General features: G+C 46.6%; 489 protein-coding genes, 18 tRNA genes, 1 rRNA gene, 2 pseudogenes, 2 riboswitches and 2 other annotated features (2 of these 514 running past the window's edge). Of the genes and pseudogenes, 277 read left to right on the forward strand and 233 right to left on the reverse strand.

Annotated features, from left to right (window positions below; translation table 11 throughout):
* Positions 1–13, reverse strand: partial view of a sodium-translocating pyrophosphatase gene (locus X794_RS02965; RefSeq protein WP_011929022.1) — the 5' end (the start) only. The gene continues 2,114 nt to the left of window position 1, outside the view; only the first 13 of its 2,127 coding nucleotides appear in the window; it begins with the start codon at positions 11–13; the stop codon falls past the left edge of the window.
* Between the two features lie 189 nt (positions 14–202).
* Between X794_RS02965 and X794_RS02970 the strand changes: the two genes are divergently transcribed.
* Positions 203–433 (forward strand): hypothetical protein, encoded by a 231-nt coding sequence (locus X794_RS02970; protein ID WP_011309251.1) that lies wholly within the window; start codon positions 203–205, stop codon positions 431–433.
* A 67-nt stretch (positions 434–500) separates the two neighbouring features.
* Here the strand turns inward: X794_RS02970 and X794_RS07430 are convergent, their stop codons facing one another.
* The 4 genes from X794_RS07430 to X794_RS02990 form a co-directional block, all read right to left on the reverse strand.
* The gene (locus X794_RS07430) at positions 501–755 is read right to left on the reverse strand and encodes a DUF4870 domain-containing protein (RefSeq protein ID WP_309109377.1); all 255 of its coding nucleotides are present in this window, start codon (positions 753–755) and stop codon (positions 501–503) included.
* 146 nt (positions 756–901) lie between these two features.
* Complete coding sequence (locus X794_RS02980) at positions 902–2,041, reverse strand: site-2 protease family protein (protein ID WP_034376562.1); 1,140 nt, start codon at positions 2,039–2,041, stop codon at positions 902–904.
* A gap of 26 nt (positions 2,042–2,067) precedes the next feature.
* Positions 2,068–2,868 carry a transcription elongation factor GreA gene (gene greA / locus X794_RS02985; protein WP_012984291.1) on the reverse strand — a complete coding sequence of 267 codons (801 nt, stop codon included), beginning with the start codon at positions 2,866–2,868 and terminating at the stop codon, positions 2,068–2,070.
* Between the two features lie 128 nt (positions 2,869–2,996).
* Positions 2,997–4,079, reverse strand: a complete 1,083-nt coding sequence (locus X794_RS02990) for an NAD(P)/FAD-dependent oxidoreductase (RefSeq protein ID WP_231097531.1) — start codon at positions 4,077–4,079, stop codon at positions 2,997–2,999.
* A gap of 98 nt (positions 4,080–4,177) precedes the next feature.
* Here X794_RS02990 and X794_RS02995 point away from each other — a divergent pair, with 98 nt between their 5' ends.
* Positions 4,178–4,414 carry a hypothetical protein gene (locus X794_RS02995; protein ID WP_015407693.1) on the forward strand — a complete coding sequence of 79 codons (237 nt, stop codon included), beginning with the start codon at positions 4,178–4,180 and terminating at the stop codon, positions 4,412–4,414.
* On the opposite strand, the gene X794_RS03000 is transcribed toward X794_RS02995, so the two are convergent.
* The 3 genes from X794_RS03000 to thiC are packed head-to-tail and all read right to left on the reverse strand — an operon-like array spanning position 4,403 to position 7,579.
* Positions 4,403–5,143, reverse strand: a complete 741-nt coding sequence (locus tag X794_RS03000; RefSeq protein ID WP_015407694.1) for a CPBP family intramembrane glutamic endopeptidase — start codon at positions 5,141–5,143, stop codon at positions 4,403–4,405. The two genes, X794_RS02995 and X794_RS03000, sit on opposite strands and share 12 nt — an antisense overlap.
* Positions 5,136–6,248 (reverse strand): site-2 protease family protein, encoded by a 1,113-nt coding sequence (locus X794_RS03005; RefSeq protein WP_011309258.1) that lies wholly within the window; start codon positions 6,246–6,248, stop codon positions 5,136–5,138. The genes X794_RS03000 and X794_RS03005 overlap by 8 nt, the downstream gene beginning before the upstream one ends.
* Before the next feature lie 35 nt (positions 6,249–6,283).
* Positions 6,284–7,579, reverse strand: a complete 1,296-nt coding sequence (gene thiC / locus X794_RS03010) for a phosphomethylpyrimidine synthase ThiC (RefSeq protein WP_011929031.1) — start codon at positions 7,577–7,579, stop codon at positions 6,284–6,286.
* Positions 7,580–7,630: 51 nt separating this feature from the next.
* Positions 7,631–7,726: riboswitch (TPP riboswitch) on the reverse strand.
* A gap of 80 nt (positions 7,727–7,806) precedes the next feature.
* On the opposite strand from thiC, the gene rsmG reads away from it, so the two are divergent.
* From rsmG to X794_RS03060, 9 genes are all read left to right on the forward strand, one after another.
* Positions 7,807–8,514 (forward strand): 16S rRNA (guanine(527)-N(7))-methyltransferase RsmG, encoded by a 708-nt coding sequence (gene rsmG / locus X794_RS03015; RefSeq protein ID WP_034377006.1) that lies wholly within the window; start codon positions 7,807–7,809, stop codon positions 8,512–8,514.
* Between the two features lie 219 nt (positions 8,515–8,733).
* Positions 8,734–10,263, forward strand: a complete 1,530-nt coding sequence (locus X794_RS03025) for a R3H domain-containing nucleic acid-binding protein (RefSeq protein WP_015407048.1) — start codon at positions 8,734–8,736, stop codon at positions 10,261–10,263.
* A gap of 2 nt (positions 10,264–10,265) precedes the next feature.
* Positions 10,266–10,892, forward strand: a complete 627-nt coding sequence (gene tmk, locus X794_RS03030; protein WP_011309262.1) for a dTMP kinase — start codon at positions 10,266–10,268, stop codon at positions 10,890–10,892.
* Positions 10,885–11,958 (forward strand): tRNA 2-thiouridine(34) synthase MnmA, encoded by a 1,074-nt coding sequence (mnmA, locus tag X794_RS03035; protein WP_011309263.1) that lies wholly within the window; start codon positions 10,885–10,887, stop codon positions 11,956–11,958. The genes tmk and mnmA overlap by 8 nt, the downstream gene beginning before the upstream one ends.
* 1 nt (position 11,959) lies before the next feature.
* A complete protein-coding gene (locus X794_RS03040) occupies positions 11,960–12,598 on the forward strand; it encodes a ribonuclease HII (protein WP_011929036.1) in 639 nt (212 codons plus the stop codon).
* Positions 12,588–12,953, forward strand: a complete 366-nt coding sequence (locus tag X794_RS03045; RefSeq protein ID WP_011309265.1) for a YraN family protein — start codon at positions 12,588–12,590, stop codon at positions 12,951–12,953. The genes X794_RS03040 and X794_RS03045 overlap by 11 nt, the downstream gene beginning before the upstream one ends.
* Positions 12,954–12,988: 35 nt before the next feature.
* Positions 12,989–14,047 (forward strand): thiamine phosphate synthase, encoded by a 1,059-nt coding sequence (locus tag X794_RS03050; protein WP_011309266.1) that lies wholly within the window; start codon positions 12,989–12,991, stop codon positions 14,045–14,047.
* Positions 14,040–14,693, forward strand: a complete 654-nt coding sequence (locus X794_RS03055; RefSeq protein ID WP_012984293.1) for a haloacid dehalogenase — start codon at positions 14,040–14,042, stop codon at positions 14,691–14,693. The genes X794_RS03050 and X794_RS03055 overlap by 8 nt, the downstream gene beginning before the upstream one ends.
* Positions 14,694–14,697: 4 nt before the next feature.
* Positions 14,698–16,737, forward strand: coding sequence for a sodium-translocating pyrophosphatase (locus tag X794_RS03060; RefSeq protein WP_011309268.1), 2,040 nt, complete (start codon positions 14,698–14,700; stop codon positions 16,735–16,737).
* Positions 16,738–16,748: 11 nt separating this feature from the next.
* Here X794_RS03060 and X794_RS03065 read toward each other — a convergent pair whose 3' ends face one another.
* Positions 16,749–17,366, reverse strand: a complete 618-nt coding sequence (locus tag X794_RS03065) for an MBL fold metallo-hydrolase (RefSeq protein WP_011309269.1) — start codon at positions 17,364–17,366, stop codon at positions 16,749–16,751.
* A 106-nt stretch (positions 17,367–17,472) separates the two neighbouring features.
* Between X794_RS03065 and X794_RS03070 the strand changes: the two genes are divergently transcribed.
* Genes X794_RS03070 through X794_RS03085 form a run of 4 tightly spaced genes read left to right on the forward strand, consistent with a single transcriptional unit; the run spans position 17,473 to position 21,390 of the window.
* Positions 17,473–18,018, forward strand: a complete 546-nt coding sequence (locus X794_RS03070; protein ID WP_049760314.1) for a hypothetical protein — start codon at positions 17,473–17,475, stop codon at positions 18,016–18,018.
* A gap of 36 nt (positions 18,019–18,054) precedes the next feature.
* Positions 18,055–19,356 (forward strand): glycine--tRNA ligase, encoded by a 1,302-nt coding sequence (locus X794_RS03075; protein WP_011309271.1) that lies wholly within the window; start codon positions 18,055–18,057, stop codon positions 19,354–19,356.
* 13 nt (positions 19,357–19,369) lie between these two features.
* The gene (locus X794_RS03080; RefSeq protein WP_011309272.1) at positions 19,370–20,617 is read left to right on the forward strand and encodes a metallophosphoesterase family protein; all 1,248 of its coding nucleotides are present in this window, start codon (positions 19,370–19,372) and stop codon (positions 20,615–20,617) included.
* A 23-nt stretch (positions 20,618–20,640) separates the two neighbouring features.
* Positions 20,641–21,390, forward strand: a complete 750-nt coding sequence (locus tag X794_RS03085) for a pseudouridine synthase (protein ID WP_011309273.1) — start codon at positions 20,641–20,643, stop codon at positions 21,388–21,390.
* On the opposite strand, the gene X794_RS03090 is transcribed toward X794_RS03085, so the two are convergent.
* From X794_RS03090 to hpt, 3 genes are read right to left on the reverse strand one after another with little or no spacing between them, the layout of a single operon-like run.
* Positions 21,383–22,117, reverse strand: a complete 735-nt coding sequence (locus X794_RS03090; RefSeq protein ID WP_011309274.1) for a phosphoribosyltransferase — start codon at positions 22,115–22,117, stop codon at positions 21,383–21,385. The two genes, X794_RS03085 and X794_RS03090, sit on opposite strands and share 8 nt — an antisense overlap.
* On the reverse strand, positions 22,117–23,832 hold the full coding sequence (gene ade / locus X794_RS03095; RefSeq protein ID WP_012984295.1) for an adenine deaminase: 1,716 nt from the start codon (positions 23,830–23,832) through the stop codon (positions 22,117–22,119). Before ade ends, X794_RS03090 begins: the two co-directional genes overlap by 1 nt.
* Positions 23,816–24,364: a hypoxanthine phosphoribosyltransferase gene (hpt, locus tag X794_RS03100; protein ID WP_012984296.1), complete on the reverse strand. Its 549-nt coding sequence runs from the start codon at positions 24,362–24,364 to the stop codon at positions 23,816–23,818. Before hpt ends, ade begins: the two co-directional genes overlap by 17 nt.
* Positions 24,365–24,649: 285 nt before the next feature.
* Between hpt and X794_RS03105 the strand changes: the two genes are divergently transcribed.
* The 3 genes from X794_RS03105 to X794_RS03115 all read left to right on the forward strand — a co-directional run bounded on the left by X794_RS03105 (position 24,650) and on the right by X794_RS03115 (position 27,406).
* On the forward strand, positions 24,650–25,315 hold the full coding sequence (locus X794_RS03105; RefSeq protein WP_012984297.1) for a hypothetical protein: 666 nt from the start codon (positions 24,650–24,652) through the stop codon (positions 25,313–25,315).
* A gap of 94 nt (positions 25,316–25,409) precedes the next feature.
* Positions 25,410–26,327 (forward strand): ABC transporter ATP-binding protein, encoded by a 918-nt coding sequence (locus tag X794_RS03110; RefSeq protein WP_011309278.1) that lies wholly within the window; start codon positions 25,410–25,412, stop codon positions 26,325–26,327.
* Positions 26,324–27,406, forward strand: a complete 1,083-nt coding sequence (locus X794_RS03115; protein WP_011929047.1) for an ABC transporter permease — start codon at positions 26,324–26,326, stop codon at positions 27,404–27,406. Before X794_RS03110 ends, X794_RS03115 begins: the two co-directional genes overlap by 4 nt.
* Positions 27,407–27,488: 82 nt before the next feature.
* On the opposite strand, the gene queA is transcribed toward X794_RS03115, so the two are convergent.
* The gene (queA, locus tag X794_RS03120; protein WP_034376553.1) at positions 27,489–28,523 is read right to left on the reverse strand and encodes a tRNA preQ1(34) S-adenosylmethionine ribosyltransferase-isomerase QueA; all 1,035 of its coding nucleotides are present in this window, start codon (positions 28,521–28,523) and stop codon (positions 27,489–27,491) included.
* Positions 28,524–28,685: 162 nt separating this feature from the next.
* On the opposite strand from queA, the gene surE reads away from it, so the two are divergent.
* The 6 genes from surE (at position 28,686) to panC (ending at position 33,257) form a co-directional block, all read left to right on the forward strand.
* Positions 28,686–29,483 (forward strand): 5'/3'-nucleotidase SurE, encoded by a 798-nt coding sequence (gene surE / locus X794_RS03125; protein WP_011309281.1) that lies wholly within the window; start codon positions 28,686–28,688, stop codon positions 29,481–29,483.
* A gap of 133 nt (positions 29,484–29,616) precedes the next feature.
* The gene (locus tag X794_RS03130; RefSeq protein ID WP_012984298.1) at positions 29,617–30,171 is read left to right on the forward strand and encodes an OB-fold protein; all 555 of its coding nucleotides are present in this window, start codon (positions 29,617–29,619) and stop codon (positions 30,169–30,171) included.
* Between the two features lie 168 nt (positions 30,172–30,339).
* Positions 30,340–31,197: a Rossmann-like and DUF2520 domain-containing protein gene (locus tag X794_RS03135; RefSeq protein ID WP_011309284.1), complete on the forward strand. Its 858-nt coding sequence runs from the start codon at positions 30,340–30,342 to the stop codon at positions 31,195–31,197.
* A 22-nt stretch (positions 31,198–31,219) separates the two neighbouring features.
* Positions 31,220–31,594 carry an aspartate 1-decarboxylase gene (gene panD, locus X794_RS03140; RefSeq protein WP_011309285.1) on the forward strand — a complete coding sequence of 125 codons (375 nt, stop codon included), beginning with the start codon at positions 31,220–31,222 and terminating at the stop codon, positions 31,592–31,594.
* 2 nt (positions 31,595–31,596) lie between these two features.
* Entirely contained in the window at positions 31,597–32,436 is an 840-nt protein-coding gene (panB, locus tag X794_RS03145) for a 3-methyl-2-oxobutanoate hydroxymethyltransferase (RefSeq protein ID WP_011309286.1), read from the forward strand.
* Positions 32,424–33,257, forward strand: a complete 834-nt coding sequence (panC, locus tag X794_RS03150; protein ID WP_015407709.1) for a pantoate--beta-alanine ligase — start codon at positions 32,424–32,426, stop codon at positions 33,255–33,257. Before panB ends, panC begins: the two co-directional genes overlap by 13 nt.
* Here panC and X794_RS03155 read toward each other — a convergent pair.
* Complete coding sequence (locus tag X794_RS03155) at positions 33,254–34,516, reverse strand: MFS transporter (protein WP_034376549.1); 1,263 nt, start codon at positions 34,514–34,516, stop codon at positions 33,254–33,256. The genes panC and X794_RS03155 overlap by 4 nt on opposite strands.
* Positions 34,516–34,815 carry a PadR family transcriptional regulator gene (locus X794_RS03160; protein WP_011929056.1) on the reverse strand — a complete coding sequence of 100 codons (300 nt, stop codon included), beginning with the start codon at positions 34,813–34,815 and terminating at the stop codon, positions 34,516–34,518. Before X794_RS03160 ends, X794_RS03155 begins: the two co-directional genes overlap by 1 nt.
* A gap of 132 nt (positions 34,816–34,947) precedes the next feature.
* Here X794_RS03160 and X794_RS03165 point away from each other — a divergent pair.
* The 4 genes from X794_RS03165 to X794_RS03180 all read left to right on the forward strand — a co-directional run bounded on the left by X794_RS03165 (position 34,948) and on the right by X794_RS03180 (position 35,373).
* Positions 34,948–35,023 (forward strand) — tRNA-Phe (locus X794_RS03165).
* 74 nt (positions 35,024–35,097) lie between these two features.
* A tRNA-Leu gene (locus X794_RS03170) sits at positions 35,098–35,184 on the forward strand.
* A 30-nt stretch (positions 35,185–35,214) separates the two neighbouring features.
* Positions 35,215–35,288 (forward strand) — tRNA-Gln (locus tag X794_RS03175).
* 10 nt (positions 35,289–35,298) lie between these two features.
* A tRNA-Asn gene (locus X794_RS03180) sits at positions 35,299–35,373 on the forward strand.
* Positions 35,374–35,870: 497 nt separating this feature from the next.
* On the opposite strand, the pseudogene X794_RS07520 reads toward X794_RS03180, so the two are convergent.
* From X794_RS07520 to X794_RS03190, 3 genes and pseudogenes are all read right to left on the reverse strand, one after another.
* Positions 35,871–36,968, reverse strand: a pseudogene (locus X794_RS07520) (recombinase family protein); the annotation flags it as partial.
* Positions 36,965–37,894 carry a hypothetical protein gene (locus tag X794_RS03185; RefSeq protein WP_041344471.1) on the reverse strand — a complete coding sequence of 310 codons (930 nt, stop codon included), beginning with the start codon at positions 37,892–37,894 and terminating at the stop codon, positions 36,965–36,967. The pseudogene X794_RS07520 and the gene X794_RS03185, both read right to left, overlap by 4 nt.
* Before the next feature lie 3 nt (positions 37,895–37,897).
* Positions 37,898–38,293, reverse strand: coding sequence for a helix-turn-helix domain-containing protein (locus tag X794_RS03190; protein ID WP_012984054.1), 396 nt, complete (start codon positions 38,291–38,293; stop codon positions 37,898–37,900).
* Positions 38,294–38,451: 158 nt separating this feature from the next.
* Between X794_RS03190 and X794_RS03195 the strand changes: the two genes are divergently transcribed.
* The 32 genes from X794_RS03195 to X794_RS03350 all read left to right on the forward strand — a co-directional run bounded on the left by X794_RS03195 (position 38,452) and on the right by X794_RS03350 (position 58,065).
* On the forward strand, positions 38,452–38,694 hold the full coding sequence (locus tag X794_RS03195; protein ID WP_041344473.1) for a helix-turn-helix transcriptional regulator: 243 nt from the start codon (positions 38,452–38,454) through the stop codon (positions 38,692–38,694).
* A gap of 116 nt (positions 38,695–38,810) precedes the next feature.
* The gene (locus X794_RS03200) at positions 38,811–39,791 is read left to right on the forward strand and encodes a hypothetical protein (protein WP_041344475.1); all 981 of its coding nucleotides are present in this window, start codon (positions 38,811–38,813) and stop codon (positions 39,789–39,791) included.
* Between the two features lie 49 nt (positions 39,792–39,840).
* The gene (locus X794_RS03205) at positions 39,841–42,036 is read left to right on the forward strand and encodes a DUF3854 domain-containing protein (protein WP_041344477.1); all 2,196 of its coding nucleotides are present in this window, start codon (positions 39,841–39,843) and stop codon (positions 42,034–42,036) included.
* A gap of 242 nt (positions 42,037–42,278) precedes the next feature.
* Entirely contained in the window at positions 42,279–42,500 is a 222-nt protein-coding gene (locus X794_RS03210) for a hypothetical protein (RefSeq protein ID WP_041344479.1), read from the forward strand.
* A gap of 4 nt (positions 42,501–42,504) precedes the next feature.
* Positions 42,505–42,852, forward strand: coding sequence for a J domain-containing protein (locus X794_RS03215; protein ID WP_238569785.1), 348 nt, complete (start codon positions 42,505–42,507; stop codon positions 42,850–42,852).
* Entirely contained in the window at positions 42,849–43,781 is a 933-nt protein-coding gene (locus X794_RS03220; protein WP_238569786.1) for an ATP-binding protein, read from the forward strand. Before X794_RS03215 ends, X794_RS03220 begins: the two co-directional genes overlap by 4 nt.
* A gap of 167 nt (positions 43,782–43,948) precedes the next feature.
* Positions 43,949–44,770, forward strand: coding sequence for a hypothetical protein (locus X794_RS03225; RefSeq protein WP_041344482.1), 822 nt, complete (start codon positions 43,949–43,951; stop codon positions 44,768–44,770).
* Entirely contained in the window at positions 44,763–45,041 is a 279-nt protein-coding gene (locus tag X794_RS03230; protein ID WP_015407497.1) for a hypothetical protein, read from the forward strand. Before X794_RS03225 ends, X794_RS03230 begins: the two co-directional genes overlap by 8 nt.
* A complete protein-coding gene (locus X794_RS03235) occupies positions 45,034–45,282 on the forward strand; it encodes a hypothetical protein (protein ID WP_041344483.1) in 249 nt (82 codons plus the stop codon). Before X794_RS03230 ends, X794_RS03235 begins: the two co-directional genes overlap by 8 nt.
* On the forward strand, positions 45,282–45,458 hold the full coding sequence (locus X794_RS03240) for an AbrB/MazE/SpoVT family DNA-binding domain-containing protein (RefSeq protein ID WP_041344484.1): 177 nt from the start codon (positions 45,282–45,284) through the stop codon (positions 45,456–45,458). The genes X794_RS03235 and X794_RS03240 overlap by 1 nt, the downstream gene beginning before the upstream one ends.
* Before the next feature lie 241 nt (positions 45,459–45,699).
* Positions 45,700–45,912 (forward strand): hypothetical protein, encoded by a 213-nt coding sequence (locus X794_RS03245; protein ID WP_012984042.1) that lies wholly within the window; start codon positions 45,700–45,702, stop codon positions 45,910–45,912.
* A 129-nt stretch (positions 45,913–46,041) separates the two neighbouring features.
* On the forward strand, positions 46,042–46,254 hold the full coding sequence (locus X794_RS03250) for a hypothetical protein (protein WP_012984041.1): 213 nt from the start codon (positions 46,042–46,044) through the stop codon (positions 46,252–46,254).
* Between the two features lie 44 nt (positions 46,255–46,298).
* Complete coding sequence (locus X794_RS03255) at positions 46,299–46,502, forward strand: hypothetical protein (protein ID WP_012984040.1); 204 nt, start codon at positions 46,299–46,301, stop codon at positions 46,500–46,502.
* Between the two features lie 32 nt (positions 46,503–46,534).
* Positions 46,535–47,113 (forward strand): hypothetical protein, encoded by a 579-nt coding sequence (locus tag X794_RS03260; protein WP_041344486.1) that lies wholly within the window; start codon positions 46,535–46,537, stop codon positions 47,111–47,113.
* Positions 47,114–47,133: 20 nt separating this feature from the next.
* Positions 47,134–47,661, forward strand: a complete 528-nt coding sequence (locus X794_RS03265) for a hypothetical protein (RefSeq protein WP_041344488.1) — start codon at positions 47,134–47,136, stop codon at positions 47,659–47,661.
* Positions 47,658–47,834 carry a hypothetical protein gene (locus X794_RS03270; protein ID WP_041344490.1) on the forward strand — a complete coding sequence of 59 codons (177 nt, stop codon included), beginning with the start codon at positions 47,658–47,660 and terminating at the stop codon, positions 47,832–47,834. Before X794_RS03265 ends, X794_RS03270 begins: the two co-directional genes overlap by 4 nt.
* On the forward strand, positions 47,831–48,394 hold the full coding sequence (locus X794_RS03275; protein ID WP_041344491.1) for a hypothetical protein: 564 nt from the start codon (positions 47,831–47,833) through the stop codon (positions 48,392–48,394). Before X794_RS03270 ends, X794_RS03275 begins: the two co-directional genes overlap by 4 nt.
* Positions 48,394–48,867, forward strand: a complete 474-nt coding sequence (locus tag X794_RS03280) for a hypothetical protein (protein WP_041344492.1) — start codon at positions 48,394–48,396, stop codon at positions 48,865–48,867. The genes X794_RS03275 and X794_RS03280 overlap by 1 nt, the downstream gene beginning before the upstream one ends.
* 17 nt (positions 48,868–48,884) lie before the next feature.
* Positions 48,885–49,427, forward strand: coding sequence for a hypothetical protein (locus tag X794_RS03285; protein WP_052471053.1), 543 nt, complete (start codon positions 48,885–48,887; stop codon positions 49,425–49,427).
* Positions 49,428–49,443: 16 nt separating this feature from the next.
* Positions 49,444–50,154: a hypothetical protein gene (locus tag X794_RS03290; RefSeq protein WP_041344494.1), complete on the forward strand. Its 711-nt coding sequence runs from the start codon at positions 49,444–49,446 to the stop codon at positions 50,152–50,154.
* 11 nt (positions 50,155–50,165) lie between these two features.
* Positions 50,166–51,419, forward strand: a complete 1,254-nt coding sequence (locus tag X794_RS03295; protein WP_041344496.1) for a S8 family serine peptidase — start codon at positions 50,166–50,168, stop codon at positions 51,417–51,419.
* Positions 51,420–51,749 (forward strand): hypothetical protein, encoded by a 330-nt coding sequence (locus tag X794_RS03300; protein WP_238569787.1) that lies wholly within the window; start codon positions 51,420–51,422, stop codon positions 51,747–51,749.
* Positions 51,736–51,936, forward strand: a complete 201-nt coding sequence (locus X794_RS03305; protein WP_012984030.1) for a hypothetical protein — start codon at positions 51,736–51,738, stop codon at positions 51,934–51,936. Before X794_RS03300 ends, X794_RS03305 begins: the two co-directional genes overlap by 14 nt.
* A 9-nt stretch (positions 51,937–51,945) precedes the next feature.
* Positions 51,946–52,797 carry a hypothetical protein gene (locus X794_RS03310; RefSeq protein WP_041344498.1) on the forward strand — a complete coding sequence of 284 codons (852 nt, stop codon included), beginning with the start codon at positions 51,946–51,948 and terminating at the stop codon, positions 52,795–52,797.
* Positions 52,798–52,806: 9 nt separating this feature from the next.
* Positions 52,807–53,520, forward strand: coding sequence for a hypothetical protein (locus X794_RS03315; protein WP_041344500.1), 714 nt, complete (start codon positions 52,807–52,809; stop codon positions 53,518–53,520).
* An 11-nt stretch (positions 53,521–53,531) separates the two neighbouring features.
* Entirely contained in the window at positions 53,532–53,915 is a 384-nt protein-coding gene (locus X794_RS03320) for a hypothetical protein (protein WP_041344502.1), read from the forward strand.
* An 11-nt stretch (positions 53,916–53,926) separates the two neighbouring features.
* A complete protein-coding gene (locus tag X794_RS03325; protein ID WP_012984026.1) occupies positions 53,927–54,505 on the forward strand; it encodes a hypothetical protein in 579 nt (192 codons plus the stop codon).
* Positions 54,506–54,514: 9 nt separating this feature from the next.
* On the forward strand, positions 54,515–54,988 hold the full coding sequence (locus tag X794_RS03330; protein WP_041344504.1) for a hypothetical protein: 474 nt from the start codon (positions 54,515–54,517) through the stop codon (positions 54,986–54,988).
* Positions 54,988–55,683: a tyrosine-type recombinase/integrase gene (locus X794_RS03335; RefSeq protein ID WP_041344505.1), complete on the forward strand. Its 696-nt coding sequence runs from the start codon at positions 54,988–54,990 to the stop codon at positions 55,681–55,683. Before X794_RS03330 ends, X794_RS03335 begins: the two co-directional genes overlap by 1 nt.
* Entirely contained in the window at positions 55,676–55,981 is a 306-nt protein-coding gene (locus X794_RS03340) for a hypothetical protein (RefSeq protein WP_041344507.1), read from the forward strand. Before X794_RS03335 ends, X794_RS03340 begins: the two co-directional genes overlap by 8 nt.
* Complete coding sequence (locus X794_RS03345) at positions 55,981–57,525, forward strand: ArdC-like ssDNA-binding domain-containing protein (protein WP_041344508.1); 1,545 nt, start codon at positions 55,981–55,983, stop codon at positions 57,523–57,525. The genes X794_RS03340 and X794_RS03345 overlap by 1 nt, the downstream gene beginning before the upstream one ends.
* Positions 57,526–57,528: 3 nt before the next feature.
* On the forward strand, positions 57,529–58,065 hold the full coding sequence (locus tag X794_RS03350) for a hypothetical protein (protein WP_041344510.1): 537 nt from the start codon (positions 57,529–57,531) through the stop codon (positions 58,063–58,065).
* 64 nt (positions 58,066–58,129) lie between these two features.
* Here the strand turns inward: X794_RS03350 and X794_RS03355 are convergent, their stop codons facing one another.
* The 4 genes from X794_RS03355 to X794_RS03370 all read right to left on the reverse strand — a co-directional run bounded on the left by X794_RS03355 (position 58,130) and on the right by X794_RS03370 (position 61,706).
* A complete protein-coding gene (locus X794_RS03355; RefSeq protein WP_080768718.1) occupies positions 58,130–60,079 on the reverse strand; it encodes a heavy metal translocating P-type ATPase in 1,950 nt (649 codons plus the stop codon).
* A gap of 110 nt (positions 60,080–60,189) precedes the next feature.
* Positions 60,190–60,552, reverse strand: a complete 363-nt coding sequence (locus tag X794_RS03360; RefSeq protein ID WP_041344512.1) for an ArsR/SmtB family transcription factor — start codon at positions 60,550–60,552, stop codon at positions 60,190–60,192.
* Positions 60,553–60,721: 169 nt separating this feature from the next.
* Entirely contained in the window at positions 60,722–61,414 is a 693-nt protein-coding gene (locus X794_RS03365; protein ID WP_041344514.1) for a hypothetical protein, read from the reverse strand.
* 13 nt (positions 61,415–61,427) lie between these two features.
* On the reverse strand, positions 61,428–61,706 hold the full coding sequence (locus X794_RS03370) for a metal-sensing transcriptional repressor (protein ID WP_041344515.1): 279 nt from the start codon (positions 61,704–61,706) through the stop codon (positions 61,428–61,430).
* Positions 61,707–62,095: 389 nt separating this feature from the next.
* On the opposite strand from X794_RS03370, the gene X794_RS03375 reads away from it, so the two are divergent.
* The 7 genes from X794_RS03375 to X794_RS03405 all read left to right on the forward strand — a co-directional run bounded on the left by X794_RS03375 (position 62,096) and on the right by X794_RS03405 (position 66,309).
* A complete protein-coding gene (locus tag X794_RS03375; protein ID WP_238569788.1) occupies positions 62,096–62,539 on the forward strand; it encodes a hypothetical protein in 444 nt (147 codons plus the stop codon).
* Between the two features lie 144 nt (positions 62,540–62,683).
* Positions 62,684–63,943, forward strand: a complete 1,260-nt coding sequence (locus X794_RS03380; protein WP_041344516.1) for a DNA polymerase III subunit beta — start codon at positions 62,684–62,686, stop codon at positions 63,941–63,943.
* A gap of 326 nt (positions 63,944–64,269) precedes the next feature.
* Positions 64,270–64,458, forward strand: coding sequence for a hypothetical protein (locus X794_RS03385; RefSeq protein ID WP_041344518.1), 189 nt, complete (start codon positions 64,270–64,272; stop codon positions 64,456–64,458).
* A 62-nt stretch (positions 64,459–64,520) separates the two neighbouring features.
* The gene (locus X794_RS03390; protein WP_041344519.1) at positions 64,521–64,856 is read left to right on the forward strand and encodes a hypothetical protein; all 336 of its coding nucleotides are present in this window, start codon (positions 64,521–64,523) and stop codon (positions 64,854–64,856) included.
* Between the two features lie 70 nt (positions 64,857–64,926).
* Complete coding sequence (locus X794_RS03395; RefSeq protein ID WP_041344520.1) at positions 64,927–65,409, forward strand: hypothetical protein; 483 nt, start codon at positions 64,927–64,929, stop codon at positions 65,407–65,409.
* A 55-nt stretch (positions 65,410–65,464) separates the two neighbouring features.
* Entirely contained in the window at positions 65,465–65,782 is a 318-nt protein-coding gene (locus X794_RS03400; RefSeq protein WP_041344522.1) for a hypothetical protein, read from the forward strand.
* Positions 65,783–65,823: 41 nt separating this feature from the next.
* Positions 65,824–66,309, forward strand: a complete 486-nt coding sequence (locus tag X794_RS03405) for a hypothetical protein (RefSeq protein ID WP_041344523.1) — start codon at positions 65,824–65,826, stop codon at positions 66,307–66,309.
* A gap of 127 nt (positions 66,310–66,436) precedes the next feature.
* Here X794_RS03405 and X794_RS03410 read toward each other — a convergent pair whose 3' ends face one another.
* Genes X794_RS03410 through X794_RS07525 form a run of 4 tightly spaced genes read right to left on the reverse strand, consistent with a single transcriptional unit; the run spans position 66,437 to position 71,998 of the window.
* Positions 66,437–69,070, reverse strand: coding sequence for a DEAD/DEAH box helicase family protein (locus X794_RS03410; RefSeq protein WP_041344525.1), 2,634 nt, complete (start codon positions 69,068–69,070; stop codon positions 66,437–66,439).
* Positions 69,071–69,076: 6 nt separating this feature from the next.
* Positions 69,077–69,835 carry a hypothetical protein gene (locus tag X794_RS03415; protein WP_148311187.1) on the reverse strand — a complete coding sequence of 253 codons (759 nt, stop codon included), beginning with the start codon at positions 69,833–69,835 and terminating at the stop codon, positions 69,077–69,079.
* Positions 69,836–69,872: 37 nt separating this feature from the next.
* Entirely contained in the window at positions 69,873–71,762 is a 1,890-nt protein-coding gene (locus X794_RS03420) for a DNA methyltransferase (RefSeq protein ID WP_202965045.1), read from the reverse strand.
* 50 nt (positions 71,763–71,812) lie between these two features.
* A complete protein-coding gene (locus tag X794_RS07525; protein ID WP_041344527.1) occupies positions 71,813–71,998 on the reverse strand; it encodes a toxin-antitoxin system HicB family antitoxin in 186 nt (61 codons plus the stop codon).
* Positions 71,999–72,209: 211 nt separating this feature from the next.
* Here X794_RS07525 and X794_RS03430 point away from each other — a divergent pair, with 211 nt between their 5' ends.
* From X794_RS03430 to X794_RS03445, 4 genes are all read left to right on the forward strand, one after another.
* Complete coding sequence (locus X794_RS03430) at positions 72,210–72,407, forward strand: hypothetical protein (RefSeq protein ID WP_041344529.1); 198 nt, start codon at positions 72,210–72,212, stop codon at positions 72,405–72,407.
* Between the two features lie 218 nt (positions 72,408–72,625).
* Entirely contained in the window at positions 72,626–73,915 is a 1,290-nt protein-coding gene (locus X794_RS03435; RefSeq protein WP_202965046.1) for a hypothetical protein, read from the forward strand.
* Positions 73,893–74,297, forward strand: a complete 405-nt coding sequence (locus X794_RS03440; protein ID WP_041344532.1) for a phage associated protein — start codon at positions 73,893–73,895, stop codon at positions 74,295–74,297. Before X794_RS03435 ends, X794_RS03440 begins: the two co-directional genes overlap by 23 nt.
* A 2-nt stretch (positions 74,298–74,299) precedes the next feature.
* The gene (locus X794_RS03445; RefSeq protein ID WP_041344533.1) at positions 74,300–75,259 is read left to right on the forward strand and encodes a hypothetical protein; all 960 of its coding nucleotides are present in this window, start codon (positions 74,300–74,302) and stop codon (positions 75,257–75,259) included.
* Between the two features lie 33 nt (positions 75,260–75,292).
* On the opposite strand, the gene X794_RS03450 is transcribed toward X794_RS03445, so the two are convergent.
* The 4 genes and pseudogenes from X794_RS03450 to X794_RS03460 all read right to left on the reverse strand — a co-directional run bounded on the left by X794_RS03450 (position 75,293) and on the right by X794_RS03460 (position 77,454).
* Entirely contained in the window at positions 75,293–75,895 is a 603-nt protein-coding gene (locus X794_RS03450) for a hypothetical protein (protein WP_238569789.1), read from the reverse strand.
* Positions 75,896–75,907: 12 nt separating this feature from the next.
* A pseudogene (locus X794_RS07530) lies at positions 75,908–76,126 on the reverse strand (HNH endonuclease); the annotation flags it as partial.
* Positions 76,083–76,880 carry an HNH endonuclease gene (locus X794_RS03455; protein WP_041344537.1) on the reverse strand — a complete coding sequence of 266 codons (798 nt, stop codon included), beginning with the start codon at positions 76,878–76,880 and terminating at the stop codon, positions 76,083–76,085. The gene X794_RS03455 and the pseudogene X794_RS07530, both read right to left, overlap by 44 nt.
* A gap of 214 nt (positions 76,881–77,094) precedes the next feature.
* On the reverse strand, positions 77,095–77,454 hold the full coding sequence (locus X794_RS03460) for a hypothetical protein (RefSeq protein WP_041344539.1): 360 nt from the start codon (positions 77,452–77,454) through the stop codon (positions 77,095–77,097).
* Positions 77,455–78,101: 647 nt separating this feature from the next.
* On the opposite strand from X794_RS03460, the gene X794_RS03470 reads away from it, so the two are divergent.
* Entirely contained in the window at positions 78,102–79,604 is a 1,503-nt protein-coding gene (locus X794_RS03470; protein ID WP_034376546.1) for a phytoene desaturase family protein, read from the forward strand.
* Here the strand turns inward: X794_RS03470 and X794_RS03475 are convergent.
* Entirely contained in the window at positions 79,601–80,191 is a 591-nt protein-coding gene (locus X794_RS03475; RefSeq protein WP_011309291.1) for a phosphatidic acid phosphatase, read from the reverse strand. The genes X794_RS03470 and X794_RS03475 overlap by 4 nt on opposite strands.
* Before the next feature lie 216 nt (positions 80,192–80,407).
* Between X794_RS03475 and X794_RS03480 the strand changes: the two genes are divergently transcribed.
* The 4 genes from X794_RS03480 to X794_RS03495 all read left to right on the forward strand — a co-directional run bounded on the left by X794_RS03480 (position 80,408) and on the right by X794_RS03495 (position 83,944).
* The gene (locus X794_RS03480; RefSeq protein WP_011929058.1) at positions 80,408–81,154 is read left to right on the forward strand and encodes an ABC transporter ATP-binding protein; all 747 of its coding nucleotides are present in this window, start codon (positions 80,408–80,410) and stop codon (positions 81,152–81,154) included.
* Positions 81,147–81,872, forward strand: coding sequence for an ABC transporter permease (locus X794_RS03485; RefSeq protein WP_034376543.1), 726 nt, complete (start codon positions 81,147–81,149; stop codon positions 81,870–81,872). Before X794_RS03480 ends, X794_RS03485 begins: the two co-directional genes overlap by 8 nt.
* A gap of 99 nt (positions 81,873–81,971) precedes the next feature.
* Positions 81,972–82,727 (forward strand): ABC transporter ATP-binding protein, encoded by a 756-nt coding sequence (locus X794_RS03490; RefSeq protein WP_011309294.1) that lies wholly within the window; start codon positions 81,972–81,974, stop codon positions 82,725–82,727.
* Entirely contained in the window at positions 82,709–83,944 is a 1,236-nt protein-coding gene (locus X794_RS03495; protein ID WP_034376540.1) for a SufB/SufD family protein, read from the forward strand. Before X794_RS03490 ends, X794_RS03495 begins: the two co-directional genes overlap by 19 nt.
* A 68-nt stretch (positions 83,945–84,012) precedes the next feature.
* Here the strand turns inward: X794_RS03495 and X794_RS03500 are convergent, their stop codons facing one another.
* The 5 genes from X794_RS03500 to X794_RS03520 form a co-directional block, all read right to left on the reverse strand.
* Positions 84,013–84,804 (reverse strand): ABC transporter ATP-binding protein, encoded by a 792-nt coding sequence (locus tag X794_RS03500; RefSeq protein WP_011309296.1) that lies wholly within the window; start codon positions 84,802–84,804, stop codon positions 84,013–84,015.
* Positions 84,805–84,892: 88 nt separating this feature from the next.
* Positions 84,893–84,965: transfer RNA gene (locus tag X794_RS03505), tRNA-Lys, on the reverse strand.
* 114 nt (positions 84,966–85,079) lie between these two features.
* On the reverse strand, positions 85,080–85,733 hold the full coding sequence (locus X794_RS03510) for a thymidylate synthase (RefSeq protein ID WP_011309297.1): 654 nt from the start codon (positions 85,731–85,733) through the stop codon (positions 85,080–85,082).
* Positions 85,734–85,744: 11 nt separating this feature from the next.
* Positions 85,745–86,452 (reverse strand): hypothetical protein, encoded by a 708-nt coding sequence (locus X794_RS03515; protein ID WP_011309298.1) that lies wholly within the window; start codon positions 86,450–86,452, stop codon positions 85,745–85,747.
* 8 nt (positions 86,453–86,460) lie between these two features.
* The gene (locus X794_RS03520; RefSeq protein ID WP_011309299.1) at positions 86,461–87,051 is read right to left on the reverse strand and encodes a hypothetical protein; all 591 of its coding nucleotides are present in this window, start codon (positions 87,049–87,051) and stop codon (positions 86,461–86,463) included.
* 102 nt (positions 87,052–87,153) lie between these two features.
* Here X794_RS03520 and X794_RS03525 point away from each other — a divergent pair, with 102 nt between their 5' ends.
* Genes X794_RS03525 through X794_RS03535 form a run of 3 tightly spaced genes read left to right on the forward strand, consistent with a single transcriptional unit; the run spans position 87,154 to position 89,655 of the window.
* A complete protein-coding gene (locus tag X794_RS03525) occupies positions 87,154–87,570 on the forward strand; it encodes an archease (protein ID WP_011309300.1) in 417 nt (138 codons plus the stop codon).
* Positions 87,571–87,579: 9 nt separating this feature from the next.
* Entirely contained in the window at positions 87,580–89,040 is a 1,461-nt protein-coding gene (locus X794_RS03530) for an RtcB family protein (RefSeq protein WP_034376537.1), read from the forward strand.
* The gene (locus X794_RS03535) at positions 89,041–89,655 is read left to right on the forward strand and encodes a SagB/ThcOx family dehydrogenase (RefSeq protein ID WP_011309302.1); all 615 of its coding nucleotides are present in this window, start codon (positions 89,041–89,043) and stop codon (positions 89,653–89,655) included. It begins immediately after the preceding gene.
* A gap of 4 nt (positions 89,656–89,659) precedes the next feature.
* On the opposite strand, the gene cimA is transcribed toward X794_RS03535, so the two are convergent.
* The 11 genes from cimA to X794_RS03590 form a co-directional block, all read right to left on the reverse strand.
* On the reverse strand, positions 89,660–91,261 hold the full coding sequence (gene cimA, locus X794_RS03540) for a citramalate synthase (protein ID WP_011309303.1): 1,602 nt from the start codon (positions 91,259–91,261) through the stop codon (positions 89,660–89,662).
* A gap of 6 nt (positions 91,262–91,267) precedes the next feature.
* On the reverse strand, positions 91,268–92,365 hold the full coding sequence (gene leuB / locus X794_RS03545) for a 3-isopropylmalate dehydrogenase (protein ID WP_011309304.1): 1,098 nt from the start codon (positions 92,363–92,365) through the stop codon (positions 91,268–91,270).
* Positions 92,366–92,866: a 3-isopropylmalate dehydratase small subunit gene (gene leuD / locus X794_RS03550; RefSeq protein WP_011309305.1), complete on the reverse strand. Its 501-nt coding sequence runs from the start codon at positions 92,864–92,866 to the stop codon at positions 92,366–92,368.
* Between the two features lie 71 nt (positions 92,867–92,937).
* Positions 92,938–94,191 carry a 3-isopropylmalate dehydratase large subunit gene (gene leuC / locus X794_RS03555; protein WP_041344541.1) on the reverse strand — a complete coding sequence of 418 codons (1,254 nt, stop codon included), beginning with the start codon at positions 94,189–94,191 and terminating at the stop codon, positions 92,938–92,940.
* 17 nt (positions 94,192–94,208) lie between these two features.
* Positions 94,209–94,610, reverse strand: coding sequence for an MgtC/SapB family protein (locus tag X794_RS03560; RefSeq protein ID WP_011929068.1), 402 nt, complete (start codon positions 94,608–94,610; stop codon positions 94,209–94,211).
* A gap of 15 nt (positions 94,611–94,625) precedes the next feature.
* Positions 94,626–96,143, reverse strand: a complete 1,518-nt coding sequence (locus tag X794_RS03565; RefSeq protein WP_011309308.1) for a 2-isopropylmalate synthase — start codon at positions 96,141–96,143, stop codon at positions 94,626–94,628.
* Between the two features lie 175 nt (positions 96,144–96,318).
* Positions 96,319–97,317, reverse strand: coding sequence for a ketol-acid reductoisomerase (gene ilvC, locus X794_RS03570; RefSeq protein ID WP_011309309.1), 999 nt, complete (start codon positions 97,315–97,317; stop codon positions 96,319–96,321).
* A gap of 18 nt (positions 97,318–97,335) precedes the next feature.
* A complete protein-coding gene (gene ilvN, locus X794_RS03575; RefSeq protein WP_011309310.1) occupies positions 97,336–97,872 on the reverse strand; it encodes an acetolactate synthase small subunit in 537 nt (178 codons plus the stop codon).
* Complete coding sequence (gene ilvB / locus X794_RS03580) at positions 97,848–99,557, reverse strand: biosynthetic-type acetolactate synthase large subunit (RefSeq protein WP_011309311.1); 1,710 nt, start codon at positions 99,555–99,557, stop codon at positions 97,848–97,850. The genes ilvN and ilvB overlap by 25 nt, the downstream gene beginning before the upstream one ends.
* Positions 99,558–99,578: 21 nt before the next feature.
* On the reverse strand, positions 99,579–101,246 hold the full coding sequence (gene ilvD, locus X794_RS03585) for a dihydroxy-acid dehydratase (protein WP_015407716.1): 1,668 nt from the start codon (positions 101,244–101,246) through the stop codon (positions 99,579–99,581).
* A gap of 100 nt (positions 101,247–101,346) precedes the next feature.
* Positions 101,347–101,988, reverse strand: a complete 642-nt coding sequence (locus X794_RS03590; protein WP_015407717.1) for an L-threonylcarbamoyladenylate synthase — start codon at positions 101,986–101,988, stop codon at positions 101,347–101,349.
* A gap of 231 nt (positions 101,989–102,219) precedes the next feature.
* Between X794_RS03590 and guaA the strand changes: the two genes are divergently transcribed.
* From guaA to X794_RS03620, 6 genes are read left to right on the forward strand one after another with little or no spacing between them, the layout of a single operon-like run.
* Positions 102,220–103,821 carry a glutamine-hydrolyzing GMP synthase gene (gene guaA, locus X794_RS03595; RefSeq protein ID WP_011309314.1) on the forward strand — a complete coding sequence of 534 codons (1,602 nt, stop codon included), beginning with the start codon at positions 102,220–102,222 and terminating at the stop codon, positions 103,819–103,821.
* A 6-nt stretch (positions 103,822–103,827) separates the two neighbouring features.
* Positions 103,828–104,139: a hypothetical protein gene (locus X794_RS03600; RefSeq protein WP_011309315.1), complete on the forward strand. Its 312-nt coding sequence runs from the start codon at positions 103,828–103,830 to the stop codon at positions 104,137–104,139.
* A 19-nt stretch (positions 104,140–104,158) separates the two neighbouring features.
* A complete protein-coding gene (gene purD, locus X794_RS03605; protein WP_011309316.1) occupies positions 104,159–105,436 on the forward strand; it encodes a phosphoribosylamine--glycine ligase in 1,278 nt (425 codons plus the stop codon).
* Complete coding sequence (purE, locus tag X794_RS03610; protein ID WP_011309317.1) at positions 105,427–105,891, forward strand: 5-(carboxyamino)imidazole ribonucleotide mutase; 465 nt, start codon at positions 105,427–105,429, stop codon at positions 105,889–105,891. The genes purD and purE overlap by 10 nt, the downstream gene beginning before the upstream one ends.
* Positions 105,888–107,243 (forward strand): adenylosuccinate lyase, encoded by a 1,356-nt coding sequence (gene purB, locus X794_RS03615; RefSeq protein WP_011309318.1) that lies wholly within the window; start codon positions 105,888–105,890, stop codon positions 107,241–107,243. Before purE ends, purB begins: the two co-directional genes overlap by 4 nt.
* Positions 107,244–108,158, forward strand: a complete 915-nt coding sequence (locus X794_RS03620) for a phosphoribosylaminoimidazolesuccinocarboxamide synthase (RefSeq protein WP_034376532.1) — start codon at positions 107,244–107,246, stop codon at positions 108,156–108,158.
* Between the two features lie 72 nt (positions 108,159–108,230).
* On the opposite strand, the gene hisB is transcribed toward X794_RS03620, so the two are convergent.
* From hisB to X794_RS03645, 5 genes are read right to left on the reverse strand one after another with little or no spacing between them, the layout of a single operon-like run.
* Complete coding sequence (gene hisB, locus X794_RS03625; RefSeq protein ID WP_011309320.1) at positions 108,231–108,821, reverse strand: imidazoleglycerol-phosphate dehydratase HisB; 591 nt, start codon at positions 108,819–108,821, stop codon at positions 108,231–108,233.
* 1 nt (position 108,822) lies between these two features.
* Complete coding sequence (gene hisC / locus X794_RS03630) at positions 108,823–109,899, reverse strand: histidinol-phosphate transaminase (RefSeq protein WP_011309321.1); 1,077 nt, start codon at positions 109,897–109,899, stop codon at positions 108,823–108,825.
* Positions 109,900–109,911: 12 nt separating this feature from the next.
* Entirely contained in the window at positions 109,912–111,222 is a 1,311-nt protein-coding gene (gene hisD, locus X794_RS03635) for a histidinol dehydrogenase (RefSeq protein WP_011309322.1), read from the reverse strand.
* A gap of 6 nt (positions 111,223–111,228) precedes the next feature.
* Complete coding sequence (hisG, locus tag X794_RS03640; RefSeq protein WP_011309323.1) at positions 111,229–112,635, reverse strand: ATP phosphoribosyltransferase; 1,407 nt, start codon at positions 112,633–112,635, stop codon at positions 111,229–111,231.
* The gene (locus tag X794_RS03645; RefSeq protein ID WP_011309324.1) at positions 112,628–113,866 is read right to left on the reverse strand and encodes an ATP phosphoribosyltransferase regulatory subunit; all 1,239 of its coding nucleotides are present in this window, start codon (positions 113,864–113,866) and stop codon (positions 112,628–112,630) included. Before X794_RS03645 ends, hisG begins: the two co-directional genes overlap by 8 nt.
* A 140-nt stretch (positions 113,867–114,006) precedes the next feature.
* On the opposite strand from X794_RS03645, the gene X794_RS03650 reads away from it, so the two are divergent.
* Both X794_RS03650 and X794_RS03655 read left to right on the forward strand, forming a co-directional pair.
* Positions 114,007–114,297, forward strand: a complete 291-nt coding sequence (locus X794_RS03650; protein ID WP_011929081.1) for an NfeD family protein — start codon at positions 114,007–114,009, stop codon at positions 114,295–114,297.
* Positions 114,298–115,101 (forward strand): slipin family protein, encoded by an 804-nt coding sequence (locus X794_RS03655; RefSeq protein ID WP_011309326.1) that lies wholly within the window; start codon positions 114,298–114,300, stop codon positions 115,099–115,101.
* A gap of 69 nt (positions 115,102–115,170) precedes the next feature.
* Here the strand turns inward: X794_RS03655 and X794_RS03660 are convergent, their stop codons facing one another.
* Positions 115,171–115,959: a biotin--[acetyl-CoA-carboxylase] ligase gene (locus X794_RS03660; RefSeq protein WP_011929082.1), complete on the reverse strand. Its 789-nt coding sequence runs from the start codon at positions 115,957–115,959 to the stop codon at positions 115,171–115,173.
* Positions 115,960–116,049: 90 nt separating this feature from the next.
* Between X794_RS03660 and X794_RS03665 the strand changes: the two genes are divergently transcribed.
* The 19 genes from X794_RS03665 (at position 116,050) to X794_RS03755 (ending at position 133,983) form a co-directional block, all read left to right on the forward strand.
* Positions 116,050–116,604 carry a DNA polymerase ligase N-terminal domain-containing protein gene (locus X794_RS03665; protein WP_011309328.1) on the forward strand — a complete coding sequence of 185 codons (555 nt, stop codon included), beginning with the start codon at positions 116,050–116,052 and terminating at the stop codon, positions 116,602–116,604.
* A 38-nt stretch (positions 116,605–116,642) separates the two neighbouring features.
* Positions 116,643–117,539, forward strand: a complete 897-nt coding sequence (locus X794_RS03670; protein ID WP_011309329.1) for an ABC transporter ATP-binding protein — start codon at positions 116,643–116,645, stop codon at positions 117,537–117,539.
* Positions 117,532–118,749 carry an ABC transporter permease gene (locus X794_RS03675; RefSeq protein WP_012984304.1) on the forward strand — a complete coding sequence of 406 codons (1,218 nt, stop codon included), beginning with the start codon at positions 117,532–117,534 and terminating at the stop codon, positions 118,747–118,749. Before X794_RS03670 ends, X794_RS03675 begins: the two co-directional genes overlap by 8 nt.
* A 146-nt stretch (positions 118,750–118,895) precedes the next feature.
* Positions 118,896–118,970 (forward strand) — tRNA-Gly (locus tag X794_RS03680).
* A gap of 25 nt (positions 118,971–118,995) precedes the next feature.
* Entirely contained in the window at positions 118,996–119,211 is a 216-nt protein-coding gene (locus X794_RS03685; RefSeq protein WP_011929085.1) for a hypothetical protein, read from the forward strand.
* Between the two features lie 46 nt (positions 119,212–119,257).
* Positions 119,258–119,473: a hypothetical protein gene (locus tag X794_RS03690; RefSeq protein WP_011309331.1), complete on the forward strand. Its 216-nt coding sequence runs from the start codon at positions 119,258–119,260 to the stop codon at positions 119,471–119,473.
* 316 nt (positions 119,474–119,789) lie between these two features.
* Positions 119,790–121,013, forward strand: coding sequence for an ABC transporter permease (locus X794_RS03695; RefSeq protein WP_041344543.1), 1,224 nt, complete (start codon positions 119,790–119,792; stop codon positions 121,011–121,013).
* Between the two features lies 1 nt (position 121,014).
* Complete coding sequence (locus X794_RS03700) at positions 121,015–121,725, forward strand: ABC transporter ATP-binding protein (protein WP_041344545.1); 711 nt, start codon at positions 121,015–121,017, stop codon at positions 121,723–121,725.
* 12 nt (positions 121,726–121,737) lie between these two features.
* Positions 121,738–122,874: a radical SAM family heme chaperone HemW gene (hemW, locus tag X794_RS03705; protein WP_011929088.1), complete on the forward strand. Its 1,137-nt coding sequence runs from the start codon at positions 121,738–121,740 to the stop codon at positions 122,872–122,874.
* 63 nt (positions 122,875–122,937) lie between these two features.
* On the forward strand, positions 122,938–124,755 hold the full coding sequence (gene lepA, locus X794_RS03710; RefSeq protein ID WP_011309335.1) for a translation elongation factor 4: 1,818 nt from the start codon (positions 122,938–122,940) through the stop codon (positions 124,753–124,755).
* Between the two features lie 139 nt (positions 124,756–124,894).
* Entirely contained in the window at positions 124,895–126,841 is a 1,947-nt protein-coding gene (locus X794_RS03715; protein ID WP_011309336.1) for an NADH-quinone oxidoreductase subunit L, read from the forward strand.
* The gene (locus X794_RS03720; RefSeq protein ID WP_011309337.1) at positions 126,838–127,686 is read left to right on the forward strand and encodes a respiratory chain complex I subunit 1 family protein; all 849 of its coding nucleotides are present in this window, start codon (positions 126,838–126,840) and stop codon (positions 127,684–127,686) included. Before X794_RS03715 ends, X794_RS03720 begins: the two co-directional genes overlap by 4 nt.
* Complete coding sequence (locus X794_RS03725; RefSeq protein WP_011309338.1) at positions 127,687–128,154, forward strand: NADH-quinone oxidoreductase subunit B family protein; 468 nt, start codon at positions 127,687–127,689, stop codon at positions 128,152–128,154.
* Positions 128,147–128,632: a complex I 24 kDa subunit family protein gene (locus tag X794_RS03730; RefSeq protein WP_011309339.1), complete on the forward strand. Its 486-nt coding sequence runs from the start codon at positions 128,147–128,149 to the stop codon at positions 128,630–128,632. The genes X794_RS03725 and X794_RS03730 overlap by 8 nt, the downstream gene beginning before the upstream one ends.
* 13 nt (positions 128,633–128,645) lie before the next feature.
* Complete coding sequence (locus X794_RS03735) at positions 128,646–130,568, forward strand: NADH-ubiquinone oxidoreductase-F iron-sulfur binding region domain-containing protein (protein WP_012984311.1); 1,923 nt, start codon at positions 128,646–128,648, stop codon at positions 130,566–130,568.
* Positions 130,568–131,161, forward strand: a complete 594-nt coding sequence (locus X794_RS03740; RefSeq protein WP_011309341.1) for a 2Fe-2S iron-sulfur cluster-binding protein — start codon at positions 130,568–130,570, stop codon at positions 131,159–131,161. The genes X794_RS03735 and X794_RS03740 overlap by 1 nt, the downstream gene beginning before the upstream one ends.
* 2 nt (positions 131,162–131,163) lie before the next feature.
* A complete protein-coding gene (locus tag X794_RS03745) occupies positions 131,164–132,549 on the forward strand; it encodes an FAD-dependent oxidoreductase (protein WP_034376521.1) in 1,386 nt (461 codons plus the stop codon).
* Positions 132,550–133,629 (forward strand): nickel-dependent hydrogenase large subunit, encoded by a 1,080-nt coding sequence (locus tag X794_RS03750; RefSeq protein WP_011309343.1) that lies wholly within the window; start codon positions 132,550–132,552, stop codon positions 133,627–133,629.
* A gap of 9 nt (positions 133,630–133,638) precedes the next feature.
* The gene (locus tag X794_RS03755; RefSeq protein WP_011309344.1) at positions 133,639–133,983 is read left to right on the forward strand and encodes a 4Fe-4S binding protein; all 345 of its coding nucleotides are present in this window, start codon (positions 133,639–133,641) and stop codon (positions 133,981–133,983) included.
* A gap of 81 nt (positions 133,984–134,064) precedes the next feature.
* Here X794_RS03755 and epmA read toward each other — a convergent pair whose 3' ends face one another.
* Both epmA and efp read right to left on the reverse strand, forming a co-directional pair.
* A complete protein-coding gene (gene epmA / locus X794_RS03760; protein WP_011309345.1) occupies positions 134,065–134,994 on the reverse strand; it encodes an EF-P lysine aminoacylase EpmA in 930 nt (309 codons plus the stop codon).
* A 5-nt stretch (positions 134,995–134,999) separates the two neighbouring features.
* Positions 135,000–135,566 (reverse strand): elongation factor P, encoded by a 567-nt coding sequence (gene efp, locus X794_RS03765; protein ID WP_011309346.1) that lies wholly within the window; start codon positions 135,564–135,566, stop codon positions 135,000–135,002.
* Between the two features lie 189 nt (positions 135,567–135,755).
* Between efp and X794_RS03770 the strand changes: the two genes are divergently transcribed.
* Together X794_RS03770 and X794_RS03775 are read left to right on the forward strand one after the other, a co-directional pair.
* Positions 135,756–136,241 (forward strand): MarR family winged helix-turn-helix transcriptional regulator, encoded by a 486-nt coding sequence (locus X794_RS03770; protein ID WP_011929097.1) that lies wholly within the window; start codon positions 135,756–135,758, stop codon positions 136,239–136,241.
* Positions 136,242–136,245: 4 nt separating this feature from the next.
* Positions 136,246–139,170 (forward strand): MMPL family transporter, encoded by a 2,925-nt coding sequence (locus tag X794_RS03775; RefSeq protein ID WP_012984314.1) that lies wholly within the window; start codon positions 136,246–136,248, stop codon positions 139,168–139,170.
* A gap of 45 nt (positions 139,171–139,215) precedes the next feature.
* Here X794_RS03775 and X794_RS03780 read toward each other — a convergent pair whose 3' ends face one another.
* The 3 genes from X794_RS03780 to X794_RS03790 all read right to left on the reverse strand — a co-directional run bounded on the left by X794_RS03780 (position 139,216) and on the right by X794_RS03790 (position 140,701).
* Positions 139,216–139,857, reverse strand: a complete 642-nt coding sequence (locus X794_RS03780) for a helix-turn-helix domain-containing protein (protein WP_228384737.1) — start codon at positions 139,855–139,857, stop codon at positions 139,216–139,218.
* Between the two features lie 327 nt (positions 139,858–140,184).
* A tRNA-Lys gene (locus X794_RS03785) sits at positions 140,185–140,260 on the reverse strand.
* Between the two features lie 105 nt (positions 140,261–140,365).
* On the reverse strand, positions 140,366–140,701 hold the full coding sequence (locus tag X794_RS03790; protein ID WP_011309350.1) for a helix-turn-helix transcriptional regulator: 336 nt from the start codon (positions 140,699–140,701) through the stop codon (positions 140,366–140,368).
* Positions 140,702–141,064: 363 nt separating this feature from the next.
* Between X794_RS03790 and X794_RS03795 the strand changes: the two genes are divergently transcribed.
* From X794_RS03795 to X794_RS03820, 6 genes are all read left to right on the forward strand, one after another.
* A complete protein-coding gene (locus X794_RS03795; RefSeq protein WP_034376514.1) occupies positions 141,065–142,339 on the forward strand; it encodes an ArsB/NhaD family transporter in 1,275 nt (424 codons plus the stop codon).
* Position 142,340: 1 nt separating this feature from the next.
* Complete coding sequence (locus tag X794_RS03800; protein WP_034376512.1) at positions 142,341–143,726, forward strand: MFS transporter; 1,386 nt, start codon at positions 142,341–142,343, stop codon at positions 143,724–143,726.
* Between the two features lie 149 nt (positions 143,727–143,875).
* On the forward strand, positions 143,876–144,985 hold the full coding sequence (locus tag X794_RS03805; protein WP_012984317.1) for an aminopeptidase: 1,110 nt from the start codon (positions 143,876–143,878) through the stop codon (positions 144,983–144,985).
* Positions 144,986–145,021: 36 nt separating this feature from the next.
* Positions 145,022–145,693 carry a phosphoribosyltransferase gene (locus X794_RS03810; protein WP_012984318.1) on the forward strand — a complete coding sequence of 224 codons (672 nt, stop codon included), beginning with the start codon at positions 145,022–145,024 and terminating at the stop codon, positions 145,691–145,693.
* 208 nt (positions 145,694–145,901) lie between these two features.
* Positions 145,902–146,357 carry a rubrerythrin gene (locus tag X794_RS03815; RefSeq protein WP_034376509.1) on the forward strand — a complete coding sequence of 152 codons (456 nt, stop codon included), beginning with the start codon at positions 145,902–145,904 and terminating at the stop codon, positions 146,355–146,357.
* A gap of 61 nt (positions 146,358–146,418) precedes the next feature.
* On the forward strand, positions 146,419–147,114 hold the full coding sequence (locus tag X794_RS03820; protein ID WP_034376504.1) for a hypothetical protein: 696 nt from the start codon (positions 146,419–146,421) through the stop codon (positions 147,112–147,114).
* Between the two features lie 18 nt (positions 147,115–147,132).
* Here X794_RS03820 and X794_RS03825 read toward each other — a convergent pair whose 3' ends face one another.
* The 7 genes from X794_RS03825 to X794_RS03855 form a co-directional block, all read right to left on the reverse strand.
* Positions 147,133–147,933: a PAC2 family protein gene (locus X794_RS03825; protein WP_231097533.1), complete on the reverse strand. Its 801-nt coding sequence runs from the start codon at positions 147,931–147,933 to the stop codon at positions 147,133–147,135.
* A complete protein-coding gene (locus tag X794_RS03830) occupies positions 147,923–148,831 on the reverse strand; it encodes a PAC2 family protein (protein WP_011309358.1) in 909 nt (302 codons plus the stop codon). The genes X794_RS03825 and X794_RS03830 overlap by 11 nt, the downstream gene beginning before the upstream one ends.
* A 216-nt stretch (positions 148,832–149,047) precedes the next feature.
* Positions 149,048–149,248, reverse strand: a complete 201-nt coding sequence (locus X794_RS03835; RefSeq protein WP_011309359.1) for a hypothetical protein — start codon at positions 149,246–149,248, stop codon at positions 149,048–149,050.
* 26 nt (positions 149,249–149,274) lie between these two features.
* The gene (locus X794_RS03840; protein WP_011309360.1) at positions 149,275–149,529 is read right to left on the reverse strand and encodes a hypothetical protein; all 255 of its coding nucleotides are present in this window, start codon (positions 149,527–149,529) and stop codon (positions 149,275–149,277) included.
* Between the two features lie 157 nt (positions 149,530–149,686).
* On the reverse strand, positions 149,687–150,439 hold the full coding sequence (locus X794_RS03845; RefSeq protein WP_034376501.1) for a UPF0280 family protein: 753 nt from the start codon (positions 150,437–150,439) through the stop codon (positions 149,687–149,689).
* Between the two features lie 9 nt (positions 150,440–150,448).
* Positions 150,449–150,859, reverse strand: coding sequence for an NIL domain-containing protein (locus X794_RS03850; protein WP_011309362.1), 411 nt, complete (start codon positions 150,857–150,859; stop codon positions 150,449–150,451).
* A gap of 8 nt (positions 150,860–150,867) precedes the next feature.
* The gene (locus tag X794_RS03855) at positions 150,868–152,094 is read right to left on the reverse strand and encodes a homocysteine biosynthesis protein (RefSeq protein WP_011309363.1); all 1,227 of its coding nucleotides are present in this window, start codon (positions 152,092–152,094) and stop codon (positions 150,868–150,870) included.
* A 220-nt stretch (positions 152,095–152,314) separates the two neighbouring features.
* Between X794_RS03855 and X794_RS03860 the strand changes: the two genes are divergently transcribed.
* The 13 genes from X794_RS03860 to X794_RS03920 all read left to right on the forward strand — a co-directional run bounded on the left by X794_RS03860 (position 152,315) and on the right by X794_RS03920 (position 164,336).
* Entirely contained in the window at positions 152,315–153,397 is a 1,083-nt protein-coding gene (locus X794_RS03860; RefSeq protein WP_011309364.1) for a type IV pilus twitching motility protein PilT, read from the forward strand.
* A 282-nt stretch (positions 153,398–153,679) separates the two neighbouring features.
* Complete coding sequence (locus X794_RS03865) at positions 153,680–154,051, forward strand: NADH-quinone oxidoreductase subunit A (protein WP_011309365.1); 372 nt, start codon at positions 153,680–153,682, stop codon at positions 154,049–154,051.
* Between the two features lie 149 nt (positions 154,052–154,200).
* The gene (locus X794_RS03870; RefSeq protein ID WP_372642979.1) at positions 154,201–154,644 is read left to right on the forward strand and encodes an NADH-quinone oxidoreductase subunit B; all 444 of its coding nucleotides are present in this window, start codon (positions 154,201–154,203) and stop codon (positions 154,642–154,644) included.
* A gap of 4 nt (positions 154,645–154,648) precedes the next feature.
* Positions 154,649–155,098 (forward strand): NADH-quinone oxidoreductase subunit C, encoded by a 450-nt coding sequence (locus X794_RS03875; protein WP_034376499.1) that lies wholly within the window; start codon positions 154,649–154,651, stop codon positions 155,096–155,098.
* A complete protein-coding gene (locus X794_RS03880) occupies positions 155,088–156,191 on the forward strand; it encodes an NADH-quinone oxidoreductase subunit D (protein ID WP_011929111.1) in 1,104 nt (367 codons plus the stop codon). The genes X794_RS03875 and X794_RS03880 overlap by 11 nt, the downstream gene beginning before the upstream one ends.
* On the forward strand, positions 156,191–157,252 hold the full coding sequence (gene nuoH / locus X794_RS03885) for an NADH-quinone oxidoreductase subunit NuoH (RefSeq protein ID WP_034376497.1): 1,062 nt from the start codon (positions 156,191–156,193) through the stop codon (positions 157,250–157,252). Before X794_RS03880 ends, nuoH begins: the two co-directional genes overlap by 1 nt.
* Positions 157,236–157,787: a NuoI/complex I 23 kDa subunit family protein gene (locus tag X794_RS03890; protein ID WP_011929113.1), complete on the forward strand. Its 552-nt coding sequence runs from the start codon at positions 157,236–157,238 to the stop codon at positions 157,785–157,787. The genes nuoH and X794_RS03890 overlap by 17 nt, the downstream gene beginning before the upstream one ends.
* A gap of 6 nt (positions 157,788–157,793) precedes the next feature.
* Positions 157,794–158,276 carry an NADH-quinone oxidoreductase subunit J family protein gene (locus X794_RS03895; protein ID WP_011309371.1) on the forward strand — a complete coding sequence of 161 codons (483 nt, stop codon included), beginning with the start codon at positions 157,794–157,796 and terminating at the stop codon, positions 158,274–158,276.
* A gap of 1 nt (position 158,277) precedes the next feature.
* Positions 158,278–158,583 carry an NADH-quinone oxidoreductase subunit NuoK gene (gene nuoK / locus X794_RS03900; protein ID WP_011309372.1) on the forward strand — a complete coding sequence of 102 codons (306 nt, stop codon included), beginning with the start codon at positions 158,278–158,280 and terminating at the stop codon, positions 158,581–158,583.
* A gap of 16 nt (positions 158,584–158,599) precedes the next feature.
* Positions 158,600–160,564 (forward strand): NADH-quinone oxidoreductase subunit L, encoded by a 1,965-nt coding sequence (nuoL, locus tag X794_RS03905; RefSeq protein WP_011309373.1) that lies wholly within the window; start codon positions 158,600–158,602, stop codon positions 160,562–160,564.
* Between the two features lie 9 nt (positions 160,565–160,573).
* Positions 160,574–162,067, forward strand: coding sequence for a complex I subunit 4 family protein (locus X794_RS03910; RefSeq protein WP_034376494.1), 1,494 nt, complete (start codon positions 160,574–160,576; stop codon positions 162,065–162,067).
* 6 nt (positions 162,068–162,073) lie between these two features.
* Positions 162,074–163,531, forward strand: a complete 1,458-nt coding sequence (locus tag X794_RS03915) for an NADH-quinone oxidoreductase subunit N (protein ID WP_034376492.1) — start codon at positions 162,074–162,076, stop codon at positions 163,529–163,531.
* A gap of 10 nt (positions 163,532–163,541) precedes the next feature.
* Entirely contained in the window at positions 163,542–164,336 is a 795-nt protein-coding gene (locus tag X794_RS03920) for a TatD family hydrolase (RefSeq protein ID WP_011929117.1), read from the forward strand.
* On the opposite strand, the gene nth is transcribed toward X794_RS03920, so the two are convergent.
* The gene (nth, locus tag X794_RS03925; RefSeq protein WP_034376489.1) at positions 164,316–164,972 is read right to left on the reverse strand and encodes an endonuclease III; all 657 of its coding nucleotides are present in this window, start codon (positions 164,970–164,972) and stop codon (positions 164,316–164,318) included. The two genes, X794_RS03920 and nth, sit on opposite strands and share 21 nt — an antisense overlap.
* A 124-nt stretch (positions 164,973–165,096) precedes the next feature.
* On the opposite strand from nth, the gene X794_RS03930 reads away from it, so the two are divergent.
* Positions 165,097–166,608: a cobyric acid synthase gene (locus X794_RS03930; protein ID WP_041344548.1), complete on the forward strand. Its 1,512-nt coding sequence runs from the start codon at positions 165,097–165,099 to the stop codon at positions 166,606–166,608.
* The gene (locus X794_RS03935) at positions 166,605–167,015 is read left to right on the forward strand and encodes a PaaI family thioesterase (protein WP_011309379.1); all 411 of its coding nucleotides are present in this window, start codon (positions 166,605–166,607) and stop codon (positions 167,013–167,015) included. The genes X794_RS03930 and X794_RS03935 overlap by 4 nt, the downstream gene beginning before the upstream one ends.
* 7 nt (positions 167,016–167,022) lie before the next feature.
* Here X794_RS03935 and X794_RS03940 read toward each other — a convergent pair whose 3' ends face one another.
* The 9 genes from X794_RS03940 to X794_RS03980 all read right to left on the reverse strand — a co-directional run bounded on the left by X794_RS03940 (position 167,023) and on the right by X794_RS03980 (position 176,759).
* Positions 167,023–167,853, reverse strand: a complete 831-nt coding sequence (locus X794_RS03940; RefSeq protein WP_011309380.1) for an ABC transporter ATP-binding protein — start codon at positions 167,851–167,853, stop codon at positions 167,023–167,025.
* The gene (locus tag X794_RS03945) at positions 167,840–168,106 is read right to left on the reverse strand and encodes a hypothetical protein (protein ID WP_011309381.1); all 267 of its coding nucleotides are present in this window, start codon (positions 168,104–168,106) and stop codon (positions 167,840–167,842) included. The genes X794_RS03940 and X794_RS03945 overlap by 14 nt, the downstream gene beginning before the upstream one ends.
* A 9-nt stretch (positions 168,107–168,115) precedes the next feature.
* A complete protein-coding gene (locus tag X794_RS03950) occupies positions 168,116–169,405 on the reverse strand; it encodes a phenylacetate--CoA ligase family protein (protein ID WP_011309382.1) in 1,290 nt (429 codons plus the stop codon).
* Positions 169,396–170,187, reverse strand: coding sequence for an ABC transporter ATP-binding protein (locus X794_RS03955; protein ID WP_011309383.1), 792 nt, complete (start codon positions 170,185–170,187; stop codon positions 169,396–169,398). The genes X794_RS03950 and X794_RS03955 overlap by 10 nt, the downstream gene beginning before the upstream one ends.
* Before the next feature lie 20 nt (positions 170,188–170,207).
* On the reverse strand, positions 170,208–171,494 hold the full coding sequence (locus X794_RS03960) for an ABC transporter substrate-binding protein (RefSeq protein WP_011309384.1): 1,287 nt from the start codon (positions 171,492–171,494) through the stop codon (positions 170,208–170,210).
* 88 nt (positions 171,495–171,582) lie between these two features.
* Positions 171,583–172,875 (reverse strand): ABC transporter substrate-binding protein, encoded by a 1,293-nt coding sequence (locus X794_RS03965; protein ID WP_011309385.1) that lies wholly within the window; start codon positions 172,873–172,875, stop codon positions 171,583–171,585.
* 42 nt (positions 172,876–172,917) lie between these two features.
* Positions 172,918–173,970, reverse strand: coding sequence for a branched-chain amino acid ABC transporter permease (locus X794_RS03970; RefSeq protein WP_011309386.1), 1,053 nt, complete (start codon positions 173,968–173,970; stop codon positions 172,918–172,920).
* Between the two features lie 2 nt (positions 173,971–173,972).
* Complete coding sequence (locus X794_RS03975; RefSeq protein ID WP_011309387.1) at positions 173,973–174,857, reverse strand: branched-chain amino acid ABC transporter permease; 885 nt, start codon at positions 174,855–174,857, stop codon at positions 173,973–173,975.
* Between the two features lie 9 nt (positions 174,858–174,866).
* Positions 174,867–176,759 carry an AMP-binding protein gene (locus X794_RS03980; RefSeq protein ID WP_011309388.1) on the reverse strand — a complete coding sequence of 631 codons (1,893 nt, stop codon included), beginning with the start codon at positions 176,757–176,759 and terminating at the stop codon, positions 174,867–174,869.
* A gap of 330 nt (positions 176,760–177,089) precedes the next feature.
* Here X794_RS03980 and iorA point away from each other — a divergent pair, with 330 nt between their 5' ends.
* Positions 177,090–178,886, forward strand: coding sequence for an indolepyruvate ferredoxin oxidoreductase subunit alpha (gene iorA, locus X794_RS03985; RefSeq protein ID WP_011309389.1), 1,797 nt, complete (start codon positions 177,090–177,092; stop codon positions 178,884–178,886).
* Positions 178,887–178,890: 4 nt separating this feature from the next.
* Positions 178,891–179,484 carry an indolepyruvate oxidoreductase subunit beta gene (locus X794_RS03990; RefSeq protein WP_011309390.1) on the forward strand — a complete coding sequence of 198 codons (594 nt, stop codon included), beginning with the start codon at positions 178,891–178,893 and terminating at the stop codon, positions 179,482–179,484.
* Here the strand turns inward: X794_RS03990 and X794_RS03995 are convergent.
* Both X794_RS03995 and X794_RS04005 read right to left on the reverse strand, forming a co-directional pair.
* The gene (locus X794_RS03995) at positions 179,481–179,969 is read right to left on the reverse strand and encodes a CBS domain-containing protein (protein ID WP_011309391.1); all 489 of its coding nucleotides are present in this window, start codon (positions 179,967–179,969) and stop codon (positions 179,481–179,483) included. The two genes, X794_RS03990 and X794_RS03995, sit on opposite strands and share 4 nt — an antisense overlap.
* Positions 179,970–180,185: 216 nt before the next feature.
* A complete protein-coding gene (locus X794_RS04005) occupies positions 180,186–180,569 on the reverse strand; it encodes an iron-sulfur cluster assembly scaffold protein (RefSeq protein WP_011309393.1) in 384 nt (127 codons plus the stop codon).
* A 168-nt stretch (positions 180,570–180,737) separates the two neighbouring features.
* On the opposite strand from X794_RS04005, the gene X794_RS04010 reads away from it, so the two are divergent.
* The 5 genes from X794_RS04010 to X794_RS04030 all read left to right on the forward strand — a co-directional run bounded on the left by X794_RS04010 (position 180,738) and on the right by X794_RS04030 (position 185,562).
* Positions 180,738–180,992 carry an SHOCT domain-containing protein gene (locus X794_RS04010; RefSeq protein WP_011309394.1) on the forward strand — a complete coding sequence of 85 codons (255 nt, stop codon included), beginning with the start codon at positions 180,738–180,740 and terminating at the stop codon, positions 180,990–180,992.
* 9 nt (positions 180,993–181,001) lie between these two features.
* Positions 181,002–183,488, forward strand: coding sequence for a heavy metal translocating P-type ATPase (locus X794_RS04015; protein ID WP_011309395.1), 2,487 nt, complete (start codon positions 181,002–181,004; stop codon positions 183,486–183,488).
* Positions 183,489–183,585: 97 nt separating this feature from the next.
* Entirely contained in the window at positions 183,586–184,074 is a 489-nt protein-coding gene (locus tag X794_RS04020) for an Hsp20/alpha crystallin family protein (RefSeq protein WP_011309396.1), read from the forward strand.
* A gap of 52 nt (positions 184,075–184,126) precedes the next feature.
* Positions 184,127–184,954: a ferritin-like domain-containing protein gene (locus X794_RS04025; RefSeq protein ID WP_011309397.1), complete on the forward strand. Its 828-nt coding sequence runs from the start codon at positions 184,127–184,129 to the stop codon at positions 184,952–184,954.
* Between the two features lie 29 nt (positions 184,955–184,983).
* Complete coding sequence (locus X794_RS04030) at positions 184,984–185,562, forward strand: superoxide dismutase (protein WP_011309398.1); 579 nt, start codon at positions 184,984–184,986, stop codon at positions 185,560–185,562.
* A gap of 97 nt (positions 185,563–185,659) precedes the next feature.
* Here the strand turns inward: X794_RS04030 and X794_RS04035 are convergent, their stop codons facing one another.
* The 4 genes from X794_RS04035 to X794_RS04050 form a co-directional block, all read right to left on the reverse strand.
* Entirely contained in the window at positions 185,660–186,430 is a 771-nt protein-coding gene (locus tag X794_RS04035; protein WP_011309399.1) for a zinc-ribbon domain-containing protein, read from the reverse strand.
* A 194-nt stretch (positions 186,431–186,624) separates the two neighbouring features.
* Positions 186,625–186,700 (reverse strand) — tRNA-Arg (locus X794_RS04040).
* A gap of 15 nt (positions 186,701–186,715) precedes the next feature.
* Positions 186,716–186,791, reverse strand: a tRNA-His gene (locus tag X794_RS04045).
* 71 nt (positions 186,792–186,862) lie between these two features.
* Positions 186,863–187,147 carry a Smr/MutS family protein gene (locus X794_RS04050; RefSeq protein WP_226988215.1) on the reverse strand — a complete coding sequence of 95 codons (285 nt, stop codon included), beginning with the start codon at positions 187,145–187,147 and terminating at the stop codon, positions 186,863–186,865.
* A 173-nt stretch (positions 187,148–187,320) separates the two neighbouring features.
* On the opposite strand from X794_RS04050, the gene hisF (X794_RS04055) reads away from it, so the two are divergent.
* The gene (hisF, locus tag X794_RS04055; RefSeq protein WP_011309401.1) at positions 187,321–188,127 is read left to right on the forward strand and encodes an imidazole glycerol phosphate synthase subunit HisF; all 807 of its coding nucleotides are present in this window, start codon (positions 187,321–187,323) and stop codon (positions 188,125–188,127) included.
* A gap of 58 nt (positions 188,128–188,185) precedes the next feature.
* Positions 188,186–189,238 carry a DUF128 domain-containing protein gene (locus X794_RS04060; RefSeq protein WP_011309402.1) on the forward strand — a complete coding sequence of 351 codons (1,053 nt, stop codon included), beginning with the start codon at positions 188,186–188,188 and terminating at the stop codon, positions 189,236–189,238.
* A 53-nt stretch (positions 189,239–189,291) separates the two neighbouring features.
* Here X794_RS04060 and mtaB read toward each other — a convergent pair whose 3' ends face one another.
* Positions 189,292–190,542 carry a tRNA (N(6)-L-threonylcarbamoyladenosine(37)-C(2))-methylthiotransferase MtaB gene (gene mtaB / locus X794_RS04065; protein ID WP_011309403.1) on the reverse strand — a complete coding sequence of 417 codons (1,251 nt, stop codon included), beginning with the start codon at positions 190,540–190,542 and terminating at the stop codon, positions 189,292–189,294.
* A gap of 88 nt (positions 190,543–190,630) precedes the next feature.
* On the opposite strand from mtaB, the gene fabF reads away from it, so the two are divergent.
* Genes fabF through X794_RS04080 form a run of 3 tightly spaced genes read left to right on the forward strand, consistent with a single transcriptional unit; the run spans position 190,631 to position 194,231 of the window.
* Positions 190,631–191,899, forward strand: a complete 1,269-nt coding sequence (gene fabF, locus X794_RS04070; RefSeq protein WP_011309404.1) for a beta-ketoacyl-ACP synthase II — start codon at positions 190,631–190,633, stop codon at positions 191,897–191,899.
* Positions 191,883–193,583, forward strand: coding sequence for a single-stranded-DNA-specific exonuclease RecJ (recJ, locus tag X794_RS04075; protein WP_011309405.1), 1,701 nt, complete (start codon positions 191,883–191,885; stop codon positions 193,581–193,583). Before fabF ends, recJ begins: the two co-directional genes overlap by 17 nt.
* A gap of 15 nt (positions 193,584–193,598) precedes the next feature.
* A complete protein-coding gene (locus X794_RS04080) occupies positions 193,599–194,231 on the forward strand; it encodes a glycerol-3-phosphate acyltransferase (RefSeq protein ID WP_011309406.1) in 633 nt (210 codons plus the stop codon).
* 179 nt (positions 194,232–194,410) lie between these two features.
* Here X794_RS04080 and X794_RS04085 read toward each other — a convergent pair whose 3' ends face one another.
* The 3 genes from X794_RS04085 to X794_RS04095 all read right to left on the reverse strand — a co-directional run bounded on the left by X794_RS04085 (position 194,411) and on the right by X794_RS04095 (position 197,860).
* The gene (locus X794_RS04085; protein ID WP_011309407.1) at positions 194,411–195,193 is read right to left on the reverse strand and encodes a prolipoprotein diacylglyceryl transferase; all 783 of its coding nucleotides are present in this window, start codon (positions 195,191–195,193) and stop codon (positions 194,411–194,413) included.
* Positions 195,194–195,263: 70 nt separating this feature from the next.
* The gene (locus X794_RS04090; protein WP_011309408.1) at positions 195,264–197,558 is read right to left on the reverse strand and encodes a DEAD/DEAH box helicase; all 2,295 of its coding nucleotides are present in this window, start codon (positions 197,556–197,558) and stop codon (positions 195,264–195,266) included.
* Between the two features lie 11 nt (positions 197,559–197,569).
* Entirely contained in the window at positions 197,570–197,860 is a 291-nt protein-coding gene (locus tag X794_RS04095; RefSeq protein ID WP_011309409.1) for a DUF503 domain-containing protein, read from the reverse strand.
* 178 nt (positions 197,861–198,038) lie between these two features.
* Between X794_RS04095 and rpsO the strand changes: the two genes are divergently transcribed.
* Genes rpsO through X794_RS04130 form a run of 7 tightly spaced genes read left to right on the forward strand, consistent with a single transcriptional unit; the run spans position 198,039 to position 204,499 of the window.
* Positions 198,039–198,308 carry a 30S ribosomal protein S15 gene (gene rpsO, locus X794_RS04100; RefSeq protein ID WP_052471054.1) on the forward strand — a complete coding sequence of 90 codons (270 nt, stop codon included), beginning with the start codon at positions 198,039–198,041 and terminating at the stop codon, positions 198,306–198,308.
* A gap of 41 nt (positions 198,309–198,349) precedes the next feature.
* Positions 198,350–200,512: a polyribonucleotide nucleotidyltransferase gene (locus X794_RS04105; RefSeq protein ID WP_011309411.1), complete on the forward strand. Its 2,163-nt coding sequence runs from the start codon at positions 198,350–198,352 to the stop codon at positions 200,510–200,512.
* Positions 200,513–200,528: 16 nt separating this feature from the next.
* Positions 200,529–201,320: a 4-hydroxy-tetrahydrodipicolinate reductase gene (gene dapB, locus X794_RS04110; protein WP_034376479.1), complete on the forward strand. Its 792-nt coding sequence runs from the start codon at positions 200,529–200,531 to the stop codon at positions 201,318–201,320.
* A gap of 10 nt (positions 201,321–201,330) precedes the next feature.
* Positions 201,331–202,347, forward strand: coding sequence for an aspartate-semialdehyde dehydrogenase (locus tag X794_RS04115; RefSeq protein WP_011309413.1), 1,017 nt, complete (start codon positions 201,331–201,333; stop codon positions 202,345–202,347).
* Positions 202,348–202,349: 2 nt separating this feature from the next.
* Positions 202,350–203,243 carry a 4-hydroxy-tetrahydrodipicolinate synthase gene (gene dapA, locus X794_RS04120; protein ID WP_011309414.1) on the forward strand — a complete coding sequence of 298 codons (894 nt, stop codon included), beginning with the start codon at positions 202,350–202,352 and terminating at the stop codon, positions 203,241–203,243.
* Between the two features lies 1 nt (position 203,244).
* Positions 203,245–203,910: a GNAT family N-acetyltransferase gene (locus tag X794_RS04125; protein WP_034376474.1), complete on the forward strand. Its 666-nt coding sequence runs from the start codon at positions 203,245–203,247 to the stop codon at positions 203,908–203,910.
* On the forward strand, positions 203,870–204,499 hold the full coding sequence (locus X794_RS04130; protein ID WP_034376472.1) for a GNAT family N-acetyltransferase: 630 nt from the start codon (positions 203,870–203,872) through the stop codon (positions 204,497–204,499). The genes X794_RS04125 and X794_RS04130 overlap by 41 nt, the downstream gene beginning before the upstream one ends.
* Before the next feature lie 119 nt (positions 204,500–204,618).
* Here the strand turns inward: X794_RS04130 and X794_RS04135 are convergent, their stop codons facing one another.
* From X794_RS04135 to nusA, 10 genes are all read right to left on the reverse strand, one after another.
* A complete protein-coding gene (locus tag X794_RS04135; RefSeq protein ID WP_011309417.1) occupies positions 204,619–205,890 on the reverse strand; it encodes an adenylosuccinate synthase in 1,272 nt (423 codons plus the stop codon).
* Between the two features lie 105 nt (positions 205,891–205,995).
* Positions 205,996–206,577 carry a CDP-alcohol phosphatidyltransferase family protein gene (locus X794_RS04140; protein ID WP_015407819.1) on the reverse strand — a complete coding sequence of 194 codons (582 nt, stop codon included), beginning with the start codon at positions 206,575–206,577 and terminating at the stop codon, positions 205,996–205,998.
* Between the two features lie 45 nt (positions 206,578–206,622).
* Complete coding sequence (locus tag X794_RS04145) at positions 206,623–207,771, reverse strand: glycosyltransferase family 4 protein (protein WP_012984344.1); 1,149 nt, start codon at positions 207,769–207,771, stop codon at positions 206,623–206,625.
* Positions 207,772–207,815: 44 nt separating this feature from the next.
* A complete protein-coding gene (locus X794_RS04150; RefSeq protein ID WP_034376469.1) occupies positions 207,816–208,928 on the reverse strand; it encodes an inositol-3-phosphate synthase in 1,113 nt (370 codons plus the stop codon).
* 143 nt (positions 208,929–209,071) lie between these two features.
* On the reverse strand, positions 209,072–209,245 hold the full coding sequence (locus tag X794_RS07435) for a DUF5679 domain-containing protein (RefSeq protein WP_011309421.1): 174 nt from the start codon (positions 209,243–209,245) through the stop codon (positions 209,072–209,074).
* 46 nt (positions 209,246–209,291) lie between these two features.
* Positions 209,292–210,194, reverse strand: a complete 903-nt coding sequence (truB, locus tag X794_RS04155) for a tRNA pseudouridine(55) synthase TruB (protein WP_034376467.1) — start codon at positions 210,192–210,194, stop codon at positions 209,292–209,294.
* A 2-nt stretch (positions 210,195–210,196) separates the two neighbouring features.
* A complete protein-coding gene (gene rbfA / locus X794_RS04160; protein WP_011309423.1) occupies positions 210,197–210,553 on the reverse strand; it encodes a 30S ribosome-binding factor RbfA in 357 nt (118 codons plus the stop codon).
* Positions 210,553–212,334 carry a translation initiation factor IF-2 gene (gene infB / locus X794_RS04165; protein ID WP_011309424.1) on the reverse strand — a complete coding sequence of 594 codons (1,782 nt, stop codon included), beginning with the start codon at positions 212,332–212,334 and terminating at the stop codon, positions 210,553–210,555. Before infB ends, rbfA begins: the two co-directional genes overlap by 1 nt.
* Positions 212,315–212,614 carry an RNase P modulator RnpM gene (rnpM, locus tag X794_RS04170; RefSeq protein ID WP_228384715.1) on the reverse strand — a complete coding sequence of 100 codons (300 nt, stop codon included), beginning with the start codon at positions 212,612–212,614 and terminating at the stop codon, positions 212,315–212,317. The genes infB and rnpM overlap by 20 nt, the downstream gene beginning before the upstream one ends.
* Entirely contained in the window at positions 212,604–214,079 is a 1,476-nt protein-coding gene (gene nusA, locus X794_RS04175) for a transcription termination factor NusA (protein WP_011309426.1), read from the reverse strand. Before nusA ends, rnpM begins: the two co-directional genes overlap by 11 nt.
* Before the next feature lie 189 nt (positions 214,080–214,268).
* Here nusA and X794_RS04180 point away from each other — a divergent pair, with 189 nt between their 5' ends.
* Both X794_RS04180 and X794_RS04185 read left to right on the forward strand, forming a co-directional pair.
* Positions 214,269–215,789, forward strand: a complete 1,521-nt coding sequence (locus tag X794_RS04180) for a YifB family Mg chelatase-like AAA ATPase (RefSeq protein WP_034376462.1) — start codon at positions 214,269–214,271, stop codon at positions 215,787–215,789.
* Position 215,790: 1 nt separating this feature from the next.
* On the forward strand, positions 215,791–216,666 hold the full coding sequence (locus X794_RS04185; RefSeq protein ID WP_011309428.1) for a GNAT family N-acetyltransferase: 876 nt from the start codon (positions 215,791–215,793) through the stop codon (positions 216,664–216,666).
* A gap of 44 nt (positions 216,667–216,710) precedes the next feature.
* Here X794_RS04185 and X794_RS04190 read toward each other — a convergent pair whose 3' ends face one another.
* Positions 216,711–217,028, reverse strand: a complete 318-nt coding sequence (locus tag X794_RS04190; RefSeq protein WP_011309429.1) for a GNAT family N-acetyltransferase — start codon at positions 217,026–217,028, stop codon at positions 216,711–216,713.
* A 218-nt stretch (positions 217,029–217,246) separates the two neighbouring features.
* On the opposite strand from X794_RS04190, the gene X794_RS04195 reads away from it, so the two are divergent.
* A complete protein-coding gene (locus X794_RS04195) occupies positions 217,247–217,891 on the forward strand; it encodes a DUF502 domain-containing protein (protein WP_041344552.1) in 645 nt (214 codons plus the stop codon).
* Positions 217,892–217,973: 82 nt separating this feature from the next.
* On the opposite strand, the gene rplL is transcribed toward X794_RS04195, so the two are convergent.
* The 14 genes from rplL to X794_RS04260 all read right to left on the reverse strand — a co-directional run bounded on the left by rplL (position 217,974) and on the right by X794_RS04260 (position 225,862).
* Entirely contained in the window at positions 217,974–218,345 is a 372-nt protein-coding gene (gene rplL / locus X794_RS04200) for a 50S ribosomal protein L7/L12 (protein WP_011309431.1), read from the reverse strand.
* Positions 218,346–218,378: 33 nt separating this feature from the next.
* A complete protein-coding gene (gene rplJ, locus X794_RS04205) occupies positions 218,379–218,909 on the reverse strand; it encodes a 50S ribosomal protein L10 (RefSeq protein ID WP_011309432.1) in 531 nt (176 codons plus the stop codon).
* Positions 218,910–218,922: 13 nt separating this feature from the next.
* Positions 218,923–219,051 (reverse strand) — a sequence feature (ribosomal protein L10 leader region).
* Between the two features lie 9 nt (positions 219,052–219,060).
* Positions 219,061–219,774, reverse strand: a complete 714-nt coding sequence (gene rplA, locus X794_RS04210) for a 50S ribosomal protein L1 (protein WP_011309433.1) — start codon at positions 219,772–219,774, stop codon at positions 219,061–219,063.
* Positions 219,775–219,777: 3 nt separating this feature from the next.
* Positions 219,778–220,200 (reverse strand): 50S ribosomal protein L11, encoded by a 423-nt coding sequence (gene rplK, locus X794_RS04215; RefSeq protein ID WP_011309434.1) that lies wholly within the window; start codon positions 220,198–220,200, stop codon positions 219,778–219,780.
* Between the two features lie 18 nt (positions 220,201–220,218).
* Positions 220,219–220,752: a transcription termination/antitermination protein NusG gene (nusG, locus tag X794_RS04220; RefSeq protein WP_034376459.1), complete on the reverse strand. Its 534-nt coding sequence runs from the start codon at positions 220,750–220,752 to the stop codon at positions 220,219–220,221.
* 46 nt (positions 220,753–220,798) lie between these two features.
* A complete protein-coding gene (gene secE, locus X794_RS04225) occupies positions 220,799–221,017 on the reverse strand; it encodes a preprotein translocase subunit SecE (protein WP_011309436.1) in 219 nt (72 codons plus the stop codon).
* A 23-nt stretch (positions 221,018–221,040) separates the two neighbouring features.
* Positions 221,041–221,208: a 50S ribosomal protein L33 gene (gene rpmG, locus X794_RS07300; RefSeq protein WP_011309437.1), complete on the reverse strand. Its 168-nt coding sequence runs from the start codon at positions 221,206–221,208 to the stop codon at positions 221,041–221,043.
* A 1-nt stretch (position 221,209) separates the two neighbouring features.
* Complete coding sequence (gene tuf / locus X794_RS04230; protein WP_011309438.1) at positions 221,210–222,412, reverse strand: elongation factor Tu; 1,203 nt, start codon at positions 222,410–222,412, stop codon at positions 221,210–221,212.
* Between the two features lie 28 nt (positions 222,413–222,440).
* Positions 222,441–222,516: transfer RNA gene (locus tag X794_RS04235), tRNA-Thr, on the reverse strand.
* A gap of 62 nt (positions 222,517–222,578) precedes the next feature.
* Positions 222,579–222,662: transfer RNA gene (locus X794_RS04240), tRNA-Tyr, on the reverse strand.
* 39 nt (positions 222,663–222,701) lie between these two features.
* Positions 222,702–222,774 (reverse strand) — tRNA-Thr (locus X794_RS04245).
* Positions 222,775–222,936: 162 nt separating this feature from the next.
* On the reverse strand, positions 222,937–223,650 hold the full coding sequence (locus X794_RS04250; protein ID WP_011929164.1) for a PIG-L deacetylase family protein: 714 nt from the start codon (positions 223,648–223,650) through the stop codon (positions 222,937–222,939).
* A 12-nt stretch (positions 223,651–223,662) separates the two neighbouring features.
* Complete coding sequence (locus tag X794_RS04255; protein ID WP_034376456.1) at positions 223,663–224,880, reverse strand: glycosyltransferase family 4 protein; 1,218 nt, start codon at positions 224,878–224,880, stop codon at positions 223,663–223,665.
* Positions 224,873–225,862, reverse strand: a complete 990-nt coding sequence (locus tag X794_RS04260; RefSeq protein WP_011309441.1) for a GNAT family N-acetyltransferase — start codon at positions 225,860–225,862, stop codon at positions 224,873–224,875. Before X794_RS04260 ends, X794_RS04255 begins: the two co-directional genes overlap by 8 nt.
* Before the next feature lie 129 nt (positions 225,863–225,991).
* Between X794_RS04260 and X794_RS04265 the strand changes: the two genes are divergently transcribed.
* The 3 genes from X794_RS04265 to X794_RS04275 are packed head-to-tail and all read left to right on the forward strand — an operon-like array spanning position 225,992 to position 227,621.
* Positions 225,992–226,330: an ArsR/SmtB family transcription factor gene (locus tag X794_RS04265; protein WP_011309443.1), complete on the forward strand. Its 339-nt coding sequence runs from the start codon at positions 225,992–225,994 to the stop codon at positions 226,328–226,330.
* Positions 226,330–227,361 carry a permease gene (locus X794_RS04270; RefSeq protein ID WP_011309444.1) on the forward strand — a complete coding sequence of 344 codons (1,032 nt, stop codon included), beginning with the start codon at positions 226,330–226,332 and terminating at the stop codon, positions 227,359–227,361. The genes X794_RS04265 and X794_RS04270 overlap by 1 nt, the downstream gene beginning before the upstream one ends.
* A 17-nt stretch (positions 227,362–227,378) precedes the next feature.
* Positions 227,379–227,621, forward strand: coding sequence for a thioredoxin family protein (locus X794_RS04275; RefSeq protein WP_011309445.1), 243 nt, complete (start codon positions 227,379–227,381; stop codon positions 227,619–227,621).
* Positions 227,622–227,694: 73 nt separating this feature from the next.
* On the opposite strand, the gene X794_RS04280 is transcribed toward X794_RS04275, so the two are convergent.
* Both X794_RS04280 and X794_RS04285 read right to left on the reverse strand, forming a co-directional pair.
* Positions 227,695–228,507 carry a DivIVA domain-containing protein gene (locus tag X794_RS04280; RefSeq protein ID WP_011309446.1) on the reverse strand — a complete coding sequence of 271 codons (813 nt, stop codon included), beginning with the start codon at positions 228,505–228,507 and terminating at the stop codon, positions 227,695–227,697.
* Positions 228,508–228,830: 323 nt separating this feature from the next.
* Positions 228,831–230,102 carry an MDR family MFS transporter gene (locus X794_RS04285; RefSeq protein WP_034376454.1) on the reverse strand — a complete coding sequence of 424 codons (1,272 nt, stop codon included), beginning with the start codon at positions 230,100–230,102 and terminating at the stop codon, positions 228,831–228,833.
* Positions 230,103–230,455: 353 nt separating this feature from the next.
* Between X794_RS04285 and X794_RS04290 the strand changes: the two genes are divergently transcribed.
* Positions 230,456–230,695 (forward strand): hypothetical protein, encoded by a 240-nt coding sequence (locus X794_RS04290; protein WP_011309449.1) that lies wholly within the window; start codon positions 230,456–230,458, stop codon positions 230,693–230,695.
* Here X794_RS04290 and X794_RS04295 read toward each other — a convergent pair.
* Positions 230,679–231,161: a hypothetical protein gene (locus X794_RS04295; RefSeq protein WP_034376452.1), complete on the reverse strand. Its 483-nt coding sequence runs from the start codon at positions 231,159–231,161 to the stop codon at positions 230,679–230,681. The genes X794_RS04290 and X794_RS04295 overlap by 17 nt on opposite strands.
* 104 nt (positions 231,162–231,265) lie before the next feature.
* Here X794_RS04295 and X794_RS07535 point away from each other — a divergent pair, with 104 nt between their 5' ends.
* Positions 231,266–231,334, forward strand: coding sequence for a hypothetical protein (locus X794_RS07535; RefSeq protein WP_367593441.1), 69 nt, complete (start codon positions 231,266–231,268; stop codon positions 231,332–231,334).
* A gap of 493 nt (positions 231,335–231,827) precedes the next feature.
* On the opposite strand, the gene X794_RS04300 is transcribed toward X794_RS07535, so the two are convergent.
* The 9 genes from X794_RS04300 to X794_RS04340 all read right to left on the reverse strand — a co-directional run bounded on the left by X794_RS04300 (position 231,828) and on the right by X794_RS04340 (position 242,207).
* Positions 231,828–232,337, reverse strand: coding sequence for an HPP family protein (locus X794_RS04300; RefSeq protein WP_011309452.1), 510 nt, complete (start codon positions 232,335–232,337; stop codon positions 231,828–231,830).
* Between the two features lie 40 nt (positions 232,338–232,377).
* Positions 232,378–232,614: a hypothetical protein gene (locus X794_RS04305; RefSeq protein WP_011309453.1), complete on the reverse strand. Its 237-nt coding sequence runs from the start codon at positions 232,612–232,614 to the stop codon at positions 232,378–232,380.
* 249 nt (positions 232,615–232,863) lie between these two features.
* Positions 232,864–233,115: a hypothetical protein gene (locus X794_RS04310; protein ID WP_011309454.1), complete on the reverse strand. Its 252-nt coding sequence runs from the start codon at positions 233,113–233,115 to the stop codon at positions 232,864–232,866.
* Positions 233,116–233,316: 201 nt separating this feature from the next.
* Positions 233,317–233,706 (reverse strand): ACT domain-containing protein, encoded by a 390-nt coding sequence (locus X794_RS04315; protein ID WP_034376449.1) that lies wholly within the window; start codon positions 233,704–233,706, stop codon positions 233,317–233,319.
* A 20-nt stretch (positions 233,707–233,726) separates the two neighbouring features.
* Complete coding sequence (locus X794_RS04320) at positions 233,727–235,046, reverse strand: phenylacetate--CoA ligase family protein (RefSeq protein WP_034376446.1); 1,320 nt, start codon at positions 235,044–235,046, stop codon at positions 233,727–233,729.
* Positions 235,047–235,273: 227 nt separating this feature from the next.
* Positions 235,274–239,062 (reverse strand): hybrid sensor histidine kinase/response regulator, encoded by a 3,789-nt coding sequence (locus X794_RS04325; protein ID WP_041344555.1) that lies wholly within the window; start codon positions 239,060–239,062, stop codon positions 235,274–235,276.
* 270 nt (positions 239,063–239,332) lie between these two features.
* Positions 239,333–239,902, reverse strand: coding sequence for a DUF4256 domain-containing protein (locus tag X794_RS04330; protein WP_034376440.1), 570 nt, complete (start codon positions 239,900–239,902; stop codon positions 239,333–239,335).
* A gap of 419 nt (positions 239,903–240,321) precedes the next feature.
* A tRNA-Ile gene (locus tag X794_RS04335) sits at positions 240,322–240,399 on the reverse strand.
* Between the two features lie 311 nt (positions 240,400–240,710).
* Positions 240,711–242,207: ribosomal RNA gene (locus X794_RS04340) — 16S ribosomal RNA — on the reverse strand.
* 748 nt (positions 242,208–242,955) lie between these two features.
* Here X794_RS04340 and X794_RS04345 point away from each other — a divergent pair.
* Positions 242,956–243,378, forward strand: coding sequence for a hypothetical protein (locus tag X794_RS04345; protein WP_015407090.1), 423 nt, complete (start codon positions 242,956–242,958; stop codon positions 243,376–243,378).
* Between the two features lie 208 nt (positions 243,379–243,586).
* On the opposite strand, the gene X794_RS04350 is transcribed toward X794_RS04345, so the two are convergent.
* Both X794_RS04350 and X794_RS04355 read right to left on the reverse strand, forming a co-directional pair.
* Positions 243,587–243,663, reverse strand: a tRNA-Glu gene (locus X794_RS04350).
* Positions 243,664–243,675: 12 nt separating this feature from the next.
* Positions 243,676–243,749: transfer RNA gene (locus tag X794_RS04355), tRNA-Gln, on the reverse strand.
* A gap of 351 nt (positions 243,750–244,100) precedes the next feature.
* Between X794_RS04355 and rnc the strand changes: the two genes are divergently transcribed.
* From rnc to X794_RS04365, 3 genes are read left to right on the forward strand one after another with little or no spacing between them, the layout of a single operon-like run.
* Entirely contained in the window at positions 244,101–244,814 is a 714-nt protein-coding gene (gene rnc, locus X794_RS04360; protein ID WP_011309462.1) for a ribonuclease III, read from the forward strand.
* Between the two features lie 29 nt (positions 244,815–244,843).
* Positions 244,844–244,984, forward strand: a complete 141-nt coding sequence (locus X794_RS07380) for a hypothetical protein (protein WP_011309463.1) — start codon at positions 244,844–244,846, stop codon at positions 244,982–244,984.
* 21 nt (positions 244,985–245,005) lie between these two features.
* On the forward strand, positions 245,006–245,281 hold the full coding sequence (locus tag X794_RS04365; protein ID WP_011309464.1) for an acylphosphatase: 276 nt from the start codon (positions 245,006–245,008) through the stop codon (positions 245,279–245,281).
* Between the two features lie 26 nt (positions 245,282–245,307).
* On the opposite strand, the gene X794_RS04370 is transcribed toward X794_RS04365, so the two are convergent.
* The 5 genes from X794_RS04370 to X794_RS04395 form a co-directional block, all read right to left on the reverse strand.
* Positions 245,308–246,042, reverse strand: coding sequence for a DUF362 domain-containing protein (locus tag X794_RS04370; RefSeq protein ID WP_011309465.1), 735 nt, complete (start codon positions 246,040–246,042; stop codon positions 245,308–245,310).
* A 530-nt stretch (positions 246,043–246,572) separates the two neighbouring features.
* Positions 246,573–248,066, reverse strand: coding sequence for a leucyl aminopeptidase (locus X794_RS04380; protein ID WP_011309467.1), 1,494 nt, complete (start codon positions 248,064–248,066; stop codon positions 246,573–246,575).
* Positions 248,066–248,668: an AAA family ATPase gene (locus tag X794_RS04385; protein ID WP_011309468.1), complete on the reverse strand. Its 603-nt coding sequence runs from the start codon at positions 248,666–248,668 to the stop codon at positions 248,066–248,068. The genes X794_RS04380 and X794_RS04385 overlap by 1 nt, the downstream gene beginning before the upstream one ends.
* A gap of 48 nt (positions 248,669–248,716) precedes the next feature.
* The gene (locus X794_RS04390; RefSeq protein WP_011929183.1) at positions 248,717–249,574 is read right to left on the reverse strand and encodes a DegV family protein; all 858 of its coding nucleotides are present in this window, start codon (positions 249,572–249,574) and stop codon (positions 248,717–248,719) included.
* Between the two features lie 82 nt (positions 249,575–249,656).
* On the reverse strand, positions 249,657–251,174 hold the full coding sequence (locus X794_RS04395) for a class I adenylate-forming enzyme family protein (protein ID WP_011929184.1): 1,518 nt from the start codon (positions 251,172–251,174) through the stop codon (positions 249,657–249,659).
* Positions 251,175–251,334: 160 nt separating this feature from the next.
* Positions 251,335–251,596: a binding site (T-box leader), on the forward strand.
* Between the two features lie 147 nt (positions 251,597–251,743).
* On the opposite strand from X794_RS04395, the gene X794_RS04400 reads away from it, so the two are divergent.
* The 3 genes from X794_RS04400 (at position 251,744) to X794_RS07540 (ending at position 255,188) form a co-directional block, all read left to right on the forward strand.
* Positions 251,744–253,108 (forward strand): TrpB-like pyridoxal phosphate-dependent enzyme, encoded by a 1,365-nt coding sequence (locus X794_RS04400; RefSeq protein ID WP_011309471.1) that lies wholly within the window; start codon positions 251,744–251,746, stop codon positions 253,106–253,108.
* Positions 253,109–253,230: 122 nt separating this feature from the next.
* Complete coding sequence (locus X794_RS04405) at positions 253,231–254,046, forward strand: S1C family serine protease (protein ID WP_011309472.1); 816 nt, start codon at positions 253,231–253,233, stop codon at positions 254,044–254,046.
* Between the two features lie 8 nt (positions 254,047–254,054).
* Positions 254,055–255,188: a S1C family serine protease gene (locus tag X794_RS07540; RefSeq protein ID WP_011309473.1), complete on the forward strand. Its 1,134-nt coding sequence runs from the start codon at positions 254,055–254,057 to the stop codon at positions 255,186–255,188.
* A gap of 12 nt (positions 255,189–255,200) precedes the next feature.
* Here X794_RS07540 and ileS read toward each other — a convergent pair whose 3' ends face one another.
* The 10 genes from ileS to rpsF all read right to left on the reverse strand — a co-directional run bounded on the left by ileS (position 255,201) and on the right by rpsF (position 263,270).
* Positions 255,201–258,245: an isoleucine--tRNA ligase gene (ileS, locus tag X794_RS04415; RefSeq protein ID WP_011309474.1), complete on the reverse strand. Its 3,045-nt coding sequence runs from the start codon at positions 258,243–258,245 to the stop codon at positions 255,201–255,203.
* Between the two features lie 302 nt (positions 258,246–258,547).
* On the reverse strand, positions 258,548–259,228 hold the full coding sequence (jag, locus tag X794_RS04420; protein WP_011929188.1) for an RNA-binding cell elongation regulator Jag/EloR: 681 nt from the start codon (positions 259,226–259,228) through the stop codon (positions 258,548–258,550).
* Positions 259,140–260,087 carry a YidC/Oxa1 family membrane protein insertase gene (locus X794_RS04425; protein ID WP_011309476.1) on the reverse strand — a complete coding sequence of 316 codons (948 nt, stop codon included), beginning with the start codon at positions 260,085–260,087 and terminating at the stop codon, positions 259,140–259,142. The genes jag and X794_RS04425 overlap by 89 nt, the downstream gene beginning before the upstream one ends.
* Positions 260,088–260,098: 11 nt before the next feature.
* Positions 260,099–261,214 carry a PQQ-binding-like beta-propeller repeat protein gene (locus tag X794_RS04430; protein WP_034376432.1) on the reverse strand — a complete coding sequence of 372 codons (1,116 nt, stop codon included), beginning with the start codon at positions 261,212–261,214 and terminating at the stop codon, positions 260,099–260,101.
* Between the two features lie 9 nt (positions 261,215–261,223).
* Positions 261,224–261,436 carry a membrane protein insertion efficiency factor YidD gene (gene yidD, locus X794_RS07305; RefSeq protein WP_012984367.1) on the reverse strand — a complete coding sequence of 71 codons (213 nt, stop codon included), beginning with the start codon at positions 261,434–261,436 and terminating at the stop codon, positions 261,224–261,226.
* Positions 261,408–261,770 carry a ribonuclease P protein component gene (rnpA, locus tag X794_RS04435; RefSeq protein WP_034376429.1) on the reverse strand — a complete coding sequence of 121 codons (363 nt, stop codon included), beginning with the start codon at positions 261,768–261,770 and terminating at the stop codon, positions 261,408–261,410. Before rnpA ends, yidD begins: the two co-directional genes overlap by 29 nt.
* A 58-nt stretch (positions 261,771–261,828) precedes the next feature.
* Positions 261,829–261,969: a 50S ribosomal protein L34 gene (gene rpmH, locus X794_RS07310; RefSeq protein WP_011309479.1), complete on the reverse strand. Its 141-nt coding sequence runs from the start codon at positions 261,967–261,969 to the stop codon at positions 261,829–261,831.
* A 35-nt stretch (positions 261,970–262,004) separates the two neighbouring features.
* Entirely contained in the window at positions 262,005–262,448 is a 444-nt protein-coding gene (gene rpsR / locus X794_RS07510; protein WP_011309480.1) for a 30S ribosomal protein S18, read from the reverse strand.
* A gap of 34 nt (positions 262,449–262,482) precedes the next feature.
* The gene (locus tag X794_RS04445; RefSeq protein ID WP_011309481.1) at positions 262,483–262,890 is read right to left on the reverse strand and encodes a single-stranded DNA-binding protein; all 408 of its coding nucleotides are present in this window, start codon (positions 262,888–262,890) and stop codon (positions 262,483–262,485) included.
* 50 nt (positions 262,891–262,940) lie between these two features.
* Positions 262,941–263,270: a 30S ribosomal protein S6 gene (gene rpsF / locus X794_RS04450; protein WP_011309482.1), complete on the reverse strand. Its 330-nt coding sequence runs from the start codon at positions 263,268–263,270 to the stop codon at positions 262,941–262,943.
* A 162-nt stretch (positions 263,271–263,432) separates the two neighbouring features.
* Here rpsF and X794_RS04455 point away from each other — a divergent pair.
* Both X794_RS04455 and X794_RS04465 read left to right on the forward strand, forming a co-directional pair.
* Positions 263,433–263,509: transfer RNA gene (locus X794_RS04455), tRNA-Asp, on the forward strand.
* A gap of 282 nt (positions 263,510–263,791) precedes the next feature.
* Positions 263,792–264,034 (forward strand): hypothetical protein, encoded by a 243-nt coding sequence (locus X794_RS04465; RefSeq protein ID WP_011309483.1) that lies wholly within the window; start codon positions 263,792–263,794, stop codon positions 264,032–264,034.
* 72 nt (positions 264,035–264,106) lie between these two features.
* On the opposite strand, the gene X794_RS04470 is transcribed toward X794_RS04465, so the two are convergent.
* A complete protein-coding gene (locus tag X794_RS04470) occupies positions 264,107–264,484 on the reverse strand; it encodes a RidA family protein (RefSeq protein ID WP_011309484.1) in 378 nt (125 codons plus the stop codon).
* 130 nt (positions 264,485–264,614) lie between these two features.
* Between X794_RS04470 and X794_RS04475 the strand changes: the two genes are divergently transcribed.
* Positions 264,615–265,940, forward strand: coding sequence for a hypothetical protein (locus X794_RS04475; protein ID WP_011309485.1), 1,326 nt, complete (start codon positions 264,615–264,617; stop codon positions 265,938–265,940).
* An 88-nt stretch (positions 265,941–266,028) separates the two neighbouring features.
* Here X794_RS04475 and X794_RS04480 read toward each other — a convergent pair whose 3' ends face one another.
* Complete coding sequence (locus tag X794_RS04480) at positions 266,029–267,168, reverse strand: tubulin/FtsZ family protein (RefSeq protein ID WP_011309486.1); 1,140 nt, start codon at positions 267,166–267,168, stop codon at positions 266,029–266,031.
* A 183-nt stretch (positions 267,169–267,351) separates the two neighbouring features.
* Between X794_RS04480 and recN the strand changes: the two genes are divergently transcribed.
* From recN to X794_RS04505, 5 genes are all read left to right on the forward strand, one after another.
* Positions 267,352–269,118, forward strand: a complete 1,767-nt coding sequence (gene recN / locus X794_RS04485) for a DNA repair protein RecN (RefSeq protein ID WP_011309487.1) — start codon at positions 267,352–267,354, stop codon at positions 269,116–269,118.
* A gap of 2 nt (positions 269,119–269,120) precedes the next feature.
* Positions 269,121–269,984 (forward strand): DMT family transporter, encoded by an 864-nt coding sequence (locus X794_RS04490; protein WP_011309488.1) that lies wholly within the window; start codon positions 269,121–269,123, stop codon positions 269,982–269,984.
* Positions 269,985–270,090: 106 nt separating this feature from the next.
* On the forward strand, positions 270,091–270,615 hold the full coding sequence (locus X794_RS04495) for a hypothetical protein (RefSeq protein WP_011309489.1): 525 nt from the start codon (positions 270,091–270,093) through the stop codon (positions 270,613–270,615).
* Between the two features lie 102 nt (positions 270,616–270,717).
* Positions 270,718–271,401: a response regulator transcription factor gene (locus tag X794_RS04500; RefSeq protein ID WP_011309490.1), complete on the forward strand. Its 684-nt coding sequence runs from the start codon at positions 270,718–270,720 to the stop codon at positions 271,399–271,401.
* 7 nt (positions 271,402–271,408) lie between these two features.
* A complete protein-coding gene (locus X794_RS04505) occupies positions 271,409–272,830 on the forward strand; it encodes a sensor histidine kinase (protein ID WP_011309491.1) in 1,422 nt (473 codons plus the stop codon).
* Between the two features lie 24 nt (positions 272,831–272,854).
* Here X794_RS04505 and X794_RS04510 read toward each other — a convergent pair whose 3' ends face one another.
* The 5 genes from X794_RS04510 to X794_RS04530 form a co-directional block, all read right to left on the reverse strand.
* Positions 272,855–273,844 carry an ABC transporter ATP-binding protein gene (locus X794_RS04510; protein ID WP_011929197.1) on the reverse strand — a complete coding sequence of 330 codons (990 nt, stop codon included), beginning with the start codon at positions 273,842–273,844 and terminating at the stop codon, positions 272,855–272,857.
* Entirely contained in the window at positions 273,817–274,824 is a 1,008-nt protein-coding gene (locus tag X794_RS04515) for an ABC transporter ATP-binding protein (RefSeq protein ID WP_015407104.1), read from the reverse strand. The genes X794_RS04510 and X794_RS04515 overlap by 28 nt, the downstream gene beginning before the upstream one ends.
* A gap of 1 nt (position 274,825) precedes the next feature.
* A complete protein-coding gene (locus X794_RS04520) occupies positions 274,826–275,731 on the reverse strand; it encodes an ABC transporter permease (protein WP_041344559.1) in 906 nt (301 codons plus the stop codon).
* A gap of 7 nt (positions 275,732–275,738) precedes the next feature.
* A complete protein-coding gene (locus X794_RS04525; RefSeq protein ID WP_011309495.1) occupies positions 275,739–276,656 on the reverse strand; it encodes an ABC transporter permease in 918 nt (305 codons plus the stop codon).
* Between the two features lie 76 nt (positions 276,657–276,732).
* Positions 276,733–278,409: a peptide ABC transporter substrate-binding protein gene (locus X794_RS04530; RefSeq protein WP_012984373.1), complete on the reverse strand. Its 1,677-nt coding sequence runs from the start codon at positions 278,407–278,409 to the stop codon at positions 276,733–276,735.
* A 258-nt stretch (positions 278,410–278,667) separates the two neighbouring features.
* On the opposite strand from X794_RS04530, the gene X794_RS04535 reads away from it, so the two are divergent.
* Complete coding sequence (locus tag X794_RS04535; RefSeq protein ID WP_041344561.1) at positions 278,668–280,074, forward strand: MBL fold metallo-hydrolase RNA specificity domain-containing protein; 1,407 nt, start codon at positions 278,668–278,670, stop codon at positions 280,072–280,074.
* A gap of 368 nt (positions 280,075–280,442) precedes the next feature.
* Here the strand turns inward: X794_RS04535 and X794_RS04540 are convergent, their stop codons facing one another.
* Entirely contained in the window at positions 280,443–281,141 is a 699-nt protein-coding gene (locus X794_RS04540; RefSeq protein ID WP_011309498.1) for a response regulator, read from the reverse strand.
* Positions 281,138–284,827, reverse strand: a complete 3,690-nt coding sequence (locus tag X794_RS04545) for a PAS domain S-box protein (protein ID WP_034376421.1) — start codon at positions 284,825–284,827, stop codon at positions 281,138–281,140. Before X794_RS04545 ends, X794_RS04540 begins: the two co-directional genes overlap by 4 nt.
* Before the next feature lie 133 nt (positions 284,828–284,960).
* Here X794_RS04545 and X794_RS04550 point away from each other — a divergent pair, with 133 nt between their 5' ends.
* Genes X794_RS04550 through X794_RS04560 form a run of 3 tightly spaced genes read left to right on the forward strand, consistent with a single transcriptional unit; the run spans position 284,961 to position 287,417 of the window.
* Positions 284,961–286,142, forward strand: a complete 1,182-nt coding sequence (locus tag X794_RS04550; protein WP_034376418.1) for a class I SAM-dependent RNA methyltransferase — start codon at positions 284,961–284,963, stop codon at positions 286,140–286,142.
* A gap of 35 nt (positions 286,143–286,177) precedes the next feature.
* Entirely contained in the window at positions 286,178–286,714 is a 537-nt protein-coding gene (locus X794_RS04555) for a carbonic anhydrase (protein ID WP_034376416.1), read from the forward strand.
* 28 nt (positions 286,715–286,742) lie between these two features.
* The gene (locus tag X794_RS04560) at positions 286,743–287,417 is read left to right on the forward strand and encodes a Maf family protein (RefSeq protein WP_034376414.1); all 675 of its coding nucleotides are present in this window, start codon (positions 286,743–286,745) and stop codon (positions 287,415–287,417) included.
* Positions 287,418–287,461: 44 nt separating this feature from the next.
* On the opposite strand, the gene X794_RS04565 is transcribed toward X794_RS04560, so the two are convergent.
* The 14 genes from X794_RS04565 to X794_RS04630 form a co-directional block, all read right to left on the reverse strand.
* Entirely contained in the window at positions 287,462–287,887 is a 426-nt protein-coding gene (locus X794_RS04565; protein WP_034376412.1) for a DUF3795 domain-containing protein, read from the reverse strand.
* A gap of 27 nt (positions 287,888–287,914) precedes the next feature.
* A complete protein-coding gene (locus X794_RS04570) occupies positions 287,915–289,615 on the reverse strand; it encodes an NAD+ synthase (RefSeq protein ID WP_034376410.1) in 1,701 nt (566 codons plus the stop codon).
* An 84-nt stretch (positions 289,616–289,699) separates the two neighbouring features.
* The gene (locus X794_RS04575) at positions 289,700–291,031 is read right to left on the reverse strand and encodes a glutamine synthetase family protein (RefSeq protein WP_012984381.1); all 1,332 of its coding nucleotides are present in this window, start codon (positions 291,029–291,031) and stop codon (positions 289,700–289,702) included.
* A 126-nt stretch (positions 291,032–291,157) separates the two neighbouring features.
* The gene (locus tag X794_RS04580) at positions 291,158–291,496 is read right to left on the reverse strand and encodes a P-II family nitrogen regulator (protein ID WP_011309507.1); all 339 of its coding nucleotides are present in this window, start codon (positions 291,494–291,496) and stop codon (positions 291,158–291,160) included.
* Positions 291,493–292,719 carry an ammonium transporter gene (locus X794_RS04585; RefSeq protein ID WP_011309508.1) on the reverse strand — a complete coding sequence of 409 codons (1,227 nt, stop codon included), beginning with the start codon at positions 292,717–292,719 and terminating at the stop codon, positions 291,493–291,495. Before X794_RS04585 ends, X794_RS04580 begins: the two co-directional genes overlap by 4 nt.
* Positions 292,720–292,857: 138 nt before the next feature.
* Complete coding sequence (locus X794_RS04590) at positions 292,858–293,529, reverse strand: response regulator transcription factor (RefSeq protein ID WP_011309509.1); 672 nt, start codon at positions 293,527–293,529, stop codon at positions 292,858–292,860.
* A gap of 21 nt (positions 293,530–293,550) precedes the next feature.
* Positions 293,551–294,321 (reverse strand): hypothetical protein, encoded by a 771-nt coding sequence (locus X794_RS04595; protein WP_011309510.1) that lies wholly within the window; start codon positions 294,319–294,321, stop codon positions 293,551–293,553.
* Positions 294,322–295,824: a glutamate synthase-related protein gene (locus tag X794_RS04600; protein ID WP_011309511.1), complete on the reverse strand. Its 1,503-nt coding sequence runs from the start codon at positions 295,822–295,824 to the stop codon at positions 294,322–294,324.
* A gap of 1 nt (position 295,825) precedes the next feature.
* On the reverse strand, positions 295,826–296,587 hold the full coding sequence (gene hisF, locus X794_RS04605) for an imidazole glycerol phosphate synthase subunit HisF (RefSeq protein WP_011309512.1): 762 nt from the start codon (positions 296,585–296,587) through the stop codon (positions 295,826–295,828).
* The gene (locus X794_RS04610) at positions 296,581–297,711 is read right to left on the reverse strand and encodes a class II glutamine amidotransferase (RefSeq protein WP_011309513.1); all 1,131 of its coding nucleotides are present in this window, start codon (positions 297,709–297,711) and stop codon (positions 296,581–296,583) included. The genes hisF (X794_RS04605) and X794_RS04610 overlap by 7 nt, the downstream gene beginning before the upstream one ends.
* A gap of 12 nt (positions 297,712–297,723) precedes the next feature.
* Positions 297,724–299,031 (reverse strand): NAD(P)/FAD-dependent oxidoreductase, encoded by a 1,308-nt coding sequence (locus X794_RS04615; protein WP_011309514.1) that lies wholly within the window; start codon positions 299,029–299,031, stop codon positions 297,724–297,726.
* The gene (gene hisH / locus X794_RS04620; protein ID WP_011309515.1) at positions 299,028–299,645 is read right to left on the reverse strand and encodes an imidazole glycerol phosphate synthase subunit HisH; all 618 of its coding nucleotides are present in this window, start codon (positions 299,643–299,645) and stop codon (positions 299,028–299,030) included. Before hisH ends, X794_RS04615 begins: the two co-directional genes overlap by 4 nt.
* 15 nt (positions 299,646–299,660) lie before the next feature.
* Positions 299,661–300,092 carry a 4Fe-4S dicluster domain-containing protein gene (locus X794_RS04625; RefSeq protein ID WP_011309516.1) on the reverse strand — a complete coding sequence of 144 codons (432 nt, stop codon included), beginning with the start codon at positions 300,090–300,092 and terminating at the stop codon, positions 299,661–299,663.
* A gap of 131 nt (positions 300,093–300,223) precedes the next feature.
* Complete coding sequence (locus tag X794_RS04630; RefSeq protein ID WP_011309517.1) at positions 300,224–300,805, reverse strand: manganese efflux pump MntP family protein; 582 nt, start codon at positions 300,803–300,805, stop codon at positions 300,224–300,226.
* A 121-nt stretch (positions 300,806–300,926) separates the two neighbouring features.
* Between X794_RS04630 and cysK the strand changes: the two genes are divergently transcribed.
* Positions 300,927–301,889: a cysteine synthase A gene (gene cysK, locus X794_RS04635; protein WP_011309518.1), complete on the forward strand. Its 963-nt coding sequence runs from the start codon at positions 300,927–300,929 to the stop codon at positions 301,887–301,889.
* A gap of 100 nt (positions 301,890–301,989) precedes the next feature.
* Here cysK and X794_RS04640 read toward each other — a convergent pair whose 3' ends face one another.
* The gene (locus tag X794_RS04640) at positions 301,990–302,484 is read right to left on the reverse strand and encodes a hypothetical protein (RefSeq protein WP_231097478.1); all 495 of its coding nucleotides are present in this window, start codon (positions 302,482–302,484) and stop codon (positions 301,990–301,992) included.
* 179 nt (positions 302,485–302,663) lie between these two features.
* Between X794_RS04640 and X794_RS04645 the strand changes: the two genes are divergently transcribed.
* The 6 genes from X794_RS04645 to X794_RS04670 are packed head-to-tail and all read left to right on the forward strand — an operon-like array spanning position 302,664 to position 307,970.
* Positions 302,664–303,485 carry a radical SAM protein gene (locus X794_RS04645; protein WP_011929217.1) on the forward strand — a complete coding sequence of 274 codons (822 nt, stop codon included), beginning with the start codon at positions 302,664–302,666 and terminating at the stop codon, positions 303,483–303,485.
* Between the two features lie 50 nt (positions 303,486–303,535).
* Positions 303,536–304,459: an adenosylcobinamide-phosphate synthase CbiB gene (gene cbiB, locus X794_RS04650; protein ID WP_034376402.1), complete on the forward strand. Its 924-nt coding sequence runs from the start codon at positions 303,536–303,538 to the stop codon at positions 304,457–304,459.
* A gap of 35 nt (positions 304,460–304,494) precedes the next feature.
* On the forward strand, positions 304,495–305,043 hold the full coding sequence (locus X794_RS04655) for a cob(I)yrinic acid a,c-diamide adenosyltransferase (RefSeq protein ID WP_011309522.1): 549 nt from the start codon (positions 304,495–304,497) through the stop codon (positions 305,041–305,043).
* The gene (locus tag X794_RS04660) at positions 305,043–305,825 is read left to right on the forward strand and encodes a carbon-nitrogen hydrolase family protein (RefSeq protein ID WP_011309523.1); all 783 of its coding nucleotides are present in this window, start codon (positions 305,043–305,045) and stop codon (positions 305,823–305,825) included. Before X794_RS04655 ends, X794_RS04660 begins: the two co-directional genes overlap by 1 nt.
* A 33-nt stretch (positions 305,826–305,858) precedes the next feature.
* Positions 305,859–307,298 carry a polysaccharide deacetylase family protein gene (locus tag X794_RS04665; protein WP_011309524.1) on the forward strand — a complete coding sequence of 480 codons (1,440 nt, stop codon included), beginning with the start codon at positions 305,859–305,861 and terminating at the stop codon, positions 307,296–307,298.
* A gap of 9 nt (positions 307,299–307,307) precedes the next feature.
* Complete coding sequence (locus X794_RS04670; protein ID WP_011309525.1) at positions 307,308–307,970, forward strand: hypothetical protein; 663 nt, start codon at positions 307,308–307,310, stop codon at positions 307,968–307,970.
* Here the strand turns inward: X794_RS04670 and X794_RS04675 are convergent.
* The gene (locus X794_RS04675; protein WP_011309526.1) at positions 307,967–308,788 is read right to left on the reverse strand and encodes a PrsW family intramembrane metalloprotease; all 822 of its coding nucleotides are present in this window, start codon (positions 308,786–308,788) and stop codon (positions 307,967–307,969) included. The genes X794_RS04670 and X794_RS04675 overlap by 4 nt on opposite strands.
* 152 nt (positions 308,789–308,940) lie before the next feature.
* Between X794_RS04675 and X794_RS04680 the strand changes: the two genes are divergently transcribed.
* Positions 308,941–309,672: a hypothetical protein gene (locus X794_RS04680; protein ID WP_011309527.1), complete on the forward strand. Its 732-nt coding sequence runs from the start codon at positions 308,941–308,943 to the stop codon at positions 309,670–309,672.
* A 92-nt stretch (positions 309,673–309,764) separates the two neighbouring features.
* Here the strand turns inward: X794_RS04680 and X794_RS04685 are convergent, their stop codons facing one another.
* Positions 309,765–310,508 carry a response regulator transcription factor gene (locus X794_RS04685; protein ID WP_011309528.1) on the reverse strand — a complete coding sequence of 248 codons (744 nt, stop codon included), beginning with the start codon at positions 310,506–310,508 and terminating at the stop codon, positions 309,765–309,767.
* A 208-nt stretch (positions 310,509–310,716) separates the two neighbouring features.
* Positions 310,717–313,392 carry a bifunctional acetate--CoA ligase family protein/GNAT family N-acetyltransferase gene (locus X794_RS04690; RefSeq protein ID WP_011309529.1) on the reverse strand — a complete coding sequence of 892 codons (2,676 nt, stop codon included), beginning with the start codon at positions 313,390–313,392 and terminating at the stop codon, positions 310,717–310,719.
* A 478-nt stretch (positions 313,393–313,870) separates the two neighbouring features.
* Here X794_RS04690 and X794_RS04695 point away from each other — a divergent pair, with 478 nt between their 5' ends.
* Positions 313,871–314,311, forward strand: a complete 441-nt coding sequence (locus X794_RS04695; protein ID WP_034376399.1) for a hypothetical protein — start codon at positions 313,871–313,873, stop codon at positions 314,309–314,311.
* Between the two features lie 175 nt (positions 314,312–314,486).
* On the opposite strand, the gene X794_RS04700 is transcribed toward X794_RS04695, so the two are convergent.
* Complete coding sequence (locus X794_RS04700; RefSeq protein ID WP_011929229.1) at positions 314,487–314,894, reverse strand: Fur family transcriptional regulator; 408 nt, start codon at positions 314,892–314,894, stop codon at positions 314,487–314,489.
* A gap of 142 nt (positions 314,895–315,036) precedes the next feature.
* Positions 315,037–315,831: an alpha/beta fold hydrolase gene (locus X794_RS04705; RefSeq protein ID WP_231097537.1), complete on the reverse strand. Its 795-nt coding sequence runs from the start codon at positions 315,829–315,831 to the stop codon at positions 315,037–315,039.
* Positions 315,832–316,085: 254 nt separating this feature from the next.
* Between X794_RS04705 and X794_RS04710 the strand changes: the two genes are divergently transcribed.
* From X794_RS04710 to X794_RS04730, 5 genes are all read left to right on the forward strand, one after another.
* Complete coding sequence (locus X794_RS04710) at positions 316,086–316,532, forward strand: PadR family transcriptional regulator (protein ID WP_227028517.1); 447 nt, start codon at positions 316,086–316,088, stop codon at positions 316,530–316,532.
* 190 nt (positions 316,533–316,722) lie between these two features.
* On the forward strand, positions 316,723–317,202 hold the full coding sequence (locus X794_RS04715; RefSeq protein ID WP_034376395.1) for a MarR family winged helix-turn-helix transcriptional regulator: 480 nt from the start codon (positions 316,723–316,725) through the stop codon (positions 317,200–317,202).
* 43 nt (positions 317,203–317,245) lie between these two features.
* A complete protein-coding gene (locus tag X794_RS04720; protein ID WP_011929233.1) occupies positions 317,246–319,471 on the forward strand; it encodes an ABC transporter ATP-binding protein in 2,226 nt (741 codons plus the stop codon).
* Between the two features lie 29 nt (positions 319,472–319,500).
* Entirely contained in the window at positions 319,501–321,378 is a 1,878-nt protein-coding gene (locus X794_RS04725) for an ABC transporter ATP-binding protein (RefSeq protein ID WP_052471058.1), read from the forward strand.
* Between the two features lie 96 nt (positions 321,379–321,474).
* Entirely contained in the window at positions 321,475–321,783 is a 309-nt protein-coding gene (locus X794_RS04730; protein ID WP_015407126.1) for a 4Fe-4S dicluster domain-containing protein, read from the forward strand.
* 523 nt (positions 321,784–322,306) lie between these two features.
* On the opposite strand, the gene X794_RS04735 is transcribed toward X794_RS04730, so the two are convergent.
* A complete protein-coding gene (locus X794_RS04735) occupies positions 322,307–322,768 on the reverse strand; it encodes a MarR family winged helix-turn-helix transcriptional regulator (protein WP_041344565.1) in 462 nt (153 codons plus the stop codon).
* 288 nt (positions 322,769–323,056) lie between these two features.
* On the opposite strand from X794_RS04735, the gene X794_RS04740 reads away from it, so the two are divergent.
* From X794_RS04740 to X794_RS04760, 5 genes are all read left to right on the forward strand, one after another.
* Positions 323,057–324,655, forward strand: a complete 1,599-nt coding sequence (locus X794_RS04740; protein WP_015407127.1) for a 4Fe-4S binding protein — start codon at positions 323,057–323,059, stop codon at positions 324,653–324,655.
* A 1-nt stretch (position 324,656) separates the two neighbouring features.
* Entirely contained in the window at positions 324,657–324,953 is a 297-nt protein-coding gene (locus tag X794_RS04745) for a hypothetical protein (RefSeq protein ID WP_011309543.1), read from the forward strand.
* Between the two features lie 56 nt (positions 324,954–325,009).
* Positions 325,010–325,312: a zinc ribbon domain-containing protein gene (locus X794_RS04750; RefSeq protein WP_015407128.1), complete on the forward strand. Its 303-nt coding sequence runs from the start codon at positions 325,010–325,012 to the stop codon at positions 325,310–325,312.
* A 17-nt stretch (positions 325,313–325,329) separates the two neighbouring features.
* Positions 325,330–325,785 (forward strand): hypothetical protein, encoded by a 456-nt coding sequence (locus X794_RS04755; RefSeq protein ID WP_238569777.1) that lies wholly within the window; start codon positions 325,330–325,332, stop codon positions 325,783–325,785.
* Positions 325,786–325,847: 62 nt separating this feature from the next.
* Positions 325,848–325,986, forward strand: a riboswitch (cobalamin riboswitch).
* A 112-nt stretch (positions 325,987–326,098) separates the two neighbouring features.
* The gene (locus tag X794_RS04760) at positions 326,099–326,863 is read left to right on the forward strand and encodes an adenosylcobinamide amidohydrolase (protein ID WP_011308706.1); all 765 of its coding nucleotides are present in this window, start codon (positions 326,099–326,101) and stop codon (positions 326,861–326,863) included.
* 34 nt (positions 326,864–326,897) lie between these two features.
* On the opposite strand, the gene X794_RS04765 is transcribed toward X794_RS04760, so the two are convergent.
* The 3 genes from X794_RS04765 to X794_RS04775 form a co-directional block, all read right to left on the reverse strand.
* A tRNA-Val gene (locus X794_RS04765) sits at positions 326,898–326,974 on the reverse strand.
* Between the two features lie 47 nt (positions 326,975–327,021).
* Positions 327,022–327,669 (reverse strand): biotin transporter BioY, encoded by a 648-nt coding sequence (locus X794_RS04770; RefSeq protein ID WP_015407131.1) that lies wholly within the window; start codon positions 327,667–327,669, stop codon positions 327,022–327,024.
* Between the two features lie 52 nt (positions 327,670–327,721).
* Entirely contained in the window at positions 327,722–327,958 is a 237-nt protein-coding gene (locus X794_RS04775; protein ID WP_011309549.1) for a hypothetical protein, read from the reverse strand.
* A 143-nt stretch (positions 327,959–328,101) separates the two neighbouring features.
* Between X794_RS04775 and X794_RS04780 the strand changes: the two genes are divergently transcribed.
* Positions 328,102–328,353 (forward strand): EF-Tu/IF-2/RF-3 family GTPase, encoded by a 252-nt coding sequence (locus X794_RS04780; RefSeq protein ID WP_011309550.1) that lies wholly within the window; start codon positions 328,102–328,104, stop codon positions 328,351–328,353.
* On the opposite strand, the gene ribH is transcribed toward X794_RS04780, so the two are convergent.
* The 5 genes from ribH to X794_RS04805 all read right to left on the reverse strand — a co-directional run bounded on the left by ribH (position 328,350) and on the right by X794_RS04805 (position 332,717).
* Positions 328,350–328,817 (reverse strand): 6,7-dimethyl-8-ribityllumazine synthase, encoded by a 468-nt coding sequence (ribH, locus tag X794_RS04785; RefSeq protein WP_011309551.1) that lies wholly within the window; start codon positions 328,815–328,817, stop codon positions 328,350–328,352. The two genes, X794_RS04780 and ribH, sit on opposite strands and share 4 nt — an antisense overlap.
* 28 nt (positions 328,818–328,845) lie before the next feature.
* Entirely contained in the window at positions 328,846–330,057 is a 1,212-nt protein-coding gene (locus X794_RS04790) for a bifunctional 3,4-dihydroxy-2-butanone-4-phosphate synthase/GTP cyclohydrolase II (protein ID WP_041344566.1), read from the reverse strand.
* A 32-nt stretch (positions 330,058–330,089) separates the two neighbouring features.
* Entirely contained in the window at positions 330,090–330,707 is a 618-nt protein-coding gene (locus X794_RS04795; RefSeq protein WP_012984394.1) for a riboflavin synthase, read from the reverse strand.
* A gap of 2 nt (positions 330,708–330,709) precedes the next feature.
* Entirely contained in the window at positions 330,710–331,807 is a 1,098-nt protein-coding gene (ribD, locus tag X794_RS04800; RefSeq protein WP_011309554.1) for a bifunctional diaminohydroxyphosphoribosylaminopyrimidine deaminase/5-amino-6-(5-phosphoribosylamino)uracil reductase RibD, read from the reverse strand.
* Between the two features lie 145 nt (positions 331,808–331,952).
* Positions 331,953–332,717, reverse strand: a complete 765-nt coding sequence (locus tag X794_RS04805) for an SIMPL domain-containing protein (RefSeq protein WP_011309555.1) — start codon at positions 332,715–332,717, stop codon at positions 331,953–331,955.
* Between the two features lie 121 nt (positions 332,718–332,838).
* Between X794_RS04805 and lepB the strand changes: the two genes are divergently transcribed.
* From lepB to X794_RS04820, 3 genes are read left to right on the forward strand one after another with little or no spacing between them, the layout of a single operon-like run.
* Positions 332,839–333,399 carry a signal peptidase I gene (gene lepB / locus X794_RS04810; RefSeq protein WP_041344611.1) on the forward strand — a complete coding sequence of 187 codons (561 nt, stop codon included), beginning with the start codon at positions 332,839–332,841 and terminating at the stop codon, positions 333,397–333,399.
* Between the two features lie 2 nt (positions 333,400–333,401).
* Positions 333,402–333,965, forward strand: coding sequence for an orotate phosphoribosyltransferase (gene pyrE / locus X794_RS04815; RefSeq protein ID WP_012984397.1), 564 nt, complete (start codon positions 333,402–333,404; stop codon positions 333,963–333,965).
* Positions 333,966–333,993: 28 nt separating this feature from the next.
* On the forward strand, positions 333,994–334,521 hold the full coding sequence (locus X794_RS04820) for a Holliday junction resolvase-like protein (RefSeq protein WP_011929246.1): 528 nt from the start codon (positions 333,994–333,996) through the stop codon (positions 334,519–334,521).
* Here the strand turns inward: X794_RS04820 and mutL are convergent.
* Positions 334,518–336,218, reverse strand: a complete 1,701-nt coding sequence (gene mutL / locus X794_RS04825; protein ID WP_034376382.1) for a DNA mismatch repair endonuclease MutL — start codon at positions 336,216–336,218, stop codon at positions 334,518–334,520. The two genes, X794_RS04820 and mutL, sit on opposite strands and share 4 nt — an antisense overlap.
* Before the next feature lie 98 nt (positions 336,219–336,316).
* On the reverse strand, positions 336,317–338,533 hold the full coding sequence (locus X794_RS04830; RefSeq protein WP_034376380.1) for an ATP-dependent helicase: 2,217 nt from the start codon (positions 338,531–338,533) through the stop codon (positions 336,317–336,319).
* Between the two features lie 267 nt (positions 338,534–338,800).
* Here X794_RS04830 and pyrR point away from each other — a divergent pair, with 267 nt between their 5' ends.
* From pyrR to X794_RS04860, 6 genes are read left to right on the forward strand one after another with little or no spacing between them, the layout of a single operon-like run.
* Positions 338,801–339,349 (forward strand): bifunctional pyr operon transcriptional regulator/uracil phosphoribosyltransferase PyrR, encoded by a 549-nt coding sequence (pyrR, locus tag X794_RS04835; protein ID WP_011309561.1) that lies wholly within the window; start codon positions 338,801–338,803, stop codon positions 339,347–339,349.
* A 2-nt stretch (positions 339,350–339,351) separates the two neighbouring features.
* Entirely contained in the window at positions 339,352–340,347 is a 996-nt protein-coding gene (locus X794_RS04840; protein WP_011309562.1) for an aspartate carbamoyltransferase catalytic subunit, read from the forward strand.
* Between the two features lie 2 nt (positions 340,348–340,349).
* A complete protein-coding gene (locus X794_RS04845; protein ID WP_011309563.1) occupies positions 340,350–341,636 on the forward strand; it encodes a dihydroorotase in 1,287 nt (428 codons plus the stop codon).
* Between the two features lie 35 nt (positions 341,637–341,671).
* On the forward strand, positions 341,672–342,766 hold the full coding sequence (gene carA, locus X794_RS04850; protein WP_011309564.1) for a glutamine-hydrolyzing carbamoyl-phosphate synthase small subunit: 1,095 nt from the start codon (positions 341,672–341,674) through the stop codon (positions 342,764–342,766).
* Positions 342,767–342,821: 55 nt separating this feature from the next.
* Positions 342,822–346,061: a carbamoyl-phosphate synthase large subunit gene (gene carB / locus X794_RS04855; protein WP_034376378.1), complete on the forward strand. Its 3,240-nt coding sequence runs from the start codon at positions 342,822–342,824 to the stop codon at positions 346,059–346,061.
* 9 nt (positions 346,062–346,070) lie between these two features.
* Complete coding sequence (locus X794_RS04860) at positions 346,071–346,856, forward strand: dihydroorotate dehydrogenase electron transfer subunit (protein WP_034376375.1); 786 nt, start codon at positions 346,071–346,073, stop codon at positions 346,854–346,856.
* A gap of 81 nt (positions 346,857–346,937) precedes the next feature.
* On the opposite strand, the gene folE is transcribed toward X794_RS04860, so the two are convergent.
* From folE to X794_RS04880, 4 genes are read right to left on the reverse strand one after another with little or no spacing between them, the layout of a single operon-like run.
* The gene (gene folE, locus X794_RS04865) at positions 346,938–347,507 is read right to left on the reverse strand and encodes a GTP cyclohydrolase I FolE (protein WP_034376372.1); all 570 of its coding nucleotides are present in this window, start codon (positions 347,505–347,507) and stop codon (positions 346,938–346,940) included.
* A gap of 34 nt (positions 347,508–347,541) precedes the next feature.
* The gene (gene thrC / locus X794_RS04870) at positions 347,542–348,588 is read right to left on the reverse strand and encodes a threonine synthase (protein ID WP_034376370.1); all 1,047 of its coding nucleotides are present in this window, start codon (positions 348,586–348,588) and stop codon (positions 347,542–347,544) included.
* 8 nt (positions 348,589–348,596) lie between these two features.
* Positions 348,597–349,898, reverse strand: a complete 1,302-nt coding sequence (locus X794_RS04875; protein ID WP_011309569.1) for a homoserine dehydrogenase — start codon at positions 349,896–349,898, stop codon at positions 348,597–348,599.
* Between the two features lie 17 nt (positions 349,899–349,915).
* Positions 349,916–351,184 carry a peptidylprolyl isomerase gene (locus tag X794_RS04880; RefSeq protein ID WP_011309570.1) on the reverse strand — a complete coding sequence of 423 codons (1,269 nt, stop codon included), beginning with the start codon at positions 351,182–351,184 and terminating at the stop codon, positions 349,916–349,918.
* Between the two features lie 303 nt (positions 351,185–351,487).
* On the opposite strand from X794_RS04880, the gene X794_RS04885 reads away from it, so the two are divergent.
* From X794_RS04885 to prmC, 4 genes are all read left to right on the forward strand, one after another.
* Entirely contained in the window at positions 351,488–352,573 is a 1,086-nt protein-coding gene (locus X794_RS04885; RefSeq protein ID WP_011309571.1) for a nucleotidyltransferase family protein, read from the forward strand.
* A gap of 24 nt (positions 352,574–352,597) precedes the next feature.
* Complete coding sequence (gene acs / locus X794_RS04890; RefSeq protein ID WP_041344567.1) at positions 352,598–354,556, forward strand: acetate--CoA ligase; 1,959 nt, start codon at positions 352,598–352,600, stop codon at positions 354,554–354,556.
* A 118-nt stretch (positions 354,557–354,674) separates the two neighbouring features.
* On the forward strand, positions 354,675–355,742 hold the full coding sequence (prfA, locus tag X794_RS04895) for a peptide chain release factor 1 (protein WP_011309573.1): 1,068 nt from the start codon (positions 354,675–354,677) through the stop codon (positions 355,740–355,742).
* Positions 355,742–356,575: a peptide chain release factor N(5)-glutamine methyltransferase gene (gene prmC, locus X794_RS04900; protein WP_011309574.1), complete on the forward strand. Its 834-nt coding sequence runs from the start codon at positions 355,742–355,744 to the stop codon at positions 356,573–356,575. The genes prfA and prmC overlap by 1 nt, the downstream gene beginning before the upstream one ends.
* Positions 356,576–356,659: 84 nt before the next feature.
* Here the strand turns inward: prmC and fusA are convergent, their stop codons facing one another.
* The 4 genes from fusA to xerD form a co-directional block, all read right to left on the reverse strand.
* On the reverse strand, positions 356,660–358,711 hold the full coding sequence (fusA, locus tag X794_RS04905) for an elongation factor G (RefSeq protein WP_012984409.1): 2,052 nt from the start codon (positions 358,709–358,711) through the stop codon (positions 356,660–356,662).
* 79 nt (positions 358,712–358,790) lie between these two features.
* On the reverse strand, positions 358,791–359,348 hold the full coding sequence (locus X794_RS04910; protein WP_012984410.1) for a stage II sporulation protein M: 558 nt from the start codon (positions 359,346–359,348) through the stop codon (positions 358,791–358,793).
* Positions 359,349–359,464: 116 nt separating this feature from the next.
* Positions 359,465–359,731 (reverse strand): hypothetical protein, encoded by a 267-nt coding sequence (locus X794_RS04915; RefSeq protein WP_011309577.1) that lies wholly within the window; start codon positions 359,729–359,731, stop codon positions 359,465–359,467.
* Positions 359,732–359,764: 33 nt separating this feature from the next.
* Positions 359,765–360,673, reverse strand: coding sequence for a site-specific tyrosine recombinase XerD (xerD, locus tag X794_RS04920; RefSeq protein ID WP_012984411.1), 909 nt, complete (start codon positions 360,671–360,673; stop codon positions 359,765–359,767).
* A 166-nt stretch (positions 360,674–360,839) separates the two neighbouring features.
* Here xerD and uvrC point away from each other — a divergent pair, with 166 nt between their 5' ends.
* Together uvrC and X794_RS04930 are read left to right on the forward strand one after the other, a co-directional pair.
* Complete coding sequence (gene uvrC, locus X794_RS04925) at positions 360,840–362,663, forward strand: excinuclease ABC subunit UvrC (protein WP_034377002.1); 1,824 nt, start codon at positions 360,840–360,842, stop codon at positions 362,661–362,663.
* A gap of 77 nt (positions 362,664–362,740) precedes the next feature.
* A complete protein-coding gene (locus X794_RS04930; protein WP_034376366.1) occupies positions 362,741–363,232 on the forward strand; it encodes a GNAT family N-acetyltransferase in 492 nt (163 codons plus the stop codon).
* An 11-nt stretch (positions 363,233–363,243) separates the two neighbouring features.
* On the opposite strand, the gene X794_RS04935 is transcribed toward X794_RS04930, so the two are convergent.
* Positions 363,244–364,059, reverse strand: coding sequence for a Cof-type HAD-IIB family hydrolase (locus X794_RS04935; RefSeq protein ID WP_011929264.1), 816 nt, complete (start codon positions 364,057–364,059; stop codon positions 363,244–363,246).
* Positions 364,060–364,220: 161 nt separating this feature from the next.
* Between X794_RS04935 and mutS the strand changes: the two genes are divergently transcribed.
* Positions 364,221–366,797, forward strand: coding sequence for a DNA mismatch repair protein MutS (gene mutS, locus X794_RS04940; protein WP_034376362.1), 2,577 nt, complete (start codon positions 364,221–364,223; stop codon positions 366,795–366,797).
* Here the strand turns inward: mutS and X794_RS04945 are convergent.
* Positions 366,794–367,012 (reverse strand): hypothetical protein, encoded by a 219-nt coding sequence (locus X794_RS04945; protein WP_011309583.1) that lies wholly within the window; start codon positions 367,010–367,012, stop codon positions 366,794–366,796. The genes mutS and X794_RS04945 overlap by 4 nt on opposite strands.
* 240 nt (positions 367,013–367,252) lie before the next feature.
* Here X794_RS04945 and X794_RS04950 point away from each other — a divergent pair, with 240 nt between their 5' ends.
* Positions 367,253–367,621 carry a hypothetical protein gene (locus tag X794_RS04950; protein ID WP_034376360.1) on the forward strand — a complete coding sequence of 123 codons (369 nt, stop codon included), beginning with the start codon at positions 367,253–367,255 and terminating at the stop codon, positions 367,619–367,621.
* 59 nt (positions 367,622–367,680) lie between these two features.
* On the opposite strand, the gene X794_RS04955 is transcribed toward X794_RS04950, so the two are convergent.
* Positions 367,681–368,442, reverse strand: a complete 762-nt coding sequence (locus X794_RS04955; RefSeq protein ID WP_011309585.1) for a fumarylacetoacetate hydrolase family protein — start codon at positions 368,440–368,442, stop codon at positions 367,681–367,683.
* Positions 368,443–368,605: 163 nt separating this feature from the next.
* Between X794_RS04955 and X794_RS04960 the strand changes: the two genes are divergently transcribed.
* The 4 genes from X794_RS04960 (at position 368,606) to dnaN (ending at position 372,182) form a co-directional block, all read left to right on the forward strand.
* Positions 368,606–369,151 carry a cob(I)yrinic acid a,c-diamide adenosyltransferase gene (locus tag X794_RS04960; protein WP_011309586.1) on the forward strand — a complete coding sequence of 182 codons (546 nt, stop codon included), beginning with the start codon at positions 368,606–368,608 and terminating at the stop codon, positions 369,149–369,151.
* A 20-nt stretch (positions 369,152–369,171) separates the two neighbouring features.
* Positions 369,172–370,269: a fructose-1,6-bisphosphate aldolase/phosphatase gene (gene fbp, locus X794_RS04965; RefSeq protein WP_011309587.1), complete on the forward strand. Its 1,098-nt coding sequence runs from the start codon at positions 369,172–369,174 to the stop codon at positions 370,267–370,269.
* Positions 370,270–370,272: 3 nt separating this feature from the next.
* Complete coding sequence (locus X794_RS04970; RefSeq protein WP_011309588.1) at positions 370,273–370,872, forward strand: XTP/dITP diphosphatase; 600 nt, start codon at positions 370,273–370,275, stop codon at positions 370,870–370,872.
* A gap of 173 nt (positions 370,873–371,045) precedes the next feature.
* The gene (gene dnaN, locus X794_RS04975; RefSeq protein WP_011309589.1) at positions 371,046–372,182 is read left to right on the forward strand and encodes a DNA polymerase III subunit beta; all 1,137 of its coding nucleotides are present in this window, start codon (positions 371,046–371,048) and stop codon (positions 372,180–372,182) included.
* Here dnaN and X794_RS04980 read toward each other — a convergent pair.
* Entirely contained in the window at positions 372,157–372,339 is a 183-nt protein-coding gene (locus X794_RS04980; RefSeq protein ID WP_011309590.1) for a hypothetical protein, read from the reverse strand. The two genes, dnaN and X794_RS04980, sit on opposite strands and share 26 nt — an antisense overlap.
* A gap of 179 nt (positions 372,340–372,518) precedes the next feature.
* Here X794_RS04980 and X794_RS04985 point away from each other — a divergent pair, with 179 nt between their 5' ends.
* The 3 genes from X794_RS04985 to X794_RS04995 all read left to right on the forward strand — a co-directional run bounded on the left by X794_RS04985 (position 372,519) and on the right by X794_RS04995 (position 373,947).
* Complete coding sequence (locus tag X794_RS04985) at positions 372,519–372,920, forward strand: hypothetical protein (RefSeq protein WP_034376357.1); 402 nt, start codon at positions 372,519–372,521, stop codon at positions 372,918–372,920.
* 119 nt (positions 372,921–373,039) lie between these two features.
* A complete protein-coding gene (locus tag X794_RS04990) occupies positions 373,040–373,456 on the forward strand; it encodes a hypothetical protein (RefSeq protein WP_011309591.1) in 417 nt (138 codons plus the stop codon).
* Positions 373,453–373,947 carry a hypothetical protein gene (locus X794_RS04995; RefSeq protein ID WP_034376355.1) on the forward strand — a complete coding sequence of 165 codons (495 nt, stop codon included), beginning with the start codon at positions 373,453–373,455 and terminating at the stop codon, positions 373,945–373,947. The genes X794_RS04990 and X794_RS04995 overlap by 4 nt, the downstream gene beginning before the upstream one ends.
* Positions 373,948–374,261: 314 nt before the next feature.
* Here the strand turns inward: X794_RS04995 and X794_RS05000 are convergent, their stop codons facing one another.
* Positions 374,262–375,020 carry a LamG domain-containing protein gene (locus X794_RS05000; protein WP_034376353.1) on the reverse strand — a complete coding sequence of 253 codons (759 nt, stop codon included), beginning with the start codon at positions 375,018–375,020 and terminating at the stop codon, positions 374,262–374,264.
* 208 nt (positions 375,021–375,228) lie between these two features.
* On the opposite strand from X794_RS05000, the gene X794_RS05005 reads away from it, so the two are divergent.
* The 7 genes from X794_RS05005 (at position 375,229) to arsB (ending at position 381,230) form a co-directional block, all read left to right on the forward strand.
* Entirely contained in the window at positions 375,229–376,191 is a 963-nt protein-coding gene (locus X794_RS05005; RefSeq protein ID WP_041344568.1) for a hypothetical protein, read from the forward strand.
* Positions 376,192–376,324: 133 nt separating this feature from the next.
* A complete protein-coding gene (locus X794_RS05010; protein WP_011309595.1) occupies positions 376,325–376,687 on the forward strand; it encodes an iron chaperone in 363 nt (120 codons plus the stop codon).
* Positions 376,662–377,630, forward strand: a complete 969-nt coding sequence (locus X794_RS05015) for an alpha/beta fold hydrolase (RefSeq protein WP_015407155.1) — start codon at positions 376,662–376,664, stop codon at positions 377,628–377,630. The genes X794_RS05010 and X794_RS05015 overlap by 26 nt, the downstream gene beginning before the upstream one ends.
* 133 nt (positions 377,631–377,763) lie before the next feature.
* Positions 377,764–378,018 (forward strand): Smr/MutS family protein, encoded by a 255-nt coding sequence (locus X794_RS05020; RefSeq protein WP_011309598.1) that lies wholly within the window; start codon positions 377,764–377,766, stop codon positions 378,016–378,018.
* Between the two features lie 165 nt (positions 378,019–378,183).
* Positions 378,184–379,038, forward strand: coding sequence for a formyltetrahydrofolate deformylase (gene purU / locus X794_RS05025; protein ID WP_011309599.1), 855 nt, complete (start codon positions 378,184–378,186; stop codon positions 379,036–379,038).
* Between the two features lie 245 nt (positions 379,039–379,283).
* Positions 379,284–379,910, forward strand: coding sequence for a peptidylprolyl isomerase (locus tag X794_RS05030; protein ID WP_011929285.1), 627 nt, complete (start codon positions 379,284–379,286; stop codon positions 379,908–379,910).
* Positions 379,911–380,165: 255 nt separating this feature from the next.
* Positions 380,166–381,230 carry an ACR3 family arsenite efflux transporter gene (arsB, locus tag X794_RS05035; RefSeq protein WP_011309601.1) on the forward strand — a complete coding sequence of 355 codons (1,065 nt, stop codon included), beginning with the start codon at positions 380,166–380,168 and terminating at the stop codon, positions 381,228–381,230.
* A 31-nt stretch (positions 381,231–381,261) separates the two neighbouring features.
* Here arsB and msrA read toward each other — a convergent pair whose 3' ends face one another.
* The 5 genes from msrA to X794_RS05060 form a co-directional block, all read right to left on the reverse strand.
* Positions 381,262–381,786, reverse strand: a complete 525-nt coding sequence (gene msrA / locus X794_RS05040; protein ID WP_011309602.1) for a peptide-methionine (S)-S-oxide reductase MsrA — start codon at positions 381,784–381,786, stop codon at positions 381,262–381,264.
* Positions 381,783–382,157, reverse strand: a complete 375-nt coding sequence (locus X794_RS05045) for a methionine-R-sulfoxide reductase (RefSeq protein ID WP_011309603.1) — start codon at positions 382,155–382,157, stop codon at positions 381,783–381,785. The genes msrA and X794_RS05045 overlap by 4 nt, the downstream gene beginning before the upstream one ends.
* A 134-nt stretch (positions 382,158–382,291) precedes the next feature.
* Positions 382,292–382,864, reverse strand: coding sequence for a flavodoxin family protein (locus X794_RS05050; protein WP_011309604.1), 573 nt, complete (start codon positions 382,862–382,864; stop codon positions 382,292–382,294).
* 218 nt (positions 382,865–383,082) lie between these two features.
* On the reverse strand, positions 383,083–383,418 hold the full coding sequence (locus X794_RS05055) for a TfoX/Sxy family protein (protein ID WP_011309605.1): 336 nt from the start codon (positions 383,416–383,418) through the stop codon (positions 383,083–383,085).
* Positions 383,419–383,439: 21 nt separating this feature from the next.
* Positions 383,440–383,907 carry a hypothetical protein gene (locus X794_RS05060; RefSeq protein WP_011309606.1) on the reverse strand — a complete coding sequence of 156 codons (468 nt, stop codon included), beginning with the start codon at positions 383,905–383,907 and terminating at the stop codon, positions 383,440–383,442.
* A 293-nt stretch (positions 383,908–384,200) separates the two neighbouring features.
* Between X794_RS05060 and X794_RS05065 the strand changes: the two genes are divergently transcribed.
* The 3 genes from X794_RS05065 (at position 384,201) to X794_RS05075 (ending at position 385,493) form a co-directional block, all read left to right on the forward strand.
* Entirely contained in the window at positions 384,201–384,491 is a 291-nt protein-coding gene (locus X794_RS05065; RefSeq protein WP_011929289.1) for an autorepressor SdpR family transcription factor, read from the forward strand.
* The gene (locus X794_RS05070; RefSeq protein WP_011929290.1) at positions 384,491–385,156 is read left to right on the forward strand and encodes an SdpI family protein; all 666 of its coding nucleotides are present in this window, start codon (positions 384,491–384,493) and stop codon (positions 385,154–385,156) included. Before X794_RS05065 ends, X794_RS05070 begins: the two co-directional genes overlap by 1 nt.
* Positions 385,157–385,298: 142 nt before the next feature.
* Positions 385,299–385,493 (forward strand): YgaP family membrane protein, encoded by a 195-nt coding sequence (locus X794_RS05075; RefSeq protein ID WP_011309609.1) that lies wholly within the window; start codon positions 385,299–385,301, stop codon positions 385,491–385,493.
* A gap of 12 nt (positions 385,494–385,505) precedes the next feature.
* Here the strand turns inward: X794_RS05075 and X794_RS05080 are convergent, their stop codons facing one another.
* A complete protein-coding gene (locus tag X794_RS05080) occupies positions 385,506–386,066 on the reverse strand; it encodes a flavodoxin family protein (RefSeq protein WP_034376344.1) in 561 nt (186 codons plus the stop codon).
* 122 nt (positions 386,067–386,188) lie between these two features.
* Between X794_RS05080 and X794_RS05085 the strand changes: the two genes are divergently transcribed.
* The 9 genes from X794_RS05085 (at position 386,189) to argH (ending at position 395,042) form a co-directional block, all read left to right on the forward strand.
* Positions 386,189–386,416, forward strand: coding sequence for a hypothetical protein (locus X794_RS05085; protein ID WP_015407161.1), 228 nt, complete (start codon positions 386,189–386,191; stop codon positions 386,414–386,416).
* Between the two features lie 156 nt (positions 386,417–386,572).
* Entirely contained in the window at positions 386,573–386,773 is a 201-nt protein-coding gene (locus X794_RS05090; RefSeq protein ID WP_011309612.1) for a hypothetical protein, read from the forward strand.
* A 224-nt stretch (positions 386,774–386,997) separates the two neighbouring features.
* On the forward strand, positions 386,998–388,074 hold the full coding sequence (locus X794_RS05095) for a type IV pilus twitching motility protein PilT (protein ID WP_011309613.1): 1,077 nt from the start codon (positions 386,998–387,000) through the stop codon (positions 388,072–388,074).
* Between the two features lie 90 nt (positions 388,075–388,164).
* Positions 388,165–389,382, forward strand: a complete 1,218-nt coding sequence (argJ, locus tag X794_RS05100; RefSeq protein WP_034376339.1) for a bifunctional glutamate N-acetyltransferase/amino-acid acetyltransferase ArgJ — start codon at positions 388,165–388,167, stop codon at positions 389,380–389,382.
* Positions 389,383–389,388: 6 nt separating this feature from the next.
* Positions 389,389–390,207: an acetylglutamate kinase gene (gene argB, locus X794_RS05105; protein WP_011929296.1), complete on the forward strand. Its 819-nt coding sequence runs from the start codon at positions 389,389–389,391 to the stop codon at positions 390,205–390,207.
* Positions 390,208–390,279: 72 nt separating this feature from the next.
* Positions 390,280–391,476 (forward strand): acetylornithine transaminase, encoded by a 1,197-nt coding sequence (locus X794_RS05110; RefSeq protein ID WP_015407881.1) that lies wholly within the window; start codon positions 390,280–390,282, stop codon positions 391,474–391,476.
* A gap of 6 nt (positions 391,477–391,482) precedes the next feature.
* On the forward strand, positions 391,483–392,373 hold the full coding sequence (locus X794_RS05115) for a hypothetical protein (RefSeq protein WP_034376335.1): 891 nt from the start codon (positions 391,483–391,485) through the stop codon (positions 392,371–392,373).
* A 62-nt stretch (positions 392,374–392,435) separates the two neighbouring features.
* Entirely contained in the window at positions 392,436–393,656 is a 1,221-nt protein-coding gene (locus X794_RS05120) for an argininosuccinate synthase (RefSeq protein ID WP_011309618.1), read from the forward strand.
* Positions 393,657–395,042, forward strand: a complete 1,386-nt coding sequence (gene argH, locus X794_RS05125; protein WP_034376332.1) for an argininosuccinate lyase — start codon at positions 393,657–393,659, stop codon at positions 395,040–395,042.
* 9 nt (positions 395,043–395,051) lie between these two features.
* Here the strand turns inward: argH and rpmB are convergent, their stop codons facing one another.
* Positions 395,052–395,240: a 50S ribosomal protein L28 gene (rpmB, locus tag X794_RS05130; protein WP_011309620.1), complete on the reverse strand. Its 189-nt coding sequence runs from the start codon at positions 395,238–395,240 to the stop codon at positions 395,052–395,054.
* A 128-nt stretch (positions 395,241–395,368) separates the two neighbouring features.
* On the opposite strand from rpmB, the gene X794_RS05135 reads away from it, so the two are divergent.
* The 8 genes from X794_RS05135 (at position 395,369) to argS (ending at position 406,163) form a co-directional block, all read left to right on the forward strand.
* Positions 395,369–397,003, forward strand: coding sequence for a DAK2 domain-containing protein (locus X794_RS05135; RefSeq protein ID WP_011309621.1), 1,635 nt, complete (start codon positions 395,369–395,371; stop codon positions 397,001–397,003).
* 9 nt (positions 397,004–397,012) lie between these two features.
* A complete protein-coding gene (locus X794_RS05140) occupies positions 397,013–397,852 on the forward strand; it encodes a DegV family protein (protein WP_012034060.1) in 840 nt (279 codons plus the stop codon).
* Between the two features lie 16 nt (positions 397,853–397,868).
* The gene (locus tag X794_RS05145) at positions 397,869–398,711 is read left to right on the forward strand and encodes a DegV family protein (protein ID WP_011309623.1); all 843 of its coding nucleotides are present in this window, start codon (positions 397,869–397,871) and stop codon (positions 398,709–398,711) included.
* A gap of 24 nt (positions 398,712–398,735) precedes the next feature.
* Positions 398,736–399,581 (forward strand): DegV family protein, encoded by an 846-nt coding sequence (locus X794_RS05150; RefSeq protein ID WP_012034062.1) that lies wholly within the window; start codon positions 398,736–398,738, stop codon positions 399,579–399,581.
* Positions 399,582–399,610: 29 nt separating this feature from the next.
* Positions 399,611–400,543: a DegV family protein gene (locus X794_RS05155; RefSeq protein WP_011309625.1), complete on the forward strand. Its 933-nt coding sequence runs from the start codon at positions 399,611–399,613 to the stop codon at positions 400,541–400,543.
* Between the two features lie 126 nt (positions 400,544–400,669).
* On the forward strand, positions 400,670–403,126 hold the full coding sequence (recG, locus tag X794_RS05160; RefSeq protein WP_034377000.1) for an ATP-dependent DNA helicase RecG: 2,457 nt from the start codon (positions 400,670–400,672) through the stop codon (positions 403,124–403,126).
* Positions 403,127–403,140: 14 nt separating this feature from the next.
* Positions 403,141–404,415, forward strand: coding sequence for a deoxyguanosinetriphosphate triphosphohydrolase family protein (locus X794_RS05165; protein WP_011309627.1), 1,275 nt, complete (start codon positions 403,141–403,143; stop codon positions 404,413–404,415).
* Positions 404,416–404,492: 77 nt separating this feature from the next.
* On the forward strand, positions 404,493–406,163 hold the full coding sequence (gene argS, locus X794_RS05170) for an arginine--tRNA ligase (protein WP_034376327.1): 1,671 nt from the start codon (positions 404,493–404,495) through the stop codon (positions 406,161–406,163).
* Between the two features lie 92 nt (positions 406,164–406,255).
* Here argS and X794_RS05175 read toward each other — a convergent pair whose 3' ends face one another.
* Entirely contained in the window at positions 406,256–406,486 is a 231-nt protein-coding gene (locus tag X794_RS05175) for an Lrp/AsnC ligand binding domain-containing protein (protein WP_011309629.1), read from the reverse strand.
* A gap of 160 nt (positions 406,487–406,646) precedes the next feature.
* Between X794_RS05175 and X794_RS05180 the strand changes: the two genes are divergently transcribed.
* The 8 genes from X794_RS05180 to acpP all read left to right on the forward strand — a co-directional run bounded on the left by X794_RS05180 (position 406,647) and on the right by acpP (position 410,880).
* Entirely contained in the window at positions 406,647–407,486 is an 840-nt protein-coding gene (locus tag X794_RS05180) for an enoyl-ACP reductase FabI (RefSeq protein ID WP_011309630.1), read from the forward strand.
* Positions 407,487–407,516: 30 nt separating this feature from the next.
* Positions 407,517–407,720, forward strand: coding sequence for a hypothetical protein (locus X794_RS05185; protein ID WP_011309631.1), 204 nt, complete (start codon positions 407,517–407,519; stop codon positions 407,718–407,720).
* Between the two features lie 75 nt (positions 407,721–407,795).
* On the forward strand, positions 407,796–408,239 hold the full coding sequence (locus tag X794_RS05190; RefSeq protein ID WP_011309632.1) for a YceD family protein: 444 nt from the start codon (positions 407,796–407,798) through the stop codon (positions 408,237–408,239).
* A gap of 4 nt (positions 408,240–408,243) precedes the next feature.
* Positions 408,244–408,462, forward strand: coding sequence for a 50S ribosomal protein L32 (gene rpmF, locus X794_RS05195; RefSeq protein WP_011309633.1), 219 nt, complete (start codon positions 408,244–408,246; stop codon positions 408,460–408,462).
* Between the two features lie 25 nt (positions 408,463–408,487).
* Entirely contained in the window at positions 408,488–409,420 is a 933-nt protein-coding gene (gene fabD / locus X794_RS05200; protein WP_011309634.1) for an ACP S-malonyltransferase, read from the forward strand.
* Entirely contained in the window at positions 409,420–410,172 is a 753-nt protein-coding gene (fabG, locus tag X794_RS05205) for a 3-oxoacyl-[acyl-carrier-protein] reductase (protein WP_012034070.1), read from the forward strand. The genes fabD and fabG overlap by 1 nt, the downstream gene beginning before the upstream one ends.
* Before the next feature lie 11 nt (positions 410,173–410,183).
* Positions 410,184–410,615 carry a transcription antitermination factor NusB gene (nusB, locus tag X794_RS05210; protein ID WP_011309636.1) on the forward strand — a complete coding sequence of 144 codons (432 nt, stop codon included), beginning with the start codon at positions 410,184–410,186 and terminating at the stop codon, positions 410,613–410,615.
* Between the two features lie 4 nt (positions 410,616–410,619).
* Positions 410,620–410,880, forward strand: a complete 261-nt coding sequence (gene acpP / locus X794_RS05215) for an acyl carrier protein (protein WP_011309637.1) — start codon at positions 410,620–410,622, stop codon at positions 410,878–410,880.
* Between the two features lie 264 nt (positions 410,881–411,144).
* Here the strand turns inward: acpP and X794_RS05220 are convergent, their stop codons facing one another.
* Positions 411,145–412,656, reverse strand: a complete 1,512-nt coding sequence (locus X794_RS05220) for a B12-binding domain-containing radical SAM protein (RefSeq protein WP_012034071.1) — start codon at positions 412,654–412,656, stop codon at positions 411,145–411,147.
* Between the two features lie 71 nt (positions 412,657–412,727).
* On the reverse strand, positions 412,728–416,174 hold the full coding sequence (gene mfd / locus X794_RS05225; RefSeq protein WP_034376998.1) for a transcription-repair coupling factor: 3,447 nt from the start codon (positions 416,172–416,174) through the stop codon (positions 412,728–412,730).
* Between the two features lie 149 nt (positions 416,175–416,323).
* On the opposite strand from mfd, the gene proB reads away from it, so the two are divergent.
* Genes proB through X794_RS05240 form a run of 3 tightly spaced genes read left to right on the forward strand, consistent with a single transcriptional unit; the run spans position 416,324 to position 418,047 of the window.
* Positions 416,324–417,445: a glutamate 5-kinase gene (gene proB, locus X794_RS05230; RefSeq protein ID WP_011309640.1), complete on the forward strand. Its 1,122-nt coding sequence runs from the start codon at positions 416,324–416,326 to the stop codon at positions 417,443–417,445.
* A 12-nt stretch (positions 417,446–417,457) separates the two neighbouring features.
* Positions 417,458–417,724, forward strand: coding sequence for a hypothetical protein (locus tag X794_RS05235; RefSeq protein ID WP_011309641.1), 267 nt, complete (start codon positions 417,458–417,460; stop codon positions 417,722–417,724).
* Positions 417,721–418,047, forward strand: coding sequence for a hypothetical protein (locus tag X794_RS05240; protein WP_011309642.1), 327 nt, complete (start codon positions 417,721–417,723; stop codon positions 418,045–418,047). The genes X794_RS05235 and X794_RS05240 overlap by 4 nt, the downstream gene beginning before the upstream one ends.
* A 39-nt stretch (positions 418,048–418,086) precedes the next feature.
* Here X794_RS05240 and X794_RS05245 read toward each other — a convergent pair whose 3' ends face one another.
* The 3 genes from X794_RS05245 to X794_RS05255 form a co-directional block, all read right to left on the reverse strand.
* Positions 418,087–419,271 carry a trypsin-like peptidase domain-containing protein gene (locus X794_RS05245; RefSeq protein WP_011309643.1) on the reverse strand — a complete coding sequence of 395 codons (1,185 nt, stop codon included), beginning with the start codon at positions 419,269–419,271 and terminating at the stop codon, positions 418,087–418,089.
* A gap of 89 nt (positions 419,272–419,360) precedes the next feature.
* Positions 419,361–420,203 carry a S1C family serine protease gene (locus X794_RS05250; RefSeq protein ID WP_012984444.1) on the reverse strand — a complete coding sequence of 281 codons (843 nt, stop codon included), beginning with the start codon at positions 420,201–420,203 and terminating at the stop codon, positions 419,361–419,363.
* A 190-nt stretch (positions 420,204–420,393) separates the two neighbouring features.
* Positions 420,394–421,164, reverse strand: a complete 771-nt coding sequence (locus tag X794_RS05255) for a MerR family transcriptional regulator (protein WP_034376318.1) — start codon at positions 421,162–421,164, stop codon at positions 420,394–420,396.
* A gap of 103 nt (positions 421,165–421,267) precedes the next feature.
* Between X794_RS05255 and X794_RS05260 the strand changes: the two genes are divergently transcribed.
* On the forward strand, positions 421,268–422,542 hold the full coding sequence (locus tag X794_RS05260) for a glutamate-5-semialdehyde dehydrogenase (RefSeq protein ID WP_034376996.1): 1,275 nt from the start codon (positions 421,268–421,270) through the stop codon (positions 422,540–422,542).
* A gap of 81 nt (positions 422,543–422,623) precedes the next feature.
* Here X794_RS05260 and rph read toward each other — a convergent pair whose 3' ends face one another.
* From rph to X794_RS05275, 3 genes are all read right to left on the reverse strand, one after another.
* Entirely contained in the window at positions 422,624–423,349 is a 726-nt protein-coding gene (gene rph, locus X794_RS05265; RefSeq protein ID WP_011309647.1) for a ribonuclease PH, read from the reverse strand.
* 80 nt (positions 423,350–423,429) lie between these two features.
* A complete protein-coding gene (locus X794_RS05270) occupies positions 423,430–423,840 on the reverse strand; it encodes an NUDIX domain-containing protein (RefSeq protein ID WP_011309648.1) in 411 nt (136 codons plus the stop codon).
* Positions 423,833–424,342 (reverse strand): CinA family protein, encoded by a 510-nt coding sequence (locus X794_RS05275; RefSeq protein WP_011309649.1) that lies wholly within the window; start codon positions 424,340–424,342, stop codon positions 423,833–423,835. The genes X794_RS05270 and X794_RS05275 overlap by 8 nt, the downstream gene beginning before the upstream one ends.
* A gap of 29 nt (positions 424,343–424,371) precedes the next feature.
* On the opposite strand from X794_RS05275, the gene X794_RS05280 reads away from it, so the two are divergent.
* Positions 424,372–424,665 (forward strand): DUF167 domain-containing protein, encoded by a 294-nt coding sequence (locus X794_RS05280; RefSeq protein WP_011309650.1) that lies wholly within the window; start codon positions 424,372–424,374, stop codon positions 424,663–424,665.
* Here X794_RS05280 and X794_RS05285 read toward each other — a convergent pair.
* The 3 genes from X794_RS05285 to X794_RS05295 form a co-directional block, all read right to left on the reverse strand.
* Positions 424,613–425,797 carry a PAS domain-containing sensor histidine kinase gene (locus tag X794_RS05285; RefSeq protein ID WP_011309651.1) on the reverse strand — a complete coding sequence of 395 codons (1,185 nt, stop codon included), beginning with the start codon at positions 425,795–425,797 and terminating at the stop codon, positions 424,613–424,615. The genes X794_RS05280 and X794_RS05285 overlap by 53 nt on opposite strands.
* The gene (locus X794_RS05290; RefSeq protein WP_015407888.1) at positions 425,797–426,516 is read right to left on the reverse strand and encodes a hypothetical protein; all 720 of its coding nucleotides are present in this window, start codon (positions 426,514–426,516) and stop codon (positions 425,797–425,799) included. Before X794_RS05290 ends, X794_RS05285 begins: the two co-directional genes overlap by 1 nt.
* Positions 426,517–426,673: 157 nt before the next feature.
* Positions 426,674–427,216, reverse strand: a complete 543-nt coding sequence (locus X794_RS05295; protein ID WP_011309653.1) for a response regulator — start codon at positions 427,214–427,216, stop codon at positions 426,674–426,676.
* 429 nt (positions 427,217–427,645) lie between these two features.
* On the opposite strand from X794_RS05295, the gene X794_RS05300 reads away from it, so the two are divergent.
* Positions 427,646–428,701 carry an alpha/beta hydrolase family protein gene (locus X794_RS05300; protein WP_219921318.1) on the forward strand — a complete coding sequence of 352 codons (1,056 nt, stop codon included), beginning with the start codon at positions 427,646–427,648 and terminating at the stop codon, positions 428,699–428,701.
* Between the two features lie 95 nt (positions 428,702–428,796).
* Here X794_RS05300 and X794_RS05305 read toward each other — a convergent pair whose 3' ends face one another.
* Positions 428,797–429,117, reverse strand: a complete 321-nt coding sequence (locus X794_RS05305) for a zinc-ribbon domain containing protein (RefSeq protein WP_011309655.1) — start codon at positions 429,115–429,117, stop codon at positions 428,797–428,799.
* Positions 429,118–429,479: 362 nt separating this feature from the next.
* Here X794_RS05305 and typA point away from each other — a divergent pair, with 362 nt between their 5' ends.
* Positions 429,480–431,309 (forward strand): translational GTPase TypA, encoded by a 1,830-nt coding sequence (gene typA, locus X794_RS05310; RefSeq protein ID WP_011309656.1) that lies wholly within the window; start codon positions 429,480–429,482, stop codon positions 431,307–431,309.
* Positions 431,310–431,526: 217 nt separating this feature from the next.
* Here the strand turns inward: typA and X794_RS05315 are convergent, their stop codons facing one another.
* From X794_RS05315 to X794_RS05330, 4 genes are all read right to left on the reverse strand, one after another.
* Positions 431,527–432,933 carry an MFS transporter gene (locus X794_RS05315; protein WP_011309657.1) on the reverse strand — a complete coding sequence of 469 codons (1,407 nt, stop codon included), beginning with the start codon at positions 432,931–432,933 and terminating at the stop codon, positions 431,527–431,529.
* 67 nt (positions 432,934–433,000) lie between these two features.
* Positions 433,001–433,438, reverse strand: coding sequence for a universal stress protein (locus tag X794_RS05320; RefSeq protein WP_012034082.1), 438 nt, complete (start codon positions 433,436–433,438; stop codon positions 433,001–433,003).
* A 510-nt stretch (positions 433,439–433,948) separates the two neighbouring features.
* Positions 433,949–434,596 (reverse strand): DUF502 domain-containing protein, encoded by a 648-nt coding sequence (locus X794_RS05325; RefSeq protein ID WP_011309659.1) that lies wholly within the window; start codon positions 434,594–434,596, stop codon positions 433,949–433,951.
* 160 nt (positions 434,597–434,756) lie between these two features.
* A complete protein-coding gene (locus X794_RS05330) occupies positions 434,757–435,161 on the reverse strand; it encodes a fasciclin domain-containing protein (protein ID WP_034376312.1) in 405 nt (134 codons plus the stop codon).
* A 230-nt stretch (positions 435,162–435,391) separates the two neighbouring features.
* Here X794_RS05330 and X794_RS05335 point away from each other — a divergent pair, with 230 nt between their 5' ends.
* Positions 435,392–435,955 (forward strand): glycosyltransferase, encoded by a 564-nt coding sequence (locus X794_RS05335; protein ID WP_011309661.1) that lies wholly within the window; start codon positions 435,392–435,394, stop codon positions 435,953–435,955.
* A gap of 64 nt (positions 435,956–436,019) precedes the next feature.
* Here the strand turns inward: X794_RS05335 and X794_RS05340 are convergent, their stop codons facing one another.
* Positions 436,020–436,367: a hypothetical protein gene (locus tag X794_RS05340; RefSeq protein WP_011309662.1), complete on the reverse strand. Its 348-nt coding sequence runs from the start codon at positions 436,365–436,367 to the stop codon at positions 436,020–436,022.
* A gap of 195 nt (positions 436,368–436,562) precedes the next feature.
* Here X794_RS05340 and X794_RS05345 point away from each other — a divergent pair, with 195 nt between their 5' ends.
* The gene (locus X794_RS05345; RefSeq protein WP_015407890.1) at positions 436,563–437,018 is read left to right on the forward strand and encodes a hypothetical protein; all 456 of its coding nucleotides are present in this window, start codon (positions 436,563–436,565) and stop codon (positions 437,016–437,018) included.
* Between the two features lie 191 nt (positions 437,019–437,209).
* The gene (locus X794_RS05350) at positions 437,210–437,398 is read left to right on the forward strand and encodes an HVO_2922 family protein (RefSeq protein ID WP_011309664.1); all 189 of its coding nucleotides are present in this window, start codon (positions 437,210–437,212) and stop codon (positions 437,396–437,398) included.
* Positions 437,399–437,491: 93 nt separating this feature from the next.
* Here the strand turns inward: X794_RS05350 and X794_RS05355 are convergent, their stop codons facing one another.
* From X794_RS05355 to X794_RS05385, 7 genes are all read right to left on the reverse strand, one after another.
* Positions 437,492–438,319: an alpha/beta fold hydrolase gene (locus tag X794_RS05355; RefSeq protein ID WP_011309665.1), complete on the reverse strand. Its 828-nt coding sequence runs from the start codon at positions 438,317–438,319 to the stop codon at positions 437,492–437,494.
* A complete protein-coding gene (locus X794_RS05360; protein ID WP_011309666.1) occupies positions 438,309–439,682 on the reverse strand; it encodes a replication-associated recombination protein A in 1,374 nt (457 codons plus the stop codon). The genes X794_RS05355 and X794_RS05360 overlap by 11 nt, the downstream gene beginning before the upstream one ends.
* Positions 439,654–440,202, reverse strand: a complete 549-nt coding sequence (locus X794_RS05365; RefSeq protein WP_011309667.1) for a hypothetical protein — start codon at positions 440,200–440,202, stop codon at positions 439,654–439,656. Before X794_RS05365 ends, X794_RS05360 begins: the two co-directional genes overlap by 29 nt.
* A 13-nt stretch (positions 440,203–440,215) precedes the next feature.
* Positions 440,216–440,491: a hypothetical protein gene (locus X794_RS05370; RefSeq protein WP_011309668.1), complete on the reverse strand. Its 276-nt coding sequence runs from the start codon at positions 440,489–440,491 to the stop codon at positions 440,216–440,218.
* A 120-nt stretch (positions 440,492–440,611) separates the two neighbouring features.
* Positions 440,612–441,928, reverse strand: a complete 1,317-nt coding sequence (amrB, locus tag X794_RS05375; RefSeq protein WP_034376307.1) for an AmmeMemoRadiSam system protein B — start codon at positions 441,926–441,928, stop codon at positions 440,612–440,614.
* Positions 441,928–442,965, reverse strand: a complete 1,038-nt coding sequence (gene amrS, locus X794_RS05380; RefSeq protein ID WP_011309670.1) for an AmmeMemoRadiSam system radical SAM enzyme — start codon at positions 442,963–442,965, stop codon at positions 441,928–441,930. Before amrS ends, amrB begins: the two co-directional genes overlap by 1 nt.
* Positions 442,966–443,038: 73 nt before the next feature.
* Positions 443,039–443,947, reverse strand: coding sequence for an EamA family transporter (locus X794_RS05385; RefSeq protein WP_011309671.1), 909 nt, complete (start codon positions 443,945–443,947; stop codon positions 443,039–443,041).
* 222 nt (positions 443,948–444,169) lie between these two features.
* On the opposite strand from X794_RS05385, the gene X794_RS05390 reads away from it, so the two are divergent.
* Positions 444,170–444,244: transfer RNA gene (locus X794_RS05390), tRNA-Met, on the forward strand.
* Positions 444,245–444,306: 62 nt separating this feature from the next.
* Positions 444,307–444,531, forward strand: coding sequence for a hypothetical protein (locus X794_RS05395; RefSeq protein ID WP_011309672.1), 225 nt, complete (start codon positions 444,307–444,309; stop codon positions 444,529–444,531).
* Positions 444,532–444,622: 91 nt separating this feature from the next.
* Here the strand turns inward: X794_RS05395 and X794_RS05400 are convergent, their stop codons facing one another.
* Positions 444,623–445,114, reverse strand: coding sequence for a YajQ family cyclic di-GMP-binding protein (locus tag X794_RS05400; RefSeq protein ID WP_011309673.1), 492 nt, complete (start codon positions 445,112–445,114; stop codon positions 444,623–444,625).
* Positions 445,115–445,273: 159 nt separating this feature from the next.
* On the opposite strand from X794_RS05400, the gene X794_RS05405 reads away from it, so the two are divergent.
* Positions 445,274–445,729 (forward strand): YcxB family protein, encoded by a 456-nt coding sequence (locus X794_RS05405; protein ID WP_011309674.1) that lies wholly within the window; start codon positions 445,274–445,276, stop codon positions 445,727–445,729.
* 95 nt (positions 445,730–445,824) lie between these two features.
* On the forward strand, positions 445,825–446,328 hold the full coding sequence (locus X794_RS05410; protein WP_012984460.1) for a hypothetical protein: 504 nt from the start codon (positions 445,825–445,827) through the stop codon (positions 446,326–446,328).
* A gap of 452 nt (positions 446,329–446,780) precedes the next feature.
* Here the strand turns inward: X794_RS05410 and X794_RS05415 are convergent, their stop codons facing one another.
* Positions 446,781–447,512 carry an AAA family ATPase gene (locus tag X794_RS05415; RefSeq protein ID WP_011309676.1) on the reverse strand — a complete coding sequence of 244 codons (732 nt, stop codon included), beginning with the start codon at positions 447,510–447,512 and terminating at the stop codon, positions 446,781–446,783.
* Positions 447,513–447,658: 146 nt separating this feature from the next.
* Between X794_RS05415 and X794_RS05420 the strand changes: the two genes are divergently transcribed.
* The gene (locus X794_RS05420) at positions 447,659–448,207 is read left to right on the forward strand and encodes a flavodoxin family protein (protein WP_011309677.1); all 549 of its coding nucleotides are present in this window, start codon (positions 447,659–447,661) and stop codon (positions 448,205–448,207) included.
* Here the strand turns inward: X794_RS05420 and X794_RS05425 are convergent.
* Positions 448,198–449,001, reverse strand: coding sequence for a GNAT family N-acetyltransferase (locus X794_RS05425; RefSeq protein WP_011309678.1), 804 nt, complete (start codon positions 448,999–449,001; stop codon positions 448,198–448,200). The two genes, X794_RS05420 and X794_RS05425, sit on opposite strands and share 10 nt — an antisense overlap.
* A gap of 288 nt (positions 449,002–449,289) precedes the next feature.
* Positions 449,290–449,511 carry a hypothetical protein gene (locus tag X794_RS05430; protein ID WP_011309680.1) on the reverse strand — a complete coding sequence of 74 codons (222 nt, stop codon included), beginning with the start codon at positions 449,509–449,511 and terminating at the stop codon, positions 449,290–449,292.
* Positions 449,512–449,762: 251 nt separating this feature from the next.
* Between X794_RS05430 and coaE the strand changes: the two genes are divergently transcribed.
* Complete coding sequence (gene coaE / locus X794_RS05435; RefSeq protein WP_011309681.1) at positions 449,763–450,359, forward strand: dephospho-CoA kinase; 597 nt, start codon at positions 449,763–449,765, stop codon at positions 450,357–450,359.
* Here the strand turns inward: coaE and X794_RS05440 are convergent.
* Positions 450,334–451,242: an NAD-dependent epimerase/dehydratase family protein gene (locus tag X794_RS05440; RefSeq protein WP_011309682.1), complete on the reverse strand. Its 909-nt coding sequence runs from the start codon at positions 451,240–451,242 to the stop codon at positions 450,334–450,336. The genes coaE and X794_RS05440 overlap by 26 nt on opposite strands.
* Before the next feature lie 230 nt (positions 451,243–451,472).
* Here X794_RS05440 and rplU point away from each other — a divergent pair, with 230 nt between their 5' ends.
* The 4 genes from rplU (at position 451,473) to X794_RS05460 (ending at position 453,331) form a co-directional block, all read left to right on the forward strand.
* Positions 451,473–451,871, forward strand: coding sequence for a 50S ribosomal protein L21 (gene rplU, locus X794_RS05445; protein ID WP_011309683.1), 399 nt, complete (start codon positions 451,473–451,475; stop codon positions 451,869–451,871).
* Positions 451,861–452,115 carry a 50S ribosomal protein L27 gene (gene rpmA / locus X794_RS05450; RefSeq protein ID WP_011309684.1) on the forward strand — a complete coding sequence of 85 codons (255 nt, stop codon included), beginning with the start codon at positions 451,861–451,863 and terminating at the stop codon, positions 452,113–452,115. The genes rplU and rpmA overlap by 11 nt, the downstream gene beginning before the upstream one ends.
* Before the next feature lie 6 nt (positions 452,116–452,121).
* Complete coding sequence (gene rpmE, locus X794_RS05455; protein ID WP_011309685.1) at positions 452,122–452,328, forward strand: 50S ribosomal protein L31; 207 nt, start codon at positions 452,122–452,124, stop codon at positions 452,326–452,328.
* Positions 452,329–452,407: 79 nt separating this feature from the next.
* Positions 452,408–453,331, forward strand: coding sequence for a DUF1385 domain-containing protein (locus X794_RS05460; protein WP_011309686.1), 924 nt, complete (start codon positions 452,408–452,410; stop codon positions 453,329–453,331).
* On the opposite strand, the gene hisI is transcribed toward X794_RS05460, so the two are convergent.
* Positions 453,324–453,638, reverse strand: coding sequence for a phosphoribosyl-AMP cyclohydrolase (hisI, locus tag X794_RS05465; protein WP_011309687.1), 315 nt, complete (start codon positions 453,636–453,638; stop codon positions 453,324–453,326). The two genes, X794_RS05460 and hisI, sit on opposite strands and share 8 nt — an antisense overlap.
* Positions 453,639–453,768: 130 nt before the next feature.
* Between hisI and X794_RS05470 the strand changes: the two genes are divergently transcribed.
* Positions 453,769–454,227: a GNAT family N-acetyltransferase gene (locus tag X794_RS05470; protein WP_011309688.1), complete on the forward strand. Its 459-nt coding sequence runs from the start codon at positions 453,769–453,771 to the stop codon at positions 454,225–454,227.
* A 6-nt stretch (positions 454,228–454,233) separates the two neighbouring features.
* Here X794_RS05470 and hisA read toward each other — a convergent pair whose 3' ends face one another.
* The 3 genes from hisA to X794_RS05485 all read right to left on the reverse strand — a co-directional run bounded on the left by hisA (position 454,234) and on the right by X794_RS05485 (position 455,613).
* Positions 454,234–455,010 (reverse strand): 1-(5-phosphoribosyl)-5-[(5-phosphoribosylamino)methylideneamino]imidazole-4-carboxamide isomerase, encoded by a 777-nt coding sequence (gene hisA, locus X794_RS05475; RefSeq protein WP_012034103.1) that lies wholly within the window; start codon positions 455,008–455,010, stop codon positions 454,234–454,236.
* Positions 454,974–455,216, reverse strand: a complete 243-nt coding sequence (locus X794_RS05480; RefSeq protein WP_034376300.1) for a DUF2769 domain-containing protein — start codon at positions 455,214–455,216, stop codon at positions 454,974–454,976. The genes hisA and X794_RS05480 overlap by 37 nt, the downstream gene beginning before the upstream one ends.
* Before the next feature lie 79 nt (positions 455,217–455,295).
* Positions 455,296–455,613: an NfeD family protein gene (locus X794_RS05485; RefSeq protein WP_227028523.1), complete on the reverse strand. Its 318-nt coding sequence runs from the start codon at positions 455,611–455,613 to the stop codon at positions 455,296–455,298.
* Positions 455,614–455,784: 171 nt separating this feature from the next.
* On the opposite strand from X794_RS05485, the gene gatC reads away from it, so the two are divergent.
* Both gatC and gatA read left to right on the forward strand, forming a co-directional pair.
* Positions 455,785–456,072 (forward strand): Asp-tRNA(Asn)/Glu-tRNA(Gln) amidotransferase subunit GatC, encoded by a 288-nt coding sequence (gatC, locus tag X794_RS05490; RefSeq protein WP_015407191.1) that lies wholly within the window; start codon positions 455,785–455,787, stop codon positions 456,070–456,072.
* Positions 456,072–457,237, forward strand: partial view of an Asp-tRNA(Asn)/Glu-tRNA(Gln) amidotransferase subunit GatA gene (gene gatA, locus X794_RS05495; RefSeq protein WP_034376298.1) — the 5' portion only. Its footprint extends 295 nt past the window's final position; 1,166 of the gene's 1,461 nt are visible here — the first part of the coding sequence; its start codon is at positions 456,072–456,074; its stop codon lies off the right edge, out of view. Before gatC ends, gatA begins: the two co-directional genes overlap by 1 nt.

Raw genomic sequence — 457,237 nt, forward strand, 5'->3', positions numbered from 1 at the left:
AGGAAAGATCCACAGTCTTCTCCTTTTCTTTTTTTGATCTTCTATTTTTAAACGCCGTAAGTATAAGTTATAAGTGCATTTTCGTCAAACATGCAGACACCATGTAAGTAAGTGGCATATACGTATAGGCACATTAAGGCTGGATGTTGTTTTGCAAAGCCGGTTATATTCTGATATAAATACCCTCTAGGAGATAGGGTGTATGGGTATTGCCAGTTTTGTAATAGGGCTTTTTAGTCTGGTCAGTATGGGAGTGGGCTTAATTCCTCTGCTGGGGACGATTAATTTTTTCAATTTATTCTTTGCGCTTATCGGTTTGGGATTAGGGGTAGGCGGTATGCTGCGTTCTCCCCGTCACCGCCTTAGTCTGACAGGGATTGTGCTGTGCGGACTATCTTTGGTGCTGGGTTTTGTAAAATATATTCTGGGTTAATAAAAAATCTGTCTAATATAAAAAAGCCAGACTTCGCGTCTGGCTTAATGTTATCCCCGGGTTTAGGTTATTTGTTTGCCCAGCGTTCGGCAATATCACCCGCAATGGGCAGTTTGTATTTAAGCCCCTGTGAAGCCTTTACTATCAGGACTATCCACAGTATAAATGAGAGTACGCTTATTGCCCAGCTGATAAATACGCCAAGCACAGGTATTATGTTAAAAACCAAGACGATAATCTGAAGTGAACCGAAAACCACCAGTGATTGATACGCATGGAAGCAGACAAATTTATTGTCTTTCTCAAGGATAAGGAATATGATAGCGGAAACCTAGGCGAGTACGTAACACAGTAATCCGGCAACATTTTCTTGCAAACCGGTAGAGGTTTTGGTCATTAATATCTCCTTTGATGATGTAATTTAAGACTATATTATTTTAATTCACCCGTCAATACATTTGTTATATTTTAATGTTTGGAATTCAGCTGTCCTGTTTCTATTTCCTGCCGCATCTGAAGGTATTCTATCAGATTGGTGCGGGAAATCAGTCCTATCAGTTTACCTTCAGACAAGACTGGCAACTGGTTGATATCTTCGGATTGCAGCAAGTTCAGTACATTACCAAGGTGTTCTTCAGGACCTACCGTCCGCAGTTTTTCAAAAGGGGTCATCGCTTGCCGTACAGATGTTTGATTGAGTTGGTTTGTTGGTATTTTTTTAATATCACTCAGGCTTATCAGGCCGGCTAGTTTTCCGTTTTCAAATACCGGTAGTGCTCTCTGGTTAAGGGGCAATATATATTCATGCAGTGCCTGATAAAGTGTGTTGTCAGGTTCAATGGTTTTAAATTCCCGTTTCATCACCCTGCTTATATTTACTTCTCGGAGTATTTCGGAGATAACCGTCTGCTGGAATGACCCTTGGGCAGCGGAAGCCAGAAACCAGCCGATAAGCGCCAGCCAGAGGCCGCTTATGCCTATACCAAGGAAAGCAGCGGCAATCCCCCCAAATATAAGCAGATAGGCGAAGCCCAGTCCCACCCCGGCAGAAATTCTGGTTGCCCGTCTGATGTCATTTGAGGCATTCCAGATAATAGCTCTGAGTACCCGCCCGCCATCCAGAGGGAAACCGGGGATAAGGTTAAAAATAGCCAGCATGGCATTTATCTGAGCCAGATATAAAAATACTCCGGCCAAAGTGGCATTTTGTGAGGAAAAGACTATCTGGAATACCCAGAATACCAGTGCCAGTACAATGCTGACTGCCGGGCCGGAGATAGCCATACGGAATTCGGCTGCAGGATTATCCGGTTCTTTTGTGAGGTTTGAAACCCCGCCGAAAATGAAAAGGTCTATGCTTTTAACGGGTATTCCCTGGCGTATGGCTATAAAAGAGTGCCCCAGTTCGTGGGCTAAAACCGAGCCGAAAAGGAGCAGGCTACTTAGAATACCCAGTGTCCAGCCGGTAAAGGGGCTTATATTTTCGTCTATTGAAGGGTAATAAGCCACAGACAGAGACCAGCTGAGCAGGGCGAAGATAATAAACCATGAGGCATGAATGCCTATTTCTATGCCCAGAATTCGTCCAAGCTTGAAAGAGGATTTCATGGTCTCCCTCCAGTAACTGTAAGGAGTTATTTAAAGCTTATATCTTCTATTACGTATTGTAAAGTACCGGAAGGGACTTCTATTTCTATATTGTCTCCCTTGCTTCGGTTGAAGAGAGCTTTGCCAATGGGTGATGAGGCTGATATTCTGCCCTTCAAGGGTTCTATTTCTTTAGGGCTTACCAAAGTATAAATGCACTGTTCCCCGTTTTTCAGGTCACGGAGTTTTACAGTGTTGCCCATATTCACTTTTGAGGTGTTGTTATCGGTATATTCGCTGACTTCGGCATGTTTCAGCTCATGTTCTATTTCTTTTATGCGTCCTTCTATTTGGCCGCGTTGTTCCTTGGCGGCATGGTAAGGGGCATTTTCACGCATATCCTTATCCAGGGCAGCCAGTCGCATTTCTTCGATAACTGCAATCCGTTTTACCTTCAAGATACCCAGTTCGTCTTCCAGTTTTTTGTAACCACTGGCGGTCATGGGTATCTTTTCAACCGCATTCTGGCTTGTGCGGGTGGCGGATTTACGCGAAGCCAGTTTTTTTATCTTGATGTGTGAAGAAAGGTTGTAATCTACCCAACCCTGTTCATTTAGGTACGTAAGAAAAGCCCGTATTGACTGGAGTTTGACAGATACTTCTTTGTCGGAAGATGATATGCATTCAGGGTAGCGGGATACCTCAATGGCAGTCATGCGGCAGACAAGCTTGTCTTTTCCGCACCAACGGGTAAAATGAACCAGCGAATTCTGATGGATTTTCTTGTTACTGTTATCGTTAAGGTATTGATTTAATGCTTCGTCAAGGTTAATGCCGCTGTTTTGCATAAAAATTCTGATTGACTCCGATTTTCTTTTTTAACTGCGAACAAGGTCAAACGGATTCTTTAGCAAGTGGCCAAATGCTTTGCCATGCCAGTCAAATCTCAGGTGACTCTTTGCAGCCATCTTCTCAATCATACCACTTGTAGCACATTTTTTAAAAATTTGTTCAAGCAGACGGTCATCAATCCCCGTGTATGCCCTGCTGAGAAGTCTGCCAATGTATAGCTCAGACCCGATAAGGGATTTCCAGTTTTTTCATATTCAGCCAGATTGGCTTTGGAAAGTTTATTGGTTTTTATATTTTTGTCCAAACAGGACACAGCCAAATCAGCACACAGCAAACCAAAATATATTCCCCCTCCGGTAGTCGGTTTTAACTGGCCGGCAAAATCACCTACTGCCAGTACTCTGTCCCCAAAGCTGGCAGAAAGATTGCCTATAGGAACCGGGCGGCAGACATAGTTAATATGCTTAGCGGTTATCAACCCTTGCTTGTATAAAGTATTATGTAAAGCACTCCAGCATTCAAATGGATTTTTGCGGGTAAGCAGTCCCATTTTGGCGGTGCAGTCATTTATGGAGCTAAGCCAACCGAAATATCCCTGAGATATGGCTTTGCCGGTAAAAAGTGACAAATTGGACGGAATAGAAGTATCAACTTCGGCCTGAAGTCCGTAAGCGAAGTTATTTATTTCCCCCAGTCCGGTTGCCCGGCTGAGAGCAGTATTGTAACCTGCGGCCAGAACAACCGCTTTGGCGGTGAAAGACTGCCCTTCTTTGGTGGTTATGCGAAGCCCGTTTTCAATATATTCAATACTGTTTGCCTGAAAACCGAAGCTTGTTCGCACCCCGCAGTTAATTGCCTGTTGTAATAATTTGGCCTGAAAGCTTGCTCTGTCCAGCATTATTGCCTGCGGTGTATCCCGTTTGAGCAACAGCTTTTGACCGCCGGGTGAATATACGCTTGCCTCTGAAAAATAATTTTGTATGTATTTGCCATCGAAGCCGTATTTAGAGGCGCACTCGGTGCTGATTATGCCTGTACAGCAAACCTGCTTTGCCGCTTCAGGTTTTTTTTCCAGTAGCCGTACTTCGTAGCCGCACTCGGCCAGACACTTGGCGGTATGCAGCCCTACAGGGCCTGCCCCTATTACCAGTACATCGGTATTCATAGTTACATTATCCGGTTTTTTAGCAAAAAAGACAATTGGCATATAAAACACAAAAGGGTATTGTGCTTAAAAAGTATTAAAGCTATAATGGAAGACAAAAGTATAGTATTATGCTTTCTAACTGGTTTTGAGGTGCGTATATGATAGTCACTGTAACCAGTGTGACCACTGCGACTGCGGCTGGTTTGGCATCTGTTATCGGCGGTGTTTCACTGGCCTCTCTGATAGTGTTTCTGATTGCCCGTGAAATGGCACTGGCCCGGAAGTCAGATGTTTCAATGAGGATTGCGCGTTACCTGCATATCAGCATTTTGCCGTTGTTTTTGGTAATGGGTGTTATTGTTATTACCAGAGTGCTGGAAACTCTAGCCCAGTAAAAGTGGCGCTATGGCAAAGAGTATTATGTTGGTTAGCCCGTGAGCTATTGTTACACCCAGTATGGAGCCGGTTTTTTTGACCAGATAGCCAAATACGAGTGCTACCCCAAAGACAAAAAATATATCCAATATAGAAAAAAACCCTATATGAAGCACGGCAAATATCAGGCTTATATAGATTATGCCTCTTGATCCGAATGAATCCAGCGCTGCTTTCTGTAAAACTCCCCTGAAAATCAGTTCCTCTACAAATCCGGTTGTGAGCAGTAGTATTATGCCGGGCAATATCAGATTACTCCAGCTCAGTGTTTCTGCAATAGCATCAGGTTTCAAGATAGCGTATTCGGCAAAACCCAGTCCTATACCTGTCAGTCCTATCAGTATCTGCACCGGTATTTTGCCCCAGATGAGGCCTATATCTTTTAAAGTGTATTCCAGCATTTTGGCTACCATGATCGTCGCTATCAGTAAAGGCAGGTAGATAATCGGATACCACCATATCTGGGGAATGTCTGAAAGTGGCATAGCCAGGCTTATTATCCGTATCAAGGCTACCAGCGAAAGTGCCAGAATAAGCCGGTCAGGATGAAAACGGTTAGTCTTGGCAACCTGTATGATGATGCTGAATAGAAGGACTGTATAGATGCCCAGACCTAAAAGAGGGTGGAAGGCTACTGTGACAATCTCGGCGGTGGTGATTATCAGCAGGTAGAACAGGGCACTAGGCATCCGTAAAGCCCTTTTCTGAGGCTTTATTCATATATGCTATAAGGCTGTCCAGAGTTATAAAACTTACTCGGGTATCTTCACTAGCTAGCCTGACTATTTCTATTTTGTCTTCATTCATGCGCCGGGCAATATCCAGAGCATTTGTGTCTGATGGTATGACGGGTATTTCATTGATAGGCGTATATAATTCAGCCAGAGTAGACTTAAGGTTATCTTTATTTTTCAGGCTGTGCTGGTTTATTATACCCGCCAGTCCGTTTTCATCTTCAACCAGTATATAATCCCCGTTTGGTGTTTGGGTCAGATAGTCAGCAAAAATCTGGGTGGATTTGGCTCTGGGTATATCTGATGCTACCACTTCTACAGGAGTGACTCTTTTCAAAATCTGCTGTAAAGTATATTGGCGAAAGCTGTTACGGGCAGTATCAGATAAATACCAACCCAATAACCCCAGCCAGATGCCGGAAAGCCAGTCTTGGGTGCGTATCAGTATAAATACACCTGCCAGTATAAACAGATAGCCGAATATCTGGCCGGCTATGGTGGAAATACGGGTGGATTTAGCCAAGTCTTTGGTAGTTTGCCAGAAAACTGCCCTAAGAATACGCCCCCCGTCCAGAGGGAAACCCGGTATCAGGTTGAATACAGCCAGTATCAGGTTAATTTGAGCCAGCCAGTAATTCATTATAGCCAGTTCAGGGCTTTGGCCGTTGAGGTTTATATATAGTACATAAAATATACCTGACAGCCCCAGACTTGCGGCCGGACCGGCCAGTGCCATTTTAAATTCACTGCCGGCAGTTTCTGCTTCTTCACTCATATTAGCAGCACCGCCGAATATAAACAGGGTGATGCTTTTTACCTTCATCCCGTTAGCTTTGCCTACCAGACTGTGGGCAAGTTCATGGACAATTACCGAAGCAAAAAACAGCAGGCTGGTACAAATGCCCATAATCCAGAGTTGTAGATTGGTAGCATTATCCAGAGTATCAGGAAACACTTGGGTAGCTAGAAACACAGATACCAGACCGAATATGATAAACCAGCCGTAATGAAGGCGAAATTGGATACCGAAGAGTTTACCTATATTTATGCCCTGTTCCATATCACCTGACAATCTTTTAAAAAATATATCTTATGCTAGCACCGTGAGACAGAAACGCCAAGATGTTTTTCAGCCAGTTCCATGGCGCAAAAGTCTCCGCACATGCTGCAGGCTTTCCCTCTGGTTTTAAAACGGTCGCGGGTAACTCTGGCGTGTTCAGGGTCAAGTGAAAGCTTAAGTTGGGTTTCCCAGTCCAGTTTTTTGCGGGCAATGGCCATCTGGCGGTCCCGTTCAGCCGCCCCGTTGACCCCTTTTACAATATCGGCGGCATGGGCGGCAATGCGTGAAGCGATTACCCCGTTTCTGACATCTGTTACGTCCGGCAGAGACAGATGCTCAGCAGGGGTAACGTAGCACAGGAAATCCGCTCCGGCGGCCGCGGCAATAGCCCCGCCGATAGCTCCGGTGATATGGTCGTAGCCGGGGGCGATATCCGTAACCAGCGGGCCCAGCACATAAAAAGGAGCATCTTCGCAGATGGATTTCTGCAGTCGTACATTGGCCTCTATCTGGTTCAAAGGTACATGCCCGGGTCCTTCCACCATTACCTGTACTTCAGCTTCTCTGGCTCTTTTTACCAGTTCGCCCAGCACCAGCAGTTCAGCTACCTGTGCCCGATCAGTTGCATCTGCAATACAGCCGGGACGCAGTCCGTCACCCAGACTCAGGGTGACATCATATTCCCGGCAGATATCCAGCAGACGGTCAAAATGTTCGTACAGCGGGTTTTCAGCGCCATGAAACACCATCCAGCCGGCAGTAAAAGTGCCCCCGCGGGATACTATATCTGTAAGTCTGCCCTGTCCTTTAAATGTATCTATTACCTGACGGGTGACCCCGCAGTGTACGGTTACAAAGTCCACCCCTTCTCTGGCTTGGGATTCTATGGCACCGAACAGGTCGTCAGCCGTCATCTTTACCATAGCCCCGTAACGGTCTTTGGCTTCAACAGCGGCTTGATATACAGGTACAGTCCCCAGCGGCAGGCAGGTATTTTCCAGTATGGCCTTACGGATAGTGTTTATCTTGGGGCCGGTGGATAGGTCCATTATGGTATCGGCACCCACCATTTCGGCCATTTTCAGCTTTTCAACTTCACTTGCCACTGAACCAAAGTCTGTGGAAGTGCCTATGTTGGCGTTTACCTTGGTGGAAAGCCCCTTGCCTATACCGCACAGCTTCAGGTTTTTACGGAGTTTATTGACAGGTATTACAATATTGCCGTCAGCTATGCCTTTAAGGATAAACTCCGGCTGGAGTCCTTCAGTTTTGGCTACAGCTTCCATTTCGGGAGTGACGATGCCTTTTCGGGCTTGCTTGAGTTGGGTCATGATTTTCCCCTGAAAATAAATTAACCAAGGCAAAGCGTTAACTTTAGACCCTGGTCTCAAAGTTCGCTTCCCTACGCTCGCATTACCGAGTTCAGGTTTTAGGGTTGGCTATGTGCCTCTCAGCCTTGAGCACCCCTAGCGAGTTTATGTAAATCAATGATAACATGATTAATTTGTTAAATGCAAAAATAGAGCCTGAAATTTGGCTTTGTGATATATTACTATGCATGAATGAACTTGTTTACGGCTTATCTGCTCTGGGTATTTCTTTGAATTCTGTCCAGCTTGGGCAGTTTGAAACCTATTACCAAGAACTGGTGGACTATAACAGCCGGATAAACCTGACTGCCATTACCGAATATAAAGACGTCCAGATAAAACACTTTTTGGATTCTGTTTCATTGGTATTAGCTGGTATCAAGGGTGACGAAAAATTGCTGGATGTGGGCAGCGGAGCCGGTTTTCCCGGTCTGCCTCTTAAGATACTTTTCCCCGCTATACAGCTTGGATTGCTGGAAGCCACTCAGAAAAAGGCCCGATTTTTAAGCGAAATTACTGTCAAACTGGGTTTATCCGGTGTTGAGATAATATCCCAAAGGGCGGAAGATACCGCCCAAAACCCTCTCTACCGCCAGAAATATAGTCTGGTTACCTCACGGGCAGTGGCAGATATGGCTACTCTAGCCGAACTGACTCTGCCGTTTTGTGCTATCGGAGGTCGGGTTATTGCCCCCAAAAAAGGTGATATTGAGGAAGAGATGGACAGAGCAGCTACCGCTGTTAAAAAGATGGGGGGGAGGGTTTTCAAAGTAATAAAAGTGGAACTGCCGGGGCTGGAAGACGGCCGTAAGCTGGTTTTGCTGGAAAAAATTTCAAATACCCCTGCTTTGTATCCCCGCCGGGCAGGAATACCGGCTAAAACCCCCCTGATTTAGCTTGTTTGGGGTATAATATAAATAGTAAAATACAAGCGGATAGTACAGGGGGCAATATCCCTCAGGGGAGATTAGATATAGAAGTCTTTGCTATCAAAGAAAATCTAGTCCAGATATTCCAAGGATTGGGTGCTGTCATGCCCCATACGGGTATAAAGCAGATAGAGCCCGATAAACTGATTTCCCTGAGGGGTTGGTAAAAAGATTACGGAGGCAGATATGCCTGAACTTTTAACTGATGACCTTAATGCTTTACTGGAGGTACTGCCTCCCCATATACGCCAGCCACTGACAGACCCTGCCAACCGCGAAAATCTCATAGAGATTGTTATGGATTTGGGGCGTACCCCTGAAGCCCGTTTCCCTGACCGTGAGATTATCCTGTCTGAGCGGGATGTTACCCAGGAAGATATAGATTATGTTTCTTCCCGTACCGGGGATTTTGGTGATGATAACCGGGCAGGTATTGAGCGTACCTTGCATCGCATTTCAGCCATACGTAACCGCAAAGGCAAAATAGTAGGTCTGACCCTTAGAGTAGGACGGGCGGTTTTCGGTACTATCAAAATTATCCAAGACCTTATCAAGTCAGACCAGAGTGTGCTAATGCTGGGCAGACCGGGTGTGGGTAAAACTACCATGCTCAGGGAAGTGGCCAGAGTACTGGCTGGCGACCTGAAAAAACGGGTGGTAATCGTGGATACCTCCAACGAAATTGCAGGAGATGGTGATATCCCCCACCCCGCCATCGGGCATGCCCGCCGCATGCAGGTACGCACACCGGATATGCAGCATGCTGTCATGATAGAGGCGGTTGAAAATCACATGCCGCAGGTGATTGTGATAGACGAAATAGGCACAGAGCTTGAGGCACTGGCCGCCCGTACTATTGCTGAACGGGGTGTCCAACTTGTAGGCACGGCTCACGGCAATGTGCTGGACAACCTGATGCTCAACCCCACCTTAAGTGACCTTATCGGCGGTATTCAGTCTGTTACACTGGGTGATGAAGAAGCCCGCAGACGCGGCACTCAGAAAACCATACTGGAACGGCGCGCCCCGCCCACTTTTCAGGTGATTGTGGAAATACAGGATAGGAATAAAGTGGCTGTTCACCCTGATGTGGGTGCGGCGGTAGACTCTATTTTGAGGGGTGTGTCCCCTTCTGCCGAAATCCGCTATCTTGATGGAAACGGTGAAGTGGTTATCAGCAAACAACAGCCCAGTGAAGAAAAGGTAAAATCCGCACCGGAAAGCCTGACTGTTTTCAGGGGTAAAGAACTGCCGATAATGTATCTTTTCGGGGTAAACCGCAGCCGAATGGAAGAAATTGCCCGTGAAATGCATCTGGATATCCAAATATCTGAACGCCTTGAGCAGGCACAGTTGATGGTTACTTCGCGGAATTACTACCGCAGTAAACCTCAAAGAGTACGTGATGCCGAAAATATGAATATACCTATATATGTACTTAAGAGCCATACTCCGGGGCAGTTCCAACAGCTTTTGGCTACTCTGAGCGGCAGAGATGTGGCTTATGCTGTAGAAAAGCCCCCTGAGATAGATGTAGCCATACATGAAGCCGAAGAAGCGGTAGCACAGGTTAAAACTTCCCACATACCTGTGGAGCTAAGTCCTCAGGGCGCATATATAAGACGGTTTCAGCATATTATAGCCGAAAAAGAGCATCTTTCCTCACACAGTTTGGGCAGGGAACCGCATCGCAGGGTAAGAATATCAAGGGGTTAAATATGTCTTTATTTATTACATTTGAGGGCGGAGAAGGCTGCGGTAAAAGCACCCAGTCCAAAGCTTTGTACCGTTATTTGAAAAAACTGGGGCTGGGGTGTGTGCTCACTCACGAACCCGGCGGTAGCAAATCAGGCGATAAAATAACCCGTTTGCTTAAATGGTCTAAAGAAGAACACATCTCACCACTTACGGAACTGCTTCTCTTCAATGCCTCACGTTCTATCCTTATAGACAATGTTATCAAACCTGCCTTGCAGGATGGCAAAATAGTTATATGTGACCGTTATACAGATTCTACTCTGGCATATCAGGGTTATGGGCGGGGACTTGATTTGGATACGGTAAAGTGTGTAAACAGTCTGGCAAGCGGGGGTCTTGTTCCTGACCTTACTATCTGGCTGGATATGGATGACAAAGCTGCCCTGCTTCGCAAAGGTGAGTTGCCGCCTGACCGCTTTGAGAGTGAAAATAACGGCTTTCACCAGAGAGTCAGAAATGGTTTTGGAGCCATTTATGCTACCGAACCGGACAGATTCCTGAAGCTGGATGCTTCACTTCCTCAGTCAGAGATTTTCAGCCGCATTAAACAAAGGGTGACTATACTGCTTGGTTGCCGAAATGAGTGACAGTTCTGAACTGGTAATGGTGGCTATGAGTGGCGGGGTGGATTCTTCGGTTACAGCCATGTTGCTTCTTGAACAGGGCTATAACGTAGCCGGGGTGAGTCTGCAACTTAAATCCAACAATGAACCCTATGGAAACGGGTACAACCTTAAACTTATTAACCGGGCACGTGAAGTGGCTGCCGCCCTAAATATTCCTCATTATGTGGTGGATTTGAGTGATATTTTTTCCCAAAGAGTTATTGCAGATTTTTGCCAGCAGTATTCGCAAGGCCGTACCCCCAACCCCTGTATCCGTTGTAATTATTATGTAAAGATAGGCGCCCTGTTGAATAAAATACAGGATTTCAAGGCGGATTATCTGGCAACCGGGCATTATGCCCGCATTGTTTCAGATGAAAATGGCACTCACCTCCTTCGGGGTGCGGATGGAAAAAAAGACCAGTCATATTTTCTGTATACCCTGCCGCCAGAATCTCTATCACGCCTGATGTTTCCATTGGGGCAAAAATACAAAAAGGATATTGTCCGTTTAGCCACTAATATGAAACTGCCGGTTTCCCAAAAAGAAAGCCAGGATGTATGTTTTATACCTGACGGTGATTATAAATCTTTTCTGGCCACCCGTATGGGATTTACCCCCGGCAAAATTCTGGACACCACAGGTAAAATACTGGGAGAGCATCAGGGACTGCCCCTTTATACCGTAGGCCAAAGGCAAGGGCTGGGGTTGGCTTCAAATGAAAAGCTGTTTGTATCTGACATGAATGCAGATGCTAATACAATTACGGTTGCCGGCCATGACCAGCTCTATACCAGCCGTATTTTACTGAGTAATTTTATCTGGAGGGAAAGCGGTATCCCTCTGGATACCTCCGGCATGATAGTCAAAGTCCGCTACAAAGCCGCTCCCGCTGAGGTTAAAAAGATATCTCAATCAGGTGATTTTTATATACTGGAATTGGCAAGCCCGGTCTGGGCAGCCACTCCCGGTCAAGCGGCAGTAATCTATCTGGATGATATGGTGCTTGGCGGTGGTATTATCGAATCCGGCGGAGATACTATCTGATATGCCTGCAACTGTTATTTGCCCCAGCCGGGCTGAAGAAAAACTGCTTCGTAAACAGGGTTTTATCCTTATTGCAGGTTTGGATGAAGCCGGCAGAGGTTGTCTGGCTGGGCCGGTGGTGGCAGGAGCTGTTATCATGCCGCCACGTTTAAAGGGTGACTGGGTGGAGATGGTAAGGGATAGTAAGGTCCTCAGCCCCGCAAAACGCGAATATCTTTACTGTCACATTGTTTCCATGGCTGTAACCTTCGGGGTGGGTGCGGTAGATAACGAACAGATTGACAGCATGGGCATTGCCCCCGCTACCAGACTGGCCATGAAACAGGCCGTGGAAGACTTAACTTGCCAGCCGGATTTTCTGCTGGTTGATTACCTTAAGCTGCCGGATATTCCCCTGCCTCAAAAGGGTATTGTAGACGGTGATGCTCTCTGTTTCAGTATTGCCTGCGCCTCCATTGTGGCCAAGGTTAGCCGTGACCGCCTGATGTCCAAGCTGGATATGGAGTATCCCGGATACTATCTTGCCAAACACAAGGGGTACGGTACGGCCCTGCATGTGGAGTGTATTTGCCAAAAGGGTATTTCTCCTATTCACCGCCGCACTTTTGCCCCATTGAAGGGTATGATTGATGGCCTATAACCGCAAGGAAACAGGCGAATTTGGGGAAAAACTGGCCGCAGAGTACCTAAAAGGCATGGGATACAGCATCATCCAGACCAACTGCCGTTTGCCCGAAGGTGAAATTGATATAGTCGGGCAAGACGGTGAGTATCTGGTATTCATTGAGGTGCGAACCAAACGCCGTTTGGGCTATGGCTTGCCTGCCGAATCTGTTACACCGCGTAAAAAGGCCCATCTTATGGCCAGTGCCGAAAGTTATATTCAAAAACACCGGCTGGAACATTTCCCCTGCCGGATAGATTTTGTTTCGGTAGACCTCAGCCAGCCTGAGCCTAGGCTGGAACTAATCAAAAATGCACTGGGTGAAGAATGAAGACGACAGATACAGGTTTGTGTTAAAATCTTGCCGTGGATAACCTTGAAAAATTGTGGCGGATAGTTGATGTAAACCAGAACCGATTGAGTGAAGGTTTGCGGATACTGGAAGAGATTGCCCGCCTATACCTTGAAAATGAAACGCTGACTCTGCGTTTAAAAAATCTGCGTCACGCACTTACTCTGCAGGATACTGCCTCCAACTGCCATCTTTTATTCTCCCGCCAGGCTGATACGGATATAGGTGCTCATCTGAAAACGGTTGACCAGTCCAAACCTGAAACCCTGTTTTCGCTTATCAGTGCCAATGCCAAGCGGGCTGAACAATCACTGCGGGTTTTGGAAGAATTTGCCGGTCTGCTTGAACTTGGTCTTGACACCTCTATTTACAGCCGGGGGCGTTTTGAACTTTATACCCTTGAAAAAGATTTGGCGGCCATACTCTTGCGGAAAAACCGCCGGGATATGATAAAAGGTCTGTATGTAGCGATAGATGTGGATTATTTGGCCGGGCGGGATATACCACGGGTTACTAAAGAAGTCCTTGAAGGCGGTTGCCGCCTTGTCCAGCTAAGAGCCAAAACCGCTTCTGCCAGACAATTTCTGTCATTGGCACTCAGCTTAAAAGAACTTTGTATTGAGTATGGTGCGGTGTTTATTGTAAATGACCGTCTGGATATTGCTCTTGCCTGCGGGGCTGACGGGCTTCATCTGGGGCAGACAGATTTGCCTCTGTCGCAAGCCCGCCGCCTTATGCCGGCCGGCAGTATTATAGGTATTTCGGCGGATTCGCCTGAAGATGCTGCTTCGGCACAGGCAGGAGATGCGGATTATGTAGCCGCCGGGGCGGTTTTTCCCACCCAAACCAAGCTGGACGTTCTTTATGGCGGTCTTTCAGGCTTAAAAGCCATACGACAGGTGGTTAACATACCTTTGGTTGCTATCGGCGGAATAAATAAGTCCAATTACAATGAAGCCTTGCAGGCAGGCGCAGACAGCCTCTGCCTGATAAGTGCTGTTTTAGGTGCACCTGATATCAAAAAGGCTACTTCTGAATTTATGACCCTTGTGGAGGCAGAAAAAAATGACTAACATCAGCGTCAAAATGGAACAAATATCTGATAGCATACGGGAAAATTTCAAGACCCGTGATGCCGCCCGTGAAAAATCTCTGCCTATCAGCCGGGAAGCTATCCGATATTGCAGTCTGGCCATTAGGGCGGTTCACCGGCAGGAACTGGCGCAGGCAAGGGAAATGCTGGTTTCAGCCAGAGCCCTTATCAAAGAGGCCGGGCAGGCCATAGATGATTGCGGTGAACTGTCCAACACCACTTTTTTTCTGGATGCCCAGAAAGAGTACGCTGAAGCTAATACGGTACTGGCTCTGGTAAACGGGAAGGATATGCCCTCGCCTGAGGAACTGGAAGTGGACAATGCCGCATATTTAAACGGCATAGGTGAGGCGGCAGGTGAACTGCGGCGTTATATACTGGACGGCCTGCGAAAGGGTGAAGACACCCGCGGCGAAGAGCTTCTTCAGGCTATGGACGATATCTACGAAGTACTGGTTACCATGGACTTTCCGGATGCTATTACCGGCGGGCTTCGCCGTACTACTGACATGGTACGGGGAGTGCTGGAACGAACCAGAAGTGATCTTACTTTGTACATTCAGCAAAAGGGGCTTGAACAAAAACTGGAAGTATTCCAGTCAAAACTGACCCGGAAAGGGGAATAATTTAGTGTCTATCTGGATTGCATTGGTTGTCGGTTTGGTAGGTCTGGCAGTTGCCGGACTGCTTGCCAAATTTGTCCTCAAACAAGATGAGGGCACACCCAAGGTGCGGGAAATCGCAGCTGCCATCAAGGAAGGTGCCATGGCCTTTATTACCCGTGAATACACGGTGATGGCTATCTTCGTGGCGGCAGTAACTATCATACTGGCGTTTTTACCCTCGCTGGGTTGGCCGGTATCGGTTTCATTCCTGTTTGGGGCATTATGCTCAGGTCTGGCTGGTTTTATTGGTATGAGCATCGCCGTCAGGGCTAACTCACGCACCACCACTGCCGCCAGCCACAGCCTTAATCAGGGCTTAAAACTTTCTTTTAGAGCCGGTTCGGTAATGGGCATGTGTGTAGTTGGCATAGGCATTATTGGTCTTTCAATAATGTACTTTGCTTTCGGCAGTGACGTAGACTTTATCAAGATTTTGCCCGGATATGGTTTTGGTGCTTCCTCTGTGGCTATCTTTGCCAGAGTGGGCGGGGGTATTTTTACCAAGGCGGCTGATACCGGTGCGGATATTGTTGGTAAGGTAGAAAAAGGTATCCCCGAAGATGACCCCCGCAATGCGGCAGTAGTAGCTGACTTTGTGGGTGACAACGTGGGTGATGTAGCCGGCATGGGTGCTGACCTTTTTGAATCTTATGTGGATTCCATTATCGCTACCATGGCGTTGGCTACTATCGGGGCTTTTTCCATGAAACTGGGATATGCCCTTGTTCCGTCTCAGGAAGCCGCTTTCTTCCTGCCCATGCTGGTTGCGGCCGGCGGCATATTGGCTTCTGTTATTGGTATTTTTCTGGTACGTACCGGAGAAAAACTTCAGATGAAGGCCTTGCTGGCGGCTTTGCGCAAGGGCACTCTGGCGGCAGCCTTTTTATCGGCGGTATTCTCCTTTTTAGCTGTATGGTATCTTCAGGCAGATTTGGGTCTTTTCTTTGCCATTCTAGCCGGCCTAGTGGCTGGTGTGCTTATAGGTGAGAGTACCAACTACTTTACTTCTTATGTTTATAAACCCACTCTGGGTATTGCTGCATCCTGCCAGACGGGTGCGGCCACCAATATTATTTCGGGTTTTTCAGTAGGGCTTATGAGTGTAGTTCCTCCAATAGTTCTGGTGGTAATAGCCATCGTAATTTCCTATGCTTTTGGTGATGTTTACGGCGTAGCTCTGGCGGGAGTTGGTATGCTGGCTACTCTGGGTATACAGGATGCCACCGATGCTTACGGTCCGGTTGCGGACAATGCCGGTGGTATCGCCGAAATGTCCGGTTTACCCAAAGAAGTACGCGAACGGACTGATGCACTTGATTCCCTTGGCAACACTACTGCCGCCATTGGCAAAGGTTTTGCCATAGGCTCAGCCGGGCTTACTTCACTGGCACTTTTACTTTCTTATACTCAGGCTGTGGGTATATCTGCTTCGCAAGTCAGCTTACTGGATGTTAAAGTTCTGGCAGGACTTTTGCTGGGTGTTATGATGCCGGCTGTTTTCTGTTCACTCACCCTAAAAGCGGTGGGTGTTACCAGTTTTTCCATTGTGAATGAAGTGCGGCGTCAGTTCAAAGAGATTGCAGGTATAATGGAAGGCACCGCCAAACCCGAATACGGCAAATGCGTAGACATCTGCACCCGTGATTCAATCAAGCAGATGATTCTGCCCGGTGTTATCACAGTGGTTTCACCGGTGATAGTCGGTTGGTTATTGGGTCCGGTAGCGGTAGTGGGTTTCCTGACGGGCACTATCCTGTGCGGGTTTATACTGGCGGTTACTTTTGCCAATGCCGGCGGTGCCTGGGACAACGCCAAGAAATGGGTTGAAACGGGTGCTTATGGCGGTAAAGGATCAGATGCCCATAAAGCAGCAGTGGTAGGTGATACGGTTGGTGATCCTATGAAGGATACTGCCGGACCTTCGCTTAATATAATGATTAAGCTGGTTGCCATTATTGCCCTGGTTATGGCACCTATACTGGCTACTTTCAACGGCATAATTTAAGAGTACTAAAGCTAAATAAACGGGTTGCCGGTCTTTTCTTTGCCGATAGTTGTTTCCCGGCCGTGTCCGGGGAAGACTAGGGTTTCAGGGGGAAGGCTGAGCAATCCGTTTACTATATTCTGGCGTAAAGCTTCCGTGTCACTTTTATCAAAATCTGACCGCCCTATTCCTGAGTTAAAAAGGGTGTCTCCGCTGAATAAATAGCCCCTAGTATACAGGCAGATACCACCCGGTGTATGACCGGGGATAGAAATAACCGAAAATTTGATTTTACCTAGTTCCAGCGTACTGCCTTCGCTTAGCGGGATATCAGGTGCAAGGGTTGGCAAGGCGGACATTCCCAAATAACTTACCAGCTCAACGTTTTCACTTAAACTGGCATCTGCCGGGTGAAAACACAGTTTAGCTTCCGGGTAAAGTTTTCTTGCATATTCCAGCCCTGCCAAATGGTCAAGATGCCCGTGTGTAAGTACGATATATTTTACATCAAGGTGATATTCAGTAACTGTTTCGGGGATGGAGTTTGAGATAGCAGCCGGGTCAATTATAAGCCCATGGCGGCTTTCCTCATCACCCAGTATATAGCAGTTTGTACCCAGTAAACCTAAACGGAGTTTGCGGTTAAGCATGTTTGTATAAGCCTCAAGGATAATATTTTGGCACATTCTAGCACTAAAGCTGGTATCCGCCAAAATATTTTTGACTTATTTGCCCAAAGCTGATAACTTTTTATTCATGAGTATAGATAATCAGCCGAATCTGCCTGCCGCTTCATTCAGGTTTCGTCCTGTTTATTTTATGGCACCCCTGATGGTATTGGTTATTTCACTTCTCCTTACGGCTGTCTATTATGGTCGTTTGCCGTCAGACGTAGCTTACCGCTTCAGCATTGACGGTGCACCTGTTACCTATATAGATGCCGGGCTTATAACAGGAGTGCTCCTCGGTGTGCAGCTCCTGCTGGTACTATTTGCGTTTGGTCTGGCGATTTTTTTGCCAAGACTTGGTTTTTTCAAAAACAACCAGACTGATTTCTGGGTAAAACCGGGAACACTGCTTGGTTTTATGGGTAATATCATGGCTGTACCCCAGCTTATACTGGCGTATGCCCTTCTGGATGTTTTTGTTTATAATGTTCATCAAATCCACCTGTTGCCGCTCTGGTTGTTTGCCATTATCCTTATAGTTATAGCGGCTATAGTGATAGGTATATTTGCCATTCCGGTATTTGTCAGGGCCTACAAAACTTTCAATGGCCCAAGTGCAAGCAAAAAGGAGTAATTGACCTTGTCTGAAAACATTTCTCAGCCTGTTGCCATGGATAAAATAGTTTCTCTGGCCCGCCGCAGGGGGTTTATATTCCCCAGCAGTGAAATTTACGGCGGCCTGAATAGTTGCTGGGACTATGGTCCCTTGGGCGTAGAACTGAAACGCAATGTTAAAGAAGCCTGGTGGCGCTATATGGTACGTGACCGGGATGATGTGGTTGGTTTGGATGCCAGCATTATCATGCACCCCCGCGTTTGGGAAGCCAGCGGTCACGTGGCCGGTTTTTCCGACCCGATGGTTGACTGCAAAAAATGTAAAATGCGCTGGCGTCCGACAGATTTGGCTGAACCCAAGTGTCCTGCCTGCGGCGGTGAACTTACCGAATCACGCCAGTTTAACCTTATGTTTAAAACTTTTATGGGACCAGTTGAAGAAGCCGCCAGTATTGTTTACCTGCGGCCGGAAACTGCTCAGGGTATATTTGTAAATTTTGAAAATGTTTTAAATACCACCCGCAAAAAACTCCCCTTTGGTATTGCCCAGATAGGTAAATCATTCCGTAATGAAATCACCACCGGAAACTTCATTTTCCGTTCCCGCGAATTTGAACAGATGGAACTGGAGTATTTTGTAAAACCGGGTGCGGATGATGCCTGCTTGGAAGAATGGACTCAGTACCGCCTGAACTGGTATAAAAATTTGGGTATGAATCCGGAAAATCTGCGGCTTCGGGCTCACCGCTCTGACGAACTTGCTCACTATGCTAAAGGTTGCTATGACGTGGAATACAATTTCCCTATGGGTTGGAGTGAGCTTGAAGGTATAGCCAACCGGCGTGACTTTGATCTGACCCAACATGCCAAATACAGTGGCAAGTCACTGGAGTATTTTGACGAAGAAACCAAGGAACATTTTGTGCCTTATGTAATAGAACCTTCGGCTGGGGTTGAACGTTCTACTCTGGCTTTCCTGATTGATGCTTATGCCGAAGAACCTGACAAGGACGAGATACGGACTGTTTTGCACCTGCACCCGGCACTTGCCCCTTACAAAATAGCCGTATTGCCCCTTTCCAAAAAGGAAATACTGTCTGATTATGCCCGCAAGATTTATGCAGACCTCAGAAAGTGCTGGATGGTAGCTTACGATGATTCCCAGAGTATCGGCCGCCGTTACCGCCGTCAGGACGAAATAGGTACTCCCTACTGTGTGACGGTGGATTTCCAGTCTCTGGAGGACGGCATGGTTACCGTCCGTGACCGAGACAGCATGGCTCAGATACGGGTAAAGGTTTCCGAGCTGAGTTATATACTGGCAGCTAAACTTTCGGGTGAGCCGTTCAATAGCTGATTTGGAGGCGAAATTGAAAATTCTCCACTTTGCAGATCTGCACATAGGGGTGGAGAATTATGGCCGTTTTGACAGTGCAACCGGGCTTTCCTCCCGGTTGGCTGATTTTTTAACTGCGTTTGATCGTTTGGTAGCATATGCCATTGATAAAAAAGTGGATCTGGTGGTTTTCAGCGGAGATGCTTACAAGAGCCGTGACCCCTCCCAGACCCAGCAACGGGAATTTGCCCGCCGTGTAAGTACTCTGGCAAGTAGCGGTATTCAGGTGTTTTTACTGGTGGGCAACCATGACCAGCCTAATGCTGCCGGGCGGGCTACTACTACCGAAATATTTGATACTCTGGATATTGCCAATGTGCATGTTTCCGGCAAGGCCGAGGTGCATCTGATAAATACCCGAAACGGACCTATTCAGATAGCCTCCCTGCCATGGTTACGCCGTTCATCTGTTCTTTCAGTATCAAACCAAAAGGAAGAAAAGAACTTAAGCATTGAGGAACTGAACCAGAGGGTGGAGAGCTATCTGGCAGGTATTATAGAAAATCTGGCAGGCCAGCTTGATAAAAATATACCGTCCATTCTCTCTGCTCATCTTTCGGTCAATACTGCCAAAGTAGGTTCAGAGCGGAATATTTCCATAGGGTATGAACCTACAGTTATGTTAAGCAATATTGCCAACCCTGCTTTTGATTATGTTGCCTTGGGGCATATTCATAAACAGCAGGTCTTGTCTTCTGCCCCTCCGGTTATTTACCCCGGCAGTTTGGAAAGGCTGGATTTTGGTGAGGAAAAAGATGATAAAGGTTTTTATCTGGTTGAGATAGACCCGCTAAGCCATAAAACTGATTTTGAGTTTATAAAGCTGGAAGGCCGCCGTTTTCTGACTATAGAGCTGAATCTGAACGCTGACAGTCTTGACCCCACGCTGGAAGTAATAAATATATTACAGGCAAGGCAGCAAGATATAAAAGATGCCATAGTCCGCTTGAAACTGGAGTTGCCGGCGGAGATTGGCGGGCAACTGCGGGATAGCGATATAAGAGAAGCTCTTCGCGAAGCTCACAATTTCACTATCTCTAAAAATGTTATAAGATTAACTCGACAGAGGGCAGATGGCTTCAAGGTGGAAGGTCTGGATCCTATTCAGGCCTTGGAACATTATCTGGAAATAAAGCAAACATCCGCACAGGAAAAGAAGACCCTGCTGGAATATGGCCGCAGGCTTTACAGTACACTGGATAACAAGCAGACAAAAATTTAATATCCGGTATAAAGGAACATTAAATGGCCTACAATTCTTCTTCAGATACCTCACTGGTCAAAGTTCTGGTGGAAGCCAGGCTTGGCTCACGCCGCAAAATGGCCGAGGCTATAAAACAAGGGTTGGTTACCCTGAACGGGCAAAAAGCGGAATCTTATTCCCAGCCGGTAAATACCCAAAAGGATAAGGTAACCTTTGAGGGCAAACTTGTTGTACTTAGCCGCGTACGCCGCATTTACCTTATGTTAAATAAGCCCCCCGAAATAGTATCAACCACCAGTGATGAATTGGGCCGTAAAACAGTGATGGATTTGCTCCACCGCCGTTATGAAGGGGCTGGTCTCTTCCCTGTGGGCAGGCTGGATGAAGCCACTACCGGTCTTATATTGCTGACCAACGACGGTGAAATGACTAACCGCCTTACTCACCCCAGTTATGAAATAGAAAAAGAATACCTTATATCTATTGATGCTGCTCTGACTCAGGCAGATAAAGAAAGTCTGGAAAAGGGTATCCTGCTGGATGACGGGCTTACCTCGCCTGCCCGCTTGAGCAGGGTTACGGATGAACCACCGTATAACTACAAGCTGATAATCCATGAAGGTAAAAAAAGGATAGTCCGCCGCATGTTTGCCCGTTTGGGGCATCCGATAAAAGCTTTGAAGCGAAGCCGTATAGCTACACTGCGTTTAGGTAAACTGGAAGAAGGTAAAACCCGTGAGCTTACTCCGGGAGAGATAGCCGCTCTCAGGCGTATTACCCGCCTTAAATAAGGGGTTTACGACGCATGGTCATGCTGGGCGGAGGCAGGTTTTCCGGGCGGAGATTCAGGTTTTGACGGCGCATTTGCCAGTCTTTAAACACCTTTAAACTCTGCTCGTCATCCAATACGTTCCAGTAACGGTAATAATCTGATACATAAAACTTGGGCATAAACCCGTCTGCTACTGTAATAACTTCGTCAGCCACTTTTTCCACCAGCTTGCGGGCAGTTGCTGAAGCGGCGGGTACGGCAGCCACTATTCTGGCCGGCTTTTTGCGTCTTACAGATTCGATTGCGGCCAGCATGGTGTAACCTGAAGCCAACCCGTCATCAATGATAATGGCTATTCGTCCGTTCAGTATTGAAAGTGAGCGGTGCCCCCGGTACAGCAGGCTTCTCTGCTGAACTTCCGCCCGTACCTTATTAACAGTGTAGTTTATTTGCTGTTCTGTCATATGCAGGTAGTTTACTACTTCATGGTTAAGCATGACTGCTCCGTCATCTGCTACTGCCCCGAAGCCTCCTTCCGGCCGAAGAGGTATGGGCAATTTACGGGAAATGATCATATCCATATCGGCATCCAGTGCCAGTGCCACCTGAGTAGCAATGGGTATGCCTCCGTTCGGAATAGCTAAGACTATGGCAGATTTATCTTTATAGTGGCTTAGTTTTTCAGCCAGTTGCCTGCCTGCGTCAAATCGGTTTTCAAATATTGGCGATACCAGCGGTCTATGCATCATGTCTCCTGTGGTATAAGTTTAAAAGTCTTTACGTCTACCAACCCAAGGTCAGTCAAACGGAGTTCCGGTATAACGGGCAGTGCCATAAATGAGAGGGTGGCAAACGGGGTGCTTAACTTGCAGCCCAGTTTGGCTACCTGATTATTTATTTCTTCCAGTTCGGTTACTACTTCTTCAAGTGGTTTGGTGGAAAGCAGCCCGGCAACCGGCAGGGATACCGAAGCTGTCACCTGACCGTCCACCGCCAGAGCAATACCCCCGTTTATTCTTTCCAATTCCTTTATGGCGGTATACAGGTCAGCATCATTAGTGCCCACTGCTACTACATTATGTGAATCATGGGCCACAGATGAGGCGATAGCCCCTTTTTTAAGACCAAAACCTCTTATAAGCCCGTGTCCCATGTTGCCGCTTTGGTGGTGTCTCTCCATCACCACTATTTTTAGCAAATCCAGTTCAGTGTTTGCCTTGATAACTCCGTTTTCGGCGGGTATTTTCAGGTCCAGCCTGCGGGTTACTATTTGGCCGGGTATTACCTCTATTACCGGTATTTGGGGCTGGATGGTTTTCAGAATCAGGTCTTCGGTATCAAAGGGCCTTATATGGATACTATTAAGGAGTGATTTGGGTATGCGGCTTTGGGGTTTAAATAAAGCCTGGCCTTTTTCCGCTACCAGTTTACCTTTGTGAAAGACCATATCTATATCCAGTTGCTCAAGGTTTTGGCAAACTATCATATTGGCCAGATATCCGGGTGCAATTGCCCCATGACCCTGCAAATGGAAATATTCGGCGGTATTTATACTGGCTAACTGGATAGCCCTTACGGGGTCAAGTCCCAGACGGATAGCTTTGCGTACCACCGCATCAATATCCCCGTCACTTTTCAGATCAGCACAACTTCGGTCATCCACCACAAAAAGGCAGCGTTTGTAGGTTTGGTCAGTTACCAGCGGTAAAAGCTCTGCCAGATTTTTTTCTGAAGAACCTTCCCGTATCATTATATACATGCCGCGAGCCAGTTTTTCTTTGGCTTCGGCAAGGTGGATGCATTCATGGTCAGAGTGGATTCCGGCAGATATATAGGCATTCAGGTCTTTACCTGACAGACCGGGGGCATGTCCGTCCATCACTTTGCCCGTGGCGGCGATAATCTTGTCCAGTACCGAAGGAACACCAAAGAGCACTCCGGGGAAATTCATCATTTCTCCCAGTCCGGTTACGTTTGGAAGACGGAGCAAGTCGGCTACATCTTGGGAGTTTATCTCCGCTCCGGCAGTTTCCAGATGGGTGGCAGGTACGCAAGAAGGTACCTGTAAAAAAATGCTCAAAGGTAAATCTGCTGAGGCATCCAAGACATAATCAATGCCCTCTTTACCGCAGACATTACTAATCTCATGCAAGTCTGTTATTAATGCCAAAGTACCGTTGGAGACTACTGCTCTGGCATATTGGGCAATATCCAGCATAGAGCTTTCCACATGGGTATGGCCGTTTATGAGTCCGGGGAGAAGATAAGCCCCCTTCAGGTCTATCACCTCTTTGCCATGCCTGTAGTCACCCACGCCGGCTATCTTGCCGTCAAAAACTGCCACATTGGTTTGTTCTATTTCGGCGTTAAATACATTTATAACTCGGGCATTTAAAAGCACCAAGTCGGCTTCGGTTTCGCCTCTGGCAACTTTTATCAACTGGCTAAGGTTTGTCTGCATCCGGTTTTTCCTCCAGAGCAAATATTTCGGGCAACTGGCGGTAGCATTCTGCCCAGTCCAGTCCGTAACCTACCAGAAACTTGTCCTCAACTTCGCAGCCCAGATAGTCTATTTCTACCGGACAGACTCTTCGGCTGGGTTTACTGAGAAGGGCGCACAGCTTCACAGAGTTTGTGCGGCGTTTTTTCAGATACTTTAGCAGGTAAGAAACAGTTAACCCTGAATCTACAATATCTTCAATCACCAGTATATCTTTTTCCGCGATATCCCGGTTAAGCGGTCTGGTCAGGTGTACTTTGCCACAGCTTTGAGTATTTTTGCCATAGCTGGCCAGACCTACAAAATCCAGTTCAACCGGCATATTCAGGCGGCGGACAAGGTCAGCCATAAAGACAAAAGATCCCTTGAGTACGCCTATAACTACCAGAGGTCTATCCTTGAAATCACGGTTAATCTCATAGGCCAAACGCTCAAGATAAACTTCTATTTCAGTCTTGGGAATAAAAAGTGAAAGTTTCATCCTGTTCATCATCTGGTTGTGATTATAGCCTGCAAATCTCCACCTGTCTAGAAACAGGGGTATTTTTGTTGGTATCTGCCGTTTGTTATTTCAAGCCTAACCTTGGAGTATAAAATACGTTATAGGAAAAGGTGGCTGATTTGGCTTTTTGGGGAGGTGTTTACGGGTGTAGCTTTTTGGGCAACAGGATTGCCTAAACTTTAGTTCTGCAATTATAAGTTTTAAAGCTAAATGGTATGCTTCGGGGAAAAAGAGTGTTATAATTTGTCAGCTAAATTGATAGATAACGAGGATTTTATGAAGTGTTTGAATTGTTCCCGTGATTTTGAGGATAATCTGGTTGAATCGGGTTTGCTGTTTTGCCCTTTCTGCGGGGTTGGCCAGCCCAGAGGTTCCCAAAACCCTGATATCAATAATATGACTTTTTGCAGTTGCGGTCAGGGTATTGTTGGTAAAGTAAATTATTGCCCGGGTTGCGGGCAGATGTTAAACCCTGATGCCCCTCCGCTTGAACTAACCGGCCGTCTCTACAAGAACACAACCCGCCGTGAAACAGCCGACAAGACCCCGCCAGTGGTTCAGGAAATCCCTGAAGATACCGAATATGAAAATGATGAACAGTTAGAGTTTGCCCGTAGGCCACAGGTTTACCGGGATAATGAAGAAACTCCCCCTTCTGCCAGACCTGCCAGGCAAGCCTATCCCTATTATGACCAGCATGAAGAACGGTCTCGTAGCCGTACGTCCCGCCGTTATGCCGCTGATGATGATTATTATGAAGATGAAGAGCCTATTCGTTACCGCAATTCCCGCCGCCCTGCTAAGGCCTACCGCGAAGAACGCAGTTACCGGCCTAACCGCCGAAATGATGTAATGCCGCTCCTTGTGGTACTTTTGATTGCCGGAGTGGGTGTACTGGGCTATGGTATTTATCTGCTCATTCAAAACTTTATCGGCAGTTAGGCATCTTAATCTGTCCTTAATATTATTGATATATAATCAATCTTTATATCAGGGTTGATTATTCCCTTTTACTGCAAATAGAGAAAGGAAACAGATGGTTATTCAAGTGCAAAATCTGGTAAAGGTCTACGGCTCGATTCGGGCAGTGGACGGTATCAGTTTTGAGGTTAAAAAAGGTGAAGTTTTTGGCATGCTTGGTCCTAACGGGGCTGGCAAAACTACCACTGCTGAAATCATTGAAGGTTTGCGTGATGCAGATTCCGGCAGTGTCAGTGTAATGGGTTTGGACGTGCGTAAACAACGTGACCAGATTAAGCAGCTTATCGGTATCCAGCTGCAGGCTCCGGCCTTGTTACCTCTATTAAATGTAGAGGAAATACTTAAACTCTTTACCTCTTTCTATCGTAATTCAGTGCCGGTGGAAAAACTGCTGGACATGGTGTCTCTTACCGAGAGCCGCAAGGTGCTTTCCAAAAATCTTTCAGGCGGTCAGCAACAGCGTTTGTCGGTTGCTATGGCTATGGTAAATAATCCGGAGATTACATTTTTGGATGAACCTACCACAGGGCTTGACCCTCAGGCTCGGCGTGGTTTGTGGTCAGTGATTGAAGAGCTGCGTTCCCAAGGGAAAACAGTTTTCCTTACCACCCATTATATGGATGAGGCTGAAAGGCTTTGTGACCGTATTGCGGTAGTAGACCATGGCAAGATAATAGCTTTGGATACTCCTAAAAAACTTATCTCAGGCAACTTTAAAGAAAGCGCTATTGAGTTCGAAATGGAACCTGTTCCTTCAGGCGAACTTCTGGGTTCTTTCCCCTGTGTGACCAGTGCGTCTGTAGAAGGGTTTGAAGTTATTTTGTACTCAAATAATGTCCCCAAAACTATGGGTGCCATACTTGATTATGCAGACAAAAACAGGGGTAATACCGAACTGCGTAATTTGCATGTTCGTCAGGCCACTCTGGAAGATGTATTTTTGAAGCTGACTGGCAGGAAGATACGGGAATGAACTCATTTATTAGCATGCTAAACGCCAATTTCAAGCAATTTCTTCGGGACAAGACCGCTTTGTTTTTTACACTGGCTTTTCCGGTACTGTTTATTATTATGTTTGGGTTGGTTTTCAGCGGCACAGACAAGATTAGCTATGATGTTGCTCTGGTAAACGAAGACAATTCCCAGATAAGTCAGGGTATCACCGAGGCTTTCAGCCAGGTAACCATCTTTTCGGTAAAAGACAGCCCCCGTGATGAAAGCCTGCAACTGCTCAAAGACGGTAAACTGAAGGCCGTTATAATAATACCTGAGGGTTTGGGAATAGCTGCTCTGTCAGGACAAACTACCGATATCCAAGTTTACTATGATGGTTCTCAAACCAACGTAAATCAGATTCTATTGCCGGTGATTAAAGAAATACTCCAGACCATAAACCGTGAGATAACCCAGACGCCTGTTTTATTTCAAATCAGTGAAGAAACTATCCAGACCAAAGATATGAGCATGATGAGTTTCTTTATACCGGGCGTACTGGCTATGTCCATTATGTTTCTGGGACTTTACTCTGCCATGCCGCTTATACAGCAGAGGGAAAAGAAGATTTTAAAACGGCTGGGGGCTTCCCCTATTTCCCGTTCCACTATTATATTCAGTCAGGTGGTTCTCAGACTGGGGCTGGCAGTACTTCAGACTATTATTATTATAGTCATAGGCCAGCTTATGTTTGGCGTGGAAATTTTGGGTAACTGGTGGCTTCTCTTGGGGCTGGTGATGCTGGGTACACTTTCATTTATCAGTTTGGGGTTTCTGGTGGCCTCGCTTGCCAAGACCGAAGAAGGTGCTATGCCCATCGTTCAGCTTATTCAGTTCCCCATGATGTTCCTTTCCGGTATTTTCTTCCCGCTGGAATTCATGCCTGATTTTATGCGTCCGGTGGTAAACGCTTTACCGCTTACCTATCTGGGAGATGCTTTCAGACAGGTAATGGTGGATGGCGCACCCGCTTTTCCGCTGGGAGTTGATTTACTGGTAGTCACAGGCTGGCTGGTGGTCTGTATGGCTGTATCAATCCGCTTTTTCCGCTGGGAATAAGCAATACAGAAAAGTGCAAATATTAAAGGCCGGGTTAAATCCCCGGCCTTGGTTTTTCAAGACTATTTTGGGGTTATCTGTTTTACAGAATCAGCATGGCATCACCAAAGCTGTAAAAACGGTAATGCTCGCTTATGGCCTTTTCATAAGCTTTCCGGAGAAATGGCCAGCCGGCAAAGGCAGAAGTAAGCATAAGGGGGGTAGAACGCGGGAGGTGGAAATTGGTAATAAAACAGTCTGCCACCCTAAATTTATACCCCGGGAGAATAAATAAATCTGCCCAGCCGGAATAAGATGTGATAAGGCTGGTCTGGCTCAGATGAGAAGCCTGTTCCACCAGTCTGGTTGCCGAAGTGCCTACGCAAAATACCCGTTTGCCGGTTTCTTTGGCACAACAGATAGCCGAAGCTGTTTCCTTGCTTAATATCCCGTATTCGCGGTGGATTTTATGGTCTTTTGGGTCTTCTTCCTTGACCGGGCGAAAGGTATCCAGCCCTATATGCAGGGTTACATAAGTGCATATTACTCCCATTTCAGTCAGCCGCTTTAATAACTCTGGGGTAAAATGAAGCCCCGCGGTGGGTGCGGCTACACTGCCGTTGGTCAGGGCGTACACTGTCTGGTAGCGTTCAGGGTCTGCAACAGGGGTATGAATATAAGGCGGCAAGGGTACTTCACCCAATTTCATCAGGTGGGTTTCATCTGAAAAACGCAAAAGCTTGATGCCGTCTTCTTTATCTGCCAGTACTTCCGCTTGGATAGATACTACTCCCCCCCCTTTCTGATGTATATCAATAATTGTGCCGGGTTTGGTGCGTTTGCTCGGTTTCAAAAGGGCTTCCCAGCAGCCTTCTCCGTCACGTTTTAGCAGGAGGATTTCAATTTTGGCAGAAGTATCCTGTTTGATACCTTTTATACGGGCCGGCAGTACCCTGCTATCATTCATTACCAGCACATCCCCCGGTTTGAAATAGTCAGTGATTTCTCCGAAGATGCGATTGGTCAGCTCTTCGCTTTGGCGGTTCAAAACCAGCAAACGCGAACTATCACGTGGCTCGGCTGGTTTCTGGGCAATGTATTCCTGTGGCAGGTTATAATCAAAATCGCTGGTTTTCATGAATCCTCAAACAAATATGTAAGGCTGGAATAATTGGTTTTTACTTTCTGTAAGTATATCTGGCAGAGATTTTTTAAGCAATTTGGATAACTTGCCTGTATCTGTGTAATGGATACCGATGGTTTGCCCTGTTTTTAAGGGTATGCTAAACTCATCTTTGTTATGAGAATACTGGTAAGCAATGACGATGGTATTTATTCACCCGGCCTGTGGGCATTGGTGAAAAGGCTTAAAGAAGTTGGCGAAGTGATAGTGGTGGCGCCTGACCGTGAGCAAAGTGCCACCGGTACTCAGGTGACCCTGCGCCAGCCGCTCAGGGTGCAGAAGACTCACCCGCTTATTCCGGGGATTGAGGCTTATGCGGTAGAAGGCAGCCCCTGTGACTGTGTAATACTGGGTTTAGCCAAGCTAATAACCGAACCGGTAGATCTAGTGGTTTCGGGTATCAATCACGGTCTGAACTTGGGGGATGATGTGCTTATCTCGGGTACAGTGGGTGCCGCTCTTCAGGGTTATTTGCGTAACATACCTTCAATAGCCATCTCCATACCCGTTACCATGGAAGAACCGGAAAATCTGGATAGTGCCGCCTGTATTACAGCGGAGGTAGCACGCCGGATACAAAACGGAGATATTACAAAGAATTCTTTTCTAAATATAAATATACCTGACCTGCCGCTTTCCCAAATTGAAGAACTTAGGGTTACCCCGCTGGCACATAAAACCCATATAGAAACGGTTGAAGAGGGACATGATGGCAGGAAACGGTATTTTTGGCTTAGACGCCGCCAGTTAAGTTCGGCGGATAATAAAAAAACCGATATCTGGGCTATAGAAAATGGGTATATCACTATAAGCGCTCTCCATGAAAGGCTTTTCCAACAACCCGTGTTTACTCTTAAAGATGCTGAAACTGCCGGGATATTGGCAGCTGCCAGATCCTGCCAGGATAAAATCTAGGTTTGTAAAGACCTTGCCTGCACATATCTAGTTTTTTAGGCAATATCAGATACAACAAGTGGTCTTTTGCTTGACCGGATAGGTTATGTGGTATATCATTTTAAGGTATCACTATGACACCTGAGGTATTAAGATGAATAAAATTTCGAACGGCAAATTTTTGAGAAGTCTGGCGCTCTCTTCACCGGTACTTATTATTGCAGCAGTAAGCATAGTTTTCTCAATATCTACAGCTTTTGAAGGTAAGGTAGCCAGTTCTCCGACCGGAAATACCGATGACAACACACAGGTCACCGCACCTATTGATGATACGTCGACTGACGGTTCAGTTGACCTGACTATAACAGCTGAAACTTTGTATTCGCATTATGTAAACGCCGGTGAAACCAATCCGGACCAATATTATAAAAATAAAAATATAAAGGTTACGGGTTCAGTGGCCGCTGTGGCATACGGCAAGGCTCCCAATAGTTGCTGGGTTACACTTAAAACTGATCAGGGTAACGGTGCCAATATAGTTTGTTATTTTGGCACCAATGTTATTAAAGGAAGTTTTACTGTAGAAATCGGCAGTCATATTGAGATTACAGGTATTTGCATGGGACTGACAGATGGGCGGATAATCTTCATAAATTCGCTTACCGACGATATACTGCTTGAGCCATATGACCAGAATATTGAAGCTTAGCTAAACAGATATATGCCACCGACCGTAACCGGCGGTGAGCGCTTAGAGACTTTAAATTAAATAGATCCCCGCTTGGATCGTAAAACGGCCGAGACGGTAAATAAAAAGATTTTTTAAATGCCTTCTTCGGTTTGCCGGGGAAGGCATTTAATATTATGGGGGTAGCAGGTGCAGAGTATAGGGTTTATAGGGGCTGGTACAGTGGGTAGTGCTTTGGCGCTGGGTTTGTCTGAAAAAGGTTACCCGATTTCAGGCATTGCCAGCCGAACAAGGTTGTCTGCGGAAAAACTTTGCCGGAAAATCCCTTCTGCCAAATTTTGTAATAGTCCCCAGGCAGTGGTTGATACTGCCGATATTGTATTCATTACTACTCCAGATGATACTATCGCCGAAATATGTCGAAGTCTTCACTGGCATTCTAACCAATACGTTATTCACTGTTCCGGGGCTTATTCACTGGAACTGTTGCAGACCGCCCAAGGGTTTGGGGCGTATACAGGGGTACTGCATCCCCTCCAGAGTTTCAGTTTACAGGCAGACCCGGTAAAAAATCTTGAGGGTATTACTTATGCGCTGGAGGGTGATGACCAGACTCTGCCTTTGCTTAAGGATATGGTCAAGGTGCTTGGCGGGGAGTGGATAGTGCTGAAACCATCGGATAAGGTAGCTTACCATGTGGCGGCAGTTTTGGCTTCCAATTATCTGGTTACCCTTATTAAAATGGCTACCGGGCTTTGGCAGAGTTTTGGTATCCCCGAAGATAAAGCCGTAAAAGCCCTTATGCCGCTGGTGCGCGGTACCCTTTCAAATATAGAAAAAGCAGGTGCAACCAATGCTTTGTCAGGGCCTATTGCCAGAGGGGATTGCGGGACGGTTTCAAAACATCTGGCAGCACTTGAAAATATTGCCCCCGAACTGATACCTGCCTATAAAGAATTAGGTAGGCAAACCGTCAAAATCGCACTTGAAAAAGAAAAACCCAATATCACCGGTATAGAAAAGTTATCTCGGATACTGGCAAATTAAGGAGACATATACAGTGAGAATCATGCTGAAAAGCAAAATCCACCGGGCTACCATCACGGATGCCTGCATAGACTATGAAGGCAGTATTACCATTGATAAAAACCTTATGCAGGCAGCCAACTTGCTGCCTTACGAACAGGTACATGTGGTAAATGTAAATAACGGGACACGGTTGGAAACCTATGTTATAGAGGGTTCAGCCGGCAGTGGCCAGATATGCCTAAACGGGGCGGCCGCCCGCATGGGCATGAAGGGTGACAAGATAATCATACTGGGCTATAGCCTGATAACCGAAGAAGATACTCTTATTCACCAGCCAAATCTGGTGTATGTAGATGCGCTTAACCGTATAACCAAAGTAAAAAACGGGGTTGCCAATCAGGGTTTAGAGGTATAAACATGCGTACCACTATCAGCCAACTTAAAGAAATGAAACAAAACAAACAGAAGATAGCCATTTTGACTGCTTATGACTATCCCACTGCCCAAATACTGGATAAAGCCGGTATCCCGGCCATACTGGTAGGAGACAGTCTGGGTATGGTAGTGCTGGGGTATGATTCTACCGTAAGCGTTACTATGGAAGATATGCTGCACCATCTGAAAGCCGTAGTCAGGGGCAGTCAAAAAGCCCTGATTATAGCAGATATGCCATTTATGACCTACCATCTGAGTCCGGAACAGGCGCTGTTAAATGCCGGTCGTTTTATTCAGGAGGGCGGTGCTCAGGCAGTCAAGCTGGAGGGTGGAGTAAATGTGGCTGACAAGGTTAAAAGAATAGTAGACTGCGGTATACCTGTTATGGGGCATATCGGACTTACCCCCCAATCTGTAAACCAGTTAAGCGGATTTAAGGTGCAGGGGAAAACTCTGGCAACTGCCCTATCCCTTATAGAAGATGCCAAGGCTCTGGAAAAAGCCGGGGCCTTTGCAATAGTGCTGGAGACTATGCCGGCTGAACTGGCGGCTATTATTACAGCCGGTATTTCCATACCTACCATAGGTATAGGTGCCGGAGAAGAATGTGACGGGCAGGTACAGGTGATATCAGATATGCTGGGTATGTTTACTGATTTTGTACCCAAGCACACCAAACGGTATGCTGATTTAAATGGCAGTATTACAAAAGCTGTATCTGAATATGCCGCTGAAGTCACTAAAGGTGCGTTTCCCACTTTAAAGGAGAGCTTCACCCTTGATAAAAAGGTACTGGAGGAACTGAAAAAGTGCGTATTATAAGAACAGTAGACGAGATGAAAAAACTGCACCGTGAGATTTGCGGGCCGGTTGGTTTGGTGCCTACCATGGGCTATCTTCACGAGGGGCATTTATCGTTGGTTAGAGCTTCTAAAAAACAGGATATAAATACTGTTGCCAGTATCTTTGTTAATCCTACCCAGTTTGGTCCGCATGAGGATTTCAAGAAGTACCCCCGTGATGAAAAACGGGATATGGCCATGCTGGAAAATGCCGGAGTGGATTACGTCTTTGCGCCATCTGTTGAAGATATGTATCCGGCAGGGTTTGATTCTTGGGTAGAGCCCGGTATTTTACAGCAATGTTTGGAAGGTGCAGTCCGTCCGGGACATTTCCGCGGGGTGTGCACCGTAGTGGCCAAGCTTTTTACTATAATTCGCCCCGACAGGGCATATTTCGGCCAGAAAGATTATCAGCAGTATTTGATAATAAAGAGAATGGCTTCAGACCTTAATCTGGATGTATCGGTGGAAATGCTACCTATTATACGTGAAAATGACGGGTTAGCCTTAAGCAGCCGTAACACCTATCTCTCTCCGGCTGAACGGCAAGCTGCTCTGGTTCTTTACCGTTCCCTGCTTACGGCACGAAGTTTATTTGATGAAAAAGAACACCGGGCAGAGGTTATCCGCAAGAAAATGACTGATGTAATTCAGCATGAATCTATGGCAGAAATAGATTATGTTAGCTTGTCACACCAGGATACCCTCTGTGAATCGGATGAAGTATCTGCCAAGACTATTGCTTTAGTAGCCGCCAGATTTGGCAAAACCCGCCTGATAGATAATATGTTTTTAGCCTAACTTACAGTGGGTGTTTTCTTGGGCGGTTCTTTAATGAATACCAACAAACCTATCACTGCAAGTAACGCCAGTACTGCCCCGAAGTAAAAAGGTGCTGCCGAACCCACCCTGTCCCACAGAATACCCGCTATAAGGCTGGCGGGAAGCAGAGTCAGCCCGACTACACCCTGATACAAACCATAGGCAGTCCCCCGTTTATCAGATGGTATCATATCTGCCACAAAAGCCTTTGCCACCCCATCCACAATCCCGTAGTAAAGCCCGTAACAACCAAACAGTATCCAGATGCCAATCTGGTTTTGGGTAACGGCAAAACCCAGATACACAAGTGCATAAAACAGCCAACCTATGGCTATCACTTTCCTCCGCCCTATTTTGTCTGAAAGCATCCCGGCGGGAAGTGAGACCAGTGTGTAAGTTATGTTAAATACGACCAGCATTAGGCTTATTGCCAATACTGAAACACCCATATCCTGGGCGCGCAGAATTACGAAATAATCGCTGGAATTGCCCAAGGTAAACAAAAACATGACTAACAGAAATAGCTTAAACCGGCTGTCCATGCCCAAAAACAGATTACGAAAATTGAAGCGAACCTTTTCACCTTTGAGTGAGGTGGTTTGCGGATGGTGTTTTTCTTTTACAAATACGGCTAGTACCAACACTGCCAGAAAAGCCGGAATTATCCCCCACCATACCAAAGTTTTATACGTTTCCAGTTCGAGTGTCAGGCTGCCGCTTTGGGTAAAATATATAACCGCTGCCGCAATACCCAAACCCAGAGTTGCACCCAGACTATCCATGGCTTTATGTAAACCGAAACTGCGGCCTCTTTCATGAGGTTCTACCGAATTGGCAATCAAGGCGTCTCTTGGTGAAGACCTTACCCCCTTGCCCACCCTATCTGCGAAGCGGACACCGGTTACTATCCCCCAGTTGTTTGCCAAAAGCATAAATGGCTTGGCAAGGGCGGAAAACCCGTAACCGAATAATGCCAGACTTTTACATCGGTTAATCTTATCACTCAGGTAGCCGCTGAAAATTTTAAAAACAGCTTCAGTAGAATCTGAAAGCCCGCCCACAAAGCCGATTACAGTGGTAGTTGCTCCCAGTACATTGGCCAGAAAAAGAGGAACAAGGGTAAAAATAATCTCACTGGAGATATCTGTTAGGAAACTTACCAGCCCCAAAAAAAATACATTGGGTGCAAAACCCAAAATTCTCTTTTCAGAAGCCGCAGGTTTTATTTCTTGCTCCATTATTCCAGCACCTCGTCTACCAGCTCTCTTATCTGTTTGCGGCACTCGTTAAGCATCTCAGAGCCTTTGAGGGTGGTCCGGTAATACTTTCTCTGCTTGCCCTGCTCTACTCTGGGGAAACTTTCCAGATAGCCCTCAGCCTGCAATCTATGTAGAAGCGGGTAAAGGGTACCGGCAGTGATGGTGTAACAGTGTCTGCCAAGTTCACGGGCTATTTCTGCTCCGAATATGGGCTCATTTTGGGCGTGGTATAATATGTGTATACGTATAAAACCCAGAAAAAATTCACGGTCAACCATTATATCGTCTCGCAATATCAGTATGCGATATAATATGCTTGTTATTCTGGTATTGCAAGATAAAGAGAGCCTTAAAACAGGCTAAAATTCTTGACACCTTTAGCGCTTAAGGCTACAATACTACATGTTTTCGCCGAGGTAGCTCAGCCGGTAGAGCAGCGGACTGAAAATCCGCGTGTCCCCAGTTCGATCCTGGGCCTCGGCACCATTTGATATCGGTATTGTAGTTGCTTAAAATAGCTTTAATCAGCAAACGTAGCCAGCAAAAGTAATCTTAAACCGGCCGAAGTGGCGGAATGGCAGACGCGGCAGTCTCAAACACTGCTGGGGGTAAACCTCGTGTCGGTTCGAGTCCGACCTTCGGCACCATGAGGACTTGAAAGATTTACTTTTAGGCTATGGCGAGTTGTGTAGTGGTAGCACAGAGGACTTTGAATCCTTATGCCCAGGTTCGAATCCTGGCTCGCCAGCCAAATAAAGCGTTCCCGAGTAGCTCAGTGGTAGAGCGGGCGGCTGTTAACCGCTTGGTCGTAGGTTCGAGTCCTACCTCGGGAGCCAAATCTATCAATACGCAGAACTTCCTCTGTAGTGGTTAACCCATTTATCGGTAATGGCATGGTATAGTCAATTACTACTTGGGGTTCATTCAATTCAATCCTCTTAACGAAAGATCTCAAGAACGATTTCTGCTCAATAAAAGAGCTGCTAGCAAGAAGTGCCTTCATACTTGATACGTATTCTTGTATCGTTTTTAAATTTAGTGCTTGAGGAGACTCCTCATTCATCTCATCTAAAAGGCCGTTTCGTTTCTCTTCAAGTTCTTTTTGTTGAGACCTGAGTTCTTTTATGCGAGGTGCCAAATCTTCAAGGTCAATTTTTCCTGTTTCAAGAGCTGCATAGAGTTTGCTCAATTTACTTTGAACCTGCCCTAACTGTTGTCCGACCTCGCTAAGCTGTTCCTCAAAAAATCCACTATTCTTAACTAGCTCCTCGTTAACAAGCTGAACCAGTTGTTTAATATTCTCATCGGTGAGGATATTCTCTCTGATTCGTTCGAGAACAAAGCTTTCGAGTTTGTCTTTACTCATCAATCGACAATTACAGACTTCCTTTCCTTTTTTCTGGTGCTGGACGCAATCGTAGTAGAAATATTTCCCTGATTTAGCCCAGCATCCGCTCATGGCAGCCCCACACTTTCCGCAATGTAATAAGCCGCTTAAAAGATATTGACTGGAGATAGTTCGAGGATGTTGAGAGACAGGGCGTCTCCTTGTGAGAAGCTGCTGAACTCGCCCAAAATCTTCAGTTGAAACGACAGCCTCATGACAATTTGGAACTCGGATGATATCATTAGATGCTGCCTTATGTGAATTTCCATAACCATTATTTCTAAATCTCCAGACGAGTGCACCGGTATAGACTTCGTTCCTTAAGATGTGGTTGATAGCTGTCGTACTGAATTGCTTGCCTAACTTTGTTCTAGTACCCGCAGCATTTAAGGCTTTGGTTATTTCTTTTCCACCTTGACCACCCACTGCCATTTCAAAAATCTTCTTAACGACATTGGATTCATTTTCATCGGGTATCAGTTTTGTCTTATCGGCCATTCCTATCTTTATCTTTGTTCTCTTGTAACCGAAGGGAGTAAATCCACCATTATAGAACCCCCTGCTAGCATTTTCTTTCATTCCCCTAACAGTATCCTGAGAAAGGTTTATCGAATAGAATTCATCTATGACTTCAATAATACCTTCAAGTAAATGTCCTGCCGGGCTTTCATCTACCTGCTCATTTATAGAGATTACCGAGATACCTCGTTTTCTAAGCAACGACTTATAGAGGATAGAGTCCTCGCGATTCCTGGCAAATCTGGAGAGTTTCCAGACCAGAATGGTATCAAAAGGCTTTTCCTTTTTCTTTGCCATGGCTATCATTTCTTTGAAGGCAGGACGATTTGCAGTGCGAGCACTTTCGGCTTCATCTACATACTCAATTACCACGTCCCATCCACGTTCCAATGCATATTTTCTTAAAGCTTTTATCTGGGCAGGTATCGATAGATCTTTTTCAGCTTGTCTTTCGGAAGATACCCTAGCATAAATAGCTGCCTTTCCAAGATTATTAACCATATTTGCCTCCAACTTAACCGTCATAAGTGTCGATGGAATTCTTCTATTATGGTCGGACTTGTCCGCTCGATTTGCGGAACGAGTAAGTATCTATTATTTCCAAGCAAAACCACCTGTGCTACTTTAACTAGAGTTCCTCGAATAACTAAAGGTGTAGCGATAGCTATAAGTCCATCATCGTCTCTGCTGTCGAGGATGGTGATCCGGCTGACTAGGTGTGTTTTTTTGGTTTTAATTACCATATCCACGAGCGACCCGGGGAGAATCGTCCTTCCCTTCCTTGGGAATAATCCATCTGCTCCATAGATATTGGCTTCTGGATCATTGTTGTTGGCACTACCAGTCCAGTAGTTTAATATCCAATTATCCACCTCAGGACCCTGCTCATAAAGGGCGCTATATAGAAAAACACTCCCTTGAAGCACCTCGCCCATTCGGAGAAGCACCTGGGAGCAGCTCTTTGAATAGAGCTTTGAAAGAGCGATAACGTCAAACCCGGTCTCGTAGACTTTGTTCCGGAATTCATCAGTTGGCAACAAGACAGCCGTAGCAAACTTATTAGCAGCTAAGTGTACTGCGTTTGTCCTCAAGGGGCTGTATTCTGTGCACAACTCGGCAAAAACCGGCTCTATCATCTCTCTGAACTCATGAAGAACCGTGTTTTCGATGCCGCTTTTTGTGTCGCCCTTTTTGTAGTAGATGTTTCTCTTATCTTCAAAGACATCATGGTAGCCTCTAATATTTTGCGGCAGCTTCTTGCTATCGACTCCATTTACATAGATGCCGCAAGCTGAGGCGATGGCTCTAAGTGTTCTGATATCTAAAGGTAAATCCCGCAAGTATATCTTACGGAACTCCTGAGCCTTTTCTTCCTCTGAAGCATTTGAGGGCGAGCCGTATTTATTTACAATGTACTCACAAAAATAGCGCAGGTCGCTGAAGTTTTTCAAAGGCTATCCTCCAGGCAATAGCTTCTTACCGGTCGCTTTTTCGTACATCTCTACGATGAAACGCTTGACATCGGTAGTAAGCCCCCCCTTGATACGGGTACCGGATTTATACCTGGGATCATTCATAACGTAGTTGAAGGCCATCTCAATTTCATCATTCTCGCTAATAGAGATGTCTTCATCTTTCAGGTACCCGGCAGCCTTGAGTAGATCCCTTACCGGCACATCATAGACAGGAGCGAGCTTCTTCAGTATATCTGCGCCCGGTATAGGACGTTGACCGCGCTCGATGAGTCCCAGATATGAGTTCGAGACACCGGACTGCTGCTCAACTTCCCGCAGTGATAGCCTTTTCTCAACCCTCAGGGTACGGAGATATTCACCGAAGTTCTCCACCATAGCTCCTCACCTCCTTTTGAAACATAATAGCACTTTTTGTATACCAAGTCAAACACTATTGACACCAATATGCTATCTACAGTGACATTTATCTATTGACAGTCTATGATTAGCCTTTGGTATACTACAGAAAGCGTAATGAGTTCTGAGGTAGCTCAATGGTTAAGGTAAAGTTGAATCGGGTTGCTTTTGAAGTCGCTTTGTCGAGAAAAAACCTCTCCCAGCGTGACCTTGCCGAGAAGATTGGATTTTCCCGCAGTCACTTGTCGCACATCATTAACGGGAGAAGAGAACCCTCACCGGTACTAAGGCGTCTCATCCTGGAGCATCTGCCCGAATACACTTTCGATGACCTATTCATCATTGAGGAGAACGGTAGCAATGTCCGAACGGAAGATTAGCGAGTTCGATAACGGGCTAAGGATACTGGCTCGAATAATTGCGCGAGCCTATCTGAAAGACCTTGCTCAAAAGTTAAATAAGCATAATGCATTTGTGGAAAAGAAGGAGGATGACAATGCCAATCAAAGGTGTGACCGGAGTGGTGAGGCTTCCCCGCCTGGGAAAAGTAAGGCTGGGAGTAAAGAAAGAAAATGCTAGCGGAATATCTTATCCCTGCCCGACGGATCATTTTGTCTGCCCGGAAGAGGTCAAGAAGGTCTTTGGTGAAAAGCCCAAAGAGCTGCGAATCATGTTCCCTACCGATGACCAGACCCAGTGGGCCAGCCAGTATTTAAGATGTTACTCGGCATCGAGAGGACTCGTTTGCCGCGGCGACGGTGAAACGGCAGTCGCCAAGATTGACACCCGTACCGGTGAGATTGCCAACAGAGATTCTGTTGAGACAGAAATGAAGGAAATCACCTGTAATCCGGCCAAGTGTACCTTCTATCAAGTAGCACGGTGCCGCCGGGTGATGAACCTACAATTCCTTTTGCCTGACTGTCCCGGTTTCGGCGTTTACCAGCTCGATACCAGCTCTTTTTATTCTATTGTAAATATTAATTCCAGCCTTGAACTGATTCGCGGCACCTGCGGACGACTGTCTATGATTCCGCTATCACTGAAGCTTGTTGAACAGGAAGTACAGCCGGAAGGAAAGAAAAAGACAGTCAGGGTTCTCAGCATGACGGCGCCATTTTCATTGGTAGAAATCCAACGATACGCACAAATTCCACCCGGGCAGGTACTTCTTTTACCTCCGCCTGACAATGAAGCACCTGATGACCTTTTCCCGGATGAAATCCTGGGTAAAGAAGAAACCCCGAAAACAATCATGGGCACGGACAAAGATTTAATGCTGCTCTGGGACCGTGTCAAGAGTAAGGTCTGGCAAATGAACATGCAGGATTACCAGGTATCAAACTGGTTTCAAAAGAACTATAACCTTGATGTCCATATAACCGACTTTGATCTTTTGACCCCTCCGAACAGGATTAAGTCCGAGTACCTGGAAAACTTCCTGAAGACCCTGGAACGATATACAGATCGCAGCTAGAACACAGGATTCTAATCACCTCGTAGAAAAGTGTTCCTGAAGGATTGCCATGACTGAACTTGTTTTTTCAGAAGCTGTCCCGCAACTCCTGGCTGAGCATCTTACTCATCTAAGTGAAGGAAGCGGTATCAGTCTCGATGTTATCAAAGAAAGAGGATACCGGAGCATACTCGGTAAAAACGAGCTTGCCAAAGCGGGGTTTATCTCGTCTCAGCAGAGAACTGCCGGTATCCTCATTCCCCTGTGGGGAGTTGATGGAGGGCAAGTAGGCTGCCAGTATCGCCCGGATAACCCCCGTTCGGACTCAAGGCAGCGACCGGTGAAATACGAGTCTCCGGTAGGTTCCTCCAATCACCTGGATTGTCCACCTCGCTGCAAACAGATGCTCGGCGACCCAAAGACGCCATTATGGATAACTGAAGGCTCCAAGAAAGCTGACGCCCTGGCTACACATGGAGCCTGCGTAATTTCGCTCACCGGTGTCTGGGGCTTCAAGGGCAAGAATGAGTTCGGTGCTATTACTATACTTTCGGACTGGGACCGCATTGCCATCAAAGACAGGCTAGTCTATCTCGCTTTCGACTCTGACATTGTTTCCAAGGAGATGGTACGAAAAGCCCTCGAACACCTGGGCGAACATCTCAACCGCAAAGGCGCCACTATCCTGGTCGTTTATCTTCCTCAAGAAGGTAACCAGAAAGTCGGCATCGATGACTATTTGCTTAAACATACACTGGAAGAAGCCCGGAAACTGGCGACTGATTTCAAGATTGATGATACCGCGAGCAGAGAGCGATTTGTCCCGGGCTTTGTCCTGCATGACGGCACCGTAGGTGAGATGGTAGTCAGCAATGAGGATGAGCGTGCCTTTATCATCGTGGTCAACGGCTCGGTGCGCAAGGTCTTTCGTTACGAGACACCCAAGGCTATATATCTTCCCACCGACGATCCCCTGGTAACCGAGGTGGTCCACTTCGCCACGACAGCCACCCCTTATGATTCACAAGCGCGTTTGTTTGAAGAGATACGGAGTTTTGTTCACAAGTATCTCGAACTGCCGGCTGACTTCGAGGAAATCTCTTCTCTCTACGTGCTTCTTACCTGGGTTTATGAATTTGCTCCCTCTATACCTTACCTCCGGGTAATAGGCGATTGGGGTACCGGTAAGACACGGTTTCTACAGGTGGTAGGCAGCATCTGCTTTCGACCGACATTTGCTTCTGGAGCGACCACGCCGGCGCCGATATTCCGAATATTAGAGCAGTTCCGAGGGACACTGGTTTTAGATGAGGCGGACTTCAAAGACTCGTCGTCCTGGATGGAAATGGTCAAACTCTTAAACAATGGCTACCGCCCCGGTATGCCGGTGCTCCGGGCAGATAAAGAAAATGGCAAATGGTTCCCGCGGGCATACCAGGTATTTGGCCCGAAACTTATCGCCACCCGTTTCCCTTTCAAAGACGAGGCGTTGGAAAGCAGATGTTTGACTTCGGAGATGATGTCGCTGACGCGGGATGATATTCCCAGAGTATTACCACCCTCTTTTGATAAAGAGATAGATGACCTGCGAGCGAAACTATTGACCTTCCGGCTGGCAAACCTGATTAAGCTAAAGGGTAAAACCTTCGGCAATGACCTGCTGGAACCCAATCTCCAACCCCGGTTACAGGAGATACTCATACCGCTCAAAGCGATGCTTAATGGCGACCGCTCCATGGTCGAAGCAATCACCGGCTTCGTTCACCGTCTCCAGGATAGTCTCTTTATAAGAAGAAGGGAGAGCGCCCCGGGTAGAGTATTGGCGGCGCTGATGGAGCTTCATGAAGAAGGCAAAGAGCTGACATCTGAAAACGTGGCCAGGAAAGCCAATGAAACGGACGATGAAGTTGAGCAGCTCAGTGCTGAAAAAGTTGGCAGAATGACGAAGCGATTGGGCTTTGCCAAAGAGCGGACCGGAAAGTCACGGCAGCGCCTTATCTGCTGGGATGAGTCAAGAGTTACCAAACTAATAGGGTCCTACGGGTTGCAGATGGCTCTTCCATTATCCCAGGAAAAACCGTCCGAACCGTCCTTACTGTCCGCATTAGCTACAAAACAGGCGGACAGTAGTAAAGAGGGCTCCGTATACCGTCCGCCATACTGTCCGCCAAAAACTGAAGCTGACTCAAGCGTGGGGGCGGACAGTAGAACAGAGCGGACAGTAACTGACGATAAATTAACAAAGGAGGCAAGTGGCGGTGAGTAAAAAGAAAAAGAGGACGCTCTATGAATGTGCTCACGCACGGGTGAGAAACGAAAGAATTTGCTGTGATAAAGAATACCCTTTATCACAGGTGTGCGCAGACGGCAGCCTGGATATCCAGCACCTCGCGGAAGGAAAACCGTTAGCGCCAAAGATTTGCCAGCAATGCATCAGCTTCGACCGGATTGGACCGCCCATACCTGAAGAGGAAAGGGGCTGGCTCAAGGTAAAGGAGGCAGTAAAACATGACCGGAATCATCGGCAAGCTTTACGAGAAGTTATGGCGTAAGGTGGGCGGAAAGCCCTGGACGGAGATAGTTCGGGAAGACCAGAAGGCTTCACCCCTGGTGTACCTACTCATCTTTCTGGGACTGGGAATTCTGGTGGCCAGACTAGCTGGTAAAAACTGGTGGCAGATACTGGTCGGGTTTTTACTCGGCATAATTTGCGGACATTTCTGGTGGTAAAGCCGTGGAAGATCAAGTAAAGAAAGCACAAAAGAGGATGACAGAAGCAACAGCAGAAATGATGTCAGGGTGGTTAAGCCAAATGTTGCAAGGTATGTGTAACGACCCGGTATTGGGAGAGCTTTGGTCGGCCATGAAGATGGAAAGTCAATCTACCCATCATGCCGGCATTGATTCCTACCAGGTACTCGGATTAGACAAAGCTGTTGCCGATGATCAGGTTAAGAAACGGTACCGGGAGCTAGTAGTTAGGCTGCATCCCGATACTGCTGGAGTAAAGGGAACCGAGTTTCTCTTCCAGCTCGTAACGGCAGCTTATCAGCAAATCTCAAAAGAAAGGGGGTGGCGATGATGAAAGACGGCGATATGGAGCTAATTACCGAGATCGCAAAGTTTGAGGCATCGGTGGATATGGAGAAAGAGTACCGGATCGGCTGGTCGTGGCGCCACGTTCGTATCTGGCCAGCGACACTGAGCAGGTTATTCAAAGATGGTTATCTGGATAATGTCTTTCGCTCTAACTCCTTTACCGGCTACAAGCTTACTGAGAAAGCAAAGGCCATTCTTCTAGCGAACCAACAAGAAGCTTCTACTGAATCTCATTCAGAATCACCGTTAAATCCCGGTGATGACCTCTTTACGGACATTATAGGGCATGAAGACGTCAAGGTTTTGCTTAAAGCAATTCTTCTGTCAGAAAAGCCGGTGCACGTCATGTTAACCGGACCGCCTGCCCTAGCCAAGACATTGTTCCTCTGGGACATCGAGCAAACCTTTGGCGAACAAGCAATCTGGCTGGTCGGCTCGGCTACTTCCAAGGCAGGACTTTGGGATCTGGTAGCCGAGAGAGAACCGAAGATACTACTGATTGACGAGATGGACAAGATGAATGCCGTCGATATGGCAGCTCTGCTCACCATGATGGAAGGCGGCAGACTGGTCAGGGCCAAGCGAGGTCGAGAGCTCGACATCAATAATCCCCTCAAGGTCATTGCTGCCAGCAACCGGCTGGAGAAGCTATCCCCTGAACTGCGGTCCCGTTTTGCTATCCGCAAGCTTAATCCCTACAGCCGCAGCGAATTCTTGACCGTGGTGAAAGGTGTATTGGTACGTAAAGAAGGCTTGTCCAACGACCTAGCAGAAGAGATTGCCAGGAAACTCGACGGTCGGAGTCAGGATGTCCGGGACGCTACCCGCATAGCCCGGTTGGCACCGCAGGTCGGTGTGGATAAAGCAATCAGCCTCTTACTGGGAGGTGAAACAGGTACAAGTTCAGACTAGACCGGTGACCGGTCGGGAGACAAATTAGCTACGATTTTAAGGATGGCAAGCGTGGTAAAAACCAGACCATTTAGCTTCAAGTGGTCTGACCAGATGACAGCCAGCCCAGATTTGAACGATAAACCAGTGAAAACCACATTAGCTTTGGTGGTCGGAAAGGAGGATATATGGACGACCAGTTTTTAGAAGAAGTCAAAAAACGCAAAGAGCAGGGACAATCGGAAAGGCAGATGGCAACCGAGCTCGGTGTCAGCCGCAGTAAGGTCCACAATGCTTTGCAGGATCTCAAGCTAACTGATACCGGCACTTCCCTAGTACCGGAAGACAAGCTGCGGGTAATTATCCGGGAAGAGCTGGAACGGGTCCGTAACGGAGAGGAAGAAGAGGCAAAAACCAGCAGCGAGTTCCCCATCATCCGCAAGATGGGCGGTGGCATGGAGATGATTGCGCCGGAAGCTGTGCTTAAGCACTACATGGGAGGCACTCCCGAAGGTGAGGTTGAGCTCAGGGCTATTATGAAATTCCGGGCGGCCATGCTAATGGTGATGGATTTGGTGAATATCCAGAAGGGTTCGGCTGAGGCTGACGCCAGGCGTATGGAGCCTATTTTGCGGCTGATGAAAGAGACACGCGAAGAGCAGGATGCGGCGGCAGCCAGGGCAAAGGCTTCCAGTGAGGAAATCGCAGAACGAACCGCTCAGGCAACAGCAGGCCAACTATTTGGAGCAATCTCTCAAAGCAATACCCAGGTAAATAGCACTCTTGCCCAAATCAAGCAAATGGTGGGGGGACAGTCGAATGACCCCTTCAGCCAGGTTGTAAGCATGCTCCAGTCCATGCAGCAGATGTCACAGATGTTCGGGATGCCATTACCCGGCATGATGCCGGGAGCGATGCCGGCAGGTGGACAGCCAGGCATTCAACCGCCGTCAGATCCACCGCCGATTGAAAAACACACAGCCAAAGAATGGGAGGAAAGAAATGTTTGATTTCATGCAGATGGCTAACTCACCCCAGGCAAGGGATATGCTCTTTAAAATGATGAGCCGCCAGATGGGACAGTCTCCGCCGGACGTGAAAGAGGCGATCTCGAAAGTCGAGATTGCCATCAAAAGAAATGAGCGGGGTTTTGAGCTGCGTCTCGGCAAGAGCGAGCATCAGCAGGTCGAGAAGATGCTCCAGGAATCCACCGATAGCTGGATTGAAATGCTCAGCCGCGGCTTTCAGGCTGTAGGCTATAAGGTAAAAATCTATGAATAGCTGGTTTGCGCCCCTCCAGTGGCTGGTATTCCTGGCACTCTGGAGGATGTCCTACGAGACAGCCAATATCAATAAACCGGCCGACTCGTTAAAGAGCTTCCTGATCGAAAAGACACTGCCGGAGGAAACCGCTAACCCGAGGGAAAAAGAGTGGACGGAAAAGGCGGTTAAGAAATACGCCGAAGCTCAGGGAAAGAAATGGCAGCACTGGAACGAGGCCATGTTCGAGAGGTCGGATTGATGCCGCTCATGGTGGAAAGGAAGCTTTTCAAGATCGGCGAAGGTGGCTTTGCTGTCACCCTTCCGAAAGCTTGGATAAACTACCACCGACTTAAACCCGGCGATACGGTCGAGGTCGTAGTAGATGGCGACCTTATTATCCGGGTCAAGGTGAAGACGGAAGAGAAGCTTATATAAGCGTTTATAGACTTGAAAGTCGCAGGGAGACGCGGTACGCTCTTAATGAAGCCCTGCGAGCTTGCCGGTGAAAGTCGGCTCGCAGGGCTTGCTTTATTACCGGCAGCTTCGGGGCTTAAAAAAAGGGGTTAGCAACCTGGACCGGAAGGGTTCAAGGCTAACCCCTTTTTCCTTTTCAGCCAGGTTGCACCCCGCCATTACCCGGCCGCGACCGGGTACGAACGAAAGAGGAGGTGCCCACATGGGTAAGTACGCAAGCTGGAACGAATTCGAGAAAAACGTCCCTATCACCTACAAGGAGAAGGCCACTCCCGAGGCTTTCCGCACCGGGATGAACGGCATTGCGCCGACCGGACTGAAGGTCAAAGAGGGGCGGGTAAATCACTACCGCGATGGCGTGGATGGTAAGGGCGAAGTCGTGGTCGCCGGCTACAAGCGCGCTATGTTCGAGTAGCGCTTTTACCGCTTGATGCCTATCCAAACGAGGGCACTGCCCTTATCGGTTTTACCGCTGTCGCGGTAGCGGTAAAGCTGATGGACCGGATGAGCATCGAGCCTGAAGATTTAGTTTTAGGAGGAGAATATGTTCACAGCACAGCAACTGACCGGGCCGGTAGCACCGGGGCAAATGAGCCCGATGCAGGTCAGCGGTCCGGGCGCCTACTATCCCACACAAACCACTACTGACCCCTTCTCAGGCATGTTCACCAGTATGATGCCGATGATCATGATGATCATGATGTTTGCCATTCTTATGCCCATGATGAAGGGCATGACGGCATCAGCCAAGGACTAACCCCGTAAATATATTATTTTGAGAATTTTAGGAGGTAATCAACAATGTATAAGGCACAGCAGATCGCCGGTCAGCAAATTCGACCCCAGCAGTACCAGTACGGCACGGTCAGTGGTTATTATCCCCTTCAGACCACCGACCCGATTTCGGGAATGTTCACCAGCATGATGCCCATGATCATGATGATCATGATGATGGCCATTCTTATGCCCATGATGAAGGGCGTCACCGGCTCCAGCAAGTCCTAGTGGAGGTGTAATTACATTAAGGAGGTTAATCCATGAAAAACAAAATTGTTCCACAGCAATATGCAGGACAGCGGCCTCCGAAGGGTTGGGTGCCTCCCCTGGGACAGGAATTAACCCTCCTGGGAGTCTATGATAATGACTCAGGCTACTGGATGGGATTGCCGCTCCAGGTTTTGCGGGAAGCGCTGCTGACCGCTGAATCTCTGCATACCGAAGACCGCATTGACGAGCGGGATAAAATCGAGGCCACAGTTCCTAACGCTTCGGCGCAAGATACTGTTAAAACCAAAGAGTTCGAGGTGCCTGCCGGTGAGGTCTGGTATCTCAACCGTCTCAACCTGATAACCGAAGCTGAGATTTCCGGCAATGTCCGCGTCTCCCGATTCCCCAAGGTCGATACAGTGGAAAAGAAGTACCTGGGGACCGACCTGGCGGCCAGCCAGAATGAAGATTATGATCTGGCAAGTCCCGGTCAACTCGGTGCTGATTTGAGGCTCCTCGGGGGCGATAAACTCACCGTAATCGCCACTGTAACCGCCGTGGGCGGTACAACCGCCGACCGCAAAGTTACCCTGAATATTTACGGCCGGAAAGCCAGGAGACTGGTATAGCGGCATAAGGAGGTAATCCTATGCCCTATACCATGACACCACCGGGATATAGGGCTGTCTTAATCGGACAAGCCGTTGCTATCGAGGAACTGGGCACCTTCGCCCCGCTTGAAGAAAGTTCGGCTGAAGGTGCTCTTTTCTTAATGAGGCTCGACTTTACCGAGTCTCCGTCTGCAGAAGTACTGTCTCAGCTTGAACAGGCGTGCTTTGACGCGGGAGTCGAATTGTGGCCGGGTTATAGCCATATTGTCTTTGCCGATGTAGATCAGCCCACAGTTTATCTAGCCTGGCAAAAAGGATTTGCCTGGCTGCCGATCATTATCGGGCTTCTGGTTACCACCGTTTTGCCGCCCTTGTTGGGTTCGCTGGTTTGGTGGCTCATGCCGGAGTCTTTAAAGAACCTGATCAGCGGCATCATCAATATGGGAATCATGCTTTTGGTCATGCTTCTTATCAGCAAGCTTATGCCCTCGTTCACCCAGGATAAAGAGAAGGTGCGGAAAGTAAAACAATCAGAACCGGAGAAATTGGAGGAGGCGAAGGCATGAGTCAGTATCCCATCGAAAATCAAAATTATTCCCCTTACCAGTACCAGGCTTTGCAGTGGCAGGGCGTTGTGGGCACGCTGATGGGTGTGGTCATGTTGATAGCTATGGGCGCCTGGGCTCTATCTCTGGTAAAGAAGGCGTTCAAAGGCGAGGAGGTGAAGTTCCCGCTATGACGACACAGGTAAGCGTCATGTCTGGCTCTTTGGGCGACATCTTCTGGGACCTGCCGCCGTGGATGACCTACACGCCCGGGTTCGACCTGGGTTGCAGTATTTACGTGGCTAATCCCACTGGCGTGGAAAAGGAATATGCCCTGATGGCCAGGTTAAATCGGGAAAGCACCTTGATTAGCGAAGAAGCTTTGCCGGTATTCGGTTATGCCTGGTTCAAGGTCGCTCCCGGCGATTTTGTCCGGCTCCGAGGCGCTCTACGGTTCAATGAAAGCGATGCCGACCTCACAGTGCTTCTGGTAGAGCGAGAGACAGAAGAGGTCACTGACTCCGCGGCTACACGGCTGGTGGCGCCGCAAGGGTCGAGCGCTTTGCCACCGACGTGGCCCGGGTCCACCAGTACTACAGATACCGGCTTCAACTGGAACTCACTACTGGCCATGATGCTGCCGATGATGATGCTGGGTATGGTCGTGGTGTCCGCCAAGCCTCAGCAAGAGAAAGTAGAAGCGAAAGCCACGGCGGGAACCCAGAAGTTACTGCCAGAAGGGAGGAATCGGTAATGCCTGGAGAGTTTTATGTTGAAAATAAAGCGGAAAAGGTCAGTCTTGAGACAGTAGAGTCTAGTCTTGCTGGGCTCAACACTAAGGCAGATGCCATCAAAGTGCGGACCGATAACCTGGCTGGGGAAAACCCCTGGCAGGGAGCCACAACAGCCGACTGGCAAACCGTCGAGGCTAATGTCATCAGTATTGGCGCTGCCGGTATTAGGAATAAGATACACGACCTAACTCTAAGCGTTCATAACCTGGTGGGCACACAAATCAGGGTGAGGTTCTATAAGAAAGTAAACGGTATCGAGCGGAAGGTCTATGACCAGTCTTTTGATGCTACTTCTGATCCGCTAGGACTGCCGGTTATCAATGGTACCTGGGCGATTCACGATGTGCTGAGAGTGACCTTGCAGAGCAATAACGCCACGGATAACGGGAAAGCCGTGGATTACGACTATATGCTGGAAAAGATGCTGTCTTAGGCAGGAAGGTAATAAACATGAGTTTGCTAAGTAAAGGAGCCAATCGACTTTCACAGCTTGAGATAGATGTCAGCAAGGACTGGGCTGGTCGATTAATCAAGAACCTTGGAGACGCCGTTGACAGTAACGATGCTGTGAAAAAAGCACAGGCAATCCTGCAATCGGTCATGACCGGCAGAGGCGATATCCTGTATCGCGGCGATAGCGAGGCGGTCAGGTTAGCTCCGAGCTACGGTGTCGGCTACAACTTTCTTCATATGAAAAACAGCGGCCAGTTCGAACCAGAATGGCTGGATATACAAAGCTTGATTATCTACCTGACCGGGGCAGTAAACCGGGTGATAGTCCCACCGTCATTAATTATCCTGGCGCCGGCGTTATCGATGGGTATCGCCGAGGATCATTCCGGAGGTGGCTTTACGGATTCTCGCAGTCTGTATATACCCGGGCCTGGGATCACGCTTAATACGACAGAAGAGCATTCTGGTGGTGGGCAGGAGACTACTCCGGTCTTAACCATGCCGGTGGCCACAATCGGCGTAACGGCTCAGCTGGTTTAAGTAGAGGGAAAGAGATATGGAGATATTGCGCGAACCTAAAGAACGAAAATATCAGCAACTGAGAAGACTGGGGCAAGAGCTCAAGATTCCCACCTTTGAAGCTTTCCTTGAACTTGAAGTCAGGGATGGAAGTGGACGGATAACACATCACCACCGGCAGCGAAGTCATAGCTGGGTGAGAAATGCCTACAACCAGCTCTTCTGCCAGATGGCGGCCAAGGATTCAAACGATGCTACTTTCGGACCGGGAAAGCTTAGTGGTAAGCAAACCAGCGGAACGGTACGTGGAGTCGCCTATCCCTTCGGCTATGGTGAAAGCAACTCGGTGGACGGAACCAGCTATGGCCTTCGTGCTGCCGCCGGTGTCGATACCAAGGGTATCCAGGTAGGCTCGGGCACGAATGCGGAGAGCTTTGAAGACTATACCCTGCAGACCCAGATTGCCAACGGGACCGGTGCCGGGCAGATTAGCTATATTGCCAGTGAGTTGCACTCGATAAGCTACGATGCAGGGACCAAAGTCCTCAGGGATATCCTTATTCGCTACTTCAACAACAATAGTGGCGGCAACGTAAATGTAAACGAAGTCGGCATCGTCGCTTACCTCCAGGGACAGTACAACCAGAACTACATGATGTCCCGCGATAAGTTGCCTGCCACCATTACTGTGCCAACTACTGGGCAGCTGCGGGTGACTTATACCATTCAGCTCACTTACCCGGCTTAAAGGAGAACGAGATGAGATATTCAATAATCGCGAAGGGAATAACCCCAACCCAGGCAGAGGCGGAGATCCGTAAACTGGGCATAACCGATTTCAAACCTGCCAGGCTGTTGGGGCAGTTCTTCTGCGAGCTTAGCGAAGAAAAAATCAGAGCTCTATCAGCCGTCTCAGGTATTGTCTTAAAGCCTATAAAAGACTATAAAGCCGAGCAGGTGCTGAGTGAAGTGGCACCGGTTGAGAGCCTTTCGGATGTATTTTATTTACTACGCTCTTACTTCAATCCGCCGCTAACTGGGACTGGTCTTACCGTAGCTGTGTTAGACAGCGGTGTCAGAAAAACCCATCAGTCTCTAAGAAGCAAAGTCGTCTACGAGGCTAATTTTACAGATTCGCCAACTGCCGATGATGTCTTCGGACATGGGACGCAGGTTGCCTTCATCATTGCCGGCGGTATGCATGCCATAGGTGAGAAAGCCGGTGTCTCTCCAAGCGCTTCCATCATGAATATCAAGGTAATCAATGACGATGGCATTGGCAGTGATGAAGGTATCGTCATGGGAATTGAGCGTGTTTGCGGGTTGGCCGAGCAAGCGAGAAAGAACGGGCTCTGGATAACCGATGATTTATATCCCAACATCATTAATCTCAGCTTGGGAGGTGAGGACGACGGTGATGCAGACAATCCGGTGAGAGCAGCCTGCCGCAAGGCTAGCACTGAATACGGTTTGGATGTTATTGCCGCTGCAGGAAACTCCGGTCCGAAAATGACTACGGTTATGCTCCCAGCCTGTGACCCAGAAGTCATCGCAGTCGGTGCAGTGGAAACCAACGGCGAATTGGCTATTTGGGAAAAATCATCCCGCGGACCAACGGTACAGGGTGAGACCAAACCCGATTTTGTTATCTGGGGCACTGACCTTGAAATGGCGAGTCATCAAAAAGACGACGAGTATCTTGTGAAGTCGGGCACCAGTTTTGCCGCTCCCATGCTGTCTGGGCTGGCCGGTCTACTTTGGGAGAGTGGAAGGCGGGCATACGGAGAAGCCTGGGTATTCAGCTGGCGAGAGGCCAAGAAACTGGCTCCCTATTTTTCAACCAAGCCGCAGGATGCTCCAGTCAATAAAGATAACGTCTATGGCTTCGGGCTTCCGGCGATGGGCTCGATGCTGGGACAGGTATCTCAAACCGATTCAACGGCGCAACAGAGTACAGAAGTATTTCCCATGTTCATGATGATGGCTATGATGGCGAGCATGGTAGGAGTGTAAATGATGGCAGACAGCGAATTAGTAAAATCCCTGGTTGCCCTGGGCGGCGTACCGCTAATCCTGGGACTGGTCCAGCTTTTCAAACCCTTTGTCTCAGATACCAGATACTATCCTTTATTGGCGGTTGCTATGGGATTGGTGATTAACCTGGTCGCCAGCTGGGCGCTCGGCGTCAGCGCCATGTCGGACTGGGTAGCCGCATTATTCAATGGCATCATCGCCGGTATGGCAGCCAGCGGACTCTATTCTACTGGCTCCACGCTGCAGGAAGGATCGTTAGCAGATAAGAAGAATCGCTCAAACGGGGGAGAACTTGATGAAACTAAGTAGAAACCTGGCCATAGGACTGGAAACCGTGGGTTGCTGTATCACGGTTGCCGGGGTCGTTACAGAGTGGGCTACGGGGGCTGACTACGGCTATTGCATTATCACGGGCGGAGCGCTGGTGGTTAGTTTCGGTAGCATGATATTCGCCAAGGTCGTCAAACGCAACTGGGACGATGGAGATAAGGGTTAAGGAGTAGCAATGAGCTTATTGCTTAAGGGAGTCGCCAGACTTTCCCAGCTTGAAATAGACACCGATAAAGACTGGCAGGCAAAGGGAATGGTCAATCTTAAGAGCGTTGCCGGATCAATGAATCACGGCGATATTGCCTTTCGTGGGAACGACATCCTCGAAAGGCTGCTGGCGGATGCCGGTAAGGGGTATAACTTCTTGAGAAGTCGCGGACCCGGGCTATCGCCGGTCTGGCAGGATATTGAGAGTCTGGTGCAGTATCTGACTGGTTCAGCCAACCGGGCGCTTGCATTTGACCTGTCCATGCCAATGCCAGCAATGAGCATCGCTCATATAACTGGTCCGGGCGGTGGGGGTTCTTCCTCTCCAGTCCTTGGCATTCCAGCTCCGGTATTTAATAGGGAAGTCTTGGCGACTATGGTAAATCCTGTCGGCGGGGCAGTATCCCATAACGATGACGTCGGCGACAGCGATGAGACCGCCCAGGCAAATGATGATACGGGAAACGATATAACGCTTCTCCCGGCCGATGGCTCTATCAATGATTACTGTGCCATGGGACATTCTGGGCTTTTTGATGCAATCGCTGTCCTGGTTGGACAGGCAGGCGCTAATTACACCCTTGCCTATGAGTATTCCAGGGGCGCCGGGACATGGGGAACACTGACAATTAAACACAACAGTACCAGCGATTGGAAAACGGCGGGAAAGGGCTGGCTCACTTTCGTTCGCCCTTCAGACTGGGCAACTGATACACTCGCCGGATTAACCCTCTACTGGATAAGGGCGCGGGCCTCTAGTATTAGCGGTGGTTTTATCCAGCCTTTAGGTACCCGGGCATGGATATTGGTTTACGCGTAGGAGATTACGATGACTGAAATGTTTTTAGAAACCGAATACGAAGAAATGAGGAAGCTGGCCAAGAAGCTTCATATTCTGCTTCCGGAGGCTTTCTGGGAGTTCGAGGTCCGGGATAAGCGAAATCGGATCACTTTTCACTCGAAGCAAAGAAGCCATAGCTGGGTGAGAAACGCTTATAACCTGATGGTCTGCCAGGCTGCGGCGGTACCAGGTGATTCAGCGGTTGGGTTAGCAATTGTTGATACTGGCGGATCCACTAGGTCAGATACCACCACACAACCTGCTTCTGGTTTATCCAGTGGCGGCGCCAGTAATTCGAGCATTTACGTGAACCTGACTAACGGTATTTATGCTGGTGCCGGGATTGACACTTTTGGAATCGTTGTTGGGACCAGTAGTAACCCGGAAAGCCTCGAAAGTTATGCCTTAGGGGCGAAGATAGCCAGCGGAAATCTAGCCGGCCAGCTTTCTTATAGCGCTACTGATCCACCTGCCATATCTACGGTCGGAACTACCAAGACCGTTGCCTGGGTGAGGTATTTCAACAATAACAGCGGCGGGGCAATCGTTGTGAACGAAGCAGGAGTGTATACAAAGGGAACTTACGACAACTCTTCGGCTACTTTCATGATGTGCCGCGATTTGCTGGCGGGTGGCGTCAATGTCCCGAATACAGGTCAGTTGAAAGTAACGTACACACTGCAGCTTACTTACCCGGCTTAGGAGGAAATTCCGTGGCACAGTACGCCGATATTATCGAGATAGTAGCTCCCAGCGAGGCGACTTCGGGCAACCGGGTGGATATAACTGTCCGGGTAAAAAACACTTACTCAGGAGTGATATCTATTATGGTCGGGGGCGCACTGGAATATGGCGTTTCTCCGTGGCCAGGCATTGATGTTCCAGAGAACTGGGCGAATGTGGATGGCGGTGCGGTCCATTCATTCAGCGGGTCCTTCGTGATGCCGGATGCCCGGGTGATTATCCATGCCTATAGCTACTGGTATGGCGCCGACGGCTACTGGCATTTCGATGACGAGATGACGAAAACCATCAACCTGTCGGCGCTGACCCCCCAGGTGAGCGAGTTTAAGATAGCAGACTTCTACAAAGTGTAAGGAGGCACACCATGAAATTGAAAACACTGTCTATAGAGCTCGGAGAGTTTAAGGCTCTCCAAGAAAGTGCTCAGGGACAAATGCCGGAGCCGTCCGCGGCTGGCTGGTATATTGACCCGCGTACCGGGGAACGTGTTTTTTATGACCCGGATAGCCACAAGTTCTATACCCTGGCGGGCGGCATCTATATCCCCTTGGGCTATATGAATCCGGCCCCGAAGCAGGTAACTTTGGCCCCGGGGGAAAAGCTCAGGATAAACATGTCCTTCAAGTATTCGGGACCGGCAATCAGCAGCGCCATCTGTTATTACTCCATCGGAGTCTATGGATTATTCGGCTTTGATGAGAAGATGGTGGGGCAGAACTCGAAGAGCCTTCCCCAGTATACGACGCCGACCCAGGTAACTGACTCATATACGTTCACTCTGCCCACGAATGTGGGCAATGACTGGGACGACATCTACTGCAAGATATACGGCGGCTCACCGGGTGTTCCTCAAACCCTGTTTGGTTATGAGCAAGCCCTGCTAATTGTGGGCAAAGACCCGACCATCAGTGAGTTCATGATTGCAGATTTTGCCAAGGTGTAGGAGTAGAGCATGGCACTTGAAATAGTCTTTACACCGATGGCGCTTGAGCCGGGAACGTTCAACGTAGGGGATAAGGTCCGGGTGACCGTCTCCTTCAAGTACGTCATCGGTGTGAACACCACCGTAAAGCTGCTGGCTGGTCCTTATTACACAAACCTCTTCGGCAAGCACATGGTTAGCGCGTGCGTGGGACAGGCTGATGTCCAGCTGCCGGCCTCTTCCACACCGGCTGATGGAACCGCCACGGTGGATTTCATACTCATTGCTAAATCCCTGGGTGGCATTGAGAATGGTACCTATGGCTTAAGGGTCTGGATTGAGGATACCAGTGCTATTGCGGAGCAGGATAACGTCATCATCGTCTCCGGTAATACCAGCGGTGGGGATATGTTTTCGTCAATGATGCCGATGGTAATGATGTTGATGATGATGGGAATGATAATGCCGATGACTCAGCAAATGGGTGAGGGAGTCGAGGAATAGTGAAAGCCTACCTGGAACCGGAGGAGGTTGAAAGGCTTGAGCAGTCAGCGGAATACCTGCGAGATAGGCTGCTAATCCGTTTGCTCTTTCATCTTGGTTGCCGTGTCTCCGAGGCTTTGGGGATCAAGGTAAGCGACATCGACTTCAAACAGGGCTTGGTAACCATCCAGCACCTGAAGCAGCGAATTAAGCTCTCTTGCCCGAAATGCAGCGCCAGGTTGGGGAAAGGACACAAGTTTTGCCCGGTTTGTGGGCAGAAGGTGGAGAAAGCGGTTGCCGATGAAAAAGAGCATCGCAAGTTCCGCAATATACCTTTGGATACAGACACCTTGGGAATGCTGAAGGAATATATTAAGCGCGGCGGCGCCAGTTCCAAGAAAGGGAATCAACAGCTCTTTGATTTAACCCGCCACCGGGCCTGGCAGATAGTGAAAGAATGCGCCGAAAAAGCCAGACTACCTCGCTTGATTAACCCGGAAAGCGGCAAGATACACAACGTCAGCCCTCATAAACTGCGTGACGCTTTCGCGGTGCACGCAGTTAAATTGGATGACTCGGGAGACGGTATCAGGCTGCTTCAAGAACACCTGGGGCATCAGAGTATCACCACTACCATGAAGTACCGCAAGGTATCGGGTGAGGAGCAGAAAGAATGGTACGAAAAGCTGTGGCAAGGAGGTAAACAGGATGGGTAAATATGCCAGTCACGAAGAATTCGGGATTAACGCCCCGATAAACTACCGGGAAGATACCACCAGTGAGTCTTTCCTCAAAGGTATGTCCGCTGTATGTCCCCCTGGTATGAAGCCAAAGGTTTCCCGCGGTAAAAAATTCGAGGAGAAAACAGATTTTAAGGCTTCCGCCCGGTGGCACAAGAATTTTGATGTGGCGATGTTTGGCGGATCGGACATCGGAACATCGGATTACGAGTCCAGGCAAATGAGCTTGGAAGGAAAAATTAACGGCGTAAAGAGAATGCCCGGGAGGCACTAATGGCAGGGCAGGTCAAAATAACGATTGGAGATAAAGAATGGCAGGCTTCCCTGTCCAGCACGTATTGGGAGCTAGTACAGGGGCTTGGTGGCATTTCAGGAATAGATGTCGGTACCGGTATGCTTTTCGACTTGGGCTTTGCACAGGAGATAACCGTTACCACCGAACCAATGCTTTTCCCGCTGGATATTGCTTTCCTCTCTGAGGACCTGGGGGTCACCGAGATTTACCGTAGTATTCAGCCCGGATACCAAGTGCATTCAACTGTGCCTGGTCGGTATTTTATTGAGGTTAATGCCGGTGAGATGGAGGGGATTGAAGTTGGTAGTCAGGTCACGCTGGAGATATTGGTTCTTCAGGAAGTACCAGCAGAGCCAACCTGGGTCCCCGCCATGATTTCCTTTGCGGGATTTACTTTAATGGGGTTCTTGATGGTAGGCGTGGTTAAAGATATGGTCCGTGATATGTCAGACGACTCACCGAAAACACTTCCGGCAGGTAGTTATGCGGCTACCCCCGTTTACAACCGAGTGAGTAAGCCGACTTCCAAGGGTGAATGTGACTTTTGCGCCACTTCAGGCCGTCAATGTGAAGTGTGCGAGAAGATCTCACCGCGGGATTATCACCTGCTTAGCTGGTTTGGTGCTCCGGTGCCGGATTACAGTTTTACCGTAGAGCCCGAAACGAAAGAGCGAAAGATAGATGATGTCCTGAAAAGGCTGAAAGAAGGTGTTGACGGCATCCAGCAGAGCGAAAACTTCCGAACATTCCTGCTTACCATGTCCAAGTTTCACGATTACAGTATCGGTAATCTGATACTCATCATGCTGCAGAAACCAGAAGCCACCCGTGTCGCTGGTTTTAGCACCTGGAAAGATTTGTATCGGTGGGTTAAGAAAGGCGAAAAGGGAATTGCTATTCTGGCTCCATGTATGCCGCCAAAGGGGAAAAAGTCCGAGCTCTCAGAAACTGGAATCAGTGGTGCAGAGGAGGAAGAGAAGGACGAGCAAACAGAGATCCGCCCTATCTATTTCAAAGTTGTCTATGTCTTCGATGTTAGTCAAACGGAAGGGAAACCCTTGCCCGAGGTTGAAGTGCCGTCTCTTACCGGTGAGGCGAATGGAGAGCTATTTGAGCAGGTTATGCACCTGGCAGAATCGCAAGGGCTTGAAGTCAGTTTTGAGTCAAAGCCAAACCAGGATCCGGATATTAAAGGTTTCTACGTCGGGAAAACTATTTGGGTTAGACCCGAAGAATCACGCGCTCAGCAATTAAAAACACTGCTTCACGAGGTCGCTCATTATTACTCTGAAGGAGTATTCCGTATACCGCGAAGCGATGCCGAGACCATAGCTGAAAGTGTGGCTTTTACTATCGGTGCTCATTTTGGTTTTGATACCGGTGCCCGTTCGTTCCCTTATGTTGCCATCTGGTCCAAAGATAAGAAAGTCCTCGAAGCCAACCTGTCATCCATACGAAAGGTGTCAGAGAAGATATTTGATGGTCTTGAGCAAACCGCGAAGAAGATGGTAGGAGTAGCCTAGCTCATGGTAATTCGACTGATGCCGACCAGGGGTGGCTTTCTGCGGCCGTTTGGCTGCGGGTGGTTTATCCGTGAGTATCTCCTGGGCAATGGTCCGGAAGGCTCAACAAAGATCGACCCTAGCCGGGGCGCTGCTCAGGCTGACATCAACTTTGAGTATAAGGAAGCTCTAGCCCGGGCTACGGCCAGAGAGCGGGCTGAGAGAATCATTAGCAATATGGTGGTCAAGGGCGCCGATGTCACAGAAGAGGAAGCTGAAAAAATCTATCAGCGTGAGCTGAAACGAGTATCCCGGAAGTTCACGCATATGCGGTACCATTCGTTTCTGATGTACTTTGGAGTGCTAAAAAGGCTGGGATGGGTTGAAGTTACTAATCGAACCGAAGCTTCAACCATTCAGGATAACTACCCTTCGGCTCCGGAGCGGACTTACTACCGACTTACAAAAACGGGTATTGAAGCAGGGGATGAACTCTGGTCTAATCCACTCTTCACGCTATATCCGGAAATCGGCCCCAGCCACATGAAGAAGCCCGATTAGCAAAACATAACATGATAGATTCGTCCGCGTAATTTTATCTTACCCGACTCTATGATTTGGTTTTTTATCTCATCGCTCTTGTAGCATTCAAAATGGCTAGCATTGCAACACCGACATCAGCAAAGACCGCCTCCCAGATTGTCGCTACTCCGGCTACACCTAATGCAATAAAAATTCCTTTTACCGCAAATGCCATTAAAATGTTCTGCCAGACAATAGTGCGGGTCCTCTTTGCGACCTCTATTGCCTGGGGTAGTTTTGATGGAGCGTCGGTCATTATCACTACATCAGCTGTCTCAATGGCAGCGTCAGAACCGAGACCACCCATTGCGACTCCGATATCTGCACGAGCTATCACCGGAGCATCATTGACACCATCACCCACAAAGACAATTTTTCCTTTCTCCTGGGTAGTGTTTTTCATCTTCTCCAGAGCTTGTACTTTATCCTCAGGCAACAAGCCAGCATAAAAGATGTCTATACCCACCTGCTTGGCGACAGAGGCAGCCACTACCTGGCTATCCCCGGTTAGCATCGCCATTTGTTTCACGCCTAATCTGTTTAGAGAACTAATAGCTTTGGCAGCGTCTTCTTTAACTTCATCTGCGATAGTGATATAACCAGCATATTTACCACCAACGACCAGGTGAACCACGGTCCCTTCGACGCAACAGTCATTATCGTCATGCTTGATGTTCTGGCTATGGAGCAGGCGGTCGTTACCAGCCATGATAATCTGTCCGTTAACCTGCGCTCTTACGCCATTACCGGGAATTTCCTGGTAATCTCTGACTACTGAAGGGTCAACCTTTTTACCGTAGGCTTCGAGTATAGATTGGGCTATCGGATGGTTAGAGTGCACTTCTGTTTCCGCGGCCAAGCGCAGCAGTTCGTCCTGACTGAATCCATTTCGGGTAACTACATTGGTAACTTTGAACACGCCTTTGGTCAAGGTGCCCGTCTTATCGAAGACAACTGTTTTCACCGCTGTGAGAGCGTCGAGGTAGGTGGATCCTTTAATTAATATTCCTTTGCGAGAAGCTCCGCCGATGCCCCCGAAATAACCCAGTGGAATGCTGATAACAAGCGCACAAGGGCAGGAAATTACCAGCAAAATGAGAGCGCGGTATATCCACTCGGAAAAGGTGGCTCCAGGAATAAAGAGCGGTGGGACAACAGCTACAAGAAGAGCACCGAATACAACCACAGGTGTGTAGTATCTGGTAAAGGTGGTGATGAACTTCTCCGTGGGCGCTTTCCTTGCTGCCGCGTTCTCTACAAGCTCTAATATTCGGGCTATCGACGATTCACTAAATCGTTTAGTCACCTTGATGGTGATCATGCCGGTCTTGCTTATCATTCCGGCCAGTACCTGCTCGCCGGATTTTGCGCTTCTGGGGACAGACTCACCAGTAAGCGCTGAAGTATCCAGTAGTGTCTGACCGTCGATAATTTCCCCATCCAAAGGTATCTTCTCACCGGGTTTTACGATAATGATATCGCCCACCTTCACCTGGTCGGGAGATACTTTTTCCAGCCCTGTATCCGTCTTTAAGTTAGCATAATCAGGCCGCACGTCGAGTAGTGTTCTTACCGACCGGCGAGAACGGCTTACAGAGAGCTCTTGAACAAATTCACCCGTCTTGTAGAATAACATCACGGCAACCGCTTCAGGAAGTTGGTGAATAGCAATGGCACCTACCGTGGCTACAGTCATCAAGAAATTTTCATCAAAAACATTTCCATGTGTAAGGTTGCGCAAAGCAGTCCACACCACCCGCCAGCCAACCAGGAAATACGCACTCAATAACACGGCATACTCAGCCCAACTATATGGCGTGCTATGGAGTGCATTATTAAAAACCATTCCAAGAATAAAAAGAAGCAGAGCACTACCGATGAAAGTTAACTCTTTTGGTATGTTAAACTCCTCTTCGGCGCATCTAGAGCAATAACCGGATATGCCATGTTCGCAAGTTTTTACTTGTTCGTTGACTACAGGTTTAGTGGTCATTAATCCTTCCTCTTTCTGTATTCCCCTGCATCACTTACCCACGAAACAACCTATACTTAATAATCCTGTTCGATACTCAACCTATAAATCAGTAAAAAAGATGGAACATGCTAAGAATGCCTTGTGTGTTCCAGGCATATTTCTAAAAGTTGCCGGATGTGATCGTCGTTCAGTGAGTAGTACATCATCCGGCCTTGCTTTCGTTGCTTAACCAGACGGAGCGTTCGCAGTATTCGAAGGTGCTGGGATATGGCCGATTCAGAAATCCCAACGACACAAGCGATATCACATACACAGAGTTCCTGATTCAGCAAGGAATGCAGGATTTTGGCCCGGTTGGAATCCGCTAAAGCTCCAAAGGTCTCAGCCAGCACGGTAAATGCCTCATCGGGTGGTAGTCCCTTTTTCGCCTTTAACACTTTTTCTTCGTCAACCGCCCATACCTCGCACTTGTCTTCAGCCTTTACCATCATAGTGCACCCCTTAACATCTGCGTAGTTGCTAATATATTATTGCATCTTTTTAACATGCACGTCAATCTTAATGAACTTGGTCCCGTCTACCGTTCAATACTAACTATTGATGTCACATTTTGGGTAAATGGGACTCTAGGAGACTCCCTTCAGAGCCATAGATCATTTTTTACAATATAATTATCAAGATAGCCATTATAACGAGAATTGCAGCACTAATCTTCGGTACGTATTTTTCAAATCGTGCGAGTTTAGGCTGGAACATTTTATAAATTTTTACGCCAAGAATAGTTACTACCATAAGCCCTATCAAAACTGATACTGCGTAGGACATCATTAGTACCCATGCATTAAGCCCACTTGCTACTAAAGCGAGTAAGGCAATTTCTTCCTCATGAGCAAAACCAAGAATAAAAGCAAACGAAGCTAATCCTAAGAGACTCAGTACAACTACTGGTCCATGCTTATGATTATGGGTATGCGGAGCTTGTCCCGGGTGCTCATGTTCGTGTTCATGTTCTATTTCTCGTGCATCCGGATGAGTATGACCGTGCTGGTTTTTAAGATCGTCGAACTTTTCCATGTATAACCTGACAGCTAAAATTAATAACAAACCTGCAGCGACATACTTTAACCACGGTGCGTCAAAATTTAACCACTTTTGTAGCAAAACATATGCGACAACGACCGCTATCGACGATACCAGATGACCTAGTCCAATGACCAATGAACTGACAGTTGCACTAAAGATAGGATTCTTTCTTTTCATCGCGTATAGTACAGCAACTGGCCAGCCATGTCCTGGCTCAAAGCCATGTAAGAGACCCAATAATATCACTCCAATGTATGTTGGATTAAACATTTTTCCGCCTTACTCACATTACATATTTACCAAGTGCTTCTTTTAAACTATTCCATTCCTTTTCCGGAGCGTTTGCCTTGGTTGCTTGGTACAGACAGGATTCCATGTGATCTTCAAGGACTAACCTGGAGGCTTTAGTAATCGCTGACTTAACAGCTGCTAATTGAATCAGTATCTCAGGACAGGGTCGCTCTTCCTCAAGCATAGCTTTGATAGCACGAATATGCCCCTCAATTCTTGAAAGACGGTTAATAACAGATCTCGTTTGCTTGTGGGTGTGTGTCTTACTCATAATATCCCCCCTAGGGGGATATTATTGCATAAAAAGCTTGATTATTCAATTGCTCTTGCTTCTGGGGAGAGGGACGGTTATATAGCTAGTTCTTGAAATTTTACCTTATGTATTTTTGTTGGAAAATGAAGCTAATCACACACAAAACACGAAGCACTTTAACAACAGAATACGGAGTTAAAAAGCCCTGACTTGAACGCTTGCCCGAATGAAAAGGGGGTTTAAGCGTGGTAACTACTTTATGCTGTCCACAAGACGAGAACCCCCTATCCTATGACCGACTTAACGGCGAATGGGCACAATGGTTTCGCACCGCCCAAAGGTTTGAACACAAAGTGCCTGCACAGGATAGGGGGGACATCAGACATAGTATCATACTGGAATTAGCAATGGCGAGGGCTAGAGACGGCGATAAGCCATTCAGTGAAGCGATGATGTGCCGTGTCGCAAGCTGTGTGGTCGCTCTCTACTGGCGGAAGCAATACAGGCTCACTAATGGGCTTGATTGCGGAAGCTGTAGCCAGAAGCAAAGGCAAAAATGCCGGTCAGAGGACTTATACCGTCAGTGCCAAAAGGCTATCAAAATAGAAAGCCTGTCAAAGCCGATAACTGATAGTGAAGGGAACGTAACCGAGCTTGGGGATACGATAGCCGATGACAAGGCGATTGATATTGGAGCTTGGCTTGACGCCCGAACTTTCCTTCTCAGTTGCCCGAACAGGCTAATCCAGATAGCTCACAAGATGAGGAACGGCGATACTCTGGGCAAGACGGATAGACAATACCTCTGGAGATTTAGAAAACGGGAGCAAAATACTTTACTGGCAATGTAGACGTTGGACACCTTCTTACCAATATATATAGTGGGAGCACCGATAATGCCAGCGAATTGCGGGTTATCGGTAGCTTACTACTAGACGAAGCCGATAGCCTTGCCCACTGTCGGATAGTCAATAGGGGGTGTTCAAATAGAACAATTGAATATTGAGGGCAAGCGTTCAGGTGAGGGCTTTTGTGCTCACAAGGCGATACTGGTAAACGCTCTATCAAGGGCATTAGCCGAAAGGGTAGTGCTTATGGATTTCACGATAGGGCGTAAAGGCTTTCTTACCTACATTAAGTCATTAGGCGGGAGTAACGTTGTAAAAGTCGTTCCCTCGTCTAACGGCGATGCCAGCGGGTTGCGGGTTGCCGATAAAAGACTGAAGGTGGTCTGTGGAGCAAATACCAGTTACCTTGACGATATGGCTTGGGTGGGTGATAAGACACCCTTGACGCTCTGCGATGTCAGGGTAAGCCCTTCCAATGCCGTCAAGCCTAACCTCGGAGCACTGGAGCTATCGGAAGCACTGTCAAGGGTAGTGCCGTTTACCGCTAAAGAGGATAACAGACCTGTTTTACAATGTGTTCTCTTTAAGGTGGCAGACGGCAAGCTCACGATGGTAAGCGCCGATGGTTACAGACTTGCGATGGTGAAGCTGGACTTTGACGGTGATGAGGGGCAAGTCCTGATAAATCGGGATGAGCTAAGGGGTGTAATCAGTGCCCTGCGAAGGGCATACAGGGTGAGGGTGGGCTTTGAGAAAAGCGGGGAAAGCCTTGACGGAATGAGCCTTGTTCTGGACACGGAGCTAATCCGCTACAAATGGCGGGGGGCTGATGGAAACTTTCCCGAATACGAGAAGCTCATACCCGCCGACTTCAACACCTTTGTTAGCTTTGATACTAACGAGGCAATCAGAGCGGTAAGCTCACTCAAAGTCCTGTCCGACAGCAAGGCATACCCGATAGACCTCACAATCGGCAATGGCAAGCTCACGATGTCCAGTCCCGATGATAAGGGAACGGCAGAGATACCCGCCGATACACAGGGCGAAGGCAAGATAAGACTGGATGGCAGTTACCTTGCTGACGCCTTAAGAGCTTGTGGCGGGATGGTAGAGCTTAAACTGGTCAATAGCCAGTCTCCAATGCTCTTTACCTCTCCCGACTATGAGCTTGTGGTAATGCCGATGTTTGCGGGTGAAAGCCAGAAGCCGAAAGGTGAGACATCCGCCGCCGAGCCAGTCAAGGTAGAAACCGAACCCGCCGAGAACACCGAGACTACCGAGCCAGAAGCCGAGATGGTAAGCGAAGCCGAGAAAGCCAATGCGGTAGCCGAAGCCGAAGCCGTTATCAAAGCCGAGAAGCCGAAGCGGAAGCGAAGCAAGGCAAAAGAACCAGTCGCCGTAGCATAAGCCAAAACTGAACGCTTGAACTCAGAAAACAGCCAACGCAGGAAAGCGGGGGAGACCCCGCTTTTTTGCTTTTTTAGGGGTATTCGTTTCCCCAATGCGTGGGAACGGATACCCCTTTTTTTGTGGCTGAAAGGGCGGGGAGCACCGATGCCCGATGGCAGAGGCAGACCTTGATAGACGTAAGTCCTCGATGGCAGGGACAGCACCGGAGGTTGCGTACTTTTTGGAAGTCCCCAGGGACAGTTGCACAGTACGAGCCACAACCAAAGAGAGTAGGTACTCCCAGATATTTATTCGTAATTCAGAAAGAAAGGAGGAAGCCGACTATGGCGGATACGGACACTATCTTTGTCCTCAGCAAAGTGGATGTCATTGATTGCGCCAGAGAGATAGGTATCCCTGAAGAAGCGATAACCGATGACATTCTTGCCCAGGTAAAGAAGGGCGTGGAATGGGGATTGGAGTGCTGGTCAGATGTCGTCAAGGAAGCCATCAATATGGCTCTCAAGAGTTAGAACAAACCAACACATTCTTGCAGGGGTAACTATGCCTAAAAACTGAATAAAAGGAGGTAAACATGCCTATCAAGTGGAATGCACTGATGGTAAATGAGGCAATGGATATGGTCGAGGAATACGTCAATCAGGCTATCGAGCCTCTGGAGCAGGCGAAGCTTGTCGCAACCGAGGCCAGAAAAATCCCCAATCTGCCAGGGTATATCGACCAACACCTTTCCCGTCTCATCAGCGAAATCGAGCGGGTTACTGGCGGAGTGTTGCCATGGAACCAGCAACCACATCCGGGAAATGTTCGTTCAGCGATTAGCTCTGTCCGTGAGTCTATACCCAGTGGAACGGTAGCGGCAGAACGACAGAAGGTAAACAGCGGCAAACAGCTCAGTTTGGTGAGCTAATAAAGTCAGCAATACCGGTAACTGAAGGGGTTACTTTGCCTAAAATCTGAACAGAAAGGAGTAAAGAAATATGGCAACAGGTCAGATGGACTTGTTTAACGGGGTGAAGATTACCGAACCAGAGCCGACTACAACGGTGAGACTGGGGCGGAAGGCTGTCCAGATACCACTTCGCAAAAAACGCCGGGAAGCCGTAAAACACCTGATGGAGATACTGGAAGAGCTGGAAGGGAAGGACATCTACCTTGGCTCTTACGATGCCGGCGGACGCCACTTCTGGATGGATAACTTGAAGCTCCAGAGGCTTCAACTGGAATGGCATCCCAGCAGGCTTAAAAGTGACCAGACCTACATTCCCAGTGTAATAGTGCTCTGGGGAAGTAGGTCAGCAGCCGTCAGGATATTCACCGATTACCTCGTAGCCATTCGTGAGCAGGAGTACCAGGGCTACTGGCACTACCTCTTGGACTTCCGCAATGGCTTCTGGCAAAGCCCGATAGACAACTTTAGGTCGCACTACGCCTGCCTGCACATAACCAGATTCAAGGACTAGGAAGTCCAATTCTTAATATTTGAAGGGGTAACTATACCCTAGAAAGGAGAAAACAATGAATACACTATTCGTAATCAATGCCGCTTTCAATACTGGTCAGATTGTCGCTTCAAGAGGCATTTTCGACCTAGCGTGTGATAACCCCGAGTTTGCCCAGTTCATCCAGAAGTCCCTGAATCGTCACGTAAAGGGTGACTGGGGAGATGTGGATGACGAGGATAAACAGACTAACGACCGGGCGCTCAAACAAGGCACACGTTTGCTGTCGGCCTACAACGATGACCGCTTTCCGAAGAACGGGATAGCAACTATCTGGATAATCACCGAAGCCGACCGGAGCGCCACCACTATTCTTTTCCCCGATGAGTATTAGCTAATCACCACAACAAATATACGAGTAAAAGGAGGGTTACTATGTCCAAAAATGCTAATTTGATGATAGATGACCTTGTCGGCACCTTAACCGATCCTATCATCGTCTACCCGGGGGGCTGGGGAGATAGCCTCCCCGAATGGCTAAAGAATGCCATCACATTGGAAAGGTTGACTGAAAACATGAAAGAAACTAACGGAGAGCAACCTACAGGGACGGATGCCGAAGCCTGTGCCTATCTCAATACGGCTTCGCTGACCGCGCCGATGAGCAGTGACTGGAGCCAAATTTATCTGTATGTTGCCGGTAAGACCTACGCCCGCTGGCAAAAGAGCGAAATTCCTCGCGACATTCGGGTAGACTCGCTCAATAACCAGCAAGCGACTGACCTGAATCGTCTCAAGGATTGGCTATATCGGCGGCGTACCACAGCAAGGCAGGAACTAGAGCGAACAGAAAGACGACAACAGAAAAAAGAGGAGGTAGCCAAGAAAGAAGCAGAACAGCCAGCATTATTCGAGTTCTAGGTTAGTATACTTTTTCCAAAAAGGGACTGGAAGAAATGCCAGTCCCTTTTTTTTATTTGAAAGCAACGGTCCAGGTTCCGTGCAATCAAGGACTGCCTCTCATGTATGTGCAATTCAAGTGAGTTGATTAATCTTTTGAAATTAATTTATTGAATTCTTTTTCAAATTCAGGTTTTCTCTCAACTTCATTGTAGAAAGGCATTCCCCAAATAGTGTACTGCCTGTCATCCCAAAGCTGTTCAATTTTATGTTCAGCCTTTAACCGCACGAGGAATTTTTCTTTCCATTCATCCTGCTTTAATAGGTGCATACCTTTTGGCTCAATAAATATTTGATAATAAAAAGACTTTTTCAAGTGTTCCTGAACCAGAAACAGGACAAAGTCAGGCTCCATGGCCATGCCATCATCAAAATTGAAAATCTTGAAGTTTCTCTCATTTCTCAGGAGAAAAACTTGTTCATACTCAGCCTTGAGCTTATCGATTACCATATTGATATATCTAACCAAGTACTTCTCTTCCGATGTTCCATAATTTTCATTGAATACATACCAGTCTTTGTCGCTTAAATCAAGGTTTAATTCCTGGTTAGTAGTTTCGGCTTGTCCAATGCCATATTCCTTGTCGGTATTACCATCGTTTGCGATTTCAAGGATTTTGTCTTTGACCTTGTCTTTTAACATGTATGGTTTAAATAGTTTTGTTCCCTTAAAATCTACTTTATCTGATTGTAGGGTAGTAGCTATTTTCTCTAACACCTGAACAACGGCTTCGAGTTTGTCCTGTTGAGTAAGGTTGATTATTCTTTCTTCAGGTCCGTCTATCTCAACCTTTACTTCTCCCAAGTAATTATTCGACCGTATGAACTCCGAAATTGAGGTGAGATTGGGAAGATATTTCTTAAGATCTGCAAACTGGTAGAATTCCAGTTTGTTGATTGCCTTTAGAATGATATTGCAACCAAAGTCCCTGATAAAGTATTCCTTTTGTTTTCTGGATATACTTATTTTCCCCTGTGTTTCAAACGCAATTGTAGCTTTTGTGAAACCAGTAGCTAGCGAAATCTTATGAGCACTTTCAATGAAGGTTTTATTCAATGAGAATATGTCCTCATGATTATATTTATTTTGCTCATTCAAAAACAAAAATCCGACTTTGTAAAATTCGGTTTCCTTGAAACCAGGTTTTAGTTTCAAATGTCTTTGGCGTATTTCTTTTGCCTTAATTCCAATTTCCTCAAGAGCAGTATGGAGCTCATCGATATATCTCGGATTGTAGGCACTATGGTAATAGAGTTCCTCGCAAAGTTTCAGTTCGTGTTCTTCCTCATCATTTCTAATGTCATACTTGCGTTGGTAAAGCGGCTGATCTTCCGATAAGCGGAATGGGCAATATCTCGCACCTCTACCAATCAATTGGGCTTCCGACATAGTGGTCCTTCCGGGCTTGCCAGCTTTAGCGTCGCGAGTATTGTAAAGACGGACTATATCGAAGAGGTTCAATACATCCCAACCTTCATTGAGTTGATCCACTGCAAAAACAGCTCGGTATTCATTATGTTCGTCTTCTAGGGTATTAATGGAGATCTGTTTCTGCTCACTTTCACTTTGGCTGTTGACCGAGATGCACTTCTCTTCTGAAAAGTCTTCTTTTAATTCAGACGCAAGATTAGATAATGATATATTATTCTTCTTAAAATATTGAAAGGCATTTCGTAGCACAGGGTCGAGGGTTGTGTTGCTCCGAATCTTTTCCAAGTCCTCTGTTTTTAGATTCTTAATACCTTGTATGAACTCGATGAAGAAGTTTTCACTTTCCTTTATTGTCCGGGATTTAAAAAGAATTACTGGTTTAATGATTTTGCGGTTTTTTTCGAATATCTTTCTACGTAGTTGGCTTAACACAATGCACTGAAGGGCTCTTTGAAACTCTGGGAGATCCGCTTGTAGAACTTTCACCTCTTTAGAATAGCCGTCTTTCCGGAACTCTTTGAGAGGATAATCAAAGATTATCCTGTTTCGATATTTGTTTTCTATTTCAGGCTGAGTTAGGTCAGCTGTAGCGGTAAACTCTAATAACACGTTATCTGGATTTGCATTAAGTATTTTAAAAACGGTCTGCTCCCAACTGGTTATTTCAAGTAATTCTAATTGACCAATATCGTTCCCCTTTTTGGTTTCTGCATTGATGTGATGAGCTTCATCCGAAATGAGTACAATCTTTTTATCCGCAAAGTCTTCATACGTGACGGAGTTTTCCTTAGGTGTATTAAGGTCCCAATGCAGGCCTTGAATAGTCGAAAATACGATATTGATGTCGTCTTGATTGATAGATGAAAAATTATCAACTTCCCTAACACGAACATACTTATCACCTATTTGAATCCTATTAGAGAACAGGTATTTAAAAGAATTTGGATTAAGGAAATTGTCTTTGGTTTTCTCGATAATGTTAGTGCTATTTACGAAGAATAGGAAATTGCGATATCCCCTTTCATAGAGGTAGAGTATCAGACCGGCCATTATAAGCGTTTTGCCGCTTCCGGTAGCCATATGGTAAAGAAGTTGCGTAGGCACTCCTTTTGGCCGGTTGAAAAACTCGTTCCAATAGTAGACAAAACGCCCAAAAGCCTCTTGCTGGTATGGGCGTTTACCAAAGCCTTCCCTTAAGTTTTGGTAAATGAAGTCTGGAACCCTACTCTTATAGAAGTCCGGACCCCCGAATTGCAGAGCCGCCTCTAAGACTTGATTCAACGATTGCATTTTAGATTAATAACGGCTTAAGATTTCTACCATGCGTTCAGCCGTCATTACCTCCTTAAGTTTGTACCCCAGCCCTTTCTGTTGGCCGCTGTCTTCCGGATAGATTATTTTATCAACTAACTTGAGTTTAACTACTCTTTCGTCAGCTGACCAAACAATAATAAAAAGCGGCAAGCCACTTTGCTTTCGAATTATGTCTATTGCACGCCATCTATTTACGTCACCTTTCCTATACGCGGTGGGGAGAAACCAGGTGTTGTTGCAATGACTTTTTACTGATGTCTTGATAGTTCTCTGAAACTCAATGAGAGCTCTCGGCTTCTCATCTTTGATCAGGACGTAATCTAAGTTACCCGGCCACGGTGAATGCAGTTTCCTCAACTCTAAATCGAGTCTAGGAAGTCCACTTTCCTCGTAACGAGACGTCATACTCAAATCACGATATTTTGAATTCCAGTCAGCAAATGCTTTGTACGTTTCAAAAGACGCGAGCAACCGAGCCGCTGTTGCCTTCAACTCAACCAAAATACAGTCTTCATCTATATATGAATAACAATAAAACAAGTATGGGCAGTTCAATTGTTTCGCGAATCTGACCTTCGCTTGAAGTTTAAAACTAGACAATGAGTCGAGGGTTTTGAACAGTTCATTGCAGTCAATGCCTTTAATGCCTTTATTAAAAAGCCCACGATCCAACAAGAGGGATACACTCGAATTTTTGACGGTGTAACCTTCAAAACTCAAGAGGTCAAGATTCGTTTTCAAAATTCTCCCCTTGACCCAATTGAGTTTGTCGCCTCTTTCAGATGTCTCGAAGGTTATAGAAAGCATAATTCAGTTCCTTTTCAGCTTTGCTGAATCCATAGTCCTGGTCCTCGATTTCTGAAAAAGGGATGTAGAGGGCATTCTTATCAAGTATGGAAATCAGGAGTTTCCTTTGATCCTCGATGCTCAGCTTGTTGAAATCGTCAACGTCAAGATCGGATACACTAATTCGATAATCTACTATTCCTGTTTTCATTACTTGCTTTGCAGCTTCTCGAATTGATTTCGGGTCATCAGCCTTGTTAATACGGTCTATGAGAGTCTGGTTGAATTTTGCCAGTTCACAATAAATGAATGAGCTTCCACCTTTCCAATTTACTTCCTTTGAAATACCGCCTTCTTCGCCATCCATAACCTTTTTAAGCCGCTCAATAGTGACTGTTTCGCAGTAATCCATTTGCTCACAAACAATAAACTTACGTCCCATTTTCATGGCAACCGCTGCTGTGGTACCGCTACCGGCACAGAAATCCATAACATAATCATTTTCATTAGAACCAAGCTCAATAATGCGTTTTACAAGCTTCTCCGGCTTGGGTGTTTTAAAAATATTCGTATCGACCAAAGCGAACAATTCACGTCTTGCATCTTGGTTGTGCCCAACCTCTGTATATGGCCAAATGGTTAGAGGGGTCGTTCCTTCCTTAACCTCGCTTAGAAATCTCTTCAGACGCGGTACATTCTTACCGTCATCACCGAACCAAATGCGATTGTCCGCCTTTAGTTCCTCAAACCTCTCTTTTGACACACGCCAACAACTACCATTCGGGGGATTAATTACCTTACCTGCTGGATTCGTTATAGGATAGTCATACTCAGCCGCATAAGTCTTTACAAGTAAGTTATCCGAAGCCCAGGGACCCCGAGAATCATTATCCGGATTGTGATAACGGTCGTTCATTTCTTGAGAACGTGGCAATAAATTAAGCTTAAAATCTTTGATATTTTTAGCATAAACCAGTATGTGGTCGTGATTATCAGAAAAGAACTTTGCATCATTTTGAGGAGCGTATTTCTTTTGCCAAATGACGTTGGCAACAAAGTTGCCCCTATCGAATACTTCATCACAAAGCACTTTTGCGTAATGGGCTTCTACGTCATCAAGGTTGATCCAGATTGAACCATATGTGCTTAGTAAGTCTTTGGCTATTTCTAGCCTATTCTTTAAAAAGGTTAACCAAGCACTGTGGTTAAAACTGTCGTTATATCCAAAGCTATTTGTGCCCGTATTGTAAGGTGGATCAATATAGATCAATTTGATGCTATTTGCATAGCTTTTTTTAAGTGAATGCATTGATAGCAGATTATTTCCTTTGAGTAGAAGGTTTGGACTTTGTTTATGACTGATTAACGGAGTTACCCCCTCCTTTGAGTACAATCTGAAGTTCTTGAGTGCTTTTGGTGATAGTAATCGGTCTATCTCGTCAGGGGCAAGAGTTTCGTTCCAGAAAATCTCATTACGTTTCTGATCTTCCTGAGTTTGACTCCCTTCTAACACGCAATCTTTATAAGGCCAATCCAATACCACTTCTCGAGATTCATTAAGATACTCACCGTTGTTCGACAGCCCAATTTTATTCTTGAACGCAGTATAACAATCCGGGAGGAATTGTTTATTGCTCACAAACCTCTGGAACTCGATTTTATCAAATACTTGTACGCCGTCTACTTCAATGAAGAACTGCTTCTTTATAGCTTCATTCTTTAATAGAAGCCTTATCAAGGATTTGTCCAATCCCAGAGCAAGCTCTACGATTTTATTCTTTGCTAGTTTCCCTTCAATTACTAGACGATTATCCATCTTGAGAGTCTTTGTAAGTTCATCTAATAAATTTTGCATATGTTTCTCGTCCTTGCCTTTGCCCAATACGGCGAGTCTCCGAGAGATATCCGCCATGATTAGGTCCGGTTTTTGATCTATTTATTCATTCGAGAGTCTGAATTGCTTGAGTCTAATTTAGCTTTTATCGCGTCAACCACCCATTCTTGAATAGTAATATCAGCTTCTGCAGCCTTAACACGCAGTTTCTTATGAAGCTGCTCAGGCAACCGGATATGAACCATCCGAGTGTGTGGATTGCTACGCTCTATCTGTGTACTCATTGACTTTCCTTATCTACCTGAAGTCTTTTGTTGCTCTAAATATAGCTCTGATACTTTACAAAGTCAATGTCCTAATTCGATGCCGAAAAATGATAACAGAAGGGGAGGCTTCTTTCTGGGTTACTCGCAGGACTATGAAATAATATTATTGACTTTTATATCCTATAATATTATAGTATTGACAATACATACCCGTTCATGAGGTATTCATATGAAAAAACCGATTTCAGTTGGGATCCCCGAGAATCTAGCCGTTTCCCTCGACGAGCTCTCAAAAAAGACGGGCAGAAAGAAGAATCTCATTGTTGCCGCGTCATTGAATAACTTCGTAAAGGCGAACGAGGGTGAGCAGGAGAGAATTATAAGAAAGTATCTCGAAGTAGAAAGAACCCGAGAGGAAAACGCGTGAAGATTCTACTAGACACGAACATCGTGATCCACAGGGAAGCATCTACTGTCGTCAACGAAGACATTGGTGTCTTATTCAGGTGGTTGGATAACCTGCACCACACTAAATGCATTCATTCTGTAACCGTCGAGGAAATCGAGAAGCATCAAGACCCGAGAGTTCGAAAATCTTTCGATGTAAAATTAGGGAACTACAACATTCTTAGAACGAGAGCTCCAATGTCCGAGGCATTCCGCAAAATTATGGAGCCACTTGATAAGACTCAAAACGACCTCAACGATTCAATTATTGTTAATGAACTCTATTGTGGAAGAGTCGACGCACTTATTACCGAAGACAAGCAACTGATCAGTAAAGCGTTGCTGTTAGGTATTTCGGACCGAGTCTACACAATTGATGCATTCCTCGAAAAAGTTACGATTGAAAACCCCGACCTAGCGGACTATAAAGTACTTGCGGTACGAAAAGCCCTTTTTGGTGGTCTGGACATCGGAGACGAGTTTTTTGCCTCGTTCAAAGAAGATTACCCCGGCTATGAGAAATGGTTTAATAAGAAGGCTGAGGAGACGGTCTACGTCTGTCTATCAGATGGTAAGCCAATAGCTCTATTGTATCTGAAGGTTGAAGGCAAAACCGAGGATTACACTGATATTGACCCTCCCCTTCCTCATAAGAGACGAATAAAAATCGGGAGCTTTAAGGTAACGCTTAATGGATTTCGCCTGGGGGAAAGATTTCTCAAAATTGTTTTTGATAACGTCCTCCGGTTCAAGGTTGATGAGATATACGTAACTATCTTCGACAAGCGAATCGAACAACAGCGCCTGATTAATCTTTTGGAAGAATACGGGTTTTATCGTCATGGCATTAAGAAAGGTCCGGGAGGAGACGAGCTCGTGTACGTTCGATCCTGCGAGCGTCTAGCTGACCGTTCGACACCGAAGCTTACTTACCCTTTCTTATCTTCAGCCGGGCGGATGTTTTTAGTTCCAATCTATCCAGATTACCATACAGAGTTATTTCCCGACTCCATCCTGCGGACGGAATCTCCGATGGATTTTGTAGAAAACGAGCCACACCGTAATGCAATAAGTAAAGTCTATATCTCGCGATCAATAGAGAGAAACATTCATTCGGGAGACGTCTTCATATTCTACCGCACTGGAGGTTATTACAAGAGCGTAGTAACGACGATTGGCCTAGCCGAAGGCATCATTGATAATATCGCGACCGAAGCTGATTTCATACGACTCTGTAGAAAAAGAAGTGTGTTTACAGATGAGCAACTCGCCAATCAATGGCGATTTAACAAGGCCAGGAGGCCTTTTATAGTCAACTTTCTGTATGTCTATTCGTTTCCTAAACGCATTAACTTACATAAACTGATTGAAATAGGGGTCATTACCAGCGTAACCGATGCCCCAAGAGGCTTCACACCTATAAGTAACAATAACTTCAGGGACATATTACGGGAGTGCCAAGCTGATGAAAGTATTATTGTCGATTAAACCGGAATTCGCATCGAAAATATTTGATGGGTCAAAGAAGTATGAATACCGGCGTGTTATTTTTAAGCGGAAAGGCGTGGAAACGATTCTCGTTTATGCTTCTGACCCCATCAGGCGCGTAATCGGTGAATTTGATATTGGAGAAGTGCTTCATGAGGCGCCGGAGCAGCTTTGGGAGCGGACTTGTAGCTATGCCGGCATAACAAAGACCAGATTCATGGAGTACTTTACGAATCAAGAGAAAGGTTTTGCCATTGGGGTGAAGGAAGCAAGAAAATATTCGAATTCACTGTCGCTTGATGACCTGATGTTATCGCTACCTCCGCAATCGTTTATATACCTGGATATACGAGCGAGAAATGGCTCTGCAAGGGTAACTTAATTATGAATTGCATCGGTATTTGGCTAACGCATACCCAATCAGACCAGTCTGCTTCAGAAGCTGATAATCTGGAATGTCATTTCAACCTCTGGATGCTAAATACCTCTCGCCACCAACGCCATGTTAAGAATCTCGACTGCTTTCTAGATATAGGTGTCATGTTAAACCATGCGAATAACACTACTCACATAAACATATTCGTACCTGATAAAATCGACAGATCGAACCTTCAGGACTTAGGTTTGACATTCAGAGATAGGACCGAACTCGTTTCCGCGGTATTTAATGAAGACTACGGGGTCTTGACTCGTGCTAAAGAAAAGGTAATTGAGGTACAGAAAGCCGATAGTACACCTTTATTCGATATATATATGCTCGACATTGATAACGACGTTTCTATAGAGAGCCAATTTGGTGGCTCAACCATACGCATCCGAGTTCCCGACCACTTAAGAAAAAAGAAGCACTACTATCGAATCAGACTGAAATGCGCCTTTGTGGACCAGACTGGCTACATTTACACTCCACCCGCTAGTTCATTTTTAGAAGGCGCTTTCTTTCAAACCGAGCTGATTGACTTCCGGGTTAATGAAAAACGCAATTTGCCAAGCTCACTTCTTGAAACAATCCACGAGGATGGCAATGGCCGCTTTACGAAAACTCATTTCTTCCTTATGCGGGAAGCAAGTGATGACTACATTTTCTCCCATAAGCCACCCGGTGGCCGGCAATTAGAAAAGGACATATGGAAGGAGTATGTGGGTGAGGATTACTCCTTTGAGCAAGTCACAGCATATCACTGGAAAGACGCTGCATTACATGATAGCTTCAGTGTGTTTGTAAAATTTCGGTCTTTCCATTCTAGCCTACGCACTATCCTGATTGCTATCAGTGCGATTATTCTTCTTGGCATTGTCAGCGGTTTCCTTGGGAATTTCCTCTATTCATTGATTCATGGGTGAACCCTGACAATAATAACCGCTTCCGCCAATAATCTATGTTCCGGGGAGCATCAGCCCTGAGCCGATTTCCATCTGGAAATTGAATTTACCAATGTATTCTTGAAGGCTAGGTTTTGACAGGTTGCAGGCATAACAATGTCCAAGGTAATTAAAGACTAATTGACATTCTCCATTGGGCAGCATACAACCCATTTCATATTCGTAGATTCGCCGAGTCTCGAGAGGACCATGCTCATCGAAGCGTTTTGATATTGCGAGGTCGCCTTCCTTGTGAAACCGTCCGTATGCAACTTCCCACGAAATCGAACCTTCCCCAAAACGAGCACATCTCCTCGCTTTGTCAAACGCACTGGAATACACATCTAAAGTATCAGATAGGACGAGCAGTTCCAATCCCATTTTAATTAAGAACCGGGCTAACAAAATTATGTAGTTCGGTGGGGTATTAACCCAAAGGACTCCTTGGTTATCCTGGAATACCGTTTTGTATTTTTCTGGGCTCATGGCGCATAGCGCGTGGTCCCAGAACCCGTGCGACAATAAAATAAGGCCATCGTCAGCATATTTTGAAAAACCATGTTTCTTCGTCTTTATGGAAGCCCGAACGCGCTCCACGTTGAAAGGTGGGCTTGCCATAATTTGTTTCTCAAGTTTCGAGCCAAAATACTGGTTGCATGCATCGCATACAAAACCCTTTGGTACAACGGTATCATCGTTGCCCATGGACTCAGGAATTGGGTGCTCAACACTGTTGAATGGACCGTGCTCCGAACCACAGAATAAGCACCTAAAAGGTGGAGTTCTCATTCTCACAATCCGTTTCTCATTGAAGAGATGAACGCCCTTCCGTATACAAAGGGCTTTCATAACCGTGTTCTTTCAACCAATCAACGTACCCGCTAGTTTCTCTGTCTGCCATATTGAGAACATATTCCATCCCGAAGATTGCAATCACAAAATAAAGCTCGTTTGATTTGGTGTATAGTAGATCAAATTCATGCAGAACTTCGTACCTCTCCGTGTTTTCGATAAAGAGCTTTCTCTCTGGGTAAATGGGACGGGTGCTAAATGGCCAATAGGCTGGTGACGCCCCGTATCTGGCATACACTCTCAATGCATCGAGTTCAGGTTTATCGGTGATTTCATCCAAGGCACCTTCGACCTTCAACATCTTGAATGCCAACACCTCCAAAGCAGCTTTAGCTAAGAAACGTGACATCAAATTATGGTCAGGGACTGTCGTCGCAGGAATTATCAATTTGCCTTCACGATTTGCCCGGAGGCTTTGCACGAACGTCGGTATATCCCTTTCTCGGCTGGGAAATATGCTTTGGCCACTCCGTTCCTTGAGTATTTCAATGGGAACTATCCCTGGAAGAAGCAACCCTTGAATAGTCGGAATTCTCCCCTCTTTGTTGGATACTACGTTTCTGAATCTAGCCTGGCGGAAGTAGTCTGAATCAAGCAAGGGCTTCTCCACTTTGAGGCCGAAGTAGCTATTGCACTTAGAGCATACAATACCTACCGGGAGCGTGTGCTCCTCGTTGCCGAGAGACTCAGGAACGATGTGTTCTATCGCTTTCGATGAACCAGAGTCTTGCTTACAGAAAATGCAGCGCATGCTTTAATTATAGCCCGAACTGGAGTTATGGACTACGTGGAAGGGGCCTCATTTCGCAACAACACGGCGTTTTCAAAGATGAATCAACGACTTCAGCTCATTCTTTGAGGCAGGGCCAGGGAAAAGTTATGGAAAAGACCTTACCCGTCCAATCTTTAGAATGCCGGGGAGTTCTAGGTATCGTCCCCTTGGTGGAGCTTTGGTGGCGCTAATGCTAAATCTTCAACCAGATACTCACACCATCGTTTTTCAATACTAAGGGGGGTGAGTTCTCCGTCAAGCCCTCGAACTTTGCCGTTTCTATTGCCTTGTCAATCAAAATATGAAGTTTTTGTCGTGCCTTGGGATTATTGATGTTCACGAAGTCCATCGCTATCTTGATTTTTTCGATGTACAGCGGCTTTACACCCATTTCCGCGAAGCGCTTTTGGTCTAACTCCTCCATATAAGCCTCAGCAATCATCCTAGCCAATATGCTGATTCCTCTCTGGGCTGGATCCTGGTCCTTGTGCAGATTATTGACACCGAGTTTACCATGCCGTGGTTCTTCAGGCGCATTCTTGTTAGACCTCAAATTATCCTCCTTACGCGACTGTCGATCGTGATGCGAGTGTCCTTCATAGTCTAGCAATTGCTCGGAGGAATAAGATTTTTTGAGTCTGATTGCAAAATCTATCATTTTCTAGTACCAGTATTCTCCAGCTAAGGGGACTCGAACTGCTTCATCTATTTGTCCCTATTCTTTGACAACATGGTTTCCAGTCGAGCCTTTTGTTGTTGAGCACTTAATGCCAGTAACGACCTGAGTTTCCTCTCGGTTATTATTGGATATCTAATAGGATCACCCAATAAATAAATCACGTCAATGACTTCCGGTGATAACTTCAAGAGGTTCAAAATCTGCGTCACTCTGGCTCTGGAGACTTTGAGATGGCGTGCTAGTCCGGCAGGAGAAAAATATACGCCATCGGCTAAAGCTCTGCGCCACTCTTTCGCAAGGTAAATAGGGTTTCGATACTGCCGCTTGCCGATTTTGATTAGATTATGGTTAAATTGAGCAACAGGCATCTCAAAGACAGCTTGGAAAGTTCTGTGTATTGACCTATTAGGGGAGCCAGAGTTTATTCAACCGCCTTGCAAGGGCGGTTTTTTTATGTCGTTTTCCCCTATTGACGCATTAGCAAAAGCGGAATATCATTCGGCTGTATTTCAGGAGGCCTCATGTCTTCAAAAAAGGTTATCATTATTGGTGCCGGTCTGGCCGGGCTTTCTGCCGGTTGTTATTCCCGAATGAATGGTTATGCTACCCGTATTTATGAGCATCATTCCAAACCGGGTGGTGTTGCGGCTTGTTGGCGGCGGGGCGAATACCTGATTGACGGAGGTATTCACTTTATGATGGGTTCCCAAAACGGCACTGATTTATATAATATCTATCGCCAGCTTGGGGTGGCAGATCCTGCCAATTTTATTCCTATGAAATCATACGGCAGTTTTATTGATATTGAGGGAAGCAGACAGTTGGATATCCCGCTAAATATTTCAGAACTGGCTTTAGACCTAAAAATGCTTTCCCCTGCAGATGCCCCCCTTATAGATGACTTGGCTACGGTAGTTACTGCTTTTTCAGGCAAAGATTTAGCTACTTACGGCCAAATGAATCCGCCTGAATTGACTTCCGGGTTAGATAAGCTTACGGATATGTGGAAAATGCGCAAGCTGTTTAAATATATGTCCGGCAAGTACGCAAAAAGTATGCAAGACTATACTGCCGGCATGCAAAACCGCTGGCTGGCTGAATGTTTGAATAACCTCTTTACCCCCCAATGCCCTGTTTGGTTTGTAATCATGTTGCTGGCCATTGCTGCTGACGGGCAAATGAGCTATCTGGCAAAAGGCTGCAAAGATTTTGTCCGCCAGATAGAAAAACGGTATAAAGACCTGAATGGAGAAGTAACCTACAGTTCTACCGTAGAAAAAATACTGGTCAGAGATGACTGTGCTTTTGGCGTCAAGCTGGCTGACGGGACTGAGGACTATGCAGATTACGTAATTTCTGCCGGTGATATTCATAATACAGTTTTTCACCTGCTGGACGGCAAATATATAGGCAAGAAGCTTCAAAATAAGTTTGATACCTGTGAACTCAGCCGCCCGTATTTTGTGGCTAGTTTTGGTGTAAAACGGACTTTTGAAAATGAAAGTGTTTTTAATACTCTCATTCTAAAACAGCCCCTGCAGGTTGGAAACCGAGAGATTCGGCAAATATTTGTGCGTATATTTAACTACAGCAACCATTTTGCACCCAAAGATAAAAGTGTGATTCAGGCGGAGTTTGAAACTGAATGGGATTACTGGGATAACCTTCGGCAAACAGATCCTAATAAATACGCCGCTGAAAAAGAACGGCTGGTATCTGAAATACTGGTTAATCTGGAGATACTCTATCCCGGGATATCCCCACTGGTAGAGATTGCTGATGTAGCTACTCCCTGCACTCTTAACCGTTATACGCTAAACCATCAGGGTGCGCCTGAAGGCTGGGGGCTTACCAGCCAAAACTTCAAGGAAGAAACAAGGCGGAGTCTAGAGGGGCTATCAAACCTTTATCTGGCAGGGCATTGGGTATCCGGGGGTGTGCCGGGAGTAATTCTTTCCGGGCGTCAGGCTATACAGTTGGTATGTGCCAAAGAAAAGAAGCCCTTTTTTACCAGAACTACTTAGATATTAACCATATTAAAAATATTAAAAACAGTAACTATTACTGTGCCCGCCAGCAATGCACCGGCAGTTACCTGCCCCACGGTATGTTCTTTCAGGTAAACTCTGGCCCAAGCCATCATGGGTACTAACAGCATGAAACCCAGAGCACTGTAACCGTAAAGCATCAAAGCTATACTGGAGAATGCACTGGCAAATGCAGTGTGGACGCTTATTTTCCAGAAGAAGTTTACTATCATGAAAAGCACGCTGGAAACAAAGCCGGCAAACAAGGCGGCTATAAGTTTATCTGGTGCCCCAATAAATATAAGTACCATGAGTCCAGCACCTACCATCACCGAACCCAAAACATATAAAACATGACGCTGTTCACGGGGGTTTGAAAAAACCGATTGAAGTTTGCCCCTTTTAACCATACTTAAAATAACCAGAAATATAGGCAGCATGCACAAAGTTATAAATATCAATGACCATTTGACGGCTTCCCACAGGTTTTCAGTGGAGTCTTTGGCTAGCAGAAAAACAAAGAGAATACTTAGCGTAAGAGGATTAAATATATCAGATATGTAGTTTGCCAGTTTGGTTTTCAATTTACCTTCCCATGTATAAAACCTTCACTTTCATATTAGCATAAACCGTTATCCAGCACTAATTGACTTTAATATGTTACCTGCTCTTGCAGGTGTTCGCATATTACAGGTATTATGAATGAATATCCGTGCCCAAAGAATCAGGCGGCATCATTCTGAATCAGGTGTTTGAGAGGGAAGATTAAAGCCCTGTCGGTAAACAGAAAGGGATGTAGCATGACTGGAAATGCTATCAGCTTGCGGGATATATCTTTCAATTATAAACACATCAAGGCCTTAGATGACTTAAGTCTGGAGATTCCCGGTGGTATAAGCTTCGGAATAATGGGTCCTAACGGGGCAGGCAAAACCACTCTTATCCGCATAATGGTGGGGCTTCTCCGCCAAAAAAGCGGTTACCTAGCCATACTTGGAAAAGAGTTTAGCCGCCAACTGGAATACCAGCTGGGATACATGCCACAGGCACACTCTCTGTATACCGAATTGTCAATCAGCCAGAATATAGATTTTTTTGCCCGTGTCTACGGTCTGCGGGATAAAACACTGCGAAAAGCCCGCATAGAAGAGGTAATCAGGCTGGTAGACCTCTGGGAAAGACGGAATGATGCCGTTATGAACCTTTCCGGTGGCATGAAACAGAGAGTAAGTTTGGCTTGTGCCATTGTCCATAATCCCCCGGTGATATTTTTAGATGAACCAACTGTGGGGCTTGACCCTGAACTGCGTTGCCGTTTTTGGGAATATTTTAAAAGCCTAAACCAAAAAGGAGTAACCATAATAATATCCAGCCATACGCTTGATGACGCTGCCCACTGTGACCGTCTGGCGTTTCTGCGTGAGGGCAAGGTAATTGCGGAAGGTACTCCGGCGGATTTAAAGGCGGCTACAGGTAAAGCTGATGCCAGTCTGGAAGATGCTTTTTTACATTCTATCCGAATAGGAGGTATCCCCTGCCATGAATAATATGCTGGCTATTGCCCAGAGGCTTATCCGCCAGTTACTCCATGACCGCAGGACTATGGCACTCATAATAGTAGTTCCGGTGGTGGTTATGGGGCTTATAGGTGTCAGTTTTCCGGATGCAACGGTGCTTGATTATATTGCTCCGGCCATGCTGGCGACTCTGGCTTTGTTTTTCAGTTTCCTGCTTACCGGCATTTCATTTCTGCGTGAAACATCTCAGGGTACTATGGAAAGACTTATGGCCGCGCCTGTTTCCCGTCTGGATATAGTTGCCGGGTATCTTCTGGGATTTTTTGTGTTTGCCTTGCTGCAGACACTTATCATTGTTCTTTTTACTATATATGTGCTGGGTGTTAACTTTCAGAGTGAACTCTGGCAAATACTCCTCTTTAAGGTGCTTATTATTACCGGTGCAGTTACACTGGGTATTTTTACCAGCAGTTTTGCCAAAAATGAGTTCCAGATGGTTCAGTTCATTCCGCTCATTATTGTTCCCCAGATATTTCTGTGCGGGGTTATCTGGCCGGTTTCTCAAATGCCGGAGTGGCTTCAGTACCTGTCAAATATTCTGCCATTAACCTATGGTGTGGACGGCATGCGTGAAATAATGCTGGAGGGTAAAAATCTGGCTGAAGTAGGATTTCAATGCGGAGTTTTGATGCTGTTTGCGGTTATTACCACTCTTTTGGCTTCACTTACCGTACCCAAACGCCGCTAAAGCAAAATAAACAGGCAAACAGTTGCCGTACAAATTGCATATCCATCATTTTACTGGTAACATTTACTATATACTAAGCATAGATTCAGGGGTATTTAAATGGATTCAGAAATTCTGCTTGAGGTAAAAGATCTCCATGTTGAGGTAGATGGTCGGGAGATACTCCACGGAGTTGACCTGGTACTGCCTGCCGGAGAAACCCATGTTATTTTTGGGCCTAACGGCAGCGGCAAAACCACCCTGCTGATGACACTGATGGGTTTTCCCCGTTACAAAATTACCAAAGGCCAGCTGATATTTAATGGCAAAGATATTACCCATGTTCCGCTTGATGAGCGTGCCCGTTTAGGTATAGGCATCAGTTTTCAGCGCCCGCCGGTAGTGCGCGGGGTGAAACTACGGGAAATGGTTCGCAGTTCACTTCGTGCCAAAGATGACAAAGGCTTGATTAACGAACTTGCTAAAAAAGCAAACATGACAGATTTTCTGGAAAGAGATGTTAACCATGGTTTTTCCGGTGGTGAAATCAAGCGTTCTGAACTGCTCCAGTTGCTGGCACAGGGGCCGGACATGGTTCTCCTTGATGAACCTGAATCCGGGGTTGATTTAGAGAATATCGCCCTTATAGGCAGTCTCATAAATGAATTGTTGGAGAAAAAACACCCTATTCGTGAACGCAAACGGGGTGGTTTGGTTATAACCCACACCGGGCATATTCTGGATTATGTAAACGCCCGCACCGGCTATGTGCTTTGCCATGGGCGTATAAATTGCACCGGTGACCCGCGGGATATGCTTGAAACCATTAAGCATAACGGCTATCAGGAGTGTGTAGAATGTCCCCGAAAGATCTAAGACCTAATCTGGCTGACACAGCCGGTGCTGCTATAAATAAAAAGCCCGCTGTTGGTGACGATATACTTTTAGAAAAATATACCGATAATACCGAGGCCCATAAATATGTAAATAAACCATCTGAGCTTGCATCTGAAGACAAGGCCCGTATACTTGAATCCGGCGTGATACTGGATGACCTAAAAGAGCGGAGCGGAACATATATCCAAATGGATAACCACCCTGTTCATTTCTCTGCCCAGCAAGACGGCATAGAGATTATGTCAACTAGCGAGGCCGCCAAGAAATATGACTGGCTGAAGGATTATTGGTGGAAAGCTGTATCGGTAGATGCAGATAAATACACTGCCCATGTTGAGCTTAATCAGGCAGACGGCTATTTTATACGGGCACTTCCCGGTGTAAAAACCGAATTCCCTGTTCAGTCCTGTATGTATATGGCCAAAAACCAGTCTATACAGAATGTTCATAACATTATTATTGCCGAGGAAGGTTCTGAACTTCATATTATCACCGGCTGTACTTCTGCCCACCGTACCGAGACCGGTCTGCATCTAGGTGTGACCGAGTTTTATATAAAGAAGGGTGCGAAGGTAACCTTTACCATGATACACACTTGGTCACCGGATATAGCTGTCCGCCCGCGCACCGGTGCTATCGTGGAAGAAAACGGTGTTTTCTTAAGTAATTACGTTATCATGAAAACTGTTAAAAACCTGCAGTCCTATCCGGTGGCTTACCTGAATGGAGAAAATGCAGTTGCCCGTTTCAACAGTGTTATGGTTTGCCCTCCCGGCTCTAAAATGGATGTTGGATCACGGGTTTTCCTGAATGCCAAACATACCCGAACCGAACTTATTACCCGTGCCCTCACTACCGGCGGAGAGATTATCTCCCGTGGTTATATTGAAGGCAAAGTGCCGGATTGCAAGGGGCATCTGGAGTGCCGCGGGCTTATTCTGGGTGATAAGGGCATTATTTATGCTATACCTGAGCTTATGGGAAGGGTATCCGGAGTGGATTTATCCCATGAAGCGGCGGTGGGTAAAATAGCCGAAGAAGAAGTTGAATACCTGATGGCCAGAGGACTGAATAAAGATGAGGCCACTGCTGCCATTGTACGCGGCTTTTTGAATGTGGATATTGAGGGTCTGCCTCCCTTGCTCAAAGAAGAGATGGATAAAGCTATCAAATTGGGTGATCAGGAAGGCATGTAAGAATAATATTACATTGGTGACAGATTAAAGCCCTCTGGAAACAGAGGGCTTTTTGTTAGGTTTAATTATTAGTAAAGGTAATAAAAACCGGCTTTATTCAGCAAATTAACTTCAAATCCGAATAGTTCAGAAAAATTAGTCTCGGTCATTATTTCAATTTTGGCTCCGTCCCGGAAAATACTGCCGTCTTTCAGCATAACCACCCGGTTTATTTCCGGTATTATATCAGTGAGGTTATGGGTAACCAGTATTATCTGAGTCCCCAGGTTTGAAATTTTGCTGAGCAGCTGACGTAACTGGTGGGCGGATTTCATGTCCAGATTAGTGGTTGGTTCATCCAGCAACAAGCTTTGGGGGTTATTTACCAACGCTCTGGCAATAACTACCCTGCGGGCTTCACCGCTTGAAATTTCATCTGTCAGCCGTTCTGCCAAATGGTCTATTTCCAGCAGATTCATCATATCTTGGGCATAGGTTTTCATTTTCGGGCTAATCAAACCGGCATCACGCAGGTACGGAGAACCGAAATAACCGCTTAGCACTGCTTCCTGGCAAGTCTGGCTGATGTCCTGCCTCAGAACCTCGGCAGATACTATCCCCAGTTGGCTTCGCAATTCAAATACGTCCCAATTTCCCCGTCCGAGTATGCGAAGGCTTGAACCCAGAGGATCAAAGATGGGGTATAATTCGCGGGTTATAGTCTTGATAAGGCTGGATTTGCCTGCCCCGTTTGGGCCAAGTATGGCCAGACTTTGCCTCTGATTTATAACCAGATTTATATTTTTCAGGCACAGGCGTTCGCCGCGCATAAGGCTGATATTTTTAAACTCTATAAGAGGGGGTAAATCCCGGTTGGTCATAGTAATTTCCTTCTTGCAGTGCCCGTAACTATCGGGAAATAGAAAAGCGGTCAACATCAGTCATGACCGCTTGAGAAACGTGATTAAGTGAGCCGAGGAGGACTCGAACCTCCAACCAATTGATTAAGAGTCAATTGCTCTGCCAATTGAGCTATCGGCCCACGTTTAAAGCATCCATATTTTAACACTATAGGCAGTTTGTGACAAATACCTATGAATTATTTTTAAAAAGAACGTTCAGCATTATAGTACAAATACGCTGAAATGCCAAATGCCTAAACGCCATTCATGCCGGCGGCCGTTTTGGCTATATCCCAGGCATAATCGTAAATATGCATGCCTTTGCTCATGGCGATAATCTCCCCGTCTTCTACCCCTATTTCGGCTGCCATATATTCTTTTAGCAGTTGGATAGCCGCCAGATTAGACGGGAAGCCTGCCCATAAATCCCATGAGCGGAAATATATTATAAAGTGGAGTTTTCCGTAACGTACTCTGGTATCTATACTGCGAAGACAAGGGGGGTCCTCCAAGTCCAGTGTTTCGGGATTGCCTACTGTCATAAAAGCCTGATTGGTATTGAAGCCTGTTTCCCGGTACATTTTTATAACTTTGGCAATCTGGGCTTCAAGATACTGGCCATAGGTATACTGCTCACCCTCTGCCCGGTGAGCAGTCATCAGGTACGGCAGATAGTTATCTATATATTCCATAGTGGATGGAGCGGGCACACCGGGTGGAACATCAGGTATAAGGGGGCGGTTACCGGGGTTTTTAATATGGACAGTTATCATATCCAGTTCTTTGCGTTTCTGCCCTGAATAACTGCCACGTTCAATAGTGTACTCGTAACCGTTTGTAAGTACCTGTCTCAGGCACAAAAACCAGGCTTCAGAGAGATCTCTGGCTTCCACCGAGGTAATTTTCATCAGTCTTCCCCTTATTTTTTCTTAAACAGGGCAAAAAAACGATCCTGATACTCATTAAAAAGCTCCCAGCGTTCCAGTTCGTCTTTAAGTTCACTCGGGTCAGCTTCGTCACGAAGCGTTTTGGAAAACAGTTCTTCAATATAAAAACGGGCATCACTGGGTACGCCATCCGTACCTACTCCCAGCCGTCCCCGGCTACCCAAATCTGAAAGGTTGCCTTGAAGCGAATGACGGGTAAGGTCATAAATAAATTTGAGCAGAGACACATCCCAAAGGGTGTCTTCGCCCTGAATAATGGTGGTCAGTTTGGCTTTATCTTTGTCCAGTTGCTGGCTTATGTTTTGAGCCACTGTATGCAGTTCCCCCGGTACTATATTCAGTCCTTTGGATTCATTTTTGTAGGCATACATCAGGCCGGGTGCCTGAGAGCCATACTGGTCAACCAGAAGGCTGAAATAGCGTTTGGCTTCGTCAGAGAAACCTTCCAGACGGGTAAGGTAATATGGGGTGACTATCCGCGGTTGCTGGACTATCACTTTACCTTCCCGTACCACAGTTTCCGCCTGCAAAGGCATATCACCTTCTTCAACGGGATAAGATGGTGTGGTTAGCAGGTAATAATCTATATTGGTAATACCGAAAGTGGCCAGCCGCTGCTTTGGAGGCCGGAGTATTCGGGTATTTGCTACGGCTTTAAAAATCAGAGAGTCATCCACCATAAAAACCCCTACTTTATCTGTGAAAGTTCCTGTTTCATTTGTGCCAGAGATTCAATATACCGTGCTTCAAATTCATTTTTCCGTTTTCGCCATTCTTCCTGAAAACGGGGGTGTTTTTCTATATCAGATGACAGACCAGGAGGCATTTCCATACCCTGCTGTATGGCTTTTTGCAGATATTGGGAATACTGCTGTTTAAGTTGGTCATAAGCGGAGCGGCGCTGTTTCTCACCCTGGTCAGTATAATGGGCTATGATTTGCACCATCTGGCTGATCATTGTTTCTGCCGCCGCCTGGTCTTCTTTAATGCTCTTTATGCCCTCCATTGCCTTGCTACCGATACGGGTAGCGGCTTCATTTTCCGGCAGGGCTATAAGGGATAATAGCAGGTTTTCTATGCCTTTTCCCACATATTCACGTGCTTTTCCTTGGTATTGCTCAAGTTCAGTTTTGAGATTGACGGTTTCCTTGAGGTAGGCAGTGGCTAGCTTTTCTCCGGCAGGCAGGTATTTCCAGCGGGCTTTCTCATCCTCCGTAACCTCCTCAATATCCTTTAGCTTTTCCATGGCGATTTCAAAAGCAGACTTAATGTCGCCCATATTCACCCCGATTTCATTTATTCGTCTCTATTATACTAAATGATGGCCAAAGCTGAAAGAAATTTACGCTCACAAATATTTAAAATGTTATAATAAGTTACTATGTTTTTGGGATATAAACTAATCCAGCATACGGCTGATGTGGGCATTGTAGCACAAGGGGCAAGTATGGGTGATGCCTTTGGGTTTGCGGCCAGCGGTCTTTTCAGCCTTATTACTGATACGTCTACCTTGAAACAGGATAAAATAATATCATTGGAATTTATATCAGATAGTTATGAAAATCTGCTGGTTAAGTGGCTAAATGAACTTATATATATATTTGATACTCAAATACTGGTGTTTGGGCGTTTTGAAGTGGCGGTGAATTCAGCTTTTAAACTTACGGCTATCTGTTTTGGCCAAAAAGTTAATGCAGATACTCCCTTGCATCATTATGTAAAGGCAGCTACCTACCACTTGCTCAAAGTAAAAAAGATTACCGGAGGGTACAAGCTTCAAGTGTTATTGGATATCTAGGAGGCAGTTATGACCAGCCCGTGGCATGGAATACTTAAAAAAATAGATGACTACCGTTGGGAAATCCCCCAGAGCTACAAAGTAGGTATGAGAGTGCCCGGTCTGGTATATGCCAGTGAACGTATGCTCAATCAAATATGGGAGGAGCATGCTATAGAGCAAATTGCCAATGTGGCTTTTTTGCCCGGTATTGTGGGCAGGTCTATGGCTATGCCTGATATTCATTGGGGTTACGGTTTCCCCATCGGCGGAGTGGCCGCTACCAGAATAAGTGACGGGGTAATCTCACCCGGCGGCGTAGGTTTTGATATAAACTGCGGAACCCGCCTTTTAAGGACAAACCTCAGTGTTGAAGAAGTTCAACCCAAGATAGATGAGCTTTTGAATGAGCTTTTTTCCAAAATACCCTCCGGGGTGGGTAGCAGCGGTAATATAAAGCTAAGCGGAACAGATATAGATAATGTAATGACCCGTGGCGGGAGCTGGGCTTTGGAAAAGGGTATGGGCGAAGCCGAAGACATTAAACTGACTGAAGAATCCGGCAGTTTATCTGGTGCTAATCCCGACAAGGTTTCCAATAAGGCCAAGACCAGAGGTGCATCCCAACTGGGTACACTGGGTTCAGGCAACCATTTTTTGGAAGTACAGGTTGTAGATGAAATATTTGATCCTGAAGTAGCGGCGGTGTTCGGAGTTCAGGCGCTGGGTCAGGTACTTTTTCTTATCCATACCGGTTCACGGGGTTTGGGGCATCAAGTATGTACTGACTATGTGCAACTGTTAAATGAAGCGGTCAAAAAATATGGCATAAATTTGCCTGACCGCCAGCTGGCTTGTGCCCCGCTAAAATCAGACGATGGGCAGAACTATCTAGCCGCTATGGCCTGTGCCGCCAATTATGCTTGGGCTAACCGCCAGTGCATCACCCACTGGGCACGTGATGCCTTCATGAAGGTATTTGAAAAAAGCCGGCGTGATTTAGGTATGGACCAGATATACGATGTAGCCCATAATATTGCCAAGATAGAAGAGCATATGGTAGACGGCAAAGTGCAGAATGTATGTGTCCATCGTAAAGGTGCCACCCGTTCTTTCCCTGCCGGCCACCCTGAGATACCGGCTGTTTACCGAAAAGTCGGACAGCCTGTTATAATACCCGGAGACATGGGCAGATACTCGTATGTAGCTGTAGGTACAGAGACTGCCATGCGTGAAACTTTCGGTTCTACCTGCCATGGCGCAGGCCGGATACTCAGCCGCGGTGCGGCTAAGAAAACTACTTCCGGTACACAACTGCTGGATACTCTCAGGTCTCAGGGTATAAGTATAAGGGTGGGTGACATAGGCAGTCTGGCAGAAGAAGCCTCAGAAGCCTACAAAGATGTGGCTGATGTAGTGGAAGTAACCCACAAAGCAGGTATTGCCCGGAATATATTTAAAACCAGACCATTAGGAGTAATCAAAGGTTAGATGACTGATATTATAAAATTACCCCCGCCCAGTGTGCGGGGCAAAATGACAGTTGAAGAAGCTATAAGCAAAAGACGTTCGGTCAGGTCATTTTCAAACCGCCAGATAAATAGAGAAACTTTGTCCCAACTGTTGTGGGCATCAGACGGCATTACAGATACAGTAGATAAATTACGTTCTGCACCCAGTGCCGGGGCAATTTATCCGCTTGACCTTTATATAATAGCCGGGAACAAAGGAGTGGAAGGTTTGGAAGCCGGGGTATACCGGTATAATCCTGAGCGGAACGGGCTTTATCTGCAGGTGAGCGGTGATTTCCGCAAACAACTGGCAGAAGGGTGTTTCAAACAGGATTTTGTGGCAGATGCTCCCTTCTCACTGGTTATTTGTTACCGTCCGGAAGATTTGATAAAAAGATATGGCAACAATGCCGAAAAATATGCCTATTTTGAAGTAGGCCATGTTGCACAAAACTTCAGTCTGGCGTGTGTGGCTTTGGGTTTGGGAAGTGTGGTGATAGGTGCTTTTACGGAAGAAACCATTTGTAAGTCTATGAATCTAAACGGACACCCTAAGCCTCTGTACATAATTGCGGCGGGTTTCCCCGCCGCTTAATAGATTATTGTTTTTTACAGTTTTTACACTTTTTGGTTATCAGCCAGTACTCAAAACTATCTGAAAGAGCCAGCCAGCTGGCTTCAATAATGTTGGGGCTGGCACCTACTGTGTGCCAGGTATTTTCACCGTCACTGGATTCAATAAGCACCCTTACCAGCGCATCTGTACCGCTGGTCTGCTCCAGTATGCGCACCTTGTAATCTGATAGATGGACTGCCGAGAGTTCAGGGTAAAACTGGCAAAGACCTTTACGCAAAGCGGCATCAAGTGCATTTATGGGGCCGTTGCCTTCGGCTACCGTGTGCATAATATCGCCGTCTACTCTTACTTTCACAATACCTTCGGCCATCATTTCGTCCTGATTGCGCATAGCTGAAGGGCGTCGCTGCTTTTCCACTACCACCATGAAGTCTATAAGCTCAAACGGGGCAATATATCCCGTTTGGGTGCGGTTTACCAGTAAATCAAAAGAAGCTTCTGCGTTTTCGTACTGAAAACCCAAGCTCTCCATTTTTTTAACCTGCTGAAGCAAGTCTTTTACTTCTTTGGAATCTGGAGCCAGATTTATGCCGATAGCTTTTGCCCTTTGTACAATGTTTGATCTACCTGCCAGTTCAGATACCAGCAGGCGTTGATGGTTACCCACCAGTTCCGGTTCTATATGCTGGTAACTGCCTGACCATTTGCTGAGACCGCTGACATGCAGGCCGGCTTTATGTGAAAAAGCACTTGAACCTACATACGGCAAGAACGGCTCGGAAACCAGATTGGCCAGTTCACTTATATAATGGGAAGTTTCAGTAAGCAATTTCAGCTGGTTATCAGATATACAGTCTATATCCATCTTCAGTTTCAAAATGGGTATTATGGAACACAAATTGGCATTCCCGCATCTTTCACCAAATCCGTTTATGGTGCCCTGAACCTGACTGGCACCAGCCTTGAGAGCGGCTATGCTGTTAGCTACGGCCATTTCGGTGTCATTGTGGGCGTGAATACCCACGCAAATATTTAGGGCTTCTTTTACGGTTTTGACGGCTTGGGTTATTTCTTCTGGCAGAGTACCTCCATTGGTATCGCACAGTACCACACCTTCGGCACCGGCCTTTTCTGCCGCCTGTAAAACTTGTATTGAATACTCGGGGTTATCCTTATAGCCGTCAAAGAAATGCTCGGCATCCAGAAAGACCTTTATGCATTTGGAACGCAGGTACTCAATAGATTCGGTAATCATGGCCAGATTTTCTTCCAGAGTGGTTTCCAGTACCTGTGTTACCTGTCTGGCCGAACTTTTACCTACTAAAGTCACATATTCCGTACCTGAATCAATCAGTTGTTTCAGGGTGGTATCTGCATCTGCCTTTACTTTTGGGCGGCGGGTAGATCCGAAAGCCACCATTTTGGCATTTTTCAATTTGAGTGATTTTGCCTGAGTGAAAAATTCACTGTCCTTTGGGTTTGAACCCGGCCAGCCGCCTTCAATATAATGTATGCCCAGATCATCCAGTTTTTGGGCAATCTTAAGCTTGTCCGCCACCGTGAAGGAAATGCCCTCCCGCTGGGAGCCGTCTCTTAAAGTAGTATCGTATAGTTTTACCTGCACAGGAGTTTAGCCTCCTATCATTTTAGTTATCTGGTTACCCATCTCGGCAGTACCGAGCTTGGTATTACCCTCTTTGAATATATCTATCGTAGCATAACCAGCTGCCAGAACCTTGTCAACCGCAGATTCAATTTCAACAGCTTCAGTCTCCAGTCCACAAGAGTAGCGTAGCATCATGGCTATGCTTAAAATGGTGGCAATGGGGTTGGCAATATTTTGTTTGGCAATAGTGGGGGCACTGCCGTGGATAGGTTCATAGAGACCAAAAATTTTAGTGCCCTTTGCCGGTATGCCTGCCAGAGAGGCAGAAGGCAGCATACCCATAGAACCTGCCAGCATGGAGGCCTCGTCTGTCAAAATATCACCGAACAAGTTTTCGGTGACAATAACGTCAAAATAGGTAGGTGCAAGTATAAGTTTCATGGCACAGGCATCTACCAGTACATGTTCTACCTTCACCTCAGGGTAATCTTTTGCCACTTCTATAACTATCTGGCGCCACAAGCGGGAAGACAGTAAGACATTGGCCTTGTCTACGCTAACCAATTTTTTCTTGCGGTTTTTAGCCAGCTCAAACCCTACCCGCACAATCCGTTCAATCTCATTTTCAGAGTAAGTCATGCTGTCAGTAGCTTTGCGGATACCGGCAGGTGTCGTCCAGCGTTTTTTGGGCTTGGCAAAATATACGCCACCGGTTAGTTCCCTGATAAATATAAAATCAGTCCCTTTTACTATTTCGGCCTTTATGGGGGTGGAATTTACCAGTGAAGGGGCAACCTTGACCGGACGGATATTGGCAAAAAGGCCAAGCCCCTTTCTAAGTGCCAACAGGCCGTCTTCAGGGTGGACAGGCAGTTTAGGGTCATCAAAACGGGGGTCACCCACTGCCGCCAATAAAACGGCATCGGATTTTTTGCACATAGCCAGAGCTGCCGGACTAAGTGCTACTCCCTCTTTGTCTATACAGCAACCGCCGATAAGTCCGTACTGATATTTAAAAGTGTGCTTGTATTTTTTGGCGACGGCATTTAAAACTTTTAAGCCTTCGTCCATAACCTCCGGACCGATGCCGTCACCAGGCAGAACTGTCAGTTTGAAATCCAACTAAACACCTCTTCCGCAAAGTTTTTCACGGGTATATTCTATAAGACCGCCGGCTTTTATCAGGCGGGACATAAATTCGGGATACGGTTTGGCAGAAAATTTTTCGCCGGTAGTCAGGTCTTTGATAATACCGGTTTCCAAATCTATTTCCAGTTCGTCACCGCTGTTTATTTTTTCGGCAGCTTCGGCACTTTCAAGCAATGGCAAGCCGATATTTATAGCATTGCGGAAAAATATGCGGGCGAAACTGGCGGCTATTACTGCCGAAACACCGGAAGCTTTTATGGAAATAGGCGCATGCTCACGGGACGAGCCGCAACCGAAATTGGTAGTGGCTACGATAAAGTCACCCGGTTTAACTTTTGTTACAAAGTCCAGGTCTATATCTTCCATACAGTGTTCGGCCAGTGCCTTGGGCTCGGATACGTTTAAATAACGTGCCGGGATAATGGCATCTGTATCCACATTTTCACCGTATTTATGCACAAATCCTTTTAACATCTTTTCTCCTAGCTGAATAAAGCCTGTTTTAAACAACAGCTTCTTCACAATCCTTTAACAAGATTAACTATCTAAATTTCATCAGGGTGGGCAATGTATCCTTTAATGGCGGTGGCAGCGGCAACCGCCGGACCTGCCAGATATACTTCGCTCTTGGGACTGCCCATGCGCCCTACAAAATTGCGGTTGGTGGTTGCTAAGCATCGTTCACCGGCCGCCAAAATACCCATATGTCCACCCAGACAAGGGCCGCAGGTGGGTGTGGAAACCGCAACTCCGGCATTGATAAAGGTTTCAATATAGCCTGCCTTCAGGGCATCCAGATATACCTGCTGTGAGCCGGGAATAACAATAGTCCGCAGGTCAGGGTGAACCACATTTCCTTTTAGCAGTTTGGCAGACACGGCCAGGTCTTCCAGTCTCCCGTTGGTACAGGAACCGATGATAACCTGGTCAACCTTAATTTTACCAATCTGGCTGACAGGGCGGGCATTTGCCGGTGAATGCGGCAGTGATACCTGTGGCTCAATCTTGGAAATATCAAAATTGTATGTTTTAGCATATGACGCATCAGCATCATTGTCATAAACTGTGTACTGGCGTTTGGCTCTGGGGGTTACATATTCCAGAGTTTTTTCATCAACCCGGAACAGCCCGGCCTTGCCGCCTGCTTCAATAGCCATATTGGACATGGTAAAGCGGTTTTCCATAGAGAGCGCTTCAATAGCCTCACCGCAGAAAAACATGGCAGAGTACAAAGCCCCGTCCACACCCGTCTGCCCTATGGTGTACAGGATAAGGTCTTTGCCGCCAATCCATTTCGGCAGTTTGCCCGAATAGTTAAATTTGATAGTTTGGGGAACTTTCATCCAGACTTCACCGGTAGCCATAGCGGCGGCTATATCGGTTGAGCCCATGCCGGTAGTGAAAGCGCCCAGTGCACCGTAAGTGCAGGTATGGGAGTCGGCACCTACCACAATATCACCCGGCAATACCAAACCCTGCTCATGCAGGATTACATGTTCAACGCCCATTTTCCCGCATTCAAAAAAGAGTATCCCTTGTTCACGGGCAAATTCACGCACCATTTTAACCTGTTCGGCGGATGCAATATCCTTGTTGGGTACAAAATGGTCAGGCACAAAGACTATCTTTTTGGAGTCAAATACCTTGCTGACTCCAACCTTTTTAAATTCTTTAATGGCTATAGGTGCGGTAATGTCATTAGCCAGTACCAGGTCTACTTTGGCATTTATAAAGTCACCCGGGCTGACCTGGGTTTTGCCGCAGTGGGCGGCCAGTATTTTTTCAACTAAGTTCATCATAACCTCTCCAAGAATATCTAACGGAATTTTACCCGGTCAATAAGTAATATCAGTAATATAACACCGGTACCGACAGCCGATAAAAAATACATACCTGCACCGACAGCCAGACCTATACCGGCTACTGCCCAAATAGTAGCGGCAGTGGTTAAGCCCTCAACGTGTCCCTCTGACTGGCGGAGTATAGCACCCGCTCCCAGAAAGCCCACGCCGGTAACTATTCCGGCTGCTATCCGGCTGATATCCGTTTCCGAAAAACCGTAAATAGATACCAGTGTTATCAGGCAGGAACCTACACAAATAAGGGTATTAGTACGCAGCCCGGCGGCCTTGCCTGAATGTTCCCGTTCATAACCGACAATCCCGCCCAGTACCATGGCAAGCAGAATGCGAAAGAGCATTTCCACTTCTATCGGCATGGTATGTTGCTCCTTTTAAGATGCGTTCTTAACCCTAAGCAAGCGGTTCAAGGCATTCATATAGGCCTTGGCACTGGCTACTATTATATCTGTATCGGACCCGCGTCCTGTATAGGTCACACCGTCACTTTCAATACGGATAAGCACTTCACCCAGTGCATCAATACCGGCCGTAACAGACTTAACCGAAAACTCAGTCAGTTTGTTAGGTACGTTTACTATCCGGTTTATGGCCTTGTAAACGGCATCTACCGGTCCGCTGCCCAAAGAGGCATCTTCAACAGCTCCCCCATTCGGGGTAGTCAGACGCACTGCGGCGGTGGGTATGCCCCTGTCTCCGGAGGTAACCTGTATGCGGTCAAGATGATAAAGTTCAACTGTAGTCCGCAGTTCTTCGGCAACCAGAGCTTCTATATCCCGGTCAGTTACGTCCTTCTTTTTGTCTGCCAAATCTTTAAATGCTTTGAAAGCACGATCAAAATCTTCTTCGTTCAGGTCAAAGCCCAGTTCAGTCAGATGCTGTTTGAAAGCATGGCGGCCTGAAAGCTTGCCCAATACCAAACTGGATGCCTGAATACCCACTTCCTTGGGATCCATAATTTCAAACGTTTTAGCCATTTTAATAACGCCGTCTTGGTGAATACCGGACTGGTGGCGGAAAGCATTTTCACCCACAACTGCCTTGTTGGGTTGAATGGCGAAACCGGTAAGAGCACTGACCAGACGGCTGGTGCGGTATATTTCCTGTGTGTTTATACCTGTTTCAAAATTAAAAAAGTCGCTTCGGGTACGCAGTGCCATCACTACTTCTTCAAGTGCGGCATTGCCGGCCCGTTCACCTATGCCATTCAAGGTGCATTCCACCTGACGGGCACCGTTTTTAACTGCCGCCAGCGAATTGGCTGTGCCCATACCCAAATCATCATGGCAATGCACGCTTATAACCGCTTTGCCTATATTGGGCACGTTCTGGCGGATACCTTTTATAAGTTCACCGAATTCACTGGGAATAGCATAACCAACGGTATCAGGTATATTCAGGGTGGTAGCCCCGGCATCTATAACTGCTTCAAGCAGTTTATACAGAAACTCCGGGTCAGAGCGGCTGGCGTCCATGGGCGAAAACTCTATATCATCAGTGTAGCCTTTGGCTTTGGCTACCATAGTGCGCGCCAGCTCCAGCACTTCGTCACGGCTCTTTTTTATCTGGTGAACCATGTGTATTTCAGATGAAGAAATAAACACATGGATCCGGGGATGGGCAGCCTCTTTCAAAGCTTCCCAGGCACGGTCAATATCTGCCGGTATGGCTCTAGCCAAACCACAGATAACAGGGGTGCGTACTTCTTGGGCTATTAGCTTTACGGCTTCAAAATCACCCGGCGAGGTGATGGGAAAGCCTGCTTCAATGATATCCACCCCCAGTTTTTCAAGCTGCCGGGCTATCTCCAGCTTTTCCTGTGCATTTAAAGAAGCACCGGCTGCTTGCTCTCCGTCTCTGAGGGTGGTATCAAAAATCTTTATTCTGTCCATGACAAAAATCCTTTCTGAAAGAAAATTACTCTATATTTAGCATTGTAACCGGATACCCCTCTTCGTCCAGAAAGAGGGGCTGCTAAGGATGAGAAGTTTCCCTTCAGCCAGGCTGTGATACAGTCCGCTTATATAATTTGGAATGTAATCTATCATGGTTATTTTAAAATACCCTTTACCTTTTCTTTTTCAGCCAGCTCATCATAGAGCGCAGTTCGGCACCCACTTCTTCAATAAGGTGCTCAGACTCCATGCGGCGGAGTGAATTGTAAACGGGACGTCCGGCCTGATTTTCCAGTATCCATTCCTTGGCAAAGCTGCCATCCTGAATTTCACCCAGTATCTCGCCCATAGTTTCATAGGTATCCTCGTTGATAACTCTGGGACCGCGGGTGAAGTCACCGTATTTGGCGGTGTCAGAAATGGAATCACGCATATAGGCAATACCGCCCTGGTACATCAAATCTACAATCAGCTTTAACTCATGCAGACATTCGAAGTAAGCCACTTCGGGCTGATATCCGGCCTCAACCAGTGTTTCAAAACCTGCTTTGACCAGTGAGGTAGTGCCGCCGCATAAAACAGCCTGCTCACCAAAGAGGTCGGTTTCGGTTTCTTCGGCAAAAGTAGTTTCCAGTATGCCGGCACGGTTGGAACCGATACCCTTGGCATAAGCCAGAGCCAGTTCCTTGGCCTTGCCGCTGGCATCCTGTTCAACAGCAATCAGCGAAGGAGCGCCTGCACCCTCGGTGAAAACCTGCCTGAGCATATAGCCGGGGCATTTGGGGGCTATCATGGTCACATCTACAAATGAGGGGGGTACTATCTGCCCGTAATGTATATTGAAGCCGTGGGCAAACATCAGCATTTTACCGGGCTTCAGCCCCTGTTCAATTGAATCTTTATAAATCTTGGCCTGTGAGGTATCAGGAGCCAGCATCATGATGATGTCAGCTTTTTTGGCCATTTCGGCTACACACATTACTTCAAAACCGTCAGCGGTGGCTTTCTTCCAGCCGCGTCCGCCTTCAACACAAGCTACAATAACTTTCAGGCCTGAATCACGCAGGTTCTGGGCATGGGCATGACCCTGGGCACCATAACCGACAATACCAATAAGTTTCTTTTCAATAAGGCTCAGATCACAGTCCTTATCGTAATATATGACAGCCATTTTTCCTCCTAGAGCTTTTTACTCTTTTGTTTTTAATTCTTTAGATGATTGCAGTTCGGTAGCCGTAGCAAGCCCGCCGCGGGTCATGGCAATTCGTCCCGTACGGGTTATCTCCTTAATACCAAATGCACGTAACAGATTATATAGCGAATTTACTTTTTCTTCATCTCCGGTTACTTCCACTGTCAACGAATCGGAAGCTACGTCCACTATCTTTGCCCGGAAAATATCTACAATCTGCATTATTTCACTGCGGTTGGCAGGGGTGGATTTTACTTTTATAAGTGCCAGTTCACGGCAGATGATATCCTGTCCGGTAATGTCGGATACCTTTACCACATCTATCACTTTATCAAGCTGTTTGCGTACCTGCTCTACCATGGTATTAGCCCCGTCAACCACAATGGTCATGCGGGAAAAACCCGGTGTCTCACTCCGCCCAACTGCAATACTGTCAATATTGAAACCACGCCGTCTGAAAAGGCTGGCCATGCGGTTTAATACGCCGGGTCTGTCTTCAACTAAAGCTACTATGGTATGCTTCGTCGGGGACATGCACTCACCTCTTTCTTAGGTTCTTCCAGTACTTCGTGGAGAGCGGCGCCGGGAGGAACCATGGGATATACGTTTTCTTCGGGTTCAATCACAAAGTTCAAAAGGAATGGTCCTTCGGTGGACATAGCCTGTTCAATAGCCGGGCGGACGTCTTCCTTGCGTTTAACATTTAAAGCCGGAATGCCGTATGCTTCTGCTATTTTTATAAAGTCAGGGCATCCTAAAGGAGTGGCCACATAATTTTTGTTATAGAACAAGTCCTGCCACTGGCGAACCATGCCCAGATAGCCGTTATTGAAAACAGCTATTTTAACGGCCGCTTTCTCTTGTACCACTGTTCCCAATTCCTGCATATTCATCTGGAAACCGCCGTCACCGGCAATACACCAGACAGTTTCGTCAGGGCAACCAACCTTGGCACCCAAAGCGGCAGGCAGGTCAAACCCCATAGTACCCAAACCGCCGGAAGTTACCAGTGAGTTGGGGCGGATATAGGTATAATGCTGGGCGGCCCACATCTGGTGCTGTCCCACACCGGTAACCACAATAGCGTTCCCGCGGGTAGCTTCACTTATCTGCTGAACTATATACTGAGGCAGAATAAGGTCAGTATGCCGTATAGAAAGCGGAGGGTGTTCCCTTCGCCAGTTTTCCAGTTGCCTCAGCCAGTCAGGGTGCTGAACACATTCCACTTGTTTGTTGAGTGATTTCAGTACATTTTTGACATCACCCACGATGGGTACATCAACCCGTACATTTTTGCCTATTTCGGCAGGGTCTATATCTATATGAATAACACTGGCATGGGGAGCAAAGGAGCTCAATTTGCCGGTAACCCGGTCATCAAAACGCATGCCTATGGCTATTATCAGGTCAGTGGCGGCTACAGCCATATTGGCATAAGCCATACCATGCATACCCAGCATGCCATAACTCAAGACATGGTCCTCGGGGAAACTGCTGACACCCAGCAGAGTGGTAATAACTGGTAACTGACAGTTTTCAGCCAGAGTCTTCAGTTCTTCGTTGGCGCCTGAAATATTTACTCCGTGACCGGCAATAATTACCGGCTTTTCAGCTGTTTCTATAAGTCTGGCAGCCTTTTGTATTTGCATCAGGTTGCCCTTTATGACGGGCTTGTAACCGGGCAAATCCGGTTCATCGGGGTATTCAAACTCTGCCTGTTCAATGAATACATCTTTGGGTATATCTATCAGCACCGGGCCGGGGCGTCCGGTTCGGGCTAAATAAAAGGCTTCCTTTATAGTATCTGCCAGTGAACTTGCCTTGGTTACCAGATAATTCTGCTTGGTAATGGGCAAAGTGATACCGGTGATATCAATCTCCTGAAAAGCATCTTTGCCGATAAGGTTACGTGTAACCTGACCGGTAATGGCTACCATAGGAATTGAATCCATATAGGCATTGGCAATGCCGGTAATCAGGTTGGTCGCACCCGGCCCAGACGTTGCCAGACAAACACCTACCTTGCCGGTAACTCTGGCAAAACCGTCAGCGGCATGGGCGGCACCCTGTTCATGCCGGGTCAATATATGCCTGAGGGCAGGGTACTGGGTAAAAGTATCGTACAAGGGCAAGAGTACTCCACCCGGATACCCGAAGATTATGCCTGCTCCTTCTTTGAGCAGACTTTCGCATACTATCTGGGCGCCAGTCAATTTCATTTTCTCATTGCCCCCTTAGACTTAGTCTTTAAAAACCGCCCCGGTACTGGCCGAGGTGACGTTCTCTGTATAAAATTTCAAGTAACCGCTTTTAATCTTCGGTTCAAAAACAGGCACATTTGCCAAACGCTTTTGGATTTCTTCATCTGAAAGCTCTACCGAAAGTTTATAGTTATGGATATCAATATTTATCATATCCCCGTCCTGCAAGGCTGCTATAGGTCCGCAAGCGGCTGCTTCAGGTGAAACATGTCCCATGGCGGCTCCACGGGTTGCTCCGGAAAAACGCCCGTCAGTAATCAGGGCTACTTCTTTATCCAGCCCCATGCCGGCCAAAAGTGAGGTGGGGGTAAGCATTTCCCGCATACCAGGCCCGCCTTTAGGCCCTTCATAACGGATAACCAGTACATCACCCGGCTTTATTTTCCCGCCCATAATAGCTTTAGTCGCCAGCTCTTCAGAGTCAAATATGCGGGCAGGCCCGCGATGAACCATCATCTCAGGGGCAACCGCAGAACGTTTGACTACACTGCCATTAGGTGCAAGGTTGCCGAATAAAACAGCCAATCCGCCTTTGGGGGAGTATGGGTTGGAAGCAAAACGGATAACTTTATTATCTGCTTTGGGTGCGGCATCTGCCAGTTGTCCTATAGTTTTACCGGAGACAGTGCGTGCATCATTTTTCAGCCAAGGTTTCAGTTCCTTAAGGACACTGCCTATTCCGCCTGACTGGTCAAGATTTTCAATATGGTACGGACCGGACGGGCGAAGCTTGCACAAATTCGGGGTACAATCACTTATCCGGTTTATCTGTTCCAGTGAAAAATCAGCCCCGGCTTCATGAGCAACAGCCATCACGTGCAGTACCGAATTGGTACTGCCGCCCAGTGCCACATCCAGACTGAATGCATTGTGAATGGCATCAGGAGTTATTATATCTTTGGGGCAAATATTATCTTTTATCAGCTGCATTATCTGCTGTCCGGCACTTTTGGCAAGCTGAGTGCGGCGTGAATCTACCGCCGGTATGGTGCCGTTACCTGGCAAGGCCATACCCAGAGCTTCGGTAAGGCAGTTCATAGTATTGGCGGTAAACATGCCTGCACAACTGCCGCAACCGGGGCAAGCCACTTTTTCCAGTTCCAGCAGTTCTTCTTCTGCCATCTGGCCTTTGGCAACCTGACCAACTGCTTCAAAAACGCTATTTAAATCTACACAGCTAACCTGGTCATTCTTTCGTAAACGTCCGGCCAGCATAGGGCCGCCGCTGACAAATATAGAGGGGATATTCAAACGGCAGGCGGCCATGAGCATACCGGGCACAACCTTGTCACAGTTAGGTATGAAAACCAGACCGTCAAAGGCATGGGCCATAGCCATTATTTCAACTGTGTTGGCAATGATTTCACGGCTGGGCAGGCTGTATTTCATGCCGGCATGGTTCATGGCGATACCGTCACAAACCGCAATGGTATTAAACTCAAAACCTACTCCGCCGGCGGCATTTATGCCTTCTTTGACGGCTTCGGAAATCTGTCTGAGGTGAATATGACCGGGGACTACTTCGGTAAAGCTGTTCACTATACCTATAAAGGGTTTTTGGAAACTTTCGGTATTCAGACCCAGAGCGCGCAGCAAAGACCGGTGAGGGGCACGTTCAATACCTAGTTTGACATCTTCGCTTTTCATATATGCGCTCCCGTTTGAAAGAATTAAAAACCGTCCTCTAAGGACGGGTTTACGACAGATTATTGGAAGTGTTTAACCATAACACAGTCCACGTTTGCTGTCAAGCTGAATAGCCAGTTTTTCCGGCTGTTTTCATTATATCTGATTCTTTTATTGCCCCCTGGCGAATAATCTTCAGTTCATCATTATTTACGGCTACGATAGTAGATTCCACTCCCCCGCTCACCTGACCCCCGTCAAGGATAAAGTCCACCCTGTCACCCAGCTGGATTTTGGCTTCACTAGCGTTTAGTGAGCTTTTGCAGCCGCTAAGGTTGGCACTGGTGCCGGTTACAGGTTCGGCCACCCGTTTCAGCATTTCAATAACCGCCGCCTGATTGGGTATCCGTATAGCTACGGTTTCATTTCCACCGGTCAGCTCAAGCGGAATATTATCTGTCTTGGGCAGTACCAGAGTAAGCCCTCCCGGCCAGTACTCTGCTGCCAGTTTCCGGGCCAGAGGCGGGAATATTTTAGCTACCTGGTGTATCTGTGAAATGTCCCCTATCAGAGCGGGCAAACCTTTGGTGTTGGCTCTGCCTTTTATGTCAAATACGCGGTTAACTGCATGAGTATTGCGGGCTAATGCCCCCACTGCGTAAACTGTGTCCGTCGGGAATATTACTACTCCGCCATTTTTAAGTACTTGGACTGCCCTATTTATCTGGATTTCCATATCCGTATCAAACTGATTTTGTGTCATATATTTATTACCTTAAGTTTTTTACAAAGCGGTAGATATATCTAAATACTCTTGAGCTGTTTAGTCAAGTATTATTGGGCCTAAACCGGGCAAAAACAGGCCTGTTTGCTTTACAATTTTAGCCTATAATGTTAAGCTACCATCAAGAAAATGATGAGCGAAATGAATAATAAACAATCTGCCGAAAGCCTGAGAGTTTCCACTACCGGAGATATTGAAGTTTCAACCTATCTGGAAATCGCCAGAGAGAAGTCCGGTGCAAAATCGGAATGCATTGATTCAGGTGAAGAAACCCTGCGTGAATCAATTGTTATTTTTGATTTTGGTTCCCAGTACAGCTTACTCATCGCCCGCCGCATACGTGAAATGCATGTCTATTGCGAGCTGGTTTCCCACGATACTCCATGGGAGAAAATAGCCCATCTAAATCCCAGAGGTTTTATCCTCTCCGGAGGCCCTTCCAGCGTATACGAACCGGAAGCGCCTTTAGCTCCGGCCTATATATTTGAAAGCAAACTGCCGGTTTTGGGTATCTGCTATGGTATGCAGGCCATTACCCAGCAATTGGGCGGTGTGGTTGAGCACAGTGATAAACGTGAGTATGGCCATGCCCTGCTCCACTCTAACGTGATAAATACTGAACTTTTGGCAGATATGCCTGAACCTTCTCCCGTCTGGATGAGCCATGGTGACCGTATTGAGAAACTGCCGGCTGGCTTCAAGTCTCTGGCTTATACCGAAAACTGCCCGGTGGCAGTTATGGGTAATGAATCTGATATTTACGGTTTGCAGTTTCACCCCGAAGTTGTCCATTCTCCCCACGGTAAAATCATTCTTAAAAATTTCGTTTTCAATATATGTAAATGCCACGCTAACTGGACTATGGGCAACTATATTCAGGAAAGCATTCAAAACATACGTGAACAGGTCGGTGACGGGCAGGTTATCTGTGCCCTTTCCGGCGGTGTAGATTCGGCTGTAGTGGCTTCCCTTATCCATAAAGCTATAGGTGACCAACTGACTTGTATTTATGTAAATAATGGTCTCCTTCGGCGTGAAGAAGCTGACCGTACTCTGCACGTTTTTAAGAACCACATGGGTATGAAAATAATATATGTAGACGCAATTGACCGCTTTCTTGAAAGCCTTGGCGGTATTACTGACCCCGAACAGAAACGCAAGGTTATCGGTAGCGAATTTATAAAAGTATTTGAAGATGAAGCCTGTAAACTTGGGCAGATTGATTTCTTGGCACAAGGGACGTTGTACCCGGATGTTATAGAAAGTGTATCTTCCGTATCAAAGGCTTCCGCCAAGATAAAAAGCCACCATAATGTGGGCGGTCTGCCCGCCCATATGAAGCTAAAACTGATTGAGCCTTTGCGGTATCTCTTTAAAGATGAAGTCAGACTGCTGGGCAAGGAACTGGGTCTGCCGGATGAAATGATTTGGCGCCAGCCCTTCCCCGGACCGGGTTTGGCTATCCGTATTATCGGGGAAGTTACCCGAGAAAAGCTGGAAATCCTCCGCTCTGCGGACTGGATTGTTATGAGTGAAATAAAGAAAGCCAAAATGTATCACCAGGTATGGCAAAGTTTTGCCATACTGACCGATGTTAAATCTGTGGGTGTTATGGGTGATTTCCGCACCTATGGTTATCTGGTAGCCATCAGGGCTGTAACCAGTGAAGATGCCATGACTGCAGATTGGGCAAAACTGCCTTATGATTTGCTGTCCATTATATCCAACCGGATTGTTAACGAGGTTAAAGAAGTGAACAGGGTGGTTTATGATATAAGCTCTAAACCGCCCTCCACTATTGAATGGGAGTAAGGCATTATGACCGGCGGTTATATCATGGGAAGAGGCTATACACCCGAAACCTGCCTGGACGAAGTCAAAAAAGCACTGACGGGTTTGGGTGGGCGTGCTTCCGCTGAAGAGATAGTACTGACAGTCAGAAAAAAAGGCCACTGGAGTGATGAAACTATCTGGCAGTGCATGGAGTCAAATACCATAAATTTCCCGCCTGCCTGCCGGCATAATACGGATATAGACTCAAAGTTCCTTTTCTTAAGGGAAGACGGCAATTATGAATTCTATGCTACCCAGTGGCACGGACGCTACGAGCGGGGCAAAAGAATAGTTTAGTTTTGCTGAGGAGACAACTCTGAAAGTTCTGGTTATTGGAAATGGGGCAAGGGAGCATGCTATTGTCTGGAAGCTTTCCCAGAGCCCGAAAGTTACAAAAATATACGTTGCCCCCGGTAATGCCGGCACAAGCCTTATAGCTGAAAATGTAGCTATAAACTGTACAAATATCAAGAGTTTGCTGGTGTTTGCCAAAGACAAGGCTATAGACCTTACTTTTGTAGGCCCTGAAGCACCTCTGGCAGGAGGAGTAGTAGATGTGTTTACCTCTGCAGGTTTACGCATATTCGGCCCCTGCCGTGAAGCATCCCAGCTGGAATCCAGCAAGGTTTTTACCAAAGAGCTGCTTCTTTCAAACAAAATCCCCACCGCTTACAGCCGCAGTTTTTCAAGTTATGAAAAAGCCTGTTCATATTTAAGTAGGCTGGAAATGCCGGTTGTGGTCAAAGCCGACGGTCTGGCAGGTGGCAAAGGGGTTACGGTTGCCCAAACCTATGACCAGGCTATGGCAGCTTTATCAGATATGATGGAAGCCAAAATATTTGGTGAAGCCGGTGAAAATGTGGTTATAGAAGAATGCATGGTTGGGCGGGAAATGAGCTTTTTTGCTTTTACAGATGGCAAAACTGTTGCTCCGTTAAGTGCCGCTTGTGATTATAAAAGGATATATGACTGTGATAAAGGTGCCAATACCGGCGGTATGGGTAGCTATACGCCTCCCGCTTTTTTCACACCTGAACTGAAAGAAGAAATAATGTCCCGCATTCTGCTGCCAGTCATAAAGGCTCTGGCAGACCGCGGTATTATCTATAAAGGCGTTTTATATGCCGGACTGATGATAACAGCCGAAGGGCCAAAAGTGATGGAGTTTAATGCCCGTTTTGGAGATCCTGAAACCCAGGTACTACTGCCCTTGCTTAAAACAGACTTGCTTGAGATAGTGGAAGCCACTATTGAAGGCCGTCTTGATAAACTGGATATAGAAATGGAAGACTCCTGTGCAGTCGGGGTGGTATTGGCTTCCGGAGGTTACCCGGCTGAATACCGCAAGAAATTACCTATAAACGGCCTTTCAGATATGCCATCAGATATACTGGTCTTTCATGCCGGCACAGTGGCTTCTGAAGAAGGTGAAGTACTTACTAACGGCGGGCGGGTGTTGTGTCTGGTAAGTAAAGGTGAAAGTATAGAAGCCGCCAGAGATAATGTATATAAAAATATCAACCGCATATCTTTTGAAGATTGCCAGTATCGCAGGGACATAGCCTTGTTTAACGGGAGGGAACTATGCCATTAGTTAGTATTGTTATGGGGTCCAAGTCTGACGCCGAGTTTATGAAGCCCACTGAAGAAATACTGGAGAAAATGGCTATTTCTTTTGAAACTCTGGTTATGTCTGCCCATCGTACTCCGGAAAAAGTGCAGGAGTTTTGTTTGAATGCACCTGACCGGGGGATTGAACTGATTATAGCTGCTGCCGGGGGCGCAGCGCATCTGCCGGGGGTAATTGCCAGCTGGGTAACACTGCCGGTTATTGGTGTCCCTATTGCTTCCAGTGAACTCAAAGGAGTTGACGCCCTGTACTCTATAGTCCAGATGCCGGCCGGTATACCGGTAGCTACAGTAGCTATTGGTGCTGCGGGTGCTAAAAATGCGGCTTATCTGGCGGCCGAAATTCTGGGTTTAAAATATCAAAATATCCGTCAGGCTTACGTAAGCTACCGTCAGGAACTAAAAGGTGAAAACAAATGATAGAGCGATATAGCCGCCCTCAAATGAAAAAAGTCTGGTCAGACGAGAGTAAGTTTGCTTATTGGCTGGATATTGAGATTGCAGTTTGTGAAGCTTGGGCTAAACTAGGTGTAATCTCACGGGAGGATATCACCAAAATCAAACTGGCACGTTTGAATTTCAAACGCATGGAAGAGCTTCTTAAAGAAACCCACCATGACATGACGGCTTTCTTGGGTTCTGTAGCTGAAAGTTTGGGTGAGGAGTCCCGCTTTATCCATATGGGCATGACTTCTTCAGATGTTATGGACACGGCTCTCAGCCTCCAGCTGGTAGAAGCCTCAAAAATACTTAACAGCGGCATTAAAGAGCTGATAAATGCTCTGGCAGCCAAAGCTATGGAGCATAAATATACCGTTCAGGTAGGCCGCACTCATGGCGTACATGCCGAACCCATCTCCTTCGGGCTGAAACTAGCCCTGTGGATGGAAGAAATGAAACGCAACCGTCAGCGTCTTACCGAAGCTACCAAAGCCATTACAGTTGGTAAAATGTCAGGGGCGGTGGGCACTTATGCTACTCTGTCACCCGAAATTGAAGAGATAGCCTGTAAAAAACTGGGGCTTTCACCTGCCCCCATATCAAATCAGGTAATCCAGCGTGACCGCCATGCCCAGTACATGACTACTCTGGCCATTATTGCCGGTTCACTGGAGAAATTTGCAACCGAAATACGGGCACTCCAAAAGACTGAATGCCACGAGGCCGAAGAACCCTTTGAAAAAGGTCAAACCGGTTCATCAGCTATGCCTCATAAGAAAAATCCTGAGCTTTGCGAACGTATTTGCGGTATTGCCCGCATAATACGCGGTTATTCCGTTACTGCCATGGAAAATCAGCCGCTCTGGCATGAGCGTGATATCAGCCATTCTTCTACCGAACGGGTGATAATGCCTGACGGGTGTTTGCTGCTGGATTATGCTTTGCACATCTTTACCAATGTTATAAAGGGCTTGAATGTTTTCCCCGAACAGATGGAAAAGAATTTGAATCTGACCGGCGGTTTAGTTTATTCGCAGAGGGTTATGCTTGCACTGATAAACAAGGGTCTTTCCCGCCAGCAGGCTTACAAAATGGTACAGCGGAATGCCATGCGTACCTGGCAGGGTGAAGATAATTTCATGAATCTGCTCAAAGCTGATACCGAGGTTATGGAATATATGTCTTGTGGCGAAATTGATGAATTATTTGATTACAAGTTTTACCTGCGTTATATAGATGATATATTCAGACGGGTAGGACTTACTAATTCCCAGTGGAAGAAAGATGGGGAGGCTTCCTCTGATGAGGGGTTGGCTCCCAGAGCTATATAAATGACTGATATCAAAGTACTAATGGAAACAGCCCTGCCCCTGCCTTCTTTCATAAAAGGCAAAGTGCGTGACACCTATTTGCTGGGTGATAAACTGCTTATCGTGGCTAGTGACCGCATTTCAGCCTTCGATGTAATATTGCCTTCAGGCATATCCGGCAAAGGGCGTGTTCTGAACCGTATTTCATCATTCTGGTTTGAAAAAACAGCTCATATAATACCTAACCATGTAATAGAGCTGGTTGAAAATACCAGTTGTCTGGATAAATACCTGACATCAGCAGAACGTTTCAAATACCCTGAATATCTGATTGGCAGAAGTATGGTAGTTAAAAAGGTAAATCGGGTTTCTGTTGAATGTGTAGTGCGTGGTTATATTGCCGGGTCAGCTTGGAGTGAATACAAAAAACTGGGTACAGTGAATGGCGTCTCCATGCCAAAAGGTCTTCAGCAAAGTCAGGAGCTACCCAAACCTATCTTTACCCCTACCACTAAGGGTGATGGCGAACATGACCGCCCTATGTCTATTGCTGAACTGGAAGGTATGGTTGGCAAGGATCTGGCGGATAAACTGGCTAGAAAGAGCTTGGAGCTCTATAAATTCGGCCGTGAATATGCCCGTAATAGGGGCATTATTATTGCCGACACCAAGTTTGAGTTTGGTCTGGATGGGACTGAACTTATCCTTATTGACGAAGCTCTTACCCCGGATTCCAGCCGCTTTTGGGATGAAAAAACCTATAAAGTGGGCGAAGCGCAGGACAGCTATGACAAACAGCCTGTGCGGGATTATCTGGAGACTATCAGCTGGAACAAAGAGCCTCCCGGTCCGGTACTGCCGGATGAGGTTATCAAATCAACTACCCGCCGCTATGAATATGCTTATGAAAGAATAACCGGCCTGAAGTTGGGTTAATTCTGCTATATATATGATATAAAAAATAAAAGGGGCTTTCCGCCCCTTTTTTAATTCTGTAAATTATTTAAATCAGTTTTCCAGCATGCCTTTGGTGCTGGGGGCAACACCCTCGCGTCTGGGGTCAATACTGGTAGCTTTGTCCAGTGCCCTCGCCAGCGCCTTAAAAAGGGCTTCGGCTTTATGGTGGTCATTAGAGCCATAAAGAATACGGGCATGCAAATTAAGCCGCCCTTCAATAGCAAAGGTCTCCAGAAAGTGCCTGACCAAGTCTGTAGGGAAGCCGGTAAGGTCGTTTTTGGCAAAAGACAAATCCATTACCGCATATCCCCTTCCGCTTAAGTCCAAGGCTACTGAAGCCAAAGAATCATCCATGGGTACAGTAGCATCAGCCATGCGGACAATCCCTTTGCGTTCCCCTAAAGCTTCATTAAAGGCTTTGCCAAGGGTAAGTGCCACATCTTCAACCAGATGATGGATATCATCTCCGTTGGCAGAAATATTTATGTCAAATAACCCATGCTTAGCCAGTTGGGAAAGCATATGGTCAAACAGCCTGACCCCGGTACACATGTCTGCCTGACCGGTGCCGTCCAAATTAAGGCTCAGGCTAATGGTAGTTTCGGTAGTCTGCCTTTTTATAGAAGCTGTTCTTTTGGTCATATTATTCCCCCATTTCACCCAGAGCTTTTAACAGCCCGTCTGTATCTTCGGGTTTGCCCACTGAAAAACGCAGGCAGTTCTCCATCATCGGGGCATCAAAGCACCTTACCAGAATACCCTTTGACTCCAGTTCATGCTGAACTTCTTTGGCTTTGCCTTTAAGAAGTTTGCACAAAATAAAATTGGCCACAGAAGGATATGGTTTCAGCCAGCCAAATTTACTTAGTTCAGTATATAACCGCTGCCGTTCATTAACAATCTTTTTTACAGTTTCCAGCATATACTCACGCTGGAGCATGGTCTGGCGGATGGCCGCATCAGCTGCAATATTTACCGAATAAGGGTCTTTGATACGTGACAGATAGTCGGCAATTATCGGTGGGAATAGTCCATAACCTACTCGGAGACCTGCCAGTCCAGCCCATTTTGAAAAGGTGCGGAGTATCATAAGGTTAGGGTATTTTGACATATCCGAAACCATAGTCTGTCCGGTAAATTCGTAATAGGCTTCATCAACTACGGTGGGTACACCCAAATCCAGTATTTGACGGATTTCCTCTTTGCTTATGGCCGTGCCTGTGGGGTTATTGGGGGCGGCTATAAATATCAGCTTGGTTTGCGGGGTAATGGCATTGTTTATCGCGGCAATATTTATGTTATAGCTGGCATCACGCGGTACATTGACTATCTTGCCTCGGTTCAGCTCAGTATAAAATTTATACATGGCAAAGGTAGGCGGACAATTAATAACCTCGTCTCCGGGGTTTATAAACAGCCGAAGCAACAAATCTATCAGCTGGTCAGAACCTGCCCCGCAGACAATTTGCTCAACAGCTACACCTGTATATTCAGAGAGCAATCGGCGGATTTCAGACTGGGTGGCATCAGGGTAAATATGATACTGATTGAACTCAGCCATAGCCTGCCGCACAGTTGGGGCAGCCCCGTACAGGTTTTCATTGGCATCCAGCTTGATTATCAGTTTGCTGGTTTTGACCAGTTCGGGTGCTTTGCAGGCAGAATATCCGGCAAAGTCCTCCAGGTCTGTGCGTATATATTTCTTTAGATTATAGGTCATATTATTTCTCGCTTATTCCAGTCGCTTCAAAACAGCTTCGGCATGGCATTCCAGCCCTTCAGCCTTGGCAATAGTAGCGGCAGCTTGCCCTAGCTTTGCAATATCCTGTTTATCCACTTTGACAATATCTATATATTTTACAAAATCCAGTATATTAAGGGGAGAACTGAAACGGGCTGTGCCGGAAGTGGGCAAAGCATGGCTTGGTCCGGCTACGTAATCCCCCATTACTACACTGGCTTTTTCTCCGTAGAATATGCAACCGGCATGATTTATTTGGGTAAGGTATTTCTCCGAATCTTTTACCAGCAGGCACAGATGTTCGGCGGCATACATGTTGGCCAGTTTGATAGCCTCGTTTATATTATCCACCACCGCAATCAGTCCATTATCCCGTAGAGATTGCTTGATAATATCCCTGCGGGAACAGGTATCGGCTTTTGATTCCACAATATCATTTACCCTGTTAGCCAAATCTTCAGACGTGGTTATAAGTATTGATGAAGCCAGTGCATCATGTTCTGCCTGTGCTAAAATATCCGAGGCACAATATTCGGCGTTAGCATACTGGTCAGCTACTATCAACACTTCGCTGGGCCCCTGAAGTCCGTCAATATCTACTACCCCGAATACGGCTTTTTTAGCCAATGTAACAAATATATTACCCGGCCCGCATATCTTGTCTACTTTGGGTATGGACTTTGTACCAAAAGCCAAGGCTGCCACTGCTTGAGCGCCTCCACAAGCGAATATGCGGTCTACACCGGCTATCTGAGCTGCCGCCAAGGTTGGTGCCGGTATTTTGCCGTTTGCTCCCGGAGGAGTAACCAGTATAATTTCTTTAACCCCGGCTTCTCTGGCTGGAATAGCGGTCATAAGCACGGTTGAGGGGTAAAAAGCTTTGCCGCCGGGCACATATAAACCTACCCGTTCCAGCGGGCGGATAAGCTGTTTGCCTTGCATGATTTCAGCCGTTTTCCAGACGGCTTCTTTCTGAAAACGGTGATAAGCCCGTATTTGAGAGGCTGCCAATTGAAGGGCTTCAAATAGTTCAGCAGGAATTTCACTGGCGGCTTGCTGGATTTCCGGCTGTCCAACCTCCAGCTTTGACAGATTGGCGCGGTCAAACTTCAGGGTGTACCCTAACACAGCTTCATCGCCCTGCTTGCGTACATCTGCAATTATGCCGTTTACAGCCTTTTCAGGGTCAACCCCCAGCCGTCTGGCAAGTTCGGTTCTTTCAGTTTCATCCAGAAAGAACCCGGCCTTATCCCGGCGGGAAAGCCTTTTTTCTGCTTGGGCAAACCCGCGGATTATTTTCATTTTACTTTAGGCCTCCAATGCCTTCTTAAGCATATTTATCACTTTGTTTATCCGCTCACTCTTGGCTGCGGAAACTACACTCTGGTAGTTTGCTATAACACAGGCGGTAGATTCAAACAAGGTATCTATTATTTTCAGGTTATGGCGGGCAATAGTGCCGCCGGTCTCGGTATTTTCCACCAGCATATCGGCATCTTCAGGCAGAAAGGCCTCAGTTGCTCCCCATGTAGGAACAATGCGGTAATGCCCCAAATGGTTGCTTCTGGCATAAAAGTCAGAAATATTGGTATATTCGGAGGCTATCCGCATTTCACGGTTGCCGCAGTAGTTTTTCAGTTCCTCCAAATTGGCAACCGGTACATCATTGTGTACTACCGCTACCAGTTTCACCCAGCCGTATTTCAGGTCCAGCAGTTCTTTGACCGGGCTGGTCGGGAATTGGTAGAGATGGTCGGTCAGCCAGTCACGCCCGGTAATAGCCAGATCAAAATTGCCGTTGGCTACCTGTATAGGCATATCCTGCGGACGGATTACTTTTACCGCAATGCCGTTTATGCCGAAAGCAGGCCGATGGTTGCCGCTGGCGGAAGGGTAATCTTCAATAGATATCCCGGCGGCATCCAGTATCTTACGGACATGGGGTTGCTGGTGTCCGTCAGGCAGTGCCAAACGGACAGTGTCATCCGGCATATCCAGAAATGACGGCTGGCAGGCATTTAACGGCTCAATTTTAATATCTTCAGCCTTGGGTTCAATATACTGGCTGATATTTGCCATTACAGATGAAATAGCCCCGCTCAGGTCCTTTTTTTCAAGGCTTTGGCTGTTAGCTATAAGATAGGCTTTAAAATCCAGCACTTTGGCGATGGAACGCAGATTTTTCTTGGCCAAATCCGCCTCAGATTTGCGGGGCAGGATAACCACTTCAGCTGTATCCGGCGGATAAGCTTCTGCCGAACCCCAAAGGGGGAAAATACTAAAATTTTTAAGCCGCAACTGCATGGCAAACGCCTCGGCAATATTGGGGTATTCACTGGCAATGCGTATGCGGGTAGTGCAGGCAGACAGTGCTGCCAGACTGTCATACCGGCTATTAATAGCCGTAGCGGCATATAACGCGCCATGCCCGTAGCCCAGATTTTTCAGCTTGATTATATTGCTGGAGGGATAGCGTGAAGTCAGCTCGGTAAGCCAGTCTGCTCCGCATACACCCAAATCATAGTTGCCTATGGCCAGCTGAATGGGTATGTCTTTCTCGTGAAATATCTTGGCGGACATTTTAGGATTTGAGACAGATTTGAAGCAATAGATTTTAGCTTTATCCATGTATCCGTCAAGCCCCCACTGGCTTTTCTCCAGCAGGGTTTTGGTATCACCAAGCAATCTGCCCTTTGGCAGAGCCACTCTAAGCATCTTCTTCACCGTTTAACAAGTAAATAACCTCAGACTGTTCTTTAAGCTCTAAAGTTTTGTCTTCAATCAGGTCTGTTACCTCGTAGCAATCTTCAGCTTTGACGGTTACTGCCCAGCCATAGGCTGCCGTATCCACACCGGGGTAAAAAAGCTCGGCGCTTATACCGCACTCGCGGATAAGGTTAGCTATTTCATAGGCATTCTTAAGGTTATCACCCTGGTATTTAATAAGTATCTTTTCTTCAACCATATCGTACATATCTTCAGCATCTATCATGGGGATAAGACGGTTCAGATACAAAGCAAACCCGGCCGCCGGCTTATCAGGTCCGCCCAGCAGAGGTATCAGTTTATCATAGCGGCCGCCGCCGCCTACATGTTCGCCGTTTACAAACAGGTGGAAAATTACACCGGTATAGTATTCAAAACCCTTGCCGGATGCAAGGTCTATCTGATAGCTGACACCCAGTTTATCCAGCACGTCCACCCCGGCAATGAAATCATTAAGGGGTTCTTCCAGCTCGCCGCCTGCGGTACCGGCCATGGCCATCACATTTTTCAGGAAAGAGGCTGAAGTGCCTTTATTTTCCATAAGCAGTTTCAGGGTGCGGAAAAGTTCTGGCTTTTCGGTTTCAAGCCTGCTCATCAGGGCAATATCTCCGTCCAGCAGCTGGTCAAATATTTTATGCTGTTCATCAGCATTCGGCTCAAGCTGGGCCAGCACCGCTTTTATAAGCTGGGCATGTGAAAGCCTTAGCTCCACGTCTTCAAAACCCAGTCTGGCAAGGGTTTCCAGCGCCAGCGTAATCAGCTCGGCATTGGCTTCAGGGCTGGTAACCCCTATCAGTTCAGCTCCCAGTTGCCAGTTTTCGCGGGATTTTTTGCCCGTTTCATCAAAACGGAAAATACTGGAGGTGTAACAAAGACGGGCAACATCCATTTCCTGCAGGCTGTCAATATACAGTCTGGCAGCAGGTATAGTGCCATCCGGGCGTAAAACCACTCTTTCACCGCTCCAGCCGTCCCAATCCAAAAAGGAATACACCCTTTTTAACATCTGGGGGGTAAGTGTGCCGCTGGAAGTAAACAGACTCAGATATTCAAGCATGGGGGTACGCACTTCTTCGTATCCCCAGGTGATGCAACTGTCATGGAAAATGCTCTCTATATACCTGAACCGAAGCATATCTTCGGGCAATAAATCGCTGCAACCTTTACAACGCGCAATCATAGTCTTCTACTCCATTTTATGTTAGTGTGTAGATTTTACAATACCCGGCGTGACCAATCAAATAATAGTCAAACCATTGAAATATTATACCTTAAAGCAATATACTTTAGGCGTCTGGTGTGGCAGGTGAAGGAGAAAAAATGAGCTGGTATTGGATAGCCTCTTTAATCGTCATAGTTGTTCTGATAATTATTTTTGTGGTGAATCAAGTAGTCAGTGCCCACCTGAAACAGGCTGCTACAGGTAAAGAAGAACTATATGGCAAGAAAGCTTTGGTAAAAACCCCGCTTAACCCCGAAGGCAAGGTGCTGTATGATGGGGAAATATGGGCAGCACATATTGAAAACGGTTCTGCCGAAGTGGGGCAGGAAGTAGTTATAGTCCGGCTGGAAGGACTTAAGTTGTATGTCAAGATGGAAAGGAGTGAATAAATGGAGGAAACCTTAAACACCTTAATTACTGTTGGTGTGGTTCTGGTTGTACTGTTGCTTATACTCAGTATGGCCATCAAGGTAGTTACCGAGTATGAAAGGGGTGTCATATTCCGTCTGGGCCGTCTTATCGGCGGCAAAGGGCCGGGTTTATTCTTCCTTATACCCTTTGTAGACCGCATGGTAAAGGTTGACCTTCGGGTAGTTACTATGGATGTACCCGGACAGGAAGTTATCACCCGTGACAACGTAACCGTACGGGTTAACGCCGTAGTCTATTTCAGAGTGGTAGACCCTGAAGCCTCAGTGGTCAAGGTAGTAGACCATTTCCGGGCAACTTCGCAGATTTCACAGACTACTCTTAGAAATGTACTAGGCCAGTCCGAACTTGACGAATTGCTCTCTCAGCGCGAAAAACTGAACCAGATACTTCAGCAGATTATAGACGAAGCAACTGCCCCCTGGGGTATCAAGGTCAGTATTGTGGAAATAAAAGAAGTGGAACTGCCCGAAGCTATGAAACGTTCCATGGCTGCGCAGGCGGAAGCTGAACGCGTACGCCGTGCCAAGATTATTCATGCCGAAGGTGAAATGCAGGCTTCCCAGAAACTGGCTCAGGCCGGCAAAGTTATTGCCCAAGAACCGGTCAGCCTGCAGTTGCGTTATCTGCAAACTATGACCGAAATCGCTTCCGAACATTCCAATACCATTATATTCCCCGTACCCATAGACCTTATCAGTATGTTTATGGACAAAGGGAAGGGCATGACAAACCCAAAAACTGAAAAAGATACCAAAGAATAGTCTTAACCCTCGAAGAAATCAGAAGGCCTGCCTTTTGGGCAGGCCTTTTTGAATAAAGATATATAAATATCACACAGCATGCCGCAGGCTTACGTCACCGGCCACTATATGTACCAGATTGCCGTCCGCCAGCCGAATTTTAAGGCTTCCGTCTGAGGCTACCGTTTCCACAATACCGCTATAAATATCTTTGCCGCTGGTTACATCTACTTCTTTACCCAGCGTAATCAGCCGTTTTTTCCACATCTCAAAAACACATTTCCCGTGTTCATTCAGGTCAAGGTATAGCCTTTCAAACTCGTGCAAAAAGCTTAGTATCAGTTTCTCACGGCTGACAGGTTTACCTGTATGGTTTATCAGGCTGGTAGCAATATCTTTCAGTTCAGGATAATCCTGCATATCAGCGTTTACATTTATACCCAGCCCCACCACGCTGAAATTCACCTGCCCGTCCCGGATATCATTTTCCACCAGCATGCCGCAAACTTTCTTGCCGTTTATCAGGATATCATTCGGCCATTTCAGCTCGGTCATTATGCCGGTGGTATCTTGTATAGCGAAGCTGATTGCCAGTGAAGCGGCCATTATCAGGCGTGAAATCTCAGTCTGACTGGGACGCAGTATAAACGACATATATATATTACCCTGAGGCGATACCCATAGTCTTTTCAGCCTGCCATGTCCATCAGTCTGCCTTTCAGTTATTATTACAGTACCGTCACCCGCACCCTTGCGGGCCATCTCCATAGCTACTATCTGGGTAGATGCGGTTTCCGGCAAATATATTATTTCCCTGCCCATGAAACAAGTGCGCAGGTTATTTTGTATATCATTTAGGGAAATACAAGCTGTATTCATATATTTCTCCATATAACCTTAAGTATCTGGACTTTATAGCCGAGACCGTTATATTATACAACAACAGGCACATCGGGGGAGTAAACTGCTATGCCGTCCAACCCTCTGGAAGAATATAATCGCAAGCGTAATTTTGCTCAAACTGCCGAACCATCAGGAGTAAAAAGCGTACCCTCTGACAAGCCCGTATTTGTTATTCAAAAACATCTTGCCAGCCATCTGCATTATGATTTCAGATTGGAAATTGATGGGGTATTAAAATCATGGGCTATTCCCAAAGGACCTTCTGCCAATCCCAAAGAAAAACGATTGGCGGTTGCTACCGAAGACCACCCTATGCAGTACGCATCTTTTGAAGGGGTAATACCCGAAGGGGAATATGGTGCGGGCAAAGTGATAGTGTGGGACAAAGGCACTTTTGGCAACCTGAAGGAGGGTAAAACACTGGCTGAGTCTTATGATACAGGGCATTTGGTTATAAACCTTCAGGGTAAAAAACTGAAAGGCGGATATTCGCTTTTACGGACCAAAATGGGCTGGCTGATGGTGAAGATGGAAGATGCATTTGCTGACCGTTTGTCAGATATACTTAACGAACAACCGGCTTCGGTAATAACTGGTAAACTGGTAGAAGAAATTATTTAATACAGGCTAAGTGTCTGCATATACCGGGGAGTAAACTGATGTACGTAGTAGAAACACACGGCATATCCAAAATATATGGATGCAACGTTATTGTAGATAATCTATCCCTTAGCCTTGAGCAAGGGCAGATTATGGGGCTGATTGGACCTAACGGGGCAGGCAAAACTACAACTCTGCGCATGATGATGGATATTATCAAGCCTGACAGCGGGAAAGTGCTTATACTGGGTGAGCAAATGAATGCTGATGCCCAGAACCATATCGGTTATCTGCCTGAAGAACGGGGTCTTTACCGCAAACAGAAAATCATAGATTCTCTGGTATATCTGGCCAGTCTTAAAGGCATGAACCCTGTCGTTGCCAGAACCAGAGCTATGGAGTTATTGGAAAAAGTGGGTCTTTCAGCCCATGCCGAAAAAAAGGTGGAACAGCTTTCGCATGGCATGGGGCAACTGGTACAGCTGGTCTCCACCATTATCCATGACCCAGTTCTAATGATAATAGACGAGCCTTTTAACGGGCTGGATCCGGTAAATGTCCAACTGGTAAAAGACCTGATGCTGGAACTGCGTAGCCAAAACAAATCACTTATCCTTTCTACTCACCGTATGAATGAAGTAGAGGAAATGTGTGACCGTATTTGCATGCTTAACAAAGGCCAGCAGGTGCTGTACGGCAATCTGCTTGATATTAAAAACCGCTATCGCAGCAATACGCTTGAGGTAGATTATGAAGGCGAGTTTCCTCCCCTATCTAACGTCAGTGATACCAAAGCGGCAAACGGCAAAGCCCATATTATATTAAACGGGAGCACTACTGCCCAAGATGTGCTGGTGCAACTGGTTAAAAGCGGGCTGGTTATACACCGCTTTGAAATAGCTACCCCTACTTTAAATGATATTTTTATCAGCATTGCAGGTAAGAAAAATGTCTAAATACCGTATTGTTTTAAAGCACGAATTTATGTCAACCTTAAAACGCAAAGGCTTTTTGATAACTTCACTGGCTTTGCCGGTGCTGGGTTTGCTGGGTATTCTGGTGGGTATGGTAGTGCAGAACATAAACGCAAAACCTGATACCAACGAACCTCTGCAAATAGGGTATGTGGATCAGGTGGGGGTTTTCAGTGGTTACCAAGAACAACCCGGTGTTGTGTTGATTCCTTTTGCTGACTCGCAGACAGCTGTTGATAATATGCTAAGCGGTGAGCTGGACGAATTTCTTATTATACCTGCGGATTATATAAATACGGGTATAATTCAGCGTTTTACCCTGAAAGCTGAAATCTCCCCCGGCGGGGATACTTCTTATGCTATATCCAGCTTTCTTACCTCCAATCTTTTGGGCGGAAAGGTGGATGCTGATATTCTTAGCCGGGTACAAAACCCGTTTGCTCTGATAAATACCGTTATAGATGAGTCCGGTCAACCGGCACCCGGTCAGGGCGGAATTCCCAATTATATTGTTTCATACTTGTTCGGCATACTTTTGCTTTTAGCTATATTTACTGCCTCAGGTTATTTACTGCAAGGTCTGAGCGAGGAAAAAGAAAACCGTATTATGGAGGTACTGCTTTCCTCTGTCACTACCCGTGAACTTATGACGGGCAAAATAGTCGGCTTGGGTTTGGCAGGACTGATTCAGGTTGCCTTCTGGCTGGTTTGTGCGTGGGGGCTGGTCAAATTTGCCACTAAAACCTTTGGTGATATACTGGGTGCTTTGTCTATACAGGCGGATATGATAGTAGTCTGTCTGGTTTTCTTTATACTTGGTTACTTCCTGTACTCCATTCTTATGGCGGCTATCGGTGCCATAACCCCTAATGTGCGTGACGGACAGCAGCTATCGGTTATTGTTACCATGTCTGCCGCTTTCCCCTTTTACCTTATGCCGTTTATCTTAAACGGAGGAGACAATCTCCTGAATAAAGTGCTTTCACTTTTCCCGCTTACCTCACCCCTTACTATTATTATGCGTATGGGTACAGGTATACCTGTATGGGAAATTATTCTGGCGGCTATTCTTTTAAGTCTTACTATATGGCTGTTTTTCGGACTGGCCGCCAAATTATTCAGGGTGTTTTTGCTTATGTATGGCAAAACCCCCAGCATAAAAGAAATAATGCACTTAATCAGGCAAACTTAGTCTTGGCATAACGGGTAGTTTTATACAGATTTTCGGTTAGGATATTTGAGTGATACAAATGCCATTATTTGTACTCATGGTTTGTCCGGAAAGCTGCCAAGCCCTTTACTATTCAGCCAAATTGCTCTAAAATAGCCTCAAAACTTGCGGGTGTAACTCAGCGGTAGAGTGCTTGCTTCCCAAGTAAGACGTCGCGGGTTCGAATCCCGTCACCCGCTCCATAACAAATTTAGAAAGAGGTGCTGCGTGGGAACTGCAATTGATTATCAGAAGCAAATGACCGAAATAGTGTATGTGAACCTGCCAGGGCCTGAAGAACCTCAACCAGGCATGACCGGCGGGGAACTCCTCCATGGTTTTTTGGCTGAACTTAACAGGGCTCCTTCGGCTGAAACGAGGGCTTTCGTAAGCACATTAGCCGCCAAGTGGAATATTCATTACCGCAATAACAGCGGGCGTTAATATCCCCCTTGCAATTATCCCGACAAGGGGGTAAAAGAGGTGCGACATGGGTGTAGCAATTGAATACCAGAAAATAATGACCGAGATTGTGTATGTCAATCTTCCCGGTCCCGAAGAGCCTATGCCCGGTATGACAGGCGGGGAACTCCTTCATGGTTTCTTGGCGGAGCTTAACCGTGCAGTTTCACCTGAAAGCCGGGCATATGTTGCTTCTCTGGCTGCCAAGTGGAATATCCATTACCGTAATGTTCCTTCCAGATAAGCCCTTTTTTAATAAGTAAACCCGGTAAATTGTCGCTTTAAAATGCGTCTGTAGTTAGTATTGTCAAGGCGCTCACAATAGCTGTTCTTCAAGACCGTTTCAGAAAACACGATATTTGCGGTAAAGACGGCTATTTGTCTATATATTCAAAGTTAAGCCTCGCTATCCATAAGTCTTTTTATTTTATAGGCAGTTTCAAGTATATTTGCCTGTTTGACCTTACTTCCGGCTTGTCATTTTGGTGCAGCATAAAAATTGGTTGACAAAAGCACTTTTCTGAAATAACCTTTTTAGATAACCAAAAAGGTGAAATTGCTTGAAAGAAATTTTGCACTATGCCTGGATAGAAATTATCCGCCGTCCTGCCCGCAGCATTGGCAATATGCTGGGATACAGTCTGGCACTGGCTATTGCGATAGTTTTATTTTCTGTCCTCAGTTTTTCTCAGGACGCTTCCGCCAGTGTACTAAATTCCACCGGTACTCATTTCATAACTTATTTGCCGCAGTGCAATTCAGAGGCCTGTGCTGTAGATTTGAAAGATCCGCTTCATGAAGGTTTTATAGCCAACAATACCCTTTCAAAAGTGCTTTCGGCTGATATTGTCAGCCAGATAACTGCACTGGATACGGTGAAAGATGCTTCGTCTTTTATACTATTCCGCTTTTATGACAAAATTACCGATACATATACTCTGGTTGCTGGGTTTGACCCTTTAAATACAACAGCTGTTAAAACCAATTGTTGTTCCTCAGAGGATATTATAACAGGTGAATTCCTTAAACCCACTGATACCGGTCTGGTAATGCTGGAGGAATCATTTGCTTTAGCCGAGACCCTTCCGGTTGGCTTCCGTGTGGATATAGGCGGCCAGAGTTTCAGGGTGGGCGGTATTATAAATGCCGGTGTGCGCCCCGGTAAAGCTGACATCTATATGACCATAACAGAGCTTCGCAATCTTATAAATACCCGTCTTAATACCGCACTGCCCCCGGATGCAACCAACATAATATTGGTGGAATCTAATGGAGCGAATGTGCATTACCAAGCTATAGACCAGGTCAAAGAAATAATGGGTGACCGCAGTTTGGTTTCCACCTATGCTTGCTCAAAACCTGCCTCTACTGCCATGGGTATAGGCGAGAACGGCATTTGGCTGGTTTCGGGGATTCTCCTGATAAGTGTAATTGCTTTGGCCTTGAAATCCGAATATTCTGCTGTACTGGAACGGCGGCGGGATATCGGTATCCTGAAAGCGATAGGCCTTAGTGACAGCACTATTCTTTGGCAGATAGTAAGCCAATCAGTTATACAGGCAGTTATCGGAGCTGTAGCAGGTATTTTGCTGGGAGTTTTACTTATATATACGATACCCTTTGCCAGTATCAGCGGAATCAGCAGTCAGGATACACTGGGAGTGGATTGGATAGTAACACTGAGTGCCTTTGGGCTGGCAGTGATAGGCGGAATAGCAGCCGGGATAATTCCGGCTTTAAGTGCAGCTTCCGTGCGTCCGGCTGAAAGCCTGAGGGGATTATAAAATGAAAAAATCCCGTCTTGAAGCTATTAATATCAGCCGCTCTTTTCAAAAAGGCGCCCAGTCCATACCTGTTTTAAAGGAAATAAATCTGAGGGCAGAGCCGGGTGAAGTGGTGGTTATCCGGGGTAAAAGCGGCGCAGGCAAATCAGTGCTTCTCTGGATACTTTCCGGGCTGGACAATACGGATTCAGGGCGGGTGGTTTTTGACGGGCTGGAATTAAACTCACTTGGCAACTCCCAGCGGGCTGAACTCCGCCGCAGCCGTTTGGGTATTATCTTCCAGAATTTCAATCTGATTGGTTCGTGGACTGCATATGAAAATGTGGAAATCGCCCTACGCAATTCGAAGCTTTCGCCACTTGAGAAATCAAAGCGAATTAACCGGATATTGTCTGAACTGGGGCTTTCTGACAGGCTTCAAAACCTGCCCGCTGAATTGAGTATAGGCCAACAGCAAAGGGTAGCAATTGCCCGAACACTGGCAACCAACCCTGAACTTATACTGGCAGACGAACCCACCGGTGATGTAGACCCTGAAACAGGGGCCGAAATAATCGAGATGCTGCTGACACCTGTTAAGGCAGGTAAAGCAGGGCTGATAGTCGCCACCCACGGGAATTTCCCTCTGGAAATAGCTACGCGGGTATATACCCTTGATAACGGCGTTCTGATACCATTTAAGCTTGCCAGTACACCCCATCTCCAATCCTGATATAATATTCTTATGACCCAAAACAGCCTTGCTTTGTATATGCATTTCCCTTTTTGCCTGAAAAAATGCGGATACTGCTCGTTTATTTCTTATCCGGACAAACTGGAGAGTGTGCCGGATTATGTAAACTGCCTTAAGAAAGAAATTAAACTACGGACAGAGGGGCTTTGCTTGCACAGCCTTTATTTTGGCGGAGGAACGCCCAGCCTTTTATCACCTTCGCAGGTGGCAGATATCATGAGTAGTATACAAACAGTATCGCATCTTTTGCCCGGTGCAGAGATTACATTTGAAGCTAATCCGGGTACTCTTAGCCTGCCCTATCTTAAACAGTTAAGCGGGCTCGGCATCAACCGTTTGAGCTTGGGTATCCAAAGTTTTTCAGATGCAGAGCTGACAATGCTGGGCCGTTTGCATGACGCTCAACAAGCACGGCATATATACACACAAGCCAGAATCTCCGGTTTTGACAATATAAATCTTGATCTTATTTATGGTTTACCCCATTCCACCCTGCTTTCTTTTAAAGCCAATCTGAGTGAAATGCTGAAACTTGAGCCGGAACATATTTCACTTTACGGTCTCACTCTGGAGGAAGACACCCCCATGTATCTTCAGGTGCAAAAAGGATTATTGCCCTTTATGGATTCCGAAATTGCGGCTGACCAGTATCAGCTGGCTGAAGAAATGCTGGAGAGTGCCGGCTACCATCACTATGAGATTTCCAACTGGGCTAAACAGGGCTATGAGAGCCGTCATAACCTTACTTACTGGCAAAACAGGCCTTATCTGGGTTTGGGTGTGGCTGGGCATTCCTTTTTTCAGAATTGGCGTACAGCCAATACCATAGACCTTGATGAGTATTTACTTTGCTGGCAAAATAATTCCCCGCCGTCACCGTCTGAAAATATAAATGTAGATTTAGCTAATCAGCTGGCTGAAACTATAATATTGGGGCTTAGGCTGGATAAGGGTGTAACCGCTGAAGATATTGAAGCCCGTTTCGGGACGTGTGTGATGGATATGTATTATCCCCAGATTCAAGAATGTGTTGAATTGGGGCTTTTGGAAGAGCATGATGGCTGTATCCGCCTGACCCCCAGAGGCAGGTTGCTCTCTAACGAGGTATTCTGGCGTTTCTTGCCTTAAAGATTAAAATACGCTAATTTATATATTCGGTAGTATATAAGCCTAAAGTTAAAAGTTGGTGATATGAGTCAATCCAGTGTAAGAAATTTCTGCATTATTGCCCATATAGATCATGGCAAGTCCACTCTGGCTGACCGCCTGATAGAAATGACAGGCACTCTTCGCCACGATGAAATGTGCGAACAGGTCATGGATAGTATGGAACTTGAACGTGAGCGTGGCATAACCATAAAAGCCAAAGCTATCCGTCTGCGGTATATCTCAAAAGACAAACAGGAATACCGCCTGAATCTTATAGATACTCCCGGACATGTGGATTTCTCCTATGAAGTTTCACGGACTATCGCTGCCTGCGAAGGGGCAATACTCGTTATAGACGCTACCCAGGGTATCCAAGCCCAAACTCTGGCAAATGTTTACCTGGCCATAGAATATAATCTGGAAATTATTCCGGTTATCAATAAGATAGACCTGCCGGGGGCTGATATCCCGAGGGTAATGGGTGAAATCAAAAGCGTACTAGGTTATGATGAAGATTCCGTACTGCAAATCAGCGCCAAACTGGGGCTGGGTGTACCGGAATTGCTGGAAGCCATTGTCAACAAAGTGCCTGCCCCCAAAGGAAACGCAAACCAGCCTCTGCGGGCGCTTATATTTGATTCCCATTATGACCCGTATAAAGGGGTGGTAGCCTATCTGCGGGTGGCAGACGGTAATATAAACAAGGGCGATGACCTGCGTCTTATGGGGCAAGGTACGGAATTCCGGGTACTTGAAGCGGGATATTTCGCCCCTGCCCAAGTAGCCGCATTAAGGCTGGATGTGGGTGATGTAGGCTATATAGCTACCGGGCTTAAATCCGTAGGTGAATGCCGGGTGGGTGATACTGTTACTCTGCAACACGGTGGTGCAATCCAGCCACTTATCGGTTATCATCCGGCCAAAGCCATGGTTTTTGCAGGTATTTATCCAACCCAGACAGATGACTATCACGAACTGCGTGAAGCTATGGAAAAGCTGAGTCTGAATGATGCTTCACTATCTTCCGAACCGGAATCCAGTCCCCTTTTGGGTCACGGCTTTCGCTGCGGGTTTTTAGGCCTGCTGCATCTGGATATTATAGTGGAAAGATTGGAACGTGAGTTTAATCTTTCACTGGTAGTAACTTCTCCCGGCGTCAGCCTGACAGTCACCCGTATCGGAGGTGAGGCTTTTACCGTAGTAAATCCGAATGAGATGCCTCTCCCCCATGAAATTGCCCGTATTGAAGAACCGTGGGTTTCAGTGGTTATCATCACTCCTTCAAAATACATTGGCACAGTCATGGATTTAGTCAGAGAGAACTACGGCGTATACAAAAATACCGAATATCTGGGGCAACTGGCCATGAGTGAGCTTGGGCAACGGGTACAGCTTCATTATGATATGCCATTGCGTTCCATACTCACTACTTTTCATGACCAGCTGAAAAGCCGCACTCAGGGTTATGCCTCACTGGACTATGAATTTATTGGATATCGTGATGCCAATCTTTCGAAGATAGATGTGCTGGTAAATGATGTTCCGGTAGATGCTTTCAGCCGCATTATTCCTCCGGATAAAGCCCATGAAATAGGAGAAGCACTGGTAAAAAAGCTGAAGGAAATGATACCCAGGCAGCTTTATCAGGTCACTCTTCAGGCGGCTATCGGCAGCAAGATTGTAGCCCGGGCTGACATATCTGCCAAGCGTAAAGACGTAATCGCCAAGTGTTACGGCGGTGATATTACCCGTAAACGCAAACTTCTGGATAAGCAGAAGGAAGGCAAGAAGAAAATGCGCCAAATAGGCAAAGTAGAAGTCCCCAAAGAAGCATTTTTAAGTGTCCTAAAACTCCAGTAAATTGTCTTTTTGCCTTGCCAAAGGGCAATTAGTGTGTTACAATACCGCCACTTAAGCTACTTTCGGGTATACTATTGTCCTTCACCTGCGTGTGCCCTTGTGTCTGAAGTAGACATTATTTAAAAAGGAAGAAAAGATTTTGGCCAGTAGTTTTATTGCTATAGCCGTTCTCTTCCCCTTTGTAGCCGGCTTGATTTGTCTGTTCCTAAAACACAACCTTCTGAGGTCCGGGCTTGTTGCCCTGTCTGCCGTTGTGCTCATTTCCAGTTCTATCCTGCTGTTTTCGCAGGGCGGTTTGCCGATAGAGTACAGCCCTGCCCACCAGTGGGATAGCATCATTATGGTGCTTGATTATGCACTGCTGGCTTTCTTCCTGTTGGTGGGTGTGAAGGATATTATCAAAAACGGCTGGAGTGTCAGAGGTATTCTGACGGCCAGTCTGGTACTGTCACAGATAGTGCTGCTTGGGTTATTTGAGTTTGTTTGGGCACCCGCCGTACCTCTCCCTTCCGAACCGGCCTTCTTTATTGACCAGCTTTCCATTATCATGTGCCTTATTATTTCAATTATCGGTTCACTTATACTTCTTTACGCCATCAAATACATGAAAGACCATGAGCATCACCAGCATCTTAAAATCACCCGCCAGCCTCGTTTCTTTTTCTTTATGACCATATTGCTAGGCGCTATGAACGGTATTGTATTTTCTGACAATCTGCTCTGGTTATACTTTTTCTGGGAAATCACTACTTTATGTTGTTTCGCCCTTATCGGCCACGAGCAAACTAAGGAAGCTGTTAACAATGCCTTCCGTGCCCTCTGGATGAACCTGATAGGCGGTTTGGGATTTGTGCTGGCCATAATTTATGTCTTTACAAATTACGGCAGTATTTCCCTGCAAGCACTTATTACCAACCCCATTATAGCCATGGCACCTCTTTTCTTCTTGTTTATGGCGGCTTTCACCAAAGCTGCGCAGGTGCCTTTTCAGGGTTGGCTTTTAGGTGCTATGGTGGCACCGGTGCCTGTTTCGGCTTTGCTTCACTCTTCTACCATGGTCAAAGCGGGTATTTACCTTTCCATCCGTTTGGCTCCGGCTATTACTGATACCACTTTAGCCACTTTGATTGCTCTGTTCGGGGCATTTACATTTATGGTAACCGCCCTTATGGCTATCAGCCAACGTGAATCCAAGAAAGTTCTGGCCTATTCCACTATTTCAAACCTTGGCCTGATTATAATGTGCGTAGGTATAAATACCCCTCTGGCAATTACCGCTGCCATTGTCCTTACCATTTTCCATGCCATATCCAAAGCCCTCCTCTTTATGTGTGTGGGCGTCATAGACCACTCTATGGGCAGCCGTGATATTGAAGATATGGAGGGGCTGGTACGCCGCTATCCGCTGATAGCCGGTATAACTGTCGCCGGTATCCTTTCCATGATGCTGGTGCCTTTTGGCATGCTGCTGGGCAAATGGGCTGCCATAGAGGCTACTTCGGCTATGTCAGGGTTTATTTCACCGCTGGTTTTCATACTTTTGGTTATAGGTTCAGCGGCGACCACTGTTTTCTGGGTAAAATGGCTGGGGCGTTTCTTCAGTGTGACGCCGGGTATTGAGAAAATAAGGTTTGAACGTTTTTCATTTTTGTATCACAGCCCTTTGATTGTACTGCTGGCCTTGGCCGGAATATTCAGTTTAGCGGTTATCCCATTTTACGAAAATTTCATCTTGCCGGCTGTAACTGCTTTCTATCCGAATGTTGTAGATACCTCAACCGGTTTCTTCGGAAGTGCTGTAGGTTTATTTACCGCTTGGCCGTTATTTATCCTGCTGGCAGTCGCCCTCATACTGGTACCTGTTTTATTCAAACCCAAAGCCAAAAACCTTAGCACTGCCTATATGTGCGGTGAAAATGTAAGCACCTCGGCTGACAGTTTTTATTCGGTAGCTGATGGTGAGACTAAAATCAAACTGGGCTCAATGTATCTGGATACCCAGTTTGCTAACCCTAATCTGGATACCGGGCTTAAGATAGTTGGGCTTTTGATACTTGTTAGTATGCTGGTAGTGGTGCTGATATGAACGAATGGTTGCTGGTTGCTTTAGCTCTGGTTTTGCCGCCTGTACTGGGGAGTTTGCTTCGCGGTTTTGACCGTATACTGACTGCCCGAATGCAGGGAAGGTTCGGGCCGCCCCTCCTCCAGCCTGTTTACGATACTATCAAACTTTTGGCCAAACGCCGCATGATTACCGGTCGTATGCAGGCCGTAAGTTCTATAGGTTACCTGCTTTTTATCATGGCGGCTACAGTTATGTTTTTCCTCGGTCAGGATCTTCTACTTATTGTACTGGTACTGGGCGTGGCAGATATGTTTCTGGTTGTGGGTGCCTTTGCCACCCGCTCCCCGTATAGCCAGATTGGTGCCAACCGCGAGCTTCTGCAGATACTTTCTTATGAGCCTATCCTGATTATAACGGCTATCGGGCTGTATATAGCTAACGGTAGTTTTATGATTTCTGAAATCAGCCAGCCTTTATTGCCTTCTTTATGGCCAATATTTATCGCCCTTGTTTTGGTGCTGATTATACTTATGCGAAAATCTCCTTTTGATATTTCATCTTCGGAGCATGCTCATCAGGAACTGGTCAGGGGTGTATTCACCGAATATTCGGGTATTCACTTGGGGCTTATAGAGATTGCCCATATGTACGAACTTATACTGGTACTGGGTGTTATTTCTCTCATGTGGCTTCCGGGTGTTGTGCCCGGTATTGCACTGGCACTTGCCTGCTGGTTTTTAGTACTGGTGATTGATAATATAACTGCCCGCCTTACCTGGTCTTCCATGCTGAAAATATTATGGATGTTCGGGCTGGGTCTGGCACTGGTTAACCTTATCGGACTTTCAGTGCTGGGAGGGGTCTAAGTGGATTTTGTTACGAAGTCCCAGATAAAATCACCCTGGCTGCTCCATTTTGATTGCGGCAGTTGCAACGGGTGTGATATTGAAATACTGGCCTGTCTTACACCTCTTTATGATGTTGAACGTTTCGGCATTGTAAACATGGGTAACCCCAAGCATTCGGATGTCCTTCTGGTAACTGGTCCTGCCAATAAACGTAATTACCGGGTTTTACGAAATCTGTACGAACAAATGCCTGAACCAAAGGTAGTCATAGTTATAGGTACCTGCGGTTGCAGCGGCGGCGTTTTTCATAACTGCCCCAATATACTGGGCGGAGTGGATAAAGTAATACCGGTGGATGTTTATGTTCCCGGCTGTGCCGCCAGACCTGAGGCCATTATAGACGGCGTGGTTATGGGGCTTGGCAAACTGGCTGATAAAAAAGCTAAGGCTAAAGCTCAAACCAAACGCGAGGAACAGAATGTGTAATTGTGAATCCAAATCCCCTGAGGTTATAGACCTGTCAAAACTGGATAATATTCTGGATGGTTACCGTGATAAAGCCGATATGCTTATTCAGGTGCTCCTCAAAATTCAAAAAGAGTATAACTGGCTTCCCAAAGAAGCCTTGTATAAAGTAAGCCAAACCCTGAATGTGCCCGTAAACAGAGTTTACCATGTAGCTACCTTCTATAAACTTTTTAGCGTAATACCCAAAGGCAAACATAACGTAAGTGTTTGCGTGGGTACTGCCTGTCACGTGTTTGGTGCGCCCAAGATACTGGATCGTTTGGAGAAATCACTGGGTATAAAAGCCGGTGAAACTACTTCTGACCTGAAATTTTCCCTTGAAACAGTAAACTGTCTGGGTTGTTGTGCTTTGGGACCGGTGGTGGTGGTTGATGGTCATTACCACGGCAAACTACCTACCGCCGATGCCGAAAAAATACTGGCAGACTACGATTAATTAGGAGCATATAATGCCAAGGCTAAATACTCCGGCTGAGCTGGAAATACTGCGTGAAAAACTGGCAAAAAAACAGTCTGCCAGCCGTCCCTGCATAACGGTATGTTGCGGTACGGGTTGCCGGGCTTTGGGTTCAGTTAAACTGGTAGATGCCTTCCGAAGTGAACTTGCCAAACAAGGGCTGGAGAATCAGGTTGATATCAAAGAAACCGGCTGTCACGGTTTTTGCGAAAAAGGTTCGGTAGTCGTTATATATCCCCAAAATATCTGCTATTTCCATGTCAAACCTGAAGATGCAGCTGACGTTATCGAAAAAACTATTAAAACCGGTGAATTAGTGGAACGCTTACTGTATGCAGATCCTGCCACCGGAGAGAAACTGGTCTACCACCATGACATCCCCTTTTATAAATATCAGAAGCGTATTGTACTGGGTGATAACGAACATATAAACCCCCAAAATATAGAGGATTATATCCAGCGTGGTGGTTATTCCGCTCTGGTTAAAACCCTTTTCCATATGACTCCTGAATCTGTGCTGGAAGAGGTAGACAAAGCCAATTTGCGGGGACGCGGCGGCGGAGGTTTCCCGGCCGGTAAAAAATGGCGCACTACCCGTGATGCCGCAGACCCGGTCAAGTATGTACTGGTTAACTGTGACGAAGGTGATCCGGGTGCTTTCATGGACCGTTCCATAATGGAGGGCAATCCTCATTGTGTACTGGAAGGTCTGGCTATCGGGGCTTTTGCCATTGGTGCTAAAGAAGGTTATATATATGTTAGGGCTGAATACCCTTTGGCGGTAGAAAATCTGTATGCTGCTTTAAGGCAGGCTGAAGAATATGGCTTGCTGGGCAAAAACATACTCGGCTCAGGTTTTGATTTTGTAGTCAAAGTCCATGAGGGCGCCGGTGCTTTTGTATCCGGTGAATCATCCGCTTTAATGACTGCTATCGAAGGCCGGGTTGGTGAACCTCGCCCCAAATATATCCGCACCGCTATCAAAGGCCTCTGGGATAAACCTTCAAACCTGAATAACGTGGAAACTTGGGCTAACGTACCCCACATAATAAATAAAGGGGCAGACTGGTTCAGGTCTATCGGCACAGAGGGCAGCAAAGGCACCAAGATATTCGCACTGGTTGGCAAGGTCAATAATACCGGACTGGTGGAAGTGCCTATGGGGACTACTCTTCGGGACATTATATTTAAAATAGGCGGCGGTTTGCGTGACGGTAAAAAAATAAAAGCTGTCCAGACAGGCGGGCCTTCAGGCGGATGTATACCGGAAAATCTGCTGGATTCGCCTGTTGATTATGATGCACTAAGCAAGCTGGGTTCTATGGTAGGCTCAGGCGGGCTGATAATAATGGACGAAGAAACCTGCATGGTAGACATCGCCCGTTATTTTATAAACTTTTTATCAGACGAATCTTGCGGCAAGTGCTTACCCTGCCGTGAGGGTCTGCGCCAGCTGGTAGATATACTTACCCGTATTACCGAAGGCAAAGGCACTATGGTTGACATGGATACACTGGAAGACCTGAGCGGCGTAATGAGTGAAGCCTGTTTGTGTGCCCTGGGACAACAAGCCCCCAACCCCTTGCTCACTACTCTTAAATATTTCCGCCACGAATATATTGACCATATTAAAAATAAGCATTGCGAAGCCGGTGTTTGTAAAGCCTTGCTTACTTTTTATATTGACCCTGACAAATGCAAAGCCTGTATGATTTGTGCCAGAAACTGCCCCACTGACGCCATCAAGGGCGGCAAGGGGCTTATTCATACGATTGAGCAGGGAAAATGCATCAAATGCGGTGCTTGTGTAGATACCTGCCCTGCCAAATTTGATGCCGTTATTAAAATATCCGGCAAACCTATTCCAAAAAATGTACCGGCTGAACCTATTCCTTTAAACCGGAAGGCAGAATAATGGAAGAAATTAAGCTGACTATAGATGGCAGGGAAGTTATTGCCAAGAGCGGACAGACTGTTTTTCAGGCGGCCACCGCAGCCGGTATCCATATACCTTCGCTCTGTTTTCATGAGCAACTGGAGCCTTACGGCGGATGCCGTATATGCAGTGTGGAAGTCGTAGCCGGGTCACGTTCAAAGGTGGTGGCTTCCTGCGTTTATCCGGTGGCAAATGGTTTGGTAGTAAATACTAGTACCGATAAAATCCGCCATATCCGCAAGGTGCTTATAGAGCTTTTGCTTACTAAAGCCCCTGCTTCAAAACCCATACGGGACTTGGCTGAAGAATATGGGGCGGATACTGCCCGTTTCAGCCATGATGCTTCGTTCTGTATACTTTGCGGCTTGTGCGTCCGATACTGTGCCGAGGTTAAAAAAGCCAACGCCCTGTGCTTTATCAGCCGGGGTACTCAACGTGAAGTGACCTTTGTACCTGAAACAGCCAACCGGGAATGTGAAAAGTGCCAGCAATGTTTTGATATTTGTCCCACCAACTTTATCAGGGCTAATTTTGAAATGGCAAAAGCTCTCACTTTCGAAACTAAGGAATAGTTATGTTAGAAAATGCGGAATATATAAAGGCAGGAGAACTGCTAGACCATACCCAGAAACTCTATGACGAAGGGGCAATATTTTGCACTGCCTCCTGCGTAGATCTGGGGAATGAATTTGAGGTTATTTACCACTATAATCTGGAAAAGGGTCTGCGGATGAAACACCTCAGGCTCAAGATAGACAAAAATGAAACTGTTCCCAGTATTTCAAACATCTACTTGTGTGCTTCACTTATTGAAAATGAAATGCAGGAGCTTTACCAGCTAAAACTCAGTAAAATTGCCATAGATTTCAGCGGCGGTTTTCTGGTCACCAAAGAAACCCCCACGAGCTATATGATAAAAGCCCCTGATTACAAACTGATTCCGGTAGAACGCCTGACTGCCCCCTGCCAGAAAACCTGTCCGGCAGGCATAGATGTATCCCGTTATGTCCGCCTGTGTGGTGAGGGTAACTATGACGCGGCTTTGGCTGTTATCAAGCAAGCCATGCCTTTCCCCGGAATACTGGGGCGGGTTTGTCTGGCTCCCTGCGAATCTGCCTGCCGTCAGGGCAAGTGCGGAGAATCTATAAGTATCAAACAGCTTAAACGCGCCGCCTACGAATACGGCCATTATACGGATAGTATCACCGCCAAACCCACCGGCAAAAAAGTAGCCATTGTGGGTTCCGGCCCGTCAGGTCTGGCTACTGCCTATTTTCTGGCTAAAAAAGGGCATAAGGTAACCGTATTTGAAGCTTTGCCGAAGGCTGGCGGATATATGCGGGTAGGCATACCTGAGTATACACTTCCCCGCCAAATACTTGATGCCGAGATTGAAAATGTCTCCAAACTTGGAGTTGAATTCAAGCTGGGTACAACTGTAAATTCACTTGGCAGCCTGAAAGAAATGGGATTTGATGCCACACTGTTGGCACTGGGTGCCAATCAGGGCGTACGCCGATCCAATATCATTGCCGCCTTCAGCGGCGGTACAGACGTATTCAAAAGATTCGGTCTGGCGGTTGAGAACATAAACGGCAATAATGTGCTGAAAATTGATGATGATACTTTGACCACTTCTCAGCAGGGTGTCTTTGCCTGCGGAGATGCCGTAAATGGGCCTACATCTGTAATTCACGCCGTAGCTTCAGGCAAAAAAGCGGCTGCAAGCATAGACAAGTATCTGGGCAGTGACGGCAAATGGGTGTTTGAAAATATTGTTGCCCACGAACCTGTATCACGTGATACTTTCCTTGAACGTATTTTGCCCAAGAGCAAACCTTTAAGTGTTAAATACGATATTAAGCAAGCCAAAGAGCGAAACGAAGAAACCGCCGGCTATAACCGTGAAGTTGCCTCCACTGAAGGCAAACGCTGTTGGCGCTGTGATTTGGAGGAATAAATGGCACGAACAGTAATACCCTTCGGGCCACAGCATCCGGTATTTCCTGAACCGGTACAACTTAAACTTGAATGCGAAGATGAAACCGTAGTCGGGGTCACACCAGTTATTGGTTATGTACACCGCGGGGTAGAAAAAGCCTGTGAGCTAAATACTCTTAGGCAGAATATATTTCTGGTAGAACGTATTTGCGGTATCTGTTCCATACAGCACGCACTTTGTTACTGTCAGGGTATAGAAGAACTGGCAAATATTGAAATTCCCCAGCGGGCGCAGTATCTGCGTACTGCCTGGGCAGAGCTTTCCCGCCTGCACAGCCATAGCCTCTGGCTTGGTCTGCTGGCAGATGCACTTGGTTTTGAAAGCCTGTTTATGCAAATTTGGCGTGCCCGTGAGATTATTCTGGATATACTGGAAATAACCGCCGGACACCGGGTTATCACCTCTGCCTGTGTGGTTGGCGGGGTACGCCGTGACATAGATGCCGAAATGCTCAAAAAGACAGAAGCTATGCTGGGTGATTTCAGAAAGATGATGGATAAGACCATTCTGCCCACACTGCTAAATGACCCCACCTTGAAGAAAAGAACGGTCGGCAAGGGTATTTTGTCTTATGACCAGGCTGTTACACTGGGAGCTTGCGGTCCTACCATGCGTGGCAGCGGTGTTCCTTCTGACGTCCGTTCCACCGGTTATGCCGCCTTTAAAGAGCTTGGTTTTGAGCCGGTAGTGGAAACAGCCGGTGACAGTTATGCCCGTACTCTGGTGCGCACCCGCGAACTATACCAGTCCATAGACCTTACTCTGGCAGCACTCCACCAGATGCCTGCCGGCGAAATAATGGTTAAGGCAGATGCCTATCCCGAGGGAGAAATATTTACCCGGGTGGAACAGCCGCGCGGTGAGCTTACTTATTATATCAAGGCCAATGGCACAAACCATCTGGACAGGTGCAAAATACGCACCCCCACTTTTGCCAATATACCCACCCTGCTGGTTATGCTGCCGGGGTGCGAACTGGCAGACGTGCCTGTTATTACCTTATCTATAGATCCTTGTATATCCTGTACGGAGCGTTAGGAGAAGGCCATGCCTTGGATGATCGGAACAGTATTAAAAAATTTGTTTTCAGCTCCCGCCACCCGCCGTTATCCTTATGAAAAACGGGAGTCTTTTGAAGGTTCACGCGGAAGTATTGTTTGGGATGCTAAACGCTGTGATATGTGCAGTGATTGTGCCAGAGTTTGCCCTGCCCGTGCCATCACTGTTGATTCGGAAAAACACCAGATAGAATATGACCCGCTTAAGTGCATCTACTGCGGCACTTGCACCGAAACCTGCCTTCAGCATGCTATTATCCAGCACCCTCTTTATGCTGCCCCACAGGGTGCACATGCCAGCCAGATAACCGAAGTACACCACTACCGCTACTAAGTATAATTTTAAGCCTAAAGAAAAGCCCCGGTCTTGGCCGGGGTATATTTATTAGTAAAAATATAATATTATGTAAATATGTCAGGCAGTATCTGCCGTAAAGGGCATTACGTCCTGTATCTGGTCTGTATTGCAGAAAAACATCACCAAACGGTCTATCCCAAGCGCATTTCCAGTGCAAACCGGCAGATATTTCACTGCCTCCAAAAATATTTCAGGCGTAACCACCCGCCTGTTTTGCTCAGCCTCTATCAGCTTTTTTTCTTCGGCAAAACGGGCTGATTGTTCAAGCGGATTAGTCAGCTCGGAATATGCATTTGCCATTTCCAAACCCGATATGAAAAACTCTGCCCGTTCAGCAACTTCAGGATTGGTTTTCTTGAGTCTGGCCAAAGACGCCATTTTAGCAGGATAATCCAGTAGCACAGTAGGACGATGGGACTGAAAAGATGGTATAACCTTCAGCACCAGATCTTCATCAAAACGCTTCTCATCATCGGTATTCACCGGATCCCAGCCTACTGTATTCAGAAAAGCATCACGCACGGTTAGGCGTTCCCAGGGGGGTGTCAGGTCAATATCCTGTCCCAAATAACGGATTTGGATCTTGCCAAACAGCTTCATTGAAATATGGTAGAACAGATTTTCGGTATCATTTATCATCTGGAGATAATCTGCCCCGACCCTGTACCACTCCAGCATACTAAATTCAGGATTATGGTGACGGCCTTTTTCGCCATCCCGAAAGCAGCGGCTTATCTGGTAGATATTGGTATAGCCGGATGCCAGCATGCGTTTCATATACAGTTCGGGCGAGGTAGACAGATAACCGTTTTGACACTCTACCGGTTTTATATAGCGTTCCGGGACAACTGAGGGAACAAAAACAGGGGTCTCCACTTCCAGAAACCCCTGTTCATTAAAAAAACTGCGTATTAACCCCAAGATTTGCATACGGCTTTTTAAGTTGTCTTCCAGTCTTCCCAGCCGTTGCCTCTCATCAGAATACATTATAGTTACTTCTTATTGCCCACTCTTTCAACGTAGGCACCGGTGCGGGTATCCACCCTTATTACGTCCCCTGCTTTCATAAAGGTGGGCACACCTATTTCCATACCATTTGAAAGTTTAGCAGGTTTATTCTGGGCGGTTACGGTTTCTTTGCCGGTACTCATAGAGGTTTCCATTACTTCCAGCTCAATAAAATTGGGCAAAGTAATTTCAATGGGATTATCCCCCAGAAGTTGCACCGGGACAACCATGCCGTCTTTTAGAAAAACGCCTCTTGAACCCATACGGTCTTCGGCCATAAAGTGCTGTTCAAAAGTATCGGTATTCATAAATATATAATTGCCATTTTCATGGTAAAGATACTGCATATCATAGGTAGATACATCAGCTTCTTTCAGTTTGTCACCGGAATGAAAAGTGCGCTCCAGAATGCCGCCATCCATCAGGTTGCGGAATTTTATCCGGTATACGGCACTTCCCTTGCCCGGTTTCATAAAATCCACATCATCCACGTTGTATGGTATATCATCCAACATGATTTTTTTATTCTTGCTGATTTCCTCTATATTCATACTGGCCTTTCGTAACGGAAAATACTAAGCGGTTCAATCCGAAAATAATAATGTATATACGTATAACAAGTCAAATTAACTTCCAATATATATTGACACTGCTTTTGGGCAAAACTATAATTAGTGTAATATAAAATATATGTGTGATAGTAATATTATCTATAAACATAATAGATAAAGAGGATATAAATGACACCAGAAAATAGCCCTGAAAATGCAAAATCAATCTTGGTTAAAGATATTCTGGTACTTATCCAGAAGCTTTATACTGAAGCACTGGTAATACCGCAAGGCTTGCTGGAAACAGAAATTACCATGCCTCAACTACGAGTGCTCTTGCTCTTGCACCTCAACGGGCCGCTTTCTATGGGGATTATATCCAAAAAACTTTGCATCGGGCTGGCTACTCTTACCGGTATTGTAGACCGTCTGGTCAAACAAGGCTTTGTAGAACGTGAAACCCCACCGGACAACCGCCGCGTTGTTATCTGTCATCTGACCGAAAAGGGGAACGCCCATTATGAAAGCCTGTGGCAATTTACTACCGGCAAGGTAGCCGAATTGCTGGACGGTGTAGATAATGAAGATTTATCGGTAATACGAAACGGTTTCTGCATACTTGAAAAGTCCGCTGCAAATAAATCAGCGGCTATTGAAAATACTGATAGGATATAAGCACATGTTCAAAGCTATTGCCGGCTGGGTTATCAAATTTAAATATTTGGTGGTCAGTTTCTGGGTGATACTGGCCGCTTTAATGGCATTTACCGCCCCTTCCCTGCAGGAAGTAAGCAAACTGGATCAGTCCGGCTTCATGCCTGCAGATTCAGATTCTGCTAAAGCAAGTGCGCTTTTAAAACAATATTTCCCGAATGAAAGCGCCTCTGTTTCAAGCCTGTATCTCATTATCTACAATCATTCCACCCTAAACCAGAATGATATGGATTATGCGCATTCTCTTAGCCTATGGCTGTCTTCGGAAAGTGCGCCTGCCGGTATTGGGGAGATAAATTCGGTCTTCAGTCACCCCCAGCTTTCCAGCCGCCTTATCAGTCCGGATAACACTACCATGCTAATAGATGTCGGCTTGCTTCAATCGGCCCAAGACCAGCAGTCAGAAAATATTATAACCAGCATCCACGCTCAGATTACAAACATGCCTGACGGACTTGAGGTATTTGTCTCAGGTGAAGCCGGCATGATGAAGGACCTGTATGCGGCACTGGCAGAGAGCATAGACCTGACTACCATAGTTACCATTATCCTGGTTTCGGTCTTGCTGCTTATCATCTATCGTTCACCGGTAGCTTCTCTGGTACCTTTGGTAACTATCGGTATTGCCTATCTGGTAAGCCGGGGAGTACTTGGATACATGGCTGAAGCCGGGGTAAATATCTGGTCACAGCTGGATGTATTTATAGTGGTGCTGATATTTGGGGTAGGTACGGATTATTGTCTGTTCATTATGTCACGTTTCCGGGAAGAACTGCATAAAAACCAAACCCGTTGGGAAGCACTGAAAACCGCTCTGGGGCGTATCAGTGCGGTTGTGTCTGCCAGTGCCATAGCCCTTATTGTAGGCCTTATGGGCATGTCTATAGCCCGTTACCAAATGATTCAAACCATGGGGCCTTCATTAAGTGTCTCAATTGCTATCACCCTGCTGAGTGCCATTACCATCACGCCTGCACTGGCATCTATATTCGACGGTAAAATATTCTGGCCAAGCAAAACTAATGCAACCCGGCCGGAAAAACTTGCGGTCTCACCTTCCAAAGATAAGTTCCGCTTCTGGAATTGGGTGGGTACTATTACTACCAAGCACCCCCTGCCGATAGCCCTGGTTATCATCGGGTTGCTCCTCATACCCTATACCCAGCTATCCCATCAGCGGCTTTCATTTGATACCATAAGTGAACTCCCTCAGGATGCCGAATCCGTCATAGGGTTTAACAAACTGACGGAACATTTCAATATAGGTGAGATGATGCCTGCCACACTGGTACTGGCAGATGAAAACGGTGGGAACCTGAGTAATATTGCAATTCTTGCAGAACTGGCAGATTTAACCGCCAGTCTGGAAAGTCTGAAAGGAGTAGATGCAGTTCAGTCTGTGCTTCAGCCGGACGGTACAGCTGCGTCAGGTGCGGCACTCCGGGCGGCAAACCAGGTACTGGGTTTGATACCGGTAGAATCTTCGGGAAATACCAACCCGGTAAATCTGGTTTCAGACCAAACTTTGGCAGGTTTTGAGTTTATCAGGACCTACCTGCAGGAACTTGGGCAGAGTTTCCCCTGGCTGACAGAAGAAACATCTTACCGGGATTCCATATCCTCTCTGGACAATATAATAGATACACTGCAGGATATCAGGTATGCCGCCCAGATAGATACCCAGTTAAATACCTTAACTGGCCAGCTTCGCCAAACTGCAGATGCCTTACGCCTTGGCTACCCTGCCCAAGCTGAAATAGCCTTCCTTGTAAAGGCCTATATGTTAGAAAGTGCCCAAACCTATAGCTTTATTGCTGACTTGTATGACTACCAGCAAGCTATGCTGAAAGTTGACAAGCTGGCTACGTTGATTGCTCAGGCAAATGCTGATGGAAGCATTGCTTCCGAACTGGATAGTCTGGCATATTCCACCGAACATCTGGCATTTGTAATTGGCAGCCAGGGGGTATTTTATCTGTTTCCGCAATCACTCCCGGCAGACAACTCACCTGCCAATCCAGTTGAAATACTGCTTGGTGAAACCCGGCTATTCAGCCAGAATATGCGCTCTTTGAGTAATACCTTCACCGCTAACGGCAATCCATATTTTATATCTCAAACCCTGATGCAAACCTCACTTGAACTTGATAGTCTGGTCAATATGTTTTATTCAGAAGACCAATCCGGTACCCGTTTATTTCTGATACTCTCTGACTCCCCTTATAGCAACGAGTCTATGGATACCATTTCTGAAGTAAAAGCACTGTTACAGACAGACACATTGGGCAGTCATATTTCCGGTTTAGACTGCGGTATTCAGGGTACCAGTGCAGACATGCAAGACGTCAGAGATATAATGGAGCAGGATTTTACCCATATCCAGCTGATAATAATTGCCGGGGTGTTTTTAGTTTTGCTGGTGCTTTTGCGAAGCATAGTCGCCCCTATCTACCTGCTGCTTACAGTCATGCTAAGTTACGGAGCAACCATGGGTATTATCACTTGGCTCTTTCAAGACGTACTGGGACATTCCGGCATAAGCTTTATGCTGCCGATTATATTATTTACCCTCATTGTGGCGTTGGGTTCAGATTACAATATTTTTCTGGTATCCCGCATCCGCGAAGAATCCGAGACTAAACCCATTAAAGAGGCTGTAAAAAATGCCATCTCCTCAACCGGCGGAGTTATTGTGGCTTGCGGCCTTATCTTGGGAGGTACATTTGCGGCTATGCTAACGTCACCCATACTAACCATGTATCAGCTAGGGGCTGCAGTAGCTATTGGCATAATAATGGATACTGTTATTGTAAGAGGAATTTTAGTGCCATCACTGGCAACCATAGTTGGCCGTTGGAACTGGTGGCCATTTCATAATCTGAAAAAATAGAGTAGCGGAAAATGTGAATAGCGAAGGTTAAACGCTGATTGCCATTTAAAAAACTTTGCACTTGTAACTTAAAAGTATCCTGCCCAGAACCTTTATCTCAGATAAAGGCAAATCATGGCTTGTGCCGTTTCCATTGGAAATCCGGAAGCCGTTTTCAGTGGAATAAAGGTTATATCCGTAAACACCTTGGTCAATCTGGCAGGCATATAAGTTACCATCTTCAATGGTATGTTCAGCCTGAATAACCACCATTTCACCCGGGTAAATGCCAAAATGTTCAAGATGATTGTCTTCTACCTGAAGAGCATAAATGTTTTTTAAATTTTCAACTATGCTGCGGGGAATAAGAAAACTCTTATACGCCAATTCATTATAAGTTTTTCGTTCAGGCATGCACCCGTGTACACAAACCTCCACCGTCTCAAGTCTTTTAAAAATAGACCGGACTTCGGCCAGTATATCTTCAATTTGCCTAGGGGAGGAATTATCGTTTTCAGAAATAAGTTTGGCTGGTTCAATTCCAAAAGCATTGGAAAGCTTATTAGCTGTTGCCAGAGTAATACTCTGACGTTCACCTTTTTCCAGTTTTCTTATATATTGCCCGGAAAGCCCTGAACGAGTGCCCAGATATTCAGGCGTCCAGCCTCTGGCTTTCCGAAACTCTCGTATCTTTTCGCCTATACTCATCATGGTAATTATATAGACATTATGCGCCTAAAATATGTAATTAACAACAGATATTTTAGCAACTATTCATATACTTGGGTTATCATATCTTGCTGGAGTATCTTCCTGTATTGTTGTTTCGTCACAAATTGGTTTACGATTGACATATTAAAACAGATAACAATAAAGAATAATGTCTATGACGGATACTTAATCAAACAAATACTGCGTTGATTAAATAAACAACAAGTTTAGCTATTTGCGAGGTTATAAAACGGAACAAGGCGTACAAAACTAATCCTGCAAATATTGAAGAATGATTTGATATGCAAAACACGAAGGAGTAAGTGGTGAGCCGTGCGGGGTTCGAACCCACGACCCTCTGATTAAAAGTCAGATGCTCTACCAGCTGAGCTAACGGCCCACAAACAGACGTTATTTTAGCATCGTTGGGTAGGTTTTGACAAACTTTAATCAGCCATTTTGCAGTTATATTTGAAATATTTGTTATTACGCCGCAAAATATCCGCTACTTTGCTGTTACTTCCGTCGGAATAACCTTGATATCGCTGGCTGATTTTCGTTTGCGCCGTTTCCAGCCCAGACCCTCCAGGAAGTCACCGATAATTATTTCCTGATATGATTCATGTCTGAGAGATAAATCCGGATTGATGCGGTATTTTATTCCCCTGCCCTCTTTTTTCTTGGCAATATAACCTTCGGTTTCAAGGTCAGCAATAATTTTTCTTACAGCCCGTTCGGTAATATGTATATTTTCAGCGATTTCGCGTGCTGTAATACGTGAATGTCGGGCTAAAAAGCTTAGCACCAGTGCGTGGTTTGTGAGAAAAGTCCAGCTCGCCATTCATATCTCCCCTTTAATTTATGCCCAATTCTACCATTTGACAAGGTCTTTGATTAGTGATAAATTATTCATGTTTTAGATATCATAACTAAATAAGCATGAATAACAGAACATCTTGATTGTAAACTATTTTGTTTGTGCATGCAATATCTAAAATTGACAACGTAGGTGTTGCCACATCGGGTACATTAAAGTGCACGAAAGGGGGTGACTAAAATGGTTGATAAAAAACCCATGGCTCCTGCTTCCAAACCCGGCGCTCCCGCTGCCAAGCCCGTTAAAAAGTAACTGGTAATTCACTGATGGTAAAGGGCAGGAGAATCTCCCTAGCATCAAGGTGATTCTCCTGCATTATATTTGGATATGCTCTGGTTAGCCTTATCAATATTTATAGCCACCATTTTATTGGTGATTTTTAAACCTCGGCCCTTTAATGAAGCCGGGGCTATTTGTTTAGGCGCCATTCTTATGTTTATTCTGGGGCTTGTTCCCCTTTCAAATATCAGCCAGATTTTTTCTGCTAATCTGAATATCCTGCTATTTTTCCTTGGGCTTATGCTAGTAAGTTATTTCGCAGAGTTATCCGGCTTTTTCAATTCGGCTGTCAATCTGGCTCTAAAACTGTCTGGTGGCAGTTCGTGGCGTTTGCTGGGTTTGGTTTTTGCTCTTGGCATAGTTATTACCATGTTTATGTCAAATGACGCTACTGCCCTGCTCCTGACTCCTGTAGTTTTTATGCTTGTTAGCCGCTATGGCTTGAAACCTTTGCCGTATATATTTGCCTGTGCCTTTGTAGCAAATACGGCATCATTTATTTTCCCATTTTCCAATCCAGTCAATCTGCTGGCGGTAGACAAGTTTAATCTGAACCTTGGGGAATACACTACTTACATGTTAATACCCAGCATACTGGCTATCACGATTACTATAGCCATATTTTATGTTGTCTTCAGACATGATCTTAGAACAGGGTTTTCGCTTGTGGAGACTAAAGCTGTTGCCTCAGACAAGTTTTCACACTCTGTCAGGCTGGTACTAATTTTTCTGGCAGCAGCTTGTCTTTTGACTTCGTTTATGGGGTGGCCACTGGCAATACCTCTGGTGCTTACTGCTTTTATACTGCTGGGCATAACTTCATTTTATAAAAAATTGGATTTTAACCACTTGAAGCATTCGGTTGCTTGGTCAATACTGCCATTTGTACTTGGTTTGGCATTTATGGTAAACGGACTCGAAAATACAGGGCTTACTGCAACATTGGGTAACTTTCTTTCAAATACTCTAGCTGATGGAGGCCAGCTGGAAGCTGGTTTGATTACTTCTTTCGGTACAGCTATCGGATCTAACCTTATAAATAATTGGCCGATGATGATGGTCTCGGTATCCAGCCTGTCGGCTGTCAGTGACATTGGCGGGGCCAATTCAGGTTTGATTTATCAAGCTATTTTGGGAGCAGACTTGGGCCCTAATCTGCTTATAATGGGCTCTTTGTCTACCATGCTCTGGTTGATACTTCTGCGCAAACGGGGGCTGGCAATAAAGCCCATGGAATTTACAAAACTGGGGCTTACAATCACCCCTCTGGTTCTTCTGGTATCAACATTGGCCATATTTCAGTTAGGGAAATTGAGTAGTTAAAATGAAGACAATCACTCGCAAGAGTTTAGATAACAGTATTAAGGACGGGGCTGCATATTCAGCTATGCTAGGTTTGACCCAGGATTATATAACGCCTTTTGCCTTGGCCCTTAAGGCATCTGTACCTCAGATAGGTATACTTTCGGCTTTGCCGAATCTATCTGTTGCGCTTTCACAACTATTTGCCCCATTCCTTTCCGAAAAGGCCAAAAGCCGCAAGAGTTTCGTATTTAAAGCAGTATTACTTCAGGCGGTGTGTTTTTTGCCGGCATTTGTGCTGCCTTTGCTTTTTCGTGATTTCGGAGTTTGGTGGCTGATACTCTGGTATACCTTAGGAACCATGTTTGGTTCACTGGGCAATCCTGCCTGGTCAAGCCTTATGGCAGACTTGGTGCCGGGTTCTATCCGAGGACGTTTTTTCGGTTACCGTGGCATGATAGCCGGGATTATGACTTTGGCGTTCTCACTGGCCAGCGGTTTACTCCTCCAAATAAGCGCTGACACCCTGTTTTTGGGTTTCGGGCTCATATTTTTCGGTGCCAGTCTGGCTCGTTTTATCTCAAGTTTCTTTTTAAATAAAATGGAAGACCCCCAGGCCAAAGCCCCGATTAAAGACGGGGTCAGCATGAAAGCTCTAGTAAAGGACTTGAATAAAACCCCTATGGGCAAATTCATATCCTACTCCGCACTTATAAATTTCAGTACTTATATAGCCGCTCCGTTCTTTGCGGTTTATATGCTGCGTGAGCTTGGCTTTGACTACCTGACTTATATAATAGTAATATCCTCAGCTTCAATAGCCAACTTTGTTTTCATGAAGGTATGGGGGCGGATTTGTGATATCTGCGGCAATGTAAAGATACTCAAGCTGTGCAGTGTCTTTGTGCCGATTGTGCCTTTACTATGGATATTCAGCCACAATACATATTACTTGATAGGCGTTCAGGCACTTTCAGGTATTATATGGGCTGGTTTCCTGTTATCCGGTACCAATTATATTTTTGAAAGTTCCAGCCGCCGTAACCGTATGCGTGGTTTTGCCCTTTATACCGGAGGAAACAGTCTGGGTATTGCACTGGGTTCATTGGTTGGCGGCTTACTTGTCAGTGTTTTGCCGCAGCTTAACGGCTACCATATGCTAAGCCTCTTTTTAGTCTCGGTAATAGCCAGAACTCTAGTGGTGGGACTATTTATAAACAGCATAAAAGAACTAAAGCCTGCCGGCAGTGCTATTCCCCAAGCATTTGTATCAGCCTACCGGCTGGATATATTTGCCCTGAAATTCAGGGCTATACTTCAGGCAGTTTTACAGTTGCCGCGTATCTTCCGTCAGCCGCTTCGTTCGGGAATGGTAATACGGATATTCCAGCTTATAATCCGCTTCTAATTGCTGAACCAGCTATACCCGGATATTTTTATCACTCTGTATCAGCTGCTATGTTTTAATATTTGCTAAAGCCTTTCGGGGATAGATGATTGGATTTGTTCACCCCCGGTACTATAATAAACTGTAATATGTTTTGTGTGAGGCTTGCCATGATTGACCCGCGTGTAGAAAAACTGGCTGATTTACTGGTTAATTACTCCATTGAGGTAAAACCCGGTGATACTGTGGCTGTAAACTATTTCAGCGGTGCATTGCCTCTGGCGGTTGAGGTATACAAAAAAATACTGGCCGCCGGCGGCCATCCGCTTATGCAGGTTTCTAAAAACGAATTTCTGGAGTATCTGCTCAGGTACGGTTCGGACGAACAGATAAGCTATGTACATTTCCCCCAGAGGTATATTACCGAAAAGTACGATGCCACTATCCACCTGCTGGCAGAAGAAAACACCAAATCTATGACCAGCATTGACCCTCAAAAAATGGTGGCCTTTGAGAAAGCCCGTACAGACCTTATGGAAACAAGCATGCGCCGTACGGCTGAGGGAAATTTCCGCTGGGTTTTAGCCATCTATCCCACTAACGGATACGCCCAGGATGCGGGTATGAGTCTGGAAGAATATACCGATTTTGTTTATAGTGCCTGTCTGCCGGATATGAATGACCCGGTAGCTTTTTGGAAAAACTTAAATGCCCGTCAGCAAAAAGTAGTAAATTGGCTTAAAGGTAAAAAACAGGTCCATATAAAGGCCAAGGAAACTGACCTCCGCCTGAGTATTGAAGGACGCAAATTTATAAGCTGTGACGGCAAACTCAATATGCCTGACGGCGAAGTATTTACAGGTCCTGTGGAAGACAGTGCGGAAGGGCATGTCTATTTCTCGTATCCGGCCATAGAAAGCGGACGTGAAGTTACCGGGATACGCCTTTGGTTTAAAAAGGGCAAGGTAGTAAAAGCTACAGCCGAAACCAATGAAGATTTTCTGCTTAAAACACTGGATACCGACCCCGGCGCCCGCTATCTGGGTGAGTTTGCCATTGGCACCAGCGAAGGAATCCAGAAATTTACCAAGCAAATACTCTTTGATGAAAAAATCGGCGGCAGTTTCCATCTAGCCTGTGGTGCGGGCTATCCGGAAACTGGCAGTATCAATAAATCTGCTGTTCATTGGGATATGGTATGTGACTTGCGGGATGGCGGTGAAATCTGGGTAGACAGTGAGTTATTATATAAAAATGGTAAATTCGTTATAGATTACTAATTCTACCCGGGAAATAATACGGCGGGGTGGCGGGATATGCTCAAAATCGTATCACAAGACCATTCGGCTTTTACAGACAGATACGAAGCCGGTGCTTTTCTGGCTATCGAATTTGGCCAGTTGAAAGGCAAGCAGGCAGTTGTACTGGGTATACCCCGCGGCGGTGTAGTTATTGCCGCCCAAATAGCTGAACGCCTGCGTGATGCCAGACTGGATATCATACTCTCCCGAAAGCTTCGTGCCCCATCCAGCCCTGAGCTGGCTATAGGCTCTATATCCGAAAATGGCCAGATATACTTAAACCGCCATCTTATTCAGCAACTGGGCATTTCCTCTGACTATATACAACAGGAGTCTGAATTTCAGTTTGATGAGCTTAAAAGACGGGCCCGTGTCTACCGTGAAGTTATTCCCCGTATCCCCTTAAATAACCGCCTGGTTATCATAGCAGATGACGGCATAGCTACCGGAGCTACTTTTGAAGCGGCTCTGAATTCAGTCCGTCAAGAATGCCCTGCCTATCTTATTGCCGCCCTGCCGGTAGGGCCTGAGAGTACTCTGAAGCGGCTGGAGCATTTGGCGGACGAAGTTATCTGCTTAAAATGTCCCGAGGAGTTTGAATCTGTGGGGCAGTATTATTGCTACTTTACCCAGGTTGATGACGCTGATGTACTTAATACATTAAAACGCTTTCGCCATATCGTTTAGCCCAAACCTCACAGCCTCTACCCTAATAGGTTGCATATTTGCCAGTGATTTATTGTCATATATTTATCACATATGTTTTGTAAATGAATTACCCCAAGAACGACCTGCCTGTTATAATAAAGCTCAAAGAACGGATCTTATATGCAGAAACGTTTTATGGTATTACCTGAAAGCAAATTTTTTTGTATACCAGAAAGGACATCGTCAAGTGAGTGAAGAATTAAAAGAACTAATTGAAGCGGCTATATACAAGGAAGTTGCTTCCCAGTCACTTTACCAGTTCGCCATACAAAAAACGGATGACGACGCAGTCAGGCAGCTTCTTAATTCGCTGATACAGAGCGAAGAAAACCATCTGAAAGTGCTTAAAGATTTGTTGGTCAAAGGTGAATTCAAACCAAAAGCAGTCACACCCCGCTTGCAGTCTCTTAAACTGGATACTTATGTAACAGGTGGTAACCAGTTGGAAGGAGCAGACCTGCAAAATATTCTTCTTTATGCCATCAAAGAAGAACAATCTTCTTCGGAATTTTATTCCCACCTGATGTCTACTTTTATTAACCAGGAAACCAAAAATATGTGCCGGGTCTTGGCTTCCGAGGAACTGGAACATAAACTGAAGCTGGAGTTGATTTATGATGATCTGTTTTTCCCCGAAAATTAGGTTTGATAGACCGGATTTTGGCTGCTAGAATACATATATACCCTACAAACAGGAGGTCAGAGTGTCTGAAGATATAGCTAAAATACAAAAACCAGAAAGCAATCAGTATACGGATAAAAAGAAACTTTACGTAGTGCCGCTGGTACTTGGCTGGAAGGATGCCCCAACGGAATACGACGCCATGTTAAGGCGTTACTGGACAGAAGTGGGCGTACAGCTGGCCCACTTGGAAAGCCGCATTGGTACGGTTGATTATGTGTTTCATGAATCCGTAGATCAAAACGGGGTTGAAGGTTTGGAAGTACTCACCAATTTCAGCCCTATAAGCAAAGAAATGGCACTTCGTTTCGTGGAAAAAGGCGCATTGGTAGAGGTTACTGAAGACAGTGAACTGGTACGGGAATGTTTGGACTGGGAACGCTTTATGCTTATAGGATTTACCAGCCAAAATGTATCCAAACTGGTTTCAGAGAAATTTATTCAGGCGGTAAAGAGCCGTTATGAATTTATCCGCCGCCGAATAAGCGAAATGATAAAAGAAAATCAGGCCGGTGTATTGTTTATCCGCGAAGGCAACTTGATGCAGTTCCCATCGGATATTGAGGTCTTCAGTGTAGCCCCGCCGGTACTGGACGAGATTCACCGCTGGCTTAGAGAACGACGTGATAAAATGCCGTCTTCTTCGGAAGGTGACGATGTTGGTTCGTGTTTTACCGAAACCACTGAAGAAACACCCCTGGCTGACGACATAAAATAACCCCGGGCACTTGAAAAACTAGCGATTATCAAAAAGGCGGCTTATCTGGTCACCAAGCTGATTACGGACAGAGGTATCCAGACTAAGCCCGCCTTCCAGCATTCTCAACCCGTTTTCCACCTGCGCATTTGCCTGCCTCAGGTTTTGTATCCGGTCAGATTGGTATTGCACCCTTTGTTCTATTTCATCCAGATTAAGTTCCAGTTCAAACCTATCACACAGAAATTCAAGCAGGATTAGCTCAGCTGCGGCATCACCGCTTGCCTGAAGGTAAAAAGGCAGAACCTGCCATAAGCTCATGGCATTCAAACCGTATTTCCCTGCCTGCCAGATTACAAAAGAGTTTATGTCTACTTTCTGGTTAGGCGGAGTATCAAAATCCATATTGCACTCAACCCCGGTATTTTCCAGACTGTATTTATGGATATCAGAATTTACTACCGCCATAAGGCGGTGAGGCGCAGTATGGGAAATCATGGCGCCCACACTTCCCAGACAAATAATTTCATTTGCCTGATAATCCATTGCCGTATCAATTATCTTTTTAAGGTATTCATATTGGTTAAATTCGGGGATACTGCCTTTAAATACCAGTAACTGCCATTTGGGCAGATATTCAAGTTCCCCGGCTGGGAAATTTGCCAAATCTTCTCTGACAGCTACTCCGCCAAGGGAAAAATATTTTTCTATCTCTAGTTCAAATACTATGGATGGTGTATCCTGTTTCTCTATCTCAGCCAATACTCTTTCACCGAGCAAGCCGAATTCACCCTGCCAAGATATAATCAGGCACTTCGCCTGGATTTTTTTAACTTCCATGTTCATTCTGATTATGGTCTTTCTTGAAAAAGTCATTTATATTTTCTTTGAGCCACTTTTCATCATCATCGGAAATACCCCGGTTCTCATTAGTATGAAAGCGGTTATCCAGTTTTTGCCTTACCAGTTCTGGAAAACGGGAGTACATATCTGCAATCATTTCATCTACTTCTTTGACCGACTCATCCATACGGAATAAATCTACGCTGATACGTATCACATATCTCAGAGCTTCAAGTGTGGAACGCGAAGCATGAGGATATACCAGCGGCAAATGAGAAAGATAATCAGGTATTTCACCCATAAGGCAGGCGGCGGACATATTTCTTTTATTGGCTACGCCAAGTAATAATCCGTTTAAACCGGATATATTAGCCACAAAGTTTTTGCCTGCCAGACTACTTTTAAGTTCCGCCGGCATGCGTTCCTGTATCGTATTAAGAAATTTTTTGTTGTTGGCAACTGCCCATACCTTGGGTTTTATTTTATGATGAGTCATGGTAACTGCTGCACCAAACGTAATAATGCGTTGGCAGCCCAGCTCTTCGGCTACATCCAGTACTCTGTTTGCCATGTTGTATGCCCGGCTTCCCTGAGCATAGGTGTTCTGACCATCAGCCGGCTGTTCGTCACCCATAAATATTACAATATCCTGACCGCACCACTGCTGATAATAAAAACGGCTCAAAGGGAAACGCAATTCCTGTTGAACCCCGTTTTTTATATTTACCCCGGCAGGATAAAAAAACTCTTCCGGCTCTATGTCCGCCAAAACACCTGCCCCCAGTTGGTCCCGCAAAGTGGCTAAGGTAATAATACCTACGTTGCCAATGCCCGGCCAGGCTGCCAGCAGGATGGGTGATTTCATTTCAGGTTTATTATGGTAAATGATTCCCATATCTTTGATTCTACCCTTTTAATATTATATTAAAATCAATTTAGACGAAAATCCAGTCAGGTATCATTTTGTAAAATGAATGGTACATATACGAGATTGCCTAATAGCAGAACGTACCTTTTCAGGTCACAAATCAACTCAAATATTCTTGACGGTAATCAGTAATATCAAATATATGTGACAATATTTTATATTTATATACTTAGCAGGCTATTTTCAGTTTTCAAATAACCCCAGTAATTTCCCGAACAAAAAGAATCCGCCCAAACTGATAATCAAGATAAGACTGAATGTCAAAATAACCCGCGGGGAAAGGCAAGCTTTTACTATGGCACCCCGCACCAGTTTGGCATGATGTTGTTTTATCAGTTTTTCGGCTGTGCGCCCGGCTAAATATTCATCCTGCAAGGTAGGCATGGCAAAAACCTTCTTATATTAGGCAGTCAACCAAGATATATTTCCATGGCATCTTCGGCTACGGTTATCAAGCGGCGGGTCGTATCCAGTTTTATAGAATACATATAGCTTGTAATGGGAGGCTTTTCGTTTTTGGGGTCCATGTAGCGCACAAAATAATCTTCTATAATTACACCGGTTTCGGAAACATATTTATCAATTTCAGGGTACTTGGAGGTCATGTTGGCTAAACGTACTGATAATATTTTTACTCTTTGGCCTTTTAGAAAACGTGGTGCCATTCCCATCCCTCCGTTGAAGCTATTTTGCTTTCTTAAAACAGCTGCTTTATCCCGCACTATTACTCAGTAACCATTTTATAAAACAGGGGAAGGTATTAGCGACCGTAATCTACCATCCCTGAGTATGTACACCGAACATACTTTACCATATCTTTAATTATTCGGATACTTTCAGGTCAGCGTGGGGAGATATAGGGCATAGTTTTACATTCCCCCAGATACCTATCTTGTCGTCCTTAATAACCACCAACCCGCTGACGCCCTCTATTTTCTGTCCATGTTCCAGTGCTAGTGGAATATCATCGCTGGTTTGTACCAGATTGGCTACAGCCGTAGCGGCAGCATCCGCCAAAATTGCAGATTTAGATATGACTATGGCCGCATCGGCTTTCCCGAAACTGAAGCTGTGCCCCACCGTACCTGAAGAAGTGCAAATACCAAGCGGGCTTTGGTCAGGGCTTATTTCCAGTGCCAGTGTGCCACTTAGGGTGGACTTGCCGGCAAATATCCCAATACGCCTGGTGGATAGAGTATGCACAAATATATCTCCGCCATTTTCAACCAGAACTTCAGAACTGTAAGCCAGAAGCTCTTTGCCCACATATTCGGCCACAGCCCCGGCAACGGCAGCCATAGGGCCTACACTTGCTTTAGCGGCGGCTTCGGCCATATCCCGTATAATGGAACTGGCATCAAGGTGGATTTTGACAGGTTTGAGACTGGAAGCAAATTCTGGCTGGCGTTTTATATAGTCAATAATTTCCTGACGGTATTTTTTAACAAAATAATAACCTAATTCTTTGAGTTCGGTTGAGGCCAGTATAAATAGATCAGTTTCCTCTTCCATCACCTGAAAGGGAATCAAGCATCCTGCATTTTCCCAGTTTCTGTAAGTACGGGGTTCATACATAGTATTCAGCTAAAAGTGCAGTTCCATGGCCCGCGGCGGGCAACCCTGGATACATATGCCGCAAACAATACATTTCTTGGCATCAAACTTAATCTCCCGGCTTTCTTCATCTATGCTGAAAGCATATACCGGACACATAGTCACGCATGCCCCGCAGTGAGTACAGCGGTGTTCATTACGGGTTACTTCGCGGTTAAGAGCATCTATTTTAACCCCGGCTTCATTCAGATAGGCAATGCCTTTATCGTATGCCTCGCGTTCACCGGTGATTTCCAGCACCATCAGACCCTCTTTGTCAGGGGTTATGGAAGCTTTTAGAATATTGAAAGCCAAATCATAGCCACGTATCAGGTGGTAAACAATGGGGCGGTCTACCAGCCTTTGAGGAAAACGTAAAACTATTCTTTTGGATGTTTTCATATTATCACCTACAAGAGATGCTGATTACTGTCACCAATGGGGCGTTCATTAAAGGGACGGACTGAAAGCCCCGAATCTATTCCCGGTAACGGAGCAACCGGGCTGGTAATTTCAAATGTACCCTTTTCAATCCAGCTTTTCAGTTTACCGGCAATTTCCCGGGCACGGGAGTAACTGCACAGAGAAGCAGTAGGGATTTCTTTGCCGTTTATATGTACTTTGCCGCTGCGTAGCTGCGCATAGGTAACTTCAGCCACCGCACCGGGGCGCAGATTGGGATAGGCAGATGAATAGTCTATAACCGTACCCACAATATCATTATCCGTAACCAGAGTAGACTGGAGTATTTCTTCAGAAAGTATAGGGATGGGCACACCGATGCCTACTGATAATGTAACGCCGTACCCCAGCATGCTGGTTCCTACCAGATAGCGGGCATCCATTTGCTTTAAATCACCTATAACTGCCAGTGTACCTGACCCGCCTTTGGGCACGCCGCCATCTGTTCTGGCAACACCGGGGTTATGCTGAGTACCCTGCCAAGCCACGTATCCCACACCGCCGCCTAAAAATATGCGGCTGCCAATACCTATAGTACGGTAATACGGGTCATTGAGAAGCGGCGACAGCATACCGGCAGTGCAGTAGTTTATATTGCCCATATTAGGTTTCAGAACACCCATGTAGGTGTATATGGTTTTATCTGAAAGATTAATGGCTACATTATAGTTTTGATATGCATTACGCATATTAAACAGTACAGCCTCGTTAAGGTCTTTTATATTTATGTAGCTGGAAAGCCGCCGTCTGGGATAACAATCAGTCCCGTAGGCACTGGCTTCAAGACGCACATCTTTGCCGGCTACCAATTCCTCTATAACATGCCCTCCGCCATAGTTAAATTCGCCGGGGTGAATGCGGTTACGGGGATCATCATCCGGAAGGGCATTGGCACCTATATATAAATCTGCAGCAGCAAAAGCAGCATAAGCAGGCACATCATTCAGATAGGCTCTGCCGCCGCCCAGTTTCATGCGGGGAGTAGTATGGCCTATATTAAAGTAAGCGCCAGAGGAACACATAGGGCCGAAAGTACCGGTGGTGACAACGTCCACTTCTTTGAAAGCTGTTTTCAGTCCTTTTTCTTTGGCATAGCCCACAATTTCTTCAGCCGTAAGGACAACAGCCTTGCCTTCTTTGATTCTCTGGTTTATTTCCTCCAGTGTTTTTTGCATCTCAGCCCTGCCTTGACCACAGCCTGAAACAGGTATGTCTTCAAGCTAAAATTTAGATAACTATATCACTTACAATACTAGTCTTCAAACAAATATATCCACTCCAGTGGTAATATAGTTATAATATAATAAACCAAAGTAGTACTTTCGGGGGATTTACCTTACTAAAACTAACTTATACTATGATTATGATATCATACCTGTTTCAAAAGGAAGACAAATGCGCGCAGACGAATTACTAAAAATAGCGGTAGACAAAAAAGCCTCGGACTTGCATCTTCGGGTGCCGAACCCTCCTGTACTCAGAATAGATGGCGCACTTCAACCTCAGACTGACTGGCCGGTTATGTACAACAAGGCCATTGAACAGATACTGGAAGAGATAACCACGCCTGAACAGCGCGAAGTATTTTATGCTGAAAAAGAATTGGATTTCGCCTACAGCGTACCCGGAGTAGCCCGTTTCAGGGTAAATGTAATGAGACAACGCGGCTCAATAAGCATTGCTTTCCGCCAGGTGCCCTTTCAGATACGAAGTATAGATGAACTGGGCGTACCCCAAATCTGCAAAGAGCTTATTCTGAAGCCGCGCGGGCTTATTCTCATAACCGGACCTACCGGCAGCGGTAAATCCACCACCATGGCTGCTATGGTAGATCACCTGAACCGCACAGATGCACGTAATATCATTACCATAGAAGACCCCATTGAATACCTATATACCAATAACCGCTGTATCATTGCCCAGAGAGATTTGGGTGACGATACCAAATCTTTTTCCACTGCTCTGAAACACGCCTTGCGGCATGACCCTGATGTAATACTGGTGGGTGAAATGCGTGACCTGGAGACTATTTCTACGGCTATAAGCGCAGCCGAAACAGGCCATCTGGTAGTGGGCACACTGCATACTACAGACGCCCCCCAGACTATAGACCGTCTGATAGATATATTCCCGCCTGACCAGCAGCAACAAATACGCATGCAGTTATCCTTGGTTATTGAAGCAGTACTGGTACAAACGCTGCTGCCCAAACTTGGAGGCAAAGGGCGGGTAGCAGCGTTTGAAATAATGGTGGCCAATACAGCCGTACGCAACCTGATACGGGATAAAAAAGCTCATGAATTGCATAACGTAATGCAGCTAAGTGTCAAAGACGGGATGCAGACACTAGACCAATCTTTGGCAAATTTGGTACGTCAAAACATGGTTTCGATGGAAGAAGCCTTACTAAAAAGCAGTTACCCTGAACGGTTACAAAAACTGCTCCAGTACCAGCAGACCAAGCAGAATCCATTTTAAAAATTCCTAGCGCATTATCCGCATAGTCTACACAAGTAATTTCAATATGGGTGAGGTTGTACATGGGGTATTACCTCACCCATACACCGCTTATGCATACACGTTTTCATCAACCAACTGAAGTTTTAATACTTTAGTATTAGACTTTATTATTATTATTTATCTATTTATACTTAATAACTAAGTATTCTTACCATTTTATAATACCCTTACATTATACTTAAACTTTACTCGGAAAGGGGACTAATGCTATAGTAGTAAAAAGTATTTCAGGGGGGAATTATGCTGGTAGATTATAGCTATATTGCACTATTCCTTGTAGCTGCGATACTTTTTACGGCAGTAGTACTAGGACTGCCTGTCCTCCTCAAAAAACTGGGCATTGTACCCAGTAAACCTAATCCGGTTAAAAACTCCGCCTACGAATGTGGCGTAGAAACTCATGGACGCACTTGGGTTCAGTTCAATTTCCGCTACTATTACTACGCACTTCTGCTTATTGCTTTTGATGTGTTGCTGGTTTTCCTCTTTCCTTGGGCAACACAAATCGGTTCGCTCGGGTTTTATGCCTTCGGGATAGTATTTGCCTTTCTGTTAATAGTTTTGGCGGGCTATCTGTATGCGTGGAAGAAGGGAGCTTTGGAATGGAACTAAACTTCGAAAAACCGCTAAGCCTGCTTACTCTGGACGAGATTGACCAGCAGGAAGGCGGGGTAATTCAAAGCTTTCGTACCGGACATACATCCCCCTATCCTGACCCTGCAGACTGGCTAAATGGCGAAGAGCCGCCTCCGGGTGTATTTATCACCAGTGTGGAAAAGGTACTTAACTGGTCACGCCATTATTCCCTTTGGCCGGTGATGTTCGGTTTAGCTTGTTGTGCTATTGAGATGATGTGCATGGCAGCCTCCCGCTGGGATTTAGCCCGTTTTGGCATGGATATATTCCGTGCTTCTCCCCGTCAGGCAGACCTGATGATAGTTGCGGGCACTCTTACATGGAAAATGGCTCCCTGGCTGAAAAGGATTTATGATCAGATGCCTGAACCAAAATGGGTATTGGCCATGGGGGCTTGCGGAACCAGCGGCGGTTTATTTAGGGATTCATATTCGGTAGTACCCGGTTTTAATCTGGTAGTCCCGGTTGATGTATATGTGCCCGGTTGCCCTCCCCGCCCGGAAGCACTTATGAGGGCTATTATGGATATACACGAAAAAATAGATAAAACCCGTATCCTAAAGAGATAACTTTATGACCGCTGTACTTGATTACCCACAACTTAAGGCTGCCTTATCCAAAGAACTGCCCGGAATTAAAATTCAGGCAGATGGCAGCTTCCTGCTGGTTTCACCCGAAGATATGCACAAGGTATGTGAACGCCTAACTTCCTTACCGTCTATTCAAATGGATTATCTGACAAACCTGACTGCTGCAGATTATCCTGAATATATAGAAATTATTTTTCATTTGAACTCAATTACGCATAATACCTCTGCTACTGTAAAAACCCGCCTGACTGACAAGAAAAACCCCAAAATAGCTTCGGTAGTAGATATCTGGCGCGGAGCAGAGCTGCAGGAACGTGAAATATATGACCTTTTTGGGGTGTTTTTTGAAAACCATATAGGCCTGAAACGCATTTTCCTGTGGGAAGGTTTTGAAGGTTATCCTCTGCGCAAGGATTTTGTAAATGGCCATTAAAACTGAAAACTTTATTCTGAATATAGGCCCCCAGCATCCAAGCACCCACGGTGTGTTCCGCCTGCGTATTGTTCTGGATGGTGAGGTTATTACTGACCTTGAGCCGGTTTTCGGTTATCTGCATCGGGGTATTGAAAAGCTGGCAGAGGGGCGCACCTATCTGCAGGATATACCTTTTACAGACCGTCTGGATTATCTGGGCTCCATGACCAATAACCATGCTTATGTTATGGCAGTGGAAAAACTAGCCGGCATAACAGTGCCTGAACGGGCTGAATATATAAGGGTGATACTGGACGAACTCCAGCGGATAGCCAGCCATCTGGCCGGTTTGGGTTTTTTCTTAAATGACTTGGGCGCCCTTCAAACCCCTTTGCTGTATATGTTCCGCGAACGTGAAAAGATTGTGGAACTGTTTGATATGTGCAGCGGTCAGCGTTTAAATTACAACTACTACCGCTTTGGCGGATTTGTTCAGGATTTGCCGGAAGAATTTCTGCCCGCCCTAAAAATACTACTGGATACTTTGCCCGGTTTTATTGACGAATACGAACAGCTTATTTCCACCAATGAAATTGTGCTTATCCGCACCAAAGGCGTTGGCGTACTTAAGCGTGATTTGGCTATAAATTCCAGTGCGGCCGGCCCGGTACTTCGGGCAAGCGGCATAAACTGGGATATCCGCCGGAATGACCCTTATTCCATTTATAACCGTTTTGAGTTTGATATACCCATCGCCAAAAACGGTGATACCTATGACCGTTACATGATACGTATTTTAGAAATGCGCCAGAGTGTGCGGATACTTCGTCAGGCAGTAAAAGACCTGCCCGAAGGTGAAATAATGGGTAAAGCCCCCAAACTTCTTAAACCACCGGCGGGTGAGGTGTACAGCCGTATAGAAGGCCCTAAAGGTGAACTGGGCTTCTACCTGGTATCAGACGGCACAGACAAACCCTACCGCTGGCGGGTACGCCCACCCTGTCTTTTAAATTTGTCGGCTTTAAAAGATATGGTAGTAGGCTGGAAAGTGGCTGACCTTATGGCTATTTTCGGCAGTATAGATATAGTGATGGGTGAGGTGGACAGATAATGTCTGACTTCTGGATCCATCTTTTGGTTTACTTGGTCATACTCTTTGGTTTTGTAATTGTGAGTGTGCTTATATTTATCTGGCTGGAACGCCGCCTTATCGGCCGTTTTCAGCTTCGCCCCGGCCCGAACAGAGCCGGCCCTTTCGGTCTGCTACAGCCTATAGCTGATGCGATCAAGGTGCTTATCAAAGAAGACATTATCCCCTCAGAGGCAGATAAAGGGGTCTTCTGGTTAGCCCCTTTAGTGGCTTTCGTACCGGTAATGCTAATGTTTGCTGCCATACCCTTTGCTGATGGAGTTATGCTGGTTGACCTGAATATAGGCATACTTTATATACTGGCAGTAAGTTCGGTAACCGTGATAGGTATATTTATGGCCGGTTGGAGCAGCAACAACAAGTATTCCCTGCTGGGTGCCATGCGTACCATAGCTCAGGAAGTCAGCTATGAAATACCGCTGGTGCTTTCCATACTCGGTGTTGTTATGTTAACCGGCTCGCTCTCTATGAATGAGATAGTAAAAGCTCAGGATGTTCCCTTTATACTGCTGCAGCCGCTGGGCTTTTTTGTTTACCTGTCTGCCGCCATGGCAGAAGTAAACCGCACTCCTTTTGATTTACTCGAAGCCGAGTCTGAAATCATTGCCGGTTTTCACACCGAATATTCCGGCATGAAATTCGGGCTTTTTTACCTTATGGAATACGCCGAGGTTCTGGCAGTTTCCGCCATCGCCACCACCCTTTTTCTGGGAGGCTGGCAGGGGCCGCTGCTGCACCCGGTTTTCTGGTTTATCGCCAAAGTTCTTCTGGTTTTCATGTTTATAATCTGGGTGCGTGCCACCCTACCTCGTCTGCGTATAGACCAGGTAATGGCTTTCGGCTGGAAATTCCTGTTGCCTTTGTCCCTTGCCAATCTGGTTATTACTGCATTTGAAATACTGATTGCGCCGGATATAAACACGGCTGTGCTTATAGGCATAAATATAGCTGTAATGTTCGGGCTTATCCTCCTGTTCAGTAGATTTTACAAGCTGGGAGGCGGACGTGTCAGTATTAAGTAATACCGGCGGCGGTATTCTGAAAGGAATGCGCCTGACCTTTAAGCACCTGTTCCGCCCATGGATAACTGTCCAGTATCCGGAAGAAAAACTGGCCATGTCAAAAAGGATACGCGGCAATCAAGTTATCTGGGTGAAAGAGACCTGTATTGCCTGCCTGGCCTGTGCCCGTGCCTGCCCGGTAAAGGCTATCAATATGGAGGTTTCCAGAGGCGAGGACCGCAAGCTTAAGGTTGACCATATGTCTATAGACTTTGGGTTATGCATCTTTTGCGGGCTGTGTGTTGAATCATGCCCCACTAAAAACGCTATTTACATGGGCTGCGGCTACGAAACCACAACCTACCGCTGTACAAATGTTGAAAAGGCGGAAGGTCAAAGTTTCTCAGAATGCCGTTGCCGTGAGCTGATACTGACAGGTGATGAACTTGGCCCTTCGGAAACACGGGTACTTAGCGGATACGACCGCCCTGATGCCGCCGAGAAACTGCCTCTGCAAACCCTGCTTATAAACAAGAAAGGCTACTTTGAAAGGTAAACCTGGGTGGAAATAGCGTTCTGGATTATAGCCATAACCTGTATAGTCTCCGCCTTGCTGGTGGTGGGAGTGAAAAATATTTTCCACTCATCCCTCTGGCTGATACTCTGTTTCCTTTCGGTGGCAGGTGTGTTCCTGCTTCTTTCAGCTGACTTTCTGGCGGCAGTGCAGATACTTATCTATATCGGCGCTATATCAGTGCTTATTATACTGGCCATCATGCTTACCCGTGAGGTTCAGCGCGGCAATCTTACCAATAAACTCAAGATACCGGCTCTATTTGTTGTTACCGCTCTAGGCGGGATAATGACCTATATGCTTATCAGTTCAAACTGGACTTCAAGCGACGCCCCTCCCCCATCTACCACCACTGCCGGGCTTGCGGATATGCTTTTCGGGGCAGACGGGTTTGGGCTGGGAGTACTGCTGACGGGCGTAATATTACTAGTCGCCATTATCGGGGCTATAGTGCTGGTGAGGGATAAATAATATGGGACTGACTCACTTTTTGGTACTGGCGGTAATATTGTTCTGCATCGGGCTTTACGGGGCACTGGTTAAGAAGAGTGCTGTAGTAATACTGATGTGCATAGAAATAATGCTGAATGCGGTTACCATAGCGGCAGTTGCCTTTAACCGTTTCGCTTCACCCGAATTATTTACCGGGCAAATATTCACCCTGTTTATTATTGCGGTGGCCGCAGCCGAGGCAACTATAGGTCTGGCCATAATAATATCCATCTACAAAAACCGGGATACTATTGACGCAACTAAGATAGATTTGATGAAGTGGTAAAGAGGAAGAATAAGCCATGACCCAAACCGGACTCTGGCTCATAATGCTGCTCCCCCTTATCTGCGGGGCGTTGATAGCTCTGGGGTATGCCTTTTTCTGCAGAAAACCAGCCATCAGCGGTTATCTGGGTATAGCCGGTGTAGGCGGTTCCCTTTTGCTTTCAATATGGGGGCTGATAGGTCTGCTGGGTAAAGAAGGGGCTTCTTACTACGCACCCGGTTTCAGCTGGTTTGCGGTAGGAAATTCCATTGATATCAGCTTTAACCTCAGCTTTGACCCGCTGGCCGCTATAATGTGTTTTGTAATCCTTTTTGTTAGCCTGATGGTGCATATATATTCACAGGGCTATATGCACGGTGACAAGGGATATCCCCGTTATTATGCCTTTTTATCTTTCTTTACCGCCTCCATGCTGGGGCTGGTACTCTCGGATAATTTACTGTTTACCTTTTTCTTCTGGGAACTGGTAGGCTTGGCATCATATCTCCTTATCGGATTCTGGTTTACCCGCCCGGCCGCGGCCAATGCCGCTAAAAAAGCTTTTATCGTAACCCGTATCGGTGATGTGGGCTTTTTAGCCGCCATAATAATCCTGTTTGCCAATACCGGCACGCTGGATATACACAGCTTAAACGGCATGGCTGAAATGGGGCTGATAGGGGCTGGCGTGGTTACCATAGCTGCTCTGGGGATATTTGCAGGTGCGGTAGGCAAATCTGCCCAGTTCCCACTGCATGTATGGCTGCCGGACGCTATGGAAGGTCCTACCCCGGTTTCCGCCCTTATCCATGCTGCCACCATGGTTGCCGCCGGTGTGTTTCTGGTTGCCCGAACCTATCCCATATTTGAAAGTTCGGCTACCGCCATGCTTTGGGTATCCATCATCGGGGCGGTTACTGCCATATTTGCCGCCACCATGGCACTTGTTATGAATGATATGAAACGTATACTGGCCTATTCCACCGTCAGCCAGCTGGGCTATATGATGCTGGGTCTGGGTACAGGCGGTATTGCCATCGGTATATTCCACCTTTTCAACCATGCTTTTTTCAAGAGTCTGCTTTTTTTGGGTTCGGGAAGTGTAAACCACGCTACCGGAACATTTGATATCCGCGAAATGGGCGGGCTTTCCAAACCCATGCCTGTTACCAGCAGGACTTTCCTTATTGCTTCACTCAGTCTGGCAGGCATTTGGCCGCTTTCAGGTTTTTTCAGCAAGGATGAGATACTTGCAGGGGCTATGGATGGTCAATTTATCCTGTTTATTCTGGCACTTATCACTGTATTTCTGACGGCCTTTTATATGTTCCGTCTTTACTTCGTGGCTTTTGGGGGTACATACCGCGGCAAGGGAAATCCCCATGAATCGCCTCGTGTTATGTCATGGCCGCTTTTAATACTGGTTGTGCCTTCGGTAATCAGCGGTTTGCTTAATGCAGGGGGCGGTTTCAGTTCCTTCCTTGGTGAAGAAGTCCATACCGGCTTTTTTGAAGGTTTACTCGGCATTTTGCTGCACCCGCTGGCACTGGTTTCACTGGCAGTCGCCGGCGGCGGCATATATCTGGCATTCCTGATGTATAAAAAGAAAAGCCTTTCACCCGCTATATTTACAGAACGCTTCAAAGGGCTTTACATGGTCTTTTCCAAAAAATACTGGATGGATGAGCTGTATGAAGGGGCTATAGCTAAAAACATACTTATGAAAGGTGTGTTTGCTTTTATGGCCTTCTTTGACCGCAAGGTAGTAGACGGCGGAATAAACGGGTTCTTCATTCAAAAAGTACTATTCAGCCGTCTTTTCAGCCGTTTCCGAACTGCCGATGAACGCATAGTGGACGGGGCTGTAAACGGAGTTGCCAGCATAACTCTGGAGGGTGGCAAAGTGGGTCGGAAAGCCCAGACAGGTCAGCTCCAGTCATATGGAATTTATCTTGCCGCCGGGGTGGTTGTACTGGTGATGGCGGCTCTTATTATCTGGTAAGGGGGGAGTATGAGCATACCATACTTAACACTAATAACATTCTTGCCCGCAGCGGGAGCTATACTAATGGCTCTGTGGCCGCGTTTGTCCGGGCGGGCAATAAAAATTACTTCGCTGCTGCTCACTCTTGTGCCGCTGGTGCTTTCAATTGCGGTCTTTGCCGGATTTGACCGAAGCAGTTCTATGGCCGGGGTTGTTCAGTTTGAAGAAAATCTCCCCTGGATATCGCTTTTAAACGCCAATTACCACCTTGGTGTTGACGGATTAAGTTTGCCATTCCTTATTTTGACTACTTTGCTGGGTGTTCTGGCGGTTCTTATCAGCTGGAAGGTAGAACTGCGGGTAAAAGAGTACTTCGTTTGGTTGCTTATTCTGCAAACCAGCATCACAGGCGTATTTGTTTCACTGGATCTGCTGCTCTTCTTTATCTTCTGGGAGCTGGAGCTTATCCCCATGTACTTCCTGATTTCCATTTGGGGTGCTGGCCGCAAAGAATATTCCGCTCTTAAATATGTCCTTTACACCCTGTTTGGCGGCGCTTTCATACTGGCCGGTATACTGATATTATTCTTTGCCACCGGCAGTCTGGATATAGCATCTCTGGCGTCTTTAGACCTTAACAATTTCCTGCGTCCGGCCTTGATGGTGCTAACTTTCTTTATGTTCTTTATCGGCTTTGCCATTAAGCTTCCGGCCTTTCCGTTTCATACGTGGCTGCCGGATGCCCATACAGATGCACCCACTGCTGCCAGCGTTATTCTGGCCGGTACGTTGCTTAAGATGGGCGGCTATGCCATGCTGAGATTAAACGTGGCTATGTTTCCGGATGTCTGCCGTGACTGGGCACCCTTGATACTGACAATTGCGGTTATAAATGTAATCTATGGCGCTGCCATAACACTCAAACAAACAGATATTAAAAGGCTTATTGCATACAGTTCGGTAAGCCACATGGGTTTTGTATTGCTGGGTATATTTACTCTGGGTGAAATATCCATGAACGGGGCGGTTCTGCAAATGTTCAGCCACGGCATAATTACCGGTCTGCTCTTTGCCATAACCGGTGTGGTTATGCATAACACCCATGAACGTGATATTAATAAGATGGGCGGGCTGGCTAAACAGATGCCCCGAACGGCTATTATATTTATACTGGCCGGTCTGGGAGCTATGGCTGTGCCGGCTACCAGCGGATTTATTGCTGAAGTAAGCGTCTTTTTAGGCTCATTCCAGAGCTCGGTAGTTCCCAGTGGACAGGTATTTACCATGATATGCCTTTTGGGATTGGTACTGGCGGCAGCCTATATTCTCTGGACAGTTCAACGGGTCTTTTTGGGTCCCGGACTGGACAAATTCCAGATGGTAAAAGATGCCGACAAAACCGAAATAGTCTTCTCAGTGGTATTCCTGCTGGTTATGTTTGGGGTTGGGCTTTACCCTCAAATTATAGTAGATGTTATTCAAACCGGAGTGGCCCCTCTGGCGGCCCTCTTCGGTGGATAGAGACAAATGGATTTGTTTATGCCTGAGATAATAATACTGATAACAGCCCTATTGGTAATAATAACCGACCTCTTTTTGACCAAAAGCAAGAGGCATCTGGCCTACCTGTCTTTGCTGGGTTTAGGGGCAGCGGCTGTTGCCACAGTGCTTAACTGGGATAACCCGCCGGAACTGGCTTTCGGCGGTATGTGGGCACTGGACGGATACGCCAATTTCTTCCGTATTCTTTTTATCAGCCTTTCAGGGCTGGTTATAATGGCTTCAATAGATTATGTAAACAAGTTCAGGCGTTTCCAAGGCGAGTATTATGCACTGGTATTGCTTGCCCTGCTGGGCATGATAATGATGGCCTCCACTACCAATCTTATTACCATGTACCTTTCGCTTGAACTGGCCGGGCTAGCTTTTTACGTACTGGTAGGTTTCCTTAAGGACCAGCATTCTACCGAATCTGCCCTCAAATACCTGCTTTTAGGCGGGGTAGCTTCCGCCATGCTGGTATTCGGTTTAGTGCTTATTTACGGTTTCAGCGGAGAAACCAATCTGGGCAGTATTCTTAACTATATACAGACACTTCCGTCCGGCATGGACATAACCGCCCATACCGGATTTATACTGGGTATTATACTGACTATTACCGGGCTGGGGTTCAAAGTGGCTGCCGTCCCGTTTCAGTTCTGGGCACCGGATGTTTATCAGGGTTCACCCACCCCTATCACTTTGTACCTTTCCATAGCCAGCAAAGCGGCTGGATTTGCCCTATTCCTGCGTCTTTTCTACACTGTTTTCACAGACCCGCTGGCACTAAGCCAAGAGTGGGCGCTGATAGTTGCCGTACTGGCAACTGCCGGTATGACACTGGGTAACGTACTGGCTATACCCCAAAAGAATATTAAAAGAATGCTGGGTTATTCCAGCATAGCCCACGCCGGTTACATACTGGTAGCTTTGGCGGCAGTCGGCAATTCACCTGAACTGGCAGACGGACGGATAAGCCTGCTATTTTATCTGGTCGCCTTTGCGGTATCAGACCTGGTCGCCTTTGTTTCAATCATCGCCATCAGCCGCTCTACCGGCAGTGACGAGATATCATCTTACGAAGGGTTAGCCAAAACAAACCCTGTATATGCCTCTGCTCTTACACTGGCATTATTATCGCTTACCGGTTTTCCTCCTTTGGCAGGCTTCCTTGCCAAGTATTATATATTCAGTGCGGCGGTTCAGGCAGACTTGCTGTGGCTTATGATTGTGGCGGCTGTAAATACCGTAATATCCGCCGTTTTCTACTTCAACGTAATACGGGTGATGTGGCTAAGACAACCCCGCGAGGAAGTGCGGGTGCTGGCTTCATGGCCGCTTAAACTGGCGCTTGGTATTTCGGGCTTGGCTGTGTTAATATTCGGCATTATACCTGAAACTCTTCTAAACCTTATAGAAAAGGCTACCGAGCTAATAATTCATTAGGAAATTTGCCGTGCAAATTTTGGAATACGTAGACACTCATGCTCATCTGGACATGGCTGAATTTGATGCTGACCGTTCTGAAATGCTCAAACGGGCATATGATAACGGCGTAAAGACTATCATTACCACCGGTATAGACATACCTTCCAGCCAAAAAGCCATAGATTTGGCCGCTGCCAATTCGGGCATTTATGCCGCGGTTGGTATCCACCCTCAGGAATGCACCGGTGTCACCGAAGCGGATTTCGCACGTCTGGATATACTCAGCATTACTGATAAAGTTGTAGCCATAGGCGAATGCGGGCTGGACTATTACCGCGATTATTCTCCCCGCCATACCCAGCTTGAAACCTTTTATCACCATCTGGATTTAGCTGATAAAAGCGGACTCCCGCTGATAATCCATTGCCGTCAGGCCGAAGAAGATGTGCTAAAGATACTTGCAGACTGGTCTGCCCAAAGCCCTGCTGGCGAAGGCAAAGGCGTAATCCATTGTTTCAGCGGCTCGGCAGAAACCGCATTAAAATACATAAATATGGGTTTTTACATAGGGCTGGGCGGGTACATAGGCTATCCATCTTCCAAAAAGTACAGGGCGGATTTTGCGGCTATACCCCTTGAACATATTGTGCTGGAAACAGACTGTCCGTTTTTGCCTCCCCAGCCTTACCGTGGAGAACGAAACGAACCTGCCTATGTCCCGCAAACAGCCTCAACTCTGGCAGAGATAAAAAACCTGCAGATTGAGGAAATAGCATCAGCCACCACTGCTAATGCCCGCCGTTTATTCCGCCTGGATAAATAAAAAGGCAGACGGGCAGATATCCTTGAGAACACACTCCGGACAATGCGGTTTTTTGGCATCACAAACCGCCCTCCCGTGGTCAATCAGGTAGTAAGAAAAATCCCCCCAGTATGTACGGGGGAGAAGAGCCATCAAATCCTGCTCTATTTTCACCGGGTCAGTATTGCTGGTAAGACCCAGCCGTTCAGTTAGGCGTTTAACATGGGTATCTACCGCAATCCCCTCCACCAGCCCGAAAGCATTATGTAACACCACATTTGCCGTTTTACGCCCGACTCCCGGCAGGGTAAGCATATCAGCCATGCCAGAGGGTACAACCCCACCAAAACGGCTTACAACCCCTCTGGCAGCACCTATAATATTTGCGGCCTTGTTGTGAAAGAATCCTGAAGACTTTATATCTTGTTCCAGTTCTGCTAGAGATGCCTCTGCAAAAGCCTTTGGGTCGGGATATTTTTCAAACAGAGCCGGGGTGATTTTATTTATCATCTTGTCGGTAGACTGGGCAGATAAAATAGTAGCTACCAGCATCTCAAATGGAGTAGTAAAGTTTAATGCCGTTTTAGCATCATGATAGACTACTGAAAGACGCTTTATTATTTCCAGTGCCTGTTTTTCAGGGTTTTCAACCAGCATTTCAGCCTCTCCATTTTCATTTCAAATATTATACCTCAAAAACTTTTAAGTCAGGATATTAAATAATCATAATTAGTTGTTCTTTCTCTATTAGGCTTAAGAAAAAACTGTTATAATAGGCGTCATGGCGAAATTGATAATGGTTCAAGGCACTTCCTCAAACGTAGGTAAGAGCATACTGGTAACGGCTCTTTGCCGTATATTCAAGCAGGACGGCTACAAGGTAGCCCCATACAAATCCCAAAACATGGCTCTAAATGCCTTCGTTACCAAAGAAGGCGGTGAAATCGGGCGGGCACAGGCAGTTCAAGCGGAAGCCTGCGGCATTGAACCCAGTGTGGATATGAACCCGATTCTTATGAAGCCTGAGGCAGATTCCAGAAGCCAGATTATTGTCAACGGCAAAGTAGACCGCACTATTTCCGCCCGTGAGTATTATGAATATGCCCCCCTCCTGTTGGATACCGCACTGGCGGCCTTGAACCGCCTGCGTGAGAAAAACGATATTGTGGTTATAGAGGGTGCCGGCAGTCCGGCTGAAATAAACCTTAAACAGCGTGAAATTGTAAACATGCGCATTGCCAAAGAGGCAAGTGCGCCCGTGCTTCTGGCAGGAGATATTGACAGAGGCGGGGTTTTTGCTTCTCTTATAGGTACCATAGACCTTTTAGAGCCAGATGAACGCTATTATATAAAAGGCTACCTGATAAACAAATTCAGGGGGGATGCCAGTTTATTGAAGCCGGCCATAGATGTTCTGGAAGACCGCACTTCCATACCGGTACTGGGAATTATCCCATATCTGCGGAATATGGCTATTGCCCAAGAAGATTCCGTTTATCTGGACGAATGTAAAGGCAGTCTGGGCGAAACTGACTTGGATATTGCCGTTATCCGCTTGCCACGCATATCCAATTACGATGATTTTGACGCTTTGGCTACAGACGGGGCTTCAGTAAGATTTGTATCTAAAACTGCCGAAATCGGCAACCCAGATTTGATAATAATCCCCGGTACGAAATCCACCATACCTGATATGGAATACCTGGAGCAAAGCGGTCTGGCTGAGACTATTATTAAAAAAGCCCGTAAGGGCACACATGTTTTAGGTGTTTGCGGCGGTTACCAGATTTTGGGCAAAATGATATATGACCCCCATAAAACAGAATCTGAAACTACTGAATTGAAGGGTCTGGGGCTGCTGGATACTGAAACTACCTTTGAAAAGGAAAAGGCTACCACCCAGATAAGCGGACAGGTTAAGTTTGATAGCGGTTTACTCTCAGGTCTGGCTGGTTGTGCGGTGAGTGGTTACGAAATCCACATGGGGCGTACCCGTTTATTTTCTGCCCAACCCGCATTCCATATTACCAAAACCCCAAAAGGTCCGGCAGATTATCTGGACGGGGCATCCAATGCAGAAGGCACGGTGCTGGGCACATATATACACGGGATATTTGAAAATGCCGCTTTCCGCAGAGGCTTTTTAAATGCAATCCGGCGCCACAAAGGCATTCCGGAGCGCCAGGCAGACTATTTTGACCGTGACAAAGAATATGATAAACTGGCAGACATAGTCAGGGCAAGTATAGATATGGAAAAGATTTACGCTATTTTGAACGAGGGTATACGATGACCCCTGCTGAAGCCGAAGAAAATATCAAACTGCTCCTTGAAAAAAGCCGGACAGAGCCTGCCCTTAATTTTCTGGGCATAAAAATACTGGAACTGAAACCCGGTTACTCCAAGCTGAGTATCAAACTTAAACCGGAATTTTTAAATGCCTACGGGATAATCTTCGGAGGCATCACTATGTCTTTGGCAGATGAAGCTTTCGGGTATGCGGTAAACAGCCTGAAACTACCCACAGTTGCAGCCCAGTTCAATATCCACTTTCTGGTTGCCCCGGATAATGATGATGAACTGGTAGCAGAAGCCAAAGTAATAAAGTCAGGCCGCCGCCTTGCAGTTGCCGAGGTAGAGGTGACCAATAGCAAGGGCAAACTGATAGCCAAGGTCAGCGCCAGCGGCGTTCCTCTTTAAACCTAGACTAAGCCTGAGCAGATGTTTCATCATCACCCAGATAAGCAGCTATCACATGGGTATTATTCTTGATTTCTTCGGGTTTGCCTTCGGCTATTTTGCGTCCGAAATCCAGCACCGCAATACGGTCAGCCAGATCCATTACTACACCCATGTCATGCTCAATAAGCACGATGCACTTTACCCCGTCACGAAGTATGGGCGTATCAGGATAAGTCTCACCCTGCCCTTCAAATATGTCTACAATAAAACGGGCAATATCTTCTTTTTCTTCCAGATTCATGCCAGCCATGGGTTCATCCAGCAGCAGTACCTGAGGCTCCAGAGCCAAAGCTCTGCCCAGTTCCACCCGTTTTCGCATACCGTACGGCAGCATGCTGACTACCTTTTTGCGGACGGGCTCTATCTCCAGAAAATCTATAATGTCTTCAACTATCTTGCGATGTTCTATTTCTTCTTTATGGGCCGGCCCAAAATAAGCTCCGCCGGTCAGAAAGTTCTGTTTCATAAATATGTGTCGGGCGGCCATCAGGTTTTCAAGGGTGGTCAAGCCTGAGTAAAGCTCAATATTTTGAAAAGTACGGGCAATGCCCATTTTTGCCACCCGGTCAGGGCGGATACGGGCTATATTGTGCCCGTTATAAACAATACTGCCTGCCTGAGGTTTGTAAAAACCGTTAATACAGTTTAAAAGGCTGGTCTTGCCGGCTCCGTTTGGGCCAATTATGGCTGTTATCTGGTTATCATAAATATCCAGATTAATTTCCTTCAAGGCCTTTATACCGCCAAATGAAAGTGAGAGGTTATCTATTTTTATCTTGGCATTATCCGGACTCATTCTGTTGCCTCTCCTCATTCATAATTTTATCCCGATAGTTAATGACCCTGTGGCACAGAGGGCCTTCGCATTTTAAGCTATGTCCGCATTTCTTAGCCTTTTTAGCCATCTCTTTCAGGGTATCACGGGAGGGCGAACCATAGGTGTCAAAAGCGGTGCAACGTACAGAACCATCTTCTTTTACTATTATGGTTATCTCATCACAAACCGCTTCGCAGAGTATGGTACAGGCGGTAATCTGCCAATCAGCCATATATTTCCCCTAATCCCACTTGCGTTCGTCCAGCATAAGTTTTGTTTCGTTTGCCAGAACACTTGCAGGTACAAATTCTATGTGGTCTGCTTTTAAAAGACACCTGTCCTGAAATTTTTTATTCAGTTCATCAGACAGCTTTTTAGCATCAAATTCCTTCTCATCATGCACACAGACAAACGTCAGTTCATCCCTGTTTGCCGGGCGGTTTATTTTTATCTGGTAACGGACTATTTCAGGAAAAAGCTTAAAGACATCTTCGGTCTGCTTGCCAACCACAAACATGCCCCGTACTTTTACTGCATCACCTACCCGCCCTATTATGCCGCTGAGTTTATATGCAGTACGTCCGCAGCTGCATTTCTCTTTTTTCAAACAGGACAAATCACCGGTGCCAAAACGCATCAATCCCCAGGTCTTGTTATTCACCGGAGTAACCACCACTTCACCAACTTCCCCTTCGGGCAGTTGTTTACCTGTTTTGGGGTCTACTATTTCCACTACATATTCATCAGACATAAGGTGCAGGCCGTTTTTTTCTTCGCACTCATAGGCTAGACAACCGCCGGTTTCGGTCACTCCGTACGCCTGAAAAGTCTCTAAACCATAATCTTTTTCAAGCGTCTTTCGGGTGGAAGATGTAAGCATCTCGCCCGTAAACCAAGCACGTTTAAGATTCAAGTCCTTTTTAACATCCAATCCCATCTCTTCGGCCTTGCCCAGAAGGCTCAGCAGATAGCTGGGAGTACCTACAAATGCGGTTACTTTCAGCTCCTGAATTGTTTTAATCTGCATCTCGGTATGGCCTGTGCCGGAAGCAATGGGGGTAGCCCCGCAGTCACGCAATCCTTCGTGGAAAAGTATGCCTGCCGGAGACAGGTGATAGGTAAAGGTGTTTATAACTATATCAGCCTTGCGGAAACCGGCTGCCCAGAAAGAACGCCCAAACCAGTGAATAGTGCTGGTGTGCAGTGGTTCATAAACAGGACCGGGTGAAATAAATATGCGTTCAATATTATCTTCAGGTATCATCAGAAAACCGCCATAAGGCAGGTTTTGTTTCTGCATCTCAATAAGGTCTGCTTTACGAATAATGGGCAACCTCTCCAGATCTTCCACTTTGCGTATCAAATCCGGTTTAAGCCCGGCCTTTTGGAAAATCGCTTTGGTTGCTGCCGAATTTTCATATGCGTAGACAGTAGTTTCCTTCAGTCTGTTATTCAGAAATTCAACCCTTTCGTCAAGCCCCATCGCCTCCAGCTTGTCAAAGTGGTTGTTCTTGCCATTTTCTAAAGCCATCTTTTACGCCTCTTGTAATGTTTGACCTCACGATAGCTTTTTTTAGCGCCCACCGTGGAAAGCCCCATATAAAATTCCTTAACATCCTCGTTATTGGTTAAAAACGAAGTATCCCCATCCAGCACTATTCGCCCGTTTTCCAGCACGTAGCCATAATGGGCAATGGATAGGGCAACTTTTACATTTTGCTCAACCAGTAGTACGGACGTGCCCTGTTCTTCGTTAAATCTTTTGATAATGCCGAATATCTCTTTGACCATAAGCGGTGCCAAACCAAGTGAAGGCTCATCCAGCATCATCAGTTTGGGGCGTGCCATCATGGCACGCCCGATAACCAACATTTGCTGTTCCCCGCCGGAAAGATATCCGGCTGTATTATGCTGAACATGTTTCAGGCGGGGGAAATATTCATATACCATAGATAAATCCGGTTTAATATTCTGCCGATCTTTCCGGTTAAAAGCCCCTACAATCAGGTTCTCCTCGGTGGTAAGGTGCTCAAAAACATGTCGGCCTTCCAAAGCCTGAACTATACCCAGCTTGCCGATAGCTTCCGGATTTTTTTTCTCAATCCGCGTGCCGTCCCACTCTATATTGCCGTCTGTGACCAGCCCTTCTTCAGTGTGCAGCAGGCCGGAAATAGCTTTGAGTGTGGTGGTTTTACCGGCACCGTTGCCACCCAGCAAAGCCACAATAGACTTCTCCGGCACTTCCAGCGAAACACCGTGAAGCACCTTGATAACGTTCAGGTAGGTAACCTCTATGTTATTTACTTTGAGCATAGATAAAATATTACCTTTCGCTATTTGCCAAACCAGTCAAAATTTTCATAAGCAATACTGGGTGTTTCTATCCAGCCGCTTATTACCTTAAGCTGACCATCTTCAATTTTGAAAACCCGAACAGATTTTACCAAGCGGTTATCTCCGACCGAGTACGAAACAGGACCATGCAGCCCTCCCACGTCATACCCGTTCAACCTTTTTATGCCGAATTCTTCAATAATCTGAGGTGTCAGGGAATTAACGCCGCCGGGTGAATTCTCTATGGCCAGACGCAATATTTCAGCAATTATCAAACCCTCTGACCATGAAACGATATAATCCATGTTGCCATAATTTTCAGGGTGGTATTTCAGACAGTATTCCTTCATTTTGGCCATGGCTGGAACATTTTCATCCCAACTCACAGTAGGATATACACCCAGTATCCCTTCAGCTTTGTCTGCTCCTAACAGCTCTACCAATGATTGGGTAAAGCCGCCATGACCACATCCTATCTGGACACCGGGGTAAATACCCAGCTCAATCATTTGCTTGACTATAACGGATGTCGGCTGAGGAGTGCTGGAGATGTATACTATGTCAGGATTCTGGTTTTTCATGTTTAACAGATTTGCGGTATCGTCATTAATAGTGGTGGAATGTTCGTATATACCTACTATTTCTACTCCCAGTTCCGCAGCCATAGCGGTTGCGGCATCACGCGCACCGTAACCGGTGGGATTTTGAAGTATCATCAGGGCTACCTTTGGTTTACCCTCACCCTGCCAGATATTTTCCATATAATACTTCATAAAGGCTACCCAATCATCACCATAATCCGGCAGCTGGGAATATATATGCTGGGGCGGATGGGTCAGAGAGGGTGAACTGAAAGTGGTAAAACCCGGAAAACCCGCTCGGTTGGCTATTTCCATGGATGCCTGCATATCTTTTGAGGAGTTGGTGGTAAAGAAAAGGCATTCTGAAGAAATAAACTCATTTATTACGGTTACCGCTATGGCAGTGTCATATTTGGTATCACGGAATATAGGCTCAATTTTATATCCATTTACCCCGCCTAGTTCATCATTAATATACTTTATAGCATCCAGTTTGGCATTACCCTGAGGTGTGCCTTTTTCAGCAGCCGGGCCGGTATAGCACACGCTAAGACCAACTTTTAGGGTTTTATTGGTCACCAAAGGGTCATTATTGTTATTACCGGTGATATTATCCAGATTACATCCGCTTAAAACCACGGGTACAAGGGTAAGCACCAAAGCCATAAATATTCTAAAGCCGATTTCAGATTTTCCTAGTCTCATCAGATCCCTCCTTTGAGGCTATATTATCTATTATTAAGCTTCGCAACACAACTCCCCGCAGATCCCCCTGTACCCGTTTACAGCTGGTTTAGCTCCCAAACCAGCTAAAATCCTCGTATCTGATAAGCGGTGCTTCCACCCAGTCACTCAAGACCTGCATAACACCACCTGATATCTGGAATACCCGAACAGCTTTTGCCAGGCGGTTATCTCCGCTTGAGTATGAAACAGGTCCTTGCAGACCACCCACGGCATAACCGTTAAGTTTCTTTATTCCGTATTCTTCAATAGCCTGAGGAGTCAGATTATCTATGCCTCCGGGGGTATTTATAAGTGCCAAACGAAGTATTTCCGCCACCATCAAACCCTCAGACCATGAGGCGATATAATCCATATTGCCATAGTTGTCAGGGTGATATTTCAGGCAGTATTCCTTCATTTTAGCCATTCCCGGCACATCTTCATCCCAGTTTACGGTGGGATAAACACCATAAATCCCTTCGGTATTGGTCACTCCGGCCAAATCTATCAGGGCTTTGGTGAATCCCCCATGACCACAGCCTATAGTCACTCCGGGATAAATATCCATCTGGTTCATCTGTTTGATAATAACAGACGTGGGTTGAGGAGTGCTGGAAATAAAGACTACATCAGGGTTTTGCCCCTTGAGGTTTATCAGATTAGCCGTATCATCAGTGATAGTGGCAGAGTGTTCGTAAACACCCACTATTTCTATACCTAAATCAGCAGCCAAAGCGTTTGCCGCATCACGAGCACCGTAACCGGTAGGATTCTGGAGTATCATAAGAGCCATCTTGGGAGTACCCTCTCCCTGCCAGATATTCTCCATGTAATATTTGGCAAAAGATGCCCAGCTGTCACCGTAATCCGGAAGCTGTGCATATATATGCTTCGGCGGATGGGTGCAAACAGGCGAACTGAAGACAGTAAAACCGGGGAAATTTGCCCTGTTGGCAATCTCCATAGAGGCCTGCATTTCTTTTGAGGCGCAGGTGGTGAAGAATAAACATTCTTTATCCATCATTTCCTGCACAATAGTAGCCGCCAGTGAAGAATCATATTTGGTATCCCGCCAAAGGACTTCTATCTGGTATCCGTTTACGCCGCCCAATTCCTCATTTATGTATTTGATTGCATCCAGTTTGGCATTCCCCATCACAGAGCCTTTTTCAGCCGCAGGACCGGTATAAGGTATGGAAAAACCGACTTTTAAAGTGGGTTTTACAGTTCCGTCAGGATTATTGACATCAGTCTCGCTTGTGCCGCATCCCCCCGCCGCCACCGAAAAAAGCAAAAGGAGCATACTAAAAAAGGATAAAGCTCCCCTCTTTATCAATTGTTTACGGTTTTGCCCTAACATGATTTATGCTCCTCCTTCTTTTCTAATTTCCTATTTTTTCGCCTAATACGAGAAAGGCCAATACCGGTAAGATGACTTGAACAACTGCCAGCGATGGGCGAGGCCCCTTGGTTCAAGCACCAGGAACAAGACGATTGCCAGACCGAAGACCATAGGCCCAAGCCCGGCTGCAAACCCGGATGGCAACTGCGGAAAAGCAGAGCCCATAAGGGGAGATACATATTGCACTCCCTGTTGAAGCAGGCGGATAAACAGTGTCCCTAATATAGGGCCTACCCCTGTACCCAATCCGCCGATAATCACAATACCTACATACAAAATAGAATCTGACAGAGTGAAGTTTTCAGCCGTCAAATAACCTATCCAGTGAGCCATGAGCGAACCTGCCACACCAGCCAGAAAACATCCGATGAAAAATGCCAGAAGCTTGTATCTAAATACATTTATACCCATAACCTCGGCCGCCAAATCATTATCCCGTATGGCTACAAATGCCCGTCCTATACGGGTGCGGGCAATATTTTTCATAAAGAAGATAGCCAAAACCGCCACCAGCATAATGATGAAAAACTGGCTGCCCTGAGTAGTAAAGTCAAAGTTAAAAAGGTTGATTGGAGGTATCACAATGCCGTTGAAACCGCCGGTCAGACCTGACCAGTGGTTTATTACCCAGATAATAATGAACTGGGCGGCAATGGTAGAAATGGCCAGATAAAACCCTTTTACCCGCAGGGAAGGCAACCCGAACAAAACACCTACCAGCCCGGCCATAATGCCTGAGGCTATCATATCAAAGGGGAAAGGCACACCCAGCTTATTTGCCAAAATAGCGGTGGTGTATGCCCCTACTGCAATAAAGCCGGCATGACCTACCGAAAGCTGGCCGCAATATCCCATCAATATATTTAAGCCGGCGGCGGCAATAACTGTAATGCCTATGAGGTTTAATATCCCCAGCCAGTAACTGTTGATATTGAAAGGCAGGCTGAACAGGAGTATCAAAAAACCTATAAGCATGGCCCAGTGGGTTTTGGTACGGAAAATTGCCATATCCGTCTTATAGCTAAAATTACGCGTTCCGCAAGGTAAATCCATGGCTATATCCTCTCGATGCGTTCCTGCCCAAACAGGCCATACGGCTTGATGAACATTACTATGATAATGATGATAAAGGGTATCACTTCCTTGACACCCGGCCAGGTAAGGGCAGTGAGATAACCGCCTCCCAGATTTTCAGCCAAACCGATTATAGGTCCGGCTATCATGGCACCCAGGAACGAATCAAGTCCGCCCAGTATCACCACTGAAAAGGCCTTGATACCGGTTTCCACCAGCCCCAGAGTGATACCGCCGATACTGGACATTAATACCCCGCCCACTGCCGCTAAAACTATGGCCAGCATCCATGACAGTGAGAATATACGGGTTACGGGTATGCCGCAGGCCTGAACTGCCTGTTGGTCATCAGCAGTAGCCCTCATGGCTACACCCATTTTGTGATATTTGAAAAAGATGGTCAGCAGGGCAAAAAGCAGTAAAGATATGCCGGCCGCCCACACATATTCCTGCGAGATAACAGCTGAACCGATATGGATAGGCGTTTCGGGGAATATTTTCGGCATAGCTGCCACGCTCTGCGGCCAGACAAAACTGACTACACCCTCAAGGAAAAATCCCACCCCCAGTGTCACTGTAACCAATGAAAGAATAGGTTGGCCGATAAGCGGTCTGAGGATAATTCTTTCCATCAGCCAGCCCAAAGCCAGTGCAAATAAAACCACACAGATAAATCCCAGCCAAAGGGGCATGCCTACCTGTGCCAGCATACTGTAGGTAAACCACGAGCATATAAGAACCATCTGCCCCAGTGCCAGATTGGCTACCGATGAGGATTTCCAGATAAGGGTAAAACCCAGAGCAATCAGAGAGTATACCAGACCGACTGTAATGCCGGTTATTATATATTGTAATAAATCTGCCATAATCTCCGCCTACAAAGACCTTACTTTTATACTGGTAGTTACCACACCCTTGCGTCCGTCCCGATAGGTTACCGCCGCTTCCACCTTTACTTCCTTATTCAGATGGTACATGGCATCTATCAGGTCTTTATATCTTTCGGATACAAATCCCCGCCGAAGTTTTCGGGTACGGGTAAGTTCAGCTTCATCGGGGTCAAACTCTTTATGCAGCAAAACAAATTTCCTTACCCTAGAGCCTTCCGGCAAATAACTGTTTACCCTCATAAGGTCTTTGGCCACTAAATCAGCTATTTCATTTTTCTGGGAAAGATCTACAAAGGTAGTGAAATTCAAACGGTTTTTCTGTGCCCATTTGCTTACCATAGTGAAATCAATATTTATAATAGCGGTTACATATTCCTTGTCTTCACCGCCAACTACCATGGCATCTTTTATATAAGGGCTGAAACGCAAGCGTCCTTCAATATACTGAGGGGCATATTTTATCCCGTTTGCCAGCACTCCCAAATCCTTAAGGCGGTCAAGGAATATCAGGTGACCCTTTTCGTTTATATTTACAGCATCACCGGTAGCAAACCAGCCATCCCGAAAACTTTGGGCAGTTCTCTCAGGATCTTTGTAATAGCCGCTGAACATACAGTCACTGCGGATAAGGAGTTCACCTTCATCTGTCAGGCGTACCTCAGTACCAAGCGCCGGCCGTCCCACACTTTCAAAGCTTATATCACCCTTCCCATGGGAAGAAATAAACCCGGCTTCAGTTGAAGCATAATTCTGCCTTAGCTCAATACCCATGGAATGTATCATTTTAAAAGTATCCAGCGAAAGCACCGAACTTCCGGTAACCCCGAATCTTACCTTGCTGACTCCAAGTTTATCTTTCAAAGGATGAAACAGCAGAGCGTCTGCTATTTTATGGCCTACCATGAGAGGCAAACCGGGCTTGCCTCCGGTGAGAGTTTTTTCGGCCATTTTATATCCCACGGGTGAAAGCACTTTATAAGCCAAACGTTTCAAGGGGTGGGCGTCCATTATTTTTACCTGTATCTCACTTACCAGACTCTCCCACTGACGCGGGCCGTATATGACGAAATTAGGCCCAATCTCACGGGTATCTTCGGCTACCGTTTCCGGTTCTTCAGGAAAATTCAGGCGTGCCCCGGAGAGAATGTGGGGTATAGTGGCAAAAAAACTGTCCCCCACCCATGAGGCAGGGAAATTGGAAATAAGATCGTCTTTATAACTCAGCGGGTAACGGGCAACAAAACCCTTTGCAGTAGTAATAAGGGAACGGTGGCTGAGCATAGCCCCTTTTTGCAGGCCGGTAGTACCTGAAGTGTAATAAACAAAGGCTATATCATCTGGTTTGGTAGTATCTAGCAGTCGCTCAAATAAATCTAGGTTGGCTTTTTCGTATTCCCTGCCCAGCTTTATTACTTCTTTAAAGCTTACAAGCATGGGGTCATCGTAGTTTTTAAGCCCTTTGGGATCCCAGTAAATAATCTTAATTAAGTTTGGCAATTCGGGCAGCAGCTCAAGAAATTTGTCTGCCTGTTCTTGGTCATTTACCACTGCCACTCTTACTTCAGCATGGCTGGCAATATATTTAACCTCGTCAGGTATGGAATCAACGTATATACCGGTAGGAATTGCACCAATAGACTGGGCGGCAAATTCCGCCCAAAACCATTCGGGTTCATTATCGCCTATAATAGCCACCCGGTCGGAAGGTTTGGTACCCAGGCTAAGCAAACCCAAACCGAAATATTTTACGGTTTGATAATAATCACTCCAGGTATATTTTTGCCATATACCCAGATTTTTCATACACATGGCAGGCTTATCGCCCCATTGCTCGGCGTTATGTTTTACCAGTTTGGGTATCGTGTCTACTTCAGCCATAACAACCCTCTTTATTTATCTGCCTAAAAAACTTCACCTCCCGCGTGGGGGAGGTGAGTCTGTAAAACACTGTTACCTATAAATCGGTTTACCTATTTTTACTCATCAGCTACCCCCGAAAGCGCACACAGGGTGCGCCCGGTAAACATGAAGCAAAAATAAGTGTAGCCTGCGTATTTCATTGGCGTAGTGTAACACAGGAACAAATAGGTGTCAAACAATATTCTTTTATATTCTAATAGTTGGTCAGTAGCGTATAAATACTGCCTGATTGACAAGCCGAAAGCTATTGATTATTCTAGAACTATTATCCAACGGGAGAACAAGGTCTTGAAAAAGCTATTATCCGGCAATGAAGCTTTAGCCTTAGGTGCGTATGACGCAGGTCTTAAACTGGCCGCTGCCTATCCCGGCACTCCCAGTACCGAAATAATGGAAAATCTGGCTAAATTTCCAGATATACATACCCAGTGGTCATCTAACGAAGCCGTAGCCGTAGAAGTAGCTACCGGTGCATCGTACACCGGGGTACGGGCACTGGCTGCCATGAAACACGTAGGCCTCAATGTAGCCGCCGATGCGTTTATGGCTGTTTCCACCACCGGTGTAAAGGGTGGATTAGTCATAATAGTAGCGGATGACCCCGGCATACATTCATCCCAGAACGAACAGGATACCCGCCACTATGCACATCTTTCAAAAATGCCGGTGCTTGAGCCGTCAAACAGCCAGGAGGCTTATGATTATATGGCTCTGGCATTTGAGCTAAGCGAACATTTTGACACTCCGGTAATTCTGCGCAGTACTACCCGTGTTTCCCATTCCAGTTCTCTGGTAGAAACCCTCTCCGAAAGACAGGTACCTACCCTGCCAAGCTTCAAACACGACGCCTCTAAACTGGTTATGGTACCCACCGCTGCCCGCATGCAGTGGCCGAAGGTACTTAAACGGGAAGAACTGATAGGCGAATATGCCGAAACCTGCCCCTTTAACAAATACATACCCGGAAATGCCAAACTGGGTATTATAAGCAGCGGCATTGCTTTTCAGTATGCCAGAGAAGTTTTCCCTGAAGCTTCTTTCCTGAAGCTGGGTATGACTTTCCCTTTGCCAAAAAACCTTATAAAAGAATTCAGCCAGAGTGTTGAAACTATATTTGTTGTAGAGGAACTGGATTCAGTTATTGAAGATGCTCTCTGCCGCATGGGTATTTCGGCAATAGGCAAAAAATATGTACCCCGCAGCGGCGAACTGAACCCGGATATCATCCGTGCTTCTGCCGTAAAGGCAGGCATACTACCTGAACCAAAAGATATTCTGTTTAAACCTGCCACTTCAGACTTTCCCAAGCGGCCGCCGCTTTTATGTGCCGGTTGCCCGCATACCGGCGTATTTTTTACCCTTAGCACACTGGGGCAGCGTTCGGCTCTGCCCGGCAAACCCAAACGTGAGCCCAAGCTGGTACTTGCAGGTGACATAGGCTGTTACACTCTGGGTGCTTACCCCCCGCTTTCAGCTATGGATACCTGTGGCTGCATGGGCGGAAGCATCAGCCAGGCGGTAGGTATGGAAAAATCGGGCCTGACCGAGCCAGTTATAGCCATTATAGGTGACTCCACCTTTATGCATTCCGGTATAAATGGTCTAATTAATGCGGTTTATAACCAGTCACGGATAACCATACTTATACTGGATAACCGCACCACCGCCATGACCGGCCATCAGGGAAACCCCGGTTGCGGTATTGCCGCAAGTGGTCAAACAGTTACCGAAGTGAATCTGGAAGAACTGGTAAAGGGAGCGGGCATAAAAAACCTCCAAATTATCCCTGCTTTTGACCTGAAATCCCTAAGAAACGGGCTGAAGAATGCGATATCCAGCGGGGAACTGAATGTGATAATTGTACGCGGGGAATGCAATGTAATCTGCCGTAAACGTTCCTTGCCCAATATTATAGACACCGGCCTGTGCAACCGCTGTGACGCCTGTCTTCTTTTAGGCTGTCCGGCTATCCAGCGTGAGGGTGATAAGCTATTTATAGACCAGGGTCTTTGTACCGGCAATAACTGCAACCTGTGCCATCAGGTCTGCCCCAAAAAAGCCATTAAAACCAATGAGGCGGCGTAAGTTTATGAAAAAGTTTGATATATTGATTGTGGGCGTGGGGGGACAGGGAGTCATACTGGCAAGTAATGTGCTGTGCGATGCGGCTATGGCCGCCGGCTATGATGTCAAAAAGACTGATACGCTCGGCATGGCTCAACGCGGAGGAAGTGTAGTCAGCCACCTCCGTTTTGCTAAGGAAGTCCGCTCTCCCCTTATTTCAAAAGGGCAAACAGACCTTATTATTGCCTTTGAAAAACTGGAGTCTGCCCGCTATATGGAGTATCTGGGTTCACAAACCAAAGCGGTTATAAATGATATGGCCATGCCTCCGGCTTCCATAAGTCTGGGCCTGTCAAAATACCCTTCAGATGCCGAAATACTGGACGGATATACCCGCTTAGGTATAAAAGTGGATTTTATAGCCGCAAATCAGGCAGTCAAAGAGCTGGGCAATCCTAAAATGCTGAATATATACCTTCTGGGATATGCCGCCCGTTATCTGCCCTTTGATTTTGAAATACTAACCGAGGCTATAAAGAAACGCCTTCCGCCAAAGTTACTTGAGGCAAATTTGAAAGCATTTTCAGCGGGATACACAGCGTCCGCTAAGCAAAGCTAACTCAGGGAGCAAGTATTATCAGATTCGGCAGATGCAATATCTACCAAAAGCTTTGAAAGCAAGTCTGAAATTCTCAGTTCACCCACCAGTTTGCCTGCATCATCTATTACCGGCATTTCTACCATTTCCTTGTCTGCCATCAGGTTTATGGCATGAGCAATGGCATCGGTTTGTTTGACGCTGATAATTTCGGAAGTTATTTCTTTAATAGTGCATGACTGGCTGAGTCGCAGTACTTCAAAAGCATCCGAACGGGTCACGATATGTTTTTCAGACACAATATTCAGCTTCACTTTTACCCATTCAAGCAGCTGTTTAAGTTTAACAACCCCGGTCAAAATGCCATCTTTATTTACCACGAAAAGGACGTGGGTGTGCGTATGAGCAGCAAAAGCCTTTATGGCATATTCAATACCCATATCATCTTTAACCATCCGCTTGTCGGATATCTTTTCACACAGTTCACTGACGATAACGTTTTCCAAAATCCCTCACCCGTCTATTTTTCTTTTTGTACAGTTATCTCTGCCTGGCAATGGGGGCAACAGGATTCTCCCCGTCCAAACAACCCACCGCAAGCGGGGCAATAAAAAAGTGACAGCTTGCAGGCTTTGCAGAAAGGCATGCGTGCTTCAGTTTCAGTAGTAATATCACAATATGGGCAAGCAGCAGGATTTTTACCGGAATTTGAGTGTGTCATATTAACCTCTGGCCTGAACTTTGATTTTATAGTCGGCAATAGCGCTGTGCAAGGCTTGTGGCCCCATTTGGGAACAATGGTTACGGTTCTGGGGCAACCCCTTTATTTCAGCCTCTACTGCCTTGTTATCAATCTTCATGGCTTCTTCAATTGTCTTGCCGGTAGCCATCAGGCTTACCAAACTGGATATAGCTACAGCCGCCCCGCAGCCATAAGTTTTAAACTTAACTTCTACCAAACGGTTATCTTTAACCCTTATGTAAAATTCAGTAACATCGCCACAAACGGCATTGCCGGCCCTGCCTATCCCGTCAGGATTTTCCATTTCACCTGAATTAAGAGGATTAACGAAATATTCCATAACCTTTTCAAAGTACAAAGTCATATCACATCCCCTTTTCCCCGGATACTATTAGGATAACAATAGAAAAACCAAAAAGCAAAACTTAACTCTTATATAATTTTAACACATACTTTTTAAGCTTAACAGTCAAACCTTAAACCATATCTTGTGTGCTATAATATTACAAAATATGCCGAGGAGGCCAAAACCATGATGTTTGATTGGTCAAGTGCTGGCTGGGGCTGGATGATTTTTGGCGGTATCTTCATGGTCATTTTCTGGTGTGCTATTATCGGAGTAATTATCTGGGGCATTATCCACCTTACTAAAAAAGGGCAGACTGCATCTTCCGTTTCATCTGCAACCAATAAAACCCATTACATGGAAATATTGAAAGAACGCTATGCAAAGGGCGAGATAACCAAGGAAGAATTTGATCAAATGAAAAAAGACCTCTTGTCTTAGCCCAAAGCAATGCCTGAAAATAACCTGACAGATACTCTGCCCAAGATAATTACAGGTATAAGCGGCATGTCATGTACCAGATGTGCCGCCGGTATAGAAGGCCGTTTGTCAAAAACAGCCGGGGTAATAAACCCCAAACTGAATTTCGCCTCCGGCAAGCTTATATTTAATTATGATCCTTCCATTATCAATCTGGCAGATATCAAGTCAATTATCACTGATTTGGGTTATGGCATTATCAGCCGCAAATCCATTTTCCCCATAAAAGGCCTCCACTGTGCATCCTGTGTAGCCAGGGCAGAAAAAGCTCTGAAGAATACCGTCGGCGTAATTAATGCCAGTGTCAATCTGGCTAACCAGACTGCCAGTGTAGAATATCTGGACTCCATTACTTTCCGCGAACTCAGCCAGTCTATAAGCAATATGGGTTATGAACTTTTGCCTGAAGAAACGCCTCAGGATGAACTTTCCCGATCAGAAGATGCCGAAACCCGTAAATTGAAACGGGAACTTTCCGTCGCTTTGCTACTTGGAATATGTCTTATGATAACCGGTTTCCTGCCTGCATTCAGCGGTAAGGAAATTTTAATGTTCCTGCTGGCAACGCCTGTTCAGTTTTGGGCAGGTATACGTTTTTACAGGGGGGCATTTTCCGCCCTGAAAAACCGTACTACAGATATGAATACCCTTATAGCACTGGGTACTTCCGCAGCCTATCTGTACAGCCTGATAGCTTTGCTATTTCCATCTTTATTTGATTCGCCCCTGCTGGAAAAACACCTGTACTTTGACACCTCCGCCATGATTATCGCCCTTATCCTGACCGGGCGTTTTTTGGAATCCCGTGCCAGAGGGCGTACCTCTGATGCCATTCGCCGTCTGATAGGTCTGCAGCCTAATACTGCCTCAGTTATCAAAGACGGAAAGGAGATTTTGGTAAGCATCAGCCAAGTTATGGCAGGCGATAAGATTGTTATCCGCCCGGGTGAAAGACTGCCGGTAGACGGACTGATACTGGAGGGTTATTCCAGTCTGGATGAATCTATGATAACCGGCGAAAGTATTCCGTCTGAAAAAAAGACCGGTGATAATGTCATTGGCGGTACATTCAATCAAACCGGTGCGTTTACATATGAAGCCCGAAAAGTTGGGGCAGATACCGCACTTGCCCGTATAATCCGTCTGGTTGAGGAAGCTCAGGGTAGCAAAGCCCCTATTCAGCGTCTGGCAGATAAAATAGCCTCGGTCTTTGTGCCTGCGGTTATAGGAATAGCTATATTGATCTTTGTTTTCTGGCTGGCCTTAGGGCCTGAGCCATCTTTTACTTATGCATTTTTGAACCTGATAGCAGTACTGATTATCGCCTGCCCGTGTGCTTTGGGGCTGGCCACACCTACAGCCCTGATTGTCGGCATGGGAAAAGGGGCTGAAAACGGGATACTTATTCGCAGTGCAGTAGCTCTTGAGAAAATGCATAAGCTGGATACTATTGTACTGGATAAAACAGGCACCCTTACCCGCGGCAAACCGGTACTGAGCAATCTGGTAAGCCACCGTCTGGATAAAGATGCCTTTTTAACTTTGACTGCTTCTGCCGAACAGTTTTCCGAGCACCCGCTGGCCAAAGCTATCTTGAAAGAAGCTGTACGCAAAAAACTTGAACTTTCAAACCCGTCGGAATTTTCCGCTTTGCCGGGCGCAGGGCTAAAAGCTACCATAAACGGCGCCCAAATACTCATTGGCAACGCCAACCTGATGCAGTCCAATAATATATCACTGGGTGCATATCAAGCTGAAGCTGATAAACTCTGGGAAGCGGGGGAAAGCCTTATTTTCGTAGCTGTAGATGGCAAACCTGAGGGTATTGTGGCCATCAGGGATATTTTGAAACGCGAATCTGCTGCGGTTATTGCCGAACTGAAAGCAAACAAACTTAATCCGATTATGCTCACAGGTGACAACCACCGGGCAGCCAAACGTATTGCAGATGAGTTGGGTATAGACCAATATATAGCTGAGGTCAAACCCGAAGACAAGTCTAATCTGATAAAAGACCTTCAGGCAAAAGGTCACTTTGTAGCGATGGTGGGGGACGGTATCAATGATGCCCCGGCACTGGCTAAGGCAGATGTAGGCATAGCCATTGGCACCGGCACTGATATAGCTATGGAAACTGGTGATATCACCCTTATTTCAGGTGATCTTTTCGGCATTACCAAAGCTATTCGTTTGAGCAAGGCAACTTTAAATACTATCCGCCAGAACCTTTTCTGGGCGTTCTTCTATAATATTATTCTGATTCCGGTAGCAGCCGGTGTACTCTACCTGTTTTTCAGCCAGAATGGCGTGCCTCAACCCCTGCGGTTCTTTCTGGGGGAATACGGCTTTTTAAACCCCATACTGGCGGCTCTGGCCATGGCTATCAGCTCTCTGACCGTAGTCGGCAACTCTCTCCGCTTGCGAAGTCTAAAACTAAGTAGCTATCCGAAGCAATAATACATACGTTATAAGTAGTGATACGTATTGAGACATTTTTGCCTGCGTGTCATACTTTTTATATGGATAATGAGCGGGCATAAAAGGAGGTATGATTATGACTCTGGAAAGATGGCAACCCGGTTGGTCACTTCGCCCCTGGCGTCCTTTCCGAGAAGTACTCAGTCCCGGCCTCTGGAACATGCTTACTAATGAACGTGACTGGCTGCCGGCAACCGAAATGGTAGAACTCAAAGACAAATATCTGATAAAAGCAGAAATGCCCGGAATAAACGAAGAGGATATTGAAGTCTCGGTATCTGATAACGTTCTCAGCATAAAAGGTGAAAAAAAGTGCGATTGCGAAATATCAGAAGAGAACTATTATTTCAGTGAGAGGAGTTACGGCAGTTTCTCACGCTCTATGACCCTGCCCAATAATACCGACCCTCAGAATATTGCTGCCACTCTGGATAATGGCATTCTGGAAATTACCATACCCAAGTCATCTGAGGCCAAACCCAAAAAAGTTTCGGTAATCAAGGCCGCCAAACCCAAAAAAACTGACCTTAATACCCAATCCATAAAACCTAAAGCCCAATCCTGACAATGGCTATACACTGCCCGCTCTAAATAATCCAAATAGAGAAAGGACTCCAATGGAAAAATCAAAAACCATAGAGCTACTCACAAAAGATATGGAAGATGAGCATGGAGCCATTATCCAATATCTGGGTCATGCATATGCTATCGGCGAAGGTGAGGTAGCTTGTGAAATAGAAGCCATTGCCCGTGAAGAAATGCGCCATCTGGACTGGCTTGCAGAAGCTATCACAACTTTGGGCGGCGAACTGAGTTTTAAACGCGGCATGATGGATATGACCGGTAAGACTGTATCTGAATGGATGCAGGCTAATGTGGGGCTTGAGAATGGGGCCATTACCCAATACCGCGAGCATATAAAACTCATTGATGACCCCAAGATTAAGCGCTTGTTAGAACGCATACTCGCAGATGAAGAATCCCATCAGGGTGATTTCAAGCATTTTGTTGAAAAAACCCTGCGCGAAAAAATGGTGGACCGCCGCGGAGATACATCTAATATTACCACTGAAAACCTGAGTTGGGGCATAAAACACGAATACACTGTTATCATCCAGTATCTGCTTCAATCTTACTCAGCTAAAAACGAAGAAACCCGAAAAGAACTTCAGGATCAGGCTATAAACGAAATGCAGCACATGGGCTGGCTGTCAGAAAAAATGATAGATAAAAAAGGCCACCCCCATCTGGAACATGATAAATTTGAAAAAACCCGTGATCATACCAAAATGCTCAAGGCAGACATAGAGTTAGAACACAAGGTAGCCGATAAATATGACCAATCTGCTGCCCAAACAAACGAAAGTGATGTCAAAGAACTTTTCCAGAAGCTGGCAACCCACGAACGTTACCACGCTGAAATATTCAAAGACCTTTTGGAATAAAAATATATTACACTTCGGAGGAACAGGCTATGTACACTGCACGTGACTATTCTGCCCTGACTGGTATTGAAGGGTTTTCTGATACCCTGCTTAAAAACCATTTTACTTTATACCAAGGTTATGTAAACAACACCAACAAACTTGCGGATACTTTAAAGGCCATGCTTGAGGAAGGTAAAACAGCTACGCCGGAATATGCTGAGCTCAAACGCCGTTTCGGGTTTGAATTTGACGGTATGCGTTTGCACGAATACTATTTTTCTAACCTTGGAAAATCTGTACCCCTATCAGAAACGGGCAAATTCTACCAGGCACTGGCAGCAGAATTCGGTAGTTACCAGCTCTGGGAAGCAGACTTTAAAGCTACCTCCGCTATGCGGGGCATAGGCTGGGTAATACTCTATAAAGACCCTCAGACCGGACGCCTGTTTAACCAGTGGATAAACGAGCATGAAGCCGGGCATCTGGCAGGTGCCACCCCGATACTGGTAATAGACGTATTTGAACATGCCTTCCTGACAGATTACGGGCTGAAACGAGCAGAATACATTGCTGCCTTTATAAAAAATATAAACTGGTCTGAGGTGGAAAAACGTTTCCTGATATAAACTTATTCTTAATATCCCAAAAAACCAAAGGGCAGTAGAAATACTGCCCTTTGGCATACACTTCTGGTATATTTTGAAACCCTAAAACGGTTATAAGTTAGTCAACCGGTATATCAGTCATATAGGATTGCACGATACCGGTTTCAGGAAACCAATAATAGACTGTTGTCCCTACCATAGCTTCGCATAGTATATAAGAATATCCATCTGCATGCCCCCATGAAATACAGGCAGATACCAGATATCCGTCTTCCATAGCCGCTTTTTGTACTCTCAGAGCAGTAGCATATTGGTCATCAGCGTAACTATATTCAGTTTGTTTATGGCTGCTTGCCCACAGTTGTAGTTTATTAAGAGACTCAAAATTTCTAAGCGGATATTTTGCCTGAATGGCTGAAAGCTCATCTTCGGTAGTTGCTAATTGCGCTTCAGATAAACTAAGCTGGTTGTTTACATCCTGAATAGTACTCTGGGCAGCAGCAAGGTCTGACTGCAATCCGGTCTTATCTGCATTAAGCCCGCTAATAGTTTCTTGCTGGGTATCAATAGTATTACTGTCATCTATATACTTATAGCCTAAAAACCCAGTGCTTATGATAGCTAATGCCAAGAAAGCCGAAAGCAGTGTAACCGGCATGTTGGTTTTTTTCTTTTGGGGTGCAGGGCTCCATACGGAAGCACCATTTGAAAATGATGATACACCTGTTTCACCCATGGGTGTTTTTGGGGCAATTTGCTCAACTGCCGCCGGCTGGGTTATTACAGTTTTGTCTTCAGTCAGTTGCATTTTCTCCTGTTTTGCACCGCATGATTTACAAAATAAATCATCATCAGACATGGCGTTTCCGCATTTTGGACAATACGACATCTTCTAACCTCTCATATTTGGATACCTTGGGTATTATAGTCTTGCGTTAGCTATAGCTGTCAAGATATTCATAATGAATATTTTCAGACCAAACCAATACTTAAATCTATAAATATATATTTGCCATTAGTTATAGCAACAACAAAAAAGCCCCCAGCATTTTAGTGCCAGGGGCTTAAATTTAGCTTTAATTTTGGCGCGCCTAGAGGGATTCGAACCCACGACCCTCGGTTCCGAAGACCGATGCTCTATCCACTGAGCTATAGGCGCAGGCCGCTTTGAAAATGGGGTGAGTGATGGGACTTGAACCCACGATCTCCAGGGCCACAACCTGGTGCCTTAACCGCTAGGCCACACTCACCAAAACCACCCGTATTATAGCCAAAACTGGCCTATCATTTCAATTTATTCTTGAAACTGGCAAATTTAGCTTTAACGCCTTTCCAGATAAGCGATAGTTACGCCCGAACCGCCCTCTCCATACTCTCCTAAACGGTAAGACTGAACAAGCGAATGCCCTTTTAGTTCATCCCAAACCAGCCCGCGGATTACACCGCCGCTTTTTCCGTGTATAATTTTTATAACCATATGCCCTGCCATGAACGCATCATTTAAGTATTGTTTAAAGGCCGGCAAGGCCTCATCAACAGTCAGGTGACGCAGGCTTATTTCATTGGGAACGTTGTCAGGGCGGCTTCGCTTCAAATTATATGGCATAAGATATCTTAGCATCATGCCCATGTGCGGGCAATATTACGGTAATGTTGCCGTATATTATCAAGTAACCGCCTTTACTTTAAACCTTCAAATGACATACTATTCCCTTATGGGTTAATAAATATACCTGCATTGAAATACTTTGCCCTAAAATAATACATATTGGTGACAAGTTGAAACCGATAAAAATTATCCCCTGTTTAGATGTCAAAGATGGCCGCGTGGTCAAAGAAATCAAGTTTACAGATATGGCCGATGCCAGAGACCCGGCTGAAGCGGCTTTTGTTTATTCCAAACAAGGGGCAGATGAGTTGGCTTTTCTGGATATAACAGCCACTATTGAAAATAGTTCTATCCATACGGATTGGGTAAAAAAGATTATATCCAAAACAAGTTTGCCCTTAATTGCGGGCGGGGGCATCAGAAACCTTCAGGATATTGAAAATCTGTTTACTCTGGGCGTAAGCAAAGTAGCGTTAAATACCATTACTCCCCAAAATCAAGAATTTATTCGTAAGGCGGTAGCCAGATTCGGCAGTGAACGGATAATAGTAGCTATAGACGGTATCAAAAATCCACCGGGAAACGGACACTCCCGTCTTGAAACTGTTATGCCGAATGGTGATGATACACACAATCTGGAACTGGTGGACTGGGCAAAACAGGTGGAAGCATTGGGGGCAGGTGCTATTTTGCTTACCAGCAAGGATACAGACGGAACCAAAGACGGTTTTGACCTGGAAATGATTAGAGCTGTAACCCGGGCAGTAAGCATACCGGTAATAGCTTCCGGGGGCGCCGGCAAGCTGGAGGATATGTATGCTGCCATAATCGAAGGCAAGGCTCAGGCTGTGCTGGCGGCTTCAGTATTTCATTCCGGCATCATAAACATATCGGAACTGAAAACATATTTGCATTCAAAAGGTATTCCGGTAAATATACCGCACAAAAAATATACATCCCCTTCTAAAAGCAAATAGTATAATATTTATAAGACATTACGGCAACCTGTTGCCGAAGATAACGGGCGCTGTTACAATGAATAAAAACCTTACACCGAGGATGAATTTGATAAAACAAGACGGGCGCGAAGTAGAACGTGAAAAATTAGCCATTTTACGTGTTTTGGCCAGTTGCCAGACTCCTGTTGGCAGCAAGATTATTGCCCGCCGACTGAAGAATGAATACGGTATTGACCTTTCAGAGCGGGCAGTCCGTTATCACCTGATATTGCTTGATGAAAGAAATATGAGCTGCAAAATAAGCCGCCGTGACGGCAGAAGCATTACCCAGCTTGGTCTTGAGGAACTGGGGAATGCCATGGTCACTGACAAAGTAGGTTTTGTAATCGACAAGATTGAACGTCTGGCCTATATGACGGATTTTGATTTAGACAACCTTAGCGGTATGGTGCCGGTGAATATATCCTTCTTTGCCAAGGACCAATTCAAACCGGCACTTCGGGCTATGGCACAGGCATACAAAGCCAATTTATGTGTAAGTGATCTGGTTTGCATTGCACATGAAGGGGACAAGATTTCGGATATTACCGTCCCCGAAGGACAGGTTGCCTTTGCTACTGTCTGTTCCATTGTAATAAACGGCACGCTTCTCAAGGCCGGTATCCCTATGGATTCACGTTTCGGGGGCACTCTGCAGTTCCATCAGCACAAACCCTGGCGCTTTACAGACATGATTTATTATACAGGGTCATCGCTGGACCCGTCTGAAATATTTATTGCCAGCCGAATGACCAGTGTTTCAGAGGTAGCCCGAAGGGGTGAGGGTAAAGTATTATGTAATTTCCGTGAAATACCCGCCGTAAGCCTGCCGCTGGCTGAAAAGATAATAGCCAAGCTGAAAAATGCGGGGATTAACGGGGTATTGGTGATAGGTGAAGCCGGTAAATCCATCTGTGAGATGCCGGTAGGCCTGAACAAGGTGGGTATGATAATGATGGGCGGGCTTAACCCGGTAGCCTCGGCGGTAGAAAGTAATATACCGGCCGCCAGCCATGCCATGAGCGGCTTGGTACCTTACAGCAGTTTTACAAGCTACTGGGAGGCGGCGGGGCTTAAGAAACCTGTTTAAACAAACACTATCTGTAAGGGTACTGTTTTTATAAATACAACCCGTTTACAGCACTAAACCTGTGAAGCTATTTCACTGGATAGTACCCCGTCAGCATATACTTTAGCCAGCTTCACTCGCGAAATAGTATTAGTCGGCTTTTCTGTAAATTTGCCATATACCCGTATATAGTCAGGGGTATAGCCAAACCAAAGACCATCTTTCATTTTGTTCTCCCAGAGTACTTCCTTTTCCAAATCCCTGCTCTGGTGACGATACTCCAAACTGGCATTTTTGGCCGCAAGCATCATCCCAGACAGACGTGTTTTTATTACCACAGGGTCTACTTTATCCGTCAGCTGTGATGCCATTGTACCCGGACGCTCGGAATACGGGAAAGGATGCACCCGTGCAAAACCTGCCTGCTCCACATATTTCAAGCTACATGCAAAATCTTCATCGGTTTCTCCAGGAAAACCTACTATCATATCGGTAGTGACAGCCACATCCGGAATCTGCCTGCGGATAGCTTCCAATGTACGGGTATAGTCCGTCAGACTGTAAGGGCGATTCATTAAACCCAGGATGCGGTCACTGCCGCTTTGCAGAGCCATATGAAAATGGTTACACAATCTCCGGTTTTTCCAGAGAGCTAAAAGCGGAAGGGTTATTTCGTTTGGCTGAAGAGAAGACAACCGCAGGCGAGGTATTCTGGTACGTTCCAGTATAGCTTCAATCAGCCCTGCCAGATTAAACCCGCTGGATGTATACTCACCTATTTCCGTGCCGGTAAGCACAATTTCTTGATACCCTTCAGCCTGTCTCAAGTTTATTTCGCTGATTATGTCATCCACCCCGCGGCAGTTTTTATACCGCCTTACAAAAGGTACTATGCAGTATGTACAAAAGTTATCACACCCGTCCTGTATCTTTATAAAACTGCGGGTTCTGCCTTTTTCATATAAAGCCGAAGCGCTGTTTTCAAGAGGGAAAAGCCTGATAATATTATTAACAATATCCGTTTTCTGCCGGTTATCCAGTATCAGATTAGCATCAGGGCAACTTATTTCATTTCCCCCATTTTCAGCATAACAGCCTGTCAGGCAAATAAAGCCGCTTGGATTGTGACGGCGGGCAATCCGCATCTGATAGCGGGCCTTTCGGTCTGCCACATGGGTGACTGTACAGGTATTCAAGATATAAATATCCCAATTATCCTGCGGGCTTACCAAATGGTAACCCGCCTGTGCGAATTCACGCCCCATAGCCTCTGTTTCGGCCTGATTAAGTTTACACCCCAGCGTATCTAAAGCTATATTAAACATCAAACCAGATTATACCAAAGCCTTTCTAAACTTGCAGTTAAAATATGCCTGTGTTATAAATAGCCAACTTAACAACCGAGGTGAACAGATGACTGATAACCAGCCCCAAAACAGGGTTGTCATAACCGGTATCGGTATTGTCAGCCCTCTTGGACTTGATACCCAAACCACCTGGGAAGGCCTGATAAACGGGCGTTCAGGTATAGACCATATCAGCCTTTTTGACGCATCAAATTTGGCTGTCCGCTTTGGCGGAGAGGTAAAGGATTTTGACCCGGCAAACTATATATCCCGCAAGGATATCCGCCGGATGGACCGTTTTGCTCAGCTGGCCGTAGCTGCCGGTAAACAGGCACTGGAAAATTCAGGCTTAACCGTAGACGAAAGCACCAGTCAGGATATTGGCGTAATTGTCGGCAGCGGCATAGGCGGGCTTTCGGTTCTCTTTGAACAGATTAAAGTATTTCTGGAACAGGGGCCGGACAGAGTCAGCCCCTTTTTAGTACCGATGATGATTGCAGACATGGCCGGTGCCCAAGTGTCTATCCAGCTGGGTCTTAAAGGGTCTAATTTCTGTACCACATCTGCCTGTTCTTCCGGTTCAGATGCCATAGGTACAGCTTTTGAAAAAATACGTTTCGGTTCTGCCAAAATCGTTCTGGCAGGCGGCGCCGAATCCATAATGAACCCGGTAGGTTTTGCCGGTTTCTCAGCTCTAAAAGCCCTTTCCACCCGCAATGAAGACCCCCAGACAGCTTCACGCCCGTTTGATGCCAACCGTGACGGGTTTGTTATTTCGGAGGGTGCGGCTATTCTGGTACTGGAAGAGTTGCAGACCGCTAAGGCCCGCGGGGCAAATATTATTGCCGAGATAATAGGCTACGGCGGTTCATCAGACGCTTTTCATATCACCCAGCCGGTGGAATCCGGAGTTGAAGCCGCACGCGCCATAAATATCGCCCTTAAAACAGCCGGTATCAAGCCGGAGGCGGTGGATTATATTAATGCCCACGGCACTTCCACCCCGCTTAATGACAAGATGGAAACCAATGCTATAAAGGTGGCTTTCGGAGAACATGCCCGAAAACTTGCCATCAGTTCCACAAAATCCATGCTGGGGCATCTTATCGGCGGGGCAGGTGCTATCGAAGCATCCATATGCGCCCTGACTATCAAAAACGGCATTATCCCTCCAACTATAAACTACACCACGCCTGATCCGGAATGTGATCTGGATTACACTCCCAACACCGCCCGTAAAGCTAAAGTAAAGGTTGCCCTTAATAATTCCTTTGGTTTCGGCGGGCATAATTCAGTGCTTATCCTCAGGGAAATGGGCAATGAAAATATTGGCTAATTGCCTCTGGAAGCTAAAACCGGCTCTTCCGGAGGAAACTGGCCAGAACTTTCCTTATCCGCCCCTGATTAGCCGTTTGCTTTATAACCGGGGCATTACAACCATTGAAGCGGCTGACCTGTTTCTTTCGCCAGACAAGCGTTTAAATCATGACCCGTTTTTATTTCCTGATATGGAAATGGCTGTCAGCCGCATTTACAAAGCCTTGCTGGCAGGCGAAAAGATAGTAGTCTATGGGGATTTTGATGCTGACGGGCTGACGGCTACGGCAGTTTTAACTACCGGCATTGCCCGTTTGGGCGGAAATGTAACACCATATATACCCCACCGCATTACCGAGGGTTACGGCTTAAAAATATCCGCCCTTGAGAAACACCGCGCAGAAGGTGTTTCTCTTGTTATCAGCACTGACTGCGGCATTACCGCCATACCTGAAATCAAACGAGCAAACAAAATAGGGCTGGACGTGATAGTCACAGACCACCACACCCCGCTGGACGAACTGCCGCCTGCATATGCCATTATAAACCCCAAAATGCCCTGCTCAACCTACCCCTGTAAAGAGCTTGCCGGAGTTGGGGTGGCTTATAAACTTATACAGGCTTTGTACCGCAACCTAGGGCGGGAGGATGAAGCCAAAGATTTACTGGATTTGGTAGCCATAGGCACGGTTGCGGATATTGTACCCATTCTGGATGAAAACCGTTATCTGGTAAAGGAGGGGGTAAAACTTCTGAATGCAGAACCCCGCCCCGGCCTAATAGAAATGGCCCAGCTTAGCCGCTTGCATCTGGGGGAAATAGAGCCGGAAAGCATTTCATGGATAATGGCACCCCGCCTGAATGCGGCCGGACGGCTGGAACACGCTATGGCCGGATACAAACTGCTTACCGCCACTACTATAAGTGATTCTCAGGAACTGGCACTCTGGCTGGAAAACAAAAATACCGAACGCCAGCAACTAACCGTTCGTTTTGTAGAAAAAGCCAGAGCTATGCTTGATACCCAGTTCCCGCCTGCTCTGCTCATATTCAGTGATGCCGAATGCCCTCAAGGTATCAGCGGACTGGTGGCAGGCAGGCTTTCAGATGAATACTACCGCCCGTCTATTGTCATCAAGACCAATGCTGATTCTGCTACCGGCAGTTGCCGCAGCATACCGGATTTCAATATTATTCAGGCGCTCAACCACTTTGCCCACCTGTTCAGCCATTTTGGCGGACATGCCCAAGCGGCAGGTTTCACATTGCCCATAGAAAATCTGGATGCGTTTGTACAAGGCATTTCCGCTTACGCCGAAGAAATCCTTAGCGGTATGGAATTAAAGCCGTTTATAGATATTGATATTGACACAGACTTAAGCCTGCTCTGCCCGGCCACTTTGCGCGAACTTGAGCGTCTGGCTCCATTCGGAGAGGCAAACCCGAAGCCTGTTTTCCTCAGCCGCGGGCTGAATATTACTGATTACCGGTCAATGGGCAGTAATAACGAACACCTAAAACTACGTATAAAACACAAAGGCCGTTTCTGGGACGGGGTGGCATTCCGCCAAGCCAAAGAACTAAGCAGTTTTCTCCAATCCCCGGTGGATATAGTGTATAATCTTGAACTGGATAAATGGTGCGGAACAGACACCCTCCGCCTGAAGATAATTGACATGGCACCCTCAGGTACCAAGATTTAGTAAAAAGGTGAGCAAATGAACAGCTTGATAATGGTTATAATTGCACTCATTGCCGCATATTTTATCGGCTCTACGCCTGCCCCGTATCTGGCAGGACGGATTTTTAAAAAAATAGATATCCGCACCGTAGGCTCAAAAAACATGGGCTCTATGAACGTTTTTTATAATGTGGGTTTCTGGCCGGGTATTCTGGTACTGACAACGGATATCGGCAAAGGTGCTCTGGCTATGGCTGTTGCCAACTGGCTGGGTGAAGGATTGGGTATCCAGATGCTATGTGCTCTGATGGCCATTGCAGGGCACAATTACCCTGTCTGGCTTAAATTCAAGGGCGGCAAGGGTGGAGCAACCGCTATCGGTATTCTAGCCTACATGATGCCTGAGGGCATTCCCATATATATAGCCTGTTTTCTTATCCTGATGGCTATTACCCGTTTCCCCACCCTGAGTTACGGCATCTCTTTTATCAGCTTTATACTGGTGGCATGGCTGGGGCAACATGATATGGGCAAAGTACTTTTCTCCCTACTGGTAGTTATGATACCCATACTCATGTACATACCCCGCATGAAAGAGATAAAAAACAAGGCCGGCTCCGGCAATGCCAAGCGGGCTATCTTTCGCAGAAACCTTAAAGAGAGACTTTAGTTTAGTCTTCCACAAGACAGCTGAAGCAAATGAAGAATATTCCGCTTTTATTAATGAATATTCTGAAAAAGCGAAGATAATACCAAGAGTAATAAAAACCTTGCAGACGCATTTCAATCAAATCTGCAAGGTTAATTTATCAAAGCAGTTTAGACTTGGGTTACCCCGAATGCCTCGGTTTAAGTTATTTTATCCGTTTGTTTTTGCTTTCTAAGGCGGTAAATAAAAAGCGGAACGGCTACGGCCATAAGTATCAGACCCACTACCTGAGCCTGTTCCAGACCTAAAGCAAAATCATCATTCACCCGTACAAAACCAATAGCAACTCTCCATGCGGCATACAGGCTGATATAAAGCAGGAAAAGCTGGCCGTCAGGCCGCAATTTCTTGGCGATGAACAAACTGAAGGTAAGAAGACACAACAAAAAGATAATTTCATAAGCTTGGGTAGGTGCTACCTCCACCCCGTAAGGGGCGGCCGTGGCGGGGTTGGTATAAATTACGCTGCAACCAGTACCACCAAATTCCCCGTAACAGCAACCATTCAGCAAACATCCCACTCTGCCTATAGCCTGCCCCAGCAGTATGCCGGGTACAGCCACATCCAGCAAATAACCCAGATTGAAGTGAGAATATCTACTGTAAATCCACAGGCCTATTGTGGCACCTATAATAGCTCCGAATATGGTCAGACCTTCGCCGCTAAATATAGCTCCGGGATTAAGGCTGTAATATTCCCAAGCATCTATAACATGCAGAAGCTTTGCAAAGACAATGCCGGAAGGAATAGCGATAATAGCCGCAGTCAGCACGGTATCATACGAAATATTCGCCCCGCGTTTAATCCGCCAGAATATCCATGAAACCAGTGCCACCACACCCAGTGCCATCATGATGCCATACCACTTAACCACCAGCGAACCTATGCTGAAGGCTACCGGGTCTACATTTATTTCAAACATAATTACCTGTCCTGTTTCAATTTAAAAAGAGGCGTGACCTAATTAAAATTATACCTTAACAAATTCGTCATCACAAACAGGTTTTGCCAAGGCATCTTTCCAGCACTGTTTTTGCCCCGTTTTTATCCAGCGGTTTATTGTTATTTCCGCATTTGGGGGACTGGACACAGCTGGGGCAGCCATCTACGCAGGTACATTTATCAATAAGGTTACGGGCAGTTTCCCAAAGCTGGTCAATAATCTCGTACCCTTTTTCGGCAATGCCCACCCCGCCGGGATGCCCGTCATAGATGAATATTGCCGAAGTACCCGTATCCGGGTGAAGGGGGGTGGAAACACCCCCGATATCACTGCGGTCACACAAGGCAAACAAAGGCAAAAGCCCAATAAGGGCATGTTCGGCAGCGTGGATAGCCCCGTGAAAATCCATTTTATATTTTTCCATAATACGGACTGTTTCAGCCGGCAGTTTAAACCAAACCGCTATAGTGGGAAAGGTTTGAGGCGGCAAATCCAGCTGCTCTTCACTCAATATCTGCTCGGTAAACTGGGCTTTGCGTCTGTAACCTGTTACCGTTAGAGTAACGTCTACTTTGCCCAGATATACACTGATATCCCCCACCAGTTTGTTTTTCAACACTTCACGTATACTTATTTCGGTAAGGTCATGGGTAACCGTATAGTATTCCAGTTTTTTCTTCTCCAGCAAGGCTACCTGTGAATTCAGATCAAAACTGCTTACCAGATAGCTTTCACCCTGATGCAGGTAAACTGCCCCCGGATAGGTCTGCAGAAAGGCTGTTTGGTAGTCCAGCGTTTCAATAATTTGTCCGCTCTGCGCATCTACCAGACAAAAATCCTTGCCCGAAGCTGAACGGATACTGACATCTCTGGCAGGATAAGAAATATCTGCTGATATATAATAATTGCCCCGCCGCTTGTTAAGTACTCTTTCTTCGGAGAGTATTTCCAGTTCTTCAGCCAGATTTTCTCCGAAAATATCTGTTTCGGATTCATTTAAGGGCATTTCCCAAGCAGCACATAACAGGTGGGCTTTATATATATACGGATTTTCAGGATTTATAAAAGTACTTTCAAAACCGCTGTTAAACAACCTTTCAGGGTTATTCATATAGTACTGGTCAAGCGGGTTATCCAGCCCCAGCAAAAATGAAAGAGAGTGGCCGCACCTTCTGCCGCTGCGCCCCGCCTGCTGGAAAGTGCTGGAAATACTGCCCGGAAAACCGGTCAGTATGCTAGCCCCAAGGTCACCGATATCCACCCCCAGTTCCAGTGCATTGGTGGAAACCGCCCCCAGCAATTTACCTGAGAAAAGTTCTTTTTCTATTTTGCGGCGGTCTTCGGCAGTATATCCTCCCCGATATGGCTTGATAAGGTCGGCAAATTCGGGTTTTATGGCTATCAGGCGGTCACGCGAATATTTATAAATAAGCTCGGTAAGCCGTTTAGTACGAGCAAAATCCAGCGTGCGGATTTCGTGGCTGACCAACTCACTTAAAAGAAACGCGGACTCCGAGTTGGCACTATGACGCATCCCGTTAGCGGGGTCAATAATAGGCGGATTCCAAAAAATAAAATCCTTTTCTGCTCTGGGAGCACCGTCATTATCCACCACTGAAAAAGGCAGTCCGGTCAAACTTTGGGCGTGAGTGCCGGGACTGGCAATAGTAGCTGAACTGAGAATAAACTTCGGTGAACTGCCATAGTAACTGCAAATACGCCGAAGCCGCCTTATGATATTTGCCAGATGCGAACCAAATACCCCACGGTAGATGTGGGCTTCGTCTATAACCACATATTCCAGATGACGTAAAAAACGGCTCCATTTCTGGTGGGACGGCAATATGGACACATGAAGCATATCCGGGTTGGAAAGTATAATCCTTGCCTGCAAACGGATATCCGAACGGTTACGGTTCGGGGTATCACCGTCATACACATCCATCTCTTCAGCCAAAAGCAGCGATGGCACCGCAAATGATTTCAGGCTTCGCAACTGGTCCTGCGCCAAAGCCTTTGTGGGGTAAAGATATAGGGCTCTGGCATTCGGGTCCGATACCAGTTTTTCAAGTACCGGCAGGTTATAGCACAAACTTTTGCCGCTGGCCGCCGGGGTAGCCACAATTATGTTTTTACCCTGCCGGCAAAGATTTACTGCGGTTGCCTGGTGGGTATATAACGGCAAAATTCGTTTTTTCCTAAGGCGGGCATCTATCTGGGGTAAAAGCGGGGCATCTGGTTTAGCATATTCCGCCGGGCGGTATGGCAAGCGTTCAATGTGGGCTATCTGCTCCTGATAATCAGGCAGAGATGCAATATAGGCCAAAAACTCGGTAGTTTCCAAGAGATATCACCTTAAACTGCCATTATTTCAATCTCAAAATCACGGATAACCACATCAAATCCGCCATCGGTTACAAAAGCCAAAGCTTTATTTAGTAACTGGTCGGCTACTATGGCACTGTTACTTATGCAGCTTATACCTATAACCGCCGTCTTCCAGCTATCCATCTCTTCTACTTCGGCTACGGAAATATTAAAACGGCTTCGCAACTGCCTGATCAGGGGTTGAACAAGCTGGCGTTTACCCTTCAGAGAGGTGTTTTCTGGCAGATCCAGCCATAATCTGAGTATACCTGAGTGCAAGCTAAAGAACTCCTTTTTACAAGGCTCTCAAATGAATATACCCTGCCCACTATATTACGTCAAGTAAATGCTTGCCGAAATGTGGTATATTATACCTAAATATAGTGCATTTGTTTTACAATATAGCCACGCTGTGATATAATTTTGACTTTGAATTAAGTAGAATAATATAAGGGGAATAAGTTTGGACAAACAGGAAAAATCTCTGATCATTAATGAATTCAAGAAGAGCGAATCCGATACTGGCTCTACTGAAGTGCAGGTAGCTTTGCTCACTGCCCGTATCCACCAGTTAACCACCCATATGATAGCCAATAAACACGATTTTCATACCAAGAGAAGCCTGCTTACTCTGGTTGGCCGCCGCCGCCGCTTGCTTTCATACATGCGCAACAGCAATGGGGCCGGTTATCAGGAGCTTATTGCCAATCTTGGCCTTAGAAAATAGTTTTTGCCAAAGGCAAATAACCCCGTAAGGAGATTACGTTATTGATAACTGCCAACTCATTTGAACGAACTATCGGCGGCAGGAAACTTGTTATTGAGAGCGGGAAACTTGCCCGTCTTGCAGATGCCGCGATTACTATCCGCTATGCGGATACTGAATTACTGGTAACACTTTGTTCTGCCAAGAAACCTCGCGAAGGGGTAGATTTTCTCCCCCTGACTATAGATTACGAAGAGCGGATGTATGCCGCCGGCAAAATCCCCGGCGGGTTTATCCGCCGTGAAGGCCGCCCCAGTGAACAGGCTATTTTGGCTGGGCGACTGACTGACAGACCTCTTCGCCCTCTTCTCCCCAAAGAGTGGCGCAATGATCTTCAGATTATTATTACCGTAATTGCTTCAGACAAGGAAAATGACGCTGATATCTGGGGCGTAGTGGGTGCTTCCACAGTTCTGGCCATGTCTGAAATACCATATGAAGGTCCGGTCGGAGCCAGCCGTATTGGATATATAAACGGTGAATTTGTGCTTAATCCCACTTTTGCCCAGTTGGAATCAAGCCAGCTGGATCTGGTGGTAGTCAGCACCCGCAAAGCGGTGGTGATGATTGAAGCCGGTTCCAAAGAAATTCCTGAAGACATTATGATTAACGCTATTGAGTTTGCCCATAAGGCAAATCAAGAGCTTATTGACCTCCAGGATGAAATCCGTGCCAAGCTCGGCAAAGAAAAGCTACCCGTGCCGGTGCTTGAAATACCCGAAGAAGTCAAAACGGCTGTTGCCGCTTTTGTAAAAGGACGGGTAAATGAAGCCCTTAGCCACCAAGATAAAACCGCCCGTGAAAATGCGGTTGAAGGCCTTCAGGCTGAACTGGTTGCGGCTTTATCAGAAACATTCGCCGAAGGTGATATCCTGGCCGCTTATGACAAAGAAATCAAGAAAGCTATCCGCTCTACTATACTTGAGAAGGATATCCGGGTAAACGGACGGGGTATCAAACAGCTTCGCCAGCTGGATGCTGAAACAGGGCTTTTGCCCCGCGTCCATGGCTCTGCTTTATTCACCCGCGGTGATACCCAGGTCATGGCTATAACCACCCTTGGTTCTTTACAGGAATCCCAACAGCTGGATGGCTTAAGTGCCGAAGATACCAAGCGTTTTATGCTTCACTACAACTTTGCCCCCTTCTCTACCGGTGAAGTAAAACGTTCCGGTTCTCCCGGACGGCGTGAAATCGGTCATGGCGCTTTGGCCGAACGTGCCTTAGTGCCTGTCCTGCCCACTCCGGAAGAATTCCCCTATACCATTCGTCTGGTAGCTGACGTGGTTGGCTCATCAGGCTCTACCTCTATGGGCAGTGTCTGTTCGTCCAGCCTGTCACTTATGGATGCAGGCGTACCGGTCAAAAAAGCTGTCGCAGGAATCTCCATCGGCCTTATTACCGGTGAAAATGATACCTACTGCACCATTACTGATATTGAAGGCATCGAAGATAACTACGGCGATATGGACTTTAAAGTTGCCGGTACCCGTGACGGCATAACCGCCATACAGGTGGATATGAAGGTCAAGGGTATCAGTTTTGATATTATCCGTGATGCCATATACCAGGCAAAAGAAGCCCGCTATAACATACTGGACGTAATGGACAAAGCTCTTGCCCAGCCTAAAACAGAGCTTAGCCCTTATGCCCCCAGAATGTACAAGATAAATATTGACCCCTCCAAGATTGGCAGTGTTATCGGCAGCGGCGGCAAAACTATCCGCTCTATTATTGAGCAAACCAATACTACCGTTGACATTGAAAATGACGGCACAGTGGTTATTGGTGCTACTGACGAGGCTTCGGCTAAAAAGGCCATCAAGATAATTGAAGACCTGACTAAAGACATCGAAGCCGGCAGTATTTATACCGGTAAGGTCACCCGTATAATGACCTTCGGTGCTTTTGTTGAAATCCTGCCCGGAAAAGAAGGCATGGTACACATAAGCGAACTGGCCGACCATAGAGTTGAAAAAGTGGAAGATATAGTCAAGGTGGGTGATGATATAACGGTTAAGGTTATAGAGATTGATAACCAGGGCAGGGTAAACCTGTCACACAGGGTTATTCTCAACCCGAACGCTGTACCCATTTCACGCAACCGTGATTCTCAGCCGCGTCGTCCCGGTCCTTTCCGCCCTTCTGACCGGTCTAACTCATAATATATTAGGAGGCGCTATGACACCTATAAAGGTTGTAGTTCACGGTGCCTCAGGCAAAATGGGCCAGGAGGTCTTAAAGACCCTGTGCCAGGAAAATAACTTTCATCCGGTGGGAGCAGTGGATATACGGGCGGAAAACCCTGCCATGGCTCTGCCGGATGGCAGCGGTTCTATCCCCTACTCGGCAGACCTTTCTTCCATTCTTTCGCAGACCAAGCCTGACGTAATGGTAGATTTTACTGTTGCCAAGGCTTCCATGCCTGCCGTCCGTATTGCCGCCGCCCACAAGGTTAATCTGGTCATAGGCACTACCGGCTTTTCACCTGAGGAAATATCTGAAATTGAACAGTTAGCCAAAACCAATGATATTGGAATTATACTTGCACCCAACTTTGCCCTTGGTGCTATAATAATGGTTCATTTGGCACAGGTTGCTTCGCGCTTCCTTTCCAGTGCTGAGGTGATAGAACTGCATCATGATAAGAAACTGGACTCACCTTCCGGCACCGCTCTGGTCACAGTAGCGTCCATGCTGGAAGCCAGGGGTGAAGCTTTTAACAAACCACCCAAGGAAAATCTTACAGATGCCCGCGGACAGGAACACGATGGCATACGAGTACATAGTGTACGCCTGCCGGGTCTGCTGGCACATCAGGAAGTTATTTTTGGTGCGGCCGGTCAAACACTGACTATTAGGCATGATGCCTTTAGCCGTGAATGCTATATGCCGGGTGTTTTACTGGCGATAAAAGAAATAGTCCATACCAAAGGTTTTGTTTTTGGTCTGGACAAACTGCTTAAGCTTTAGGAGGCAGTCCATGGGTTACAGAGTGGCCATAGTAGGTGCTACCGGAATGGTAGGTCAGGAATTTATAAAAGTACTGGAAAAACGGGATTTTCCTATGGATTCCGTTTCACTCCTGGCGTCTGACCGCTCTGCGGGCAAGATAATAACTGTAAAAGGCGAGGCAATAGAGGTCAAAGAAACTGCCTATGACTCATTTAACGATGTAGATATTGCCTTGTTTTCTGCCGGCGCGGATATTTCCCGCCATTTTGCCCCTATTGCTGCCCAGCACAAAGCCATAGTGGTAGACAACAGTGCCGCATTCCGTATGGATCCTAAAGTACCGCTGGTAGTGCCTGAGGTAAATATTGAAGACATTACCAAGCATAAAGGGATAATTGCCAACCCCAACTGTTCCACAATTCAGATGGTTGTTGCCCTGTACCCCCTGCATCAGGTAAACCCGATTAAACGTATTGTGGTAACTACTTTTCAGGCCGTTTCCGGTACAGGCATAAACGCAGTGGACGAGCTTCGAACCCAAACCCGCCAGCTGCTTGACGGTCAAAAAGCGGTTGCACATGTATATTCCCACCAGATTGCTTTTAATGTCCTGCCGGAGATTGATGTCTTTCTGGACAGCGGTTACACCAAGGAAGAATGGAAAATGCTGGAAGAAACCCGCAAGATTATGCATGCGGACAATATACAAGTTTCGGCTACCTGCGTCAGGGTGCCGGTCTTTACCGGCCATTCGGAAGCTATTACTGTAGAATTTGAACGCCCCATGGAACCGGAGCAGGCACGCGATATACTCCTGCGGTCACCCGGCATCAAAGTACTGGACGAAACTGCTGTCAAACTCTATCCCCACCCGTGGTTGGCCACCGGCACAGACGAGGTCTTTGTGGGGCGGATACGTAAAGATATATCTAGTCCCAATGGTTTGGTTATGTGGGTAGTGGCTGATAACGTCAGAAAAGGTGCTGCTCTAAATGCAGTCCAGATTGCCGAAGAACTGGTTAACCGCGGCATGATAGGAGGTTAGAAATGAAAGAATTAGGCAGACTTATTACCGCCATGGTAACCCCGTTTAAAACAGACGGGACAGTAGATTATGCTCAGGCTCAGAAACTGGCTCTGGGGCTGTTAGATTCAGGCAGTGACGGGCTGGTAGTAGTTGGCACCACAGGTGAATCTCCCACCGTTACCTGGGAAGAAGAACACGCCCTGTTTGCAGCCGTAAAATCGGCTGTCGGCAACAGGGGCAAGGTTATTGCCGGTACGGGTGCCAATAGCACTCAGGAAGCATTGGAAAACACTCTCAAAGCCGAAAAGATAGGGGTAGATGCCTGTTTGCTGGTAGTGCCCTATTATAACAAGCCTACCCAAGAGGGTTTGTATCTCCATTTCAAGACCATTGCAGAGGCTACCAAGCTTCCCTGCATACTTTACAATGTACCCTCACGGACTATTACCCATATGAACCCGGAAACAGTAATCCGCTTGAGCCAGATACCCAATATTGTGGGTATCAAAGAAGCCAGCGGCAAACTGGATGATATCGCCCAAATAATAAACAATGTCCGCCCTGATTTTACCGTCTGGAGCGGAAATGATAGTGATACCCTGCCCATGCTGGCAATGGGTTCTTACGGGGTAATCTCGGTAGCATCACATCTGGTAGGCAACCAGATAAAAGACATGATAACCAGCTTTGTCTCAGGCAATACGGAGCATGCGGCTGCTATCCACCGCCACCTGACGCCGCTGATACGCTCACTCTTTGTAGTATCCAACCCCATACCTATCAAATATGCCCTGAATTATCTGGGGTTTGAAGTGGGCGGGCTGAGACTGCCCATGACCGAAGCAGATGAGAAAACTGCTGCCCTTATACGCGAAAGCCTTAGGGGCTATACTATTGACCTGCCCATAAAATAAAATGATACAGTCCGACAATGGTCTATACCGTTTGGAAAAAACGGACATAAAACATCTTGCAAGGGTAGCTGCCGAGGCTTTCAGGGATGATCCGCTCACTGTATATCTTCTGCAGGGAGATATCCAAAAAGCTAAGCGGTTACCGATAGTTTTTGAGTATTATGCCGCACTGGGCATAAAATACGGGCAGGCATATGCTTCCTCACCCGATATGGAAGCGGTTTCCATTTGGTTTGATACTCCGGTTCGTATATCCCTCTGGCAACTTATCAGTTGCGGTTTTCCCTTGAAAAACCTGTGGTGCGGTTTTAATTACTTCCAGAGGGATATGCAACTAAACAACCTGTGTGACAAAATGAGAGACCAGCTGTACCCTTTTAGTAACAAATACCTTGCCTTGCTGGCTGTAGCTCCTAAATACCGTATGCAGGGATTCGCCAGCAAAGTTATCCGCCCTATTCTGGCGGAACTAGACCGGAGTAATGTAACATCTTACCTTGAAACCCAAAACTTGCAGAATGTAAATATGTACCGCCGCTGGGGGTATGAAGAAATAGGCCAATTTAATTTGCCCTTAAGCAATATCTCACTTCATGCCATGCTCAGAAAAATCAGAAAGGACTACCATGGAGGAAATTCCTCTTCAATATCTCTACAAGCTGAATAAATCAGATATACCCAAAGCCGCCGGAGTCTGTGCCCGTGCTTTCCATGATGACCCTGTAATGCAGGAAATTTCTAAAGAAGAAGCGAGGATAGATGCTCTTTACCAGATTTTTGAATATATTTTAAAAACCGGTATGGATAGCGGGCAGGCATATGCCAGTTCCGCCAATCTTGAGGGAATAGCCCTTTGGGAACCGAATAATGTCCGCAAAACATTTAACCAGCGTCTCAGGCACTTGTTTTACTTATTTCAGGTACGAAACCAACTGCCTCTTCTGACTGAAATGTCTAGAGTAGATAAAATCAGTCAGACACTACGCAATAAACATGCCCCGGCTATATACTTTCATTTGGCGCTTTTGGCGGTTGACCCCGAATATCAGGGCAACGGAATAGCCGGACATCTGGTACGCCCCATGCTGGACTTTATGAACGAAACCGGTATACCGTGTTATCTGGAAACTCAAAGTTCTCAAAATGTATCCATGTATGAGCATCTGGGTTTCAAACTGCTAGCCAGTCAGGTGATTACAGGTACCAGCCAAACCATATATGGCATGCTGAAAAACCCGGACCGTAAAGTATCCTAAGTATTTGCAGTTCAGCCATTTAAGCCGTAAAACCGGCATACCGAATATATAAAACGTAAAATCAGAATATAAAGAGGGGGCTTTAAAACCCCCTCTTTATATTCTGACCAACAACATGTCTATTTATATATAGTTTGTTCGCGAGAAGGGCCGATACAAACGGCACTCATCTGGCAGCCGATAAGCTTTTCAATGCGGCAAATATAGGCTTTTGCTGCCTCCGGCAGGTCATCGTAATTTCTAACTTCTTTGGTAGAACAAAGCCAGCCGGGCATCTCCTCATAAATAGGCTTGCATTTGGCAAGCTCACCCGAATTTGCAGGGAAATATTTTATTATCTTGCCATTAAGCTCATAAGCCGTACAAATAGATATTTTGGGCAGAATATCCATAATATCCAAACGGGTCATTATGGCGGTAGTCATACCGTTTATCTGGCAGCTGAACCGCCCTGCCACCGCATCAAACCAACCTATCCGTCTGGGACGCCCTGTAGTTGTACCATATTCATGGGCTTCATTACGTATGGTATCTCCTGTTTTATCCAGAAGCTCGGTGGGCATTGGGCCTCCGCCAACTCTGGTACTATAAGCTTTGAAAACACCCAGTGTGGCACTGACTGAAGCCGGTCCGATACCTATCCCCAAACAACCGCCAGCCGCCAAAGGCGAACTGGAAGTTCCGTAAGGGTAAGTACCGAAATCAGGGTCAAGCAAAGCTCCCTGAGCGCCTTCCATTATTATCTTTTTGTCTTGGCTGATAGCCTCTTCAATAATATGGGTAGTTTCTCTTATATTAGGGGCTAGTTCTTTACCCCATTTAAGGCAGGTTTCATAAATCTCATCCAGAGAAATGGGGGCCGCATCATAGACTTTGGTAAGTATCTGGTTTTTGCACTCCAGCACATACTCCAGCCGTTCACGCAGGTACTCAGGCAACAGCAAATCACCCACCCGTATGCCCATACGGGCATATTTATCCACGAAGGCAGGCCCTATGCCCCTTCGGGTAGTCCCCAGTGATTTATTGCCTCTGGCCTCTTCTTCAAGCCCGTCTAGTAGTATATGGTAGGGCAAAACCAGATGCGCACGGTCACTGATAAAAACGTTGCTCACATTTACACCGCGGCTGATAAGCTCATTGCGTTCGCGGATAAATACATCAGGGTTTATAACCACCCCGTTACCGATAATGCATTTTACACCGGGATAAAAAACACCTGAAGGAATGATATGAAGTTTAAACTCACCCATAGGGTTTATAACAGTATGACCGGCATTATCACCGCCGGAAAAGCGTACTACGTAATCAGCCTCCTGGGCCAGCATATCTACAACTTTACCCTTACCTTCATCTCCCCACTGTCCACCAACTATTGCTGTAACAGGCATAACTCCCCCAATTTCGGCTTTAAACATATTTTATCCCCTCACCCAACTACTAGTTGCCGAGGGGAAACCGATAAAGTTTAACAGATTAGGCTGATAAAGTCACTATCATTTGGTCTGTCGGTAAACATTTGCAAGCCGTTGAATAACAGTTATCAAACTGAGAACACTTACCAAGACCAATACTGGAACGAGTATATTCAGCATCATGCCTATAGCCAGTGCAACCACCCGTTCAGGTCTGGTAAAAAATCCTTCTTTTCCTTCAAGCCCCATGGCTTCGGCTCTAGCCCGTATATAACTGACCAGCAAAGAAAGTGTGAGGGTAATTACCGCCAGCACTACCTCAGTTGTCTGCCCGTTTTGGGAATAAAAAGCGCATACCCCGATAAGAATTGCAGCTTCCGAGACCCTGTCTAAAGTAGAATCAAGCACTGCCCCGAAGCGGGTAACCCTGCCGGTCCGGCGGGCAAGTGCCCCGTCCAGCATGTCAAATACACCTGCCAGCAACATAACTATTCCCGCTAAAAGCAGGTTCCCATTAACTATGATTACAGCCGCCACCAGAGTAATAACAAAACCGATTATCGTAACCATATTTGGGGTAAGACCGGTTTTAGCTAAAAGATTTATGACGGGGTTTGTAATTTTAAGGGCAATTTCTTTACGCCAACTTGCCATACCAGACATTTTATTCAGACTCTTTTCTGCCCTGACCTAAAGGCAATAGTCTAACTATTTACCTTCCGGCCCGTGGTGATTTTTACTTAACACCAAATGGTAGTACTCTTCTACTTTTTTAGCAACCCTTTTCCAGCTATATTGCTGGACTGTCTTTAATCCTTCGGCACTCAGCTCAGATCGCATATCAGGGTGGGTTATGAGTTTTATCAAGGTTTTTGCCAGTTCATCAGCATTTTTAGGAGGAACGAAAAGCCCCTCTTTGTTATCCGTCAGCACACACTGGTATCCTTCAATTCGCGAAGCAACAATAGGCACGCCCAAAGCCATAGCCTCCAAAAGTACAATGCCGAAACTTTCCTGACCGGTAGCCGGAGAACAGTAAATATGGGCTGTCTTATAGTAACGCGGTAAATCATGACAGGAAACCCCGCCTACAAATACCACATCAGAAAGTCCGTGTCTTTTTACCATATTGCGATAATGGCTAATTTGCCGGGGTGTACCCGGCCCTACTATCAGAAGCCTTGTCTGGGGGCACAGGGGCTTAATCTGGGCGTAAGCATCAATAAGATAGCCCAATCCCTTGCGGCTTTCCATTCGCCCCACAAAAAGGATATTAAGCTTGTCATCTATATATTCTGAAAAAGGCTGCACTTCTGTATGGTATAAATCCAGATCTATACCGTTTGGCACAATGGTATATTCACCGGGTATATATTTGGAGGCAAAACGCAAAGCCGCATTTGAAACCGCCATATGACCATGAAGGTTTCGTCTCCGCCGCCGCAGGAAGATTCGGGTAAAAGGCCACCCCAGATTATAACCGGGTTTCCCCTGACTGGCATGGAAGGTAGCCACATTACAGGTTTTGGAGAATCTGAGCATAGCACTGCATAGCATTATCATAAATGGCTCATGCAGATGGATAACATCAAACTTTTCTTCGGCCAGAACTCTCTTTATGCGGTTTTTTAGATTGACCGAAAGGCTGATACGAACAACTGTTCCAGAGGTAGCTAAGGGGCGGGGCTTGCCGACTTGAATAAAATCCGTGCCGTATTCCGCCAGAGACTTTGATGCTGGGGCAATGATGCGAACATCATGCCCCAGCATTTTAAGTTCTTTATAAAGCGAGTTAACGTGGTTAACTACGCCACCCGGATAAGCAAAATCATAAGGACATACTAAAGCTATTTTCACTGTTAACCGCCAACTAACCTATAGTATCACTAAGGAAGTTCGGGTTATTTCTCTGCCTTCTTCTCAAGCCCCGCCACTTTTTTGGCAGAAGTCTTTTTAATGAACTCAGCGGTCATAAGATGCGCGGCATCATCGGTATACTGAACCGGAGGTGACTTCATGAAATATGAAGAGGGTTCGTTCAGTGAACCAGACATGCCATTATCCATGGCCAACTTACAGCAACGAACAGCGTCAATAACTACACCGGCAGAGTTAGGGCTGTCCCAAACTTCCAGCTTCATTTCCAGATTCAAAGGAACATCACCGAAGGTTCGGCCTTCCATGCGGATATGGCAGAACTTGCGGTCTTCAAGCCACGGCACGTAATCACTGGGACCTACATGGACACAGTCGGGATCCAGCTTGTAGTCAAGCTGTGAAGTAACAGCATTGGTCTTGGAAATTTTCTTGGATTCCAGCCGTTCGCGTTCAAGCATATTCAGGAAGTCAGTGTTACCGCCGAAGTTCAGCTGATAAGTCTTTTCCAGCTTAACACCCCGGTCACAGAAAAGTCTGGTCAGTACGCGGTGGGTAATAGTAGCACCCACCTGTGACTTGATATCATCGCCGATAATAGGTACACCGGCAGTTACAAAACGCTGCTGCCAGTACTTTTCACGGGCAATAAATACCGGTATGCAGTTAACCATACCGCAACCGGCTTCCAAAATCTGTTCCACATACCATTTGGTGGCTTCCTCTGAACCAACGGGCAGATAGTTGATAACAACGTCTGTTTTGGTTTCTTTGAGGATTTTCACAATATCAGCAGTAGAGCCAGGAGCCTTCTGAATAATCTGGGAAAGATACTTGCCCAGACCGTCATGGGTCATGCCGCGCTCAACCTTGATACCCATTTCGGGCACGTCAGTGAATTTGAAGGTATTGTTAGGCTTGGTAAAAATAGCTTCACTAAGGTCTTTGCCGACTTTGTTCTTGTCAATATCAAAGGCAGCAGTAAAGTTAATGTCGCTAACGTGATAACCGCCAAGATTAACATGCATCAGACCTGGAACGAATTCAGTGTCCTTTGCTTTCCGGTAATAGTGAACACCCTGTACTAAGGACGAAGCACAGTTACCAACACCGATAATGGCAACGTTGATTTTACCCAATTTTTTCCGTTCTCTCCTTCCAACAGAAGAGGCTATCCTGAAACGTCATTAACCCTTCAGAAGATAACCTCTGAATAATTTGATACCATCTTTAAGCCCATACGGGCGTTTTTAAAGCCACCTTTAAAGACAAACTAAGTAACTTAGCCTATCCTAAAAACCTTCCCGCCACAAACTGGGCAGGTACCTTGCCAGGCTCCGCGACCATTTTTCAGAGTAACTCTCTTGGCATCTTTGACGTCAATCTTCTTGCGATCCTTGACACAATAAGCCTGTACCATGGCCGGTCTCCTTTCGGGTATTTTGGAATATATCATCTACTATTATAGGCGTATTGTCAAGCATTACAAGTATAATTTTAAGCTAATTTGCATCCGGTTTCGGGCTTTGTCTTATGAAGACTTTAGCCGGATGCCAAGTACCGTCAGTCTCCGGCTGGATTATAGCAACGAAACTGTTTTCAGCATTGTATACGGCCACAGCCTCAGGTTTGTCAATCCTATCCAGTGTTATCTCCAGACCATTTACCAAGCGGGTTATATTCTCTTCATCAAGGGAAACTCTTGGCAGATGCCCTATGGCTGTCTCCAGCGGGAGGAGAATACCTGCCAGTTTCACGTCACATTTTGCGGCCTCAAGGTCAGCAAAATCCAGAGAGTTTGCCAGATTAAACTGGCCATATGCCTCTCTTACCAGAGATTTCAGATACGCCCCGCAACCCAGTTTTCTACCCAAGTCAAAGGCCAGAGAACGAATATATGTGCCGTGTCCGCATTCTATCCGTACACGCAGTACCGGTGAAGTGTAGTTAAGCAGTTCAATGCCATAAATTGTGGCTACCCGGGGAATTCTTTCAACCTCTATCCCTTGCCTTGCCAGATTGTAAAGACGCATCCCGCGGTGTTTTACGGCACTATACATAGGGGGAATTTGGATTATCTCACCCTGAAAATCCATCAAAGTTTTATATATCATTTCACGGGTAACATAGTCACAGGTTTTGCGGAAAGTGATTTCGCCTTCGCTGTCATAGCTATCCGTCTCCACTCCCAGCTCTATTTCAGCCAGATATGTCTTGCTGACGGAGGAAAGATACTCTATAAGACGGGTAGATCTTCCCAAAAACACCGGAATTACTCCGGTTGCATACGGGTCAAGAGTACCCCCATGCCCTACCCTTTTTTGGGAATAAATACGCCTGACTTTTGCAACTACATCAAACGAGGTTATCCCGAAAGGTTTGTTGATATTCAGGATGCCGTCCATGGCTAATCTTCAGGCTGGTGGTGAATGACCTGGTCTATAAGGGTATTCAGGCGAACACCCCTTTCAATGGTAATGTCCCATACAAAATGGAAAACCGGCATATAGCGTATATCAGTCTTTTTGGCTATTTCAGTACGGAAAAATCCGGCCGCTGCATTCAAAGCGGCCAGTATTTCATCTTTGTGTTCATCACCTGCCAGATGGCTCACATACACATTGGCATGGCGCATATCTTCAGATATGTCTACTTCATTTACAGACAACAGCGTGTCCAGACGCGGGTCACGAATCTCTTTTTGCAGGAGGGCGCTTATATCCGCCCTGAACAGCTGGTTAAGTTTCTTTATTCGCCGTGACATTATCGTGATTTTTCCTTGTGATAAAATTCTAAAATATCACTCTTCTGGAACTCATTGAAATCTTTCAGGCCTACGCCGCATTCATAGCCGGCCACTACTTCTTTAACATCTTCCTTAAAGCGGCGAAGACTGTTGCTGGGGGCGTCTACTATGACTTCACCACCCCGCAGAAGCCTTACCTGAGAGTTCTTTACCAGTTTGCCTTCCAGTACCATACAACCGGCAATAGAGAGCTTTTTGGTGCTTTCAAAGACTGCCCGCACTTCGGCCCGGCCGTCAATAACTTCTTTGATGGTAGGTTCAAGCAAACCTTGCAGGGCCTTGTCCACATCTTCTATCAGCTTGTAGATAATATCATAATGCCGAATATCAATGTCTTCGGCATCAGCCAAACGCTGGGCATTAGTTTCTATACCGGTGCTAAAGCCGATAATCAAACCGCCTGAAGCCATAGCCAGCATAACGTCACTCTCGGTAACGTTACCGGCGCCGCTGCGATTAATATTTATCTTTATCTTGTCAGTGCTAAGTTTTTCTAAAGAATCTTTAATGGGCTCAAGACTGCCCTGAACATCGGTCTTGAGTATTATGTTAAGTTCCTTTATGTTACCTTGGCTAACCTGATCATAAACATTAGTAAGGCTGACTGCGTTTGTTTTACGGGTGCTCTGGCTATTTTCATTAACCATATCCCGGGCCTGCTTTTCAGTGGCCACAGCTATAATCTTATCACCCACCTGAGGCACACTCTCCATACCCAACAGAGCTACCGGAGTGGAAGGTTCAGCCTTTTTGATGCGTTTGCCCACATCGTTAAACATAGCTTTGACCCGCCCCCAAGTATTGCCGGCAACCACAGTATCACCCAGTTTAAGGGTACCGCTTTGCACCAGTACTGTAGCCATCGGGCCTTTGGTTTTATCCATTTCAGCCTCAATAACTACACCGCTGGCAGGTTGATTGGGATCAGCTCTTAGATCTTCAAGTTCTGCTATAAGCAAAACTGCTTCCAGCAGTTCGTTAATGCCTTTGTTTTCACGGGCAGATGTCGGGATTGCCAGCGTGTCACCGCCCCACTCCTCCACCACCAGCCCGACTTCAGCCAGCTGTTGTTTAACCCTGTCAGGATTGGCTTCGGGTTTATCCATCTTGTTTATAGCTAAAATAATGGGAACACCGGCCGCCTTGGCATGATCCAAGGCTTCCAGAGTCTGGGGCATAACACCATCATCAGCAGCAACTACCAGAATAGTAATATCGGTAGCCTGAGCACCTCTGGCACGCATGGCAGTAAAAGCTTCGTGACCGGGGGTATCCAGAAAAGTTATCTTATGGCCCTTTATTTCCACCTGATAAGCACCAATATGCTGGGTAATACCGCCTACTTCTTTTTCCATGACGTTAGTAGAGCGTATGGCATCAAGCAAACGGGTTTTACCATGGTCTACATGACCCATTATCGTTACTACCGGCGGGCGAAGAGGGAAGTTGCTCAGTTTTTCTTTGGCAGGTGAAGCTTTTTTAGCGGCACTCTTTTTCAGAATCTTAAGCTTGGCCTCAAAACCAGCCGCCTCTATCACACCTTTGGCTATATCAAAATCTATAACCTGATTTATATTAGCCATAATGCCTTTACGCATCAGGGCTTTGATAACTTCGACAGGGTTTGTTTCCAGGCTATCAGCCAGTTCTTTTACCGATACCGCTGCCCCAAGTTCAATAATCTTGACCGGAGGTGCAACTTCAGTTTTGGCGCTTGGTTTACTTGTCTTCTCTACCATTTTCTTTCACCTCACACACTTCGCGCCCATATTTTAACAGTTCTTCGCAATTTTCCGGTGTTATGGCAATCTTTAAAGCATGGGTAATATAACTGCCTTTTAAACCGGATTCCCAGCAGGCCATATCTCTGCACAAGTAAGCACCTCGTCCTTCCAGACGACCGCTATGGTCTACCCTTACGTCATTATCTTCTGTTCTCACCAGCCGCACAAGGTCTGCTTTAGCTTTCTCGGTACGGCAGGCGATACAGGTCCGCATGGGCACAAATTTAGAAGTCAATTTCCTCTGATTCATATTCCGTTACATTCCGCCGTTTTTTGCCCTTAAGCTTGATACCATCTTCAGCGGTATCTTTACCTTTGACAGTCTTTTTCTTGTTCTTGCTTTTGTTCTTATCGTCAATGACAACTTCACGTCTGGGAAGCAAGTCTTCGGCAAAACGCAGTTTGACCGAATCACCCCCGGCCGCTTTATCAAGCACATTCAAAGGCACTACCACACCCTGCTCTTCGGGCACAGATTCAGCCTTCGCAGGTGTTTCTTTAGCCACAGGTTCTATTATTGTATCGGCAGGTAACACCTTTTCAACAGGTACGGTTTCGGTCTTTGAAACAGCTGCTATTACAGGTTGTTTTTCAACAACTTTTTCAGTTATTTTGGACTTTGAAATTTCTTCTTGCTGGCGGGCTGCCACTTCAGCCCGTTCAACATCTTCATCAGAAGCACTCTTTATGTCAATCCGCCAACCAGTCAGCTTAACTGCCAGACGTACATTCTGACCCTCTTTACCGATACCTAAACTAAGCTGGCGGTCAGGTATGACCACAATGGCAGATCTTTCAGCTTCATTCAGGATAACCTTGGTCACCTGGGCAGGGCTGAGTGAATTGGCAATAAAAGAAGCTATTTCGCTACTCCATGCAACCACATCTATCTTTTCGCCGTTTAACTCGCTGACAATATTCTGGATACGAATACCACGTAAACCCACACAACAACCCACCGGGTCAATTCCGGGTTGAAGGGCACCTACAGCCACTTTAGAGCGTGAGCCTGCCTCGCGGGCAACAGCCTTTATCTCTACCAGCTGATTAAAAACTTCAGGAACTTCCATTTCAAATAAACGGCGTACCAGACCGGGATGAGAACGTGAGACAATAACTGAAGGCCCTTTGGCTGTTTTTGCCACGTCCACCACGTAAACCTTTATCCTCTGTCCGGCACGATACCTTTCGCCATAGGCCTGTTCATTAGCAGGCATTATAGCCTCTACTCGGCCGATATCCACCGTAATTTGTTTGGGTTCTATACGCTGTACCACACCAACCAGAGTATCTCCCGCCTTGGAGGCATATTCATCAAAAATAGCGGTGTTTTCAGCCTCATGCAGACGCTGGAGAATAACCTGTTTGGCTGTTTGGGCGGCAATGCGCCCGGCATCAGCCGGAGTATCTTCAACCATCATCAAGTCACCTATCTTGGCGTCAGCTTTGAGCCTTTTGGCCTCAAGCAAACGCATTTCCTGGCGGCTATCTATCACTTTTTCAACTACTTGCTTTTCGGCCATGACTTTTACTTTGCCGGTAAGCTGGTCTATCTTCACCGTGATATTCTGGTTTGGAGCAAAGCTCTCTTTACGATAAGCCGATACCAATGCCGACTCAACGGTAGCAAGTACTACTTCTTTTGGCAGATTCTTTTCTGCCGAGAGCTGGGTGATAGCGAGCAAAAAGTCGCTTTTCATCTCGGTTCTGTATCCTCCTCAGTTTATCCCGATACAACAAAAAAGTGGGTTTGAACCCACCTCAACAACGCGATTTAGCTTTTGCAGTAGTATAACACAAACCCTATATATTGGCAACATACAAGGCCTTAAAACCAGTTAAATATATCCCGTTGACACCCTTTAGGCTTGCCTGTAACATTAACTATTATGCTCGCAAAAGTATCAAGTTGCGCTCTTATAGGACTGGAAGGCACTATTGTTGAGGTAGAAGCCGATATCTCTGCCGGATTGCCCTCATTTACCATTGTAGGGCTGCCGGATACCGCTATTCAGGAAGCCCGCGAGCGGGTAAGGGTTGCTATACGAAACTCCGGATTCACTTTTCCTGTTAAACGTATTGTAGCCAATCTGGCACCGGCTGATTTTAAAAAAGCCGGCCCTGCTTATGACCTTTCCATAGCTTTAGCGATTCTTATAAGTTCCGAACAGCTAAAGGCTGATACCAGTCAGACACTTTTTCTGGGAGAACTTTCCCTGGATGGTAGTCTTCGCCATACCAGCGGCATTTTGCCTATGGTCGCTTTGGCTTACCAGAAAGGTTACACCAATATCATTGTGCCCGCTTGTGATGCCCGCGAAGCCTCACTGGTAGAGGGTGCCAGTATATTGCCTTTTACAACCCTGAAGGAAATAACGGAATACCTTCAGGGTGACCGTGCTGCCCCCAAGCTAAGCGAATTTAAAGAAGAATTAAAAGGTACCCCCCCTGCGAATTATGTGGATTTAGCATATATAAAAGGGCAGGAGAATGTAAAACGGGCGCTGGAAGTAGCCGCTGCCGGCGGACACAATATGGTAATGACCGGCCCTCCCGGAAGCGGGAAAACAATGCTGGCACGGGCTTTGGTCTCTATTCTCCCCACTATGACCAGTGCTGAAGCTTTGGAGGTTACCAAGCTATACAGTATTGCCGGTCTGTTACCGCCAAATATTTCGCTTATACATAGCCGCCCTTTACGCGCCCCACATTACACTATTTCCTCTGCCGGGCTGGTAGGTGGAGGCACTTTTCCTAAACCGGGAGAAATCAGCTTAAGCCACCGCGGTGTCCTTTTTCTGGATGAATTGCCGGAATTCGGTCACAGCCTGCTGGAACTTCTGCGTCAGCCGCTTGAAGATAAAACCGTAACTATAAGCCGGGCACAGGGCAGCGTCAGCTTTCCGGCTAACTTTATGCTAGTAGGTGCTATGAATCCCTGCCCTTGCGGATTTTATGGTGACAATGTTAAACGGTGTACCTGCCCGCCGGGTTTGGTAACGCGTTATCAAAGGCGAATAAGCGGCCCGTTTTTAGACAGGGTAGATATAGTCATAGATGTGCCCCGCATAGAATACGAAAAACTTTCCAGTGACCGGCTTGGGGAATCATCAGAAATCGTCAGCCGAAGGGTGGAAAATTGCCGCAATATCCAGCTGGAACGTTTTGCCAAGTACAAAATATTGTCTAACGCGGAGATGACACCGGCAGAAATACGTCAGTTTTGCACTATGGAAGATACCGCCCAGAATTTGCTGCGTTCGGCTACCAAACAGCTTTTCCTGTCTGCCAGAGCCTATCACCGCATACTGAAATTATCCCGCACCATTGCTGACCTTGAAAATAATGATATAATCAAAGCACATCACTTGGCCGAAGCTATACAATACAGGCCACGCTGGCAGGTATAAAATGAAGGAACCACTAATTCTTCAAACACCCCGCCTGGAATTGGTCCCGGCAAATGCCGAAATGCTGAATTGCGAAATTCAGGGACAGAAAGAGTTGGGGCAATTACTGGGAGCCGAAATTCCGGCCAACTGGCCGCCGGAAGGCTATGGCTGCGAAACTTTAAAACGGTTATTGACAAAATATGAAGCAAGCAGGTTCAAGACCGGTTATCTCAATTGGTATATCATCCTGAACCCGTCCGGTACTCACCGGGAGCTTATCGGGCAGGCAGGGTTCAAAGGGGAACCCACCCCCGAAGGCCGCATGGAAATTGATTATTCCATACTGGAGCATTATCAGCACCACGGGTACGCCATGGAAGCTGTTCACAGCCTAATAGGCTGGATACTGCAGGACCCAAGTGTCAAAGAGATTATAGCCCAGACTTATCCGGAATCTATTGCCGCCCAGAAACTTCTGGTAAAAATAGGGTTCAGCGCTTCGGGTAAAGGCCTTGAACAAGGCACAATACTTTTTGTACTTCCCCGTGAAGACTATAAAACCGATCTGCCTGTAATGGCTGAAGGAGAAAAAACCGTGAAAGAAGACCTCAAAGCTAATTCCCGTAAAGCTGCTGAGAGTTTTGGTGAAATGCTGGCCGCCTTCGGAAGCGCCGTTAGCGAGATATTCAATGACCCTTCTTTAAAAGACAAGGCCAAAGAATTTGGCAAGAGTGTTTCAAGTTCGGCGGAAGCAGTAACTGACCGTTTTAAAGATGAGGAGATAAAGGTAAAGTTTAAAGAAGTGGGTGATGCTGCCCAGAGTTTCGGCAAGAACGTGAGCAATATTTTCAAGGACGATAAAAAAGAACCCAAAAAGTCTGACAAAGAGGAGTAGTTTATCGGCCGTATTCTTTACAAATAATACTTAACGGAAGCATTTTACAGGCGTAAATGCATTCTGGTATGTTGTATGCCGTCTTCTATAAAGGTCTCCCCGTTAGGAACATACCCTAAACTGGCATAGAAACCTGCCGCACCGGTTTGAGCATGAAATACCACCCCGTCCACATTTTCTGTTTTCAGCAAGCTTGCGGCATAGTTCATAATCTCACGTCCCAAACCAGATTTGCGATAATCTATATCCACCGCCACTCTTTCAATCTTGGCAAGGGCTTCATCAGGCATTCGTATACGGCAACAAGCTAGAGCCCGTTCTTCATTATGGATAACTAAATGACGCGCAGTATTATCATGCAAATCATATTCAATCTCAGGGTCAATCCCTTGTTCAGTAACAAATACCCTGTACCTGAGATCAAAAACCCTTTAAAATATTTTTGCTCTTCACCAAACAAATCTAATACATAATCATGGTATTATATTTTAACTATAGTTGGCATTCTAACCCCAAGTAATATATTCCGGTTGCTTTTACTGCTAAAATATAAAAACCATATTCTTTCCGGAGGTCAAATATGTCACCATCAAATAACCCACCACTAAAAATACTGCGAAACCGTTTTTTAACAGGGCTTGCCTTTGTCTTACCTATCGGAGCGGCTTTAGGACTGCTGATTTGGGTATTTAATATTGTAGACGGTATGCTAAAACCAATTATAGAGTTGTTCTTTAACTGGTATTTTCCGGGCGTGGGTCTTTTAGTAACACTGCTCCTGATATACTTGGTAGGACTGGTATTAAGCAACTATTTCGGTAAACAAATATTGAGCTGGATTGACAAACTACTGGCCAAAGTACCCATTTTCAACCAGATATATAACAGCGCCAAACAGGTTATACAGACACTAGGTGTGGGCAATAAAGTCTCTTTTAAAGAGGCCGTGATGGTAGAATTTCCCCGCGTGGGCATGCACAGTCTGGCATTTATCACAAATGAAACCACCAATTCCAGCGGTGAAAAACTGTATCTGGTGTATGTGCCGGGCTCTCCCAACCCAACCAGCGGTTTTTTAGAGCTGCTCAGGGAAAATCAGATTGAGCGGGTAAATATTTCGGTTGAAGATGCCATGAAAACTCTTATCTCCTGCGGCTTGGTATTTCCGGAAACTGTCCAAAGTATTGAGATTGGACATGGGGATGCACACCCCAATAAACTCTAATACATCAATATTCTAGACATAAGGAAGGGCGGGGACTTAAAGTCCCCGCCCCCTTTGTTTTTACTTTTAGCCTAACCGAGGTTTATTTAATTTCTACAGTAGCGCCAGCGGCCTCAAGAGCCTTCTTGGCGGCATCAGCTTCTTCTTTGCTGACATTCTCTTTAACAGCCTTGGGAGCAGCTTCAACCATATCCTTGGCTTCTTTAAGACCCAAGCTGGTGAGCTCACGAACAGCCTTGATTACGTTAATCTTGTTGGCACCGACATCCTTCAGGATTACATTGAATTCAGTCTTTTCCTCTACAGCAGCAGCGGCTGCAGCACCACCGGCAGTGGGAGCGGCTACGGCTACAGCAGCACTTACACCAAATTCCTTTTCGAGGGCCTTTACCAGTTCGGACAGCTCAATAACGGTCATGCCCTTAATGGCACTCATCATTTCATCAATAGTCATGAAAATACTCCTTATTATATTTTTATTATTTATTTAGCCTTCAAGCTGTTTAATACGGGCTTGAAGTACAATGGCCAAACCACGGGCAGGACCATTGAGTACCATCGCCAAACCGGTAATGGGACTCTGCATACCAGCCAAAATCTTGCTGATAAGCACTTCGCGAGACGGTAACTTGGCAAGCTCGGCTACTTCTTCAACAGAAATAAGCTTGTTGCTGAGATAACCACCGGTTACTTTCAAATTTGACTTGGAGCTGGAAATATAGTCCATCAGGACTCTGGCCGGGGCAACCACGTCATTTGAAGAGTAAGCCATAGCCACCGGACCTTCAAATGCACCCTTGATATTTGAATGGTCAGTGTTGTCAGCAGCACGCCGAGCCAGGGTATTTTTAAGTACCCGGTAACCAACACCAGCTTCACGCAGTTTCACACGTATAGTGGTCAACTCTGATGTATTGATACCGCGGTAATCAGTAAAAACCGCAGACTGGGCAACAGCTAGAGCATCAGTTAACTCATCAACTGCTATCTTCTTTTTTATACGTATCTTTTTTACCAAACCGCACCTCCTTTTCTAAAAAAATAAAGTCCTTATGCCAAAGCACAAGGACTTAGAAAACCCTTAAAAAGTCTTGTATCCTCGGCAGGCAATGCATTAAGCCAAACGGCACCCACGTCTCAGGAAATATTCAATTATAAATACGGCTGCTTTATACGCCGCCCATAGCGGAAACAGCCCTAAGATCAAGCCTTACACCAGGTCCCATTGTAGTTGCCAAATAAGCACTCTTAATATACTGCCCTTTGGCACCAGTGGGCTTGGAACGGATAATAGCATCTACTACCGAAGTCATATTCTCCAGAAGCATCTGCCCTTCGAAACTGGCCTTGCCCAATATAATATGGACAATGCCTGAACGGTCCAGCTTAAATTCCACCCGCCCCTTGCGGGCTTCTTCAATAACTTTTTTGAAATCTTCAGCCGGTACTACGGTGCCGCTCTTGGGGTTAGGCATAAGACCGCGCCGACCAAGAACTTTACCCAGCTTACCAACCTTGCTCATCATGTCAGGGGTGGATATAGCAACGTCAAAATCAAGGAAACCGGCTTCTATCTTCTTTATAAGTTCATCACCGCCGTATACATCAGCACCAGCCACCTGAGCAGCTTTTTCAGCTTCGCCTTGAGCAAACACCAATACCCGTACAGTTTTACCCAAACCATGGGGCAATACGGCCACGCCGCGCAACTGCTGGGTAGCATTTTTGGGATCAAGGCCCATCTTCAGATGCATTTCAACGGTCTCATCAAACTTGGCGGCACTCATTTTCTTGGCCAAATCAATAGCCTCAGCCGGAGCATAAGCGACACTCTGGTCAAGCAGTTTTATTGCGTCTTGATATTTCTTACCGTGTGTTACCATCTGTTATTCCACCTTAATGCCCATGCTGCGGGCAGTACCTTCAATAATTCTCTCAGCACCCTCAATATTAACTGCGTTCAGATCTTTCATCTTGACTGAAGCAATTTCCCTGAGTTGACCCTTTGAGATAACAGCAACTACGCTCTTGCTGGGGGTGCCAGAACCCGAAGTAACACCAGCCGCCTTTTTCAGGAGGTCAGCCGCCGGAGGGGTCTTGGTGATAAATGTAAAAGAGCGATCATCATAAATGGTTATCTCTGCAGGTACAATAGTGCCCACCATAGAGGCTGTGCGTTCATTATATTCTTTACAGAAACCCATAATATTGATACCGTGCTGACCCAGCGCCGGACCAATGGGAGGTGCAGGATTAGCTTTACCTGCAGGTATCTGTAATTTTACAATTGCCTTTACTTTTTTTGCCACGTATGTCTCCTAAAGCCTCTAGAGCTTTTCGACCTGCAAAAAGTCAAGTTCAACAGGTGTTTCCCGCCCGAACAGGGAAAGAAGCACCTTGACCTTGCCTTTTTCAGTGTTAATTTCGTCTACCATGCCAATAAAATCAACGAACGGTCCGTCAATAACCCTGACACTCTGTCCTTTGCGGAAACCCACCTTAACCCTTGGTGATTCAGCTTCCATTTGGTCCAGAATACGGCTGACTTCTTCGGGCGGCAAATTGGTGGGTTTGCCCTCAGAGCCTACAAAACCGGTAACGCCAGGAGTATTGCGGACTATAGCCCAGCTTTTATCGTTCATGTTCATCTGCACCAGCACATAGCCGGGCAGTATTTTTTTCCGGATAGTTCGCCGCTGACCGTTTTTGACTTCAACTTCTTCTTCGGTAGGCAGTACAACCCGCTCTATATCATCCTCGGCATCCATGGATTTAATCCGTTCTTCAAGACCTTTACGGACTCTTTCCTCATGCCCTGAATAGGTATGCACCACATACCAGTTCTTCTGTTTAACAGTCATAAAATCTCACCCTGTCAGTTGCCAACCCGCTACATTTCCAAACGCATTATTTAACAAATACGTTATCAATAAACCAGCTAAAGCCGTAATCTACAACGCCCAGTACAATACCGACTGTTATAGCAACCACCAAAACCATAGTGGTAAGCTTTATCACGTCCGGCCGAGTTGGCCAGACTACTTTTTTAAGTTCGGCAATAAGGTTGGAAAAGAAACCAGGTTTCTTACCAGCCGCCTTGGCAGTTTGCTGTGCGGAAGGACACATATTACCTAGTTCTCCTCCATCAGTTACTTGGTCTCGCGATGTACCTTTGCCTCACGGCATCGCGGACAATACTTGCTCAGCTCAATACGCCGAGGATCATTGCGCTTGTTCTTTTCTGTAGTGTAATTTCTTTCACCACAGTCAGTACAAGCCATATTTATCACAATTCTCGTGTCAGTTTTTTTGGCCATTTTACGCTAATACCTGAGAGATGGCACCCGCACCAACGGTCTTACCGCCTTCACGGATGGCAAAACGCATACCCTTTTCCATAGCTACAGGATAGATAGTAGATATCTTCATCTTTACATGGTCACCGGGCACAACCATTTCAACGCCTTCGGGGAGATGAATCTCACCGGTAACATCAGTAGTACCAAAGAAGAACTGGGGTTTGTAGCCATTGAAGAAAGGAGTATGGCGACCACCTTCGTCCTTGCTGAGTACATAAACTTCAGCTTCGGCATTAACATGAGGTTTGATGGAGCCGGGTTTGGCAAGTACCATACCACGCTCAATATCTTCACGCTCAACACCACGGAGAAGCAACCCGACAGCATCGCCAGGTTCAGCAGTGTCAAGAATCTTATGGAACATTTCCAAACTGGTAACAACAATCTTGCGGGGCTCATGATGCAGACCGACCAGGTCAACTTCATCGCCACCTTTGATAACACCGCGTTCAACACGGCCGGTAGCAACAGTACCGCGACCCTTGATGCTGAAGACATCTTCAACCTTCATCAAGAACGGCTTGTCAACGGGGCGGGGAGGAATGGGAATGTAAGTATCAACAGCATCCATCAGTTTCCAGATTCTACCACACCATTCACATTCGCGTTTGCCACAGCCACACTCAAGGGCTTTAATGGCACTAACCCGAACTACCGGGATTTCGTCACCGGGGAATGAATTTTTGGTGAGAAGTTCACGAACCTCAAGCTCAACCAGCTCAAGCAGTTCTTCGTCATCCATCATATCGCATTTGTTAAGGGCTACTACTACAGCAGGTACTTCTACCTGATGAATCAGCAGTACATGTTCGCGGGTCTGAGGCATAGGGCCGTCAGGCGCGGAAACTACCAGAATAGCACCGTCCATCTGGGCAGCACCGGTAATCATGTTCTTGATATAGTCGGCATGTCCAGGACAGTCAATATGGGCATAATGCCTGGTTTCGGTCTGATATTCAATATGAGAAATAGCAATTGTCAGACCTCTAGCTTTTTCCTCAGGAGCATTGTCAATCTGGTCATAGGCGCGGAAATCAGCCCAACCCTTGGTTGAAAGGGTCTTGGTGATAGCCGCAGTCAGGGTAGTTTTGCCATGGTCTACGTGTCCGATAGTGCCTACATTACAATGAGGCTTAGAGCGGTCAAACTTTTGCTTTGCCATTTCTTTTAATTATTCCCCCTTATTATTATGGAGCCCACAATCAGATTCGAACTGATGACCCCGTTCTTACCAAGAACGTGCTCTACCTACTGAGCTATGTGGGCAACGCTTACATTATATTTATTTTAACACCCACTGTCCAGCCCGACGGGGTTATAAAATACTCTGGAGAGGGCAGGGTTCGAACCTGCGTAGCCCTTAGGGCGGCAGATTTACAGTCTGCTCCGATTAACCACTCCGGCACCTCTCCATGATGCTGGTAAAAAAGCCCAAAAAAAATTAGCGGCTCAGCCCGAGAGGGGATTCGAACCCGCTAACCTACCGATTACAAGTCGGTTGCGCTTCCTTTGCGCCACTCGGGCAATATTTTTATCACTTTTCAGGCTGATTGTCAAACAATCAAAGTGAGATTATACGTAAACAAAGCCCCAAAGTCAAGCAGAATCAACTGTTTTCGTATCTATTTTGTAAGCAGGGCATATCTGATGGATATTTGCCTGAGCTGGATGAAAATATCAGGTAATTTACCACCACATATCCACCCGGTGGAAGGATTCGGTCTTAACATATTTTTCAGCATCAGGGTATATCTCTGTGTATTTTCCCAGATCTCCCATTTCACTCATAGCCGAAATAACTTCGTCCATTCTGCCGCCGCCCTGGCTTTTATGGCAGGAAATAGATTTTAGTTTTAATATTGCGGTCTGGCTGATATCTACCTGATAATTCGGCTCTTGCGGGTTCGAAAGCAGAAGCTCGGTAACTTTATGAGGTTCAAGCCCTTCGGATATAAGGTCCGGATAAGCCAGATGATCACGCGAATACGGGAAAATAGCATCCATAACAGCTTCTCCGCACTGGCGGTGGTCTCTATGCCACCAGAGATACCGTTGGTACGGGTCTGTAGTAATAACGGTAAATGGTTTGAAAGTGCGTATCTGACGTACCAGCTCCTTACGCAGTTCGGGCGTATTTTCAAGCCCCTGGTCAGGTTTGCCCAAAAAAACCACCCGGCTGACACCCAGCACACCTGCCGCCTGCCGCTGTTCTTCTTCTCGTATTTTTACCAGTTCAGACGGTATCATATTGCGGTCAGAAGTGCCTTTATCCCCATTGGTACATACCACATAAGCCACTTTTTTACCCTCGGCGGTCATTTTGGCAATAGTTCCGCCCGCACCAAATTCGGCATCATCCGGGTGAGGCATGATAACCAATACATCTGCTTTGAAAGACATCTCTCCTCCGTTCTATAGAACCCCTGCTGTTTCAGGGTCTAAAATACCATAATATACAGACTCTATTTGAGCGGACACAGACTGCCATGTATATTCTTCTGCTATTTTACGTATAGCCTTATGGTTAGCGATTTTTTGGTAAAGCCATTCCTTCAGGCAGAGTGCCAGTTGTTCGGGTTGATTACCGGGGATAAGGCAACCGTTTATACCCGGACGAATGATATCAGGAGCAACCCCTACTCTGCCGCTGATAACCGGAGTACCACAAGCCATAGCTTCCAGTATAACCATGCCAAAGCTTTCATAATACGATGGGATTATACAAACTTTGGCGGCATTATAATATTTTGCCAGGACGTCCTGTTTGACCGACCCGTAAAATTTCACTTTATCTGAAATAGCCAGCTCTTCCGCCACTTTTTCCAGCCTGTTTCTTTCACCTTGGCTATATTCATCACCGCCAACCACCAGAAGCTCCATATCAGCCTCAATCAGTGAAACCGCCTTGAGCAGATTATCCAGCCCCTTAAGTTTCTCCAGCCTCCCCACAAATAACGCTTTGGGGGCGGCGGAAAGCCCCAATTCTGCCTCAGCCTCAGCCCGGTCAGTGATGGAAAAAAGCCTTGTATTTACCCCGCATGGGATTACCCTTATTTTATCTGGTTCAGCCTGATATAGAGATATCAGGTCATTTTTTTCATTTTGAGTAGCGGCTATTATCAAGTCTGTTTCGTGTACTATATTTTGTTCGGCATCCAGCCGAAGCTGGGGGTCAACCTGTGCCTGCATCAAACGGTTTTTAACCTTTCCCAGCGTGTGAAACATAACCAGATGGGGCACTTCCCAGAGTTTGCTTAACGCCAGCCCTGCTCTGGCAGACAGCCAGTAATGACTGTGGATGAGATCATATTTAATACCTTCAGCCTTACGGAATGCCTCCAGCCCGCAAACAAAGCTTTCCAGATGCTCATACTGAGCCAGCTTTCCCATATCTTCTACCGGCCCGGCCTGAATGTGAATAAGCCGAACATTGGGGGCTAAAAACTCCCAAACGTCATCACGGGGGTCATGGGCACGGGTATAAATATCAACCTGGTAACCGCTATTTCCCAAAGAACGCGCCAACTCGCAGATATACACATTCATACCGCCGGTATCCCGTCCTCCGGGTTGCCCCAGAGGACAGCTGTGCAGGCTGACAAGGGCAATATTTAATTTCTTTTTAGCCAACAGTTTGCACCTGATTATTCAAATTTATTTGGCATTTGTAAACCGGCTGGGATTTTCCGCCCAGATGAAATTTGTACTTCTCTTCCCCCCGCAGAAAATCAAAGGCATCATATCCTTTTTCTATAGCATCTTTGACAGCCAGCATTTTTGATAGCACGCCCACGCTCAGGTGGGAATATTCAGGACGATACCCGCTATTATACAAATACCTTATATTATTATAGTCAAAGCAAAACAGACTGGCCAGAGTGGTATCTGCTGTCTTCAGAAATACCAAACGCAGATATCCCTGACCGGCAAGCCAGTGTGCCAGTTGCCTGAAATAACAACGCATTTCAGGGCTGAGGAAAAGTGCCTTTTCGGGGTGGCTTTGTTCCATCTGCTCAAGCAAGATTTCTACACTTTCAGGGTTGGTATTTATTTCCAGCCTTGGCGTCAAGGCTTCATCAAGACGGCGCAGCTTACGTTTCAGTTCGTGGCGCTGGTGCGGCTCCAGCATAGACATATACTTGTCAAAGTCAGCTGGCAGATCCAGCAGAGGCGAGACATCTGCCTGTTCGCAGATTATCTGAAAACCTTTTTCTTTGGCCATAGGCAACAGGTAGTTATAAGCTTCGGAACGGGAAGTCAAACTTTCCAGTTCCAATATCTCAACCTGCTTCTGCTTCAGCAGTTTCATCAGCAGTTCAAAATATCCCAGCTGGTGACCGGGCTTAACCATGAAATCCAGATAATCAAAAACGCTTCCGTCAGCTATAAAACGGGCAACTCCGTTATTTATACGCAAGGCTATCAACCCTATGGTTTCAGTTTCACTAGTAACCAACCCGCAGATTTGCCGGTCTGACGGTGAAAAACACTTCTGCCAGACAGACTGCCAGCCCGGGTGGATAAACGGGTTGGCAACATTCAACCCGTTTTGGCTGGCATCAAAATTACGGCTTAATTCCTCAAGTCCCAGTTCTTTAAAAATATATACCACTTTAAAAGCATATCACCTGCCCGCTTTTAAGACAATTTTCGGCGGCGTTAATGCCAAAGACATATTTGACATTACGGTATTGCAGCTTTATTATATTCTTATATGCTAATATACGCATATGGGGGTTTTATGGAAAACTACGTTAATATATTTAAATCATTGGCAGACGAATACCGCCTGAGGATACTCAGTTTGTTGTTCAAACAGGAGTGTTGCGTTTGTGAAATCCAGCAGGCTCTGGGCATAAGCCAAACTTCTGCCTCCCGTCACCTTCAAAACCTGCATCAGGCCGGGCTGATAAAGCTCCGTCGTGACGGGTTGTGGGCACTTTATTCGGTGGATTATGGCGAATTTCCGTCTGACATTAGAAAACTAATGCAGTATACAAAGGAAATGCTGGCACAAAACCCGCAAGCCTTGCAGGATTTTAGCCGGCTGAAGGCCAGTTGCCGGAGAGGTAACGTCTGATGGATTTTATTTTTAACCTGCTGGCGGGCGGTTTTTCTGCCCTGTTGGAATACCTTTCGGCCCATGTTATAGCTTGTCTGGTGCCGGCGTTTTTTATTGCCGGGGCTATTTCGGTTTTTCTTAATCCGGCTATAGTTACCAAATATTTCGGCAGTAAAGTAAACCCCTTTGTCTCATACAGTATCGCCTCTGTTTCAGGGTTTATACTGGCTGTGTGTTCGTGTACGGTTTTACCCCTGTTTGCCGGCATCTACAAACGGGGCGGGGGTATCGGTCCAGCAGTCACATTCCTGTATTCAGGCCCGGCTATAAGTATTTTAGCGGTTTCTTTGTCAGCCGGAGTACTGGGCTACGATATCGGCATTGCCAGAGCCATTTTTGCCATCATTTTTGCCATATTGATAGGATTTATTATGGCTTACCTGTTCCGCAAAGATAAATCAGATACCCCACAGCCACTGGCCAATTTGCCTGCTGATACTGCCAATGAACGTCCCATGTACCAAACTCTTATCTATTTTGGCAGCCTTGTTGCCATACTGATATTCGCATCTGCCAAGAATATACCCGTATTCCTGCTGGCTCTTTTGGTATTGTTATTCAGCCTGTGGCGGTTTTTCAAAATGGCTCAAATAAAAGAATGGCTTTCGGAAACATGGCGGTTTGTAAAGCTTATTTTCCCATGGCTGATAGGCGGCATTTTTATAGCCGGAGTTTTGAAAACCCTGATTCCGGCTGAATTTATAACCACCTATGTAGGTAGCAATAATCCGGTTTCAAACCTGATAGCTTCACTTTCGGGTGCCTTGCTATATTTTGCAACTCTTACCGAAGTACCCATAGTCAAGGCATTTATGGACCTTGGTATGGCCAAAGGCCCGGCTCTGGCACTGCTGCTGGCAGGACCGGCAGTTTCCCTGCCCAGTTTCTTGGTTATCCGAAAAATATTGGGCAATACAAAAGCCCTTACTTATATTGGGCTGGTGATACTCAGCTCAAGCATGGCCGGGTTTATATTCGGCATATTTTAAATCAAAGGAGAGCAGAAATGATAATCAAAGTGTTAGGTACAGGCTGTGCCAAGTGCAATAAACTGGAAGAAATGACCAAAGAAGCAGTCATAGAACTGGGTTTAGCTGCTCAGATTGTAAAGATAAAAGAGGTAGATAAGATATCTGCTTATCCTATATTGATGACTCCAGCTCTGGTAATAGATGAAGAAGTGGTAATATCCGGCAAGATACCCACCAAAGACGAAATGCTGAAGCTTATCTTGTCCAAATCCAAATAGACTCTAATAATAAGGCCGGCACATTCGAGGGTTAAAACCCCTTCAGGTGTGCCGGCCACTCCCTTATAATGCCTTACTTAACAACGCTTGCTACCAGAGATATCTCGTATTTACGCCGCACAATTCCGCTTCCGTTCGGGCTGGCCGGAATTTCATTTACCTTGCCTACCATGCTCAATTTTTTAAGTACATCCAGCAGGCTGTTGGGTTTATTTTCATACACAATAATTACCGGATGATTGGGGCGGGGTATCAGCTCCACCACTTCTACCTCGCTGGCATTTTCCAGTTGATCCATGATTTTGGTAATCTTGACAGCATCTACCGGAGGCAATATTTCCAACTCTATTTCTTTATCCCGTATAACCAGTTCCTGGGTAGTAGATTCCATAATATCCGAATTGGCTACCGCTTTCGCCATAAAATCATCTTTAGCTCTGACTGGGGTTTCTTTAACTGCGGCGGGTATTACGGGCTCAATCGCAGGTTTTTCGCCTTCAGTATTAAAGTCAAAATCTTTATCCAAATTATTTACCTGTTGTTTCAGGGTATTTAGCTGGCGGTAAATCTGTTCGTAAACTTTTTTGGCCTTTTCCTCAGCCTTTGCCAGTAAACTGTCAGACTCTTCTTTTGCTTTAGTAATAGCTTCTTCCTTAAGGGTAGCCGCCAGTTTATCAGCCTCTATAATAGTTGTATCCGCCAGCCTCTTTAAAGACTCCAGATGTTCAGCCTGTTCCTTGAGTTTGCTAAGCTCCGCAGTAAGACTGCCATTTTCTTCAATCAGCTTTCCCACAAAAGACTTTACCTGTTCTGGGTCCAGTCCTTTTGGGATTATATTAAATTCATTATCATTTATGTTAAATATATTGGGGTTATTTCCTGCCATCTTCGTATCCTCCAATCAGTCTGCCCTAACAGGATAGTTGTTTATCTGCGTATAGTTAAATAGCCAATTAGTAACTTTTAGATAGTTACCTAAGTACCATAAATATTCAGTTCATAATCCTGAACAACTTAAGTAAACACGAATCCCAAGGTGTGCTTAAACATAAATATATATTTCAGCACACTTAATTATACTACTTTAACTACTGTATCTATACTTTAAATATATCAAACCATAGTACGGGCTTCGTAAGTCCTTTAATCATCTCAGGGAACGAGTGAAATCTGCATTAGAAATCAAAGCGGCAGTATTGAGACGTGTTGCTAATAGCGGCTTAGAGACTGGCCGTTAAGGCTGACTGTTTTGCGCACCACTCTCCCCCAGATATAAAAGCCCACAGCCGACATTACTGCCAGAGCCGCCAGTGTGCCCCAAACCGACAAAGAACTATCAGGGTGAGCATCCAGCAAAGCACCGCCTACCATAGGGCCAAGCGAAAAGCCCAGCATCTCGGAAAAACCATAAAATCCCATATACCGTCCCCGTTGCTGGGGAGGGGAAAGATCCCCCACTACTGCCAAAGTGGTAGGTGCAAATACTATTTCTCCCATAGTAATAACACTCATAGCCAGAAAGGCCATACCCAAATTGGTCGTCCAGGCAAACATCAAGTACCCGACTGCATAAATCAGGCTGCCCATGACCACCACATGTGACTTGGAAACATTGTGCAAAATCCGGGTAACAGGGTACTGGAGGGCAAACACCATAAGCCCGTTCAGAGTGAGCAGCATACCGTAATCAGCCTCTGAAAAATGCAGGCGGTCAACCGTGAAAACAGAAAGAGTACTGATAAACTGCCCCACTACTATGAACAAAAGTATGCTCAAAATTGTAAACCAGAGAAAAGCCCTGTCCTTGCCGGCCGAAAATATCTTGGTCAGGCTAACCCATTCCACCGAATTTGAAAGGGATTCATTTATATATTTTGCTGTTATGTATAGTGTTATCAGGCAGACAACCGCCCCCACCCCAAACAAGTAGGCATACGGAAGGCCGATAAGCAGAAATCCTCCCAGCATCGGCCCAATAGCCCACCCCAGATTATTCCCTATGCGTACCATGCCGTAAGTTTCAGTCAAGCGGTCTTTAGGGGTAAGGTCAGCTATCATGGCTTGCGAAGCCGGGCGGGTAGCTACCAGAGTGCACCGCAGTAATACATAGCTTAGAATAATAAGCATAACGGGCATGTTGAATCCTATCAATACAGCCATAGCCCCGTAAATAACGGCACTGCCAACGGTAGTTAACAGCATCACCGGCTTTCGCCCGTAAGTATCCGCCAAAGCCCCGGCAACCATCTGAACGATAGCTGAAACGAATCCGCTCAGCAGTATAACTAAACCCACCTGAGTCATGGAAAGCCCCCGCTCCTGATACAGGTACAGAGAGATAAAGGGCAGGGACAGGGAGAAAGCGGCACTGTTTATCAGACCTATCAGGGTCAGCATCCAGACCCCCCGGTCAAAGCGGTCTATCAAGCCCGTTTTTATACGGGCTTTCAGGTATGACGGGGAAAACCAAAGCAAATTCATCTCTAACTCTGGTGACAAAATAACGAATGCCGGACACCCCACGTGCCCAGCATGCATCTATACTTTACTACCATTTATAGGCATATTCAAATAGTCACTGTTCTTTTATTTCATATATTTCTTATAGTATTATGATAGCTTCATATATTATCCGGGATTTTTTATATACTCCGCCCATGTGCCAAAGGCACTCTTCAGAGTGTTCTTTTGTATACCGGGGAAATTAAGGTCTATTCCTGGCATGTTGCCCAGACCTTCGGAAGCTTCAAACCCTGTGGCAAGGGACACTATAAGGCAGGTGCTTCAGGAGACTCCTGTTGGGGTTAGAAGCCAGCCCGATATGGGGGGCTTAGATGAAGCAAGGGCTTAATGAAATTGCTATTAACAAGATGCTGAAATATCAGGATATGGCCAGCCGTAAAATAGTTTCTAATCTTAAGTCCGATAGGCTTGTTAGCGGCGAGAGACTAAGCAGGGATGAACTACTGCTGGCAAAGAGCATGCTTGGAGTAGAAGACCTTAACGCTCTGCGGGCTGAATTCGGCGCTGAGGCGGTAATCAAATTCTTTTATGGACTTAATCAGTTTGTTTAGGCCAGGTCAAGAGATAGGCTAAACCTGCAAAAAGAGGCCCGAACAATGCAAAGGCGGTAGCCCATGCGACTGCTCGGCGATTATGTCCCAAAGCATGAAAGTACATTCCCCACGCAATGCTTAAGGTCAGTCCGGTAATACTACTTAATAGCAGCACTATATCCCACTGTGGCTCATTCAGATTACTGTCTGACGGGAAAAAGCCTGAAAAAACCAGCATACCAATAAGCATTGAGGCAATAAAAATAAGCACGCCTACGAAAAGACGTGGACGTTTATCAAGATAATTGAGAACTGCATAGAACATTTGAAGTACCAAGATTGCAGTTAGTGTGATAGCCAGTATTACCATTATTGTTTGGGCCATTTTACTTGGGTCTTCAGATTGACTGAATAGTACTAGGCCGATGGAAATAGCACCAAGTGCCAACATGCTTATAACTAATATCAAATTCATTTTATTCATAAGCATCCTCCCTAGGGGAAAATTATCACATAAATTATTAGATTTCAAGAGGTGAATATGGCTAATCCCGAATACGGCAATTTGGTACCCTTTTCTGGGGCAGGATATTTTGCGGCTGGGTATACCCAACGGGGACACAGCAGAGTTTTATCTACCCCAAAAAATGGGCATAAAGGTAAATGAGAAGCTAAATCATTAGCTGGGTTTTATAAAATATATATTTTTTTGTCCTGATAGCCGCAGTGCTGGCAACCGGCACAACCGCTTTTGCCCGGATAGATTCTTTTAAGGCCCTGCTAAACATTGACTTCACATGGTTAACCGGCATCAGTTTGGGCATAGTCCTGACTGGGTCTATCTATATATCCGGCTTCTGGTGCCGCTATTTTTGCCCTCTAGCGCATTTTTAGGGCTGGTGAGTAAAATATCGTATCCCAAACTAAGATTTGGCACATTCTGAAACACTGCGGCATCTGCCATTAAACATACGGTGATTACGGAGTAATAAACTGCAGCGGCAAAGTGCTTAAACTGGATAATTCCGAATGTGTACACTGGGGAGAATGTTTAAAACACTGCCCGAAAATGCAGTTGAGATTGACCATATCCAGATTTCAGATATTCCTGTCAGTTCCAAACCACAGGTGGTCATTTCCAGAGGAGAATTCAGGCCAGATCTTTCAAAAAGCCCTTCATCCGGCTCTGAGCCATAGACAGTACCAGAGCACTGGTAACCACCGCAATAAACACCCCGGGACTAAATCCGGTTATGGCCACACCCAGAGCTGTACCTGCAGCCGGAGCATGTTTCAGATTCATAACCACCATCAGGAAAATGCAGAGACCCACTGCCAAAGCATAAATAAGGGCATCCGTCAGCATATGGTGGTGAGGTATCAAATTCACCAGACAGCCTATGCCAAAGCCCAGTAGATGCCCCCAGAAAATGCGTCGCGGCACTGCAGGAGGGGAACTGGGCTGAGTAAAAACGATAAAGGCTGTAGATGCAATGGAAGCAATAACTACTGCATTTTCAATACTAAGGGTCAGAGCTATTATAAAAAGGACAAGTGTGGCCAGAAAGCTTTGGAAAATATATAATTTCCAATGAATTTTAAGCTCACGCATCTGCTTAAGCAAATAACGGTAGGCTTTACCAAGGTAACTAAACTGCATTTAAATTTTCCCATTACTCCCGGCCACCCCCAGCCTTTTTCTAGCCGAAATACATGTCTTTTGCTGAAACTACAAACTCATTGTTACAAATGGGACAGTAAAATGCAGCCTTCTCTACTGATTTTTTAGTGGTATCATTTTTCTCCACCCGTGAAACCTGCGCTTCAAACCCGTCTTTAGGGCACTTGGCACAGATATAGCGCTTGAGACCAGACTTTGTCTCGTTGAAGACTTTGGCATCAGCCAACAGTTCACAAATAAGATCGATATCAGACATGTAATCCTCCGGATATTATTATTTTCCATTATACCCTAAAATCATTTTTTTAAAATCCCCGTTTTAAATTATACAGAACAGAACACAGCCAATAACATCTTCTTTTTGCCTGTTTTTAGCCTTAAAATGCCTTTAAATTAACGTTAGCTTAACGGTCAAAGCAAATGAATATTTGTGGTTTCCCCGAATAAAAAACCGGCTCCTTTTGGGGAGCCGGGTAGCTTTCTATTTCAGCTTTGGTTAACCTTGTTATTTCTGGGGTTTGGTTTCATGGGTGGCAAGCTCTGTAGTAATGTCTTCCACCATCTTGTTAAAGACGTTGCGAATCTTCTTCATAACAGCTTCAGCTGCTTCTTCTCCAGCCCTGCGCGCTTCTTCAGCTGCCTGTCTGGCATCTGCGGCGGCCTGTTCTGCCCGAGTAATACTGCCGTCAATTTCGTCCAGTATTTGGGGCAGGGGCTTGCTTAAGATCTCGTGACTGCCTTTTGTTTGTTGGTTCACTGCTTTCCTCCTCCTCTAGCACATCCTGAGAGTATTATACAATTTATAAATATTTATTATTTAACCTACTCATAGCTGAGGCCAAAATAATTTTTTTTATGTAAATTAGCTTTCGGATATTATCATCCGCAAAATGAATATCCCGCCGGATGAAGGGCGGGATATATATGTGCTAATGCAATGTATATTTACGTATCAGCTTCAGGTTAAAATAATCTCTGCCTTTTCAGGGTTGCTTACCTTTAGTACAATCCTTGCTGTACCCGGAGTTGAATCCAAAAAGGCGTAAAAATAATCTATATTTATATCGGCCTTGCTCAGCGGTTCAACTACGGTTTTCAGCAGTCCGCTGGGGATATCCGGAATTTCAGCGGTAACCATCATATCAGTACGGCTGGTAAATCCGGCGGTTTTCAAGGCTTCAGCCCCGGCATCAGGGGCATCCAAAATCATACGTACAATCCCAAACTCATCTGTTTCGCTGACTGATAATGCCCGAATATTTATCTTTGATTTATCCATAGCTTTGAGTATTGCATATAACCGCCCGGGTTTATTTTCCACGAAAACGGATACTTGTTTTATCATCATTTTCCTCTTCCTCCTGGTTACTACCTGTTTTCAGGTAATTCGGAACGGTCAATAATCCTTTTTGCCTTGCCTTCAGTTCTGGCCAGAGTACGCGGTTCAACCAGCTTGATTTTGGCACGTATACCCAATACGCTATCCAGTTCGGCCTGAAGCTTCTTCTGAAGGGCATTCAACCGTGACATTTCATCCGAGAAAATGCCTTCAGAAACCTCTACCCATATTTCCAGTTCGTCAGAGGCAAAAGCATTGTGCCTGTCTACTATTATCTGGTAATGGGGTTCAATACCTTCTACGGTGAGAAGTACGCTTTCAATCTGCGAGGGGAACACTGAAACACCTCTAACCCGTATCATGTCATCACTGCGGCCGGTAATTTGGGACATACGTACCATGGTTCTCCCGCAGCCGCATTTTTCAGGCATCAGGCTGGTAATGTCTTTGGTCCGGAAACGGAGTACCGGCTGAGCCTGTTTGTTTATGGTGGTAATTACCAGTTCTCCTTTTTGGCCGTAAGGAAGCACTTCGCCTGTTTCAGGGTTTATTATTTCCACCATGAAATTATCTTCCCAGATGTGCAACCCGCATTTCTGGGGACATTCCATAGCTACACCCGGCCCGGTTATTTCAGTCAGGCCATATATATTGAGGGCAGTGATACCCAGTTTGGCTTCTATCTCCCGGCGCATATTTTCACTCCATGGTTCAGCGCCCATAATGCCCAGCTTGAGTGAAGAATTATGAAAATCAAGCCCCATTTCCTTGCCGGCTTCATACATTATCAGAGAGTAAGAAGGAGTACAGGTAATCACGGTAGTCCCCAAATCCTGCAGCAACATCAGCTGGCGTTTAGTATTGCCGGTAGAGGCTGGCACTACCGCCACCCCCATTTTCTCCGCCCCGTAATGAATCCCCAGCCCGCCGGTAAAAAGCCCGTATCCGTAGGCATTCTGGAGAATATCTTCGGGCACTACCCCGGCACAGCTTAGAGAACGGGCTACCAGTTCCGCCCATGTATCCACATCTTTGGCAGTATAGGGGGCAATTACAGGTTTACCGGTAGTACCGGAGGAAGACTGAATACGTGATATTTCTGTTTTAGGCACACAGCATAACCCGAAAGGGTAATTCTGGCGGAAATCTTCTTTACTGGTGAAAGGAAGCAGGACGAGGTCTTTCAACGTTTTTATATCTGCGGGTTTGATCCCTAGTTTATCCATGCTTTGATGGTAAAATGGATTTCTATTATAGACATAGGACACTGTTTCCTGAAGTCTTTTCAGCTGTAACTCTTCAAGCTGCGGTCTGGGAAGGGTTTCATATTCGGGGTTACGTATAACCACTTGCTCCTCCTAATATAACGGCAACTACTTCAGGGTAACCGGTAGTACCCAAATAAGTATTATTTTTACCAAATTAACAGGCAATATTGTACCCCTTTTTTATGAAATGCGGAAATATTTTATAAAATAACCCTGCAATTTTATTGGAATATTATTTGACTAAGCTTCAAATCCGAGAAACAACAGTAGGTTTAAACTAAACAAAAATACACAGGCAAACTCAGATATCAATTTGCCCGTGAGAGTATGCTATTTAACGTGTTTTTCAAGGTTGCAATATTGAAAGGCTTGTTAATACAGGGAATACCTTTGGCAACCATAAGGTTGCTAATAGATGCATCAGATGTATCACCTGTTATAAAAATCACCCGTTTAGCCATTTGAGGCCATTCGGCGGTTATCTCAGAATAAAGCTCAAGACCACTTACTCCGGGCATGCGTATATCCAGCAGGATAACATCATAATTATTATTTGAAATCATATCCATAGCTTTTTGAGGGACATCACACTCATCCACGCGATAGCCATCCTGCGTAAGCACAATCCGTATCAAGGCCCTGATTGCGGCCTCATCATCAATCACCAGTACTGATGCTTTTTTAGTCAGACCCTGCACCACCCCGGTCATATCGTTTGCTGCGGGTACTTTGTCAGAGGGTTTTATGGGCAACTCAATTGTAAATTCAGCCCCCTCACCGAGTATACTCTCTCCCCGAATTGTACCTTCATGCTCAAGTATAATGCCGTGAGACAGGCTCAGACCCAAACCGGTACCTTCACCGGGATCTTTGGTAGTGAAAAAAGGCTGGAACAGTTTACCCAATGTTTCAGCCGACATGCCCAGTCCATTGTCCCGAAAAGACATCCTCACCCATTCCCCTTCTTTTTTAACGCTGATAGTCAGGATACCTTTTTCATGGGCTTTTTTCATGGAATACTCGGCATTTAATATCAAGTTCAAAATCACCTGCTGTATTTGGCCGGAGTCAACTGTCAATAACGGTAAATCAGGTTCGTAATGCCTGACTACTTCTATATTTGCAGTTTTAAGTACATAACTGCGTAAATCCAAAGTATTATCAATAAGTTCGGTGATATTTACACTGCTTCTCACGGGCTTAGCCTGGCGGGCAAATGTAAGCATACGTTTTACAATTTCCACTACTCTTAGACTGCCGGAATTAATTATCTGAAGTTCCTCCATCACATCTGCCGGTAAATCCTCCCTCTCTATAAGTATGGAGGCAAAACCAATCACCCCCGTCAGCGGGTTGTTTATCTCATGGGCAATGCCGGCCGCCATTTCACCTACGGCCGCCAAACGGCTGGACATTTCTGACTGGTAACGCAGTTTCTTCTGCTCTTCCTCCAGTTTTTTGCGTTCACTTATATCTCTGGCAAGTGTAATAACGGTACGCTTGCCACCAAACTTAAACATACGTGAGTGCAATTCCACCGGAATGGTTTTGCCGGATTTTGTTTCCATGGCGAACTCAGATACTACTTCAGTATTTTTCTCTATATACCTAATGTTGTCAGCAAATGCACTAACTGGATATTTCCCTTTGGACATAAGATCCATGGGGGTTATTTGCAAGAGCTCTTTTCGGCTATATCCCAGCATTGCTAAAGCGGCGTCATTCACTTCGATAAATTTGCCGGCTGAATAATCTGCCGCCGGCTGATGCACTAAAATAGCATCTGTAACACTATTAAAAAGCACCTGATAATTTTGAAGGCTTTCGTTCAAGGCATTTTCAGCCTGTTTCCGCTCAGTGGTGTCACGGATAATGTTTATCAGGGTTGTTGTCCCTTCAATATCCGCCCCCCGCGAACTGACCTCCACAGGGAAAACACGCCCGTCTTTACTTTGATGGAAAGTTTCAAAAAGCATACCACGGATATGGGCCTGATTCAGTTGCCTTGCGGTAAGCACCCTTGCCTGAGGGGCGCGCAGGTTCTGTATTTTCATGGATAACAACTGCTCACGGCTATATCCATAAGCTTTTACAGCCGCACTATTGGCTTCCAATAGTTGTCCGGTTTCCTTGTTCATAAACAGTATAATATCCCGGCTGTCTTCAGCAATCAGTTTATATTTTTGAAGGGCATCTTCAGCTGCTTTACGGGTCGTAATATCTACAATCATGGCTAGATAATAGAGCAAATTACCCGTTACATCTCTGATACCGGCTACCGACAGATGTGCCCAAAATATGCTGCCGCTCTTTTGAAGATATCTTTTATCCGTTTCATAACGGCTGATTTCCCCGTTTTTCAGACGATTCAAATGGATAATGTCTTTCGCAAAATCATCTGAGTTGGTGATATCACTGACTTTCAGGCTGGTAAATTCCGAGGCAGAGTATCCCAGCATTTGGCAAAATTTTTCATTTACCTGCCAGTATTTAAGATCTAAACCATATATGGCAGCACCTATGGGTGACTGGTCAAAGGTTGAGCGGAATCTGGCTTCGCTCTCACGGAGTAATTCTTCGGCCTGTTTTCTTTTGGTAATATCCTGGATAGTGCCAAACACCACATTCCGTTTGGAATCAAACTCCGCTATAGAGTGTATATATAATATAGCCCCGTCAGTGGGGCGTTTGATTTTAAACTCAATATCATACGGAATATTCTGTTTAATCAGGTTATTCAGTGCTTTATCCATAGCAGGCCGGTCTTCGGGAACAGGCACCTTCTGGACAAAAGGAATAGTTAATATTTCCGCTTTTAAACCATATATCTCTCTAGCACCATCAGAAGGGTGTACTAATCCGTTTGCCAGATCAAATTCCCAGTAACCAAACCCGGCTACCTTTTCGGCTTTTACTAATCTTCTATGGCTTTGCTCCAGTTCGCGGGCGATTTTTTTACGGATGGTAATATCATGAGCTAAAGTGAGTACGGCAGGCCGGCCCTGTAAATCAAATATATGAAATGTCATTTCTACTGAAATATTATGCCCGTCTTTATGCGGGAGATTGCACTCACGAGTGACCATCTTTTGCGCATAAAGTTCATCTGTTATCTCTTTTAATACAAGACCTGAAGAAGGATGAAAAAACAGATTTCGGGCAGATACTTTCAGCAGTTCTTCATGGGTATACCCCAGCATATCACAGGCCACTGCGTTCAGTTCAACAAATTCATCCGCCCATTCACGCTTATTGATATGGCAAACAAAAGCCGCCTCACCTATGCTTTCAAAAAGAGCCTGGTACTTACGCTGGCTTTCCCGTATAGCCTCATCAGCCAGATGTCTCTGGGTAATATCCTGCAAAGTACAATGTGTTTGTTTAAAGTTACCTTTGGCATCACAGGCAATTTTACCGCTAAACGCCATTAGAACTACCGAGCCATCTTTACGGTTCATGTAAAATTCAGTGTCAGCAGTACCTGTAGCTTTGAAAACCGGAAAACGTTTCCTGAAAAGATCCACTTGGTCTGGTTGCAAAAATTCCCCGAACCAATGACCAATAACTTCTTCCCGTTTGTATCCCATATCGTCAAGCCAAACCTGATTGACCTCTAAAAAACGGCCTTCGGAATCCAGTGATTGATAACCAATGGGTGATTTTTGATAAAACTCCCGATACCGCTCTTCAGTTTTTCGTAACAGTTCTTCTGCCCGTTTGCGGTCAGTAATATCGCGGATATTGCACTGGATGATTTTTTCATCACCCACCCAGTAAACATTACTGACAAACTCTACCTGCTGAATTTGCCCGCTTTTTGTTTTAAGAGGAAGGTCTTCGTAGCGGATATATTCTTTTTCCTGCAGGACGGCAAAGGCTTTACGGCTGGAAGCTATGTCTTTAAATATACCAATTTCCCAGAGCTCTTTACCCAGAATTTCCTCCTGAGCATAACCCAGTATATTCAATAAAAAGGGATTGGCATCAGCAATTTTACCTGTGTTGGCGTCAAGGATAAGAATACCGTCTTGAGCCGTTTCGAAAAGGCGGCGATAACGAAGTTCTGAAGCTTCTAAACCCAACCCTTTGTTATTCATTTATATCCATCCTGATATCAAGAGAGCTGAAAGATTTGATGATATATAATAATTGAACAAATAATCCAGCTAGCCTCTCAAGAATATCACCAACTACATAATATTACTTTACCTCGTAATATTGCCATTGTCTATGGGAATCAAATCTTTAGGCATATCCAGCTATAACACATTTGAAATTAAACTGAGACTTGGATTTCATCTTTGCTGTACAAGCTAGCCGAACCCACGATTCCTTATCATTTCCAGATTTGGCTGTACGCGCAAGATTTAAACTTTTAGCAATCCGCGAAATCCTCTGGAGCTATACCAAGAGTGGGCACTGTTATGAAACACAAAGACATGGCCGTAACGCCGGTCAGCAAAAATGGCGCCACCAAGTTTTCTAATATCGGATGGTGTTTTTATCCAGCTCTCCGTCTTCATATCAAAATTGCCAAGTTTCTGCAAGCCCCTATATTGTTCTTCGGTTAAAAGCTCAATGCCCATCTCATTTGCCACATCCACAGCGTTACCACCGGGTGCTTCCCGCTTTTTGGCCGCCTCATGGTCATAACACATTTTCCTGCGGCCATAAGGGCTTTCAGCTGAGCAATCATAAAAACTATATTTATCCGTCTCGTTATCATGGTCAACCACATCGGGTTCACCGCCGGTTCTTTCCATTTCATTTAGTGCCCACAGTTTTTCAGTATTATCTGTCAATTTTTCTTGTATTTTAGCCCATTCAAGACCTTTATGTCGGCTCATGTTCTTATCAAAACGGGCTTTTAATACTCTAAACAGTTCGGCATGTTGTTCCGGTGATAAGTCTTTTTTAATACTGCTATTCTCGATCATACTTCTATATTACCTCTATCTTTAAGGTGTTTAAAAGTAAGCATTCAGGTATTTAAAAAGACTTCTCTGTCAATCAAAGCAAGCGGACCGGTATTAGACAACAGGCTCATGAAAATTATACCACCGGCAATTGCCCGTAAAAGCATATTTCAATAATATAGAAGCAGGTACAATAGCTAAACCAATGTAAAGATTACATCTGGATATGTTGAAACCCGGAATGGTTTTGGGGCAAAACCTGTTTGATCAATTTGGGAAATATTCAATGATATTAAAGCCGCCAGCTCTTCGAGAAAGTTTTCTTCTAAAAAACAAACCGGGGGAATATGAAAATATCACATTCCCCCCGTTGTTATTCGAAACGATTAGAACTCTAGTTTAAAGACCTTCTCAAAAAGAGTTTTACCTTTTGTACAACATGGTGGGCCATCTTGGTCTCGAACCCAAGGACCTCAGTCTTATCAGGACTGCGCTCTAACCAACTGAGCTAATGGCCCATTTGATAACAATATAAACAAACTCAATCTTGAGCTGTCGAATGCATTAGCAAGTGAATTACTATTTGAAAAACGTCATTATAATATAGCAAACAGGATGCCTAGCGCAAGTCCCTTATCACCATGAACACTGATAAAACAGGGATAAGTTAAGCAGATGTGAGAGTTCAGGTTATCAGCTTTCAGGGAAACTAATTTATCCCCTTATAACACTAACACCTTAACCTCTGGATAGCGGAAAGAAAAGCGAAGTATCCGTTTTAAGTCGGATATCGACCTAGGTTAATAGGCACGAGGCCAATTATCCTTAGAAAGGAGGTGATCCAGCCGCAGCTTCCGCTACGGCTACCTTGTTACGACTTCGTCCCAATTACCAGTCCCACCCTCGGCGACTGCCTCCTTGCGGTTGGCACATCGACTTCAAGTGTTACCGGCTTTCATGACGTGACGGGCGGTGTGTACAAGGCCCGAGAACGTATTCACCGCACCATGCTGATATGCGGTTACTAGCAACTCCAACTTCATGCAGGCGGGTTTCAGCCTGCAATCCGAACTGAGGACAGCTTTGGGGATTAGCTCCAGTTCGCACTGTTGCAACCTATTGTTCTGTCCATTGTAGCGTGTGTGTAGCCCAAGATATAAAGGCCATGCTGACTTGACGTCATCCCCACCTTCCTCCCCGTTTCGCGGGGCAGTCTCGCTAGAAAATTTAACTAGCAACAAGGGTTGCGCTCGTTGCAGGACTTAACCAAACACCTCACGGCACGAGCTGACGACAGCCATGCAGCACCTGTGCAAGTTCCTGACTTAACAGGTCGTTCCCCTTTCAGTTCACTACTACATGCATGTCAAATCTTGGTAAGGTTCTTCGTGTAGCATCGAATTAAACCACACGCTCCGCTGCTTGTGCGGGCCCCCGTCAATTCCTTTGAGTTTTAGCCTTGCGACCGTACTCCCCAGGCGGGACACTTAAAGCGTTAGCTTCGGCACAGAGAGGGTCGATACTCCCTATACCTAGTGTCCATAGTTTAAGGCGTGGACTACCAGAGTATCTAATTCTGTTCGCTCCCCACGCTTTCGAGCCTCAGTGTCAGTGACAACCTAGAAAACCGCCTTCGCCTCTGGTGTTCCTCCCGATATCTACGCATTTTACCACTACACCGGGAATTCCGTTTTCTCCTGCTGTACTCTAGTCCAACAGTATTGAATGACTCGTCCCGGTTAAGCCGGGAAATTTCACATCCAACTTGAAAGACCACCTACGCTCACTTTACGCCCAATAAATCCGGATAACGCTTGCTTCCTACGTATTACCGCGGCTGCTGGCACGTAGTTAGCCGAAGCTTATTCCACAGGTACCGTCATTATTCTTCCCTATGAAAAGAGGTTTACAACCCGAAAGCCTTCATCCCTCACGCGGCGTTGCTGGGTCAGGCTTTCGCCCATTGCCCAAGATTCCTTGCTGCTGCCTCCCGTAGGAGTCTGGGCCGTGTCTCAGTCCCAGTGTGGCTGATCATCCTCTCAGACCAGCTACCGATCGAAGCCTTGGTAGGCCATTACCCCACCAACTAGCTAATCGGACGCAAGCCCCTCACCAAGCGCCTTACGGCTTTAGTGAACCAACATATGTCGGCCCACCACATGCGGTATTACCTTCAGTTTCCCGAAGCTATCCCCCACTTAGAGGTAGGTTACTTACGCGTTACTCACCCGTTCGCCACTATCTTAATTGCTTAAGACCGTTCGACTTGCATGCATAAGGCACGCCGCTAGCGTTCATCCTGAGCCAGGATCAAACTCTCCAAGCTCAATATTAATTACTAGTGTATTGTTTAAAACTTTTCTTTCCGCTATCCAGTTGTTAAGGTGCATCAGTTCCAGACAAAGAGAGATAGTATCACATTTGGCTGCTCTCTGTCAAGGAAAACCCCAGCCTGTTAAAGGCTTTTGTGGAGTTGTCTACCGTGTAACCTGTCTTTTAAGGTGGCCGTTTTTTACTCGGCAATCAATTTCAACGTGGGAGAGTATATCATAGGGTTTAGGGGAAAGCAAATCCCGTTTTAGCTTTGGAGAGGGGTAATTTTCAAAATATCTGGCATATTTTTTGTTATTTTTGCCCATCTGTCATATAACCTTGCATACATACAGTGGTCACATCATGCACTCGTAGAGTTTTCTTTGGTATGACGTAGCTTGATTATTGACAAAAAGTGTCCAACTATATTTTTACTCCCGTCCGAAATAATACCACCAACCATAATTTTGGTTTTAGATTTCTAATGATTCAGATTGGATTTTTTAACCTTGTCAATCCGCCGCATAACGCCAAATGAAGGCATATATATTAAACTGGTGCAATCTTGCTAACAGCAGATTTATACCGCCCATTTTACAGCTAGGGAGCGCATAACGCACACAAGCGGCAAACACGAACTCAAACCAATCTTTAGCAAAATGGTAAAGTACAGCCTTCACTAAATTGCCAACTTTATAAAAAGTTTACACCGACTTACAATATTTTATATTAATTTTGTAAGCCCACGATATAATAGATACATGAAAAGTAATAATGTTTCGAGTCCCAGACTACAGGGTATCTATGAACAATACTATCGTGCTAAACGATTATTGCAACTAGCTCGCCGTTCCAAGAAACCCCATACCAAATTTACTAATTTAATTGCTGCGGTATATCCAGCCCGCTCAATAGTTGAATTGATACTCGAAGCTACTGAAAAACAAGAACTTAAATCTCCTAAAAGCAACGATATTAAAGAAAACAGAAAAAACCTTGAGCTAGAAATCTCTCAAGCTATTCCGTTCTATCATCTCTTGGAAAAAATTCGTATTCACGACTTTCATCGATTTGGTTGTCTTCCTCCAACAAAAAACAAGAGGAGATTTTATGGAGGTCCAGTAAAGCTAATTGCGAACCAAGGTGTTGTCGCATTATTAATAACACGAAATGGACTAAAATGAGTTAAGACAGGAGATTCGGCTATCGAAGGGCAAAGACCTTTATGCCAAAGTAATGATATGTTTTTCGAGGAGAAGAGTGATAAATTTGTTTCACTTGAAGAAATACTAAACGATTACTTGGAAGCAATTCCGAAAGTCATTTCCAATTTTGAGACTTTACTTAATACGACACAATAGCGTCATACGACTGTATTACACGTTAAATTTTTGGTAGCGCATACCGGATTCGAACCGGTGATCTCGTCCTTGAGAGGGACGCGTCCTGGGCCGCTAGACGAATGCGCCATAAGAACGAAGTGGCTGGGGAAGAAGGATTCGAACCTTCCCATACGGATTCAGAGTCCGCTGTCCTACCGCTAGACGATTCCCCAACATGCACACGGATTATACCAGTAAGCCAAGCTACAAAACAACGCCGCATCAATATTTAAAGGTGCGGCATTGTCTTGCTATAGCCAATTTATGAAATAGGGGTAATTGCAGGAGGCATATAAAGGAAGCCATAGAAAATAACTAAACTTATGCCAAAGCAGCAAAACAAGAAGGCTAATATGAAAGCTATAACGCCGGCATTCTCTATCAGTTTACTCATTCCGTTTCCTATCTCCTATATACATTTTTATATCAGAAATATCATAAATGCTTTTTAATCTTAAGTCAAGAAAACCCTGCATTTACTTCAGCTTGACATGTATTTGCCGAATGGCATAATCTTATCTGAAATGTTAGATTTAACTGAACTTGAAAACTCTCTGGGAGTAAAGTTTGAGCAGCCATCGCTTCTAGAGCAGGCACTTATACATACTTCGTGGGTAAATGAAAACCCTAATCACTCAAGCGGCTCTAACGAAAGAATGGAATTTCTGGGTGATGCCGTTCTGGGTGTTATCTTTGCAGATCGTCTTTACCATGATTTCCCTGATATTCAGGAAGGTGATTTGACCCGTTTCCGTTCCCTGCTGGTGCGGCGGGAGAGTCTGGTAAGGGTAGCTTTGGGAATAAACCTTGGCAAGTATCTCTATCTGGGGCGGGGGGAAGACGTATCCAAGGGGCGTTTCAAACCGGCGAATCTGGCGGGTGCCTTTGAAGCAGTCCTGGCAGCTATATACATAGATAAGGGTATGGATGTAACCCGGGAAGTGATTTTCCGCCTTTTCAAGACCGAAATGGAGCGGGTACAAACCCTTAGTTCCAATATTGACTACAAATCCCGCCTGCAAGAGCTTATTCAGGCTCAACTGCAGCTTACACCCCGCTATCGTATTACAAATTTCAGCGGGCCAGAGCACAATCGTTTATTTATAGCAGAGGTTTATGCAGAAGACAGGGTATTTGCGGAAGGTTCCGGGCGAAGCAAAAAAGAGGCCGAAACCAATGCCGCCAAGGTAGCTCTGCAACAGTTTGAAAACAGCTTTACAGACGAAGATAACATTTGATAAACTTCTAGTATTACAGGAGGATATATATGGGTGGCAGAGATTTTCAATCACGAGAGAACAAAAAACAGAAGAAGGATTCCAAGAAACCGGGAGTTTCGGGTGAATTTTTCCAGCCGAATATAGAACCGGAAGTAGTCCGCAAAAAGAAAAAAGGCAAAGACGTATAACCCGGAATATGAGGCTTTGGCATGCATTGTCTGAGAGCCATTGTCAAAGGGAAGGTACAGGGAGTTTACTTCAGAGACTTCACCCGAACACAGGCAACGCGTCTGGGTCTTTGCGGATACGCCAAAAACCTGGCCAACGGGGCTGAAGTGGAAGTGGTAGCTGAAGGAGACAAAGACGCACTCCTTGAGTTCTTGGATTTACTCCGTTCAGGTCCTCCCCGTGCCGAGGTTAAAGATGTGGAAACCAGCTGGGAAACAGCAACCGCCAACTACAGTGATTTCCGCATCAAGCATTAACCCGAACTAAACAGGAACAAAGCACTTTAAGTCCAGCGTTCAAGTTCAACGCTGGATGTTTTTATTAACTCCAAATAGTCTGTCTTAATATTCAAGGTACGTGAAACTTCGGTATCCACTTCATAAGGTTCACCGGCAAATATCTTGCCCAAATGCTCAATCTCGCCTTTGGTCGGGTCCCCGTGGCTGGTAAATTTCTGGGTAGCTTCTATAATGCCCATATCAAACGGCAAAGTGAAGTAAAGGTCAGATAAAACCTTTTCAATACCCTGACTGTAAAGTGAATCCCAGCCCGTCTTACCGCTACCGTATTTGCCGGAGGGCAATACCGGCAGCAAATTTGAGATAGAGAAGTTGCCCTTGCCGTTAATAATCTGCAAGGGAGTGACGCTAATCAGAAAATCACTGGACAAGATAACATTCGGCACCCAAAAGGTGGGAACAACCAGAGGCTTGTTCAAAGGGTTATCCACCTCAACCCAGGTGCAATCATTCACATCCAGCAGAACCACTCTTTGAAAGTCGTATGAAAGAGCTTTATAAATGCTCTTCACAGGGGCTCCTCCGGGTGCGCCTTCAAGTATGATAATATCCGCATCACTTATCCTGCGTATGCCGCTAATAATTTTTTGAATAAGTTCGCGGCTGGTGCTGACCGGATATTGCACCGGATAACGGGCACATGGCTTTATAAGGACTCTTCTGGCACGGGAAAGTATCTCCGGTGCCTTAAAATTATATTCGGATGCATTGTATATCAAGAATTTACTCCTGGTTTATCATAATAAGTAATTGGCATGTCAATATTCCGTTGTCTCAGGTCAAACTGCGATTGACATTTTACAGGCACAAGGAACAGGTCAAAATGCCCCTGCCTCAAAAACGCCCCCGACTTGCCGGCTTGGTAAGTCACAAATCGGATACCTCTGTTTATCCTGATATTAAAGCACAAAACCGATGCCTTTATTCCGGCTAAAAAATACTCCGCCAGAGTTTTTACCCGGTTAAGCATCGGCAGTTGGCTTAGCCATATTGCAGCTTTTCCCCAGATATTAACACCCGCCTGTGCATTAGGCACCAAATAACGAATAATACGCCTCCAACCATAAATGCAACTTTGGCAAAACCAAAATTGTAGAAATTTGAGGCATACTATTCATCCTGGGCTAAATCCCGGCCGGAAACTTTTCCCTCTATCTAAGGGATTGGCAATCAATTATCTGCAAGAACATCGGCCGCACTCGCAACCTATTCATTTTAGCACAAAAGTCAAGATTTTCAGCTATATTATTTATAATATTTTTGCAATATTTAATGCCAGACTTATCAGAGTAGGCACAGATGCCCCTGAACCACCCTTAACCTGATAACCATTGTCCTTATCCAGATAAGCAGTTCCAGCAATGTCCAAATGAACCCAAGGCCTGTTTTCAACAAACTCCTCAAGGAACAAAGCCGCCGTACTGGCACCGGCAACCGGACCACCCACGTTTTTAATATCTGCCACGTCACTTTTTATCATTTCTTTATACTCTTCAAAAGTGGGTAACTGCCAGATGCACTCACCCGACTGTTTGGCAGCAGCTACAACCTTGCTGTAAAACTCGTCATTATTAGTAAAACCACCGCTGCAGGCACTGCCGAAAATGCGTGAGCAGGCACCGGTAAGGGTAGCTACATCTACCATTTGTTTAGCTCCCTGTTTGCAGGCATAATCAAGGGCATCAGCCAGTATCAGCCGCCCTTCAGCATCTGTAGAATGGATTTCTACGGTCTTTCCACTGGCCATGCGCAGAATGTCACCCGGCTTGATTGCACAACCGCTGGGCATGTTTTCAGTAGCTGGAACAATGCCCATAATATTTATCGCCGGCCTTAGTTTGGCAATAGCCCCCATGGCTGTAATCACCGCCGCCCCGCCGGACATGTCAGATTTCATTTCCCACATTTTATCCCAAGGTTTGAGCGAAATACCACCGGAATCAAAGGTAATAGCCTTACCGACATAAGCCATATCAAGTTCATCACTGTCACGCCCGGTATATTTCAGGATAATAAACTTGGGTGCCTGGCATGAGCCCTGCCCTACCCCCAGTATTCCGCCCATTCCTTTTTCAAGCAACTGGCTTTCGTTAAATATTTCACAGTCAAGACCGGATGATTCGGCCAGACGCCGGGCAAAATCTGCCAGATCAGTTGGTGTCATGTTACTGGATGGTTCATTTACAAGGTCACGGGCAGAACATACTGCCTCTGCTACAATCTGCCCCTTTATAAGCCCCTGTGAGGCGCTTGCAAGGTCAGCCTTGTCCCCCAGCACCAGCTTTATCTCGTCAATTATCCCGTTTTCATTGCCGCTTGTGAAATATTTGCGAAAACGGTAACTCCCCATCAGGACACCCCCAGAGGCGGTTTCCGCCAGCACATCTGCCGCCAGCGGCATCTCTCCTAGCCAGATAACTATATTCTTGAAACTTTTCTTTGATAAAGCCCTTGAAAGCTCACCCGCAGATTTTCGGAATTCATCAGCATTAAATTTATCAGCTTTGCCCAAACCAAATACCGCCAGATAGCGAACCGGAAGGTTGCCCAGAGTATTTACCAGATGAAGTTCACCTGTCTTGCCTTTCAGTTCGGCTTTGGCCTTCATTTCACCAATACAGCCGCCCAGTTTAGCATCCAGTTCCTTAAGCTCAAAGCTCAAATCCTGTCCTTCAAAAACAGGCATAGCCAAAACATCAGCCATAATTGACTGCGGTCTTTGTTTTACAATTTTGATTTCCATTATCTACACTCCTCCTGCTCTATATAGGTTTTTACGTCTTTTATTACACGTGCCAGCACCGGCTGAAAATCAGCCTCGGTCTTTATACGATAACACTCCTCGGAAACAGGCTCAAACATAGGCTTCAGCATCTGATAAATTGTCCAATCCGCATCAGAGCGGGACGCACCCTGTTGCATCCGCCGTTCCATGCGTTTTTTAACTATCCCCGGCGGCAAATCCATCTCTACAACAAACCATTTTATACCCAGCCCGTCGGCAATGTTATATAAAGGGCTGCGGTCTTTGGCAGTCATGCTGGTAGCGTCCAACACCAGCGATACACTCTGCCCAAGTAATTTGCCCATCAGTTCATGTATTGCCTTAAATACTCTGGTGTGCTCTGAATCGGAATAAACAGGCTGATTTATCAGAGTTTTACGCAGAGCGTCACTTTCCAGTATCACGACCGGAATTTGTTTTGCAAAACGCCCGGCAAAGGTGCTTTTTCCTGTTCCCGGCAGACCCACCAGTATAAGCAAAAACGGACACTTCTCAGCCGGAGGCAAGTCACCCAGACTATCCAGCAGTAATCTTATATCATCTTCAGGTATAAACGGCATAATAACTAAATATTATATTCCAAAATATCTAAAAAACCCAGACAGTTTTTATGTCTCGTAAAAGGCCACACCAACTACCCCCGGACCGGTATGAACTCCCATAACCGGGGTAAATTCCATAATCAGAATTTCCGCCTCAGGGAATTTTTCTTTTATATTTTGCTCCAGCCTGTGTGCCCGTTCCAAAGCATCAGCATGCATTACAGCCACTTTCAGTTTCCCTTTGCCTTTTACGTGCCCCATCATCAGATCCAGCATATTCTGCAAGGCTTTTTCGGCAGTGCGGGGCAGGGCTACTGTTTGAGCATCGCCGTTACGCAGGGTGAAAACAGGTTTTATCTGAAGCACAGAATCTGCCAGGGCGGCTATTTTGGGTATACGCCCGCCCCTAATCAGATAGTCAAAAGTATCCAGCGCCGCATACAGATATACCCGCTGCATCAGGGTACTTACTATGCCTACCAGATTATCAAGGCTTTTTCCGGCTTCGGCTTGGCGGGCAGCTTCCAAAACTACCAACCCCAAACCGGCAGCGGCAGTTTCGCAGGGGATAACTTTTATACGAAGGTTGGAGTATTTTTCCAGCACTTGCATGGCAGCCAGCTGGGCGGCATTGAACATACCCGAAAACCGTACAGGTTCGGTAATACACAAAATCTGGTCAGTTTTGGCTGCCAGCCGGGTAAATGCCTCAATATATGGACCCGGCAATGAGCCAACCGTTTTGAGTGTCAGAGGGGATTCCTTGAGTATCCGGTAGAACTGGCTAAGGTCAAGTTCCGCATCAGGATAAGCTTTGCCGCCGATAACAATTTGTATAGGAATAACTTCTATCTGGTACTTTCTGACAAGTTCGGCCGGTATACAGGCAGTAGTATCGGTAACTATGGCTACACTGTTCGCCATGTCGCACCTCTCATCAGCTAAAGCATTTAAACTTATTATACACATAGACGAGAGTTTGGCAACACATCTTGCCCTGTCATTTTTACATTTGTTTAAGACTGTCTCTACAGGGCAATCCCAGCAAATCACGGGGTAAATCTTTCAGAATATAAATTTCCCGGGGGGTTTTATACTGTGCCAGATTATCCAGACAGTACTTCTTAATACCGGCAGAAGTCTGGGTAACCCCATCCCGAAGTACTACCGCCACCCGAACCACCTCACCCCGCATACCATCCGGATCAGGTATCCCCACCGCCAGTACTTCTCTCACCCCCGGGCATGAAAGAAGCAAATCTTCAAGGTCAGAAAAATATATGTTCTGGCCTTTGGTAATAAGCATAGGTTTGATAAAATATTTTATGTAAACAAATCCGTCATTATCTTTATAGCCGATATCACCGGTATAAAGCCAGCCGTTACGTAACATCTGGTTGGTTTTTTCAGGCTGGCGGTAAATTCCGTCCATCACAGGCCCACGGATAATTATCTCTCCTGCCTGAGACGGCGCTAACAGTTTGCCGGCCGAATCCACCACTTCCAGCTCAAACCCGCCAAGCACTTTGCCTACTGAGCAAGGCTTACCGCTTCTATCCAGAGGTTGGCAGGTTACATGAGAAGTAGATTCAGTAAGGCCGTAAAAATCCACCAGGTCTTTATCCAGTAAAACTCTGTATGACAGCACCAGTTCCGGAGGCAAAGGTGCACCGGCACTGCCGCACAATCTTAGTGAAGCCAGATTGTATTCAGAGGAATTTTCCCGCAGGTGGCGAACCAGCATGGCATGAATGAAAGGAACACCCAGAAATACTGTAATGCTTTCTTTTTCAATAGTCTTTAATAGGCAGTCTACAGAAACACCTGAGAGCATTATGACACTCCCGCCGCTGAATATAGTACCCAGCATAACCACCACCAACCCTATTATATGATGCAGAGGCAGAGCAAACAGGATAACCCTGTCTTTGTTGCTTTGCCCAAACCCGCCGGCAGATATTGCTGCCGTCCTGACCAGATTTGATTGGCTTATCATCACACCTTGCGGGCGTAACTGGGCTGCCGAGGTATAGGCTATATGGGCAGTCTGAGTTTCTGGCACGTCAAACTCAAAGGGACTTTCAGGTACATTTGCCAGAAAATTTTTTAATAAAACTATGTCCGGATAACTGCTGTCTTCCAGACTGATATAATGCTGTATAAAACCTAATTCAGACTGGTGGTGATGCAAAATATTCAGTCCATCTGTTTGACAAACCAATACCTTGGGCTGGCAATCATCAAGCAGGGCTTTAAGCTCCGGCCATTTGTATTTTGGGTCAAGCGGCACGGCCACAGCCCCTATTTTGACTATACCAAAATAAAAATATATAAATTCAAGGCAGTTTGGTATCAGGAGTGCCACCCGCTCACCCGCAAGTGCCCCCAGACGGGTAAGTGCCCACGCATAACAGTCAGAAATCCTGTCCAGCTCTGCATAGGTAATATTTTTATCTTCAAATTTCAGGGCCACAGCCTCAGGACAGGCCGCAACTACTTCTGAAAGCCTATCAGCAAGATTCAAATGTCACCACCGAACATATATTGTTTGAAGCATTTGGATGAGCCAGTGTACCAGATTTTATATTTTGTATCAATTTTTTAATATCATTCATTTATTCCAATTAGGCCAAATCAGCTTGACAAGCAGTCTATGAGTGATTAATATTTACCTAATTGAATATCTAAAGGCTATGAACAAGACTAGTAAATTTCAAGCGAAGCTAAGAGAGCCGGGCAAGGTGTGAGCCGGTGCTGACGCAGGGATTGAATGGACTTGGGAGCCGCAAACCGAACGGTTTATCCAAGTAGGCTTTGCCGCAGGGGAAGCGTTAAAGTATCCCAAGGTATAAGGGGGTTACCCCAAGTACCTGTTAAAGATGGCCGGTATTTTATGATTCCGGCTAATTAGGGTGGTACCGCGGAAGTAAACCTTCTGCCCCTTTCAGGGCAGAGGGTTTTTTGTTATCCCTGCCCCAAAAACGCCTGATACGGCTAAAGAGGCTTTAGATGAACTGGGGCTGACTGGCACAGGGTAAACAGGTAATTAATCAAGGCTAAACAGGTATTAAAATAACGTCAAGGAGAACAGAAATGGTTCAAACCAAGTTCATACTGCAGGAAAAGGATATGCCTCAGGTCTGGTACAATATCCAGCCTGATTTGCCCGTACCGCTGCCTCCCGTTTTGCATCCGGGCACCGGCAAGCCGGTCACTCCGGCTGATATGGAAGCTATATTCCCTATGAACCTTATCATGCAGGAGTTCAGCCCCGAAAGGCATATACCCATCCCGGAAGAACTGTTGGAACTATATAAAATCTGGCGGCCAACCCCTCTTTACCGTGCCCACCGGCTGGAAAAGGCTTTGCAGACTCCGGCTAAAATCTTTTACAAACTGGAAGATGTCAGCCCGGCCGGTTCACACAAACCCAATACCGCCCTGGCTCAGGCTTATTACAATAAACAAGCCGGCATAAAGCGGATTTCCACCGAAACCGGCGCCGGACAATGGGGTTCTTCTCTGGCTATGGCTTGCAAATTCTTTGACATAGAGTGCAAGGTCTATATGGTAAAGGTAAGCTACAATATGAAACCTTACCGCCGCATTATGATGGAAACCTGGGGTGCCTCTGTCGTACCCAGCCCCAGCCCGGATACCCGAATAGGCCGTGAGATACTGGAACGTGACCCCGAATGCCCCGGCAGTTTGGGTATTGCCATAAGTGAAGCTGTGGAAGATGCTGTAACCCATCCCGGCACCAAGTATGCTCTGGGTAGTGTACTTAACCATGTACTCCTTCACCAGACTATTATCGGTCAGGAAGCTAAAAAGCAGATGGCCATGGCAGACTGCTACCCTGATATTGTTATTGGCTGTGTTGGCGGCGGTTCAAACTTTGGCGGTATCGCTATACCCTTTGTGGAAGACAAACTGAACGGTACTCACAAGGATACCCGCATTTTGGCAGTTGAGCCCGCCAGCTGTCCTTCACTGACCAAGGGTCTGGACGCCTATGACTTCGGAGACGAAGCCGGTATGACCCCTATGATGAAAATGTTTACGCTGGGTCACCAGTTTATGCCACCTCCGGTACATGCCGGCGGGTTGCGGTATCACGGCATGTCTCCCCTGCTGTCTCACCTCAGCCGCCTGAAGCTGATTGAGGCTACAGCGGTTCAGCAGATAGAGACCTTTGAAGCGGGCATGCAGTTTGCCCAGACTGAAGGCTTCATAAGCGCACCTGAAACCAACCATGCCATCAGGGCTACAATTGATGAAGCCCTGAAATGCCGCGAAACCGGCGAAGCCAAGACTATTCTCTTCTGCCACAGCGGTCACGGCCACGTGGACATGGCTTCTTACGACCTGTACCTGCGGGGCAAGCTCAGTAACTACGAATACCCGGCAGAACTGGTAAAAGAGGCTCAGAAGGGTTTGCCTAAAGTCAACGTCTAGGTAAAAACGGCATACTATGTCTTTTAAGCGGGAGGGGAATATCACCCCTCCCGCTTGTTTATCAATAATTTTTTCACAATTTCCTGCTATAATAAAATCAATACTCCATACAGGAAGAGGCAATGAAAAAACTTTTCAAAAATTTCTTCGGTCTGTTTATTTCAATCAGTCTGGTTCTGTCCATGTTGCTGGCACAGGGCTGTGACATACTTCAGGATTTCAGCAATTCCCCTGAAGACAACACTCAAAACCAAACTAATACTCAAAACCTGCCAGACCAAAGTGATGAAATCGGCAGTGTACCAAGTCCTGTCAATTTCGTAAATGCGGTAAAGGCCGTAAAACCTTCGGTAGTATCTATAAATGTTGAACTGGTCACCCGTGATATTTTCGGGCGGACAATAGTAGAGCAAGCCGCCGGCTCAGGCTGGATTATAGATTCAAACGGTATTATCGTAACCAATAACCATGTAGTGGAAGACGCCACCAGCATCACGGTAACGCTGGATGACGGGCGTACCTTTAATTCGGTAGCTGTACGTACTTACCCTGCCAATGATCTGGCGGTAATAAAGATAAATGCCACCAATTTACCCGCAGTCAAACTGGGAGATGCCTCCAAACTGGCAGTAGGCGAACCGGTGGCCGCCATCGGCAATGCTCTGGGCATGGGTATTTCCATGACCGGGGGCTGGGTAAGCCGTTTGAATACTACCGTTGAGTTCAGTGATACCGAAAGCCTGACCGGACTGATAGAAACTGATGCCGCCATAAATCCGGGTAACTCCGGCGGTCCGCTGGTTAACTATCAGGGTGAGGTAATAGGCATCACCAGCGCTAAAATACAAGAGGTAGGCGTGGAGGGCATTGGCTATGCTATCAGCCTGTATATAGCTTTGCCCATTATCAATAACCTTATCTCCCAGTTGCCGGCTTGAGCAAGACAATGAAAAAGAAACTACATTTATTCAGCCTGTTTCTTTGTATCCTGATTGCCACTGCTGCTTTTAGTGCCGGTGGCTGTGATTATCTGTCCCAGCCCATAAACACTGATAATTCAGACAATACCCCTAGTACCTCTACCCCACTGGATGAAAACTGGAAATTTCCCTCTCCTCAGCAGAACCTGCCCGAACTGGCAAACTATGCCATGGTGGTTGCCAGAGTAAAACCGGCAGTGGTAGCGGTAGACGTGGAATATATAACCCAGGATATATTCGGCCGCCAGACTGTGGCCATAGCCTCAGGTTCAGGTTTTATAATAGACCCCAGCGGTTATATCATTACTAATAACCATGTAGTTGAAGGCGGAAGCACTGTAACCGTAACCCTCTCAGACAACCGCACCTTTACCGCCAGCCGTGTTGTGACAGATTCGCGTACAGACCTGGCCGTAATCAAGGTGGATACCCTGGGGGAGGAGTTGCCTTTTGTGTATATAGGTGATTCATCCGCTCTGGAGGTGGGTGAACCGGTAGCGGCCATCGGGAATGCCCTTGGTCTGGGAATAACCATGAAAGGCGGCTGGATAAGCCGTCTGGATGCCCAGATAACCGTTGACCAAAGTGTAACCCTGTACGGATTGATAGGTACAGATGCGGCCATAAACGAAGGTAATTCCGGAGGCCCTCTGGTAAATATGGCCGGTGAAGTTATCGGCATTACTTCTGCCAAAATTGTGGAAGTGGGAGTGGAAGGCGTGGGTTACGCCATAAATATAAACTCCGCCCGCACTTTTATTGAAGAACTGGTAAACAAAGGATATATTACCCGTCCCTTCATGGGGGTAATAGGCATACTGACCGTAGATGCGGCCATCCAGTCTTATTTCAAGCTGGGCATAGATAAAGGCGTGCTGTTACGGGGTATAGCTGAAAACGGACCTGCTGAGAAAGCCGGACTTAAGGCTAATGACGTTATCCTGTCAATAAACGGCCAAGCAGTACTTACTGATGAAGAACTGATACTGGCTATTCACGGTAAAAAGGTAGGGGATAAAATAGAAGTCAGCTATTTCCGGGACGGAGTAACCAGTACCGTAACCCTGATACTGGCTGAAACTCCGCCACCGGAAAGCTAGTTTTGTAGTCCTTTAGCGTACCACCCACAAACTTAAGGGGTGACCGTCAATATCCAGACTTTCGGTATACGCTCCTTCAGGGGCGTTTCCGTTTACGATCTGGTTGGAAAGAGTTTCTTTCTTTATGTACTCGGCATGCGTCCGGATAACACTTTCCAGATATTCATCCGCCTGATAATGGGTATTTATATAATCTGCAATCTCAAATTCGGCAGATTTCCGCATGGTTTGCAAACGGTGGACAATCTCACGGGCAGAACCTTCAGCCAGCAGTTCAGGTGAAAGCCCGGTATAGACCGCTACCGTATATGCCCCTTCGGTACTGGCGACATAATTTTCCTGAGGGATAGCTGTACCCGGTTCTTCCGCTACCAGTGCCTTTACATTAAGCTCTTCCAGCACTTGCTCAGCCAGACGCATAAGCCCGGTTCTTTCCGCAGGTGAAGAAAGAACTACCCGCACTTCTGCCAGCGGTTGGCGTACCTTGAGCGCCGCCTTGCTGCGGGCAGAACGCCCCATACTGGAAACCTTCATTACCAGACGGATCTCATTGTCCAGCTGTTCGTCTATAAGAGCCTTATCCGCTACCGGGAAATCCGTAAGGTGTACACTTTCCAAAGCGGACTGGTCTACCAAAAGCACCAAGTTCTGGTACAGTTCCTCCGCCACAAAGGGTGTAAAGGGAGCCAGCAGTTTGGAAAGGGTAACCAAACAGGTATACAGCGCCTGATAGGCCGAAAGTTTATCGGCATCATTTTCACTCTTCCAGAAACGGCGGCGGCTGCGGCGTACATACCAGTTGGAAAGATATCCCACAAAATCTTCAATCCGCCGTCCGGCTTGAGTGGGATCATAATTATCCAGCCCTTTGTCTACGTCCAGTACCAGCTGGTTAAGCTCGGATAAAATCCATCTATCCAGTTCGGGTACTTCACCGGCCAGATATTTTTCAGAAGGTGTAAAGTTATCTATATTGGCATAAGTAACAAAAAATGAATATATGTTCCAAAGCATCAGCAGGAACTGGCGGGTTACCTCACCTACCAGTTTCTCTGAAAAGCGTCGGGCATTTCCGGGCGGCGCTGCGGTATAGAAATACCAGCGGACAGCATCTGCCCCGTATTTATCCAGCACAGCAGCGGGCTGGATAACATTATTTTTGGACTTGCTCATTTTCTCGCCGCGTTCGTCCAGTATATGCCCCAGACAGATTACGTTCTGATAACAGGGGCGGCCGAATATCAGGGTAGAAATGGCATGCAAACTGTAAAACCAGCCCCGTGTTTGGTCTACAGCCTCGCAGATGTAGTCAGCCGGGAAACGCCCGTCACTGGCAATAGTCCGGCTTTCAGGCTCAAAGGGGTAATGATACTGGGCAACAGGCATAGCGCCGGAGTCATACCAGCAGTCCATAACCTCGGTAACCCTTTTCATGTTGCCGCCGCATTTGGCGCAATCATAAGTCCATTCATCTGCATACGGGCGGTGGATATCCAGTTTTTCCTGCATGCCTTTAAAATTCGGCTTGGCTTTTAGTTCGTCAATCCCACCCACACACTCGGTCTGGCCGCACTTCTCGCACCGCCAGATGGGTACAGGCGTTCCCCAGTAACGTTCACGGGAGAAAGCCCAGTCAATATTATTTTCCAGCCAATCTCCAAAACGACCGTCTTTGATATGTTCGGGATACCAGTTTATCTGCTGGTTGCCCTTTATCAGTTCATCCCTGACTGCGGTAGTCCGTATGTACCAGCTCTGCTTGGCGTAATAAATAAGCGGAGAATCACACCGCCAGCAAAAGGGGTAGGTATGGTGCATGCGTTCATTACGGAACATAAGTCCCCGCTCTTTGAGGTTACGGGAGATATCCTTATCAGCTTCTTTGACAAATTTGCCGGCAAACGGATAGTTACCGGTTATCCTGCCCTGTAAATCTACGTGGTGGACAAATTTCAGCCCGTATTTAACCCCGGATTCATAGTCCAGTTCGCCATAGGCAGGAGCAGTATGGACTATACCCGTTCCGTCATCCATAGATACATAACTGGTGGTTATCACAGGGTAAGACAAGGGCTCAAGAGCATCTATTTCAGAGTTATCCTGCATATTTTTTACAGATATGCCGAATTCACGCGGGTCAAACAGAGGTTTGTAGGTAAGCCCTTTCAGGTCACTGCCCAAACACTCCCCCACTATGGGGTTTTCTGTCAGTTTCAGGCTGGATAAACGGGGCTTAGCCAGTACCATATAGTAGTCTGCCATATCCAGTATGGCATATTCATCTGTGGCTGATACAGCCAGAGCGGTGTTGGCGGGTAAAGTCCAGGGCGTAGTAGTCCAAGCCAGCAGATACAGCGGTTTGTCAGACGGGTTAACCCACTTCTGCCCCAAACCTGTCTGTGCCAAACTCTCATGGTTTATTTCAAACTTAACAAACACCGAAGGGTCTTCGGTATTATCTTTATATCCTTGAGCCACCTCGTGAGAGCTTAGGGAAGTACCGCAACGCGGGCAATGAGGGGTAACCCGATGTCCCTGATAAACCAGCCCCTTATCCCACATCTGCTTGAGCGCCCACCAGCCGCTCTCTATATATTTGTTATCCATGGTTATATAGGCATTATCCAAATCCACCCAGTATGCAATCCGTTCGGTCAGTTTGTTCCATTCGGACACATATTTAAAAACACTGGAACGGCAACGGGTATTAAACTCGGCAATGCCATATTTTTCAATATCATTTTTACTGGTAAAACCCAGCTCTTTTTCCACCTCAAGCTCAACCGGCAGGCCATGTGTATCCCAGCCGCCAATCCGCGGTGCATAATAACCCTTCATAACCTTGTAGCGGGGTATCACATCTTTAAAAACCCGCGAAAGCACATGGTGAATACCAGGACGGCCATTAGCAGTGGGGGGCCCTTCGTACAGAGTAAAACGTTTGCCGTCACGGCGGTTTTCAATACTCTTTTTAAAGATGCCCTTATCCTGCCAAATTTTCAGGATTTCTTCCTCCATCTGGGGGAAGTTTTGTCTGGGATTCACAGCCTTAAACATTTATCACCTCTTAAAAAAGAAAATCCCGTCCTTATCAGGGACGGGACTAAATAAGCCCGCGGTACCACCCCGCTTCCCCTGCTTTCAAGCAGAGGCTCTCTTGTGGGCACTAACATGCCCCGCCCCTTATAACGGGTGGCGAACCCGGCCAGGTCTACTCAGCCTAAAGGCTTTTTGGCTGGCGGCTCAGGAGTGATTTTCGGGATACCAGCGGAAAGTTCTGCTTTCACCGTACCAGACTCGCTTCTGCCCCGCAGATAACCTACTCTTCTCCGTCACTGCCTTTTGTAAGGTTTATTGTACTATTCTTTTAAGACTACCACAACTTTTCTGGACTCGCCAAAGCCAACGCTCTGGGTAGTTACTTCTTCGTCTTCAGCCAAAGCCAGATGAATAATCCGCCGTTCATAGGCAGGCATAGGCTCAAGTGAAAAAGGCATCCGCCGCAGCTTGACCTGTTCGGCAGTTCTCCAAGCCAAAGTCTGAAGCGAGCTCAAGCGCCTCTGCCGATAACCATTTACGTCAACCACCACCGGCTCAAACCGCCCCAACTGGTGGGAAATCATAAGCCTTACCACTTGTTGCAAACTTATCAGGGTTTGACCCTTGCGTCCAATAAGAATGCCCAGGTCTTCGCCTACAATATTCAAAACAGTACTCGGCTGTGACTCCTCATCGGTAACCATTTTCTCAGGCAGAATATCTACATATGCCTCAATATCCATCTTGTCCAGCAGGGTTTCCAGAATGTTTTGAGCAAGATCACTTGCATCCATCTGGTTACCCGGTGCTATGTCATCTTCGTATTCAGGTTCAATTAGCCGCAGGCAAACACGGGCATCTTCTCCGCGCAGACCCAGCAAACCATGCCGGCCTTCAGACAGAACCTCTATCTCAACTTCGTTTCGGCTTACGTTTAGTTGATTTAGACCCAGTTTTATAGCTTCCTCCACTGTCTTGGCGCTCGTCTCGACCTTTTTCATCTATACTACCTTCCATCTGCTTACCTTTGGTCGAAGAATCGGATAACTGACCAGCCGGAGTTGCAGCTTTTTTTTCAGTTTTATATATGCTACCTGACCGCACCTGGCGGCCACCGCGGAAATAGGATATAACCTTTTCAGCAATAGGCTCAAGCTGACCCCAGCCGGTAATAAAGTATTGCATAATAATACCCACTACCGCTGAAACAAACCAGTAGAAAGCCAAACCGCTCGGGAAAGACAAGGAGAAGAAGAAGAACATAAACGGCATCATAAAGCTCAGCATCTGGCTCTGGGCTGCCTGTTGCTGGTTAATAGCCTTGGGAGTAGACATCTTTTGCTGAACGAACATGCCCAAACCTACCAGCAAAGCCAATACAAAGTCAGAACGGGAAAGATCCATCCAGAGGAAGTTATTGCTCAAGGGCAAGGTTTCATAAACCACCGGCCAAGAATAAAGGTGATTGGAAAGATTCATAAAGTCTTCCGGGGTAACAGCCAACACCCTGACAATAGCCTGATACAAGGCTATCCAGATGGGAAACTGTATAAGCATGGGAACAAGACAACCGGTAGTGGAAACGCCGGATTCTTTGTAGAGCTTCATTTGCTCTTCGGCCAGTTTCTGGCGGTCATTACCGTGCTTTTTCTTCAGGGCGTCCATATGGACAGTAATTTCCTGCATCTTCTTGGTAGCAGTAAGTTGTTTACGGTTAAGCGGCCAGAGGGCCAGCCGTATAACAACAGTTAAAACTATAACTGTCAGCCCGAAACTTCCCCATAAATTGTGGGAAAGCCAGACCATGCCGTTTATCATCGGCGAAAGTATTATTAAATCCCAAATAGCACCAATATCCAACGACTACCTCGCTAACTTACTACAAAAGTCCAGATTATAGTCCGGCTCTCCGGATTTATAGCATAGACAGTTTCATTTTCCTGGGTATGTATATACACAACTTCACCCGAAACAGTAACCGGCGCAATCACTTTCAGGGCGAGGTCGGTAACGGCCTTCATCTCAAGTGAATATATATTGATGGAGAAAATCTTGCCCGTTTTGGTGGCCACAATTACATTATCACCCAGCAGGGCCGGCGAAGAAGCCACACCATCAGTCATATTAATTACTTTAAGCTGAGTGCCGGTCAAGGCGTCCAGAATATATGTATTGCCATCCAGATTGGGGGCGAATACTTTGCCGTCAGCAATAACAGGGCTTGCCCAGAACCAGTTTGGTGAAGCAAAAACCCATTTCTGGCTGCCGTCAGTAAGATCCAGTGCATACATATTGCGGTCAAAACAGCCCACATAAACAGTGCCGTTATCTACCACAGGGGCGCTTGCAAAGGGGCTCTTGGCTTCAAACGTCCACACGGGGTTACCGGTATTGATATCCAGAGCATATACCTTTTTATCAAAACCGGGCACAATTACCAAATCACCTGAAACAACCGGAGAAGCCCAAATTTTGGCACCTGTCGGGTATTCCCAGACCTTTTGTCCGTCAGCCTTGCTCAGGGCATAAACAACGCCATTGGTATCTGCAAAGAAAATTTTGTCTCCGTTGGGAGCAATACCGCTGACAATGGCAGGCAAGGCATCGGTTACAGGATAAACCCACTTCAGATCACCCTGATCCTGATTGTAAGCATAAATCTTGCCGCCATAGGTAGAAATATAGATGACACCGTCTGATATTACCGGTGTACCGTATATGCCAACGGTAGTAACGGCACCGGCACAACCGCCGCCACTTGTAGTAGTCTCAAGCGGTACCTGATAACGAGGAGTGCTGGCATCTTTGTTAAGGGCTATAAGTTTACCGGTCATAGAGCCGAATATAGCGTCATTATCAGAGACAACAACACCAGACCAGCCTAAAGGTTTCTGTCCAGTACCCATACAACCGCTTAAAACAGCTAAAACGCCAATAAGGCTAAGCAGCAAAATAAGTTTTTTAGATATGCGATTGGTTTTGAACAATTTTCCGTCCTATTCTGGCACTGGGTCGTAGCCACCCTTGTTCAAAGGGTGACAACGGCTAAGCCGTTTCACACCCAACCAAATTCCCTTAAAAATTCCAAATCTTTCAATAGCTTCGTAGGTGTACTGTGAGCAAGTGGGAATAAACCTGCATGAGGAGGGTGCAGTTTTAGAGTAGGTATTTTGGTATAATCTAATCAGTTTTAAAGCTAGTTTTTTCATCTGTTTTTGATAGTATCTGCGCCTTGCCAAGCAAGTGCTTAACTACCCTCTCCATTTCGGCACATTTTACTGTAGCCGCTTTTGCCCTAGCTATAAATACTATATCCCAGCCCTGTTTCAGACCGGTAGTCCGCAGGCTTTCCCTTAATATTCTCTTTGCCCGGTTACGCTCTACAGCCCCGCCTACTTTTTTACTGACTATGAAACCGACACGGCTCAGTTCAAGACTGTTAGGCAACGTCTTCATTATGGCCAGCGGCCCTATATAGGTACCGCCGCGGGCAAGCACCTGGGAATATTCTTCCCGTTTGGTTAGCCTGTTAGCCTGTTTCATTGTAAATAGTGTAACCATACTCCGGATGGATAATCAACCGGAGCACAGCCAAAACACTCTAGACTACAATCAGTCTCTTGCGGCCTTTAGCCCTGCGGGTACTGAGCACACCACGTCCACCCCGGGTACTCATCCGGGACAGGAAACCATGAACCCTCATACGGGGAATACGCTTCGGTTGATATGTCCTCTTAGGCACATTAACTCCTTAAATGGAAAGCAATAATTTACTATTTATGCAGATTCAGCAGGTTTAGAAGCCTCTGCCGCAGGTTTAACCTCTGCTTTTACTTCGGGTACCGCAACTTCGGCCTTGACTTCTACTTTAGGCTCAATCTTGGCTTCGGCAATTTTGGGTTCAGGCCTAAGCTCACGAATAGGCGAAAAAGTAGCCACATTGCCTTGGCGGCGAACATGTTCGGATACAAAGGGCATCAAGGCAATAAAACGAGCCCGCTTAATGGCATTAGCCAAAGCCCTCTGGTGCCGGGCACAGGTTCCGGTGCGGCGGCGGGGTTCTATTTTGCCACGGTCAGATATGTATCTGGCCAGTTTAGCCGAATCCTTGTAATCAATACGGCTAACCTTTTCAGCGCAGAAAGAACATATCTTGCGCTTCGGGGTATAGCGGCCACGCCCACCCCTGGCTGGTCTGTTAGGTCTATCCTGGATACTCACTCAATCAAACTCCTATCAAGAGATTTAATATTCACTAAAACGGAATGTCTTCCGGTTCTAATTCACCGCCGCCATTGTCATCTTCACGGGCATCTATACCAGTGCCCACATTAGCTTTCTCAAGGAAGGTAACCCTTGAAGCAATCACCTCGGTACGGTAATGCTTCAGGTTATCCTGCCCTTCCCAGCTACGGGTGCGAAGCCGTCCTTCCACATACACCAGCCGTCCTTTGGAAAGGAACTGGTTGCACTGTTCGGCCAGCTTGTTCCAAGCCACCACCGTAAACCATTCGGTTTCCTGCTTGCGCTCACCCTCAGGGGTATTATAAACCCAGTTGGTAGCAACTTTAAAGGAGGTAACGGGATGCCCGCTGGGGGTATACCGCATCTCCGGCTCACCGCCAACATTGCCAATTATCATAACCTTGTTCAAACTCACCATCTCTCGTGTCTCCTCTCTGGCAAAATCCTCTAGCGGTAATCAGTCAGATATTATTCTTCGTCCATATTAATGGCCATATGCCGAATAACCTGCTCTGAAATGCGCAGGTCAGTGCTTATCTTGCGTATGGAAGAAGGCTTGGCCTTCATCTTGATAAACACGTAATAACCCTCAACATACCTACCTATAAGGTAGGCCAATTTACGCTTACCCCAGTGGTTTACTTCGGTAAAGCTGCCTTCTTTTTCAGCTATGGTCTTGCTAATGCCTTCCAGAATGGCCTCAACCTTTTCCTTCGGGGTGTCAGTGGTTAAGATAACCACCAGTTCGTAATCACGCAGGTTTTCAACTCTGGATTTAAGTAGTTCGCTTGCGGCCATGTTTTCCTCTCTAAGTTAAAGGCAATATATTCCCTTAAAAAATCTGACGGTCATTATAGCATATAGCGAAGAAGCAAACAATATTAGGCAGAATGAACCTGCCTACCCCCAAATCATATTTGACAGATTGCGTCAAATACTCTAAACTGTTTTCCGCTTCTAGGCCCCATGGTGTAGCGGTCTAACATGCCACCCTGTCACGGTGGAGATCGGGGGTTCGAATCCCCCTGGGGTCGCCATTGAGCTTCTTTTTGCTTTCAACTACCAGAGTATACCACATTGCCGGTCAAACTTTCTTTCCTTCTTGTTACAACCGGGATTTGCCCCACTGCCTGAAAAACATTACCTATCCCTGAGCATTATTTTTACTTTTCTATTACTGCCGCATATTTCAAAAAATGCTTTTCCCGGTGACATATTCAAATATATATACACTGCCTCAATAATAAATTTGCCGCAAGGCTTTCTTATTAAGCAAAGATAGTTTAGAATATTCCCAGAGTACTCTTAAGGAGCTACCAGTGGAAACTGAAAAATTTGAAATTGTGATTACCAGCCCTAATGCCAAAGACATAAAAACCATAACCATGGAAGGCACTCTTGATGAAGTCAAGGTCAAAACCGACCATATTGCCAGAGAAAACATCGGCAGCATTGTCTCCGCTTTCGCCACCAACGGCTTCAAGTCGGTTTACCAGAAGCACTATCTGTCGGCTATCAAATGCCCTAAGTGCGGGGAGATTATCCCCATAGAACATCTTTAGCCCAATAAATGTTTTCAAATAATAAAGCCGCTCACAACTGAAATGTGAGCGGCTTTGTGCTTTAGGGTGTAATTATGCTTCCGGTAAATAGGCTACCGCCTCTATTTCTACCATTATTTCAGGGAACACCATGCCGGCAATGACCGTGGAACGGGCAGGTTTTGCACCGCTGAAAAATATAGTGTAAACACCGTTCATTTTGGTAAAGTCTTCCTGATTCTTCAAAAATACGGTAGTCTTTACCACATCATCAAAAGAAGCACCTGCCGTCTTAAGAAGATCGGCCATTTTTTCCAGACAACGTTTGGTCTGAGTCTCAACACTAGCCAAAGGCCGACCGTCTGCGTCAGTGTGGCCTATCTGTCCGGAAATATACAGGTAATCGCCTGCTTTAACCGCCAGTGAATACGGCCCTTGTGCTCCAGGTGCTGAAAAATACTTCTTGCTCATTTATCATTCTTTCTTCATTATTTATTCGCCAATTGCCTGCCGTTCAGAACAACATTTTAAAGCGTTGCTATGGCGGATTTTTAATTGTAGAATAACTTGTCTAAAATTACCAAATTATATGAGGTGGAAAATGACCGAAGAAACCGGCAAATCAGCCAAAGAATCTGCTGAAGAATATTTAAAAGTTACCCGCATAGCCCTTAAACAGGCTGAAGACCAAGCCAAAGCCGCTAAGAAAGCAGCCGAAGCTGCTGCCAGAGACTCTCAAACGGCCATAGACAAGGCTGATACTACGGCCAAACAGTATCAGGACAGCATGGATAAATATACCGCCCTTTATACCCAAAAAGCTGAGGAAGCCAGCCGCCGGTCTGAGGAGATGCTAGCTAAATATACAGACCTGTTTGAAAAAGCTGTAAAACGGGCAGATGACACCAGCCGCTGGGCTAAGGACAACTGCGAAGCGGCAGTGGGCCAGACTAAGGAAGCCATGCTCCGCATAGAGGACGCCACCCGTTCTGCCAAGCAAGCTGCTCAGGACAGCATCCGTACCGCCAAGGAAATGAGTGACGAGTGCATAAGAGCCTCGCGCGATGCTGTTTCCCAATCTGACGAAACCATAGATATGCTGAAAAAGACCGCGGATGTTTCCGTAAGGGCTTCTGAATCTGCCCTGCTCAAGATGCAAGAAAACGGCGCCCGCATACGCGAAAATGTAGATACAAATGTTAAAAATTCCACTAAAGCTATAGCTGAAATGAACCAGCTCAGCCAGAACTCTTCGGCAGAAATTTCAGAGCTTATAAACAAGCTTCAAAATGAAATCTGCAAAGCGGAAGCCATGAATGCCCAAATGAAGCATCTGGTAGATTCTTCCAATGCCCACCTTAAAGAAACTGTATCCAGGGTTGAAGAAGTCCAGCAGAATACAGTACAGGCAGTGAAACAGATACAGGAAACCTCCCACAAGGCTGCTGATGATGCCAAGGCTGCTTCCGCCAAAGCTGTTGAGGCCAGCCGTAAAGCCGCTCAGGAAGTATCTCAGACTTGGGTCGGGGTATTTAAAGAACTTATCAGCAGTGTAGATACCTCAAAACAGATTATAGCCGCTGTTACCAAACAGACCGCTGAAAAACTGGAAGCTGCGGCAAGTGAACCGCCTGTCACCCGCCCGGCAATCTCGCCCCGCCCTGCCCACCAGCCGCAGGTCGTAACGCCTGAAGCTATTCAAGCAGACGCAGCGGCAGATAATACTCAGGAAGAGACCGAAGCAGTTTCCGAAGAAAATCCCTATTACTCCGAGCCTGAAGAAAAGAACAACAGGGTAGACTTCCCTGCCAAAGAGGTAAATGAAGTTACCCAAAACCGTCTGGAGTATCTGGCTAAAATGTATGCCGCTAATAAAGCCAGACGTCAGAATGAACCCGGTGCCAAAGAAACTGACGAGGACGAATAATAATAGCCCCGTAAAATAAAGCTAAATGCCAAGAGCCGCACCACAAGGTACGGCTCTTTTTTATCAGTTATAAATAACAGCCCGCTTATTAGTCCAGCAGAGAGGGTATACTTCCGAAAGCATCTTCCATGTTGAACCCCTGTGACAAACGCTTATCCAGCGAGATAAAGCGAATGGTGCGGTCAAAATAATCCATAACTTTTTTGGGGCTGGAAATCTCAGACATAATGACAGTCACACCCATATTGTCACCACGGGGGTAATCACCGCTGCGGATAATGGCATGTTTGGCATTGTCCCTCAAGGTAGATGACAACTCTTTAATGATATCTATGCTCATTTTGTTGGGATGAGCAGACAGCAGATAAAGAGCCCGTCTGGCGTCTTCAGGGCGGCATTTCAAAGAAAGCTCGGAAATGGCGTCTTCCATAGCCTGTGCGCCTTTTTGGGTTTCGGCATGCTTGCCTCTGAAATCCAGCTTGAAAGGCAAAAATGAATTCGCGATCTTGCTGTGTCCGATAACCGTCCAGCCGGATAGGGTCTGTATAATATCGCCCGCGTCCAGCACCTTTGAGCCGATATAACGGGGGGTGGTTTCCTCACCGGCAGAAAGTATGTTGTAAAAAGGCTCTACAAAACGGTAATTTATTTTACTGAAATTGTCACTTATAGAAGAGGAATCACGTACATAACGCTGGTTATCAGCCAGTATCACGGCATCAGCCACACCGTAAGCAGATTTCAGACAAGTACCTACGTTATAAATAGTCCGCTCTTCAGTGACTTCTTCATAGTTAAAGGGCAGAACAATCATATTGTAAACCGGTTTATCTACAAACCGTTCTTTTATCATCTTGGTCAGTACCGCAATAGCTCCTGAGCCGGTACCGCCGGATGCCCCTGCTACCAGCAAAAAAGCATCGGTATCCTGAAGGAGGCGGGTTTCGCGGATACTGTCTAATATTTTATCACCGTCTTCACGTGCCAGCTGGGCTCCAAGCTCATTAAGTTTACCCACACCATGCCCGGCGGTTTTACGGCTGCCGATAAGAATACGGTGTTTATAATCCGGCTTCACATGCACCAGACCGGATAGATCTGCAATATCGGTATTTATCGCCAAAACATTTGACACTATGCTGATGCCGCGCTGACGCTTGGCATTTTTACCTAACAGGGCAAACTGGTCTGCAATGCGCCCGCCGCATTGGCCACAGCCTATGACCATTAATTTCACTTTTTCACCCGCTTTTCAGCAAAATATCTAAAAACCTTTAAAAGTTTAACTGCTAAGGTAGCAATAGTCAATCAGAAGCTCCCAATTTGATATCTCACAACCTGTTTTCTTGATTTTTCGGCCTTAAAACCAGATAATGGTTTTAAATATAAAAAACGGGTTTGGCGCGGTGTTATGCTAGTTGAACTTCGGGTAAAAAATTTTGGCATTATTGAAGATATCACCTGGTCACCGGGTGAAGGCCTTAATGTCATTACCGGTGAAACCGGAGCCGGAAAATCACTGGTCATAGATGCGGTGGAAAGCCTACTTTCCGGGCGTATCGGTGACGAACAAATCCGCCACCAGACCAACGAGGCTACTCTGGAAGGAATCTTCTATTTAAACCCCGCCAGCCGCCTTAAAATAGCCGCTCTGCTGGCAGAAAATGGGCAGGAACTGGAAGATGATACCCTTATTATCCGCCTTGAGTCCAAACTGGCTGGACGCAGTGTTCTAAGGTTAAACGGCAGTGCCATAAGCCGTTCTGTCCTAAGCCGCCTCTGCCCGTATCTTATTGATATACACGGCCAGAGCGAACACCTGTCCCTGCTGAACAAGTCTTTCCATCTGGATATGCTGGACGGTTATGCCCATACCACTATCCAGCGCACTGAATTTGCCCGTCTGGCAAATGAACTAACCAGTCTGCAAAGGCAACTGTCTGAGCAGGAAAAAATAAACCGTGAAGCTGTCCGCCAGCAGGAATTTCTGCGTTTTCAGGCAGATGAAATAGAGGCGGCTAACCTTGCCGAAGGAGAAGAGGAAAGCCTGCTTTCCAAACGGCAGGTTATGGCTTCCACCGAAAAATTAAAAACACTGGTTCACCGGTCACTGGAACATCTCTGTAGCGGGCAAAACGGTGGCGCACTGGCAGATTTAAACCAAGCCATGCAGTCTATAAGAAAAATAGCCGAAATAGACCCCGCCCTAAAAAACACGGCAGATGAAGTTGAGGATACCTACTTCATCCTTGAGGAAAGCATCCGCTTGGTGCAAAGCTATAACCGTGGGCTGGATTTTAACCCTTCGGAACTGGAAGATATTGAAAACCGTCTGGCACTTATCCACAGTCTGGAAAGGAAATACGGGCGGGATATTCCCCAGATACTGGCCTTTCTGGCTAAAACCAAAACCGAACTGGATAATATAGGCCACTTTGCCCAAAATATAGATAGACTAGGAGGTGCTATAACAGACTTAAAAAGCCGCCTTGGAGATATGGCTTCTTCACTAAGTGCACTTCGCAAAGAAGCCGCCCAGAAACTGGAAAAAGCCGTTCAAACCGAACTCTCAGACCTTAATATGGGTCAGGTAATATTTAAAGTAAATTTCCAGACCCAAGCGGATGAAAATGGTTTGCCGGTAGACGGACAAATACTTGGTTTCTCATCCAGCGGTACAGACCTGGTGGAGTTTTTTGTAAGCACCAATCCCGGTGAACCTCTCCGCCCTCTTAACAAAATAGCTTCTACCGGTGAAATATCACGCATTACTCTGGCGTTAAAGAGTGCTGCTTCTCGTTTGGATGATATACCGGTAATGATATTTGATGAAATTGATATAGGCGTAGGCGGACGCTCCGGAGATATGCTGGGGCGAAAACTCTGGAAGCTGTCACAGGGGCATCAGCTGATAAGCGTTTCTCACCTGCCCCAGATAGCTGCTTACGCAGACCACCACTTTTATGTTTCCAAAACCGAGTTTAACGGCAGAATAAACAGCCATATTGAACACTTAAATACTGAAGGACACCTTGCCGAACTTTCAGTAATGCTGTCAGGCAACCAAACGGGCGAGAAATCGCTGGAAAACGCCCGTGAACTCTTAAAAAAGGCATCTATATTTAAGGAGACCAGCCCCGAACAGCCCGAACTGAACATACCCCTAAGCGGTAGATAGCCATGCCAAGACATATTTTAATAGCCCTTGTCTTTACTACTTTATTCTGGGCATCCGCCTTTGCCGCCATACGGGTGGGTCTGGAAGACTACAGCCCGTCCCATATGGCACTCCTGCGTTTTTTGGTGGCTTCGGTGGCTCTGGTTATATACGCCCTGATAACCCGCATGCGCCTGCCGGACAAACGGGATTTGCCGGCCATATTTCTGCTGGGGCTGGTGGGTATAAGCCTGTATCACTCCGCCCTCAATTATGGTGAAAAAACAGTCACCGCCGGCGCTGCCAGTCTTATCATTGCGGCCGCCCCCATATTCAGCGTTTTGCTGGCCAGATTTTTCTACAAGGATAAACTCACTCCGGCCGGCTGGCTGGGCATACTTCTCAGCTTCGGGGGAATTGTTATAATCACTCTGGGCGAAGGCCAAACCCTCAGCTTTGAGCCCCATGCCTTTTTTGTGTTGCTAGCCGCTATCTGTACCAGCCTATATATAGTATTCCAAAAACCCCTGCTCAAAAAATACAGCGGATTTGAGTTTTCCACCTATGCCATCTGGGCAGGAACTTTACTGCTCATGGTATTTGCACCCGGCCTTTTCAAAGAAATATCTGAAGCCCCTCCGTCATCTACCTGGGCGGTGGTTTATCTGGGCATATTCCCTACTGCCATATCCTATCTCTTGTACAGCTATGCTTTGTCCAAAGCCCGCACCTCACAGGTAATCAGCTTTCTGTATCTGAACCCGGTTTTTGCCATAGTCATAGCCTTCTTCTGGCTGGGTGAAATACCGGCCGTAATCAGCCTGCTGGGCGGCTTTTTGGCACTGCTGGGGGTCATACTGGTAAACCGTTACGGCCACAGCCGCTGATAATCTGCTTGAACCAATTTTGACATACCATTTACATACCTCCTCCATAATATCTCCACACACGCCTTGTATAGTTATTGCATAACAACCTGAGGAGGTTACAGAAATGAAAAAGGGTCTAAAAGTTTTTACCATCGTGGGGGTAGTGGCTGCCCTCTCTGCCCTATTCCTGTTTTCCACTGTCTCAGCTGCCGGTCAAACCCGCAGTTTTGCCGGGGAATGTGACGGAACAGTACTGACTTTGCTCAATATGACTCAGGCAGAAATTCAGGCTGAACGCCAGAGCGGTAAAACTCTGGCCGAAATTGCAGCCGAACAGGGTGTCACTGCTGAAGCTCTGGTAAATGCCCTTATGGAACAGCATAGAGCCGCAGTACAGGCTATGGTAACTGCCGGCCAGATTACCGGGGAGCAGGGTACTTACCGCCTGCAGATAATGGAACAGAACGTTATCCGCATGGTCAACCAGATTTCCGGTACGGGTAACGAGTCAGGTGCCGGAAATGGCGTCTGTGACGGAACCGGGCCTATCAGTGGTGCCGGTGATGGCACAGGAATTGGCGCCGGCAATAGTAGTGGCAGCGGTGTCTGCGACGGCAGCGGTGCCGGACAAAGGGGCAGCGGAAGATAATCCTCCCAATCCTGCTAAGCGCTTATAGCTGATATCAAAGGGGCAGGTCTCAAAAGCCTGCCCCTTGCCGTTTGGCAGTTGACATTATAATATGAGAAGGACATGTCCAAGAAAATACTGATAGCTGATGATGAAAAAAGGATAGCGGAAATCCTGCAAGCCTATTTGGAACGTGAAGGCTTCAGGGTGATAGCTACTTATGACGGCAAGACAGCCTTAGCCAAATTTCACGAAGAAAACCCTGACCTGATAATACTTGACCTGATGCTGCCTGAAATATCCGGCTGGGATGTCTGCCGCGAAATCCGCAAGGAAAGCCATGTACCTATAATAATGCTTACCGCCCGTGACGAACTCACCGACAAGCTTATAGGACTGGAAATTGGGGCGGATGATTATATGACCAAGCCCTTTGAGTCCAAGGAACTGGTAGCCCGCGTCAAAGTCCAGCTCAGACGGTCTGAATACCCCCCCAGCCCTGATTCAGCACTGGTTATTGACCAACTGGAGATAGATCAGGAACGGCGTCTGGTCAAGATTGATGGCAAAACTGTAGACCTGACCGCCACCGAATTTGATATATTGATAAGCCTGGCCGTAAGTCCGGGCCGGGTTTTTTCCCGTATGCAGATATTGGACAAGCTGGGCGAAGCTTACGAAGGATATGAACGCACCATAGACAGCCATATTAAAAATCTGCGAAAAAAAATAGAGCCTAACCTCGAATCCCCTACCTATATCCTGACCGTACACGGGGTGGGCTACAAGATGAAAGACAGAGGATAAAAATACGATGTCCCGCCTGAGTTATAAAATATTTGGCGCTCTTCTGCTTACGGTTTTACTTTCGGTAGGCCTCACTTCTTTTGCCGCCAACCAGCTGACCGCCAGCCAGTTTCGCCAGTATATTATCAGGGGAAACAACGAATTTATAACCAGCGTGGAAAGTACTCTGGGTACATATTATGCCCAGTACCAGAGCTGGAATAACGTGGATAACATACTTGTCCAGTTGCTGGGCAGTAACGGCGGGCGTCTGGTTTTAAGTAATGCCGGCGGACTGATATTAGCTGATACCGAGAACAAATGGGTAGGACACTTAACAGACGAATACAACCTATCAGACGGCAATACGGTAAGCGTTTCCGGTACGGCAGCGGGTTACTTTTACTGGCTTGGCAGTGACATCAGTGCCTCCGGCAGCGGTTATGGCAAGGGTATGCACAACGGTCAAAACAGCACCGGCAATTCCGCCGTTACCATCATTACCGAACCCCAACAGCAGCTTTTAGACGAGATGAACAGGTCTATCTGGATATCCGGTGCACTGGCTGGGCTGGCCGCACTGGGGCTGGGACTACTGCTGGCTAATCAGATTATCCGCCCCATAAATATCCTTAACCGCAGTGCCAGACAAATTGCAAGCGGAAAACTCTCCCAGCGGGTAAAAGTGAATTCCCGTGACGAACTGGGGGAACTGGCTGAAAGTTTCAATCACATGGCAAAAAACCTTGAGAACAACGAACAGTCTCGTCAGAGGCTACTGGCGGATATTGCCCATGAACTGCGTACCCCGCTTACAGTTATTGAGGGCACTGTAGACGGTATGCTGGATGGGGTATTCGCGGCGGATACCCATCACCTTACCACCATTAAAGAAGAGTCAGCCACTCTTACCCGCCTTATCAAGGACCTGCGGGATATATCTCTGGCTGAATCAGGCAAGCTAAAACTGGAAATGGCCCAGGTGGATATAGCAGATATTGTTCAGCGTCAGGCCAGGCAGGCATCAATACTAGCCAAAGACAAGTCCATTTCCCTTATAACAGATATCTCAAGCGGTTCATCTGCCATTACTGGTGACGCCATCCGCTTAAACCAGATAACCTCCAACTTGCTCAGTAACGCCCTGCGACACACGCCTACAGGGGGGCAGATTACCCTTAGCCTGAAGAACATGCTTTATCAGGGCAAACCCGGGGTAATGGTATCAGTAGCTGACACCGGAGAAGGTATACCCCCGGCAGATTTACCCCATATCTTTGACCGTTTTTACAGGGTAACCACTTCCAGAGCCCGAAGCGAAGGCGGAAGCGGACTGGGTCTGGCTATTGTAAAAGAGATGACAGAAGCCCACGGCGGTTATGTCTGGGCAGAAAGCACACTTGGAAAAGGCAGCACCTTTAATTACTGGTTGCCTGTCAGCCGCGGCTAATCTATAGCTGTTAAACCAAACCTTTTAAGGCCAGCATTCTTTATAAAGCAAACAAGCCACGTGATGACCGGGCGAAGTCTCTCCCATTACCGGCACCACTTTAGGGCAATCTTCAAAGGCTTTGAAACAACGCGGGTGAAATACGCAGCCGGTGGGCGGATTCAAGGGGCTGGGCACTTCACCCTTCAGAATAATAACTTTGCGCTCAGCCTCAACCGCCGGGTCAGGTATAGGCACGGCTGAAAGCAGTGCCTGAGTATAAGGGTGCAAAGGTTTTTCATACATACTGTCACGGTCTGCCACTTCCATCAGTTTGCCCAGATACATTACCATTACCCTATCTGAAATATGTCTGACCACAGACAGGTCATGTGAAATAAACAAGTATGAAAGACCAAATTTATTCTTCAGGTCATCCAGCAGATTTATTATTTGGGCCTGAATAGATACATCCAAAGCCGAAAGTGGTTCATCACAAACTATAAATTCAGGCTGGAGGGCCAAAGCTCTGGCCACCCCAAGACGCTGGCGCTGACCGCCGCTGAATTCATGGGGATAACGCTCTGCCATATATGGAGACAAACCCACCAGCTTTAAAAGTTCGGCTATGCGTTTATTGTATTCTCCGCCTTTTACTTTATGTAACCTTAAAGGTTCACCAATAATGTCTGCGGCTGTAAAACGCGGGTCAAGCGATTCATACGGGTCTTGAAAAACCACCTGCAGTTTCTGGCGGTAAGGACGAAGTTCTTTGTTGCTCAAACTGGCCAGATCTTTATTTTTAAACCAGATTTCACCCGAAGTGGGACGCTGAAGCTGAAGTATGTTTTTGCCGACAGTAGTCTTGCCGCTCCCGCTTTCACCTACCAATCCCAATGTTTCTCCTTTGTGAATAGCAAAACTTACCCCATCTACCGCTTTGACTTCGGCCAGCTTTTTGCGGCCAAAAAATCCGCCGGTAACAGGAAAATATTTTGTCAGATTGGTTACTTCAAGGATAATATCTTTTTCCATGGCAACGCCCCTTCCTGGGCAACCAGACAAGCTGTAAAATGGCCCGGATTTATTTCTACCAGCGGAAGCCGTTTGAGTTTGCATTCCGGCTTAACGTATACACAGCGCGGGGCGAACGGGCAACCCTGCGGCGGTGCAATCAGATCTGGGGGCTGGCCATCTATAGGCTGCAAACGGGTGCGTCTGGGTTCGTCCAGCCGGGGTACAGAACCAAGAAGTCCGGCCGTATACGGGTGGAGAGGGTTATGATAAACATCTATAGCAGTACCCTGTTCCATAATTTGCCCGGCATACATCACATACACCCGTTGGGCATATCTGGCTACCACACCAAGATTGTGGGTGATGATAATCAGAGCTGTATTCAAACGTAAGGTCAGGTTGCGTATCAGGTCAAGCAGTTGAGCCTGAATAGTTACGTCTACAGCAGTGGTAGGTTCATCTGCGATAACAAGCTGAGGTTCACAAGCCAAAGCCATAGCTATCATAACCCGCTGACGCATACCACCGCTGAAGTGATGGGGATAATCGTTTAGCCGCCCTTCAGCATGTGGAATACCCACTGACTTCAGGAGTTCCACCGCCTGGCGGGTAGCTTCTTTCTTGTCCAGCTTGAGATGGAATTGAAGCCCTTCGGTCAGTTGCCGCCCTATGGTCAATACCGGATTTAGCGAAGTCATAGGCTCTTGAAATATCATGGAAATACGCGAACCGCGTATTTTTTGCATCTCTTCTTTGCTCTTTTTGAGCAAGTCCATGCCGGCAAATATTACCTTGCCATCTACTATCTTGCCCGGGGGCTGAGGTATCAACTGGAGTACGGACAGAGAACTCACGGTTTTACCGCAGCCGCTCTCTCCCACCAAGGCCACAATTTCACCTTGATTAACCTCAAAGGAAACCCCGTTGACTGCCTGAACTATACCGTCCTGAGTCACAAAATGGGTTACCAGATTTTTTACTTCAAGCAATTTAGTCATTTTATCTTCTCAATCTCGGGTCAAGGGCATCTCTCAGGCCGTCTCCCAGGAAAGTGAATGAAAGCATAAGTATAGCTATGGCAATAGCCGGGAAAATAACCAGATAAGGTGCGGCATAGATAACATTATTGCCATCGGCTATCATAGTACCCCAGCTGGGAGTGGGGGGACGGACACCAATACCAATATAACTAAGAGCGGCTTCAGCAAAAATAGCTCTGGGTATGTTAAACGTTATGGCAACTATAATGGGACCAAGTGAATTTGGCAGCAAATGGCGAAGGGTTACATAGGCACCGCTTCCGCCCATGGCTCTGGCCGCAGCCACAAAATCCCGCTGTTTGACTGACAGTATCTGCCCACGTACCAAGCGGGCAATACCCACCCAAGCTACAAGCCCTATGGCCAAAAATATCATAAATATACTGCCGCCGAAAATGGCACGCAGCAGAATTATCAAAAGGATATCAGGGAATGCATACATTATGTCTACGAACCTCATCAGTAGGTTATCTACCCTGCCGCCTGCCGCGGCTGCAATAGCCCCTATGGGCAGACCAACCATAAGCACTACCAGCTGGGTAAACAAACCTACCGCCAGTGAAGTGCGGGCACCGTAAATAAGGCGGGAAAACACATCCCTACCCAGTTCGTCAGTACCCAGCAAATGTTCAGTTGAAGGCCCTACCAAAATAGCATCGTAATTCTGGGTGGCAAAATCATACTTCAGGTACAGCGGCGCAAATATAGCGGCCAGCGCCAAAAGCAGGATAATAGACCCCCCGAGAACCGCCAGTTTATTACGCCGCAACCTTACCCAGGCATCACCCCAAAGCGTATGATGCTGCCGGGAAGATGTTTCCGATTCAGTAACCTCTTTTTTTGCCCGATAAAACAGGTTAAACATATCTCACCTAATCATAACGGATACGCGGATCTATCCAGCCGTACATTATGTCTACTATCAGGTTTATAATAGCCACCGCAAAGGCATAAAAAAGAATCGTCCCCATAATAAGCCCGTAATCCCGGGCAAATACCCCCTGAACAAACAGACGTCCCACACCGGGTATGGAGAATATGTTTTCAATTATAAATGAACCGGCAATCAGAAATGCCAGTTCAGGTCCGGCCACAGTGACAACCGGGATAAGAGCATTCCGCAGGGTATGCCGGGAAAGAATAATCCGTTCACTCAAACCTTTGGCTCTGGCAGTACGTATGTAATCCTGTCTGACTACCTCCAGCATGGAGGCACGCGTAATGCGGGCGGTATAGGCTGCCGGCAGTGCCGCCAGAGAAAAGGCAGGCATGATAATCTGCCGCCAGTCTCCCCAACCACTGGTAGGCAACCAATGCAACCAGACAGAAAAAATAATAACCAGTAAAATACCTAAGACAAAGCCAGGGATACTGGCAAACACCGTTGAAAAAACTACTGCCACATAATCTATAACCGAGTTTTGCTTGAGAGCCGCCGCCATGCCTAATGGAATGCCTATAACCAGTGCCAATATAAAGGCAATTACCCCCAGAGTAGCCGTTATGGGAAGACCTGTACCGATAATCTCGGTCACACTGCGGTCCTGATACTTATAAGAAACACCCAAATCCCCATGCAGAGCATTCCAGACATAGTTTATATACTGCTCATAAAAGGGTTTATCCAAACCGTATTTTATGTTCAGATTTTCTACAATCTGGGGAGCAAGCTCTTTTTCCCGGTCCCAAGGCCCCCCCGGAACCAGATGCATGAGACTGAAGGTGATAAAGGACACCGCCAGAAGTACCAGCCCCAGCCAGAGTATTCGTCTGAGAATATACTTTCCCATAGCTACCCTTTAATATACGCAGGGCCCGACGGGTTTATGTTTGTTGCCGAGCCCTGCATATTGACTATAAGACTTACTACTTCACAATAGAGACATTGACCAATGAAGTATCACCCATTATGCCGCCATCCATACCGGTTGGTTCCAGCCCTTTAACATACGGCTGTACAACATAGAACCGTTCACGGTAGAACATGGTTACAATGGGCATATCTGCCATAACAATTTCCTGAGCCTGAGCCCACATTTGAAGGCGCAGAGTATTATCAAGTTCCATCATGGCTTGTCTGGCCAGCGTATCAAAAGCGGGATTTGAATATCCGGTATGGTTGTTGCCACCACCGGTTCCGAACAGGTCAGGTAGCCAGTTGTCCGGATCAGGATAGTCAGCACCCCAGCCAAACCAGGCCCAAGTATGCTGTTCGCTGTTCACAAAGGCACTAAAGGCTGCCGGTTCCATAGGCTCAAGGGTAAGATCAAGATTTAAATTGGTCTTTAGCTGAGCCTGCAGGAACTGGGCAATAGTTCGGTTGCTCGCTGTATCTGCATACTGGAATTTGAGTTCGGGCATGCCAACCCCATTAGGATAGCCGGCATCAGCCAAAAGCTGTTTGGCCTTGGTGACATTAAAAGCAAAATCTTTGCCCAAATCAGCATCGTAACCAGGCATGCCGGGCGGAATCCACGAATAAGCCGGAGTACCTACCCCGCCTCTAACCTGCTCCACAAAGGCCACCCGGTCAATGGCACAGGACATAGCCTCGCGTACCAGCAGATTATCAAAGGGGGCTTTATTAACATTGAACTGGAAAGCAAAAGTAGTAAGGTCATTGTTCCGTACCACTTGCTTACCGTAAACCGGATCAGCCAAAGTAGCTGTTTCCGTGCCTACCGGGACTCTGGCCATATCAAGCTCACCATTCTTGTAAGCCGATAATTCCTGGGTTGCATCCAGAATCATCAGGTACTTAATCTCAGTCAGGGTGGGCTTGGTATCCCAATAATTGGTATTGAGAGTGAACGTCATGTGGTCCTGATGCACCCATTCTTTCAGGGTATACGGCCCGTTACCTATAAGGTTGCCGGCTTCAGTCCACAAATTACCCTTGGCGGTAATAACGCTTTCCTTTACCGGTGAGGTAGGCCAAAGAGCCATAATAGACAGGAAGGTGGGGCGGGTCTGAGCCAAGGTAATGCGCAGACTGGTATCGTCTACCGCTGTCACCCCCACAGCATTCCGCAGGGCAGTCTTGGTAGCTGCATCAGCACTGGCCGCAGCATTAAATGCCGCCGCACCTACAATATCAAAGTAGAAAGATGCATATTCTGCAGCTGTGTCGGGATCCAGCATTCTCTTGATGCTATACTCAAAGTCATGGGCGGTAACCTTTGAGCCATCGCTCCAGGTCACGTTTGATTTGACTTTGAAGGTATAGGTCAAACCATCTGCTGAAATACCCCCGTTAGCCACGGTGGGAATTTCCTGGGCACACGCTGCCTTTAGGGACAGGTCTGAGTTAAAGTCCAGCAGACCTACAAAGAGTAGCATGATTACAGATCTCTCCGTAGCCCAAGAAGCCTTGTTGGGATCTATGGTGTTGGGTTCACCTGCCAGATTGACACGGAATACCTGAGGAGTGGTGACAGTTCCGTCATCCCCGTCGTCATCGTTGTCGTCACTGGTACAACCGCTAAACACTATTGGCACAATGATTAACAGGGCTGCCAGCAGGTATAATAACTTCCCTTTCATACAACCTCCTTTCTGGTATTGTTTTATAAGTTTATTATACTCATGTATTATTATTTGTCTATAGGCTTTTATTTGTTTGTTATCATTACATTCTTATAGTGTTATTGGTTTTTATATATTATTGTCCTGTATAATGAAATATCTCCTTAGCTGCTAATATTTATCTAACTTTTTATATATATGTCCAGATGCATACTACTATTTACCGCAAAATACTGAAATGTTAAGGTATAATAGGAAAGCAGAGGGTGCATATATGTGAGTATAAAAATACAGTTTCTGGGGGCTGCCCAAAATGTTACCGGTTCAAGATACCTGCTACAGACAGACCGCACCCATCTGCTGGTGGACTGTGGACTCTACCAAGAACGGCGTCTGCAAAACCGAAACTGGCAACCCTTTGATGTACCGCCTGAAAGCCTGAATGCCGTACTTGTCAGTCATGCCCATATTGACCATTGCGGTCTGTTGCCAAAGCTGGTAAAGGACGGGTATAAAGGGCCGGTTTATTTAACAGCAGCCACAGCAGAAATTGCCCGTATATCTCTGGCAGACGCAGGCAAGATTCAGGAAGAAGATGCTGCTTTTAAAAAGACCCGTCATGAACGAGAAGGCCGAAAAACCCAATATCCCGAAATACCCCTTTATACGGCAGAAGATGCACGAGCCGTATTCCCCCTGTTTAAAACGGTGGCATACAACCGGGAAATAACTATCTCCCCTGACATAATCGCCACCTTTCATAATGCCGGGCATGTTTTCGGTTCAGCTAGTATAGAACTCAAAATAACGGAAAATAATCATCAAAAAGTAATAGCCTTTTCAGGTGACTTGGGTAACTGGGACAGACCCATTCTGAAAAATCCGGACCTGATAAATCAGGCAGATTACATTGTGATAGAGTCTACTTACGGTGACCGCACCCATGAAGATATAAATGAGGCTTTGCTGAAACTGGCAGACATAATAAACCAGACTGTTAAACTGGGAGGGAATGTTGTTATTCCCAGTTTTGCTTTGGAACGCACTCAGGATTTGTTGTTTTTTCTGAACCGGCTTATATCAGAGAGCAAAATACCCCGTTTAAAAGTCTTTGTAGATAGCCCTATGGCTATCAGCATTACCAAAATATTCAAAGAACACCCTGAGCTATATGACCGTGAGACCACTGGCTGGGTAAAAAACGGCAGTTCGCCATTTGAATTTGAAGGGCTTCACTTTACCAATAAGGCAGCGGACTCCGAAGCTATTCTGGCAGAAAAAGACTCTTGCATAATAATAGCCGGCTCAGGTATGTGTACCGGAGGACGGATAAAACGCCATCTTGCAAGCAATATCAGCCGCCCCGAATCAACTATTCTGTTTGTGGGTTTCCAGGCAACCGGCACACTAGGCAGACTGATAACTGATGGAGTAAAAGAAGTTCGGATACTGGGGCAATACTATCCGGTGCATGCCCGCATAGAGGAGCTAAGGGCTTTTTCAGCTCATGCAGACCAGCCCACCCTGCTTCGCTGGTTAAAGGGTTTTAAAAACAGACCTGAGCAGGTATTTGTAACCCATGGCGAACCAAAAAGCAACCAGATGCTGATAAACGCCATCACAGACACTTTTGGCTGGGAAACAATCGCACCGGCATATCAAGATGAATGCCAACTGGATTAAAGACAAATAAAAAACCGCTTAAACAGCGGCAAATTTTGATACACAATCTTAATTACCCAAGCTTAGCAACCATCTTTAGCCTAATGCTCTTTTAGCATCTCATGATTACCAATACTAAGTATAAGGGCTACTAATATGAGCCATAAACCCAGCGCAGACATAACAAACCCCAGTAAATATTTGGCAGATCCTTCCGATAACCGATTACACCTAGGGCTCAGCACACGGCAGGGGACCTGGATGAAATTTAAGCTTTAGCTGCCTCTAACTAAAGCACCCTAGTTTCCCCCGAAAGGATCCGCCCGCAGTTAATATAAACCATAACTATTCTAATATATATACGTATGTTTACGTAATTAAGGGACGAATTATCCCGTAGTTTCCTCAGGCATATTTTTTTCAGACATTTCATACTTGTTTTCAGGGGGGATTATGCCCCTCTGCAAAGCATACCGTAACAGCTGTGTCTGGTTACGTAAATCCAGTTTACGCATCATATTGGCACGGTGGACTTCGACTGTGCGGGGTGATATAAACAGCTTTTCGGCTATTTCAGCGCAGGTGTACCCTTGGGATACCAAATGCAGTACTTCCCTTTCCCGTATGGTCAAAGTCTCATACGGGTCAAGCGATGTAGCTTCAGCCGTCTTTTCCATATAGGCTTCAATGGCTTTTTCAGATAACGGCGGGCTGAGATAACGATGCCCCTGCATAGCTTCTCTAACTGCTCTTACCAGTTCCTCAGAGGTGGAGTCTTTAAGTACATAAGCCCATGCCCCTGCCCGAAGAGCTTCATGCACATAGGCCTCATTACCATACATAGACAGGATAACCACCGCCGTTTTGGGGGAACGCTTGACTACCTGATAAGTGACCTCTATGCCGCTCATACCACCCATCATCAAGTCGGTTACCAGCACATTTGGTTGCAGGTTTTGAGCTAGATTTACCGCTTCAATACCATCCGAAGCTTCACCCACCACATTAAAATCAGCTTCGGCCTCAAGCAACGCTTTCAGACCATGGCGTACAATGTGATGATCATCTGCAAGTACAATACTAATCATGGCTTGCCTCCGTTTATCCTGCCCATTTCTTCATTCAAAGGAAGTTCAACTATAATATGAGTACCCTCGCCCGGTTTGGATTCTATATCCAGTTTACCACCAAGGAATCGTACCCTTTCTTTCATACCCTTCAAGCCGCTTGACATGCCAGTAGCACGCTGGGCCGGGTTAAAACCTTTGCCGCTATCCTGAATAACTAGTGCCAGCTGGTTTTTGTCTGCCCTTGCCCTGACCAGCACATGGTCAACTCCTGCGTAACGTACCACATTAGTCAAGGCTTCCTGAATAATACGATACACAGCAGTGCCCAGCTGGGGAGAAAACTTGCGTTTAAGACCGGCATGCTGGAAATTTACATTTATACCAGTCTGGCTTGAAAAACGGTCAAAATACCAGAGCAAAGCCGGCAGGAGACCCAGATCATCCAACATGCGGGGGCGTAAATCAAGGGACATATTTCTGACACTGCTAATAAGCTCACTAACCAGAGGCTGGGCTTCGGCCAGCAACTTCTCTGACCTATCTGGAAGACTATCTTTAGCTTTATCCAGCATCAATTTCAAAACTGTGAGTGACTGTCCCACCTGGTCATGCAATTCACGGGCAATTGTGGCGCGCTCTTCTTCCTGAAGCTCAACCAGCCGCTGGGAAAGGGTGTGCAATTCGTATTCCGCAGCCTTTCGTTCACTTATATCACGCGAAGCCCCAAGTATACCCAAAAAATGATGGTTTTCATCATACAGGGGACGCATCAGTGTATCTGTTATTATAACTTTGCCATCCTGTCGCTTAACCTCCAGTTCAAGCGGGTTCACAATAAGCTCAGAACCGGTTTTACGTACCTGTTGGTAGACATCCAGCAGTTTTTCGTAAGATTCGGAGGTGAATATCATGGAAATATGTTTACCAAGTATATCCTCAGGGTAGTAGTTGAGCAGGTGGATAATTGACGGAGACAAATAACTGGTGTTCAAGTGTTCATCAATAGTCCAGATGAATGCCACCATGTTATCCGCCAGCAGGCGATACCGTCTTTCACTATCCCTAAGGGCTTCTTCGGCCAATTTACGTTCAGTAACATCCTGAACAGTGCCCAGTACCCTCAGCGGAACACCGGTATCGCTTAAGATTATTTCTGCCTGATCATGGACATAACGCAAATGTCCGTCAGGCCGTATTATCCGGTGTTCTATATTTATCTTTGAGCCGGATACCATAGCTTTTTGAGCTTCAACCCGAACCATATCCCGATCTTCAGTGTGGAAAATTTCCATAATCTGTTTAATATTTGGAATCCCGTTTGCAGGAGATAAACCTAGTATATTGTAAGTCTCATCTGACAGCAGAAGACTATGCCCTAAAAGGTCATAATCCCAGTTGCCGATGTGGGCAATCCTTTCCGCCTGAGCCAGTAAACCGGCCTGATATCGTAAAATAATCTGTTCCATCTGACTTCGCTCGGTAACATCGTGGAAAAGGGTCAGTTTGGAAGTAGTGCCGTCAGGATTTTTGACAGGGGTCGCCATAAGCTCATAATCCCGCTGGTTGTAGGGAGAATGCCATTCCCAGCGAACTGTCTGCCCGCTTAAAACTTCTTTATTCTTGCAGTATTCACAGGGAATGTTGCTATGATGGAAATAGTCATAACACTTCTTGCCTTCGATAGCCCCAAACTGGGACATAAGAGGAGGATTAACATATTCTATTTCGTAGTCTGCATTTACAATATAAACCCCGTCTTCCATAGCATCCAGTATACCCAGCAGTTTATCTCTTTCCATTTTCAGAGCGGCATCGGCCTTTTTACGTTCGGTAATATCCCGGGCTACCGAAATGACCATAAGCTTCCCGCCCAGCTCAAACTGCTGAATATTAAGTTCAACCGGTATAAATGTACCATCACGGCAAAGATGCCTCTGCTCTGTAATAACCCGCCCTTCTTCCTTTAGTTTCCTGCCGACTTCAGCTGATAAACCAGTAAACGCAGGATCATCTATCTGGCAGGGCGACATATTTAACAATTCCTGACGGCTGTATCCAAGGCGTTGGCACGCTACCTCGTTAACTTCAATAAAGTTGCTGGTTTTACCGTCTGGAGTTATGTAATGTACAAAAACCGCATCACCTGAACCATTAAATAAAAACCGATAGCGTTTTTCACTCTCCTCCAGCATTTGGCGAGTCCTGTTACTCTTGAAAGCAATGGCCGCCAGAGCACCGAAAGAAGAAGCCACCCTGATATCGGATGCTCCAAACCCACCCGCTTTATTAAAAAGAGCCAGCAAGCCCACACTTCGCCCGCCAAGACGTACCGGGGCAAAAAGGGCATTTTCTGCTTTTAAGTAATTAGCCGGCAAAAACGCATAATAATCATCAGCCTTGAAATCATTTTCCAGTACAGTTTTTCCGCCTTGACTGGCCTGCAAAGCCAAACCTGCCAGAGGTATGGAAAGGGGAAGTTCCGGCTGTCCTTTAGTACTGTCAAAGTAAATGATACGGCAAACACCGCCTTCTACATGCCCCACAAAACCACTCTGGCAAGAGGTGATTTTCTTGCAGGAAGAATACACAGCCATAGCAGCTTCTTTAAAACCGGAATGTTCCAGTATGGCACGTGATGCATCCAGCAATGCCGCTGTTTCACGGGTACGCCGGCGGGTTTCTTCCAGCGAAAATTTCAGGGCTATTTCCATTTGCTTGCGAACAGTGGTTTCTATAAGGGAAAATACCAGCCCCTGTACTCTTCCTCGGGAATTTTTAATGGGTACCAGACTCCAATCCCAGTAGGTAATACCTCTCCAAGGTTGGTCAGGGTACTCAAAGGGTTTGTCACAAAATTCCACTGGCTTGCCTGTTTTGATCACCCGTCTAAAAATAGCTTCATTTTCAGCACTGGGGAAAAGGGCAAAATGATTTGCACCTATCAATTCAGCTTCAGTATGACCGCAATTTTTCATATAAGCCTGGTTAACTTTTATGAAGTTGAAATCTCTATCCAAAAAAGCCAGCTGGGTGGTTGTATTATCCATAATAGATTGAAAAGACTGCTTGTCACGTTCCAGGGTGCTGACCATTTCGGCTATTTTTTTATCATGCAGAGCAGCCTGCTTAAACAGTTTTTTGCGTTCGCTGATACCATTTTTATACTTGCTTATATCTGTAACCGTAGCTAATATACCGTTAAACTCTGTATCCTGCCCAAATGGCACCGAAACACTGAAAACCACCCATACCAGCCGCCCGTTACTCTTTTTCAGCTGGAGTTCATACCGGGCTGAAGTACCTTTTTTATGTTTTTCCCACTGGGCAAGTGCAGTTGCCAAATGGGCTTTACTGACCATCTCAAATATCGTTTTCCCATGGAGCACCTCAGAGGAATAGCCAGTTATCTGGCTGACACAGGGATTGACCAGTGTTATCCGGCCGTTGGCATCGGTGAGTATCACACCCTCATAGGCAGTTTCTATAATACGTCGGCAAATTTCTTTGGCATCTGGTGTATTTTGTTGACGAATCTCATCAGAAGCTGCTTCGGGAGCATTTTTTAAAATCTGAGAAGGCGCAAACGGAGATGCCCTTCCGGAAAAATGAAGAGCGGTTTGGTTTAAAAGCAATTTATCGTAGTTACCTTGCAGGTCTTCAAGTTCTGCATCCAGCCTGGCATTGGTTTTGCGAATTTTACGCATAATCCCCCCGGAGAACCAATTGTCTTAATTTTAGGCTATAAGTAAACTGGTAACAAGACATATTTTTAACCCAAGCTATATCCTGTCAAAATTAAACGCAAAACCTATATTTATGCTACAATGCCCCCTGCATATGAACGAAACTGCACCTGAGATAATTGAAAATGTCCGTCTTGAAGAAGGCCTGAACTTCGGACTTACTTCAGCCAGTCTGCCAAACCGTACCCTTGAAGTTTTTGGAGGTATTCAAGGTGAAACAGTGGATATCCGTCTTTTCGCACACAAGGCCGGGCGGGGTTATGCCCAAGTAATAAAAGCGCACACCCCTTCAAGCGAAAGGGTCATTCCTTCCTGCCCGTATTTCGGTGATTGCACCGGCTGTACTTTCCAGCATATAAACTATATTCACCAGCTACAGCTAAAACACAGAATAGTAACCGCCGAATTCGAAAAAGCCGAGCTTTTCGGCATTGATATATCACCGGTAGTCCCTTCGGACGAGGAAAGCGGCTACCGCAATCATGCCCGCCTTTCCATTTACCATGCCAATCTGGGCTTTGTAAACCGCTTTTCACGCCGCCATATACAAATAGACCATTGCCGGATAATGAACCCCGGCATAAACAAGGTACTGGCCGGACTGCAAGGCAAATGCGGGGAAACCCGCCAGATTTCCATCCGCTACGGAAGCAATAAAGACAGCTACCTTATCCAACCAAAGCTGGTAAAAGCCAATGTAGATATTGAAAGCGGACAAAAAGAATACCATGATATTTTGCTGGGACATAATTTCTGCATATCTGCCGCTTCGTTTTTTCAGGTAAACAACCCTCAGGCTGAAAAAATGGCCAACCTCATAAAAAACCATCTGAATCTTAGCGGCAGTGAAACGCTGGTAGATGCCTATGCCGGAGTGGGTACATTTGCGGTACTTCTCAGCCCGGACTGCAAACGGGTGATAGCCATTGAGGAATCTGCCGCCGCCGTCAAGGATGCCTGTTTGAATATTTCGGGCATAGACAATATTGAACTCATCCAGTCCAAGACAGAGGACGTTATAAACCAGTTTGAAGGGCAAATGGACGCACTCATACTTGACCCGTCGCGCAGTGGCGCCCACCCGTCTGTCTTAGCCACTATATGCCAAAATCCACCCAGAAATCTGGTGTATGTGGCTTGTGACCCATCTTCTCTGGCCAGAGACCTTAAAATCCTGCTTGCCGGCCCGTTTGAACTCTCAAGTGTAATACCGGTAGATATGTTCCCTCAAACTTACCACGTTGAGACACTAGCTTTATTAAAATGCAAACTTTAGCTTTTCACCGTTAATCAACCGTAAGGTGGGCTTTTATGAAAATTGTAAAAATAACTGATGCCAGCCAGATACCGTCTGAATGCACCGACACCCCTATTGCCGAACTGATAGAGTATCAGAATCTGGGCAAGGAATTACATACCTGCCATTCTGCCCACCTTCTAATAGGTATGTGCATGGATAACCGAAAACAGCTGCGCATACCTGAAAACTTTGCCTATATACTCCGAACCGGCGGAGCAAACTTGCGAAACAGCGAATTCAAGGTCTCGTATGCAATAGCTATCGGCGAAGTCAAACATATAGCCCTTATCGCCCATAATAACTGTGGTATGATAAATTTAGCTTCAAAGAAAGCCCAGTTTATACAGGGGCTTTGCAAAAATGCCGGCTGGAGCAGGGAAAGAGCTGAAGAGCATTTCATGAACTACGCCCCGATGTTTGAAATTGACAATGAAGCTGAGTTTGTGGTTGCAGAGGCCAAACGCCTGGCGGATAAATACCCCGGTATAATGGTTGTGCCACTCTATTATAGTCTTGATGATAACCTGCTCAGCCTGATTTTAGATTAAAATACCCTGTACGAAAGCAAACAGATTTATGCCTGATAATCCAACTGGCACACTACCTGAAATAATACTGGCTTCAGCCTCACCCCGCCGACGCCAGATACTAAGTGAGATGGGCTTTGTGTTTTCAGTCTGCCCCTCACAGGCTGAATTATACCCTGACGGTTCGGTTGCACCAGCCGAATTTGCCGTTTTAAATGCTCAAATCAAAGCCAGAGATATTGCCAGCAAATATAGCAACGGGCTGATAATAGCCGCAGATACCATAGTAGTAGATGATTTCGGCATACTGGGCAAGCCCTCTTCCAAAAAAGTAGCCTTAAACTATCTGTCAAGGCTGGGCGGCAAACCCCATACGGTTATAAGCAGTGTTTGTTTACTAAATGCCGAAAACGGCCAGATTCGCTCTGCCACCTGCCAAAGCACCTTGACTATGCGCCCATATACTCAGGCAGAAGCTCAAAGATATGTAGACAGCGGCCTTCCCATGGACAAAGCCGGTGCATACGGAATACAGGACAAGGAATTTAATCCGGCGGAGAATATACAAGGGTGCTACCTGAACGTAGTCGGTTTGCCGGCCTGTACTTTAGTGCGGTTGATAAACGAAATGGGTTTCAACCCAAAGCTTGCCCGCAACTGGAAACCTGAGGGGGATTGCACCCTCTGCCGTATATATCGCACCGAAATATCCCGTTTACGTTAGCCTGCCAGCCTTTCCTGCGGCTAAACCCCATAGCATACAGCCGACTAGACAGGGTGATTTATCGGGTATGTTTTAAGGCAACTGCTACAGGTGCGGTTATGAAGGCAAACTATCCCTTCACATTCGGGGCAGGTCCAGCGTTCCTTTTCTCTGGCTGAAAAAACCTCAAAACCGTTCTGCTTTAAAAACAGCTCGTTTTCAATCAGACTCAGCCCGTAACGCAGTCTGTATCTTTTATCTATATGGCCAATCAGGGGGCAGGGAAATGCCCCGCACTCGGCACAGGCATTCACCCCATGTTCTGTGGCACATGCCTTTATCCGGCAATTCCGGCAGCTTTCTGATTTGGTGATACTATCGGTAAAACATCCCGGACAGACTTTCTTTTGCATAAGGTGAGCCCGACACGCCAGACAGTTTATGCCGCAGGGGGCAAGCATTTGGGGATTGAGTGTTTCCGGCATTTTCATATTATTTACCCCACCCCAATTATCTGTTTAGTTTGCGTGATTATAGCGGTTGGTGATAGGCAGGCGACGGTCACGCCCAAAAGCTTTGGGGGTAATTTTTATACCCGGAGGCGCCTGACGGCGTTTATACTCACTGCGGTCTACCATTTTGACCACCCGCTTTACAATATCCGCTGCAAACCCCAATGCCACAATCTGGTCTATGCTTTTATCCTGCTCCACATAAGCTTCCAGAATAGGATCAAGCACCTCATAAGGGGGCAAGGAATCGGTATCAAGCTGGTTAGGTTTGAGTTCGGCAGACGGAGGTTTGGCCAGTACATTGTTCGGTATCAAGTCAAAACCGGCCAATTTGTTGCGATTGTGAACCAGACGGTAAACCAGCACCTTGGGAACATCTTTGATAATGGCAAAACCGCCTGCCATGTCGCCATAAAGGGTGCTGTAGCCTATAGCCGTCTCGCTTTTATTACTGGTATTAAGCACCAGCCAGTGGAATTTGTTTGACAGCGCCATAAGCAGATTACCCCGAATGCGTGCCTGAATATTTTCTTCGGTGGTATTAGCTTCAGTTCCGGCAAATACATCGGAAAGTGTATTTAGAAATGACTGAAAAAGCGGGTCTATGGGAATCTGAAGGGTTTTTATGCCCAGATTTCCCGCCAGATGCAGGCTGTCTGAAATACTGCCCTCTGAGGAATAACGGGAAGGCATGATAACCCCCACCACATTCTCAGGGCCTAATGCATCAGCGGCAATAGTAGCCACCAAACTGGAATCTATTCCGCCGGAAAGGCCGATGACCACTTTCTTAAAACCGTTTTTATTTATGTAATCTCTGGTACCCAGTAACAGTGCCTGATATACCTCTGCATCTGCTTCCAAAGGGGTAAAGGCAATATTTTCAATAGGCGGCTTGGGGGTTTCAAACCCGGCAGACGAAACAAAAATAGAGTCCGGGACATTCGCATTTGTATCCGCCTGTCTGGGCAAGACCGGTATATCCAGATCCAGTACCACCAGGTCTTCCTGAAACTGCTTGCCTCTGATTAGCAGGTTGCCGTTATAATCAAATACATCACTGGCACCGTCAAATACCAGCTCATCCTGACCACCCACCATATTGGTATAGGCAATATACACCCGGTTTTCCCGGGCACGGTCAGACAACATTTTTTCACGCTGGTTTCTCTTGCCGAAATGATACGGTGAAGCACTTATATTGATAATCAGTTCCGCCCCTTTATTTGCCTGAGCGGTAGACGGGCCTGAGGTAAACCAAATATCTTCACAAATATTCACCCCCACCTGAAGCCCGCAGATAGTATAAACGGGACAGCGGTTACCCGGCAGAAAATAGCGGTTTTCATCAAAAACGCCATAATTAGGTAAAAATATCTTGTGATAGCTATCAATCAGACTGCCATTATGGATAATGGCGGCAGCGTTACGAAGGCCGTCATGGGAATCTACATAACCCACAATCACCGTGATGCCTTGTGATGCTTTTATTACAGCATCCAGCGCCTGCAAGTTTTCTTCAACAAAACGGGGCTTATGCAGTAAATCTTCAGGTGGATAACCACAGATAGCCAATTCGGGAAAGGCTATAACATCTGCTCCAAGTGAACGGGCTTTTTGAACATGACTGACAATGCAGGCGGTGTTACCTGCCAAGTCACCCACCACACTATCAATTTGCGCCATGGCTAAACGCAGTTTTCCCATATTGCCCTCATATATAAAAACAGGGTCTGGTATAGGCTATTGTAACCTATTTGCCAGACCCTGCGCCAATTTATTCAGTAAAGGTTATAGAACGGGCAGATATCTCTTAAGTTCCCAGTCAGTAACAGCTATGCTGTACTGGCTCCATTCTATTTTCTTGTTAGCCACAAATGCATCAAAAACATGGTCACCCAGAGCTTCACGCACCAGTGAACTGCCTTCAGTCAGCTTCAGGGCTTCCAGCAAACTGCCGGGCAAAGTCCCGATACCGCGCTTGGCACGTTCAACTTCGTTCATTTCGTAAACATTCTCTTCTATAGGAGCAGGAGGTGTCAGTTTTTCCTCGATACCCTTGAGACCGGCGGCCAGCATAACGCTGAAAGCCAAGTAGGGGTTACAGCCCGGATCAGCAGAGCGAAGCTCAATACGGGTGGACTTTTCATGTCCCGGTTTGTACTCAGGAACTCTTACCAGGTCAGCCCGGTTACGGCGAGCCCAAGAAAGATATACAGGGGCTTCAAAACCGGGTACAAGACGCTTGTATGAGTTTATCCACTGATTGGTAACTGAAGTAAATTCGGGAGCATATTTGAGTATGCCTGCAATATATTGCTTGGCCATGGTGGACAGGTAATATGAATCTTTGGCATCAAAGAAAGCGTTCCTGTCACCCTTGAAAAGGCTCTGATGGGTATGCATGCCGGAACCATTTACGGAACCGACGGGCTTGGGCATAAAGCTAGCATGCAGACCATGCCGCATGGCCACTTCTTTAACCAGCAAGCGATAGGTCATAACATTGTCCGCCATGGTCAGAGCATCAGTATAGCGGATATCTATTTCATGTTGGCTGGGAGCAACTTCATGGTGAGCATATTCAACGATGATGCCCATATCTTGCAAAGCCACAATGGTTTCACGCCGAAGGTCAGTAGCCAAATCACGGGGAGTCAGGTCAAAGTAGCCGCCTTCATCCAGAAATTCGGTTGAATGGTCATTTTTGAAATAAAAATACTCCAGTTCAGGACCAATATAGAAGGTAAAACCCATCTCAGCCGCTTTTTTAAGATTGCGCTTAAGGACATAGCGGGGGTCACCCTCAAACTGTTCGCCTGACGGCTTCTTGATATCGCAAAACATGCGCCCAACCTGATAATCACCATTGGACCAAGGTATAATCTTGAAGGTATCCGGATCGGGCAAGGCTACCATATCGGATTCGTCTATGCGGGCATAACCTTCGATAGATGAACCATCAAAACCCATACCGTCTTCCAACGCTCTTTCAAGCTCGTTATAAGCAATGGAAAAACTTTTCAGTGAACCCAAAATGTCAGTAAACCATAGGCGAATAAACCGAACATTATGATCTTTGGCCGTTTTAAGAACGTACTCTACGGATTCTGCTCTCGTCATTTCTAACGTTTCTCCTTTTTATTGCTGGGGAAATATCTTTCCCTATTTTAGTTAACAGTTTACCATTTATTTGTTTCGCTTTTATTTCGCAATTGTTTCCGATATGTTACGGCAACCGCCATAGCCCTAAACTGCATCGTTTCCTGTTTCACCGGTACGAATCCGTATAACTTGTTCAACCGGCAGGATGAATATCTTGCCATCACCTATACGCCCGGTCCGGGCAGCTTTGATAATGGCATCAACTGCAATCTGGCAGTCATCGTCGTGGCAAATAACCTCCAATTTGAGTTTGGGTAAAAATTCAACCCTATATTCACCCACTCTCCATTGTAAAGGAACACCCTTTTGTTTTCCGCGTCCGCTAACCTCTGAGACAGTCAGCCCTGCAAAACCCACCAGTTCCAATGCTTTTCTTACAGGTTCTAATCTTTCTTCACGGATAATAGCTTCTATCTTTTTCATCTGACACTCCCCCCGTAAGCCCGTTCAGCGTGTTGGGCAATATCAAGACCTATGAGTTCTTCGGGTTCTTTCACCCTCAGTCCGACCAGCTTATCTACAACTTTGGCTATTATGAAGCTGCCTCCAAAGGCAAACCCTGCAGTAACAGCCACACCCAGGGCTTGCTTAAGGAATAATTCCACATTTCCGGAAAGAAGTCCGTCTGCACCGGCAGAGTTGACCGCCAGACTGGCGAAGATACCTGTTGCCAAAGCACCCCAGATACCGCCTACACCGTGTACCGCCATAACATCCAGTGAATCGTCAAATCCGCGTTTCATCTTGAATATCATAGCAGCGTAGCAAACCAGAGCCGCCACTGCACCGATGGCAATAGCCGCCATAGGTGTTACAAAACCAGCCGCAGGAGTAATAGCTACCAGTCCGGCAACCGCACCGGTAACTGCACCCAGCAAGGACGGCCGGCGATGCCGCCAACTAAGGAATATCCAGCAAAGAGCTGCACTGGCAGCCGCAGTGTTGGTAGTAACGAAAGCGTTTGAAGCTAAACCACCGGCGGTCAAGGCACTGCCGCCGTTGAAACCGAACCAACCAAACCAGAGTAAAGCCGCACCCAGCATAACCATGGGCAGGTTGTTGGGCTCCATCTGTTCTTTAAGGAAACCGCGTCGGGCACCAAGTGCCAAAACCAGAGCCATAGCAGAAACACCGGCATTGATATGCACAACCGTACCACCGGCAAAGTCCAGAACACCCAGATTAAAAAGCCAACCACCATCGCCCCAAACCCAGTGGGCAATAGGTGAATATATAAGGCAAAGCCAGAGTGCTCCAAACATGAGCAAAGCGCTAAAACGGATTCTCTCTACTACTGCACCGGTAATAAGTGCCAGAGAGATAATAGCAAACATACCCTGGAACATCATGAAGGCCAGATGAGGTACTGTGGTGGCATAAGTATCAGACGGATCCTGCCCCACACCACTTAAGCCAAAGAAGTTCAGACCGCCTACCAACCCGTTGATGTCGTTGCCGAAACCAAGGCTGTAACCGATCAAGACCCAGAGTACACCACCCAGAGCCATTGCCCCAAAGCTCATCATAAGAGTGGAAACCAGATTTTTGCGCCGAACCATGCCTCCATAAAACAGAGCCACGCCCGGGGTCATTAGCATGACCAAAGCGGTGGAGACAAGTAACCAAGTCGTATCGCCGCTGTCCATAACTAAACCCTCCTTCTGTATCTTTATATATACAGTTTAGCTATGGCAGGTTAAAAACAGATTAAGCCTGTATTGCAATCAAATTAATTTTAAGTTTCGGGGATGTTACAGCGGAAAGAAAACCGGAATTGAAAAACGCTAAAAACGGCGTTTAAAGCGGTAGCCAATGTTACGTACCGTCTCAACAAATGTATGAGTTGAATCCTCTATTTTGCCACGCAAACGGGTAATGTGGACATCTACAGTGCGGTCACCGCCGTAATAGTCATATCCCCACACCTTGTTAAGCAAAGCCTCGCGTGAAAAAACCCGTCCCCTGTTTTGGGCTAAAAATTTTAAAAGCTCAAATTCACGGAATGTCAGCTCAAGCAATTGCCCTGCCAGAGTAACCTCGCAACCAAGGGTATCTATTATAAGGTCACCGGCCTTAATAATACCCGGCTCACCCATGCCCCATTTTTCAGCCAAACGCGCCAAGCGGACTTTGAGTTCATTTACCGAACCGGGCCAGCGGATAAAATCATCCAGCCCCGGTTTAAGGGCTATATCTTCATAATCATCAGCCGGTAATAAACCCATAACCAGAGGGTTTTTGTCCAACTGAATATCTTCCGGTATTTCCCATTCGGATTGTTCCGCTTTAAGACTAAGAAAGTCCAGCAGAATAATGTCAGGAGCAAATTCGAACAAAGAGGGATAGGCTAAAACACAAGAGACCGCCTGTTTTATCTCAAACCGGTCAGCCTCCAGTTCCTTCAGCAAATTACCATTTTTTTTAGCATCAGCAGTGACAATAAACAGTTTTAACAACTGACCCGCCTTAAGTATTTCCTAATAAGCGTACAGCCTGCCATAAGGCCTGAGATACTTAGGATAGAGCTTGTAGAAAGGCCTAGCAGCTATCTCCTCTGCATTATAACCAAAGTGCAGGGCAAATTCATCAATTAAGGGGCGCAATACTTGCCAGTCCGATTCATCCAACTCGGCCTTAGCCACTTCTTTGCCCAGCTGGTGGTCTTCTACCTTGCCGCTCATATATATTACACCGCCATGCATGCCTGTGCCTATAAAATTGGCCTTGTGGGTTTCATTTTCTTCAAGACCCAAACCCAGCACAACCAGCACGCCTCCGGCCATGTACTCACCCAAAAAGTCCTGAGCGGTACTGCCTATAACCAGTGAGGGTTTTTTATCCTGATAGGCTTTCATATGTATACCGGCCCGGTAACCCACATAATCACGCACAAAGAGTTTGCCGCCGCGGGCAGACATGCCAAATATATCCCCTCCATGCCCGTGCACCACTATACGTCCGTTATTTAGAGTATTGCCGCAGCAATCCTGTACATTTCCGTTAACAGTTATGCTTGGGCCATCCATAAAAGCCCCCAGGTCATTACCGGGTGTGCCATTTATGGTTATTTTCACATCCCCTTTAAGGCTGGTACCTATATACCGTTGACCGCAGGCATTATTGAGCTCCAAGGAACGGGTGCCTTCATTTACCAGCTCACACAAACGGGTATTCAGATCACGGTAGTAAACACCGTGTAAATTAACACAGGCATTATCCTGATTTTGTTTTACTTCAATGCTAGTCATTTATTCACCTGCCGCCCTTACTCCAAGTATTTTCAGCTCTTCAGCGGATAGACCCACACCCCGCAGATGGAGGCGGTTACCTCTGAGACTTTCAATAGCATTTACGCCCAAGCCGCCCAGCATATCCTTAATCTCCAAACTCCAACCGCGAAGCAGATTGGAAAGGCGCTTGGCGCCTATTTCAGGGTTGATCCTCTTGGTCAGAGCCAAATCTGAGGTACAAATACCCCAAGAGCATTTGCCAGTATGGCATTGCTGGCAGAGATGACAGCCTAAAGCTACCAGAGCGGCTGTGCCGATATTGACAGCGTCAGCACCCAAAGCAATAGCCTTGAAAACATCACCGCTGTTGCGGATACCGCCTGAAATCACCAGCGAAGCCTGATTGCGGATACCTTCTTCACGCAGTCGTGAATCAACCGCCGCCAGAGCCAGTTCAATAGGTATACCCACGTTATCACGGATAACCTTGGGAGCAGCACCGGTAGCACCCCGCATACCGTCAATGGTCACAATATCCGCACCCGCCCGGACAATACCGCTGGCAATAGCTGCCACGTTATGTACCGCTGCAATTTTTACTGAAATGGGCACGCGATACCGGGTGGCTTCTTTAAGGCCATATATAAGCTGTGAAAGGTCTTCAATAGAGTAAATATCGTGCTGGGGGGCGGGAGAAATAGCATCTGTCCCCATGGGTATCATGCGGGTAAGGGAAACATCTGCACTCACCTTTTCACCGGGCAAATGTCCGCCAATGCCGGGTTTGGCACCCTGGCCTATTTTGATTTCTACTATTCGGCCGGAGTTCAGGTAATCATTCTGGACACCATAACGGCCGGAAGCTACCTGCACAATGGTATTATCCTTGAATTCCATCAGGCTGGAGTGAAGACCGCCTTCACCGGTATTCCACATAGTGCCCATGTTTTTGGCGGCCTGAGCCAGAGAACGGTGGACATTCAGGCTGATAGCGCCATATGACATGGCAGAGAACATCAGCGGTACATCAATCTTTACCTGAGGAGCAACGTTCACTTCTATATTGCCGTATTTATCAAAAGTGGCTTTTTCAGGTTTGCGTCCCAAATAGGTGGTCAGTTCCATAGGCTCACGCAAAGGGTCTATGGAGGGGTTGGTAACCTGTGAAGCATTTATAAGCAGTTTATCCCAGTAAATGGGCTTGGCCTTGTCCATACCCATACCGGTAAGTAGAACACCGCCTGTTTCAGCCTGCTTGAAAATATCTTCTATCATTTCAGGCGTCCAGTTGGCATTCTGGCGGTATTCCAGAGGATTATTCCGAACTACCAGCGCACCGGTGGGGCAGAAAGTCACACAGCGGTGACAACCCACACAGTTCTGGTTGCGAACCTTTATCTGATCGTCATCCGCGTCATAATAGTGGGTATCAAAGCTGCACTGGGTTATGCAGACCTTGCACTTGATACAACGATCTTCAATTCTGTCTACTATAAATTTAGAAGGTAAAAATGTCTTCATTTTAGTTCTCCAGCCTTACCGGCAAACCCTTGCTCTTAAGATACTTTTTTACTTCGGCTATGCTATACCGCCCGTAATGGAAAATGCTAGCCGCCAGCACCGCATCTGCCTGCCCCTTATCCAAGGCGTTATACAGGTCTTCCGGGCTACCCGCTCCGCCGGAGGCGATAACAGGTATATTTAAGCGGGAACCTACTTCCCGATTAAGTTCGTTGTCATATCCGGTATTTTTACCGTCGGCATCAATACTGGTCAGGAGTATTTCCCCCGCACCCAACTGCTCTGCTTTCATCGCCCACTCCACCGCATCCAGACCGGTGGGTTTCTTTCCGCTATGGGTATAAACCTGCCAACTATTGCCTTCCCTTTTGGCATCAATGGCTACCACGATACACTGGCGGCCAAATTTTTCAGCCCCACGGCTTATCAGATCAGGGTCAGATACTGCTGCCGAATTTACAGAAACTTTGTCAGCACCTGCCCTGAGCAGCGTAGTCATATCAGCAATGCTCCGCAGACCGCCCCCCACACACAGTGGTATAAAAACCTCTTTGGATACTTTTTCCACCACCTCAGCCATAGTCTTGCGTTCTTCGGTAGTGGCGGAAATATCCAGAAATACCAGCTCGTCAGCACCTTCACGGTAGTAACGGGCCGCCAGTTCCACCGGGTCACCGGCATCACGCAGATTTACAAAACTGGTGCCTTTGACTACCCGTCCGTTATTCACATCTAAACATGGAATAACCCGCTTATTCAGCATGTAGTAGCTTCCTTCTGAGCTTTAATGGGATTCTTCAAACTGCCAATCACCGGCACGCCCCCAACGGGCAACCAGACCTTATCCAGTTCAGGTTGTACCAGCCTGATAGCAGACTCTTCAGATGAAATAAACAGTTTGGATCGGTATTCACCAACTACCATAGGACGCAGGCGGATACGGTCAGTCATACCTATCATTTCGCCGGTATGAGCTATGATAACGGTAAATGGTCCGTTCAAGAGCAAACCGCCATAAATCTGACGAAGAGTAATCATAATCTTCCGTTCGGCTTCCGGCATACGGGCAATCTGGCTCCAAAGAGGGGCGGAGAATACCTTGGCAGCCATCTCAACAGACAGGCCGTGCTTGCGCATCAGCAGGTCTACTCCATAAGCTATTACCTCAGTATCGGTTTCCATAGTACACTGGTAGCCGTATTGCTCCAGAAAACGCTTGTTTATACCATAGGAAGAAATTTCACCGTTATGCACCACCGTCCAATCCAGCAAGCTGAAAGGGTGAGCACCGCCCCACCATCCCTTGGTATTGGTAGGAAAGCGGCCGTGGGAAGTCCACAGATAGCCTTCGTATTCCTCCAGACGGAAGAACCGGCCGATATCCTCAGGATAACCCACACCTTTGAAAACACCCATGTTTTTGCCGCTGGAAAAGACGAAAGCATCATCTATACAGGTGTTTATATACATTACCCGGTCTACCACATAATCTTCTTCGCTAAACTGCCCGCGCTTTTCAGCACTGATAGAAACAAAGTATCTCCAGACAATGGGAGGGTTAACAATCCCCTTCTGGTCACGGGTAGGAACTTCTTCTTTGTGTTTAACATTCAGGAATTTTTCCAGAAAACACTCCGTCTCGGTTTTAGCTTTCTGGCTAAGGAACATGATATGAAAAGCATAATCATCTGCAAAATCAGGGTAGATGCCATAAGCGGCAAAACCGCCGCCCAGTCCGTTTCCGCGATCATGCATACTGCCGATAGCAATAATCAAATCTTCCCCGGAAAAACGCCCTCCGGAGGTATCCATCACCCCAAAAAGCGAACAGGCATCTATAACCTTGCTGTCCGAATGGCTATTGCTTACTCTAGTTAAGTCTCTCATGGAAATCTCCTGCTAATGCTTGAAATCTGCCGGGGCTACCCTGCCCGAAGTGTTGCCATGAAGATGTTCTTCACGGCTGTCAGCCGACAGATAGGCCAGACCAAAATTTTCATTAAGTATATTATCTTTAATGGGGCGTACATCACTCCGGTCACGCATGAGGCCGAAGATAATGCCGGCAGTATCTGTTTCACCCAGAGTCAACATGCCCACAATCTTGCCTTCGGCATTTAAAACCAGCTTCTTGTAGCCGTTGGCAGTCAGAGTTGAAAGAACCTCAAGACCGCTGGCGTCCGGCGGCAATACTGACATACCGGCAGTGGCAATATCCATGCCAAAGTAGTTTAGCGAGTTCATTACTGTACCGCCGTGATAGGTGGTATCCATGCCGGCCATATTGTAACCGGCTATCCGCCCGCCTATATAGGCATTCGGCCAAATAGGGGTAACCCTTCGGCTGTTATAAATAAAGTCAAAAGATTCGCAGGCATCGCCGCAGGCATATACGTCAGGGTTGCTGGTGCGCATATTATCATTTACCACCACCCCGCGGTTTACTTCCAATCCGGCGGCTTTAAAAAGCTCTGTCCGGGGAATAACACCAATAGCTATTACCAGCATCTGGCTTTCTATCTGGTGGCCGTTATCCAGCTCAACTCCGGCAACTTTGTGCAGACCCAGCACTTTACTGACGGTCCGCCCGGTATTTAATTTCACACCGTAAGAAGTGACTGTCTGAGCGGCTATCTTACCGGCTGCTTCATCCAGAATAGTATTCAGGATATGACCTTTAAGCTCAATTATGTCTACTTCTATACCCAGCTTGGTCAAGGCATCTGCGGCACTCATGCCTATAAGCCCGCCGCCGATAATCACCGCTTTCTTTACATTCTCGGCCTTTACATAGCCGTCTATCAAAACAGCGTCTTTCATATTAATAAAGTTAAAAACACCCGCCTTGTTTGACCCGTCAATAGGCGGAACAATGGGTTTGCCGCCGGGGGCAAGCAGGAGTTTGCCGTAACTAATCTTTTCTCCGTTTGAAAGGCTGACTTCATGGGTGGCTGTATTCACTGCTTCCACTTTGGTATCAGTCAGACAGGTAATGTTGTTGTTAGCATAAAACTCCGGGCGGCGGAAAAGTATTTTTTCCACGGTTTTCTGTCCGGAAAGATACTTGGCTATCATGGGGCGTGAATATGCCAGATAAGGCTCTTCCCCCACTATGACAATAGAACCGTCACGGTCTACTTCACGAATAGCCTCTGCCGCGCCTATACCGCCGGCAGAACATCCTACAATTAAATAATCGGCTTTCATTTTTTATCTCCCAGAGCCATCTTAAAAAAGTTTTGATATAACTTTAAGCCGTAGCTACCGCTCTTTTCCGGATGGAACTGGGTAGCGATTAGGCGTTTATTGATAACCAGACTGCAAAAATCCACTCCATAGTCTGTGGTTGCCCCTATAATATTCCGGTCTGCAGGGCTGGCATAATAACTGTGAACAAAATAAAAATCTGTCCCGTCAGGAATACCTTCAAATAAAGGGTGGGAAACCCTTTGCTTCAGCTGATTCCAGCCCATTTGGGGTATCTTTACCCCGTCAGGCAGGCGTTTTACTTCACCCGCCAAAATACCAAGGCACTTAGTCTGACCGCCCTCTTCAGTGGAGTCAAAAAGCACCTGCATACCCACACATATAGCCAGCAGGGGAATATCCCTCTTTACCAGCTCTTTTATAGCCTCATCCAACCCTTTTGCCCGCAGACCGGCTACCGTGTCAGCGGCTGCACCTACTCCGGGCAGGATAACCGCCTGGGCTGAAAGAATCTCTTTCGGGTCTGAAGTCAGGGTAAACTCATATCCCAAAGCGTGTATGGCATTCGCCACACTCTTCAGGTTACCCCCTCCGTAATCAACAAGCGCAATCATCGTTTAACTAACTCTTTAGCCGTCAATCAGTTCCAAGGCTTCATTCGGGCAGTTAGCCACGCAGGCAGGTATTTCTTTACCGCCGCACAGATCGCACTTGAGAATCACATGGTTTGCCTTGTCTTTTATAAGGGCGCTGTTCGGGCAGGCCACAATGCATGTCCAACAGCCGATACATCTTTCAGGATCACTGGAAACAATTCCAGTTATGGGGTCACGGGTCATAGCACCGCTGATACAGGAATAAGCGCACCATGGTTCGTCACAGTGGCGGCAGGGTACAGAGAAACTTATCTCTCCCTTGCGTTCCACCCGTATTCTGGGCTTCTGATTTTCCTTTTTGACGGCCTTAATAACGTCATGAGAGACCGAGTGTTCGGTCTGGCAGGCTACGCGACACAGGCCGCAGCCCATACACAGTTCTTCTTTAATCTGTACCCTTTTCATACTTACCCCTACATACGGTATATAACTTCCGTATTTATATAAATTAGCACTTAGATAATCGCTTGTCAAATACTGCGCAAGCTAAATCAGACAAAATAAACCATTATTATTTCGCAATCATTTCGCCTGCATTACAGTAATATGTCCCAACCCAGGGTATGTTCTGCCAGTATTTTTAGACCTATAAAAACCAGTACCAGCCCGCCTGCTACACCAACCCAACGGCTAGCCATAAAGCTAATGCGATTGCCCAGTTTAAAACCCAGAAAACTTACAGTCAGTGAAACCAAACCTATCAGCAAAGCTGCAAGCCCGATATTGGTTTCTTCCACCGCAAACGCCAAGCCAACTGCCAATGCATCTATAGAAGTAGCTACCGCTACTCCCAGTAAACCAAGCCCCCGGGTAAGGTCAAGTTTTACCAGCTCCTGGTCATCTTCTCCTTGCAGAGCTTCGTATATCATGCGAACACCGATAAATAACAGCAGGCCAAAAGCAATCCAGTGGTCAAAAGCAGAAATAATATCTATGACACTCAGGCCGGCAAAAAAACCGATAACAACCATACCCGCTTGAAATAAACCGAAAGTACCGGCCACCCGCCATATAACTCGGCTTTTAATGCTTGCATGGGTACATGCTATGCCGATTGATACGGCAAAACAGTCTGCCGAAAGTCCCAGAGCGATAAATATTACCGACAATAAACTCATAATAAAATAGTAGTATAACACGCATTATGCTATTTTTAAAACATTCTTGACAAACCCGCGGCCATGCCCGACAATCCTATTTATACCGAGTTTTCGAATATCAAGCTGAAGGGATTCTGGTATGGAAAATAGAACATCTAAATATAATATCCATAATGGACGCGGCATTGCGTCAAACATTACAGAACTTATAGGCAATACTCCGCTGGTACGTTTAAATAAGATAGGCAGCGGGCTAAAGGCAGAAATTATACTCAAACTGGAATCGTTTAACCCCACCCACAGTGCCAAAGACCGTCCGGCTCTGTATATGATAAAAAAGGCCGAGCAGGAAGGCAAGCTTATACCCGGCAGTATCGTAATAGAGTCAACCAGCGGCAATACCGGCATAGCTCTGGCTGCCGTTTGCGCTGCCAAAGGTTACCGGTTGATGCTCACCATGCCTGAAAACTTTTCGGTGGAACGCAGGCGTTTACTCCGTCTGCTGGGAGCAGAGCTGGTGCTCACCCCGGCAGAACTGGGCATGCAGGGGGCTATAGAAAAGGCGGCCGAACTTAAGGCTAAACTGCCCCAAGCCTTTATACCGAACCAGTTTGAAAATCCGGCTAATCCTGAAAGCCATTATAAAACTACTGCCGAAGAAATCTGGCGGGATACAGACGGCAAAGTGGATATACTGGTGGCAGGCGTAGGCACCGGTGGCACCATAAGTGGTATCGCCAGAGGGCTAAAGGCAGCCAAACCATCTATACGGATAATAGCGGTAGAGCCGGCTGAGTCACCCGTAATTTCTGGTGGCGAACCTCAGCCTCACCTTATTCAAGGCATAGGGGCAGGCTTTATACCCCGCATACTCTCTCTGGAACTGATAGATAAAGTTATCAGGGTACCCGGAAAAGAAGCCGTCAACATGGCTCTCCGGTTGGCACGCGAAGAAGGGATTATGGCTGGTATTTCTTCCGGAGCGGCACTTTGGGCGGCACTGGAAACAGCCAAACAAGCAGAAAACTCAGGCAAGCTTATCGTCGCCATCATGCCGGACAGCGGCGAACGGTATCTGTCCAGCCTGCCTCTGGGTGACTAGGAGCATCTTTACCTATATAAATATGTGTTATATATTGCTAGACAATTGAAGGGGGCTTTAATCCCCCTTCAACGCATTAAACCGGTTTGGATAGATAACGTTAACCCAGACCAAAAATCCCCTTCTTTACATCCAGCCTATCTCCCAGTACAGCTTCAAACAAACCTATCATTTCCTTGCTGCTGCCATCAATAAAGTATTCCTGCTTGCCGCTTACAGCCTCTATCTTTATCTCGGTAGTATCCGCCTGATTCTCATCACCGGTCTTCTTCCTGATAGTTACCCGTGAAATATTGGCAATAAGCAACTGAAAGTTGTCTTTATTCTCATCCAGTATAGCTTCGGCGGGCATGTTATAATACTTTTTATAAAGAATAAATCCGCTTTTTATCTGGTCACCCCAGCGGGCAAAAAAACCCTTGCCGGACTCCTTGCCGCTTTTCTGGGCTTCCGCCGCTGCATCTTTCACCATCTGGCTGGTCATCATAGCAAATATAAAGCTCTGGTCAGTAACCACCAGAGAGTATGTATCCCACCTGCCCCATGACTTGGACTTCTTGAAATTAGGCACTACACCCAGGATTTTTTCTTCCACCGGACACCTCATCTATATATTATTCATTCATAATAACAACCCCTTGCCTTTTTGCCAATACTTCAGCACTACAAGCCTGAAAAAACATTTTTAAATTAAGCAAATCCAAAATTTCTAAACCGTTTCGGGGAAATATTGTGTTATAATGTTAGATAATTTTTTATAGGAATATTACATTTATGACTGCAAATTCTCATACCCCGCGTATTATGCCTGACCGTCAAACCAACCCGGATATGACCAACGTCTATCATATAGCCTATGCACCGGGCATCAAAAAAGCCTACCTGTTCCACTGGAACTGCAACCTGAAGTGCCGCGGTTGCCTTTGCAAAAAAGAAATCAACTGTCTGGCTCTGGAAGAAAATCTGGACGTGGTTGCCCGTGACCCTCATTTAGCTCCGCCCCGTGGTCCTGAATCGTTCCTGAGTCTGAATGGCATTATGGAAACCCTGCGTAAAGTAGAGCTCAAAGAGGTCCTGTTTGAAGGGCAGGAAGCCACCATCGACCCCCATTTTGAGGAGATATGCCGCCGCCTCAAATCAGAGTTTGGCGTCTATATCACCCTGAATACCAACGGACTGAAATTGCCTGACCTTGCCAATGTGGACGAGGTGGTTTTCAGCCTGAAAGCAGTTACTCCGGAACTTTATCTGGATTACACTGAAGTACCCAATACCAAAATGCTGAAAAACTTTGAGACTATTTTCCGTTCGGGTAAAAAGCTAAGGGCCGAAATGGTATTCATACCCGGTTATATAGACATGGCTGAAACAGAAGCCATTGCCAGGCATATTGCCCGACTCAGCCCGAATATCCCACTCAGGATAGATGCCTATTTTGAATGCGGTGACAATACATGGCGAAGAGCCACCCCGGAAGAAATGAGCCAGGCAGTGGCTCTGGCTAAAAAACACCTCAATACCGTTACCTGCACCCAGCAAACCACTGACAATCTGGATAAAAAAGACCTCTTCTTTGAGGTAAAACGGCTATTCTAAGCAAACAACCCATCTTTAAAATGTTAATCAGGTATAGATTTTAGATAACTGTGGAAACTGTATATATAATTGTGCTTGCACTTGCCTTAGACCTTGTAATGGGTGAATACCCTGCGCCCCTTCATCCGGTAGTTTGGCTTGGCAAATTTATCTCGTTACTGGACCGCTTCAGCCCGTCCCGTAACCCTAAAATCCAGTTCATTTACGGGGCATTTTTGAGCATACTAACCGTGAGTGTAGCTTTTACCGCTGTATTTTTTATTCTGGGTTACCTCAAAGAATTTAACACCGCACTCTATGTACTTGCGGGAGGACTGATACTTAAACCCGCCTTTTGCCTGCGTGAGCAGTGGGTAATAGCTTTGAAAATAAAGAAACTGCTGGAAAAAAACCGCAGCGGCGCACCCCCTAAAGAACTGGAAACCCTGCTAGGCACAGTACCCCACGCCGAAGACGGGCCCAGCCGTGAAGATGTTATTTCAGCTTCCATACGCTCTATCTCGGAAAATGCCAGCGATTTTTTTGTTGCACCTCTGTTTTACTTTATATTCCTAGGGGTACCGGGAGCATTTGCCTACCGGGCTATAAATACGCTGGATAGCATGATAGGTTATCATGGAAAGTACGAATATCTGGGCAAATTTGCCGCCAGGCTGGATGATGTGGCAAATTTTGTTCCAGCCCGCCTGACCGCCCTGCTTTTTGTAATCGGGGCGTTTATTCTTCATCAAAACTACAAACAGGCACTTCGGTCTGCTATCTCGGACCACGCCAATACCACCTCCCCCAATGCAGGCTGGCCAATGGCCGCCATGGCAGGGGCTCTGGATGTTTCGCTGGAAAAGTCCAGATGCTACACTATGGGTAAATCTCTCCGCCCGCTCAGCACCTTATGCCTGACTGGAGCGGCCAGGCTATATAAAACCGGTATGTTTATCTGGGCAGGCATATGCATAGCCATTGTCTGGATGTAAATAATACCCACCCGAATATTTGCAGGAGTTAAAAAGTGAACAGTACCCAACAGATCAATAAATATAATACCGGGCTTGTCCAGATATTTACCGGAGACGGCCGCGGCAAAACTTCGGCGGCACTGGGTACAGTCATGCGGGCATCCGGATATGGGCTAAAGTCTTATATAGTCTTTTTTCTGAAGGGTATTCACGAAGGCGGCGAATATAACTCACTCAAGCGTCTGCCGGGTATAGATTACGCTATTTTCGGCCGCAGTGATTTTATGGGCCCCCAGTATACCACTCAGGCAGATTTGGATTACGCCCAACAAGCCCTTACCGAGGCAAAACGGGTAATTTCCAGTGGTGAATACGATGTGGTCATGCTGGACGAAATAAACACCGCCTCCGCCTGGAAACTTATAGATATTGAAGATGTGGTCGAACTGGTAAAATCCAAACCCCAAAAAGTGGAGCTGATACTGACCGGACGCCATGCGGATACCCGTCTGGTAGTGCTGGCGGATCAGGTAACCGAACTGGTTAACCGCAAACATCCTTTTGAAAAAGGGGTGGATGCAAGACAAGGAATAGACTACTAATGGCGAGCATTTTCAAAGTAGCCATGCTGCATATTGAACCAAAAACCGCAGATATTGAAGCCAATCGTATCTTAATCTCACGTTCCCTCCGCAAAGCCGCTCAGGCTGGGGCAAAGTGGGTGCTGACTCCGGAAATGGCCGTTTCGGGCTATTTTTTTGAAGAAACCATAGGTACAAAATGGATATCCCCTCAACCTGACCGGTGGCTTAAAGAGATAATGGAGTTATGTAAAACCTTAGACATAGGATTATTCCTTTCCTACCCTGAAAAAGACCTGTCAAGCGGCAAATGTTATAACTGCCTGTTTGCTGTAAACCGAAAGGGTGAACTGGCCGGCAAACACTGCAAAATAGAAATACACCCCGGTGCCGAAGAAGGTTGGTCAAGCCCCGGCAGCAGTCTTTCAGTCTTTGAAATGGACGGGTGCAAACTGGGTATGCTTATCTGTGCAGATACCTATGACAGTGAACATACTAAAGTGCTGGCCGAACAAGGTGCCGAACTTCTTATTGCGGCCGCCGCCTGGGGAAATAAATACCCGCCGGAAGAACGCTGGAAGAAACGTTCCACCGAAACAGGACTGCCGCTCTGGGTCTGCAACCGCACCGGCCGGGAACAGCAGGTGGATTTCACTCAGGCCAGAAGCGTGGTAGTTGAAGACGGGCATGAAAAACTGGTTTACTTCGGGGAAAAACCCGCCATTCTCATTTTTGATTTTAATACTGCCACCCGAAAGACCGCGAGCCAGTCTTTTACAATTCTTGACATCCCTCAGCTATGACATATTTTGACATATAGGCTATAATAACACCGTATGATCAGCGTTGTATTGCCTGCTTGCAATGAGGAGAAGTTTCTTCCCCGTTGTCTCGACAGTATCTGCCGACAGGACTTTGACAGCTATGAAATCATCGTAGTAGTCAACGGCAGCATAGACAAAACCGCACTGGTTGCCCGCAAATACCCCGTAAAAATACTGCACTGCGAAAAGCACAGCGCCTTTTATGCCCGGCAGATAGGTGCGGCAGCCGCCTCAGGCGAAATAATCGTTCAGGCAGACGCCGATACCATTTACCCCCCGGACTGGCTCTCCCGCATATATGCAGATTTTAAACATCAACCTTCTGCAGTAGCAGTGGCCGGTATTTACCGTTATGCAGACCCTCCATGGTGGGCATTTCTGGAATATTTACTGCGTCTGGTATGTAATGCTTATACCTGCCTGTTCCATGGCCGCCCCATGCTTATCTCAGGGGCTAACTTTGCCTTTAAACGCCATGTATTTGAAAGAATCGGCGGCTACCATGTCACTACCTTTTCGGCAGACCAATATGATATATCCACCCGCCTGAGTAGACAAGGCAAAGTACTTCTTGACCGCCGTCTTATAGCCGTCACCTCTGCCCGAAGAGTAAAAAAACCATTCCTCAGGATACTGCGTGACGTATTTAAAAATATAGCCATGGTAACCGGCTGGGTATTACAGTATATAAACCGGTTTTTCCGCCGTTTATACCGCAGTCCCCTGTTCTTCCGTTCAGTCAAAAATACTTTGCCGATATTCGGTTTAGTGGGCATACTGTTCTGGGGATACGCCAGCCCATCTTCGCAACTGTTCGGCAAGGTTTATTTTGAAGGGGAAGGTGAGAGCAAAACTATCTCCCTGACCTTTGATGACGGCCCCAATCCCGAGTACACCCCCGAAATACTGGCTATACTGGATAAATATGGTATAAAAGCCACCTTTTTTGTGGTGGGCAAAAACGTAGAGACTTACCCTGAGCTAACCCGGGAAATACTTGAGCGTGGGCATATACTGGGCAATCATTCGTACAGCCATGACGCCAACCATGCCCTGTCTGATTTCGGGGCAAAAGATATGCTAAGGTGTGCCGAAACTATCTGTAAATATACCGGTGTTACCCCCTGTCTTTACCGCCCGCCATACGGAAAACGGTCTCCCTGGGAACTAGCGGCCGCCAATGAAATGAATGTAACAACTGTCAGCTGGGGATATGCAGTGGAGGGCAAAAGCCTGGCCGAAACTGACAATGCCATCTCCAAAATACTTGATAAAAGCGGCCCCAGCTGCATACTATTATTCCATGATGGTTACGGTATAGACGCCAATAGCCTCCAATCTGACTGCCAGCTGACTATCAAAGTCCTGGACAGCCTGATATCAAACCTGCTCCAGCAGGGCTACAAATTTGTAACTGTACCCGAATTGCTTGGGCTGGATGCTTACTCTTAGGGATTATTGATGGATTTTGAAGCGCTAATTACCCAGGGTGTTGCCATGCTCTCCGAATTCAATCTGTTGGTTTTGCTGATTCTTTTTGGCATTTGTTTTATCAGTGAAACAGTGGGCCTCACTGTGCCATATCTTTTAGAAACAGTCTGGCTGATGGGCGGCTATCAGGTAGCCAATGGAGAACTTTCCATATGGCTTCTTATCCTGCTGATACTGGTGGCTCAGGCTGGCCGCCAAATAGGAGCTTTGGCTCTGTCACGTTTGGGGAGGGTGGGCAGCGGCCCTATTGAAAGATTCATTACCTTCCTTCGTACCCGAACCCCTCTTAAGAAAATGTCTGAATCACCGGCTCTGCAGAAGGTAAACCTGTATTCACCCTTTGCAATAGCTGTAGGCAGATTTATGTGGCTCCGAATACCGCTGACCCTGCTTATGGGAGCCAAACGCAAAACCAAGGTACTTATGTTGGGGGTATTGATATCCGGTATTTTTTACGATGCCCTGTATGTTATCTTCGGGGCAGTTGTAGGCAAGGTATTCACCCTGAATTCAGTCCAAATGGTAATTATTTTCACGGGCGGATTAACAGTTCTTTATATAGGTACATTCGTTGTCCAGCAAATCGTAAGCCGCCTGAAAAATAAAAGGAAGAAAACACCGCCACCAGTTTAAACAGTTGAATTACCCCTTCGCAACTGGTATCGGGCATGACGTATAGCCCGAATGAGTAAAAGCAAACTTAAAACGGCCACCGTTAATAATACGATTACCGCCCAGACAACGGGCAGATTCAATCCACTGGCTATATCCCAGACAATATGCAGACCCACTGCCAATATAAAAGCCCCTATAACCGCCATATTTACAGGCCCTCTGCCATATTCGGCGCGCTGTCTCCACAGGATAGCACAGACTATGCCAGTCCAGGCGGCATGCCCGGCAGGAGATAACAGCCCTCTGAAAAGAAGCACCTGTTCCAACAGGTTTATATCCCCCTGACTCTGGATAAGGCTGACCACCCCGTAACCCATAGTTTCCAACGCTGCAAAACCCATGCCGGCTGCTACTCCAAACAGAACCCCGTTCGCCTCAGCCCTGAAACCGCCGCCCCAAAAAAGCAGCAAAGGGAATATCAGCTTGGCAGCTTCTTCTATAACTCCTACCCGGAGTAGTCCGGCTGGGCTCAGGCTGGAGCCAGTGGCATATTCCAGCATACCTGCCATTAAAAGCCCAATCATACCGCCGACAAAAAAACTGGCCAGCACCCAACGAATAGTTATGTTAGCCAGAGGTAAACGTTCATAAATAAACACCACAAAAGTCACCGGCATGATGAATGCACCCAGAACTACCAGCAACGGCAAAAAATTAGTCCCATGCGTCAGTTTTATAAGCTGTTCCGCACCCAGAAACAAACCCAGCCCGCCTATCAGTACCCAAGTCCAGCGGTAGGTTGTCAGGTATGTTTTAATATTCTTCAGATAACTCATATCCGTCAGTATAAGCCTAACATCAAAAAGCCGCGCCTTCAATCACCCGTGTGGCTAAAATATAAATATCCGCTCTGCCTATTGAATAACTAAACGGGAACACGTATAATCCCTTCGTCTTTAAAGATTATAACGAACAGGGGGGTTAACAGATGGTAAAAGGTATTATCACTGCTGTTATAACATTTATAGTACTTTTACTTGTCGCCGCAGTACTGGTTATGGGTTATCTGGGTATAATGCCGGGTGTTTCCAGCCTGATGGGTTCCGACAAACCGCGTGATCTGGGCATAACCGCCACCAGCCAGGACTATCAAACCATGGTTACCAAAAGCGGCGTCACCGTGAGTGCTTTGCCGTCTGACACCCTTCCGGCAGACAGCCTTACTTTTTCGGGTTCCCGCGTAGTTAATACCTTTTACACTTCAGAGGAATTAACCGCTTTCGTTAACCAAACAGATTACAAATACAAACCGGTAAAGAACTTTCAGGTAAGAATAAACAGTGACGGGACTGTAGAATGTTCAGGCATTTTTGATATAAAAGTAATCCAAGATTTTATTACCGCCAGCAGCGGCAACTCTGAAATTTCCCAATATTGGGATAAATATAGCCGTTACTTCTTGTCTAATCCGGCTTTTTATGTCAAATGCACACCCTCCATGACCAATAATCACCTGTCTTTACAGGTGGAAAAGTTTGAACTGGGCAGGTTTTCTATACCCCAGGCAGCTTTGGATGAACTTACCAGCAAACTTATCACCCTGACCGATGGTATCCTTAACCATATACCCGGACTTTCGGTAAACTCCATTACTATGGTAAATGGCAAAGCAGTATTCAATATGGTCGGTCACAAATATATCTCTATAGCCACTCCATAACCACCATTTGAACTTATATACCAAGGGGGAAGCAAATTTGCTTCCCCCTTTTACTGATAAACCTAAACTTTCAATTACCCAGATAAAAACAGCTAAACAAGACCAAATTTGGCAGCCGCAATGCCTGCCAGAGTCCGGTTAGAGACATTAAGCTTGGTCATAATACCTTTTACATATTTCTTGATTGTAATTTCAGCATAATCCAAATTAACGCTGATTTCCTTATTGGTATAACCGCGTGCCACCATAATAAGTATCTCAAGTTCACGCGGAGAAAGTACATCCTGAGGTATAACATTGATAGTAGCTGACGAATATTCACCGGCAGGACTTCGGCCCTCAGCCTTGGCATTTACAAATTTGACAAAATTTTTAGAGGCACTTTCAAGCAAATCCCCCTGCCAGACGCTGCCACCGCAAGCTACTACCCTAATAGCATTGGATAGAAGTTCAAGCGGACAGTCCTTGGTCAAAAAGCCATTTATGCCGTTATACAAAGCTTCAGTCACATATGGTTCCGCTTCGTAGCCGGTCAGGAATACAACCTTGACCGGAGGATATACCCCTTTTAGCTTATGGCTCAGCTCACAACTGTCAAGGCCGGATATTTTGATATCCGTTAACACAACTTGCGGTTTTAGTTCTTCTACTAGCCTAAGTACATCTGAAGCGTTATCAGCCTCCCCCACTATTTCAATATCTGCTTCGGAACAGAGTACCTTTCGCAGCCCTTCTCTGGCAACTTGGTGGTCATCCGCCAAAAATATCCTGACTGGAGAAGTGCAATGCCCTATCTTGGGAGAGGATTTGTTGGGTTTCATGATTATTTTGTCCATGGCCATCCCTTACGTTTTCAGATATATGCAAAGATAAAAATACAATCTGTATCCATGCAACCCAAGTATTTTACATCATACTACGCATAGGTTCAGAATAAAAGACCTGACTTTATCTAAAACAGCTATTCCTCTATTACCAAATGAAACCAAGAAGGCGGCTCCGGATACCGGAGCCGCCTTCAAGCAATAATGTCTGGTTTTGGTCTTAGAGTTCCAGATTAACCTTGTACTCGGTGGATTTATCTTTCTTAACGTTAAAACCGAAATCCTTGCACAGGTTCAGCATAACCACGTTTTCAGCCAGTACCACACCGTAGAAATTCTTCAAACCCTTTTCGCGGGCAATGCCAATCAGCATATCCAGCAGTTTAGCCCCCAGTTCATGGTGCTGGAAATCATCAGCCACCAGTATTGAGAATTCACCGCTCAGACCGTTGTTGTCTATAATCAGACGGCCTACACCCACGTTGCGTTTTTTGCCCTTGTCGTTATATTCGGCAATAATGGCCATTTCACGGTCATAGTCTATATTGCAGAAACGCACCAGCAAGGCATGGTTGATATCCTTGAGTATATGGAAGAAGCGCATACGGGAAGATTCTTCTGACAGACCTTCCAGCAGGGCTTTTTCCATAGGCTCATCTTCAGGGCGGATAGGCCGCAGGATAACATCACGCCCGTCCTTGGTATGCCAGGGCTTGATATATTTGGCCGGATACGGGGTAATGATAAGGTGGTTATGGTCACCCGTCGGGTTCTTTATATATTCTTCATCTATTATTATACGGGCATCCAGAGCAATGGCCTCTGAACCAAGCAGTGCCAGCGGGTTAATATCAATTTCCATAATTTCAGGGAAATCCACCAGCAAATTGGAGAACTTCACCAGAGTTTCTTCAAGCAAACGCAGGTTTGCCGGGGGTTTGGTGCGGAAGCCCTTGTAAAGCATCTCGTATATTTTGGTGCCTTCCATTACCCGTCTGGCAAGCACCTGATTGAGGGGCGGCAGGCCTACCGCCACATCCTTCTGGAATTCGGCTTCAATACCGCCGGAACCAAATAGGATAACCGGCCCGAACACAGGGTCTTTCTTTGAGCCGATAATCAGCTCGTAGTCATATTTGTCTACCATGCGCTGCAGGGTTACACCCTCAATATTGGCCGCAGGACAGGCAGCTTTCACGTTTTCCATCATGGTGGCAAAGGCTTTTTCCACCTCGGCCTCGGTTTTAAGACCAAGGATAACCCCGCCCACATCTGACTTATGGGAAATATCCGGCGAGGCAATCTTCATAACCACCGGGAAACGCAGGGCGGAAGCAATCTGGGCAGCATCTTTGGCATCACGTGCCAAGAACGGCACCGTAGCATCAATGCCATAAGCCTGAAGAAACTTTTTAGACTCGGTTTCGGAAAGAAGGGTGCGACCTTCGCTGGCTACCTTCTTGAGAATGGTTCGTATATATTCCTTGGACGGGTCTACATCCACCGCCAGTTCTTCGGGGGTTTCATACAGATTTTCAAGGCCGCGGGCATAGCGGTACATGAAGATATAGCCCTTAACCGCCTCTTCGGGAAATTCAAAACTGGGTATATTGTGCTGATAAAACAGCTTTCTGGCTTCGGCCACGTTGGCATCACCCATCCATGAGGTAAGCACCGGTTTTTTGCTCTTCTTGGCAATTTTGACAATAGTCTTGGCAATATCCAGAGGATTAGCCGCACCCTGAGGAGTATAAATAACCACTACACCATCCACACCGGGGTCTTTGATGGCAGCTTCAAGGGTGACTGCATACCTTTCAGGATCGGCATCTCCCAGAATATCCATGGGGTTGCCTTTGCTCCACGAAGGAGGCAGGACCGGATTCAAGGCGGTAACAGTCTCGTCAGATATGTGAGCCAATTTGCCTTTTTGTTCCATCAGCGAGTCCGTAGCCAATACGGCAGGACCGCCGGCGTTGGTTACAATAGCCAGATTTGCCCCCCTGGGCAGATTTGAGGTATTTAATATAGCGGCACAGCTGAAAAGGTCACCGATATTGTCCACCCGAACCACGCCTGCACGCTGGAAAATAGCGTCTACAAACATGGCATTCCCCACCATTGAGCCGGTGTGGGATTTGGCGGCCTGAGCACTCTCTTCAAAACGGCCGGGCTTGATAACGATAATGGGTTTGGTGCGGGCAAAACCGCGGGCGGCACTCATGAATTTCTTGGCTTCGCCCATGGTTTCCAGATATACAATAATACTCTTGGTATTTTCGTCAGTACCGAAGTAGTCAATAAGGTCACCGAAGTTCACATCCATCATAGAGCCGATGGAAGCAAATCCGGAAAAACCTACATTTCGGGCAATAGCCCAGTCAAGCACAGCTGAACCCAAAGCGCCGCTCTGTGACAGGAAGGCCACATTGCCGGTTTTGGGCATTTCCATGCGGGCGAAAGTGGCATTGAAACCGCTTGCGGGGCTCATGGTACCCATACAGTTGGGGCCAATAATGCGGATACCGTACTGCTTGGCAATCTCGGCTATCTTTTCTTCAAGGGCTTTGCCCTCAGACCCAACCTCTTTGAAGCCAGCCGAAATAATGATAACAGACTTGGTACCCACTTTGCCGGCGTCTTCAATAACCTGGGGTACAAACTTGGCAGGGACCACCACCAGCACCAAATCAGGTACTTCGGGCAAGTCTTTCAGAGTAGGATAGCACTTCTGTTCCAGTACAGATTCACGGTTCGGGTTTACCGGATAAACAGCCCTTCGGTCTTTACCTTTTATAAGATTCTGAAGGATGATTTTGCCGGTAGAACCTTCCTTGTCTGTTGCGCCTACCAGAGCTACACTCTTAGGGTTGAAAAATAGCTTGATTTTGTCCACGTTTCTCCTCTAGTAAATTACTTGTGGGCAAAGAGGCTGATAAGTCCGCTCAGGGAAGATTGTCACGGGAAAAATAGAAAAACTTCCCCCACGGTATTTTTCTGCCCAGCGCCAATGTGCAATAGAATACCATGACCCAGACTCACTTTTCAAAGTTTGCAGGCAGTTATTTAAATATTCTAAGTCATTTTTCAAATTTTATACCTGAATGTCAGAGTTATCTGCCGCAAATTTGAGAAAATAATCCCCGCCGCAGGGGAATTGCACCCTTGACCAACCCGTATACCTTTCAAGCACCTTAACGGGAAATGATACCGGATTTTTTCTGCTTCAAACATATTGGCTATATCTTTACCTTGCCTCTGGCAATACAATGAAGATAGCCATATAATGGAAATATGTTTAAACAAGTCTATTTGTGACTACTGTTAATTTAAAAGTAAATATTTCAGCCTAACCATGATAAGGAGTATGAGCTATGATTTTGAAGCAAGGCCTGAAACTATTTAGCCGTTTAGCGCTCACTTTTGCCCTGTTATTCCCCACCCTGTTGGTTATTTCTCCCGTCAGTACACTCTCCGCCAATACCTTCGCCGCATCAAGCCAGCTCTCGGTAACAGACGGGGTCTACACTGATTGGGGAAGTATGGCAACTCCCAGCCAAGGGGTACATGTCTGCACTGACTATTCTAATAACAGCGCCGGTGACGGGTCAGGCTTCACTAATACCAGCAGCGATATTACCAATATCTGGGTAGCCCTTTCCAGCAGTTCAAACGGGCTGCTTCCGGCCAGCCCCTCCAACCTTATAGAAAATATTTACTACCGCATAGACACCCGTGGTACTTCCATGAACCCCGGCCAGAGCTATTTTATCCAGCTAAATCTGGGTATAGCCCCGCCAGCCAGGGGATGGTAAAAACAGGTAAATTAAAACGCATTCACCATGACCTTACGCTGGTAATACCCAAAGAATAACCTTTAGCAAAATCAAATAAATTAAAGGGGCGGAAAACAAGCTTTCCGCCCCTTCTTTATCAAGCTTAAAAATATATCCCTGCGAATCTAAATGGATATGTCAGTCCAGTCAGAGTTTATTTGCAGCAATCAGCGCAAATACCGTTTATAACCATGTGGCTAAGGTTCGGGGAAAAACTGTATTTGGCCTGAATATCCCTGCGGAGTTTAGCCAACATATCGTCACTGCATTCTATCCGCTGCCCACACCGGCTGCATATCAGGTGATGATGATGTCCTTCATCAGAATGGTGATAGATAGTTTGGTCGTCTATCTTGCTTTTAACCACACAACCAATACTCTCCAGCAAATCCAGAGTGCGGTAGACTGTTGAGCGGTTAATATCCGGAAATTTTTCCTGAACCTTGTTTATTATCTCTTCGGCAGTCAAATGGGCAGAAACGGAATGGATAACATCAACCACCAGCTTGCGCTGGAGAGTAAGTTTGTAGCCGGATTGCTTTATGGTATTTAGACAACTCATCTTAGTTCTACCTAGTTGCATTATAACAAGCATCAGGCATAAGTCAAGAATAACCCGGCAGTTATTCTGCCATATTTTTAAAGGTCTTTCCCTAGCACAAACCCATCAGATTAACCGTCAATTTACAGCATTCGCAATCATATCAGATCTCTTTTTGGAGACAAGCTATAAATTCTTCCCGTGCATATTTCTCCTGCCATGGGCAATGCCCGCAACGCTTAAGCAAAACTGCCGAAAATCTTTCCAGATGGTTTGCCAAATAATCTAAAACAGGCCGGGCCGGATGAGGGTCGTAATCCCCATGTATGGCAACTACCGGGCATTTCACCGCAGACAGATATTCTTCAAACTTGTTTTCCAGCCTTAATTTGAGTGCTTCCTGCCAGATGGATTTATAAGTTTTGTAACTGCACTCTAAAAACGCATCAGGCAAGTATAAGGGTGAGTATGCATCCACCTGTAAAACAAGTTTGCCTATTTCGGCCAAAGACTCATCAGCCATAGCATCATTTTCAGCTTCAGCCAGAAACCGGGTTAATGTTGCCAATTTATTTTTCTGACCTTCATCCATCCGCCTCAGGCGTGTATCCATAATGTTCTTTGCCTCTGCCGATTGAAACAGCGGGCAGGACACCAATATCAATTTTGAAATAAGCTGAGGGTAAGTACCGGCCAGCATAATACCCAGCCACGCCCCCCAAGAATAACCCGCTAAAACTACTTTTTGGTCTCCAAACCGAGTAATAATGCCAGAGAGATATTCCAGCTGTTCCTTGATGCCAAGACTGTAAAGGCGAGGCTCAATAACCCCCTTGGCGGAGCTTATGTCCTCTGCCAAACCGGCCAGTTCACCGCCTGCTCCCGGTCCGCCATGTAAAAATACCAAATTGTATGGCGGCTTACCGTGAAGAACAAATCGGTTAGTCAAAACACTCATACAAAATATTAACATTATCGGGACTAAAACCAAATAACCCTGTCAATTTCGCTTCAATAATATTTAACTTCTTCTGTTGACAACGAAAATATTGAGGAGTATAACTATATATAACGATATATAGTTATAGCTTATTATAGAGGTGAATAAATATGTTTGGCTCACCATTTCATAACTTTGAAAGGCATTCTCATCCTTTTGACAGATTCTCTCATTCATTTGAAAAACGCTCCCGCATGTTTAAAAGGGGCGATATGAAATTTGTTATTTTAGACTTGCTGAAAGATAAGCCAGCTCACGGCTACGAGGTAACTCAGTCTCTAGAGGAACGTTTTCACGGCCTTTATTCCCCCAGCACCGGCAGCGTCTACCCGGTATTACAGTTACTGGAGGACATGGAGTACGTAACGTCAAGTGAAGTCGAGGGGAAAAAAATATATACGATTACCGATGGCGGTAAAAAGTTTCTGCATGAACAGGAAGAAACCACCCAAAAAATCAAGGAGCGGCTATGGGGCTGGGGAAACGCCAAGAATCAGGAGTACCTGCAAAACATTCGTACAACCATGAACTATCTGGATGAAATCAGGGAACTTATGGGGCACATAGCCGTTCACAATGACCCTGCCAAAATTATCAGGGTCAACAATATTTTGGATAAAACCCTGGAGGAAATGGAAATAGTATATCGGGAAAAATAAACCGTTTTCCCCAAAGCCAAATATAAAAGGCCCTGAACAATCTTTAGAATACACACAAAGTTGACCTGCTACGCGAGATTATCCTTGATAATAAACTTGCTTAAGGCAACCAGTCATTCATTTGACAAATATCTGTTAAGCTACTAAATTATATAGCAACTAAACTATTGTGGACAGGTTATAAAGGCAGATGGCAAAGCAACAATTTCAGAATGAAGCAGACACAGGGAGAGACGAACTGTTACAGCAGCTTCTTGAACGTATGTTTTCTTTGATGAGGCATGTTCAGCGGGATGTTTCGGTTATAAAGCCCTCTCTCAGCCACCCCCAAGCCAGGCTGGTTTTTATAATTAACAAATATGATGATTCGGGAATATCCGTCAAGGAATTAGCCCGCCTAACATCGGTTACACCGGGCGCAATCACCCAGTTAATAGATGCCCTGATTGACAAAAAACTGATAACGCGGGAAACAGACACGGCTGACAGGCGCAGCATAAAGTTGAAACTGACCTCTGCGGCCAGAAAAGAAATACATCAGTTCAGAAAAGATTTCTTCAGCTCCATAGCCGAAAAATTTAATGTCCTGAGTACTGATGAGCTGAAAGAGCTAGTCAGCCTGATCACCAAGGTCAGTCCTGAACCCATTACCAAAGAAGATATGCCGTAGCCAAATACCGGATAGATTACGCTTATTCAGGAGGAGATATCCCTTGTGGAAACTAATTAAGTCTCTCAAACCATTTACTTGGTCTATCATCCTTATTTTTACCCTACTGCTTGGGCAGGCTATGAGTGACTTGTCTTTGCCGGACCTGATGTCACGGATAATAAACGTAGGCATACAACAGCAGGGCATTGAAAATGCAACCCCTACCGCCATACGTTCCAGTGAAATGAACCGGATACTCCTGTTTGTGGATAGTGATGACAAGGCATCGGTAACCGGATACTACACACTACTGGATAAAGATTTGCTATCTCCAGCTGATTATAACCAATACATAGAATCCTATCCTGGGTTGGCAAATGAATCAATATACAAGCTAAACACTGACGATGAAAATGCCGCAAACCGCCTAAACTCCATCCTGTCTGTTCCCATACTAATGGTATCGTATATCGAAAGCGGAGCGGCTACTGATATTTTGGGCAGCCAGTTTGACCTGCCTGATGGAGCAGATATATTTTCCGTACTGGCAAGTTTGCCTCAGGAACAGCTTGATGCCATTATTCAAAGTGCCGCAAGCCACCTGTCCGCCATACCCGAAAGTATGGTTGCCCAGTCAGATGTAAGCTACCTGGCTACAGAATACCAAGCTATCGGCATTGATCTCAACCAGATGCAGATGAATTACATGGTCAAAATCGGCGGGTTGATGCTGCTGCTGACACTGGTCAGTGTTACTTTTTCGGTTGCCGTAGGTTTTCTGGCCGCCCGGGTGGCTGCCGGATTCGGACGGGATACCCGCCGTAAGGTTTTTACCAAGGTAGAGAGCTATTCCAACAGTGAATTTGATAAATTTTCTACGGCTTCGCTTATAACCCGCTCTACCAATGATATCCAGCAAATACAGATGATACTGGTAATGCTGCTGCGGATTGTGTTCTACGCCCCCATTATGGGTGTAGGCGGCATAATCAAGGCTCTGGGGCAAGATGTCTCCATGTCATGGATTATTGCCTCAGCCGTAATGGCAATACTGGCCATGATAGGTGTGATTTTCGTAGTGGCAATCCCCAAATTCAGGATAATCCAGAAGTTTGTTGATAAATTAAACCTGGTTACCCGCGAAATGCTGAGCGGCCTAATGGTAGTCAGGGCATTCAACAAGCAGCAACTGGAAGAAAATAAATTTGAAAAAGCCAATATAGACCTGACCAAAACCACTCTGTTTATCAACCGGGTTATGGTCTTTATGATGCCGGCCATGATGCTGATAATGAACGGGGTCGGGGTGCTGATTATCTGGGTGGGTGCACATCAGATAGATGCGGGTGCCATGCAGGTAGGCAATATGATGGCTTTCATGCAATACTCCATGCAGATTATTATGGCCTTCCTTATGGTCTCCATGGTATTCGTCATGATGCCCAGGGCTACAGTCTCTGCCCAACGCATTGCCGAAGTACTGGAAACTGAACCCGGTATTGAAGACCCAAAGAAACCTGTCAGCTTTGATACAAATATCAGGGGCAAAGTAGAATTCCAGAATGTGGGCTTCAAATACCCCGGTGCAGATGACTATGTTCTGAAAGATATTTCGTTTGCTACCAAGCTCGGGCAAACCACCGCTATTGTAGGCGGTACCGGAAGCGGTAAATCAACTCTGGTCAACCTTATTCCCCGTTTTTACGATATAACAGAAGGCCAGATTTTGATAGACAATACCAATATCCGTAATGTCACCCAGCATGACCTGCGGGATAAAATCGGGTATATTCCCCAGAAAACCAACTTGTTCTCCGGCACTATAGAGAGCAATATCGCTTATGGAAACGAAAATGCCGATGCAGACACATTAAAGAAAGCCGCCCGGATTGCCCAGCTGACAGAATATATTGACACCACCGAAAACGGTTTCAATACACCCATATCCCAGGGAGGGGCAAATATCTCCGGCGGGCAGAAACAAAGAATGGCTATTGCCAGAGCAGTAGCCAAGCAACCTGAAATATATATCTTTGATGACAGCTTTTCCGCCATTGACTTCAAGACCGATGCCACTCTGAGAAAAGCCCTGAAGAAAGAGACTCACAATGCTACGGTATTGATTGTAGCTCAAAGGATAAATACGGTTATGAATGCCGAGCAGATTATCGTGCTGGAAAATGGAATGATTGTCGGGAAAGGCACCCACAAAGAGCTGATGGAAAACTGCACAGTATACCGCGAATTGGCCCTGTCACAGCTGTCCATGGAGGAGTTATCAGCATGAGCCAGAACAGAAATAACCCCCAATCCCGGATGCCGGTGAGCGGCGGCCCTATGGGTGGCGGCATGCACATGGGCGGCGGCCCAATGGGCGGAATGCGTATGGCACACTCAGGTGAAAAGGCCAGAAATTTTAAGGACACCATGACCAGCCTTTTAAAATACCTGACACCTTATCGCTTTACGCTTATCATTGCACTGGTATTAGCCATTTTCGGTACGGTCTTTACCATCATCGGGCCGAAGCTTCTGGGTAATGCAACCACCAAACTTTTTGAAGGTCTGGTAAGTAAAGTCATGAACGCTCCGGGGGCCGGAATTGACTTTACTTATATAGGTAATATAGTACTGATTCTGGTCGGGCTGTATGCAGTCAGTGCCATATGCAGCTATATTATGGGCTATATAATGACCGGCGTATCCATCAAGGTTACTTATGACCTTCGCAAGCAGATAGCAGAAAAAATAAACCGACTGCCAATGAAATTCTTTGACAACAAGACCTATGGCGAAGTTTTAAGCCATGTTACCAACGATGTTGATTTAATATCCAATACCCTAACCCAAAGCATGTCCCAGATGGTTACCTCTGTAGTTACCATACTGGGTGTGCTGGTGATGATGTTCACTATCAACTGGATTATGGCACTTGCTTCGCTGATAATAGTCCCCGTTTCTATAGGCCTGATTTCCCTGATAGTCGGCCGGTCACAAAAATATTTCCGCAAACAACAGGACTATCTGGGGCATATAAACGGTCACGTTGAAGAAATGTATTCCGCCCACAATGTTATGAAAGCTTTCAACGGCGAGGAAAAATCCATAACCAAATTTGAAGGGTTGAACGAAGAGCTGTACGGCGCATCATGGAAATCCCAGTTCCTCTCCAGCATTATGATGCCCATGATGAACTTCATAGGCAACCTGAGCTATGTGGTTGTATGTATTCTGGGCGGCTTTCTGGCCATACAGAAAACCATTCAGGTAGGCGACATACTGGCTTTCGTCCAGTATGTCAGGTCATTCACTCAGCCGCTGGCCCAAACCGCTAACATTGTAAATATACTCCAGTCTACCGCTGCGGCAGCCGAGCGTATTTTTGAATTTCTGGGAGAAGGCGAAGAAGTCCCCGAACCGGCTAATCCTGTCAGCCTGAAGGATATTTCAGGGGCTGTCAGCTTTAAAGATGTGTCTTTTGGTTATAGCCCGACCAAAGTTATAATCAAAAATTTCAACGCAGACATAAAGCCCGGCCAGCGGGTAGCCATTGTCGGACCTACGGGTGCCGGAAAAACCACTATGGTTAAGCTACTGATGCGCTTTTATGACGTAAACAGCGGGGCTATTCTGGTAGACGGGGTAAATATACAGGATATCAAGAGACAGGAGTACCGCAGTGCCTTCGGTATGGTACTTCAGGATACCTGGCTGTTTAACGGCAGCATTATGGATAATATCCGCTTTGGCAAGCTGGATGCAACCGATGATGAGGTTTACACAGCGGCCAAGACGGCCTACATAGACCATTTTATACATACCCTGCCAAATGGTTATGAAATGGTAATGAACGAGGAATCCAGCAACATCTCACAGGGTCAAAAACAGTTGCTGACCATTGCCAGAGCCGTTTTGGCCAACCCCAAGATTTTGATTTTAGACGAGGCTACAAGCTCGGTGGATACCAGAACCGAAATGCTGATACAGCAGGCTATGGAAAACCTGATGCAAGGCCGCACGGCATTTATAATTGCCCACCGTTTATCCACCATCCGTAATGCAGATATCATACTGGTGATGAAAGACGGAGCGATTGTAGAACAGGGCAACCATAAAGAACTGCTGGAGGCTAACGGTTTTTACGCTTCGCTATATAACAGCCAATTTGAATCAGGACTGATAGAAAATAACTAATGCTTGATGCTTTCTTGATATATAACAAATATCTGCAGTTATGTAGTAAGGCTAATGATATTTATATGAATCTATTTTAATTTAAAAAGGTAGAACATGAAGTCAAATAACCAGCAAGAACAAGCCCATAAACACACTCCCGGTGATTTTGTACCGGTAATAAACACGTCAAAATGTGAGGGGGATGGAGAATGCGTCTTGGTTTGCCCCAAAGGCGTATTTGAGATATACCAATTATCCGCCCTTGAGAAAAACCAGCTGCCCTTTATATCCAGACTTAAGGTATCTGCTCATGGCAGCAAACAAGCCAGATTAATACACCCGGAACGCTGTGAAGGTTGCGGTAATTGTGTAAGCGCCTGTCATGAAAAAGCAATAAAACTTAAAAAAAATCTTCAAGGTTGATACTATACGAATAAATCAGATGGCCTTGGGTTGGGTTTATACTTTAGCAAATTGATAATAACTTTTGATGGCAGGAATATCCGGGTTGATGCGACTAATCACCCGGGAGAAACTGTAAAATTTACTCTGCCCATAATCTCTGAGTGATATTTGAAAATACTATTATTGAAGACGATAACTATATGTGAAAACCGCTAAGCTTATTTGCATGTACACTGGCCAGCGGCACAAATATTCTGTTCCTAAAGCAGATGATTATCGGGATAAACCATTCTGAAGATTAGAATTAATCACCGGAATCTAGGGCGTATTTCAAAAGAAGATGGATTTTGACTTTACCAGAACATGTCCGTATCGCGGCTTAAAACTATTTTCTCATAATAACGCACTGAATTTTGAGGAAATAGGACCGACTTGATTTGAAGATTATGGATATACACCCGCAGAAGAGAAATTTAGATTAGCCGGGGAAGTTGTTGCTGTTTCATTGTTCCAGTTATATACAATCCGCCGCCAAATTATCCTATCCTTTTTTATCTAAGCGTTTCAGGGTAGCATCCAGTATTTTCTTCAGAAGCTTCTCCAGTTGCCCGCGTTCATCATCTGTCAAAACCGCCGTAGATTTAACCATAGTTTTGCGGATATCCAGCATTTGCCGGTAAGTATTATAGCCTTTTTCGGTCAGGGATATAGTTATCATGCTATGGTTATCCGGGTCTTTTTCTTTATAAATCAGGCCATTGGCTTCCATCCTGTTGATAAGTCCGAGAATGGTATGAGGTTCTCTCAGTAAACGCCTGGTGATGTCATTTATGGTAGCCTTGCCTTTAGTAGCAATCTGGTCAAAAACTCCCGCCTGTTCAGGGGAAATACCGATTTGGTAATAAGCCCTTTCCAGTTCTTTATATATAGCCCGGCAGGTGCGCATTAGTAACAGTCCTGCTGCATCATTTGGATCCCATTTATAAAAGTCGCTAAATTCCATAGTCTCTTCCCGATACTTCTTTAATACCTCAAATAATATCAACTTGTAGTTGAATCGTCAAAAAAATCAGCATAAAGTACTACGCCATTTGGACGATGTATTTACAGATAGTTTAGTGTATCGTACATGATAAGTATCGTATACGATGTATTTCGTATACGATATAGGGATACTAAAGTATATAACGGCTGTTCATTCCCAAAGAGAGGTGGAAATGAAACGTTGACACTCGGGAAAGACTGAGTGGTATTTGGGAAGACAAATGATTAACAAAAAGTGAGAGGAATCATGGCAGAAGTAAATCGTAGAGATTTCCTCAAGGCCGCAGGAGTAGGGGCGGCCGGGTTATCAGTGGCTGCCGCCGGCAGTTACTGGAATTCTTATCATGAGGGCCAATCTGCATTCTCCATGCAGGGCCAGGAACACCGTCAGGGTCATGAATATTTTAACCGCGAACCATTCAGAGTAGACAAAGTTACTCCTTTCAGCTGGGAAGTAATTGGGCCTGATTTACCGGATAACCACTCTGTGGGCGGCATACATCGTATTGATATGCGTTGGTACTATGGCGAAAGGTTCAAGAGTGCCGGACACGCAGTGGCCGGTAGTAACCCGGCAGTCGGCTATGATTTAACCAAAGGCGACCTGGACTGCATGCCCAATACTTGGCCATCCAATGGTTTGGCTGGTTTGTCCACTTTCTATCAAAAATATTATGATCTGTATCCAATGATGGTAGATGTAGACAAAGAGTACAAGTATGATTGGCTTCCTCAGCTTGTAGAACGCTTTAAATCAAGCATAGACAGCCGTGCCAGTTTCAATGCCAATGAGGGGCTTATTGCTATGGCCAGGTCTGAAGCTCAGCGGGCTGTGCCTGTTTCAAGCATAACTACCCCGCCAGAGGAAAACGACTGGTCGGGTGTTTCGGCCCGCCGGGCTGTTTTTGAATCCCCCGAACTGGCCAGCCAGTTAATCAAACGCATGGCGGCTGATTTGGGTGCAACCTTCGTAGGTGTAACACCCCTAAACAAGGGCTGGGTAGCCTATAGCCATGCCCCCTTGGGCGGTCTTGGCGGTGGCACCGGCGGCCGTGGTTTTGGCCTGAATACCCCTATTAAAATACCTGAATGGTGGGACAATGCCATCTTGGTAACCGGTACAATGAGCTGGGATGTAAATGCCGGAGACCCCAACTATGGTGACTCATGGACGGGCTACAATATTTCATCCCAGATAGCCCAGCAGATGGTTAAATTCCTTAAATACCTTGGTTATCCCGCCCGCTGGCATTCCCCGTTTGGCGGTTACGATTTCCCTGTTCCAGGTATCGCTGCTGAATGCGGTATGGGTGAAATCGGGCGCACTTCAAACTGTCTTGCCCCGGACTTTGGCGGCAACGTACGTCCGGCAGTTATCACTACCAGCCTGCCTTTGGCGGCTGATAAACCGGTAGATTTTAACCTGGCTGAGTTCTGCAGCCGCTGCAAACTGTGCGCTCAGGTCTGTCCTACCCAGGCTATCAGCTATGCTGACCAGCCGGACTTTGAGATTTATGGTCTGCGCCGCTTCTGCACCAATCTGGCTAAATGCCGCGACGGTTGGAACCTTGGAGCCGGACCTATGGGTTGCCGTGCCTGTATCTCGGTATGCCCGTGGACCAAGAAGAATACCTGGGTACATCGCTTTGTACGCGAAGTTCTGTCTCATGACGCTACCGGTACATCCCAGAATGTGGCTATTTGGGCTGAGCGGACACTCTATCCCAAAAATTATGCAGACGATCTCAATCCTCCTAACTATAAAGGTGTCTACGAACCTCCGAAATGGATAACTACCAATGAATATGTCAGTAGTTTCGTTAATACTCCGATGGGGGTGAAGTAATATGTGGATGATGCTTTTAAATGTACTAATGGGACTGGGTCTGGCCGCCGCAGCCTGGGCAGTATATTCCGTAGCCAAAGGGTACGGGAAAGCTGTTAAATGGTGGCACTGGGCCATGCTGCTTGTGGCCGGCGTTTTATGGATTGTCGGTTTTTCATGGCTTGGAGCCCAGATGGGCGAAGAATTGGGAGGTATGGTATTTGTTCAGGGTGCCCTCTTCGGTTGGGGTGTTTTGTTCATACTAAGTATTGTTCTTACCCTTATTACCTTCCAGCTAATCAGACGCCAGGCAAAATAAATCAAAGTATTCAGCGGTGCGGTTAAACACCGCGCCGCTGACATAAGTGAGGGAAAATGCCTTTATATGAATTCAGATGCCAGTTTTGCCAGAGCACCTATGAGAAAATAGGCAAACCGGATGATAGCCCGGTTGACTGCTGTCCCGGTTGCGGCGGCAGAGCTCAGCGGGTGGTGTCCGGCTTTTCGTGGAAAAACCAAACATCTAACCTGGTTAAATTTAAGGACAGCGCTGATGAAAAGATGCATTATGCCGAGAGGCGCTTAAACGAAGATAAAAGTCTTGATCCCAATGCATGGCTATTAAAGGTAGCCCAAGATAAACTGGCTGAAAGAGCTGCGAAATCAGCCCAAGCCTGAATATGATACTTAACTTTTTGCTGAACCGGTTTGTAAAAATGAAATCTGCCTTGCTTGCACTATGTATCTTGCTGGCTATCACCTGCTGCGGTTGCGGTGAACCTAAAACGGAAAAGGTGATACCGGATGCCTGCCCTGACCTAGGGCTACTAGTCACCCAAGCCGATGTCACTGATACACTGGACCCATATGCCCGACCGATTGTTACGGGTAATATATTCCCGTCATCTGCTAAGGCAATATATTTGGTCTTCTCTCTGTCAGATGATATGTGCTGCAAGACCCTGAACGTACGCTGGTTTCGAGACAGCCAATTGGATCCTATACAGATAGAGGATAATCTGCATGCCCAGTTTCCCATCAAACTAACGTTACAAACACCTTCAGGAGGATTTATACCAGGTGAATATCACGTGAACATATATATAGATTTTTGGGAGAGACTAAGCCTGACTTTTGTAATAAGTGAGTGAGAAACCGAATATACCTGAAAGCACAAACAGACATCATAAAGCAGTTTTTGATTAATAAACGAATAGAAGTACTTACCTGAAGCTCCCCTTTTGATAGGGTTAAAGGGAACAGAAATCCGGTGCAAAACCGGAGCAGTACCGCCTACTGTGAGTGGGAAACCACCAGCCAGTAAAGCGCCCTGTTTCAGGTATCTGCCATTCCGGTGGTTACGGAAGACAGGTGCGGAGTTAAAGAGATTTAGCCCCCTCCTGTTTTTGGGAGGGGGCTGTTTTTTATAGGGCTGGGGAAACAAGCATAATTTGGAGGAACAAGGTGTTACAAGAACTTAAGACAGATACTTATAAAGAGCTGGGCTGCTTCCACGGGGTAAGAGCAGGTATTGCCTATCATAAAGCTCTGGGAGTATCCACCAATACTCTGGTTATAGAACTGCCGGAAGAAAGGAATATACTCTCCACCCGCACAGGACTGGGTAAGGCCAAATATATACTCAATACCCATATCCCCCCCGAACTCTGGGACTTTATGCATGACAACTCGGCAGACTGGCAGACAGCCTACTCGGTAGTACTGGAAGAAGTCCTTAAAAGATACGATACAGACCTGGATAATGTCTCATTCCTGTCCACCGGGGTAGACCAGGATAATATAGCCTGGGCGGAAGAAACCTATGAAGAATTCTGGGTGCTGGCCTTTGCCACCGCCGGAGTTAAGACCAATGCCATGCGGATAGGCTGTGACGAAGCCAGCGGCATAGAGCGTAACGGCAAGTTTGAGAAGATAGGCACGATTAATGTTATCCTGCTGACCGGCTCAAGCCTTGAGACACCCACCCTTGCATCTTCATATATAACCCTGACCGAGGCCAAGAACGTAGCCCTGCAGGAACTTGATATACGGAGTGCAGCCCACCCTGACTGGCAGGCAACCGGTACGGGTACAGACCAGATAATTACTGTATCAGGTACAGGGGGCAAATACACTTATGTAGGAGGACACACCAAACTGGGTGAGATGATGGCCAGAGCAACCACCAGAGCCGTCAAACAGGCTATCAGGAACTGCCGGGGGTACTAGGGAATAGCTGTTGCTTTTAGTCTATTGTACAAGATGGTGGGCGGTATTGGGGTCGAACCAATGACCTCAGCGATGTCAACGCTGCGCTCTAACCAACTGAGCTAACCGCCCAAGAGAAACATATTTTACTAGCTTAGCATCTTAGCGTCAAATAAGACCTAGAAGATATTCCAGCCCGCCATTTTGTGGGCATCCAGTTCAGTGCCAAGAGCTTTCTTAGGGGTAACACCTTTAACAATAAGGGCAGCAACACCTATTTTGATTATATCCCCTACAACAAAGGGCACAAGCCCCATGGAAAGCAAAGCGACAAAGCTGACCGGTTGCCCTAAAACAGAGACTAACCAATAGTTGAGCCAGACAAGACCGGGGATATATACCAAAGCAAAGTTCGCAAATAACATCAGGCCAAACATAGTGGTAAAACTGCGTGCCCGAATATATCTGTCAGAAAAATAGCCAAGGAAAAGGGACAGGATGACAAACCCCGCCAGATAACCGGCAGTAGCGGTTATACCGGCGCCCCAACCATTAAAAACAGGCATACCTGCCCAACCTGCCACTGCATATATGGCAACAGCCGCACCCCCCCACCATCGTCCCAGCAAAACAGCTGTGAGCAAAATGGCAAAGGTATGCAGAGTAACAGGTATAGGAGTCCATGGCAGAGGCAATTTAATCTGGGCAGACAGGGCAATCAGCCCGGCAGCAGCCAGAGTAAGACCTATTTTAGCCCATATATTCAAGGCATTGCGCCGTTTAAACACATCATAACGGAACTGGCTGAGTGCGCCTACCATTTGCATATATACATACCTCCCATAAAGTACACAGGGGAAATGATACACAAAAGTTTTTCTACTTGGATACAGTGGGTCTGCGGTTGCCTACCAGAGCAATATCCAGATTCTTGCCGCAGTGAGGGCAAGTAGTGGATATAGTTATCGGCTGGCTCATCACCCGTTCAACCACTGCCGACACTACCGAATCAATATTATCCAGACGCTGATCAAAAAGCTCCAGACGATTATTCATATCGTCAAGGCTCATATCATCACTGTTTCTTTTCATGGAGGGCTTGTCTTTATTTGCCAAGTGAAACCTCCGTTTAGATTTAACCCATTATAAGTAAGAAAGCAGAACATGTCAAAACATTTATCAGTCTTTTTGGAAAGGGTATTGCCTACTATCAATAGTGGTTTTATACTGGAAGCGAGAGGGCGGAAACGGAGAAGGAAATGCCTGAACTGCTGGTAGGTACGGTTTCCGATTATTTTGCCCATCCCGGAGTGGCCGGTATAGACCTGATAGACCAGCTCAAAGTAGGGGATACAATACGCATAGAAGGCCATACCACTGATTTTGAGCAGGAAGTGGACTCTATCCAAATAAATCATGCCAACCTTACCGAGGCTAAAGCCGGCGATAGTGTTGGCGTAAGAGTCTGCGACCGGGTACGGCAGGGAGACATGGTTTATAAAGTTACCTAGGTCAGGTTTTTCATCAGATTGGCCACCTCAATAGCCTGAGTAGCGGCATCAAAACCCTTGTTGCCCATCTTGGTGCCTGCCCGCTCAATAGCTTGTTCAATGCTATCTGCGGTTATAACTCCAAATATCACCGGCAAACCGGCATCAAGCCCTACTCTGGCGATACCCTTTGAAACTTCGCTGGATACATATTCAAAATGGGGGGTACTGCCCCGAATAACCGCTCCCAGACAAACAACGGCGTCGTAGCGGCCACTCTTAGCCAGTTTCTGGGCAACCAGAGGGATTTCAAATGCGCCCGGCACCCAAGCTACGTCAGTATTGTCAGCGCTTACCCCGTGTCGTTCCAGACTGTCTTTTGCCCCTGATAACAGCTTTGAGGTAATAAATTCGTTAAAGCGGGAAACCACCAGAGCAATCTTCAGCCCCTGCCCGTTTAAAACACCCGAAAACTCTTTACCCATTTTGCATACTCCTTAAGATATATCTCGCTTAGTTTACCTTATCTACGTTTAGTATATGACCCATTTTTCTCTGCTTGGTTTCCAGATAATGGCGGTTAAAACTGTTAGGTTCAACTATAATCGGCACAGTTTCAACTACCTTAATGCCGTAACCTTCCAGACCAACCACCTTTTTGGGATTATTAGTCAGCATACGGATTTGACTTAAACCCAAATCCACCAGTATTTGGGCACCAATGCCGTATTCACGCAGGTCAGGTGCAAAACCGAGTTCCAGATTAGCCTCAACTGTATCCAAACCCTTGTCCTGCAGGGCATATGCACACAGCTTATTGTGCAAACCTATGCCACGGCCTTCCTGCCGCATGTACAGCAACACACCCCGCCCTGCCTGTGCTATTTGATTAAGAGCCATATCCAGCTGTTCACCACAGTCACAGCGCTTGCTGCCGAAAACATCCCCGGTAATGCATTCACTGTGAACCCTTACCAGTACCGGCTCAGGGCCGGAGATATCTCCCATTACCAGAGCAATATGTTCGTCAGCATCAAACTGACTCTTATAGGCTACCGCTTTAAACTGGCCGTGAGAGGTAGGCAGTTCTGCTTCCGTTACCTTTTTAACCATTTTTTCAGTACGGCGGCGATAGGAAATGATATCCTTGATACTGATTATCTTGATACCCCATTCAGCCGCTTTTTGTTCAAGCTGGGGCAGACGGGCCATAGTGCCGTCATCATTCATAATTTCACAAAGCACGCCTGACGGATACAACCCGCTCATTCGGGCTAAATCCATAGAGGCTTCGGTATGACCTGCCCTTACCAGAACCCCGCCTTCTCGGGCACGCAGGGGAAACATATGGCCGGGCATAGCGATATCTTCACGGGTAGCGGCCGGGTCTATCAGAACCTGCACTGTAGCCGCCCGGTCAGCCGCCGAAATACCGGTAGTAACCTTTTTGCGGGCTTCTACCGTAACTGTAAAACCGGTGCTGTAAGGCGAGGTATTTTCAGTTACCATCATGGGTATTTTAAGCTGTTCAAGCCTTTCGGCAATAAGTGAAACACAAATAAGGCCGCGGGCATTTTTTGCCATAAAATTTATGGCATCAGGTGTTACCTTTTCAGACGCCATCACCAGATCGCCTTCGTTTTCACGATCGTAATCATCGACTACAATAACAAACCGGCCTGCTTTTATATCGGCAATGGCTTCTTCAACACGGGCATTAGGCATAAACTATATTCCCCCTGAAAAGCTCAAATGGTTTAAAAACCGTTTTCGGCTAAAAACTCCGGGCTGATGCCACGTTCCGGCCGAAACAGTTTCTCCACGTATTTACCTATTATATCAGTTTCTATGTTTACCGTATCCCCCGTCTTAATCAGCCCCAGATTGGTTGATTTACGGCTCAGCGCAACCAGAGAAACGGAAAAACGGGTTTCCTGCAAGGCGGTAATAGTTAAACTGACCCCGTTTACTGCCACAAAACCCTTGTGTACCATATAACGGGTCAGGTTTTTGTCTGTTTCAAAAGTAAGCACATGGGCATTGCCCTCAGGTACAGAAGAAACCAAGCGGGCAGTACCGTCTATATGTCCCTGCACCAAATGCCCCCCCATTCTCCCATTTAGAGTGATGGCACGTTCCAGATTTAAGGGAGAATTGAAGGGAAGTTTGCCCAGATTTGAAAGGCGAAGGGTTTCGGGCATGATATCTGCATGAAATGAAGAACTGTCAAAACGGGTGACTGTCAGGCAGACGCCATTAACCGCGATGCTGTCCCCTACTTTTAATGATTCCAGCACCAGCTTTGCCCCGATGTGTAGCCCTGCGGGGTTTTGGGTTTTGAAAAACCCAAGTTCCTCTACTATGCCTGTAAACACGGTTACTCCTTAATAACGTAACCGGAAATCAACACGTCCTGCCCGAATATGGTAGTGGTAATATCCTTGAACTTGGCTGAATCTGTAATAAGTTCTGCCCCGACACCGGCAACCGGAATCTTGGCGTCTTTGCCGCCTATAATGATAGGAGCTACAAATACCAGCACTTTATCCACCAGTTTCAGGTCAAAAAGCGAACCGAGTACAATGCCGCCGCCTTCCACCAGCACACTGGTTACCCCGTTTTGCCCCAGATAACGAAGCAGGGCTTTGAGGTCTACCAGTCCCCGTTCATCCGGCAGCTCCACCACTTTAGCCCCAACCTCATCATACGCCTGTTTTTCTTCAGGGGTAAGACCTTTGGCTACAGCCACAATAGTATTACCGGGAACATGAAAAACATTGGAACTTAACGGCGCTCGGCCATTATCGTCAATAATTACCCTAGTGGGCTGACTGTGTGATGTACCGCCCCGTCCGCAGTTAACTCTGGCAGTCAGGTGGGGGTCATCTTTAAGTATGGTATTAAGTCCGGCCATAATGACATCTGATATATGGCGGATATAATGGGCAAAATGGCGCGATTCTTCGTTGGAAATCCATTTGGAATCACCGGTACGGGTACCCGTTTTACCGTCAAGGCTCATGGCATATTTGGCGGTTACGAAGGGCATTCCGGTGGTAACATGCTTGAAATAAGCTTCGTTCATCTGGCGGGCTTCACGCTCCATCATACCCAGATGAACCTTTATACCGGCATCTTCCAGCTCTTTTTTGCCTTTGCCGGAAACCAGAGGATTATCATCCAGCGTAGCAATATAAACTTCTTTGATGCCTGATGCTATGACAGAACCGGTGCAGGGCGGGGTTCTCCCCTGATGACAGCACGGCTCTAAAGTTACGTATAAAGTAGCCCCTTTGGCTTTTTCGGCAGCCTGTTTCAAGGCCACTATCTCAGCATGGTCACCGCCGGGCGGCTGGGTAAAACCCTGCCCGACTACTTCGCCGTTTTTAACAATAACAGCCCCTACCGACGGGTTAGGGCTAACCTGACCTATGGCCAGTTTGGCAAGCGACAAAGCCTGAGACATATATTTCATAGTGCTGGCATTCTAGCATCAAATCTTTATTTTTTGCAAACCCGCACTTGTTCTAATGATTTGACGGATATTAGTATATTCTGAACCTATAAACCCGGAGCCGCCTTTTCAGGCGGCTCCGAATCAGCTAGTTGGATATTCCGGGCTATTTTATACTGTAAACAGCCTGAACTGATACCGTCACCGTGGTTTCCCCTGAACTTATGGGGGTAACTTCGGGGACAGAGCTTGCCATGCCGGCATCTTTGGCGTAATCCCAGCGGGGTATATAGTTGCTGGTCTCAGATATGTAGATAAGTTTTCCTAAGCCTACACCTGCCACTGAGGCCATCTGTTCGGCCTTAGCCTTGGCATCCTGAATGGCAAGGGCGCGAGCCTGTTCATAAGCGGCAGCAGGGTCATCTATTGAGAAATACAACCCGTTTACCCGGCTGTCATCTCCGCCAGCCCTGACTGCAGCATCAAGAATACTGCCTGTCTGGGCAATCTGCCGGATTTTCACTTCAGCCTGATTGCTTACCCGGTAACCTACAATAGTAGACCTATTATCAGTCCACTCGGTAACAGGGTAGATATAATAGCTGCTGGTCTTGATATCCTTGTCCAGCACTCCGTTTGCTTTGAGGGAGTTTATAATGGCATTCATAGCCTGAGCAGCCTGAGTCTGGGCTGCATCTATGCTCACACCCATGCTTTCTACCCCAAGGGTCAAAATGGCTACATCGGGGCTTACGGTTACTTCACCGCTGCCATTTACCCAGATACCGGTATTTTGCTGACTCCAGATAACTCCGGGGCTGTCAGTATTATCTGTTTCGTCAGTGGTACCGGAAGCACAACCTGCTATACCTCCAGCCAGTGAAACTACCAGTAAACCGCTTACTATGGGCAATAATATTTTTTTGTTCATCTTTACCTCCTTGATATTCAAATAATATAACGCCCCAATCAAAAAGAAGTTAGTAGCATTATAAAAATTGGATATATTTTTTGTAGAATGAATAAGCGAAAGGTTGTATAATTTGCCCCAGATGAATGTTACTAACGTGAAAAGCCTTCTGTTGGAACTTGCCGGTATAATCTTGGTAGCCCTGGTTATAGTCGGAATATCCAAAGTTACCCTGTCTTACTCTATAGTAGACGGCACCAGCATGGACCCCACTCTTCAAAATGAACAACGCCTGCTGGTAAACAAGGTTTCTTACATGTTTGGGGAACCCCAGCGGGGAGATATTATCGTTTTCCCCCCTCCCGCCCAATATTCCTACGAAAATGATTTCATCAAACGGATTGTAGGGTTGCCGGGTGAATCTGTAGAGGTAAAAGCAGACGGCACAGTATATATAAATGACCAGCCTCTTTCAGAACCGTATGTTGTTTACCCCAAAGCCTTCCCCGTGGCCAAGGTTTATGTGCCGGAAGGTCAGTACTATGTAATGGGAGACAACCGGGTAGTCAGCCTTGACTCACGTTACGGTTTTTTTGTTGCCCGGGAGGATATTGTCGGCGAAGCATGGCTATCAATCTGGCCTCTGGGTGAATTTCACTTTTTGGCCGTTTTACCTATTTTATTAATAATGAAACGGGATTAGTGATGGAAGACGTAGAAACACTCTTTGAAAAAACCGGAGCAATACTAAAGGGACATTTCCTGCTGACATCGGGACTCCACTCCCCCATTTACTGGGAAAAATTCAGAATCATTGAAAACCCTGAATACAACCAGCAACTCTGCAGCATGATAGCTGACCACTACAAGGATAAAGGTATAGAACTGGTAGCCGGCCCTACTACCGGCGGTATAGTACTGGCCCACGAAATAGCCCGTCAGATGGGGCTGAAATGTGTCTTTGCCGAAAAAATTGCCGATAGTGAGCGCGGTTTCCGCCGTGGGTTTGTAATAAAACCCGGTGCAAAAATACTGGTGGTAGATGATATTCTGACCACCGGCAAATCTATCCGCGAGGTACTGGCGGCGGTTAAAAAGGCCGGCGGCGAAGTGGCAGGCATAGGCGTGCTGGTAGACCGTTCTGATACCGCTCTGGAGTTTAATGCACCTGTTTTCAGCTGTCTGCGTTCAGCCACCACTACCTATAAACCGGATGACTGCCCGCTTTGCCAAGAGGGTCTGCCCTTAACCAAACACGGCAGCAGTTAAACCTCACCCAGAAAGGTTTTAAAGAAGTATGGATACCCCCTTAATAGTAGCTCTGATTGTGGTTATTACTGCCATACTTTCCCTCTTTGCGGTTTATTATTATATGCGCTGGTCTTTTGAAAAGCGTTTCAAACGCTGGCAGGATGCGGCGGTAATCCTTTGGCAAAAAGACATGGAACGGGTACAAAAACAGTCGGTTGCCCAAAGCCGTGCCACTCTGGGCGGCCGCTTTGCCGAACAGTTAACCCCTTACCTGCCTGAATTTAAATACGACCCCACCGAAGCCCGCTTTCTGGGAAGCCCCATAGACCTGATTGTTTTTCCGGGACTGGCTCAGGGCAACCCCCGTGAAATAGTTATTGTGGAAGTCAAAACCGGCAAACATTGCCAACTTACAGAGTCCGAAAAGAAAATCCGCCAGCTGATAGAAGACGGCATGGTACGCTGGGAGCTTATCCAGCCGGGAGTACTTTTGGAAAGACCCCTGCAGGAATTGCTTGACCGCAACACCCCTGAGGCAAGTTGTCTGGAAGAGCCGCTGGCAGATACTGATTAAGTACGCTTGAAGTCTTTTTCCAGCTGGCTGAAGTCAATCTTTACAATAGTTGGGCGCCCATGCGGACAGTGACCGGGTATACCAGTTTTCTCCAGCTTTAACAGCAGTTCACGCATTTCCACCTCGGTAAGCACCTGTCCTGCCCGAACCGCAGTATGGCAAGCCATAAGCCGTATTAAACGTTCTTTTATTTCAGCAGGAGCATCTTTCGGGTTGTCCGCAAGCTCAGCCAGCAGTGCTTTTGCCTGATGGGCTTTCAAACCGGCCGGTATGGACTTTACCCTGTATACCCTCCTGCCAAATTCTTCCATTTCAAAACCCATTAACTCCAGTTCGGATTTGCATTTCTCAATCATGGCTTCCTGTACCGGGTTCAGTTCCAGAATAAAAGGCTCAAGAAGGCTCTGGCAGGCCCTTGCAGAACAGGTTTCTGCCGCAATCTCTTCATAGCGAATACGTTCGTGGGCAGCATGCTGATCTATTATGTAAAGCTCGTCCGGTCCTTCTGCCAACAGGTACAAACCGCCTACCTGCCCCACCAGCCTGAGGAGCGGCAAAGAAGATGTTTTGGCACTCTGGATAACAGGTGAAATATAAGAGGTATTGGCGTTTGGTAGTTTTTGTACCTCAGCCCAGATATGCTCCTGCCTTCCAGCTTCCGGCTGGTAAACAGGCCGGGCTTCTTCTACATGCAGAAGAGGCGGTTTCTCTACCAGTACCGAACGGACTGCCCTCTGTACAGATGTAAAAACAGCACTTTCATCTGAAAATTTGACCTCCGCCTTGGTGGGGTGAATATTTACATCCACCAGTGCCCCGCTAAGCCGGATATTTATCACCCCCATAGGGTAACGCCCTGCCGTAAGTAACCCGCTGTAAGCCTGCTCCACTGCCCTTTGCAAAGCCCGGCTCTGGATAAGACGGCGGTTAACAAAGAAATGGAGAGAGTTCCGGTTGGAACGGCTGACTTCAGGCGGGCTTACCAGCCCGCTGATATTTATGGCAGATGAACGGTAAGTGTCATTTTCCAAATCCAGCATTTTGCTTGCGGCATCACTTCCGTACACTTCCAGCACAGCATCACGCAATTTGCCGTTACCGGGGGTGTTTAAAGTGTTGCGTCCATCAACATTAAGGCTGAACTTTACCTCAGGGTAGGCCAGAGCATAGCTGACCACGACTTCCGTCACTTTGCTAGCTTCGTGCTGGGGGGTTTTAAGAAATTTGAGACGGGCGGGTACGCGGCTGAACAGGCGGCTCAGCTTTATGCTGGTACCTGCAGCACGTGCCATGCGGGTATGCTTGAGCATTTCGCCGCCGGACAGAGAGAGATATGTGCCGCTTTCTTCGGTTCGGACAGCCGTCAGCATTTCCAAATCTGCCACCGCCGCAATACTGGGCAGGGCTTCGCCCCTGAAACCCAGACTGGCTATAGCATATATACCTTCAAAGCTGGAAAGCTTGCTGGTGGCATGCCGCTCAAAGGCCAGCAATACTTCAGAAGAGGTTATACCGCACCCGTCATCACTCACCTCTATATAGCCGATACCACCCTCGCGGATAACAATATCCACCCGCTTGGCTTCCGCATCAAGAGAGTTTTCCAGCAGTTCTTTGACCACTGAAGCAGGCCTTTCAATGACTTCGCCAGCGGCTATTCGGGCAATAGTAGCCTTGTCCAACAATTTTATAGGCATAAATACTTTCCCTTTTAGAAAATATATTTCATTCTAAACTCTAAGGGGGATTTGGTAAATAGGCAGCGGGGAAAAACGGCTAATTAAAACAGCCCCGATTAGTTTTCCAGTTTGGTCAGGCGGGCAAAACTGAGCAGCAGGCGCTTCATGCCGACAGAATGGAAAGATATCATAACCTCGGCATCATTTTTCATCCGGTTGATACTGGTCACAATCCCTTCGCCAAACTGGGGGTGCAGCACTCTGTCACCCGCTTCCAATTCCAGTAATTTGGGGGCAGGAGACGGGGCAGACTTAACGGGCATGCCCGCACTTTGCACATGCTGTTTTATAACAGGCAAAACCGCCTGTCCGGGGGTTTGCTGCCCAAGCAGAGGCTGTTTTTCACGGCCTTTGGTAATGCTTTGAGGTATGTCTTTAAGATAACGGGAAGGTTCATTTACGTTGCTCTGCCCCATAAGTGAGCGGCGGAAAGCCCGCACCAGATAAAGGCGTTTCTTGGCACGGGTTACACCCACATAGCACAGACGGCGTTCTTCCTGCATCTGGGCAGGGTCATCAAACGAACGGTTGTGGGGCAAGACACCCTCTTCCATACCCACCATAAAAACCACCGGATACTCCAGCCCTTTAGCCTGATGCAAGGTGATAAGGGTAACTGCCGAAACACCTTCTTCAAGGCTATCCAAATCCGAGACCAGTGCCACACTTTCCAGAAAGGCCGAAAGCCCTTCGGGCGGGAGTATTTCCTGATACTGCTGGGCAACAGTCCGCAACTCAAGTATATTATCCCAGCGTTCCTCTCCGTCTTCGGATGCAAACAGAAATTCACGGTAGCTTATACCCTCAAGCAGCCTGTCCAGCAGGTTTAAAAGGGGCAGGGTTTGAGCATCAATGATGAGTGATTTCAGCAAAGCCCCAAAATCAATCAGGGGTTTCAAACCGCGGCTGGGTATTGGCGGTTTGGGGGCATTTTCATCTGACAAATTTATAAGTGACTGGTAGAGACTTATATCCTGCTCTCTGGCAAACTGGGCAAGGTCTGAAAGGGTTTTAGCCCCTATTCCGCGGGTGGGTATATTTATAACCCTTTGGAGGCTGACGCTATCTTGCGGGTTTTGAAGTAAACGCAGATAGGCCACAATATCTTTAACCTCGCGCCGCTGGTAGAACCGAGTGCCGGAAACCAGACGGTAAGGCATGCCGTAACGGATAAAAGCTTCCTCCAAAGCCCGCGACTGGGCGTTGGTGCGGTAGAGAATAGCTATATCTCCGGGGCTGAACTTTTCATAGCGGGTGAGCTTCTCAATTTCAGAAACCACAAACTGGGCTTCTTCCTGTTCGTTAAAGGTTTCCACCACAGCTATAGGCTGGCCGGATTCGTTTTCGGTCCACAAACTGATAGGCTTGCGTCCGCTGTTCGGGGCAATAACACATGAAGCTGCTTCCAGAATATTTTTAGTGGAGCGATAGTTCTGCTCAAGCAAAACCACTTTCGCACCCGGATTATCAGTCTCAAAGTTAAAAACATTTCTAAGGTCTGCAGAACGCCATGAATAAATAGACTGGTCAGGGTCACCCACCACACAGATATTTCGGTACTTGGCTGAAAGCATCTTGACCAGTTCGTACTGAACCAGATTGGTATCTTGAAACTCATCTACCATTACATGCAGATAGCGTTCCTGGTATCCGGCCAGCACCTCAGGGTATTGCTTAAAAAGCTGGACAACCTTTAACAAAAGGTCATCAAAATCCAAAGCCTTGTTCTGCTTGAGGCGTTTCTCATAGAGTTCATAAACCCTGCCTACCATCTCTTCAAAATAGCTTCTGCCCTTTTCAAAGTAATAGGCCGGAAGCACCAGCTGGCTTTTGGCTTGGCTGATAGCATTTTTTATGGAAGCGGGCGGATAACGTTTCGGGTCAAGCTCAAGCTCAGCCATGGCCTGCTTTATAAGGCTCTGCTGGTCGTCATCATCGTATATCACAAAGTCAGACGGCACACCCAAAGGAAGACCGTCCTGCCTTAGTATGCGGGCACAAATAGCGTGGAAAGTACCCATGGTCAGGCGTCCCACCGCTGAAGGAACCAGCTGGTTCAAGCGGGTTTCCATTTCGCGGGCGGCTTTGTTGGTAAAAGTAACAGCCATAATGCGGTGGGGAGTTATACCTACTACTTTTATCAGGTAGGCAATCCGGTGGGTAATAACTCTAGTTTTACCACTGCCCGGACCGGCCAGTATAAGCACCGGCCCTTCCACGGCTTCAACGGCCTTTTTTTGAGCGGGGTTTAGCCCTGTTAGTATGTCTTGCATGAAACAGGGGTATTATAACATTATTAGCCGCCAAGGTCATTTCAGTTAAAGTCAGGAATAAACCCGAATAAACGCCTGTTTTGCCCTTTAAATATTTTTAAATATGCTGAAAATAAATTTGCCCGGCTTGACCACTGGTGATATAATAGCTGAAGTAAATTGAATACAGGTTTACCTTTAAGCTGGTCCTGAGAGGCCGGTAAGGGATTTTAGACAAAGAAGCGTCTTTTGACCTCTTGCCGGCAAATGTTGGTAAGAGGTTTTTTTATGGCACAAAAAGTAATACTGGGCGCCGAAGATATCCGCCGGACTTTAGCCCGCATTGCCCATGAAATACTGGAAAGAAACCAGTCCAGCCGGGATTTGGTGATTATCGGCATGTATACCCGGGGCGTACCGCTGGCAAACCGCTTGGCCGAAAATATTCTCCGCTTTGAAGGGCTTGAAATCCCGGTGGGGACACTGGATTTTTCTCTCTACCGTGATGACCTTGATTCCCAGCGTTTCCATCCCACTATCAAAAACACGGATATACCTTTCAGCATAAATAACAAGATAGTGGTGCTGGTAGATGACGTTCTCTTCACAGGGCGTTCCACCCGGGCGGCTATGGATGCACTGATAGATTACGGACGCCCCAAAGCCATCCAGCTGGCAGTACTGGTAGACAGGGGTCACCGCGAACTGCCGGTAAGGGCAGATTACATAGGTAAAAATATACCCAGCGCACGGGACGAGAAGATAAAAGTCCGCCTGACTGAAACTGACGGACAGGACGAGGTACTGATACTGGATGACGAAGCAGGTGAGGTATAAATATGACACACATACCCAAGACACCCGCAGACACAGAAACCCTGCTTTCAGAAGTACAAGGCTGGAAACACCGCCATGTACTTGATCTGGATAACTTCAGCCGTGAAGAACTGGATATGGTTATGCAGACAGCCGGCGTTATGCTGGATATCCTGTCCCGCCCGGTAAAGAAAGTGCCGGCACTTAAGGGGAAAACCATAGCTACCCTTTTTTACGAACCTTCCACCCGTACCCGTTCATCATTTGAGCTGGCAGCCAAAAGCCTTTCAGCCGATGTGTTAAACCTGAATGTTTCCCAGAGCAGTATCTCCAAGGGGGAAAGCCTGCTGGATACGCTGGATACGCTGGAATCACTGGGGGCGGATATGGTAGTCATGCGCCACCCCCTGTCAGGAGCGCCTTATCTGGCGGCAAACAACTGCCATGCAAACATTATAAACGCCGGTGACGGCTGGCATGCCCACCCCAGTCAGGCACTGCTGGATATATTTACCATACTAAGGCACAAATCCAGCTTGGAAGGGCTGAAAATAACCCTGATAGGGGATATAAAACACAGCCGGGTAGCCCACTCCAACATCTGGGGGCTAAGCAAAATGGGAGCCAAAATCACCCTGTGCGCCCCGTATACACTGCTACCTGAAGGACTTAATACCAATAGCAAAATCTTCCCTGAAGTCACACTGGAAACAGATATAAAGCAAGCAGTCAGCGGAGCTGACGTGGTAATGGGGCTGCGCCTGCAGCGTGAACGCCAGCAAAGCGGGCTTCTGCCCGGAATACGGGAATATGCCCGCTATTTCCAACTGAACGAAGAAATACTGAAACTGGCAAAACCAAACTCCCTTGTCATGCACCCCGGCCCGGTAAATGAAGATATAGAACTTTCACAGTCTGTAGTGCACGGAGAACAGTCTGTCATAAACGAACAGGTAAAAAACGGGGTAGCGGTACGCATGGCACTCTTCTACCTGTGCAGCGGAAGCAAGGAAATATAAACATGAAAATACTGATAAAAAACGGACGCATCATAGACCCCGCCAGCGGCACGGATAACGTGGCTGATTTGCTGATTGAGAATGGACTGGTTACCGGAATAAGCAAGGATATCTCTCCCGAAAAAACCGAAAAAGTAATAGACGCCACCGGCAAAGTGGTTTGTCCCGGCTTTATAGACCTGCACGTACACCTGCGTGAACCGGGGTTTGAGGGCAAAGAGACTATTGAAAGCGGGTGCAAAGCAGCCGCAGCCGGCGGTTTTACCTCCATCTGCCCCATGCCCAACACCAATCCCGCAGCAGACTGTTTGCCGGTCATAGATTTTATTAAAAACACTGCCACAAAGGTCTCACTCATACGGGTACTGCCCATTGCCGCCATCACCAAAGGACGCAAAGGACAGGAACTTTCCCCCATGGGAGAACTGGCCGAAGCGGGAGTGGTGGGATTCTCGGATGATGGTGACTATGTATCCGGCAGTTCCCTGCTCTTAAACGCCCTGCTTTACAGCCGAACCTTTGACCTGCCCATTATGGAACACTGTGAAGATGCCTGTCTGGCAGAAGGCGGACTGATGAACGAAGGGCTTCTGGCCTGCCGTCTGGGCTTAAAGGGTATAACCAACGCCACTGAAGAAATTGCCGTAAACAGGGATATTGCCCTTGCCAAAGAAAGCGGCGGGCGGCTGCACCTTTGCCATATCAGCACCGCCGGTTCGGTGGAACTGGTACGCCAAGCCAAAGCCGCAGGCATACGGGTAAGTGCGGAGGTTACTCCCCACCACCTGACCCTGACCGAAGCCGAAGTAAACGGCTACAACACCAGTGCCAAGGTCAACCCGCCGCTTCGCACCCAAACGGATATTGAAGCACTTATAGCTGGGCTTAAGGACGGTACTATAGATGCCATAGCCACAGACCATGCCCCACACACCAGAAATGACAAACTGTGTGAGTTTGGTCTAGCCGCCAACGGCATTTCAGGGCTGGAAACCGCACTTGCCAGCCTGATGGGTCTGGTGCACTCAGGCAAGCTTAGTTTAAGCCTGCTTATAGAGAAGCTGACCCTTGGACCTCAGCAGGTACTGGGTGAAAAATACCAAAATATCGGCAACCTGAAAGCGGGCTCATGCGCAGACGTGGTTATATTTGACCCTGATGAAGAATGGACGGTAGATACCGCCAAATTCTTCTCAAAGGGTAAAAATACACCCCTTGAGGGACGCAAGCTTAAAGGCAGGGTAAATACCACCATTGCCTGCGGCCAGATAGTTTACCAACAAGCATAGAACAGCCAGTTTAGAAAGTGATAAGGACAGAGTAAATGACGAATACAGCATACATGGTACTGGAGGACGGAACAGTATTTACCGGCAAAAGCTTCGGAGCGGAAACTGAAGCTATAGGCGAAGTAGTCTTCAATACCAGCATGAACGGATATCAGGAAATGCTGACCGACCCTTCGTATACCGGCCAGATTATCGTCCCCACTTACCCCCTTATAGGTAATTACGGGATAAACCCCTTTGATAATGAATCTGCCTGCATCAGAGCAACTGCCTTTGCAGTCCATCAGGAATGCCGCCAGCCCAGCCACTACCAAAGCACCCAAACGGTTCATTCCTTTCTGGAAAAAGCTGGCATACCCGGCATAAGCGGTCTTGATACCCGTGCCATTACCCGCAAACTGCGCTTAGCCGGGGTAATGAGGGGCATGGTAACCAGTACCAAAACACCTGAAGAAGCCCTGAAAATTATCCGCAATACGCCTGACTACGGACAGATTGATTTTGTACGCAAAATAAGCACACCCTCACCATATGAATGGCAGAAAGAAAAGCCCTCTTTTGCCGGCTTCCATGTAGCAGTACTGGACTGCGGGCTTAAGTATTCCATACTTAACCAGCTTAAATCCCACGGCTGCAAGGTAACCGTGTTGCCCTGCACCACCAGCCCCAAAGAAATTGACACACTTAATCCTGACGGCATAGTTCTTTCGCCCGGCCCCGGCAACCCCGAACTGCTGGACTATCTGATAACCACCGTCAGACATGTGTGCGAAAAATACCCCGTCATGGGCATCTGTCTTGGCAACCAGCTGATTGGCAGAGCCTTCGGTGCCAAAACATTTAAACTGAAATTCGGACACCGGGGTGGAAACCACCCGGTCAAAGACCTTGAGAGCGGACGGGTGTATATAACCTCGCAAAACCACGGCTACTCCATTGACCCTGTCACCCTGAAAAATGACCTGAAAGTCAGTCACCTTAACCTGAATGACGGTACTGTGGAGGGGCTTCGCCACCGTGAACTGCCCGTATTCTCTATCCAGTATCACTCTGAGGCCTCACCCGGCCCGATGGATTCCACTTATCTGTTTAAGCAGTTTGTGGAAATGATAAAGCAAACCAAAAAGTAAATAACTAAACCCATAACTGGATTATTTGAGAAAGCAAAAAGGAATATGCGAAGTGATGAATAAACCCAAGAAAGTTCTTATTATCGGCTCCGGCCCCATTATCATCGGACAGGCAGCCGAATTTGATTACGCCGGTACCCAGGCCTGCAAAGCCATGCGTGAAGAAGGGGTGGAATCCATACTGGTAAACTCCAACCCGGCTACTATTATGACTGACGAAAATGTTGCGGACAGGGTATATATTGAACCCTTGACCGTTGAATCTATAACCAAAATCATTGAAAAAGAACGGCCGGACGGTTTGCTGCCTACTCTGGGCGGACAAACCGGACTTAATCTGGCGGTAGATCTGGCAGACGCAGGCGTGCTTGCCAAGTACAACGTGCGTTCACTGGGTACACCCATAAATACCATCCGCACCGCCGAAGACCGCGAACTTTTTAAAGAATTGCTGACTAAAATAGGCGAACCTGTTCCTCCTTCGGAAACTGTGACTACAGCCGAAGACGCACTCCGTGTTGCCCATATGATAGGCCTGCCGGTGGTAATACGCCCGGCCTATACCCTTGGCGGCACCGGCGGCGGGTTCGCCCATAACTGGGATGAAGTTGAGGAAGTGGCTCAAACAGGCTTGAATGCCTCACCCATCCACCAGATACTGGTGGAAAAGTCGGTTGCCGGCTGGAAAGAAATTGAATACGAAGTAATGCGTGACGGGGCAGACAACTGCATAACTATCTGCAATATGGAAAACTTTGACCCGATGGGGGTGCATACCGGAGACAGCATTGTAGTTGTGCCCGTCCAGACCCTTACCAACAAAGAGTCCCAGATGCTCCGCACCGCTTCCATCAAGATAATACGGGCATTGGGTATTGAAGGCGGCTGTAACGTACAACTTTCTCTAAACCCGAATGGCAACGAATATTATGTAATTGAGGTTAATCCCAGAGTATCCCGTTCATCAGCCCTAGCCAGCAAGGCCACCGGTTACCCCATTGCCCGGGTGGCTTCCAAGATAGCCATTGGCAAACGGCTGGATGAGATACCAAACACCGTTACCGGCAAAACTCTGGCCTGTTTTGAGCCTGCCGTAGACTATATTGTAGCTAAAATCCCCCGCTTCCCCTTTGACAAATTTGCACTTGGAGACCGGGGCTTAGGCACGCAGATGAAAGCCACCGGGGAAGTCATGGCCATTGACCGCAGTTTTGAAGCGGCTATCCACAAATCCATCCGCTCTCTGGAGTTCGGCAAGAAAACCGTACTCTGGGAAGACCGCAGCTGGATAATGGGAGATGACCTTTCCACCTATCCCCTTCATGCCCATGATACCCGCTTGTGGACAATACTGGCCGCTCTCCGCCGCGGGCATACACCCGAAGCTATCCATGAAAAAACAATGGTAGATAACTGGTTTTTATACAAACTGAAAAATATTACCGACATGGAAAAACGCCTGCTTAAGGAAAATCTGACCCCCCTGCTTATGCTTGAAGCCAAACAAATGGGTTTTTCAGATGAAGAAATAGCCACCCTGTCAGGCAAACTGGCCGAACAGGTCAGGCAGACAAGGCTGGAATGGAATATAAAACCGGTATTCAAAATGGTGGACACCTGTGCCGCCGAATTTGATGCCGCCACTCCATATTTCTACTCCACCTATGAAGATGAAAATGAAGCTATCCCCCAGAATGTTAAAAAAGCAGTGGTTATAGGTTCGGGCCCTATCCGTATAGGACAGGGAATAGAGTTTGACTACTGCTCGGTGCATGCCGCTTGGGCTTTAGAAAAGGCCGGTTTGCAGAGCATTATGATAAACTCCAACCCCGAAACGGTCTCAACAGATTTTGATACCTCAAACCGTCTGTATTTTGAAGCTCTGGACGAAGAAAGTGTTCGGGATATTCTGGAAAATGAAAACATATCCGCACCCGAATCCACTCCCAGCATTGTCCAGTTCGGCGGGCAGACGGCTATAAACTTGGCTGCTCCCCTTACCCGAAGCAGCAATCCCATCATCGGTTCATCAGCCGAGGCTATAGATCTGGCCGAAGACCGCCGCCGTTTTGAACGCCTGCTATCCGAGATGGGCATTCCTCAAGCACCGGGGGCCGGCATAACCAGTCTGGACGAGGCTCTCAGCATAGCCGACAGTATTGGCTACCCGGTGGTAGTCCGCCCAAGTTACGTACTAGGTGGACGGGCTATGGAAATAGTCAGTGATGCATCCGACCTTGTACGCTACATGAGCGCCGCCATAGAGCTGAATACCGGACACCCCATACTGATAGATAAATATCTGGTGGGCAAGGAAGTGGAAGTAGACGCCATTGCAGACGGGGAAACCGTGTTTATCCCCGGCGTTATGGAGCATATTGAACGGGCAGGCGTCCATAGCGGAGACTCCATGGCAGTTTACCCCACCCAAAACCTGAATGAACATGATTTGGCGACCATTACAGACTATACTATTCGCATCGGCAAAGCCCTGAACGTACGCGGGCTTATGAATATCCAGTTTGTAGTCTCCAAAGACCCCGAAGGGGGAGATAATATAGTATATGTACTGGAGGTAAATCCCAGAGGCTCACGAACTGTCCCTTTCCTCTCAAAAGTAACTGGTGTACCCATGGTGGACATAGCTGTAAATGTTATGCTGGGTAAAACTATAAACGAACAGGGCTATCAAAACGGTATTATGCCTAATACGGATTTGGTAGCCATAAAAGCCCCTGTCTTCTCCATGGCAAAGCTGGTGGGGGTGGATACATACCTTGGGCCGGAAATGAAATCCACCGGCGAAGTAATGGGAGTAGACCACACCTTCAATAAAGCTCTGGTAAAAACCTTGCAGGCGGCATCTATAATGCTGCCCGAAACAGGCACTCTCCTATTCAGCATAGCTGACCGTGACAAGGCCGAAGCCCTGCCCCTTATCCGTACCCTGCATGGGCTGGGATATAATTTCTATGCTACCGAAGGCACTGCCGCCATGATAACCGCCGCCGGTATAACAGTTAAGCAGATAAGCAAGAAACTGGACGAGGGTCACCCCAATATTGTGGATATTATCCGTAACGGCACAGTCTGCGGAGTGATAAATACCATGACCGGTGGCAGAGTACCCCTGCGGGACGGTTTTTATATCCGCCGGGCAGCCGCCGAACGCAAAGTGCCTTGCTTTACCTCTATGGATACCGCCAAAGCCGCTGTGGAAGCTCTGGCAAACGGCAACCGCCAGATAACAGTCTTGCCCTTAAATGAATACCGCCAGGGCAAAAGCGGCAGTTAGGAAAATATAGTGACGACTACCCAGCTAAACCAGCTTTCAGCCGGTGTAATTGAAAATGAAGAGGTCATGCCCGGCATCTGCCTGATGTGGCTTGAAGCACCCGAAATAGCCGCCGTTGCCAGCCCGGGGCAGTTTGTAATGCTATCCTGCGGCGGTGAAAACCTGCTCAGGCGGCCTATTTCCATCTACCAGTGCCTCAGGGAAACAGGGCTTATCGCCCTGATGTATGCAGTGGTAGGCAGCGGCACAAACTGGCTCAGCAAACTCCAAACCGGAGACAGCCTTTCGGTACTGGGGCCTTTGGGCAACGGGTTCAGGATAAGCGAACAAAGCCGACACCTGCTTCTGCTGGGAGGAGGACTGGGTATAGCCCCTCTCCGTTTTCTGGCAGACGAAGCCTTGAAGCAGGGCAAACGGGTCAGCCTGATACAGGGGGCCAAAACCGAGCTTCAGGTTTGCCCCGCCCACCTGCTTCCGGAAGAAGCCAGTTGCCATATTACCACTGAAAACGGGGCTATGGGCAGAAAAGGGCTTATCACCCGCCATCTGGCGGAGTTTCTGGCGGATGCAGACCAGATAATAGCCTGCGGACCTATGCCCATGCTGAAAGCCCTTTCCAAGGAAAGCGGACTTACCCAAAAAGACGTGCAGGTTTCACTGGAAGTACGTATGGCCTGCGGTCTGGGTATCTGCTACGGCTGTGCTGTAAAAACCACCAAAGGTATGAAAACTGTCTGTCACGACGGGCCGGTATTTGATATACAGGATATCTATTGGGACGAAGTCAAGATATAAAACTGCTCTTCCAGTAAATGTACAACCGAAAAGGGGCTTTAAAGCCCCTTTTATCATTTCACATATATTTTAAACTTTTAATTAGCCCTTGTGCTGGATAAGCGAAAGAAACTCTGCTCTGGCAGCGGGTGACTTATGGAAACTACCGCGAAGTGCCGAGGTTATCACCCGGCTGCCGGGCTTTTTGATGCCCCGCATCACCATGCACATGTGTTCGGCCTCTATCACTACGGCCACTCCGTCACATTTAAGCCCGTCCATAATAGCGTCCGCAATCTGGGTGGCCATGCGTTCCTGTATCTGGGGGCGTTTGGCATAAATTTCAACCACTCTGGCAAGCTTGCTTATTCCTACTACCCGCCCGTCAATGTTGGGGATATAACCTATATGGACTACCCCCGAAAAGGGCAGAAGGTGATGCTCGCACATAGAGTAAAAAGGTATATCTTTTACAATAACCATCTCGCGGTGGCCAAGTTCGTATCCAACCCGCAAAACTTCTGCCGGGTCTTGGTTCATACCTGAAAACAGCTCAGTATACATCTGGGCTACCCGTCTGGGAGTTTCTTTGAGCCCCTCCCTATCCGGGTCTTCGCCAATAGCTACCAGAATATTTTGTACCGACTGTTTTATTGCCTGTTCATCAAACATTTTACCAATTCTCCAGAATTATTGAGCCGACAGCCTACCAGCCCAGTACTTTTTCCACTGCCCCAAGGCTGGCTTCGGTTTCGGAAAAACCTCCCGCCCCTTTTATAGCAATATCACTGTCCTTCAGGCCGTTTCCGGTAACTACACAGACTATCTGGCTTGCGGAAAAATCCTGACCGCCCTTTATCCGTTTTATCAGCCCGGCCAAGGGTGCGGCGGAAGCAGGTTCGCCAAAAATACCGGCAGAAGCCATTTTATGATAAGCGGCCATTATTTCAGCATCTGAAACCATATCTATCAGCCCGACTGATTCATCTCTGGCTTCTTCGGCCTTTTTCCAAGAAGCAGGGTTGCCGATGCGGATAGCAGTGGCCAGTGTTTCAGGCTCGGCAATGGCGTGACCGCGTACAATGGGAGCAGCCCCTTCAGCCTGAAAGCCCATCATTTTGGGAAGTGAAGCTGCTTTGCCCAACTGGTGGTATTCTTTAAAACCCTTCCAGTAGGCAGTAATATTGCCGGCGTTGCCCACCGGTATAAAGAGATAGTCAGGTGCTTTGCCCAAAGCGTCTACAATCTCAAAAGCGGCGGTTTTCTGGCCTTCTATACGGTATGGATTAACCGAGTTAACCAGAGCCACCTTGTGCTTTTCAGTAAGTTTGAAGACTATCTGCAGGGCTTGGTCAAAGTTGCCTTTTATCTGGATGATTTTTGCCCCATAAACAATAGCCTGAGCCAGTTTGCCAAGGGCTATTTTGCCGGACGGTATGATTATTATAGACTCAAGACCGCTTGCGGCCGCATATGCGGTAGCCGAAGCACTGGTATTGCCGGTGGAAGCACACACAACCGCTTTAAACCCATCTTCAATAGCCTTGGCAACCGCCATTACCATACCCCTGTCTTTGAAAGAACCAGTAGGATTGCAGCCCTCCAGCTTGAAATACAGCTCACCTACCCCCAGTTCTTTTTCCAGTTTTAGGCAACGTACCAACGGGGTATCGCCCTCACCCAGAGTAAGTGACGGGGTTTTATCTGTAACCGGCAGATATTTCCGGTAATGTTCAATGACACCCTGTTTCATATATTCTCCTAAATACCCACCCGAACAAAATTATTGATTTCCTTAACCTTATCCAGTCCGCCCAACTTCACCAGCGCCTGCTGAACAAAAGCTTCTTTGGCGGGATGAGTCATGATAACTATCTCGGCAGTCAGGTTTTTCTCGTCTGTTTCTTTCTGGATTACAGACGAAATACTGATACTATGGTCACCCAGTACCTTGGCGATAAGAGCCAGCACACCCGGCGAATCAGTAACAGTCATCCGCAGGTAGTAACGGGTGAGAATATCACTCATGGGTTTTATGCCAAGCGGTTTGTCCATATTCCAGCGCATGCGGTTGCCCACCCCAAGGTGGATATCCTGAGCGGCGGCCAATACATCGGCCACTACTGCACTGGAAGTGGCCAAAGCCCCCGCCCCCTGCCCCTGAAAGAGAACCGGCCCAACCAAATCTCCCTCTACCAGAACAGCATTGAAAACCCCGTCCACCTTTGCCAGCCAATCATCTTTGGGTAAAAACACAGGGTGAACTCTGGCTTCTATCTGCCCGTTGCCGGGTTTGGTAATAGCCAGCAATTTTATGTTAAACCCAAGTTCGTCTGCATAGCAGAAATCACGGCTGGTCAGGCGGGAAATGCCTTCGCGGTAAATATCTTCCGGCTTTACCACGCACTGGAAGTTTATGGAAGCCATAATGGCCAGTTTATACACGGCATCTGTGCCCTCTATGTCATTAGAGGGGTTAGCTTCGGCATAACCCAGAGATTGGGCTTGTTTAAGAGCAGTTGCAAAGTCCAGCCCTTCTTTGGCCATACGGGTCAGAATATAGTTGGTAGTCCCGTTGATAATGGCGTAAATGCCCTTTATATGGTTAGCCGCCAGATCATACTGGAAAGGTGAAATAAGGGGTATGCCACCGCCCACGCTGGCTTCACAGCGAAGACCAACGTTATTGTCTTTGGCCAGTTTGACCAGTTCCGGGGCATGCTTGGCTATAACCTCTTTATTAGAGGTAACTACGCACTTGCCCATTTTCAGCCCGCGTGAAAGCAGGTTGAAGGCCGGGTATTCCCCGCCGATAGCCTCTACCACTATATCCAGACCGGGGGTATTAAAAAAGTCATCTTCATCAGTAGTCAGCACGCCTTCCGGCAAAGACTTTGCCAAAGGGCGGGTCATATCCTGAGGGAGAACCTTAACTTTTTTCAGTTTCAGGGGAAATCCCAGCTGGGCAGAAAGGAACTCTTCCCTTTCGCAAAGCACTTTGGACACCTGTCCGGCTACTACTCCCAGACCGATAACTCCTACCCCTATATACTTTTTTTCCATTGGAATTGTCCCCTATCCTATTTGTCTAGCTGGGTTATAGCAAAGGTAATAAGTTCGTCACTAAAAGTATTGGTCAGCTTGTCCAGATTGGCAGCCTTCAGGTCAGCAGTCCATTGGTCCAGTTTGTCACTTATAAGAAGTTTCCGGTCATCTTCGCTGAGCTGGCGGTTTTCATCAATACTTTTTAACCTTACTATCCAGCAACCGCCGCGAGTATAATTGGTATCGTCCTGAATGGGGTCAAGAACGGTATTCAGCTCTACATCAGTGGCAAAGATAATATCAGCCACGTTCTCAGGTACGCTTGAGAAGGTTATCCAGTCCATATCGCCCTGGTTTTCCTCTACATTGGCCAGTTGTGAAAACTCAACCGCCAAATCCCCCCAGCTTTCACCGGCTGCCAATCGGGCTTTTACCTCAAGTGCCACCTGTTCCGAGGGCAACAGCATACCCAAAGTATGAATCTGCTCGGAATCAGTCTTGCGTTCCAGCACTTCCATCAGCCAGTAAGCCCTCTGTTTGCTTACGTCAGCATCCTGTACCAAAGCATAGTCATACCCTTCGGTTGAGAAAATATACTTTTCCAATATCTCTGAACCGTAAAGGGAAGTTATGGTACCGGCAGGTTTGAAACCTATACTGCCGCTGTCAGTTTTGGTATTTGATTCCAGAGACAGTTCGGCAGCTTTAGCGGCAAATTCTTCATCAGTGGTTATACCGGCTAGTACATCACTGGCGGCGTTTTCACTCTCAAGGAGCATAGCCAGAGCCTCACGCTGTTCAGCGGTCTGGGGCACCTGAGGATCAAAATATTCGGTCTTCAGTTTATCAGTCAGCAAGCTTGCCCGTACAATATCCCGTACGGCGGGCACATCTGTCAGGCTGTTTTCCTCTATAGCGGCATCTATTTCGTCATCAGATATGGTGTAACCCATTTCAGATGCTTTTTCTACCATAAGCTGGTTTAGCTGGATTCGCTCAGATACTGCATCTATAAAATAATAGGCATACTGGGAATCACCGCCAGTAAAATGCCTGAGGGCGTCTACGAAATAAGCAACGTTGTATTTGGTATCTCCAACGGTAAGTACAGTAGTATGCATGGGTTTGTACTGATCTACATACCAGCCCTTGTATACACCGATACCCACCAGAGCCAAAACAATGCCTATCACCGAAAGCCCGGTGGCAAAGATTATCCTCTGGCGTTTCCTTTGGGCTTCAAATTTTGCTACCTGATGTTTGCTGTAATGGCGTTTTACGGGTTGCTGCGGTTTTTTAGCCAATTTTGTCTATCCCCCTAATATTATCCTGGTACTTAAAACAACCCCCATTCCAGAAAGGGCAGTTTGTTGTCCATAAATCCCTTCTCCGCAAATGTCTTAACCTCTTTGCGGAAAGAAAGTCACATAATTATAGATTCTACCAATATATAACGCAACGCATCAGTTTTGGTTAAACTTGATTTAACCGCCCCGAATATATTAAGATAAGTTCTCATTGCAATATACACTTATCCATCTGTTATCCTTTTCCTGTACCCTATCCCTCTTAGCTTATAGAATTTGCTTAGAAGAGAACAAGAACCGATGAAAGCTATTATTCTGGTCGGTGGACAGGGCACAAGGCTTCGGCCACTGAGCATAAACACGCCTAAATCCATGGTCCCGGTACTTAATGTACCTTTCCTCAGCCATGTTCTGCGTCACCTGTCTTCTTATGGCATCAAAGATATTATCCTTACCCAAGGGCATCTGGCTGCCCCCATTGAACAGTATTTCGGCAACGGGCAGAGCCTTGGAGTTAATTTGGTTTATTCGGTTGAACATGAGGCTCTGGGCACAGCCGGAGCAATAAAAAATGCCGAGCGGTTTTTGGATGATACTTTTTTCACTCTGAACGGGGATATTTTTACCCATCTGGATTTAGACGCTATGCTGCAATCACACCGAGACAGAAAAGCACTGGTCAGCATAGCCCTGACACCGGTAGATGACCCTACCAAATACGGTTTGGTGGAAACAACACCTGACGGAAGGGTAAGCCGCTTTTTGGAAAAACCGTCACCCTCCCAGATAACAACCAATATGATAAATGCCGGTACATATTTAATTGAACCCGAAGTACTCAAATATATACCTGAGGATGAGAACCACAGCTTTGAAAGGCAACTTTTCCCCCGCCTGCTGAATGAGTGCCAGGCGGTTTATGCCTATCCTTCCAGTGCATACTGGATAGACATTGGCAGCCCCGAAAAATACTCCCAGCTAAACAGGGATTTACTCTGCGGCGAGGGCGGAGATTTTGGTTTCAGCCGAGGTAATGAAATAATCATTGGCCGCGGTTGCCAGCTTCACCCCACAGCCCAAATCAGCGGGCCGGTACTGGTGGGAGAAAATTGTGTTATAGGCGCAAATGCCCGTATCACAGGGCCAGTAGTTATCGGCGCGGAATGCCGGATTGAAGATGAGGCTACCCTTACCGAATCTGTTATCTGGCGGAATGTGACCATAGGAACCGAATGTAAAGTTGTTTCGTCCATCATTGCCAATCATTGCCACCTGAAAGCCGGCGGCAAATATGAAAACGTGGTGTTGGGAGACAATGTGACCGCCGAATGCGGTTGCGCGCCGGAACCCGGCAGCAAAGTCTGCCCGGGTATCCTTATGATCTAATCAGAGACAAGAGGAGGAAAAGACATGAGTACCGAAGAAAAGAAGTTTGACACGCAAAATCTGCCTACCAAGACCTATTTCTGGCCACTTAAAAGATACCAGGATCTATACAACAGCTCGCTATCTGACCCTGAGGCTTTCTGGGCAAAACACTCAGATGTGCTTTCATGGGAAAAGCCATGGGAAAGAGTACTGGACTGGAATCCGCCTTATGCCCGCTGGTTTGTAGGCGGCAAGCTGAATATGTCTTACCAATGCGTAGACCGCCATGCCAAAAGCTGGCGTAAAAGCAAGGTAGCTATCTACTGGGAGGGTGAAAACGGGGATACCCAAACTATCAGCTATTCGGACCTTTACGAAAACGTAAACCGCTATGCCTCTGTACTGAAAAAGCTGGGCATAGGCAAGGGAGACAAAGTAACCGTCTACCTGCCCATGATACCTGAAATGGTCTATATCCTGCTGGCCTGCAACCGGGTTGGGGCCGTCCACAACGTAATATTTTCAGGTTTTTCTTCCCAGTCTATTGCAGACAGGGTGAATGACTCCGGTTCAAAAATGATTGTAACCGCCAGCGGCGGCCACCGCCGCGGTAAAATACTGCCGCTCAAGGAAATAGTAGATGAGGCAGTCAAATCCACCCCTACTATTGAACATGTACTGGTTATTAAATATACCGGCCATGAAGTGGTTATGGACCCCACCAAAGATGTGTGGGCACATGATTTGCTTAAAGATGCCGATAAATATGTAGCTCCTGAAGCCATGGAATCTACCGACCCGCTCTTTATCCTGTACACTTCAGGTACTACCGGCAAACCAAAGGGCATTCTGCATGGTACGGGCGGTTACGGTGTCTGGGCATGCAATACCTTAAAATGGGCTTTCAAACCCACTGATGAATCAGTCTTCTGGTGCACAGCAGACGTAGGCTGGATTACCGGGCACACTTACGTAGTATATGCCCCGCTGGCTCTGGGTCTGACTCAGGTTATCTACGAAGGTGCACCGGACTATCCTTCGGTTGACCGCTGGTGGGAGATTATTGATAAATACGGGGTAAGCATATTCTATACCTCACCTACCGCCATACGCATGTTTATGCGCCACGGCGAGGAACTGCCTGCCAAACATGACCTTAGCACCCTTGAGATGCTGGGAAGCGTAGGCGAACCCATCAACCCTGAGGCATGGGAATGGTACTACAAGAATATAGGCCATGAGAACTGCCCTATTTCTGATACATGGTGGCAGACCGAAACAGGCGGTTTTATGATTACCCCCTGTCCGGGTATCCAGTCCTTCCCGTTAAAACCGGGCTCGGCCACTTTGCCTCTGCCGGGTGTTGATCCTGTAGTGGTAGATGCTGAAGGTAAAATACTGCCGGCTAATGAGACCGGTTTTATTGCTATCCGCAAACCATGGCCGGGCATAATGCTGGGCGTATATAACGGAGATGAACTTTACAAAAAGACCTACTGGAGCCGTTTCCCCGGCTGGTATTGTCCGGGTGACTTCTCCATGAAAGATTCAGACGGCTATCTCTGGCTTTTGGGACGGGCTGACGAAGTTATCAAAGTAGCCGGACACCGCATAAGCACCGCCGAACTGGAGCATGCACTGGTAGGCCACAGTTCAGTTGCCGAAGCGGCAGTAGCTTCACGCCCTGACGAAGTAAAGGGCGAGGCCATTGTGGTTTTCGTCACCCTGAAGAAAAACGTGGAAGCCTCTGCAGAGGTAAAAAGAGAACTCACCCACCATCTCCGCTCGGCTATCGGCACTATTGCCACTCCGGAGGAGATTATCTTCGTAGAGAAACTGCCCAAAACCCGTTCGGGCAAGATTATGCGCCGCCTGCTGAAGGCTGTTGCCAACGAAGTACCTATCGGTGATACCACTACCCTTGACGATGAAACTTCGGTCAATGAAGCCAGAGCGGCTTTCGACGAACTGCTGGCGGCACGCAAACACCACAAACACTAGCTCAGGTTTTAAAGGTTATGCGGCGGGTACAGTTTCGGCTGTACCCGCTCTCTTTTGTAAAATTTTTGACTATAAGATAATATTTTAACTGTCATCAAAGAAATAAAGGTTTAGGCCAATGCTTGAAAGATTAGAAAACTGCGAAAAACGCTTCATAGAAATTGAAGAGGAAATAAGCAAACCGGAAGTCATAAACGATGCCCGGCTGGTGCGTACACTTGCCCAAGAGCGGGCTGATCTGCAGGATAAAGTGGAAATGTACCGCCGTTACAAGACAATGGCCAAAGAGCTTGAGGAAGCCAAAAACCTGCTTGAGAGTGAAAAGGACGAAGACATGCGGGGAATGGTTCGCGGAGAGATTGAAAACCTCGAAAAATCCCTGACAGACCTTTACGAACAGATGACCTTTGAACTTCTGCCTAAAGACCCCAACGATGACAAGAGTATTATTATGGAGATACGGGCAGGCACAGGCGGTGACGAGGCAGGTTTGTTTGCCTCTGACCTTTACAAAATGTATATACGCTATGCCCTGCTCAAAAACTGGAAGACTGAAGTCATTGATATAAACGGTAACGTAGCCGGCATTATAAAAGAAGTAGTTTTTGAGGTAAATGGCAAAGGGGCTTTCAGCCGCCTGAAATACGAACGGGGTGTCCACCGGGTACAGCGCGTCCCCCAGACAGAAGCATCCGGCCGTATCCATACTTCTACCGCCACCGTAGCCGTGCTCCCTCAGGTAGAGGAAGTAGACATAGATATAAATATGGATGAAGTACGGGTGGATATTTTCCACTCCAGCGGTGCCGGCGGACAGAACGTTCAAAAAGTGGCTACCGCTATCCGCCTTACCCATATGCCCACAGGTCTGGTAGTCTGCTGTCAGGACGAACGCTCCCAGTTAAAAAACAAGAATAAAGCCTTTGCCGTACTTCGGGCCAGACTGATGGAACTGGAACAAAGCAAGGTTGATGAGGAACGGACCGAGAGCCGCCGTGCCCAAGTGGGACAGGCAGACCGCAGTGAAAAGATACGCACTTACAACTTCCCGCAGGACCGCCTGACTGACCACCGTATAGGCCTTACCGCCCATAACCTGCCCCACATACTGGAAGGCTATCTGGACGAAATTATTGACACCTTAGCCACCCATGAGCAAACTGAACTCCTCAAAGGCGAGGACTAATGAAATACCGGGAGGCGTGGCAAAAAGCCGCCGGTCTCCTTCAGGATAACGGGCTTGAGGAAGCCCGCCTTGAATCTGAAATACTCCTGCGGCATACTTTGGGTATCAGCCGGGTACAGCTCCATCTGGAACTTGAACGGGAACTTAAGCCCGAAAAAGAAACTGTTTATTTTGAAACACTCCAACACCGCCTTGAGGGTGAACCAAGTGCTTATATAACTGGTGAAAAAGAGTTTTACGGCCGCACTTTTCTGGTAGACAAACGGGTGCTTATACCCAGACCGGAAACCGAACACCTTATAGAAAAAGCCCTCCAGATTGCCCGGCATTACGAGTGCCCATATATTGCAGACATCGGCACAGGCAGCGGAGTTATTGCCATTACTCTGGCACTGGAACTCAAAGATGCTTACGTATATGCCACAGACATCTCTGAAGATGCACTGGAAGTAGCCCGCCAAAACGCCGAAGAATACCGCCTGGAAAAACGGCTAAGCTTTTATCAGGGAGACCTGCTCTCCAGCCTGCCCGAAATGGTAGACATACTGGCGGCAAATCTACCCTATGTACCCAAAGCCGAAGCCGGATTGCTTAATGGCGAACCTCGGCTGGCACTGGACGGAGGAAAAGACGGTCTGGATTTATACCGCCGCTTAATCCCCATTCTTCCCGCCAGACTTCGTCCCGGCGGCACTGCCCTGCTGGAAATAGGCATACACCAGTCAGAATTACTGGCAAAGTATATAAAAGACACCCTTCCCCAAGCGTCATTAGAAATAATCTCTGACTATGCAGGCATACCCAGAATAGTTGCCCTTACCCTGCCCATCTGAAAAAACATTTTGCCGTTTGCCGTATAACCGCCAAATAAGAAAGGGGGCTTTCGCCCCCCTATAATACCTTGAAATACAGCAGGTTTAAGTCTTTTCCGCCTCCAGTTGGGCTTGCCTGTCGGCAACCAGTTTCTGGGTAATATGGGCCGGAACCTGCTGGTAATGGGCAAACTCCATCTTGAAATGCCCGCGCCCCTGGGTGATAGACTTCAGGTCTATGGCGTAGTGTTGCACCTCACCCAGCGGAGCCTGGGCAATAATCACGCTCTCATCATCTTCGTTATCCATACCCTGTACTTGAGCGCGTTTGGTATTCAAATCACCGATTACCGCCCCCATATAATCCTTGGGAACAATAATCCGCATATTTTCCATAGGCTCCAGTAGTATGGGCTGAGCCTCGGAAAGCCCTTTCCTAAGCGCACCTGCAGCCGCAATCTTGAACGCCATCTCCGAAGAATCTACCGGGTGATAACTGCCATCCACCAGTGTTACCTTGATATCTACCAGAGGGTAACCTGCCATGGGACCTTCATGGGCGGACTCGCGGACACCTTTTTCAACCGCCGGAATAAAGTTACGGGGAACAGAACCGCCTACCACGGCATCCACAAACTCAATGCCATGCCCCGGCTCTACCTTAATAACTACATGCCCGTACTGACCATGTCCACCGCTCTGTTTCTTGTGTTTGTAATCTGCGCTGGCCGCACCAAGTATAGTCTCGCGGTAAGGCACACGGGGAGCAGCCAGATCTACTACCACTCCAAACTTGCGTCCCATTCGCTCCGCCATCACTTCCAGTTGGGTTTCCCCTAAACCGGCAGCAATTGTTTCACCCGTATCAGGGTCACGATGCACCTGAAGGGTCAAATCTTCTTCGCTGAGTCTAGTCAGGGCATTGCCCAGTTTATCCACATCAGCCTTGCTCTTGGGGAAAACAGCCACTTTGTAACTGGGTGCAGGCATTTCAAAACCACTAAGCAGGGCAGTATGACCCTGAATACCCAGAGTATCTCCGGTAGCTGTTACTGTTAATTTGGCTACCGCTCCCATATCACCGGGGCCTATTGCATTTACCGTTTCCTGGGTTTTACCCCTGAGGGAAAATAGTTGACCCACCCGTTCCGGGGCATTTTTATTGATGTTCCAGACCTGCGAATTTGAATGCAACGTACCGGTGAGCACCCTCAGATAGGTCATCTTGCCCACATACGGGTCTGCCGATGTTTTGTAAACCAGCACCGAAAGAGGTGCCTCGGCATCCACCTTTATATCCCCACCCTCAGCCGTCTGGCAGGGGCGGTCAAGCGGGCTGGGCAGATACTCGCAGATATCTTCGCATAAAAGATCAATAGCAGTATTGGTCAGGGCAGAACCACAGAGTACCGGCGCCAATTCTCCCGTCAGAATAGCCGAGTTGAGAGCGGCTACCAGTTCTTCATGGCTTATTTCTTCACCACCCAGATATTTTTCTATCAGGGCATCGTCTGTTTCAGCCACGCTTTCCAGCAGTTTATCCCGCAGGGTATCTATCTCTGCTTTCAGCTCTTCTGGTACCGGTATTTCAGCCGCCGGAGTACCGGCATAAGCCTTCATATTTACCAGATCTACCACTCCTTTGAAATCCTTGAAAGTGCCTATGGGAATCTCTATTGCAACACAACGGTTGCCAAAGTGACTGTGTAAACTATCCATTACCCGCTGGAAACTGACATTCTCGCGGTCCATTTTGTTGATAAAAATAAAGCGAGGCATTTTTTTTGCCTCGCAATACTTCCATGACTGTTCTGTACCCACTTCCACCCCGGAGGATGCCGCGACCACTATTATGGCCGCTTCACAAACTCTTAAGGCAGCTAGTACCTCTCCTGCAAAATCTGCGTATCCCGGAGTGTCCACCGCATTTATTTTAAAATCTTTCCAACCTAAAGGTATGGGCGTTAAGTTGATGCTTATCTTCTTTTTTACTTCATCTGGGTCGTAATCTGAGGCGGTTGTACCTTCGTCTACCCTTCCCATCCTGCCCAGTATCCCGGCGCTATAAAGCATGGCCTCTGATAGAGAGGTCTTGCCTGCACCGCTGTGTGATAGTAGGGCTACATTCCGTATCTTTCCCGGATTGACACTTGTCATATAGTTCACCTACCGATAAAAATTAAGTAATTATAACATACAAATATCGGTAAACAAGGTTTTAATTAAATTTTTAAAATCAGATACCCAGAGCTTTGTCAAGCAAAAACGGGGTAATAAAAGTCTCTATAGCCGCCGCCGGGACCAGCAGAACCATACCTATACCCAAATAACGCAGATTCAGGCGGAAATTGGCATTAAGCTGTGACCGGGCATCACGGCTGAATACTGCACGGATGGCCATAGTCCCGAAGCTGAGGGCTGCCGCTTGGGCGATTACAAAAGCACTCAGCTCAAATATTCCATGGGGAAGTATGCCGGCTATCACCGCCAGCAGAGACTCTTCTTTGGCAACTATAAGCCCCACCGCTGAAAGTATCCAGCCGTTCAGAAAAAGAGACCCCAGCGGGTAAATGAGCAAAAAAGGCGAAAACACGAAGGCCAGAAGAAAAACAAGCATATTTTTGAGGAGTATAACAAGGAAAATCCCCAGACTGGAAAATCCCTCTAAAGCACTTGCCGTGTCTTCCAACCCGGTTAGTTGGTCTTCAATAAAATCCACCGGAGCAAAAATACCTGTAACTATGCCGGCAGTAAATATAGCCGCCGCCAGAATAAGCCATTTTTTATAATTCATACTATTCCAAACTATACTCTTATAGATAAATAAACCCATGCCTGACTTTTGGGTCAGGTATCTGTACCGGAGAATAGTTAAACAATGAAGTATCTGTCTGGTTCAGCTAATACCGGTTAAATTACCTGCGAAAGCACTACAAGGGCAGCTGCAATAATTACCATCAGAATACCCATCAGCTTTAGTTCAGAACCTATTTCAGGCGGCTTTAAAACGGGCACATTCCGTTTGGCAGTCTGAGCCACAGGCGGCACAGATGCACTTTCAGATTTATTTATAACCGAAGCTTCAGCCTTTGGCGTTTCCTTGGATGGCTGTTGCTGGGTGGTTTTACCTTTTTTATCCTGATAGGCCAGTTTGCCTACACCGCGTTTTTTAGACATTTTCAGAAAGTTCCTCCCTGTATATTAGAACGCCTATTTTGCCCTGGGGTGGGCCTTCTCATAACTCCGCCTTATATGCTCGGACGTAAGGTGAGTGTATATCTGGGTGGTAGAGATATTGGCATGGCCTAAAAGCTCCTGTACCGAACGCAAATCTGCCCCGCCGGAAAGCATGTGGGTAGCAAAACTGTGACGCAGGGTATGGGGGGTAACTACGTCATCCAGACCAGCTTCACGGGCATAGGCTTTCAGAATCTGCCACAAACCCTGACGGGTTAGCCGGTCTCCCCGCCTGTTTAGAAACAAAGCTTTTTCAGCTTCAGCCCGCACCAGATTGGGGCGGATTTCATTTAAATATTCCTGTACGCTTTGGGCGGCCTGAGGATAAATGGGTATCATGCGTTCTTTCCGCCCCTTGCCGAAACAGCGCACAAAACCCTCTTTAAGGTCTACATCCAGCATGTTCAGGTTTACCAGTTCGGTAACCCGCATGCCGGAAGCATATAAAAGCTCCAACATAGCCTTATCCCGTTTTGCTTCCGAACTGCCGGACTTGACGGGTTGGTTGAGTAAAGCCCGCACCTGACTTATGCTGATAGCATCCGGCAGAGGTTTGCCCACTTTGGGAGTGCTGATATTTTCAGTGGGATTTTCTTTAAGCTTACCCTCGGCAACCATAAAGTTAAAAAAACTTTTGGCAGCTGCCATTTTGCGTACCACAGTGGTTATGGCATAATTCCGCTCTTTGAGATCCAGCATATAGGCAAGCATTGTCTGTCGAGTAAAATTATCCCAGCCGGGTATTTTGCCGGATTTGGCAGCCTCTTTGTCAGCAAAGGTTGTCATCTGGCGAAGATCATTCTCGTAAGCTTCAGATGTATTCTCTGAAAACCCTTTTTCAACCATAAGGTAATTCAGAAAACTTTGTATATCATCGCGCATCAGATTCCTCGCTAAACGTTTAGAATTTTATTTATGTATTGTAACATAACTTTTGCCGCCGTCAAATACACGGAAGGGGTATTTAGCTTTATTTTTTTCTTTAAAAAAATATATCGGCCTTTACTGCCCCTTTGCTTACCTGCTCTGCGGTTGGTACAATTTATCTATGCCAAACGAAACCCTGCAAAACCAGATAGCCAGTTTACCCGAAAACCCCGGCGTTTACCTGATGAAAAACGCTCAGGGTGAAATCATTTACGTGGGCAAAGCCGCGGTTTTGAAAGACAGGGTCAAGTCATATTTTGTGCCGCCTTCCCGCCTTACCCCCAAAACCTGCCAGCTGGTCAGCCAGATAAATGAGCTGGAGTACCTGATAACCGGGTCGGAACAGGAAGCTCTGATACTGGAACTGAACCTGATTAAAAGGCATCGCCCTTATTTCAATGTCCGCTTGAAGGACGACAAAGGTTTTCCGTATCTGAAAATAACCTTGAATGAAAAATGGCCGCGTATATATATAACCCGCAGTATGGCAGATGACGGGGGCAGGTATTTCGGCCCGTTTGCCAATACCCGTTCCGTCCGCCATACCCTGCAGGTACTAAAAGAGCTTTTCCGTTTCCGCTCGTGCAACCGCACCGAACCTGAAAAACGCAGCCGCCCCTGTCTGGAATACGATATTCATCAATGTCTTTCCCCATGCACCGGTAAAATCAGCAAAAGTGATTATGACCATCTTATCTCACAAGCCATACTCTTTCTGGAGGGTAAACAAGACCAGGTACTGAAACTACTGATCAGACTTATGAACGAAGCCTCCGCAAGGCTGGATTATGAAACCGCCGCTCTTCGCCGTGACCAGATAGCATCTATAAAAGAGGTGATTGAAGGTCAGCAACTGGCCGCCAGAGTAACCGGGGAACAGGACGCCATTGCCTTTGCTCAGGAAGGAGACCTGTCTATGGTGCAGGTTTTCTTTATCCGCCGGGGAAAGCTTATCGGGAGGGAGAGCTTCTGCTTGCAGGGTACGCGCGAAGAAAAACCCGGTGATATCCTTTCGGAATTCGCCAAACAGTTTTACCACTCCTCCACCCAGATACCGCCCAAAATAGTTACCCAGTACCCGGTTTCTGACCGTGAAATACTGGAAAAGTGGCTATCCCAAAGGCGGGGAGATAAAGTCCACATAACGGTCGGACTGCGCGGCCAGCCCAAAGAGCTTATAAACATAGTGGCTGAAAATGCCCGCGAACAGCTTAAACAGGCGCGTATAAAAAACCTGTCGTCATCTGTTACCCTGACAGACGCACTGGCAGAACTGCAAACTGCACTGGGGCTTTCCTTGCCGCCACAGAGGATAGAAGGCTACGATATATCCAACATACAGGGTACCAATGCTGTGGGCAGTATGGTAGTTTTTGAAAACGGCAAACCCCAGAAAGCACATTACCGCCGTTTCCGCATCAAGACAGTAAAGGGTGCGGATGATTTTTCCATGCTCAAAGAGGTTATCAGCCGCCGTTTCGGAAGGGTACATAGGGAAGATGCCGGCGAAAGTTTTGCCCGCTTGCCCTCGCTCATGCTGATAGACGGCGGTAAAGGGCAGTTAAGCTCTGTCAAGGAGACACTGGATAAACTGGGGCTGGAAGGACAGGCAGTGATAGGTCTGGCTAAGGAATTTGAAGAAATTTACCTGCCGCACAAGTCCGAACCTATCAGACTGGCCGCCAATTCCCCTGCCCTTCAACTCCTTCAGCGAGTAAGGGACGAAGCCCACCGCTTTGCCTTGGGGTACCACCTCCATATCCGCCAGAAATCCGGTCTTACTTCGGCTCTGGACGGGATACCCGGTGTCGGCCCAAGCCGCCGCCGTTTACTTATCAAAACATTCGGTTCGGTAGCCGGTATCCGTCAGGCCAGCTTTGATGAGCTTTCACAGGTAAAAGGCATAAATCAGGCACTTGCCATATCCATCAAAGAATTGCTCTAAGTGCAGGCTTTTTCAAGCAGGCGCTCAACTACTTGATAGTGGTATAATAGGTTTCAATCTAACGGTAAGAGGTATATATGCTGGAAATACGTACTCAAACCCCTGAAGATGCCAACATGGTGGCCACCCTGACTGAAGCTACCAAAAGCCCCATTCTGGGAGTGCTGTTTAAGAAACTGGAAGAAGAAGACCTGACCACTTTTAACGAAGTAGCCGTATGGGACGGAAAGATAGTGGGCAAGGCAGTAGCCGTAAAAGCCGAGATAGATTCAAAAGAAGCGCCTGCCCCGGTTGTTTACCTTATGCCGCTGGTAGTAATGCCGGAGTATGTAAGGCGGGGCATTGCTCTGGTACTGGTGCGCAAAATACTGGAAGAATGCAAAACTCTGGGAACAGGGGCTTTGCTGGCTCACGGCAACCCTGAGTTTTTTAAGCATCTGGACTTTCTGCCGGCTGAGCTTTTCGGTATTGGGGATACGACAGGCGAAGTCACTGACAAACTTATGGCCAAAGAAATAACCGAAGGTTATCTGGCAGAAAAAGGCGGAAACCTGAAACTGCCTTTCTAAACAGGTATTATTTAAATAAGAAACTTATTGAAAGCGGCTGCAAGGCCGCTTTCTTCTACGTCTAAGGTAACGTAATCCGCTATTTCTTTAAGTTCGGCTCTGGCGTTGCCCATAGCCACTCCGAAACCTGCCGCCCTGAATAAGGGCAAATCGTTGCTTCCGTCCCCGAACGCAATAACATTCCTTAGTGAGATACCCATCTGGGCAGCCATTTTTTCCAGTGCCCTGCCTTTGGAGATACCCGGACTGACAATATTTACAAACTCCACCTCAGGGTAAGCCGGAGCACGGGCAATAGAGAAATGGAAATCATCTTCAAAACGGGACATGAAGAGTTCCGCCCCCCTGCGTTCCGTCTGGTCATGCACCATCAGTTCTATTTTCTGCACGTCCTGCGTCAGGGCTACTTTTTTAAAATCAGTAACGGTAGGAGAAATACGAAAAAATTCGCGATGCATCTTGGCAGACCAGTTTTCGTACTCTACGTAGTAGTCCAGTATAGTATAAAGCTCCAGATAAATATTGTGTTCCCGCACAAACTCAATAGCCGAAAGAAGCGGCCCTTGGCAAAGAGGCTGGGAATAGCAGGTCTGGGCGGTAGCAGGGTTGTAAACCAAAGCCCCGTCACAGAATATATGAAAGCCGTCCAGACCCAGTTCTTCCAGTAGATACGTGCAGGCAGGTACAACCCTGCCGGTTGAAAGGGCAACCAAAATTCCTTTGTCTCTGGCTTTGCCAATAGCCTCTTTATCTGCCGCTGATATTTTGCCCTGTTTATTTATCAGGGTTCCGTCTACATCTATAACCGCTAACTGAAAGTCCGGCAATTTGAGCCCCCTGCATCTTGAAAGTTATTTAGAGCTATACCCGAAAACCAATTGTAACATCATGGCCTTGCAGATAACAAAAATATGCATGCGGAGCCGAGGGATAAACTTTTTCAAGTATCACTTTCCTTTACGCCATCAAGCAGTTAAAATGTAAGCTCATGGAAAATACAACACCCCTGCGTAAACAATATCTGGATATAAAAAAGAACTACCCCGAAGCGATAGTCTTTTTCCGTTTGGGAGATTTTTACGAAACCTTTGAAGAAGATGCCCGCATTGCCGCCCGCGAACTGGAAATAGTCCTTACCAGCCGCGAAATGGGCAAAGGGCTGAAAGTGCCGCTTGCCGGCATACCTTACCACGCACTGGACAACTATCTTTCCCGCCTTATAAACAAGGGTTACAAGGTAGCCATTTGCGAACAGGTAACCAAACCGGGTGAAACAAAAGGGCTGGTGCAAAGGCAGGTAACCCGTCTGGTCACTCCCGGAACTGTGGTTGAACCAAACCTGCTACAGACCAAACAGAACAATTTTCTGCTCAGCCTGTACCTGACAGAAGACAGTTGCGGGCTGGCCTTTGCGGATATATCCACTTCGGAGTTCGGCTGCACCCAGACGAATATCGGCGAACTGGAAGCTGAAATAAGCCGCCTCAGTCCGGCAGAAATTATACTACCCAAAAACCAGTCTTTAAACCTGCCGATACACCTGAAAGCTACCATAAGCAAACTGGACGGATACTATTTTGAAGCGGACATAGCGCGCGAACATTTGCTAAGGCATTTTGAGTGCCAAAACCTTTCTGCCTACGGCTGTGAAAATATGCCTCTGGCCATTTCAGCCGCCGGGGCGCTGCTAAACTATCTGGAGGAAACTCAAAAATCATCTTTAAAGCAGCTTGAAAGGCTTTCGGTTTACACCACTGCAGATTATATGCAGATGGACAGCCACACCCTGTCAAATCTGGAAATATTCCGCTCAAGCGGCGGCAACTCACTCAAGGGTTCACTGCTTGGGATACTTGACCAGACCAGAACAGCTATGGGTGGCAGGCTTCTCCGCAAGTTTCTGGGACAACCCCTGCTGAAGCAGTCAGATATTGAAAAACGGCTCTCGGCGGTAGACTACTTTTTTGAAGAAAGTCTGGCACGTACCAGCCTTGCCAAATCATTGGGGCAAATTGCCGATATGGAACGCATGGCAAACCGTATCCGCCAGAAAACCATACTGCCAAGGGAACTGATATCCCTTAAAAACAGTCTGGAAACCGTCTCCGCCATTCACCGCCAGTTCGGGCTGATGCCGCCGCCCCGCCTTGCATATTTCTTAAACGGGCTTAAACCCCTGCCTGAAATGCTGGACATTATAAACAAAACTATTACAGATGACCCCCCCTCCACTCTGGGTGACGGAAAGGTAATACGAGCAGGTTTTGACCCCGAAATGGATAAACTCTGCTCGCTGGCGGGAGATGCCAGAACCTTCCTCTCCCAAATGGAGACTAGGGAACGGGAACGCACAGGCATAAAATCACTTAAGCTGGGCTATAACCGGGTCTTTGGTTATTATATAGAAATATCAAACGCCAATCTTGGGGATATGCCGCCGGAATTTATCCGCAAGCAAACGCTGGTTAATGCCGAAAGATTTATAACCCCCGAACTGAAAGAATACGAGAATCTTATCTTAAATGCCAAAGAACGCCTGCTGGAAATGGAAACAGGGCTTTATGAACAGGTTTTAAACCAACTGGGGGGCTTTTACTCCGCTTTACTGGCCAATGCCGCCGCTTTGGCAGCTCTGGATGTTCTTTCAGCCTTTGCCGAGGTGGCAGTGCGAAATAGCTATGTCCGTCCGGTATTCCACCCTGAAAACCGCCTGGATATCCGAAAAGGCCGCCACCCCATGGTGGAACAGGGGCTGGGATACGGCAGTTTTGTAGCTAATGATATTTCCCTTTCAGCTGAAGACTGTCAGATAATAATCCTGACCGGACCCAATATGGCCGGCAAATCCACTTATTTAAAGCAGACCGCCCTTATTGTGCTGATGGCCCAAATAGGTTCTTACGTTCCGGCAGAAACCGCCGAACTCTGCCTGACTGATCGTATTTTTACCCGCATCGGGGCAAGAGAGGATTTAAGTGCCGGGCAGTCCACCTTCATGGTGGAAATGGTGGAAACGGCATCTATACTGAATACTGCCACCAGCCGTTCCCTGCTGATACTGGACGAAATAGGCCGCGGCACCAGTACCTATGACGGGCTGGCTATTGCCCAAGCAGTAGTGGAGTATATCCACTCCCAGCCATCTCTTACGGCCAAAACCCTGTTTGCCACCCACTATCACGAACTGGTAGAACTGGCAAGCTATCTGCCCAGAGTAAAAAACTATAATATTGCGGTTAGCGAAGACCGGGGTGAAGTAGTTTTTCTGCATAAAATAGTCCCCGGCGGAGTAGACAAAAGTTACGGTATTCACGTGGCAAAACTGGCAGGGCTGCCCAAGTGGGTTATAAAACGGGCTTACGAAGTACTGACCGAGCTTGAAAACCCCGCTAAGAAACAGCCAAAAAGCCGCACTTGCCAGTCCCAACTCCAACTACCCATGACGGGGCAGACTTCGGTGCTTGAAGAAGAAATAAAAGAACTGGAAATAGAGTCGCTTACGCCGCTTGCGGCTCTCAACAAACTCTACGAACTGAAAAAGAAGGCCGAAGAACAGGGGCTTTAGAGAGCTACGGTGCCGACAAACTCCGGGGAATTAACATCAAATGTCCGGTTGACAATTTCCACGTAATCGTCTTTCTTGGTAGCATAGCTTACGACCAAAATGCCGTCTTTATACTTTTCTACAGTACAATGTTCAAGTGTCTCAAGCATAGCCTGACCGGACTGGTCCCAACCTACCCTGTAAGTAACCGAAACCATATCACCTTTATTAAGCATTCGTTGCTCCCGGAATGTCCGCTTTTTATTTCGGCAGTCACAAACACTGTCGGAAACCGGCGGGCTCTCCCTTAAAATATTACAGGCCGCAGGCAGCATGCCTGCAACCAAAACCGTGCATGATTATATCACAAACGCCTCTGCTTTCAAGTTGACGTTCCGGCAGGAATAAAAATCCCTTGACTAAGAGCCTTGGGGCATCTAATATAGGCCAAAGAAGCTAATATTATCTGTGGTTTCATGCATATGAAAAGACCTGACGGTATACTTATTTTGGCAATCTGGCAGTTTTTTGCAGCTGTTCTCAGTCTGGCAGGTGTCTTGCTAATATCTCTGTTCTTTTTACCTGCCATGGCCTGGCTGTATGATTACGCCCGCACCGGAGCTGCCTGGGGGCTAAGCATACTCCTTTTTTTCATCGGCACGTATCTTCTGGTATCACTTATCGGCGGCATAGGTCTTTTAAACGGCAGGGAATACGGGCGTCTGTTCAGTCTGTACCAAGCCGGAGCTTCACTGCTTTTATTTCCTCTGGGTACAGCCGCCGGCATATTCGGCCTGATATACCTGAACCGGCAGGATACCAGAATGTATTTCAAGAAACTGTAAGCCTACCGGGATTAAACAAGCTATCTGGATTTCCTAAAAAATATTTGACCACCGGAAACTTATTTCAGGGCCAGGTGGTTTACCAGACTGCCGATACCTGAAATACGTATTTCCACCCTGTCTCCCAGTTTTATTGGCCCGATACCTGAAGGCGTACCGGTTGCAATAATATCCCCCGGAAGCAAAGTCATCACCTCTGATATAAAGCTGACTATACGGGGGATACTGAATATCATATCCGCTGTGGAAGTGCGTTGTTTAAGCTTGCCGTTCAGATAGGTTTCCAACAATTGCACCTGCGGGTCAAGCTCTGTTTCTATCCACGGGCCACAGACGGCAAAGGTATCAAAACCTTTGGCGCGTGACCACTGCCCGTCTATTTTCTGCAGGTCTCTGGCCGTTACATCATTAAAACAGCTGTACCCCAGTATATAGTCAAAAGCATCTTCAGGCTTTATATTGCGCGTTTTCTTTCTTATTATAACCGCCAATTCCCCTTCATAATCCACCCGTTCAGACTGACCAGGTTTTATTATGTTATCTTCCGGGCCGATAATCCCACTGGCATTTTTAAAAAATATAAGGGGCAATTTGGGCAAGTCTTCTGCCATCTCTCCGGCATGAGCTTTGTAGTTTAAACCAATGGCTATTATTTTTGACGGAACTGACGGCGGAAGAAGCCTGGCCTCTGAAATATCAAAAACATTGCCTGAAAAAACAATTTTGCCGAAAGGATTGCCCTTCAGTTCCTTCAGCTTTGTATCTTCAAGCACTGCATATCCTGCCCGCTTGCCAGAAAGGCTAAAACGTATTATTCTCATATGGATATCATTCTAGCTTTTAGCCCTGCCGGGTGCAACGTGTAACTTGCAGATCCAAATAAAGCTGGCTATAAACATGGATAACAACAGTTTGGCTTGACAGTCCCGTATGCCACTGTTAAACTTTATCTTCGGCGCCAAGCCACATATTTGGGAGGATTTTTTGGCAACAAACCATACCCCTTACCTTGAAAAAGGCCTTATATCTATATTCACCGGTGAGGGCAAGGGTAAAACCTCGGCTGCAGTCGGGAATTCTGTCAGAGCGGCCGGTCACGGACTAAGGGTTTGCCTTATTTTTTTTGCCAAAGGCAAGCGTTTTGACCATGGTGAGTTCAAAATATTGTCTTCCCTGCCGAACGTAACTCTGCAGAGTTTCGGCCAAGCCGGCTGGATACTCAAAGATATATCTGAAGAAACCCGCAAACAGGCGGAGCGGGCATTTGAGGCCGCTTCCGAAGCAGTAACCGGCGGGCAATATGACCTGGTAGTCATGGACGAAATAATGATAGCTTTGACTGCCGGTCTGGTAACCACTGAGCAGGTTATCCGGATGATAAATGCCAAACCTTCGTATGTAGAGCTGATTATGACCGGGCGAGGTGCTCCGGCTGAACTTATAGAACTGGCTGACCTGGTTTCTGAGATAAAGGCAGTCAAACACCCGTATACTAGGGGCATCAAAGCCCGTAAAGGTATAGACTACTAATCTTCACCGAGGAGAGAATAATGAAAGTAACCCTGAGTGTTATTAAAGCAGATATCGGCGGTTTTGTAGGCCATTCGGACTCACACCCGCAGTGTCTGGCCAGAGCTGAAAAGCATCTGGCAGAAGCCAAAAAGAAGGGCATGCTGATTGATTACCACATAACCAAGTGCGGTGACGACCTTCAGCTTATCATGACCCACCAGAAGGGTATAAATAATAAAGTTATCCATGAAATGGCATGGGATACTTTTGTAAGCTGTACCGAAGTTGCCAAAGAGCTGAAGCTATACGGCGCCGGTCAGGACTTGCTGTGTGATGCCTTCTCCGGAAACGTAAAAGGCATGGGGCCCGGTGTAGCCGAAATGGAGATTGATGAACGGCCTTCAGAACCTATCATCATCTTCATGGCAGACAAAACCTCATCCGGTGCTTGGAATCTGCCTCTTTACAAGATGTTTGCAGACCCGTTTAACACTATCGGTCTGGTCATAGCTGAAAACATGCATGACGGCTTTTCCTTTGAAGTTCATGACGTAAAGGAAAGCAAGGGTATTACCTTTAATACCCCTGAAGAAATTTATGACCTGCTGGTCTTTATCGGCGCTCCTTCCCGCTTTGCCATAAAGAGCGTCTCCACCCGCAAGGGAGAGATTGCGGCTGTTTCCTCCACCCAGAAGCTGGCCCTGCTGGCCGGTCGCTACGTGGGCAAAGATGATCCGGTTTGTATTGTCCGCGCTCAGGGTGCATTCCCGGCGGTGGGTGAAATACTTGAACCCTTCACTCAGCCCTATCTGGTAGAAGGCTGGATGCGCGGCTCACACAACGGCCCCATTATGCCTGTCTCAGTAGAGGACAGCACCCCCACCCGCTTTGACGGCCCGCCCCGGGTAACCGCTTTGGGCTTCCAACTGTCAAACGGCATGCTTATTGGCCCGCGTGATATGTTCAAGGACAAATCGTTTGACAACGCCCGTCAGAAGTCACTGGACATGGCAGATATGATGCGCTCTCACGGTCCGTTTGAGCCCCATCGCCTGCCCCTTGAGGAAATGGAATATACCACCATGCCTCAGGTATCCAAGAAACTGGCCGGACGCTTTAAACCCCTGAAAGACTAGTTTATGCCCAAGCTTCTGCTGGCAAGCAATAACGCGGGCAAGCTGAAAGAGTACCAATCACTCTTAAGCGGCTGCGGATTTGAGGTTGTTACTCCGGCAGAACTGGGTATAAAAATAACAGTTGCCGAAACCGGCACTACATTTGAAGAGAACGCCCGCTTGAAGGCCGCCGCTCTGGCGGAAGCAAGCGGGCTTCTTACTTTGGCAGATGACTCAGGGCTGGAAGTAGACGCACTGGGTGGCGAACCGGGCGTATATTCCGCTCGTTATGCAGGGGAAAACGCCACTGATACAGATAGAAATGATTACCTGCTTTCTAAAATGGAAGACATACCCGCCAACAAACGCACCGCCCGTTTCCGGTGTGTAATAGCCATTGTCCAGCCGGGACATACCCTGCCCGCCATTGAGGGCTCATGTGAAGGCCTTATAGCCACCGAACCCCATGGGGTGAACGGATTCGGTTACGACCCAATTTTTTACCTGCCCGAATACCGTAAAACCATGGCCGAACTTCCCCTTGAAATTAAAAACAGCCTCTCTCACCGGGCCATTGCCGCCCAAAAAGCCTGCCTCGTGCTTGCCAAACTGGCAAATTGCTGATTATTTGCTTAAGACAACCAGCAAAAACCCTGAACACAGTCTCTCCTTTGTTTTAAGCCCCTTTTTCTCTTCAGATAAACTGAAAACTAACTTCATTCGGGCACAAAAATCTCTTGTTTAAGTGCCATTCTTGGGATATACTGAAAGACTAGTAAATAACCCCGGGGGTGCATATGAAACTTACATGCTTACAGGAAAATCTAAACAAGGGCCTGAACATTGTTGGGAAAGCGGCTGCCGGCCGAACTACCCTGCCCATTACAAACAATGTCCTTATCTCAACTGATGACGGCCGTTTGAAACTGGCCGCCACCAACCTTGAAATGGCTATCAGCTGCTGGATAGGAGCCAAGATAGAGGAGGAAGGGAGCACTACCATACCTGCCAAGCTCCTGACCGAATTTGTCAGCTCTCTGCCCAATGATAAAATAGACTTGAGCCTTAATGCCAAGTCAAAGGCACTTAATATTAAATGTGCCCGCTTTGAAGCACGCATAACCGGCGTGGATTCCAAAGACTTTCCTCCCATACCCAAAGTAGAAAATGGAATCTCCACCAAGGTTAGCATTGATGCCTTCCGTCAGGCCGTAAGTGAAGTCGTATTTGCTTCCGCTGCTGACGAATCCCGCCCTGTACTCACTGGCGTAAACGCCGAATTTGAAGGCAGTACTCTGACTCTGGCAGCCGCTGACGGTTTCCGTCTGGCTGTTTATAAATTGCCCCTGCTGGAGTCGGTAAAAACCACTACCAAGGTAATCATACCTGCCCGCACTCTGGGCGAGCTTTCACGTCTGGCCAGCATGGACGAAGAAGAAGCCCTGGTGATAAATGTAGACACAGCCAAGAGCCAGATACTTTTCCGTCTGAAAAATATTGAACTGGTATCTCAGCTGGTACAGGGTAATTTCCCCCAGTACAACCAGATAATCCCTCAGAGCTTTACCACCAGAGTGGTGGTAGATGCCAACCAATTCCTTATGGCCACCAAAACCGCCACTATCTTTGCCCGTGACGGCGGCGGCATTGTCAGGCTGATGATGAACCCTGGTGGTGATACCACCCCCGGCAAGCTCACTATCTCAGCCCGCTCTGAAGAAGTGGGTGATAATACCGGTGAACTTGATGCTGTAATTCAGGGTGAAGAGGCTAAAATAGCCTTTAACGGCAAATATCTTCTAGACGTCCTGGGGGTGCTTAAGGCTCAGCAAGTAGCGTTGGAAGTCACCAGCCCCTCAAGCCCCGGTGTGATAAAACCGGTGGGCGCAGACAACTACATACACGTTATCATGCCCATGTTCGTGCAGTGGTGAGTACGTTCAAATCAAGGTAACCTTTGATGCTTACACCTTCCGGGGTAGCTGAAACTTTCAGATCCAGATAGGTGTAAGCATCTTTCTTTTCTGCATTTGAGCAACTATCTAAACAGGGTACTACTTTCGCACAAAGTTCTTTAATACTTTCCTGCATTTATTATCAGACCTCCTAAAACGAAACCAATTTAATGTTGACTTGAAAATGAGTGGAGATTTCTCCAATATTAGTTGGTACAGTTTTGGGATGAGGGCAGTGTAAATACCTTTACCATTACCCAAAATCGGATTGGTTTCAGGATTTATGCAGTATAATAGTGCTATGGAGAGAGTAAAATGAAAGCTAGAGTGGCTCTAATTGGATTATTAGGTATACTGACATTCTCTACACTAAGTCTTACCGGGTGCGGTAGCGACGAAGCATTGTGGGGAGCTTCTCCGGTTTCTTCAGAAATAACTTATCAAGGTCATTTATATCGTAACTCAGGTGAAATAGTAGCTAAACAGCAGATATTAACTAACATACATCTTATCGGTACATATGATGCGGCGACTAATACAGCTACTGACTATCCGGTTGGCAGCTTATCGTCTCCGGACGATAAGGGTAGTCCTAATCCTGTAATTTATTCGATAGATGGAGTAAAACCAGAAGAGGCAATTGCATTTAAAGTTCTCTTGGTTTCTCATTCAGGAACAGCGTGGTATTGCTATTTTAAATATGAAAGAGTATCTTAAAGTCAAAATAGTTAAGGAAAGTGCATATCACGAAAGCAAAATCCCTAGTCTATTTTATTCTTATCTGCTTGTTTATTCAGCCGCTAGCCGGTTACTTGGCTGAAAACTAAACCAGTTTCATGATTATTCTGGTAGACAACTCGGAAGCATTGCTGACTGACCAGGACATCTCCGCTTTCAATAATGCTGAAAATGCGCTGATACTCAACGAATCAGGGATTGAGAAGTGGAAGGCATATCTGGGATACGATGATATTCCCAAGCTTTCAGACGGGCTTTACTCCAAGGAGTTTATGATAAAGTTTGGTGGCGAAGAGATATGCCAAGGCAAATTCTGGTCATCTGTTTCTTCCTTCAGCACCATAGGGGTTATTATAACTGATGCTACACTGAAACTGGATAAGAGTTTTAATTGTATCTACTTCCAAAACAATTACCCTGTAAATAAACCGTTAGATTCAGCTATTAAATCTAAACTTCTGAAGTATTTCGAAACGCATAATCTTATCATAAAGGACTATACGGCAAGAGTATGACTAAAAATTTTAACGCCTCAACCCCTGATATTGACTGCAAGGTAAAGCTGAGATTTTTCTACAACACTATACAGATAGTGTTGGGAGTATTAATCATTCTCTGTTCTTTGGTAGCGATAAACCAAGCAAGGTGGACCGAACTGCCCGTGCATGAACCGACTTATGGACCTGACGGTATACCCAGCATAATTACAGACGCCCCCCCACCCAATTCACCACCCGAATATTTCCTCACAGCTGCCGGAGGATTATTAGTAACCGGATTGGGCATTATTCAGGCATTATCCAAAGAGAGTTTGTCAAAGTGGTATATAGCTTTAGGCATAATTACCATAGTGTTATCGTTAATAATGAGCCAAGTAATAACTGACAATCCAAGGATAACAGGAAATATATTCATCATACCCTATCTGATACTAGTTCTTGGTGGAGCTAATAGTACAATTGCTGCAAGACAACTGTACTATTATACGAAAACTTTAACCGAATGAAAATTTTATAAACCTATAATGACATACATGCAAAAGGCAACCTTCACGCTGTTGCAGATATAATAAACAAGTATAATAATATATTTCAAAGAAGGGGCTAAACTATGCGAACAGACCGATTGATAGTTGGATTACTTTGTATCGTTTTTGCCGTGTGGACATTCCTGTCGCATAACCCTACTGGCCCTGCATTCGGTATCGGCATTCTGGGTATTATTATTCTGGCAATTACCCGGGGGAAACGGCTCAGATAACCAAGAGCAGTTTGCCTTCCAAATACTGCTTTCAAGTTATCTTAGCCCGACTTTAATAAACTATCCCTGGTAAATACTTAAAACTTCTGCAGCTGAAAGGGCACGGTTGTATATTGCGATTTCATCTATCAGCCCTTTATACAAAGTTTCGGTTAAATTCCTCCGCCCTATAAACCAGCTGCCTTCATATGTGGGCACGCTGGGAGAGTTATCTGTTATCTGATTTATTAATTGCCCGTTCCGGTAGATACTGTAATCATTGCCAAAACGACTAATTGCAATGTGAGTCCACTGGTTCAAGGGTATATCAAACTCACCAAATTCATGGAGTGTACTGTCAGCAGAGCGATAGTCAAACCCAAAGAGAGATTGATTATCCCATCCGCAAAAAATGTGATACCTATTTAGATCATCATTGTCACTTCGGGTCCAAAAAACAGGACGGTGAGTAGTGTCTGCCGGGTTAATCCAAAATGAAATAGTAGCCTCAGCGGATTGGTGGAATATAAACGTTTGAGCCACCGTTACCCAGTTGTCCTCACCATTAAAACTCAAGGCATAGCCCTTTTTACCTGTGACCCAACTGGCGCCGCTTATCAAACCATCATTATGGCTGGTGGTAGAGTCGTAAATAATATTTCCGGTTCCTTCATCCATATGCCATACGGTGACCAGACCTGCCAGAATTTCATTACTTTGATTTGAGGAAGGTTCAGCAGGTGTATTGTCTTCGGCAGCAGGTGCACCAGTACATCCGCTAAGCATTGCTACCGCCATAATAAAAGAAATGACTTTAAGTACTCTACAGCCTCGTAACATGGCAAACCTCCTAATGCAATTATGAAGATACCTGTCCGATTGATAAAATTTTAACCTCGCCAACCTGCAAATACAATCCCTGTTTTTAGACAGTGATAACATATTCAGACTAAGGCAATTTTCTTGCCTGCTCTTTCTTTTTGGTTTTATGTAAATGCCGTATAACAAATATAGTGAAGCGGGTATTTTGCAAATGGTATAATCTGATATGCCAAAACCAGTTTCGTCCCAAACTGATACGATAAAAGAAACGCCCCCGCTCAAACGCCTGTTTCCGGTTGAAACAGAGTATGCCCGATGTGTAAAAGCCCTAAATCAAGCCAATCTTTTGGCTGTCCTGCCTCAAAGCAGGAAACCCGGCATTATTGGCATAGACGGACAGGAATACCCGCTGCCAAGTTTGGAACAAGTTTTAGACCTTTTTAAGATTAACCATGAACTGATATCCATGAAAATTCCTCAGGGCTTTAACCACTTGGCACTCACACCGATATCTATGCCAATGTCCCTTCTAATAAACCGCTTGGAAACTTCCATTATCAAACATGCCGCCCAAAAAGAAATCTACCAGACCAGGCTATCTGACTCTGACCCCTTTATACCGGTACGGGTTAATAGCCAAAAACATGTCTGGGTATGGGAAACGCTACTTCAAGCGTTGGATACTGACGAACTTGTTTATTTCCCTGAAAAATATTCGAATAACCACCGGGGACAAACTAAGCAGGAAGCAGTAACTAACAAGAGTATTTGTGCCCTGCCCGGCTGGTCTGTGGGACTGGTTGAAAATATTCCGGTAATACCCAATACAGGACAGGGCAAAATACTGGCAGGCCGAAAACAATTGGAGACAGGTTTATCCCCTCGTGAATACCTGCAAATACTGCATACCCAGCCTTACCGAGGGGAAACAGGCAAAACCCTTGAGGATTTTATCACTAAGTTCCTTGTCCACCTGGAAACAACCGGTGAGGTCAGCCATGACATAGCGGATATAAACGCCATGTGGTGTCTTGGTCAATACCTGAAAATCAGCTATGCGGAAGTAGTGCCGGCGGGGCGCTGGCACCGCAGTATTGGAAGGCTTAGATTGGATGCCCACCGTACCGGCAATAAACTTTGCACATGGAATTGCGGAGGGTCTTCGGAAGTGAGATTAGCCTCTCGCTAAAATATTTCGTTCGCAATATACCCTGTCAAATATGTACTCTAAACCACAAGATATATTGAACCTGCTTGAAATTAGCCTTACAATATATTTGCATACATCTGGCTGAAACTTGGCGAGACGGGGAAATAAACAGATGCTGAATACACCAGACCTAAGCATAGATAAATATATCAAAGGGTTCCCTGAAAACGTCCGGAATATTTTGCAGGATTTAAGGCAAGCTATACATGAACAGGCACCGAAGGCCACTGAGACTATAAGTTACGGCATACCCACATTTAAACAAAATGGCAATCTGGTGCATTTTGGCGCCTATAAAAACCATATAGGATTTTACCCTACTCCATCAGGAATAAAAGCCTTTGAAAAAGAGCTGTCAGCCTATGAAATATCCAAAGGCACCGTCAGGTTTCCGCTAAATGAGCCTATTCCTTATTCTTTGGTTAAAAAGATAGTGGCATTCAGGGTAAATGAAACTTCAGCTAAAAGAAAATAACCTGGATACAGGTGAGGTACTAATCCATTATCTGGCTGGACCGGATAATGGGCCTCCGCTTGTTCTCATACCCGGCCAGGGGCTTTCGCTGGAAAGTTACCAAAGAGTAATGACACCCTTGGCAAAGAACTTTCAGGTTTTTGCAGTAGACGTGCGCGGTCACGGAAAATCAGGCTGGACAACCGGCAAAAATCATTTCCCGAATATGGGAAATGATTTTAAGATTTTTCTGGAACAAGTTGTCAGACGGCCGGCAATAATCTCCGGCAATTCCTCAGGCGGCCTGATAGCCCTGTGGTTGGCGGCAAATGTCCCTGAACTGGTTAGCGGTATTATTCTGGAAGACACTCCTGTATTCAGTGCAGAATGGCCTCGGCTCAGAGATGATTGCCGGGTATACCGCATTTTCAAACGCAATGCCGAAACTATCGGTTCCGCTGAAGGCCGAAATCTGGCTGCATTTTTCAAGGGCATGGAAGTGCCAATTGAAGGCAAACAGAGAGTTATTCAGTTTCCTGTCTGGCTTACAGGAGCAATGGCCGTAATGGTAAGACTGCACCAGTGGCTGAAACCAGGCAAGCCGGTAGACCTAGCTCTGCTTCCAGCTGAAACACGCATGCTGATAAAGGGGCTTTCGCAATATGACCCTGATTTTACCAAAGCATTTGTTGACGGCCGGGCATGCGAAGCCTTTGACCATGCGGAAGCTTTAAAAAAAGTAAAATGCCCGGTGTTTGTTCTGCAGGCCAATTGGTTCAGACACCCTGATTTCGGGCTGGTGGGGGCAATGGATAACCAAGATATAAATCATCTGCTCGCACTCACCCCTCAAGCCCAATTTGCCAGAATAACTTCAGGCCATATGATTCATTTTGAACAGCCTCCAGAATATTTAAAACACCTGAATGCATTTGCTGCCGGCATATATTCAAATCCGAAGTAACTGCCGCCTGCTCCATTATTTCACTGCTGGGCAAAAATCCGCCGCATATTTGGCAAGCCATGCCATTTTAGTTTATGATTCACTGGCAGGCACACCTTCCTCCACCTGCCAAATATTTAAGCGGTAAGATGAAATGGCCAAACTGGTTTTAGATTTGCATGACATTTACAATAAGGGCGGGCAGATTGAAGCAGAACTGCACAGGGTAATTAACCAAGCAGTTGAAAAGAAAATCAGCCCGGTAGAGATTATCCCCGGCAAGGGTTCCGGTCAACTCAAAAAACATGTCCTCAGGTTTCTGGCACAGCCGGACATCAAAAAACTCTATCACCGGCTGGAAAAGGACGATAAAAATTTCGGGCGGGTGTTTGTCCACTTCAAGTTTTAGCTGATATTTGCACTTGCCGATACTGGCACAAACCAGAACCCATGTATTTTGCCGATATTATTCAGCACTATTACGTTATTTGCCCTGCAATGCATAGCTGAAAAGATTGTTTTGACGCTAAATAACTGGTAGAGTATGTAGTAACTTTTTATAAAGAGAAAAAACATGGTCAGCGCCACACTCAAGATTCACTGCACGGATAAAAAAGGCATCATTTCCAGTATTTCAAGCTTTATTTACCGTAATAACGGCAATATAATCACTCTGGACGAATTTGTAGACCCCCCGTCCAATACTTTCTTCATGCGCTTGGAATGGGATATCTCAGCCTTCACACTTAGCCGTGAACAGATGGAATCCGAGATTGCAACTATGGGGCAGGAATACAACTATGCAGATAACTGTCAGATATTCTACTCTGACAGGAAACCCCGCCTAGCTATATTCGTATCTAAATACGACCATTGCCTGTGGGATATACTGCTCAGGTATAAAGCCGGTGAACTGAAGTGCGATATCCCCCTGATTATCAGCAACCACCCTGATCTGAAACAAATAGCCGATTTATTCGGCATTGATTATAAAGTAGTAAAGGTTAACCCTGAAAACAAACTAGAAGCAGAAAACGAACAAACCCTCCTGATTTCCAAATACAATATAGATTTCATGATACTGGCCAGATATATGCAGGTACTTTCACCTGAATTTGTAGCCCGTTTTGAAAACAGGATAATAAATATCCACCACTCGTTCCTTCCGGCCTTTGAGGGGGCGCGCCCTTACCATCAGGCTATTGAACGCGGAGTAAAGCTGGTGGGGGCTACCGCCCATTTTGTAAATAATAATCTGGACAAAGGCCCTATAATCTCTCAATCCACCATGCCCATAAGCCATGAAGACAGTGTGGAAGATCTGATGGTAAAAGGCAGGGATATTGAGAAGCTGGTGCTTTCGCAGGCTATGAAGATATTTTTAGACCACCGCATCTTCGTCCATAATAACCGCACTATTATTCTCTGAAACAGCCTGCAACGTGGGGATATATGAGGATAATATCGTCATTTTCCCGGAAAAACCGCTTGGCTAATATTAATTATAAAGCCAGGTTGCACGGATTAAAACCCCCTTTATACAGGACGTGCAACCTGCCCGCAGATATAAAATACTTAATACCTGATGGAAAAGCAGGGATTTTTCTGATACCATAAACGGTACGATTTATTAAAACAGCCAACCAATATAATTCATATCAGAAAGGTAGACTAATGAAATCCACTAAAGCCCTTATTTTGGCTACACTGTTCCCCGTAACTCTGTTTGCCGGCAGCTGCGGCGGCGATGCAGTACCTGAAGTAACACCCATGTCCTGGACTACCGCCCCAGCCATGCAGATAGACCCCGCCAAGCAATACTATGCTACCATTGAAACTACACTGGGGAGTTTCAAGATTGAGCTCTTTGCTTCTGAATCCCCCAAAACAGTAAATAATTTTGTTTTTCTGGCTAAGCAAAACTACTACAACGGGGTTATTTTCCACCGCATAATAAAAGAGTTTATGATCCAGACCGGTGACCAGACCGGCACCGGCAGAGGTGGTCCGGGTTACCGCTTTGCGGATGAACTGCCGGTAAAACACTCGTATGACCCCGGCATAGTTGCCATGGCAAACGCCGGTCCCAATACCAACGGCAGCCAGTTCTTTGTCTGTACCGGAGCACAGGCTAAAAATCTGAACTACCAACCCAACTACACCCAGTTTGGCAGGGTGATTGAGGGTATGGACGTGATTACCAAGCTGGCTTCAGTATCAGTGGTGGGTAACAGTTATGGTGAGGTCAGCACCCCATCCAATCCCCCCAAGATTATAAAAATAATCATAACTGAAGGCTAAAACGGCTTTACAGCAGGTTAAAGAAAAAACTAAAGGCGGCTCTTTTACGAGCCGCCTTTTTATAATGCCTTATCCGCAATATACAGCAAACCCTTTAGTAACGGAACAGAAAGCCTGCCATGCAGGCAAGCCACACGTAATATGTTGGACTTGCCCCATAATCGGGTAAGCTAAACAATTTAGTTTAAAGATAGTTGACTAATATCTAATTGTTCACTATATTTAAGGCAATATTTTAAATAAAGCGACAAACTTTTGCCATCAAATGAAATAGCAAATAAGCTGCCCCTGCTTGACCGGTTTCTGACACTCTGGATATTTCTGGCCATGCTTGGAGGCATTGGTCTGGGGTATTTTGTACCCCAGACTTCAGATATTATCACTTCGTTTCAAATCGGCACTACTTCAATACCAATTGCTGTCGGCCTTATTCTTATGATGTTCCCGCCTCTGACCAGAGTCCGATATGAAAAAATCCCTCTGGTTTTTAAAGATTTGAAGTTCCTTAGCTTTTCATTGCTCTTAAACTGGGTGATTGGGCCTATGCTGATGTTTGGGCTGGCACTCCTCTTCCTTCGTGATTACCCCGAATACATGATTGGCATTATTATGGTTGGGCTAGCCAGATGCATCGCTATGGTAATTGTGTGGAATGAGCTGGCAAAAGGTGACCGTGAATATGCAGTGGGGCTGGTGGGTATAAATGCTATTTTCCAGGTACTTTTTTACTCGGTTTATATATATTTCTTCATTACCTTTCTTTTGGGGAAAATGGGACTGGCAGATGGTCTGGATATTGAACTTTCTATAGCTCAAGCAGCTAAAACTGTTTTCATTTATCTTGGAATACCTTTCTTACTGGGGGTTATCACCCGTTATAGCCTGCTGGCACTTAAAGGCAAAGACTGGTTTGAAAATCGTTTCATACCCAGGTTTAGCCTGATTACTCCTATCGCCCTTTTATTCACCATTGTAATCATGTTTTCCCTGAAGGGAGAATACATCGTTGAACTGCCTCTGCATGTACTGCGAATAGCTATCCCACTGGTATTATATTTTGGAATAATGTGGTTCGGGGCATTTTTTGTCAGTAAAAAATTAAATGCCGGTTACCAAAAAACAGCCACCGTAGCATTCACCGCCAGCTCGAATGATTTTGAACTGGCTATCGCAGTAACTATTGCCTTGTTCGGGTTAAATTCCGGTGAAGCATTTGCATCCGTCATAGGTCCGCTTATAGAAGTGCCGGCTCTGATATTATTGGTAAATGCCTCATTGCGTCTAAAAAAGAGATTCCTCTCCGAAGCACCCACTGCTTAAAAACGCAGGCTATTTTAGGTTAAACCGTCTTTCATAGCTTAGGCAAGTGTTCTTTCAGTTTGGCAAGCTTCGGCTGGATAACAAAGCGGCAGTAAGGCTGGCTTGAATTGAAGGCATAATAATTATGGTGATAGTCTTCAGCCGGATAAAACTCTGTTAAAGGCAACACCTCGGTCACTATCCGTTTGGCAAAAGCACCATTTTCATCAAGTGTTTTTATGGTTTTTTCAGCCTGTGCCTTCTGGGAGGGAGTGGTATAAAAAATAACTGAGCGGTACTGGCTGCCTAAATCTTCACCCTGACGGTTTAGGGTGGAAGGGTCATGCATTTGGAAAAAGATATCCAGCAGGGCCGTATATGAAATAAGAGCGGCATCAAACTCCAGCCTTATTACCTCGGCATGCCCGGTATCTCCAGCGCAGACTTGCTGGTAAGTGGGATTCGGCAGATTACCACCCGCATAGCCGGGTTCAACCTTGGTCACACCCGAAAGGCTGCTAAAGACTGCCTCCATGCACCAGAAACAGCCCCCGCCGAAGACGGCTATCTCATTCATTTATTGCCACCATTGTCTGGCACTAACTTGATTGAAAGCGAATTTACACAGTGACGGGTATCTTTAGGGGTAAAACTCTCCCCTTCAAAGACATGCCCCAAATGCCCGCCACAGGCGGCACACAGTATCTCAGTCCGCCGTCCGTCCGGGTCAGTCTGACGTTTGACAGCACCGGATAGCTCTTCGTCAAAGCTGGGCCAGCCGCAACCTGAATGAAACTTATCTTTGGCACGGTAAAGCGGTGCATCACACCGGCGGCAAACGTATGTGCCGTCTTTAAACAGATTTACATATTCACCGCTGAAGGCCGGTTCGGTTCCCTTGCGAACTATAACTGCTTCTTCCTGAGGGCTTAATTCATTATATTTCATATGTTTATTCCTTTTAGGCCTTTATACTTTTAGCATAATAAGCAAGAGGACAAAACACAATACCTTTTTTAGCTGAAAATAATAAGGCTGCCCTTTAAAAGAACAGCCCCATCGGTTACCAGCATTAAAAAATGCTAATTCAGTTTTTTAAGCAAATCTGCCATATTTTTGCCCAGCTGGATAAAGGTGTTCCGACCCTCTTCGTCTTTTTCAATATCACCCGGCGCCCCGCCAAGAGTCATATTCCAATAACTGGATCCCGGAATTATCATCTGGTTGATGCCGAAGAAAAAGTTGATAGCCGAATAAACAAAGGTAGCACCTGCCCGTCTGGCAGCAACCAAAGGAGCACCTACCTTGCCCTTGAGCACATGGTTATTGGCTCTGGCTACTACTCCTGCCCGGTCAATAAGGGCCTTAACCTCGGTGCTGACATTGCTGAAGTAAGTGGGGGAACCTATGATAATACCGTCTGCCTCAAACATCTTGGCTATAAATGTATTCATCTCATCGTCATTACGGGCACAACGAAGATTTTTATTTATTTTGCACTGACCGCAGGCCAGACAGCCAAATACTCTTTTGCCGCCTAACTGGATAATCTCGGTTTGAATACCCTCTTTCTCCAGTTCAGCCAGCACTATTTCCAAACCCCTGCGGGTGTTGCCTTGTTCCCGCGGACTGCCGTTAAAAGCCACTACTTTCATGTCTCAAATCTCCGGATTTTTGATTACTCTGTTGCTATAGAAAAATGGGATTAGCCAGTATCCTTGTGCTAAATAGTATGCCCTCTAATATACCATTTGGATTGAGTTGGTTGTCAAAACTTTCAAAGCTGAATACTCTCTTACAACAGCTAAATGAATGAACAGTCTTGGACTAAGCATCCGGCCGTTTTTCCCTTTGCCGGCTTGTAAAGCTGATGCTATTTATACTTTTTGGAAGCTTTCTTTGCGGCCATCAGCTTTGCCTGCATAACTGAACGCTCTGCCCATTTTATAAACAGCCCGTCGTCTTCAAATACATCTGCCGGCACTTCGTAATACGGCATTGGCTTGAACTGATGGCTGCCATATGAAGCATAATCAGCCAGATTAGTATCCCCGGCCTTGAAATACAAACTGTTTTCATCTGCCAAAAGCCCAAACATAAGCCCTTCAGAATATATGCCGTAGCCTCCAAACATAGCCCGGCTGTCTATTTCGGGCAAGGCGGAAAGTTTATCCATAACCAATTGCAAAAATTCTTTGGTGGCTCTCACCTGTTTGTCCTTTCCTGGCAATCAGACTTTTTCGTACAAACCGCGAGCCTTGTTCTGCTGGACAATATTGTAGTATTCCTGATCTACGCTGACCCCTTTTTCCCGCAGAACCCGCTCAGTCATCTCCACTGCATGGTTCAAATCCAGAAACTGGTGCAGCCATTTCTGGTGGTCTTCGGGATTTTTGGCATATGCCTGAGCAAATTCGGCATACTCTTCAGATATTTTTTTGTACTGGTGGTCAAGAGTAAAGTTGCCTTTTACCCGGGGAAATTTGAAGACTTCTTTAACCCGGTTAAAATGCCTCTGGAAGATATATTTATCCACGTACCAGAAAACGCAGGCCAGTACAAACTGGTTTAAAAGGAAGGCGGGAATAGTGGCAATGCCCAGTTTATCTGCGAATACAAACTGAATAAGGGCACCGGCAATACCGGAAAGCAATAACCAGCGTCCAATTACGTAAATAAACCACTCTTTGGAAAACATCTAAACGCCCCTCCTTGAACACCCTTTTTAAGCCTGAACCAAGTGATTAATTATAGCTCTAATTTGAAAAACTTACACTTAATCTCTATCCTGATACTGCGGGCTTTGCTGCCGCATACACCCGTAAATTAGCTTTCATCATTTAGCCAAATCTACCTCATCAGGCACTGTGAATAAGGAGTGGCTGTTAATCACCCGTTGTGTCCGGCTATTTTTGACAAAACCTGTTCTTGCCTATATAGTATTTCGGTAGATACCGAAATACTTTTTGAGAAGTGTAACTGTTGGATAATATGGTATTTAAAGCCCTGTCAGACCCGAACCGAAGGCAGATACTGAAACTTCTCAGTGACGCCCCTTTAAGTGCCGGTGAAATAAGCCGTGAATTTGACTTGGCTCTATCTACTCTGTCAGGTCATTTTAAATTACTCAAAGAAGCCGGCCTTATCAGGGAAGAGAAGAAAGGCAACCATATATTTTACAATCTGAATACGTCAGTAATGGAAGAAACACTAAACCTGATGATGGAAATATTTAAAAAAGACAAACCTCAACTCCACACTATAAAACAGAAAGGGCAATAATGCACATAAACTGGAAAGAACACCGCCTGAGTCTGCTTATTATTTTGGCCATGTTCATAGCAGGGCTGATTACCTGGCCCAATTCCCCGGATTTGCTGCCGGTTCACTGGGGGATTGACGGAACTGTTGACCGCTACGGTGGCAAGTTTGAAGGCCTGCTGCTTATGCCATTGATAAGCCTTGGGATCTTTTTGCTGTTGATATACCTGCCCTACCTTGACCCCCGCAAGGCCAACTACCTGAAGTTTGAAAAAGTATACAGCATGTTTATCCGCCTGATAGTAGCCTTCTTCGGCGGCATTTACACTGTAACCATACTTTATGCTTACGGGGTTGTAGCCAATACCAATACATTTATCATGGTGCTGGTGGGATTGTTGCTGGCACTGCTGGGAAATATGTTCGGCAAACTTCGCCCCACCTGGTTTGTGGGCATACGCACCGCCTGGACTCTTTCCAGTGACCTGTCATGGGATAAAACCCACCGGCTGGGCGGCCGGATATTTGTGGCCGCAGGCTTGCTCATGGCACTGGCCGGTATTACCGGCTTCACCTGGCTGATGATAGCCAGCATGGCCGGCTTGCTTTTGGGTGTGATAGCCTTATTTATTTACTCTTACCTGATATGGAAAAAAGACCCGGACGCCAGATCCAGCCGTTTTTAGGCGGGCTGATATTATTGCCGCCTCAAACTGATTCATATAAAAGACCGGGCAACTTGGGGTAACCATATTACGTATTTGTACGTATTGCTCTTAATATTACGAAGAGTAGAATAAGCAGTAAGTATCCTTAAGGAGTGCAAACATGCCGAAGAACATGAGTAAGGCTGACCGTACTATACGCATCATCCTTGGCATCATTGCTCTAGCACTTGCCGTTTTTATAACCACAGGCGGCTGGTCCATATTACTTTATGTACTGGCGGCAATATTTATTGTAACTTCACTGGTGGGCACCTGCTTGCTTTACATACCCTTTAAGATAAATACCAACAAATAACCCACCAACCTGTCAGGAATTTTCTTTCAGCGAAGACGCCAGCGTTTGCCCCATATTGCGGGCAAGGTTGATTAGTTCAGTGTTGGTTTTTGCATCTCCCTCACGGGCGGCATAGCCGGTCAAAACCACCAATTCATCAGCTTTGATTTTGAAACTGCTATCCAAGTACTGTACCAGAGTGTTCAGGGTATCATCCAGCCCCTGCTCCTCTGCCAGTATAACAACCCCCACAGCTTTAAACTCCAGTGATACATCATGTTTGTAAAGAAAATAATGCCGATCTATAAAAGCTTTCAGCTGAGCAGTTACATTGTAATAGTAGACAGGGGTAGCCACAATAAAGCCATCGGCTTCACTCATCTCTTTAAAAATGGCATCCATATCATCATTCTGAGGGCATTTTTTATATTGGGCACAGTTATCATGCCCCAGACAGGGCTTTATACTTGCCTGAGCAATATCTATCTTACGGGTCTCAATGCCCTCTTTCTCCAGTTCGGAAAGAATCTCATCCAGCAAAAACGCGGTATTCCCCTGAGAACGCGGGCTGCCCATTATGGCCAAAACCTTCATAGTAAACCCCTTTTATAAATGATATATATCATGATACCTTATACTTTATAAACCAACTATACATCTTGACAAATATTTTGCTTCGGCTGATTATTATAGGGCTGGTAGTTTACGAGGTGAATATGTATAGCAATGTAGTTGAACAAGCGTGGCAAAGGTGCGGCGGCAAATGCGAGTGCAAAGACCAATCTCATGCCCACACTTATATACGTTGTAACCGCAAGCTAATTTACGAAAACAAGGATAAACCCCGCATTGACGGCTGGAAGGTAGTTTACCTGACCGGAGTAGCGGCTGATACAGCTGAAAATATCCGCATTTATTGCCATAGCTGTTTTAAACAGGACTGAACCGGAATAGTCTGCCCTGTTTGATACTGAATGCCAAACCTGCAAATACTATATTCTCCCCATGTTTTCCCTAAATTACGTATTAGCACTAATAGCAATCCCGCAGGATATAAAATAAAATATATTTATACAATCCTGTCTTGCAAGGAGACCGTTATGGGACACACCCATGAATGGGTAAAACAGGAGAGCGGGGTTTATAAATGCCTCTGGTGCAGCCGCACTATGGCCAGAGATGACCTGTACCTGTGGCTAACCGGACAACGCAACAGCCTTTCTCAGGCATGGCTGGATTCCCCGGTCCGGGAGGAAATTTTGAACATCCGCAAAGCTGTCCAGACCCGTAACCATGATTAACCGTCTAATAAATACCCGCCCTAAACGGGGTAATTAGCCCAAGTTCAGTGTTGCCTTATCTTGGGATAGGTAACTTTGTATTTTCGCCTCTGCACCTGCCTAAAAGCCCGTTTCAAAATAACTTCTATTGACATATGTTTATTATAGGCTATTATACATACAATGAGTTGTTTATCTGTTATATATCTGAGTGATGTTTATCTGCATATTGGGGAGGTGTAATCTTGATAGAGATATATGAACTTCTGAAACTGGTAGTGGACAAAGATGCTTCAGATTTGCATATCAAGGCCCCCACCTCACCTGTCCTGCGGATAAACGGAGACCTGATACGCCAACCCCAATACCCGCCGATTACCCCGGAAGATGCCGAACAAATTTTCAAGTCCATCACCACCCCTCACCAGCAAGAGGTATTTGCATCTGATAATGAACTGGATTTTGTTTACTCCGTCACCAATCTGGCCCGCTTCAGGGTAAATGTACTCCGCCAGAGAGGCAGTCTAAGTCTGGCCTTCAGGGTGGTACCCTTTGTTATCCGCAATGTAGACGAACTTAACCTGCCCCCCATTCTGAAAAGCCTGATTATCCGCCCCAGAGGGCTATTGCTGGTTACCGGCCCTACCGGTAGCGGCAAATCTACAACTCAGGCTGCCATGATAGAACACCTGAACAACTGCCGCAGATCCAATGTGATTACTATTGAAGACCCCATAGAGTATCTTTTCCATGATAACGAGTGCATTATATCCCAGCGTGAACTTGGGGGAGACACCCGTTCTTTTGCTATAGCTTTGAAACACGCCCTCCGCCATGACCCGAATGTAATTGTAATTGGCGAAATGAGAGATCTGGAAACCATATCCACCGCTATTGCCGCCGCCGAAACAGGCCATTTGGTAATAGGCACACTCCACACCACCGACGCCCCCCAAACAGTAGACCGTTTGATAGATATGTTCCCCCCTTCCCAACAGCAACAAATTCGCCTCCAGCTTTCCCAAGTATTGGAAGCCATTATCTCCCAGACACTTATCCCCCGCATGGATAACAAAGGCCGGGTGGCCGCCTTTGAAATACTGATTGCCAACAATGCCGCCCGCAACCTTATCCGCGAGGGTAAAACTTTTGAACTGCTGACAGTGATGCAACTGGGTAAAAACGATGGCATGCAAACGCTGGATAATGAACTGACCCGTCTGGCCAAAGAAGGAATCATAAGTGTAGAAAACGCTGTATTAAAAAGCAGTAATCCGGAAAGATTGCGCAAATCTTTGTCCAATCTAGGTCACGGGGCCTGAAAATAAAGCTCTATCTGGATGTAAATTCCACCTTATATAACCGCCTTTTCAAATTGCCCTCTGGGTTGGGAAGTGGTATATTCTAATGCTATGAAAAGCAGTATAGATATTTTGCCTGATGGCAGCATTACCACACCCAAAGGTTTTAAAGCCGGTGCGATTTATGCCGGTATCAAGAAAAAATCCAAGAACAATTTGGATCTGGCTATCTTATATTCAGACACACCCTGCATTGCCGCAGGCATATTTACCACCAATAAATTCCGGGCTGCCCCGGTGTATATTTCAGAACACAATCTGGGCTTCACCGATAACCGGGCCATTGTAGTCAACAGCGGTTGTGCCAACGCGGGCACAGGCGAAGCCGGCATGGCAGATGCCATTGAAATGGTGAAAGCCACAGCTGAAAGCCTGAATATGCAACCCAAAGACGTACTGATAGCTTCTACCGGGGTTATCGGACACCGCCTGCCTATAGATAAAATAAAGGAAAATGTCCGCCTGATAGGTCTTTCCCAACGCAACGGGCATGAATTTGCCCGGGCTATTATGACCACCGACACCCGCAGTAAAGAGATTGCGGTACAGGTAAATATAGAGGGTTTCCAGTTTTATATAGCCGGCGCTGCCAAAGGGGCAGGCATGATTCACCCTAATATGGCTACTATGCTGGGTTTTATAACTACAGACGCATCTGTAAGCAAAGAGTTTTTGCAGTTTGCCCTTAAAGAAGCGGCTGACGTCAGCTTCAATATGATAACTGTAGATGGTGACACATCTACCAATGACAGCCTTTTTATGCTCTCCAACGGGCAAGCGGAAAACCCCACCTTTGCCGGAGATACTGAATATTCACTGGTATTCCAGCAGGCACTTACCATTGTCTGCCAAAATCTGGCTAAAAGCATTGCCAGAGACGGCGAAGGCGCCAAACGGCTGATTGAAATACAGGTGGAGGGCGCAGCCAATCTGGAAGATGCCAGACTGATTGCCCGCGTAATAGCCGGCTCACCCCTGGTAAAAACTGCCGTCCACGGGGCAGATCCCAACTGGGGACGGATACTGGCAGCTGCCGGACGGGCCGGGGCTGATTTTGATATAGACATGGTAGACCTGTACCTTGGGGAAAGCCCGGTACTCCTTAAGGGTGCACGCACAGGCGTGGACGAAAAGGAACTTTCTTCGTGGCTTAGACAGGTAGAGGTTATTATAAAGCTTAACCTTAACCTTGGTCAGGGTAAAGCTGCTGCTTGGGGCTGTGACCTTTCAGCCGAATATGTAAAAATAAATGCAGACTACACTACTTAAACCGAGATGGAAATGACCCAATCAAGTAACCATATAGTTGTTATAAAGCTGGGGGGTTCAGTCCTTGACTCAAAGGACACCTCCCTGAAAGATATTGCCACCCTGAAACAGCTGGGATTAAAACCGGTGCTAATTCATGGCGGTGCCAGCACGGTAAGCGCTTGGTCTGCCAAGCTGGGATTGGAAACACGCCTTGTTAACGGCGAACGGGTAACAGATGACGCTACTCTGGACGTGGTAGCCGCCATTCTGGCCGGGCTGGTAAACAAGGAAATCGTAGCCGCTCTGCTGGATATGGGCATAAAAGCCGCCGGCATCTCTGGGGTAGACAGCGCTACCATAACCGGACAAATACGGGCAACCGAAACCGGCTATCTGGGAGATGTGGTACAGGTAAACACCGAACTTATCACCGCTCTGCTGGATGCGAATATAACCCCGGTAATCTCACCGGTCAGTTTTCACCAAACAAACCGCCCCTCCGGAAGCCGCCGCCTGTTGAATATAAACGGCGACCCGGTAGCCGGAGAAATTGCCTCCGCACTCCAAGCTGAACGGCTTGTATTTTTGACAGATGTTCCTGCCGTAAAGGGCAAGAATGGCGAAGCACTGGGTGAAATAAGCGCAGACCATGCCGCCGAACTGTTGGCTTCAGGTACAGCTTCGGGAGGTATGATACCCAAACTCCGTTCCTGCCTTAAGGCTACACTGGCAGGTTCCTCTGCCTGTATTATAGACGGCAGAAAACCCCATATGCTGATACGTGAACTTACCGAGGGCAATTGCGGTACTACAGTAACCGGCCAGCATCTCAGGCGCAGTTAGACATAGTAACCTGTTAACCCGGCAAGTTGCCTCCCAAAAGAAGGCGATAATACTTTAATAAAAGAGGTTAAAATGGATAACTGGCAAGAGCTTGAACATAAGTACTACATGCAGACTTTCTACCGCGCGCCTATCACTATTGTGAAGGGGCAGGGTGCAAAAGTCTGGGACGATAAAGGCAAAGAATATCTGGATTTTGTGGCAGGCTGGGCGGTAAACAGTCTGGGGCACTGCCATCCGGCGGTGGTCAAGGCTGTTACTGAGCAGGCTGGCACCCTTATACAGACTTCCAATAATTTTTACACCATTCCCCAGCTTAATCTGGCCAAACTGCTGATTGATAACAGCTGTCTAGACCGTATTTTCTTTTGCAATAGCGGAACTGAAGCTAGTGAAGGAGCAGTCAAACTGGCTCGCCGCTACGGCAAGCTGAAACTGAAAGGGGCTTACGAGGTTATTACCGCCACCGGCTCTTTCCACGGGCGGACTCTGGCTATGGTCTCGGCATCCGGCCAGAGCAAATACCAGGAGCCCTATACTCCCCTGCCAACCGGATTTATAAACGTGGAATACAATAACCCTAAAGCTATAAAAGTGGCTATCACAGACAAGACCTGTGCCGTTATGCTAGAACCCATACAGGGTGAAAGCGGAGTTAACGTACCTGATGCAGGATATCTCAAAGAAGTACGCAAAATCTGTGACGAAGCCGGCATACTTTTGATACTGGATGAAATTCAAACCGGTATCGGCCGTACCGGCAAACTTTTTGCTTATGAACATTTCGGCATTGAGCCGGATATTATCACTCTGGCCAAAGGGCTGGCTTCAGGCGTACCCATCGGGGCATTTATGGCCAAAGAAAGCGCCTCGGTCTTTGCCAAAGGCGAACACGGTTCTACCTTCGGGGGTAACCCATTGGCCTGTGCTGCCGGCTATGCCACTATGAAATTTATTCTGGATAACCATATCTCCGAACACGCCGCTGCCATGGGCAAATACCTGATAAAAGGGCTGGAAAAACTAAAGGCTAAGCACAGTATTATACAAGGCTATCGCGGTTGCGGGCTGCTGATGGCACTGGATTTCAAAGCCGATATTGCCAAAGAGCTGGTATCAAACTGCCTGAGCGAAGGGCTGCTGCTGAATGCGGTTAAGCCCAATGCCCTGCGGTTTATGCCTTCGCTGAATATTACTGAAGCAGATATAGATGAGGCCCTATCCAAACTGGACAATGTTCTCACCCATTCTGAAAGTGCCGGGGTCTAAAGGCTGATGGACTGGGGCATACTGAAGATTATTTTGGGTATTGTTATCCTGCTGGCAGTAGGAGCTTGCGTGCTTTTGCTGGCTGATCCTTTACCCGTTCCGGGTATATTCCGAAACAGTTCAGGTGAAAAGCTGGATAAAGATGACCTGTCTGAAGTGCCTGAAAATATATGCAACGAAGCGGCTAAACTGGCTGTCCAGTTTTTCCCTGATAACCCTGCCAAACAGTCTGAATATCAAAAAAATCTGCTTGCGGCCTATCTGACCATCAAAAATATTGATTTACTGCTTCTTTTTAACCCCGGCGGCTTCGGTTATGCCCGAATTTCTGCCTCCAAAGGCTGGGAAAGCATTACGACGGGCATAAGTGGGCTCACCAAAAGCTGGGGGCTTAGGACACTGGTGCTGGATTACCAGCGTACCGCCCACAGCCTGACCGGGAAATTCAGCGAAGTGCTGGCCTCCAGCAGCCATTCCGTCAGCAAGGCCAGGGAGCTTTCTTCCAAATTGATTTTCCTGCTGAAATACCTGCCCAACCTGAAAATAGTGCTGGGTAGTGAAAGTAACGGCAGTGTTTCAGCTAATAATACCTTGCTGTTCCTTAAGGATAACCCCAGCGTAGTCAGCATTGAAACCGGACCGCCTGTCTGGCACAAGGGGTTTGACCATGAAAGGCGGCTACTTCTGCGAAGCAATGGACTGGTACCGGATTCGTTTAGCTACGGGGATATCAAAACCATACTTTCCGCCAATTTCATGGCACTCTTCGGGCGTTCGCCTAAAAGCCCGGGCAATGTGCTTCTGTATATAGGCGCTCCGGGACATGAATATTCATGGGAACATGCAGAAGTAAAAAACCAGATAACTAATTTTTTAACAAATAAGTTAAAAACGTAAAAATAACTGGACTTCAGCCAGAGGTTAGTAGATAATAAATCAATTGTTTAAGGAAGGTTCTTATGTCTGAAAAAGTTGTGCTGGCATACTCCGGCGGGTTAGATACCTCAGCCGCCGTCAAATGGCTTCAGGAAAAATACGGCATGGATGTGATTGCCGTTACTATAGACGTGGGTAATGAAAAAGATTTTACCCTGATAAAGGAAAAAGCCCTGAAGGTAGGCGCTAAAAAAGCCTATGTACGGGATGTGCGCAAGGAATTTGCCGAGGATTATATCTGGAAAGCTATCAAAGCCAATTCCATGTACGAAGGCGTCTATCCGCTGGCAACCGCCCTTGCCCGCCCCCTTATTGCCAAGGTTATGGTAGATATAGCCCTTGAGGAAGGGGCTACCGCCATTGCCCACGGTTGTACCGGCAAAGGCAATGACCAGGTACGCTTTGACGTGGGTATAAATACCCTTGCCCCCCATTTGAAAATTATTGCTCCGGCCCGCCAGTGGGGCATGACCCGCGAGCAGACCATGGAATACGCCCAGAAATGGGGCATTCCCGTACCTATTTCGGTTAAAAACCCCTTCTCTATAGATGAAAACCTGTGGGGACGGAGTATAGAGTGCGGTCTGCTGGAAGACCCTTGGAACGAGCCTATTCCCGAGGTATTTGCCTGGACCCGACCGGTGGAAGAAACCCCGGATGAGCCCGAATATCTGGAAGTAGAGTTTGAACAGGGTGTGCCTGTAGCTGTAAACGGAGAAAAACTGTCTCCTTTGGCGCTAATCCAGAAGGTGCATGATATTGCCAGTTTGCACGGGGTAGGCCGTATTGACCACGTGGAAAACCGTCTGGTAGGCATAAAATCCCGCGAGATTTACGAAGCCCCGGCCGCGGTTGTCCTTATTGCCGCCCATCAGGCTTTGGAGGCCATGACCCTTTCCAAGAGCCAATTACGCTTTAAGCAGATGGTGGAAGCTACCTATTCGGATATTATTTATAACGGTCTGTGGTTTTCTGCCCTGCGGCAGGATCTGGACGCTTTTATAGACTCCAGCCAGCGTTTTGTTAGCGGCACAGTCCGCCTGAAACTCTCCAAGGGAAGTTTCCGGGTAGTGGGACGCAAATCCCCCTATTCCCTGTACCACAAAGGTATGGCCACTTACGATAAGGGTGACCAGTTTGACCCGTCTTCGGCAGTGGGTTTTATAACCCTGTGGGGGCTTCAAGCCAAACTGCAAGCCCAGCTTCAACCTATTTTGGAAGAAGAAAAGGGGAATAAATCCTAAATGAGCCATATCCGAAGCCGCTTTTCAAAACCGGCAGATGAACTGGTGGTCAGATATACCACCTCTCTGCCCTTTGACTGGCGTTTATACAAAGAAGATATAAAATGCTCAACCGCCCATGCCCGCATGCTTTCAAAACAGGGCATTATTTCGACTGAAGACAGCCAGTCCATAATAAACGGGCTAAATGCTATCCTCACCGAAATAGAAACAGGCAGTTTCGTATTTAAACCCGAAATGGAAGATATCCACATGGCCATAGAGGGGCGTCTTTTTGAGCTTATTGGCGAAGCGGCCGGCAGACTGCACACCGCCCGCAGCCGAAACGATCAGGTAGCAACAGATGTACACCTTTTTGTCAAAAATGCCTGTGATAAAACTATTAATAAAATACGCACCCTTCAGGGAACTTTGCTGGAACAGGCGGAAGCACACCCGCAGACTGCCCTGCCTGGTTATACCCATATGCAAATAGCCCAGCCGGTGCTACTTCCCCACCACCTGCTGGCTTACTTTGAAATGCTGGAACGTGACTGCGGGCGTTTTACAGATGCCCGAAAACGGGCGGATGTAATACCGCTTGGCAGCGGTGCTCTGGCAGGTGTACCCTACCCGCTTGACCGCGAAATGGTGGCCAAAGAACTGGGTTTTTCGGCTATCAGTCAAAACTCGCTGGATGCGGTTTCAGAGCGGGACTTTATACTGGAATACCTTTCAGACGCCGCAATATGCCAGATGCACCTCTCCAGACTGAGTGAAGAGATGGTGATATGGTCTTCGGCTGAATATGCCTTTGTAGAGCTTGATGACGCCTATACCACCGGCTCAAGCATTATGCCCCAAAAGAAAAATCCGGACGTGGCCGAACTCTGCCGCGGCAAGACCGGGCGGGTATACGGCTCTCTGAATACCATGCTGACCGTCATGAAGGGGTTGCCTCTTTCCTATAACCGAGACCTGCAGGAAGATAAAGAACCCCTGTTTGACTGTGTGGACACTCTGGGGGACAGCCTTGAGGTATTTGCCGGTATGATAAAAACCGCCAAGTTCAAGCCTGAACGTATGCTTCGGGCTTTGGAAAAGGGCTATGTTCTGGCAACTGATATTGCCGATTATCTGGTGGGCAAAGGCGAAAGTTTCCGTAACTCACACGGCATTGTGGCACGGCTGGTGAGCTATGCTGTCGCTCAAAATAAAACCTTTGGTGAGCTCAGCCTTGCGGAATACCGCCAATTTTCAAACCTGTTTGAAAAAGATATTTATGCTGTAGATATAAAGTCAGCCCTAAATGCCCGCAACCTGCCCGGCGGAACTGCACCAAAACAAATAGCCCAGGCAATTGCCCGGGCTAAGAAAATACTTGCTGAAGCTGGAGTTAAAAACTAAATGGCTGTATTAGGCAGTTTTAGCAAGCTTGGCCTGAGTGCGGATACAACGGGTGCACAGTTTCATGCGAACTTCAGTGCCATTAACGGCAATCTTGGCGGAATGAATATTGGGCATCCACATCCGGTTAGTGCGCCTCTTGGAATGGCTTACATTATGCCCAAACGAAGGGGTCTTGCCACACATTTCACATTTCATAGTTTTAAAAGATTTACTCCTTTGACTGAACCACTAAATTCATATAAAATCCGACTAGTAAATATATCATAGCACTTTGCCCTTTACAAGTTTGACCACTTAGAATTGCTATAAGCAAAGGTGAAAAAATGACACAGAACGGAAACATCAGCGGTGCCCAATTTAGAGATATGGTGGCAGCTGCTACAAACTGGCTGGAAAAAAGCTCCCAAGATATTGACGCTTTAAACGTATTTCCTGTTCCTGACGGGGATACCGGTACAAATATGTTACTAACCATGCGCTCTGCAGTAGAAGAAACCTACAAATACCACGAGCCGGACGTCTCAACCGTAGCCTTGGCCATAGCCAAGGGTTCTTTAATGGGCGCCCGCGGCAACAGCGGCGTCATACTCTCCCAGATATGGCGGGGTGTTTCCATTGCCCTGAAGGATAAGACGGCTATATGCGCATCTGACTGGGCGGTAGCCATGAAACAGGCCTCGGAGACCGCTTATCAGGGGCTGAATAATCCGGTGGAAGGCACTATCCTGACCGTACTCAGAGACGTAGCCACTGCCAGCCAGCAAGAGGTTGAAAGCGGTATTACCAGCGTAAGTGAGCTGGTGGAAAAAGGCATGACCGCAGCCGGTGAATCCGTGGCCAATACCCCCAGCCTGCTCCCTGCCCTGCGTGAAGCCGGGGTGGTAGACGCCGGCGGACAGGGTTTTTATACTATTCTGGAGGGTTCACTCCATTTCCTGCGGGGTGAGATTGAGGACATGCAGTTCCGCAAATCCCGGGTTATTACCGGCAATATCCCCACCGGCAACCTGTCCGGACAATACGTAGTAGATGATGAAGAAGCCTTTGGCTATTGTACCGAGTTTTTGCTCAAGGGCGAAAATATGGATATTGACAAGATACGCGAACGCTTAAAGAAAAAAGGCGTCTCGCTTATAGTTGTCGGTGACCCCACTACTGTGAGGGTACATATACATACCCTGAAACCCGGCAGTGTTATGAACTATGTGGGCGAGCTGGGTACCATGCACAAGGTCAGCGTACGCAATATGGACGAACAGCACGAAGACTTTTTAGCCCTGCAAAAAGAACGCATGCCTTCGGTGGATACCGCCATTGTGGCCGTGGTAGCCGGAGACGGGCTGAAAGAAGTTTTCAAAAGTCTGGGTGCCCAGAGCATTATTTCCGGCGGGCAGACCATGAACCCGTCCACCAAGGATATACTACAAGCAGTGGAAGCCGCCCCTTCGGACAAGGTAATAATACTGCCTAACAATAAGAATATTATCCTGACTGCTATTCAGGTGGAAAACCTGACCAAGAAAAAGATAAAGGTCATTCCCAGCATCACCATACCCCAGGGCGTGGCAGCTTTGCTGGCTTTTGACTATGAAGCAGATTTTGATACCAACTTCAACCTGATGAAAGATGCCAAAGAGAGCGTTAAAACTATAGAGATAACCAGAGCTGTCCGTTCTACCAAACTGAACGGTCTCAATATAAAGAAAAAACAGGCTATCGGCCTGCTGGATGATGAGCTTTGTGCCGTAGGTGATGAACCCAAAGCTGTTCTTGATGAAATAATATCCAAACTGGATCTTTCCAAGTCAGAGGTCATAACCGTCTATTACGGGGCGGATACTACCGAAGAAGAAGCCAAAATACTGGAGACAGAACTTATAGAAAAGCACCCCTCACTTCAGGTTGAAATGGTGAATGGGGGACAGCCTCATTATAACTACACCGTTTCTATTGAATAGAAGGAAAATATGACGGTCAAAATAGTAACCGACAGCACTTCGGATATAAGCCAGAAGCTGGCCGCTGAACTGGGCATAACCGTAGTACCATTGACGGTTTCGTTTGGCAATGAACACTTTAAAGATGGTGTCAGCATAACACCTGAACAGTTTTTTACCCGCCTTACTTCCCAAAATATATATCCCACTACTACCCAACCCTCACCGGGATTATTTTTGGAAACTTTTGAGAAGTTGTGTGAAGAAACAGATGAGATACTGGTTATTACCGTTTCCTCAAAACTGTCAGGTACCCTTTCATCCGCTAAAAATGCCGCTGCCATTATACATGGCCGCTGCCAAGTGGAAGTGATAGATTCCCAAAGGGTTATCATGGGGACAGGGCTACTGGCTATATATGCCGCCGAACTGGCAAAAACCGGCCTTAACCTCAAGGAACTTAGCCAAGCCATCAGCCAAAAACTGGATGACTGCCACCCCATCATGTACTTTGATACCCTAACCTACCTGCACAAGGGCGGACGGATGGGCAAAGCCCAAAGTCTGGTGGGCACCATGCTTTCCATAAAACCCATTCTGAAGATGGAAGACGGCATTATCTGCCCGCTTTCCAAAGTGCGTTCCCGCAGAGCCGGCATGGACTACCTTTATAAGTTTATCAACTCTTACCCGAAGATAAAATACCTGGCGGTAGAACATGCCACCAGCCCGGAAGATGCCGATGAACTGGTGGAGAGACTGGGGAATATACTCCCGAAAGAACAAATCTTCAGGTCAAGAATTGGACCGGTTGTGGGTACTTATACAGGGGCAAATGCGGTAGCTGTCACCGTTCTGGAAGACAAATAATATTAAGGAGCTGAATATGGCAGTGAAAATAATAACCGACAGTACTTCTGATATTCCGCCCGAAATGGCTAAAAATATGGGGATTACGGTAATTCCCCTGACTGTATCTTTTGGAAATGAACACTTTCTGGATAATGTAACCCTTAAGCCTGATGAATTTTACCGCCGTCTTTCACTAAGCGGCATTTATCCCCATACCACTCAACCGTCACCGGCTGTCTTTAAAGAAAACTATGAAAAACTTATGCCACAGGCTGATGGCATACTGGTTATTAACATATCATCTAAACTTTCCGGCACCTACCAGTCTGCTTTAAGTGCCGTAACCATGCTGGAAAACATAAGCTGTCCTATAGAAATAATAGATTCACAGACAGTCAGCCTGGCACTGGGGTTACTGGCTATAAAAGCCAATGATTTGGCCAAAAGCGGGAAAACCTTGGGAGAGATAAAAGAAGCCATCACCCAAAGCCTGCCTGATGCCCAGCCGGTTATGTTTTTTGATACCCTGACCTACCTGCACAAAGGCGGCAGGATTGGCCGCGCCCAAAGCATGATTGGTTCACTCCTTTCAGTAAAACCCTTACTTACAGTACGTGACGGGGTGGTTACCCCTTTGACCAGAGTACGCTCACTGCAAGCCGGCATGGACCAGCTTTACAACTTTGCCGCCCAACACAGTACCCTTGAATATGTAGGTATCGGTTATGCCACCTCTACCACTGATGCCTTAAAACTAAAGGAGCGCCTTGCCCCCTTGTTCCCGCCGGAAAAAATATACCTAACCCAGGTAGGACCGGTAGTAGGCACATATACAGGGCCGAATACCCTGTGTATAAACATAATCGGGAAAAGCTGATAACAGGATTTTGGAGGCTTTAATTTGAATGTCCAGATTGTAATTGACAGCACCTCTGATATTACACCCCAGATGGCCAAAGCCATGGGTAATGTACATATAATGCCGCTCACAGTGTCCTTCGGAAACGAACACTTTCAAGACGGCATAGATATAACCCCGGAAGAATTTTATACCCGCCTGCCGCAAGACGAGAATATCCCTACCACTACCCAACCCCTTCCCGGATATGTAATAGAATTGGTGACCCGCCTTTCCGAAGAAACCGACCAGATACTTATCCTTACCCTTTCCCAAAAACTCAGCGGCACTTACCAGTCTGCACTTTATACCAAAAAAACTCTGGAAAGCCCCACCTGCCGCATAGAGGTATTTGATACCAACCTGACTACGCTGGGGCACGGACTTAGGGCTATAAGGGCATCGGATATGGCCAAAGAAGGGGCAAATCTGGACCAGATACTGGAAGAACTTCGAAAGCCCCATAACTATTTGGCAGGGGTTATGTACTTTGATACTTTAAAATATCTGGCCAGAGGCGGACGGATTGGCAAAGCCCAAAGTTTGCTGGGAGCAATGCTTTCGTTCAAGCCCATTATCACCGTTCAGGACGGAGAGGTCAGCCCTGTAACCAGAGTGCGTTCGCGTCAGGCAGGCATGGATTATCTTTATAACTATGCCGCCAGCCGCAAAAATATCCGCTATCTGGGGGTTGAGCATGCCAATACACCTGAAGACGCCGAGGCTTTAATAGAACGTTTGGGGAATATTTTCCCCAAGGAAAAGATAATCCGTTCACGGATAGGCCCGGTAATCGGGACATCTATCGGCCCTAACGCTGTATGCGTGGTAGCTTGGGCAGACGCCTAATAAAATAACTTGATCAGAGGTACGGATATTTGAGCGTAAAAATAGTTACCGACAGCACCGTGGATTTACTTCCGGAAACTATAAAAGAACTGGGCATAACAATAGTACCGGTATACGTAATGTCCGGCAATAAAACCTACCGGGACGGGCTGGATATAACCCAAACCGAAATTTACAACCGTATGCTGACGGGTGAGCAGTTCACCACTTCCCAGCCCACTCCGGCTGACTTTGCCAGCGTTTACAAAAACCTTTCAAAAGAAACCGACCAGATAGTTTCCCTTATTATGAGCGCCAAACTATCTGGCACCTATAATTCGGCGGTGCAGGGGCGTGAACTGGCAAAAAGCAGCAGCAATATAGAACTGATAGATACCAAGGCTACATCCGGGGCTTTGGGCTTGCTGGCTACACAGGCAGCCGAAATGGCAAAAATGGGTGAAAGCGCGGGGAAGATAATTGATACTGTCAGGAATAATATCCCTCACGTACACATATGGGCACTACTGGATACCGTTAAGTACGTACTAAGAAGCGGGCGTCTCAGCAGTGCATCCAACCTTATCAGCGGGGTTTTAAGTATTCGCCCCATGATTACCCTCAGGGAAGGCTCTCTCTGGCCTGCCAGTATTCACCGCACCCGTAATAAGGGACTGGAGAAACTGGCCGAACTGGTAAAAACCAACCGTAACGTGGAGGCAGTTCAGATAGTCCAAAGTGTAGACCTGGCGGAAGCCCAAACCCTGAAAGAAAAACTGGCTGACTTTATAGACCAGAGTAAAATCCATGTCTCACAGCTTGGACCTGCTTTGGGTGTTCACGGCGGACCCGGCACGCTGGTAGTGGCTATTAAGGAAAAACTGGGCAATATCGGCACTGCTACTGATGAAACTGAAGATAGAAAGTCATTTAAGCTGCCTTCCATCCACCTGCCCAAGCTGGGTTTTTCCAGCCTGCATTAGTGTTTTATAATATTCTGAACTTCAAGCCCTCCACTTAAAAGGAGGGCTTTTTACAATCTGGAATAGTGTGGACAAGTGCAGGTATATGGTCTATCATTTTTAAAAAACGACAGGCGGAGTATAAATTTGGGAGTAGATACCGGCGCCTTTAAAAAAATACTTCAACTGGAAGCTCAAAAAGGTTTTGCCGATACCGCCGTTATGGGCGGGCTGGACCACTTTCTGTCCCACTGGGCGAAAGAAGCGGTAACCGGCATAAATAACCCGGATGACCTGCTTGATTTTCACCACCTGAAACTATCTGACCCCAACTATGCCAAAATGACTGAAGACAAACGCAGGGAATGGGTGGATGCGATACTGGCATTTCTGCCCAAACTGGAAAACCAGCCCATCGGTAGACCTGCACCCCAAAAAGCACCTAAAGCCAAGTCTCCTTCCAAAACACCTGCCAAACCCAAAGCAGACACCCGCCTGCCAGCCCTTGACGGGGACGTCTCTCTGGTAAAGGGTATCAGTGCCGCTACCGCCCCCAAATTTCACAAATTGGGTGTTAACACTGTACGTGATTTGCTTTACTATTTTCCAAACCGCCATCTGGATTACAGCCGTTTGAAAAAGATATCCCAGCTGGAAGCAGGACCGGAACAGACCATAATCGCCAATGTCTGGCAGTCCAAAGTGAATTTCATGGGCGGACGCCGCTCAACCGAAGCGGTACTGGGAGATGATACCGGCAACATGCGGGCGGTCTGGTTTAACAACCCGTATATGGTACGTAATTTGAAACCAAATGCCAGAGTAGTCCTTTCGGGACGGGTCTCTATATTTCAGGGCAGGCCTGTATTTGAATCTCCAGAGTGGGAAGAACTACCAGACGAAGCTGACCTTATCCATACCGGACGTTTAGTACCTGTCTACCCCCTGACTGCCGGGCTTCACCAGCGAAGCCTGCGCCGCCTGATGAAAAACTTTATAGACATTTCTTCCCCAAATATTTCAGATTTTATGCCTGCTGAAACCCTGAAACGCACCCGCTTGCTGCCACTTTCAGAAGCTATCCGACAGGCCCATTTCCCTGATGATGAAGAATTGAAAAATGCCGCCCGAAACAGGCTGGCTTTTGATGAACTGTTTATCCTCCAGTTGGGAGTACTGGCCAAGAAAAAACGCTGGCACGAACAGGCAGGACGGGCTTTAAACGTAAATATTCCGGATATAGACCGTTTTGTGTCTAAACTGCCATTTAAACTGACTGATGCTCAGACAAAGTGTCTGGCTGATATAAAAGCCGATATTTCCAAAGGCGTGCCCATGTCCCGCCTGCTTCAAGGTGAAGTGGGTTCGGGAAAGACTATAGTGGCGGTTATTTCCCTGTTTACCGCCGCCGCTAACGGGCTTCAGGGAGCTTTTATGGCACCTACCGAAATACTGGCCGAACAGCATTTTAAAAGTGTCACCCGTCTTTTTGCCTCCATTGCCCGTGTAAGTACCCTTCTTGACGGGATATATACCTTTGAAGGTCTGCTTGACCGCCCGCTTAAGGTAGCTTTACTTATAAGCGATATGAAGGGCAGCCAGAAAGATATTTTAAAAGAAAAGATTAAAAAGGGTGAAGTTGATATAGCCATTGGCACCCATGCCCTTATCCAGAAAGAAATCCGCTTCAAATCACTGGGGCTGGCTGTTATAGATGAACAGCACCGCTTCGGGGTGGAACAACGCTCTGCCCTGCGGAGTAAAGGCCTAAATCCCCATATACTTATTATGACCGCCACTCCTATACCCCGCACTCTGGCTCTGACCCTGTACGGAGACCTTGACCTTTCAGTTATAGACGAACTGCCACCCGGACGCCAAAGCATAAAAACCCGCTGGTTAAAACCGGAACAGCGGAACAGCGCTTATACCTTTATCCGCAAACAGATTCAGGAGGGACGGCAAGCATTTATAATCTGTCCGCTGGTAGAGGAATCCGAAGTTATCCAAGCCAAAGCCGCCACCGCCGAATACGAAACCCTGTCTAGAGAGGTATTCCCCGAATCCAGAGTAGCCCTGCTGCACGGACGCATGAATGCCTCTGAAAAAGAGACCATAATGAGACACTTTAGCGAAGGCGAAATGGACATACTGGTTTCCACTCCGGTGATAGAGGTGGGGATAGACATACCAAACGCCGCTGTAATGCTGGTGGAAAGTGCCGACCGCTTTGGCCTTTCCCAGCTACATCAGTTCCGGGGACGGGTGGGCAGAGGCACTGAGCAGAGCTACTGCATGTTTCTGGCCGAAAATCCGTCTCTACTGGGGCAGGAACGTTTGTCCATTATAGAAAGCACCCAGGATGGCTTTAAGCTGGCTGAGGAAGACCTGCGGCTACGCGGGCCGGGTGAATTTTTTGGCACCCGCCAGAGCGGCCTGCCAAAGCTGCGTATGGCCAGCATATCTGACGTGGGGCTGCTGGAACAGGCACGCAAAGAGGCCACCCGTCTTTTTGAGTTAGACCCGGAGCTTAGCTTGCCCGAAAACGCCCCTCTGGAAGCAGAGGTAAGGCGTGTCTGGCCTAAAAAGAGCGAATGGAGCTAAAGGTAGAGGTTTAAATGATAAACAAATTCTTTATAGATAAAGATGGACCTCTGGGAAGTAGATTTTTTACTGAAGAAAATCAGCCTGACACTGATAAACGCGACCCTTTTCATCACGATAGAGACCGGATATTACACTCAACTGCTTTTCGCCGTCTTCAATATAAAACTCAGGTTTATGCCACACATGAAGGTGATTTATACAGAACACGGATGACGCATACACTTGAAGTAGCCCAAATTGCCAGAGGAATTGCAACTCACTTACAATTGCCAAAGGAGAATGAAAATCTTTGTGAAGCCATTGCTCTAGCCCATGATATAGGTCACTCTCCTTTTGGGCATACGGGTGAAGGCATACTGAACACATTACTTGAGGAGCACGGACGACATTTTGAACATAATGTTCAATCATACCGCATGGTTTCAAGGTTAGAACAAAAATATAGTACCTTCCAAGGTTTCAACCTCACAAAAGCCACCTTGAGTGGCATCATAAGACATCAAACGCCCTTTGATGAAACTAATAAAATAAAAACTGCCATAACAAAAGACATTTCAACCGAGGTTGCAGAATTCTTTGTTAATCCTCAACCTATACTAGAAGCTCAAATAGTAAATCTAGCCGATATGATTGCATATGCCGCCCATGATTCAGAAGATGCACTAGCCGTCGGTCTAATAAACTGGAACGACTTTGAGTCCAAACTTAACGAGGCAGGTATTAAATTTTACTCATCTGCAATTCATGCCCGCTTGTCAAAACGTGAAAATAAGTTCAACCAATCTTTCCCTAATAATCCTGAAACCTTGAAAAAAACAAAAAACAGATGGCTATCATGGGAAATAATCAATCATCTAGTTCAGGAAACAGTGAAAGAAACTACCAATAATCTTAGTTCTCTAGATAACAACGATAAAAATGCTCTGGTCAATCACTCAAAACCTATTGTATGCTTGCCCGAATCTCTGAACAGCGAAATCATATGCTTAGTGAAAGATGTGTTATTCAATAGTGTCTATCAGGATTACAGAGTAAAGATAATGGCAAGCAAAGCTGAACGAATCATCAAAACCCTTTTTGAAGAATATATGGCAAACCCCAAGACCTTACCCAAAATCACTCAAAGCAAACTACCCCCAGAGTTCATATTCGATAAAGGAAAAAGGACGAAAGATCAAACTGCAGAATTAGCACAAGTAGTAGTAGACTTCATCGCTGGAATGACCGATAAGTATGCCATGGACACATACCAAATATTTACTCAGGCCTATGAAAAAACCCTCTAGCCATTATCATCTTCCCATTCTGTGATATAATCTATGTTCCGGTTTAAACCCGAAGAATAAATACTCGGAGTATAGTTTTGAACAGTATCTTAGCTATCAAAAATATTATTATAGAGTCTCTAAGCCAAGCTATGGAAAAAGCCCGTCAGGAGGGGCAGATTCCGGCCCTAAGCGTGGATATAAGCATAGAGCACCCCCAAAAAACCAACTACGGTGACTATGCCACCAGCCTGCCTTTGCGGCTTGCCAAGGCTACCGGGAAACGCCCTATGGAGTTAGCCCAAATACTGGCAAGCTATATTGAAACCGGTTCCGGCATTTCTAAAGTAAGTGTAGCCCCTCCCGGCTTTATAAACTTCACTTTTTCAAAAGAGTGGCTGTGCAGTCTGGTGAAGACCATTCTGACTGAAGCGGGTAGCTACGGCAATATAAATATGGGCGGCGGCAGCCGTGTTCAAATAGAGTTCGTCAGTGCCAATCCCACCGGACCTATTCATATCGGGCACGGGCGGGGAGCAGTGCTGGGCAGTACTCTTTCAAACATACTCAAGGCCGCCGGATATTACGTTGAAGAAGAATTTTATATCAATGATGCCGGCAGCCAGATAGATGCTTTCAAAAGAACCCTGTTTGCCCGTTACCAGCAGGCTTTGGGTAAAGATGCCGCTGTTCCTCAGGATGGTTATCACGGCCAGTACATGGTAGATTTGGCGGCCGAAATGGTAACAAAATACGGGGATAAGTACCTGCAAATGCCGGCTGACATTGCTCAAAATGACCTGGGCGAAATAGGCATGGCGCGCATGCTTTGCCTTATAAGTGACGACCTGAAAGCTTTGAAGGTGGATTTTGATATCTGGTTTTCAGAGAGGTCTTTATATAGCGGCGGGCAATACAAAACCGCCATGGATATACTGTCCGTCAACAACTATATTGCCGAAAGAGACAACGCCACTTGGTTCAGCTCCACCCTGCTGGGAGACAGCAAGGACAATGTGATTGTCCGCAGTGACGGCACGCCCACCTATTTTGCTTCTGACATTGCTTATCACTACAACAAGTTTATTGAACGCAAGTTTGACCGGGTTATAAACATCTGGGGGGCAGATCATCAGGGGCATGTTTCCCGCATGAAGGCTATGGTAAGCGCTCTGGGTATCAACCCCGAACGTCTGACTACTCTGCTGTTCCAGATGATTACTTTAAAACGGGGCGGTGAACTGGTTCGGCTTTCCAAACGCACCGGTGAAATAATAAGCCTGCGTGAGGTTATTGAGGAAGTGGGAGCAGATGCCTGCCGCTTTTTCTTCCTTGCCCGCTCTACTGAAAGCCAGATGGATTTTGATCTGGAACTGGCTAAAAAAGAATCAGCTGAAAATCCGGTATATTATGTACAGTACGCCCATGCCCGCATTTGCAGTATTTTACACCTTGCAGCGGAAAAACAACTGGATTACAGCACCGGTGATACCGATTTACTAGGGGAAGAAGCCGAACTTGAGCTTATCCGCAAGATGGCCGAACTACCTGAGATTGTGGAGACAGTGTCCCGTACCCTTGAGCCCCACCACCTGACCTATTACGCTCAGGAACTGGCAAATGCTTTCCACCAGTTTTACAAAGACTGCCGGGTAATTTCGGATAACGCCGAATTGACCTGTGCCCGCCTGAAACTGGTAGACGCCAGCCGCATAGTGCTTGCCAGAACGTTGCACCTTATGGGTATGACCTCACCCGAAAGCATGTAGATAGCCAACCCGCACCTCGAGATAAAATAAGGGCAGACTCAAAGTAGTCTGCCCTTTGCTTTTGGAGAGTATAATACTAACCGTAAAATAATTTAAAGAGCCAGACAGGTAACTGTGCGGGTAATGCCCTCCACCGCCTGTATCTTGGAGGTAATAAACTCACCCATTTCGGCAAGGGTATCCTGCTCTACTACCGCAATAATATCGTATGGCCCGGTTACCGCATCTATGCTATGTATACCGGAAACTTTCCTCAGGCTGGCGGCTATTTTCTTGGCCTGAGCAGGAGCGGCTTCAATAAGGACAAATGCTTTGGCAGACATATAAACCCCCTCGAATCTCTTTCAGAGACATATTTGAACTGTAATAAGAATACGCTTAATATTTGAATAAGGTAGTCTGTATGCCCTATAATATAACACACTTTTTGTGCATTTTTTATTTTTGTGACAAATTTATAAAATATTTTGACGGAGAGATATTATGACTCAAACGTCTTACGGGTTGCTCAAGGGTAAAAAGGGAATTATATTCGGCCCTCTAAATGAGCAAAGTCTGGGCTGGAAAATAGCCTTGGCCTGCTACCGCGAAGGAGCTGAGTTGGCTATTTCCAATGTGGCCACCGCACTTAAGATGGGCAATACCACCGACCTGGCCCGGATTTGCGGTCAAGCCCCCCTGCTGGTAGCTGATGCCACCAGTGACGATGAGCTTAAAGCCTTGTTTTCCGAACTGAAAACCACGCTGGGAGAAATAGATTTTATAGTCCATTCGGTGGGCATGAGTGCCAATATCCGAAAGAAAATCCCTTACGAATCAACCAATTATATTTTTTATAACAAAGGGCTTGAAATTTCGGCCATATCCCTCCACAAAATAATCCGATATGCCCTTGAGGCAGGAGTACTCAAAGACAACGGCAGTATACTGGCTCTGACATATATTGGGGCGCAAAGGGTTTTTTCCCAGTACAACGATATGAATGATGCCAAAGCCCTGCTGGAAGCAATTGCCCGAAATTTCGGTTCCCGTCTGGCAGACCGCGGCATACGAGTAAACACTGTTTCCCAGTCACCTACCCGCACTTCGGCCGGTTCAGGGATAAGCAACTTTGACGCCATGTACGAATATGCCAATCTGCTTGCCCCCCTAGGAAATGCAAACGGCGAGGAATGTGCGGATTATGTGATTACCCTGCTTTCAGACCTTAGCCGCAAGGTAACCATGCAAAACCTTTACCATGACGGCGGCTTCTCCAGTGCAGGCATCTCCGAAAAACTGCTCAAGCTGCTGGAACGTAACCAGCCTGAAGCCGGTGTATAATAGCTTTATCATTTTGAAAGAGAGCACCTAATGGACAAATACTTCAGCCGCCTGATGTTTATATCCGTTTTAGTTTTTCTGGTCAGTTTCTTTATCCATATCCTGCTGGTCAGTTTGTTCGAGATTGATGAAACTTTTTGGGTGATTTTGGGAATGGTAGTAGCACCAACCGGTTTTGCCATTGGGATTATAGGGCATTTGGTGCTCCGCCTGAAAAACCGGAGTGCCAAATAATCCCCTTTCAGGTTTTTAACTTGCATGTAATATAGCCTTAATCTATAATAAACTCTGTTTTGTACGAGGAAGATAGTGCTGCAATATAATGTAGCCCAGCTGCTGAAATCAGTCATCGGTGCCACCCGCATCTACCAGCTGGACGATGAAATAAATCTGGAAGGCAGTCCTATCAGGGTATCGGGTGAGATTACCTTTACCCGTATTGACCGCGGTCTACTGGTGACAGGGGTTCTTGATACCTATATGGACTTGGACTGTGTACGCTGTCTTAGGGAATTCAGTTGCCCGGTCAGCATCCGCCTTGAAGAACGGTTTCTGCCCACCGTAGACGTGGTGCACGGCTTCGAAGTGGACAACTCTGAAGAGCTTGACGCCTTTTTTATTGACGAGCACCATATTCTAGATTTGAGCGAAGTTATCCGCGAAGGTGCTATAATGGCAATACCCATGAAACCTCTGTGCTCCGGTGAGTGCCGCGGTTTTGAATATAAAGCGAATACTAATTTAACGGAGTAAAATAATGGCTCTACCTAAAAGAAGACTTTCCCATTCCCGCCAGGGCAATCACCGGGCTCACGTAGCCCTTACCGCCCCGGCTGTAATGGAATGCCCCCAGTGCAACAGCCCCAAGCTCTCTCATCAAGCCTGTTCCGTCTGCGGTACTTACAATGGACGGACTGTGATTGATATGGAAGCTATTGCCAAGAAAAAAGCTGATAAATCCAAGGGTCAGCAGTAGTTTCCGGTTGGTCAGTTTTTAAGGCATGACTGAGATTAAAACAGCTTATGTCTTCCCCGGTCAGGGTGCTCAGTTCGTGGGCATGGGACGGGATTTATACTCGGAGTTTCATTCCGCCAGAGAGCTTTTTGACCTGGCGGATAAAGCTTTGGGGTTTTCGTTGTCTAAATTATGTTTTGAAGGACCTGAAGAAGACCTGAAGGACACCCGCCACTCCCAGAGTGCCATTGTCTGCCACAGCCTGTCTGCCCTTTCGGCTTTTATAGAAAGCGGCAAATCAAAGCTTCTGCCTGAACCCTCTTTTGTAGCAGGGCATTCACTGGGTGAATATTCGGCGCTGGGTGCAAGCGGAATACTCCCTTACGTACAAGCTATTTTGCTTGCCCGCAAACGGGGAGAACTCATGGCTGAAGCAGCCGCCAAAACCCCCGGTGCCATGGCCGCCGTTATAGGCATATCCCAAGAAATACTGTCTGATATCTGCCTGAAAACAGGCTGTTACATAGCTAATTTCAATTCTCCCGGGCAGCTGGTTATCAGCGGTCTGAAAGAGGCTGTAGACCAAGCATCTGCCCAAGCCACAGCCAGCGGAGCTATGAAAGTAGTAACCCTGCAGGTAAGCGGCGGTTTCCATACCCCTCTCATGTCGCCTGCTTCCACAGGTTTAAAAGAAATGCTGAACTCTATGGATTTTAAGACCGCCCGAATACCGCTGGTGGCCAATACCAGTGCTTGCCCAGTTTCTACCCCGCAGGATGTAAAAGCCGAACTTTATTGCCAACTGACCGGTGGTGTCCAGTGGCAAAAAAGCATAGAGAATATGATTGCAAGCGGGGTAAATACCTTTGTTGAGATTGGGCCGGGTAAAGTACTGGCCGGACTGATAAAAAGAATTAACCGCAGTGTCAGTATCTACAATATAAATGATGCCGCTTCTATCCAGAATTTTAGCGTATAATGGGTAACATGCTTGGTTTAAATGGCAAAGTAGCCCTGATTACCGGCTCCGGCAGGGGCATAGGCAAAGCCATAGCTTTGCGGTTCGCCGAAGCAGGGGCAAAAGTGGTAGTAAACAGTCTGTCTCCCAATGGTGAAGAAACGGCCTCTCAGATACGTTCTCAGGACGGACAGGCCATATTCGTTCAGGCTGATGTAAGCCAAAGTAGCGGGGTAGAAGCCCTTTTCAAAGCCAGTCAGGAAGCCTTTGGCGGAGTGGATATACTGGTAAACAATGCCGGCATAACCCGTGACCAGTTGACCATGCGTCTGTCCGAAGAAGACTGGGACAGTGTAATACAAACCAACTTAAAGAGTGTTTTTTTGTGTTCCAAGGCCGCCCTCCGCCAGATGCTGAAAAACCGCTGGGGACGGATAATAAACCTCAGTTCCATAGTCGGTCTGAAGGGCAACCCGGGGCAGGCCAATTATGCCGCCGCCAAAGCCGGCATTCTGGGATTCAGCTATTCTTTGGCTAAAGAAGTGGCCAGCCGCAATATTACTGTCAATTCCATAGCACCCGGTTTTATAGAAACCGATATGACCGCAGCCCTGTCTGACGAACAAAGACAGGCTATAACAGCCCGAATACCCATGCAAAAACTTGGCACAGTGGAAGATATAGCCGCCTGTGCATTATACTTGGCACAAGAAGATGCCAAATACATTACCGGACAGGTAATTTGCCTGGACGGCGGTATGTCTATAATATAAGCGAGTAAAAAGTGACGACCAGCAGACGCAAAGCACGTGAAATAGTCCTTCAGGCTCTGTACGAACAAGACCTGGCAGGGCATAATGCCGAGGATGTTTTAAAACGCCTTTTAACCGAAAACCCCCAGACTGAAGAAAACGTAGAGTTTATTTTCAGGCTGACAAATGCCGTAGTCAAGCACAAGGACTTACTGGATGAAAATATCCGCCAGTTTGCCTCTGCCTGGCCGGTGGAACAGCTTTCATATATTGACCGGAATGTACTCCGGCTGGCTATTTTTGAAATTATCCATGAAAATGATGTACCGGTTAAAGTAGCTATCAACGAAGCAGTTGAACTTGCCAAATCATTTGGGGGCAACTCTTCTGCCAGATTTATAAACGGGGTTCTCAGTTCTGTCAGCAAAGCTCTGGCAGATACAGCAAACCAACGGGAGGAGTGAAGTAGTGGCAACGGTTTTTGAAAGAGTAAAAAAAGTTAGTGTTGAGCAGTTGGGCGCCGAAGAAAAAGATGTGGTGCTTACTGCCAGTTTTGCAGATGACCTGGGGGCAGATTCTCTGGATCAGGTAGAACTTATAATGGCACTGGAGACCGAATTCGGTACTCCCGAAACCAAGTTTGAGATACCTGATACTGACGCTGAAAAATTAAAGACGGTGCAGGCTGTAGTGGACTACTTGAAGTCCAAAGGCATAAAAGACAGCTAATACCGCCTCTAATACCACCAGATTCAAACAGTTTTTAAATTTATAGCCGAAATCCGGTCCGGGCATTTTATTGCCTGTTACAGCTGATACTCTGAAATTTCGGATACCAAGATGTTTGCCGTTAAAAACGGGTAAACGGTATAGTGGGTTGTTACCTGAAAAAGACCAAGCCTAAGGGGTAACCCCTGCCCTGCCAGACGGCTAAGACGTTTTACTCCCCCTAAAAGAGCCTATATATAGGTCAGATTTAGATTGAGACAGCCCTCAGGCGGTGTCCTGCCCGAACTTGCACCCCGTATAACGTTCTAAAACTTTGCGGAAATGATAGCCGTAAATGGATAGGGTAACTGCCAGAGGAAATGCCTTGGGATTTTTTATCAGGGTAGAGCCCAACAACCGCCAATAATACTTCCGGCTGTTGTCCACAATACCCAGATGCCACACAGACCGCATAAATGCCCTTAGCCTCTGGGCTGATACCGGTTTCACCCGCCCTTTGGGTTTGGGATGATATCTCGATATAAGTACAGCTACCCGCTGGTAATATTCGCGGGGGGCATATATGGCTGAGAGCACCCGGTTATAACCGTTTATAAGCACTTCGGTCTTCATGCGGGGTACAAAGTTCAAACTGCAATCTGTATTATCTCCCCGAAAATCTTCCAGCAGACGTTTTTCCTTCTTAAGCCTGTTCCACAAACGGGTGCCTCTGGGGGCATTTAAAAGCCCGACCATGGCAGTCACAATGCCGCTTTGCTGAATGAAATTTATCTGGGCACGGAAAATAGAAGCCGGGTCACTGTCAAAACCCAGTATGAAACCGCCCTGAACCTGAATACCGGCCTGCTGGATTTTCTCAATTGAAACCAGCATATCCCTATTGGCATTCTGGTGCTTGGAACATTCCGCTAAACTTTCGGCATTGGGTGTTTCCACTCCCACAAATACGGTATCAAAGCCTGCTTCTACCATCAGGTGAAGCAGTTCATCATCGTCTGCCAGATTTATAGAAACCTCGGTATTAAATGAAAAGGGGTAACCCTTTCGTTTCTGCCAGGCTATGACTGCCGGCAATATGTCGGCCTTGAGTTTATTTTTGTTGCCTATAAAGTTGTCATCTACAAAGAAAACTCCCGAACGCCAGCCGGACTGGTACAGGGCATTAAGTTCAGCCAGAACCTGCACACGGTCTTTTGAACGGGGAACACGGCCGTTTAGGACTACAATATCACAAAACTCACAGTTAAACGGGCAACCCCGCGAATACTGAAGGCTCATGGAGGAATATTCTTTTGACTTTACCAGCTTCCAGAGGGGTATGGGTGTTCGGGTAAGGTCTGACTTTTCTTTTTCGGGGTATACCGCTGCCGCTTTTCCCTCTTCCAAATCACGCACAAAACCTGCCAGAGAGTTTTCCACTTCCCCCAGCAACAAATGGTCTATGCCCTTCAGGGTTTCAGCCTCAGCCGTAAAGTAAGGCCCTCCGGCCACTACTTTTTTACCCAGAGCATGGCAGCGGTCTATACATTCGTGGGCGGATTTTTGCTGAACTGCCATAGCGCTTATAAAGACGTAATCTGCCGCCAGTATATCTTTATCCGTCAGGTTTTCAATATTAAGGTCTACCAGTTTCTTTTGCCAGCCATCCGGCAGCATGGCGGCAAGAGTCAGAAGACCCAACGGCGGAAAAGAGGCTTTTTTAGAAACAAACTTTAAGGCATGCTTGAAGCTCCAGAATGTGTCGGGATAACGTGGGTAAAGGAGTAAAATTTTCATCTGAATCTCCTGACAGAGGATATTTGAATATTTTGAATAATATCATAAATTTTATTCATTTTAAACCCTGCCTACCCCAATCGCCAGATTACCTCTTCCAGTACCTCTTTCCATTTATCACCAATTTTTTTAAACTCTATAGCCACCTGATTACGCCCTGCGATAACCCCTGCCCGAAGCGGTTCAAGCAAAGACTTGTTTATTATCAGCCCGCCCAGCATCCGCACCACTATCTGGCTGCCTTCGGTTACTATAGTATCCACGTGGGCTTTTTTAGCCAGCAGACGCAGACGGATTGAATAAAGCAGGTTTTCAAGTTCCGGCGGCATTGCCCCGAACCGGTCTGCCAGTTCCTTTTCTTTTTCCTGAACTCCTGCCAGACTGGTTAAAGCCGATAACTGCTGGTAGATGGAAAGCCTGAGATCCAGATCCTGAATATAATATTCGGGTATAAATGCATCCAGAGGTAAATCCAGCTTGGGGGCAGGCATGTTCTTGAGGCGTATTTCCTCTTTTGAAAGCCCGCTGCCCGTAGCTTTCAGCCCGGCCACAGCCTCTGACAGCATCTGGGTATACAGATTGAAACCGACTGAATTTATATACCCTGACTGTTTTACCCCAAGCAGTGTTCCCGCACCCCGTATCTCCAAGTCTTTCATAGCAATGCCGTAGCCTGCCCCCAGTTCAGCTGCCTCATAGATAGTTTTCAGGCGTTTCTCAGCATCGCCGCTAAGGCGTTTTTCTTTTTCATACAGGAAATAGGCATATGCCAGCTGGGAACTCCGCCCCACCCTTCCCCGCAACTGGTAAAGCTGGGTAAGCCCGAAGCGGTCTGCCCGGTTTATGATAAGGGTATTGGCATTCGGCACATCCACCCCGGATTCTATTATGGTGGTACATACCAGCACATCCAGTTCATGCCGCACAAAATCAGCCATTACGGCCGCCAGTTTTTCTTCAGCCATCTGCCCGTGCCCGATACCTATGCGGGCTTCGGGAACAAGCTGCTGGATACGTTCTGCCAGCAAATTTATGCCCATCACCCGGTTATTCACAAAAAATACCTGCCCGTTTCTTTCCATTTCCCGCAGTATAGCTTCACGTATCAGCCGTTCATCAAAAGCGGCTACTACGGTCTTTATAGGCAGGCGTTCACCGGGCGGAGTTTCGATAATACTCATATCCCGCACTCCCACCATAGACATGTGCAAAGTACGGGGTATGGGGGTAGCGCTAAGGGTAAGCACATCTACCTGGGCACGCAGTTTCTTGAAAAATTCCTTGTGGGCTACCCCGAAGCGTTGCTCTTCATCTATAACTACTAATCCCAAGTCTTTAAACTTTATATCTGCCTGAAGCAGGCGGTGAGTACCTATGCAGATATCCACCTCGCCTTTTTCCAGATTTTCAACCACTTCTTTCTGTTCGGACTGGCTGCGGAATCGGCTTAGCACCTCTACTTTTACCGGAAAAGTGGCCAGCCGCTCACGAAAAGTAGTGTAATGCTGCTGGGCAAGCACAGTAGTAGGCACTAAAACTGCTACCTGTTTGCCGTCCATAACCGCTTTGAAAGCCGCCCTTATAGCTACCTCGGTTTTACCGTAGCCCACATCCCCCAGTATAAGCCTGTCCATAGGGCGGGGTTTTTCCATGTCTTCTTTGACATCGTACAGGGCCTTCAGCTGGTCAGGTGTTTCCACATAGGAGAACGATGCTTCCATCTCCTGTTGCCAGACGGTGTCTGCCGAAAAAGCATAGCCGCTGGCCAGTTCACGTTTGGCGTAAATCTCAAGGAGCTCACGGGCAGTCTCTTCCGCGGATTCACTGGCCTTTTCTTTAGCCCTTTGCCATTCCTGAGTACCCAGCCGGTGCAAAGACGGGGGTTCATCCCCACTGCCTATAAAACGGTTTACCCTGTCCATCTGGTCTGTGGGTACATAGAGTTTGTCGCCGCCGGCATACTGGAGTATCAGGTATTCTTTATCCATGCCGTCACGGTTCATATGGCTGACCCCGCTGAACAGGGCTACCCCGTGGTCTATATGCACCACAAATTCACCCGGCTTTATGTCCAGCACCACTCCCTTGCGGGCAACCGGACGTTTGGAGGGCAAACGCCGCTGTTTTACAAAACCAAAAAGTTCGGCATCGGTAAATACGTGCAAGCTACCGCTTAAACTCCAGCCCGCACCCAATATCCCTTGAACAAGGCTTAGACTGGCAGACGGAGGGGGTTTCAAAATATCTGTTTGAACATTTGTGGAAATACCCTCTTCCGCCAGAAGCTCGGTCAAACGGGCGGCCTGATGGCTGACTATAACCACCCTGCCTGCGTGCCCTTTCAGTTCCGGCAGTTTCTCATACAAACTGGTTAAACGCCCCACATAATTATCCGGAGAAGCAAACTCCAGCTTCAGAGACTCACTCTCCCGCCCGAAAGAGGCCATAATAAGCCTCTTTTTGGTTTTCAACATTTCAGATATCTCTGCCCAGCTGAAATACGGGCGGGGATAAACGGAAGGAAGCTCACCTTGTGACAGACGATCTGAGCGCAGTTCTTCGGCTTCGTTATCCAGATGAAAAGCCGCCTGCTCTATAGAGGCAGGCTCATCCAGCACTACCAGAGCATCCGCCGGCAGATAATCAAGTATGCTTGAGGTATTGAAAAGAGGGGCAAAAAATTCCGGGTATTCCGGTTTTAAACCCTCCTGCAAGTGGTTTATATCTGCCGACAGAGTGCGGCTGAATTCAGGATTAAGGTTATCAGTGAGCAAAGCATCCAGCTTGTTTTTAAGCTCTTGACGGGGCAACTGCCCCAGATGAAAAATTTCACTTGCGGGGCTGATGGTAAGCTCGTTTACTTGCTTTCCCGAACGCTGGCTTTGAGGGTCAAAATTACGCAAACTTTCCAGCGTATTGCCGAAAAATTCCAGCCTTACCGGGTTATCTTCGGTATGGGGGAAGATATCCAGTATCCCGCCCCGATGTGAATATGTTCCCGGCATTTCTACTATGCTTTCCTGACGGTATCCCAGTTGCTGAAAACGGCAAATAAGATTCTGGGGTTCTGTTTCCAATCCCGTCCAGACCTGCACAAAAGACTGCTCAAATACTTTGGGGGATATATACCGCTGAAGCAGAGCCGGCACAGCTGTAACTATTATCCGGGCATCTCCACTCCGGATAAAACCGCCCAAAATGCCTGCCAGACGCATTTTTTCCAGTGAGGAATTACGGTCTGAAACAGCCCTCTGGTAAGGCAACAGGCTGGGGTCAGGCAAAAACCCCGGCTCTTCCCCGCTGTAAGCGGCTATCTGTTCCAGTAGTTCCCTGGCCCGCTCCGGCTGTGAAGTGATAACCAGCATGGGGCATTTAAGCTTGCGGTATACCGCCGCCAAACTGAAACCCCTCCCCGCATCTAAAACAGAAATATCAGCTTCACCCCTGTCTAAAGATTCAAACAGACTGTTAAATGAAGGACTTTGGTCTATTAGAGGCAACAAACCGATAAGGTTCAATATATTCTCCAAACACATTTAGGGGCTTACCGTTAGAGGTAGCCCCGTTTGGAAATTGTATCACCGAAAGCACCCGCCCTCAAGTCAGGTGCAATATATACGGGGTAATCCTTGTTCTGGCTTAACTTGCTTGCTATAATGACTTATTTATGAACGAAAATTGTTATAAACGGGTTGTAATAAAGTTGGGCACCAGTCTGCTCACCGGCGGCACAGGCAAGCTTGACCATGAGCGCATGGCTGACCTGTGCCGACAGATAGCCGAACTGACCCGCCTGGGTACTGAGATAGTTATAGTTTCTTCGGGGGCTATTGCCGCCGGACGCTCTAAAATGGGTATCCGCCACATTCCGAAAGATGTTCCTTTTAAACAAGTGCTGGCCGCCATAGGCCAGAGCCAGCTTATGAATTATTATGACCAGTTATTCAGTCCTCACGGGCTGACGGTTGCCCAAGGTCTGCTGACCAAAAGTGACCTGTCTGACCGTTCGGGTTACCTCAACGCCCGAAATACCCTGCTGGCTTTGATGGAACTGGGAATTATAACCATTGTCAATGAAAATGACGTGGTAGCAATAGATGAAATCCAGCAAGCCAAATTTGGGGATAATGACAATCTGTCGGCCATGGTAGCCAACCTGATAGAGGCTGATTTACTGCTGATACTGACCAATATCCGCGGGCTTTACACCTCAGACCCTACTCTCCACCCTGAAGCTACCTTGATAACCGAGGTCAAAGAGATTACCGAAGAACTGGAGCAACTGGCCGCCGGCAGCTCAAACAAGCTGGGTACAGGCGGAATGGTAACCAAACTGGAAGCCGCCAGACTGGCCACATCTTCAGGGGTAACCGCCATTATTGCAGACGGGCATATACCGGATATTATTCTCAAACTGGCGAATGGTGAAAATGAAGGTACCCGTTTTATACCTTCACTGCACAAGCCGGATAGCCGCCAGCGCTGGATGATGAGCGGGCTTTGCACCCGCGGCAGCATCTGTGTAGATGACGGGGCAGCCAAAGCACTAAGAGAAAACCAGAAAAGCCTGCTGGCTGCCGGAGTGCAACAGGCCGAAGGCAAATTCGGGCGGGGTGATATTGTAAAGCTTACCGACAGCCACGGAAAACGGCTGGGTTATGGCATAACCAATTACTCTTCAGATGATATTTCCAAAATAAAAGGCCTTCACTCACAGGAACTAAACGCCGTTTTAGGGGGCAACCAAGGCCCTGAAGTAATACACCGCAATAATCTGGTGGTAATTTAACGGAGGTAGGTCATGGCACTGGGCAATATATACCAGGGAGACCAGTTGATAGGAGAGGTAGAATATACCTTTCAGGATAATTCTGATTCCCGCTGGTGGGGAGAACTGGTCTTCACTGAATACCACAAAGTAGCTGACGGTGGTGGTTACTCTATCCGCACCGAGGATGGAAAACAAGGGCGCTGCACCCTTAAAAAGAAGCTGAACAAGGCCGTTTACGGCATGCCCTCACGCCATTTCTATCTCTTTCAGGGCATGAGCCTGCTTAAAACCCAGTGAGCATTAAATACACCAGCGGCTTGGGTCATATTTACCTTAAAGATGTGGACAAACCACTGGCAGATGTCCAGTATAACCTCATGGAAACCAACTCCAGCCAATATACATCCGCCAAGTGGTGGGGAGAGATAACCTCCTCTAAAGAGCTAAAACCGGCTGAATATATTTTTGAGGCTGAAGACGGGCGTAAAGGCAGCGTGGTAATCAGCCTGACTACCCCACCCGGACGCAAACTTCCCAAATACCGTTATCTGGTTAACGGGCGTGGTTCACTGGGAAACCTGCATAACAAACGCGGTCAAAAAAAGCCCGGCACGTTTTAGAAACAGCACCGGGCTTTTTAATAACCAATTATTTATAAACTAAAAGAAGTATGAGGATGACGGGCGGTCTTCAAGGAATATTGTTATAGTCCTCTCAACTCCACCCCTCTTTATCTGCAAAACTACCGTCTCACCTGATTCCATCCTCCAGAGAATTCTGAGCAGGTCTGAAAAAGAGGTGACTGCCTTTCCGTCAAACTGGTAAATAACGTCACCATCCCTCAAACCGGCAAGGTCTGCCGGGCTGCCGTGTTCAACATCCAACACCTCAACCCCGTTTGATTCGGTAGCACCGCTAAATCCCGGTATATCATCATAATAGTCATCAACATCTATCCCCAGATACGGATGACTGACGCTGCCGTCTGCTACCAAGCTTTCATAAATCTGCTCGGCGGTAGCCACATTTATAGCAAAACCCATATTTTGGGCATCTAAAATACCGGCACTATTTATACCGATAATTTCACCTGTGAGGTTTATCATAGGCCCGCCGGAATTGCCCGGATTTATAGCCGCATCTGTCTGGATTACGTCAAAATAAGGCGTTTCATCTATAAAAAACCAGTTCTCCAGATTACTTACGATACCGGCAGTGACCGTCATACCGCCATCAGTGGGAGATATGCTTAACGGATAACCAAGAGCAACAACAGTATCACCCATTTTAAGGGTGCTTGGGTCACCGAAAGATGCCGCCTGCAGACCGTTTGCCTTTATTTTAACTACGGCCACATCCATAAAATCATCTATCCAGAAATCCTCAGCCGTATAAACTTGTTTATTGGGCAAGATTACGGTCACATTGGTGGCGTTTTCCACCACATGGCGGTTAGTAAGTATATAGCCGCGGCTATCCATAATAGTCCCTGAACCGGAAACAGTACCTCTTTCACCGGTAGACCGGTCATAATAATCTACTTCTATGTACACCACCGACGCCATAACAGAGGCAATAGCATCCACTTGTGCCGTAGAAAGTTTTAAAAGCTCGCCGATTTGCCCATCCAAAGTAGCTAAATGCCCGTTTACTGCCGTCAGCTGGCTCTTAAGCGTATTTATATCCGTACCGGCTTGACTAAGCTGGCTTTGCAGAGACGAGATCTGCCCCTGGGCAGTCTGCAACTGGTCTTTCTGGTCAAGCAGGAGAATAGTGTTAAACGCACTTACCCCTATCAGTACCAAACTGAGTAATACTCCTATCCATTTCTGGGCGGTAGTCATACCTGCTCCTCCTTTAGATTATCTAATATATAATAATAGCTTCTTCGGGCATATTGGGAAAGGGATGTTCATTTATAAATTTTTCAGCCTTATATGTATAAAGCAAGAAAACTGATAATATCACTAACCGGTATTACCAGATTAATATCTTCTATGTCCTCACCATAGGGTACTATCCCGGCAGAGGGTATACCTATCATAAGTCCATCCATATTCACCATGCAACCGCCGGAGTTGCCGGGGTTTACGGCTGCATCTGTCTGAACATACAGATAACCTTCATAGGTACGCATAGCCGAAACAATACCTTTGGTAAAAGTAGCCGGACCAGCCAAATCAGTCCCTAAAGGGAACCCGGCCGCCACCACGTCCATACCCACTTTGATATCAGCCATAGTGGCCAAAGTAACAGTAGGAAATTCCTGGCCGCTAGTAGCACTCATAAGCAGCAAAGCCACATCCCGGCCCGTATCACTGCCTACCACACTGGCCGAATATATAGCACCGCTCATCAGGGTTACCCTGATAGTGGTTGCCCCTTCAATAACATGGTAATTGGTCAGTATATAACCCCGTTTATCAATAATAGTGCCGGAGCCGGAGGCAGAAAAGTTCCGGCCGCTTACATCTACCCGCACTATAGCCGGTTCAATCAGACTGACCACATCCGAAACCGCACAAGCATGACAGGTAAGGTCTGTATTTACCTGCTGAAGCTGGCTTTGGACAGTTGAAAGGTCTTGCTGCAGGCCGGCAATATCGCCGCCAAGGCCACTAAGTGAAGCCAAACTTTGGGTTAAAGAATCTATCTTGGTTTCAGCCTGACTAAGCTGGTCAGATTTCTGAAAAAGCATAGCGGTATTAAATCCGGTAACCACCACCAGAAGTGCAATAACAGCTATACTTATCCAGCGGGATTTGACTCCTTCCATGGCTCTCCTCCGTAATATTCAATTCGGTCTTCAATATCTTTATCATAACTCTTTCAAAACCTAAAATGGGAAAATCAAAAAATTATTTACCCTGCTGGTATTTAGTATCCTTTCCCATCCAATCCTTGAAACCGGAAAGGGCTGAAGAATATTCTTCAGCCCTTTGTTTGTACCGCATATCCCGGTTGCATCAAGTAGACTTTTTAAAATACACCCCGGCCGCATCCGCAATAAAAGCGGCCAGTTCAGGATGAATCTTGTCAAAAAATGCCTTGAATTCCGGGTCATCACGGTAGCTTCTGGCTAGACCCAGCAAACCTTCATCTGTGTAATGAGCAAAGTTTCCCAGCCATATCCGCCATTTGTTTATCAGTTCTTGTGACTCCCGGTGGGCAGGGCCGTTAGGTATATTTTTAGCCATCTTCTCAAATATGGTTTGCCCTTGGGCCTGAAGCTCTGCCATTTTGGTTTTGCCCATTTTTACTACCATCTCTTCTGAACGCCTAACTGTTTCTTCTCCATACCTGCGGCGGGCTTCACTGCGGTAGTAATCAATCTTCTCCTGCGAAAGCCCCTGATAATATTCGTTTATTTCCATCTCTATTTTCCCTTCCAGACTGGATATAGTTTTTTGAATGGTCTTCTGCAAATCTTCCAGCTGTTTTCCCTTATCCTGTAGCAAACCGCTCTGCCGGCGCAGGTTTTCAAGAAGGCTTGTACCCGGTTCATCAACCAGCAGTTTTATGCCTTCCAGCGAAAACCCCAGCTCACGGTAAAATAATACCTGCTGAAGACGCAAAGCCTCTTCCCTGCCATACAGCCTGTATCCGGCGGCAGTATAACTGTGGGGTTTCAGTAAACCGTTAACATCATAAAAATGCAGAGTGCGTATACTCACCCCTGCCATTTTGGAGAGTTCACCAACTGTGTGTAGTTTTTCCATAACACCATGATAAACCATTACCTTAGGTAATGGTCAAGAGGGTCAAACAATAATTTTGATCTTGCCATTTCTAAGCTTAAAGTTTAATATTTGTGTATTACCATGGCTTAAAGGAGAAATGATGGAAAAAGCACTGCTGGAAATAGAAGAAAAAGCCCGTTTAGCCAGAGCCGCTTCCCGCCCTTTAAGCTATGCTTCATCTGCCCAAAAAGACGCCGCCCTTAAAAATATTGCCCGTTGCCTGCTGGATAACGGGCCTGCCATACTGGAAGCCAATTTGAAAGACCAGAACGAAGCCAAAGCTTCAGGTATGCTCCCCGCCATGCTTGACCGCCTGATTATAGACCAGAGCCGTCTGGAGGGAATTGCCAAAGATACATTCGCTATCGCCGCCCTGCCAGACCCGGTGGGTGAAATATTTGATATGAACACCATGCCCAACGGGCTGATTATCGGTAAAAAACGGGTACCGCTGGGCGTGATTGCGGCTATTTACGAAAGCCGCCCCAACGTTACAGTGGATATTGCCAGTTTGTGCCTGAAAGCCGGAAATGCGGTTATTCTGCGAGGCGGCAAGGAAACTATCCATTCAAATACCATTCTGGCTAAGCTTATCCGACAGGCGGTTGAACAGGCAGGATTACCCAAAGAAGCTGTCCAGTTTATAGAAAATACTGACCGTAATCTGGTAAACCACCTGCTCAAGCTTTCAGATCAGATAGATTTGGTGATACCCAGAGGCGGAGCCGGACTTATTAGTTATGTTAAACAAAACTCTTTTATACCGGTGGTTGCCGGCGGCATAGGGGTAGTGCATGTTTATGTAGATGCCGATGCCAAAGTAACTGATGCGGTAAATATAGCTTACAACTCCAAAGTACAGCGTCCCACCGTCTGCAACGCCATGGACACCCTGCTGGTGCACAAAGATATAGCACCTGTTTTCCTGCCTGCCGTCGCCGCCGAATGGAGCAAGGCCGGAGTGGAAATACGGGCAGATGAGGCCGCCTTGAAAATACTGGAAAACACCTTCGGTTGTAAGCTCATACCCGCCACCCCGGATGACTGGGGCAAGGAATTTCTGGCACTGATTGCGGCGGTGAAAGTGGTAGACAGTCTGGATGAAGCCCTTTCCCATATTGCCAGATACGGCTCAGGGCATACGGAAAGCATAGTTACCCAGAACTATACTTCTTCACAGCGTTTCCTTAACGAAGTAGATGCGGCCGCAGTTATGGTAAATGCCTCCACCCGCTTTACAGATGGCTCGCAATTCGGGCTGGGAGCGGAACTGGGTATAAGCACCCAAAAGATGCATGCCCGCGGCCCGATGGGGCTTAAAGAGATAACCAGCTACAAATGGATAGTCTACGGTAGCGGGCAGATAAGGGGATAGGATACCTTTATGTATCTATTCCCCGAATATAGTTTAAGGGGGGCGTAAAGCCCCCCTCTTTAATATCTGCTATTTAATCGGCTAAAGCTGAGGCTGGGTAATACCCTTCTGAATATCAAAAAGCTGTCTGATACCGGCTTCGCCCAGTTTGAGTACCTGATCAAGGGTATCACGGGAGAAGGCCTTGCCTTCAGCCGTACCCTGTATTTCCACAAACTCACCCCGGTCATTCATGACCAGATTAAAATCCACTTCAGCCTGAAAATCTTCGTCATAACAGGGGTCAAGCACAATATTGCCTTTAAAAATACTGACACTGACCGCCGCTACCTGAGAAGTAAAGGGCATTTTGGAAAGAATACCCATATCTACCATTTTTTTAAACGCCAGATACAGGGCTATATAAGAACCGGTTATGGAAGCGGTGCGGGTGCCGGCATCTGCCTGAATAACGTCACAGTCTACAATAAAAGACCTCTCGCCCAAAGCCGCCATATCTACACAGGAACGCAGGGAGCGGCCTATAAGGCGCTGTATTTCCTGACTCCTGCCGGATATCTTGCCTGCAGACGAATCTCTTTGGGTACGGGTAACCGTGGAACGGGGCAACATGGAATATTCAGCCGTGACCCAGCCTGTACCGCTATTACGCAAAAACTGGGGAACTCTGTCTTCCATACTGACCGAACAGATTACCCTTGTCTTACCCTGCTCTATCAAAACCGAACCCTCGGCAAAGCTCTGGAAACCGGGTGTAATTGTTATCGGCCTTAGCTGGTTAAAGTTGCGGCCATCACCTCTTTGCATGAACACTGACTCCATTTCTAAACTAGTTTATATCCGCCAGTATAACACCCTGCAGTAAAACGGAACAACGCACCCTTTTATCAGCTCAGGCTTTCAAAGGCCTCTTTAAGCAGGGGAACGGTGGAAAGTGAAGCTATTTCAGCTGGAAAAACCCAGCAAAAACTTACATGCTCCCAATCCATTTGGGGTTGTCTGTTTACCTTTAAATGAAACAGGAACGGGTGTATCTGCCAGCAGATACCCAGTACGGTATCATGGTATTCAAATACCTGTCCTTCTTTAAGAAGTACCAAATCTTCGGGTTCATAGCCTGTTTCTTCGGTGATTTCGGTATAGACCTGTTCCAGCGGTGCTGTATCCATGTGGCCGGATATAGCCGCCCAGCAACCGCGGTAACTGCCCACTCTCTGGCTGCGTTTAAATAAAAGCACCTTGCCGCCTTTTATCAAAAAAGCAGTCACTACCGGCTGGGTACAGGACTGGTTATCCACCGGACATGTCTTTCAAATATCCCCTCAGCATATCCAGAGCAGCCACAGCTGCCTGATATTTTATCTCTTCACGGCTGCCTGTAAAATGGTGTTCAAATGCCCTGACACCCTTCAGTGTGGACAGCCCCAGATAAAAAAGCCCCACCGGCTTGCAAGGGGTTTCACCCCCAGGCCCGGCAATCCCCGTATCAGACAAGCAGATATCTGTTCCAAGTAACTGCCTCCCCCCCAGAGCCATCTGACAGGCGGTTTCCGGGCTGACCGCACCCTGTTCTGAAAGCGTCCGGGCAGACACCCCCAGCAAACTTTGCTTAATACCATTGGAGTAGCTGGTAACCGAACCCGGAAAATAGGCTGAACAACCGGGTATATTGGTAATTGCGTTTGAAACAAGCCCTCCGGTAGCAGATTCCACCACTCCCAAACTGAGTTTATGCTTGATAAGCAGCAGCCCTATTTCCCCTGCCAGATCAGTTAGTTTATAATCTAGGTTATTAATCATAGTATTATATTACCTTTAGAAGGTTTAATATGCCACCAAAGGAAAGCCCGTTTAAAGTAAATCTTAAAATAATCCCTTCTGCCCGAAAAAATGAACTGGCAGGTTATGAGAATGGTCTACTCAAACTAAAGATAGCCGCTCAGCCGGAGAAAGGCAAGGCTAACAAGGAGCTGATAGACTACTTAAGTGACCTGCTTGATACCCCTAAAGCCGAAATAGAAATATGCCACGGGCATACCGGGCGGAATAAAGTACTGGCGTTTTTTACACTTAGTCAGGCGGATTTTGAGGCAAAGATTTCGGCGGCTTTGCACGGGTCTTAGCATTCACCTTAACCACCACCACCTTGGAAGGTTTCCTTTGGGGTATTTTGCTGTTTTTCACAGGCAAATCTATTATAAATCTGGTTCCCTGCCCCAGCTTACTTTCCAACTGAACTTTGCCGTCATGTTCCATAATGATACCGTAACACACGCTCAGTCCCAATCCCGTACCCCGGCTATCTTCCTTAGTGGTAAAAAAGGGGTCAAATACCCTTTCGGCAATCTCAGGTGAAATACCCGGACCATTATCTTCTATTATCATGCGGATAAAATTGCCCATATCTTCAGTTTTAATAAGCAACCTGCCCCGCCCGTGAGCCTGATACATGGCTTGTTCGGCATTAAGAATCATATTTATCAGCACCTGCTGTATCTTGTAGAAATCCATCAGGGTAGCCGGCAGATTTTCTGCCAGCTCCAGTTCCACCACAATATTTTGAATAACCAGCTCGTACTCACGCAGCTCTATAGATTTGCGGATAACGTCATTAAGCCCGCACAGTTTCTTTTCCTGTTCGTAACTGCGGGCAAATGTTCGCAGGTTATTTACTACCTTGGCTGCCCGCAAAGCTTCTGTATGTATACGTTCAATATCCCGGTGTTGTTCTTCACTGGTGCATTTTCGGGCCAGCCTTTCCGAAAAGCCCAGTATACTGGTCAGAGGACTGTTTATTTCGTGGGCAACACCGGCTGTCAGCGCACCTACCGAAGCCAAGCGGCTGGAAAGATTAAGGTCTTTTTCCAATCTCCGCTGATTCTCTTCTGCTTTTTTGCGTTCAGAAATATCCCGAATGGTTGTAAATACTATATTTCTGCCATCCAGTTGAAATAGATGATAATGTATTTCTATAGGGACAGATATATTATCTTTGGTTTTGTGTAAACACTCACTCAATAGATAACGGCTTTCCCGCAGCTCCAACCATAAGGTCTGATTAATATTGAAACCTTCAAAATTAACATCAACAGTCACTAAGTCCAGAAATTCTTCATGGGTATAGCCGATATAACGGCACATCTGCTCATTGGCTTCCATGAATTTTACCGGCTTTCCCTCCGGAGAGACTTCATAGACCGCCACTGCATCCAGCATATTATCTAAAAATAAATGAAAAAGTTCTTCTTTTTCCATCAGTTATTTCCAAATCTGTTATATCCAGATACACCCCGCAGGGTGCTTTGAATATAAACTGTACCCTGCAAGAATATTCTATGTTGAGCAATTTTCAGTGTCAGGAGACCACCTTCGCAAGTGACAAATTCCCCCTCTGCCAAATCATAAGAATCTGCCTTTGCAGTATCAAAATACCGGCGGCAAATTTCTGCCTGCCAATCTTCAGGGAAAACTTCCCTATTCTGTTTGTTATTGACTCTTAGCCCAATCGGTCCTATCGGATTAAATAACTCTGCATTGCACTCGGTTGTCACCCTTTTTTCAGGGCAGATAAATATGCCGCCAACTGTAATTTTATGGAGGATTATTTGGTATTCGCGGTAATCGCCCCGAACAGTGCTGGTTTGGCTTTCAGGAAAGGTAATACCGGCAGGATATATCACTGCATTATCTATAACGGGCATGCCTGTTATAGATGTCTGTCCTTTTATATTTACCAGCCTATACTTGCAGGTACCGGATAACACCTGTATACCAAAGCACTCAGGCTCATTCAGGTATTCGTGCCCTGAGCATTTTGGCAATTCTTCATTTTTATTGTTAACCCGCAGGACATATCCTCTGGGATTTATACAAGCAATAGAAATACCGGCATTCCCCAATATTGCCAAGTACCCATTCCGTGTCATCCGGGATTCCGGACTGATATTATTTATCATATCAACACCCGAATTCACTGCTTCCACCTGATTTTTTTCGGATATATTCTTCCCCGCTATTCAAATTATTACATCCATTATTATACATGTTTAAAAATGCCTAATAAAGTACAGGATTGAAAATAAAAAGACCAACCTGAGGTTGGTCTTTTTTCAGAGAGATAAAGTTAAATAACTAGGCTTCAGGGGAAATGCGCAGGAAATTCTTGGTAGCGTTTATGATATCCATCTCACCAAAGGGTTTGTTCATAACGCCGAAAGGCCCTTGAGCCAGCACTTTTGCCATAGTATCGCTGTCCGGATAACCGGTTATGATGGTAACAGGAAGCTTCGGTTTGATTGCCCGAATTTTCTGATAAAGTTCTGCCCCGTTCAAGCCGGGCATTTTGAGGTCAAGAAACACCAGGTCAAAATCTTTGCTTTGAAGCTGTTCCAAGGCTTCCTCTCCGTTTTTAGCCATACTGACTACATGACCCTGCTCTTCCAAGGTTTCTTTGAAAAGGCTGCGCACGGTGATTTCATCATCAATCACCAATACACTTGCTCTCACGCCCACAGCACTTTTGCGTAACCACTCGTCAATAGATGACTTGTCAAAACGCCAGCTATGGCTGACCTTCAGTGCAGGGATGGCATTACGCTGGAGAAGACGATAAATTGTTTTCTGGGTAACTCTGAGATATTCGGCTACTTCGCGAACAGTCATTAAATCAGCCATGATATTCTCCTAATCCTATATAACAATATATTTAAACTCTTATAAGATACCTTTTATATTATAGCAATTCACTATACAAAGGACAAATAGGGACAAAATCTTGAACAAATTATATATACTATATAATAACCTAGTTACTACATCAATCAGGTCTATCTACACCTGACAAACGCACAAAACCACAAAATATATATTTCGTTGTCAGCTTTGAAGGGTCTGTTTAAATATTTACAGGCATATATCCGTTATCAGATTAAAGCTGGCTTTACGTTTTTTAACGTCTTTGTGTTATTATTGTAGCATAGCAAGGTATTGTAAAATAATACCCATCTTAGATACAAGTTAAATGCACTGCGGGGATAGGGTTTAAATACAGTGATTCGCAATATTACGATAAGCCAAACTACTAAAACCATCTTCCGATGGGGAATGGTACTGGCAAGTATTGCTTTGCTCGGGTTGCCGATGATAATCAGCGCAGCCATAGTGCCTTATGTAGATTCAAATCTGGTAGCCAAATATCAAATAGGCAATACACAAGGGCAAATAACCTGCTACCAAGCGGGTAAAGACCCTGAGGTCCTTGGACTTTCAATTTGGTACCCTACCAGCGGCGAGGGCAACTTCTCTTTTGACGGGTTCACCGGTACACTGGCAGATTTGAGTGGCGGGCCGTATCCGCTGGTTATTTTTAATCACGGACTGAATGCCAATTATATTGACCCGCTTTACCTTAAAGAAAGCCTGGTGGGACAAGGCTATGTAGTGGCTTCAATCCATTTTAACGATATGCCTTCAATAAGTTTTTCGGATTATCTTTCCACTACCCCCCGGACAGACTGGGATAACCGTACTGATAACCTGTTTTCAGCAGTAGATTACTTTTTCCGTGACAATTACCTGAACTATCTGGAAAGTTTCCGCATAAATCAGTCACGGCTTAGTCTGGATTACGTACTGAATCTAAACGAAAACCCTGCTTCACCTTTTTACGGGCTGATAGATGTAAATAAGATTGGCATGGCGGGACATTCACTGGGAGGACTGACTACGCTGGCGCTTAGCGGTGCCCATCCTGACCCGGCTATAGCTGACCCGCGAATAAAAGCTATAATCCTTCTAGCTACGCCGGCCTATCCCTTCGAAAATAATCTGGGCAACATAAATATACCCGTAATGGTTATGCGGGGGGTTTATGACCTGATGATAACCAGTGCCGAAGATAATCTTTGGGTAACGGCCGAGGGGCTTAAACCGCCTGAATTTTTTCTGGTAGTCAGCCAATCCCACCACTTTACCTTCAGCCAATCACCTTACAGCATCTCTGACCCGTCGCCTCACATAAACCATGATGCGCGGCTTGAAGTTATCATGCTTTACAGTCTGGCATTTATGGACTACTACCTGAAGAATGATGCAAATGCCCTGAAGGTTCTGGAACAGCAAGACCCCATGCTGGCTCAATACTACTACGAACTGGGCTAAAAACTTTACCCGTTGCTGACCGAAGAAGATTTTGAAGACAAATAAAAAGCCCTGCCTTTGCAAGCAGGGCTTTATTTAGTTTCTTAAACTAGGGACTATCTGCCGCCCTTTACGCGATTGTAGCAATTGCTGCAATACACGGGACGACCCTGTCGGGGTTCGAAGGGGACCTCGGTGTCCTGACCGCACTGTGCACAGACAGCCTGGAACATCTGGCGAGCGGGACCTCTGCTCATACCCCCGCCGAAACCGCCGGTCGAACCGCCTCTTTCAGCCTTGCGAGCCTGACGGCAGCTAACGCAGCGCTTGGGATCATTGGTATAGCCGCGGGAAGCATAAAGCTCCTGCTCTGAACCAGTGAAGGTAAATGAAGCGCCACAATCAGCACACTGGATTTCTTTATCCTGGTAAGCCAATTTGGATGACCTCCTCTCTGAAAATAGTTGGCTAGATTTGCGGTCATCCAAAGTGAAGGGTTAACCGATGAGACAACCTGTGTTCTAAACCACCAGAAGTAATTATACAATTGTGCATTACTATTTACAAATGCCAATTCGCCTTTTTTGCCATATTTTCCTAAAAAGAGTAAAATATTTTTTTAGATAGTGAATAAAAAAGTAGTAAAGACAAACTTGAACAACATTTTTACCCATATTCCCTACGGCTTGCGCCAGCGTTACCGACTGGTCTCTTCCGTTTAGTTCCCGCTTTTTCATTTTTTTGTGATTTGCAGGGCGAAGTGTGCCCTTGTATCCAGGCTATTTTCAGGAGAAAGATTTTGGAAAACTACCAGAGAACCGACATTCGTAATATTGCTATTATTGCCCACGTAGACCACGGCAAAACCAGCCTGGTAGACGTGATGCTTAAACAAAGCCGCATTTTCCGTGAGAACCAGCATGTGGGCGAACTGATTATGGACCGCAACACTCTGGAACGGGAAAAAGGCATTACTATTCTGGCTAAAAACACGGCTATCACCTACCGCGGAGTAAAAATAAATATTATAGATACTCCCGGACATGCTGACTTTTCGGGTGAAGTTGAGCGGGTGCTGAATATGGCTGACGGCTGTCTTTTGGTGATTGACAGCATTGACGGCCCCATGCCCCAAACCCGTTTTGTACTTAAGGAAGCCATGCAGAAAAAACTGAAGCCTATCGTAGTTATAAACAAGATTGACCGCGAAAATTCACGCCCCGAAGTAGTGCTTGGACTGGTACAGGACTTGTTTCTGGAACTGGCCACTACTGAAGAACAGCTGGATTTCCCGGTGGTTTATACCTCTGCCCGCGAGGGTTATGCCGTTAACACCCCCGGCACCAAGAATACTGATTTGGTACCCCTGTTTGAGTGCATACTTTCCAAAATCCCCCCGCCCAGCATTGCCCAGGGTGAATTCCAGATGCTGATTTCCAACCTGGATTATGATACCCATAAAGGCAGGATAGCTATCGGACGCATTCAACGGGGCAAAATATGCTCCCGTGACCGGATAGTTAATATAGACTCCCAAAATAAGGCTCATTCTTTTGAAGTAGGTCAGGTATTTACCTTTATGGGACTTGGCAAGCAGGAAGTTGAATGTGCCGAGGCGGGTGAAATTGTGGCCATTACCGGTCTGGAAAATGCATCTATAGGTGATACCGTTACCAGCCCGCTCCAGCCTGAAGCCCTGCCCCGTATTGAGATAGGTGAACCCACAGTCAGAATGACTTTCGGGGTAAATACCTCCCCTTTCGGCGGGCGGGACGGCAAATTCTGTACTTCACGCCAGCTTCGGGAAAGACTTTACCGTGAGCTTGAGACTAATATCGGACTGAGAGTGGAAGAAACCGATTCCCCGGACTCGTTTTTGATTTCCGGACGGGGTGAACTGCATCTGTCCATACTGGTAGAAACCATGCGCCGTGAAGGATATGAATTTGAAATATCCAAACCGGAGGCCATTACCAAGACTATTGACGGCAAAATCTATGAACCGGTGGAAGCTTTGACTATAGATGTCCGCGAGGATTTTGTAGGTGAGGTTACCGAACTTCTGGGTAAGCGGCAGGCACGCATGACTGACATGCATAATGACGGCGAAGGAAACGTAAGGCTGGAATACAATATCCCCACCCGCGGTCTTATCGGCTTCCGCAACTCGTTCCTGACGGCTACCAGAGGCACAGGCGTACTTAACAGCCAGTTTCTGGAGTTTCAACCCTGGTGCGGCGAAATAGAACAAAGCCGAACCGGCGCACTTGTAGCGGCTGAAGCAGGATTATCCTGCACTTACGGCCTGAGCAATTCGCAGGAACGGGGTATAATAATGATAGATGCCAATATACCCGTTTATGAAGGCATGATTGTCGGACTGCATGCCAGAGGCCTTGACTTGGCTGTGAATGTCTGCAAGCAGAAGAAAATGACCAATATCCGTTCCTCAACCTCGGATATTGCCATCAAACTGGTGCCACCCCTCAAACTTAGCCTTGAGCAATCTATGGATTTCATCGCTGATGACGAACTGGTTGAGATAACCCCCAAGGGTATCCGCCTGCGCAAGAAGATACTCAATACCGACCTGCGGCTTCGGGCACGCAAACGCACTGACAACAATTAAACAGAATTCTGCCGGATGTTATCAAGGAGGCAATTTAAAAATTGCCTCCTTTTTTATAGCGGGATTAAATCTACACAGTATATTTGGCCGTTCCATATAATCCGGCTGGTTTTCTTTTATCTCCTAAAACCAGCCGCCCCTCTTTCGAGAGGCGGCTGTCATTTACCCGGCTTATACTGTCAAATCTTAGAGAGTACTAACTACTTCTTGGAAGGTGTTATCTATCCAGTGCCCGTTTATCAGCCTCGTGTTTAACCGAGATTGAAGTGGAAGCGTCAGATATATCCACCTTGTTGGTCTCCTTAATAAGCAGGAAACCCACTACCAAACAGATGCCTGCAATAGCCATAGGCCACCACAGTCCGGCGAAGTCATTGCCTGTGGCATTGATAAGTATCAAGCCTATCATAGGCACTAAACCACCGAAGACACCGTTACCTATATGGTAAGGGAGAGACATGGATGTGTAACGTATCTTGGTGGGGAATAACTCCACCAGGAAGGCGGCAATAGGCCCGTAGACCATGGTTACATAAATCACCTGGATAAATACCAAGAGACCCAGTATAACAGGGTTGTAGCCTATATAAGCAAACAGGAAGTGCTGTCCGGGGTCAGTAGGCGCAAATGCCGCCATCAGACCATAAATCGGATAGTAAGTCAGCACTGCCAGCAGCATACCGGAAAGCATTACCTTTTTTCGTCCTATTCGGTCTGAAAGAGACCCGAAGAAGACAAAGAAAGGCATTGACAGTAGCAAAGCTGCACCGACTATAAGATTAGAATCAATTAGCGGGGTGTTAAAGATTTTTTGGAGATAGAACAGGGCATAGAACTGACCTGTGTACCAGACCACACCCTGACCCATGGTAGCCCCGAACAGGGCTATTAAAACCCAGCGCAGGTTATAAGGATTGGCAAAACTTTCCTTGAGCGGGTTTTTTGAAACAGCCTTGGTATCCTTGAGTTGCTGGAACAGAGGTGATTCCTTTAAGGCTCTGCGTATCCAGAGTGACAGGATTACCAGCAATATGGAAGCCATGAAAGGCAGACGCCAGCCCCATTCGTTGAAGTCTGCTTCTCCCAGACTTATACGGGTGATTAAGATGACACCCAGAGAAATAAGCAAACCAAAGGTTGCTGTAGTCTGAATCCAGCTGGTATAGAAACCGCGTTTCCCCTGAGGAGCATGCTCAGCCACAAATGTAGCCGCGCCGCCGTACTGGCCACCCAAAGCCAGACCCTGAAGAATACGCATTGTTATAAGGATAATGCCGGCCCAGGCGCCCAGCACGTCCTGGGTGGGTAACAAACCGATGAGGAAGGTGCATGAGCCCATGATGGTAATAGTAATAAGATAAGTAAATTTGCGGCCAACCAGATCACCTATCCGGCCGAAAACTATAGCGCCGAACGGGCGAACCAGAAAACCGACGGCAAACGTGCCCAGCCAAGCGATAATATCGCCAATGGGAGTGCCGGTATTATAGAACTTGCTGGCTAGAGTAGTAGCCAAAGCACCGAAGATGTAAAAGTCGTACCATTCTATAACCGTCCCGGCAGAGGAGGCAAATATTACCTTCCATATGCCTTTGGGAGTGGGGGGGCTAGATGTTTGCATCATATGTCCCTCCTAATAGCTCTTATAATTTATTTGTTAACTCTGTGCTTCACCGCTTAATATATTTGAATTATTCGTTTGAGCGGATAAGCATAATGGGAATATGGGAATGACGGACAACCCGTTCGGCTACGCTTCCCAGTAACCAGCGGGCAGCACCACTCCGTCCATGTGTGGACATAGCAATTACGTCCACCTTCTCTTCCTCTGCAACACTTAGTATGACTTCAGCCGCTCCGCCTTCCCTTAGCAGAACCCTGACATCATACCCTTCGCCTTTGAGTTTGTTTTCGACACGAACCATATATTCTTTGCCGGAGTCTACTTGTTCGTTTACCGAAATAGCGGCAATGGCAGGGTCTGAAAATGCAAATTCAACCGCAGGGTTAGACACCACATTTAAAAGCAGGATCTGGCTACCCTCTGAAAAGGCTAAAGCCTTGGCATGAGGTAATACTCCTTCAGCAGCCTTTGAACCGTCTAACGGAACCAGGATTTTCTTGTACATTCATTACCTCCTGATAATTACTGGTCTTACATGTGCCTAATGGAAAAGACCTGCTTTTAGCGGTTTCTAAGCCTGATTGGATTTAACATACCCCTTGCCGTTTATATCCGTTTAAACCATAAAACGAGAGAAAACTACTCCCCTTCTATTTGTCGGAAATCTTCGGCAAACCAGAAATACAATACCAATCAGTCAAGTGCTGTGATTACAGCAGTCAGAGGTACCCTGCGCGTACTAAAAAATTATCAGTACCCGCAGAATAGAATAAAAGAAAAGTTGCTCATGCTTTCCGACCTCCTTAAGATTTACTCAGACAGTTAAAGGATAACTATGCCGGGGTAAATTCGGGAACCTTCTCCTATTGGAGAACTAGGGAAGCAGAGAAATAAGAAGTGTCAACAGAATAACCTAATTCAATAAATAATGTCAAATTTAGCCCCTCAAAAGGCTCAAATAAGCCATTTTATAGCTAATATATCTGTGAAGTTGTCACACAGGGAAGCTTACTGTCTATAAAAAGGCGGTTTCTTCAGGGGCTTTTTTAGCCACAAAACTCTCGGGGGCAACAATGCCGCTTGAGATAAGCATTTTTATAGCCACTTCTACCGGTATATCCGTACGCATCAGCTTTTCGTCAGGAACCAGTTCCAGATAACCGCTGGTGGGATTGGGGACATTAGGTATAAATACCAGATTGTATTCCTGCCCGTCTTCTTTGTTTACAACCCTATTGGTTATAAAACCCATAGCTTTTAGACCCGGCTTGGGAAACTCCAGTATAACTACCTCGCGAAAAGATGCTTTTTTCAGGCCGGACACACTCTCAAGTACCTGTTTAACCCCTTTTTGAATTTGCCCGAAGATGGGCAGGCGATAGGCTAAATTTTCGAAAGTCTTTACCACCCGATGCCCCAGATAATTACTGAGAATAATGCCAACTATGAGTACCAGTAGAATAGTGAAAGCCACCCCCAGCCCCACAATCTCTTGGCCAAATATACCGGATACTACGGGCTGGAGAATATTATCAATGGACTGAAACAGCCAAATGAGCACCAGTATTGAAGCGCCTACCGGCACTACAATAAGAATACCGGCTAAAAACCTGCTCCGCAGATATTTGAGAATACTGGTCCAAATATTTTGGTTTTCAGGCATTTATTTCTCTCCGAAACAACTGACATACAAACCGGATTATACCATTTAAAGCGAGCATGCCAGACAAACAAGGACGGCAGTCACCCCCTCCGGATTAACTGCCGTCCGTTCTACCTCAAACCGGGTTACGTATGCACCCGGTAAGGTCCGAACAACTATATTATTTGGGCGGAAGTAACACTTTGTCAATAACATGTATCAAACCATTTGTGGCTTCCAAATTTTTGGTGATAACATGAGAGGTATTTAATGCCAGCATTTTGCCAGAAACCTGAATCTCCACCGGTTTATCCAGAGCGGTATTGGTGGAGTACAGTTTAGTCAGCTCTTCAACTGTATGGCGGCCAGGTATTAGGTGGTAAAGCAGTATAGATTTCAATTCAGATTCATTTTCCATCAGGTAATCCAGCATGCCGTCAGGCATTTTGGCAAAAGCGTCGTTATCCGGTGCCAGTATGGTAAAAGGCCCGCCCCGGAGGGTGCCTATAAGACCAGTTTGGGTAACTGCTTTGCACAAGATGGAAAGGTTTATATTTCCAAATGCGGTATCAACCAAATCCAGCATAAATCCCTCCTTCCCTGCTATTTACTCCATTACTATCAGTTTAAATACCTTATCGCCAAAAAGTAAATACCTCCCTGACAGTTAATATATTTTTTATTATGTAAGTAATTTTCATTCAGAAAACACCTTGTTTGAAGGTACTTTACATCAACACTCAGCGGTCATAGCCTTTATTATTTGGAGCTAAAGTGAGAAAATATGGCGTTTAGAAAAAGACTGGAGTAAAGAACTTGGATAACAAGACAAAACTGAAACTCTGCCTGCTGGCTAATGCGTCTGATGAATCAAACTTAAAATGGGCAAATTCCTTTGCCAGACGCGGTCATGAGGTGCATATATTCAGCTATGACCAAATAAAAGACGGGATTGAACTGGCGAAAGGAATCAAGTTTCACCATCTGGTATTTCCGGTCAAATACCCATTTACTTACCTTACTTTTTTCCAAGCCCAGATTTCACTTATGCTTCTTAAGCCGGATATCATTCATGCGATAAATATGTCCGACTACGGGATACTGGCCGGGCTGGTCTGCCGCATAGGCCGCTTAAATCCCATAACCCTGACAGCCGTAGGGAATGATATACTGCATGATTCCCATACCGCCCATGGCTGGGCCATAAAGCATGTGCTGCCGCTTTCAAAAGTGGTCACCTGTGATACTGATGAAATAGCTTTGGACATGGTGAAACTGGGTATGAAGGAAGACCATATCTTCCTGATGTCACGCAGCGGCGAACTGGATTTATCCCGCTTGGAAGCTACCTACCTTGCCATGAGAAAAACCCGAAGCTGATTCCTCTGCCTGCAAAAAGGGTGGCAGTAATACTGCCACCCTTTGCTAAATACCCTTTAGGGTGCTATTTGACAGAATCTTTGAAATCAAGCCCAAGGTGAAAACCCTTGTTCTTTTCTTCGTAACCTTTGACACCCAGCAATTTTTCAAGCCAGAGCTTGGTTTCCACATAAGTTTCCTGAGCAATTTCATGGCGGGGCTGGCTGAAGGTGCCGGTCGCTTTTTTCGCGGCATGCATTTCCTTCAGTTTGGCTTCGATCTGAGCCAGCCATTTAGATTTGTCAGGCGCAGTTTCCGGATTAAATTTTTCTCCGTTTTTCAGATGAAAAGCATCAATGTACATACCGGTTGCTACCTTTGAATAGTTTTCATTTAAAACGTAGCGAGTAGCTTCTCCCAATGTGAGTTCCATTTATCCTCCTAGAAATCTTTGTATTAAATAACAGCCGCCGGATGGCAACTCTATGATACCGCAGAAAAAACATCTATAATCTAATAAAAGGGTCACCGCCTGGCAGTCAGTTACCGCCTTTTAAACGTTATATTATATGCCATATAATGCAATCTCTCAAGACATAAATAAAATATCGCCCAAAGGAATACTGCTATGACTGATATAATACAACTTATGGCTAAGAATGAAACAATGATAGGCCAGCTTTACCGGCTGTATGCCAACCGCTTTCCGGAAGAAAAAACCTTCTTTCTTGGTATTGCCTCTGAAGAAGACAACCACCATGCCTGGATTGAAAATATATCCAAGCAAGCTACCGAACTACAATCCACGCTTAAATTAGACACCTTTACCCCTTCAGCCGTTAAGGCTTACCAAAACTACCTGATGCAGGAAATGCAACCGGAGAGAATACGCCAGTTGAACCTTCATCAAGCACTCAGTATCAGCCTTTATATTGAAAAATCCCTGCTGGAAAAACATTTTCTGGAAATATTCAAAAACGGCGATCCAAAACTAGAATATGTAACCAATTCGCTGGTTACGGCCACACTTGAACATGCCCAACGGGTACAGGCCAAATTGAATGAAATCACTCAGAAGGATTAGCCCGTAAAATACTTATACCCGAAACTGTTTAGTCACCAGCCAAACTATGGTTCAACCCGAAAATATATATGCCGTTCCGATTAGAGGTTACTTAGCTGCAATTGACCCAAAAATAAGTATTTACACTTATTGTATATGCAAATGGATATTTGCCTATAATGGGTTAAATAAACAGCTCTGAGGAGGCATATATGGCGTCCAAATTTGAACTTTTCAAAGACAAAAAGGGCGAGTTCCGCTGGAGATTGGTAGCCAGCAACGGGCAAACAATTGCTGATTCGGGTGAAGGGTACACCACCCATGCCAATGCAATCAACGGTATTGAATCCGTTAAGAAAAATGCACCTGTGGCCGCGATTGTAGACCTTAGCCAGACATAAATCTCAGCCAAAACACCTTATAAAAAGCAAGTGGCGGGATATAACCCGCCACTTATATTAATGTTGATATATTCTGCAAATCCGGGCAGAAACTTAGAGACCGTTTTGCTGCAAAAACTCCCTAAGCAAGTTGTTAAACACAGCCGGTTTTTCCAGAGCCGGCAGATGCCCGGCCTGTTTTATTTCCTGAAAAGACGCCCGCGGAATTGACTTGCTAAAACGTTCTCCAATGGTATGCATATCAGGAACATCATGTTCCCCCACCAGCACCAGTGCAGGTATTTTTAGGCTCAGATAATCTTCGGATTGAGGGCGTTTAAGCCTCTGCTCCCGCTTGCCGCCAACTACCGCCAAATAGTTTTCTTCCAGCATTTTTTTACACAAACGATATAGTGTTTTGTCTATATCCGCACTTGTCCTGCCGGTACCCGCCAGCCAAATCTGGAGGTAAAGTTCTATAGCTTTAGATTTTTGACCAAGTGAAATCAGCTCATCCAACTGGCGGTCAAGGTCCAGAAATTTTTCGTCTGTATTGCGATACCCGCGCATGCAAGCGTCTACCAATACCAGTCCGGTAACCATATCCGGGTGGAGAAGAGCCAAATCCAGCGCATAAGTACCCCCCACCGAGTTGCCCACCAGCACAACTTTGTCTATACGCAAAAGATGCAGCAACTCCAGCACGTCACGGTAATAGTTGAAAATATCATCGGTAATAACACTCTGCCCGTAACCGCGCATATCCGGTGCAATTACGTGATAGTCTTTGGCAAATTCGGTCAGCTGGTTATACCAGGAACGGCTGTCTGTAATGCCGGCATGCATAAAGACCAGCACCGGGCCGGTACCTGCTTCCCTGTAGGATAAATCTACTCCCGGCAGGCGGGCAATTTGAGGTGCGAATTCGTTTTCAGCTGTCATCTTGGTTTTCTCCTGTACTTGCTTCAGCTTTGGCATTCCCCCACCAGGCACGCAGCCTGTTTAATATATTCAGTTCATAACCTATTTTACCCGGAGTATAAAAACGGTGGTCTTTGATAACTTCCGGCAGGTTCTGCTGTTTCACAAAGTGGTTCTGGTAATCATGGGCATATTTATAATCTTTGCCGTAACCCAAATCTTTCATCAGACCTGTAGGAGCATTACGAAGGTGAAGGGGCACGTCAGCCTGAGGGTTACGGGCTATTTCCTTCTGAACGTTAGTATAGGCTACATATACCGAGTTGCTCTTTGGAGCACCTGCCAGATAAATAACCGCTTCAGCCAGTGCCAGTTTGCCTTCAGGCATACCCAGAAAATGAACTGCCTGCTGGGCGGCCATGGCTATCACCAGCCCCTGCGGGTCAGCCAGACCCACATCTTCGGTAGCAAAACGGATTACCCTGCGGGCAATATACAGGGGGTCTTCTCCCACTTCCAGCATCCTGCCCAGCCAATATATAGCCGCATCCGGGTCAGAACCCCTCATGGTTTTATGCAGGGCTGAAATCAGGTCGTAGTGCTGTTCACCGCTTTTATCATAACGCAGACTTTTTTTCTGGGCGGCATCCTCAACCTGAGGCAAACCAACTACCCGCCAACCGTCTTTGTCCGGCAAAGTCGTCATAACCGCCAGTTCCAGTATATTTAAAGCTATACGGGCATCACCCTGTGCAAAACTGCTTATATGCTTTTCTGCTTCCTCAAGCAATCTGGCATGGTAGTTGCCCAAACCATTTTCGCCTTCCAAAGACCGCTTCAAGATAACCGATATCTCTTTTTCGGAAAGAGAATTTAGAACATACACTTGGGCACGGGAGAGAAGAGCGGAATTTACCTCAAACGAAGGATTTTCGGTAGTAGCACCTATTAGCACCACTGTGCCATCTTCCACGTACGGTAAAATGGCATCCTGCTGAGACTTGTTGAAGCGGTGGATTTCATCTATAAAGAGGATAGTCCGCCTGTGGTAAAGTTTCAGGCGTTCACGCGCTTCCTCTACTACCCGCCTCAAATCAGCCACTCCAGCAGAAACAGCGCTGAGAGCTGAAAAATGGGCATCCAGACTGTGGGCAATTATATTAGCCAGAGTAGTTTTGCCTGAACCCGGCGGTCCCCAAAAAATAAGCGAAGGTATTTTGTCACTCTCCAGCGAAAGTCTGAGGGCACGCCCTTCACCTATCAGGTGGCTTTGCCCGACAAATTCCGCTAAAGTTTCCGGACGCATTCTGGCAGCCAGCGGAGACTGGCTTTTCTTTAGTTTTTCAGCCCCGGCATCAAAAAGATCCATAATTCTTTCCGGCATGTTTACTGGCTATCAAAAGCACCTCGTGCGGATATTTAGTGGATATAACCAGTTTGCGGTACTTGCTGTTTACCAGATTTATGGAAACAGTGGGTGTTTGGGGAATGATGCAAACCAGTATCCGCCCCTTTTTATCTCTGGTCATACGCACACCATAGCCGCCGTAAAAATCACGATTGCGTCCGTTTATTTCAGCAGATTCCACATCCAGCCAGGGGAAAAAACGCTTGAAATAACCGAAACGTATAAATATGCCTTCGTCGGAAAGGCTGATAAACATTTTGCGCATATTGTAAACCAGCAGCGTGACACAAAACATAGTAATAGCCATAAGCATTACCAGCCAGTAAGGCACTCTATCTTCAGGAGTGGGCGGATTAATGGCAAAATACCCCAGCAGGGATACTACCGCCAAACCTACGGCCGCCTCTATAATAGCCATAATCTCCATAACCTTGAAACGCAATTCTTCTGAATATATTTCACTGGCATAAAGAAGCCGGTTATCTACCTTTGACATAAGTCTCCTATTATCAGGGTATCCAGATACTCTGGGCGGTGATTATATCTGCCATACCGGGCAGTACCAGCGGAGCGGCTGACTTGGTGTAAAAAGCCAGCCCCTTGAAACTGGTCAGATACTGGTGGCCGGAAGCCGGCCACCCGGATTTGGCGGTAACTATAAGCGGGTCTTTTACCCGGTTAAGCAAGGCCAAAAACTCCTGTGGTTCAAGGCGGACTATAACCCCTGAGGCTTTGGTGGCCTGAGCAATGGCCGCATATGCCCCGGCACCGTTTCCGTATGCCATTTCAATCTGCCTCCAGTGTTTACTGCTAAATTCAAGAAAAAACTAAAAGAAATTGTACCATAAAGATAGGCCGATTTACCTGCCTGACCCATCCGTATACACACCTGTGTTGTAAAGCCGTCAGTGGTATCTTTTCACTTCAAAGCGATAAAGTTTTACCGGTGCATCAGCCGTTATGCCTGCCTTCTGGCGGCAGATGGATATCTGCTCTGACGGGGTGTCAACTCCCTCCAAATCAGGCAATAACAGCCCCCGCAGATGTCCGCTTTCCACTATTACCCCGTACTTTTTGGCATCCAGACTATTTGTATCTTCCACTGGCTGGGGCGGGGTGAGCACATCAACACTGTAACTGAGAAGCGGCAATTCCCACTCAGCCACGGGTTCAAAACGGGGGTCTCTAGCGGCAGAACTTACCGCGTTTGAGACAATCTCATCTGCAATATTATCAAAATGAGCTTCGAAAGTACCTATGCACCCCCGAAGTTCACCCAGTTTCTTGAGGGAAACAAATACACCGGCTTCTCCGGAAAGTTCAGCGGATATTTCGGCTGAAGGGGTAATAACCTTTTTCTCTCTGACAAAAGTCTCCACCGCCGCTCTGGCCAGTGCTACCTGGGGGGATTCTTCAGTTTGCTCAACAACCAGCCCGGCATACCCCACTACCTGGTCCAGATGATGGGTGACATCACCGCTGGTCTGGTAAGCCACCACTCTGGCCCGCTTAGCCCCCATTTCCTTTACGGCCGTAAGCATGGCCGCTACCGGGGCATAACCGCACATAGTTATGTGGTTTTGCTGTATCCTTTCCAGCATTTCAGCGGCATCCAGCTTGATAATAGCATCCAGCGCCAAACTGTCTTTCAGGTGGGCATCTGACTGAGACTCATAATGGGTCATATCTGAAGATGCAATTATTATAGCTTCACGCCCGGTTTCCCTGAGGGCACTGGCAATGCCATACCCTATATCCGCCAGCGTTTCAGACTTGCCGAAGGAAACAGTAATAGGCACAATCTTGATATCAGGCTTGAAATACTGGAGCATAGGTATCTGTACCTCTATGGAATGTTCATACTGGTGGGCGGACGGGTCGGCCTTTATATGGCGGCAGTATTTCATAATGGAGTGTGCCAGCGGAGAGTCTATTTCCACCTCTCCCATGGGGGTCTGCCAAATGCCTGAAGCCATAATGGCATATTCCGCCCCTATGCCCGTATGGCTGGGGCCAAGTATGATAGCGGTTTCAGGCAGGTCTAAACGGGAGCCTACCGCCATGGCGACTCCCCCTGAATACGGATAGCCGGCATGGGGCATAACCGCACCCAAATACCGTTCCTTAGCAATCCCTTTCACTTCCATAGGGGTTATAACCGAACGGATTTTTTCTTTGCTGGCCGGATAATAACGTCCTGCCGCAGACGCTTGTCTTAACATTATTCACCTTCCGTCGGGGAGGAAAGCCGGATATAAAGCTTTGACCGGCAGTGCCGGCAATGATCATTATCCAATCCGCATATTTCAGTATCATAACCATGGCGGCGGATAAGTACCTGCCCGCATTTGGGGCAGCAGGTAGTCTCGCTTTTGTGTCCGGGCACATTCCCCATATATACATATTTCAGCCCTTCCCCCTGACCTATTTCCACTGCTTTTTCCAGTGTCTCAAAAGGCGTTGGAGGAACATCCAGCATATCCCGGCAGGGATAAAAACGGGTGACGTGCCAGGGAGTAAGCTCTCCCAGACGGGTTTTTATCCAGCGGGCTATCCCGGTAAGCTGTTCAGGGTCATCATTATAGGTGGGAATAATATTTGTTACCACTTCCACGTGCATGCCCCACTGGGACTTGGCCCTTTCGGTGGTAGCCAGTATCTTTTCCCAATGCTGGATTTTGGATAGCTTTTTATAGGTATCCGCCTTGAAACCCTTTATATCCACCCTGAAAGCGTCCATATACGGGCCAATAGTATCCAGCGCATCCGCGGTCATATAACCATTGGTTACATATACCGTATAAAGCCCGTTATTTTTGGCTAAACGGGCACAATCCAGCGTATATTCAAACCAAACCGTAGGTTCATTATAAGTAAAGGCGATACCCTGGCAGTGGTGTTCTCTGGCCATGCTTACAGCCTGTTCGGGCAGAAGGGTTCGGGAGCTGAACAGTCTTTCGTAAGTATCAGGACAGGCAATCTCCCAGTTTTGGCAACCGGTACAATGAAAGTTGCATCCCCAGCTGCCCAGTGAAAATACCTGACTGCCGGGATAGAAATGATAAAGCGGTTTTTTCTCTATGGGATCTACCGCCACCGAGGAGGTACGCCCGTAATTCAGACTAAAAAGAGAACCGTTTATATTTTGATAAACCTGACAAACACCCAAGTGATTGGGATTTATACGGCAATTCCACTGGCAGGTATGACAGCGGATTACTCCGTTTGGCATCTTTTGGTAGAGCAGAGCTTCGTGCATAATTGATCCTCGGGTAGATTATAACACCCCACCCTGAGAAAAAATACAGCTTTAAGGTTAGCCTGAACAAGAGTTAACTGAAAAGGTTCATGACCGCAATGCCGCTCACAGTTAAAATCACCCCGCCTATCTGAAGTATCCGCAGCCTTCTACCCGCAGGCCATTCCAGCAGAAAACCCGGTATCAGGCGTACCAATAGGAAGGCGTACACTAGCACAAACAAGGGGCGGGCACTGGAAATAGCCGACACCAACGAAATAGGGCCATGCTGGATAGACCAGAGCAGAAGCAGCATACCCCCAAACAGAACAAGCTCATCCAATATTATCAGTAAGTAACAGAGTATCGGCTTTGTAATCCCTTTAAGTTCGGTAAAAACACTCCTGCGGAAAGATACCGCCAGCAGAACAATGGCTAAACATATACTGCTCACCCAGTAACCGTTCCAGAAGGTAATCACATCCAGCACGTGTTTATTGATAATGTCAGACCCGGATATAAGCAACCCGGCCAATATGAGCAAACCCGTAGTTTTGCCAAGGAAGAACGACCCGCCACTGCCGTTTCTTCGGGCGGAAACCAGTATTATACCCCCCACTACCGCCAATATGGCCAGCCACCTAAGTAAACCTATGCTTTCTCCCAGCAAAGGCACTGCCATAAGGCTTACAAAAATGGGGTAAGAATAATATATGGGTATCACCCGCGAAACTTCTTCAGTCTTCAAAGCAAACAGCATTATGTAAACAGAACAAGCCCGCAGAGCACCGGCCGCAAAAGCCAGCGCGATAATATCAGGGGGAGTACCTTCGGCAAAAGGGAACATGAAAGACAGCGGGATGTTGTAGCTCATCATCAGAAGCCCTACCGGCAGGATAAAGGCTTTTAGACTGGGAAATCTTTTTTGGAGAAGATGCCCGTCCAGAATATTCACCATGCTCAAAAGAGCAGTGGCCAGTAGAGCTGCAAAAAACCAAGACATATCTAAACGTCTTAGTCTACACTATACCTGTATTTTTTTAAATGCCTCAAAACCCATCACTATATAATCCCTAACCAAGCTATCCGCCGTCAAATAATTCAGCAATTTCCCCAAGCCCGCCCATACTTTTCCGGTGGCTGTCAGACCGGCTAAACTGAGGTGATACCCTTTATTGCGTTTGACTTTGCGGAGTATTGTTACTATACTATCTGAGCATATTGACGCGGGGTGGAGCAGTGGTAGCTCGTCGGGCTCATAACCCGAAGGCCATAGGTTCGAATCCTATCCCCGCTACCAATTCTAAAGCTAAAAAGCCTTCCGAAAGAATACCGGGGGGCTTTTTCTATGGGAGGAGAGAAATGCTTAAAATAAGCGGAACCAAAAAAGAAGTGGCATACCTTACCATAAACTACAAAGACGGCACCAGAGAAACCCTGGATGACTATGCACTGGTGGGACTAAGCGGCGAAACCTGGTTTAGCCTGCTCCATGCCGAACTGTCTGAAGATGATATGGTGGAACTGAATAACCACATAGCTGACCTTACCTATAAAATAAGGGATTTTCTGGACAAGAAAAAGTAAGCTTTCAACTCAAATATCCCCCGAAATACTCCTCTTTAAACAATAAAGCCCGCCTTAAAAGCGGGCTTTTCTTGATTAGGGATATAGAACTTCAGCGTTTCATATTTACATATTGCAGGGGCACGTCAAAGTCCTGTTCACTAAGAAGACGCATTATCTCCTGCAGGTCATCTATCTGCTTGCCGGTTATGCGTATCTGTTCGCCCTGAATGGCAGAGTCCAGCTTAAGCTTGGTAGACTTGATGAACTTGGTTATTTTGGAAGCAGTCTCTTTGGTTAGACCGTCTTTTATTTTGATTTCGGTTTTGGCGGCACCCAGTGAGACGGTATGAGAATCTGCAATATCCAGACACTTGCTGTCCAGCTTGAAGCGGACACACTGCTGAATCAGGGTTTCAATAACAGCCTTCAGCTTAAACTCATCTTCGGCAACTATCTCTATGGCCTTGTCTTTGCGGTTCAGTTCCAGTTCGTATTTGGAGTTTTTAAAATCATAACGGTTGCCAAGGTCACGCTTGGCATTATTTACGGCGTTATCCATGGCTTGCATGTCTACCGTGCTTACCACATCTAGAGACGGCATATATCCTCCCCTTCCAGCTTGTCCTATATTACTTCATTTTAGCACGTACAAGATTAAAATTCTGCAAATAAAAGATACTGAAGATATTGTTATTTCAGGATATCAGGGTAATAATATGCCAATATACCCTTGCCGCTGATAGATAAGGAGTAAAAAACATTGATACAAATTGAATACGCACTGGACAAAAAACACCTGCGTACTTATCTGATTGAAAAACTAAAAATCTGGGGCATAGTTGTTTTGAGTTTAGCGATAGTAGCTATTGGTATGAATATTTGGCAGGGAGAACCTCAATACACCGAAATTATACTTGGTGCCTTGGTTTTCTTAATTATCTACATTTATGCCATATATATTTTTATGCTCAAAAGAGCAATGAAAAATTCCGGCGCTACTGAAAAAATGATCTTTGAAGAAGATGGAATTCATCATACTTCCGCCACCGGTTCAGGGATAATAAACTGGACAGCCTTTAAAAAATGGAGAAAACAAAAACATTTTTATTATTTAAAAATAAATGCCTTAATAACATTCCCTATCCCAGTGGATAGCATACCCGCTGAAAACCGCACTGAATTTGAAACCCTGCTCAGGCGGAAAATAGGCAAATAGAAGGGCTTGTCAAGAGTTTTTAAATATTTTTGTTGCCATATGGGTTTTGGGGTGGTTACAATAACCCTAAGACTAAGAATAAAGGCGGCAAAACCATGAAAACCAAAACCCTGAGCCTTATCCTGAGCCTGATATGCCTTTTCACTCTGATTACCGGATGTGACGGTATAGGACTGGAGGATATCCACCTGAATCTGGGGGGTGATGATTCCAATACCGATGATACTACCCAAGAGATTAGATGCCAGCTGACACTTCAAACCAGAGTAGTCACAGTAACAGGGGCTTATGTTTACCCTGTTATGGTTATATTCATGACAGATGTGCTGGATGCCGGCGGCAGCAATGTATATTTCCATGACCGCCAGATTAAGTATACAGACTCCAAGGGTTATATCAGCTTCACCGCACCCTCATTCAACCTGCCACCGGACAGATATGCGATAATTACAGTCTATGTTCAACAGGGAGATGAAGAAGGCTTTACAGCAACTACTGCGTCCATGTCATTCACATATGCTGAAATTTCCCAACATGGCACTTTGCGCAGCGGCGGCCTGATTACCTATGCCAAGTTCATGACAGTCATAAAGGGGTAACACCAGTCTAAAACAAAAAAAGAGGTCTTCACACCTCTTTAAAATATATGCTGGTCCTGCCGCTAGCCCGATTACGCTCAGGGCTCCGCCCACGGGAGGGGACCTGGATGATAATTAAGCCGTTCGGCGCCTCAACCGACAGCACCCTGATTTCCCCCGGCAGGACCAACCACGTATATCAATTTTTAAACTTTCAGGGGATTTAAGCTACCCTGAATCAAGATTGATAAATTATGACAGAATTATTCTGTTTTGGCAATACTATTTATCGTTTTATTGCCAAGTCAAATTTTATCTTGGCTTTTAAGGCCATCCATCCCAAATTCATATTAGCCCAAATGCGTTTCCGGCCTGTTGTCTTTTAGATTTTATCAGAACACCCCAGACAAACCGCCTTAATCCAATTGCCCACCCCCGCAGGTCAGGTATTAAGTTAAACCCCGAACAGATTTTTAATCTATATTATTGTCAGCAGCCAAGAAAGACTCCGGGTTATTCAGGAAATCACGGTAGATGCGGTAGTACTGGGTATCGTAATACCCTATTGGGGAAACAGGTGCGGTATCAAACGTGTATATGGAAGCACCCGGACAGGCCAGCAGGATAGGCGAATGGCTGACAATAATAAACTGGTTATGGTCAGAACTTGACGCCTGACTCAGAAGTTTTAACAGCATGAGTTGGCTTTTGGGTGACAGGGCAGTTTCGGGCTCGTCCATAAAATACAGACCCCTCACCTTGTAACGGGATTCAAAATATTTCATCAAAGACTGCCCATGGGAACGGTTGGTAAGGGAATCCCCTCCAAAGTATTTCAGAATATCCGGCGAAGCCGCCGCCCATTCATCCAGAAAACGGGTAAAGTCTTGAAAGGTGCGCGAATCAAAAAATGAGCCCTTAACCCCGCCCTGAGGCAAGCCAAGCTCCAGATAGTCTGACAAACAGTCTGCATAGGGGTTATTATCCAGTGTCAGGCGGCTGGTATCCTCCCAGATATGTACCCCGGCCTTGCGGCAGATAGCCCTGAGCAAAGTAGATTTGCCGCTGCCGTTTTCCCCGATGAAAAAGGTGACCGATTTGTCCAAAACTATCTGAGGGGTCTTATGCAATACGTCCAGATTAAAGGGGTAAACACCGGTATCCGGAAATCTGTCAGACCTGATTTTTACGTTATCCAGAAACATGGGCCAAGCCTCGTTTCCTTAAAATGATTTCTGCCATTGTATGACTGCGGGATAAAGCTGTCAACGTATAAGTCTCAAATAATACTGGACATACACATACGGAAAATGGTATTAAATAGCATCTTCAAAGCTGAAACAGGTACGAAATGAATACTAAGATAAAGATAGTTTTAATAAGCGGTTCACCCCGAAAGGGCAACACCGAATATATACTGGAAAGTTTATCCAAACTGCTTAAAAAAGCCGGGGCAGATACCTGTCTGATACTGCTCAGAAAGTGCAATATCTGCTTCTGTACGGGCTGTCTGGCCTGCGAAACACGCACGAAAAGCCAACAGGGTATCTGCAAACAGAAAGACGATATGCCCGAACTGCTGGAACAACTGAAACAGGCGGATACAATAGTACTGGGCACGCCGGTCTATTTTGAGATGCTTAGCGGGCTGACGAAAAACTTCATAGACCGCACCTGCCCCGTCTGGCCAAGCCTGCAAGGCAAAAAAATGGGCGGAGTAGCGGTGGCTGAGGAAGGCATAGGCCAAGCTCTGCTGAACCTGAAACAATACGCCGAGGTCTGCCATATGAAATACCTCGGCAGTTTGGAACTGCTGGCCAAAACACCTAAAGAAGCCAGCCGGAATACCTCGCTGCCGGAAAAGCTTACGGCTTTTACTGATTTGTTGCTTCAGGGCTGAAGCAGGAGCGTCCGGCTGTAAGCCATTTCAAAACCCGCCCGGCGGGCATTACGCTCTGATGAATTGCCCGGTGCAGATACAAATATCATTTGGCGGACACCCATTTTGCGGGCTATTTTCATGCGGTGCTGGATAAGGGCAGTTTGAACCCCCCGGCGGCGGAAATCCGGCAAAGTGGCATCTCCCCCTAATTCAGCCATATGCCCCCGAACATACAATACCCCACCCCCGGCCGGTTTGCCGTCCAGATAGGCCAGATAGGCCGAAGAATTACGGCTATGGTAATTTGGCTCGCAGATAGACTGCATGGACATCAAATCTGACTCTGCAGAGGAGAAACCGTGGCTAACCACCTCCAGCCAGGTAAGATAGTTATTTTTGTTTACCGGCCAGATAACTATACCCGGCGGCTCTTTTATCTCAAGTTGAAAACTGCTGACCTCATGTACCAGTACACTGTCAAACTGATAAACCGTGTACCCCCGCTTGCCCAGCATATAAACCATATTTTCTTCTACCAGCGGGCATACATCCAGCATGGCTTTAAGACCATGTACGGCATAAAATTCCTCTATGCCAGGCAGGTCTTCCTCAAGCAGGGCTTCTTTCAACCCCAGACACATCACCCGGTTTACCGGTGATTCAGCCCCGTCATATATCAGAAATGCCCCTTTAAACTCCCTGACGCAACTGTCTGCATCAGGGTGCAAACGAACTCTGGCCGCAACATAATCAACCCTTCGGTGAGCTTGAAGCTCTTCCAGAGAAGCCGCCAAAGATAAAGTCAGATTCATATACCTATTACTTTACCCGTTCAGCCCTGTTTCCACAATAATCAGGCAGAAATATTCCCGTTATTTCCCATAATCAGTTCGGGAGACGGATATATGAAGGTGCAACTCGGGATACTGCCAATCTCACCCAAGCAGCGGCAGGCAGGGAAAGAAATCGTATTTAAGCACGACTATCTGCCCAAAAAACTCCTTGCCTTTCAGACAGGTGCCGGTTTGGACAGAAGCAAACCAAAGACAGCCAGTCACCCCTGCATATACAGATAACAAGAGAATCAGATTTAGAGCCTGTCAGGAAGCCTTTTTAGCCAGCGGCAATTCAGGATTGTCTTCGGTAACGGCTGACTCCAGTTTGCGAAGTATGCCGAATAGTATTTTCTCCCTGGCGTGCAGGGCTTTTTTATAGGTATCTGTTTCGGTATGGATTATCTCCACCCGAAGCTCACCGATATAGTTTTTAAGTATTCCTGCCAGCATCTCCCTTTCAGGCATGGTCAAATTTTTGGTCTTCATAAATCACCTCCCGGTGGCAAATTCACCATTCATTGAGGAAGTGCCAACCTTCTTCAATATCCCATAGGGGCTTAAACCCCACAATTAGTATGCATACGTATTTACAGATAAAGAGTGTCTTAGTTTTGAGGGCAGATACTTAGACAAAGAGCGGATAGCCTTTGAAACAGAGAAATCTATTTCAGGTATCTGAAAGTATTTCAGTCAGGAATTTACTTGACCTGATTTTTTTAAAAGACTAGACTAATTCAATGAAAATTGTAGGCATTACCGGTGGTATCGGCAGTGGCAAGACTACAGTTTGCCGTTATTTAAAAGAACTTGGGGTAAATATCATTGACGCCGACGAGATTGGCCACCGCGTACTGCAGAATAAGGGTATCCGTACCAAGATAACAGATGTATTCGGCAACGAGGTAATGAACCCTGACGGAAATATCAACCGCAAGATACTGGGTGAGTTGGTTTTCGGTTATCCCGAAAGACTGGAACGCCTGAACAAAATTACCCACCCCTTGATAGAACAAGCTATTTCTTCCCTGCTGGAAGAGTACCGCCAAAAAGGCATAAAATCAGTCGCCATTGAAGCCCCTTTACTGGTGGAAGCAGGCTGGCTAAAGCTGGTAAACGAAGTCTGGCTTATTACCGCCCCCAAAGAAAGCATCTTCAAGCGGCTGCATAGCCGCATGGGACTAAGCCGTGAACAGGCTATAGCCCGAATTCAGTCACAAGCCACCGACAATGAACGCCTCAAATATGCCAGCGTTGTAGTAAACAACAACTGCCGTTTTGAAGACCTGAAAGCCTGCGTTCAGCTACTGGCTAAGGAACGGCTGGAGCTGGCTTAAGGTAATCAAGCCCTTCTGAAAGAGGTTTGGGGTCAAAGCCAAATTCTCTCTTTACAGCATCCTCAACAGTTATATTGTCTACTGACAGGGCTTTCAATTCCGGCATGGTAATAGGCGGGTTAGAACTTGCACGTTCCATCAGCCAAACCAGCGGACGCATTAACCCCACAGGTACATGCAAACGGGGCTTTTTTATCCGCATAGCCTGCATCACGGCTGAAAGTACCTGATCATAGGTAAATATCTGAGGTCCGCCAATCTGTACGCTCTGGTGTATTTTTTCACCCTCCAGCATTTTCAACAGGCAGCTAACTACGTCCTCCACCCAAATAGGCTGAAGGCGGGTTTTTCCGTTTCCGGCTACCGGGGCAATAAACGGATAGGGTTTGAACGAACGAATAAGGGCATTTATAAATCCTGCCCCCGGCCCGAACATAACCGAAGGCTTTAAGATACTGTAACCCAGACCCGAATGCCTGACAGCTTCTTCAGCCAGATATTTGGAATGGAGATAAGTAAAACGGGGATCCGCACTGGCACCCAGTATACCCATATGAATAAATCTTTTTACCCCGTTTTCGGTAGCGGCCGCCAGTATATTTTTTGTGCCCTCTATATTTACCTCTGCAAAGGTGGCATTTTTATTTTCACGAAGTATTGCCACCAGATGAATTATGGCAAAAACATCTTTCAGACTATCCATCAGCACCGGCAAGTCATTAACCGTACCATAAACAAACTCCACTCCGGGAGTTTTTACCCGGTTGGCCTCAGTTTCATTCATAACCAACAGACGAATTTTAAAGCCGTTTTCAGCCAGTCTGGGCAATAAATGCCTCCCCACAAACCCACTGCCTCCAGTGACAAAAACCCTGTTAGTCATTTTGCCCCTCCTTCGCCTGATACTTTGAGTATAACTCCACACGCCAACAGAAATGTATAGGCCTTCAAAGAATATTTTGCTTATTTGGCGGTTTTAGGCTAAATTATAGGGGCAGATTTCGCAGAGGTTCTTGACAAGCATATCTAAACATATTATTTTTAGAAGGTTTTGTTTAAAAGCCTAGCGGCTTTGCGTTTTAATATATTCTAATGTATAATATTGCTTTGCTTTTGGGAGGTGTCAACATTTACGCCATAATTGAATCCGGTGGAAAACAATACAAGGTAACGCCCGGTCAGCTGGTTGAAGTAGATTTACTTGATCTGGCTGAGGGTGACAGCATTGAACTGGACAAGGTTCTGATGCTTAATGACGGTGAGACCGTTACTATAGGTTCCCCCACTATTTCGGGTGCCAAGGTAACAGCCACTGTTGCCGGCCATATCAAGGGTGACAAGGTCTTTGCTTACCGCTTCAAGGCCAAAACCCGTAACCACAAGAAAATGGGCCATCGCCAGCTGTACACTGTACTAACGATAGGAGAAATTCTGACCGGCGGGGCTGCCGAAAAGCCTGCCCGCAAGCCCAGAGCCAAGAAAACAAACGAGGTAACTACAGATGGCGCATAAAAAAGGTGCGGGTTCTACAAAGAACGGACGTGATAGCAAGCCCAAAATGCTGGGTGTTAAACGTTTTGCCGGTGAAAAAGTGAACTCCGGGACTATTATTGTCCGCCAGAGGGGCACTCATATTCACCCCGGTGAAAATGTGGGGCTGGGACGTGACTATACCATCTTTGCCACTTGCGAAGGTGTGGTAAAGTTTGAGCCTACCACTAATGACAGGAGGAAAGTCAGCGTAGTTGCTGACTAATGCCGTATGAAGGAAAAAATACACCCTAAATATAATACCGCCACCAACGTAATTTGTGCCTGCGGCAACACTTTTACAGTGGGTTCTACCAAGGACAATATCAAGGTGGAACTTTGTGCCCAGTGCCACCCCTTCTACACCGGTGAGAAAAGAATGGTTGATACCGCCGGACGGGTGGAGAAATTCCGCCAGCGCTACGGCAGCAAAACCTAAGCAAGCACCAGTTAAAAAGGTAATAATAAAAGGAGCGGTATTAAAAGCCGCTCCTTTTTGTTTATGACGGAGTGGAATATTGGCAGATAAATTTTATTACGGCGGACAGGCAGTACTTGAAGGGGTCATGATGCGCGGCCAGAAAAATCTGGTCACGGCTGTACGCAACCCCGACGGCGAAATAACTACCGAAATCAGGCCGCTGCATTCGCTTTATACCAGCAAGTGGCGCAAAATGCCCATTATTCGGGGGGCAATTGTACTCATTGAAAGCATGGTTCTGGGTATTCAGAGCCTTATATATTCGGCAAACATAGCTCTTAAAGAAGAGGAAGAAGAACTTTCAGGCGGGCTTTTGTGGCTGATGCTGCTGGTATCACTGGGTTCCAGCGTAGCCCTTTTCTTTCTGGCCCCCCTGTTTATAACCAATCTGATGAGTTCCTTTCTGGAATCCGCCGTTTTGTTCAATCTGATTGAAGGTCTGGTAAGACTGATAATATTTGTCATTTATATAAAGCTGGTTACCCTGACGCCGGATATTAAACGGGTTTTCGGCTACCACGGGGCGGAACATGCAACCATTAATGCCTTTGAAGCCGGCGTGCCGCTTGAGATAGAACGGGCAGCCGAAATACAATCTTACCCTACCGCTCACCTGCGGTGCGGTACCAGCTTTCTGCTGGCGGTGATGGTGATAGCCATACTGGTATTCAGCCTGATAGGCAAGCCATCTTTTGCTGTTATGTTCGCTTCACGGATAATTCTGGTACCGGTGATTGCAGCTTTGAGTTATGAATTCACCCGTTTCAGTGCCGGACACTGCCATAACCCGATAGTCCACTTTTTAATTAAACCCGGTCTGGCTTTGCAGTCACTCACCACCCGCCCGCCGGATATAAAACAAATCGAGGTTGCCATCACTGCCCTGAAAAAGACAGTAGAGATGGACAACCCCGATTATATTCCCCAAAAAGCCTGCCCCGAATGCGAAGCGGCTACTTAAGCTCTACAGTTTTGAAAAAGCAGCTGCGGTTGCCGGTGTGGCAGGTGGGTCCCATAGGTTCAGCCTTTACCAGCACGGCGTCATTGTCACAGTCAAGGTACATTTCTTTGACAATGAGCTTGTTGCCGGAGGTGGCGCCTTTGTTCCAGAGTTCCTGGCGGCTGCGGCTGTAAAACCAGACACTGCCGGTTTCCTGAGTGAGTTTAAAGGATTCGGTATTCATATAACCCAGCATCAGTACTGTGCCGTCCTTCACGTCCTGTACTATGGCGGCTATAAGACCCTTGTCGTCCAGTTTAAGTTCCATTAGAATGCATTATCTCCCATTTTTATTTTTGCGTATAAAATGTTATTTTATCAGGAATTGAATTAAAGTGCATCTTGTAAGTGCTATAAAACTTTGGGATAGGCTGCCATTAAAACACAGGGGGTACATTTTGGAGAAGTCGCTTTGCATCCGCAGGGTAACCAGTGAAGATATGAATACGCTTGCAGATTTTAACACAGCTATGGCGCTGGAAACTGAAAACAGGCTACTGGATAAGGATATTACCCTGAAAGGGGCAGCCGCACTTTTAGAAAACCCCGCCTATGGCTTTTACCTGATGGCTGAATATAACGGAGAAGTTGCCGGTTCGCTGATGGTTACCTACGAATGGAGTGACTGGCGGAATAAACTCTACTGGTGGGTTCAGAGTGTATATATAAAGCCCGAATTCCGCCGCAAAGGCATCTTTCGGGCTATGTATGAAAGTCTGACAGAGCAAGCCAAAGAGGCAGGTAATGTCTGCGGACTGCGTTTATATGTGGAAAAAGAAAATAAACGCGCCCAGACCACCTATGCCGAATTGGGCATGACCCCAAGCCATTACCTGATGTACGAAACGGATTTATAGCCTGAGCTAGGACAGATCTTCAAATGCCCGCTTAAGATTCAGGTCACCGGTGTATATGGCCTTGCCCACAATAGCGCCTTCTGCACCTATATCTTTGAGAAGACGTAAGTGGCTCAGGCTGGAAACACCACCGGAGGCTATAACCGGTACATTGATAGCTGAAATAAGGTCACGTATAGCCGCAAAATTAGGTTCGCTTAGGGTGCCGTCACGGCTAATATCGGTATAAATAAAACGCCTGATACCCAGTTTTTTCATACTTCGGGCTAGTTCCAAAGCATCTATTTCTGTATTGGTGACCCAACCCCGGGTTGCCACTTTGCCGTTCCTTGCGTCTATACTTACGGCTACCGAATCAGCATATCTGGCACATATTTCTTTAACCAGTTCAGGGTTTTCCACTGCCGCCGTACCCAGTATTACCCGGTCAACCCCGGCTACAAGCAGTTTCTTTACCGTCTCCATACTGCGGATACCGCCGCCCACTTCCACCGGTATAAGAGCGGAGTTGGCTATTTCTTTTATAAGCTCAAAGTTTACGCTTTGTCCATCAGCAGCACCATCTAAATCCACCACGTGCAGGCGGGGAGCACCCAGCGACTGCCAGCGCATGGCTGTACCCACCGGATCAGACGAATACACTGTCTCCTGAGCATAATCACCTTGAAAAAGGCGAACACACCTTCCGCCTAAAATATCTATTGCCGGAATTATCTCTATTTTGACACCTCTCTTGAAAATGCCGCTTAAATACGGGATAACGGTGCCGCCCCGCTGGCACAATAATATGTTTCCGCAAAACGGTTCAGCTTCCATACCCGGCACTTGGGGCAAAGGCAGCTTATCTTTTTAACCATATACGGGCTTTTAGCCCGCTCACAGTAGACCATCTTGTCTTTATGTCCCGGGTAACTGGGACATTTTTTACACCGGCAGAGATTACTGTTAAACCCCAGTATCAGTTTTTTAACCGGATTATTATTATCCATGCCAAGCCCCCTTTTCCTGAGACCTGCCTGAACCTGCCGCCATTATAACATCTTGGCGGATTTTAGCGAAAGAACGCATCTATTTGGGTTTCACCCAAAGACGCATTTTATCCCGCCCGACTACCACCACTTCCCCTCCGCGGGGTATAGACACGCCAGAAGTGACCGCCTCCCAAAGCTCTCCATCCAGCCGTATCATACCCTTCGGGTTTACGCTTTCCACCACTACGGCACTGCTGCCGATAATAGTCTCCGACCCGGTACGGGGTTTCTGGTCCAGAGTAACCGTACCCACATGATAAAAATATACTGATGAAACCAGCAGCACAGCTTCGGCAAGGAGTATAACCCAAAGCGGCAGTTGGAAATCTATCTGCGGCAGCAACCACAAACCCAAGAAGGCAATGCCAACTCCTTCTAACAGCGTAGTAAATACAGTCCAGACCAAGCGGATATTCATACCCTATTATATCAACAACACCTTCCCCTTAATACAGCTAAAGGGGACCTTTGTTGCCCGCATTTGGCGGCAGTGTTATAATCTGGGGACTTGTAAACGGGGGATATTATGAAGCTAAATCGTGAAGACGTACTCCACATTGCCCGCTTGGCCAGACTGGGGCTTGAGGAAGACGAAATAAACCGCCTGAGCAAAGAGCTTTCAGCTTTGCTGGAGCATTTTGAGGTGTTACAGCAGGTGGATACCACCGGTGTGGAACCCACCTCTCAGTCCACCCCGGTTAAAAGCGTACTTAAAGAAGATATTATAAAATCTTCATACGCCCGAGAAGACATACTTTCAAATGCCCCCAGACGTGAGGGTGATTACGTACGGATACGGGCGGTGATGGAATAATGACGGATTTAGTTAAACTGACTATTGCCCAGTCCCACAAGTTGCTCAAAGACCGCAAGATATCATCAGCCGAACTTACCAAAGCCCACCTTGAGCGGATTGAGAAACTTGAACCTGAAATAAAGGCCTTTATGACTGTTTGCCCGGAAACCGCCCTGTCACAGGCTGAAGCGGCAGACAAAGCTATCAAACAGGGGGATATCCGCCCTCTTACGGGTATACCCATGGCCCTGAAAGACGTACTATGCACCAAGGGCATCCGGACTACCTGTTCATCTAAAATGCTGGAAAACTTTGTACCCCCTTATAACGCCCACGTGGTGGATAAACTGGCGAAAGAAGGGGCGGTTTTGCTGGGTAAAACCAACATGGATGAGTTTGCCATGGGTTCTTCCACTGAAAACTCGGCCTACTTTACCACCCGCAACCCATGGAATACCGATAAAGTCCCTGGCGGTTCTTCGGGCGGTTCGGCAGCCTGTGTGGCCGCTTCAGAAGCTGTATTTTCATTGGGTTCGGATACCGGCGGTTCTATCCGCCAGCCGGCCAGCTTCTGCAGTGTTACCGGGTATAAACCCAGCTATGGCATGGTAAGCCGCTACGGGCTGGTAGCCTTTGCCAGCTCACTTGACCAGATAGGGCCTTTTACCAAAGATGCAATGGATTGCGCTTTGGTAATGAATGCCATTGCCGGCTTTGACGACCGTGACTCCACCTCTGTCCCGCAAACTGTTCCTGATTTCAGCAGCGGCCTTGACGGGAATATAAAGGGGTTTAAGCTAGGTGTGCCCAAAGAATATTTCAGCCAGAATATGCGGCCGGATATCACCGAAAAGATAAATGACGCCCTGGGCGTACTTTCGGGTCTGGGTGCAAGCATAGACCGCGAGGTATCTCTGCCCCACACTCCATACGCACTGGCAGTTTATTACATACTGGCGCCCTCTGAAGCATCCGCCAATCTGTCACGCTATGACGGGGTAAAATACGGCTACTCTTACAATCAAACCGAAAACATGTGGGAAGCGATGGAAAAAACCCGTGCCAAAGGTTTCGGGCCTGAGGTGAAACGCCGCATTATGATAGGTACTTATGCTCTTTCTGCCGGCTATTATGACGCATGGTATGTCAAAGCCCAGAAGGTACGCACTTTGATAAGCCAGGA

It is taken from the genome of Dehalococcoides mccartyi CG5, assembly GCF_000830885.1.
In the GTDB taxonomy this organism is placed as follows: Bacteria; Chloroflexota; Dehalococcoidia; order Dehalococcoidales; family Dehalococcoidaceae; genus Dehalococcoides; species Dehalococcoides mccartyi_B.

What these genes read in the sequence shown, in the direction of transcription:
- fusA (WP_012984409.1), bottom strand. Translation starts at nt 358,711, where the DNA reads ATGACAAGTGTCAATCCGGGAAAGATACGGAATGTAGCCCTACTATCA.
- mutS (WP_034376362.1), top strand. Translation starts at nt 364,221, where the DNA reads ATGGAAAATACAACACCCCTGCGTAAACAATATCTGGATATAAAAAAG.
- tmk (WP_011309262.1), top strand. Translation starts at nt 10,266, where the DNA reads ATGTCTTTATTTATTACATTTGAGGGCGGAGAAGGCTGCGGTAAAAGC.
- X794_RS02990 (WP_231097531.1), bottom strand. Translation starts at nt 4,079, where the DNA reads ATGCCAATTGTCTTTTTTGCTAAAAAACCGGATAATGTAACTATGAAT.
- X794_RS04385 (WP_011309468.1), bottom strand. Translation starts at nt 248,668, where the DNA reads ATGCCGTTTATACCTGAAGATGATATAAGATTACTGCTGGATAGTCTG.
- X794_RS04695 (WP_034376399.1), top strand. Translation starts at nt 313,871, where the DNA reads ATGATTTTGAAGCAAGGCCTGAAACTATTTAGCCGTTTAGCGCTCACT.
- X794_RS04675 (WP_011309526.1), bottom strand. Translation starts at nt 308,788, where the DNA reads ATGAGTTATCTGAAGAATATTAAAACATACCTGACAACCTACCGCTGG.
- X794_RS03980 (WP_011309388.1), bottom strand. Translation starts at nt 176,759, where the DNA reads ATGGCTGAAGTAGACACGATACCCAAACTGGTAAAACATAACGCCGAG.
- mnmA (WP_011309263.1), top strand. Translation starts at nt 10,885, where the DNA reads ATGAGTGACAGTTCTGAACTGGTAATGGTGGCTATGAGTGGCGGGGTG.
- X794_RS05250 (WP_012984444.1), bottom strand. Translation starts at nt 420,203, where the DNA reads ATGGAAGGAGTCAAATCCCGCTGGATAAGTATAGCTGTTATTGCACTT.
- X794_RS03355 (WP_080768718.1), bottom strand. Translation starts at nt 60,079, where the DNA reads ATGACCACTAAACCTGTAGTCAACGAACAAGTAAAAACTTGCGAACAT.
- X794_RS05370 (WP_011309668.1), bottom strand. Translation starts at nt 440,491, where the DNA reads ATGGCATACGGAAACGGTGCCGGGGCATATGCGGCCATTGCTCAGGCC.
- X794_RS03055 (WP_012984293.1), top strand. Translation starts at nt 14,040, where the DNA reads ATGACTAACATCAGCGTCAAAATGGAACAAATATCTGATAGCATACGG.
- acs (WP_041344567.1), top strand. Translation starts at nt 352,598, where the DNA reads ATGAGTACCGAAGAAAAGAAGTTTGACACGCAAAATCTGCCTACCAAG.
- X794_RS03005 (WP_011309258.1), bottom strand. Translation starts at nt 6,248, where the DNA reads ATGGAACAGGGCATAAATATAGGTAAACTCTTCGGTATCCAATTTCGC.
- X794_RS04945 (WP_011309583.1), bottom strand. Translation starts at nt 367,012, where the DNA reads ATGCTTAATAAAGGTGATATGGTTTCGGTTACTTACAGGGTAGGTTGG.
- purB (WP_011309318.1), top strand. Translation starts at nt 105,888, where the DNA reads ATGATAGAGCGATATAGCCGCCCTCAAATGAAAAAAGTCTGGTCAGAC.
- X794_RS04080 (WP_011309406.1), top strand. Translation starts at nt 193,599, where the DNA reads ATGAACAGCTTGATAATGGTTATAATTGCACTCATTGCCGCATATTTT.
- X794_RS04115 (WP_011309413.1), top strand. Translation starts at nt 201,331, where the DNA reads ATGGGTTACAGAGTGGCCATAGTAGGTGCTACCGGAATGGTAGGTCAG.
- pyrR (WP_011309561.1), top strand. Translation starts at nt 338,801, where the DNA reads ATGGCACAAAAAGTAATACTGGGCGCCGAAGATATCCGCCGGACTTTA.
- X794_RS03735 (WP_012984311.1), top strand. Translation starts at nt 128,646, where the DNA reads ATGCCAAGGCTAAATACTCCGGCTGAGCTGGAAATACTGCGTGAAAAA.
- X794_RS04790 (WP_041344566.1), bottom strand. Translation starts at nt 330,057, where the DNA reads ATGCCTAATGCCCGTGTTGAAGAAGCCATTGCCGATATAAAAGCAGGC.
- X794_RS03645 (WP_011309324.1), bottom strand. Translation starts at nt 113,866, where the DNA reads ATGATTGCGCGTTGTAAAGGTTGCAGCGATTTATTGCCCGAAGATATG.
- X794_RS04615 (WP_011309514.1), bottom strand. Translation starts at nt 299,031, where the DNA reads ATGAAAGCCGATTATTTAATTGTAGGATGTTCTGCCGGCGGTATAGGC.
- X794_RS04950 (WP_034376360.1), top strand. Translation starts at nt 367,253, where the DNA reads ATGCATATGAAAAGACCTGACGGTATACTTATTTTGGCAATCTGGCAG.
- X794_RS05020 (WP_011309598.1), top strand. Translation starts at nt 377,764, where the DNA reads ATGGCCAAACTGGTTTTAGATTTGCATGACATTTACAATAAGGGCGGG.
- X794_RS04685 (WP_011309528.1), bottom strand. Translation starts at nt 310,508, where the DNA reads ATGGACAAAATAATCATGAAACCCAACAAATCCTCTCCCAAGATAGGG.
- ilvB (WP_011309311.1), bottom strand. Translation starts at nt 99,557, where the DNA reads ATGAAATTGACTGGCGCCCAGATAGTATGCGAAAGTCTGCTCAAAGAA.
- dapB (WP_034376479.1), top strand. Translation starts at nt 200,529, where the DNA reads ATGACACCTATAAAGGTTGTAGTTCACGGTGCCTCAGGCAAAATGGGC.
- X794_RS03970 (WP_011309386.1), bottom strand. Translation starts at nt 173,970, where the DNA reads ATGGATTTACCTTGCGGAACGCGTAATTTTAGCTATAAGACGGATATG.
- rplA (WP_011309433.1), bottom strand. Translation starts at nt 219,774, where the DNA reads ATGGTAACACACGGTAAGAAATATCAAGACGCAATAAAACTGCTTGAC.
- X794_RS03455 (WP_041344537.1), bottom strand. Translation starts at nt 76,880, where the DNA reads ATGCGCTGCATTTTCTGTAAGCAAGACTCTGGTTCATCGAAAGCGATA.
- mtaB (WP_011309403.1), bottom strand. Translation starts at nt 190,542, where the DNA reads ATGTTTAATATAGCTTTAGATACGCTGGGGTGTAAACTTAATCAGGCC.
- X794_RS04875 (WP_011309569.1), bottom strand. Translation starts at nt 349,898, where the DNA reads ATGGAAAAAAAGTATATAGGGGTAGGAGTTATCGGTCTGGGAGTAGTA.
- rpsF (WP_011309482.1), bottom strand. Translation starts at nt 263,270, where the DNA reads ATGGCCGCAAGCGAACTACTTAAATCCAGAGTTGAAAACCTGCGTGAT.
- X794_RS04300 (WP_011309452.1), bottom strand. Translation starts at nt 232,337, where the DNA reads ATGCAGTTTAGTTACCTTGGTAAAGCCTACCGTTATTTGCTTAAGCAG.
- X794_RS04780 (WP_011309550.1), top strand. Translation starts at nt 328,102, where the DNA reads ATGCCTGAACTGCTGGTAGGTACGGTTTCCGATTATTTTGCCCATCCC.
- X794_RS03800 (WP_034376512.1), top strand. Translation starts at nt 142,341, where the DNA reads ATGAAGACAATCACTCGCAAGAGTTTAGATAACAGTATTAAGGACGGG.
- X794_RS03130 (WP_012984298.1), top strand. Translation starts at nt 29,617, where the DNA reads ATGAATAAAATTTCGAACGGCAAATTTTTGAGAAGTCTGGCGCTCTCT.
- X794_RS03195 (WP_041344473.1), top strand. Translation starts at nt 38,452, where the DNA reads ATGGTTAAGGTAAAGTTGAATCGGGTTGCTTTTGAAGTCGCTTTGTCG.
- X794_RS04560 (WP_034376414.1), top strand. Translation starts at nt 286,743, where the DNA reads ATGCCTGATAATCCAACTGGCACACTACCTGAAATAATACTGGCTTCA.
- X794_RS04510 (WP_011929197.1), bottom strand. Translation starts at nt 273,844, where the DNA reads ATGGAAAAAGATATTATCCTTGAAGTAACCAATCTGACAAAATATTTT.
- X794_RS04480 (WP_011309486.1), bottom strand. Translation starts at nt 267,168, where the DNA reads ATGGTCATAGGCTGTGGCCAATGCGGCGGGCGCATTGCAGACCAGTTT.
- X794_RS05395 (WP_011309672.1), top strand. Translation starts at nt 444,307, where the DNA reads ATGCTTAAAATAAGCGGAACCAAAAAAGAAGTGGCATACCTTACCATA.
- X794_RS03485 (WP_034376543.1), top strand. Translation starts at nt 81,147, where the DNA reads ATGAATAATATGCTGGCTATTGCCCAGAGGCTTATCCGCCAGTTACTC.
- X794_RS05430 (WP_011309680.1), bottom strand. Translation starts at nt 449,511, where the DNA reads ATGAAGACCAAAAATTTGACCATGCCTGAAAGGGAGATGCTGGCAGGA.
- X794_RS03450 (WP_238569789.1), bottom strand. Translation starts at nt 75,895, where the DNA reads ATGGCAAGCCCACCTTTCAACGTGGAGCGCGTTCGGGCTTCCATAAAG.
- X794_RS03700 (WP_041344545.1), top strand. Translation starts at nt 121,015, where the DNA reads ATGAAAAAATCCCGTCTTGAAGCTATTAATATCAGCCGCTCTTTTCAA.
- X794_RS04475 (WP_011309485.1), top strand. Translation starts at nt 264,615, where the DNA reads ATGACCGAAGAAACCGGCAAATCAGCCAAAGAATCTGCTGAAGAATAT.
- recJ (WP_011309405.1), top strand. Translation starts at nt 191,883, where the DNA reads ATGAAAATATTGGCTAATTGCCTCTGGAAGCTAAAACCGGCTCTTCCG.
- X794_RS03430 (WP_041344529.1), top strand. Translation starts at nt 72,210, where the DNA reads ATGAAAAAACCGATTTCAGTTGGGATCCCCGAGAATCTAGCCGTTTCC.
- X794_RS03855 (WP_011309363.1), bottom strand. Translation starts at nt 152,094, where the DNA reads ATGCAAAAAACACTGGAGGAAATAAACCAGAGAATCAAAGAAGGCAAG.
- X794_RS05015 (WP_015407155.1), top strand. Translation starts at nt 376,662, where the DNA reads ATGAAACTTCAGCTAAAAGAAAATAACCTGGATACAGGTGAGGTACTA.
- X794_RS07540 (WP_011309473.1), top strand. Translation starts at nt 254,055, where the DNA reads ATGAAAAAGAAACTACATTTATTCAGCCTGTTTCTTTGTATCCTGATT.
- X794_RS03025 (WP_015407048.1), top strand. Translation starts at nt 8,734, where the DNA reads ATGCCTGAACTTTTAACTGATGACCTTAATGCTTTACTGGAGGTACTG.
- X794_RS03935 (WP_011309379.1), top strand. Translation starts at nt 166,605, where the DNA reads ATGACCCCTGCTGAAGCCGAAGAAAATATCAAACTGCTCCTTGAAAAA.
- msrA (WP_011309602.1), bottom strand. Translation starts at nt 381,786, where the DNA reads ATGAATGAGATAGCCGTCTTCGGCGGGGGCTGTTTCTGGTGCATGGAG.
- X794_RS04625 (WP_011309516.1), bottom strand. Translation starts at nt 300,092, where the DNA reads ATGAAAAGGGTACAGATTAAAGAAGAACTGTGTATGGGCTGCGGCCTG.
- rpmF (WP_011309633.1), top strand. Translation starts at nt 408,244, where the DNA reads ATGGCTCTACCTAAAAGAAGACTTTCCCATTCCCGCCAGGGCAATCAC.
- X794_RS05005 (WP_041344568.1), top strand. Translation starts at nt 375,229, where the DNA reads ATGCCAAAACCAGTTTCGTCCCAAACTGATACGATAAAAGAAACGCCC.
- hisF (WP_011309512.1), bottom strand. Translation starts at nt 296,587, where the DNA reads ATGCTGAATAAGCGGGTTATTCCATGTTTAGATGTGAATAACGGACGG.
- X794_RS03285 (WP_052471053.1), top strand. Translation starts at nt 48,885, where the DNA reads ATGAGTTTGCTAAGTAAAGGAGCCAATCGACTTTCACAGCTTGAGATA.
- X794_RS03470 (WP_034376546.1), top strand. Translation starts at nt 78,102, where the DNA reads ATGTCTTCAAAAAAGGTTATCATTATTGGTGCCGGTCTGGCCGGGCTT.
- X794_RS03390 (WP_041344519.1), top strand. Translation starts at nt 64,521, where the DNA reads ATGCCTATCAAGTGGAATGCACTGATGGTAAATGAGGCAATGGATATG.
- X794_RS04445 (WP_011309481.1), bottom strand. Translation starts at nt 262,890, where the DNA reads ATGGTGAGTTTGAACAAGGTTATGATAATTGGCAATGTTGGCGGTGAG.
- X794_RS04015 (WP_011309395.1), top strand. Translation starts at nt 181,002, where the DNA reads ATGCCTGAAAATAACCTGACAGATACTCTGCCCAAGATAATTACAGGT.
- X794_RS04185 (WP_011309428.1), top strand. Translation starts at nt 215,791, where the DNA reads ATGAAGGAACCACTAATTCTTCAAACACCCCGCCTGGAATTGGTCCCG.
- X794_RS03530 (WP_034376537.1), top strand. Translation starts at nt 87,580, where the DNA reads ATGACCAGCCCGTGGCATGGAATACTTAAAAAAATAGATGACTACCGT.
- X794_RS03225 (WP_041344482.1), top strand. Translation starts at nt 43,949, where the DNA reads ATGGACGACCAGTTTTTAGAAGAAGTCAAAAAACGCAAAGAGCAGGGA.
- X794_RS03290 (WP_041344494.1), top strand. Translation starts at nt 49,444, where the DNA reads ATGGAGATATTGCGCGAACCTAAAGAACGAAAATATCAGCAACTGAGA.
- X794_RS05440 (WP_011309682.1), bottom strand. Translation starts at nt 451,242, where the DNA reads ATGACTAACAGGGTTTTTGTCACTGGAGGCAGTGGGTTTGTGGGGAGG.
- X794_RS03560 (WP_011929068.1), bottom strand. Translation starts at nt 94,610, where the DNA reads ATGCCGATAGAAGTGGAAATGCTCTTTCGCATTCTGCTTGCCATGGTA.
- X794_RS03480 (WP_011929058.1), top strand. Translation starts at nt 80,408, where the DNA reads ATGACTGGAAATGCTATCAGCTTGCGGGATATATCTTTCAATTATAAA.
- X794_RS03795 (WP_034376514.1), top strand. Translation starts at nt 141,065, where the DNA reads ATGCTCTGGTTAGCCTTATCAATATTTATAGCCACCATTTTATTGGTG.
- X794_RS04985 (WP_034376357.1), top strand. Translation starts at nt 372,519, where the DNA reads ATGAAAGCTAGAGTGGCTCTAATTGGATTATTAGGTATACTGACATTC.
- rbfA (WP_011309423.1), bottom strand. Translation starts at nt 210,553, where the DNA reads ATGTCACGGCGAATAAAGAAACTTAACCAGCTGTTCAGGGCGGATATA.
- X794_RS04660 (WP_011309523.1), top strand. Translation starts at nt 305,043, where the DNA reads ATGGCGAGCATTTTCAAAGTAGCCATGCTGCATATTGAACCAAAAACC.
- X794_RS04540 (WP_011309498.1), bottom strand. Translation starts at nt 281,141, where the DNA reads ATGATTAGTATTGTACTTGCAGATGATCATCACATTGTACGCCATGGT.
- X794_RS04490 (WP_011309488.1), top strand. Translation starts at nt 269,121, where the DNA reads ATGCCAAGACATATTTTAATAGCCCTTGTCTTTACTACTTTATTCTGG.
- cysK (WP_011309518.1), top strand. Translation starts at nt 300,927, where the DNA reads ATGGAAAATAGAACATCTAAATATAATATCCATAATGGACGCGGCATT.
- X794_RS03265 (WP_041344488.1), top strand. Translation starts at nt 47,134, where the DNA reads ATGCCCTATACCATGACACCACCGGGATATAGGGCTGTCTTAATCGGA.
- X794_RS04725 (WP_052471058.1), top strand. Translation starts at nt 319,501, where the DNA reads ATGCCGGTGAGCGGCGGCCCTATGGGTGGCGGCATGCACATGGGCGGC.
- uvrC (WP_034377002.1), top strand. Translation starts at nt 360,840, where the DNA reads ATGCCAAACGAAACCCTGCAAAACCAGATAGCCAGTTTACCCGAAAAC.
- X794_RS03960 (WP_011309384.1), bottom strand. Translation starts at nt 171,494, where the DNA reads ATGAGACTAGGAAAATCTGAAATCGGCTTTAGAATATTTATGGCTTTG.
- X794_RS04530 (WP_012984373.1), bottom strand. Translation starts at nt 278,409, where the DNA reads ATGAAAGGGAAGTTATTATACCTGCTGGCAGCCCTGTTAATCATTGTG.
- hisC (WP_011309321.1), bottom strand. Translation starts at nt 109,899, where the DNA reads ATGACCTATAATCTAAAGAAATATATACGCACAGACCTGGAGGACTTT.
- X794_RS04555 (WP_034376416.1), top strand. Translation starts at nt 286,178, where the DNA reads ATGAAAATTGTAAAAATAACTGATGCCAGCCAGATACCGTCTGAATGC.
- X794_RS05065 (WP_011929289.1), top strand. Translation starts at nt 384,201, where the DNA reads ATGGTATTTAAAGCCCTGTCAGACCCGAACCGAAGGCAGATACTGAAA.
- rph (WP_011309647.1), bottom strand. Translation starts at nt 423,349, where the DNA reads ATGCAAAGAGGTGATGGCCGCAACTTTAACCAGCTAAGGCCGATAACA.
- X794_RS03675 (WP_012984304.1), top strand. Translation starts at nt 117,532, where the DNA reads ATGTCTAAATACCGTATTGTTTTAAAGCACGAATTTATGTCAACCTTA.
- ribD (WP_011309554.1), bottom strand. Translation starts at nt 331,807, where the DNA reads ATGAAATATATGTCTCAGGCTTTGTCGCTTGCCAAACTGGCCATAGGT.
- X794_RS03405 (WP_041344523.1), top strand. Translation starts at nt 65,824, where the DNA reads ATGTCCAAAAATGCTAATTTGATGATAGATGACCTTGTCGGCACCTTA.
- X794_RS04575 (WP_012984381.1), bottom strand. Translation starts at nt 291,031, where the DNA reads ATGACGAGAGCAGAATCCGTAGAGTACGTTCTTAAAACGGCCAAAGAT.
- ribH (WP_011309551.1), bottom strand. Translation starts at nt 328,817, where the DNA reads ATGGGTAAAGAGTTTTCGGGTGTTTTAAACGGGCAGGGGCTGAAGATT.
- X794_RS03940 (WP_011309380.1), bottom strand. Translation starts at nt 167,853, where the DNA reads ATGAGTCCGGATAATGCCAAGATAAAAATAGATAACCTCTCACTTTCA.
- X794_RS04330 (WP_034376440.1), bottom strand. Translation starts at nt 239,902, where the DNA reads ATGATCGAGAATAGCAGTATTAAAAAAGACTTATCACCGGAACAACAT.
- X794_RS04645 (WP_011929217.1), top strand. Translation starts at nt 302,664, where the DNA reads ATGACTGCAAATTCTCATACCCCGCGTATTATGCCTGACCGTCAAACC.
- X794_RS05400 (WP_011309673.1), bottom strand. Translation starts at nt 445,114, where the DNA reads ATGCCGTCTCTAGATGTGGTAAGCACGGTAGACATGCAAGCCATGGAT.
- X794_RS03845 (WP_034376501.1), bottom strand. Translation starts at nt 150,439, where the DNA reads ATGTATGAACCCCGTACTTACAGAAACTGGGAAAATGCAGGATGCTTG.
- X794_RS05085 (WP_015407161.1), top strand. Translation starts at nt 386,189, where the DNA reads ATGTATAGCAATGTAGTTGAACAAGCGTGGCAAAGGTGCGGCGGCAAA.
- X794_RS04130 (WP_034376472.1), top strand. Translation starts at nt 203,870, where the DNA reads ATGGAGGAAATTCCTCTTCAATATCTCTACAAGCTGAATAAATCAGAT.
- X794_RS03245 (WP_012984042.1), top strand. Translation starts at nt 45,700, where the DNA reads ATGGGTAAGTACGCAAGCTGGAACGAATTCGAGAAAAACGTCCCTATC.
- prmC (WP_011309574.1), top strand. Translation starts at nt 355,742, where the DNA reads ATGAAATACCGGGAGGCGTGGCAAAAAGCCGCCGGTCTCCTTCAGGAT.
- X794_RS04830 (WP_034376380.1), bottom strand. Translation starts at nt 338,533, where the DNA reads ATGCAAGACATACTAACAGGGCTAAACCCCGCTCAAAAAAAGGCCGTT.
- X794_RS03400 (WP_041344522.1), top strand. Translation starts at nt 65,465, where the DNA reads ATGAATACACTATTCGTAATCAATGCCGCTTTCAATACTGGTCAGATT.
- X794_RS04390 (WP_011929183.1), bottom strand. Translation starts at nt 249,574, where the DNA reads ATGGCGAACAGTGTAGCCATAGTTACCGATACTACTGCCTGTATACCG.
- X794_RS03650 (WP_011929081.1), top strand. Translation starts at nt 114,007, where the DNA reads ATGAGCTGGTATTGGATAGCCTCTTTAATCGTCATAGTTGTTCTGATA.
- secE (WP_011309436.1), bottom strand. Translation starts at nt 221,017, where the DNA reads ATGTGTCCTTCCGCACAGCAAACTGCCAAGGCGGCTGGTAAGAAACCT.
- X794_RS03340 (WP_041344507.1), top strand. Translation starts at nt 55,676, where the DNA reads ATGGGTAAATATGCCAGTCACGAAGAATTCGGGATTAACGCCCCGATA.
- X794_RS05280 (WP_011309650.1), top strand. Translation starts at nt 424,372, where the DNA reads ATGCCACCAAAGGAAAGCCCGTTTAAAGTAAATCTTAAAATAATCCCT.
- X794_RS05220 (WP_012034071.1), bottom strand. Translation starts at nt 412,656, where the DNA reads ATGAAAATTTTACTCCTTTACCCACGTTATCCCGACACATTCTGGAGC.
- X794_RS04565 (WP_034376412.1), bottom strand. Translation starts at nt 287,887, where the DNA reads ATGAAAATGCCGGAAACACTCAATCCCCAAATGCTTGCCCCCTGCGGC.
- X794_RS03780 (WP_228384737.1), bottom strand. Translation starts at nt 139,857, where the DNA reads ATGAGTATAGGCGAAAAGATACGAGAGTTTCGGAAAGCCAGAGGCTGG.
- X794_RS05000 (WP_034376353.1), bottom strand. Translation starts at nt 375,020, where the DNA reads ATGTTACGAGGCTGTAGAGTACTTAAAGTCATTTCTTTTATTATGGCG.
- X794_RS03255 (WP_012984040.1), top strand. Translation starts at nt 46,299, where the DNA reads ATGTATAAGGCACAGCAGATCGCCGGTCAGCAAATTCGACCCCAGCAG.
- X794_RS03830 (WP_011309358.1), bottom strand. Translation starts at nt 148,831, where the DNA reads ATGGGAATCATTTACCATAATAAACCTGAAATGAAATCACCCATCCTG.
- X794_RS04005 (WP_011309393.1), bottom strand. Translation starts at nt 180,569, where the DNA reads ATGACTTTGTACTTTGAAAAGGTTATGGAATATTTCGTTAATCCTCTT.
- carA (WP_011309564.1), top strand. Translation starts at nt 341,672, where the DNA reads ATGACGAATACAGCATACATGGTACTGGAGGACGGAACAGTATTTACC.
- X794_RS03300 (WP_238569787.1), top strand. Translation starts at nt 51,420, where the DNA reads ATGATGGCAGACAGCGAATTAGTAAAATCCCTGGTTGCCCTGGGCGGC.
- xerD (WP_012984411.1), bottom strand. Translation starts at nt 360,673, where the DNA reads ATGCGCGATGATATACAAAGTTTTCTGAATTACCTTATGGTTGAAAAA.
- hisD (WP_011309322.1), bottom strand. Translation starts at nt 111,222, where the DNA reads ATGAAAATAATCCGCGGGTTTGCCCAAGCAGAAAAAAGGCTTTCCCGC.
- X794_RS03875 (WP_034376499.1), top strand. Translation starts at nt 154,649, where the DNA reads ATGACCGCTGTACTTGATTACCCACAACTTAAGGCTGCCTTATCCAAA.
- X794_RS04970 (WP_011309588.1), top strand. Translation starts at nt 370,273, where the DNA reads ATGCCCAAGCTTCTGCTGGCAAGCAATAACGCGGGCAAGCTGAAAGAG.
- X794_RS04570 (WP_034376410.1), bottom strand. Translation starts at nt 289,615, where the DNA reads ATGGGAAAACTGCGTTTAGCCATGGCGCAAATTGATAGTGTGGTGGGT.
- X794_RS03655 (WP_011309326.1), top strand. Translation starts at nt 114,298, where the DNA reads ATGGAGGAAACCTTAAACACCTTAATTACTGTTGGTGTGGTTCTGGTT.
- X794_RS03075 (WP_011309271.1), top strand. Translation starts at nt 18,055, where the DNA reads ATGGATAAAATAGTTTCTCTGGCCCGCCGCAGGGGGTTTATATTCCCC.
- fbp (WP_011309587.1), top strand. Translation starts at nt 369,172, where the DNA reads ATGAAAGTAACCCTGAGTGTTATTAAAGCAGATATCGGCGGTTTTGTA.
- X794_RS04910 (WP_012984410.1), bottom strand. Translation starts at nt 359,348, where the DNA reads ATGAATTATAAAAAATGGCTTATTCTGGCGGCGGCTATATTTACTGCC.
- X794_RS03240 (WP_041344484.1), top strand. Translation starts at nt 45,282, where the DNA reads ATGCCGCTCATGGTGGAAAGGAAGCTTTTCAAGATCGGCGAAGGTGGC.
- X794_RS03520 (WP_011309299.1), bottom strand. Translation starts at nt 87,051, where the DNA reads ATGGGCGACATTAAGTCTGCTTTTGAAATCGCCATGGAAAAGCTAAAG.
- dapA (WP_011309414.1), top strand. Translation starts at nt 202,350, where the DNA reads ATGAAAGAATTAGGCAGACTTATTACCGCCATGGTAACCCCGTTTAAA.
- rnpA (WP_034376429.1), bottom strand. Translation starts at nt 261,770, where the DNA reads ATGAAACAGGCTAACAGGCTAACCAAACGGGAAGAATATTCCCAGGTG.
- X794_RS03590 (WP_015407717.1), bottom strand. Translation starts at nt 101,988, where the DNA reads ATGACACAAAATCAGTTTGATACGGATATGGAAATCCAGATAAATAGG.
- amrS (WP_011309670.1), bottom strand. Translation starts at nt 442,965, where the DNA reads ATGCACGAAGCTCTGCTCTACCAAAAGATGCCAAACGGAGTAATCCGC.
- X794_RS04585 (WP_011309508.1), bottom strand. Translation starts at nt 292,719, where the DNA reads ATGGACAGCGGCGATACGACTTGGTTACTTGTCTCCACCGCTTTGGTC.
- X794_RS03115 (WP_011929047.1), top strand. Translation starts at nt 26,324, where the DNA reads ATGAACTCATTTATTAGCATGCTAAACGCCAATTTCAAGCAATTTCTT.
- X794_RS03835 (WP_011309359.1), bottom strand. Translation starts at nt 149,248, where the DNA reads ATGCCTACCTTGCAGGATGAATATTTAGCCGGGCGCACAGCCGAAAAA.
- ilvD (WP_015407716.1), bottom strand. Translation starts at nt 101,246, where the DNA reads ATGAAAAGCGAAGATGTCAAACTAGGTATTGAACGTGCCCCTCACCGG.
- X794_RS03860 (WP_011309364.1), top strand. Translation starts at nt 152,315, where the DNA reads ATGCGCGCAGACGAATTACTAAAAATAGCGGTAGACAAAAAAGCCTCG.
- X794_RS04770 (WP_015407131.1), bottom strand. Translation starts at nt 327,669, where the DNA reads ATGCAAATGGTAGGCGCACTCAGCCAGTTCCGTTATGATGTGTTTAAA.
- X794_RS07435 (WP_011309421.1), bottom strand. Translation starts at nt 209,245, where the DNA reads ATGATATATTCCAAAATACCCGAAAGGAGACCGGCCATGGTACAGGCT.
- hisB (WP_011309320.1), bottom strand. Translation starts at nt 108,821, where the DNA reads ATGACCAAAAGAACAGCTTCTATAAAAAGGCAGACTACCGAAACTACC.
- X794_RS04180 (WP_034376462.1), top strand. Translation starts at nt 214,269, where the DNA reads ATGCTCGCAAAAGTATCAAGTTGCGCTCTTATAGGACTGGAAGGCACT.
- X794_RS05060 (WP_011309606.1), bottom strand. Translation starts at nt 383,907, where the DNA reads ATGTTTTCCAAAGAGTGGTTTATTTACGTAATTGGACGCTGGTTATTG.
- hisI (WP_011309687.1), bottom strand. Translation starts at nt 453,638, where the DNA reads ATGGAACTTAAACTGGACGACAAGGGTCTTATAGCCGCCATAGTACAG.
- thiC (WP_011929031.1), bottom strand. Translation starts at nt 7,579, where the DNA reads ATGACCCAACTCAAGCAAGCCCGAAAAGGCATCGTCACTCCCGAAATG.
- argH (WP_034376332.1), top strand. Translation starts at nt 393,657, where the DNA reads ATGAGCCATATCCGAAGCCGCTTTTCAAAACCGGCAGATGAACTGGTG.
- X794_RS04010 (WP_011309394.1), top strand. Translation starts at nt 180,738, where the DNA reads ATGATGTTTGATTGGTCAAGTGCTGGCTGGGGCTGGATGATTTTTGGC.
- jag (WP_011929188.1), bottom strand. Translation starts at nt 259,228, where the DNA reads ATGAAAAAGGTCGAGACGAGCGCCAAGACAGTGGAGGAAGCTATAAAA.
- X794_RS03435 (WP_202965046.1), top strand. Translation starts at nt 72,626, where the DNA reads ATGTCCGAGGCATTCCGCAAAATTATGGAGCCACTTGATAAGACTCAA.
- X794_RS03235 (WP_041344483.1), top strand. Translation starts at nt 45,034, where the DNA reads ATGAATAGCTGGTTTGCGCCCCTCCAGTGGCTGGTATTCCTGGCACTC.
- X794_RS03220 (WP_238569786.1), top strand. Translation starts at nt 42,849, where the DNA reads ATGATGAAAGACGGCGATATGGAGCTAATTACCGAGATCGCAAAGTTT.
- X794_RS03440 (WP_041344532.1), top strand. Translation starts at nt 73,893, where the DNA reads ATGAAAGTATTATTGTCGATTAAACCGGAATTCGCATCGAAAATATTT.
- X794_RS03295 (WP_041344496.1), top strand. Translation starts at nt 50,166, where the DNA reads ATGAGATATTCAATAATCGCGAAGGGAATAACCCCAACCCAGGCAGAG.
- X794_RS05330 (WP_034376312.1), bottom strand. Translation starts at nt 435,161, where the DNA reads ATGCTGGATTTGGTTGATACCGCATTTGGAAATATAAACCTTTCCATC.
- X794_RS05115 (WP_034376335.1), top strand. Translation starts at nt 391,483, where the DNA reads ATGGACTGGGGCATACTGAAGATTATTTTGGGTATTGTTATCCTGCTG.
- X794_RS05285 (WP_011309651.1), bottom strand. Translation starts at nt 425,797, where the DNA reads ATGGAAAAAGAAGAACTTTTTCATTTATTTTTAGATAATATGCTGGAT.
- efp (WP_011309346.1), bottom strand. Translation starts at nt 135,566, where the DNA reads ATGAATATAGAGGAAATCAGCAAGAATAAAAAAATCATGTTGGATGAT.
- gatC (WP_015407191.1), top strand. Translation starts at nt 455,785, where the DNA reads ATGAAGCTAAATCGTGAAGACGTACTCCACATTGCCCGCTTGGCCAGA.
- X794_RS04750 (WP_015407128.1), top strand. Translation starts at nt 325,010, where the DNA reads ATGCCTTTATATGAATTCAGATGCCAGTTTTGCCAGAGCACCTATGAG.
- X794_RS05090 (WP_011309612.1), top strand. Translation starts at nt 386,573, where the DNA reads ATGGGACACACCCATGAATGGGTAAAACAGGAGAGCGGGGTTTATAAA.
- X794_RS05245 (WP_011309643.1), bottom strand. Translation starts at nt 419,271, where the DNA reads ATGACTACCGCCCAGAAATGGATAGGAGTATTACTCAGTTTGGTACTG.
- X794_RS03950 (WP_011309382.1), bottom strand. Translation starts at nt 169,405, where the DNA reads ATGGCTTTAGAAAATGGCAAGAACAACCACTTTGACAAGCTGGAGGCG.
- X794_RS04915 (WP_011309577.1), bottom strand. Translation starts at nt 359,731, where the DNA reads ATGTCTAAAAAACGCGGTGTAGGCAAACTGGCCTATCAGGATAAAAAA.
- X794_RS05075 (WP_011309609.1), top strand. Translation starts at nt 385,299, where the DNA reads ATGCCGAAGAACATGAGTAAGGCTGACCGTACTATACGCATCATCCTT.
- mutL (WP_034376382.1), bottom strand. Translation starts at nt 336,218, where the DNA reads ATGCCTATAAAATTGTTGGACAAGGCTACTATTGCCCGAATAGCCGCT.
- X794_RS03495 (WP_034376540.1), top strand. Translation starts at nt 82,709, where the DNA reads ATGTCCCCGAAAGATCTAAGACCTAATCTGGCTGACACAGCCGGTGCT.
- X794_RS05165 (WP_011309627.1), top strand. Translation starts at nt 403,141, where the DNA reads ATGATAAACAAATTCTTTATAGATAAAGATGGACCTCTGGGAAGTAGA.
- X794_RS04520 (WP_041344559.1), bottom strand. Translation starts at nt 275,731, where the DNA reads ATGTTTAACCTGTTTTATCGGGCAAAAAAAGAGGTTACTGAATCGGAA.
- X794_RS04955 (WP_011309585.1), bottom strand. Translation starts at nt 368,442, where the DNA reads ATGAGAATAATACGTTTTAGCCTTTCTGGCAAGCGGGCAGGATATGCA.
- X794_RS03865 (WP_011309365.1), top strand. Translation starts at nt 153,680, where the DNA reads ATGCTGGTAGATTATAGCTATATTGCACTATTCCTTGTAGCTGCGATA.
- X794_RS04285 (WP_034376454.1), bottom strand. Translation starts at nt 230,102, where the DNA reads ATGAATTTGCTTTGGTTTTCCCCGTCATACCTGAAAGCCCGTATAAAA.
- X794_RS03310 (WP_041344498.1), top strand. Translation starts at nt 51,946, where the DNA reads ATGAGCTTATTGCTTAAGGGAGTCGCCAGACTTTCCCAGCTTGAAATA.
- X794_RS05135 (WP_011309621.1), top strand. Translation starts at nt 395,369, where the DNA reads ATGACACAGAACGGAAACATCAGCGGTGCCCAATTTAGAGATATGGTG.
- recN (WP_011309487.1), top strand. Translation starts at nt 267,352, where the DNA reads ATGCTAGTTGAACTTCGGGTAAAAAATTTTGGCATTATTGAAGATATC.
- X794_RS03000 (WP_015407694.1), bottom strand. Translation starts at nt 5,143, where the DNA reads ATGCCTAGTGCCCTGTTCTACCTGCTGATAATCACCACCGCCGAGATT.
- X794_RS04805 (WP_011309555.1), bottom strand. Translation starts at nt 332,717, where the DNA reads ATGAACAAAAAAATATTATTGCCCATAGTAAGCGGTTTACTGGTAGTT.
- X794_RS03065 (WP_011309269.1), bottom strand. Translation starts at nt 17,366, where the DNA reads ATGCTTAACCGCAAACTCCGTTTAGGTTTACTGGGTACAAACTGCTAT.
- ilvC (WP_011309309.1), bottom strand. Translation starts at nt 97,317, where the DNA reads ATGGCTGTCATATATTACGATAAGGACTGTGATCTGAGCCTTATTGAA.
- X794_RS04515 (WP_015407104.1), bottom strand. Translation starts at nt 274,824, where the DNA reads ATGACTAAATTGCTTGAAGTAAAAAATCTGGTAACCCATTTTGTGACT.
- X794_RS03445 (WP_041344533.1), top strand. Translation starts at nt 74,300, where the DNA reads ATGAATTGCATCGGTATTTGGCTAACGCATACCCAATCAGACCAGTCT.
- X794_RS05180 (WP_011309630.1), top strand. Translation starts at nt 406,647, where the DNA reads ATGACTCAAACGTCTTACGGGTTGCTCAAGGGTAAAAAGGGAATTATA.
- X794_RS03085 (WP_011309273.1), top strand. Translation starts at nt 20,641, where the DNA reads ATGGCCTACAATTCTTCTTCAGATACCTCACTGGTCAAAGTTCTGGTG.
- X794_RS05320 (WP_012034082.1), bottom strand. Translation starts at nt 433,438, where the DNA reads ATGTACAAGAAAATCCTGGTTCCGTTAGACGGTTCAAAGGCTGCTGAA.
- truB (WP_034376467.1), bottom strand. Translation starts at nt 210,194, where the DNA reads ATGGACGGCATCCTGAATATCAACAAACCTTTCGGGATAACCTCGTTT.
- thrC (WP_034376370.1), bottom strand. Translation starts at nt 348,588, where the DNA reads ATGAAACAGGGTGTCATTGAACATTACCGGAAATATCTGCCGGTTACA.
- X794_RS03730 (WP_011309339.1), top strand. Translation starts at nt 128,147, where the DNA reads ATGTGTAATTGTGAATCCAAATCCCCTGAGGTTATAGACCTGTCAAAA.
- X794_RS05145 (WP_011309623.1), top strand. Translation starts at nt 397,869, where the DNA reads ATGGCAGTGAAAATAATAACCGACAGTACTTCTGATATTCCGCCCGAA.
- rpmG (WP_011309437.1), bottom strand. Translation starts at nt 221,208, where the DNA reads ATGGCCAAAAAAACTGACACGAGAATTGTGATAAATATGGCTTGTACT.
- X794_RS03280 (WP_041344492.1), top strand. Translation starts at nt 48,394, where the DNA reads ATGCCTGGAGAGTTTTATGTTGAAAATAAAGCGGAAAAGGTCAGTCTT.
- X794_RS05275 (WP_011309649.1), bottom strand. Translation starts at nt 424,342, where the DNA reads ATGATTAATAACCTAGATTATAAACTAACTGATCTGGCAGGGGAAATA.
- X794_RS03190 (WP_012984054.1), bottom strand. Translation starts at nt 38,293, where the DNA reads ATGGTGGAGAACTTCGGTGAATATCTCCGTACCCTGAGGGTTGAGAAA.
- X794_RS02995 (WP_015407693.1), top strand. Translation starts at nt 4,178, where the DNA reads ATGATAGTCACTGTAACCAGTGTGACCACTGCGACTGCGGCTGGTTTG.
- X794_RS03915 (WP_034376492.1), top strand. Translation starts at nt 162,074, where the DNA reads ATGGATTTGTTTATGCCTGAGATAATAATACTGATAACAGCCCTATTG.
- X794_RS05010 (WP_011309595.1), top strand. Translation starts at nt 376,325, where the DNA reads ATGCTGAATACACCAGACCTAAGCATAGATAAATATATCAAAGGGTTC.
- X794_RS04365 (WP_011309464.1), top strand. Translation starts at nt 245,006, where the DNA reads ATGCATTGTCTGAGAGCCATTGTCAAAGGGAAGGTACAGGGAGTTTAC.
- X794_RS05365 (WP_011309667.1), bottom strand. Translation starts at nt 440,202, where the DNA reads ATGTCAAAGGTAGATAACCGGCTTCTTTATGCCAGTGAAATATATTCA.
- X794_RS04295 (WP_034376452.1), bottom strand. Translation starts at nt 231,161, where the DNA reads ATGAATAAAATGAATTTGATATTAGTTATAAGCATGTTGGCACTTGGT.
- X794_RS03930 (WP_041344548.1), top strand. Translation starts at nt 165,097, where the DNA reads ATGGCGAAATTGATAATGGTTCAAGGCACTTCCTCAAACGTAGGTAAG.
- X794_RS03070 (WP_049760314.1), top strand. Translation starts at nt 17,473, where the DNA reads ATGAGTATAGATAATCAGCCGAATCTGCCTGCCGCTTCATTCAGGTTT.
- X794_RS04035 (WP_011309399.1), bottom strand. Translation starts at nt 186,430, where the DNA reads ATGTCGTATTGTCCAAAATGCGGAAACGCCATGTCTGATGATGATTTA.
- X794_RS07380 (WP_011309463.1), top strand. Translation starts at nt 244,844, where the DNA reads ATGGGTGGCAGAGATTTTCAATCACGAGAGAACAAAAAACAGAAGAAG.
- leuD (WP_011309305.1), bottom strand. Translation starts at nt 92,866, where the DNA reads ATGTTAAAAGGATTTGTGCATAAATACGGTGAAAATGTGGATACAGAT.
- X794_RS03565 (WP_011309308.1), bottom strand. Translation starts at nt 96,143, where the DNA reads ATGGACAGAATAAAGATTTTTGATACCACCCTCAGAGACGGAGAGCAA.
- X794_RS04290 (WP_011309449.1), top strand. Translation starts at nt 230,456, where the DNA reads ATGAAGCAAGGGCTTAATGAAATTGCTATTAACAAGATGCTGAAATAT.
- X794_RS03410 (WP_041344525.1), bottom strand. Translation starts at nt 69,070, where the DNA reads ATGCAATCGTTGAATCAAGTCTTAGAGGCGGCTCTGCAATTCGGGGGT.
- yidD (WP_012984367.1), bottom strand. Translation starts at nt 261,436, where the DNA reads ATGAAAAAACTAGCTTTAAAACTGATTAGATTATACCAAAATACCTAC.
- X794_RS03755 (WP_011309344.1), top strand. Translation starts at nt 133,639, where the DNA reads ATGCCTTGGATGATCGGAACAGTATTAAAAAATTTGTTTTCAGCTCCC.
- lepA (WP_011309335.1), top strand. Translation starts at nt 122,938, where the DNA reads ATGAGTCAATCCAGTGTAAGAAATTTCTGCATTATTGCCCATATAGAT.
- X794_RS03385 (WP_041344518.1), top strand. Translation starts at nt 64,270, where the DNA reads ATGGCGGATACGGACACTATCTTTGTCCTCAGCAAAGTGGATGTCATT.
- X794_RS03805 (WP_012984317.1), top strand. Translation starts at nt 143,876, where the DNA reads ATGATTGACCCGCGTGTAGAAAAACTGGCTGATTTACTGGTTAATTAC.
- X794_RS03200 (WP_041344475.1), top strand. Translation starts at nt 38,811, where the DNA reads ATGCCAATCAAAGGTGTGACCGGAGTGGTGAGGCTTCCCCGCCTGGGA.
- X794_RS03600 (WP_011309315.1), top strand. Translation starts at nt 103,828, where the DNA reads ATGACCGGCGGTTATATCATGGGAAGAGGCTATACACCCGAAACCTGC.
- X794_RS05185 (WP_011309631.1), top strand. Translation starts at nt 407,517, where the DNA reads ATGGACAAATACTTCAGCCGCCTGATGTTTATATCCGTTTTAGTTTTT.
- X794_RS03825 (WP_231097533.1), bottom strand. Translation starts at nt 147,933, where the DNA reads ATGGAAGTTAAAAAAATCCAGGCGAAGTGCCTGATTATATCTTGGCAG.
- X794_RS04990 (WP_011309591.1), top strand. Translation starts at nt 373,040, where the DNA reads ATGATTATTCTGGTAGACAACTCGGAAGCATTGCTGACTGACCAGGAC.
- X794_RS03315 (WP_041344500.1), top strand. Translation starts at nt 52,807, where the DNA reads ATGACTGAAATGTTTTTAGAAACCGAATACGAAGAAATGAGGAAGCTG.
- X794_RS03040 (WP_011929036.1), top strand. Translation starts at nt 11,960, where the DNA reads ATGCCTGCAACTGTTATTTGCCCCAGCCGGGCTGAAGAAAAACTGCTT.
- X794_RS03790 (WP_011309350.1), bottom strand. Translation starts at nt 140,701, where the DNA reads ATGGCGAGCTGGACTTTTCTCACAAACCACGCACTGGTGCTAAGCTTT.
- X794_RS02980 (WP_034376562.1), bottom strand. Translation starts at nt 2,041, where the DNA reads ATGAAATCCTCTTTCAAGCTTGGACGAATTCTGGGCATAGAAATAGGC.
- nuoK (WP_011309372.1), top strand. Translation starts at nt 158,278, where the DNA reads ATGGGACTGACTCACTTTTTGGTACTGGCGGTAATATTGTTCTGCATC.
- leuC (WP_041344541.1), bottom strand. Translation starts at nt 94,191, where the DNA reads ATGATGAACTTAGTTGAAAAAATACTGGCCGCCCACTGCGGCAAAACC.
- X794_RS04470 (WP_011309484.1), bottom strand. Translation starts at nt 264,484, where the DNA reads ATGAGCAAGAAGTATTTTTCAGCACCTGGAGCACAAGGGCCGTATTCA.
- panD (WP_011309285.1), top strand. Translation starts at nt 31,220, where the DNA reads ATGCTGAAAAGCAAAATCCACCGGGCTACCATCACGGATGCCTGCATA.
- X794_RS04735 (WP_041344565.1), bottom strand. Translation starts at nt 322,768, where the DNA reads ATGGAATTTAGCGACTTTTATAAATGGGATCCAAATGATGCAGCAGGA.
- X794_RS04545 (WP_034376421.1), bottom strand. Translation starts at nt 284,827, where the DNA reads ATGCGTAAAATTCGCAAAACCAATGCCAGGCTGGATGCAGAACTTGAA.
- X794_RS04745 (WP_011309543.1), top strand. Translation starts at nt 324,657, where the DNA reads ATGTGGATGATGCTTTTAAATGTACTAATGGGACTGGGTCTGGCCGCC.
- X794_RS03965 (WP_011309385.1), bottom strand. Translation starts at nt 172,875, where the DNA reads ATGTTAGGGCAAAACCGTAAACAATTGATAAAGAGGGGAGCTTTATCC.
- X794_RS05110 (WP_015407881.1), top strand. Translation starts at nt 390,280, where the DNA reads ATGGATAACTGGCAAGAGCTTGAACATAAGTACTACATGCAGACTTTC.
- X794_RS03250 (WP_012984041.1), top strand. Translation starts at nt 46,042, where the DNA reads ATGTTCACAGCACAGCAACTGACCGGGCCGGTAGCACCGGGGCAAATG.
- X794_RS05325 (WP_011309659.1), bottom strand. Translation starts at nt 434,596, where the DNA reads ATGCCTGAAAACCAAAATATTTGGACCAGTATTCTCAAATATCTGCGG.
- carB (WP_034376378.1), top strand. Translation starts at nt 342,822, where the DNA reads ATGAATAAACCCAAGAAAGTTCTTATTATCGGCTCCGGCCCCATTATC.
- X794_RS04500 (WP_011309490.1), top strand. Translation starts at nt 270,718, where the DNA reads ATGTCCAAGAAAATACTGATAGCTGATGATGAAAAAAGGATAGCGGAA.
- queA (WP_034376553.1), bottom strand. Translation starts at nt 28,523, where the DNA reads ATGAAAACCAGCGATTTTGATTATAACCTGCCACAGGAATACATTGCC.
- X794_RS03510 (WP_011309297.1), bottom strand. Translation starts at nt 85,733, where the DNA reads ATGAAAATTACCTCGGTGGAAGCCAGAGATCTCTCTGAAGCCTGGTTT.
- X794_RS03750 (WP_011309343.1), top strand. Translation starts at nt 132,550, where the DNA reads ATGGCACGAACAGTAATACCCTTCGGGCCACAGCATCCGGTATTTCCT.
- X794_RS04305 (WP_011309453.1), bottom strand. Translation starts at nt 232,614, where the DNA reads ATGTCTGATATCGATCTTATTTGTGAACTGTTGGCTGATGCCAAAGTC.
- X794_RS05120 (WP_011309618.1), top strand. Translation starts at nt 392,436, where the DNA reads ATGTCTGAAAAAGTTGTGCTGGCATACTCCGGCGGGTTAGATACCTCA.
- X794_RS03490 (WP_011309294.1), top strand. Translation starts at nt 81,972, where the DNA reads ATGGATTCAGAAATTCTGCTTGAGGTAAAAGATCTCCATGTTGAGGTA.
- surE (WP_011309281.1), top strand. Translation starts at nt 28,686, where the DNA reads ATGAGAATACTGGTAAGCAATGACGATGGTATTTATTCACCCGGCCTG.
- ilvN (WP_011309310.1), bottom strand. Translation starts at nt 97,872, where the DNA reads ATGTCCCCGACGAAGCATACCATAGTAGCTTTAGTTGAAGACAGACCC.
- nuoL (WP_011309373.1), top strand. Translation starts at nt 158,600, where the DNA reads ATGACCCAAACCGGACTCTGGCTCATAATGCTGCTCCCCCTTATCTGC.
- proB (WP_011309640.1), top strand. Translation starts at nt 416,324, where the DNA reads ATGAACGAAAATTGTTATAAACGGGTTGTAATAAAGTTGGGCACCAGT.
- X794_RS03720 (WP_011309337.1), top strand. Translation starts at nt 126,838, where the DNA reads ATGAACGAATGGTTGCTGGTTGCTTTAGCTCTGGTTTTGCCGCCTGTA.
- X794_RS03500 (WP_011309296.1), bottom strand. Translation starts at nt 84,804, where the DNA reads ATGACCAACCGGGATTTACCCCCTCTTATAGAGTTTAAAAATATCAGC.
- X794_RS05300 (WP_219921318.1), top strand. Translation starts at nt 427,646, where the DNA reads ATGGTACTGGCAAGTATTGCTTTGCTCGGGTTGCCGATGATAATCAGC.
- X794_RS05175 (WP_011309629.1), bottom strand. Translation starts at nt 406,486, where the DNA reads ATGTCTGCCAAAGCATTTGTCCTTATTGAAGCCGCTCCTGCTCAGGCC.
- X794_RS03110 (WP_011309278.1), top strand. Translation starts at nt 25,410, where the DNA reads ATGGTTATTCAAGTGCAAAATCTGGTAAAGGTCTACGGCTCGATTCGG.
- X794_RS04405 (WP_011309472.1), top strand. Translation starts at nt 253,231, where the DNA reads ATGAAAAAACTTTTCAAAAATTTCTTCGGTCTGTTTATTTCAATCAGT.
- nusG (WP_034376459.1), bottom strand. Translation starts at nt 220,752, where the DNA reads ATGACTGTTAAACAGAAGAACTGGTATGTGGTGCATACCTATTCAGGG.
- X794_RS05425 (WP_011309678.1), bottom strand. Translation starts at nt 449,001, where the DNA reads ATGAATCTGACTTTATCTTTGGCGGCTTCTCTGGAAGAGCTTCAAGCT.
- X794_RS04275 (WP_011309445.1), top strand. Translation starts at nt 227,379, where the DNA reads ATGATAATCAAAGTGTTAGGTACAGGCTGTGCCAAGTGCAATAAACTG.
- nth (WP_034376489.1), bottom strand. Translation starts at nt 164,972, where the DNA reads ATGCTGGTTGAAAACCCTGAAAAACAGGCACTGGAAATAATAAAGCGT.
- X794_RS03740 (WP_011309341.1), top strand. Translation starts at nt 130,568, where the DNA reads ATGGAAGAAATTAAGCTGACTATAGATGGCAGGGAAGTTATTGCCAAG.
- X794_RS03945 (WP_011309381.1), bottom strand. Translation starts at nt 168,106, where the DNA reads ATGGCTGATTGGCAGATTACCGCCTGTACCATACTCTGCGAAGCGGTT.
- X794_RS04610 (WP_011309513.1), bottom strand. Translation starts at nt 297,711, where the DNA reads ATGAGAGACTTAACTAGAGTAAGCAATAGCCATTCGGACAGCAAGGTT.
- X794_RS05070 (WP_011929290.1), top strand. Translation starts at nt 384,491, where the DNA reads ATGCACATAAACTGGAAAGAACACCGCCTGAGTCTGCTTATTATTTTG.
- X794_RS03515 (WP_011309298.1), bottom strand. Translation starts at nt 86,452, where the DNA reads ATGGTGGATGACTCTCTGATTTTTAAAGCCGTAGCAAATACCCGAATA.
- X794_RS05345 (WP_015407890.1), top strand. Translation starts at nt 436,563, where the DNA reads ATGACTGATATAATACAACTTATGGCTAAGAATGAAACAATGATAGGC.
- X794_RS03990 (WP_011309390.1), top strand. Translation starts at nt 178,891, where the DNA reads ATGAAAAAGTTTGATATATTGATTGTGGGCGTGGGGGGACAGGGAGTC.
- X794_RS03525 (WP_011309300.1), top strand. Translation starts at nt 87,154, where the DNA reads ATGTTTTTGGGATATAAACTAATCCAGCATACGGCTGATGTGGGCATT.
- coaE (WP_011309681.1), top strand. Translation starts at nt 449,763, where the DNA reads ATGAAAATTGTAGGCATTACCGGTGGTATCGGCAGTGGCAAGACTACA.
- tuf (WP_011309438.1), bottom strand. Translation starts at nt 222,412, where the DNA reads ATGGCAAAGCAAAAGTTTGACCGCTCTAAGCCTCATTGTAATGTAGGC.
- X794_RS03810 (WP_012984318.1), top strand. Translation starts at nt 145,022, where the DNA reads ATGCTCAAAATCGTATCACAAGACCATTCGGCTTTTACAGACAGATAC.
- X794_RS04250 (WP_011929164.1), bottom strand. Translation starts at nt 223,650, where the DNA reads ATGTCTTTCAAAGCAGATGTATTGGTTATCATGCCTCACCCGGATGAT.
- X794_RS04525 (WP_011309495.1), bottom strand. Translation starts at nt 276,656, where the DNA reads ATGGGAAAGTATATTCTCAGACGAATACTCTGGCTGGGGCTGGTACTT.
- X794_RS03775 (WP_012984314.1), top strand. Translation starts at nt 136,246, where the DNA reads ATGTTCAAAGCTATTGCCGGCTGGGTTATCAAATTTAAATATTTGGTG.
- rpmA (WP_011309684.1), top strand. Translation starts at nt 451,861, where the DNA reads ATGGCGCATAAAAAAGGTGCGGGTTCTACAAAGAACGGACGTGATAGC.
- X794_RS03620 (WP_034376532.1), top strand. Translation starts at nt 107,244, where the DNA reads ATGACTGATATCAAAGTACTAATGGAAACAGCCCTGCCCCTGCCTTCT.
- lepB (WP_041344611.1), top strand. Translation starts at nt 332,839, where the DNA reads ATGAATGTTACTAACGTGAAAAGCCTTCTGTTGGAACTTGCCGGTATA.
- dnaN (WP_011309589.1), top strand. Translation starts at nt 371,046, where the DNA reads ATGAAACTTACATGCTTACAGGAAAATCTAAACAAGGGCCTGAACATT.
- X794_RS03325 (WP_012984026.1), top strand. Translation starts at nt 53,927, where the DNA reads ATGAAATTGAAAACACTGTCTATAGAGCTCGGAGAGTTTAAGGCTCTC.
- X794_RS04265 (WP_011309443.1), top strand. Translation starts at nt 225,992, where the DNA reads ATGGAAAACTACGTTAATATATTTAAATCATTGGCAGACGAATACCGC.
- X794_RS03105 (WP_012984297.1), top strand. Translation starts at nt 24,650, where the DNA reads ATGAAGTGTTTGAATTGTTCCCGTGATTTTGAGGATAATCTGGTTGAA.
- X794_RS04820 (WP_011929246.1), top strand. Translation starts at nt 333,994, where the DNA reads ATGGATACCCCCTTAATAGTAGCTCTGATTGTGGTTATTACTGCCATA.
- infB (WP_011309424.1), bottom strand. Translation starts at nt 212,334, where the DNA reads ATGGTAGAGAAGACAAGTAAACCAAGCGCCAAAACTGAAGTTGCACCT.
- X794_RS04705 (WP_231097537.1), bottom strand. Translation starts at nt 315,831, where the DNA reads ATGAGTGTTTTGACTAACCGATTTGTTCTTCACGGTAAGCCGCCATAC.
- X794_RS04315 (WP_034376449.1), bottom strand. Translation starts at nt 233,706, where the DNA reads ATGATGATAAAACAAGTATCCGTTTTCGTGGAAAATAAACCCGGGCGG.
- hemW (WP_011929088.1), top strand. Translation starts at nt 121,738, where the DNA reads ATGACCCAAAACAGCCTTGCTTTGTATATGCATTTCCCTTTTTGCCTG.
- X794_RS04550 (WP_034376418.1), top strand. Translation starts at nt 284,961, where the DNA reads ATGAACGAAACTGCACCTGAGATAATTGAAAATGTCCGTCTTGAAGAA.
- X794_RS05360 (WP_011309666.1), bottom strand. Translation starts at nt 439,682, where the DNA reads ATGCCGGAAAGAATTATGGATCTTTTTGATGCCGGGGCTGAAAAACTA.
- hisG (WP_011309323.1), bottom strand. Translation starts at nt 112,635, where the DNA reads ATGCTTAGAGTGGCTCTGCCAAAGGGCAGATTGCTTGGTGATACCAAA.
- X794_RS04050 (WP_226988215.1), bottom strand. Translation starts at nt 187,147, where the DNA reads ATGCCATATAATTTGAAGCGAAGCCGCCCTGACAACGTTCCCAATGAA.
- X794_RS04060 (WP_011309402.1), top strand. Translation starts at nt 188,186, where the DNA reads ATGAATAAAAACCTTACACCGAGGATGAATTTGATAAAACAAGACGGG.
- X794_RS03670 (WP_011309329.1), top strand. Translation starts at nt 116,643, where the DNA reads ATGTACGTAGTAGAAACACACGGCATATCCAAAATATATGGATGCAAC.
- X794_RS05315 (WP_011309657.1), bottom strand. Translation starts at nt 432,933, where the DNA reads ATGATGCAAACATCTAGCCCCCCCACTCCCAAAGGCATATGGAAGGTA.
- nusA (WP_011309426.1), bottom strand. Translation starts at nt 214,079, where the DNA reads ATGAAAAGCGACTTTTTGCTCGCTATCACCCAGCTCTCGGCAGAAAAG.
- X794_RS03910 (WP_034376494.1), top strand. Translation starts at nt 160,574, where the DNA reads ATGAGCATACCATACTTAACACTAATAACATTCTTGCCCGCAGCGGGA.
- X794_RS04595 (WP_011309510.1), bottom strand. Translation starts at nt 294,321, where the DNA reads ATGACTAGCATTGAAGTAAAACAAAATCAGGATAATGCCTGTGTTAAT.
- X794_RS03275 (WP_041344491.1), top strand. Translation starts at nt 47,831, where the DNA reads ATGACGACACAGGTAAGCGTCATGTCTGGCTCTTTGGGCGACATCTTC.
- X794_RS03305 (WP_012984030.1), top strand. Translation starts at nt 51,736, where the DNA reads ATGAAACTAAGTAGAAACCTGGCCATAGGACTGGAAACCGTGGGTTGC.
- rnc (WP_011309462.1), top strand. Translation starts at nt 244,101, where the DNA reads ATGTTAGATTTAACTGAACTTGAAAACTCTCTGGGAGTAAAGTTTGAG.
- X794_RS04980 (WP_011309590.1), bottom strand. Translation starts at nt 372,339, where the DNA reads ATGCAGGAAAGTATTAAAGAACTTTGTGCGAAAGTAGTACCCTGTTTA.
- X794_RS05295 (WP_011309653.1), bottom strand. Translation starts at nt 427,216, where the DNA reads ATGGCTGATTTAATGACTGTTCGCGAAGTAGCCGAATATCTCAGAGTT.
- X794_RS04030 (WP_011309398.1), top strand. Translation starts at nt 184,984, where the DNA reads ATGTACACTGCACGTGACTATTCTGCCCTGACTGGTATTGAAGGGTTT.
- X794_RS04630 (WP_011309517.1), bottom strand. Translation starts at nt 300,805, where the DNA reads ATGAGTTTATTGTCGGTAATATTTATCGCTCTGGGACTTTCGGCAGAC.
- prfA (WP_011309573.1), top strand. Translation starts at nt 354,675, where the DNA reads ATGCTTGAAAGATTAGAAAACTGCGAAAAACGCTTCATAGAAATTGAA.
- X794_RS04125 (WP_034376474.1), top strand. Translation starts at nt 203,245, where the DNA reads ATGATACAGTCCGACAATGGTCTATACCGTTTGGAAAAAACGGACATA.
- X794_RS04140 (WP_015407819.1), bottom strand. Translation starts at nt 206,577, where the DNA reads ATGTCTGGTATGGCAAGTTGGCGTAAAGAAATTGCCCTTAAAATTACA.
- X794_RS03745 (WP_034376521.1), top strand. Translation starts at nt 131,164, where the DNA reads ATGTTAGAAAATGCGGAATATATAAAGGCAGGAGAACTGCTAGACCAT.
- X794_RS03160 (WP_011929056.1), bottom strand. Translation starts at nt 34,815, where the DNA reads ATGGTTGACCGTGAATTTTTTCTGGGTTTTATACGTATACACATATTA.
- X794_RS03090 (WP_011309274.1), bottom strand. Translation starts at nt 22,117, where the DNA reads ATGCATAGACCGCTGGTATCGCCAATATTTGAAAACCGATTTGACGCA.
- X794_RS04995 (WP_034376355.1), top strand. Translation starts at nt 373,453, where the DNA reads ATGACTAAAAATTTTAACGCCTCAACCCCTGATATTGACTGCAAGGTA.
- X794_RS05415 (WP_011309676.1), bottom strand. Translation starts at nt 447,512, where the DNA reads ATGTTTCTGGATAACGTAAAAATCAGGTCTGACAGATTTCCGGATACC.
- X794_RS03345 (WP_041344508.1), top strand. Translation starts at nt 55,981, where the DNA reads ATGGCAGGGCAGGTCAAAATAACGATTGGAGATAAAGAATGGCAGGCT.
- X794_RS05385 (WP_011309671.1), bottom strand. Translation starts at nt 443,947, where the DNA reads ATGTCTTGGTTTTTTGCAGCTCTACTGGCCACTGCTCTTTTGAGCATG.
- fabF (WP_011309404.1), top strand. Translation starts at nt 190,631, where the DNA reads ATGACTGATAACCAGCCCCAAAACAGGGTTGTCATAACCGGTATCGGT.
- X794_RS04600 (WP_011309511.1), bottom strand. Translation starts at nt 295,824, where the DNA reads ATGAAGACATTTTTACCTTCTAAATTTATAGTAGACAGAATTGAAGAT.
- X794_RS03535 (WP_011309302.1), top strand. Translation starts at nt 89,041, where the DNA reads ATGACTGATATTATAAAATTACCCCCGCCCAGTGTGCGGGGCAAAATG.
- nuoH (WP_034376497.1), top strand. Translation starts at nt 156,191, where the DNA reads ATGTCTGACTTCTGGATCCATCTTTTGGTTTACTTGGTCATACTCTTT.
- amrB (WP_034376307.1), bottom strand. Translation starts at nt 441,928, where the DNA reads ATGTTAAGACAAGCGTCTGCGGCAGGACGTTATTATCCGGCCAGCAAA.
- X794_RS05080 (WP_034376344.1), bottom strand. Translation starts at nt 386,066, where the DNA reads ATGAAGGTTTTGGCCATAATGGGCAGCCCGCGTTCTCAGGGGAATACC.
- X794_RS04700 (WP_011929229.1), bottom strand. Translation starts at nt 314,894, where the DNA reads ATGAGTTGTCTAAATACCATAAAGCAATCCGGCTACAAACTTACTCTC.
- X794_RS05140 (WP_012034060.1), top strand. Translation starts at nt 397,013, where the DNA reads ATGACGGTCAAAATAGTAACCGACAGCACTTCGGATATAAGCCAGAAG.
- X794_RS03770 (WP_011929097.1), top strand. Translation starts at nt 135,756, where the DNA reads ATGACACCAGAAAATAGCCCTGAAAATGCAAAATCAATCTTGGTTAAA.
- X794_RS04020 (WP_011309396.1), top strand. Translation starts at nt 183,586, where the DNA reads ATGACTCTGGAAAGATGGCAACCCGGTTGGTCACTTCGCCCCTGGCGT.
- X794_RS05045 (WP_011309603.1), bottom strand. Translation starts at nt 382,157, where the DNA reads ATGAAATATAATGAATTAAGCCCTCAGGAAGAAGCAGTTATAGTTCGC.
- X794_RS05340 (WP_011309662.1), bottom strand. Translation starts at nt 436,367, where the DNA reads ATGGAACTCACATTGGGAGAAGCTACTCGCTACGTTTTAAATGAAAAC.
- X794_RS03360 (WP_041344512.1), bottom strand. Translation starts at nt 60,552, where the DNA reads ATGATGGTAAAGGCTGAAGACAAGTGCGAGGTATGGGCGGTTGACGAA.
- X794_RS04025 (WP_011309397.1), top strand. Translation starts at nt 184,127, where the DNA reads ATGGAAAAATCAAAAACCATAGAGCTACTCACAAAAGATATGGAAGAT.
- rpmE (WP_011309685.1), top strand. Translation starts at nt 452,122, where the DNA reads ATGAAGGAAAAAATACACCCTAAATATAATACCGCCACCAACGTAATT.
- X794_RS04135 (WP_011309417.1), bottom strand. Translation starts at nt 205,890, where the DNA reads ATGCCTGTTACAGCAATAGTTGGTGGACAGTGGGGAGATGAAGGTAAG.
- X794_RS05420 (WP_011309677.1), top strand. Translation starts at nt 447,659, where the DNA reads ATGAATACTAAGATAAAGATAGTTTTAATAAGCGGTTCACCCCGAAAG.
- X794_RS04270 (WP_011309444.1), top strand. Translation starts at nt 226,330, where the DNA reads ATGGATTTTATTTTTAACCTGCTGGCGGGCGGTTTTTCTGCCCTGTTG.
- X794_RS05480 (WP_034376300.1), bottom strand. Translation starts at nt 455,216, where the DNA reads ATGGATAATAATAATCCGGTTAAAAAACTGATACTGGGGTTTAACAGT.
- X794_RS04325 (WP_041344555.1), bottom strand. Translation starts at nt 239,062, where the DNA reads ATGAATAACAAAGGGTTGGGTTTAGAAGCTTCAGAACTTCGTTATCGC.
- rpmB (WP_011309620.1), bottom strand. Translation starts at nt 395,240, where the DNA reads ATGAAATGTGAAATGTGTGGCAAGACCCCTTCGTTTGGGCATAATGTA.
- X794_RS04505 (WP_011309491.1), top strand. Translation starts at nt 271,409, where the DNA reads ATGTCCCGCCTGAGTTATAAAATATTTGGCGCTCTTCTGCTTACGGTT.
- X794_RS04840 (WP_011309562.1), top strand. Translation starts at nt 339,352, where the DNA reads ATGACACACATACCCAAGACACCCGCAGACACAGAAACCCTGCTTTCA.
- X794_RS03260 (WP_041344486.1), top strand. Translation starts at nt 46,535, where the DNA reads ATGAAAAACAAAATTGTTCCACAGCAATATGCAGGACAGCGGCCTCCG.
- X794_RS04885 (WP_011309571.1), top strand. Translation starts at nt 351,488, where the DNA reads ATGAAAGCTATTATTCTGGTCGGTGGACAGGGCACAAGGCTTCGGCCA.
- X794_RS03840 (WP_011309360.1), bottom strand. Translation starts at nt 149,529, where the DNA reads ATGGCACCACGTTTTCTAAAAGGCCAAAGAGTAAAAATATTATCAGTA.
- X794_RS04380 (WP_011309467.1), bottom strand. Translation starts at nt 248,066, where the DNA reads ATGGAAATCAAAATTGTAAAACAAAGACCGCAGTCAATTATGGCTGAT.
- X794_RS04740 (WP_015407127.1), top strand. Translation starts at nt 323,057, where the DNA reads ATGGCAGAAGTAAATCGTAGAGATTTCCTCAAGGCCGCAGGAGTAGGG.
- fabD (WP_011309634.1), top strand. Translation starts at nt 408,488, where the DNA reads ATGACTGAGATTAAAACAGCTTATGTCTTCCCCGGTCAGGGTGCTCAG.
- greA (WP_012984291.1), bottom strand. Translation starts at nt 2,868, where the DNA reads ATGCAAAACAGCGGCATTAACCTTGACGAAGCATTAAATCAATACCTT.
- X794_RS03690 (WP_011309331.1), top strand. Translation starts at nt 119,258, where the DNA reads ATGGGTGTAGCAATTGAATACCAGAAAATAATGACCGAGATTGTGTAT.
- panB (WP_011309286.1), top strand. Translation starts at nt 31,597, where the DNA reads ATGCGTACCACTATCAGCCAACTTAAAGAAATGAAACAAAACAAACAG.
- rplL (WP_011309431.1), bottom strand. Translation starts at nt 218,345, where the DNA reads ATGACTATTGATGAAATGATGAGTGCCATTAAGGGCATGACCGTTATT.
- X794_RS04495 (WP_011309489.1), top strand. Translation starts at nt 270,091, where the DNA reads ATGAAAAAGGGTCTAAAAGTTTTTACCATCGTGGGGGTAGTGGCTGCC.
- X794_RS04400 (WP_011309471.1), top strand. Translation starts at nt 251,744, where the DNA reads ATGGTTCAAACCAAGTTCATACTGCAGGAAAAGGATATGCCTCAGGTC.
- X794_RS05050 (WP_011309604.1), bottom strand. Translation starts at nt 382,864, where the DNA reads ATGAAAGTAGTGGCTTTTAACGGCAGTCCGCGGGAACAAGGCAACACC.
- purU (WP_011309599.1), top strand. Translation starts at nt 378,184, where the DNA reads ATGGTCAGCGCCACACTCAAGATTCACTGCACGGATAAAAAAGGCATC.
- X794_RS05030 (WP_011929285.1), top strand. Translation starts at nt 379,284, where the DNA reads ATGAAATCCACTAAAGCCCTTATTTTGGCTACACTGTTCCCCGTAACT.
- X794_RS03880 (WP_011929111.1), top strand. Translation starts at nt 155,088, where the DNA reads ATGGCCATTAAAACTGAAAACTTTATTCTGAATATAGGCCCCCAGCAT.
- X794_RS03230 (WP_015407497.1), top strand. Translation starts at nt 44,763, where the DNA reads ATGTTTGATTTCATGCAGATGGCTAACTCACCCCAGGCAAGGGATATG.
- X794_RS04085 (WP_011309407.1), bottom strand. Translation starts at nt 195,193, where the DNA reads ATGTTTGAAATAAATGTAGACCCGGTAGCCTTCAGCATAGGTTCGCTG.
- X794_RS03975 (WP_011309387.1), bottom strand. Translation starts at nt 174,857, where the DNA reads ATGGCAGATTTATTACAATATATAATAACCGGCATTACAGTCGGTCTG.
- X794_RS07525 (WP_041344527.1), bottom strand. Translation starts at nt 71,998, where the DNA reads ATGAGTACACAGATAGAGCGTAGCAATCCACACACTCGGATGGTTCAT.
- X794_RS03365 (WP_041344514.1), bottom strand. Translation starts at nt 61,414, where the DNA reads ATGTTTAATCCAACATACATTGGAGTGATATTATTGGGTCTCTTACAT.
- ade (WP_012984295.1), bottom strand. Translation starts at nt 23,832, where the DNA reads ATGCAGACAAACCTTAGCCAGTTGATAAAAGTTGCCAGAGGCGAAACC.
- X794_RS03955 (WP_011309383.1), bottom strand. Translation starts at nt 170,187, where the DNA reads ATGCTCAAAGTAAATAACATAGAGGTTACCTACCTGAACGTTATCAAG.
- folE (WP_034376372.1), bottom strand. Translation starts at nt 347,507, where the DNA reads ATGTTTGATGAACAGGCAATAAAACAGTCGGTACAAAATATTCTGGTA.
- X794_RS03850 (WP_011309362.1), bottom strand. Translation starts at nt 150,859, where the DNA reads ATGAAAACATCCAAAAGAATAGTTTTACGTTTTCCTCAAAGGCTGGTA.
- pyrE (WP_012984397.1), top strand. Translation starts at nt 333,402, where the DNA reads ATGGAAGACGTAGAAACACTCTTTGAAAAAACCGGAGCAATACTAAAG.
- X794_RS04715 (WP_034376395.1), top strand. Translation starts at nt 316,723, where the DNA reads ATGGCAAAGCAACAATTTCAGAATGAAGCAGACACAGGGAGAGACGAA.
- X794_RS03045 (WP_011309265.1), top strand. Translation starts at nt 12,588, where the DNA reads ATGGCCTATAACCGCAAGGAAACAGGCGAATTTGGGGAAAAACTGGCC.
- X794_RS04680 (WP_011309527.1), top strand. Translation starts at nt 308,941, where the DNA reads ATGGTAAAAGGTATTATCACTGCTGTTATAACATTTATAGTACTTTTA.
- X794_RS02970 (WP_011309251.1), top strand. Translation starts at nt 203, where the DNA reads ATGGGTATTGCCAGTTTTGTAATAGGGCTTTTTAGTCTGGTCAGTATG.
- argJ (WP_034376339.1), top strand. Translation starts at nt 388,165, where the DNA reads ATGAAAAGCAGTATAGATATTTTGCCTGATGGCAGCATTACCACACCC.
- ileS (WP_011309474.1), bottom strand. Translation starts at nt 258,245, where the DNA reads ATGTTTAAGGCTGTGAATCCCAGACAAAACTTCCCCCAGATGGAGGAA.
- epmA (WP_011309345.1), bottom strand. Translation starts at nt 134,994, where the DNA reads ATGTATTCTGATGAGAGGCAACGGCTGGGAAGACTGGAAGACAACTTA.
- X794_RS04930 (WP_034376366.1), top strand. Translation starts at nt 362,741, where the DNA reads ATGCTGGAAATACGTACTCAAACCCCTGAAGATGCCAACATGGTGGCC.
- X794_RS04670 (WP_011309525.1), top strand. Translation starts at nt 307,308, where the DNA reads ATGGATTTTGAAGCGCTAATTACCCAGGGTGTTGCCATGCTCTCCGAA.
- X794_RS05410 (WP_012984460.1), top strand. Translation starts at nt 445,825, where the DNA reads ATGAAAACCAAAACCCTGAGCCTTATCCTGAGCCTGATATGCCTTTTC.
- X794_RS03205 (WP_041344477.1), top strand. Translation starts at nt 39,841, where the DNA reads ATGACTGAACTTGTTTTTTCAGAAGCTGTCCCGCAACTCCTGGCTGAG.
- X794_RS03660 (WP_011929082.1), bottom strand. Translation starts at nt 115,959, where the DNA reads ATGAATACAGCTTGTATTTCCCTAAATGATATACAAAATAACCTGCGC.
- fabG (WP_012034070.1), top strand. Translation starts at nt 409,420, where the DNA reads ATGGGTAACATGCTTGGTTTAAATGGCAAAGTAGCCCTGATTACCGGC.
- X794_RS04280 (WP_011309446.1), bottom strand. Translation starts at nt 228,507, where the DNA reads ATGGCAGGAAATAACCCCAATATATTTAACATAAATGATAATGAATTT.
- X794_RS04580 (WP_011309507.1), bottom strand. Translation starts at nt 291,496, where the DNA reads ATGAAAAAGATAGAAGCTATTATCCGTGAAGAAAGATTAGAACCTGTA.
- purE (WP_011309317.1), top strand. Translation starts at nt 105,427, where the DNA reads ATGCCATTAGTTAGTATTGTTATGGGGTCCAAGTCTGACGCCGAGTTT.
- X794_RS03330 (WP_041344504.1), top strand. Translation starts at nt 54,515, where the DNA reads ATGGCACTTGAAATAGTCTTTACACCGATGGCGCTTGAGCCGGGAACG.
- X794_RS04730 (WP_015407126.1), top strand. Translation starts at nt 321,475, where the DNA reads ATGAAGTCAAATAACCAGCAAGAACAAGCCCATAAACACACTCCCGGT.
- X794_RS03375 (WP_238569788.1), top strand. Translation starts at nt 62,096, where the DNA reads ATGGCGAGGGCTAGAGACGGCGATAAGCCATTCAGTGAAGCGATGATG.
- X794_RS04665 (WP_011309524.1), top strand. Translation starts at nt 305,859, where the DNA reads ATGATCAGCGTTGTATTGCCTGCTTGCAATGAGGAGAAGTTTCTTCCC.
- X794_RS05255 (WP_034376318.1), bottom strand. Translation starts at nt 421,164, where the DNA reads ATGGTTTATCATGGTGTTATGGAAAAACTACACACAGTTGGTGAACTC.
- X794_RS04845 (WP_011309563.1), top strand. Translation starts at nt 340,350, where the DNA reads ATGAAAATACTGATAAAAAACGGACGCATCATAGACCCCGCCAGCGGC.
- X794_RS03665 (WP_011309328.1), top strand. Translation starts at nt 116,050, where the DNA reads ATGCCGTCCAACCCTCTGGAAGAATATAATCGCAAGCGTAATTTTGCT.
- rsmG (WP_034377006.1), top strand. Translation starts at nt 7,807, where the DNA reads ATGAATGAACTTGTTTACGGCTTATCTGCTCTGGGTATTTCTTTGAAT.
- X794_RS05350 (WP_011309664.1), top strand. Translation starts at nt 437,210, where the DNA reads ATGGCGTCCAAATTTGAACTTTTCAAAGACAAAAAGGGCGAGTTCCGC.
- X794_RS03395 (WP_041344520.1), top strand. Translation starts at nt 64,927, where the DNA reads ATGGCAACAGGTCAGATGGACTTGTTTAACGGGGTGAAGATTACCGAA.
- argB (WP_011929296.1), top strand. Translation starts at nt 389,389, where the DNA reads ATGGAAATGACCCAATCAAGTAACCATATAGTTGTTATAAAGCTGGGG.
- X794_RS04195 (WP_041344552.1), top strand. Translation starts at nt 217,247, where the DNA reads ATGTCACCATCAAATAACCCACCACTAAAAATACTGCGAAACCGTTTT.
- X794_RS03270 (WP_041344490.1), top strand. Translation starts at nt 47,658, where the DNA reads ATGAGTCAGTATCCCATCGAAAATCAAAATTATTCCCCTTACCAGTAC.
- X794_RS05355 (WP_011309665.1), bottom strand. Translation starts at nt 438,319, where the DNA reads ATGACAGCTGAAAACGAATTCGCACCTCAAATTGCCCGCCTGCCGGGA.
- hpt (WP_012984296.1), bottom strand. Translation starts at nt 24,364, where the DNA reads ATGATGAACAGGATGAAACTTTCACTTTTTATTCCCAAGACTGAAATA.
- X794_RS04345 (WP_015407090.1), top strand. Translation starts at nt 242,956, where the DNA reads ATGAAAAGTAATAATGTTTCGAGTCCCAGACTACAGGGTATCTATGAA.
- X794_RS03350 (WP_041344510.1), top strand. Translation starts at nt 57,529, where the DNA reads ATGGTAATTCGACTGATGCCGACCAGGGGTGGCTTTCTGCGGCCGTTT.
- X794_RS03370 (WP_041344515.1), bottom strand. Translation starts at nt 61,706, where the DNA reads ATGAGTAAGACACACACCCACAAGCAAACGAGATCTGTTATTAACCGT.
- X794_RS05235 (WP_011309641.1), top strand. Translation starts at nt 417,458, where the DNA reads ATGGCACTGGGCAATATATACCAGGGAGACCAGTTGATAGGAGAGGTA.
- X794_RS03210 (WP_041344479.1), top strand. Translation starts at nt 42,279, where the DNA reads ATGACCGGAATCATCGGCAAGCTTTACGAGAAGTTATGGCGTAAGGTG.
- X794_RS05260 (WP_034376996.1), top strand. Translation starts at nt 421,268, where the DNA reads ATGGAAAAAGCACTGCTGGAAATAGAAGAAAAAGCCCGTTTAGCCAGA.
- X794_RS03155 (WP_034376549.1), bottom strand. Translation starts at nt 34,516, where the DNA reads ATGGAGCAAGAAATAAAACCTGCGGCTTCTGAAAAGAGAATTTTGGGT.
- X794_RS04710 (WP_227028517.1), top strand. Translation starts at nt 316,086, where the DNA reads ATGAAATTTGTTATTTTAGACTTGCTGAAAGATAAGCCAGCTCACGGC.
- hisH (WP_011309515.1), bottom strand. Translation starts at nt 299,645, where the DNA reads ATGATTGCGCTTGTTGATTACGGAGGGGGTAACCTGAAGAGTGTGGCG.